At 60.8% G+C, this 454,398-nt stretch carries 429 protein-coding genes, 1 tRNA gene, 2 other RNA genes, 2 pseudogenes and 3 riboswitches (2 of these 437 running past the window's edge); of the genes and pseudogenes, 189 read left to right on the forward strand and 245 right to left on the reverse strand.

Annotation, left to right across the window (positions count from 1 at the left end):
* The 5 genes from NKT35_RS18580 to NKT35_RS18600 form a co-directional block, all read right to left on the reverse strand.
* On the reverse strand, positions 1-545 hold the 5' portion of the coding sequence (locus NKT35_RS18580; RefSeq protein WP_254295799.1) for a gp16 family protein. Its footprint begins 58 nt before the window's first position; only the first 545 of its 603 coding nucleotides appear in the window; it begins with the start codon at positions 543-545; its stop codon lies off the left edge, out of view.
* An RNA gene (locus tag NKT35_RS18585) (hammerhead ribozyme type II) lies at positions 546-620 on the reverse strand.
* Positions 620-892, reverse strand: coding sequence for an HU family DNA-binding protein (locus NKT35_RS18590; protein WP_254295801.1), 273 nt, complete (start codon positions 890-892; stop codon positions 620-622). Before NKT35_RS18590 ends, NKT35_RS18585 begins: the two co-directional genes overlap by 1 nt.
* 55 nt (positions 893-947) lie before the next feature.
* Complete coding sequence (locus tag NKT35_RS18595; protein ID WP_254295803.1) at positions 948-1,160, reverse strand: hypothetical protein; 213 nt, start codon at positions 1,158-1,160, stop codon at positions 948-950.
* 1 nt (position 1,161) lies between these two features.
* Positions 1,162-1,308 (reverse strand): DUF3164 family protein, encoded by a 147-nt coding sequence (locus NKT35_RS18600; protein WP_254295805.1) that lies wholly within the window; start codon positions 1,306-1,308, stop codon positions 1,162-1,164.
* A gap of 34 nt (positions 1,309-1,342) precedes the next feature.
* Between NKT35_RS18600 and NKT35_RS18605 the strand changes: the two genes are divergently transcribed.
* Both NKT35_RS18605 and NKT35_RS18610 read left to right on the forward strand, forming a co-directional pair.
* Positions 1,343-2,569: an IS256 family transposase gene (locus NKT35_RS18605; protein WP_254295807.1), complete on the forward strand. Its 1,227-nt coding sequence runs from the start codon at positions 1,343-1,345 to the stop codon at positions 2,567-2,569.
* Between the two features lie 296 nt (positions 2,570-2,865).
* Positions 2,866-3,831 (forward strand): IS1595 family transposase, encoded by a 966-nt coding sequence (locus NKT35_RS18610; RefSeq protein ID WP_254293992.1) that lies wholly within the window; start codon positions 2,866-2,868, stop codon positions 3,829-3,831.
* Here the strand turns inward: NKT35_RS18610 and NKT35_RS18615 are convergent.
* From NKT35_RS18615 to NKT35_RS18645, 7 genes are all read right to left on the reverse strand, one after another.
* Complete coding sequence (locus NKT35_RS18615) at positions 3,756-4,748, reverse strand: hypothetical protein (RefSeq protein ID WP_254295809.1); 993 nt, start codon at positions 4,746-4,748, stop codon at positions 3,756-3,758. The two genes, NKT35_RS18610 and NKT35_RS18615, sit on opposite strands and share 76 nt — an antisense overlap.
* 691 nt (positions 4,749-5,439) lie before the next feature.
* Positions 5,440-6,519, reverse strand: coding sequence for a ribonucleotide-diphosphate reductase subunit beta (locus NKT35_RS18620; protein ID WP_254295811.1), 1,080 nt, complete (start codon positions 6,517-6,519; stop codon positions 5,440-5,442).
* 101 nt (positions 6,520-6,620) lie between these two features.
* Positions 6,621-6,833, reverse strand: coding sequence for a hypothetical protein (locus NKT35_RS18625; RefSeq protein ID WP_254295814.1), 213 nt, complete (start codon positions 6,831-6,833; stop codon positions 6,621-6,623).
* Between the two features lie 16 nt (positions 6,834-6,849).
* On the reverse strand, positions 6,850-7,236 hold the full coding sequence (locus tag NKT35_RS18630; protein WP_254295816.1) for a hypothetical protein: 387 nt from the start codon (positions 7,234-7,236) through the stop codon (positions 6,850-6,852).
* Positions 7,237-7,301: 65 nt separating this feature from the next.
* Positions 7,302-7,712, reverse strand: a complete 411-nt coding sequence (locus tag NKT35_RS18635) for a DUF6841 family protein (protein ID WP_254295818.1) — start codon at positions 7,710-7,712, stop codon at positions 7,302-7,304.
* 205 nt (positions 7,713-7,917) lie between these two features.
* Positions 7,918-10,764 (reverse strand): ribonucleoside-diphosphate reductase subunit alpha, encoded by a 2,847-nt coding sequence (locus NKT35_RS18640; protein WP_254295820.1) that lies wholly within the window; start codon positions 10,762-10,764, stop codon positions 7,918-7,920.
* Between the two features lie 425 nt (positions 10,765-11,189).
* On the reverse strand, positions 11,190-13,043 hold the full coding sequence (locus NKT35_RS18645; protein WP_254295822.1) for a hypothetical protein: 1,854 nt from the start codon (positions 13,041-13,043) through the stop codon (positions 11,190-11,192).
* A 151-nt stretch (positions 13,044-13,194) separates the two neighbouring features.
* On the opposite strand from NKT35_RS18645, the gene NKT35_RS18650 reads away from it, so the two are divergent.
* The 3 genes from NKT35_RS18650 (at position 13,195) to NKT35_RS18660 (ending at position 16,536) form a co-directional block, all read left to right on the forward strand.
* Entirely contained in the window at positions 13,195-13,980 is a 786-nt protein-coding gene (locus tag NKT35_RS18650; RefSeq protein ID WP_254295824.1) for a substrate-binding periplasmic protein, read from the forward strand.
* Between the two features lie 144 nt (positions 13,981-14,124).
* Positions 14,125-15,339, forward strand: a complete 1,215-nt coding sequence (locus NKT35_RS18655) for an MFS transporter (RefSeq protein ID WP_254295827.1) — start codon at positions 14,125-14,127, stop codon at positions 15,337-15,339.
* A gap of 180 nt (positions 15,340-15,519) precedes the next feature.
* Complete coding sequence (locus NKT35_RS18660; RefSeq protein WP_254295829.1) at positions 15,520-16,536, forward strand: questin oxidase family protein; 1,017 nt, start codon at positions 15,520-15,522, stop codon at positions 16,534-16,536.
* Positions 16,537-16,713: 177 nt separating this feature from the next.
* Here NKT35_RS18660 and NKT35_RS18665 read toward each other — a convergent pair whose 3' ends face one another.
* Positions 16,714-18,192 carry a M30 family metallopeptidase gene (locus NKT35_RS18665; protein WP_254295831.1) on the reverse strand — a complete coding sequence of 493 codons (1,479 nt, stop codon included), beginning with the start codon at positions 18,190-18,192 and terminating at the stop codon, positions 16,714-16,716.
* A gap of 609 nt (positions 18,193-18,801) precedes the next feature.
* On the opposite strand from NKT35_RS18665, the gene NKT35_RS18670 reads away from it, so the two are divergent.
* The 3 genes from NKT35_RS18670 to NKT35_RS18680 all read left to right on the forward strand — a co-directional run bounded on the left by NKT35_RS18670 (position 18,802) and on the right by NKT35_RS18680 (position 19,711).
* The gene (locus NKT35_RS18670) at positions 18,802-18,951 is read left to right on the forward strand and encodes a hypothetical protein (RefSeq protein WP_254295833.1); all 150 of its coding nucleotides are present in this window, start codon (positions 18,802-18,804) and stop codon (positions 18,949-18,951) included.
* 9 nt (positions 18,952-18,960) lie between these two features.
* On the forward strand, positions 18,961-19,131 hold the full coding sequence (locus NKT35_RS18675; protein WP_254295835.1) for a hypothetical protein: 171 nt from the start codon (positions 18,961-18,963) through the stop codon (positions 19,129-19,131).
* 79 nt (positions 19,132-19,210) lie between these two features.
* Positions 19,211-19,711 (forward strand): CPBP family glutamic-type intramembrane protease, encoded by a 501-nt coding sequence (locus NKT35_RS18680; RefSeq protein WP_254295843.1) that lies wholly within the window; start codon positions 19,211-19,213, stop codon positions 19,709-19,711.
* Positions 19,712-19,850: 139 nt separating this feature from the next.
* Here the strand turns inward: NKT35_RS18680 and NKT35_RS24235 are convergent, their stop codons facing one another.
* Positions 19,851-20,093, reverse strand: a complete 243-nt coding sequence (locus NKT35_RS24235) for an integrase core domain-containing protein (protein ID WP_371926379.1) — start codon at positions 20,091-20,093, stop codon at positions 19,851-19,853.
* Positions 20,094-20,644: 551 nt separating this feature from the next.
* Between NKT35_RS24235 and NKT35_RS18685 the strand changes: the two genes are divergently transcribed.
* The 6 genes from NKT35_RS18685 (at position 20,645) to NKT35_RS18710 (ending at position 25,760) form a co-directional block, all read left to right on the forward strand.
* Complete coding sequence (locus tag NKT35_RS18685) at positions 20,645-21,724, forward strand: DNA-binding protein (protein WP_254295845.1); 1,080 nt, start codon at positions 20,645-20,647, stop codon at positions 21,722-21,724.
* 203 nt (positions 21,725-21,927) lie between these two features.
* The gene (locus NKT35_RS18690; protein WP_254295847.1) at positions 21,928-22,563 is read left to right on the forward strand and encodes a hypothetical protein; all 636 of its coding nucleotides are present in this window, start codon (positions 21,928-21,930) and stop codon (positions 22,561-22,563) included.
* Between the two features lie 292 nt (positions 22,564-22,855).
* Positions 22,856-23,269 (forward strand): hypothetical protein, encoded by a 414-nt coding sequence (locus tag NKT35_RS18695; RefSeq protein WP_254295849.1) that lies wholly within the window; start codon positions 22,856-22,858, stop codon positions 23,267-23,269.
* Positions 23,266-23,991 carry a LiaI-LiaF-like domain-containing protein gene (locus tag NKT35_RS18700; protein WP_254295850.1) on the forward strand — a complete coding sequence of 242 codons (726 nt, stop codon included), beginning with the start codon at positions 23,266-23,268 and terminating at the stop codon, positions 23,989-23,991. The genes NKT35_RS18695 and NKT35_RS18700 overlap by 4 nt, the downstream gene beginning before the upstream one ends.
* A 6-nt stretch (positions 23,992-23,997) precedes the next feature.
* On the forward strand, positions 23,998-25,041 hold the full coding sequence (locus NKT35_RS18705; RefSeq protein WP_254295852.1) for a sensor histidine kinase: 1,044 nt from the start codon (positions 23,998-24,000) through the stop codon (positions 25,039-25,041).
* Positions 25,038-25,760 carry a LytR/AlgR family response regulator transcription factor gene (locus tag NKT35_RS18710; protein ID WP_254295854.1) on the forward strand — a complete coding sequence of 241 codons (723 nt, stop codon included), beginning with the start codon at positions 25,038-25,040 and terminating at the stop codon, positions 25,758-25,760. Before NKT35_RS18705 ends, NKT35_RS18710 begins: the two co-directional genes overlap by 4 nt.
* Before the next feature lie 76 nt (positions 25,761-25,836).
* Here NKT35_RS18710 and NKT35_RS18715 read toward each other — a convergent pair whose 3' ends face one another.
* On the reverse strand, positions 25,837-26,382 hold the full coding sequence (locus NKT35_RS18715) for a GNAT family N-acetyltransferase (protein WP_254295856.1): 546 nt from the start codon (positions 26,380-26,382) through the stop codon (positions 25,837-25,839).
* Positions 26,383-26,467: 85 nt separating this feature from the next.
* Positions 26,468-27,868: an L-serine ammonia-lyase gene (locus tag NKT35_RS18720; RefSeq protein WP_254295858.1), complete on the reverse strand. Its 1,401-nt coding sequence runs from the start codon at positions 27,866-27,868 to the stop codon at positions 26,468-26,470.
* Between the two features lie 551 nt (positions 27,869-28,419).
* Here NKT35_RS18720 and NKT35_RS18725 point away from each other — a divergent pair.
* Positions 28,420-29,610, forward strand: coding sequence for an MFS transporter (locus NKT35_RS18725; protein WP_254295860.1), 1,191 nt, complete (start codon positions 28,420-28,422; stop codon positions 29,608-29,610).
* Between the two features lie 45 nt (positions 29,611-29,655).
* Here NKT35_RS18725 and NKT35_RS18730 read toward each other — a convergent pair whose 3' ends face one another.
* Genes NKT35_RS18730 through NKT35_RS18740 form a run of 3 tightly spaced genes read right to left on the reverse strand, consistent with a single transcriptional unit; the run spans position 29,656 to position 31,792 of the window.
* Positions 29,656-30,612: an alpha/beta hydrolase gene (locus NKT35_RS18730; protein ID WP_254295863.1), complete on the reverse strand. Its 957-nt coding sequence runs from the start codon at positions 30,610-30,612 to the stop codon at positions 29,656-29,658.
* Between the two features lie 51 nt (positions 30,613-30,663).
* On the reverse strand, positions 30,664-31,164 hold the full coding sequence (locus NKT35_RS18735) for a prolyl-tRNA synthetase associated domain-containing protein (protein WP_254295865.1): 501 nt from the start codon (positions 31,162-31,164) through the stop codon (positions 30,664-30,666).
* 55 nt (positions 31,165-31,219) lie between these two features.
* Positions 31,220-31,792: a TetR/AcrR family transcriptional regulator gene (locus NKT35_RS18740; RefSeq protein ID WP_254295867.1), complete on the reverse strand. Its 573-nt coding sequence runs from the start codon at positions 31,790-31,792 to the stop codon at positions 31,220-31,222.
* 88 nt (positions 31,793-31,880) lie between these two features.
* Between NKT35_RS18740 and NKT35_RS18745 the strand changes: the two genes are divergently transcribed.
* The 6 genes from NKT35_RS18745 (at position 31,881) to NKT35_RS18770 (ending at position 38,331) form a co-directional block, all read left to right on the forward strand.
* The gene (locus tag NKT35_RS18745; RefSeq protein ID WP_254295868.1) at positions 31,881-32,348 is read left to right on the forward strand and encodes a nuclear transport factor 2 family protein; all 468 of its coding nucleotides are present in this window, start codon (positions 31,881-31,883) and stop codon (positions 32,346-32,348) included.
* 106 nt (positions 32,349-32,454) lie between these two features.
* On the forward strand, positions 32,455-33,903 hold the full coding sequence (locus NKT35_RS18750; protein ID WP_254295870.1) for a TldD/PmbA family protein: 1,449 nt from the start codon (positions 32,455-32,457) through the stop codon (positions 33,901-33,903).
* A 152-nt stretch (positions 33,904-34,055) separates the two neighbouring features.
* Entirely contained in the window at positions 34,056-35,015 is a 960-nt protein-coding gene (locus NKT35_RS18755; RefSeq protein WP_254295871.1) for a metallopeptidase TldD-related protein, read from the forward strand.
* 330 nt (positions 35,016-35,345) lie between these two features.
* The gene (locus NKT35_RS18760) at positions 35,346-36,800 is read left to right on the forward strand and encodes an aminoacyl-histidine dipeptidase (protein WP_254295873.1); all 1,455 of its coding nucleotides are present in this window, start codon (positions 35,346-35,348) and stop codon (positions 36,798-36,800) included.
* Positions 36,801-36,916: 116 nt separating this feature from the next.
* Positions 36,917-37,723 carry a PhzF family phenazine biosynthesis protein gene (locus tag NKT35_RS18765; protein WP_254295875.1) on the forward strand — a complete coding sequence of 269 codons (807 nt, stop codon included), beginning with the start codon at positions 36,917-36,919 and terminating at the stop codon, positions 37,721-37,723.
* A complete protein-coding gene (locus tag NKT35_RS18770; RefSeq protein WP_254295877.1) occupies positions 37,720-38,331 on the forward strand; it encodes an HAD-IA family hydrolase in 612 nt (203 codons plus the stop codon). The genes NKT35_RS18765 and NKT35_RS18770 overlap by 4 nt, the downstream gene beginning before the upstream one ends.
* A 55-nt stretch (positions 38,332-38,386) precedes the next feature.
* Here the strand turns inward: NKT35_RS18770 and NKT35_RS18775 are convergent, their stop codons facing one another.
* Positions 38,387-39,127 (reverse strand): hypothetical protein, encoded by a 741-nt coding sequence (locus tag NKT35_RS18775; RefSeq protein WP_254295879.1) that lies wholly within the window; start codon positions 39,125-39,127, stop codon positions 38,387-38,389.
* A 325-nt stretch (positions 39,128-39,452) separates the two neighbouring features.
* On the reverse strand, positions 39,453-39,698 hold the full coding sequence (locus NKT35_RS18780) for a hypothetical protein (protein WP_254295881.1): 246 nt from the start codon (positions 39,696-39,698) through the stop codon (positions 39,453-39,455).
* Here NKT35_RS18780 and sbcD point away from each other — a divergent pair.
* Together sbcD and NKT35_RS18790 are read left to right on the forward strand one after the other, a co-directional pair.
* Positions 39,697-40,917 carry an exonuclease subunit SbcD gene (sbcD, locus tag NKT35_RS18785; protein WP_254295883.1) on the forward strand — a complete coding sequence of 407 codons (1,221 nt, stop codon included), beginning with the start codon at positions 39,697-39,699 and terminating at the stop codon, positions 40,915-40,917. The genes NKT35_RS18780 and sbcD overlap by 2 nt on opposite strands.
* Positions 40,914-44,345 carry an AAA family ATPase gene (locus tag NKT35_RS18790; RefSeq protein ID WP_254295885.1) on the forward strand — a complete coding sequence of 1,144 codons (3,432 nt, stop codon included), beginning with the start codon at positions 40,914-40,916 and terminating at the stop codon, positions 44,343-44,345. The genes sbcD and NKT35_RS18790 overlap by 4 nt, the downstream gene beginning before the upstream one ends.
* A gap of 169 nt (positions 44,346-44,514) precedes the next feature.
* Here NKT35_RS18790 and NKT35_RS18795 read toward each other — a convergent pair whose 3' ends face one another.
* Positions 44,515-45,447 (reverse strand): IS5 family transposase, encoded by a 933-nt coding sequence (locus tag NKT35_RS18795; RefSeq protein ID WP_254294827.1) that lies wholly within the window; start codon positions 45,445-45,447, stop codon positions 44,515-44,517.
* 122 nt (positions 45,448-45,569) lie between these two features.
* Between NKT35_RS18795 and NKT35_RS18800 the strand changes: the two genes are divergently transcribed.
* Positions 45,570-45,974 carry an aminoacyl-tRNA deacylase gene (locus NKT35_RS18800; protein ID WP_254295887.1) on the forward strand — a complete coding sequence of 135 codons (405 nt, stop codon included), beginning with the start codon at positions 45,570-45,572 and terminating at the stop codon, positions 45,972-45,974.
* A gap of 60 nt (positions 45,975-46,034) precedes the next feature.
* Here the strand turns inward: NKT35_RS18800 and NKT35_RS18805 are convergent, their stop codons facing one another.
* Entirely contained in the window at positions 46,035-47,807 is a 1,773-nt protein-coding gene (locus tag NKT35_RS18805) for a peptidoglycan DD-metalloendopeptidase family protein (protein ID WP_254295889.1), read from the reverse strand.
* 121 nt (positions 47,808-47,928) lie between these two features.
* Here NKT35_RS18805 and NKT35_RS18810 point away from each other — a divergent pair, with 121 nt between their 5' ends.
* The 11 genes from NKT35_RS18810 (at position 47,929) to NKT35_RS18860 (ending at position 55,356) form a co-directional block, all read left to right on the forward strand.
* Positions 47,929-48,261: a single-stranded DNA-binding protein gene (locus tag NKT35_RS18810; protein WP_254295891.1), complete on the forward strand. Its 333-nt coding sequence runs from the start codon at positions 47,929-47,931 to the stop codon at positions 48,259-48,261.
* 129 nt (positions 48,262-48,390) lie between these two features.
* The gene (locus NKT35_RS18815) at positions 48,391-48,645 is read left to right on the forward strand and encodes a hypothetical protein (protein ID WP_254295893.1); all 255 of its coding nucleotides are present in this window, start codon (positions 48,391-48,393) and stop codon (positions 48,643-48,645) included.
* Positions 48,642-48,845: a major capsid protein gene (locus NKT35_RS18820; protein WP_254295895.1), complete on the forward strand. Its 204-nt coding sequence runs from the start codon at positions 48,642-48,644 to the stop codon at positions 48,843-48,845. The genes NKT35_RS18815 and NKT35_RS18820 overlap by 4 nt, the downstream gene beginning before the upstream one ends.
* Positions 48,846-48,903: 58 nt before the next feature.
* A complete protein-coding gene (locus NKT35_RS18825; protein WP_254295896.1) occupies positions 48,904-50,292 on the forward strand; it encodes a virulence factor TspB C-terminal domain-related protein in 1,389 nt (462 codons plus the stop codon).
* Positions 50,293-50,610: a DUF2523 domain-containing protein gene (locus NKT35_RS18830; protein WP_254295898.1), complete on the forward strand. Its 318-nt coding sequence runs from the start codon at positions 50,293-50,295 to the stop codon at positions 50,608-50,610.
* 10 nt (positions 50,611-50,620) lie between these two features.
* Positions 50,621-50,785, forward strand: a complete 165-nt coding sequence (locus tag NKT35_RS18835; RefSeq protein WP_254295900.1) for a hypothetical protein — start codon at positions 50,621-50,623, stop codon at positions 50,783-50,785.
* Positions 50,782-51,924 (forward strand): zonular occludens toxin domain-containing protein, encoded by a 1,143-nt coding sequence (locus tag NKT35_RS18840; RefSeq protein WP_254295902.1) that lies wholly within the window; start codon positions 50,782-50,784, stop codon positions 51,922-51,924. Before NKT35_RS18835 ends, NKT35_RS18840 begins: the two co-directional genes overlap by 4 nt.
* 93 nt (positions 51,925-52,017) lie before the next feature.
* Positions 52,018-52,320: a hypothetical protein gene (locus tag NKT35_RS18845; RefSeq protein ID WP_254295903.1), complete on the forward strand. Its 303-nt coding sequence runs from the start codon at positions 52,018-52,020 to the stop codon at positions 52,318-52,320.
* A 554-nt stretch (positions 52,321-52,874) separates the two neighbouring features.
* Positions 52,875-53,882, forward strand: a complete 1,008-nt coding sequence (locus NKT35_RS18850) for a replication initiation factor domain-containing protein (protein ID WP_254295905.1) — start codon at positions 52,875-52,877, stop codon at positions 53,880-53,882.
* A 78-nt stretch (positions 53,883-53,960) separates the two neighbouring features.
* Positions 53,961-54,425: a hypothetical protein gene (locus NKT35_RS18855; protein WP_254295907.1), complete on the forward strand. Its 465-nt coding sequence runs from the start codon at positions 53,961-53,963 to the stop codon at positions 54,423-54,425.
* Positions 54,426-54,468: 43 nt separating this feature from the next.
* Complete coding sequence (locus NKT35_RS18860) at positions 54,469-55,356, forward strand: hypothetical protein (protein ID WP_254295909.1); 888 nt, start codon at positions 54,469-54,471, stop codon at positions 55,354-55,356.
* A 469-nt stretch (positions 55,357-55,825) separates the two neighbouring features.
* Here NKT35_RS18860 and NKT35_RS18865 read toward each other — a convergent pair whose 3' ends face one another.
* The 10 genes from NKT35_RS18865 to NKT35_RS18910 all read right to left on the reverse strand — a co-directional run bounded on the left by NKT35_RS18865 (position 55,826) and on the right by NKT35_RS18910 (position 63,040).
* Entirely contained in the window at positions 55,826-57,067 is a 1,242-nt protein-coding gene (locus NKT35_RS18865; RefSeq protein ID WP_254295911.1) for a type II secretion system protein GspD, read from the reverse strand.
* Positions 57,064-58,146, reverse strand: a complete 1,083-nt coding sequence (locus tag NKT35_RS18870) for a zonular occludens toxin domain-containing protein (RefSeq protein ID WP_254295913.1) — start codon at positions 58,144-58,146, stop codon at positions 57,064-57,066. Before NKT35_RS18870 ends, NKT35_RS18865 begins: the two co-directional genes overlap by 4 nt.
* A gap of 11 nt (positions 58,147-58,157) precedes the next feature.
* Entirely contained in the window at positions 58,158-58,445 is a 288-nt protein-coding gene (locus tag NKT35_RS18875; RefSeq protein WP_254295914.1) for a DUF2523 family protein, read from the reverse strand.
* A gap of 2 nt (positions 58,446-58,447) precedes the next feature.
* Complete coding sequence (locus tag NKT35_RS18880; protein ID WP_254295916.1) at positions 58,448-59,794, reverse strand: hypothetical protein; 1,347 nt, start codon at positions 59,792-59,794, stop codon at positions 58,448-58,450.
* 140 nt (positions 59,795-59,934) lie between these two features.
* Positions 59,935-60,177, reverse strand: coding sequence for a hypothetical protein (locus NKT35_RS18885; RefSeq protein ID WP_254295918.1), 243 nt, complete (start codon positions 60,175-60,177; stop codon positions 59,935-59,937).
* An 11-nt stretch (positions 60,178-60,188) separates the two neighbouring features.
* Entirely contained in the window at positions 60,189-60,404 is a 216-nt protein-coding gene (locus NKT35_RS18890) for a hypothetical protein (protein WP_254295920.1), read from the reverse strand.
* 32 nt (positions 60,405-60,436) lie between these two features.
* On the reverse strand, positions 60,437-62,221 hold the full coding sequence (locus tag NKT35_RS18895) for a replication endonuclease (protein WP_254295922.1): 1,785 nt from the start codon (positions 62,219-62,221) through the stop codon (positions 60,437-60,439).
* 2 nt (positions 62,222-62,223) lie between these two features.
* The gene (locus tag NKT35_RS18900; protein ID WP_254295924.1) at positions 62,224-62,442 is read right to left on the reverse strand and encodes a hypothetical protein; all 219 of its coding nucleotides are present in this window, start codon (positions 62,440-62,442) and stop codon (positions 62,224-62,226) included.
* Between the two features lie 2 nt (positions 62,443-62,444).
* A complete protein-coding gene (locus NKT35_RS18905; protein ID WP_254295926.1) occupies positions 62,445-62,798 on the reverse strand; it encodes a single-stranded DNA-binding protein in 354 nt (117 codons plus the stop codon).
* An 11-nt stretch (positions 62,799-62,809) separates the two neighbouring features.
* Positions 62,810-63,040 (reverse strand): hypothetical protein, encoded by a 231-nt coding sequence (locus NKT35_RS18910; protein WP_254295928.1) that lies wholly within the window; start codon positions 63,038-63,040, stop codon positions 62,810-62,812.
* Positions 63,041-63,205: 165 nt separating this feature from the next.
* On the opposite strand from NKT35_RS18910, the gene NKT35_RS18915 reads away from it, so the two are divergent.
* Together NKT35_RS18915 and NKT35_RS18920 are read left to right on the forward strand one after the other, a co-directional pair.
* Positions 63,206-63,691, forward strand: a complete 486-nt coding sequence (locus tag NKT35_RS18915) for a helix-turn-helix domain-containing protein (protein WP_254295930.1) — start codon at positions 63,206-63,208, stop codon at positions 63,689-63,691.
* 60 nt (positions 63,692-63,751) lie between these two features.
* Positions 63,752-64,174, forward strand: coding sequence for a hypothetical protein (locus tag NKT35_RS18920; protein ID WP_254295932.1), 423 nt, complete (start codon positions 63,752-63,754; stop codon positions 64,172-64,174).
* A 744-nt stretch (positions 64,175-64,918) separates the two neighbouring features.
* Here NKT35_RS18920 and NKT35_RS18925 read toward each other — a convergent pair.
* Positions 64,919-65,380: a hypothetical protein gene (locus NKT35_RS18925; protein WP_254295934.1), complete on the reverse strand. Its 462-nt coding sequence runs from the start codon at positions 65,378-65,380 to the stop codon at positions 64,919-64,921.
* Between the two features lie 273 nt (positions 65,381-65,653).
* Between NKT35_RS18925 and NKT35_RS18930 the strand changes: the two genes are divergently transcribed.
* Positions 65,654-66,529 (forward strand): LysR family transcriptional regulator, encoded by an 876-nt coding sequence (locus NKT35_RS18930; protein WP_254295935.1) that lies wholly within the window; start codon positions 65,654-65,656, stop codon positions 66,527-66,529.
* Here NKT35_RS18930 and NKT35_RS18935 read toward each other — a convergent pair.
* The 4 genes from NKT35_RS18935 to NKT35_RS18950 are packed head-to-tail and all read right to left on the reverse strand — an operon-like array spanning position 66,526 to position 71,372.
* Positions 66,526-68,094 (reverse strand): DNA recombination protein RmuC, encoded by a 1,569-nt coding sequence (locus tag NKT35_RS18935; RefSeq protein ID WP_254295937.1) that lies wholly within the window; start codon positions 68,092-68,094, stop codon positions 66,526-66,528. The genes NKT35_RS18930 and NKT35_RS18935 overlap by 4 nt on opposite strands.
* Positions 68,095-68,118: 24 nt before the next feature.
* Complete coding sequence (locus tag NKT35_RS18940; protein ID WP_254295939.1) at positions 68,119-68,682, reverse strand: AAA family ATPase; 564 nt, start codon at positions 68,680-68,682, stop codon at positions 68,119-68,121.
* A complete protein-coding gene (gene recJ, locus NKT35_RS18945) occupies positions 68,679-70,367 on the reverse strand; it encodes a single-stranded-DNA-specific exonuclease RecJ (RefSeq protein WP_254295941.1) in 1,689 nt (562 codons plus the stop codon). The genes NKT35_RS18940 and recJ overlap by 4 nt, the downstream gene beginning before the upstream one ends.
* A 6-nt stretch (positions 70,368-70,373) precedes the next feature.
* Positions 70,374-71,372, reverse strand: coding sequence for a hypothetical protein (locus NKT35_RS18950; RefSeq protein ID WP_254295943.1), 999 nt, complete (start codon positions 71,370-71,372; stop codon positions 70,374-70,376).
* A gap of 171 nt (positions 71,373-71,543) precedes the next feature.
* Here NKT35_RS18950 and NKT35_RS18955 point away from each other — a divergent pair, with 171 nt between their 5' ends.
* From NKT35_RS18955 to NKT35_RS18975, 5 genes are all read left to right on the forward strand, one after another.
* Entirely contained in the window at positions 71,544-72,878 is a 1,335-nt protein-coding gene (locus NKT35_RS18955; RefSeq protein ID WP_254295945.1) for a M23 family metallopeptidase, read from the forward strand.
* Positions 72,878-73,981 (forward strand): anhydro-N-acetylmuramic acid kinase, encoded by a 1,104-nt coding sequence (locus NKT35_RS18960; protein ID WP_254295947.1) that lies wholly within the window; start codon positions 72,878-72,880, stop codon positions 73,979-73,981. Before NKT35_RS18955 ends, NKT35_RS18960 begins: the two co-directional genes overlap by 1 nt.
* A gap of 58 nt (positions 73,982-74,039) precedes the next feature.
* Complete coding sequence (locus NKT35_RS18965; RefSeq protein WP_254295948.1) at positions 74,040-76,337, forward strand: DNA translocase FtsK; 2,298 nt, start codon at positions 74,040-74,042, stop codon at positions 76,335-76,337.
* 47 nt (positions 76,338-76,384) lie between these two features.
* Positions 76,385-77,473: a ferrochelatase gene (gene hemH, locus NKT35_RS18970; RefSeq protein ID WP_254295949.1), complete on the forward strand. Its 1,089-nt coding sequence runs from the start codon at positions 76,385-76,387 to the stop codon at positions 77,471-77,473.
* 287 nt (positions 77,474-77,760) lie between these two features.
* Positions 77,761-78,975, forward strand: coding sequence for a branched-chain amino acid ABC transporter substrate-binding protein (locus NKT35_RS18975; protein WP_254295951.1), 1,215 nt, complete (start codon positions 77,761-77,763; stop codon positions 78,973-78,975).
* Positions 78,976-79,621: 646 nt separating this feature from the next.
* Here the strand turns inward: NKT35_RS18975 and NKT35_RS24065 are convergent.
* Positions 79,622-79,750 (reverse strand): hypothetical protein, encoded by a 129-nt coding sequence (locus NKT35_RS24065; protein WP_256493412.1) that lies wholly within the window; start codon positions 79,748-79,750, stop codon positions 79,622-79,624.
* 411 nt (positions 79,751-80,161) lie between these two features.
* On the opposite strand from NKT35_RS24065, the gene NKT35_RS18980 reads away from it, so the two are divergent.
* The 4 genes from NKT35_RS18980 (at position 80,162) to NKT35_RS18995 (ending at position 87,048) form a co-directional block, all read left to right on the forward strand.
* Positions 80,162-81,949, forward strand: a complete 1,788-nt coding sequence (locus NKT35_RS18980; RefSeq protein ID WP_254301412.1) for an aminopeptidase P family protein — start codon at positions 80,162-80,164, stop codon at positions 81,947-81,949.
* Positions 81,950-82,439: 490 nt separating this feature from the next.
* A complete protein-coding gene (locus NKT35_RS18985) occupies positions 82,440-83,726 on the forward strand; it encodes an MASE1 domain-containing protein (protein ID WP_254295953.1) in 1,287 nt (428 codons plus the stop codon).
* Positions 83,641-84,606, forward strand: a complete 966-nt coding sequence (locus tag NKT35_RS18990; protein ID WP_254293992.1) for an IS1595 family transposase — start codon at positions 83,641-83,643, stop codon at positions 84,604-84,606. Before NKT35_RS18985 ends, NKT35_RS18990 begins: the two co-directional genes overlap by 86 nt.
* Positions 84,607-84,624: 18 nt before the next feature.
* Positions 84,625-87,048, forward strand: coding sequence for a PAS domain S-box protein (locus NKT35_RS18995; RefSeq protein ID WP_371926515.1), 2,424 nt, complete (start codon positions 84,625-84,627; stop codon positions 87,046-87,048).
* 103 nt (positions 87,049-87,151) lie between these two features.
* On the opposite strand, the gene NKT35_RS19000 is transcribed toward NKT35_RS18995, so the two are convergent.
* On the reverse strand, positions 87,152-87,946 hold the full coding sequence (locus tag NKT35_RS19000) for a transporter substrate-binding domain-containing protein (RefSeq protein ID WP_254295957.1): 795 nt from the start codon (positions 87,944-87,946) through the stop codon (positions 87,152-87,154).
* Positions 87,947-88,264: 318 nt separating this feature from the next.
* Between NKT35_RS19000 and nudC the strand changes: the two genes are divergently transcribed.
* Both nudC and NKT35_RS19010 read left to right on the forward strand, forming a co-directional pair.
* On the forward strand, positions 88,265-89,059 hold the full coding sequence (nudC, locus tag NKT35_RS19005) for an NAD(+) diphosphatase (protein WP_254295959.1): 795 nt from the start codon (positions 88,265-88,267) through the stop codon (positions 89,057-89,059).
* 148 nt (positions 89,060-89,207) lie between these two features.
* Entirely contained in the window at positions 89,208-90,461 is a 1,254-nt protein-coding gene (locus NKT35_RS19010) for a hypothetical protein (RefSeq protein WP_254295961.1), read from the forward strand.
* Positions 90,462-90,518: 57 nt separating this feature from the next.
* On the opposite strand, the gene NKT35_RS19015 is transcribed toward NKT35_RS19010, so the two are convergent.
* Positions 90,519-92,060 carry a methyl-accepting chemotaxis protein gene (locus tag NKT35_RS19015; RefSeq protein WP_254295963.1) on the reverse strand — a complete coding sequence of 514 codons (1,542 nt, stop codon included), beginning with the start codon at positions 92,058-92,060 and terminating at the stop codon, positions 90,519-90,521.
* 134 nt (positions 92,061-92,194) lie between these two features.
* On the opposite strand from NKT35_RS19015, the gene NKT35_RS19020 reads away from it, so the two are divergent.
* Positions 92,195-92,641: a hypothetical protein gene (locus NKT35_RS19020; protein ID WP_254295965.1), complete on the forward strand. Its 447-nt coding sequence runs from the start codon at positions 92,195-92,197 to the stop codon at positions 92,639-92,641.
* A gap of 59 nt (positions 92,642-92,700) precedes the next feature.
* Here NKT35_RS19020 and nrdG read toward each other — a convergent pair whose 3' ends face one another.
* Both nrdG and nrdD read right to left on the reverse strand, forming a co-directional pair.
* Positions 92,701-93,171: an anaerobic ribonucleoside-triphosphate reductase activating protein gene (gene nrdG, locus NKT35_RS19025; protein ID WP_254295966.1), complete on the reverse strand. Its 471-nt coding sequence runs from the start codon at positions 93,169-93,171 to the stop codon at positions 92,701-92,703.
* Between the two features lie 7 nt (positions 93,172-93,178).
* Complete coding sequence (gene nrdD, locus NKT35_RS19030; protein ID WP_254295968.1) at positions 93,179-95,317, reverse strand: anaerobic ribonucleoside-triphosphate reductase; 2,139 nt, start codon at positions 95,315-95,317, stop codon at positions 93,179-93,181.
* A gap of 245 nt (positions 95,318-95,562) precedes the next feature.
* On the opposite strand from nrdD, the gene NKT35_RS19035 reads away from it, so the two are divergent.
* Positions 95,563-96,123, forward strand: a complete 561-nt coding sequence (locus tag NKT35_RS19035; protein ID WP_254295970.1) for a hypothetical protein — start codon at positions 95,563-95,565, stop codon at positions 96,121-96,123.
* A 141-nt stretch (positions 96,124-96,264) separates the two neighbouring features.
* On the opposite strand, the gene typA is transcribed toward NKT35_RS19035, so the two are convergent.
* The gene (gene typA / locus NKT35_RS19040) at positions 96,265-98,082 is read right to left on the reverse strand and encodes a translational GTPase TypA (protein ID WP_254295972.1); all 1,818 of its coding nucleotides are present in this window, start codon (positions 98,080-98,082) and stop codon (positions 96,265-96,267) included.
* A 196-nt stretch (positions 98,083-98,278) separates the two neighbouring features.
* On the opposite strand from typA, the gene NKT35_RS19045 reads away from it, so the two are divergent.
* Positions 98,279-99,151 (forward strand): hypothetical protein, encoded by an 873-nt coding sequence (locus NKT35_RS19045; protein ID WP_254295974.1) that lies wholly within the window; start codon positions 98,279-98,281, stop codon positions 99,149-99,151.
* A 55-nt stretch (positions 99,152-99,206) separates the two neighbouring features.
* On the forward strand, positions 99,207-100,235 hold the full coding sequence (locus NKT35_RS19050; protein ID WP_254295976.1) for an NADP-dependent oxidoreductase: 1,029 nt from the start codon (positions 99,207-99,209) through the stop codon (positions 100,233-100,235).
* A gap of 143 nt (positions 100,236-100,378) precedes the next feature.
* Here the strand turns inward: NKT35_RS19050 and NKT35_RS19055 are convergent, their stop codons facing one another.
* A complete protein-coding gene (locus NKT35_RS19055) occupies positions 100,379-100,831 on the reverse strand; it encodes a hypothetical protein (RefSeq protein ID WP_254295978.1) in 453 nt (150 codons plus the stop codon).
* Positions 100,832-101,189: 358 nt separating this feature from the next.
* A complete protein-coding gene (locus NKT35_RS19060; RefSeq protein WP_254295980.1) occupies positions 101,190-102,599 on the reverse strand; it encodes a purine-cytosine permease family protein in 1,410 nt (469 codons plus the stop codon).
* Between the two features lie 173 nt (positions 102,600-102,772).
* On the opposite strand from NKT35_RS19060, the gene NKT35_RS19065 reads away from it, so the two are divergent.
* A complete protein-coding gene (locus NKT35_RS19065) occupies positions 102,773-105,631 on the forward strand; it encodes a GGDEF domain-containing protein (protein WP_254295982.1) in 2,859 nt (952 codons plus the stop codon).
* Between the two features lie 404 nt (positions 105,632-106,035).
* On the opposite strand, the gene NKT35_RS19070 is transcribed toward NKT35_RS19065, so the two are convergent.
* Both NKT35_RS19070 and NKT35_RS19075 read right to left on the reverse strand, forming a co-directional pair.
* Entirely contained in the window at positions 106,036-106,383 is a 348-nt protein-coding gene (locus tag NKT35_RS19070; RefSeq protein WP_254295984.1) for a hypothetical protein, read from the reverse strand.
* Between the two features lie 120 nt (positions 106,384-106,503).
* Entirely contained in the window at positions 106,504-107,868 is a 1,365-nt protein-coding gene (locus NKT35_RS19075) for an MATE family efflux transporter (protein ID WP_254295986.1), read from the reverse strand.
* Positions 107,869-107,976: 108 nt separating this feature from the next.
* On the opposite strand from NKT35_RS19075, the gene NKT35_RS19080 reads away from it, so the two are divergent.
* A complete protein-coding gene (locus NKT35_RS19080) occupies positions 107,977-108,612 on the forward strand; it encodes a TetR family transcriptional regulator (protein WP_254295988.1) in 636 nt (211 codons plus the stop codon).
* Here the strand turns inward: NKT35_RS19080 and NKT35_RS19085 are convergent.
* From NKT35_RS19085 to NKT35_RS19110, 6 genes are all read right to left on the reverse strand, one after another.
* Positions 108,583-109,674: an ABC transporter permease gene (locus tag NKT35_RS19085; protein WP_254295990.1), complete on the reverse strand. Its 1,092-nt coding sequence runs from the start codon at positions 109,672-109,674 to the stop codon at positions 108,583-108,585. The genes NKT35_RS19080 and NKT35_RS19085 overlap by 30 nt on opposite strands.
* A gap of 4 nt (positions 109,675-109,678) precedes the next feature.
* Positions 109,679-110,791, reverse strand: coding sequence for an ABC transporter permease (locus NKT35_RS19090; RefSeq protein WP_254295992.1), 1,113 nt, complete (start codon positions 110,789-110,791; stop codon positions 109,679-109,681).
* Entirely contained in the window at positions 110,788-112,512 is a 1,725-nt protein-coding gene (locus NKT35_RS19095) for an ATP-binding cassette domain-containing protein (RefSeq protein ID WP_254295994.1), read from the reverse strand. Before NKT35_RS19095 ends, NKT35_RS19090 begins: the two co-directional genes overlap by 4 nt.
* Entirely contained in the window at positions 112,509-113,492 is a 984-nt protein-coding gene (gene hlyD / locus NKT35_RS19100; RefSeq protein WP_254295996.1) for a secretion protein HlyD, read from the reverse strand. The genes NKT35_RS19095 and hlyD overlap by 4 nt, the downstream gene beginning before the upstream one ends.
* A gap of 154 nt (positions 113,493-113,646) precedes the next feature.
* On the reverse strand, positions 113,647-114,255 hold the full coding sequence (locus NKT35_RS19105; RefSeq protein WP_254295998.1) for a metal-dependent hydrolase: 609 nt from the start codon (positions 114,253-114,255) through the stop codon (positions 113,647-113,649).
* Between the two features lie 64 nt (positions 114,256-114,319).
* Positions 114,320-115,087, reverse strand: coding sequence for a 3'(2'),5'-bisphosphate nucleotidase CysQ (locus NKT35_RS19110; RefSeq protein ID WP_505190923.1), 768 nt, complete (start codon positions 115,085-115,087; stop codon positions 114,320-114,322).
* Positions 115,088-115,160: 73 nt separating this feature from the next.
* On the opposite strand from NKT35_RS19110, the gene NKT35_RS19115 reads away from it, so the two are divergent.
* Entirely contained in the window at positions 115,161-115,868 is a 708-nt protein-coding gene (locus NKT35_RS19115) for a glutathione S-transferase N-terminal domain-containing protein (protein ID WP_254296002.1), read from the forward strand.
* Between the two features lie 123 nt (positions 115,869-115,991).
* Here the strand turns inward: NKT35_RS19115 and NKT35_RS19120 are convergent, their stop codons facing one another.
* The 3 genes from NKT35_RS19120 to NKT35_RS19130 all read right to left on the reverse strand — a co-directional run bounded on the left by NKT35_RS19120 (position 115,992) and on the right by NKT35_RS19130 (position 118,712).
* On the reverse strand, positions 115,992-117,014 hold the full coding sequence (locus tag NKT35_RS19120; protein WP_254296004.1) for a hypothetical protein: 1,023 nt from the start codon (positions 117,012-117,014) through the stop codon (positions 115,992-115,994).
* Positions 117,001-117,729 carry a pseudouridine synthase gene (locus NKT35_RS19125; protein ID WP_254296005.1) on the reverse strand — a complete coding sequence of 243 codons (729 nt, stop codon included), beginning with the start codon at positions 117,727-117,729 and terminating at the stop codon, positions 117,001-117,003. Before NKT35_RS19125 ends, NKT35_RS19120 begins: the two co-directional genes overlap by 14 nt.
* 188 nt (positions 117,730-117,917) lie before the next feature.
* On the reverse strand, positions 117,918-118,712 hold the full coding sequence (locus NKT35_RS19130; RefSeq protein WP_254296007.1) for an outer membrane protein assembly factor BamD: 795 nt from the start codon (positions 118,710-118,712) through the stop codon (positions 117,918-117,920).
* On the opposite strand from NKT35_RS19130, the gene rluD reads away from it, so the two are divergent.
* The 9 genes from rluD (at position 118,711) to NKT35_RS19175 (ending at position 127,931) form a co-directional block, all read left to right on the forward strand.
* Positions 118,711-119,808, forward strand: a complete 1,098-nt coding sequence (rluD, locus tag NKT35_RS19135) for a 23S rRNA pseudouridine(1911/1915/1917) synthase RluD (RefSeq protein WP_254296009.1) — start codon at positions 118,711-118,713, stop codon at positions 119,806-119,808. The genes NKT35_RS19130 and rluD overlap by 2 nt on opposite strands.
* Positions 119,768-120,535 (forward strand): peptidoglycan editing factor PgeF, encoded by a 768-nt coding sequence (pgeF, locus tag NKT35_RS19140; protein WP_371926383.1) that lies wholly within the window; start codon positions 119,768-119,770, stop codon positions 120,533-120,535. Before rluD ends, pgeF begins: the two co-directional genes overlap by 41 nt.
* 125 nt (positions 120,536-120,660) lie before the next feature.
* Positions 120,661-121,266 carry a type 1 glutamine amidotransferase family protein gene (locus NKT35_RS19145; protein WP_254296012.1) on the forward strand — a complete coding sequence of 202 codons (606 nt, stop codon included), beginning with the start codon at positions 120,661-120,663 and terminating at the stop codon, positions 121,264-121,266.
* The gene (locus tag NKT35_RS19150; protein WP_254296014.1) at positions 121,263-122,105 is read left to right on the forward strand and encodes a GNAT family N-acetyltransferase; all 843 of its coding nucleotides are present in this window, start codon (positions 121,263-121,265) and stop codon (positions 122,103-122,105) included. The genes NKT35_RS19145 and NKT35_RS19150 overlap by 4 nt, the downstream gene beginning before the upstream one ends.
* Positions 122,106-122,174: 69 nt before the next feature.
* On the forward strand, positions 122,175-122,828 hold the full coding sequence (locus NKT35_RS19155; RefSeq protein ID WP_254296016.1) for an HD domain-containing protein: 654 nt from the start codon (positions 122,175-122,177) through the stop codon (positions 122,826-122,828).
* 16 nt (positions 122,829-122,844) lie between these two features.
* Positions 122,845-123,567, forward strand: a complete 723-nt coding sequence (locus NKT35_RS19160) for a metallophosphoesterase (RefSeq protein ID WP_254296018.1) — start codon at positions 122,845-122,847, stop codon at positions 123,565-123,567.
* A gap of 52 nt (positions 123,568-123,619) precedes the next feature.
* Positions 123,620-124,027: a hypothetical protein gene (locus NKT35_RS19165; protein WP_254296020.1), complete on the forward strand. Its 408-nt coding sequence runs from the start codon at positions 123,620-123,622 to the stop codon at positions 124,025-124,027.
* 136 nt (positions 124,028-124,163) lie between these two features.
* On the forward strand, positions 124,164-126,356 hold the full coding sequence (katG, locus tag NKT35_RS19170) for a catalase/peroxidase HPI (protein ID WP_254296022.1): 2,193 nt from the start codon (positions 124,164-124,166) through the stop codon (positions 126,354-126,356).
* A gap of 264 nt (positions 126,357-126,620) precedes the next feature.
* The gene (locus tag NKT35_RS19175; RefSeq protein ID WP_254296024.1) at positions 126,621-127,931 is read left to right on the forward strand and encodes an MFS transporter; all 1,311 of its coding nucleotides are present in this window, start codon (positions 126,621-126,623) and stop codon (positions 127,929-127,931) included.
* On the opposite strand, the gene NKT35_RS19180 is transcribed toward NKT35_RS19175, so the two are convergent.
* A complete protein-coding gene (locus tag NKT35_RS19180; protein WP_254296026.1) occupies positions 127,922-128,722 on the reverse strand; it encodes a M90 family metallopeptidase in 801 nt (266 codons plus the stop codon). The genes NKT35_RS19175 and NKT35_RS19180 overlap by 10 nt on opposite strands.
* Positions 128,723-128,815: 93 nt before the next feature.
* On the opposite strand from NKT35_RS19180, the gene NKT35_RS19185 reads away from it, so the two are divergent.
* Together NKT35_RS19185 and NKT35_RS19190 are read left to right on the forward strand one after the other, a co-directional pair.
* Complete coding sequence (locus tag NKT35_RS19185; protein ID WP_254296028.1) at positions 128,816-130,021, forward strand: cation:proton antiporter; 1,206 nt, start codon at positions 128,816-128,818, stop codon at positions 130,019-130,021.
* Positions 130,022-130,166: 145 nt separating this feature from the next.
* Positions 130,167-130,550: a hypothetical protein gene (locus tag NKT35_RS19190; RefSeq protein ID WP_254296030.1), complete on the forward strand. Its 384-nt coding sequence runs from the start codon at positions 130,167-130,169 to the stop codon at positions 130,548-130,550.
* Positions 130,551-130,582: 32 nt separating this feature from the next.
* Here NKT35_RS19190 and NKT35_RS19195 read toward each other — a convergent pair whose 3' ends face one another.
* The 3 genes from NKT35_RS19195 to apaG all read right to left on the reverse strand — a co-directional run bounded on the left by NKT35_RS19195 (position 130,583) and on the right by apaG (position 133,743).
* A complete protein-coding gene (locus NKT35_RS19195) occupies positions 130,583-131,338 on the reverse strand; it encodes a substrate-binding periplasmic protein (RefSeq protein WP_254296032.1) in 756 nt (251 codons plus the stop codon).
* 68 nt (positions 131,339-131,406) lie between these two features.
* Entirely contained in the window at positions 131,407-133,194 is a 1,788-nt protein-coding gene (locus NKT35_RS19200; protein WP_254296038.1) for an ABCB family ABC transporter ATP-binding protein/permease, read from the reverse strand.
* A 168-nt stretch (positions 133,195-133,362) separates the two neighbouring features.
* The gene (gene apaG, locus NKT35_RS19205) at positions 133,363-133,743 is read right to left on the reverse strand and encodes a Co2+/Mg2+ efflux facilitator ApaG/CorD (RefSeq protein ID WP_254296040.1); all 381 of its coding nucleotides are present in this window, start codon (positions 133,741-133,743) and stop codon (positions 133,363-133,365) included.
* 103 nt (positions 133,744-133,846) lie between these two features.
* On the opposite strand from apaG, the gene rpe reads away from it, so the two are divergent.
* The 5 genes from rpe to NKT35_RS19230 all read left to right on the forward strand — a co-directional run bounded on the left by rpe (position 133,847) and on the right by NKT35_RS19230 (position 138,263).
* Positions 133,847-134,530, forward strand: a complete 684-nt coding sequence (gene rpe, locus NKT35_RS19210) for a ribulose-phosphate 3-epimerase (protein ID WP_254296049.1) — start codon at positions 133,847-133,849, stop codon at positions 134,528-134,530.
* 44 nt (positions 134,531-134,574) lie between these two features.
* The gene (locus NKT35_RS19215; RefSeq protein WP_254296051.1) at positions 134,575-135,327 is read left to right on the forward strand and encodes an SDR family oxidoreductase; all 753 of its coding nucleotides are present in this window, start codon (positions 134,575-134,577) and stop codon (positions 135,325-135,327) included.
* Positions 135,328-135,385: 58 nt separating this feature from the next.
* Complete coding sequence (locus NKT35_RS19220) at positions 135,386-136,054, forward strand: phosphoglycolate phosphatase (RefSeq protein WP_254296052.1); 669 nt, start codon at positions 135,386-135,388, stop codon at positions 136,052-136,054.
* Positions 136,055-136,183: 129 nt separating this feature from the next.
* Entirely contained in the window at positions 136,184-137,650 is a 1,467-nt protein-coding gene (gene trpE, locus NKT35_RS19225) for an anthranilate synthase component I (protein ID WP_254296060.1), read from the forward strand.
* A 76-nt stretch (positions 137,651-137,726) separates the two neighbouring features.
* The gene (locus NKT35_RS19230) at positions 137,727-138,263 is read left to right on the forward strand and encodes an acylphosphatase (RefSeq protein ID WP_254296062.1); all 537 of its coding nucleotides are present in this window, start codon (positions 137,727-137,729) and stop codon (positions 138,261-138,263) included.
* A gap of 81 nt (positions 138,264-138,344) precedes the next feature.
* Here NKT35_RS19230 and NKT35_RS19235 read toward each other — a convergent pair whose 3' ends face one another.
* Together NKT35_RS19235 and NKT35_RS19240 are read right to left on the reverse strand one after the other, a co-directional pair.
* The gene (locus tag NKT35_RS19235) at positions 138,345-138,680 is read right to left on the reverse strand and encodes a YkgJ family cysteine cluster protein (RefSeq protein WP_254296064.1); all 336 of its coding nucleotides are present in this window, start codon (positions 138,678-138,680) and stop codon (positions 138,345-138,347) included.
* A gap of 96 nt (positions 138,681-138,776) precedes the next feature.
* Complete coding sequence (locus NKT35_RS19240) at positions 138,777-140,024, reverse strand: TIGR03862 family flavoprotein (RefSeq protein WP_254296066.1); 1,248 nt, start codon at positions 140,022-140,024, stop codon at positions 138,777-138,779.
* A 286-nt stretch (positions 140,025-140,310) separates the two neighbouring features.
* Between NKT35_RS19240 and NKT35_RS19245 the strand changes: the two genes are divergently transcribed.
* The 5 genes from NKT35_RS19245 (at position 140,311) to NKT35_RS19265 (ending at position 146,025) form a co-directional block, all read left to right on the forward strand.
* Positions 140,311-141,939, forward strand: coding sequence for a methyl-accepting chemotaxis protein (locus NKT35_RS19245; RefSeq protein WP_254296067.1), 1,629 nt, complete (start codon positions 140,311-140,313; stop codon positions 141,937-141,939).
* Positions 141,940-142,066: 127 nt separating this feature from the next.
* On the forward strand, positions 142,067-143,449 hold the full coding sequence (gene dbpA, locus NKT35_RS19250; RefSeq protein ID WP_254296069.1) for an ATP-dependent RNA helicase DbpA: 1,383 nt from the start codon (positions 142,067-142,069) through the stop codon (positions 143,447-143,449).
* Between the two features lie 288 nt (positions 143,450-143,737).
* Entirely contained in the window at positions 143,738-144,373 is a 636-nt protein-coding gene (locus tag NKT35_RS19255; protein WP_254296071.1) for a 2OG-Fe(II) oxygenase, read from the forward strand.
* A 46-nt stretch (positions 144,374-144,419) separates the two neighbouring features.
* The gene (locus tag NKT35_RS19260) at positions 144,420-145,211 is read left to right on the forward strand and encodes an iron-containing redox enzyme family protein (protein ID WP_254296073.1); all 792 of its coding nucleotides are present in this window, start codon (positions 144,420-144,422) and stop codon (positions 145,209-145,211) included.
* Between the two features lie 187 nt (positions 145,212-145,398).
* Complete coding sequence (locus NKT35_RS19265; protein WP_254296075.1) at positions 145,399-146,025, forward strand: LysE family translocator; 627 nt, start codon at positions 145,399-145,401, stop codon at positions 146,023-146,025.
* Between the two features lie 50 nt (positions 146,026-146,075).
* Here the strand turns inward: NKT35_RS19265 and tauD are convergent, their stop codons facing one another.
* The 5 genes from tauD to NKT35_RS19290 all read right to left on the reverse strand — a co-directional run bounded on the left by tauD (position 146,076) and on the right by NKT35_RS19290 (position 151,496).
* Positions 146,076-146,909 (reverse strand): taurine dioxygenase, encoded by an 834-nt coding sequence (tauD, locus tag NKT35_RS19270; RefSeq protein ID WP_254296083.1) that lies wholly within the window; start codon positions 146,907-146,909, stop codon positions 146,076-146,078.
* A 23-nt stretch (positions 146,910-146,932) separates the two neighbouring features.
* Positions 146,933-147,781, reverse strand: a complete 849-nt coding sequence (gene tauC / locus NKT35_RS19275) for a taurine ABC transporter permease TauC (protein WP_254296090.1) — start codon at positions 147,779-147,781, stop codon at positions 146,933-146,935.
* Positions 147,778-148,569, reverse strand: coding sequence for a taurine ABC transporter ATP-binding subunit (gene tauB / locus NKT35_RS19280; protein WP_254296092.1), 792 nt, complete (start codon positions 148,567-148,569; stop codon positions 147,778-147,780). The genes tauC and tauB overlap by 4 nt, the downstream gene beginning before the upstream one ends.
* A 3-nt stretch (positions 148,570-148,572) precedes the next feature.
* Entirely contained in the window at positions 148,573-149,562 is a 990-nt protein-coding gene (gene tauA, locus NKT35_RS19285; protein WP_254296099.1) for a taurine ABC transporter substrate-binding protein, read from the reverse strand.
* A 317-nt stretch (positions 149,563-149,879) separates the two neighbouring features.
* A complete protein-coding gene (locus tag NKT35_RS19290; RefSeq protein WP_254296101.1) occupies positions 149,880-151,496 on the reverse strand; it encodes a methyl-accepting chemotaxis protein in 1,617 nt (538 codons plus the stop codon).
* Between the two features lie 257 nt (positions 151,497-151,753).
* Between NKT35_RS19290 and NKT35_RS19295 the strand changes: the two genes are divergently transcribed.
* Positions 151,754-152,419: a 7-cyano-7-deazaguanine/7-aminomethyl-7-deazaguanine transporter gene (locus NKT35_RS19295; protein WP_254296103.1), complete on the forward strand. Its 666-nt coding sequence runs from the start codon at positions 151,754-151,756 to the stop codon at positions 152,417-152,419.
* 67 nt (positions 152,420-152,486) lie between these two features.
* Here NKT35_RS19295 and NKT35_RS19300 read toward each other — a convergent pair whose 3' ends face one another.
* Together NKT35_RS19300 and hflX are read right to left on the reverse strand one after the other, a co-directional pair.
* Positions 152,487-152,882 carry a nuclear transport factor 2 family protein gene (locus NKT35_RS19300; RefSeq protein ID WP_254296105.1) on the reverse strand — a complete coding sequence of 132 codons (396 nt, stop codon included), beginning with the start codon at positions 152,880-152,882 and terminating at the stop codon, positions 152,487-152,489.
* 114 nt (positions 152,883-152,996) lie between these two features.
* Positions 152,997-154,385, reverse strand: a complete 1,389-nt coding sequence (gene hflX / locus NKT35_RS19305; protein WP_254296119.1) for a GTPase HflX — start codon at positions 154,383-154,385, stop codon at positions 152,997-152,999.
* 167 nt (positions 154,386-154,552) lie between these two features.
* Between hflX and NKT35_RS19310 the strand changes: the two genes are divergently transcribed.
* A complete protein-coding gene (locus NKT35_RS19310; protein ID WP_254296121.1) occupies positions 154,553-155,812 on the forward strand; it encodes a DEAD/DEAH box helicase in 1,260 nt (419 codons plus the stop codon).
* Here NKT35_RS19310 and NKT35_RS19315 read toward each other — a convergent pair.
* Together NKT35_RS19315 and NKT35_RS19320 are read right to left on the reverse strand one after the other, a co-directional pair.
* Complete coding sequence (locus NKT35_RS19315; RefSeq protein WP_254296123.1) at positions 155,809-157,488, reverse strand: glycoside hydrolase family 9 protein; 1,680 nt, start codon at positions 157,486-157,488, stop codon at positions 155,809-155,811. The genes NKT35_RS19310 and NKT35_RS19315 overlap by 4 nt on opposite strands.
* A 42-nt stretch (positions 157,489-157,530) precedes the next feature.
* Positions 157,531-158,730: an ROK family transcriptional regulator gene (locus NKT35_RS19320; RefSeq protein ID WP_254296125.1), complete on the reverse strand. Its 1,200-nt coding sequence runs from the start codon at positions 158,728-158,730 to the stop codon at positions 157,531-157,533.
* A gap of 148 nt (positions 158,731-158,878) precedes the next feature.
* Between NKT35_RS19320 and NKT35_RS19325 the strand changes: the two genes are divergently transcribed.
* The 4 genes from NKT35_RS19325 to NKT35_RS19340 all read left to right on the forward strand — a co-directional run bounded on the left by NKT35_RS19325 (position 158,879) and on the right by NKT35_RS19340 (position 162,846).
* Positions 158,879-159,742 (forward strand): glucosamine kinase nucleotide-binding domain-containing protein, encoded by an 864-nt coding sequence (locus NKT35_RS19325; RefSeq protein WP_254296126.1) that lies wholly within the window; start codon positions 158,879-158,881, stop codon positions 159,740-159,742.
* A 31-nt stretch (positions 159,743-159,773) separates the two neighbouring features.
* Positions 159,774-161,036 carry an ABC transporter substrate-binding protein gene (locus NKT35_RS19330; protein ID WP_254296128.1) on the forward strand — a complete coding sequence of 421 codons (1,263 nt, stop codon included), beginning with the start codon at positions 159,774-159,776 and terminating at the stop codon, positions 161,034-161,036.
* An 82-nt stretch (positions 161,037-161,118) separates the two neighbouring features.
* Entirely contained in the window at positions 161,119-161,988 is an 870-nt protein-coding gene (locus NKT35_RS19335; protein WP_254296130.1) for a carbohydrate ABC transporter permease, read from the forward strand.
* 9 nt (positions 161,989-161,997) lie between these two features.
* The gene (locus tag NKT35_RS19340) at positions 161,998-162,846 is read left to right on the forward strand and encodes a carbohydrate ABC transporter permease (protein ID WP_254296133.1); all 849 of its coding nucleotides are present in this window, start codon (positions 161,998-162,000) and stop codon (positions 162,844-162,846) included.
* Positions 162,847-163,025: 179 nt separating this feature from the next.
* Here the strand turns inward: NKT35_RS19340 and NKT35_RS19345 are convergent, their stop codons facing one another.
* The 4 genes from NKT35_RS19345 to NKT35_RS19360 all read right to left on the reverse strand — a co-directional run bounded on the left by NKT35_RS19345 (position 163,026) and on the right by NKT35_RS19360 (position 167,898).
* The gene (locus tag NKT35_RS19345) at positions 163,026-165,026 is read right to left on the reverse strand and encodes a DUF4034 domain-containing protein (RefSeq protein WP_371926385.1); all 2,001 of its coding nucleotides are present in this window, start codon (positions 165,024-165,026) and stop codon (positions 163,026-163,028) included.
* A 483-nt stretch (positions 165,027-165,509) separates the two neighbouring features.
* Complete coding sequence (hslO, locus tag NKT35_RS19350; RefSeq protein WP_254296137.1) at positions 165,510-166,388, reverse strand: Hsp33 family molecular chaperone HslO; 879 nt, start codon at positions 166,386-166,388, stop codon at positions 165,510-165,512.
* Positions 166,385-166,981 carry an Ntn hydrolase family protein gene (locus tag NKT35_RS19355; protein ID WP_254296139.1) on the reverse strand — a complete coding sequence of 199 codons (597 nt, stop codon included), beginning with the start codon at positions 166,979-166,981 and terminating at the stop codon, positions 166,385-166,387. Before NKT35_RS19355 ends, hslO begins: the two co-directional genes overlap by 4 nt.
* Positions 166,982-167,112: 131 nt before the next feature.
* A complete protein-coding gene (locus NKT35_RS19360) occupies positions 167,113-167,898 on the reverse strand; it encodes a substrate-binding periplasmic protein (protein WP_254296141.1) in 786 nt (261 codons plus the stop codon).
* Between the two features lie 263 nt (positions 167,899-168,161).
* Here NKT35_RS19360 and NKT35_RS19365 point away from each other — a divergent pair, with 263 nt between their 5' ends.
* On the forward strand, positions 168,162-168,434 hold the full coding sequence (locus NKT35_RS19365) for a hypothetical protein (RefSeq protein ID WP_254296143.1): 273 nt from the start codon (positions 168,162-168,164) through the stop codon (positions 168,432-168,434).
* Positions 168,435-168,491: 57 nt separating this feature from the next.
* On the opposite strand, the gene soxR is transcribed toward NKT35_RS19365, so the two are convergent.
* Positions 168,492-168,986: a redox-sensitive transcriptional activator SoxR gene (gene soxR / locus NKT35_RS19370; RefSeq protein WP_254296145.1), complete on the reverse strand. Its 495-nt coding sequence runs from the start codon at positions 168,984-168,986 to the stop codon at positions 168,492-168,494.
* A 69-nt stretch (positions 168,987-169,055) separates the two neighbouring features.
* Here soxR and NKT35_RS19375 point away from each other — a divergent pair, with 69 nt between their 5' ends.
* Both NKT35_RS19375 and NKT35_RS19380 read left to right on the forward strand, forming a co-directional pair.
* Positions 169,056-169,634: a flavodoxin family protein gene (locus NKT35_RS19375; protein ID WP_254296147.1), complete on the forward strand. Its 579-nt coding sequence runs from the start codon at positions 169,056-169,058 to the stop codon at positions 169,632-169,634.
* Complete coding sequence (locus tag NKT35_RS19380) at positions 169,631-170,038, forward strand: VOC family protein (protein ID WP_254296149.1); 408 nt, start codon at positions 169,631-169,633, stop codon at positions 170,036-170,038. Before NKT35_RS19375 ends, NKT35_RS19380 begins: the two co-directional genes overlap by 4 nt.
* A gap of 306 nt (positions 170,039-170,344) precedes the next feature.
* Here the strand turns inward: NKT35_RS19380 and NKT35_RS19385 are convergent.
* The 4 genes and pseudogenes from NKT35_RS19385 to NKT35_RS19400 all read right to left on the reverse strand — a co-directional run bounded on the left by NKT35_RS19385 (position 170,345) and on the right by NKT35_RS19400 (position 173,353).
* Positions 170,345-171,302 (reverse strand): annotated as a pseudogene (locus NKT35_RS19385) (IS5 family transposase).
* Between the two features lie 105 nt (positions 171,303-171,407).
* The gene (locus NKT35_RS19390; RefSeq protein ID WP_254296151.1) at positions 171,408-172,223 is read right to left on the reverse strand and encodes a crotonase/enoyl-CoA hydratase family protein; all 816 of its coding nucleotides are present in this window, start codon (positions 172,221-172,223) and stop codon (positions 171,408-171,410) included.
* Complete coding sequence (locus tag NKT35_RS19395; protein WP_254296154.1) at positions 172,220-172,732, reverse strand: DUF4442 domain-containing protein; 513 nt, start codon at positions 172,730-172,732, stop codon at positions 172,220-172,222. The genes NKT35_RS19390 and NKT35_RS19395 overlap by 4 nt, the downstream gene beginning before the upstream one ends.
* 3 nt (positions 172,733-172,735) lie before the next feature.
* A complete protein-coding gene (locus NKT35_RS19400; RefSeq protein WP_254296156.1) occupies positions 172,736-173,353 on the reverse strand; it encodes a TetR/AcrR family transcriptional regulator in 618 nt (205 codons plus the stop codon).
* Positions 173,354-173,483: 130 nt separating this feature from the next.
* Between NKT35_RS19400 and NKT35_RS19405 the strand changes: the two genes are divergently transcribed.
* Entirely contained in the window at positions 173,484-175,550 is a 2,067-nt protein-coding gene (locus NKT35_RS19405) for a site-specific recombinase (protein ID WP_254296158.1), read from the forward strand.
* Positions 175,551-175,640: 90 nt separating this feature from the next.
* Positions 175,641-176,003: a CZB domain-containing protein gene (locus NKT35_RS19410; protein WP_371926386.1), complete on the forward strand. Its 363-nt coding sequence runs from the start codon at positions 175,641-175,643 to the stop codon at positions 176,001-176,003.
* A gap of 36 nt (positions 176,004-176,039) precedes the next feature.
* On the opposite strand, the gene NKT35_RS19415 is transcribed toward NKT35_RS19410, so the two are convergent.
* The 5 genes from NKT35_RS19415 to NKT35_RS19435 form a co-directional block, all read right to left on the reverse strand.
* Positions 176,040-178,304: a TonB-dependent receptor domain-containing protein gene (locus tag NKT35_RS19415; RefSeq protein WP_254296161.1), complete on the reverse strand. Its 2,265-nt coding sequence runs from the start codon at positions 178,302-178,304 to the stop codon at positions 176,040-176,042.
* Positions 178,305-178,619: 315 nt separating this feature from the next.
* Positions 178,620-178,976, reverse strand: a complete 357-nt coding sequence (locus NKT35_RS19420; protein WP_254296163.1) for a VOC family protein — start codon at positions 178,974-178,976, stop codon at positions 178,620-178,622.
* Positions 178,977-179,071: 95 nt separating this feature from the next.
* A complete protein-coding gene (locus NKT35_RS19425; RefSeq protein ID WP_254296165.1) occupies positions 179,072-179,926 on the reverse strand; it encodes a carcinine hydrolase/isopenicillin-N N-acyltransferase family protein in 855 nt (284 codons plus the stop codon).
* 68 nt (positions 179,927-179,994) lie between these two features.
* The gene (locus tag NKT35_RS19430) at positions 179,995-180,138 is read right to left on the reverse strand and encodes a hypothetical protein (protein WP_254296167.1); all 144 of its coding nucleotides are present in this window, start codon (positions 180,136-180,138) and stop codon (positions 179,995-179,997) included.
* Positions 180,139-180,289: 151 nt separating this feature from the next.
* Positions 180,290-180,592, reverse strand: a complete 303-nt coding sequence (locus NKT35_RS19435) for a winged helix-turn-helix transcriptional regulator (RefSeq protein WP_254296169.1) — start codon at positions 180,590-180,592, stop codon at positions 180,290-180,292.
* A 149-nt stretch (positions 180,593-180,741) separates the two neighbouring features.
* Here NKT35_RS19435 and NKT35_RS19440 point away from each other — a divergent pair, with 149 nt between their 5' ends.
* Positions 180,742-181,494 carry an SDR family oxidoreductase gene (locus tag NKT35_RS19440; RefSeq protein ID WP_254296170.1) on the forward strand — a complete coding sequence of 251 codons (753 nt, stop codon included), beginning with the start codon at positions 180,742-180,744 and terminating at the stop codon, positions 181,492-181,494.
* A gap of 100 nt (positions 181,495-181,594) precedes the next feature.
* On the opposite strand, the gene NKT35_RS19445 is transcribed toward NKT35_RS19440, so the two are convergent.
* The 18 genes from NKT35_RS19445 to rpoE form a co-directional block, all read right to left on the reverse strand.
* Positions 181,595-182,053: a GNAT family N-acetyltransferase gene (locus NKT35_RS19445; RefSeq protein ID WP_254296172.1), complete on the reverse strand. Its 459-nt coding sequence runs from the start codon at positions 182,051-182,053 to the stop codon at positions 181,595-181,597.
* 353 nt (positions 182,054-182,406) lie between these two features.
* Positions 182,407-183,156 carry a competence/damage-inducible protein A gene (locus NKT35_RS19450; protein WP_254296174.1) on the reverse strand — a complete coding sequence of 250 codons (750 nt, stop codon included), beginning with the start codon at positions 183,154-183,156 and terminating at the stop codon, positions 182,407-182,409.
* 59 nt (positions 183,157-183,215) lie between these two features.
* Entirely contained in the window at positions 183,216-183,692 is a 477-nt protein-coding gene (locus tag NKT35_RS19455) for a hypothetical protein (protein ID WP_254296176.1), read from the reverse strand.
* Positions 183,692-184,780, reverse strand: coding sequence for a beta-N-acetylhexosaminidase (gene nagZ / locus NKT35_RS19460; protein WP_254296178.1), 1,089 nt, complete (start codon positions 184,778-184,780; stop codon positions 183,692-183,694). The genes NKT35_RS19455 and nagZ overlap by 1 nt, the downstream gene beginning before the upstream one ends.
* A 185-nt stretch (positions 184,781-184,965) precedes the next feature.
* Positions 184,966-185,349 (reverse strand): holo-ACP synthase, encoded by a 384-nt coding sequence (gene acpS / locus NKT35_RS19465; protein WP_254296180.1) that lies wholly within the window; start codon positions 185,347-185,349, stop codon positions 184,966-184,968.
* Positions 185,349-186,080, reverse strand: a complete 732-nt coding sequence (gene pdxJ / locus NKT35_RS19470) for a pyridoxine 5'-phosphate synthase (RefSeq protein WP_254296182.1) — start codon at positions 186,078-186,080, stop codon at positions 185,349-185,351. Before pdxJ ends, acpS begins: the two co-directional genes overlap by 1 nt.
* Before the next feature lie 24 nt (positions 186,081-186,104).
* Positions 186,105-186,842 (reverse strand): DNA repair protein RecO, encoded by a 738-nt coding sequence (gene recO / locus NKT35_RS19475; protein ID WP_254296184.1) that lies wholly within the window; start codon positions 186,840-186,842, stop codon positions 186,105-186,107.
* Positions 186,839-187,126 carry an antibiotic biosynthesis monooxygenase family protein gene (locus NKT35_RS19480; RefSeq protein ID WP_254296186.1) on the reverse strand — a complete coding sequence of 96 codons (288 nt, stop codon included), beginning with the start codon at positions 187,124-187,126 and terminating at the stop codon, positions 186,839-186,841. Before NKT35_RS19480 ends, recO begins: the two co-directional genes overlap by 4 nt.
* On the reverse strand, positions 187,126-188,016 hold the full coding sequence (era, locus tag NKT35_RS19485; RefSeq protein WP_254296188.1) for a GTPase Era: 891 nt from the start codon (positions 188,014-188,016) through the stop codon (positions 187,126-187,128). Before era ends, NKT35_RS19480 begins: the two co-directional genes overlap by 1 nt.
* On the reverse strand, positions 188,013-188,723 hold the full coding sequence (rnc, locus tag NKT35_RS19490) for a ribonuclease III (protein ID WP_371926387.1): 711 nt from the start codon (positions 188,721-188,723) through the stop codon (positions 188,013-188,015). The genes era and rnc overlap by 4 nt, the downstream gene beginning before the upstream one ends.
* A 7-nt stretch (positions 188,724-188,730) precedes the next feature.
* Entirely contained in the window at positions 188,731-189,090 is a 360-nt protein-coding gene (locus tag NKT35_RS19495; protein ID WP_254296190.1) for a DUF4845 domain-containing protein, read from the reverse strand.
* Between the two features lie 40 nt (positions 189,091-189,130).
* A complete protein-coding gene (gene lepB / locus NKT35_RS19500) occupies positions 189,131-190,102 on the reverse strand; it encodes a signal peptidase I (protein ID WP_254296192.1) in 972 nt (323 codons plus the stop codon).
* Complete coding sequence (gene lepA / locus NKT35_RS19505) at positions 190,103-191,896, reverse strand: translation elongation factor 4 (RefSeq protein WP_254296199.1); 1,794 nt, start codon at positions 191,894-191,896, stop codon at positions 190,103-190,105. It abuts the gene before it with no gap.
* A 125-nt stretch (positions 191,897-192,021) separates the two neighbouring features.
* Positions 192,022-192,261: a glutaredoxin family protein gene (locus NKT35_RS19510; RefSeq protein ID WP_254296202.1), complete on the reverse strand. Its 240-nt coding sequence runs from the start codon at positions 192,259-192,261 to the stop codon at positions 192,022-192,024.
* Positions 192,258-193,670: a DegQ family serine endoprotease gene (locus NKT35_RS19515; RefSeq protein ID WP_254296203.1), complete on the reverse strand. Its 1,413-nt coding sequence runs from the start codon at positions 193,668-193,670 to the stop codon at positions 192,258-192,260. The genes NKT35_RS19510 and NKT35_RS19515 overlap by 4 nt, the downstream gene beginning before the upstream one ends.
* 215 nt (positions 193,671-193,885) lie before the next feature.
* Positions 193,886-194,845, reverse strand: a complete 960-nt coding sequence (locus NKT35_RS19520; RefSeq protein WP_254296205.1) for a MucB/RseB C-terminal domain-containing protein — start codon at positions 194,843-194,845, stop codon at positions 193,886-193,888.
* Positions 194,845-195,327: a sigma-E factor negative regulatory protein gene (locus NKT35_RS19525; RefSeq protein WP_254296207.1), complete on the reverse strand. Its 483-nt coding sequence runs from the start codon at positions 195,325-195,327 to the stop codon at positions 194,845-194,847. The genes NKT35_RS19520 and NKT35_RS19525 overlap by 1 nt, the downstream gene beginning before the upstream one ends.
* A gap of 2 nt (positions 195,328-195,329) precedes the next feature.
* Positions 195,330-195,929: an RNA polymerase sigma factor RpoE gene (rpoE, locus tag NKT35_RS19530; protein WP_254296209.1), complete on the reverse strand. Its 600-nt coding sequence runs from the start codon at positions 195,927-195,929 to the stop codon at positions 195,330-195,332.
* A 241-nt stretch (positions 195,930-196,170) separates the two neighbouring features.
* Between rpoE and prpB the strand changes: the two genes are divergently transcribed.
* The 4 genes from prpB to acnD are packed head-to-tail and all read left to right on the forward strand — an operon-like array spanning position 196,171 to position 201,493.
* On the forward strand, positions 196,171-197,049 hold the full coding sequence (gene prpB, locus NKT35_RS19535; protein WP_254296211.1) for a methylisocitrate lyase: 879 nt from the start codon (positions 196,171-196,173) through the stop codon (positions 197,047-197,049).
* Positions 197,050-197,094: 45 nt separating this feature from the next.
* Complete coding sequence (gene prpC / locus NKT35_RS19540) at positions 197,095-198,243, forward strand: bifunctional 2-methylcitrate synthase/citrate synthase (RefSeq protein WP_254296213.1); 1,149 nt, start codon at positions 197,095-197,097, stop codon at positions 198,241-198,243.
* A 54-nt stretch (positions 198,244-198,297) separates the two neighbouring features.
* Positions 198,298-198,870: a putative glycolipid-binding domain-containing protein gene (locus tag NKT35_RS19545; RefSeq protein ID WP_254296220.1), complete on the forward strand. Its 573-nt coding sequence runs from the start codon at positions 198,298-198,300 to the stop codon at positions 198,868-198,870.
* A gap of 13 nt (positions 198,871-198,883) precedes the next feature.
* Positions 198,884-201,493, forward strand: a complete 2,610-nt coding sequence (gene acnD / locus NKT35_RS19550) for a Fe/S-dependent 2-methylisocitrate dehydratase AcnD (RefSeq protein ID WP_254296228.1) — start codon at positions 198,884-198,886, stop codon at positions 201,491-201,493.
* A 584-nt stretch (positions 201,494-202,077) separates the two neighbouring features.
* Here the strand turns inward: acnD and NKT35_RS19555 are convergent.
* Both NKT35_RS19555 and NKT35_RS19560 read right to left on the reverse strand, forming a co-directional pair.
* Positions 202,078-202,221 carry a hypothetical protein gene (locus NKT35_RS19555; protein WP_254296231.1) on the reverse strand — a complete coding sequence of 48 codons (144 nt, stop codon included), beginning with the start codon at positions 202,219-202,221 and terminating at the stop codon, positions 202,078-202,080.
* Positions 202,222-202,274: 53 nt separating this feature from the next.
* Complete coding sequence (locus tag NKT35_RS19560; protein WP_254295807.1) at positions 202,275-203,501, reverse strand: IS256 family transposase; 1,227 nt, start codon at positions 203,499-203,501, stop codon at positions 202,275-202,277.
* Between the two features lie 343 nt (positions 203,502-203,844).
* On the opposite strand from NKT35_RS19560, the gene NKT35_RS19565 reads away from it, so the two are divergent.
* Both NKT35_RS19565 and NKT35_RS19570 read left to right on the forward strand, forming a co-directional pair.
* Positions 203,845-204,402 carry a hypothetical protein gene (locus NKT35_RS19565; protein ID WP_254296233.1) on the forward strand — a complete coding sequence of 186 codons (558 nt, stop codon included), beginning with the start codon at positions 203,845-203,847 and terminating at the stop codon, positions 204,400-204,402.
* 95 nt (positions 204,403-204,497) lie between these two features.
* Positions 204,498-205,556, forward strand: coding sequence for a hypothetical protein (locus NKT35_RS19570; RefSeq protein WP_254296235.1), 1,059 nt, complete (start codon positions 204,498-204,500; stop codon positions 205,554-205,556).
* Between the two features lie 39 nt (positions 205,557-205,595).
* On the opposite strand, the gene NKT35_RS19575 is transcribed toward NKT35_RS19570, so the two are convergent.
* Entirely contained in the window at positions 205,596-206,528 is a 933-nt protein-coding gene (locus NKT35_RS19575; protein WP_254294827.1) for an IS5 family transposase, read from the reverse strand.
* Positions 206,529-207,272: 744 nt separating this feature from the next.
* Here NKT35_RS19575 and NKT35_RS19580 point away from each other — a divergent pair.
* Positions 207,273-207,941: a BRO-N domain-containing protein gene (locus NKT35_RS19580; protein WP_254296238.1), complete on the forward strand. Its 669-nt coding sequence runs from the start codon at positions 207,273-207,275 to the stop codon at positions 207,939-207,941.
* A gap of 109 nt (positions 207,942-208,050) precedes the next feature.
* Here NKT35_RS19580 and NKT35_RS19585 read toward each other — a convergent pair whose 3' ends face one another.
* The 3 genes from NKT35_RS19585 to NKT35_RS19595 all read right to left on the reverse strand — a co-directional run bounded on the left by NKT35_RS19585 (position 208,051) and on the right by NKT35_RS19595 (position 211,470).
* Complete coding sequence (locus NKT35_RS19585; RefSeq protein WP_254296240.1) at positions 208,051-208,449, reverse strand: hypothetical protein; 399 nt, start codon at positions 208,447-208,449, stop codon at positions 208,051-208,053.
* Positions 208,419-209,279, reverse strand: a complete 861-nt coding sequence (locus tag NKT35_RS19590) for a peroxidase, FMP-type (RefSeq protein WP_254296243.1) — start codon at positions 209,277-209,279, stop codon at positions 208,419-208,421. The genes NKT35_RS19585 and NKT35_RS19590 overlap by 31 nt, the downstream gene beginning before the upstream one ends.
* A 169-nt stretch (positions 209,280-209,448) precedes the next feature.
* Positions 209,449-211,470 (reverse strand): flavin monoamine oxidase family protein, encoded by a 2,022-nt coding sequence (locus NKT35_RS19595; RefSeq protein ID WP_254296245.1) that lies wholly within the window; start codon positions 211,468-211,470, stop codon positions 209,449-209,451.
* 697 nt (positions 211,471-212,167) lie between these two features.
* On the opposite strand from NKT35_RS19595, the gene NKT35_RS19600 reads away from it, so the two are divergent.
* Positions 212,168-213,526: a jacalin-like lectin gene (locus NKT35_RS19600; protein WP_254296247.1), complete on the forward strand. Its 1,359-nt coding sequence runs from the start codon at positions 212,168-212,170 to the stop codon at positions 213,524-213,526.
* 230 nt (positions 213,527-213,756) lie between these two features.
* On the opposite strand, the gene cysN is transcribed toward NKT35_RS19600, so the two are convergent.
* Positions 213,757-215,193: a sulfate adenylyltransferase subunit CysN gene (cysN, locus tag NKT35_RS19605; RefSeq protein WP_254296249.1), complete on the reverse strand. Its 1,437-nt coding sequence runs from the start codon at positions 215,191-215,193 to the stop codon at positions 213,757-213,759.
* Positions 215,193-216,119 carry a sulfate adenylyltransferase subunit CysD gene (cysD, locus tag NKT35_RS19610; RefSeq protein ID WP_254296251.1) on the reverse strand — a complete coding sequence of 309 codons (927 nt, stop codon included), beginning with the start codon at positions 216,117-216,119 and terminating at the stop codon, positions 215,193-215,195. Before cysD ends, cysN begins: the two co-directional genes overlap by 1 nt.
* A 337-nt stretch (positions 216,120-216,456) precedes the next feature.
* Here cysD and fliD point away from each other — a divergent pair, with 337 nt between their 5' ends.
* The 4 genes from fliD to NKT35_RS19630 all read left to right on the forward strand — a co-directional run bounded on the left by fliD (position 216,457) and on the right by NKT35_RS19630 (position 221,917).
* Positions 216,457-217,851, forward strand: coding sequence for a flagellar filament capping protein FliD (gene fliD / locus NKT35_RS19615; RefSeq protein WP_254296267.1), 1,395 nt, complete (start codon positions 216,457-216,459; stop codon positions 217,849-217,851).
* A gap of 208 nt (positions 217,852-218,059) precedes the next feature.
* Positions 218,060-219,055, forward strand: a complete 996-nt coding sequence (locus NKT35_RS19620; protein ID WP_254296269.1) for an LD-carboxypeptidase — start codon at positions 218,060-218,062, stop codon at positions 219,053-219,055.
* Positions 219,056-219,124: 69 nt separating this feature from the next.
* Positions 219,125-221,566, forward strand: coding sequence for a S9 family peptidase (locus NKT35_RS19625; protein ID WP_254296271.1), 2,442 nt, complete (start codon positions 219,125-219,127; stop codon positions 221,564-221,566).
* 180 nt (positions 221,567-221,746) lie between these two features.
* On the forward strand, positions 221,747-221,917 hold the full coding sequence (locus NKT35_RS19630; protein WP_254296273.1) for a hypothetical protein: 171 nt from the start codon (positions 221,747-221,749) through the stop codon (positions 221,915-221,917).
* A 52-nt stretch (positions 221,918-221,969) separates the two neighbouring features.
* Here NKT35_RS19630 and serC read toward each other — a convergent pair whose 3' ends face one another.
* From serC to NKT35_RS19655, 5 genes are all read right to left on the reverse strand, one after another.
* The gene (gene serC / locus NKT35_RS19635) at positions 221,970-223,058 is read right to left on the reverse strand and encodes a 3-phosphoserine/phosphohydroxythreonine transaminase (RefSeq protein WP_254296275.1); all 1,089 of its coding nucleotides are present in this window, start codon (positions 223,056-223,058) and stop codon (positions 221,970-221,972) included.
* 133 nt (positions 223,059-223,191) lie between these two features.
* Positions 223,192-223,632: a PaaI family thioesterase gene (locus tag NKT35_RS19640; protein WP_254296283.1), complete on the reverse strand. Its 441-nt coding sequence runs from the start codon at positions 223,630-223,632 to the stop codon at positions 223,192-223,194.
* On the reverse strand, positions 223,629-224,096 hold the full coding sequence (locus NKT35_RS19645; protein WP_254296285.1) for a PaaI family thioesterase: 468 nt from the start codon (positions 224,094-224,096) through the stop codon (positions 223,629-223,631). Before NKT35_RS19645 ends, NKT35_RS19640 begins: the two co-directional genes overlap by 4 nt.
* Complete coding sequence (gene gyrA / locus NKT35_RS19650; RefSeq protein WP_254296286.1) at positions 224,096-226,804, reverse strand: DNA gyrase subunit A; 2,709 nt, start codon at positions 226,802-226,804, stop codon at positions 224,096-224,098. Before gyrA ends, NKT35_RS19645 begins: the two co-directional genes overlap by 1 nt.
* 201 nt (positions 226,805-227,005) lie before the next feature.
* Positions 227,006-228,202: an FAD-dependent oxidoreductase gene (locus NKT35_RS19655; RefSeq protein ID WP_254296289.1), complete on the reverse strand. Its 1,197-nt coding sequence runs from the start codon at positions 228,200-228,202 to the stop codon at positions 227,006-227,008.
* Positions 228,203-228,316: 114 nt separating this feature from the next.
* Here NKT35_RS19655 and NKT35_RS19660 point away from each other — a divergent pair, with 114 nt between their 5' ends.
* A complete protein-coding gene (locus tag NKT35_RS19660; protein ID WP_254296291.1) occupies positions 228,317-229,111 on the forward strand; it encodes an AraC family transcriptional regulator in 795 nt (264 codons plus the stop codon).
* Between the two features lie 2 nt (positions 229,112-229,113).
* Here the strand turns inward: NKT35_RS19660 and NKT35_RS19665 are convergent, their stop codons facing one another.
* Genes NKT35_RS19665 through NKT35_RS19675 form a run of 3 tightly spaced genes read right to left on the reverse strand, consistent with a single transcriptional unit; the run spans position 229,114 to position 232,675 of the window.
* Positions 229,114-230,730 (reverse strand): GMC family oxidoreductase, encoded by a 1,617-nt coding sequence (locus NKT35_RS19665; RefSeq protein WP_254296293.1) that lies wholly within the window; start codon positions 230,728-230,730, stop codon positions 229,114-229,116.
* A complete protein-coding gene (locus NKT35_RS19670; RefSeq protein ID WP_254296295.1) occupies positions 230,727-231,242 on the reverse strand; it encodes a twin-arginine translocation signal domain-containing protein in 516 nt (171 codons plus the stop codon). The genes NKT35_RS19665 and NKT35_RS19670 overlap by 4 nt, the downstream gene beginning before the upstream one ends.
* 2 nt (positions 231,243-231,244) lie before the next feature.
* The gene (locus tag NKT35_RS19675; RefSeq protein ID WP_254296297.1) at positions 231,245-232,675 is read right to left on the reverse strand and encodes a coniferyl aldehyde dehydrogenase; all 1,431 of its coding nucleotides are present in this window, start codon (positions 232,673-232,675) and stop codon (positions 231,245-231,247) included.
* 97 nt (positions 232,676-232,772) lie between these two features.
* Here NKT35_RS19675 and NKT35_RS19680 point away from each other — a divergent pair, with 97 nt between their 5' ends.
* From NKT35_RS19680 to NKT35_RS19685, 3 genes are all read left to right on the forward strand, one after another.
* Positions 232,773-233,963, forward strand: a complete 1,191-nt coding sequence (locus NKT35_RS19680; protein WP_254296304.1) for a vWA domain-containing protein — start codon at positions 232,773-232,775, stop codon at positions 233,961-233,963.
* A 120-nt stretch (positions 233,964-234,083) separates the two neighbouring features.
* Positions 234,084-234,218 carry a hypothetical protein gene (locus tag NKT35_RS24070; protein ID WP_256493413.1) on the forward strand — a complete coding sequence of 45 codons (135 nt, stop codon included), beginning with the start codon at positions 234,084-234,086 and terminating at the stop codon, positions 234,216-234,218.
* A 285-nt stretch (positions 234,219-234,503) separates the two neighbouring features.
* Positions 234,504-234,983 (forward strand): hypothetical protein, encoded by a 480-nt coding sequence (locus NKT35_RS19685; protein ID WP_254296306.1) that lies wholly within the window; start codon positions 234,504-234,506, stop codon positions 234,981-234,983.
* A 126-nt stretch (positions 234,984-235,109) separates the two neighbouring features.
* On the opposite strand, the gene NKT35_RS19690 is transcribed toward NKT35_RS19685, so the two are convergent.
* Positions 235,110-235,799 (reverse strand): Bax inhibitor-1/YccA family protein, encoded by a 690-nt coding sequence (locus NKT35_RS19690; protein ID WP_254296308.1) that lies wholly within the window; start codon positions 235,797-235,799, stop codon positions 235,110-235,112.
* A gap of 180 nt (positions 235,800-235,979) precedes the next feature.
* Here NKT35_RS19690 and NKT35_RS19695 point away from each other — a divergent pair.
* Both NKT35_RS19695 and NKT35_RS19700 read left to right on the forward strand, forming a co-directional pair.
* Positions 235,980-236,064, forward strand: a tRNA-Leu gene (locus NKT35_RS19695).
* 247 nt (positions 236,065-236,311) lie between these two features.
* Positions 236,312-237,232, forward strand: coding sequence for a tyrosine-type recombinase/integrase (locus NKT35_RS19700; RefSeq protein ID WP_254296310.1), 921 nt, complete (start codon positions 236,312-236,314; stop codon positions 237,230-237,232).
* Here NKT35_RS19700 and NKT35_RS19705 read toward each other — a convergent pair.
* The 7 genes from NKT35_RS19705 to NKT35_RS19735 form a co-directional block, all read right to left on the reverse strand.
* Positions 237,229-237,504, reverse strand: coding sequence for a hypothetical protein (locus NKT35_RS19705; protein WP_254296312.1), 276 nt, complete (start codon positions 237,502-237,504; stop codon positions 237,229-237,231). The genes NKT35_RS19700 and NKT35_RS19705 overlap by 4 nt on opposite strands.
* An 88-nt stretch (positions 237,505-237,592) precedes the next feature.
* Positions 237,593-238,999: a DNA cytosine methyltransferase gene (locus NKT35_RS19710; protein WP_254296313.1), complete on the reverse strand. Its 1,407-nt coding sequence runs from the start codon at positions 238,997-238,999 to the stop codon at positions 237,593-237,595.
* 34 nt (positions 239,000-239,033) lie between these two features.
* A complete protein-coding gene (locus NKT35_RS19715) occupies positions 239,034-239,384 on the reverse strand; it encodes a hypothetical protein (RefSeq protein ID WP_254296315.1) in 351 nt (116 codons plus the stop codon).
* A 41-nt stretch (positions 239,385-239,425) separates the two neighbouring features.
* Positions 239,426-240,373, reverse strand: coding sequence for a recombination-associated protein RdgC (locus NKT35_RS19720; RefSeq protein ID WP_254296317.1), 948 nt, complete (start codon positions 240,371-240,373; stop codon positions 239,426-239,428).
* The gene (locus NKT35_RS19725) at positions 240,360-240,749 is read right to left on the reverse strand and encodes a hypothetical protein (protein WP_254296319.1); all 390 of its coding nucleotides are present in this window, start codon (positions 240,747-240,749) and stop codon (positions 240,360-240,362) included. The genes NKT35_RS19720 and NKT35_RS19725 overlap by 14 nt, the downstream gene beginning before the upstream one ends.
* 73 nt (positions 240,750-240,822) lie before the next feature.
* Positions 240,823-241,158 (reverse strand): hypothetical protein, encoded by a 336-nt coding sequence (locus NKT35_RS19730; RefSeq protein ID WP_254296321.1) that lies wholly within the window; start codon positions 241,156-241,158, stop codon positions 240,823-240,825.
* Positions 241,159-241,218: 60 nt separating this feature from the next.
* Entirely contained in the window at positions 241,219-241,356 is a 138-nt protein-coding gene (locus NKT35_RS19735; protein ID WP_254296323.1) for a hypothetical protein, read from the reverse strand.
* A 165-nt stretch (positions 241,357-241,521) separates the two neighbouring features.
* Between NKT35_RS19735 and NKT35_RS19740 the strand changes: the two genes are divergently transcribed.
* The 4 genes from NKT35_RS19740 to NKT35_RS19755 all read left to right on the forward strand — a co-directional run bounded on the left by NKT35_RS19740 (position 241,522) and on the right by NKT35_RS19755 (position 244,407).
* Positions 241,522-241,764, forward strand: coding sequence for a BssS family protein (locus NKT35_RS19740; RefSeq protein ID WP_254296325.1), 243 nt, complete (start codon positions 241,522-241,524; stop codon positions 241,762-241,764).
* Positions 241,765-242,139: 375 nt separating this feature from the next.
* Positions 242,140-242,355, forward strand: a complete 216-nt coding sequence (locus NKT35_RS19745; protein WP_254296327.1) for a hypothetical protein — start codon at positions 242,140-242,142, stop codon at positions 242,353-242,355.
* A 3-nt stretch (positions 242,356-242,358) separates the two neighbouring features.
* Positions 242,359-242,886, forward strand: coding sequence for a Rossmann-fold NAD(P)-binding domain-containing protein (locus NKT35_RS19750; protein ID WP_254296329.1), 528 nt, complete (start codon positions 242,359-242,361; stop codon positions 242,884-242,886).
* Between the two features lie 303 nt (positions 242,887-243,189).
* On the forward strand, positions 243,190-244,407 hold the full coding sequence (locus NKT35_RS19755; protein ID WP_254296331.1) for an IS256 family transposase: 1,218 nt from the start codon (positions 243,190-243,192) through the stop codon (positions 244,405-244,407).
* Between the two features lie 39 nt (positions 244,408-244,446).
* On the opposite strand, the gene NKT35_RS19760 is transcribed toward NKT35_RS19755, so the two are convergent.
* The 8 genes from NKT35_RS19760 to NKT35_RS19795 form a co-directional block, all read right to left on the reverse strand.
* A complete protein-coding gene (locus NKT35_RS19760) occupies positions 244,447-245,379 on the reverse strand; it encodes an IS5 family transposase (protein WP_254296333.1) in 933 nt (310 codons plus the stop codon).
* Entirely contained in the window at positions 245,376-245,876 is a 501-nt protein-coding gene (locus NKT35_RS19765; protein ID WP_254296334.1) for a hypothetical protein, read from the reverse strand. The genes NKT35_RS19760 and NKT35_RS19765 overlap by 4 nt, the downstream gene beginning before the upstream one ends.
* A gap of 10 nt (positions 245,877-245,886) precedes the next feature.
* A complete protein-coding gene (locus NKT35_RS19770; protein WP_254296336.1) occupies positions 245,887-246,153 on the reverse strand; it encodes a hypothetical protein in 267 nt (88 codons plus the stop codon).
* A 100-nt stretch (positions 246,154-246,253) separates the two neighbouring features.
* Complete coding sequence (locus NKT35_RS19775; protein ID WP_254296338.1) at positions 246,254-247,021, reverse strand: hypothetical protein; 768 nt, start codon at positions 247,019-247,021, stop codon at positions 246,254-246,256.
* Between the two features lie 98 nt (positions 247,022-247,119).
* Entirely contained in the window at positions 247,120-247,713 is a 594-nt protein-coding gene (locus tag NKT35_RS19780; RefSeq protein ID WP_254296340.1) for a hypothetical protein, read from the reverse strand.
* Positions 247,685-248,662, reverse strand: a complete 978-nt coding sequence (locus NKT35_RS19785; protein WP_254296341.1) for a hypothetical protein — start codon at positions 248,660-248,662, stop codon at positions 247,685-247,687. Before NKT35_RS19785 ends, NKT35_RS19780 begins: the two co-directional genes overlap by 29 nt.
* An 8-nt stretch (positions 248,663-248,670) precedes the next feature.
* Positions 248,671-251,424 carry a type VI secretion system Vgr family protein gene (locus NKT35_RS19790; protein WP_254296343.1) on the reverse strand — a complete coding sequence of 918 codons (2,754 nt, stop codon included), beginning with the start codon at positions 251,422-251,424 and terminating at the stop codon, positions 248,671-248,673.
* A 74-nt stretch (positions 251,425-251,498) separates the two neighbouring features.
* Complete coding sequence (locus NKT35_RS19795) at positions 251,499-251,834, reverse strand: hypothetical protein (RefSeq protein ID WP_254296345.1); 336 nt, start codon at positions 251,832-251,834, stop codon at positions 251,499-251,501.
* Positions 251,835-252,044: 210 nt separating this feature from the next.
* On the opposite strand from NKT35_RS19795, the pseudogene NKT35_RS19800 reads away from it, so the two are divergent.
* A pseudogene (locus tag NKT35_RS19800) lies at positions 252,045-252,840 on the forward strand (IS5 family transposase).
* A gap of 28 nt (positions 252,841-252,868) precedes the next feature.
* On the opposite strand, the gene NKT35_RS19805 reads toward NKT35_RS19800, so the two are convergent.
* A complete protein-coding gene (locus NKT35_RS19805; RefSeq protein WP_254296353.1) occupies positions 252,869-253,774 on the reverse strand; it encodes a LysR family transcriptional regulator in 906 nt (301 codons plus the stop codon).
* A gap of 132 nt (positions 253,775-253,906) precedes the next feature.
* On the opposite strand from NKT35_RS19805, the gene NKT35_RS19810 reads away from it, so the two are divergent.
* Together NKT35_RS19810 and NKT35_RS19815 are read left to right on the forward strand one after the other, a co-directional pair.
* Positions 253,907-254,665 (forward strand): SDR family oxidoreductase, encoded by a 759-nt coding sequence (locus NKT35_RS19810; protein ID WP_254296355.1) that lies wholly within the window; start codon positions 253,907-253,909, stop codon positions 254,663-254,665.
* A 107-nt stretch (positions 254,666-254,772) separates the two neighbouring features.
* Positions 254,773-255,462: a Crp/Fnr family transcriptional regulator gene (locus NKT35_RS19815; protein ID WP_254296357.1), complete on the forward strand. Its 690-nt coding sequence runs from the start codon at positions 254,773-254,775 to the stop codon at positions 255,460-255,462.
* Here the strand turns inward: NKT35_RS19815 and NKT35_RS19820 are convergent.
* The 4 genes from NKT35_RS19820 to NKT35_RS19835 are packed head-to-tail and all read right to left on the reverse strand — an operon-like array spanning position 255,441 to position 258,580.
* A complete protein-coding gene (locus NKT35_RS19820) occupies positions 255,441-256,730 on the reverse strand; it encodes a hypothetical protein (protein ID WP_254296359.1) in 1,290 nt (429 codons plus the stop codon). The genes NKT35_RS19815 and NKT35_RS19820 overlap by 22 nt on opposite strands.
* Entirely contained in the window at positions 256,730-256,942 is a 213-nt protein-coding gene (locus tag NKT35_RS19825) for a DUF2249 domain-containing protein (protein ID WP_254296361.1), read from the reverse strand. The genes NKT35_RS19820 and NKT35_RS19825 overlap by 1 nt, the downstream gene beginning before the upstream one ends.
* Positions 256,932-257,366, reverse strand: coding sequence for a hemerythrin domain-containing protein (locus tag NKT35_RS19830; RefSeq protein WP_505190924.1), 435 nt, complete (start codon positions 257,364-257,366; stop codon positions 256,932-256,934). Before NKT35_RS19830 ends, NKT35_RS19825 begins: the two co-directional genes overlap by 11 nt.
* 26 nt (positions 257,367-257,392) lie before the next feature.
* Complete coding sequence (locus NKT35_RS19835; protein WP_254296365.1) at positions 257,393-258,580, reverse strand: NnrS family protein; 1,188 nt, start codon at positions 258,578-258,580, stop codon at positions 257,393-257,395.
* A gap of 174 nt (positions 258,581-258,754) precedes the next feature.
* On the opposite strand from NKT35_RS19835, the gene trpC reads away from it, so the two are divergent.
* Positions 258,755-259,546 carry an indole-3-glycerol phosphate synthase TrpC gene (gene trpC, locus NKT35_RS19840; RefSeq protein ID WP_254296367.1) on the forward strand — a complete coding sequence of 264 codons (792 nt, stop codon included), beginning with the start codon at positions 258,755-258,757 and terminating at the stop codon, positions 259,544-259,546.
* 108 nt (positions 259,547-259,654) lie between these two features.
* Here the strand turns inward: trpC and NKT35_RS19845 are convergent, their stop codons facing one another.
* The 3 genes from NKT35_RS19845 to ddlA form a co-directional block, all read right to left on the reverse strand.
* The gene (locus tag NKT35_RS19845) at positions 259,655-260,575 is read right to left on the reverse strand and encodes a lipase secretion chaperone (protein ID WP_254296369.1); all 921 of its coding nucleotides are present in this window, start codon (positions 260,573-260,575) and stop codon (positions 259,655-259,657) included.
* A 1-nt stretch (position 260,576) separates the two neighbouring features.
* The gene (locus NKT35_RS19850) at positions 260,577-261,509 is read right to left on the reverse strand and encodes an esterase/lipase family protein (RefSeq protein ID WP_254296370.1); all 933 of its coding nucleotides are present in this window, start codon (positions 261,507-261,509) and stop codon (positions 260,577-260,579) included.
* 213 nt (positions 261,510-261,722) lie between these two features.
* Complete coding sequence (gene ddlA / locus NKT35_RS19855) at positions 261,723-262,838, reverse strand: D-alanine--D-alanine ligase (protein WP_254296372.1); 1,116 nt, start codon at positions 262,836-262,838, stop codon at positions 261,723-261,725.
* A 181-nt stretch (positions 262,839-263,019) separates the two neighbouring features.
* Between ddlA and NKT35_RS19860 the strand changes: the two genes are divergently transcribed.
* From NKT35_RS19860 to NKT35_RS19870, 3 genes are all read left to right on the forward strand, one after another.
* Positions 263,020-264,069: an RNA methyltransferase gene (locus NKT35_RS19860; protein ID WP_254296374.1), complete on the forward strand. Its 1,050-nt coding sequence runs from the start codon at positions 263,020-263,022 to the stop codon at positions 264,067-264,069.
* A 492-nt stretch (positions 264,070-264,561) separates the two neighbouring features.
* Positions 264,562-265,290 carry a substrate-binding periplasmic protein gene (locus NKT35_RS19865; protein WP_254296376.1) on the forward strand — a complete coding sequence of 243 codons (729 nt, stop codon included), beginning with the start codon at positions 264,562-264,564 and terminating at the stop codon, positions 265,288-265,290.
* Positions 265,291-265,363: 73 nt separating this feature from the next.
* Positions 265,364-265,696 (forward strand): hypothetical protein, encoded by a 333-nt coding sequence (locus NKT35_RS19870; protein WP_254296378.1) that lies wholly within the window; start codon positions 265,364-265,366, stop codon positions 265,694-265,696.
* On the opposite strand, the gene NKT35_RS19875 is transcribed toward NKT35_RS19870, so the two are convergent.
* Positions 265,697-266,638, reverse strand: coding sequence for a GlxA family transcriptional regulator (locus NKT35_RS19875; RefSeq protein ID WP_254296379.1), 942 nt, complete (start codon positions 266,636-266,638; stop codon positions 265,697-265,699).
* An 81-nt stretch (positions 266,639-266,719) separates the two neighbouring features.
* On the opposite strand from NKT35_RS19875, the gene NKT35_RS19880 reads away from it, so the two are divergent.
* Positions 266,720-267,412 (forward strand): DJ-1/PfpI family protein, encoded by a 693-nt coding sequence (locus NKT35_RS19880; RefSeq protein WP_254296381.1) that lies wholly within the window; start codon positions 266,720-266,722, stop codon positions 267,410-267,412.
* A 6-nt stretch (positions 267,413-267,418) separates the two neighbouring features.
* Here the strand turns inward: NKT35_RS19880 and modA are convergent, their stop codons facing one another.
* The 3 genes from modA to NKT35_RS19895 all read right to left on the reverse strand — a co-directional run bounded on the left by modA (position 267,419) and on the right by NKT35_RS19895 (position 271,473).
* Positions 267,419-268,162, reverse strand: a complete 744-nt coding sequence (modA, locus tag NKT35_RS19885) for a molybdate ABC transporter substrate-binding protein (RefSeq protein ID WP_254296383.1) — start codon at positions 268,160-268,162, stop codon at positions 267,419-267,421.
* A gap of 117 nt (positions 268,163-268,279) precedes the next feature.
* Complete coding sequence (locus NKT35_RS19890) at positions 268,280-269,374, reverse strand: ferritin-like domain-containing protein (RefSeq protein ID WP_254296385.1); 1,095 nt, start codon at positions 269,372-269,374, stop codon at positions 268,280-268,282.
* A gap of 29 nt (positions 269,375-269,403) precedes the next feature.
* Positions 269,404-271,473: a hypothetical protein gene (locus NKT35_RS19895; RefSeq protein ID WP_254296387.1), complete on the reverse strand. Its 2,070-nt coding sequence runs from the start codon at positions 271,471-271,473 to the stop codon at positions 269,404-269,406.
* Positions 271,474-271,823: 350 nt separating this feature from the next.
* Between NKT35_RS19895 and NKT35_RS19900 the strand changes: the two genes are divergently transcribed.
* Positions 271,824-272,717: a TIGR02285 family protein gene (locus NKT35_RS19900; RefSeq protein ID WP_254296389.1), complete on the forward strand. Its 894-nt coding sequence runs from the start codon at positions 271,824-271,826 to the stop codon at positions 272,715-272,717.
* A 13-nt stretch (positions 272,718-272,730) separates the two neighbouring features.
* On the opposite strand, the gene NKT35_RS19905 is transcribed toward NKT35_RS19900, so the two are convergent.
* The gene (locus NKT35_RS19905; protein ID WP_254296391.1) at positions 272,731-274,365 is read right to left on the reverse strand and encodes a methyl-accepting chemotaxis protein; all 1,635 of its coding nucleotides are present in this window, start codon (positions 274,363-274,365) and stop codon (positions 272,731-272,733) included.
* A 269-nt stretch (positions 274,366-274,634) separates the two neighbouring features.
* Here NKT35_RS19905 and NKT35_RS19910 point away from each other — a divergent pair, with 269 nt between their 5' ends.
* From NKT35_RS19910 to NKT35_RS19920, 3 genes are all read left to right on the forward strand, one after another.
* Complete coding sequence (locus NKT35_RS19910) at positions 274,635-277,067, forward strand: N,N-dimethylformamidase beta subunit family domain-containing protein (RefSeq protein ID WP_254296393.1); 2,433 nt, start codon at positions 274,635-274,637, stop codon at positions 277,065-277,067.
* 106 nt (positions 277,068-277,173) lie between these two features.
* Positions 277,174-277,800 (forward strand): PadR family transcriptional regulator, encoded by a 627-nt coding sequence (locus NKT35_RS19915; RefSeq protein WP_505190925.1) that lies wholly within the window; start codon positions 277,174-277,176, stop codon positions 277,798-277,800.
* Between the two features lie 70 nt (positions 277,801-277,870).
* The gene (locus NKT35_RS19920) at positions 277,871-278,665 is read left to right on the forward strand and encodes a siderophore-interacting protein (protein ID WP_254296397.1); all 795 of its coding nucleotides are present in this window, start codon (positions 277,871-277,873) and stop codon (positions 278,663-278,665) included.
* A 106-nt stretch (positions 278,666-278,771) separates the two neighbouring features.
* Here the strand turns inward: NKT35_RS19920 and NKT35_RS19925 are convergent, their stop codons facing one another.
* Together NKT35_RS19925 and NKT35_RS19930 are read right to left on the reverse strand one after the other, a co-directional pair.
* Entirely contained in the window at positions 278,772-279,983 is a 1,212-nt protein-coding gene (locus NKT35_RS19925; RefSeq protein WP_254296399.1) for an acyltransferase family protein, read from the reverse strand.
* Between the two features lie 19 nt (positions 279,984-280,002).
* Positions 280,003-280,806, reverse strand: coding sequence for an alpha/beta hydrolase family protein (locus NKT35_RS19930; protein WP_505190926.1), 804 nt, complete (start codon positions 280,804-280,806; stop codon positions 280,003-280,005).
* Between NKT35_RS19930 and NKT35_RS24320 the strand changes: the two genes are divergently transcribed.
* Entirely contained in the window at positions 280,796-281,041 is a 246-nt protein-coding gene (locus tag NKT35_RS24320) for a hypothetical protein (RefSeq protein WP_505190927.1), read from the forward strand. The two genes, NKT35_RS19930 and NKT35_RS24320, sit on opposite strands and share 11 nt — an antisense overlap.
* 115 nt (positions 281,042-281,156) lie before the next feature.
* On the opposite strand, the gene NKT35_RS19935 is transcribed toward NKT35_RS24320, so the two are convergent.
* On the reverse strand, positions 281,157-281,471 hold the full coding sequence (locus NKT35_RS19935; protein WP_254296403.1) for a GNAT family N-acetyltransferase: 315 nt from the start codon (positions 281,469-281,471) through the stop codon (positions 281,157-281,159).
* A gap of 141 nt (positions 281,472-281,612) precedes the next feature.
* Positions 281,613-284,201, reverse strand: a complete 2,589-nt coding sequence (gene acnB, locus NKT35_RS19940; RefSeq protein ID WP_254296405.1) for a bifunctional aconitate hydratase 2/2-methylisocitrate dehydratase — start codon at positions 284,199-284,201, stop codon at positions 281,613-281,615.
* A 195-nt stretch (positions 284,202-284,396) separates the two neighbouring features.
* On the opposite strand from acnB, the gene gcvA reads away from it, so the two are divergent.
* Both gcvA and NKT35_RS19950 read left to right on the forward strand, forming a co-directional pair.
* On the forward strand, positions 284,397-285,296 hold the full coding sequence (gcvA, locus tag NKT35_RS19945) for a transcriptional regulator GcvA (protein ID WP_254296408.1): 900 nt from the start codon (positions 284,397-284,399) through the stop codon (positions 285,294-285,296).
* 40 nt (positions 285,297-285,336) lie between these two features.
* A riboswitch (Fluoride riboswitch) is annotated at positions 285,337-285,402 on the forward strand.
* Between the two features lie 77 nt (positions 285,403-285,479).
* A complete protein-coding gene (locus tag NKT35_RS19950) occupies positions 285,480-286,784 on the forward strand; it encodes a voltage-gated chloride channel family protein (RefSeq protein ID WP_254296409.1) in 1,305 nt (434 codons plus the stop codon).
* On the opposite strand, the gene NKT35_RS19955 is transcribed toward NKT35_RS19950, so the two are convergent.
* Complete coding sequence (locus NKT35_RS19955; RefSeq protein WP_254296411.1) at positions 286,781-287,551, reverse strand: substrate-binding periplasmic protein; 771 nt, start codon at positions 287,549-287,551, stop codon at positions 286,781-286,783. The genes NKT35_RS19950 and NKT35_RS19955 overlap by 4 nt on opposite strands.
* A gap of 145 nt (positions 287,552-287,696) precedes the next feature.
* Between NKT35_RS19955 and NKT35_RS19960 the strand changes: the two genes are divergently transcribed.
* On the forward strand, positions 287,697-288,707 hold the full coding sequence (locus NKT35_RS19960) for a class 1 fructose-bisphosphatase (protein WP_254296412.1): 1,011 nt from the start codon (positions 287,697-287,699) through the stop codon (positions 288,705-288,707).
* Positions 288,708-288,774: 67 nt separating this feature from the next.
* Here NKT35_RS19960 and NKT35_RS19965 read toward each other — a convergent pair whose 3' ends face one another.
* Entirely contained in the window at positions 288,775-289,467 is a 693-nt protein-coding gene (locus NKT35_RS19965) for a hypothetical protein (RefSeq protein ID WP_254296413.1), read from the reverse strand.
* Between the two features lie 121 nt (positions 289,468-289,588).
* Here NKT35_RS19965 and NKT35_RS19970 point away from each other — a divergent pair, with 121 nt between their 5' ends.
* The gene (locus NKT35_RS19970; RefSeq protein ID WP_254294827.1) at positions 289,589-290,521 is read left to right on the forward strand and encodes an IS5 family transposase; all 933 of its coding nucleotides are present in this window, start codon (positions 289,589-289,591) and stop codon (positions 290,519-290,521) included.
* A 198-nt stretch (positions 290,522-290,719) separates the two neighbouring features.
* On the opposite strand, the gene purL is transcribed toward NKT35_RS19970, so the two are convergent.
* Positions 290,720-294,679 carry a phosphoribosylformylglycinamidine synthase gene (purL, locus tag NKT35_RS19975; protein ID WP_254296415.1) on the reverse strand — a complete coding sequence of 1,320 codons (3,960 nt, stop codon included), beginning with the start codon at positions 294,677-294,679 and terminating at the stop codon, positions 290,720-290,722.
* A 124-nt stretch (positions 294,680-294,803) separates the two neighbouring features.
* Here purL and NKT35_RS19980 point away from each other — a divergent pair, with 124 nt between their 5' ends.
* Positions 294,804-295,142: a P-II family nitrogen regulator gene (locus NKT35_RS19980; protein WP_254296416.1), complete on the forward strand. Its 339-nt coding sequence runs from the start codon at positions 294,804-294,806 to the stop codon at positions 295,140-295,142.
* An 83-nt stretch (positions 295,143-295,225) separates the two neighbouring features.
* Here the strand turns inward: NKT35_RS19980 and NKT35_RS19985 are convergent, their stop codons facing one another.
* The 3 genes from NKT35_RS19985 to arfB all read right to left on the reverse strand — a co-directional run bounded on the left by NKT35_RS19985 (position 295,226) and on the right by arfB (position 296,522).
* On the reverse strand, positions 295,226-295,840 hold the full coding sequence (locus NKT35_RS19985; RefSeq protein ID WP_254296417.1) for a 3'-5' exonuclease: 615 nt from the start codon (positions 295,838-295,840) through the stop codon (positions 295,226-295,228).
* Positions 295,837-296,040: a hypothetical protein gene (locus NKT35_RS19990; protein WP_021476013.1), complete on the reverse strand. Its 204-nt coding sequence runs from the start codon at positions 296,038-296,040 to the stop codon at positions 295,837-295,839. Before NKT35_RS19990 ends, NKT35_RS19985 begins: the two co-directional genes overlap by 4 nt.
* A gap of 74 nt (positions 296,041-296,114) precedes the next feature.
* On the reverse strand, positions 296,115-296,522 hold the full coding sequence (arfB, locus tag NKT35_RS19995) for an alternative ribosome rescue aminoacyl-tRNA hydrolase ArfB (RefSeq protein ID WP_254296418.1): 408 nt from the start codon (positions 296,520-296,522) through the stop codon (positions 296,115-296,117).
* A 288-nt stretch (positions 296,523-296,810) separates the two neighbouring features.
* On the opposite strand from arfB, the gene NKT35_RS20000 reads away from it, so the two are divergent.
* Both NKT35_RS20000 and NKT35_RS20005 read left to right on the forward strand, forming a co-directional pair.
* Complete coding sequence (locus NKT35_RS20000) at positions 296,811-298,223, forward strand: methyl-accepting chemotaxis protein (RefSeq protein ID WP_254296420.1); 1,413 nt, start codon at positions 296,811-296,813, stop codon at positions 298,221-298,223.
* Positions 298,169-298,819: a PilZ domain-containing protein gene (locus tag NKT35_RS20005; protein ID WP_254296423.1), complete on the forward strand. Its 651-nt coding sequence runs from the start codon at positions 298,169-298,171 to the stop codon at positions 298,817-298,819. The genes NKT35_RS20000 and NKT35_RS20005 overlap by 55 nt, the downstream gene beginning before the upstream one ends.
* Before the next feature lie 13 nt (positions 298,820-298,832).
* On the opposite strand, the gene NKT35_RS20010 is transcribed toward NKT35_RS20005, so the two are convergent.
* Positions 298,833-299,546 (reverse strand): SDR family oxidoreductase, encoded by a 714-nt coding sequence (locus NKT35_RS20010; RefSeq protein ID WP_254296424.1) that lies wholly within the window; start codon positions 299,544-299,546, stop codon positions 298,833-298,835.
* A gap of 124 nt (positions 299,547-299,670) precedes the next feature.
* Here NKT35_RS20010 and NKT35_RS20015 point away from each other — a divergent pair, with 124 nt between their 5' ends.
* The gene (locus NKT35_RS20015; RefSeq protein ID WP_254296425.1) at positions 299,671-300,507 is read left to right on the forward strand and encodes a helix-turn-helix transcriptional regulator; all 837 of its coding nucleotides are present in this window, start codon (positions 299,671-299,673) and stop codon (positions 300,505-300,507) included.
* A gap of 57 nt (positions 300,508-300,564) precedes the next feature.
* Here NKT35_RS20015 and NKT35_RS20020 read toward each other — a convergent pair whose 3' ends face one another.
* Positions 300,565-302,100 (reverse strand): thioredoxin family protein, encoded by a 1,536-nt coding sequence (locus tag NKT35_RS20020; protein ID WP_254296426.1) that lies wholly within the window; start codon positions 302,098-302,100, stop codon positions 300,565-300,567.
* A gap of 183 nt (positions 302,101-302,283) precedes the next feature.
* Between NKT35_RS20020 and NKT35_RS20025 the strand changes: the two genes are divergently transcribed.
* Positions 302,284-302,808, forward strand: a complete 525-nt coding sequence (locus NKT35_RS20025; protein WP_305883440.1) for a NuoB/complex I 20 kDa subunit family protein — start codon at positions 302,284-302,286, stop codon at positions 302,806-302,808.
* A gap of 3 nt (positions 302,809-302,811) precedes the next feature.
* On the opposite strand, the gene NKT35_RS20030 is transcribed toward NKT35_RS20025, so the two are convergent.
* Complete coding sequence (locus NKT35_RS20030) at positions 302,812-303,228, reverse strand: OsmC family protein (RefSeq protein ID WP_254296428.1); 417 nt, start codon at positions 303,226-303,228, stop codon at positions 302,812-302,814.
* A 113-nt stretch (positions 303,229-303,341) separates the two neighbouring features.
* Here NKT35_RS20030 and tsaD point away from each other — a divergent pair, with 113 nt between their 5' ends.
* Both tsaD and NKT35_RS20040 read left to right on the forward strand, forming a co-directional pair.
* Positions 303,342-304,367: a tRNA (adenosine(37)-N6)-threonylcarbamoyltransferase complex transferase subunit TsaD gene (gene tsaD, locus NKT35_RS20035; RefSeq protein WP_254296429.1), complete on the forward strand. Its 1,026-nt coding sequence runs from the start codon at positions 303,342-303,344 to the stop codon at positions 304,365-304,367.
* A 44-nt stretch (positions 304,368-304,411) separates the two neighbouring features.
* A complete protein-coding gene (locus NKT35_RS20040) occupies positions 304,412-306,310 on the forward strand; it encodes an ATP-binding cassette domain-containing protein (RefSeq protein ID WP_254296431.1) in 1,899 nt (632 codons plus the stop codon).
* Positions 306,311-306,699: 389 nt separating this feature from the next.
* Here NKT35_RS20040 and accD read toward each other — a convergent pair whose 3' ends face one another.
* The 17 genes from accD to leuC all read right to left on the reverse strand — a co-directional run bounded on the left by accD (position 306,700) and on the right by leuC (position 324,512).
* Positions 306,700-307,569: an acetyl-CoA carboxylase, carboxyltransferase subunit beta gene (accD, locus tag NKT35_RS20045; protein ID WP_254296433.1), complete on the reverse strand. Its 870-nt coding sequence runs from the start codon at positions 307,567-307,569 to the stop codon at positions 306,700-306,702.
* Positions 307,570-307,645: 76 nt separating this feature from the next.
* Complete coding sequence (trpA, locus tag NKT35_RS20050) at positions 307,646-308,434, reverse strand: tryptophan synthase subunit alpha (RefSeq protein WP_254296444.1); 789 nt, start codon at positions 308,432-308,434, stop codon at positions 307,646-307,648.
* 11 nt (positions 308,435-308,445) lie between these two features.
* Positions 308,446-309,648 (reverse strand): tryptophan synthase subunit beta, encoded by a 1,203-nt coding sequence (gene trpB, locus NKT35_RS20055; RefSeq protein WP_254296446.1) that lies wholly within the window; start codon positions 309,646-309,648, stop codon positions 308,446-308,448.
* Entirely contained in the window at positions 309,635-310,255 is a 621-nt protein-coding gene (locus tag NKT35_RS20060) for a phosphoribosylanthranilate isomerase (RefSeq protein WP_254296448.1), read from the reverse strand. The genes trpB and NKT35_RS20060 overlap by 14 nt, the downstream gene beginning before the upstream one ends.
* 24 nt (positions 310,256-310,279) lie before the next feature.
* Positions 310,280-311,068 (reverse strand): tRNA pseudouridine(38-40) synthase TruA, encoded by a 789-nt coding sequence (truA, locus tag NKT35_RS20065; RefSeq protein ID WP_254296450.1) that lies wholly within the window; start codon positions 311,066-311,068, stop codon positions 310,280-310,282.
* 167 nt (positions 311,069-311,235) lie between these two features.
* Complete coding sequence (locus tag NKT35_RS20070) at positions 311,236-313,821, reverse strand: type IV pilus assembly protein FimV (RefSeq protein WP_254296454.1); 2,586 nt, start codon at positions 313,819-313,821, stop codon at positions 311,236-311,238.
* A 304-nt stretch (positions 313,822-314,125) separates the two neighbouring features.
* Positions 314,126-316,285, reverse strand: coding sequence for a motility hub landmark protein FimV (locus NKT35_RS20075; protein ID WP_254296456.1), 2,160 nt, complete (start codon positions 316,283-316,285; stop codon positions 314,126-314,128).
* A gap of 219 nt (positions 316,286-316,504) precedes the next feature.
* Positions 316,505-317,515 carry an aspartate-semialdehyde dehydrogenase gene (locus NKT35_RS20080; protein WP_254296457.1) on the reverse strand — a complete coding sequence of 337 codons (1,011 nt, stop codon included), beginning with the start codon at positions 317,513-317,515 and terminating at the stop codon, positions 316,505-316,507.
* Between the two features lie 128 nt (positions 317,516-317,643).
* On the reverse strand, positions 317,644-318,750 hold the full coding sequence (gene asd / locus NKT35_RS20085; RefSeq protein ID WP_254296460.1) for an aspartate-semialdehyde dehydrogenase: 1,107 nt from the start codon (positions 318,748-318,750) through the stop codon (positions 317,644-317,646).
* A gap of 201 nt (positions 318,751-318,951) precedes the next feature.
* A complete protein-coding gene (locus NKT35_RS20090) occupies positions 318,952-319,473 on the reverse strand; it encodes an SLOG cluster 4 domain-containing protein (RefSeq protein WP_254296462.1) in 522 nt (173 codons plus the stop codon).
* 167 nt (positions 319,474-319,640) lie between these two features.
* Positions 319,641-320,705, reverse strand: coding sequence for a 3-isopropylmalate dehydrogenase (leuB, locus tag NKT35_RS20095; protein WP_371926390.1), 1,065 nt, complete (start codon positions 320,703-320,705; stop codon positions 319,641-319,643).
* A gap of 56 nt (positions 320,706-320,761) precedes the next feature.
* Positions 320,762-321,100: a DMT family transporter gene (locus NKT35_RS20100; RefSeq protein WP_254296463.1), complete on the reverse strand. Its 339-nt coding sequence runs from the start codon at positions 321,098-321,100 to the stop codon at positions 320,762-320,764.
* Positions 321,101-321,218: 118 nt separating this feature from the next.
* Positions 321,219-321,485 (reverse strand): hypothetical protein, encoded by a 267-nt coding sequence (locus NKT35_RS20105; RefSeq protein WP_254296466.1) that lies wholly within the window; start codon positions 321,483-321,485, stop codon positions 321,219-321,221.
* A 40-nt stretch (positions 321,486-321,525) separates the two neighbouring features.
* Positions 321,526-322,107 (reverse strand): pyridoxamine 5'-phosphate oxidase family protein, encoded by a 582-nt coding sequence (locus NKT35_RS20110; protein ID WP_254296469.1) that lies wholly within the window; start codon positions 322,105-322,107, stop codon positions 321,526-321,528.
* Between the two features lie 27 nt (positions 322,108-322,134).
* The gene (gene leuD, locus NKT35_RS20115; protein WP_254296471.1) at positions 322,135-322,773 is read right to left on the reverse strand and encodes a 3-isopropylmalate dehydratase small subunit; all 639 of its coding nucleotides are present in this window, start codon (positions 322,771-322,773) and stop codon (positions 322,135-322,137) included.
* A 30-nt stretch (positions 322,774-322,803) separates the two neighbouring features.
* Positions 322,804-322,989, reverse strand: a complete 186-nt coding sequence (locus NKT35_RS20120) for an entericidin EcnAB (protein WP_254296474.1) — start codon at positions 322,987-322,989, stop codon at positions 322,804-322,806.
* 107 nt (positions 322,990-323,096) lie between these two features.
* The gene (leuC, locus tag NKT35_RS20125; protein WP_254296477.1) at positions 323,097-324,512 is read right to left on the reverse strand and encodes a 3-isopropylmalate dehydratase large subunit; all 1,416 of its coding nucleotides are present in this window, start codon (positions 324,510-324,512) and stop codon (positions 323,097-323,099) included.
* Between the two features lie 101 nt (positions 324,513-324,613).
* Between leuC and NKT35_RS20130 the strand changes: the two genes are divergently transcribed.
* Positions 324,614-325,390 (forward strand): helix-turn-helix transcriptional regulator, encoded by a 777-nt coding sequence (locus tag NKT35_RS20130; protein ID WP_254296480.1) that lies wholly within the window; start codon positions 324,614-324,616, stop codon positions 325,388-325,390.
* Here NKT35_RS20130 and NKT35_RS20135 read toward each other — a convergent pair.
* The 4 genes from NKT35_RS20135 to NKT35_RS20150 form a co-directional block, all read right to left on the reverse strand.
* The gene (locus NKT35_RS20135) at positions 325,385-325,765 is read right to left on the reverse strand and encodes a nuclear transport factor 2 family protein (RefSeq protein WP_254296483.1); all 381 of its coding nucleotides are present in this window, start codon (positions 325,763-325,765) and stop codon (positions 325,385-325,387) included. The genes NKT35_RS20130 and NKT35_RS20135 overlap by 6 nt on opposite strands.
* The gene (locus NKT35_RS20140) at positions 325,765-326,913 is read right to left on the reverse strand and encodes an MFS transporter (RefSeq protein ID WP_254296487.1); all 1,149 of its coding nucleotides are present in this window, start codon (positions 326,911-326,913) and stop codon (positions 325,765-325,767) included. The genes NKT35_RS20135 and NKT35_RS20140 overlap by 1 nt, the downstream gene beginning before the upstream one ends.
* Positions 326,914-326,974: 61 nt before the next feature.
* Positions 326,975-327,376: an RNA-binding S4 domain-containing protein gene (locus tag NKT35_RS20145; protein ID WP_254301416.1), complete on the reverse strand. Its 402-nt coding sequence runs from the start codon at positions 327,374-327,376 to the stop codon at positions 326,975-326,977.
* Positions 327,376-328,026 (reverse strand): fumarylacetoacetate hydrolase family protein, encoded by a 651-nt coding sequence (locus tag NKT35_RS20150; protein ID WP_254296489.1) that lies wholly within the window; start codon positions 328,024-328,026, stop codon positions 327,376-327,378. Before NKT35_RS20150 ends, NKT35_RS20145 begins: the two co-directional genes overlap by 1 nt.
* A 323-nt stretch (positions 328,027-328,349) precedes the next feature.
* Between NKT35_RS20150 and NKT35_RS20155 the strand changes: the two genes are divergently transcribed.
* The 5 genes from NKT35_RS20155 (at position 328,350) to NKT35_RS20170 (ending at position 335,195) form a co-directional block, all read left to right on the forward strand.
* The gene (locus NKT35_RS20155; protein WP_371926516.1) at positions 328,350-330,050 is read left to right on the forward strand and encodes a PHA/PHB synthase family protein; all 1,701 of its coding nucleotides are present in this window, start codon (positions 328,350-328,352) and stop codon (positions 330,048-330,050) included.
* A gap of 81 nt (positions 330,051-330,131) precedes the next feature.
* Positions 330,132-331,310 (forward strand): acetyl-CoA C-acetyltransferase, encoded by a 1,179-nt coding sequence (locus NKT35_RS20160; protein WP_254296494.1) that lies wholly within the window; start codon positions 330,132-330,134, stop codon positions 331,308-331,310.
* A gap of 1,017 nt (positions 331,311-332,327) precedes the next feature.
* A complete protein-coding gene (locus tag NKT35_RS24240) occupies positions 332,328-332,480 on the forward strand; it encodes a glyoxalase superfamily protein (protein ID WP_371926392.1) in 153 nt (50 codons plus the stop codon).
* Positions 332,459-332,800 (forward strand): hypothetical protein, encoded by a 342-nt coding sequence (locus NKT35_RS20165; RefSeq protein ID WP_254296497.1) that lies wholly within the window; start codon positions 332,459-332,461, stop codon positions 332,798-332,800. The genes NKT35_RS24240 and NKT35_RS20165 overlap by 22 nt, the downstream gene beginning before the upstream one ends.
* Positions 332,801-333,071: 271 nt before the next feature.
* Positions 333,072-335,195 (forward strand): putative bifunctional diguanylate cyclase/phosphodiesterase, encoded by a 2,124-nt coding sequence (locus tag NKT35_RS20170; RefSeq protein WP_254296500.1) that lies wholly within the window; start codon positions 333,072-333,074, stop codon positions 335,193-335,195.
* An 821-nt stretch (positions 335,196-336,016) separates the two neighbouring features.
* Here NKT35_RS20170 and speA read toward each other — a convergent pair.
* Positions 336,017-337,897 carry an arginine decarboxylase gene (speA, locus tag NKT35_RS20175; RefSeq protein ID WP_254296503.1) on the reverse strand — a complete coding sequence of 627 codons (1,881 nt, stop codon included), beginning with the start codon at positions 337,895-337,897 and terminating at the stop codon, positions 336,017-336,019.
* 111 nt (positions 337,898-338,008) lie between these two features.
* Positions 338,009-338,326 carry a hypothetical protein gene (locus tag NKT35_RS20180; RefSeq protein WP_254296505.1) on the reverse strand — a complete coding sequence of 106 codons (318 nt, stop codon included), beginning with the start codon at positions 338,324-338,326 and terminating at the stop codon, positions 338,009-338,011.
* Positions 338,327-338,356: 30 nt separating this feature from the next.
* Between NKT35_RS20180 and astE the strand changes: the two genes are divergently transcribed.
* Positions 338,357-339,367, forward strand: coding sequence for a succinylglutamate desuccinylase (gene astE / locus NKT35_RS20185; protein WP_254296507.1), 1,011 nt, complete (start codon positions 338,357-338,359; stop codon positions 339,365-339,367).
* A gap of 42 nt (positions 339,368-339,409) precedes the next feature.
* On the opposite strand, the gene flgL is transcribed toward astE, so the two are convergent.
* From flgL to flgB, 11 genes are read right to left on the reverse strand one after another with little or no spacing between them, the layout of a single operon-like run.
* Positions 339,410-340,339, reverse strand: a complete 930-nt coding sequence (gene flgL, locus NKT35_RS20190; RefSeq protein ID WP_254296509.1) for a flagellar hook-associated protein FlgL — start codon at positions 340,337-340,339, stop codon at positions 339,410-339,412.
* Between the two features lie 20 nt (positions 340,340-340,359).
* Complete coding sequence (gene flgK, locus NKT35_RS20195) at positions 340,360-342,159, reverse strand: flagellar hook-associated protein FlgK (protein ID WP_254296513.1); 1,800 nt, start codon at positions 342,157-342,159, stop codon at positions 340,360-340,362.
* Between the two features lie 46 nt (positions 342,160-342,205).
* A complete protein-coding gene (flgJ, locus tag NKT35_RS20200) occupies positions 342,206-343,150 on the reverse strand; it encodes a flagellar assembly peptidoglycan hydrolase FlgJ (RefSeq protein WP_254296516.1) in 945 nt (314 codons plus the stop codon).
* A gap of 42 nt (positions 343,151-343,192) precedes the next feature.
* Entirely contained in the window at positions 343,193-344,290 is a 1,098-nt protein-coding gene (locus tag NKT35_RS20205; protein WP_254296518.1) for a flagellar basal body P-ring protein FlgI, read from the reverse strand.
* A gap of 18 nt (positions 344,291-344,308) precedes the next feature.
* Entirely contained in the window at positions 344,309-344,992 is a 684-nt protein-coding gene (locus NKT35_RS20210; RefSeq protein ID WP_254296521.1) for a flagellar basal body L-ring protein FlgH, read from the reverse strand.
* Between the two features lie 40 nt (positions 344,993-345,032).
* Complete coding sequence (gene flgG / locus NKT35_RS20215) at positions 345,033-345,815, reverse strand: flagellar basal-body rod protein FlgG (RefSeq protein ID WP_254296523.1); 783 nt, start codon at positions 345,813-345,815, stop codon at positions 345,033-345,035.
* A gap of 34 nt (positions 345,816-345,849) precedes the next feature.
* Positions 345,850-346,590 carry a flagellar basal body rod protein FlgF gene (locus NKT35_RS20220; protein WP_254296525.1) on the reverse strand — a complete coding sequence of 247 codons (741 nt, stop codon included), beginning with the start codon at positions 346,588-346,590 and terminating at the stop codon, positions 345,850-345,852.
* A 20-nt stretch (positions 346,591-346,610) separates the two neighbouring features.
* Positions 346,611-347,876: a flagellar hook protein FlgE gene (gene flgE / locus NKT35_RS20225; RefSeq protein ID WP_254296527.1), complete on the reverse strand. Its 1,266-nt coding sequence runs from the start codon at positions 347,874-347,876 to the stop codon at positions 346,611-346,613.
* Positions 347,877-347,912: 36 nt separating this feature from the next.
* Positions 347,913-348,629 (reverse strand): flagellar hook assembly protein FlgD, encoded by a 717-nt coding sequence (locus tag NKT35_RS20230; protein ID WP_254296529.1) that lies wholly within the window; start codon positions 348,627-348,629, stop codon positions 347,913-347,915.
* 23 nt (positions 348,630-348,652) lie between these two features.
* A complete protein-coding gene (gene flgC / locus NKT35_RS20235) occupies positions 348,653-349,063 on the reverse strand; it encodes a flagellar basal body rod protein FlgC (RefSeq protein ID WP_254296531.1) in 411 nt (136 codons plus the stop codon).
* Positions 349,064-349,068: 5 nt separating this feature from the next.
* A complete protein-coding gene (gene flgB / locus NKT35_RS20240; RefSeq protein ID WP_254296533.1) occupies positions 349,069-349,482 on the reverse strand; it encodes a flagellar basal body rod protein FlgB in 414 nt (137 codons plus the stop codon).
* A 230-nt stretch (positions 349,483-349,712) separates the two neighbouring features.
* On the opposite strand from flgB, the gene NKT35_RS20245 reads away from it, so the two are divergent.
* The 3 genes from NKT35_RS20245 to NKT35_RS20255 all read left to right on the forward strand — a co-directional run bounded on the left by NKT35_RS20245 (position 349,713) and on the right by NKT35_RS20255 (position 352,685).
* Positions 349,713-350,510, forward strand: a complete 798-nt coding sequence (locus NKT35_RS20245; protein ID WP_254296536.1) for a response regulator — start codon at positions 349,713-349,715, stop codon at positions 350,508-350,510.
* 78 nt (positions 350,511-350,588) lie between these two features.
* The gene (locus NKT35_RS20250) at positions 350,589-351,686 is read left to right on the forward strand and encodes a tyrosine-type recombinase/integrase (protein WP_254296539.1); all 1,098 of its coding nucleotides are present in this window, start codon (positions 350,589-350,591) and stop codon (positions 351,684-351,686) included.
* 162 nt (positions 351,687-351,848) lie between these two features.
* Positions 351,849-352,685 carry an alpha/beta hydrolase gene (locus NKT35_RS20255; RefSeq protein ID WP_254296542.1) on the forward strand — a complete coding sequence of 279 codons (837 nt, stop codon included), beginning with the start codon at positions 351,849-351,851 and terminating at the stop codon, positions 352,683-352,685.
* Positions 352,686-352,932: 247 nt separating this feature from the next.
* On the opposite strand, the gene NKT35_RS20260 is transcribed toward NKT35_RS20255, so the two are convergent.
* Together NKT35_RS20260 and NKT35_RS20265 are read right to left on the reverse strand one after the other, a co-directional pair.
* Positions 352,933-353,232, reverse strand: a complete 300-nt coding sequence (locus tag NKT35_RS20260) for a hypothetical protein (RefSeq protein WP_254296544.1) — start codon at positions 353,230-353,232, stop codon at positions 352,933-352,935.
* Positions 353,233-353,596: 364 nt separating this feature from the next.
* Positions 353,597-354,589, reverse strand: a complete 993-nt coding sequence (locus tag NKT35_RS20265) for an NAD(P)H-quinone oxidoreductase (RefSeq protein WP_254296546.1) — start codon at positions 354,587-354,589, stop codon at positions 353,597-353,599.
* A gap of 143 nt (positions 354,590-354,732) precedes the next feature.
* Between NKT35_RS20265 and NKT35_RS20270 the strand changes: the two genes are divergently transcribed.
* The 5 genes from NKT35_RS20270 to NKT35_RS20290 all read left to right on the forward strand — a co-directional run bounded on the left by NKT35_RS20270 (position 354,733) and on the right by NKT35_RS20290 (position 361,636).
* Complete coding sequence (locus NKT35_RS20270; RefSeq protein WP_254296547.1) at positions 354,733-357,162, forward strand: heavy metal translocating P-type ATPase; 2,430 nt, start codon at positions 354,733-354,735, stop codon at positions 357,160-357,162.
* Positions 357,162-357,338, forward strand: coding sequence for a cbb3-type cytochrome oxidase assembly protein CcoS (ccoS, locus tag NKT35_RS20275; RefSeq protein ID WP_254296549.1), 177 nt, complete (start codon positions 357,162-357,164; stop codon positions 357,336-357,338). Before NKT35_RS20270 ends, ccoS begins: the two co-directional genes overlap by 1 nt.
* A 68-nt stretch (positions 357,339-357,406) precedes the next feature.
* A complete protein-coding gene (locus NKT35_RS20280) occupies positions 357,407-358,663 on the forward strand; it encodes a methyl-accepting chemotaxis protein (protein ID WP_254296551.1) in 1,257 nt (418 codons plus the stop codon).
* Positions 358,664-358,946: 283 nt separating this feature from the next.
* Positions 358,947-360,248 carry a NupC/NupG family nucleoside CNT transporter gene (locus NKT35_RS20285; protein ID WP_254296553.1) on the forward strand — a complete coding sequence of 434 codons (1,302 nt, stop codon included), beginning with the start codon at positions 358,947-358,949 and terminating at the stop codon, positions 360,246-360,248.
* Positions 360,249-360,316: 68 nt separating this feature from the next.
* Entirely contained in the window at positions 360,317-361,636 is a 1,320-nt protein-coding gene (locus NKT35_RS20290) for an MFS transporter (protein WP_254296555.1), read from the forward strand.
* 3 nt (positions 361,637-361,639) lie between these two features.
* On the opposite strand, the gene NKT35_RS20295 is transcribed toward NKT35_RS20290, so the two are convergent.
* From NKT35_RS20295 to NKT35_RS20305, 3 genes are all read right to left on the reverse strand, one after another.
* Positions 361,640-363,940 (reverse strand): CHASE domain-containing sensor histidine kinase, encoded by a 2,301-nt coding sequence (locus NKT35_RS20295; RefSeq protein WP_254296558.1) that lies wholly within the window; start codon positions 363,938-363,940, stop codon positions 361,640-361,642.
* Between the two features lie 171 nt (positions 363,941-364,111).
* Positions 364,112-365,500 (reverse strand): dihydrolipoyl dehydrogenase, encoded by a 1,389-nt coding sequence (locus NKT35_RS20300; RefSeq protein ID WP_254296562.1) that lies wholly within the window; start codon positions 365,498-365,500, stop codon positions 364,112-364,114.
* A 157-nt stretch (positions 365,501-365,657) separates the two neighbouring features.
* Positions 365,658-366,389: a redoxin family protein gene (locus NKT35_RS20305; protein ID WP_254296564.1), complete on the reverse strand. Its 732-nt coding sequence runs from the start codon at positions 366,387-366,389 to the stop codon at positions 365,658-365,660.
* Between the two features lie 193 nt (positions 366,390-366,582).
* Here NKT35_RS20305 and gloA2 point away from each other — a divergent pair, with 193 nt between their 5' ends.
* The 5 genes from gloA2 (at position 366,583) to NKT35_RS20330 (ending at position 372,299) form a co-directional block, all read left to right on the forward strand.
* The gene (gene gloA2, locus NKT35_RS20310; protein ID WP_254296569.1) at positions 366,583-366,972 is read left to right on the forward strand and encodes an SMU1112c/YaeR family gloxylase I-like metalloprotein; all 390 of its coding nucleotides are present in this window, start codon (positions 366,583-366,585) and stop codon (positions 366,970-366,972) included.
* A 118-nt stretch (positions 366,973-367,090) separates the two neighbouring features.
* Positions 367,091-368,980, forward strand: coding sequence for a lytic transglycosylase domain-containing protein (locus NKT35_RS20315; protein ID WP_254296572.1), 1,890 nt, complete (start codon positions 367,091-367,093; stop codon positions 368,978-368,980).
* A gap of 34 nt (positions 368,981-369,014) precedes the next feature.
* Positions 369,015-369,956, forward strand: coding sequence for a complex I NDUFA9 subunit family protein (locus tag NKT35_RS20320; RefSeq protein ID WP_254296575.1), 942 nt, complete (start codon positions 369,015-369,017; stop codon positions 369,954-369,956).
* Position 369,957: 1 nt separating this feature from the next.
* The gene (locus NKT35_RS20325) at positions 369,958-371,181 is read left to right on the forward strand and encodes a multifunctional CCA addition/repair protein (protein ID WP_254296578.1); all 1,224 of its coding nucleotides are present in this window, start codon (positions 369,958-369,960) and stop codon (positions 371,179-371,181) included.
* Entirely contained in the window at positions 371,181-372,299 is a 1,119-nt protein-coding gene (locus NKT35_RS20330; RefSeq protein ID WP_254296581.1) for a PrpF domain-containing protein, read from the forward strand. The genes NKT35_RS20325 and NKT35_RS20330 overlap by 1 nt, the downstream gene beginning before the upstream one ends.
* Here NKT35_RS20330 and NKT35_RS20335 read toward each other — a convergent pair.
* The 9 genes from NKT35_RS20335 to ald all read right to left on the reverse strand — a co-directional run bounded on the left by NKT35_RS20335 (position 372,296) and on the right by ald (position 382,039).
* Positions 372,296-373,093 carry a TrmH family RNA methyltransferase gene (locus tag NKT35_RS20335; RefSeq protein ID WP_254296584.1) on the reverse strand — a complete coding sequence of 266 codons (798 nt, stop codon included), beginning with the start codon at positions 373,091-373,093 and terminating at the stop codon, positions 372,296-372,298. The two genes, NKT35_RS20330 and NKT35_RS20335, sit on opposite strands and share 4 nt — an antisense overlap.
* A gap of 60 nt (positions 373,094-373,153) precedes the next feature.
* Positions 373,154-374,479, reverse strand: a complete 1,326-nt coding sequence (locus NKT35_RS20340; RefSeq protein ID WP_254296587.1) for an HDOD domain-containing protein — start codon at positions 374,477-374,479, stop codon at positions 373,154-373,156.
* Entirely contained in the window at positions 374,466-375,206 is a 741-nt protein-coding gene (locus tag NKT35_RS20345; RefSeq protein ID WP_254296590.1) for a class I SAM-dependent methyltransferase, read from the reverse strand. The genes NKT35_RS20340 and NKT35_RS20345 overlap by 14 nt, the downstream gene beginning before the upstream one ends.
* Before the next feature lie 9 nt (positions 375,207-375,215).
* Positions 375,216-376,139, reverse strand: coding sequence for a flagellar motor protein MotB (gene motB / locus NKT35_RS20350; protein ID WP_254296593.1), 924 nt, complete (start codon positions 376,137-376,139; stop codon positions 375,216-375,218).
* A 17-nt stretch (positions 376,140-376,156) separates the two neighbouring features.
* Positions 376,157-377,011: a flagellar motor stator protein MotA gene (motA, locus tag NKT35_RS20355; protein ID WP_254296595.1), complete on the reverse strand. Its 855-nt coding sequence runs from the start codon at positions 377,009-377,011 to the stop codon at positions 376,157-376,159.
* Between the two features lie 175 nt (positions 377,012-377,186).
* Entirely contained in the window at positions 377,187-378,566 is a 1,380-nt protein-coding gene (locus tag NKT35_RS20360; RefSeq protein WP_254296598.1) for an aspartate aminotransferase family protein, read from the reverse strand.
* A gap of 126 nt (positions 378,567-378,692) precedes the next feature.
* Positions 378,693-380,027: a glutamine synthetase family protein gene (locus NKT35_RS20365; RefSeq protein ID WP_254296601.1), complete on the reverse strand. Its 1,335-nt coding sequence runs from the start codon at positions 380,025-380,027 to the stop codon at positions 378,693-378,695.
* Between the two features lie 110 nt (positions 380,028-380,137).
* Positions 380,138-380,896, reverse strand: coding sequence for a gamma-glutamyl-gamma-aminobutyrate hydrolase family protein (locus NKT35_RS20370; RefSeq protein ID WP_371926394.1), 759 nt, complete (start codon positions 380,894-380,896; stop codon positions 380,138-380,140).
* Between the two features lie 18 nt (positions 380,897-380,914).
* Positions 380,915-382,039: an alanine dehydrogenase gene (gene ald / locus NKT35_RS20375; RefSeq protein ID WP_254296603.1), complete on the reverse strand. Its 1,125-nt coding sequence runs from the start codon at positions 382,037-382,039 to the stop codon at positions 380,915-380,917.
* A 212-nt stretch (positions 382,040-382,251) separates the two neighbouring features.
* Here ald and NKT35_RS20380 point away from each other — a divergent pair, with 212 nt between their 5' ends.
* From NKT35_RS20380 to NKT35_RS20400, 5 genes are all read left to right on the forward strand, one after another.
* Positions 382,252-382,797, forward strand: a complete 546-nt coding sequence (locus tag NKT35_RS20380) for a cupin domain-containing protein (RefSeq protein ID WP_371926396.1) — start codon at positions 382,252-382,254, stop codon at positions 382,795-382,797.
* A gap of 14 nt (positions 382,798-382,811) precedes the next feature.
* Positions 382,812-383,204 carry a VOC family protein gene (locus tag NKT35_RS20385; protein WP_254296608.1) on the forward strand — a complete coding sequence of 131 codons (393 nt, stop codon included), beginning with the start codon at positions 382,812-382,814 and terminating at the stop codon, positions 383,202-383,204.
* A gap of 44 nt (positions 383,205-383,248) precedes the next feature.
* A complete protein-coding gene (locus tag NKT35_RS20390) occupies positions 383,249-384,736 on the forward strand; it encodes an aldehyde dehydrogenase (RefSeq protein WP_254296610.1) in 1,488 nt (495 codons plus the stop codon).
* Between the two features lie 136 nt (positions 384,737-384,872).
* Positions 384,873-385,319, forward strand: coding sequence for a GNAT family N-acetyltransferase (locus NKT35_RS20395; RefSeq protein WP_254296612.1), 447 nt, complete (start codon positions 384,873-384,875; stop codon positions 385,317-385,319).
* Positions 385,316-385,942: an FMN-dependent NADH-azoreductase gene (locus NKT35_RS20400; RefSeq protein ID WP_254296614.1), complete on the forward strand. Its 627-nt coding sequence runs from the start codon at positions 385,316-385,318 to the stop codon at positions 385,940-385,942. Before NKT35_RS20395 ends, NKT35_RS20400 begins: the two co-directional genes overlap by 4 nt.
* Before the next feature lie 6 nt (positions 385,943-385,948).
* Here the strand turns inward: NKT35_RS20400 and NKT35_RS20405 are convergent, their stop codons facing one another.
* Entirely contained in the window at positions 385,949-386,464 is a 516-nt protein-coding gene (locus NKT35_RS20405; RefSeq protein ID WP_254296616.1) for a MarR family winged helix-turn-helix transcriptional regulator, read from the reverse strand.
* Between the two features lie 157 nt (positions 386,465-386,621).
* On the opposite strand from NKT35_RS20405, the gene NKT35_RS20410 reads away from it, so the two are divergent.
* The 6 genes from NKT35_RS20410 (at position 386,622) to NKT35_RS20435 (ending at position 397,858) form a co-directional block, all read left to right on the forward strand.
* Positions 386,622-389,126 (forward strand): two-component system response regulator, encoded by a 2,505-nt coding sequence (locus NKT35_RS20410; RefSeq protein WP_254296617.1) that lies wholly within the window; start codon positions 386,622-386,624, stop codon positions 389,124-389,126.
* A 10-nt stretch (positions 389,127-389,136) separates the two neighbouring features.
* Positions 389,137-394,413 (forward strand): PAS domain S-box protein, encoded by a 5,277-nt coding sequence (locus NKT35_RS20415; protein ID WP_254296620.1) that lies wholly within the window; start codon positions 389,137-389,139, stop codon positions 394,411-394,413.
* 113 nt (positions 394,414-394,526) lie between these two features.
* Positions 394,527-395,303: a substrate-binding periplasmic protein gene (locus NKT35_RS20420; RefSeq protein WP_254296623.1), complete on the forward strand. Its 777-nt coding sequence runs from the start codon at positions 394,527-394,529 to the stop codon at positions 395,301-395,303.
* Between the two features lie 71 nt (positions 395,304-395,374).
* Positions 395,375-396,142 carry a substrate-binding periplasmic protein gene (locus NKT35_RS20425; RefSeq protein ID WP_254296626.1) on the forward strand — a complete coding sequence of 256 codons (768 nt, stop codon included), beginning with the start codon at positions 395,375-395,377 and terminating at the stop codon, positions 396,140-396,142.
* A 67-nt stretch (positions 396,143-396,209) separates the two neighbouring features.
* A complete protein-coding gene (locus NKT35_RS20430) occupies positions 396,210-396,998 on the forward strand; it encodes a substrate-binding periplasmic protein (protein ID WP_254296629.1) in 789 nt (262 codons plus the stop codon).
* Positions 396,999-397,069: 71 nt separating this feature from the next.
* Entirely contained in the window at positions 397,070-397,858 is a 789-nt protein-coding gene (locus tag NKT35_RS20435) for a substrate-binding periplasmic protein (protein WP_254296631.1), read from the forward strand.
* Between the two features lie 69 nt (positions 397,859-397,927).
* Here the strand turns inward: NKT35_RS20435 and NKT35_RS20440 are convergent, their stop codons facing one another.
* Complete coding sequence (locus NKT35_RS20440) at positions 397,928-398,536, reverse strand: FMN-dependent NADH-azoreductase (protein WP_254296633.1); 609 nt, start codon at positions 398,534-398,536, stop codon at positions 397,928-397,930.
* A gap of 106 nt (positions 398,537-398,642) precedes the next feature.
* On the opposite strand from NKT35_RS20440, the gene NKT35_RS20445 reads away from it, so the two are divergent.
* From NKT35_RS20445 to NKT35_RS20470, 6 genes are all read left to right on the forward strand, one after another.
* The gene (locus tag NKT35_RS20445) at positions 398,643-399,575 is read left to right on the forward strand and encodes a LysR substrate-binding domain-containing protein (RefSeq protein ID WP_254296635.1); all 933 of its coding nucleotides are present in this window, start codon (positions 398,643-398,645) and stop codon (positions 399,573-399,575) included.
* 42 nt (positions 399,576-399,617) lie between these two features.
* Positions 399,618-399,908 carry a GNAT family N-acetyltransferase gene (locus NKT35_RS20450; RefSeq protein ID WP_254296637.1) on the forward strand — a complete coding sequence of 97 codons (291 nt, stop codon included), beginning with the start codon at positions 399,618-399,620 and terminating at the stop codon, positions 399,906-399,908.
* Positions 399,909-399,910: 2 nt separating this feature from the next.
* Positions 399,911-400,180: a GNAT family N-acetyltransferase gene (locus NKT35_RS20455; RefSeq protein ID WP_254296639.1), complete on the forward strand. Its 270-nt coding sequence runs from the start codon at positions 399,911-399,913 to the stop codon at positions 400,178-400,180.
* Between the two features lie 137 nt (positions 400,181-400,317).
* Positions 400,318-402,789: a DUF3141 domain-containing protein gene (locus tag NKT35_RS20460; protein ID WP_254296641.1), complete on the forward strand. Its 2,472-nt coding sequence runs from the start codon at positions 400,318-400,320 to the stop codon at positions 402,787-402,789.
* A gap of 155 nt (positions 402,790-402,944) precedes the next feature.
* Positions 402,945-403,031, forward strand: a riboswitch (glycine riboswitch).
* A 4-nt stretch (positions 403,032-403,035) separates the two neighbouring features.
* Positions 403,036-403,133: riboswitch (glycine riboswitch) on the forward strand.
* Positions 403,134-403,270: 137 nt separating this feature from the next.
* The gene (locus tag NKT35_RS20465) at positions 403,271-403,885 is read left to right on the forward strand and encodes a trimeric intracellular cation channel family protein (protein WP_254296644.1); all 615 of its coding nucleotides are present in this window, start codon (positions 403,271-403,273) and stop codon (positions 403,883-403,885) included.
* 40 nt (positions 403,886-403,925) lie between these two features.
* A complete protein-coding gene (locus tag NKT35_RS20470) occupies positions 403,926-404,870 on the forward strand; it encodes an AraC family transcriptional regulator (protein WP_254296647.1) in 945 nt (314 codons plus the stop codon).
* 108 nt (positions 404,871-404,978) lie between these two features.
* On the opposite strand, the gene NKT35_RS20475 is transcribed toward NKT35_RS20470, so the two are convergent.
* From NKT35_RS20475 to NKT35_RS20545, 15 genes are all read right to left on the reverse strand, one after another.
* The gene (locus NKT35_RS20475) at positions 404,979-409,292 is read right to left on the reverse strand and encodes a PAS domain S-box protein (protein WP_254296650.1); all 4,314 of its coding nucleotides are present in this window, start codon (positions 409,290-409,292) and stop codon (positions 404,979-404,981) included.
* A 27-nt stretch (positions 409,293-409,319) separates the two neighbouring features.
* The gene (locus NKT35_RS20480) at positions 409,320-411,020 is read right to left on the reverse strand and encodes an ATP-binding SpoIIE family protein phosphatase (protein ID WP_254296652.1); all 1,701 of its coding nucleotides are present in this window, start codon (positions 411,018-411,020) and stop codon (positions 409,320-409,322) included.
* Between the two features lie 9 nt (positions 411,021-411,029).
* Entirely contained in the window at positions 411,030-411,338 is a 309-nt protein-coding gene (locus NKT35_RS20485) for an STAS domain-containing protein (protein ID WP_254296655.1), read from the reverse strand.
* 34 nt (positions 411,339-411,372) lie between these two features.
* Entirely contained in the window at positions 411,373-412,476 is a 1,104-nt protein-coding gene (locus NKT35_RS20490) for a methyl-accepting chemotaxis protein (protein WP_254296658.1), read from the reverse strand.
* A gap of 259 nt (positions 412,477-412,735) precedes the next feature.
* A complete protein-coding gene (locus NKT35_RS20495) occupies positions 412,736-415,705 on the reverse strand; it encodes a DNA translocase FtsK (RefSeq protein WP_254296659.1) in 2,970 nt (989 codons plus the stop codon).
* Between the two features lie 125 nt (positions 415,706-415,830).
* Entirely contained in the window at positions 415,831-416,337 is a 507-nt protein-coding gene (locus NKT35_RS20500; RefSeq protein WP_254296660.1) for a phosphatidylglycerophosphatase A family protein, read from the reverse strand.
* On the reverse strand, positions 416,321-417,271 hold the full coding sequence (gene thiL, locus NKT35_RS20505; protein ID WP_254296661.1) for a thiamine-phosphate kinase: 951 nt from the start codon (positions 417,269-417,271) through the stop codon (positions 416,321-416,323). Before thiL ends, NKT35_RS20500 begins: the two co-directional genes overlap by 17 nt.
* 269 nt (positions 417,272-417,540) lie before the next feature.
* Positions 417,541-417,990 carry a transcription antitermination factor NusB gene (nusB, locus tag NKT35_RS20510; RefSeq protein WP_254296662.1) on the reverse strand — a complete coding sequence of 150 codons (450 nt, stop codon included), beginning with the start codon at positions 417,988-417,990 and terminating at the stop codon, positions 417,541-417,543.
* A gap of 66 nt (positions 417,991-418,056) precedes the next feature.
* Positions 418,057-418,524, reverse strand: a complete 468-nt coding sequence (gene ribH, locus NKT35_RS20515; RefSeq protein WP_254296664.1) for a 6,7-dimethyl-8-ribityllumazine synthase — start codon at positions 418,522-418,524, stop codon at positions 418,057-418,059.
* 60 nt (positions 418,525-418,584) lie between these two features.
* Positions 418,585-419,709: a bifunctional 3,4-dihydroxy-2-butanone-4-phosphate synthase/GTP cyclohydrolase II gene (gene ribBA / locus NKT35_RS20520; protein ID WP_254296666.1), complete on the reverse strand. Its 1,125-nt coding sequence runs from the start codon at positions 419,707-419,709 to the stop codon at positions 418,585-418,587.
* Between the two features lie 29 nt (positions 419,710-419,738).
* Complete coding sequence (locus tag NKT35_RS20525; RefSeq protein ID WP_254296669.1) at positions 419,739-420,401, reverse strand: Dph6-related ATP pyrophosphatase; 663 nt, start codon at positions 420,399-420,401, stop codon at positions 419,739-419,741.
* The gene (locus tag NKT35_RS20530) at positions 420,398-421,015 is read right to left on the reverse strand and encodes a riboflavin synthase subunit alpha (protein WP_254296671.1); all 618 of its coding nucleotides are present in this window, start codon (positions 421,013-421,015) and stop codon (positions 420,398-420,400) included. The genes NKT35_RS20525 and NKT35_RS20530 overlap by 4 nt, the downstream gene beginning before the upstream one ends.
* Positions 421,016-421,097: 82 nt before the next feature.
* A complete protein-coding gene (locus NKT35_RS20535; protein ID WP_254296673.1) occupies positions 421,098-422,819 on the reverse strand; it encodes a TonB-dependent receptor domain-containing protein in 1,722 nt (573 codons plus the stop codon).
* Positions 422,809-423,774 carry an IS1595 family transposase gene (locus tag NKT35_RS20540; protein ID WP_254296678.1) on the reverse strand — a complete coding sequence of 322 codons (966 nt, stop codon included), beginning with the start codon at positions 423,772-423,774 and terminating at the stop codon, positions 422,809-422,811. Before NKT35_RS20540 ends, NKT35_RS20535 begins: the two co-directional genes overlap by 11 nt.
* Positions 423,775-423,801: 27 nt before the next feature.
* On the reverse strand, positions 423,802-424,305 hold the full coding sequence (locus NKT35_RS20545; protein ID WP_254296681.1) for a TonB-dependent receptor plug domain-containing protein: 504 nt from the start codon (positions 424,303-424,305) through the stop codon (positions 423,802-423,804).
* A 175-nt stretch (positions 424,306-424,480) separates the two neighbouring features.
* Here NKT35_RS20545 and NKT35_RS20550 point away from each other — a divergent pair, with 175 nt between their 5' ends.
* From NKT35_RS20550 to NKT35_RS20560, 3 genes are all read left to right on the forward strand, one after another.
* The gene (locus tag NKT35_RS20550) at positions 424,481-426,091 is read left to right on the forward strand and encodes a peptide chain release factor 3 (protein WP_254296683.1); all 1,611 of its coding nucleotides are present in this window, start codon (positions 424,481-424,483) and stop codon (positions 426,089-426,091) included.
* Positions 426,092-426,095: 4 nt separating this feature from the next.
* A complete protein-coding gene (locus tag NKT35_RS20555; RefSeq protein WP_254296685.1) occupies positions 426,096-426,944 on the forward strand; it encodes a mechanosensitive ion channel domain-containing protein in 849 nt (282 codons plus the stop codon).
* 66 nt (positions 426,945-427,010) lie between these two features.
* Positions 427,011-427,655 carry a TetR/AcrR family transcriptional regulator gene (locus tag NKT35_RS20560; RefSeq protein WP_254296688.1) on the forward strand — a complete coding sequence of 215 codons (645 nt, stop codon included), beginning with the start codon at positions 427,011-427,013 and terminating at the stop codon, positions 427,653-427,655.
* Positions 427,656-427,722: 67 nt separating this feature from the next.
* On the opposite strand, the gene NKT35_RS20565 is transcribed toward NKT35_RS20560, so the two are convergent.
* Both NKT35_RS20565 and NKT35_RS20570 read right to left on the reverse strand, forming a co-directional pair.
* Positions 427,723-428,076 carry a hypothetical protein gene (locus tag NKT35_RS20565; RefSeq protein WP_254296690.1) on the reverse strand — a complete coding sequence of 118 codons (354 nt, stop codon included), beginning with the start codon at positions 428,074-428,076 and terminating at the stop codon, positions 427,723-427,725.
* A gap of 520 nt (positions 428,077-428,596) precedes the next feature.
* Positions 428,597-429,805: an amino acid aminotransferase gene (locus NKT35_RS20570; RefSeq protein ID WP_254296693.1), complete on the reverse strand. Its 1,209-nt coding sequence runs from the start codon at positions 429,803-429,805 to the stop codon at positions 428,597-428,599.
* Positions 429,806-430,063: 258 nt separating this feature from the next.
* Here NKT35_RS20570 and NKT35_RS20575 point away from each other — a divergent pair, with 258 nt between their 5' ends.
* On the forward strand, positions 430,064-430,342 hold the full coding sequence (locus NKT35_RS20575; RefSeq protein WP_254296695.1) for a hypothetical protein: 279 nt from the start codon (positions 430,064-430,066) through the stop codon (positions 430,340-430,342).
* Positions 430,343-430,383: 41 nt separating this feature from the next.
* Here NKT35_RS20575 and NKT35_RS20580 read toward each other — a convergent pair whose 3' ends face one another.
* Positions 430,384-431,766 carry a sodium-dependent transporter gene (locus NKT35_RS20580; RefSeq protein ID WP_254296697.1) on the reverse strand — a complete coding sequence of 461 codons (1,383 nt, stop codon included), beginning with the start codon at positions 431,764-431,766 and terminating at the stop codon, positions 430,384-430,386.
* A 142-nt stretch (positions 431,767-431,908) separates the two neighbouring features.
* Positions 431,909-433,072, reverse strand: a complete 1,164-nt coding sequence (argE, locus tag NKT35_RS20585) for an acetylornithine deacetylase (protein WP_254296699.1) — start codon at positions 433,070-433,072, stop codon at positions 431,909-431,911.
* Positions 433,073-433,231: 159 nt separating this feature from the next.
* On the opposite strand from argE, the gene ffs reads away from it, so the two are divergent.
* Positions 433,232-433,330: signal recognition particle sRNA small type (ffs, locus tag NKT35_RS20590), an RNA gene on the forward strand.
* Positions 433,331-433,596: 266 nt separating this feature from the next.
* On the forward strand, positions 433,597-433,920 hold the full coding sequence (locus NKT35_RS20595) for a helix-turn-helix domain-containing protein (RefSeq protein WP_021476219.1): 324 nt from the start codon (positions 433,597-433,599) through the stop codon (positions 433,918-433,920).
* A 131-nt stretch (positions 433,921-434,051) separates the two neighbouring features.
* On the opposite strand, the gene NKT35_RS20600 is transcribed toward NKT35_RS20595, so the two are convergent.
* On the reverse strand, positions 434,052-434,501 hold the full coding sequence (locus NKT35_RS20600) for a universal stress protein (RefSeq protein WP_254296702.1): 450 nt from the start codon (positions 434,499-434,501) through the stop codon (positions 434,052-434,054).
* A gap of 111 nt (positions 434,502-434,612) precedes the next feature.
* On the opposite strand from NKT35_RS20600, the gene NKT35_RS20605 reads away from it, so the two are divergent.
* The 4 genes from NKT35_RS20605 to xerC all read left to right on the forward strand — a co-directional run bounded on the left by NKT35_RS20605 (position 434,613) and on the right by xerC (position 437,322).
* Complete coding sequence (locus NKT35_RS20605; RefSeq protein WP_254296705.1) at positions 434,613-435,092, forward strand: acyl-CoA thioesterase; 480 nt, start codon at positions 434,613-434,615, stop codon at positions 435,090-435,092.
* The gene (locus NKT35_RS20610) at positions 435,070-435,483 is read left to right on the forward strand and encodes a tellurite resistance TerB family protein (protein WP_254296708.1); all 414 of its coding nucleotides are present in this window, start codon (positions 435,070-435,072) and stop codon (positions 435,481-435,483) included. Before NKT35_RS20605 ends, NKT35_RS20610 begins: the two co-directional genes overlap by 23 nt.
* Positions 435,484-435,565: 82 nt before the next feature.
* A complete protein-coding gene (locus tag NKT35_RS20615; RefSeq protein ID WP_254296709.1) occupies positions 435,566-436,414 on the forward strand; it encodes an AAA family ATPase in 849 nt (282 codons plus the stop codon).
* The gene (xerC, locus tag NKT35_RS20620) at positions 436,414-437,322 is read left to right on the forward strand and encodes a tyrosine recombinase XerC (protein ID WP_305883441.1); all 909 of its coding nucleotides are present in this window, start codon (positions 436,414-436,416) and stop codon (positions 437,320-437,322) included. Before NKT35_RS20615 ends, xerC begins: the two co-directional genes overlap by 1 nt.
* A gap of 21 nt (positions 437,323-437,343) precedes the next feature.
* On the opposite strand, the gene NKT35_RS20625 is transcribed toward xerC, so the two are convergent.
* The 3 genes from NKT35_RS20625 to orn form a co-directional block, all read right to left on the reverse strand.
* The gene (locus tag NKT35_RS20625; RefSeq protein WP_254296712.1) at positions 437,344-437,844 is read right to left on the reverse strand and encodes a CinA family protein; all 501 of its coding nucleotides are present in this window, start codon (positions 437,842-437,844) and stop codon (positions 437,344-437,346) included.
* The gene (pgi, locus tag NKT35_RS20630; RefSeq protein WP_254296717.1) at positions 437,834-439,486 is read right to left on the reverse strand and encodes a glucose-6-phosphate isomerase; all 1,653 of its coding nucleotides are present in this window, start codon (positions 439,484-439,486) and stop codon (positions 437,834-437,836) included. Before pgi ends, NKT35_RS20625 begins: the two co-directional genes overlap by 11 nt.
* Before the next feature lie 72 nt (positions 439,487-439,558).
* On the reverse strand, positions 439,559-440,104 hold the full coding sequence (gene orn / locus NKT35_RS20635) for an oligoribonuclease (RefSeq protein WP_254296720.1): 546 nt from the start codon (positions 440,102-440,104) through the stop codon (positions 439,559-439,561).
* A 67-nt stretch (positions 440,105-440,171) separates the two neighbouring features.
* Between orn and NKT35_RS20640 the strand changes: the two genes are divergently transcribed.
* The 5 genes from NKT35_RS20640 (at position 440,172) to msrC (ending at position 444,061) form a co-directional block, all read left to right on the forward strand.
* Complete coding sequence (locus tag NKT35_RS20640; RefSeq protein ID WP_254296722.1) at positions 440,172-441,419, forward strand: M48 family metallopeptidase; 1,248 nt, start codon at positions 440,172-440,174, stop codon at positions 441,417-441,419.
* Positions 441,416-441,742: a 4a-hydroxytetrahydrobiopterin dehydratase gene (locus NKT35_RS20645; RefSeq protein ID WP_254296724.1), complete on the forward strand. Its 327-nt coding sequence runs from the start codon at positions 441,416-441,418 to the stop codon at positions 441,740-441,742. The genes NKT35_RS20640 and NKT35_RS20645 overlap by 4 nt, the downstream gene beginning before the upstream one ends.
* Positions 441,739-442,614 (forward strand): ribosome small subunit-dependent GTPase A, encoded by an 876-nt coding sequence (gene rsgA, locus NKT35_RS20650; protein WP_254296727.1) that lies wholly within the window; start codon positions 441,739-441,741, stop codon positions 442,612-442,614. The genes NKT35_RS20645 and rsgA overlap by 4 nt, the downstream gene beginning before the upstream one ends.
* Before the next feature lie 115 nt (positions 442,615-442,729).
* Positions 442,730-443,470, forward strand: coding sequence for an acetoacetyl-CoA reductase (phbB, locus tag NKT35_RS20655; protein WP_254296732.1), 741 nt, complete (start codon positions 442,730-442,732; stop codon positions 443,468-443,470).
* Between the two features lie 102 nt (positions 443,471-443,572).
* Complete coding sequence (gene msrC, locus NKT35_RS20660; protein WP_254296736.1) at positions 443,573-444,061, forward strand: free L-methionine (R)-S-oxide reductase MsrC; 489 nt, start codon at positions 443,573-443,575, stop codon at positions 444,059-444,061.
* A gap of 65 nt (positions 444,062-444,126) precedes the next feature.
* Here the strand turns inward: msrC and NKT35_RS20665 are convergent, their stop codons facing one another.
* The 10 genes from NKT35_RS20665 to NKT35_RS20710 form a co-directional block, all read right to left on the reverse strand.
* Positions 444,127-444,525, reverse strand: coding sequence for an FKBP-type peptidyl-prolyl cis-trans isomerase (locus tag NKT35_RS20665; RefSeq protein WP_254296738.1), 399 nt, complete (start codon positions 444,523-444,525; stop codon positions 444,127-444,129).
* Between the two features lie 52 nt (positions 444,526-444,577).
* On the reverse strand, positions 444,578-445,000 hold the full coding sequence (locus tag NKT35_RS20670) for a BLUF domain-containing protein (RefSeq protein ID WP_254296740.1): 423 nt from the start codon (positions 444,998-445,000) through the stop codon (positions 444,578-444,580).
* A gap of 14 nt (positions 445,001-445,014) precedes the next feature.
* Positions 445,015-445,719: a GTP cyclohydrolase I gene (gene folE / locus NKT35_RS20675; RefSeq protein ID WP_254296742.1), complete on the reverse strand. Its 705-nt coding sequence runs from the start codon at positions 445,717-445,719 to the stop codon at positions 445,015-445,017.
* Positions 445,720-445,929: 210 nt separating this feature from the next.
* Entirely contained in the window at positions 445,930-447,198 is a 1,269-nt protein-coding gene (locus tag NKT35_RS20680; RefSeq protein WP_254296744.1) for a nitronate monooxygenase, read from the reverse strand.
* An 87-nt stretch (positions 447,199-447,285) separates the two neighbouring features.
* Positions 447,286-447,867, reverse strand: coding sequence for a uracil-DNA glycosylase family protein (locus tag NKT35_RS20685; protein ID WP_254296746.1), 582 nt, complete (start codon positions 447,865-447,867; stop codon positions 447,286-447,288).
* A gap of 19 nt (positions 447,868-447,886) precedes the next feature.
* On the reverse strand, positions 447,887-448,816 hold the full coding sequence (locus tag NKT35_RS20690) for a 3-deoxy-7-phosphoheptulonate synthase (RefSeq protein ID WP_254296748.1): 930 nt from the start codon (positions 448,814-448,816) through the stop codon (positions 447,887-447,889).
* On the reverse strand, positions 448,813-449,415 hold the full coding sequence (locus NKT35_RS20695) for a hypothetical protein (protein ID WP_254296751.1): 603 nt from the start codon (positions 449,413-449,415) through the stop codon (positions 448,813-448,815). Before NKT35_RS20695 ends, NKT35_RS20690 begins: the two co-directional genes overlap by 4 nt.
* Positions 449,416-449,422: 7 nt before the next feature.
* Positions 449,423-450,013, reverse strand: a complete 591-nt coding sequence (locus NKT35_RS20700) for an LOG family protein (protein WP_254296754.1) — start codon at positions 450,011-450,013, stop codon at positions 449,423-449,425.
* Positions 450,014-450,092: 79 nt separating this feature from the next.
* Entirely contained in the window at positions 450,093-451,163 is a 1,071-nt protein-coding gene (pheA, locus tag NKT35_RS20705; RefSeq protein ID WP_254296757.1) for a prephenate dehydratase, read from the reverse strand.
* Between the two features lie 107 nt (positions 451,164-451,270).
* Complete coding sequence (locus NKT35_RS20710; protein WP_254296760.1) at positions 451,271-452,071, reverse strand: alpha/beta fold hydrolase; 801 nt, start codon at positions 452,069-452,071, stop codon at positions 451,271-451,273.
* A 208-nt stretch (positions 452,072-452,279) separates the two neighbouring features.
* Here NKT35_RS20710 and NKT35_RS20715 point away from each other — a divergent pair, with 208 nt between their 5' ends.
* On the forward strand, positions 452,280-454,073 hold the full coding sequence (locus tag NKT35_RS20715; protein WP_254296764.1) for a protein-disulfide reductase DsbD: 1,794 nt from the start codon (positions 452,280-452,282) through the stop codon (positions 454,071-454,073).
* Positions 454,074-454,133: 60 nt separating this feature from the next.
* Positions 454,134-454,398: the 5' end (the start) of an AI-2E family transporter gene (locus NKT35_RS20720; RefSeq protein WP_254296767.1), read on the forward strand. 827 nt of this gene lie beyond the right edge of the window; only the first 265 of its 1,092 coding nucleotides appear in the window; its start codon is at positions 454,134-454,136; its stop codon lies off the right edge, out of view.

The following is a 454,398-nucleotide window of genomic DNA, read 5'->3' on the forward strand; positions in this document are numbered from 1 at the left end:
GGGTCAAACGTTTTGCGAGTCATAGCCGTATTCAGCAGCTGATTCAGTTGATTGCACTGCGCCGCAGTCAGCGGCAGCTGTTGTACCTCGGCCGCCAGCTTCTGCACCAGATCGGGCAGCGAACGCATCGCCCACTTCTTCAGCGATTCGATCACCTGTTCCAGCTGATCGCCGGCCAGCCACTGCATGGCGTCCCGCCCGGTAATCCGCTTCACATATGCAGCCAGGGCGCTCTCGGCCGGGTTCTTGACCACGCCGATCTGATGCAGAAACAGCCACAGCGCACGTATCTTCTTGTGCTGCTCGTCCTGGGCCAGCGAGCGCGCCTGAGTGGCTGGCTGCGCTTTGGAACGTACCTTGAATCCGCTGCGCTTCAAGTATTCCAACACCTGGTTGAGCTCTGGAACGGTCAGGTCAGCCGCGGATGCCTTCTTTCCAATCCGCTGGAGAATGGCGCGGTAGCTGTCGTCTTCCAGGGCCAGCTCGCGCTTGGCTACGTGGATCAGGCGGATCAGTCGCTGTCGGTCTTGGGTCTTTGCGTTCATCGTTGGCTGCTCATCAGTACCCGGCAACCACGCCGGGCAGACCGCGCACATATTTCTATGCGCACGGTTTCGCTTTATGCGGCGGCGTCCTTCAGCGCCTTGGCCGCTGAGAACTTAGGCGCGCGCTTGGCGGCGATCCGGATGGTCTCGCCGGTTTTCGGATTACGGCCAGTCTTAGCCGCGCGTTGGGTGGTCCCAAACTTGCCAAGGTCAGAGATTGCCAGCTCGCCTCCCGCTCGCACGGTATCCAGCACCGCGGTTGTCAGCGCGTTGAGAACGGCTTCGGCTTGTTTGTTGGTGACATCCGCGTGGGCGGCCAGGTGTTTGATCAGGTCTTGCTTGGTCATGGTTTGCTCCTTGCTGGTGAACGAAATTGTCAAAACAGCGTAGTGTTTAATCCACTTACACATCGTTTGCGGTTTCTTTGGCCTCCCGCAACAGCTGGGCGATTGGCTGCGCATGTATTCCCGCAATCAGGGCCATCACGACTGAGCGACCATCTGCCAGCTCCATTTCCACGATGTCGAATTGGTTTTCTACAGTGGCCTCAGTCTCTTCAAACAGCTCTCGCAGCGTGGTTTTGCTCCACTCAAACGGGTTGATCAGCTTGCCCATCTCACACCCCCGCCAAATCCAGCCGAACCGCTTCGAACTTGCCGGTGCCTTCACTACGTCGTTCAATGCGGACATAAGCCTTGGAGCACTGAACCCGAATCGACTCAGTCAAAGCCGGGCGTGTACTGAATTTTGTGTAAACGGACATTTGGCAGGAAACTGCCACCTAGTCTGGAGACACAATGAGCTCAAAGAAACACGACGTACCTGACACACTACTGGACAGCTTGCTGGCCGACTATCAGAAGCCCGAAGACCTCATCGGTGAGAACGGCCTACTCAAGCAACTGACCAAGCTGCTGGTCGAGAAAGCACTGGATGCTGAGATGGCCGCACACCTCGGCCATAGCAAACACGAGCCGGTGCTCAATCCAGCCGGCAACACCCGGAACGGCAAGAGCCGCAAGACCCTCAAGGGCGAGTTCGGCGAATTGCCTATCGAAGTGCCACGAGACCGCCAGGGTACCTTCGAGCCGCAACTCATTCCCAAGCACCAGACCCGCTGGACCGGCTTCGACGACAAAGTCATCTCGCTTTACGCCCGTGGTATGACTGTTCGGGAAATCCAGGCCCATCTGGAAGAGATGTACGGCACCGAGGTCTCGCCCAGCCTGATCTCCTCCATCACCGATTCCGTCACAGAAGAGGTCAAGGCGTGGCAGGCTCGCCCCCTGGACTCGCTCTATCCGATCATCTACCTCGACTGCATCCACGTGAAAGTACGTGAGGGAGCTGTACGTGTGAAAGCCGTCTATCTCGCCATCGGTATTACCCTGGCTGGAGAGAAGGAGGTTCTGGGGATGTGGCTGGCTCAGACGGAAGGAGCCAAGTTTTGGCTTCAGGTCGTGACCGAGCTGCGTAACCGGGGCGTACAGGACATCTTTATCGCCTGCGTCGATGGTCTGAAGGGTTTCCCGGAAGCGATCGAGGCGGTCTTCCCGAAAGCAGCGGTGCAGTTGTGCATCGTGCACATGGTGCGACACAGCCTGAACTACGTGTCGTGGAAGCGGCGTGCTGAAGTAGCCGCCGACCTGAAGCGAATCTACCAATCGGCCACCCTCGACGAAGCTGAGCAGCGGCTAGGTGAGTTTGAGGCCAAGTGGGATGACGAGTATTTGCCAATTGGTCAGTTCTGGCGGCGCAACTGGGCTCGGTTGACGCCATTCTTCGACTACCCGCCGGAGATCAGGAAAGTGATCTACACCACTAATGCCATCGAGTCGGTGAATATGAGTCTGCGAAAGCTGACCAAGAATCGGGGCTCGTTCCCGAGTGATGAGGCATTGCTGAAACTGTTCTATCTGGCGCTAAGGAACATCAGTCAGAAGTGGACCATGCCGATTCGGGATTGGAAGGCAGCGCTGACTCGCTTTACCATTCAGTTCGAGGAACGCATTCCACAGGCGTAACCCAAACCCCGTTTACACAAAAATTCGGACACGCCCGGCAATGCAAAGAATCACCATCCGCACCAAATATTTTTATTCTGGAATATCAAATTCTTCGTGGGCCAGCCTTATTGCTTTTGGTCCAACCCCCTTAATGCTGCTGAGACTGGCTATGTTAAGTTTTCCTTGTCTAACTCTCGCTTTAAATATTTCCTTCGCGATGGCGCGACTAACATCCAATTGAGCTTCAATTTGGCTATGTCCCAATTCCGTGTTGGGAGCTATGCTGAATACAGTAGCAGACCGGGAGTCGCGCCATGGATGCCCAGAGTTTTCAGCGTTTTCTTGCCCAACTGGATCAGCTCACGCTCAAACAGAGGAGCTTGCTGTCTTCTGCGCTTAAACATCCCACTCACCATGACGCCATTCAGGACGCCTTGCCTGACCTGACGGCTTGCCCACACTGCCAGGCCGAGGCCAACCAGTTGGCGTTATGGGGCTGGAGCCGAGGCCTGCGGCGTTATCGCTGCAAACAGTGCCACCGGACCTGCAATGCCTTGTCGGGCAGTCCATTAGCCAAATTGCGCAAGGCCGATCGCTGGCTGAGCTACGCCCAAGCACTGCAGGATGGCTTGACCGTGCGAGCAGCCGCTCGTGCATGCGGCATCAGCAAGAACACGGCTTTCCTATGGCGGCATCGCTTCTTGCATCGCGCATCAGACCATCTGGCGGCGCAAGCCCGAGGCATCGTCGAAGTAGATGAAACCTTCATTCTGGAATCATTCAAAGGGCAGCGGTGCCTCCCCCGCGCGCCGCGCCAGCGGGGTGGCGTCAGCCAAACACGGGGAACCGGGCCGGATCAGATTCCCATCATGGTGGTGCAGGACCGAGAGGGACATATAGCGGACTTCAAGTTGAAGAAGCTCAATGGCGCTCATGTGGAAGCGGCTTTAGCCCCGTTGGTGGATAGCGACGCCATCCTGTGTTCGGACGGCGCAGCGGTGTACTCGACCTTTGCCAGGCAGCATGGCATTACCCATCGAGTCGTGCATGCCAAGACGGGACAGCGGGTACGCGAGGGGGCGTTCCATATCCAGCATGTGAATGCCTACCATAGCCGCTTGAAGCTTTGGATGGCTCGATTCCACGGGGTTGCCACCAAATACCTTGAAAACTATCTGGGGTGGCGACGGATGCTGGAGCGCTATCAGCAAACCATGCAGCCTTGCCACTGCTTGCAGGAGGCAGTGGGTCGTCCCTTGCAACACATTATTGGGACATAGCCTTCAATTTCGTCTAACGTTGCCTCATTAATGCTTTTTTTTACGCTGCTCGGAGGGGGTTCTGTTGCGCACTCTAAAATATCGGCAACGATAAGATAGGTGTGAAACACTGCTTTTGTTGCTTCAATTTGACTTACTTCTGCATGCACTCCCTTGTTTGAGATTTTATTCACCTTTTCAAGCCAGGAACCAAGGAAGTCAATGTGAGTTTTAGCCAATTCTTTGTTGGAGTTCGATGCGATGGATTTATCCATGAAGGCCCAGAGGCGATTTACGTAGTTTGTTGGGCCAAGAGCACGGCCATTTTGCTTCTGATCACTAGGAGGGTAAAGTGTGTCAGCAAGTCCTTCGATTAGTCGACGGCATGTTGTTAGCGCTTGAGACCATTCTTCACTCTTGGTTGATGCAACAGCCTTAAATGCGAGCATTAGTTGCTCAGCGAGCTCCGGGTTTAAATCCAATAACTTATCGTCTGCTGCTGTTTTTAGTGTGTCAAAGCAGTTCTGTACTGTGCCTGAAAATTTGAGTTGGTTGAATATTTCCGATGCCTGGGAATGGGCTTTTCTTTTAACATAATTGATGTGGTTGCTTAATTGGCTTTTGTAATGTGTTCCATCATTGCCTTTGCGAAGGCGTATAAGGTCGGCGTATCGCTCCTCAACAAAGCCAATGCTCACATATCCGCCACCTCCTGTTGAGGCTTTGATGTTCAGCTCTTCATTGGAATAATGAAATTTTTCATTGAGCTTTAATTCATTCAACTTCTTTATTAATTGATCTGTTTTTTCTTTCGCAGATTTTGACTCATGGTCCACTGATGTATCCACGAGGTGATTAATTAGTGCTTGCAATGTACGCGTGTACTTCTGGTCACCTAATTGAATTGCACACCAGGCAGCTACGTCCAAACGCTCCATTATTCCAGCTGCACGTGCTAGCTTTTGAATGCCTGATAAAACTGAGCCTTTCTGGGACTCTAGTTCTTGCAGACAATCTTCGATTAGGCGTAGGGCTTCTTGTTTATGAGGCATATGCTTAAGATATATAATAGTGTTTATACGGTCATTGGTGTCCGTATATCAATTGATCTTGATCATCTGAATGATCACTCCCAACGCTATGTTTCATAAGCGCCTTGTCATAACTGTGTCCGTATTGCAACCCCTAATCTACAGGGCGGTTTGACTGAGCTTACCAGCTGCCCGTTGAATTCAATTATCAAGGGAGAAGCTGATGACTTCGATCCAAACCAAGGGCCACTTCGAACGTCAAAGCAGCCACTTCCCAGTTATGACGGCAAATGACAGCTCAGGGACGAGGGCTGCCACTCTTCTGTCGGTGGCTGAAGGGCCACTTCGGCCGATAAGTCGAAGCCGGGGTTCTTCTCAACACATAACCTTATGAACCGCCACCCCTTCGGGATACGACAAAGGCCCTGCAACTACAGGGCCTTTGCTTCTCGCAAAGCAAGATTTCAAGCGTTGGTTACAGGATTTCAGGCTTTCTGATTTCCGACATTATTGGCAACGCGATGAAAAATTATGCGTCGTCGGATGAAAAATTATGCGTCGTAAATGAAAAATTATCTGTCGCCCGACGCATGTCAAATCAATCCCAGCTCAACGCCCCGCCAGTCTGATATTCCGTAACCCGCGTCTCAAAGAAGTTCTTCTCCTTCTTCAAGTCGATCATCTCGCTCATCCACGGGAAGGGGTTGTTCACGCCCGGGAACAGTTGATCCAGGCCGATCTGCTGCATGCGGCGGTTGGCGATGAAGCGCAGGTATTCCTTGAACATGCTGGCGTTCAGGCCCAGCACGCCGCGCGGCATGGTGTCTTCGGCGTAGGCGTATTCCAGCTCCACCGCTTGCTTGAACAGCTCAACGATCTCGGCCTTGAAGCTGTCGGTCCACAGCAGCGGGTTTTCCAGTTTGATGGTGTTGATCAGGTCGATGCCGAAGTTGCAGTGCATGGACTCGTCGCGCAGGATGTACTGGTACTGTTCAGCCGCGCCGGTCATCTTGTTCTGGCGGCCCAGCGCCAGGATCTGCACGAAGCCAACGTAGAAGAACAGGCCTTCCATGATGCAGGCGAACACGATCAGCGACTTCAGCAGCTTCTGGTCGTTTTCCACGGTGCCGGTCTTGAATTCCGGGTTGCACAGCACGTCGATGAACGGGATCAGGAATTCGTCCTTGTCGCGGATGGACTTGATCTCGTGATAGGCGTTGAACACTTCGCCTTCGTTCAGGCCCAGGCTTTCCACGATGTATTGGTAGGCGTGGGTGTGGATGGCTTCGTCAAAGGCTTGGCGCAGCAGGAACTGGCGGCATTCCGGGCTGGTGATCTGGCGATAGGTGCCCAGCACGATGTTGTTGGCGGCCAGCGAGTCGGCGGTGACGAAGAAGCCCAGGTTGCGCTTGACGATGCGCATTTCGTCTTCGGTCAACTGGCCGGTTTTCCACTGTTCGATATCGCGCTGCATGTTCACTTCCTGCGGCATCCAGTGGTTGGCGCACTGCGCCAGGTACTTTTCCCAAGCCCACTTGTGCTTGAACGGTACCAGCTGGTTGACGTCGGTCGTGCCGTTGATCACCTTCTTGTCCACCACGTTGACGCGGCCGGTGCCATGGACGTCCATGGAGTTGGCGGCGGACGAGGTGTCGACGGTGTCTTCGAAATTCAACATGGGTGCTCCTGATTGTTTTTGCTTGCCGCGCTGGAGCGCGGTTGGGGTTTCAATGGCGGCGATGCCGGCTGCGCAAGGGCAGGGCGGGCATCGGCCGCTGTTTATGCGGTTTTGACGATGACGCGGCGACGCTGGGCGGCGCTGGCGCCGGGTTGCAGCGCGGTCACGGCCACGGTGCGCACTTCGCCCTCCGCCGGCGGCGGGCCTTCCGGCTGCGGGGCGGAGGTAATCAGCGCATGAGCGCCACTGCTGGCGACGACGGCGCGGCGGCCGGACGCGGACTTGCGCAAGTAGTAGTACGCTGCGGTGCTCATGGGCTCTCCCGTGGTTTCAGAATCGCAGTTGCTGCGCCAGCTGGCGGATGATGACCCGCTCTTGCGCCTCTTCCTGCTCCAGCTGCCGGCCGCGTTTGCCGCGCAGCGTTTGCAGCTGGCGGTATTGGCGGTTGGCGGCGGCGATGTCGTGCTTCAGGTTTTCGATTTCCTGCTGCAATTCTTCCGGCTGGCAATACACCACCAGACAGTCGCCTTCTACCCAGGCTCTGCGCCATGGCTGGGCGCGGGCTTCGCGGCGCGATTCGGCGAAGTAGTCTTTCCATTCGCTGGCCGGCGGGCAGCTCAGCTGCAGATACATGTCGAACAGCAGGAACTGCTTGTCCGGGTTGTGCGATTTGTCTTCGCAAAAGCCGATGATTCCGATGTTTTCGAATGTCTGCATCTGTCCTCCCAGTGTTGCCTTGACTGTGGGGCGGATGCCGCCGCCCCTGGCGGTTCGCGACCGATTCAGGCTTGCGCCGCAACCGGGATCAGCGTTTGCTGCTCCGGCGCCGTGTCGTATTGCACGATGCCGTAAATCTTCCAATGGCCTTGCACCTGTTTCAGGTGGTAGCCGGTGTGGTAGCGCCAGTCGGGCGCGTTGTCGCGCTTGACGGTCCAGGCCACCACGGCGCTGGCGGCGCCTGCGCCCATCGGCTGCACGCTTTCCAGTACATGGCTGGCGTTCTGAAACCCTTGGCCGCGATACCAGGCCAGCAAGGCCTCGGTGGTATCGACCAGTGAATCCATATCGGTCCAGCAGGCGAGGTCGCCGTGATGGATGGCGGTGAAGGGCACGGTGAAGTGCGCGGTCACGCCGGGGCAGTCCAGTTGCGAGTAGCTGTCGCGGTAGTGCTTGAAAAAGGCTTCCAGGCTCATCGTCGCTCTCTTGGCTTGTTGGGGCTGCCGTGAAAACTTCCCGTTCGGGCGGTTTGCCAGATATCTGGCGGAACGCCCCTGCGGTTGGTTTGGGCTCATCCTGAAACCGCCTGGATCCAAGCGGCTTGGGGATGGGGAGGCTTGCGCCTCCCGCTGGCCCGTGCGATGGCGGAACGCCCCAAGGGAGCCTCCGCCCTGCGAGTCCTTATTGGCAGGATTCGCAATCCGGGTTGTCGATGCTGCAGAACTTGGCGTCGGTGGCCGGGGTGTTGTCCACGGCGGCCGGCGCGGCTTGCTGCACCTGGTTGGATACGGCGTTCAGCTCGCCGCCGCGGCCGGTGGACTTCTCGGCGCTGGTGGCGGCCAGGGTGCGCAGGTAGTAGGTGGTCTTCAGGCCCTTCACCCAGGCGTGCTTGTACAGATCGTCCAGTTTCTTGCCGGAAGCGCCAGCCATGTACAGGTTCAGCGACTGCGCCTGGTCCAGCCACTTCTGGCGGCGGGAGGCGGCTTCCACCAGCCAGCGCGGGTCCACTTCGAAAGCGGTGGCGTAGATGGCTTTCAGTTCGGCCGGGATGCGGTCGATCTGGCCCAGGCTGCCGTCGAAGTATTTCAGGTCGGCAACCATCACTTCATCCCACAGGCCGGCGGCCTTCAGGTCGCGCACCAGGTACTCGTTGGTGACGGTGAATTCGCCGGACAGGTTGGACTTCACAAACAGGTTCTGGTAGGTCGGCTCGATGGATGCGGACACGCCGATGATGTTGGCGATGGTCGCAGTCGGGGCGATGGCCAGGCAGTTGCTGTTGCGCATGCCGAACTGTTTGACGCGCTCGCGCAGCTTGTTCCAGTCCATGCGCTCGGTGCGGTCCACTTCCAGGTAGCCGCCGCGCTCGGCCGCCAGCAGGTTGATGCTGTCGTGCGGCAGGATGCTGCGATCCCACAGGCTGCCCTTGTAGGACGGGTAGCGGCCGCGCTCTTCGGCCAGCTCGGTGGAAGCCAGGTAGGCGTAGTAAGCCACCACTTCCATCGATTCGTCGGCAAACTCCACCGCGGCTTCCGATGCGTACGGCACGCGCTTGATGTGCAGGCAGTCCTGGAAGCCCATGATGCCCATGCCCACCGGACGATGCTTCAAGTTGGCGTTGCGCGCCTTCTGCACCGGGTAGAAGTTGATGTCGATCACGTTGTCCAGCATGCGCAGGGCGATGCGGACGGTGTTCTGCAGTTTTTCCTGGTTCAGGCTGCCATCGGCCAGCAAGTGCTTGGCCAGGTTGACGGAGCCCAGGTTGCAGACGGCGATTTCGTCGTCATTGGTGTTCAGCGTGATTTCGGTGCACAGGTTGGAGCTGTGAACCACGCCCATGTGCTGCTGCGGGCTGCGGATGTTGCACGGGTCCTTGAAGGTGATCCAGGGATGGCCGGTTTCAAACAGCATGGTCAGCATCTTGCGCCACAGGCTCAGGGCCGGGATGCGCTTGTATACCTTCAGCTCGCCGCGCGCGCCCTTGGCTTCGTAAGCGGTGTAGGCTTTTTCGAAGGCTTGGCCGTAAATATCGTGCAGATCCGGCGTCTCGGACGGGGAGAACAGGCTCCACTCGCCGCCTTCCATCACGCGCTTCATGAACAGGTCCGGAATCCAGTTGGCGGTGTTCATGTCGTGGGTGCGGCGGCGGTCGTCGCCGGTGTTCTTGCGCAGCTCGAGGAATTCCTCGATGTCGGCGTGCCAGGTTTCCAGGTAGGCGCAGACGGCGCCCTTGCGCTTGCCGCCCTGGTTCACCGCCACGGCGGTGTCGTTGACCACTTTCAGGAACGGCACCACGCCTTGCGATTTGCCGTTGGTGCCCTTGATGTGCGAGCCCATGGCGCGAACCGGGGTCCAGTCATTGCCCAGGCCGCCGGCGAACTTGGACAGCAGGGCGTTTTCCTTGATGCCTTCGTAGATGCCGTCCAGGTCATCGGCGATGGTGGTCAGGTAGCAGCTGGACAGCTGGCTGCGGCGGGTGCCGGAGTTGAACAGCGTCGGAGTGGACGACATGAAGTCGAAGCTGGACAGCACGTTGTAGAACTCGATGGCGCGCTCTTCGCGGCGCACTTCGTTCAGCGCCAGGCCCATGGCGACGCGCATGTAGAAAGCCTGCGGCATTTCGATGCGGGTGCCGTCCACGTGCAGGAAGTAGCGATCGTACAGGGTTTGCAGGCCCAGGTAGCCGAATTGCAGGTCGCGGTCGGCGTTCAGCGCGGCGCCCAGCTTTTTCAGGTCGAACTCGGCCAGCTTTTCGTCCAGCAGTTCGGCGGCGATGCCCTTCTTGATGTAATCGACGAAGTATGGGCCGTACTGATTGGCCATTTCGTCCTGCGGCACGGCTTCGCCCAGGATTTCCAGGCGGATGTTGCCCAGCAGCAGGCGCGCGGTCACGTAATCGTAGGCCGGGTCTTGCTCGATCATGGAGCGGGCGGCCAGGATGGCGGACTTGCCCACTTCTTCTTCGGACACGCCGTCGTAGATGTTCTTCAGGGTTTCGGCCAGGATGGCGTCCACATCGATATTGGCCAGGTTCTTGCTGGCGGCTTCGATGCTGGCGCGCAGGCGGGCCACGTCCAGCGGCAGCTTGCGGCCGTCGTGGCGCACCACGTTGATCTGCACGCTGGCCAGCGCTTCGCCGCGGGCGGCGCGCTCTTGCGAGCGTTGTTCGCGGTACAGCACGTAGGCGCGGGCCACGTCGTGCTCGCCGAAGCGCATCAGCGACAGTTCCACCTGGTCCTGGATGTCTTCGATATGGATGGCGCCGCCTTCCGGCTTGCGGCGCATCAGCGCATTGACCACTTGCTCCGTCAGCTGGGCGACTTTGTCGCGCAGGCTGGCCGAGTTGGCGCCTTGCTGCCCCATGACGGCCAGGAAGGCCTTGGTCATGGCGATGGAGATTTTGACGGGCTCGAACGCCACCACCGCGCCGTTGCGGCGGATGGTCTTGTACAGGCTGAAGTCGGCTTGCGGCGCGGCGGCTCGGCCGAGTTCTGCGGCGGTTTGGCCTTCAAAAGTGGTCAATTGCATGAATCCCTCGATAAAGAGAAGTTAAAGCCCGGCGGCACGCTTTCTGGTGCGCGCGTCCGCTTGTGGACAATTCTGTTGAAAAGCTGTGTGCGGGCTGTGGGTAAACACAATATATACCGTCAGCACCGCTAAATCTGCCCAAATTCTAGTGGTGAGGGTGACGCAGTTCAAGTCTTGACTTTGAGTGGAAAGATGGAAAGCCGCGTGGTTGCTGGCTCTAGGACAAGGAATTTTTTTTGGATGGGTTTTCGCGTTTGATGTCGCTGTCAGAAAAATGCCTGTCGAAACAATGAGACTAGCAGAGGGTGCTGAAAACTTAAGCAGACCTATATGTTGTGTATTTGCACTGTTGCCCATTCGCTACGCCGCCGGGCTCAAAAAAACGCCGCCCGGACGCCTAAGCATCCGGGCGGAGGGGAGGGCGCTTACTGGCAGTTGCCTACGCCGGTCGTGCAACTGATGTAATTGCTTTCATACCCCACATTCTGCCGGTCGCGCCCATAGAGCGCGATCTGTTTGTAGTCGCTGACGGCCAGGCTGAGGCTGCCCAGGTTGAAGCTGCTGCTGCCGGCGCTGCCCAGCTTGCCGCTCAAATCCAACTGCACGGGGTTGCTGCAGCTGGCATCGGCGCAGAAAGAGGCGTCATGAGGCACGATGGCGTTGCTGCCGGTCCAGGCGAAGGCAAGATTGGCGCCCAGCGTGCTGGCGTAATTGGCGAGCGCGCTCTGGCTGCTTGCATCCAGCGTCAGCCAGGGCAGGCCGGCCAATTGGGCAGACTTGGGCGGGACCCCGTCTATACGCTGCACCACGCTGGCCAGCAAGCTGGTTGCCGCTTGGTCAGAGTACAAGTCTATCCGGACCTGCCGTCCGCGCCGATAGAAGGCGTCAATCATGGCGTCGCCATTGGCCAGGCTGGCGTTGTTGAAACTGTCCAGAGAAAGCCAGGTGGCGCCGCAGCTGGAGCCATTGATGGTAAGCCTGGGCTGAGAAGTGCAGCCGACATTGCTGAGCGCGACGATAGGCTGGGTATCCCAACCGGTATTGGCGGCATTGCGCTGATACACCCGCGCGGCTTGCACCGCATTGCTGACGCCATTGGCGCTGCTGCTGATGTCGAAGGAGATGGCGCGGGTGTAGGCGGGCTGCGGGCTGCTGGCATTGACGCGCAAATTGCGCTGCACCGAGGCGTTGACATGGATTTCATACGGCGTGCGGTTGCCCAGCAGCAGCCAGTTGCCGCTGCCATTGCGCAGCACGATGGTCAGCTCCGCGCCTTCTTGAACATTGCCGCCATTCAAGATATCGAAGCCTACCGTGCAGAATTTGTCGCTGCCGGAGAAGTCGCAATCGCGCAAAACGGGGTCGGCCACCGTCCCGCCCAGCAAACTGCTTTGCGACATGGCGTTGCAGATGGTGCTGGCCGCATTGGCCGCCGTCATGGCCTGGTTGTTGATGCTGAGACTGAACGCAGCATCCAGAATATTGGCCGAACTGAATGCGCTGGTGCAGGCGGATACGGTGCTGCTGGAGACGGCGGCATTCAGCGCCCTGAATATCTGGCTGATGCCGGTCAAATCCACTGCCAATCCATTCAGCAAAGTACTGTCGGCCAGTCCGCCGGCTTGACTCCCGCCGGTATCGATATAGAAATTTCCCGCGCCGACCAGCCCCTCCAGCTGCACAAAGCTGGCGCTGCCATTTTGCCCGGTGCTGACGCGTATGGTGTCCAGCAGCTTGTCCATGCCGGTGCGGTTGGCCGCGAAACTGGCCGTGGTGAAGTCCTGCGTGGCGCTCAAGCCCAGGGCAGACAACACCGAAGACAAGGCCGACTGCAATGACTGCTGGCTACTGGCGATGCTGCTGGACGCGGGGGCCGAGCCGCTCATCATGGAGGCGGGGTCGTTGCCTAGCGCCAGGGTGAGGGTGGCGGTGGTCAGCGGCGTGACATTGGCCGTTCCCGCCGCCTGCGCCACCGCATAGTGGCACACCTGAATGGCGTTGACCGTACCGCAGGCCTGCAAGCGGTAGGGCGCGGTCAGGCTGCCGATATTCAGATTGCTGTAGCTGCCGTCGCTGTTGATGCCGGTGGAGACGGACTGCCCGTTGGCGCCCAGCACCGTCAAGGTAGCGTTCTGCATCGGCGCGCCCACTGCCACCGTGCCGGACAAGGCGCTGCCTGAACTGCTGCTGGAGCCGGCGGCCGAACCTGAACCGCCTCCTCCGCACGCCGCCACAAGCAGGCAACAGCTGAGCACGGCGGACAAAGTGAATATTTTCATTGCTTCCTCCCTCGCGTGCGGCGCATGCGCGCCGGATAATTCACCGTAGACGATGAATCGAATGGAAAGCTTGGTTTCTTTTCCGCTTGCGCATTGGCGGGCAAAAACGCCGCAGGCTAGTCTGGAGAGGCAGGACCAAGGAGAGGAATGCATGAAGCGCGGGATAGGGATGATTTGCTTGGCCTGGATGAGTTGGGTTGGCCCGGCCAGGGCGGATGCTCAGTTAGATGAAGTGAAGTTGGCCAATGGCGAGTGGTCGCCATATCTGTCGGTCAATCTGCCGCACTGGGGCTATGCGTCCGATATCGTCACCGAGGCCTTCCGCCTGGCCGGCGCGCGCGTGACGTATCGCTTTTACCCCTGGGCCCGCGCCGAGGCCATGGTGCGCAACGGCGACATCGCCGGCTCCGTCGTTTGGTCCACCACGCCGGAGCGCCAGCAGTTCGCCTTGTTCAGCGACCCGGTGGTATCGGACGAAGAGGTGGTGTTCCATCTAGCCACCCGCAGAATGAAGGCGGACAAGGTGGAGGACTTCTACGGCCTGACCATGGCCACGCCAAACGGCTCCCGGCTGGGTGTCTGGCAACAGGCGATAGAGTCCGGGCGCATCCACAATTACATGACCAAGGATTTGGAAACCGGCATGCACCAGCTGCTGATCGGCCGCATCGATTTTTTCCCCTTGATCCGCGCAGTGGGAATGGCGGAATTGCGACAACACTTCCCGCCCAAGCAGCAGGCGGCGATCACCGCGTCGCCGCGGGTGTTCAGCAAGATAGATTACCGGCTGATGATAAGCCGAAAATATCCCGGCGCGGAGGCCTTGCTGGCAAGGTTCAATCAAGGCCTGGCCAAGCTGCGGGCCAGCGGCGAATACCGGCAAATGGAAAAGGACTTTCAGTCGGGCCGTTACGACGCCCCGAACGGGCCGCCTTAGCGCGGCTGGCAAAACCTGCGCCTGCGCGACGCCTGCCGCGGCTCTTAATGTGTTGCCATTTCTTTACGACCCAACCAAGGTCGAGCTTTTTGTCTAATATGTTTTTTGCATGTCAAAACCAATAAAGACGAAGAGGAGACGGCCATGGCCTGGACCAAGCAGCAAAAGCAGACCGTACTGGCTTGCTATTTAGGCTGGACGCTGGATGCGTTCGATTTTTTCCTGATGGTGTTCGTGCTTAAAGATGTGGCGCGCGAATTCGGCGCCGATATCGAGTCGGTGAGCTGGGCCATCATGCTGACCCTGGCCGCGCGGCCGCTGGGCGCCTTGATTTTTGGCAGGCTGGCCGACCGATTTGGCCGCCGCCCAATACTGATGGCCAATATCGTACTGTATTCCGCGCTGGGCTTTTCTTCCGCCTTCGCGCCCAATCTGGCCGTGCTGCTGGTGCTGCGCACGCTGTTTGGCGTGGCCATGGGCGGGGAGTGGGGCGTGGGGTCCTCGCTCACCATGGAAAGCATTCCCAAGGAGTCGCGCGGCTTTGTTTCCGGCCTGCTGCAGGCTGGCTATCCCAGCGGCTACCTGCTGGCGACGCTGGCTTTCGGCCAGTTGTTCGAACATATCGGCTGGCGCGGCATGTTCATGTTGAGCTTGCTGCCGGCGCTGCTGACGCTGTATATCCGCCGCAATGTGCCGGAAAGCCCCAGCTGGGAAGCGGCCAGGCATCATGACAAGCCTGGCCTGTGGCAATCTATCGCCGCGCAATGGCGCTTGTCGCTTTACGCCATCTTATTGATGACTTGCTTCAACTTCTTCTCGCACGGCACCCAGGACATGTACCCCACCTTCCTGCGAGTGCAGCACAAGTTTGATCCGCATACCGTGCAAATGATCGCCATCTGCCTGAATGTCGGCGCGATCATCGGCGGCCTGGCGCTGGGCAGCCTGTCGGAGAAAATAGGCCGCCGCAACGCCATCACGCTGGCGGCCCTGATCGCGCTGCCGGTACTGCCGCTGTGGGCGTTTTCCACCACGCCGCTGATGTTGGCCATCGGCGCGTTTCTGATGCAGATATCGGTGCAAGGCGCATGGGGCGTGATTCCCGCGCATCTCAACGAAATCTCTCCGACAGCGGTGCGGGCCACATTTCCCGGCCTGGTTTATCAATTGGGCAATCTATTGGCCTCGGTCAACAGCCCCATGCAAGCGCATATGGCCAAATCCTTTGGCGGCGACTACGGCTTGGCGATGGCCATCGTGGCTGGCGTGGTCGCTTTGGCCATCGCCATTTTGATCCGTTTCAGCCATGAGCGGCGCGGCGAGGCGATGACCGTGACAGGGCATCAAAGCGGGCACTGACGCGCCCCGCCTCAACAAAATCGCCGGCACGGGCCCTCCCGCCGCCGGCGATTTTTTTGCCCATGCGTTCAAGACGGCCCCGGCCATGCTCCGCGCCGCTTGACTTAAAGTTAACTTTAACTTTGATCATGCGGGCAAGGCGCCTATCCATCGACGCCAAAACCAAAGGAGAAGCTCGTCATGATCGAAATCGCCGCCAACCCGCTCGCCAGCCGCGAGACCTTGCGTCGCAGTCTCAACCAGGCCGCTGCCTGGGGGCCGGAATATGGAGGAGGCCTGGCCAACCATCTGCCCATGGTCTTGCACGCCGCCTGGGAGCTGGGCGCCGACGCAGACCGGCTGCAAGCGCAAATTAAACTGGACAGTCCGGAGCTTGAGCTGCCAGAACCAGCAGGCCATATGCTGCCAAACTGGCAAGATGGACTGGGCGAACGCGAAGCCTATTCAGATTTGCGCATTCATTTTGAGAGCATGCTGGCCAAACAGGGCTGGGATGAGACTCTGCAAGCGGTCTTGCCCATTTTGGCGCCAGGTTTGATCGCGCATGCTTTTCACGGCCTGATCCGCACGGCGCATGCCTATGAATCCGGCTGCGAGGCTGAGATGGCGGCGGCGCTGGCGGCCTGGGCTTGCGAGTGGACCGAACCAGCCGCGCCGGAAGCGCCTGTCGAGCGGCTGACATGGGCCGCGTGGCGGCGCGAAGCGCGATCGAGACTGGCGGACTTTCATAGCGATCTTCACCTGATCCAGCAGCGCATGACAGCCGCAACGGGCAGCCTGGCCTACCGACAGCTGGGCGATGCGCCAGCCTTTGCGCCCAGCCTGGCTGAGCGGCGCGAGCAACTGCTGGAACTGGCGCTGAATCTGTATCTGGACACCCGCAATTTCACCGTGCTGCACATGATTACCGCGCTGAGAGCGCTGCGGGTATTGGCCGCGTTTATACCCGATACCGCAGCGATGCAAAGCGCCTTGACGCGCGCCGCGCTGTTGGCGTTGATCTCCTGCGGACTGAAACCGCACGGACGGCCGCTTCCCGAACCGCTGCCCGATTGGAATGAGTTAAAGCGCAGGGCGCTGGCGCAATGGAATGACCACATCATCAAGCTCACACACGCCTGCTGGCAGGAAGATGCTTTGCGGCCGGATCCGCGCTGGCGCCAAGCGCCGGCGCTATTGCTGGGGCTGTCGAACTAATCGAGCCATCTTTTGGCTTGCCAGCAAGTTTGCGCATGCCTCTCAACTTCGGGCATCGGGATCCATCGACGCCCCTCGCCAGCGGCGAGGGGGAGCCGGGTTGCGGCCGATCTCGCCGGAAGAGATCGGCATGGCAGGGCCAGTGGCGCGTCGTCGGCTCTCGCCCTGTCGCCGCTCTTATGTGGCGGCCGGCTGCGGCACGGCGCCCTTATGGATAATCAACGAGCCGTTGGCGGGGACCTGGAAAGTTTGGCGCTCGTCATATGGCGTGAATATGTGCTGGCCAATATCCATGCTCCCATCTTGCTTCCAGGACCAGAACCATGGTTTGCCGGCTTTGCGCATATCCAATGCCGGCAGGGAGAAGCTCAGAGCGGCGGGGTTGGTATCGCCGGAAGCCAGCTTGACCTCCACGGCGGGGAAACCATATCCAGCCGGCGCTTCAAAGCGCGACGCCATCAACATGGTGCTGGCAAAGCGCGTCTTAGCATCGAGAAAATCCTTGCCGCCGTTATTGCGGATCGCCTCATCCAGAGCGTAAACGCCGCTATGCCGGCTTTGCAGCCAATCGCGCAGCAGATTGGGCCCGTATTGATGCAGGAGAAAGGCGCCCAGCGCGATGGTTTGGGTGTAGCAACTGACATTTTTCCCGGCCACGCCCCAGTCTTGATAGGCGCACTCCATAAACAGCTTATGAAACGGGAGGCCGGCAAAGTCGGGATGCAAGGGCTTGGCATCGCCGCCGACGCCGGGATAGTCCGACGATACCGCCACATGCGCGGCGGTTTGAGCAAAGAACTCGTTTTCCCATACCAACGAACTGATTGGATCCTGCGGAATTTCTCGTTTTCTGAAACCGAAAATCAGGTGGCTGAATTCGTGCGACAAGGTATGCAGCATGCTGCCAGCCTTGCCGGAATCCTGCCAGATCAATCCGTTTGTCGTTTGAAAAAGGGTGTCGGATAGCAGAATCAGTTGACGTTCGTTCGCCGTGTGCTTGATGCCATTGGAGAACACTGTTTTCAGCATTCTGTCCCGCGGATGAATCATTCCTTCGCTGCCGCCGGCCTTGGATGTCAGGATATGGACATCCTTGGTTTCCGGGTGGATTCTATAGATCCAGGATCGCGGATTCACATCCCCCCAGGGGCGGCCAAGCAGACTAGTTTCGATGGGGTAAACCGACTCAGCGAACCGCGCAGCAACATACGCCGCCTGTTCGCGCGTCATCGCGACACGCTCGTCGCGCCACACATATGCAGCGCCGCCGCCAGGCAGAGGCGCAAGCGCCTCTAGCACCGCGCTCACATTTTGGTCGATGCCATGGTTGTACCAATTCCGAACAGCTCCCAAGGCCAAAGAGCCAGGGGCGATATCCTCATTCGTCGGGCATGGTCCATCGGGGAATGATCCGCAAGCCGCTTTTTCCTGAAGGCTTCCCGCAGCCGGCGCAGCCTGCCGAGACCCCTGAAGCTCCGGAATCGAAACCAAGACTGCGCCCCAGCCGCCGGCATTGCTCGACATGCCGGACACCTCCACAACCTGCGGCCGACCGCTGTCATTTCGATAGTGATATTGCGAACCGTCCAGAGCGATGCGGGCAGAGGCCGGCAGCACGCAACGACCGCCGCCGCAATCCAGCTGCAGAATCTCCATGGTGCCCGCCGCTTCTTGTGCAGTCGCAGAGGGTTGAGCCGAGTGCTGCGCTTGCGACCCAGAGGAGGGTGCGGGCGAATTCTCCGCCCCCTTGTCGCCGCCGCCACCACCGCCACCGCACCCCGCCAGTAAAGCCGCCAGCCAGATGGAGACTATTTTTCCGCCAGACATCTTCATATAAATTAACAACCGTAACAAAATGTACAAGGGCCGGAACTATAGAGCATCCACTCAATGCCATGAGTTTAATTGATGAATGCCATGAAAAAATCGTGGTGCTGTTGCTCTAGTGCAACAGGAGCAGTGCGCCAAGTGCCGCGACTGACGCGATGGCAGCAAGCAGGAGAGAGGTGAGCTGCGGCATGCGCAAGAACGCCAACTATCATTGCCGCGCCTCAAATCGTCAATCTGGCCATTGACTGCTGAAGCAAACGTCAAGCCCCGGCATCAGGATTGACAATTCCGTATTGAAATATCTCTTTTCAATCATGCCTTTGCATATTTTATTATTGACTATGCAATATTCGTTATTAACAATTCATTTACATTTTTGCTGCCAGAAAATACTATGAACGCGCAGGGCAAACGAATAAACACTTAGAGGTTTTTATGCAAGAGCTTAATATTTTCGAAACTGAAGAAGTCAATGGCGCAGGTTTGTGGCACAACGCTTTTCATTTGGCTGGATTGGTAATAGGCGCCCTCGCGGGCCATAGCGGCGACTCGATGTTGCCGGATAATGATTTCGCCCCCTACTGAGGACATGTCATGCAAGAAATTTTGATGATGGATTTGGAATCACAATTTTTGGAAGAAATCTCTGGCGGTGGCTGGATAGGCTACTTGGGAATGGTCGCCACCATAGCGGCAGGCGTGGATGCAATCGGCGATGCGGTTTCCGGCTTTGCTGATGGTTATTCAAAAGGATACCGCTCCTAATCAATAGCCTTGCGGCAAGCTTTCTTGCCGCAAGGCTATCTGATAGCAGTAAATCGGCAATCGCACCCATCAAGGCATCATGACCCACCGCTTCCTTTTCAGCCATTCTGGACTTTTCTACCGGAATAGCTGGTCTCTTGTTTTTATCGCCGCAACCATTCTCAGCGCAGGCTCCATCATCCTTCTCGCCACGGCGATAAAATGGGGATGGTATATCCCAGGAACCTCGGCATGGATGATGGATCGCAGCGCAGGCTCCATCTTACTTATCGAAGCGCTGCTGGCTCCCTTGCTTGAAACGCTATTGTTTCAGCTGACTCCTTACCGGCTAACCAATAAATTCAGCTTGAAAAAATGGCCGCGCATCCTTGTCTACACCATTCCATTCACTCTATGCCATCTTGATTCATGGAGCGGGGTTAGAGCGCTGAATGCTCTATTTTGCGGCATTGGCTTAATGTGGCTGTTTGAAGATAGAGCCCAAGCGGGAACAGAGACCGATGCCTTTTTGGCAACATTCAGCGCGCACGCCCTTCACAATGCCTTTGTGATGCTTATCGTCTTGTTGATCTGGCCTTAACTTTGCCGCAGCTGGATACGCGCGGTTATAAAACTTGCAAATGAGCAAGGAGGGGCAGAGTGCTGCGCCACCATGAAAAATATTGATCGTTTTAGGCGGGCTGACGCAGGACAAGACCAAGAGTTCGGAACCCGGCTCCTCATTCCTGCCGAAGTGAGCGCAGACCTTCAGCGCCAACAATGTAATGACCCAGCACTAAGGCCTGGTGGGTGCGCCGGTAGTTATAGAAACCGACCCAGTCTGCAATGACACGGCTGGCGTGCGCCAAGCTCTCAAACCGATGGCGGTGAACGCATTGCGGATTACCTGCTCCACTATGCAGTTCTGTTCCGGCGTATATGGTCTGCCAGGAATATGATTTGATGCCAGCTTGCGGGGGCAAGGCCCGCTTGTTGGGCTGGATTCATCGCCGCCTCACCGGGCGAAGCTTTGCTGGATGCAGCTGTTTCACGCTCCGACAATGGCAGGCTTGTGGCGGCAAACATGCTGCCTGGTTTGCTTGAATGCTTGACGTTTTGGGCGAGGGAAGGGCTGTGCGAGAGCATTGTCAATGTGCGCGCAGGCTCCGCTCCGCATGAGATACCACGCTGGGTTTTATTTAAGATATTGATTTAAATGTGTTTCCAGTGGATTGGCATCCGAGTAACTCAAGCCTCAAGCTTTGAGCTGTCGCAATGCTCCCTGTAACTGCGAACCCTCTTGCCGGGCGCGACCTGCGCTTGACGGAGGGTTTTGCTTTTCTCGGCGGGTGGCAGAGGGGTGACACGGGAATAAATGGGATGGTTTTCGGCATTTTCTGTTAAAACTTCCGATAAGTATAATTATCGGAAAAATAACAAACATATTGAAATTTATTTAATGTAATACGTAATATATTTACATTTGTCGATGTGATATCATTCCAGGAGAAAATACCAAGCCCGGGGAGGGCATATGGCAGCGGATATTTACGCCCGCATCCGCCAGGCGGCTTTTGAATTGGTGGCGGAAGGCGTGTGGCCCACCGTGGTGGATGTCAGAGCCCGGCTGGGCAGCGGCTCCAACACCACGATCAACAACACCCTGAAAGAATGGCGGCAGGAATTTCTGTCGCGCGTGTCGGTATCGGCTCGACGCCCCGATTGGCCGTCCGGCGTAGCAGAGGCGTTTGAACAGCTGTGGCAAAAGGCTTGTGACGGCGCTGAACAGCAACTGGAATCATTGCGGCAGGAGGTGGAGTCCGAACGCACGGATTTGCGGCAGCAACTACAGGACGAACAGGCAAGCCGCGAAGGGCGCGAAGCCGAGCTGCAGTCTCTTCGGCATGAGCTTGAGCTGCGGACAGCCCGGCAGATTGAATTGGAAAGCTTGCTGAATCAGGAGCGGGCGCATGGACAAGAGCGCTTGCGGCAATGCGAAACCCTGCAGACAGAGAATGAGCGCCTGCGCGATGAGCTGACTGCGCAACGCAAGGATGCCGAGGCGCGCCAGGCGGAGCTGGAGGAAAAATCGCTGGAGCGGGTGCAGGCGGCGCAAGAAGAGGCCTCGCGGCGCGAGGCCCTGGCATATGAGCGTCTGGAGGGCTTGCGCGTCCGTCTCTATCAGCAAGTCGAGGACGAACGCAAAGACATGGCGGCTCAGTTGCAAAAGCGCGACGCCGACTTGCTGCAAACCAGACAGGATGCCGCCAAGGTGGAAAACCTGTGGCGCGAGCGCCTGCTGGAGCGGGAAAGGGAAAACGGCGGCCTGCAAGCCAAGCTGGATATGCTGCAGCAGCAGCTGTCCGAGGCGAAAGAGGATTCCGCGCTGCAGAAAAACGCTTGCGAACATGTTCGACAGCAATTGCTGGAAAAAACGGCGGAGCATGCCGGACTCAAGGCGGCCTGCGACAACCTTCCGGAGCAATGGCTGAATCGCGCCGCCAACCTGATGCAAAGCCGGGAGGAGGCCTTGAGCGGCCCGGCCATGGCTGCGTGGCTGCAAGCGGAAATGCGGCGAAATCCGACGGCGCCGGAAGACGCGCCTCAACAGTGAACAGCCAAGCAGCCACACGCCGCCGACAAAACTGATGCCGGTTTGCGCTGATCGGCCGCACGGCCTGCTTCGGCGCGCCTCGCTTAATGGATTTTCAGCGGCGCTAAGTGCAAATACCAGCAGGGCGGAACAGCGCTGTTTGTTTTCAGCGTTTGGCTATCCTGAAGTTGCCGCGTCCCTGGCAACTTGTTAAGGAGAGCCGCATGACTAGTCAACAATCCATGATTTACGCCTTGCTGGTCACAGTGCTATTTGCCGTCCTGGCATGGAAAACCAATATCTTGCGAGATCGAGGCCCGCTGTCGGCAGAACTGGAGGCGGGCAAGCAGACGTTCAGCCTGGCCAGAAGCCAGTTGCTGTGGTGGACTTGGGCTGTCGCCTTGGTGACAGGGTATTTGTTTATCGAAACCGGCAGTTTGCTGCCCATCAATAATGAAACCCTGGCCTTGCTGGGCGTCAGCGCCGGCACGACAGGCGCCGCCACATTGATCGACTTGCCCGACGCGCCGGCATCGGGCAGCGGAACCGCATTGCAGCCTTCGCGGGGCTGGTGGAGCGATATTCTGGGCGATGGGCAAGGCATTTCCATTCACCGCCTGCAAGCCGTGCTGGCCAATGTCGGCATTGGCCTGGTGTTCATCATCCGCTCGCTGACCTCGCACGATCCGTATGCTTTTTATGTCATTGACGGCAATTGGGTCTGGTTGCTGGGGCTCAGCAGCACGCTGTATGCAGGCGTCAAATTCAAGGAATCCAATGTGCCGGCCCCGCCGGCGGCGCCCGCCAATGCCAACCAGCCTGCTGTCACTCCGCCGGGCAATCCGGTAGCGGCGCAGTAATCAGGCAAAACGCCCTCTGCAAACCGCCCGCCGATATTGAGCGGGCGGTTTTGTTTGCCCAAGCCTGCCGTCGCTCGAAATGGCGCGGCGTCGGCAATTAGACTCGCCCCGCGCCGCATCCTTATCTATCAGCCTCCCAAATCTCCAAATCCAAAGTTCGTCCCGCCTTTTGCTCCGCCGATCAGATCCGCCATTCACCGACTGGCAGCCGCCGTTCGCCGAATATCACGCGACAGCTTGCGCAAACATGATTATGTTGCAAGCATGTTGATGCGGCGAAAAGGAGCAGCGTATGCATTGCAATCTGGACATGGCAGGCTACAGGGCGGGGCGTATGCGCCGGCGCTTGTTTTGGGGCGGCGTGCTGATCGCGGCTGGCGCGATCTTGTTGGCGCAAAAGTCAGGCTTGCTGGCGTGGCCGTCCTGGGCGGGCGATCTCGGCAGTTATGGCGTGTGGCACGTCGCGGCCATGCTGATCGCTTTGTCAGGCTTGTCGTATTTGGCCGGCGCCAGTCATTACGGCCATGCGCTCAAAGGCTTGGGGCGGCTGGCGCTGGGCGCGTGGATTTTCGTTTGCCTGCAGCATATTTGGGGATGGACATTCACCAATAGCTGGCCTGCTCTGCTGATCGCGTGGGGCGCGCTCACTCTGGCGCGCGGGGTGTGGCGCCATCATCTGCAATCCGAAACAAGGAATATGATATGAGAACCCGCCGCGGCATGCGTCATTGGCACGACCAAGATTTCCGGCAGCCGCCCGCGAGGCGGATAGGCTTTGGCTTGTTCGTGATCGTCGTCGGCGTATTGATATTGCTGAACAATCTCAATGTGTTCAATGTCTTCGGCGCCTTGCAGTTCTGGCCGGTTTTTTTCATTCTGGTCGGCGCGATGCAATTCTTTCACCGAGGGCAGCCCTTCCAATATGTCTTCGGCGGCGGGCTGATGACGCTGGGTGGGCTGCTGATCCTGCGGCAGGCAGGGTACTTAAGCTTCAACCTGCATGACTGGTGGCCTGTGCTGCTGATTTTTGCCGGCGTGATGGTCATCATGCGCGGCTTTAGGCGCTCGCTCCCCGCATCCTGGTCCAACTCGGAGGAGCATGCAGTCGAGCTGAAAACCAATGTGATCATGGGTGGCGGCGTGGTGCGCAACGACTCCCAGGAATTCAAAGGCGGCGAAGTCTCGGTGATCATGGGCGGCTTGAAGCTCGATCTGACCCAGGCTGTCATCCAGCAGGAGGCGGTGTTGAAGTTGGACGTGCTGCTGGGAGGGCTGGAAATTCTGGTGCCGCACGGCTGGTCGGTGAAACTTGAGGCCACATCGATTATGGGCGCGGTTGAGGACAAGACCGTGCCGGGGATGAGCGGCGGGCAATTGCTGATAGTGCGCGGCAATATCATTATGAGCGGCGTTGAGATCAGGAACTGATCCGGCATGCACCCCATCTTGTCCGACGCGCGTCGTTTGCCCTGGTACGCGGCCGCCTGGCTGGCGCTGGGCGCGCTGGCGGCCGCGCTGCTGCATGCAGCCGGCGTGGCGGATTGGGAGCGGGCGCTACTGTTTGCCTTGCCTCTGGCCGTGTTGTACGGTTTTATCGCGCCGTCGGCTTATTATCTGTGTCGAGCCCTGCCGCAGCAACGGCGCAGCTTCCCGCGCGTGTCGCTGGCCTTCGCCTGCTCGGCCTTGCTGAGCGCCAGCTTGTGGCTGGCAGCCTGTCTGGCTTGGAATAGCGTGGCCGAGGGCGGCTTGATCGCTCTGGCGCCCGGCGCGCGCGCGGCCTTGTTCGCCATTGGTTTCGGCCTGTATCTGATCTCCTTGCTGGCCCACGATGTGGTGATCGCTTTTGAGACGGTTCGGGAAGCGGCGCGGCAAGAGGCGCAATCCCGCCTATTGGCGCGCGAGGCCGAATTGGCCTTGCTGCGCCTTCAGATCAACCCGCACTTTTTGTTCAACAGCCTCAATTCGATCAGCGCCTTGACCAGCCTGGATCCCGCGGCGGCGCGCGATATGGCGATCGAGTTGGCGGAGTTTTTCCGCGGCACGCTGGCGCTGGCCGAGCGCGGGCAAATCGCCTTGGCGGACGAAATCGCCCTGTGCCGGAATTTTCTGGCGATAGAGCAGCGCCGCTTCGGCAGCCAGCTAGGCTATCGCGTCGAGGCGGATGAGGCCGCGCTGGCATGCCTGCTGCCGCCCATGTTGTTGCAGCCCCTGGTGGAAAACGCGGTCAAGCATGGCATCCATGGCCTGGACGAAGGCGGCGTGGTCGCTATTGTCGCCCTCAAGCGAGAAGGCTGGCTGCACCTGGCGGTGGACAATCCGGTGGCGGCCGATCGACCCGCGCGCGCCGGCCATGGCTTGGGGCTGAGAAATGTGCGCGAGCGCTTGAGCGCGCAATATGGCGAACGCGCGCGCCTTAGCTGGCGCTGCGCGGCGGGTCATTTTCGCGTGGAGTTGAACCTGCCGCAGGAGGATGCATGATTCGCGCCCTGATTGCCGATGACGAAGCGCTGGCGCGTCGCCTGATTGTTGAATACCTGCATGCGCATGGCGATATCAGCGTGGCGGCCGAATGCGATAATGGCCTGGAGGCCGCGCGCCTGATCGGCACGCTGCAGCCGGACTTGGTGTTTCTGGACATCCAGATGCCCAAGCTGACCGGTCTGGAGGTTTTGGAAGCCACCGGCCGCCGCCATGGCGTGGTGTTCACCACCGCCTACGATCAGCATGCGCTGCAGGCTTTCGATCTGCATGCGGTGGACTATCTGCTCAAGCCGTTTTCCCAGGCGCGCTTCGATGCGGCGCTGAAACGGGCACGCGCCTTGCTATCCGCGCCGCAAGCGGCCTTGGAGCCGCTCGTGACAGAGGCGGCGACGCGGCTGGAGCGCATCGTAATCCGCGATCGCGAGCAGATTCATATCGTTCCAGTGGAAAAGATCGACTACATCGAGGCGCAGGACGACTATGTTGCCATCCACGCCGAAGGGCGCAGCTATCTCAAGAACCAGCGCCTGTCCGAATTGGAGGAAAAGCTGGATCGCCGCGCTTTTTTGCGCGTGCATCGCTCCTATCTGATCAATCTGAGCTGCGTGCAGGCCATTGAGCGCAGCGGCAAGGACAACCATGTGGCGCGCCTGCGCGGCGGCGCATCGGTGCCTATCAGCCGCGCCGGTTATGAGCGGATTCGCGAAGCGATGTAGCCGCGCCCGCTTGTTTTCCCATCTGGAAATGACAAACGCCCGCTCAATATTGAGCGGGCGTTTGACGGGGAGAGGATTATTTTTCCTCCGCGCCCGCAGGCACAAAATACATGCTCGGGCCATTGATGCCGGGCAGTTCCAGCATGCGGTCGTATGTCATGCCCAGTTTTTCCAGCACGCGGATAGAGCCGTGATTATGCGGGGCGGTGATGCCGACGACGTAGGCTATGTCCAGCCACTCGCGCGCATGATCCAGGCAGGCTGCCGCGGCCTCGGAAGCATAGCCGCGGCCCCAGTGGCGCTCCAGGAAGGCGTAGCCGATATCGGGGTGGGGCAGGCTGTCGCGGCGAACCAGGCCGCAAATGCCCACCGGGATGGCGCCGTCGCGCAATTCCACCTTCATCAAGCCGAATCCGTGCTGGCGGTAACTGGCTTGCGGCCCTTTGCTGATGTAGTTGACTGCGCCGACGAGGTCGCGCACGTCTTTGTCGCCTATGTTGGCGATAAAGGAAGGCTCGTTCAGCAGCTCCAGGATGAATGGAGCGTCGTGTTCCCGCAGCGCTTGCAGGCGGAGACGTTCGGTATCGATGTCGCGCACGATGAATTCCAAATTGAGTGCCATTCCAGTTTGCCAGCCGGATGAAAATCCGGCCAGCGGAAAAACGGCCGCGCTTGCGGCGCGGCCGTTTGCTACGCAGAGCTGGCGATCAGCACTCGACGATGTTGACCGGCACTTCGATCACATTGATGGCCAGGCCGCCGCGGGCGGTTTCCTTGTACTTGGTGCTCATGTCCATGCCGGTGTCGCGCATGGTCTTGATCACGCGGTCCAGCGACACGAAGTGCTGGCCGTCGCCGCGCAGCGCCATGCGCACGGCGTTGATGGCTTTCACCGACGCCATGGCGTTGCGCTCGATGCAAGGCACTTGCACCAGGCCGCCCACCGGGTCGCAGGTCAGGCCCAGATTGTGTTCCATGCCGATTTCCGCGGCGTTTTCCACTTGCTCCGGCGTGCCGCCCATCACTTCGCACAAGGCACCGGCGGCCATCGAACAAGCCGAGCCCACTTCGCCCTGGCAGCCGACCTCGGCGCCGGAGATGGAAGCGTTCAGCTTGAACAGGATGCCGATGGCGCCAGCGGTCAGCAGGAAGCGGACGATGCCGTCGTCGTTGGCGCCCGGCACGAAACGGGCATAGTAATGCATCACCGCCGGGATGATGCCGGCAGCGCCGTTGGTCGGGGCGGTCACCACGCGGCCGCCGGCGGCGTTTTCCTCATTCACAGCCAGCGCGTACAGGTTGACCCAGTCCATCACCGTCAGCGGGTCGCGCATCGCGGCTTCCGGCGACGCCAGCAGCTTCTTGTGCATGTCGGCGGCGCGGCGCTTCACCTTCATGCCGCCCGGCAGAATGCCTTCGCGCTCGCAGCCGCGCTTGACGCAAGCTTGCATCACGCTCCAGATATTGAGCAGGCCGGCGCGGACTTCTTCTTCGCTGCGCCAGGACAGCTCGTTTTCCAGCATGATCTGGCTGATGCTCTTGCCGTGGCGCTGGCACAGCGCCAGCAGCTCGGCCGCGCTCTTGAAGGGGTGCTTCAGCTCGGTCACGCCAGGCGGGACGAAGCCGGCGTCTACGGCTGCCTCGTCCACCACGAAACCGCCGCCCACAGAGTAATAGGCGCGCTTGGACAGGCTGTTCCCCGCGGCGTCGAAGGCCTCAAAGATCATGCCATTGGGGTGGTAGGGCAGGGTTTTCTTCTTGTGCAGGACCAGGTGCTCGGCTTCGATGAAGTCGATCTCATGTTTGCCCAGCAGCTTCAGTTTGCGCTGTTCGCGGATGGCGGCCAGCATGCCGTCCACGGCATCGGTATCGACCAGATCCGGCTGCTCGCCTTGCAGGCCCAGCAGCACGGCCACATCGGTGCCGTGGCCTTTGCCGGTGGCGCCGAGCGAGCCGAACATTTCCGCGCTCACGCGGACGGCGTCGTTCAGCTGGCCGTCTTTTTCCAGGCGGGCGATGAATTGTCGGGCGGCGCGCATCGGGCCCACGGTGTGGGAGCTCGAGGGGCCGATGCCGATCTTGAACAGGTCGAAAACACTGATTGCCATGGTACGCTTCTCTAAGGGAAAGTCCCGGCTCTGGGCCGGGTTGTTGTCGGGCACCGTTTACGGTGTCGCTTATCTTGATCTGTATTGTAACGGATGAGGGCGAGGGTGCGTGCGATTGGGCCCGTCGCGGCCAGCTCGGGCCAGGCGACGGCGAATCCGCAACCGGAGCTAAGATTAACGCAGAGCGCAAACCCGCGCCACCCTGTCGGAAACAGGGTTGTGGATGGCATATGCGCTTGTTTTGAAAAGGCCGGCCCGAGGTGGAATCAAGCGTCATGGCCTCCAATCCATATAGCTTTCGTCTTGCCTGAAACCTGCTGATTGATAGAGTCCCAAACCATCGGGAAGGGCGTGTAGCCAGACTTTGCCGCAGCCTATTTCGCGCGCATGCGCCATGGCCGCGTCCAGAATGGCGCATCAGCCAGTCGCTGCCGCCGCGAACGCGGCACAGTTGGAAAATCGCGCATGCCAACAGAATGATTGGGCGGTAGAATGTTTCATTTCGTTTACATTGCAAGCCGCCAGCCATGCCGCCTCCCATCAGCGATGTCATGCCGCAACAAGACATAGTCGATCCGCCCAAACGCCGTCGCGCCTTGCTGGCGGCCAGCGCCGCCCATGCCGTCCATGATGGCTTGACCGATCTGGTGTACGTGCTGCTGCCTGTCTGGCAGGCGCAATTCGCCATCAGCTACGCCGTGGTGGGCCTGCTGCGCGGCGCCTATGCCGGCATGATGGCGGGTTTTCAGCTTTTGGCCGGCCGATTGTCGCGCCGCTTTGGCCGCAAGCGGATGCTGATCGGAGGCACCTCTTTGGCGGGCTTGGCCTATTTGCTGGCAGGACAGGCCGGCGGCCTGGCGGTGTTGATCGCGGCCTTGATGCTGGGCGGCCTTGGCGCCAGCACTCAGCATCCGCTGGCGTCGTCGCTGGTGGCGGATAGCCATGCGGCCGGCGAAGCCAAGCAGGCGCTGGCGCAATACAACTTTGCCGGCGACATCGGCAAAATGCTGATCCCGGCCGCAGTTGGCCTGTCTTTGTCTGTGGTGGGCTGGCGCGTCAGCGTCAGCCTGGCCGGGGCGATGGGGCTGATGGCGGCTGCGCTTTTGTGGCGTTTGGTTCCCGAACAACTGAATGCGCCAGCGCAATCGAAAGGCGCAAGCAAGACGCAGGCCGGCTCGGGCTCGGCAAGCGGCCTGCGCGCCTTATTGGCGACCGGCGTCATCGACAGCGCCGTGCGCATGGGTTTTCTCACCTTTCTGCCTTTTATTCTTAAAGCCAAAGGCGCGGGGTCGGCCGGCATCGGGCTGGCTTTGTCGCTGCTGTTCGTCGGCGGCGCTTTCGGCAAGCTGTTCTGCGGTTATCTGGGCTCGCGTTTCGGCATGATGAAAACCGTCTGGGCAACGGAAAGCCTGACCTCGCTGATGATCGGCTTGACGCTGGCTTTGCCCCTGGGCGGAGCGCTGGCGGCGCTGCCGCTGCTGGGTTTGGCTTTGAACGGCACATCCTCGGTGCTATATGGCGCGGTGGCGGACTTGGCCGCGCCGGGCCGTCGCGAACAGGCTTTCGCCCTGTTTTACACCGGCACCATAGGCGGCGGCGCTTTGTCTCCGGTATTGTTCGGCCGCCTGGGCGATGCGTTCGGCGTGCCGGCGGCGGCGCTGGCGCTGGCCGTCATCTTGCTGCTGACCTTGCCTTTGTCGTGGCGAGTGCGGCAGGGGATGGCAGCTGCCGGCAGCGTTTAGAAGCGCGGCGCAAGCGCTATGGATCCTCGCGCGGATTGACGCCGATCAGGCATAGGCGGAAGACAAACGCGGGGATGTCAAAGCGCGCAAGAAATCGCTTGCGCCGTCGCGCAATTGGCTGATGCCGGGTTCCTCGAATGGAAAGTGGCCGCAGTTCTCCAGCAGCAGCAATTGTTTGGGGCCGCGGAGGCGGTCGAAGAACGGTTGGCTGGCTTCCAGCGTGGTCCAACGGTCGGCGGCCGGGTGAGCCAATAGAACGGGACAGCGATCGAATTGTTCGGGCTCGATGGCGGGTTTGACATCGAATAGCGAACGCATGAAGCCTATCGGCACGGTATTGCCGCCGCCGAGCGAGTCCCGCAGAAACACCGCGGCGGCCTGAGGCGAGTTGGCGATCGCCGCCATATTGGAAACCCACTTGATGGGCAGCCGCAGGGAGCCGCACAGCCCATCCAGCCAAGGCAGCGCGCGCGGAGCAAGCGCACCTAGCAGCGGATGCCGGGCAAACTGCCGCCGCACGATGGGCAGCCGCGGGTCGGCCAGGGTGGTGGCGATGATGCCGGCAACCGGAGCGCCGCAGGCGGCGGCCAGATAAACCAGGTAGCCGCCCAGGCTGCAACCGAACAATACGACGGGGCGAGCCGTGGCGTTTTTCTGTGCCATGGCGAGATCCTTGACGCAGTCCACCCACTGATCCATGCGAACCCGTTCCGCCGGCGCGCGACTCAAGCCGTAACCCGGCAGGTCCGGCGCGATCACCTCATAGCCCTGCGCATGCAGCAGTTGCGCGTAGGGCGCGAACAGCCTCCCATAGCCGCCTGCGCCGTGCAGAATGATCACGGTCAACGGCGCGTCAGGCGCGGAGAACCTATCCAGATGGATGTCCGCGTCGCGCCAGCGCCACCATGTTTCCTGCGGCGCGGCATCCGGCATGGCTTGCAGCCAGTCGGGCAGAAAGCGTCGATACCTTCGCCAATATGTCAGGTCTTGATAGCGCGTCATCGTGCTGGGCTGGCTTGTGTGAGTTAGTGGCATCGCGGCTTGGCGCAGAGATTATGGTTGATTCTTCCGCGGCACCGCCAGGATGGAGGGCGAGTGGCCACTGTGGATCAGCAGGCGTTCCAAATCGGCCACCGAGACGCTGAGCGTGGCGGTATTGACCAGCGGATGGCACAGGATGGCCTCGTTCGCCCATAGCGTTTCGTCAACCACAACATGAACCGCGCGTTCGGCATCGTGGAAGGCGCCCAGCAAGGTAACCGATCCCGGCTCCAATCCCAGGTATTTCTTCAGCCGCTCCGGCGAAGCGAAACGCAAACCCTTGGCCCCCAGCGTTTCGCCCAGCGCCTTGATGTCCACGCTGGCGCTTGCCGGCACCGCCACCAGGAAGTGGCGGCGGCCCTTGGCATCGCACAAAAACAGGTTTTTGCATTCCGCGCCCGGCAAGTAGGGTATCAAGCGCGTCGCTTCTTCGCAGGTGTAAGCCGGGGGGTGTTCTACGCGCTGATAGGCGATGCCTTGTTCATCCAATAAACGGTAAAGCGCTTGCTCCATGATCAACCCCATTGGCATGGCAAAGCGTCAACATACCATGCGCTTGCGCGCCGCGTCATGCCGCGAGCGGCGGCAGCGCGCAAACCAGCTTGCTTAACGCATCCAGCGCCGCTTCGCCATTGCCCTCCCTCTGCGCCTGGACGATGGCGCCGTCCACCGCCAAGGCGAGAGCGGCCGCGAGGCCCGTCTGATCGCAAGACTCCGGCAGAATGTTGGCTATCGCCGCGCGCATTTCTGCTTTGTGACGCCTGGCTAGTTCCAGAATCGCTTCCTCCGTCGGCAATTCCCCCGCGCTATTGATGAAAGCGCAGCCGCGAAAGTCGTCCGCGTCGAACCACTCCCGCAATGTTTCTGGCAACGCGCCCGCTCCCAGCGGGCGGCGGCGGTCCAACGCCGCGCTGAACCAGTCCATCCATTGCCGGTGGCGTTGTTCCAGGTAGGCCAGGATCAAATCGTTTTTACTGGGGAAATGACGATAAAAGGTCACCTTGCTGACGCTGGATTCGGCGATGACGCGGTCTACGCCGGTGGCGCGTATGCCTTCTTGGTAAAACAGCCGCAAGGCGGTGGCCAGGATGCGTTCGCGGGGCGTAGATTCTGCCAAGTTGGCGGGATGGTCTGTTTTCATGAGGTCATTGTAGACAGACTTGTCTACTTGGGTCTAGACTTAATGCAAGTAGACAGATCTGTCTACGTCAAGCCAAAGGAAACTCATCATGGAACTTCGTCCTCCCTTGCCCCCGTTCAGCCGCGAAAGCGCCATCGAAAAAATCCGCCTTGCCGAAGATGGCTGGAATAGCCGCGATCCCGCCCGGGTGGCTCAGGCATACAGCCTGGACACGCAATGGCGCAACCGCGTGGAATTTCCCCGCGGCCGCGAACAGGCGCAGGCTTTATTGACGCGGAAATGGCGGCGCGAACAGGAATATCGCCTGATCAAGGAGCTATGGGCTTTTGACGGCAATCGCATCGCCGTGCGCTTCGCCTATGAGTGGCAGGACGACGCCGGCCAGTGGCACCGGAGCTATGGCAACGAAAATTGGGAGTTCGGCGCGGACGGCCTCATGACGCATAGGCACGCCAGCATCAACGACATGCCCATCGCCGAATCCGAGCGGCTGTTCTTTTGGCCCTTGGGCCGACGGCCTGACGATCACCCCGGCCTTGGCGATCTGGGACTTTGATTTCATTTTCATGAATTCGGCATGGACAAGGCAGGCAGGTCTTGATTAGCATCAATGTCATTGACATTGCATTGGCGGCGCCGCCGCCTCATCGGGAGCCTTATCCATGTTCGAAACCATCCGGCGGCGCTTTCAGGCGCTGCAAACGCAGGTGGACTTCTGTTCCTTGCGCTATGTGGAGGAAGACAGCGAAAGCCTGAGCGTCCGGCAGGGACGACAGCAACCGCTGGTGCGGCGGCTTGACCGCGGAGCCATGATCGCCGTCGCGGATGGCGGCGGCTATGGCTACGCCGCCACGGCCGATTTAAGCGAGGCCGGCCTGCGGGCCGCGTTTGAGCGCGCCCGCGACTGGGCGAGGGCTACGGCAGGCCATGGCGTGTTCGATTATCGCCGGATCGACTTGCCCAGCCCCAAGGGCCAGTATCGCGGCGCCGGAACCGATGTCGCCGCGGAATGGCCGCGCGCCGCGCTGCTGGACCTGTTATTGAGCGAATCCGCCGCCGCCAAGGGCGAAGACGGCCGCATCGTCGATTGGTCGGCCGGGCTTTACAAGCAAGACATCCGCCAGTTGTATCTGACCTCTGCCGGCGGCGAAGCGGAGCAGCATCTGCGCGCGCTGACGCCGTCTCTGTCGGTGACCGCTTTCGACAAGGGCCTGGTGCAAACCCGCAGCCTGGGCCGCTCCAGCGCCCAGGGCGGCCTGGAAATGATCGCCGAGTCCGGCTTGCGCGGCGCGGGCCGCAAAGTGGCCGACGAGGCCTTGCAGCTGCTGGCCGCGCCCAACTGCCCCAGCGACAAGCGCGATCTCTTGCTGATGCCGGACCAGATGATGCTGCAGATTCACGAAAGCATAGGCCACCCGCTGGAGCTGGACCGCATCCTCGGCGACGAGCGCAATTACGCCGGCACCAGCTTCGTCACCCTGGATATGTTCGGCAGCTACCGTTACGGCTCCGATCTGCTCAATGTCACTTTCGATCCGCTGCTGCGCAATGAATTGGCCAGCTACGGCTGGGACGACGACGGCAAAACGGCGGACAAGGCCTGGTTGATCCGCAATGGCATTCTTGAGCGTCCGCTGGGCGGCGACATCTCCGCGGCGCGTGCCGGCCTGGATGGCTTCGCGCTGGACGGCGTGGCGAACAGTCGCGCCTGCAACTGGAACCGCGCGCCGATAGACCGCATGGCCAACCTCAATGTGGAGCCGGGCGATCAGTCGCTGGCGCAATTGATCGCCGGCATCGAGCGCGGCGTGCTGATGCGCACCAATGTCAGCTGGTCCATCGACGATTCGCGCAACAAATTCCAGTTCGGCTGCGAGTGGGGCCAGTTGATCGAGAACGGCGAGCTGCGAGGCGTGGTGCGCAATCCCAACTACCGCGGCGTATCCGCCAACTTCTGGCGCTCGCTCAAGGCGGTGGGCGACGCGTCGACCTTCGAGGTGATGGGCACACCGTATTGCGGCAAGGGCGAGCCCAATCAAATGGTCCGGGTAGGGCATGCCTCGCCGGCATGCGTGTTCGGCGAGGTGGAAGTTTTCGGAGGAGCGGCATGATGCGCGCGCATTTGCAAAAACTGGCGGCCGCATTGAGCGGCCTGTTGCGGGATCAAGAAGGCTATACCTTGTGACTGGCTGCCGAACGCAGCGATTTCGTCCGCTTCAACCATGGCAAGGTGAGGCAGGCGGGGCAGATCAAGCAGGCTTATTTGACCCTGCGCTTGATTCGCGGCAAACGGCAGGCGTCGCAGCAGCTGTCGCTGAGCGGCGGCGAGGATGATCTGGGCTTGCTGGAAAGCGTTTTGCCGGTCTTGCGCCAGGCTTTGGATCAAGTGGAGGAAGATCCCTTCCTGCTGTTGAACGACGCCCCAAACCACAGCGAACGCATCGGCGAGGCGAGCCTGCCGCCCGCAGAAACGATGGCCGCCGACATTCTGGCCGCGGCGGAAGGGCTGGACCTGGTGGGCATACTGGCCAGCGGCGAGATGAGCTTCGGCTTCGCCAACCACTTGGGGCAATTCAACTGGCAGCAGGGCGAGAGCTGGAATTTCGACTGGAGCCTGTATTCTCACGGCGACAAGGCGGTGAAGCGCAGCCCGCTGCTCAAGCTGGCCGAGGGCGAGCGCAAGCTGTCGCCGCTGGTGAGTTTGAGCGAAGAGGGCGGCGCAGGCTTCGGCCCGCTGTTCCAGTCCGATGGCTTTATCCGGCCGGAGCGGGTGGAGTTGATCGCCGCCGGCGAACATCGCCACAGCTTGATCTCGCCGCGCAGCGCGCGCGAGTTCGGCCTGACGCCGAACGCGGATGGGCGGGAGTTCGCCGAATCCATGCATCTGGCCGCGGGGTCGCTCCCCAGCGCAGACGCGTTGGCCGCGCTGGGGACAGGCGTATACCTTTCCAATCTGTGGTATCTGAACTTCTCCGACCGCTCGGCCTGCCGCGTCACCGGCATGACCCGCTTCGCCTGCTTCTGGGTGGAAGACGGCAAGATCGTCGCGCCGCTGGGGGTGATGCGCTTCGACGACAGCTTGTTCGATCTGCTGGGCGAACAACTGGAAGCGCTGACGGCGGAACGCTCGCTGCTGGTGGACCCGCATAGCTATGGCGGCCGTTTCAGCTTCAGCAAGCTGATGCCGGGCGCGCTGGTGAAGTCGCTGCGCTTCAGCCTCTGAGCCGCCCAAGCCTCGCCGCCGTGGGCGGCGAGGCATCTTGCCATGCCATTTATTCATGCCTGATGTTTCTGGCATGGAAAATGGCTTTGCTATATGCGCAATTCCAGCAAGATTTAGCTGTGGGTTCATTCCCTTGCGGCGCGTTGCGGGGTATGCTTTCCCTTCATTGCCCATCGTGTAGAATGATGAGCAGATTGTCAGCGTGAAAATCATGCCAAGGCGTATTTTCATGCTGACTGGACATGATTTTTTGCCTTCGCTTAGCGATGGCTGTGCCTGGCGACGCCGCCCTCGGATGCGGCGCCGCGCTACCGAATCAAGGATGACGTTGTGACCAATATCGCCGAACTCGAACCGAAAGCCGTCTGGGAACATTTCCAAACCCTGTGCGACATCCCCCGCCCGTCCAAGCACGAAGAGCAAGTGCGCGACTACATGAAAGGCTGGGCGGAACTGCGCGGCCTGGAAACCGTGGTCGACAAGGTCGGCAACCTGATCATCCGCAAGCCGGCCACGCCGGGTTATGAAGACTGCGCCGGCGTGGTGCTGCAAGGCCACCTGGACATGGTATGCCAGGCCAACAGCGGCACCGAGCACGACTTCTTCAAAGACCCGATCCGCCCGGTGTTGAAAGATGGCTGGCTGATCGCCGAAAACACCACGCTGGGCGCCGACAACGGCATCGGCGTGGCCTTGGGCATGGCGGTGCTGTCGGGCGACGATGTGGCCCATGGCCCGGTGGAAGTGCTGCTGACGCTGGATGAAGAGGCCGGCATGGGCGGCGCGCTGGGGCTGGAAACCGGCCTGCTGCAAGGCCAGTATCTGATCAATATCGATACCGAAGAGTGGGGCGAGTTCTACATGGGCTGCGCCGGTGGCGTGGATGTGAACGTTACCCGCGAATACGCCGCAGACGCGCTGCCGGCCGGTTTCCAGACCGCCAGCCTGACCATCAAGGGCCTGAAGGGCGGCCACTCCGGCGCCGACATCCACCTGGGCCGCGGCAACGCCAACAAGATTCTGCTGCGCCTGATCCGCGAGCTGGAAGCCGAAACCGAACTGCGCCTGGCCTCGTTCAAGGGCGGCACCGCGCGCAACGCGCTGTCGCGCGAAGCCTTCGCCGTAGTGGCTTACCCGGCCGCCGACGCCGCCAAAGTCGCCGCCAAGCTGGACGCCTTCCAGGCGCTGCTGCGCTTTGAACTGGCCGGCGTGGACGAGGGCGTGACCGTGCTGTCTGAAGCTGCCTCTGCTGACGGCGTAGTGGGCAAGGCCGATCAAACCGCCATCCTGTCCGCCCTGCATGCCGCTCCGCACGGCGTGAAGCGCATGAGCCAGCGCGTGGCCGGCGTGGTGGAAACCTCCAACAATCTGGGCGTGGTCTCCATCGAGGGCGGCAAGGTATTCGCCAACCTGATGGTGCGCTCCTTGCTGGATTCCGGCACCTGGATGCTGGCGCGCGAAATCGAAAGCCTGTTCAAGCTGGCCGCCTACAAGGTGGAAATGGAAGGCGGCTATCCGGGTTGGGCGCCGAATCCGCAGTCCAAGCTGCTGGCGCTGTTCAAGGATGTGTTCAAGCAGGAGTTCGGCGGCGAGGCCGAGGTGCAGGTGATCCACGCCGGCCTGGAATGCGGCATCCTGGGCTCCAAGTATCCGAATCTGGACATGGTGTCCTTCGGCCCGAACATCCGCGGCGCACACGCGCCGGGCGAGCGCGTGGAAGTGGAATCGGTAGGCAAGGCTTGGCAATTGCTGCAGGCTGTGTTGAAGGCCATCCCCAAGCGTTGATCGCGAGATAAGCAATAATGGTCAGGCTGCAAGCCTGGCCATTTTTTTGTCTGCAAACGCGCATGCCTTGGTCATTTCGGCGAGGCTGAGACTGACCGTTTTCGCGGGAGTGCGAAATGGATATGAAAGCTTACCGCTGTTTCGGTCGAGAAACCGATAGCGGCAATCTGGCGCTGGTTTTCAGCGGCGATGGCGTGGAAGCGCTAGGCCAAGCTGAACGGCTGGCCTTGGCCCAGCAACATCATGCGCCGGCCTCAGTATTTGTCGCGCCGTCGCCGGATGGCGTGTTTACGCTGGATTATTACTATCCCCACGCGCGCAGCGTGTTATGCCTGCATGCCTCTTTGGCGGCGGCTGCGTTTCTGAGAGGCCAGTTTGGAGCCATTCCGATGGCGCTGCGCACGGCCAGCGGCCAAGATTTGTCCTTGAGCCAAGACGGCGAGGCGATTCTGTTTCGCTTGCAGCGGCAGGCGATGGCGGCAAGCGCGCCAAGCGTGGACGAAGTTGCGGCCTGGCTGGGATGCGAAGCGTCCGGCATCCTATCCATGCCAGTCGTCGCTTCCGTCGGCAGCCCCAAGCTGCTGGTGGCCTTGAAAGATCAAACCGTCCTGGCGCAGTTGAGGCCGAACTTGCAAGGCATCGTCGAATGGGGCAAGCGCGCCGGCGTGAACGGGTGTTACGCGTATGCGGCGCTGGCCGAGGGCGTATACACCGGCCGTAACTTCAACCATCTGGACCCGGGGCTGGAAGACGCGGCCACTGGCGTCGCGGCCGGCGCGCTGTGCGCCCAGCTTGAGCGCGATTTGACGCTGCGCCAGGGCGATGGGCAGGGCAACCCTTGCGAGTTGCGAGCCAAGTTCGGCGGCGGCTGGGTGGAGGTGGGCGGCATGGCGCGCGCGGCGGCGATGGAGGCCGCGCCATGATACAGGCCGTGTTTTTTGACTACGATGGCGTGCTGACGACCGATAAGTACGGCTCCGACACCACCAATCGCTATCTCAGCCAGGCAAGCGGGCTGCCATTCGAGCGCATCGATCAGGCAATGGACCGCTACAACGACGAGCTGCTATTGGGCAAGCTGACGCATCAAGACATCTGGGCGGATTTGTGCCGCGATCTGGAATATCCGCTGGATATCGGCTGGCTGGATGCCGCCTTCCGCAGCACGCCGCGCAATGATGCGATGTTCGATCTGGCCCGCCAACTGAAAGGCCGCTACCGGTTGGGCATCATCACCGACAATAAGCTGGATAGAATGATTTGCCTCGCCAAGCACCAGGACTTGGACGCATTGTTCGATCCCATTGTGGTGTCGGCGCGGCTGGGATTCGGCAAGCAGGACTCCGAGATTTTCCAGCATGCCCTGGCGCAAGCAAGCTTGCCGGCCGAGGCATGCCTGTTCATTGACAATAGCCAGCGTAATCTTGAGGTGGCGGCAAATTTAGGCATGGCCACCCTGCATCATGATGATGGGAAAAATGATGTAGGCAGATTGCGATCAGAGATAGGCGCGCTGCTGGATTTTCGATAAGCGATGAGTCTATTCTCGAATATGCTCTGGGCTGGCTTGTCGCAATAGCGGCCGGTTAAATATACAGATCGGATGGAATCAGATCGTAGGCTGCGGCCTTGGCGATGAGGCGGCCCATATTGTTCACGTCGAACTTCTGATACAAGCCATTATTGATCGCCGTTTGAATGGATCGAACCGACACGTCCTTCCCATAAAGGATGGATAATATGCTTGATATTTCTTTTGGCGACTTGTACAGCGTCAGCAAATAAATAATTTGCCCTTCGCGCTGGCTTAGGCTGGGAGCGGGGGCAAGGTTTTTGCTGGTGTCCAGCCCCAGGCTTAGATTCAGCGCTTCCAGCTTGTCGGACAAGCTTGGGTTTGAAGGCGCGCGCGTCGACTCGTCTGAACTCCCGGCGGCCGGCCCGTTCCGCGGCCCTTGTTGCAGGCCTAGTGCCGGGCTTGCCATTTCGCGGCAAAAACCAACCAATCCAATATTTATCGAGCCATCGGCTATGACATTTTTCTGGGTTTCGGAGATGACCACCCTGCCTTGCGGGGAGGGAATTTCTTCCAGTTTAGAGAGGGATTTGCCGGTTCTGAGAACGGAAACATCATCCAGCTCATAGGATTGCCAGTTTTCTCCCCAGGGCAGATCCAGGTCTTTTCTACCAATGAGCTCATTGATATTCTCCGTCCCGATCATTCTGAGAAACGCTTCATTGCAGCCTGAAAAGAACAAGTTCGCGTCTTTCCAAAAAGTTGGAATCGGCGATTTTTCTATCATCTGGAAGTAGGACTTGGAGTCAAACATGGCTTGGCGGCGAGATTTTGGGCGAGGCCTGGCGGGGTCTGCCATTTTTAGTGTATAGGCTATGCCAAAAAATTATACCATTGTTGTTGAATGGTTGTAAATTAGCATTTTGCCGCAACTGGCCTTTTTCCAGCATGCTAAATTTCCTTCACTCGCCGGATGGCTCTTGAACGCATGAAGGGCAGGGGGCGCAACTTTTTCTGGTAGCGCATTGTGAAATTCTTACCCGGCATCGGACCCCGTTCACCAGTTAACGAGAGGCGGCCAATACCGGATGCAACACACTGATTAAATGAGTCTTTTCACTCCTCCAGATGAGATTTCGCTAAAGCCACAGCGGCGATGTTTTGGGCGTTTCAGCTAAATTATTGATGTGCTTTTGGCGTGGTTTGCAATTGGGCCGATAGGTTCTTGGATTGATGTAAACAAGCGAGGCGCCGCCAGCAATGGCCGCGCTTCGCTTGCGCATGGATTGGGCCCGGCAATGAGCGCGGCGCTCTGGCGCGCAATATGTGCTCATGCGCATAAACGGGTAAAATCCACGCCACCCAATATGGCTGGCTTGACGCATGCGCATTCTCCACACCTCAGACTGGCACCTCGGCCAGCATTTCATGGGCAAAACCCGCCAGGCCGAACACCTGGCGCTTATCGACTGGCTGATCCGGCAAGTCGGCGATCATGCGGTCGACGCCGTGATCATCGCCGGCGACATCTTCGACACCGGTTCGCCGCCCAGCTATGCGCGCGAACTGTACAACCGCCTGGTGGTGGAGCTGCATACGGCAGGCTGCGCGTTGCTGATTCTGGGCGGCAATCACGATTCGGTGGCCACGCTGGGCGAAAGCCGCCCCTTGCTGGCTTACCTTCGCGCCACCGTCATCCCCGCGGTGGAAGAGAATTTGGATCAGCAAGTGCGGGTGCTGAACAAGCGGGATGGCGCGCCCGGCGCCATTGTCTGCGCCATTCCGTTCATCCGTCCCCGCGACGTGCTGCAAAGCCAAGCCGGCCAAAGCGCGGAAGAAAAGCAGATTTCCTTGCAAGAAGCCATCGCTCAACACTATCAGGCGGTTTATCAGCTCGCTCGCGCCAAGCGCAACGCGCTGCGTTTGGCATTGCCCATCATCGCCACCGGCCACTTGGCGACCGTGGGCGCGAGCGCCAGCGAATCCGTGCGCGAGATCTATGTCGGCGCGCTGGAAGCTTTTCCTACCGCCGCCTTTCCTCCTGCCGATTACATCGCCCTGGGGCATATCCATCGCCCGCAAAAGGTGGGCGGCCAAGAGCATATCCGTTATTGCGGATCGCCCATCCCGCTGAGCTTTGACGAGGCGGAGCAGCAGAAGGAAGTGCTGCTGGTGGACGTGGACGATATCGGCCTGATGGCGGTGACGGCGCTGCCGGTCCCTCGCTTCCAGCAATTGGCCTCCATCAAGGGCGACCTTAAAGAACTGGAGGCTTCGATCCAGGAGACGGCCAAACTAGCCAGTGCCGACCAGCCAGTTTGGTTAGAAGTGATGGTGAAAGGGGACGACTATCTGACTGATCTGCAAACCCGCATCCAGAGCATGACCGAAGGCTTGCCGGTGGAGGTGCTGCGTGTGCGCAGGGATCGCGGCAATGCAGTGGCTGCCCTGCAAGCCGCCGCCAAAGAAACGCTGGATGAGCTGACGCCGTTCGACGTATTCAACAAACGGCTGGAGCAGGAAGCCTTGGATGAAGCGTTGCGAGGACAGCTGGACACACGCTACCGCAGTATTGTGACCAGCTTGCAGGAGGCCTCGGAATGAAGATCCTGACTCTGCGCCTGAAGAACCTGAACTCGCTCAAGGGCGAGTGGAAAATCGACTTCACCCAGCCACCGTTCAAGGACAGCGGGCTGTTCGCCATCACCGGCCCAACCGGCGCGGGCAAGTCCACCTTGCTGGACGCCATCTGCCTGGCGCTTTACCACGAAACGCCGCGCCTCAAAACCATCTCGGCCTCCTCGAACGAGATCATGACCCGCCACACCGCGGATTGCCTGGCCGAAGTGGAGTTCGAGGTAAAGGGGCAGGTTTACCGCGCTTTCTGGAGCCAACGCCGCTCGCGCGACAAGGCGGACGGCGCCTTGCAGGCCCCCAAGGCGGAACTGGCCGATGGCGCGGGCAATATCCTGGCCAGCCAGATCAATGACAAACTCAGGCGCATCGAGGCGATTACCGGCCTGGATTTCGCCCGCTTCACCAAGTCCATGATGTTGGCGCAAGGCGGTTTCGCAGCTTTCCTCAATGCCAGCGCCAACGAGCGCGCAGAGTTGCTGGAAGAGCTGACGGGGACCGACATCTACGGCCAGATCTCGCAGCGGGTGTTCGAGCAAGCCCGCGACGCCAAGCAGGCCCTGGACCAGCTGAAAGCGCGCGCGGACGGCGTGGAGCTGCTGCCCGAAGATCGCAGGCAGGATATGTCGCGCCAAGTCGATGCGCTATCCCGGCAACTATCCGAGCTGCAGGCCCGGCAGGCGCAGACGCAAGCCTTGCGGCAATGGCGCCACGAGCTGACGCAAGCCGAGCAGGCCGCGCTTCAGGCCCGAACAGGCGAACAAGACTCGATCGGCGCGAAACAGGCGGCGGAGCCTGAATTGCAGCGCTTGCGGCTAGCCGAACCCGCGGAGGCGCTGCGACCCATCCACCAGGCGCATCAAGACGTCCAGGCCAGGCAGCGGCAAACGCATGACGCGCTGAGCAAGGCGCAAGCTGAGCTTGCCGACAAACAATATCGGATCATGATCGCGTGCTGGCAGGCTCATGCCATCGCCACGGGCCTGGCCGAGCAAGCCCGGCAGCGATGCGAGATCGCTCGCGGTGAGCGGCAGGCGCTGGAAAACTGGCTGGCGCAAAACTCCCACTTCGCCGCGCTGGGCGAGCGGCTCAGCGGCTGGCAGAGTCAATACGGGCAAATCGAGCAAGCCAGGCGCAACGCCCGGCAATTGCTTGAGCAACTGCAGGCGCAGCAGCGACAAACGGATGAGGCCGCGCTCAGCCTGGACGAGCAGGGAGCAAAACGGGATGCCTGCCGCGAGGAAAGCCAGCGGCTGCAGCGCGCAGCGCAAGCCGGGGCGCAAGCGCTGACAAGCTTGCTCCAAGGACAATCCATCGCCGAACTGCGCGCCGCCTGGATGGCTGCCGGGGAAGGCACGCAATCTTGGCGCCAGCTTACGCAACTGGCCGCGAGATTGCGTCAGAACGCCAGTCAGCAGGTCTTGCAGCAAGCCGCCATGCAAGAGACCGCGCAAGAGCAAGCCGCGCAAGCGGCGCAGTTGGACAGCCTGCGCCGCGATTACCGCCCGCTCAAGGAGCAGGTCGAGGACAAGCGCAAGCTGCTGGCGCAGGAACAACGCATCCAAAGCCTGGAAGCGCACCGCGCGGCTTTGCATCCCGGAGAGGCATGTCCGCTGTGCGGCTCTTGCGAGCATCCCGGCATCCAAACCTATCAAAGACTGAACCTGTCCGAAACAGCGCGCGCCCTGCAGGAAAAGGAAGCCGCGTTGTCGCAACTGGAAGAGCGGGGCAATGCCGCCAAGGCTGAACTGGCCAAGCGGGAAGGGCGATTGCAACAGCAAGGTGAGGCGCTGCAATCGCTGGAGAAGGCGCAATATCAGGAGACCGCGGCCTGGCAAGCGCTCGCGGCGCCTTGGGCGCTGGGCGGTGAGGCTTGGCGGCAAGAGGAAGCCCTGCGGCAAGCCCAGGCCAAAGCCGATCAGCTTGAAGCTGAAGGAAAGACGCGGCTGGCGCAAGCCGAGCAGGCCGAGCAAGCGCATGCATCCGCCCAGAAATCGGCTCAAGACAGCGCCCAGCGCTGGCAAGCGGCTGAGCAACAGTTTGAATTGCTTCGACAAGCGCTGGAGCATGCCAAGCAACGCGCAAGCGAACTGGCGAAGACTCAGCAGGCTGCGGAACAATCGGCGCAGCAAGCTTTTGGACAGCTGCAGTCCGCCATCGCCGCCGGCGGTTTCGAGACCGAGGGCGACATGACCCAATGGCTGATCGATCGCCAGCAAGATTGGCAGCGCTGGCAAAGCCATCAGCAAGCCAAGCAACAGCAAGAAGCTGATGTTCTCAAGCTGCAAAACCTGGCGGAGCAAACTGAGCAGATTTCCGCCAATTGGCAAAAGCGTTGGCTGCGGCTGGAAACAGACGCCCCAGCTGGCGAGCCCCTGCCGTTGATCGACGAGCCCTCGCTAGCCAAACAAGCTGAGCAAATCGAAGCGCTCGCCGCGCAAATAGCCGGCCTGCAGGGGCAGCAGGCCCAACTGTCCGCGGACCTAAGCGCGCAACTGCGTCAAAGCAGCGATGCCGAAGCCGCCTGGATTGCCGCGTTGCGCGACAGCCCTTTTGCCGATGCCGATGCTTTTGGCCAGGCGCTGCTTCCCATTGCGGAGCGGCAACGCCTGCAAGCCCTGGAGCGGCAGCTATCGCAAGCTTTGGAACGCAGCGCGGCGGTGCGGCACAGCGCCGATGCGGCCCGCCAGACCTTGCAGGATCAAGCGCGCTGCGAGCACAGCCTAGCCGAGTTGGACGCCATGCTGGCCGGACATGGCGAGCAAGGGCGCGCGCTGTCCAGCGAGCAAGGCGCGCTTAAGGCCTTGCTGCAGAATGATGAACTGCGCCAAGGCAACCAGCAGGCTTTGCTGCAACAAATAGAACATCAGGCCGGTGAAACGGATATCTGGCAGCGGCTTAATAGCCTGATCGGCTCCAAGGAAGGCGACAAGTATCGCAAGTTTGCCCAAGGACTGACGCTGGATCATTTAATGCATCTAGCCAACCGCCATTTAGCCAAGCTGCATGGCCGCTATCTGCTGCAACGCAAGAGCGGCGGCGAGCTGGAGCTGGAAATCCTGGATGCCTGGCAAGCGGACGCCGCCCGCGATACCCGCACCCTGTCCGGCGGCGAAAGTTTTCTTGTGAGCCTGGCGCTGGCCTTGGCCTTGTCCGACCTGGCTAGTCACAAAACATCGATCGATTCCTTGTTTTTGGACGAGGGCTTCGGCACGCTGGACGCCGCCACACTGGAGGTGGCGCTGGATGCGCTGGACACCTTGAACGCCAGCGGCAAATCCATAGGCGTGATCAGCCATGTGGAAAGCATGAAGGAGCGGATCTCGGTTCAGATCCGCCTGCTCAAATCCGGCGGCTTGGGCATGTCGACGCTGGAGGTTGAGGGGGCTGTTGGCTGAAACGGGGAAGCGCCCTTCATGTAAGACCTATCGATTCCTCATCTCGGGTTATGCAAATTTCAGATAGTAACGATCTATCCTCGAGTATTTTAAATTTTCCAATCCTAATTCAAACGGCTTTGTTGCATAAATAGGCTTCGGCATGCAAAGCCCCTTTCCCCGGACGGATTTATGGCATGCGCACCGTCATCGGCGTCCCGAGCCGCGTGAAGCGGTTCAAGATCGCCGCTCGCACTTGGAGCTCTGCGACTTGACGGTCGAAGTCCCTTGCCATTACCCGCTCGCCCAGCAGCTTGAAACAGCGCATCTTGGTTTCCACCAGGCTGCGGCGATGGTAACCGCTCCATTTCCTCCAGATCGCTCGACCCAGGAGCCGGGTAGCACGCAGTATCTCGTTTCGGACATGGGCGCCCAACCGATTTTCCTTCCACGGCTTGGCATTCTTTCGGGTAGGAATCACCGCCTCGGCTTTTCGCTTGGCAATCGCTTCATGGCAGCCTTTGGTGTCGTAGGCACCATCGCCACTTACTGCAGCAATCCTTTCCCCCGCGGAAATCTGGTCCAGCAACTCCGGCAACATTGGCGCATCGCCCACCGCGTTGTCGGTCACTTCAATCGCCCGGATTTCCAGCGTCTGCGCATCAATGCCCAAATGCACCTTGCGCCACTGACGGCGGTACTCCGCGCCGTGTTTCTTCGTTTTCCATTCGCCTTCACCCAGCATCTTGATGCCGGTGCTGTCGATCAACAGGTGCAGCCCGGTCGTGGTTGGACGGCAAGGAATGGCCACCTGCAAATGCTTTTGCCGCCGGCACACGGTGCTGTAGTCCGGCGTCAGCCAGTCCAGCCCCGCCAGTTTGAGCAGGCTTTGCACCATACCCACGGCCTGTCGGAGCGCAAGATTGAACAGGCATTTGATCGTCAGGCAGAACTGAATGGCGGCATCGCTGAAAGTCGGTGTCCGTCCACGTTTGCCGACTGCAGAGCCATGCCAGCGCATGTCACGGTCCAACCAGATCATCAGCGACCCACGCGCCTTGAGCGCAGCATTGTAGGTCTTCCAGTTGGTGGTCTTGTACTTGGGCGGGGCGGGCTTGCTCATGCCGTCATTCTACCCCGCCTGCTGGGAGGGTGATTTGTGCAACAAAGCCTGCTTTATCACTCAATTCATGGCGTGGGCGGCGAGCGAATCCAGATGGGCAACGGTTGAAAGGGAGGAGGGGCGTGGAAATATTGACTCACACAAAACCGGTGAAATCGGTGCGAGACGGCCTGGATTTTTTTGGGATCGAGCCGGCGCAAGGCGCGCCCACTTTTGTGATAGACGCGGATGGCAAGCTGCATGCGCTGATCTTGTCTGCCGCGCGCGGGCATATCGATTTCAAAAAACTGGCGAAGCTGCTTGGGGCGGAAAACGCCGAGTTGGCGAGCCGGCGGCGGGTGGAGAGCGCGACAGGCATTCCCATCGGCGCCATTCCGCTTACCGGGTTGAACATGCCTTATGTTTTGGACGCATCGCTGCTGCGCCACGATTATGTGTACGGCGGAACCGGGTGTTTTCACACAACCGCCAAAGCCTCTCCGCAGGAGCTCATCGCCATCAATCAGATCGAGCTGTTTTATGAGTGATAGGCGAGGACTGGAAGCGATCGCAGAGACCAGGCCTCGCCGGCTCGACTCAAGACAGGCTTACCAGGGCCGCGAGCTGGAGGGGCAGGGCGGGGCGACGGCTTGGTTGCTGCCGGTATCCAGGAAGCCATCGCTGATCCACCATCCGGCTAAGGTTTGATTCCAGATATCCGTGCGGCCCCAGACGCCATCGACGGTCTCTGCCCGTACATGGCAACTTATGGCGAGCGTGTCGCCTCGGGCAGCCTTGCCCCCTATCTGCGCGGCAAGACTCGGAGCGGCCCGCAGATTGACGTGGCTGTCGCCGGCTCTTGGCGTTGCCACGCCGCTTATGTTTCCTGTCGGCGGTTGCGGGTCTGGGCTTTCCTGATAGTGGGTAAGCCGTCCTCCCACGTTCACCCGGCTGCCATTGCGCTGCGCAAATCCCTGATAGGCCCGGCCTCCGGCAAAGAACTGCCAGCCGCCAAACTGCTTGCGGTTCACTGACTCAGCTTTCCCTTGAAAAATAAGAGAGAAATGAACATGCGGCCCGGTGCTGCTGCCGCCGCAAGGCAATCCATTGCCTATCGTTCCCAAATACGCGCCTTTGTCTACGCGCTGCCCGTCAGGCAGCGGCGTCAGATTGCCCATGTGATAGTAGGTGGTGGAATAGCCGTTATCGTGAACCAGCTTAAGCAGCGCGCTGCCATTGCGCACGCAGCTTTTGTAGAGGACACCCGCCGCCGGCGCCAACACCTTGCCGTCGCCGCCTGCGAAATCGATGGAGTCGTAAGGCTGGCTTTCTCCGCTATAGCCATGCGGACCGCCTGTCATCGTCCAGGCGGAACCCGCGCGCCAAGGCAGGCCCAGCCCGGTGGACTCAGGCGCAACCCCTTGCTTGCGCAACGCGCCCTGGCTGCGCCAAGCCAGTTTTTCCGCCGGCCTTAACCAGTCTTTTGGCGATTGCTCCAAAAGTTCGGCAAAGCGCGGATCGCTATCCAGCGCCAGCGCCCAGCCATCAGCGAGGCGCTTGGCCAGAAACAGATGGGATGCCGGCACGCGGTCGTTGCCGCTGACTTGCGTTGGCAAAGGCTGTGTAACCGATCCCAATACCCACATGCCATCGGTGGTTTGACGGTTGGTTTCCACCAGCGTTTCGATCTGAGAGTCTGCCGCCAGAGGCAGCGTCTGCCTAAGGAGGCTGCCGGCAGCTTGTTGCAGCTTTTCGTCCATTGCGGGCTGAGCGGCTGCGGCTGCATCGGCCGCAAGCATGGATAACACAAAGGCGCTGGAAATGAAGCGGTTCATCGCGGGCTCCTTATCGTTATGAAACGGCCACGAGGCCGTCTGCGACCATAGCCGCGAAGCGATGCCTAGGCAGCTGGCCTTATGTAGGACCTGGGTAAGGGAACTTTGTGGGTCGGAGGATTCAACACCAATTTCCTGCAGCCATACGGCGGGTTCATTTATTCGCATAATCTGTGATTCCGTCGCATGTGTTTGTATAAGCTCAGAGGCCAAACATTTGTCTGAACCTGTTGCGGCGGCGCAAATCATAATCGCTAGGAATAAAGCGGCTACGCGCTGCGAATACCGAAAAAAAACGCTTTTCAGGTACTCCCGCTGCATCTCATCTGTTGTCTGCTCATAGGCTAAGCATGCGCATACTTCTCTTGCGTCCAGTCCTAGGATGTCAGCAATTATGTATGGCGCAGCGGGGGGCGGGTTCCTTTCCCCTCGCAACATGTAGCCTATTTTCTTTGGGTCGATTAAAAGCAATTTTGCAACAGAGTAATCTGTTTCAAGTCCTTGTTTTTCCTTGATTTCTGCCACGTACTCCGCAAACTTTTTCATGTCTACTGTCCTTTAGTTCATTTCATATCCCCTAAAAGGGACTAATTTCCATATTGCGTATCCCCTTTAAGGGAGTATGCGCAATAGCGGGACTATTTGTCACTTAATCGGAGTTATAGCCATGTTACTCGTTCGCATTGAGCCGGAAGACGGTGCCGTCCGTCTGAAGACTGTCCGCCGCCGCGCTGACGGCCAAGAGTTCCAGATTCCCGAACAGACTGTATGGGTCTATGGTATTGACAAAGATGGGCACCAGGACCGCCACCCGTACCGCTCCCAAATTTCGCTGGACAAAGGCCAGCAGCCGTATGCTCCGGGTGATTACACTCTTCACCCGTCTTCTTGCCGTTTCAATAATTATGGCTCTGCGCTTCAAATGAACATGCGACTTATTCCTATCGAGCAATTCGCGCCCCTTTTGAAAAAGACCCTGTTTGAACGTAAGCAAAATTGAATGGCTGCCGCGGCCGATTCGATAGCGCTGGGAAAGGGCTTTGCCCTACCAGCGCGATCGAACGGCGCGGGGGCTTTTTATCGCCTGATGATAGATGGCCCTTTAATACCCTGACTAAATAGGTGATTTATGGCTATCTGCGTCGTTGTAAATGCCGATGGGACGATGACGCCAAGCAATGCATCGCCGGATCAGTGCACCGGTTATTTGATGGTTACTCCGCAGGAATTTAATAGTTTTACGTCAGCGAATAGCTTTTTTATTCCACTGACAATTGAGCAGGGGGCTTTGATAGGTGCTGCAATTTTAACCGTCTGGGCAACTGCATTTGGTTTCCGCGTTGTTTCGCGGATGCTTTCTACTGCTACTGGAGACTCGGAATGAATACGAACCTGATCAAGAAAGTCGCTTTCGCTGCTGTCGCTTCCACCGCTGCCGGTGCCGCAATGGCCGATGGCATCGACGTGACCGCCGTTGTCACTACCATTCAAGGCATCACCGCCGCCGTTGTCAGTATCGGTGTGGCGGTACTGGCCGTGACCGCGACCATCTTCGGTTACAAGTACCTTCGCAAGGTTATGTAATCGCCTCGCTTGTGGGGCGGCATCTGCCGCCCTTTTTTTATTTCGGCGGGAGGATTAAATGTGGCGGGCTACTTTGTTCTTATTGCGTTGCTTGGCGCTGGCTGGATTATTTTTCGCCGGTAATGCTTGGGCGGACTATCTCGCTCAAACTGTTTATTCTTTTCGGGATCAGACATATGGCTCATTAGATGCAGTTGCCGCCGCTTGCGCCTCATCTTCATCTGCTGGCTTATCTGGCGTCTGGGATAGCGGTGTTGGTGGTTGTGCTTATGGTGGCAATGTTCAGAGACCATCGTCTTCAACTTCTTGCGGTGACCCGAATATTTCACCAACTTGGAATGGCTGGTGCATCTCCTCAAATACCACGTATCCCGGCACAAAACCTGCATGCCCTTCCAATGCTGCCATGCAGATTACGTGCGGTACGATTTCGGGAAAACATCAGGTGGGCGGTATCAGCCCCACGTTTGGCCCGGCTTGTGATGGTACGTCCGGCGATTCCACCATGCAGCAGTGTGGGGCAGGGTGCTCGATGAAAGACGTCACTGTTGTGACGCCTACGGCCAGTTATCAGGATCACGTTTACGATGGCAATTATTGCAATTTAAATGGCAATGCTGTTAATACGTATCAGCCGAATCCGCCGCCAACAAATCAAACCTGCCCGACAGGTCAAACCTACGGCACTATTAATAATGTCCCGACCTGCTTAACTAATCCGCCGACTCCTACGCCGACGCCGCCTGCCAATTCAACTGACCCGTCATGCAGTGCGGGGACAGTTACTTTAAATGATCCTACCACTGGCAAACCCATGGCATGTGTCGATCAACAGCCGCCCGGTGTTCCATGTGCGGCAGGCTTAAATACCGTAAATGTAAATGGTGCGACTTTTTGTCTCGGCAGCGCTAATTCTCCGACTAATACAACATCGCCCACGCCCGGCGGCCAGCCTTCAGGCTCTGGGTCCGGCCATGGCGGTTCAAGTGGGAACGGGAACGGTAATGGCAATGGCAATGGGAACGGCAATGGCAAGGGAAATTCTTCTGGCGGTTCTTCATCTACATGCGATCCATCAAAAGACCCAACGTGCAAGCCCGCTCCACCTGCTTGCGATCCAACAAAAGACCCTACCTGCAAGCCTTGCGATTACACCGGGGTAATGGCATTTCTTTGTCAGGGCGATCCGCCTGCCGCCGATACATCCGCTCCTAATCTCGTTAATCAGGATGGTGGCAATTTATCAAGCCTCTTGAATACGTCAGATTTATTTATGTCTGGCACATCCTGCCCGCCTGACATGGTTGTATCCGTTTCAGCCATGGGAAATTCTTTTACCTTGAATTTCCCTTATACCGTTTTTTGTCAATTCTCCTTGATGATTAAGCCATTAATCATCATTGCCGCCGCAATTGGCGGCGCGCTGATTGTTTTCAGGAGAGGATAAATGCCAGTCTTAATAGCCATTTGCGCGGCCGTTGTTACTACGCTCCTTACCAACATTATCTCTAGAATTGTTGGGGCGATTGGTTTTGGCATGGTTTCTTATGCAGGGGCCAATGCTTTGCTTAGCGGATTCAAGAGCTTGATTTCTTCTTATGTCGGCGGATTGCCTTCAGCCATTTTTGCATTGCTTGGCATGGCCGGATTCGGTCAAGCCATTTCTATTCTATTCTCCGCCTTGGTTATTCGAATGACTTTAGCAGGCATGGATGCGGCGGGCAGTATGATTCAATCCAAGTGGGGTGGTTTCAAATCTCAATAAAGGAGCTGTCGTGCAACTTCAACTCGATTTGATCAGAGCTTTATGGCAGGTTTTTACTATTACTTTTGTTTTTGGGATTCTTGCCGGCCTTGGCCTTTCCATGCTTATGAGCTTTGCAATGGATGCCATTGACAAGAAAATAGAGCTTGCAGAAATGAAAGGGGCGAAGAAATGATCACGCTCTTAACCGCTACGCCCGGCAGCGGCAAAACTCTTTTCATACTTCAGCACTTGGATGAATTAAGCAAAAGGGAAGGGCGGCAGGTCTATTATCACAACATCCCTTTGACTGAGGAGGGCAAGAAACATCTTGGCTGGATAGAGCTTGAAGACCCGTTGAAATGGTTTGAGCTTCCCGCGCAAGCGCTTATTGTGATGGATGAAGCGCAATATGTTTTCCCGGTTCGGCTTTCAGGAAAGCAAATCCCTGCTTACGTTGACAAGTTTGCAACGCATAGGCATTTGGGCTTGGATATTTTTCTCATTACACAAGGCCCGCGCCTGATTGACTCTTTTATTCGTCCTCTTATTGGCCGTCATTATCACTTAATTCGCTTATTCGGCTTGTCCCGGTCCAATTTGTTGCGCTGGGAATCCATTCAGGAAAATCCGAACAGCAGGGGAGCCAAGGCGGATTGTTTGGCTCGCTCTACCTTTTCATTTCCGAAGCATGTTTATAATTGGTATAAGAGTGCTGAGGCTCACACCGTTAAAGTTTCCATTCCTAAAAAGGTATGGTTAATTGGCCTCGCCTTGGTTATTGCTGTGGTTATGGTTCCCGTGTCACTTTATACGCTTAGCTCTTTTGGGAAAAATCAGGTTAAGGGTTCGGCGGCGTCTGCGCCTGCTGGTCAGATTGCAGGCGGATCAGGAGGGCAGGGAGGCAAGTCTTCTGCTCCTCTTACGCCTGTTCAATACGCAAGCGAGCGCATTCCTCGGATGCCTGGCGTTCCTGACTCTGCTCCGCTGTATGATGATTTGGCGAAGCCTCGTGACTTTCCTCACTTGGCCGGTTGCATGGCCTCGGCTTCTCGATGTGTTTGCGTGACACAACAAGGGACTGTGATTTCTGACATGCCGGATGGCACGTGCCGTCAGTATGTGGATCGCAGCCAGTTCGACCCGTACCAGGATCCGCAGGATCTGCAGCGCCGTGATGTTGATTTTCGCCAGCCGGCGCCGCAGCCGGCTCAGCCAGTCCAGGTCACTCAGCAGTATCAATCCGCTCGGATTAGCTCGCTGTCGGATGCTACCGCGTATCCGACTCGATCGCCGTCTATGGTGAGCGATTTTGGCAAGGGCACTCATAAATAACTGTTACTGTAACGAAAATATAATAATAATTCTCCTTGAATTTTCGTTACTGTAACGTAAAATAAAGTATGGATAAAACAGGAGGGCGTTAAAATGCGTGATGCTAACGACAATTCAACATTGGAAATGTTGCCAGTCGCAAAAAAGCGCGGCCGTCCGTCAACGGGAACGGCAATGACGAATGCTGAGCGCCAGGCCAAGCATCGTAGAGAATCCGTTATCGTAACGCTTAATGATGCTGAATGGTCTGAGGTAGTTTCGGCTCTTTGTCGTGTCGCTGTTGAAAATCTGGACGTGTCTGACGAATTTCGCAGTGCCGCCAGAAAAATCTATCGCGCCGGGATCAGTCGCGCCGAATCCATGCCCGCGGAATTCCTCGATAAGCCGTTACCGTAACTTAATTGCCTGACTGTTCCAGCGTCTGAGGACAGCCGGCTCGCCGGCTCCGCAAGCGCTGGGGCAGTCCGCCGCCGGCAGGGTGCGCTTGCGGTATCCCCGTCTAGGGAATATGATTTAATCGTCATCTAAAAGCGAAACCCCGGCAGCGCCAACTGACCGGGGTTCCTGAATTCACCCGAGCGACTGCTGCAAACAGTCTCCGGGGACCTACGAACATCACAGATCGGACCTGCGATGCACGCTCAAACTATACCCGCTGTTGACTCAGAATTCCACCGCGACTCTCTCGTTGATTCCTTGCGCGCCAGCGACGACGCGGTCGCCATCAGACCCTCGTACCCTGTAACACGGGGGTAACACGGGGGTCAAATACCTTTCAAGGCTCCAAAAACCAAACTGAGCGGCTGGTTTTGCCGGTTTTTAATTCCAAAACGCAATATAGCGGCTTGTCGGTTGAGAGTCACAACCTCGATACGATGCCCGCGATTGAGTGCGCATCTCAGTCCTCGACTGGCCAGCCTCTCGCGTTGGCGCTTGACTGGTTGTCGGTGGTGTCCACGGACCTGCATGCAGATCAGGTCGAGGAAGCGTTCCGTTTGGACGGCTTTCATATTGCCGATGTTCGCGCCAAGTTCGGTTACCGCTATGCGTTCTCGGTGCACTGCGAATCCAACGCGCTGACCGATGCGATTGTCACGGTTTACCACGGCGGCGATAGTCAGCGCGGCACCATGATGTTCGAGCGTTCTGGACCGCTGGCGGCGAAGGCTGCGGCATTGCTGGTTCGCTTGTTCGGCGCTGAGGCTTTTCGCCTGTCGCGCGGCGATGTCTGCGTTGATTTGAACGTTTGCGGGCTGTACCGCGAAGGGCGGGAATTTCTGCTGTCAGTGCATGAGAATTGGAATACTCAAGGGCAGCGTGGTGCGAAACCGAAATTGCGTGAGATCTCAGATGGCGGCACCGGCGCAGGCAATACGTTTTACATGGGCTCCGGTGACGTCCACATGTTTCGGATGTATGAGAAAGGCAAGCAACTGAAACGGGCGGATTTAGCGGGTTGGGTGCGGGCCGAAGTGCAGTTGCGTCCCAAGGGTACGGCGATGCAGCTGATTGCTTGGCAAAGCATCGTTAAGGGGCTGTTTATGGACATTTGGGCGATGACGCCTTACGCGCGGTTTTCGAGTTTCTTCCTGGCTACCGAGCGAAGCCGCTTACAAGTTGAACCGGGCCCGCGGGATACCAGGTTGGACACCCGCGCGCAACACTTCATCCGTCAGTACTATGGCTTGATGCAGGAACTTATCGGTGCGCATGCGCATGGCGATTGGTCACAGCTGGGCGACATTGTGCTGATGCTGAAGCGCCGCGCCGATGCGACGGCGGGCTTTACGTGTCCAGAGGCCGGCGAGGCGTTTGCCGAGTATCAGCGGCGCATACAGGAGGATTGCGAGACCACGGCTTTGCTGATTTCTAAGTCGTCTGATGGTTCGCATAATCTATATTATGTCAAATCTTGTAATCCAAATAGCGCAAGCATTGTACAGGAATTTCAAAAATGAGCTGACACAATTCATGTCGCATGTACGCAACAGATTCATGAAACTAACGACATCTCATCACCTCGCCCACGCTGCAAGATGAAACATTGCAATCCGATTGCGAACTTCCCGTGCCACCCGGACGACCTGTACCGGGTGATTTGCTTTGGTGACGCCAAGGAGCTGGCTAACGAACTGGACGTGACTGTCCAGAAGATCAACCGCTGGCGACGAGGCCTGGAGCCTGTACCCAAGGCGGCCTATCTATGGCTCAAGCACAAGACAGATACCGCACTTGGCCCGCACTTTGGCCCGTTCAGAGGTTTCAGGCTAAGCAAGCATGGCGAGGCGCTGGAATGCCCAGCAACAGGCGTCCGCATCCCATATGAAGAAATTGCAGAGTTGCCGGAATACCGGCGCTTGAGACGGCTTGTCGGTCAACAAGCCGAACTGATCGAAACGCTAATGCGCGAGCGGGATTTTTATAAGAGAAATTGCCTTCGTGATTCAAAATACGGAATGTTACTTAGTATGATATTTCACGATAAGAGTGATGAGGGGTGATATACAATAAATTATCTAATGGCCAGACAATAAAGGAAAGAGTATGTGCGCTCCTCTTGAGAAAATTAAGTCAATTTTTGAATGCGCGTGTAAATTCTTTATCGATGAAGAGGAGTTAAAATTAAAACCAGTTATGTATGCATTTGCAAACCTCTTTCTATTTCTGGCTGGCGTTGTTTTAATTGGGACTGCCGTGGCTGGCAGTTTAAAAGAAATGGAAATTGAAAAATTCATTGCCTTATGTTCGGCTGGATTGATCTTTGTATTGGTTTCATGCATTGATAGATTTGAATATATAAAATGGCTAAGCATTGAAGCAAAAACCAGAAAAAACATATCAAACGCGGAAGAGGTGTTGAGAAAACTAAAGGAGGTATCAGAATTAAGTCTGCGAAATGCAGTTATATCAAAAATCCAAGGCAACTCAATGAAAAAGGTGCAGGGCAATGATTTAATCTCTACGCATAAAGAAATAAAAAAGGCATTGAGGCGGCAAAATTGCAACGACAATACAGTAAAAGAAATATTAAAGCCCTTGGAGGATGAAATGACTAACTCCATGTTTTACTTTGCAATTAAAAAGATTGCTGATTTGGCGGTTGAAAATATTAAAGAATTGGATGCCGTATACCCCAGGTCGAATGATGAATATCAACAACGAGAAAAAATTAGAGAATTTTTTTTTAAATGTAAGCATTTTTTAAACTCAGAAAATAAATCAGAAGAAATTATTCCATTGCTGGAGAGTGCTCCGGCAATTAAGGGTGTTGATATGGAAAAGTGCAAGAAGGATGCGGGGGAGGTAACTAAAGAAGTTGATCTTTTAGAAAAGAGAGGCACTTTCAGAAATGAATCCATGTGGGTGGAGGCGTATGACTCATACATCTCCGGACGGGTCTTCGGCGGCTATGGCTCTGAGTACATGTTTTAAAGTGCTCACCCTTACACCCTCCCCTCGCCGGGAGGCAGCCGGGCAGGATGTAAAAACACATCCTGCCGGATGCCTCAGAGGGTAGATGACTGGTGAGGCCGTCAATACCGCGAATCCTCACCCGGTCCCGGCCAAGTGCGCGCCGGGCTGCGGCTTCCGGTTCGGATATTGACAGCCGGTAAATAGTCCAGCTCCGACAATTAAAGAAATCCTCTATCTTATCGGCATCTATATGCTCAAATCGGAAAAATACTTATGAGAAGACGCTACAACATCGAATCGGTACTTGATAAAAGCTCTGGCAGATACTCTGTAAAAGTGACACCGAGCCAAGAATCCGGGATTAAGGAATTCCAGTCACCTCCCTTGTTCATCTCGCGAGACGAGGCCGTAGAAAACGGGCTGGACTACTTGGCATCTCGGGGGCTGGGGCGGCACATTTGGCACGTCGTGGTGAATGAGTTCTGACCTAGCTATTTTCCGTCGCAATGTCACATTGCACGAGAATGACGATCTCCGTATCCGTCTTATAGGTGGAATCGGATAGCTTCCAGTTTGTGAAGGGGAAGAATGCGCGGTCTCGCCCTTCCCTGCTCGTTTTCAGGCCGCCCAACACGTAGACATCGCCCGGTTTGACGCTGAATGAGCTTTTCAGGTTGCGCGTCATCAGCGTGGGCGAGCTGTTCACGCCGGTTTTCGTCTCGACAAACGTGCTGACCTCCTGAATCAAATCCAGCCGGATAACCTTGTCTCTGACCGTTGGCCGGACCTCTATCAACACACCCGAAGGCTTGTAATCAACGGACTGAACGGGGTTGCCCTTGGCGTCATACGTCACCGCGCCCAAGACCGGCACATTCTCGCCAGACTGGAACAGCGTAGACTCGCCATCCGAAGCCAGCACATCCGGGCGCGTCACCACGTTAAAGCGGCTATCCGTGGCGAACAGTTCCGCAAACAAGTCGATGCTGGCGCCGCTGAACTTGAACGCGGTAGACGCCGGCGCGGCTGACTGCGGCACGACGCCCGCAGACAAGGAAAGCCGCTGGCCAGCTGCGCGAATCACCGCCGCCAGGTTAAATCCGCCCTTGTCCGAGCCCGTCACCTCATACACCACGGCGCGCAATCGCACTTGCTGGACAGGTTTGTCCAGTTGGTCAATCAGCGATTGCAAGCGCTTGACCTCTTCCGCCGTGCCTTGGAACACAAGCGCGTCTGTCGGCCTCGACTGCGTGCTTAGCGGTGAATTGCCTTGGTCATTTGCCGCATGCGGCGCATCGCCGCGCTGAACCGGACGGTTTTGCACAAAGCGGCCAGTCGTAAACAGTCCGGCAATCATGTCTGTCAGGTAATTGGCATCCCGATAGTGCGGGCGATAGATCCACACCTGATCCGCGACGGCCTGCGGCTGATCGCTCAGCAGATGGATATAGTCAATGCTGCCCTTGGATTCGATCATGAAGCCCGCCGCCCGCATGACGTCGCGGAACACGACTGCTTGCTGACTGGCCGGGAGCCCGGATAGAGAGGCGGTAATCGACGCATCCGAAGCCTGCGCCTTGGCATCCAGCACAAAGCTACGCTTGGCGACTTCCGTGTAGTAGAGCTTGACGAAGTCGGCGATGCGAATCTGATCGAAGGTCATGGTGACTTGCGCCGCCATCGCCAGCGGCGACAACAGCAGGAGGCACAGCCAGCCCGCTAGTTTCATGGCTTGCCCCCTTGCGCCGGTTCAAACAGACTGCCGCCGCTTTTTGCCGGTGCCGCCGAATTGAAATACACCCGCCGCCCGTCAATCACCGCGCTAGTGGCGAAGCCATCCGGCGTGAAGCTGGAAGGCGTGGCCAGCCGCGTTCCTTCCGGCGTTCTGATCAATATCCGCATGCCATTTTCTGTGACAAGGAAACCGACCAGCGACACGCGGCCATCGCTCCAGGGCGCAGCGGCCACGGCTGCAGCAGGCGCGGAAGCATTGCCCGCCCTGCTCTCTTTTGCCGGTGCCGTTTCGCCGCCCTTCAAGTACGGCCAGAACATATCAAACACGCCATAGAAGCCAATCGGCACCGCAATGGCCGCGATGGCCAGCTTGATCTTGAAGCCGCGCGTGTAAACGGTGGCCCGGCTGTCCACCTGCAATTCCTTGCCATTGCCGCCCACGTGGGAGTCATAGACGCCGAAATAGTCGGCATCGTATTTCTCTTGATACTGCGTTATCACGTCGCTTTTGCGCATCCGGCAGCCTTCAAATACCGTGACCGAATAGGCATCCGGCTTGCCCAGCGCGGTATGCTTTTTCATGCGGAAGGTTTGCTGAATCGTGCCGCGCACAAAGCGGTGTAGAGAGGTGACGTCTTGAGTAATCAGCACGATGTCGCAGGTCCTGCCGGTTTCCTTGTCGGCATAGTGACGATGCATGCGGAAGAATTTTTGCTGCTCTGCGGTGATCTTGTCCGCCGTTCCGAAGACCTCCCACGCCTCATCCACAACGATCAAATCGCCCGGCGCAACAAAGGACGCCACCGCATCCGGCGACGTCTCCAGCGCTTCCGGATCGAAGAAGAAATCCGGCTTGCGCGCCTGCTCCGCCGCATACGTGACCACGTCGCCGAGCGCCTGCTCCGGGCTGGCCAGCTTCTTATTCCGAATCAGCGCATGAATTTTGTCTTGGGAGATATTGCGGATGTTGCACACCACCCGCCGCCCTTCCGCGATAGCGGGAATGATGACGGACTTGACCGTTTCGTATGACTTGCCCGAGCCCTGCAGGCCGCAGTAAATCGACATCGCCATGGCTGGCTCCTTTATCCAATAAATGGCAATCGCCGAATCAGAAAGCGACTCATCCATGCCGACATGATCAGCGGCACGCCCCATTGCAGTTGGAACAGGCTGGCGTAATACCAGACGCCCGCAGGCAAGGCCGCCAGCAATGAGTTAATGTTTTTCACGTCCGGCAGCGCATACACAATCACCTCGGTCAGCGCCCGAACGAGCCAGAACATGGCGAACACAATCACAAACTTGATGACGACTTCGCGGAACATCCACGCTAGCGCCGTCCAGATGGCTGACTGAAGAAAGACCCACATGCTCAAGCTCTCAGGACAATGAATAAGGCAGACAGCGCCCACGCGGCAGCGCAGGCAATGGCAATAATGGGGCGAGCGGATTCTAAGAGGTCGCAGTGTTCAGACAGCACATGCGAGCCGCCCTCTTTGATGATGCTGAGATCTAGGGTGACGGTTGGGCATTGCCCCGCCCCGCTTGGCAGCGTCAGGCCGCGCATGGGATTCAACGCCGTAATGACGGGCTGCATGATGGCCATGCCGCTGGGGGTATCGGCCAACATCGGCTCAGGCACAAGCGGAGCCTGGCCCAGATCAATAGGCCCGGTATTGGAGCCGGTTCCTGTCCCCGTTCCGGTGCCGGTTCCTGGCGTGGTCCCGGTTCCCGTTCCCGGCGTAGGGCTGGGCGTGGGGGCTGTCGGGTCCCAATAGACCGAGCTGGGGCGAGCGTCCGCCCATCCCGGTGGCCATTGCATCATTGGATCAATTGCCCCCGGTGCCAGCGCATCGGCCACCGTGACCGGCACCGCCGCCCGGCGAACCGCGGCCACGTCCAGCGCGTCCACCAATCCCGCAGGCCATTCAATGCCCGGATAATTGGCTTGGGCGTCCTTGGTGGCGGCTTGCAGCACACTGGCGATCAATGCCGGGTTGACCTGCGATTTAACCCGCGAATCCGGCAGCGCGGCCGCTACGTCCTTTCCGGAGTAAAGCGGCGACGGCTGATACTGGATGTCGCGCAGCAGGCGCGGCGGCAGCTTCTCCGCGACGAGGATGTATTGATAAATCGGCGGGCTCCCAGCATTGCCGATTCCTAAACCGCTTTGCACGGTATAGCCGTGATCGTCGATGACACCGGAGGGCAGCTTGCACAGAATGCCAGTCTCCGGGCAGGCCCATTGAAAAGTGCGGATGAAGCGCGCACAGTCACCGCCCGCACAATAGCCACCGTAAACCCGTTCAGCCGGATAGCCTATCTGATTGATGACAGCCATCCAGCCCCCTTGCGGGAACGCCAGTTGCGGACGGACGGAGGAATCCATTTCCGGCCCGCTCAGCTGCACCGCCCGACCATTGCCGCCCAGCAGCACCATCGGCGCGTCCTCATCGAACAGCCCCAACTGATCCGCCATCAGGATGGGCGCGGCATAGAGCGCCGAACGGCCCAGCATTCGCACCGCCGAACTCTTGGCCACCGCCCGCATGATCATTGCGCCCGTTTTGGCGTTGACCTTCAGCGTGGCCAAGCCATCCGACAGCGTGGCCCCCATGGCGGCGTTGGTCGCATAGCTGGATGCGGGCATCGCGTTGATGAAGCCGTAACCGGCAAAGGCTGGCGACGACAGCGCCAGCAGCATCAGCAGCTTTTTCATATCGACCTGATCCCCGCAATCACGGCGGAGCCGCAGACCATGCCCAAAACGAAACAAGCCAAATACCAGAACTCAGCCATGCGTCACCCCTCCGGATAAAAAAAGGGGGCAGCGCCCCCTTGCTTTGCGCCGCGCCAGAATTAGCCCTTGAAGCGCTTTTTCACTTGGTCATAGGCAAAGCCGATGGCGACTAGGCCAATCATGGAAATGCAGATCGACGCCACCGCCTGCGCGACCTTGCCGACGGGCATAGCCGCCAAGAACTGATCAATCAGCGCGGAAGAGTCCACCGCGCTAGTACCCGGCAACGGGTCGGCGGCAAAAGCGGATACGGACACCAAGGAAACAACGGCAGCGGCGAAAATTTTGGATTTCAAGCTCATGGGTAAATCTCCTAGCGGTTACGGAACGGTCTGAATAAAAATGAAGCGGCTTTGGCCATGACAAACGATGCGATAACCATCGAGAATGAAAATGACCAATACACGCCGGCTTGTGCCCAATCGACATGCTGGGCTTTTTGAACAGCGGCGTACTCTGCCGCCGACTGAACAACTAGGGCTTGGCATTGTTCAATCGGAATAGGCATTCCAATCAAATTGCCAGTCAAGGGGTCTACTGAGGCGCAAATTGCCATGACAGTTAATGAATCCAAGTTGAACCGGGTGGATATTCGGAAGGCTCAGTTTGCTGAATGTCCCATTCGTCTAATAACTGTTCCCGAAAGATGGAGCGGTCCATTCCCGATTTCGGCGATTGCGTACAGTTATTGACACGAGTCCAAGGGCGGCTAACGCCGCCACGGCTTCGCGCTTCCGCGCTGTAGGCGTGGTCGTCGTCAGCCGCAGCGGAACCGAATAGCGCATTACTGATCGTCCATGTGTGGATGCGGGAAATCGTGATGTCCGATACCGGGACGTTTAGAACGGGATGCATGCCGAGTTGCAACTCCACGCCGCGCACGGTTGACGATTCTTCGCCGTAGCGATTCGTCAGCGGGTCACGGTAAGGACGGCATTTCAATTCACCGCGCTTGATTTGCGCCCCACCTTGCAAGCGGATGTACTCCGCCCAGTCGCTGGCGTCGGCGGCGCGCACCAAGGGCGCCAGCTCAGTGCGCACTTCATCCGCATCCAAGCGCCGCAGTTCACGCCAAACCGTGACCGGTATGCAGCCGATTTGCTGAAACTGTCGAATGCCCCAGCCAGCCCATGCCTCAACCCGCAGCGCGGTTTCGCAGAATCTGGCCGGGTTGGATGGGTTGGATTCGCCGTCATAGTCAGGCAAATCGCCACCGGACGAGGCGCGACCGTCAACGTTCTTGGAAATGTATTTGGCGACATAGCCGCAGGCGGAGCCGTGAATCATGTCGATACGCTTGAAGGTGCAGCGACGCAGCCATGCGCCCTTCTCTGTAGGCTCGACTTGCAATGCGTAATCACGAATGATGCGGCGAATCGTCTTGCGCTCAGCTTCATCAAAGAACAGCACCATATGCCAATGCGGCGTCCCGTCATGGTGCGGCTCAGCTACCCGGAAGCCGTAAACGCGGATGCCCTTGCGGTGGAGCTTGGCCCGTGCCCGCGCCCAGACTTTCTGTAAATGCGCCTGCGCCTCACGCGGCCCGATTTTGGCTTCATAGTTGGGATTCGGCGCACCGGACTTGGAAAGGCGCGCATGAAAGGAGCCGGGACAAGTTAGGGTGTAGAAGTCACAGGCGTGGCCCTGCTCTTTTGCGTAGGTTTCAAAGCCGCGTAGTCTGACCATCAGTTCCGCGCGGCGAATGAGTGGATTGGATGGCGAAACTGCAGCCAAGTCGGCAAGACTGAATTCTTGTCCAAGCTCATTCACGACCAGGAGCGTGGACAGCAATTCATTATTGCGGCGCTTGCGGGCGCGCTTGCGTCTTACGGCATCGTCGGAGGCGTATAATCCGGCGCGATTATGCACACGTCCGGCAAGTCGGGCTCCTCGCTCCGCAAGACGAGCGTGAGCCGTCCTAATCTGGCGACGCCAGAATGATGGGTCAGCGGCGCGGGTCCATACGCTTTCTTCCGTGTGCGGCTGTCGTGTCCAGTCCGGTATGTGAAGATGGTAGAGTCCGGCCAACGCTTCGACATCAGCAAGGGAAGCGCCATGCCCCCGCAACCAACTCGCACGCCGAGCAAGTGCCTTCGCCTTTTCAAGAATGTCATGTTCGTCCAGTAGCAAGCGGCGAGGCATGCCGATTTCGCGGATGGCCTCTGTGGTCATGTTCAGCCATGCATTGGCTTCGGGGTTGCGCAGCCACGATGCGGGCGTTTCGGGCTTGGAGAGCCGAGCGAACCACTCATCACGAAGAGACTCCGCCAGCGCAGACGGCACCCCGTGCAGCCGGGGTTGAAGATATGCGCTGTTCGGAATCAGCAAGGAATGGATGCCGCTCAAGATCAAAGCTCCACGAATTCCAGGGGGGTAAGGAAGGTCAACCCTTTCGGGGTGCGATAGATGGCCAGCTGTTCCGGCGTGTACTCGTTGAAGAACTGCGCGCCGAGCTTGTCTAATTCCACCTTTTCGGAGGCGGTCAACAGATCGAAGCGAACACGGTTCCAGTCCCAAAAGCGCGGATTGTGCGGCATCAGTTCAGGCAGGTTCGGCGCGAGATTCACGATTAAGCCCCCTTGCCTTCAGGCTTGTGCTGCTCTGCCTTGGGGATGCGCTGGGCAATGGCCAGGCTAACCAAGCGCTGGTATTCCTCGACGGTGACCAAATCGCAATCCACTGCGAAGGCGTCGTAGCGGTCAGCGAAGATCGAGGTCGGCGAAAGCATGTAATAGCCCGGCACATAGGGGCGTTGATCGTCCTGCAAGCGGACTTTGATTTCTGTCGGGTAGCGCTTGAGGGTGGCGGTTTCCGGGTCCATCAGGTGGCCGTAAACGATTTGATTGCGAATCTTCCACGGGCCTTTTTCACCAACGCCAGAGCGCTCAGCAACATCAGCTTTTTCAACTTCAACAACGATCATGTCATTTCCTCCTAGTTGGAAAGTTCAGCTTTCAATTGATCAATTACCTGTAATACCCGCTGTTCGAACCCTTTCACGGTGGCAACCTTGCTGCGATAGTCTTCTATGTGCTGCTGAGCAAGAGGCTCCCCGTCGATCACTCTTTCCAAATACACCCGAGCAGCGATATCGCGATCCATTTCGGCCAAGCCCTGTTGCATCCGCAGATTCTCAAATAGCCCCATCAATTCCGATGCCGGCATCTCAATCCCTTTCGGCAATAAAGTGTTTGCATTTCAACTTTTAAAGGCACTTGCTGCCATTGGACGGTTTTCAGCAAGGCGGATGGAGTGCAAAAACGTTACCAACTGGTAACGTTAAATTCAGGCTAACATGACCATCTGGTAACGCTCAACTGAGGAGAAGACATGCGACAAAGCGTTGACTATCTGAAAGAGGCAATGGAAAAGCTGGGTGAGAGCAGTCAGGCGAAGGCTGCAAGGGCATTGAAAATCACCCCGACAGCTCTAAGTCGTTATTTGTCAGGCGAGCGAACCATGGATGAGTTCACATGCATCATGGTTGCAAAAGTGCTTGAAATTAATGGCATAGACATCATTGCCGCAGCTCAGATGGAGCGAGAGAAGGACGCAGAAAGGCGAGCAATTTGGGAGGATTTTCGGAAACAGCTCGGTGTCAAGACGGGAATCGTCGGGCTGGCCGCAATTTTGATGATGGGGAGTCCTGCCCCGGTTAAAGCGTCTGGTAGATTTTTGGCGAAAACACAAGATGTAGTGTTGGAAGTTCATTCAACATCTATATTATGTCAAATCAAGGATGCGGACGATTCTGATGATCCCGACACGCCGAACCTGTCTTCTCGTACAGGTTTTAGTACGTATCCAAATCTGTAGCACTCTTACATTACCCTCAGCCCGCGCAGTGAGTTCGTCACGGATCAGATGGACTTGGCCGTGCTGATGTTCAGCAACGACGATCAAGCGGCAGCCCGCGAAGTCGGCGTGACCGTGGCGCAATGGCAAGCTTGGAAATATGGCGACGAGCCCGTCCCTAAGGTTGTTTGGCTGTATTTGAAGCTCAAGCGTGAATTGGAGCGCATGGGCTCGTGGCGCGGCTTCCAGATCGACGGCGAGCGCCTGATTTCGCCCTGGGGCGATGGCATGCGCTTTGAGGAATGGTTTCAGCTCAAAGAATACCGGCGAGCGTCCAAACTGGCCGAGCAACAAGCCGAGTTGATTGAACAGCTAATGAAGGAACGGGACTTCTACCGCGAGAACTGCCACAGACAGGCGCGTTTCGGCCTGAAAGAAAAGACTTTAGAGCAGTCATTACCACTTCTGCGAATTCTCCATCGAAAATATTTGTTGGAAAGCTAAGTATATTAAACTTTAAATAAGAACAAGTTGGCATGTCGGGAATAATCTCCCTGGTAATGAAAAAACCACTTCCAAAATCCACATCACGATCCAAGCGCGCATAGTTTATGTTATTAAGAGGAATGTATACGCTATAACTTCTAGGGCCAGATGAAAAAAATCCAACAATGCTTTCAGTTAAATCCTGAATCTCATGCTCACTAAAAAAATCTTTCAAAAGCTTGTCATTTATTTCAATTTCTTTGTTAGGGTTTGCATCGGCCAGTGGCGAATCTTTATTTTCTACGGCAGGTATGATTAATTGGCGCAGACAATACAGCACACTCCATTCATTTGCCATTTCTTCACAGCCAGGTATATTTTTTATCTCTCTGATTAAGTTTTTAATTTCTCTCCCAGCTTCATTCAGGTTGAGAAGTGAAGGGTTGATAAATTTAACTTTTTGTAAGAGCCCATTTGTTTTGCTTCTAAGTGCATTACTCCGTTTTGAGTCCACGCCTACCCTCCATTCAATAAAATATAATTTAGCCCTACTAACGCCGCTACGGCGGCTTAGCCCCGCCCCATGCGGGCACAACACGCCCTCATGGGGCCTCTACGGGCTCTTCGAGGGGGGCGAAGAGTATCGAAGGCAAAATTGAAAAGAGCCTTTAGTAAGGAATACCCCCAGGCGATGCTATGCGATAACTGGGATGCCGGAGATGAAAGGGGCAAGGCCATATGGGTGACGCTGAATACTTAATCTTATATTTTTTTGTATATTTCACTATCGGAAACTGATTGAATCCAATCCCGAGCTCCCGAAACAATGCCTGTACAAAAAACCCTTACATCGATGTTTAGACCCCTAATTATTTCTTCCCCAATTCTGTATTCCATCACATTGTTATGGAAAGATGCCCCAAGTCCTGGCTCTACGAAAAAAACCTTGTCATACCTCATTTTGGGGTGAGAGGATCTAGCCTGATGAAGCATTGAGCACCGATAAGAATAGCATGTAGCTCCAGAAAGAGAAACTTCATCATTAATTCTATATTTGGGCGATATCCAGCGATCAAACCATTCTGTGTATCTATTCTTATTGGCTTGACCGTCTTCGGACTCAAGAGCTGCGCAGATGTCTGGAATTGTTAGAGATGAAAATAAAGCCAAGTAATAACTGCCATTAAAATTTGCGTTTTGAATTTGCTCAAGTAGATCATCCATTTTAATCCCCGTAGTGGATATGTCGCAGGATTGAGGGAGACTTGCATCGGAAGCATAGTTGATGATCATGACTGGCGGTGATGATTTTTTAATTGAATTGCGTTGTTTTTAACAAAACCTGCGAGATCTAACGGCAATTTCCCTGCTGGCACAAACCGGTTTCTATCAGATCATTCACATGAGTGCGTCCATGCTATTCAGATTGAGTTGACAGAAAAAACGTCCGCAATTCCGTTATCATCGGACAAAATTGTCCGCAACAAGGGAAATACGATGGAGACGATGAGTGGTCTGAAGCTATTCGCGCTGGCCGCCGAAACACGCAGCTTCGTCGAAGCGGGCCGACAGCTTGGCATCTCCTCATCAGCGGTGGGCAAGAGCGTGGCGCGGCTGGAAGAGAAATTGGGCGTGCGGCTGTTTCACCGCAGCACCCGCAGCATCACGCTCACCATAGAGGGACAGGTGTTTCTGGCGCGCTGCCGCCGCATTCTGGCCGAGATCGACGCCGCCGAGCAGGAGTTGCAAAGCCTCAGCCAAGCGCCCAGAGGCCGGCTGCGGCTCAGCCTGCCTGTCGTCGGCGAGCTGCTGAATCCATTGCTGGCCGGATTCGCGGCGCGCTATCCGGATATCGAGCTGGAGCTGGATTTCAGCGACCGCGTGGTGGATGTGATAGAGGAAGGGTTCGATGCGGTGATACGCATTGGAGAATTGCGGGATTCGCGGCTGCAAGCGCGCCGGCTGGGCGCGTTCCGCCTGATTCTAGCGGCCTCGCCCGCCTATCTGGCGCAAATGGGCGAACCCGCCTCCCCTGTTGATTTGCCTCGTCACCGATGCCTGCATTACCGTTTTCCCAGCAGCGGCAAAACGCAAGCCTGGCCGCTTGCAGGCCTGCCGGAATTGCCGCAGACCTTGGTCTGCAACACGGTGGACACGCTGGTTTATCTGGCTACTCAGGGCTTGGGGATTTGCTGCGTGCCGGATTTCGCCGCGCGGCCGGCGCTGGAATCCGGCCAACTGCGCGTCGTGCTGGCCGATGCCAGCCGGCACGACGGCGCCTTCCACCTGCTATGGCCGGCCGGGCGGCACCCCGCGCCCAGGCTGCGGGCCTTCATCGACTATCTGGCCGCCCAGCCGCTGCCCTCGGCTTAAGCTTCCGCTTCGCCATCGTCCTCCTCCGCCCCTTCCAGCCGCAGCTGGGCGGCCAGCTGCTTGTTGTTGCGGATGCCCAGCTTGCGCAGTTTTTCCGCGCGGTTGACCAGATTGCCGCTGCCGCTGGATAGCTGCCGCATCGCCTCGCCGAACACGTCGCGGCTGCTGTCCAGCTGCTTGCCCAGCTTGTCCATATTGGCGACGAAGCCGACGAATTTGTCATACATCGCGCCGCCCTGGCGGGCGATTTCCTGAGCGTTCTGGTTCTGGTATTCATAACGCCAGATGCTGGCGACGGTGCGCAGCGTGGCCAGCAAGGTGCTGGGGCCGACTATCATGATGCGCCGCTCGAAAGCCTCGTTGAACAAGCTCATATCGTGCTGTACCGCCAATAGATAGGCCGGCTCCACCGGAATGAACATGAACACGAAGTCCAGCGTGTTGAGCTGGTACAGGTCCTGATAGCGCTTCTCGGACAAGGTGCGGATATGGGCGCGGATGGCGGCGATATGCGCCTTGAGCTCGGCCTCGCGCGCGGCATCATCCTCGGCCGAGGTGTAGCGGACATAGGCATTGAGCGACACCTTGGAGTCCACCACCAATTGCTTGCCTTCCGGCAGGTCTATCACCACGTCCGGCTGATAGCGCTTGACGCCGTCCTCGGTCTGCACCACGTCGGACACCTGCACCCGGTACTCGCGATCCTTATGCAGGCCGGAGGTTTCCAGCACTTTCTCCAGTACCATCTCGCCCCAGGTGCCTTGCGCCTTGCTGCTGGCGCCGGTCAAGGCATTGGTCAGCGCGATGGCGTCGTCGCCCAGGCGGGTGTTCAGCTCCTGCAGGCGCTTGAGCTCGCCCTCCAGCGACAAGCGCTCTTTGCTGTCCTTGTCGTAAGTGTCCTGCACCAGCTTGCCGAAATTCTGGATGCGCTCGTTCAGCGGATTGAGCAGCGCGCCGAGATTTTGCTGGTTCTGCTCGGTGAAGCGTTTGGATTTTTCTTCCAGGATGTCGCCGGCCAGCGCCTTGAACTGGTCGGACAGCGCTTGGCGCGCCTCCTTGAGCAGCTCCAGCTTCTCCTGATTCTGGCTGCGCTCGCTGTCCAGCAAGGTGGCCAGCTCCTGCTCGCGCGCGGTCAAACGGGTCACTTCCTGGCCTTGCTGCAAGCTTCTCGCCTCCAGCGCCTCCAGCACTCGGCCCTGCTCCTCGCGCGCAGCCAGCTGCGACGATGCCGCCCGCAACTCGCCGCGCAGCGCGTCCAACTGCCTTTCACGCTCCTCCAGTTGGCGCTCCAGCTCCGGCACCCGCTGCGCGCGGGCGACATAAGCGCCGAGTTGCGTCTGGCCGTCGGCCAGTTGCCGGCCCTGCTCCTGAACCGTCTGCGCAGCTGCGCTCTCGCGGCGGCGCGCCTCGTCCAGCTGCTCGCGCAGGCCTTGGCACTGCGCATCCAGTTGCGCTGCCTGCTGCCGCAAAGACTCCAGTTCGCGCGCGGCCTTGCCGCGCGCCGCCCAGGCGGCTACGCCGCCGCCCAACAGACCGAGCAATAAACCGATCACCAGCATTTCCATTCCAAACATCCCCTTTAGATCAGATCAACCCCGCCCGTTCATCCGATCAATCACAAAAGCCGCCCTTTGCTCCAACGAGCCGCGCGGCACTTCCGTCAACTGATACCCCAGGCGGGAGTAGACCCGCTCCATCGCCTCGCAAGTTCGCGCCGCCTCGTCCGGCGTTTGCCGGCGCTCCCGGTCCTGCACGAAGATCTCAGGCCAGGGCCGCAGCAGGAAAACCTGGTCGTAGCGGAAGGTGCGCGCGGCCTTGTCCAGATGCGCCGGCGCAGGCAGTCCGCACAACTCCAGGTAGCCGACGATGTCCGGAATGCCGCGATCCAGGAACACCGGGGCGCTTTCTTGCTGAGCGTGACGGTAGCTGCGCATGTCCCAGCCCAACATTTGCTCTGCAAACGCGTTCGGATCGATCCACGGCAGCGCGCTGCCGCCGATGCGCTGCTGATCCTGGATGATGGTCCGGCCGGCTTCTTCCTGCGTCGGAAATCCCATGCATTGCAGCGTAGTCAACAAAGACGTTTTGCCCGCGCCAGGTCCGCCGGTCAAAACCAGCAACTTGGCAGAACTGTCCTTATTCATATCGCTCATGCCGCCGCCCAATGCTGCAGATAAACCTGCAATTCCTTGCGGCCCTGCCACTCATTGGCGATCAGCTGGTACACCGCCTGGATGCGGTCCGGCAGCCAATCGGCGTGATTGAACAGCATGGCGTCGAACTCGCAGCCTTCGCGCGCCAAACGCAGCTTGAGGTGCTTGTCGCCCACCAGCTTCTGGTTCACCACCATGAACTGGTCGTGGAAGTACGGCACCGGGAAGCCCTGGCCCCACACTTCGGCCGCCAGCGTCTCGGCCAGTTGCAGATTCAGCTCCCGCGCAGCCAGGCTGCCGTCGGTCTCGATGGTGCGCGTCAATTGCTTCTCATCCATCAGCTCGCGCGCGACCGACTCGAAAGCCTGCTGGAATTCGCCGAAACGGCTTTCATCCAGACTCAGGCCGGCCGCCATGGCGTGGCCGCCGAACTTCAGAATCAGCCCCGAATGGCGCTTGTAGACCAGGTCCAGCGCGTCGCGCAGATGGAAGCCTGCAATGGAGCGGCCCGAGCCCTTGATTTCGCCTTCGTCGCCGGGCGCGAACACGATGGACGGCCGGTGGAAGCGCTCCTTCAAGCGCGAGGCGACAATTCCCACCACGCCCTGGTGCCAGTCGTCGCGATACAGGCTCAAGGTGTAGCGGTTATCGGCGTCGATGCCGGACAGCGCCGCCAGCGCCTCGTCCTGCATGCCGGCCTCTATGCTGCGCCGCTCGCGGTTGAGCTTGTCCAGTTCCTGCGCCATGCGGGTGGCCGCTTGTTCGTTGCTGGACAGCAGGCAGGCGATGCCCAGGCTCATGTCGTCCAGCCGGCCGGCGGCGTTGAGACGCGGCCCCAGCGTGAAGCCCAAGTCGAAGGTATTGGCCTTGTAGCTGGCGCGGCCGGCTACTTTGAACAGCGCGGCGATGCCCGGCGCCATCTTGCCGGCGCGCATGCGCTTGAGGCCGTTTTCCACCAGCGTCCGGTTATTGCGGTCCAGCCGCACCACGTCCGCCACTGTGCCCAAAGCCACCAGGTCCAACAGCTCGCCCAGATTGGGCTCCGCCCGCTCGGCGAATACGCCGCGGCCGCGCATCTCGGCCCGCAGCGCCATCAGCACGTAAAACATCACGCCGACGCCGGCCAGATTCTTGGAGGGGAACTCGCAGCCCGGCTGGTTGGGGTTGACGATCAACGCGTCCGGCAGCGTATCGCCCGGCAAGTGGTGGTCGGTCACCAGCACCTCGATGCCGCGCGCCTTCGCGGCCTCCACCCCAGCCACGCTGGCGATGCCGTTGTCGACGGTGACGATGATGTCCGGCTGTTTTTGCGCGGCCAGATCGACGATCTCCGGCGTCAGGCCATAGCCGTATTCAAAGCGGTTGGGCACGATGAAGTCTATCTTCGCGCCCAGCGCCGACAGGCCCTTGATCGCCACCGCGCAGGCCGTGGCGCCGTCGGCATCGTAATCGGCCACCACCAATAGCTTCTGGCCCGCAGCGATGGCGTCGGCCAGCCGACTGGCCATGGCGGCGATGTTTTTCAAAGACTGGAACGGCAGCAAGCCCTTCAAGCCGTAATCCAGCTCCACGCTGTCGGCAATGCCGCGGGCGGCGTACAGCCGCGCCTGCAGCGCGGTCAGCCCTTGGCCCAGCAGCTTTTGCTGCAATTCGGCCGGCACTTCGCGAGTCACAATCTGGGACATGTTTTCTCAATACAGCGCGGCCACAGCGCGCGCGGGTTTCCAGAACTTCCACAAGTCCGCCGGTTTCAGCGTCAGCTCGAAGCCGGCCGGGCCGGTGGCGATCAGAGTCAAATGTTTGATACGCCCTTGACGCAGCGCGGCCAGCAGCGGCGCGAACCAATCGCGCTCCATCCGCTCCAGCCCTTCGCGCCAGCCCCAGGCGTCGCGATATTGCGCCGCCGCCTGCATGGCGTCCACCAGCAACACGGCATCGTCGCTGATTTCCAATCCCTCGAAAGCGAACGGCGCGGCATCGACGCGCATGCCGGCTTGCGCGCCCAATAGCTGCAGCGCGGAGTCATCCGCCAGCAAGCGCGGCGCAGGCAGGCGCCACTCGGCCGCCTCTCCCTCGCCCCACAGCCACACGCTGTTCACCGCCAGCTCGCCGCGCATTTCGCGCTCGTCGTTCAAGGGCTGGGTGTAAAGCAGCATCTGCAGCTCGTTCAACATCCGGCTCCAACCCAAACCGCCCTCGCCTTGCGGCAAATGGCGGTTGATGTCCTCGCCCACCACATCCCACAAGGGCGCGAAACGAGCGCGCAATGGCTGCTCGGCGCGCAGCAGCCAACGGCCGGGCGCTATGGCATGAAAAGCCAGGCCGTCCTGGCCGAAATGACGGTTCAGCGCCGCCGTCAGCGCCTCGGCCTCATGCTGGGCCACTTGCATCACGCCCACGTCCGCCAATAAAGCGCGGTCTCTATCCACGCGCAGGTGCACCGGGTCGGCGAACAGCCACTCGCCGCCGTCCGCGTCCAACCCCGCCTCGCGGGCGGCCACGCGGGCCAGCCCTGTCGCAGGCGCGCCCCACAGGCGGGCGGCGCACTCGGCCAACCCCTGCTCGCGCTTCACCCACGCGCCCTTGCCCAGCATCTGCTGCAGGGCGGGGAGTTTCAAGCCCTTGGCCACTTCCGCGCCGTCGTGCGCGTCTAGCCAGCTCAGGCCAGGCATTACCAAGCTCAGTCTCATATTCTTGCCAAATGATTGAAAATAATGGCGATTTTGGCCGCAAGACATTTGGCCGGCGACGATTTATGCGGCAAACTGTCGCCTTTGCCGGAACTAAGCGCCCGGTTGTCGACCAAACATGGCTTTGGCGCTTGTCGGCGCCGCCCGTCAATTCTTGCGTCTCGAAAAGTGATGGATTATCGCAAACTGCTACACATCCCGCAAAAATGCGCGGCCAAGCTGATCAACCACCATCTCAGCTGGCTGGGCTTCGCCGCCACGTTGCCGCTGCTGGGCACCGCCACGGCCTTCGGCGTCGCCGTCGGCGCGAAGGAAACCCAGCCCGAGCCGGTGGTTCAGCAACAAGTCGTCGAGCGGCTGGCTTTGCCGGCTTTCCGTTTCGAAGGCAGCCAGGCCCGTTACTGGCGCGATGAAACGATCAAACGCGGCGACACCATCGCCCGCGTGCTCAACCGCCTGGGCATCGCCGGCAAAGACGCCAGCGCCTTTCTGTACAACAGCCCGCTGGCCAAGGATTTGCTGAAGCTGAAAACCGGCGCCACGCTGACGGTGCAAACCAACGACGAAGGCGAACTGTTCGGCCTGCGCTTCCTGCAAGACGACGACAACGGCGAGCAGATTCTGGTGGCGCTGGAAAAGAAAGACGGCCAATGGCAGGCCAGCGCCGATCCGGTAGCCGCGCAGAGCGTGGAAACGGTGCGCTCCATCACGCTTAAGCGCGGCGCGGCGGCGGAACTGGCGGCGGCGAGCATCCCCGCGGACATCCGCAACCAGCTGGAACAGGTATTCTGCGACCAGTTCGAGCTGGCCAGCCTCAAGCCCGGCGATCGCATCAATCTGGTTTACGAAACCATGATCTACGACGGCGTCTCCATCGCCAGCGGCAATCTGCTGGCCGTGTCCATCCTGCGCGGCGGCCAGTTGCATCAGGCTTTTTACTTTGCCCATGACAGCGAAAGCGGCGCCTATTATGACGGCGCCGGCAAACCAGTGAAGAAGGGCTTCAGCCGCCAGCCGGTCGCCGGCGCCAAGATCAGCTCCGGCTTCGGCCTGCGCAAGCACCCGGTGCTGCACACCCTGCGCATGCACTCCGGCATAGACTACGCCGCCAGCAAGGGCACGCCCATCGTGGCGCCGGCCGATGGCGAGCTGGTGAAGGTGGAGCGGGAGAACGGCTACGGCAATATGGTGATGATTCGCCACAATCCCAAGCTGTCCACGCTGTACGCCCATATGAGCGCCTTCGGCAAAGGCATCAAGGCGGGCGGCCGCATCAAGGCCGGCGAGGTGATAGGTTATGTCGGCAGCACCGGCCGTTCCACCGGCGCGCATCTGCATTTTGAGGTTAGAATCAACGATCAGCCGGTAGACCCGGCCACCAACGCCTTGCCCACGCCGGGCCTGAGCCGGACCCAGCTCGCGCAGTTCGATGCCAAGAAGCAGACTTTGAGCGCGCGCCTGGACCTGCTGCAGAGCATCCCGGTCAACGTTGCCCAGATCGATTGATGAACGAGCTATACATTGGAATGATGTCCGGCACCAGCCTGGACGGCGTAGACGCCGTGCTGGTGCGCTTTGACCCGGCGGGTCAGCCGGCATTGCTGGCCGACCATGCCGTGCCCTATCCCGACGCCATCAAGCAGGCCGTGCTGGCGCTGCAGCCACGCGGCCACGACGAATTGCATCGCAGCGAGATGCTGGCCAATGAGCTGGCCGGAATCTACGCCCAAGCCGCGCGTGAGCTGCTGGAAAAATCCGGCCGCGCGCCGGCCGACATCCGCGCCATCGCCTGCCATGGCCAGACCATACGCCACGCCCCGCATGAGGGCTACACCATCCAGCTGGGCAATATGTCCCGATTGGCGGAGCTGGCCGGCATCGACGTGATCGCCGACTTCCGCAGCCGCGACGTGGCCGCCGGCGGCCATGGCGCGCCCTTGGTGCCCGCCTTCCAGCAAGATGTCTTCGCCTCGCCAGACGAAAAGCGCGTCATCCTGAACATCGGCGGCATCAGTAATCTGGCCCGCCTGCATCCGGGCGCGACCGCCATCGGCTTCGACTGCGGCCCCGGCAATATGCTGATGGACGCCTGGTGCCTGCGCCACACCGGCCAAGCCTACGACGACGACGGCCGCTGGGCCGCCGGCGGACAGGCGGAGCTCGGCCTGCTGGCCGCCATGCTGGCCGAGCCCTACCTCCAGCAGCCCCCGCCCAAGAGCACCGGCCGCGACCTGTTCGACGACGGCTGGCTGCAGACGCACCTGCGCAGCCTCCCCGCCCAGCCTTCGCCGCAAAACGTGCAAGCCACGCTATTGGCCTTCAGCGCCCGCTGCATCGCCGACTCCATCCTGCAACACTGCCCCGGCAATCAGGCCGTCTATGTCTGCGGCGGCGGCGCGCGCAACGGCGCATTATTGGCCGAACTATCGCGCCTGCTCGCCGGCCAGCGCATCGCCTCGATAGAAACCCTGGGCCTGCCCGCGCAATTGATAGAAGCCATCGCCTTCGCCTGGCTGGGCTGGCGCTTCAGCCAGCGCCTTAGCGGCAACCTGCCGGCGGTCACCGGCGCGCAAGGCCTGAGGATATTGGGCGTTTTGCATCCGCGGTGAGGTGCAAACCATCGCATCAGGCTATAATCAGCGACTGTCATAGCCAAAAATGAGAAAAATGCGATTTTTCAAGCGCAAAGCCGTCGTCAAGAATTCCCAGACGCCGCTGCCGCCTCAGCTGGTCTCCCTGTTTCGCGAAGCATGGTGGCTGCTGATGGCCGTAGCGGCCGTCTACCTTGTGCTGGTGCTGGCCAGCTACTCGCCATCCGACCCGTCGTGGTCGCATAGCTCCTCCGACCCCACCATCCGCAACTACGGCGGCGCTTTCGGCGCGTGGCTGTCGGACATGCTGTTGTACATCCTGGGCTTTTCCGCCTGGTGGCTGGTGGTGTTCTGCCTGGTGGCCATAGGCTGGGGCTATAAGCGGATGGAAAGCTGGGGGCTGAAACTGACGCCCATCACCACCGCCGCCATCGCCGGCTTCTTCCTGCTGCTGATTTCCAGCGCCAGCTTCGAAGCCATCGTGCTGGAAGGCAAAGCCGTCACCCTGCCCCTGCAGGCTGGCGGCATGTTCGGCCACTTCATCGGCAAAGGCTTCTCCCACGCCCTGGGGCTCTCCGGCGCCTACTTGCTGCTGGGCGTGCTGGCCGCCATCGGCTTTTCGCTGTTCACCGGCCTGTCCTGGCTCAATCTGATGGAAAAGATAGGCACGGTGCTGGAAGAAGGCGTGGTGCAGCTGTGGCAGAACTGGCAGGCCAAGAAGGACCGCGAGATCGGCAAGGAAATCGCGCAGAAGCGCGAGGAAAAGGTGTCGGTCGCCAAGAAGAAGATCGAGGAAACCACGCCGGTGCGCATCGAGCCGCCGGTGCTGGACGTGCCGGTATCGCCCAAGGCGAGCAAACCGGTGCAGCAATCGCTGTTCGCCGACCCCAAGGACGCCGCCCTGCCCGGCCTGAGCCTGCTGGACGCGCCCAAGGAGCTGCTGGAGCCGGTATCGCAGGACACGGTGGAATACACCTCGCGGCTGATCGAACGCAAGCTGGCGGATTTCGGCGTCGACGTGAAAGTCATCGCCGCCTATCCCGGCCCGGTGATCACCCGTTACGAAATCGAACCCGCGGTCGGCGTCAAGGGCGCGCAGATCGTCAATCTGATGAAGGACCTGGCGCGGGCGCTGTCGCTGGTGTCCATCCGCGTGGTGGAAACCATACCCGGCAAAACCTATATGGGCCTGGAGCTGCCCAACCCCAAGCGCCAGATCGTCAAGCTGACCGAGATCATAGGCTCGGACGGCTACCAGAACATGGCCTCGCGCCTCACCATGGCGCTGGGCAAGGACATCGCCGGCCAGCCGGTGTCGGCCGACCTGGCCAAGATGCCGCACGTGCTGGTGGCGGGCACCACCGGCTCGGGCAAATCGGTGGCCATCAACGCCATGATTCTGTCTTTGCTGTACAAGGCCACGCCCAAGGAAGTGCGGCTGATCATGGTGGACCCCAAGATGCTGGAATTGTCGGTGTATGAAGGCATTCCTCATCTACTGGCCCCTGTGGTGACCGACATGAAGCACGCGGCCAACGCGTTGAACTGGTGCGTGGGCGAGATGGAACGGCGCTACAAGCTGATGTCCAAGATGGGCGTGCGCAATCTGGCCGGCTTCAACCAGAAGATCAAGGATGCGGACAAGAGCGGCGAGAAAATCCCCAATCCGTTCAGTTCGACCCCGGAAACGCCGGAGCCGCTGGATACGCTGCCGCTGGTGGTGGTGGTGATAGACGAATTGGCCGACCTGATGATGGTGGCCGGCAAGAAGATCGAAGAGTTGATCGCCCGCCTGGCGCAAAAAGCGCGCGCGGCCGGCATTCACTTGATCCTGGCCACCCAGCGGCCATCGGTGGACGTGATCACCGGCCTGATCAAGGCCAATATCCCGACGCGGATCGCCTTCCAGGTATCCAGCAAGATCGACAGCCGCACCATTTTGGACCAGATGGGCGCGGAAACGCTGCTGGGCCAGGGCGACATGCTCTACCTGCCGCCCGGCACCGGCTACCCCAACCGCGTCCACGGCGCTTTCGTTTCCGACGATGAAGTCCATCACGTGGTGGAATTCCTCAAAACCACCGGCGAGCCGAATTATATCGAGGGCATTCTCACCGGCCAGGCGGATGGCGACGACAGCTCGGCCGGCGGCATCGACGGCGAATCGGATGGCGAATCCGACCCGCTGTACGACGAAGCCGTAGCCATTGTGGTGAAAACCCGCAAGGCCTCGATCTCCTCGGTGCAGCGCCATCTGCGCATAGGCTATAACCGCGCGGCCCGCTTGATTGAACAGATGGAAGCCGCCGGCCTGGTATCGTCCATGGAGAGCAACGGCAACCGCACCGTGCTGGCTCCGGCTCGCGAAGACTGACCTTCAGGGGCGCCGCGGCGCCCCGCCACCTCTTTTTAAGGATGGCCATGCCCCGCTATCTGACCGAACCCGAATTCCGCCATGATTACGCGCCCAAGATCGGCGTGCTGCTGATCAACCTGGGCACCCCGGACGCGCCCACCGCCAAGGCGCTGCGTCCTTATCTCAAAGAATTCCTGTCCGACCCGCGCGTGGTGGAAATTCCGCGCCTGCCCTGGTGGCTGATCCTCAATGGCATCATCCTCAACACCCGCCCCAAACAGTCAGCCAAGAAATACGCCAGCATCTGGACCCAGGAAGGCTCGCCGCTGCTGACCCACACCCGCGCCATGGCCAAGCTGCTGCATGGGCAATTGGGGGAAATGGGCCTGCGCGGCCTGGCGGTGGACTATGCCATGCGCTACGGCAATCCCTCGATTGAAAGCGTCATCGGCAAAATGCGCGCCCAGGGCGTGGAGCGCCTGCTGCTGCTGCCGCTCTATCCGCAATACGCGGCCTCCTCCAGCGCCAGCGCCATTGACGAAGCCTTCCGCGTGCTGACGCGTTTGCGCAATATGCCAGAGGTGCGCACCGTGCGGCACTTCCACGACGATCCGGGCTATATCGCCGCCCTGGCGGCGCAAGTGAGCAAGCAGTGGCAATACGGCCAGCAGCCGGACAAGCTGGTGATGAGTTTTCATGGCGTACCGCGCTACACCCGCGACAAAGGCGACCCCTATCACTGCGAATGCCAGAAAACCGGCCGGCTGCTAGCCGAGGCGCTGGGGCTACGCCAGGATCAATATGTCATCAGTTTCCAGAGCCGCTTCGGCCGCACTGAATGGCTCAAACCCTATACCAGCGAGGTGTTGGCCGAGTTGGGCAAAGCCAAAACGGCTAAAGTGGACGTGATTTGCCCCGGCTTCGTCGGAGATTGCCTGGAGACGCTGGAGGAAATCGCCATGGAAGGAAAACAGACCTTCCTCAGCCATGGCGGAGGCCAATTCCGCTACATTCCCTGCCTGAACGAAGATTCGCAATGGATAATCTCACTTGCGACTATTGCGAAGAATAATCTGGCGGGCTGGATCGAAACTCCGGCAGAAGATAGCCAACAGCGCTCAGCACGTGCGCATGCGCTGGGGGCTGTGAAATGATTTTTTCGCAACACACGCAACAAGATCAATTGTAAAAAGCCATTTTCAATCATCAAGTTATTGAAACAAAAGCCGGTAGAACACTATGTCTCCGGCTCTTTTTTCATCTATTTTTTCACAATTCCCCAATTCAGGTTCTATATTCACAAAGTCAGCTTTTGCCCAGATTGACACCCTTGCGAACTGCTCACCATAATCAGTTGCAACTAGCAGCTGCTTATGGCTGTTGTTGGTTATTTTTAAAGAGATCATCAAAGTCTACGCAGAAAGATACAGGGGAACTCAATATGAACAATTATGCTCGCCTCAGCCTGATCGCCACCGCCACCCTCGCGCTGGCCGCCTGCGGCAAACAGGAGCAAGCGGCTTCGGGACAAGCCGCATCCTCCGCGCCGGCGCAAGCCGCGGCCGCCAGCTCCGGCGGCGACGGCAGCGTCATCAAGATCGGCCAGGTTTCGCCGATGTCCGGCCCCATCTCCCACTTGGGAAAGGACAACGAGTACGGCGCCAAACTCGCCATCGAAGATCTCAACGCCCAGGGCGTGGAGATCGGCGGCAAGAAGGTCAAGTTTGAACTGGTGTCGGAAGACGACCAGGGCGACCCGAAAATCGGCACCCAGGTCGCGCAGCGCCTGGTTGACGCCGGCGTCGTCGGCGTGGTCGGCCACCTGAACTCCGGCACCACCATCCCGGCCTCCAAGATCTACTCAGACGCCGGCATCCCGCAAATCTCGCCGTCCGCCACCAACCCGGACTACACCAAACAGGGCTTCAAGACCACCTTCCGCGTGATCGCCAACGACATCCAGCAAGGCAAGGCGCTGGGCGAGTACGCGGTGACCGGCCTCAAGGCCAAGAAGATCGCCATCATCGACGATCGGACCGCCTACGGCCAAGGCCTGGCCGACCAGTTCGAAGGCGCGGTCAAGGCCAAGGGCGGCGAAGTGGTGAAACGCGAGTTCACCAACAACAACGCCACCGACTTCAACGCCATTCTCACCTCGATCAAGGCCACCAAGCCCGATCTGGTGTTCTACGGCGGCATGGACGCGCAAGCCGGCCCGCTGGCCAAGCAAATGCAACGCCTGGGCATCAAGGCCAAGCTGATGGGCGGCGACGGCTGGCAGACCCCGGAGTTCATCAAGCTCGCCGGCGACGCCTCCGACGGCCAATACGCATCCAGCTGCGGCGTATCGCGCGACAAGATGCCGGGTTTCAAGACCTTCGACGAGAAGTTCAAGAAGGAATTCAACACCGACGTGCAGATTTACGCGCCGTTTGAATACGATGCCGTGATGGTGCTGGTGGATGCGATGAAGCGCGCCAAATCCACCGATCCGAAAGCCTATCTGCCGGAAGTCGGCAAGACCGACTACCAAGGCGTGACCGGCAAGATCGCCTTCGACGACAAGGGCGACATCAAGAACGGCGCCGTCACCGTGTACCAGGTGAAGAACGGCAAGTGGGAAGTCGTGTCCACCGTCGGCGGCGACGGCAAGTAAGCCGCGCTTAGCTGCGCACAGGTCTTTCTGACCGATGATGAACCCCCGCCTTGCGGGGGTTCTGATTTTCACAGGTGTTCATTCAGGCCTGCCGATATCAGCGTCCAAAGAGTTGGTTGTGCTTGGCGTTGGCCAAGGACCTGTTCACTCGCATAACGCAAAAGCTGATAGGGAGCTCACGGAGAATGACAGCCCCTCCTCCGAGAAACTCAGGACCCACACTTGAAGCCTCGCAGGGACGTTGCCCTGCTTCCTGGATATACGGTCACGAGAGCGTGACAAATACGCAAGCGAAGGCTTCATCAAGCGCCTGGGGAGTAAATGCGTCCGCCTTTTTTTAATGGCCGCGCCAAGGCAAACCCCTTTGCTTACATCTCAAGCTACCCTTGGCAACAGGCGGCTTCAGAGTAGCCGTTTCCAGTTTGTGCAGGACGGACGCGATGGATTTGAATATTTTCCATATGTAAAAAGACAAACCCTCTAGCGGCAGAGGGTTTGTCTTTTACAATTGGAAGCCCTCCATAAAGAAGGCTGCTTCTATACAGCGCTGGCCAATTGACCAGCATGGAAAGCCTCGCGGGCCATATAAGGATGATTCTTTCCGGAGCGATGCTGGCGAATATTCCATGCCAGCCGCCCTGCCAGGCTAGTGGTTGTTTTGCCCCTGCCCCAATTGGACGGCCTGCTTCTTCTGGTGCTTGGCCACCCGTTTCTCCTTCAGCGACAACTGCGGCTGCTTCTTGGCTTCCTTGGTAGTGTGCTTGGTCTTGCTCATGGCCCTCTCCCGGTATCGCGCCGGAGCGCCCGGCGCATCGCTTCACTATAGTCGTCTTTCCGTAAGCTAATAGAAACAAATACCAAGCCGCCAATGACGCAGGGCAAAAAATATTGAAATAACATGAAATGTCGTTATCATCATGCTTCGCGGGTCAAGTCTCTCGCCAACAAAAACCAAGGGATCCATGATGAAGCACTTTCTGTCTACATTCGTCCAGCTCTGCCACATTGCAGGCCGTCCCGGCCACAAACGCGTGAAATCGCGCTGACCCACGCCTGCCGGCCAGGCCGCGTATGAGGGAAAGGCATAAGCAATCGCCTTTTGCCTCTTGCGCGGCCCTTTTTTTACCAACAAAATGCATACAATATTTTTTCCGGAGCCGGCATGAATACCCTCGCAACCCCGCAACTGGACACCATCCCCCAGCGCATCGCCTCGCTGCGCGCCGCCATGAAGAACGCTGGCGTCGATGCCTGTCTGATTCCGTCTTCCGATCCGCACCTTTCTGAATACTTACCCAAGCGCTGGCAAGCTCGACGCTGGCTATCCGGCTTCACCGGTTCGATGGGCACGCTGATCGTGACGGCTGACTTTGCCGGCGTATGGGCGGATGGGCGTTACTGGGTGCAAGCCGAGCAAGAGTTGGCCGGCACCGGCGTCAGCCTGATGAAGATCGACACCGCGGCGAGCAGCCAGCATCTGCAATGGCTGGCGGACAGCCTGCAAGCAGGACAAACTCTGGCAGTGGACGGCGATGTATTGGGCCTGGCCGCAGCCAAGGCGCTGCAAGCCGCGCTGGAGCCGCGCGGCATCCGCATCCACGCCAGCATCGATCTGATCGACGCCATCGACCCCAACCGCGCGCCGCTGCCCGATGCCGCCATTTATCAGCACGCCAGCGAATTCGCGCCGGAAACCCGCGCCGCCAAACTGGCCCGCGTGCGGGAGGAAATGGCCAAAGCCGGCGCGGCGCGCCACTTCATCTCCACCCTGGACGATATCGCCTGGCTGTTCAATCTGCGCGGCTCCGACGTCAGCTACAACCCGGTATTCATCGCGCACGCCTTGATCGAGCGCGATAGCGCCACCTTATTCGTCGGAGCGGGCAAGATCGACGCCGACCTGGCCGCCGAACTGGCGCGCGACGGCGTCAATATCGCCGCCTACGCGGAAACCAAGCCCACGCTGCGCGCGCTGCCTGCCGATGGCGCGCTGCTGATTGATCCGCGCCGCATCACGCTGGGCCTGCGCCAAGCTGTAGCGGAAGGCGTCAAGCTCATCGAGGCGATCAACCCCAGCACCCTGATGAAGTCGCGCAAGTCCGCTGCCGAAGCCGCTCATGTGCGTCAGGCAATGGAACAAGACGGGGCGGCGCTGGCCGAGTTCTTCGCCTGGTTCGAAGCCAATGTCAACCAGACACGCATCACCGAACTGACCATAGACGAAGAAATCACCGCCGCGCGTGCACGCCGCCCCGGCTTCGTCTCGCCCAGCTTCGGCACCATCGCCGGCTTCAACGCCAACGGCGCGCTGCCCCACTACCACGCCACCCAGGAGGCGCACAGCGAGATCAAAGGCGACGGCCTGCTGCTGATCGACTCCGGCGGGCAATACCTGGGCGGCACAACCGACATCACCCGCGTAGTGGCGGTCGGCGCGCCTTCCGCGGAACAGAAACGCGACTTCACGCTGGTGCTGAAAGGCACAATGGCCTTGTCCATGGCGCGCTTCCCGCGCGGCACCTTGTCGCCGATGCTGGACGCGCTGGCCCGCGCGCCGCTATGGCAGCACGACATCGACTTCGGCCACGGCACCGGCCACGGTGTGGGTTACTTCCTGAATGTGCATGAAGGCCCGCAAAGCATCTCGCGCGCCATCCCGGAACCGCACATGGCGATGCAGGAAGGCATGATCACCTCGATCGAACCAGGCGTCTACCGCGCCGGACAATGGGGCGTGCGCATCGAAAACCTGGTGCTCAACGTGGCGTCCGAGAAAAACCAGTTCGGCGATTTCCTCAAGTTCGAAACGCTGACATTGTGTCCCATCGACCGCCGCTGCATCGACCGCGCGCTGCTGAACCAGGCGGAAATCGACTGGCTGAACCACTACCACGCCGAAGTCCGCGAGCGCTTGCTGCCATTGACGCAAGGAGCCGCCCAGGCATGGCTGCTGGCCAATACTGAAACTTTATAGCCGCGCCTTCGCAGCCATTCATTGCAACCAGCCCTCATCGGAGGGCTGGTTTTTGCCGAGCACTCCCATCCTGTTGCGCACTATCTGGAAAGATGCGCTGCGAGCGCGCGTCGCAGCAGACCTTTGTCGATGGCCTATCGGAATGGCGAGAGCGAGTCGACAAGCCCAATCAACATGACAAATGGGCGCCGCTGGCGCGGGAATAGCCAGATCAAGTCACAACTTCGGCAGATCATGCTCAGTTCGTCAACGCCTTTGTCTTCCCCGCCCCTTCCTCCTGCTGGCAGATCCAACCGCAATCGCCATCCCATGCGCCCCCTCCGCGCTCGCCTCACCCCGCTGACAGTCGCAGCCGCTTGTACTTTCATCCGCGCTGTCCATAAACTGATTGGAATATAGGCATTACCGGCAGCACGCTTGGCCACCCTTTCATCGCCTGCCTCTTTGCCTCGCAACGCCAGGCAGGCCTCTTCTCCGAGGAGGCGTTTGATTGCACCCCCAGCTAGCTCCGCCCACACGTCTACCCTGGATCGCGCAAGTGCTGTTGCTTGGCTGGCTGTATTTCTTCACCGGCTGGCTGGGCTTGCGGATTCCCTCCATCGGCTCTCACATCACGCTGATCTGGCTGCCGACTGGAATCGCCATCGCCGTCTTGCTTCGCTGGGGCCGCCGCAACTGGCCAGGCGTGTTTCTGGGAGCCTTGCTGGTCAATCTCTCGGTCGACGCCCATCTTGGGCTGGCAGCATCCATCGCCATCGGCAACACGCTTGGGCCGCTCCTGGCCGTGTTGTGCCTCTCCCGCGGCGGCTTCCGGCCAGCCATGGACAGGCAAAGGGATGTGGGGAGCTTTATTGCCGCTTCGGCGATAGGCATGGCCATAACGTCCTGCTGCGGCGTGGCGAGCCTGTATTTTTGGGGACGCTTGCCCATAACCGAGCTGCAAACCTCGTGGCTCACCTGGTGGATGGGGGACATCATCGGCGTTTTTCTCGCCGCGCCGCCTCTGCTGACCCTGGAGCGGAGCAGCCTGTCCCATTTGACGAAGGAGCGGCGGACGCTGGCGTATTGGATACTCGCCGCATGCCCTGTCGCCTGGCTGGCCTTCTTTCAAGACTACTCCCAATCCGAGCACGTCTTTCCATTGGCCTTCCTGACGCTGCCCTTGTTCACTTGGGCCGCGATGCGCTTCGGCAATGCCGGCGCCTCGCTGATCGGCTTGACGTTCTCCTTGATCGCCATTTGGGCCACGGCCGCCGGACACGGCATTTTCCATTCCAAGGACACCCATACCAGCCTATTCCTGCTCTGGAGCTATATGGCGACCATCACGCTGACCGGCTTGATGATTTCCGCCATGCAAGCGGAAAGGCGGCAGACGGAAATCACGCTGAGGGAAAGCGAAGAAAAACTGCGCGCGCTGTATGAGCTGTCTCCGCTGGGCATCGCGCTGAACGACATGAGCGGCCGCTTCATCGAGTTCAACGAAGCCTTTCGCCGAATCTGCGGCTATTCCGCCGAGGCCTTGAAGCAACTGGACTACTGGAAACTCACGCCCAAGAAATACAGCCAGGATGAAGCCCGTCAGCTGGAATCGCTGGAGCGCACCGGCTGCTATGGCCCTTACGAAAGGCTATGTCCCAATTCCGTGTTGGGAGCTATGCTGAATACAGTAGCAGACCGGGAGTCGCGCCATGGATGCCCAGAGTTTTCAGCGTTTTCTTGCCCAACTGGATCAGCTCACGCTCAAACAGAGGAGCTTGCTGTCTTCTGCGCTTAAACATCCCACTCACCATGACGCCATTCAGGACGCCTTGCCTGACCTGACGGCTTGCCCACACTGCCAGGCCGAGGCCAACCAGTTGGCGTTATGGGGCTGGAGCCGAGGCCTGCGGCGTTATCGCTGCAAACAGTGCCACCGGACCTGCAATGCCTTGTCGGGCAGTCCATTAGCCAAATTGCGCAAGGCCGATCGCTGGCTGAGCTACGCCCAAGCACTGCAGGATGGCTTGACCGTGCGAGCAGCCGCTCGTGCATGCGGCATCAGCAAGAACACGGCTTTCCTATGGCGGCATCGCTTCTTGCATCGCGCATCAGACCATCTGGCGGCGCAAGCCCGAGGCATCGTCGAAGTAGATGAAACCTTCATTCTGGAATCATTCAAAGGGCAGCGGTGCCTCCCCCGCGCGCCGCGCCAGCGGGGTGGCGTCAGCCAAACACGGGGAACCGGGCCGGATCAGATTCCCATCATGGTGGTGCAGGACCGAGAGGGACATATAGCGGACTTCAAGTTGAAGAAGCTCAATGGCGCTCATGTGGAAGCGGCTTTAGCCCCGTTGGTGGATAGCGACGCCATCCTGTGTTCGGACGGCGCAGCGGTGTACTCGACCTTTGCCAGGCAGCATGGCATTACCCATCGAGTCGTGCATGCCAAGACGGGACAGCGGGTACGCGAGGGGGCGTTCCATATCCAGCATGTGAATGCCTACCATAGCCGCTTGAAGCTTTGGATGGCTCGATTCCACGGGGTTGCCACCAAATACCTTGAAAACTATCTGGGGTGGCGACGGATGCTGGAGCGCTATCAGCAAACCATGCAGCCTTGCCACTGCTTGCAGGAGGCAGTGGGTCGTCCCTTGCAACACATTATTGGGACATAGCCTTACGAAAAGGAGTATATCCGCGAGGACGGCAGCCTGATTCCCTTGCAGCTCAACGGCATACTGATACCCGGCAAGGATGGGCAGAATTATATTTGGTCCATCGTCGAGGACATCACGGCCCGCCAGCAGGCCCATGAACAATTGATCAAACTGTCTCAAGCCCTGGAGCAATGCACGGACAGCATCATCATCACCGACGCCAGCGCCAATATCGAATACGTGAACCAGGCTTTCATCCGCATCACCGGATATCGCGCGGAAGAGGCGCTGGGACGCAACCCAAGGTTTCTCGCCTCCGGCCAGACGCCGCACAGCACTTATGCCGAACTATGGGCAGCCCTGCTGCAGGGCCAGCCCTGGCAAGGCGAGCTGATCAATCGACGCAAAAACGGCGAGATCTACCCGGAGTACACCATCATTTCCCCGATTCGCCAGTCAGACGGAACGATTACCCACTATATCGCGTCGAAAAAAGATAATACCGAACAACATCGGGCCAATAGTGAGCTCGCGAAGCACCGCGAGCGCCTGGAAGAACTGGTGGAGCAACGCACCCGCGAGGTTGCCCGCATCGCCCAAAACACCCGCGTATTCATCAAACGCGCGCCCATCGCCATCGCCATGTTCGATCGCGAAATGAACTACCTGGCGGCCAGCGACCGCTGGGTTTCGGATTATGGGCGCGGCCGCTCAGACATGACCGGCTTGAATCACTATGAAATCTATCCAGACCTGCCCGAGGGTTGGAAAGCGGTTCATCAACAAGCCCTGCGCGGCGAAACGCTCAAAAACGATGAGGACCGATGGCTTCAAGCCGACGGCACCACGCTCTGGCTGCGTTGGGCATGCCTGCCCTGGCACAATCCGGACGCCAGCATAGGCGGCCTGATCCTGACCGCGGAGGACATCACCGAACGCAAACTGGCTGGCCAGGCGCTGGCGGACGCCAAGGACGCGGCCGACAAAGCCAATGCGGCGAAAAGCGCCTTCCTCGCCAATATGAGCCATGAGATCCGGACCCCGATGAACGCCATTTTGGGCATGGCGCGCATCGGCCACCGGGACAGCGACGGACAAGACGAGACGCGGCAGATTTTCGCCCGCATTCTCACCGCCGGCGAGCATCTGCTGGATATCATCAACGACATCCTGGATTTTTCCAAAATCGAGGCCGGGAAGTACTCGGTGGAGTCCTACCCTTTCCGCCTTGCGGAGGTCATCCATAACGCCAACAGCTTCGTCACCCCCCGCGCCCAGGAAAAAGGCATCCACTTTCAGGAGGAAGGCATTCAGACCTTGCCGGAATGGGTCAACGGCGATCCGCGGCGGCTGCAGCAAATTCTCACCAACCTCTACTCCAACGCGGTCAAATTCACCGAGCGCGGCGAAGTCACGCTGACCATGTCAAGGCATGGCGACATCACCCGCTTCTCCGTGGCGGACACCGGCATCGGCATGACCGCGGAGCAAATATCGCGATTGTTCGCGCCGTTCGAGCAGGCCGACACCTCGACCACCCGCAACTTCGGCGGCACCGGCCTGGGCCTGGCCATCAGCCAGCAATTGGCTCAATTGATGGGTGGAAACATTCTCGTCGAAAGCCGACACGGCAAGGGCAGCGTTTTCACCCTGACGCTGCCCTTGCCGGAATCGATGGCGCCAGACATCGCGCCATACGAAGAAACCATCAACCCGCTGACCGGATATCAACTCTTGGTCGCAGAGGATATCGAAGTCAACCGGCTCATCATTGAAGACTTTCTCCATCTGGCGGGCGCCCGCGTGACTTTCGCGGAAAACGGCTTGGAAGCCGTGAACCGGGTTCTCGCCATGCCCCGCGGCTTCCACGCCGTTCTGATGGACGTGCAGATGCCGGTCATGGGCGGCTATGAAGCCACGCGGCGGATTCTGGAAATCAATCCCCGACTGCCCGTCATCGGACTGACCGCCCATGCGCTGAAAGAAGAACAGGCCCGCTGCCGCGCCGCCGGCATGGTCGATCACGTTACCAAGCCGGCCACCCAATCCGTTCTCGTCGCCGCCATCCGAAAGCATGGACTTGCGCCGGACTGCGCCTTGCCCGCCTCGTCAGCCCGCGAACACAACCCCGACTTGATGGATTGGCCGGCCTTCCAGGCTGAGTACGGCACCAGACCAGAACTGGCTCGAAAACTGATACAAACCGCCCACTCCGGCCAAAAAGACAAACCCGAATCTCTGCGCGCCGCGGCGCGCCAACAAGATCGGGTTCAACTGATGGCCGCCGCTCACGCCATACGCGGCGTGGCGGCGAATCTGAAAGCGCACACGCTGTCCAGCATGGCGACGCAGGTGGAGCATGCCGCCAGCGAAGCGGACCAGAATGTAAACGAGCTTGCCATGCAATTAGCCGGCATGGTCGAACAATGGCTGGAAGAACTGACCCGTCACGAAAGCTGAGCGGGCGCCGGCCTCGCCGTTATTCAGGCCACAAAGCCAGATCGCCCCTCGAATGACAAGGCAGGCGGCCCGGCCATCGGCTCCGGCATTCAATGGCGCGGACTCACTCTGGCCGGCTGACGATATCGGCCTTGAACCACTTGCGCGACAGCGCCAACAAGCTGCCGTCGCGCTGCAGATGGCCGATGGCGCGGTTCACCTCGGCAAGCAATCGGGGGTTGCCCTTGCGCATCGTCACGCAGGCATCCTCGCGCGCCAGCATTCTGCCCGCCGCCAGCAATTCGCCATGACTGCTCAGCATCAGATTGAACGCCGCCAGGCGATTGATCACGATGGCGTTGACTTCGCCGCGGCGCAAGCCGTCGTACTTGGTCAGATCGTCATGATAAAGATGGACATGCGCCTGCGGCACATTGGCGCGCAGCCACTGCTCGTAATTGGTGCCCGCGCCCACGCCGACATGAGCGCCGGCCAGATCCGCCGCGCTGCGGAAACGGCTTTGATCCGCCTTGCGCACCACCATCTGCAGGCCGGTATAGGTGTAAGGGATGGAAAAGTCGAAATTTCGGCTGCGCTCTGTGGTCGCCACCACCTGATTCACCACCACATCCACGCGCCCCGCCTTCAGACTGCTCAGCATCTGTCCCCAAATAATGGTCTTGAATTGCGCTTTCACACCCAATTGCTGCGCGAGCATGCGGCCAAAATCCACTTCAAAGCCCTGCAGCTCGGCATTGGGCGCGGCTCGAAAACTATAAGGAGGAAAAGTGCCTTCCAGGCCGACGACCAAGGCGCCCTGCTGGCTGACTTTCTGCCAGGCGTCTCCAGCCTGAGCCGGAATCAAGCCCAGCAGCGACATTAAGGCCACGCCGACCCTCACCCTCATCTGCTCACGCATCGCCCCTCCCGCGCCATTTGGCCTGATCCCCACATGGTTCAAGATAGGCCATTTCAGTCGATGAGATGTCTTCACCGCCCGGCCCTATGAGTGAAAACCTCGTTTGCCCCAAGATGTGGAAGGGCGCAGGCCGTTAGACAAGCTCAGCCTTCGGACTTGCGACGCGCCCATTGCCCCCCCCCAAATCCAACATTTCCACCACTCTCTCCAGCACTCGGATCGCCTCCCCGCGCGCAAGGAGCATGCTCGCCATGAGCATGTGCGCGGCAGCGAAAGTCAGCGTACACTGGGCCTTTCCTTTGTCATGTTTTCAGCCCCATGCCTTTTGAACTGCCTTCCCAGCCCGCACCCGACCTGCCCAGCCGCTGGTGCCTATTCGATGGCGATCTTTTATGGCTGCTCGATCAGCAATTACCTGAACAAGCGCCTGCCAATGCCCAATTCACCCGCCCAAGCTTCCTCGGCGTCCATGAACAGCGCAATCTGTTCATGGCGGAATTGATAGGCGCCGCTCCCGCGGATGGCGAATGGCTGCCGCTGCGCCCCGCCTTGATGGCGCTGCCCGCCAACCAGATCCAGGCCGCGGCGAGAGCGGCCCAGCTGCGGCAGTTTTTTCATAGCCATAGATTTTGCGGCCACTGCGCGACGCCGCTGGAGCTTGCCCGCGACCAACTGGGCCGCCGCTGCCCAAGCTGCGGCCAACTCTACTACCCGCGCATTTCGCCGGCCATGATGGTGCTGGTTCAGCGCGGACGCGAACTGCTGCTGGCCCGCAGCCCGCATTTCGCGCCGGGCGTCTACAGCGCGCTGGCAGGTTTCGTCGAACCGGGCGAAACGCTGGAAGAGTGCGTGCACCGGGAAACCTGGGAAGAAGCCGGCATCCGGATCAAGAATCTGCGCTATGCCTTCTCGCAATCCTGGCCCTTCCCGCACTCGCTGATGCTGGCCTTCACCGCGGAATACGATGGCGGCGCGCTCACGCCGCAGGAAGGCGAAATCGAAGACGCGCAATGGTTCGACATCGACGCGCTGCCCGGCTTGCCCTCCACGATATCGATCGCCCGGCATCTCATTGAATTCACTTGCAATCAAATTAATAATAAAAATGGCTAAATTTCATTTAATTATTAAATTTTTATTTAAATAAAGGATTTGTAAACCTTCTCGCATACTCTCACGTTCAACGAAATGACGAAGCCGCCATCAAGCCATGCTTGCCCACTGGATGGCTTCCGTTTTCACTTCTGAAAGTTGAACCGAGATGAAACAAAACCAATATCTGAAACTATCCTTGATGCTGTCGCTGGCCTCAGTGAGCCTCTACAGCCACGCCGCGCCTCTGACAGTGGATAGTTTGGATGGCCCTGTCGCCGCCAATGAAATCCAGTCGTTCGTCGACTTTGCCAAGGGCATACAGCCTGTCATATCAGAGTCCGGCGAGGAGTGGAGCCAGGGCGACGACGGCAAAGCCATGAAGGCGCTATCCCAGGTGTACGATATCGCTCCGCGCAAGGAAGTCCTGGACAAGATGACCGACTACTGCGACAGCCTGCTGTCGCAACGCAATGATATCCTGCCGGCCCCGGCTGGCCACCGCGTGATCTGGACCGGCCGCGTCGACCCGGTATGGCCCAACGTTCCCGATAAATACCCGATCCAGACCGGCGGCGAACAAGGCGACCCGGTGGGCCACCTGGCCAGCTGCGCCCGCCAGATCATCAAGACCCCGGCGCTGTACAACCAGAACGTGGCCGGCGGCGACCCCCACCACTTCGGCGCCACCTATCTGCAGCGTGCCAAGACCTATCTGGCCGAAGCCGACAAGACCATGGACCAGCACATCCTGAAATCGCTGCTGACGATGAAGGACGGCCATATGTACTTCGCCGACAACTCACCGTACCAGACTGGCAAGCCAGTGCCGTGGAACCAGCAAATGATGTTCGACTACGGCTTCATGAACCTGGCCCAAGCCCATGACCTGCTGAAGGATGATCCTGCACGCGTCCAACGCTACGATGCCATCGTCAAATCCAACCTGGATTGGTTCTTCCAATCCGGCCTTACCCGTTATACCGACCAGGCAGGCAAAGCTGCCTACAACTGGGCCTACGCCATCCCAGCCACCGGCGGAGAAGACTGCAACCACGGCAGCATGGATGTCTACGGCTTTTACCGCTTGCTCTTGAGCGGCCGCTATGGCCTGACCGCCAAGCAGATGGCGCCGTTCGGCAACACGGTATTCGACGTGATGCGTTTGGGCGATCGCGATTACTCCGGCCGTGTCGACGGCAGCAGCGACAACAGCAGCAAACACGGCGGCGAAACCAATTACCTGCGAACCGGCTTCATGCTCGCCGCCCTGTCGCGTCCTGACGCCTACTACACCATGATGAGCGACGCCGGCATCCAGGATGGCGGCTCCACCAGCTCCGCCAGCGCCTATGCCAATTTCCTGACGATCAAGTCCCAGCGCTCCGCCGCCCGCTCCGCCAAGCAACTCTCGCAACGCTGACGCCCCGCTCCGCCATCGCCCTCCCTGCTAAAACGCCGGCCGGGCGATGGCCTGAAATCAGAGCCGGAACCGGCCAACCGAAGCCTTCAATTCCTGCGCCAGCGTGGACAGCCCCTCCACATCCGCGTTGACCAGCGTCATCGACGATTGCGACTCGTCGACGATCCGGTACACCGACGCGATATTGTCCGCCACGCTATGGCTGGCCAGCGCCTGCGCCGAAGCCACTTTGGCCATGCTGCGGATATGATCCAGCGCCTGCGCCATGCCGCTGTTGATTTCCCGCAGCGCCAGCGCCGCCTCGCGCGCCAGATCCACGCCGCGAATCACCACCGGCTTGACGCCGTCCATTCGGGCGACCACCAAATCGGTATCGGCCTGAATGCCCTGGATGGTTCCGGTGATGCGCTCCGTCGCCTGCGCGCTGCGCTTCGCCAGCTTGCGCACCTCATCGGCGACGACGGCGAAACCTCGGCCGCTCCCCCCCCCCGCCCGCGCCGCCTCGATGGCGGCATTCAAGGCCAATAGATTGGTCTGATCGGCGATTTCCTTGATTTCCAGCGCGATGCCGTCCACCTCGCGCGAGCGCTCGGCCAGACTGGCGATCTGCGCGGAAGCGTCCACAACCTGCCCCGCCACCAGCTGAATCTCCTCCGCCGCGCGATTGACCAGCTCCTCGCCACGACTGGCCAATTGGCTGGAGCGCACGGAGTGGCTTTCCGTCTCGTCGGCGCAAGCTGTTACCTGGCTGGAACAGGCCGACATCGACTCGATCTCTTTGGCCGCGCCTTCCGTCACCTGCATCGAACGGGCGGCCACCGCGCGTATCTGCCGCATCTGTTCGGCCAATTCCATCACGGCGGACTCCAGATTGCCGGCCCCGCCGTGCAGGTTTTCAATCATTTCCCGCAGCCCCGCCTGCATCTGGGCAATCGCATCCAGCAGGCTATCCTGGTGGCCGCAACGCACCCGCTGCGACAAATCGCCGGCGGCGATGGCTCGCGCCGTGTGCGAGGCCTGTTCGGGTTCGCCGCCGATCAGCAATAGTCTTACCGCCATCTGCTTGTAAACCAGGTCGATATCATCCAGAAACATGCCGGTGCCTATCGTCCAGCCCCAGTCTGGAATGCGCATCACCGCATTGAGCTTAGGCAGGGGCACATCGCCGTTGGGACGCCGGGTCTGTATCTGCACAAATCCAAAATCCGCCTCGCGCAGCGCGTCGTCATAAGCCTGAACCAGAGTCCGCCCATCAGGCAGCTTGTCGCCGGGATCGGCTTTGCCCAATTTGCGCTTGTCCGGATGCACCAGCACCAGTTGGCCCGCATCCCGCGCGAAAACATAATTGCCCTTGTCCCGCAACTGGGTCATCGCCTCCACGGCGCGCTTTTGAGCCTCCCGTCGACTCAGCTTGCCCGCTCGCTCCAGCTTTTGAAAATAGGCTATTTGATTGGCCGCCAGATGCAGCGTGGTGCGGATCTGGCCTTTGTGATCGTCCAGCATGGAGTCATGCAGTCCGTACAAGGCTACGCCCGTCAATACGCCCATGCCCAGCAAGGCATTGATGACCAGCAACCCCAAGCGGGTGGACAGCTTCATCGCGCGCGCTCCATTCAAGCTTCTCGCTAGCTCATGCGCCCGCCGAATACTGGATGGCCGGCGCGCTCATGCTAATATAGGCAGATACCGGCGCTTTCCCAATCGGCGCCGCCTATCGACCAATCAGACCGAATATGAAACTTATCAAGCTGATTACCCCATTATTCGCCTTTGGCATGGCTTTTGCCGCCAGCCAGGCCCACGCGGAAAACGAAGATCAACCGCTGCCCGGCGATTTCCAGCCTGCGCCCGCGGCCAAGCCGCTGTCTTCGCACCACGCCAAGAAAACTCCGCAAACCGCCGCCACAGCCAAACCCGCCGGCGCTCACGCCAGCCACGGCAAAGCCGCCGCCAAGAGCAAGGCCAAACCGGCCCACCACAGCCATGCCGGCAAGAAGGCAAGCAAAGCGCGCAAGCACGCATCCAGCCACGCCAAGAAGCCTCATCAGGCTAAAACCGCCAAACATGCGAAAACGGCGCATCGCCCAGCCAAGCATGCCGCCGCCAAACCGCACAAGAAAGCGGCGAAGAAACATGCAGGCAAGCGCCATCACCACCACAAGAAGAAAAAAACCAGCTGACGCCTTAGGGCGACAATACGAAAGAGGCGCGGATCCGCGCCTCTTTTTTCATCTGCCCATCACACTATGCCGCTGACTGGGCTGCCGCCCTTCAAGCGGATCAGGCGCTGATTCGCCGACCCCCGCCAAGGCAGCGTCGTCGGCTGCCCGCGTTCATACTTGCCGTCTATCACCACATCCACCAGCCTCATTCCTGGCCACGAGGCGACTTCATCGTAGCGATAGCCGGTCCACAGCCAGATATTCTTCTCCGGATAACGCGCCTTGAACGCCTGGCACAAATCCAGCACCGCCTCCCGGTTGGCGGGGTGCAGCGGATCGCCGCCGGACAGGCTCAAGCCATCATGGGTGGCGCAATGGCTCAGCAACTGCTCCCTGACCTCATCGGAAAAAAACCGTCCCGTCTTGCGATCCCAGATCGAAGCGTTGTGGCAATCCAGACAGGCATGTTGGCAACCGGTGACGAACAGCGTGACGCGCACGCCCTCGCCGTTGACCAGATCGCAGGTGTAGTAGCGGTCGTAATTCATGCTCCGCTCAATGTTCCCCGCCAAAATGCTTGACGCGGCGCATCACTTCCTTCTGTTTGCCGGCATTGAAGGGCCGCGCGTTGGGGCTGCCCAGATAGCCGCAAACCCGACGCGTCACCGACAGCGAAGCGCTGTCGCGATTGCCGCACTGCGGGCAGCAGAAACCGTCGGCGTCGGCCTTGGCCTCGCCCATGAAGCCGCATGCGCCGCAAGAATCCACCGGGGTGTTGCTGCCGAAGTAAGGCACGCGCTGCAGCGCGTAATCCCAGATGCTTTCCAGCGCCGCCAGGTTGTGCTGCATATTCGGCAGCTCGACATAGGTGATGTGGCCGCCGCTGGCCAGTTCGGCGTAGCCCGCCTCAAAGTCGATCTTTTCGAAAGGGTTGACCTTGCGGAACACATCCAGATGGAAAGAGTTGGTGTAATAGCCCTTGTCGGTCACTTCAGCAATCAAGCCGAAGCGCTCGCGGTCCAGTTTGCAGAAGCGGTGGCAAAGCGACTCGCTCGGGGTGGAGTACAAGGAGAAACCAAAGCCCGTTTCACGCCGCCACTCCGCCGCAGCCTCGCCCAGCCTGGCCACGACGCGGCGCAGAAAGGCCTGGGCTTCGCTATTTTCCGCCGGATGATCGCCGAACAGCAGCACCCCCACCTCATGCAGGCCGATATAACCCAGCGAGATCGACGCGCGGCCATCGCGGAACAAGGCCATGATGTCTTCGTCCGGCGCCAAGCGCATGCCGAAAGCGCCTTCGGTATAGAGAATGGGCGCGACATTGGCCTTGACGCCCTCCAGCCGCTGGATGCGCAGCATCAGCGCGCGGAAGCAGAGCTGCAAACGCTGCTCCAGCAGACTCCAGAACGCCTCTTGCTTGCCGCCGCTTTCGATGGCGAGTCGCGGCAGGTTGAGGCTGACCACGCCCAGATTATTGCGGCCATCCAATACCTCCTTGCCGTCCGCATCGCGCCAAATCGACAAAAAGCTGCGGCAGCCCATGGGCGAAACCGGCACGGCCGAACCGGTGATGCGGCGATTCAGCTTTGCCGAGATGATGTCCGGATACATGCGCTTGGAGGTGCACTCCAGCGCCAGCTGCTTGATGTCGTAGTTCGGATCACTGGGCTTCAGATTGACGCCTTCGTCGATGAACATCACCAGTTTGGGGAATACCGGCGTGATGCCTTCCTTGCCCAGGCCCTTGATGCGCACCTTGAGTATGGATTGCTGAATGATGCGCTCTTCCCAGGCGGTGCCCATGCCGAAGGAAAAAGTGACAAAGGGCTGCTGGCCATTGGAACTGAACAAAGTATTGATCTCGTATTCGCAGGCCTGGATGCCGTCGTAGCATTCCTTTTCGGTCCGCTCGCGGGCGTAGCGCTCCGGCTCGGCGATGCCGTATTGGCGGGCGATGTCCAGGTTCTTGCGATAGGTTTTCAGCGCGTACGGCGCCAAGGTCTGATCGATATTGGGAATGGTGGTGCCGCCATATTGATGGCTGGCCACCTGGGCGATGATCTGCGCGGTGACGGCGCAGGCCACGCCTATCGACTTCGGGCTTTCGATCTGCGCATTGCCCAGGCGGAAGCCCTGCTCCAGCATGCCCTTCAAATCCACCAGGCAGCAATTGGTGAACGGCAGGAAGGGCGAATAGTCCAGATCATGGAAGTGGATGGCGCCTTCATTGTGCGCCGTCAGGATGTCCTTGGGCAGGAAGGTGCTGGCGAACTGCTTGGAGACGATGCCGGCCATCAGGTCGCGCATCACCGGAAACACATTGGCGTCTTTATTGGCATTCTCGGTCACTGCGTCGGCGTCAGTCTTGTGGACCAGGCCCATCAGCTTGGCATGCAGCTCGGAGCCGCGGGCGCGGACGTTGTCGCGGTCGTGCCGGTATTCGATGTAAACCCGCGCCACTTCGGGATAGTCATGCATCAGCGCGTTTTCCACCAGCTGCTGAATGGCGGGAATATCCAGTTTGCCGGCATCGGCCAGTTCGCGGCACTGCTTTTCCACCTTGCTTGCCACTTCCAAAGCCAGCCTGGCCGGTTGCTCGCTACCTGCCGCCATCGCCGCCCGCTGGCAAGCATTGGCGATCTTGCCGATATCGAACCCCGCCATCGCGCCGTCGCGCTTGCGCACCTGAAGCATGCCTTCCCCCTTGTCTAATATTGAGAACCATGCGCGCATCTCTTCACGGACCGCGCATCACCCATTCGCCGCGACCAAGGCCGCAACGCACAGCTGCTCATTGTCCGCAAAATATGGGTTCGAGATTTGCCATCGATCAATATATTGCGATTATCAGATAAAACAGCCCCAATCGTTACAATTAGGAACACAAATGTCATTATCAATCGCTTAGATTGCATGACATATCCAAGCGGAGTTCCATCATGTGGCGCTATCTTTTTTTCGGCCTGCTCTGCCTGAGCAGCCAAAGCGTTTTCGCAGGCGACAATGAGACCGTGCAAGGTCAAGGAGGGCGCGTCCTGAACTACAGTTCCACCCAGATCCGAGTGGAGCCCTCGGCCGAAGATATCCGCAACTACCAACAAGCCCGCGACCGGGTGCTGGACGGCGCCAGCCTCTCCGCCGCCTTGCAAGCGGGCCGCCGCGCGCTGCAGCAGCTGGGCTACAACCGGGTCGACATCGATGCCGAATTCGGCGTCATCCGCGCGGAAAAAGACGAGGTATTGATCAGCCAGGCGCGGCAAGTGCTGCGCGGCTTGCTGAAATTGAAGTTCCCCCTGCCCGGCAAGCCGGACCATCAGACCACTGAGCTGCTGCTGACACTGCGCAACGGCGCGCAAGCGCGCCAGATATGGCTGCGCGCCCAAATGCGGCAAACCATCTGGGACAGCAACGGCAACTCGCGCACGCTGCTGCTCAGCGATCCCGCCAGCTACGGCCAGGTATACGACAAGCTCACTGCCGCGCTGAACGGCCAGGGCTGACATCCGCAGCCCCGCGAAGCCAGGCTTCAGAGCCAGAGCCGCCCGGGGCGGCGGCCATCCCGCCAGGCGGGCCGCTATCTTCCGGCTGCCAGAAAACAAAAAACCCCGCTCGCGCGGGGTTTTCTCAAGCAGCCAATCAGCTTAGATGCTTTCCACCTTGGACATCTTGCGACGCTCATGCTCTTGCAGGTAGCGCTTGCGGATGCGGATGGATTTCGGGGTGATTTCCACCAGTTCGTCGTCGTCGATGAACTCCACGGCCGATTCCAGCGTCAGCTTGATCGGGGAGGTCAGGCGAACCGCTTCGTCGGTGCCGGAGGCGCGGACGTTGGTCAGCTGCTTGCCCTTGATCGGGTTGACCACCAGATCGTTGTCGCGGCTATGGATGCCGATGATCATGCCTTCGTACAGCTTGTCGCCCGGGGACACGAACATGCGGCCGCGGTCTTCCAGCTTCCACAGCGCGTAGGCGACGGCATCGCCGTGCTCTTGCGAGATCAGCACGCCGTTGTGGCGGCCCGGCAGGTCCGGCTTCACCGGCGCGTAGTCGTCGAACACGTGGCTCATCAGGCCGGTGCCGCGGGTCATGGTCATGAAGTCGGACTGGAAGCCGATCAGACCGCGGGCCGGAATATGGTATTCCAGGCGGGTGCGGCCGTTGCCGTCCGATTCCATATTGGTCAGCTCGCCGCGGCGGCGGCCGATTTCTTCCATCACGCCGCCCTGGTGGTCGTCTTCCAGGTCGATGGTCAGGTTTTCGTACGGCTCGGACTTCTGGCCGTCGATTTCCTTGAAAACGACGCGCGGCTTGGCCACGGCCATTTCAAAGCCTTCGCGGCGCATGTTTTCCAGCAGGATGGTCAGGTGCAGCTCGCCGCGGCCCGACACGCGGAACACGTCGGCATCGCCGGTGTCTTCCACGCGCAGCGCCACGTTGGTCAGCAGTTCCTTGGTCAGACGATCGCGGATCTGGCGCGAGGTCACGAACTTGCCTTCGGTGCCGGCCAGCGGCGAGGTGTTCACCATGAAGTCCATGGTCAGCGTCGGCTCGTCCACCGACAGCATCGGCAGGCCTACCGGCTGCTCCTTGTCGCAGATGGTCACGCCGATGCCGATATCCTCGATGCCGGAGATGATGACGATGTCGCCAGCTTCGGCTTCAGCCACGTCCACGCGATCCAGACCCTGGAAGCCCAGCACCTGGTTGATGCGGCCGGAAGCCACTTGCTCGTCGTGGTTCATCACCACCACTTGCTGACCCGGCTTGATGCGGCCGTTCAGGATGCGGCCCAGGCCCATGCGGCCGGTGTAGGTGGAGTAGTCCAGCGCGGACAGTTGCAGCTGCAGCGGCGCGTCCGGGCTGCCGGCCGGGGTCGGCACGTGCTTGAGCACGGTGTCGAACAGCGGGCGCATGTTGTCGGACTCTTCTTCCAGTTCGAACTTGGCGAAGCCAGACAGGCCGGAAGCGTAAATAATCGGGAAATCCAGTTGTTCGTCGGTGGCGCCCAGCTTGTCGAACAGGTCGAAAGTCTGGTCTACCACCCAATCCGGGCGAGCGCTCGGACGGTCGATCTTGTTGATCACCACGATAGGACGCAGGCCCAGCGCAAGCGCCTTCTTAGTCACAAAGCGGGTTTGCGGCATCGGGCCGTCAACGGCGTCGACCAGCAGCACCACGCCGTCCACCATGCCCAGCACGCGCTCCACCTCGCCGCCGAAGTCGGCGTGTCCCGGGGTGTCTACGATATTGATGTGCACGCCTTCGTAATCGATGGCGGTGTTCTTGGCCAGAATGGTAATGCCACGCTCTTTTTCAAGATCGTTGCTGTCCATTACGCGCTCGTCAACTTGCTGGTTTTCGCGGAAAGTGCCGCTTTGTCTCAGCAGTTGGTCAACCAAGGTGGTCTTGCCATGGTCCACGTGGGCGATGATGGCGATGTTGCGGATTTGTCGGGTCATGTTTAGCGTTTCGGCTGGAATTCTGAAAACAGAAAAATCGAAAGATTATAGCATGCTAGCAGCTAGCTAAGAAAATTTCGGTAAAAACGAATGAAGATTTGATGGCGATCCCATCAAAACCCCGCCGCGCGAAGCGCTCGTCTGCCGCCGCGTTTGGCGCTACACTCCGCCCCATCAGGCAACAAGGAATAAAAACATGTACGACTGGAACGCACTGTGGCATGAACACGAGGCCTACCGCACCGGTTACGACATCCAGCACAACGACGCCAACGAGCTGGCCGACGCGCTGAGCGCCAAGCTGATCCACCCGGCGCCGCACCCGGAGGAAGTGGCCGTCTACGAGAAGGACGACCGTTTCATCCTGGCCGGCCATAACGACGGCCTGCAATTGCTGGAAGTGATGAAGCACGGCCTGTTCGACATCACCCTGCGCTTCATCGGCGAAGACGAAGGCCAGAACACGCCGCTGCCCTATGTTGAGCTGCACGTGGACAATCTGGCCACCGAAGAGCAAGCCGTCTGGCGCGGCGAAGTGAAGCTGGACGACGAAGGCCGCGTCTGGGTGGGCAAGCGCACCCTGAACGAAGGCGTGTTGCCGGCCATGCCTTTCGACGACCTGTCCTTCACCGACAACGCCCAGTTCCGCGAAGCGCTGGCGCAAGTCTGGCATGAAGACCTGCCGCAACTGCGCCCGCTGATCGAGGCATGGTTCCAGCACGGCTCCGCGCTGCCGCCGCAAGACGAACCGGCACACTACGGCGACGGCGAGCGCGTGCAGCAAATCTGCGACCGCTACGCCGAAATCGTCCGTCGCGAGCAAGCCGCGCTATCGCGCCTGTTCAGCGACGACGAGCTGCGCCTGATCGCCCACGTGATCGCCGGCATCCACTTCGACAGCGCCGCCTCCTGCCGCGGCGTGTGGCTGGCCGTGGAAGCCCGCATCATCGAGGACGAGTTGGACCAGCAATTCCAGATCGACGGCGAGGCCATGCTCGGCAAGTTGAAAGGCCTGAGCTACGCCCAGGAAGTGGCGCTGATCGAAGCGCTCTCCCCGCTGCAAGACTAAACCCGCCAGCCCGGCCCGCGCCGGGCATTTTCACGCGCCACAAAATGCCAGTTGCATGGTATGGTTCTCGCAATTCATCCGCATCGAGAACGCCATGCCCACCCACGCTCAAGAAATCCACCTGATCCAGCGCCCCGCGGGCGCGCCCTCCGCCGCCCTGTTCGCACTGAAAGAAACGCCGCTGCCCAAGCTGCAAAGCGGCCAGATTCTGGTGGAAAACCTGTACCTGTCCGTCGACCCCTATATGCGCGAATGCATGGACGAGGAATGGGAGCTGGGCGCGCCGCTGGAAGGACGCAGCGTGGGCCGTGTCATCGATGCCGGCGACAGCGGGCTGGATGTCGGCCAACTGGTGTTCCATCGCGAAGGCTGGCGCAGCCACGCGATTGTGCCCGCAGCGGAGGCGCGCATCCTCAAGGAATATTCCGGCGTATCCGCCAGCGCTTTTCTGAGCCTGCTTGGCGGCACCGGACTCACTGCCTATGTCGCCCTCACCCGCATCGCCAAACTGCAGGCCGGTGAAGATCTGTTCGTCTCCGCCGCGGCCGGCGGCGTAGGCAGCGCCGTCGCTCAATTCGCCCGGCTGATGGGCGCGCGGCGCCTGATAGGCAGCACCAGCTCCGCCGACAAAGCGCGCTACCTGACGGAAACGTTGGCTTACGATGCCGCCATCAACTACCGCGAGCAAGACCTTGCCCAGGCGCTGGCAGGCGCCGCGCCGGACGGTTTCGACATCTACATCGACAATGTGGGCGGCAAGCACCTGGAAGTCGCCATCCGCAGCATTCGCGAACATGGCCGCATCGCCTGGGTGGGCGCCGTAGGCCAGTACAACAACCCAGAGCAGGCCGAGCTGCCGCGCAATCTGTACGACATCGTCGGCAAAAGCCTGCGCCTAGAAGGCTTCCTGGTGAGAAATTATCGCCAGCTGCAAGATGAGCTGGAAAGCTTCGCCGTGCCGCAGCTGCAGTCCGGCCGCCTGCAAGCCCAAGAAACCTTGGCCCACGGCCTGGAAAACATGCCGCAGGCTTTTGTCGACATGCTGACCGGGCGTAGCCAGGGCAAGATGATCATCAAGCTTTAATGGGCAAGGCCTGATGCCAGAAACGGGGAGGCTTACCCCTCCTCAGCGGCGCCACCGCAACCCTGGCGCGGCCATCAATATGACAGATAGGCGGCGTTTCATTTGAAACGCCCGTCGCGCCTTGCTGAAGACCTGGGTGAAAGTTAATAGACAAGCGGGCTGATGCAATAGCTTCTGAGATGCGGAACCGCTTTAATCGAATCCTTCCAGACATAGCCCGGCGTCCATACCTTTCCATCCGAGGTCTCCACAAAATCCAGCACCATATCATCTACATGGAAATTCGCCTTCTTGACCTCGTCCTTCAATACCCCCGCCGGGTCCTCATCATACTTGTACTTTTTATATACTCCACCCACCGGATAAAGCGGGCCGCCCGACCAAGAGCACTCGCCGCCGCGCTTCTTTTCTATCTTGAAAAGAACCTCAGTCCATCGATAGCCGCTTGCCACATCATTGGAGAACGAACCCTTGCCATCTGAATACACGTCAAAATTCAAACGTACCAGGGCTTCATCATCATTCAGATAATCGACAGGCAATCGGTAAACATTGACATTTCCAGCCTCAATATATTCCTTCCACGCCAGCTCCACCTTAAACACATTATCATTGCGCTTTCAACCCCGCAGCAGGCCTAGCCCCACAGAAACAAGCTCCTCCAGGGCTGCCAACGCAACCAGACCACTCCAACGCATCCGCCAAACATGCCTTGCCTTTGGCTCCCAAACACATCATAGGCGCGCGACAATCGCCTTCAAATTAGGCAATCACAGCTCACCAGGCAGCCTTTGACCATTGCCTTCGAACACAGGCGCGCTTCACACAAACGCTTTGCGAAATCGCCATGATTCTTCAGGACTTCGCGCTTCATCTCGGCCAAAAGCCCTCGCCTTACAGACGAGACAACTCCAGCGGCCTTGACTCGGATTGTCATTTGGCATGCGGCGTCTATCACTCCCCCTTCTGCGGGATGGAAATGGCTCGCGGAGCCGCCGCATCGGTTCTGGCGCGCGCGCCGATCAAGCCATACACGACAGCCGGCAGCAACCATCCCATCAGCCATGAAATATCGACGCCGCCCAGCCACTTGACCATGGGTCCCGTATAGAAAGCGCAGTCGACGAAGGGGATCTGGATCAGCAAACCGGATGCATAGGCAGCCAGCCCCGCCTTGTTCCAGCCCGCGTAGCGCCCTTTCGGATCGGACAGCGCTTGCGGGTCGACTTTCCCATCGGACAGCAGATAGAAATCCACCAGATTCACCGCGCTCCAGGGCGTGAAAAAAGCCAACAAGACCAGCAAAAATGATTTGAACAAGGCAAGAAACCCATGCTGCGCCGCCACGGCGACACCGGCGGAAACAAGCGCCAGCGCCAGTACGGTCACTCCGCGACGCAGACGGATTCCGCCGCAAGCATCGGCGATGGCGCTCAAGCACATGAAGCCGCCATAGGCATTCAAGGCGGAGATGGTGATCTTGCCGAACGCCACGCAAAAGAACAGCGCGGAGGCGATGATGCCGGAAGCGCCCAAGCCGACAAAATAAGCGACTTCGTGCCCGCGAAACGCCGCGCCGCCTATCGCGGCGACCAATACGCCCAGCGACATGGATAGCTGAGCGCCAATCGCAGATCCCAGGCCGATGGCCAGCGCCACCTTCGTGGACGATGTGGCGCGCGGCAGGTATCGGGAATAGTCAGACACATAGGGCGCGAAGGCGATCTGCCAGGACGCCGCCAATGACACCGTAGTGAAAAAGGCGCCGGGCTGAAAGACATGATGCGCCGCCATCAGCTGCGGCAAGGCTTCGTGCCCCAGCAAGCGGAAGAACAAGTACGCGAAGGCAGCCAAGCCCAGCGCGCTGGCCAGCTTTCCCAAACGATGGATCGCATGGTAGCCCAACGCGGCGGCCGCTATGACGGCGATGGCGAAAACCGCCACGCCCCAGGCGTCATGAACGCCCAACAATTGCCCCAGCGCCTGGCCGGACAGCAGCATGCCGGTAGCGTTGAAACCCAGATACATCGCGCAGGCCAAAATCAAAGGCAACACCGCGCCCAGCGCGCCGAACTGCGCCCGGCTGGCCAGCATCTGCGGCAGGCCAAGCTTAGGCCCTTGCGCGCCATGCAAAGCCATGATGGCGGCCCCTATCGCCTGCCCGAGCAATAAACCCGCCATCGACCACAACGCGTCGCCGCCCCACACCACCGTCAAGGCGCCGGTCATGACCGCAGTGATTTGCAGATTGGCCGCCAGCCAGAGGGTGAATTGGCTGGAAACCTTACCGCGCCTTTCGTTTTCCGGAATGTATTCAATGGAGCGGCGCTCCAGCAAGACTCGGGATTGCTCGACTTGCGACATGATGCCTCCACGGCGTTGGACATTGGCCTAATTCATATCGCTTATACCATCATCATTCTCATTGCGAAAGTCCACCCCTTCCACTCGTGGAAAATACTTAGCCGACGGCGACTGTCGGCTAAGTTTTGTCCTAACATTCCTTGTAAGGCGTTTCAACTGAATAGCAGGACGTCGTGCAGAATCCTTCCCTTTCCGAACTCCAGCGCCGTCTCTTTCATGGCCGCTTCGCCTTGCTGGCGGATGGCTGCGGCCTGGCGCTGATCGCATTAGGCGCCTCGGTGACATATGCCTGGCTGGCGCGCCTTCCCGCCTGGATGCCAGAAAACATCCACATGGTTCTGTCCACCGCTTTTTGCTTGATGCTGTTTGGCGCGGCGTTGCTGCTAGCGCCATTGCCGTTGCGCTGGAAACCGCACCGCCTGCTGGCGGCGGCAGTCTCGCTGGTTTGCCTCACGGTCCTGCTTGAGCACATGACGGGCCAGTCCTGGTGGATAGACTTAGCCGGGCTGCACAGCTGGCAAGCCGATATGGTGCCGCGGCCCGGCCAGATGGCCGCCTCCTCCAGCTTGGCCTTGCTCATGCTTTGCGCCAGCCTGGGCTTGCACCCCGGCGCCACGCCGGCCAGAGAAAAATGGGAGCGCGGATTGCTGGCCGCCGCGGCCGTCATCGGCGTGCTGGGGGCGACGGCGTACTTGATCAACCTGGAGCTGCTCTACAGCTGGGGCGCGCAGGTGCGGATGGCGCTTCTGACCGCCGGCGGCATATTGCTGGCCTGCCTGGGCTTGTATTGCCGCTTGCGCTCGGCCCGCCCCAGGCATCTCCGCTCCCAGGAGATGGTTCATGCGGTATCCCTTACCGCAACCGTGTTGTTAGTAGCGGTATCGCTGATCACCGGTTTGCTGGTTTACCGCATCGGCAGCGAGGTGCACGAGCAAAGCCTGCTCAAGGTGATGTCATACGGCGCACAACAACGCGCAGCCTTATTGAGCGACCAGTTCGACCTCAGCTACGATATCGAAAGGCGAATATATCAACGCCCCGAAATCCAGTCCCTGCTGGAACAAGCCTCGCTAGGACGCCTGCCGCCGCAGGCAGCGGATACGCTGGCCGCGCTCAACCACATGACGCTGAACGGCATCGCGATTCAAGACCGCGCAGGCAAAACCCTGGCCCAGGTGGGCTACTTCGAGCTTCACCCCAGGCAATTTGTCTCCCTGCGCGCGCCGGCCGGCGCCAGCCTGCTGTGGAATGGCCATTATCTCTACCGCACTGTCGACATCTACAAGACTTCGGCCGGAGAGGCACGCCTGGTGCAGGAGCAGCGCATGGATCTGTTCGACCGCCTGGTCGCCGCCACCCGGCCCAACGACGCCCTGAGCGGCATTTATTCGCTGTGCGGCCGCGACAACACCTATCTGCGCTGCTTTTCCCAATCCATAGACGACAAGGGCAGCACCATTCCGATACAGGGCAATATTCGCCACTTCACCGTCTGGCCGGCGTTCTACGGCCAGCGCGGCACCATCCACACCGTCGATTTCTCCGGCCGCGACGTGATCGGCGCCTATGAACCGGTCAGCGATACCGGCCTGGCCTTCAGTTACAAAATCCGGGTGCGCGACCTGCTGACCCCGATCCGCAAAGGACTGGAAACCAGCGCCCTGCTGATGCTGGCCATGGTCACGCTGGGCGCGCTGATCCTGCGCTGGCGGACCGATCCGCTGCTGCGCGAAGTGCAGCAATCCAACCACATGGCGGAACTGGCGGCCGAACGCTTTCGCAATGCGGCGGAGGCCAATATGGACGCCTTTGTGATCATGGAGGCTGAGCGGGACGGGGCCGGCGAACCGTGGGACTTCCGCATTGTTTACATTAATTCCGAAGCTGAGCGGCTGTGGCAATTGCAACGCGACAGCGCCATCGGCCAGCGCTTCCTTCCCCTGACCGAAACCCATGGCATTCCGAATCATTTCGAGCATTACAAGAGCGTGCTGGAAAGCGGCCGCGCCGTGTCTGAAGACCTGCCCAAGAGCTATGACATCACCCATCCAGCCTGGATACATCACGAAATCGTCAAGGCGGGCGATGGCGTCAGCATCAGCGTCCGCGACATCACCCAGCGCAAGCTGGCCGAATTGGACCTGGTGCTGCGCGAAGCGCTGCTCAAAAGCGTGACGGATTCCATTCCGGCGCTGGTGGCCTTCATCGACACCGATCTTCGCTATCGCTATTGCAACAAGTCCTATATGAAGATGTTCGGCATCTCGCCGGAGCGGGTCATAGGCAACGAGATGCAGGAATTCCTCGGCCAGGAGGCTTTCGCGATTTTGCAGCCTCACGTTCAACAGGCGCTAGCCGGCCTCAGAGTCTCCTTCGAATGTGAGATGCCGGTTCGCGGCGAGCAGCGCTATGTCGAGGGACGCCTCATTCCCCAGCAGCATGCCGACGGCTGCGTGTCCGGCTTTTATCTGATGATCTGGGATGTGACCCAGTCGCGCGTGCGCGAGATGCAGTTGCGCAACCAAGTGTCGCTGGACCCGATGACCGGGCTGCTCAACCGATCGGCCTTCATGGAAATGCTCAACGACGAGATTGCCCACCACTATATGAAGCGCCAGGCCTTGGCCTTGCTGTTTCTGGACATAGACCACTTCAAGCAGGTGAACGACACGCTGGGACACGCCGCCGGCGACGAATTGATCAAAGAGTTCGCCCGCCGGCTGCGGGCCAATGTTCGCGGGACCGACCATGTGGCGCGCCTGGGCGGGGACGAGTTTGTGATTTTGCTGATAGGCCTGGATTCGGAACACACCGCCGTCAATGTGGTGAGCAAGCTGCTGGCTGCCGCCAGCCAGGACACAACGCAAAATGGCGAGCGCTGGAAAGTGTCCACCAGCATAGGCGTGGCTTACGCCGCCACCCCGGATGTCACCCCGGAGCGCTTGCTGGAAATTGCCGATGAAGCCCTGTATGACGCCAAGGCCGCCGGACGGAACACGTTCAGGATGCGAAAGATCGGCCCTCCCAGCTAGATATGATTTTATACACTTTCAAAACCAACGCGCGACAAGACATGCGGCATTGAAAAGCACGCACGCAGTTAAGCATCATAACGATGAAGACAGATAACCGCGGCGCCGCTGGAATTACTTCCGCCATTCCCGGAATGGCGGGTTAGCGCGCGCCGCGTGCCAGACGGGCGGTTTTTCATTTCCGCGAGCCTGGCATTTCATCGCCAAACAGGAGCGCTCATGAAGTTCAGCGGCGAATCATTTGATCGGATTACCTCCCACTTTGCCGCGCCGACGGCGGATGAGGGCTTCAGCCTGATCACGCACCACGCGCCGTCTTTATTTTGATTTGGTACAATTTCAAGAGGCGTAAGGAGACGGAAACGACAAGCCCGGCGCTAGGCCGGGCTTGCTTGCGGAAACACTTAGGCTTTAGGTTTGGCGGACTTTTTGATTTTGCCGGCCGGCGCTTCCAGCTCGAATAGAAAGCCGGTGCGGCCGGTCTGCGATTCGCACGCGATGACCAAGGCGCGATTGATTGCCTCTTTCTTGCTGACGCCCCACCACTCTATCATCTTGTCCAAAGACTTTTGCGCGTCGCGGCTCAGTTCCACCGTGACGGAAAGCTCTTGCAGCCGATTGCGGCGTAATTCGCGGCTACGTCGTTTGCGCTCGGCCACCGTCATCGCCCGCTCGCCCAGCGGCTTGCGGCCCGGCTTTTTCTGGACCCCGCCTATCAGGTCGAAGGTGTAGTGATCGCAGGGGTCTTTCATCAGATGGGTGACGGGTCACGGCATGGGTGGTAAGGGGGCGCAAGAATACCATAAAGACGGCATTTGCGCAGGCGGCAAACTCGCCCGCCCACAAAAATACCGCCATCATTCCGCCTGGGCTCAGCAAGCCGCCCCGCCCTGCGCCGACAAGCGCCGCAATTCGCGCCATAGCAGCCCCGCCACCAGCAGGCCCAAGGCCGTATTCACCAGCGGCATGGCCAGCCAGACGCCATCCACTCCCAAGGCATGCGGCAGCAGCACCAGGGACGGCAGCAGCAAGAACGTTTTGCCTATGGTGACGCCCAGCGCCAGCCGGGTCAGCGCCATGGCCTGCAAGGCGGTGCAACCCACCACCACCAAGCCATCCAAGGGCATGGCCAACAGGTGCAGACGCAGCGCGCGGCTGCCTGCGTCAATCAATTCCTGGCTGCCATCGCTATACCAGCCGGCGATGAAGGCCGGGAACAACTGCACCGCCAGCAGCGCCGCCGCGCCTATCGCCAGGCTGACTTTCAAACCGTGCAGCAACGCCTGTTTCGCCCGCTGCGGCTGCCCGGCGCCGGTGGCATGGCCGAGCAAGGGCTGCATGCCCACCGCCAGGCCATGGATCACCAGCGTGAACAAGGATTCGCTATAGCCGGCCACGGCATAGGCCGCCACGCTCAGATCGTCTCCCCACACCAGCAATTGCCGGTTATGCGCGAACAACAGCAGCGCCAGATTGAACTCCATCAAAAGGCTGGGCGCGCCCAGGCTGGCGATGGCCGTCAGCGCGCCGCGATCCACTCGCAGCCGACTCCAGCGCAGCCGCAGATTGGCGTGGCGGCTAAAGAAATAAGCCAGGCCTATCGCCAAGACCACAGCCTCGGCGATCAAAGTGCCGATGGCCGCGCCCTCCAGCCCCATGCCCATCCGGGCCACAAACAGGTAGTCCAGTCCGATATTGAGCACCGCGCCCAGGCTTGTCAGCGCGGTGGCGAAGCGCGGGCGGCCATCGTTGCGCGCCAGGTAGGCCACCAGCATCGGCCCCATGGTCAAGGCCGCCCCGGCCAGCATCCACCACAAATAGGCTCGCGCCTGCTCGGCCACTTGCGGCTGCACGTCGGCCTGCAGCCAGGCAAGCAAACTGTCGATGTTGGGCAACCCCAGCGCGGGTATCGCCGCGCCCAAACCGGCCAGCAGCAAGAAAGCGCCCAGCAGCGTGCCGCGCGCGGCGTCCTGCTGCCCCGCCCCTTGCTGGATGGCGATGCGGGTGGCGGCGCCCATGCTGATCATCGCGCCCAAGCCCACTTGCAGCATCACCAGGGGATAAGCCAGATTGATCGCCGCCAAACCATGGCTGCCTACGTAATGGCCGACAAACACGCCGTCGATGATGGCGTAAAGCCCCGTCACCAGCATGCCGGCGATGGATGGAATCGCGTAACGCCAGAACAGCTTGGAAACGGGCAAGGTATCGAGATCGTGGGTATGGACTGCGCGCATGCAAGGTCAGACTGGTTATGAACAATGCGACATCCTAACATTTAATCAGTCATGCATGATTAATTAATTTGCCGCACAATGGTCGGGACAATGAAAACAGAAGAGTAAATGATGGCGCGCAAGACCAAGGAAGACTCGCAAAAGACCCGGGATGCCATCCTGGATGGCGCGGAACAGGTGTTTCTCGCCAAGGGCATCGCCAATGCCACCATGGCCGACATCGCTGACGCCGCGCAAGTTTCGCGCGGAGCGGTGTATGGCCATTACGAGAACAAGCTGCAGGTATGCCAGGCGATGATAGACCGCGCCTTCGCCTTGGACGCCTTGCGCTTCCCGCCTCCCGGCGCTTCCGCCTGTGAAACATTGCTCCAAGCCGCGCTTTACTATCTGGCGCAGTTCCTGGAGCCCGGCTCGCCGCAGCGGGTTTACCAGATCCTATACCTCAAGTGCGAGCAAACCGAAGAAAACCGCGGCGTGTTGCGGCGGCGCGAACAAGCCGACCGGATGACCGTGCATTACGCGCGCCGGCAACTGCGCCGGGCGGTCTTGCAGCAAGAACTGCCGGCCGGGCTGGATATCGGACTGACTGCCGATTATCTGGTCAGCCTGTTCATCGGCCTGTATGAGCTGCTGGAGCAAAACCCTCAAGCGCTGCCGCGTTGCGAACGCATTTTGCGCGGCGCGCTGTCCGGCCTGCCCCATGCCGCCGGTTTTTTACTCCACGTGCCGCCGGAAGCACCATAGCGCCAGACTGAGCGTGATCAAGGCGATCAGCCACAATGGCAGCAGCCAGGGCCAGGCATCGACAAAGCCATAGCCCTTCAGAAAAACGCCTTTCAGAATGGGAATGAAATAGCTGAGCGGGTTGATGCGCGCCAGCCATTGCAGCAGCGCAGGCATGTTTTCTATGGGCGAGACATAGCCGGACAAGATCACCGCCGGCACCATGAAGGAAAACACGCCGAGAAAAGCCTGCTGCTGCGTATGGGAGATCGATGAGATGAACAGCCCCACGCCCGCCAACGCCAGCCCATAGCTGGCCATGCTGATCAACAGCAGCGGCAGCGAGCCGCCAAACGGCACGCGATACACCCAGGCCGCGGCCAGCGCGATCAGGCTGCCTTGCATCAGCGCCACCAGCACGCCCGGCACCGCCTTGCCGGCCATGATGTAAGCCGGCGTCAGCGGCGACACCAGCAATTGATCGAAGGTGCCCTCTTCCCGCTCCCGCGCCACCGACAGCGCGGTGACGATCAGGCAGCCTATGGTGGTGATGATGGCCACCAGGCTGGGCAATACGTGCCATTGATATTCCAGATTGGGGTTGTACAGATTGCGCACCGCCACTTGCGGCGCGGGTCCGGCCCTTTCCGCTTGGTAAGCCGCTGCTATCTGGCTGATATAAGCGCTGGCGATCTGCCCGCTATTGGAGCGGCGTCCATCGACGATGATTTGCAGCGGCGCGGGCCTCCCTTCCGCCAGGGCGCGCGAGAAATCCGGCCCGAACGCCACTGCCAGCAAAGCGCATTGCCTATCTATGCAGTCGCGCAACGCCGGCAGGCTGCGCACCGGCACGATATGGTCGAAGGTTGCGCTGGCGGACAGCCGTTTCACCAGCTCCTGCGACGCCGCGCCCGAGTCCTGGTTGTACACCGCCAGACTGGCGTGCTTCACTTCCAGCGTGGCGGCGAAGGGAAACACCACCAGTTGCAACAGGACCGGCACGATCAACAACAGCCGCCCCTGCCGGTTGCCGACTATGGTCTGCAATTCTTTGACAATCAGCCAAACCAGGCGTTGCCACATGGCTTCAATCCAGAGTTCTTCGGGTTTTGCGCACGGTCTGGCCCAGCCAGAACGCGCCCAGCAGGATCAGGCTGGCGGCGTTGAGCCACAATAGCGAAGGCACCACGCCAGCCTGGAACAGCGTCTGCAAGGTGCTGGCGAAATAGCGCGCCGGCAGAATGCGGGTCAGCCACTGCAGCGGCGCCGGCATGCTGGAGATTTCGAACACGAAGCCCGACAACATCAGCGCCGGCAAATAGCCCGCCGTCAACGCGGCTTGCGCCGCGTCGAATTGGGTGCGCATCACCGTGGACAGAAACAAGCCCATCCCCAGCGCATTGGCCAGAAACAGCGAGGACATCAGCCACAATAGCCACAAAGGCCCGCGAAACGGCACTTGCATGATGAATACCGCCACCAGCAGGCACAGCAGCATGGCGGCGATGCCCAGCACGTAGTAAGGCAAGATTTTGGACAGCAGCAACTCGGCGCGGCTGACCGGCGTGGCGAGCAAGGCCTCCATGGTGCCGCGCTCCCATTCCCGCGCCACCACCAGGGAAGACAGCAGCGCGCCGACGATGGTCATCACGATGGCGATGGTGCCGGGCACCAGGAAGTTGGGGCTCTCGGCACTGGGATTGAACCAGACGCGCTGCTCGATATCGATGGGGCTGGCCGCGCTCAGCCCTTGGTCCTGCCCCTCTTCCAACTGCCACTGCTGCCAAGCCCCTTGCACGTAAGCGGCGATGAAATTGGCGGTATTGGGCTCCGCGCCATCGGTCAGCAGCTGTATCGCGCCCGTTCCATGCTGCCAATTGCGCGAAAAATCATTGGCGATGATGACCGCGCCGCGTATCTTGCCGTGGGCCAACAGCTCATCGAGCTCGACGCGCGAGCGGACGGTTCTGACATCAAACGAGGGCGTGGCGTGAAAGGTGGCAGCCAGCCGCTGCGCCGCTGCGCCGCCATCCTGATTGAGCAGGCCCAGCCGGATGTGGGCCGAATCCAGGTTCACCGCATAGCCCAGGATGAACAACAGGGCCACCGGCAGGATGAAGGCGATCAGGATGCTGCTCGGATCGCGGACGATCTGGTAGCTTTCCTTGCGGCACAGCGCGATCAGCCGGCGCCCGTTCATCTATCCGCCTCCTCCACCAATTGAATGAAAGCGTCTTCCATGGTGGGATTGGGCCTCGTCTCGCTCGCCACGCTTTGCTTCAGCGCGTCCGGCTTGTCCAGCGCCAACAACTTGCCGCGATACACCAGGGCGATGCGATCGCAGTACTCGGCCTCATCCATGAAGTGGGTAGTCACCAGCACCGTGACGCCCTTTTGCGCCAGACCATTGATATGGGTCCAGAATTCGCGCCGCGTCACCGGATCGACACCAGAGGTGGGTTCATCCAGAAACAGCAGCGGCGGCTCATGCATCACCGCGCAAGCCAAGGCCAAACGCTGCTTGAAGCCCAGGGGCAGTTCGCCGGACGGGCTGTCCATATACGGCGACAGGCCGAACACCCGCTCCATCTGCGCCACCTTGTCGCGCTGTTTTTGGCCAGCCAAGCCATAGACGCCGGAGAAAAACATCAGATTGCGGCGCACGCTCAACTGGGCGTACAAGGAAAACTTCTGCGCCATATAGCCCAGCTGCTGGCGCGCGGCGGTCGGGCTGGCTTTCAGATCCAAGCCCATCACCAGCGCCTGTCCGGCCGTCGGTTTGAGCAAGCCGCACTCCATCTTGAAAGTGGTGGACTTGCCGGCGCCGTTGGGGCCCAGCAAGCCAAACACCTCGCCGCGCCTGACGGCGAAGCTGACATCGTCGGTGGCGTAAAAATCGCCAAAGCGTTTGCTCAATCCGCGCGCCTCGATGACAGACTCCTCATGATGCGGCGGCGCGGGCGGCATCACCTCGGCCAGCACCGAGTCCCCGCCAGGACCGCCGCCCAGCAGGCTGATGAAGGCGTCTTCCAATCTGGGCGGCGCGGTTTCCAAACTGGCGCCCGGCCCCGCATCCGCCTGGGCCAGATCCGGCCAGCGGCCAGCCTCGCGCAGCAGCAGGCGCAAACCGCTGCCTTGTATCGTGCCATCCATCAACGCCGGCTGGCGCAGCAGTTTTTGCAGCACCAGGCGGCGGTTCCCCGCAATGCCGGACAGCCTGAGGCAGCGCCCGGCCAGCCCCTCAGTCAGCGCGGAGGGCGAGCCTGCCGCCTGTATCCGCCCCTGATTCATCAGGTAGACCATGTCGCAGGCCTCCGCTTCATCCAGGTAAGCGGTGCTGAGCAATACGGTGATGCCGTCGGCGGACAACGCGCGGATCAGCTTCCACAACTCACGCCGGGAGATGGGGTCGACACCGACGCCGGGCTCGTCCAGCAACAGCGCCCGGGGCTTGCCCAGCAGCGAGCAGGCCAAGCCCAGCTTCTGCTTCATGCCGCCGGACAGCTTGCCGGCGTAGCGCGCGGTGAAGGGCGCCAGATCGGTCAGCGCCAGCAGGCGGGCGAAGTCCTGCGTCCTGTCCGCCTTGGCCACCTCGCGCAGATCGGCGTACAGATTGAGGTTTTCCTGCACCGTCAGGTCTTCGTACAGGCCGAATTTTTGCGGCATATAGCCAATGGCGCGGCGCAAGGCGTCGGGATCCGCCACTGGATTGATGCCGGCGACGCGCGCCTCGCCGCCGCTGGGCGTCAACAAACCGGCCAGCATGCGCAGCAAGGTGGTCTTGCCGGCCCCGTCCGGGCCGACCAGGCCGGCGATGCAGCCTTGCGGGATATCCAGCGCCACCGCGTCAACCGCGTCGCCGGGCGCGCCGGCAAAGCGCTTGCTCAAGCCGGCGGCGAAAATAGCGGCCTCGCCGTTCACGGCACCAACCTCAGGATGACCGGCATGCCTTGATTCAGGCTGGCGTCAGCATCGCTCACCACCACGCGGATGCGGTACACCAGCGAGGTGCGCAGATCGGCGGTTTCGACCGATTTGGGCGTGAACTCGGCGGTGGGCGACACGAAGCCGACCACGCCATGATAGGTTTTATCGGGGTGGCTGTCGGTAGACACTTGCACCTTGCTGCCACTGGCGAAACGGCCCAGTTGGCTCTCCGTCACATAGGCGCGCACCCATACCGGATGCCGCAAAGACAAGTTGAATGCAGGCGTGCCGGCTTGAACCATGCTGCCCGCCTCCACGGCGCGGGTGAGGATGATGCCGGCGCTGGGCGCTTGCAGATTGGCGTCTTTCAAGGCCAGCTTGGCTGAGGCTGCGCTGGCGCGCGCCTGTTTCAACTGGGCGTCGGATTCGGCGATTTCTTCCGGGCGGAAGCCGACCGTCAATTCCTTGAGCTGTTGCTGAGCGGCATCGCGCTGGGCGATGGCCTGGTCGCGCAAGGAGCGCGCCGTCTCCAGCAATTGCTGACTGCTGCCGCCCGCCGGCACCAGATCGCGCTGGCGCTTGTAATCGCTTTCGGTTTGCGCGACAGCCGCCTTGGCCGCCTCCAGCCTTGAGCGGGCCTGCTCGATGTCTTCGCTGCGATTGCCCTTGTGCATCAGCGCATTGCGCGCCGCCAGCGCGGCCTCATTGGCCAGCGCGGCGTTCAGGCTGTTGCGCAGCGGCTCCGCATCCAGCCTGGCCAATATCTGTCCGGGCTGCACGCTGTCGCCCTCGTCCACCAGCACCGAGGCCAGACGGCCGGATACCCGAAAGGCCAGCGACACATCGCGGATATCCACATTGCCATACAGGGTGGACTGCCGTTCGACCTCGACGCGGCTTTGGTAAAGGTAATAGCCCCCGCCCGCCGCGGCCAGCAGCGCGATGGCTGCCGGAACCGCCCATAGCTTGCCCATGCCGCCTCCCCATCATGCATGCCCGTTTTCTGATTATCGCCCGCCGCCGGGCGATTGCGCTTGAGGCTGAGCAAAAACGCGCGGCGACAAGAAGCGATGGGAAATCTTATCCCTTAGGCATGGAGGGGCGCAATCAGGGGGCGGCGGGATGGGATCAGAGTGTTTTCGCCATCAGGAACCCGGAGCCGAACCACAAGCCGATGGCCATCATCGGCTCGATGAACTTGCCGTTCAGCAGCATCAACGGCGCGCGGAAGCGGACGCGGATGGGCCATAGCAAAGGAATGCCGGCCGGCGTCAGCCAGTCGCCCAGCAAATGGGAGGCATAGCCCACGCACAAACCCAGCACCAGGGGCATGCTCTGGCCCAGCGTCAGCCCCCAGCCATGCAGGCAATGGGCGGCGGCGTAGAACACGCCCACCACCGCCAGCACGCTGTGCGTGACCCCGCGATGGCCGAATAGATAGGCGATGGGACGGGACAGAAAAGGAATGCGCCGGCCCAGCCAGCTTTTGGGGTGGTCGATATCCGGCAGCAAAGAACCCATCATGCCGCCGATGAGCAATAAAATCGCCAGCATGGCCGACAAGTGCAGAAACAACGCGGTCGATACCGCGCAAAACGCGCCAAACGCGACATGCGTGCCCACCATCATGCCGCCACCTCGATTTCTTTGCCTGCCATCGCCGCTCGCCCGATTTTCCTCGCCCACGGGCGGCGAAACGCCGCCGCCCATTCTTCCCGCATTCACAGGGCCGCTCATGCTACTGCCTGTGTTGCGAAAATGCAAAAGGTAAGATGTCAGCGGCGCCTTGGCACGATAAAAGCTAAGCGTTAGCGGCGCGTATCGCTGTCAAGAAGATTTCCGCCCACTCGGGATGGCAGATCAGCAGATCGGGCAGATAAGGATCGGGTTGATTGTAAAGACAAGCGCTGCCATCCAGCCGCGAAGCGTGCAGGCCGGCGGCCCGCGCGACGCCCACCGGCGCGCAGGAGTCCCACTCGTACTGGCCGCCGTCGTGCAGATAAGCATGCGCCTCGCCGCGCAGCACCGCCATCGCCTTGGCGCCCGCCGAGCCCATGGGCAACAGCTCCGCATCCAGCCTCTCCGCCACCTGGCAGGCGATCTCCGGCGCGCGGCTGCGGCTGACCAGGATTTTGAGTTTACCGCCCGGCGGGCGATGCGGAGACATCGGGCTGGCGGTGCCGAACGTCTGCCCCCGCGCCGGCAAGGCGACAGCAGCCGCGACGGGCAGGCCGTCTACCGCCAACGCCACATGCACGGCCCAGTCTGGGCGATTCAGCGCGCGCTCGCCGTATTCCCGCGTGCCATCCAGCGGATCGATGATCCAGACCCGTCGCCGAGACAACCGCGCGGCGTCGGACGGGCTTTCCTCCGAAAGTACGCCATCATCGGGCCTGGCCTGCCTTAGCCACTGCAAAAGCCGCTCATTCGCGCCGGCGTCGCCTGCCTTGCCCAGCGGCTTGCCTGCTTCGGGAAAATCGGCGCGCAAGCGCAGCAGCCATTCGCCCGCCCGCGCGGCGAGACGTTCGGCCAAAGCGTGGTCGTCAAGCCCGGTTAAACACTCTGTCATCATTCCTTCTCTTTCCAAATCGCCACCTCGCCGGCATATTATCGGCATCGCCAATCCATCTGGAAGACTTGTCATGATAGACCTGCACTACTGGACCACACCCAATGGCCACAAGATTACGATCTTCCTGGAAGAGGCGGGATTGCCGTACCGGATCATTCCCGTCGACATCCGCTCCGGCGCGCAATTCCAGGCCGACTTTCTGAAAATCGCGCCGAACAACCGGATACCGGCCATCGTCGACCACGCGCCGGCGGATGGCGGCGCGCCGTACGGCTTGTTCGAATCCGGCGCCATTCTGCAATATCTGGCCGAGAAAACCGACCGTTTCCTGCCATCAGACCTGCGCGGCCGCCATGACGCGCTGCAATGGCTGTTCTGGCAAATGGCGGGCTTAGGACCCATGGCAGGCCAGAATCATCATTTTTCGCAATACGCGCCGGAAAAACTGCCCTACGCCATCGATCGCTACGTCAAGGAAACCTCGCGCTTGTACCGCGTGCTGGACACGCAGCTGGCCGATGGCCGCGACTATATCTGCGGCGACTACTCCATTGCCGACATGGCCTGCTACCCATGGATTGTGCCTTACGAAAAACAGCAGCAGAACCTGGCGGACTATCCGGCGCTCGCGCAGTGGTTTGAGCGGATCCGGGCCCGCGATGCGGTAAAACGCGCCTACGCCGTGGCGGAAACCGTCAACACCGCGCCGACCGTAATGGATGAGCAATCCCGCGCGGTGCTGTTCGGCCAGGACGGCAAAAACCGGCCTGCGCGCTGAGCGGACATAAAAAAGCCCCGGCCTTACGGGACCGGGGCAGATTCAACCGACCGCCCTGAGGTCGACTGAAACTCATACTGTATTCAGCATAGCCAGCCGGGCGGCAGATTGCAGGGATATTTCTCAGCCAAACTGCTCCCGCAGCTCGGCGATGGCTTGGCGCTCGATCCGCACCGGCATCAACGCCCTGCGGATGGGCTGGATCTTTCCCAGCACCACCTCCTCCAGCAACAGTTCGGATGCGCCATCCTCGCCGGAATCGACGCGGATGCCCATGCGATTCAGCGTCAGCGTGACCGTTTCCAGGCTGAAATAGTCGTCGGGATGTTCCAATACCTGTTTCACTACGCCCAGCACGCCTTCCAGTCCCGCCTGGGCGCGCAGCTCATCCAGCTGCGGCCGGACTTCCTCAAGCCTGGCATCCACCTCCGCCGCGGTGGCCGGCAAGGGCCCGGCATCCTCCGCGCCGCCGATCACGACGCATGTTTCGCTGCGCAAGGCCTGGCGATGCAGTTGCAAACGGGAACACTCCGCCTCCAGTTGCTGCCTGGCCTGCTCCATCAGGCTCAAGCGGCGCGCGATCACGCCGGCTTGCACTTGCAAGGCATGCTCGCCGGATCGGCGCTGGAAATCCTGCTCGCTGGGACACGGCATCAGCAGACGATGCCCATCGAAACTCACCACCAGTTGGGCGACATCATTTCTCAACTCGCCGTCTTGCAAGGCCACGCCCAAACGGGAGGTTTCGCTGCGCTGCATGGTCATCAAGGCCCAGGCCACATCGCCATTGGACGCGGACAGATAGAAATCGCGCAGGCTGTCGCTGCTCTCCAGCACCTCCAGCAAGCTGGCGGGGGACGCGAACAACAAGCCCAGCCGAGGATCGGTGGCAAAACTGCGCCGGGACAGATTGAGCACCGGCGGCAGCCGCTCGGTCAGGGTGGAAAGATAAGCCTGCGAGGCGCGCATGCCGGGCGATAACGCGTCCAGATAGCCTGGCAGCAGGCGCAAGCGCCGGTCGCACGCATCCACCAGCTGATCGATCAGCTGGTGCAGCTCCCTGGCGCGGCGGCGGCTTTCCGCATCCCAGCCCAGCTTGCGCAACAGATGGTCGAACATGCCCTCTCCCTGATCAGAATTGCTCATCGTCTCTCAGGTAGCGCCATTGGCCGGTAGGCAGATTGCCCAGTTTCACCTTGCCGATGGAGATGCGCTTGAGGCCCACCACGCGCAAACCCACCAGCTCGCACATGCGGCGGATCTGGCGCTTTTTGCCTTCGCGCAGCACAAAACGCAGCTGATCATCGTTCTGCCAGCCCACCTTGGCCGGCAGCAGCTTCTTGCCGTCCAGCTCCAGGCCATGGTTCAACAGGGCCAGGCCGTTGGGGGCGAGATCGCCTTCCACGCGAACCAGGTACTCTTTTTCAACCTGGGAGTTCTCGCCGATCAACTGCTTGGCCACCCGGCCATCCTGGGTCAGCACCAAGAGGCCGACGGAATCGATGTCCAGGCGGCCGGCAGGCGCCAGGCCGCGCAAGTGGGAAAGCTGAAAGCGCTTGCGGCTGCCGTCTTCCGACCAGTGGTTTTCCGGCTTGATCAGCGTCACCGCCGGCTGATAGCCATCTTCGGCCTGGCCGGACACATAACCCATCGGCTTGTTCAGCAAGATGGTGACGCGGGCGGACTGAGCGTCCTGCGCCTTCTTGTCGATTTCGATGGCATTGTGCGGCAGCACTTTTTGGCCCAGCACGGCGACCTCGCCATCCACCTTGACCCAGCCTTGCTCGATATAGCTGTCAGCCTCGCGGCGGGAACACAGGCCCAGTTCAGCCATGCGTTTTGACAGACGTACAGGTTCCATTTGCATTTCCATAACGAAAAGGCGGCCCAGTCACACCACCGGCCGCCAGTGAATCGACCGCTATTGTAGGATATCGGGGCGCAACTGGCCATGACGGCATGGCCATGGCTTGCGGCGCGACAGCCTCCAACAAATAAAAAGCCACCCGTTCCAGGGTGGCCTTTCGCGCTCAAACGGCGGTCAGCCGCTTATTTCCACAGCTTCCACCACGGCATCTCCTCAACCGACCACGGCTTGGCCAGATACGGGCTCTGCGGGTAGTTAAGCGCCAGCACGCGGCGGGCGTCGTCGCGCAGCTGCGGCATCTGCAACTTGTCATAAGCCGTCACCATGATGGCCAGCGCTTCCTCCTGGTACTTGGTGTTGGAGAAATCCTTGACCACGCCCTGGGCGCGATTCGCCGCCGCCAAGTAGGCGCCGCGCTTCATGTAGTAGCGCGAAACGTGCATTTCGTTGCCGCCCAGCGCATCCACCAGTTTGCTCATCTTGGCCGAAGCGTCAGGCGTATATGTGCTCTTGGGGAAGCGGGTGGTCAGCTCGCGGAAGGCGGAGAAGGCTTCGCGCGCGGCCTTGGGGTCACGCTCGCTCATGTCCTGGCCGGCCCATTTTGCGAGCAGGCCGGAATCGTCATTGAAATACACCAATCCCTTCAGATAATAAATGTAGTCCAGGTTAGGATGGGTTGGGTGCAGCTTGATGAAACGGTCCGCCGCGGCGATGGCCAGTTCCGGCTCCCCATCCTTGTAATGGGTGTAAGCCAGGTCCATCTGAGCCTGCTGGGCATAGCGGCCATACGGAAAACGCGATTCCAACGTTTCGTATAGCTTGACTGCGCGGGTATAATTGCCGCTAGCCAACTCATCGTGAGCTTCCGAATACAGCTTCTCCACGGTCCAGCCGCGCGTCTCGTCGTAGGTTTCCGTGGTTGCACATCCGGCAAGCCCCACCATCACCAACATTGCTGCAACAACGTATCTTTTCATGACTGATCCTTACATTGACTCGGACGATTATAACGACATCTCGGAAAACGAGGTATCCACCACGCAACTTCTTGAAGCGCCGCTTGCGTTGTGCGGCGAACGGCTGGACGCCGTGCTGGCCAAATTGCTGCCCGATTACTCCCGCAGCCGGCTGACGCAATGGATCAAGGACGGCCTGGTTTTGGTGGACGGCAAGGTCGTCGCGCCCAAAACCAAGATGCTGGGCGGCGAGAAGCTGCAAGTCACCCTGCAGCTGACCAATGAGGAAATGGCCTTTCAGCCGGAAGCGATGGATATCCCCATCGTATTCGAGGACGATCACATCATCGTGATCAACAAGCCGGCCGGCCTGGTGGTCCATCCCGCATCGGGCAATTGGAGCGGCACCTTGCTGAACGGCCTGTTGCATCATTGCCCTTCGCTGGCCAATGTGCCGCGCGCTGGCATCGTCCACCGGCTGGACAAGGACACCTCCGGCCTGATGGTGGTGGCCAAGACGCTGCCCGCCCAGACCGAGCTGGTGCGCCAGATGCAGGCCCGCAGCGTGAAGCGCGTCTACCGCGCCATCGCCGACGGCGTGGTGCCATTCGACGGCACCATAGACGCCAATATCGGCCGCGATCCGAACAACCGCCTGAAAATGGCGGTGCTGAAGTTTGGCGGCAAACCGGCGATCACCCATATCCGCGTGCTGGAGCGCTTCGCCACGCACTCGCATATCGAATGCAAGCTGGAAACCGGCCGCACCCACCAGATCCGCGTCCATATGCGCGAAGCCAACCACCCGCTGGCCGGCGATCCGGTGTACGGCAACCTCCGCCACAAGATGGATGAGGACATCGCGGCCGAGGTGAAAACCTTGGGCCGCCAGGCGCTGCACGCCTATGCGCTGGCCCTGGTCCACCCGGCCACCGGCGAAACCCGCAGCTGGAAAGCGCCGCTGCCGGACGACTTCCGCCGCCTGCTGGATGTGCTGCGCGGCGACGGCGCGCGCGCGGATGCCGATGCCTTCGCCCATGCCAGCGATGATGAGGATGACGACGAAGACTGGGACGATGACGACGATAGCGACATCGAGGTCATCTATGTCAAATAAGGACTGGCTGACCGCCGACTGGCCAGCCCCGCCCAATGTGCGCACGCTGATCACCACGCGGGCCGGCGGCGTCAGCGCCGCGCCCTATGACAGCCTGAACCTGGGCGCGCACGTGGGCGACGCCGCGGAGGCGGTCGCAGCCAATCGCGCCATCCTGCGCGAGCGGCTGCCCGCCGCGCCGGCCTGGCTCAACCAGGTGCATGGCGTGGCCGTGGTCGACGCCGCCGAGCTTGGCAACGCGGCGCCTGACGCCGACGCCAGCTTCGCCCGCGCGCCAGGCGTCGTCTGCGCGGCCATGACCGCCGACTGCCTGCCGGTTTTGCTCTGCGACGACGCCGGCAGCGTAGTAGCCGCCGCGCACGCGGGCTGGCGAGGCTTGTGCGACGGCGTCATCGAGGCGGCCGTTGCCGCCACCCAAGCCAAGCCGGCAACCCTGATGGCCTGGCTGGGGCCGGCCATCAGTCCAGATGCGTTTGAAGTCGGCCCTGAAGTGCGCCAGGCCTTCTTGTTCAAAGATCCCGCCGCCGAAGCCGCCTTCATCGGCATCGACAACGGCAAATACCTGGTGGACATCTACCTGCTGGCCAGGCAAAGACTGGGCAAGCTGGGCATTGAGCGGGTATATGGCGGCGATTTCTGCACCGTCATCGACCGCGACCGCTTTTTCTCCTACCGCCGCGACGGCGTCACCGGCCGCATGGCCTCGCTGATCTGGCTGGAAAACTGACATCCGCGCCCCGCCGCGCGCGGGGCGCGGCTTTCCTCGCCAGATATCCTCACCGTCCATCTGGTTGACCCTGCCCGACAATGCGAACATCATTCCAGATGACTTCAACCACCTGATCGCGCGCCATGGACATCGCTATCGTCACGCTGGACTGCTTCAATGAGCTGGACTCTTTCATCGCCTCCGGCATTCTCGGCAGGATGACTCCGCAAGGCTGGAAGGTGCGGATCTGTTCGCCCTTCCCCTTCATGGAAACGCGCTCCGGCGCACGCGTCGAGCGGCAAGAAGACTTGTCCTACGCCAACTCCGCCGACGCGGTGCTGATAGGCAGCGGCTGGCGCACCCGCGACTGGGTGGCCGGCGATGAGATCATGGCTCAATTCAAATTGGACCCGTCGCGCCAGTTGATAGGATCACAGTGTTCGGGCGCTTTGGTTTTGCATAAACTGGGATTATTGAGCGACGGCGTGGCCTGCACCGACCCGCTGACCCGCCCCTGGCTGGAGAGATCCGGCATTCAGGTGCCAGACCACGCCTTCCGCGCGCGCGGCAATATCGCCACCTCCGGCGGCTGTCTGTCCTCGCAATACCTGGCGGCCTGGGTGCTGCTGCGCCTGGCTGGCGAAGAAAAAACGCGCGAGATTCTGTCTTACGTCGCGCCGGTCGGAGAAGAAAACGACTTTGTCGAACGCGCGCTGGCGGTCATCGCGGAAAAGGAGATGGCGAATTGAACATCGGCGCCCTGGACGGCTTGCAGGCTATCGATCTGCACGCCTGTTTTCTGGCGGCATTCAGCGACTACGTGGTGCCGGCGCAGCCGACGCTCGCGCAATTCGAAGCCATGCTGAAACGCCGCGGCTGGGCGCCGGAGCTGAGCGCTGGGGCCTGGGTGGATGGAGAGCTGGCCGGACTATGGCTGACGGCGACACCCATGCAGGATGGCCAGCCTGAAGGATATTGCATCGCAGCCGGCGTGGCGCCGCTCGCGCGCCGCCGCGGCGTTTTGAGCGATATGGCCGCGCGGGTGCAAAGCCTGCTGCGCGCGCGCGGCATCCGCCAGCTGCGGCTGGAGGTGATAGAGAGCAATCAGCGGGCGCGGGACGCCTACGCCAAACTCGGCTTCCAAGCCGTGCGCAAGCTTGATTGCTATCAGATTGAAACCCCCATTCAATCCGCCAGCTTCTGGCCTGTCACCGTGCATGTCGACGCTGACCCGGCCGGCTGGCCATCGCCGGACGCCATCGCCTACCCGCCTGCCGTGCCCAATCGCCGCGAGTCCCTGCTTCGCGCCGCGCCGCCGCCACGCTGGCTGACGGTGCGGCAAGATGGCCAGTTGCTCGGCTCGCTGCTGATGACGGCGGATGGCGAAGCGCTGGAGTTGCAAGTGGCCCCGACGCGCCGCCGCCGCGGCATCGCCTCCAAGTTGCTGCAAACGGGGCAAGGACTGGCGCAGAACGGTCGGCTCAGCTTCAACAACGTCGATCCGCGCGACTTGGCCTTGCTTGAGCTGCTGCGTAAGCACCGGGGGCGGTATGCGTTGTCGCAATGGGAATTGCTGCAGACCTTTTGATCCTGCCCTTCATTCGTCCGCGCGAATGATAAAATGAATCAATCCATTCGCAGCACAGGTATCGGCCTCATGAACGCGCAACAACAATCCCAATGGCAAAACAGACTCATCACGCTGCTGGAAAGCCAGCCTCCCGATGACGACGGCGCCCACGACCTCAGCCATCTGCACCGGGTCTGGGCCGTGGCCAAGCAACTGCTGGAAAACTATCCGCAAGCCGACAAGCTGGTGGTGATGGCCGGCAGCTATCTGCATGATCTGGTCAACCTGCCCAAGAGCCATCCGCAGCGGCATCTGGCCTCGCACTGGTCGGCCGAGCGCGCCCGCCAATTGCTGGCAGACTCGGAGCTGACGCCGGCGCAGTTGGACAATCTCGCCCACGCGATAGAAGCCCACAGCTACTCCGCCGCCATCGAACCCAAAACGCTGGAGGCCCAGATCGTGCAGGACGCGGACCGGATGGACGCTCTGGGACCCGTGGGTTTGGCGCGGATGTTCTACGTTTCCGGCCGCATGGGCCGCGCGCTGGCCCACCCGCTGGATCCGCTGGGCGAGCAGCGCCAGCCCGATGATCAGGCCTGGGCGATCGATCACATCAAGGTCAAGCTGGCCAAGCTGCCCGGCATGATGCAGACCGATGCCGGCCGCGCCATGGCCGAAGCCAAACTGCAGTGGCTGATCCACTTCCGCGACGAATTCTGCCGCGACTGGATGGCCCGCTAAGCCAGAGCCCGCCGCCATGATGATCAAGAAGCTGCCGCGCAACCAGACTGGCCGCGATTGGGTGGTCGGCGACATCCATGGCTGTTTCGAACAGCTGCGGCGGCTGATGGACATCGTGGCCTTCGACCCTGCCTGCGACCGGCTGTTGTCGGTGGGCGACCTGGTGGACCGCGGGCCGGACAGCCCCATGGTGGTGGAATGGCTGGCCCAGCCCTGGTTCCACGCGGTGCGCGGCAACCATGAGCAGATGGCGCTGGATGCGATGCGCAATCCTCTGGAAGATCAGGAGCGCCACCTGCGCAACGGCGGCCGCTGGCTGGCCGAACTTCCGGCGGATAGACGCAACGCCTGCGTCGCCGCCCTCTCCCAATTGCCGCTGGCCTTGGAAATCGACGCCGAGGGCGGCAAGATCGGCGTAGTGCATGCGGACTGTCCCGGCAACGACTGGGACATGCTGGCCGCCAAGCTGGAAGCCGACAACCCCAGCGAGCAAGACTACGACGCCCTGCTGTGGGCGCGCGACCGGGCGCTCAACGGCGGCGGCGGCCATGTCGAGGGCGTCGCGCTGCTGCTGGTGGGCCACACGCCGCAAGAACACGCCGTGCTGTACGACAATGTGATGCACCTGGACACCGGGGCGGTATACGGCGGCAAGCTGACCATGTTTTGCCTCAACGATTTCGTCGAAGTGGCGCTGCCCTCCCACCTCGACGCCCTCGCCCGCTTTCAGCTGCATTAGACTTGGCGCGCGCATCTCGCTAGAATGCCGGCCTTTCAACAGGGGTATCATCATGGCCGAGCGCAAGAAAAAAACCGCCTCCGCAAAACCGGGCCAGCAAGAGCGCCGCGTTCAAGAGCAACGCTATGCGCAGGCCGAAAGCGCCTGCCGCAAATTGGTTGATCTGCTGGAAGCGCTGGCCAGCGAAGGCCGCCTGGACGCCAGCGAAACCGCCGCCCAATACCTGAATTCCGCCCGCGCCTACTATCGACGCATCCGCAACGGCAAAGTCATGGGGCCGGCCGACTTCACCGCCGCCGCCGACGTCTGCGCCAGCAGCCGCCGCGCGCTAACCGCGCTCGATCCGGAACTGGTCTTCGCCGCGCTGCCGCAGCCCGACGCCTTGCGCGAGGCCCTGGCGCAGGGCGAACGCGTCATCGCCGAAATGCAGAAGATCAAAGCAGCCGGCAAGGCTCAATAATTGTACATTGCTATTTTAAAATAAAAATTCATAGCAATATTAAATAACACACATAAAAACAACTCAATAGTCAAGACACCTCCGCCGGCCTAAGCTGCTTTCGTACTCCCCGTCCCAACACGTTTAGGAGATAACGATGAGCCAGGAATCAAAATGCCCCTTCGCCGGCGCGAAAGCCGCCGCCGGCGCGCGCGCCAACCGCGACTGGTGGCCGAATCAACTGAATCTCAACATCCTGCATCAGCATGCGCCGGCGTCCAATCCGCAAGACGAAGGCTTCGACTATGCCCAGGCCTTCCAAACGCTGGACCTGGCCGCCGTCAAGCAAGACCTGCGCGCGCTGATGACCGACTCCCAAGCCTGGTGGCCGGCCGACTGGGGCCATTACGGCGGCCTGTTCATCCGCATGGCCTGGCATAGCGCCGGCACCTACCGCACCGCGGACGGCCGCGGCGGCGCGGGCGCCGGCAACCAACGCTTCGCGCCGCTGAACAGCTGGCCGGACAACGGCAACCTGGACAAGGCCCGTCGCCTGCTGTGGCCGATCAAGCGCAAATACGGCAACAAGCTATCCTGGGCCGATTTGATGATTCTGGCCGGCAACATGGCCTTGGAGTCGATGGGCTTCAAGACTTTCGGCTTTGGCGGCGGCCGCGAAGACATCTGGCAGCCGGAGGAAGACGTGTACTGGGGCGCGGAGAAAACCTGGCTCGCCACCAGCGACCAGCCCAACAGCCGCTACAGCGGCGAGCGCGAGCTGGAAAACCCGCTGGCCGCGGTGCAGATGGGCCTGATCTACGTCAATCCGGAAGGCCCAGATGGCAATCCGGACCCGGTGGCGTCCGGCCGCGATGTGCGCGAAACCTTTGCCCGCATGGCGATGAACGATGAGGAAACCGTGGCGCTGGTGGCCGGCGGCCACACTTTCGGCAAGGCGCACGGCGCCGGCGATCCCAAGCTGGTCGGCCCCGAGCCTGAGGCCGCGCCGCTGGAGGCGCAAGGCCTGGGCTGGATCAACCAGTTCGGCAGCGGCAAGGGCGTCCACGCGACCACTAGCGGCATCGAGGGCGCCTGGAAGCCGAATCCTACCACCTGGGACAACGGCTATTTCGACATGCTGTTCGGCTACGAGTGGGCGCTCACCAAGAGCCCTGCCGGCGCGCACCAGTGGGTGGCGCAAAACGTCAAGCCTGAGCACATGATCCCGGACGCTCACGATCCGTCCAAGAAGCATCCGCCGATGATGACCACGGCCGACCTGTCGCTGCGCTTCGACCCGATCTACGAACCGATCGCCCGCCGCTTCCATCAAAACCCGCAGGCCTTCGCCGACGCCTTCGCCCGCGCCTGGTTCAAGCTGACCCACCGCGACATGGGCCCCAAGGCGCGCTATCTGGGCCCGGATGTGCCGAAAGAAGAACTGCTCTGGCAAGACCCCATCCCGGCGGCGGCGCATCCGCTGATCGACGCCGGCGACATCGCGGCCTTGAAAGCCAAAATCCTGGCCACCGGCCTGTCCATCGCCGAGCTGGTGTCCACGGCCTGGGCCTCGGCCTCGACCTTCCGCGGCTCGGACAAGCGCGGCGGCGCCAACGGCGCCCGCATCCGGCTGGCGCCGCAAAAGGATTGGGCAGCCAATCAGCCGGCCCAGCTAGCCAAGGTGTTGACGGCGCTGGAAGGCGTGCGCCAAGCGTTCAACGCCGCGCAGAGCGGCGGCAAGCAGGCATCGCTGGCCGACCTGATCGTGCTGGGCGGCAACGCGGCGGTGGAGGCTGCGGCCAAAGCCGGCGGCATCGCGCTGGATGTGCCTTTCTCGCCCGGCCGCGCCGACGCGTCGCAAGCGCAGACCGACGCAGAGTCCTTCGCGGTGCTGGAGCCGCAAGCCGATGGCTTCCGCAACTATCAGCAACGTAACTTCTCCATCCCGGCTGAAGCCTTGCTGCTGGACCGCGCCCAGTTGCTGACGCTAAGCGCGCCGGAGATGACCGCGCTGATCGGCGGCCTGCGCGTGCTGGGCGCCAATGCCGGCGCATCCAAGCAAGGCGTATTCACCCAACGCCCTGGCGTGCTCAGCAATGACTTCTTCGTCAACTTGCTGGACATGGATATCGCCTGGCAAGCGGCCGGCGACGGTTACGAGGGCCGCGACCGCGCCAGCGGCGCGCTCAAGTGGACCGCCAGCCGGGTGGACCTGGTGTTCGGCTCCAACTCGCAGCTGCGCGCCCTGGCCGAGGTTTACGCCCAGGACGGCGGCGAAGAGAAGTTCGCCCGCGACTTCGCCAAAGCCTGGAACAAGGTGATGAATCTGGATCGCTTCGATCTGAAATAATCCAGCCCAAGGAGCGGCGGCGCAATGCCGTCGCTCCTGTTTGCTCCACCATTTTATTTTCCACTTGTCATTAACGATGGCTGGCGCCCAAGCGGCTGATCATTCAAAGCTATTTTTCTCAGACGCCAAAAGCGGAAGCATCCAGCCCGCGGATCAAACCCAGGCCATATTGTCAGACAGCCAGCCGCCGGTTAATCTGATTTCAGCGGCCGACCTTTCAACCATAAACGGTCCGCAGATAACCAAGACAAGAGGAAAGCACCGATGGACACTCACACCTTGCCGGCCGCGAGGCCGCTTAATCGACAGGACTGCAAAACCTTGGCGCTGGCGGCGCTGGGCGGCGCGCTGGAGTTCTACGATTTCATCATTTATGTTTTCTTCGCCGTGGTGCTGGGCAAGCTATTCTTCCCGCCTTCCATGCCTGACTGGCTCAGCCAGTTGCAGACATTCGGCATTTTCGCCGCCGGCTACCTGGCCCGGCCGCTGGGCGGCATCGTCATGGCTCACTTTGGCGACCTTTTCGGCCGCAAACGCATGTTCACCCTCAGCATCGTGCTGATGGCCCTGCCCACGCTGGCCATGGGCATGCTGCCCACCTATCACGACATCGGCGTGGCCGCGCCTTTGCTGCTGCTGGCCATGCGGGTGCTGCAAGGCGCGGCGATAGGCGGCGAGGTGCCGGGCGCCTGGGTATTCGTCGCCGAGCATGCGCCGTCGCGGCATACCGGCCTCGCCTGCGGCGCGATTACCGCCGGCCTGACTGCCGGCATCCTGCTGGGTTCGCTGATCGCCACCGCGATCAATCTGGCCTTTACCCAGCAGCAGATCGCCGCATGGGCATGGCGCCTGCCGTTTCTGATCGGCGGCGTGTTCGGGCTGGTGGCGATGCAGCTGCGGCAATGGCTGCATGAAACGCCGGTGTTCAACGAATTGAAAAGCCGCAAGGCGCTGGCCGAGGAGCTGCCGCTGAAGACCGTGCTGCGCAAGCATAAAACCAGCGTGGCCTTGTCCATGTTCGCCACCTGGTTCCTGGCCATCGCCATCGTGGTAGCCATTCTGATGGCGCCGGCGTACTTGCAGAAGCAGTTCAACATCCTTCCTGTCGATGCCCTGCGGGCCAACAGCCTGGCGGTTGTCGCGCTGACGCTGGGATGTCTCGTGGCCGGCGCGCTGGGCGACCGGATAGGCAGTGCGCTCACTTTCATCGGCGGCAGCCTGGCGCTCGGCGTCACCAGTTACGCGTTTTATGTGACGATGGCGGTCGATACCAGCCAGCTTTATCCGCTCTACGCCCTGCAAGGCTTCTTTGTCGGCGTGGTCGGCGCGGTGCCGCTGGTGATGGTGCGCGCGTTTCCGGCGCAGGTGCGCTTCTCCGGCCTGTCGTTTTCCTACAATGTCGCCTATGCCTTCGCCGGCGGATTGACGCCCATTCTGTTGTCGCTGTGGCTGAAATACGATTCGCTGGCGCCCGCCTACTACCTGATGCTGCAATGCCTGCTGGGCGTCAGCGTGGGCTTGTGGCTGCTACTGGCTGAAAAAAAAACCTCGGCTGAGCTGTCGGCTCAGCCTTGAGCCCAGGGCAATAGCGTCTCTTCCGGCACCGGCGGCAAGCGCGCCGCCGGGTCTTGCCGGTAAAACAGGCCCAGTTGCCTGTAAACATCCGGATAGTCCCGCCTGAGCAGCCGCGGGACCTCGAAAAAAGCCTCGCTCGACACGGCGAAGAATTCCGCCGGATTTTCGCTGGCATAGGGGTCCAGCCAACTCTCCACGCCATGATCCACTTCGCGGCAAAACTGACGGTAGGCCTGATTCCAGACGCGGCTCCAGATCGCCCGGTCCATGCCCTTGTGCAGCGGCGGCGCCCCATTGGCCGGACCGTCCAGCATGTCGAACTGGTGGGCGATTTCATGAATGGCCACGTTCCAGCCATCCAGAATCGGCGACTCGTCCACATCCGGCCAGGACAGCACCAGCGGCCCCTGGTAGTGAGCCTGGCCTATCAGCACCTGTTCGCCTTCGTGAGTCAGGCCTATATTGTCCTGCCAGCGCTTGCGCGCCACGAAAGGCGCGGGATAAAGCAGCACCTCCCGCCAGTTCTCGTACGCTTTCCAGCCCAGGTTCATGCCCGGCAAAGCCAGCTGCAAGGCCACCCGGCAGCGCATGTCGTCATCAACCCGCATCTCCTCCTGCGGCGTGATGGCTTTGCGCATCAGCAAGCGCGCGGCCAGCTTGGTCAGCCTGTCTAGCTCTTCGTGGCTCAAGCCCGTCAGCACAGGCATCATGGCAGCCTGTCTGCGCAGCTTGTCCAGCAATTGGGGCGAGGCGCCCAGGCCGCATAGGCGGCGGATCCAATCTAGCAGCATGAACTCTTGGCCTTGAATCGCGTCAGTCATAGATACCTATGGGCGATGCGGCGCAATTCAATGGCGGCCAGCCCGGCTTCAAGGGAGATTGTTATGAGCCTGCCAATCTGGCGCGAACTTATGTTGAACCCGCTGGCGGCATTCGGCATCTTGCTGGCCCTCGGCGTGATGGGCGGCCAGATAGCGGCCCGCATAGCGCGGCTGCCGGCCATTGCCGGCTACATCCTCACCGGCCTGTTGATCGGTCCTTACAGCCTCAACCTGCTCAATGCGCAGCTCCTGCACGAGGCAGCGATGTTTGTGCAACTGGCGCTGGGCATCGCTTTGTTCGAGGCGGGCCGCCGCGTCGACCTGCGCTGGCTGCGGGTGGAAAAAGCGTTGCTGCTCACCAGCCTGCTCTATTGCGCGCTGTTGTTCGTCGCCTTGTTCGCCTTGCTGAACGGCAGCGGCTTCGGCATTTCCGCCAGCTTGATGCTGGCCTCGCTGGGCATGGCCACCTCGCCCATCGTGGTGCTGGAGATCGTGCGCGAGTCCCGCGCCGACGGCCAGGTCAGCGAACGGCTGCTGACCGCCACCGCGCTGTCCAGCTTGCTGGCGATCACCGGCTTTGCCCTGTCCCTGTCTTATGCCCATTTATCCGCCAACCACAGCGTGGAGGAAGGCATTCTGATGCCTAGCTGGCTGATTCTGGGCTCGGCCGCGCTCGGCATTGTCGCCGGCATCGCCGCCACACAGCTCAACCACTGGCTGGGCGGCCGCCAACGCGAGGCTCAACGCGTGCTGCTGTTTGGCTTGATCGCCTTGCTGGTGGGCCTGGCCGACATGCTGCAGCTGCTGGCCATGCTGGCGTTGCTGATCGCCGGCATCAGCACCCGCGGCCTGCGCCACGGCTATACGGTAAGCGAACCGGGCATCCTGTCGCTGAGCCACGTGTTCACCGTCGCCTTCTTCGTCTCCGCCGGCGCGCAGCTATCGCCCCCAGCCTTGGCCGCGCATTGGCAACTGGCCTTGCTATGCCTGCTGCTGCGGGTCGGCATCGGCATCGCCGCCTGGTGGCTGGCCGCCAGGCTCAACGGATTGTCCCGCAGACAGGGCGCCTTGCTGGGGCTGGCTCTGAGCCCGATGAATAGCGGCTCATCCTTATTGCTGGGGCTGGGCATGGTGTCATTGGGCGAGGCGGCCGCTAGCTTCAGCGCCGCGCTGATGGCCGCCTTGCTGGTCAATGAGATTATCGCGCCGGTATTGACCCGCCTGGCGCTGCGGCAGGCCGGCGAAACCGCGAGTCCCTCCGCTCCATAGCGCAAACGACGCCCGCTGCCGCTGCTTTCATGCGTGGAATGCCTATACACACCTAATTTGGACTTGCGGTTTCATTTCGTGTGTATAAATTTGAAATCAGGCTCATGCCTGTTTATTCCATTGTGTCAGCAGAAAAGGCCAAGCCATGCGCGACGACAAAGGCCACCGCATCCAGATCGAGCAGCCTGGCCGCCCCAGGCTGTACCAGCTGGATGATTTGCCCGGTTACGAGATTGTAGGCGTGATCACCCTGGCCGGACGCAGCGGCGCCTTGGCGAGGAAGTACAGCAACGGCGTGTTCAGCATGGTCAATTCCGGCACCATGCGCCCTCTTGACCAGCGTCTGGTGAAAAGAGCGCTAGGCATAGGCGGCAATGCCGGCGCGCCGGCGCAGATGCAAGGCGGAGGACGCCACAATGTCTACCTGGACGCGGAAAGCATCGCCATCGCCCAGGCCTTGGGCGATGGCAATATCAGCAGGGGCATACGGCTGGCGCTGAAGTCCAGAACCGAACCGAATCCCGCTTGAGCGGCCGCATGCGGCCTCAATGCCAGAAAACGTCACTCCACTTTTGAGCCGAGCAGCTTGTCCAGCTGCCCCGTCGCCCTCATCTTTTCAATGATCCGATTGAATTCCGGCACCCACCGTTGCGCCCCGGCGGCTTTGGAAAACCCGAATGCCGCATCGCTCATCTGACCGATGGGCGCATTGGAAAGACCTATGGTTTCGGTGACGCCTTGCTGGTTCAGTAGATAGCGGCCGACATTGGAATCCACCGTCGCCATATCGATGCGGCCGGACTCTATCATGCGGATCAGGGTGATGGAGTCCGCCGCGCGCTCAATGGCATGGCTGGCGGAGAAGGCATCCTCCATGCTCTTGTCCACCACGGAGCCGATCTCCATGCCGAGCTTGTATTTGGCGAGGCTGGCGTAGTCAGCCCAGTCCACCTCGCCGCGAAACAGGCTTTTGCGATACATGAAGCAGTTGAACTGCTTCATCACCGGCACGCTGAACGCCAAGTATTGCTCACGCTCCGCCGTTTTATACAGCGGCAGGATGCCATCCACGCGCCCTTCCTTGGCCTCCGACTGGCAGCGCTTCCACGGCAATATCTTGACGGTGACTTTCAAGCCCAGCTGCTTGCCGATCTCCTGCAACAGCCGCACCTTGATGCCGCCTTGAGATTCCTGGCCAAACTCGCCCAGCGCGTAAGGCGGATACTTGTCGTAGCACACGGTGATGGCGGCATCCTCCGCCTGCGCGCGGCCCATGCACAGCGCCGCGAACAACATCACCCAAGGCTTGATCCGCACATTCGCTCCTTAATCGGCGACGAAATCTCATTATGGGACGAACGGCGCCCTCCGCCCAAACCGCGCGTTCAGCCTTCCACCGGTTCGCTTTCTTGCTGCAGCCGCCACATTTCGGCGTAACGGCCGTCCTTGTCCAATAGCTCTCTATGGCTGCCCTGCTCCACCACCCGTCCGGCGTCCAGCACCAGGATGCGGTCGGCGTCGACGATGGTGGACAGCCGGTGGGCGATGATCAGCGTGGTGCGATTGGCCGAAATCGCCGCCAGCTCATGCTGGATGGCTTTTTCGGTGCGTGAATCCAGCGCGCTGGTGGCTTCGTCGAAAATCAAAATCGGCGGGTTTTTCAGTATCGTGCGGGCGATGGCGACGCGCTGCTTCTCGCCGCCGGACAGCTTGAGCCCGCGCTCGCCCACCATGGTGTCGTAGCCGTCCGGCAGGCTGCTGACAAAGTCGTGGATATGCGCCGACTTGGCGGCCTCGATCACCTCCTCGCGCGTCGCGCCTGGCTTGCCGTAAGCGATGTTGTAGTACACCGTGTCGTTGAACAGCACCGTATCCTGCGGCACGATGCCGATATGGGAACGCAAGGAGTCCTGCGTCAGGCTGCGGATGTCCTGGCCGTTGATCTTCACTGCGCCGTCCGTCACCTCGTAAAAGCGGAACAGCAGCCGCGACAGCGTGGACTTGCCGGCGCCGCTGGCGCCCACCACCGCCAGAGTCTGGCCGGCGGGGATGGTGAAATCCACCTCATGCAGGATCTGGCGCTTGGATTCATAAGCAAAGCCGACCCGCTCGAAACGCACCGCCGCGCTGCGGGCGTCCAAAGCCGCCGCATCCGGCGCGTCCGCCACCTCCAGATTCACGCCCAGCAGCTTGAACATCCGCTCGATGTCCGCCAGCGAATGCTTGATCTCGCGATAAACAAAACCCAGGAAGTTGAGCGGCGCGTACAGCTGGGTGATGAACGTCGCCACCAGCACCACGTCGCCCACCGTCATCCGGTGCGCCACCACGTCGCGCGCCGCCAGCACCATCACCAAGGTGACGCCAAGGGCGATGATGGCCGCCTGGCCGGCGTTGAGCAGCGACAAGGACACCTGGTTCTTGATCGCCGACGCCTCCCAGGCTTCCAGATTGCGGTCGTAACGCCTGGATTCGTACTCCTCGTTGTTGAAGTACTTCACCGTTTCATAGTTCAGCAGCGCGTCTATGGCCTTGGAATTGGCCTTGGAATCCAAATCGTTCATGGTGCGACGATAGACGGTGCGCCATTCGGTCACACAGAGCGTGAAAGCGATGTAGATGGAGATGGTGCCCAGCGTCACCGCGGCGAACTCCCAGGCATAGCGATGCAGCAAAATCGCGCTCACCATGCCGATTTCCAGCAGCGTGGGCAGGATGTTGAACACGGTGAAGTTCAACAGAAAGCCTATGCCCTTGGTACCGCGCTCGATGTCGCGGCTCATGCCGCCGGTGTGGCGTTCCAGGTGGAAACGCAAGGACAGTTTGAATAAATGGCGGAATACATTGCGCGCCACGCTGCGCACCGCGCCCTGGATCACCCGGGCGAAAATAGCGTCGCGCAGCTCGCCCAGCACGCCGGACAACAGCCGCGCCGCGCCGTAGCCGACCAGCGCGAACACCGGCAATGCCAGGGCGATGGCCGGAAGCGACAGCTGATCGACGATGTCTTTCAGGTACAGCGGCACGGTGACGGCGGCCACTTTGGCCAGCACCATGCAGCCCAGCGCCAGCGTCACCCGCCATTTGAACGCCCACAAATAGGGAAACAAGGTCCGGAGCGTCTGCCAGTCGTGCCTGTCGGCCGGCGCCGGGCCGGTATGGGTCATGCGCATAAAAGCTTGCCTGTGGCTGCGGCCTGTCCCAAAGTGAAAAAGCAAATCGTTTGGAGACAAGCCAATGTGGATTCTTCTGCTGGAAGCGCTGGGCGCCGGCGCGCTCGCCACCTTCATCGTGTGGTGGACTTGGCCGCGCGACGACCAGGACGCGTCCTGTAAACGCGATTAGTGCAGCACGCGCGGCGCGACCAGCGTCATTTCCGGGATGGATGCCTCGAAGCGCTGGCCGTCATCGGCCACCATCTGGTAAGCGCCTTTCATGCTGCCGTAGGGCGTGGTCAAGTGCGCCGCGCTAGTGTACTCATACACCTGCCCCGGCTCGATATGCGGCTGCTCGCCGATCACGCCCATGCCGCGCACTTCCTGCACCTGCTGATTGGCGTCGGTGATGATCCAGTGGCGGCTGACCAATTGCGCCGGCTCGCTGCCGGTATTGGTGATGCGGATGCGGTAGCCGAACACGTAGATGTCGTTGGCCACATTGGATTGCTCGGCAATGTATTGCGGTTCCGCCTCCACCTCCACCTGATAGATTTTATCGGCCATTTCGGCTCCTCCTGATTAGTCTGGTTTTCATTTTATCCATCCAAACGGCTTTTGGCGCGGTAGAATGCCGGGCATTCATCGTTTATCGATCCAGAGCCCCGCCATGCGCACTTTCCGTATCGCCCCCAGCATCCTGTCCGCCGATTTCGCCCGCCTGGGCCAGGAGGTCGGCGACGTCATCGCCGCCGGCGCCGACATCATCCACTTCGACGTGATGGACAACCATTACGTGCCGAACCTGACCATGGGCCCGATGTTCTGCGAGGCCATCCGCCCGCACAGCAGCGCACCCATCGACGTGCACCTGATGGTCAAGCCGGTGGATGCGCTGGCAGCCGCCTTCGCCAAGGCCGGCGCTGACATCATCACCTTCCACCCGGAAGGCTCAGAGCACATCGACCGCACGCTGGGACTGATCAAGGACGCGGGCTGCAAGGCCGGCCTGGTATTCAACCCGGCCACGCCACTCAGCTATCTGGACCACGTGATGGACAAGCTGGACATGATCCTGATCATGTCGGTGAACCCCGGTTTCGGCGGGCAATCCTTCATTCCGCATGCGCTGGAAAAGATCAAGCAAGCGCGCCTGCGCATCGATGAATACACCGCCAAGCGCGGCGGCGAGATCTGGCTGGAAGTGGACGGCGGCGTCAAGGTGGACAATATCGCCCAAGTGGCCGCCGCCGGCGCGGACACCTTTGTCGCCGGCTCGGCCATCTACGGCCAGAAAGACTACAAGGCCGTCATCGACGCCATGCGCGCCGAACTGGCCGGCATTCAAGCCTGATTTCCACGCGCGCAGCCGCGCAACTTGCCTAAGGGATAATACACATGCATGCATTCATCGTCACCGGCGCCTCGCGCGGCCTGGGCCACGCCATCTGCGAAGCGCTGCTGAACGACGGCTATTTCGTGGTCGGCATCGCCCGCAACGCGGAGCATGCGCTGGAAGGCCTGGCTGCTCGCCACCCTGAGCGCCTGCTGGCCATCAACGCCGACCTGTCCGACGCCGCCCAGGCTTCGGCATCGGTCCATACCGCTTTGCAGCAGCTGCCGTTGCCGGAGTGCGCGACCATCACGCTGATCAACAACGCCGGCGTAGTGACACCCATCGCCCAGGCGGGACATTACCCGGCCGACGAGGTGGTCAAGGCTATCGCCATCAACGTGACCGCGCCGCTGCTGGCCACCGACGCGCTGCTATCCGCCACCGATCATCTGCCGGCGCGCCGCCGCATCCTGAACATCTCCTCCGGCGCCGCCGCCAAGGCCTATCCCGGCTGGAGCGTATATTGCGCCACCAAGGCTGGGCTGGACCATTTCAGCCGCAGCGTGGCCACGGAACAAGACGGCAAAGCCAACCCGGCGCAGATCGTCGCGCTGTATCCGGGCGTGGTGGACACCGACATGCAGGGCAATATCCGCGGCAGCGACGAAGCGCAATTCCCGCAAAAAGCCCGCTTCGACGCCTACAAAGCCGAAGGCGCTTTAAGCAGCCCCGCGGACGCGGCGCGCAAGATCGTCGATTATCTAGTGTCGCCGGCCTTCGGCCAGCTTCAAGTCGTCGACATCCGCGATCTGTAAACTACCCGCATCACCCATTCCGCCGCGGTCCATAGGCCGCGGCCGCAAAGCAAAAAACATGAACCTCAAGCACATCCAAGCCGTCGCCTTCGATCTGGACGGCACCCTCGTTGACTCCATCCCCGACCTGGCCGCCGCCGCCAACGCCATGCGCGAACACCTGGGCCTGCCGCCGCTGGATGCGGAACGCATCAAGAGCCATGTCGGCGACGGCATCGCCAGCCTGGTGCACCGCGCCATCACCGACGAGCGCCACGCCGAGGCCGACGGCCCGTTGTGGGAGCGCGGCTACCGCTTCTTCGTCCAGCATTACCGCGGGCACCTGTGCGACCTCACCACCGTCTACGCCGGCGTGCGCGACGGGCTGGGCCTGCTGCGCGCCCGCAAACTGCCGCTGGTGCTGATCACCAACAAATCGGAGCGCTTGGCCGTGCCGCTGGTAGAGGAGCTGGGACTGCGCGACCATTTCAGCCTGATCCTGGGCGGCGACACGCTGGCCGAGAAGAAACCGTCGGCTCTGCCGCTGCTGCACGCCTGCCAAGTATTGGGCATCGCGCCCAAGGAGCTGGCCATGGTGGGCGACTCGCCCAACGACGTCGCGGCGGCCCGCGCCGCCGGCAGCGTGGCCATCGCGGTGAGCTACGGCTATGCCGATGCCGCCACTCTGGGGGCGGACCTGACGATCGGCAGTGTTGCCGAGCTGTACGATTTGATGAAGAATGACTGACATCGCTCACCAATAAAGGAATTCAAACGCCCATGGCTTTTCTTCCCAGCCCCGCCAGCTGGCGATGGCGCCGCTCGCAATACGCCCCGCACGCCCAAGCCGCAACTGACACCCTGAAGGAAGAACCCCATGCAAGCGCAAGAATTTGACCGACTCGCCGCCGAAGGCTACAACCGCATCCCGGTGATGCTGGAATTGCTGGCCGATCTGGACAGCCCGCTGTCCATCTATCTGAAACTGGCCAACCAGCCCTACACCTACCTGATGGAATCCGTGGTCGGCGGCGAGCGGCATGGCCGCTACTCCATCATCGGCCTTCCCGCCGACACCCGTATCCGCATCAATAATCGCAAAGTGCAGGTAGAGTGCGGCGACAAGGTGATAGAGCGCCACGAAGGCGACCCGCTCGCCTTCATCGAAAGCTTCCAGCAACGCTTCCGCATCCCCGAGCTGCCCGGCCTGCCGCACTATTCCGGCGGCCTGGTGGGCTATTTCGGCTATGACACCATCCGCTATGTCGAGCGCCGCCTGGCCGACACCCAGAAACCCGACCCCGTAGGCACGCCGGACATCCTGCTGATGCTGTCCGAAGAGCTCGCCATCGTCGACAATCTGTCCGGCAAGCTCTATCTGGTGGTTTACGCCGATCCCGAAGTGCCCAACGCCTTGAGCAAGGCCCAAACCCGGCTGGCCCAGCTGCGCGCCAAACTGCGCCAGCCTTTGGCCATTCCGCTGTCCCAGCCGCTGCCGGAGGAGGCCGCGGCCGAGTCCGAATACGGCGAAGAGGCTTTCAAACAGGCGGTCAGCGCCTGTCAACGCTACATCCATAACGGCGACATCATGCAGGTGGTGCTGGCGCAACGCATGCGGCAGCCCTTCCGGGGATCGCCCATCGCGCTGTATCGCGCGCTGCGCAATCTGAACCCCTCGCCGTATATGTTCTTCTACCACTTCGACGATTTCCATGTAGTGGGCTCGTCGCCGGAAATCCTGGTGCGCCGCCATGGCGACATCGCCACCGTCCGCCCCATCGCCGGCACCCGTCCGCGCGGCCAGAGCCGCGAGCAGGATGAGGCCCTGGCGGAGGAGCTGCTGGCCGACCCCAAGGAGATCGCCGAACACGTCATGCTGATCGATCTGGGCCGCAACGATATCGGCCGGGTGGCGAACGTGGGCCAGGTGGCCATCACCGACAAGATGGCCATCGAGCGCTACTCCCACGTCATGCACATCGTCTCCAATGTGGAAGGCGTTGTGGATCGCAAGATCAGCAATATCGACGTGCTCAAGGCCACTTTCCCGGCCGGCACGCTGTCCGGCGCGCCCAAGGTGCGGGCGATGCAGATCATAGACGAGTTCGAGCCGACCAAGCGCGGCGTCTATGGCGGCGCGGTCGGCTATCTGGGCTTCAACGGCGATATGGACCTGGCCATCGCCATCCGCACCGCCGTATTGAAAAACGGCATGCTCTATGTGCAGGCCGGCGCCGGCATCGTCGCCGACTCGGTGCCGCAGTCGGAATGGCAAGAAACCCAGAACAAAGCCCGCGCCGTATTGCGCGCGGCGCAGATGGTGCGCGAGGGGCTGGACGCCTGAGAGCGCCAAACATCTCTGATGCGCGCCTGGACGCGGCGCATCAGAGGCTTTCCAGGAACTGCTCAAGGAGGTAGGCATGAGAAGGTATTGGGTCTTGGCGACGGCGGGTTTGCTGACATGCTTGGCGCTGCCTAGCGTTCAGGCGGCGGAGGACGCGATCCAGGGGGTGGCCAGCGGCAAAGTGCAGAAAGTCGGCTTTCGCGCCATGATTCTCAAACAGGCGATTCAATACAATCTGGCCGGTTCCGCCCGCAACACCAATGTCGAAACCGTGCAATTCAGCCTGCAAGGCAAGCCGGCGCGTTTGCACAACACCGAAAACCGGATCAAGCAAGGCACGGACAAATCGGAAGACGTGAAGGTGGCGATCCAGCCCGCAAAATTCGACGCCCAGCTGCGCACCTTCACAGTCTTCGGCTGGACCTCCACCAGCCGCGACATCAGCAAGCCTTATGATCTTGTCTTCACGCTGCGCGATGATGGATCGAAAGTATCGTCCAAGCAGGCCAAGAAAGCATTTTGCGACATCCTGGCCAAGACGCTGGATGCTGCCGACTGGCAGAAAGCCAAGCCGGGCTGCGACAAACATCAAGATGAGGCAGTCGAAGATTGACTGGCGCCATCGTAAATCAAGGCCCTTCTGCGCAGGGTCTTGATTTATGTTTCCGACTCGCGCGCCTGCCTGTCCGCAGAGCTAACAGGCCAGCTCGGCCTCCTGCCACTCAGGCAAACCATAAGCCGCGCGGGCCTTCAAGCACTGCGCCGACCCCGCTGTCACCTCTCGGCAAGCCTGCGGACGCAGTGGGTAGATGCCGCAAGCGACTTGCTCGCCGATCTCGCCTTGCAAGGCGGCGCAGCGAGGCTTTTCCGACCAGGTGCCTCGCATGCAGCGGGTCCAGTCGTTGACTTTCTCGGTCAGGGGGCTGGGAACGAGGCCGCCGCCGTCATCGGCTTCGGCCCAGTAAAAAGAAACGCGGAAGTGGGCGCAGCAGGCGCCGCAGGATTGGCAGGAATGGCTTTTATCACTCATGGCAAGCAAGAAAAACAGCTGGTGAATCGCGTCCCACGCGGGACGAAAATGCGATTCGGGTATTCTGTCAGTCCTGCTTGCCGACAACAAGTAAAACTATTTTGATGCGGACCGCATCAGCCAATCCGCCATGCCCATGCCCGCCGCGCGGCCGCCGGCAAAGCAGGCGGTCAGCAGATACCCGCCGGTCGGGGCCTCCCAATCCAGCATTTCGCCGGCGCAGAACACGCCAGGCAGCGCCTTGAGCATTTGACGCTCGTCCAGGGCGGAGAAGCATACGCCGCCCGCCGTGCTGATCGCCTCATCCATCGGCCTTGCCGCATGCAATTTCACAGGCAGGCGCTTGATAGCCGCGGCCAACGTCGGCATATGCTGGAAGCTGTCTTTGTCCAGGCACTCGCGCAGGATGCCGGCGCGCGCGCCCTTCAGATTCAAGCGGCTTTGCAAATGGCTGGACAGGGAGCGAGAACCTCGCGGCCGATCCACCTCGGCCAACACCTTGGCCTCATCCCAGGACGGGATCAAGTCCAGATAAAAAGTAGCCGAGCCATGGCGGGCTATCTCATCGCGCAGCATGGCCGAGCAAGCATAGATCAGACTGCCCTCGATGCCGTTCTGCGTGATGACGCATTCGCCCACGCGCTGGAAGCGGTTCCCCTCGCCATCCTCGAAATGCAATCCAATCGATTTCAGCGGTTCTCCGGCGAATTTCTCTGCGAAAAATGGGCTCCAAGATGCCTCAAAGCCGCAATTGGACGGCGCCAACGGCGCCGTGGCCACGCCTTTCTCGGCCAGCCATGGCATCCAGCGGCCATCCGAGCCCAGCTTTTTCCAACTGCCGCCGCCCAAAGCCAACAACACCGCATCGGCCTTCACCGCCAACTCGCCATCCGGCGTCTCGAAGCGCAGGCTGCCATCGGCATTCCAGCCCTGCCAACGGTGGCGCACGTGGATGCGCACGCCCGCCTCGCGCAGCCTGCTAAGCCAGGCGCGCAAAAGCGGCGCGGCTTTCATTTCCTTCGGGAACACCCGCCCGGAGCTGCCGACAAAGGTTTCCACCCCCAGGCCATGCGCCCAAGCGCGCAATGCGTCGGCATCGAATGGCTTGAGCCAAGACACCACCGCATCGCGGCGCGCTCCGTAACGGCCGACAAAGGCGGCATAGGGTTCGGTGTGGGTGAGGTTCAGCCCACCTATGCCGGCCAGCAGGAATTTGCGCCCCACCGACGGCATGGCGTCGTACATATCCACCCGCACGCCGCGCGCGGCCAACGTCTCCGCCGCCATCAATCCTGCCGGTCCGCCGCCCACAATGACGACGCTGCGCCCGGAAATCTCAGACATACCCACCCCTGCTAACCGTATCTATTATTACTACACCATGGCCGCATGCCTGCGCCTGGCGACAAGGGCGCGATTGTTGCAGAAAACCGCCGCCAACCCAAGCCTTTGCTTGAAATCGGCGCGTCTGACAAGCAGGGCCCGTCCATTGTTTGATCTGGACCAGACTTTGCCATCTGAATGGAATTTAGAATCCATACAGCATGGCCGTTCGATATCGACGGACGACTGCATAAAACAACACAAACCATAGGCACACACAAGGAGACGGGGTTCGCCCCGGCAAGCGATGAGAAAATTTTCCGATTGGCCGATCTGGCTGCGCCTGACCGGCGCCATCTGGACCTGTCTGATTATCGCCTGGGGGGGACTGATAGCCTGGGAAACCCAAGCCAGCCGCGATATCGCGGTGGAGCAGGCCAAGGATCTGGCGCACAGCATGAATGAAATGACGCTGGCCGGCCTCACCGGCATGATGATCACCGGCACCGTCGGCCAACGCGATGTTTTCCTCGATCAGATCCGCGAACTGTCCGCCGTGCGCGACCTGCGCGTGGTGCGCGGCGACGCGGTGAGCAAACAATTCGGTCCCGGCAACGCCGGCGACAAATCCCATGCCAACGACGACCTGGAACGCTCCGCCCTGCAGGACGGCAAACCGCGCATCCAGATCGAATCCACGCCGCAGCTGGGCGAACACTTGCGCGTGGTGTATCCGGCGCTGGCATCCAGCAATTATCTGGGCAAAAACTGCATGGGCTGCCACCAGGTGGCGGACAAGACGCCCTTGGGCTTGGTCAGCATGCGCATTTCTCTGGAAAAACCCTATGCCGCGGTGGATACCTTCCGCACTCAGAGCATTCTGTTCGCGCTGTTCGCCTCGCTGCCCATGCTGGCGGTGGTGTATCTGTTCATCCGCCGCTTCGTGACTCGCCCGCTGCGCGAGATGGCCGACGGCCTCGCCGAGCTGGCCAAGGGCGAAGGCGACCTCACCCGCCGGCTGCCGGCCGCCCATCAGGACGAAATCGGCACCACGGCCCGCTACTTCAACCAGATGCTGGCCACCATCGCCGATCTGGTGCGCCATGTCGGCGAAAGCGCGAATGCCGTCGAACAAGCGTCCCGCCGCCTGAACGAAGGCGCCGGCCAATTGGCCGCCAACTCGCATCGGCAAAACAGTCAATCCCAATCGGCGGCGGAGTCGGTCGACCAACTGGCCTCCCATATCGGCGAAATCGCCGGCAAAGCCGAATACGTCAGCGCGGGGGCAGAAGAAAGCCTGCAGCGCTCCGAGCAAGGCCGCCGCAGCCTGCAGCAACTGCAACGCGAAGTCGGCCAGGTGGAAGACGCGGTGCAATTGATGGCGCAGGCGGAAAGCGACCTGGTCAACTCCACCACCATCATCACCAATATGACCCGCCAGGTACGGGAGATCGCCGAGCAGACCAATCTGCTGGCGCTGAACGCCGCTATCGAGGCGGCGCGCGCCGGCGAGGCGGGCCGCGGCTTCGCCGTGGTGGCCGACGAAGTGCGCAAACTGGCGGAAAAGTCAGCCGTTTCCGCCAGCGAGATCGATTCGGTGACCAGTTCGCTCAACAGCAAAACCGACGCGGTGCGCCAGTCGGTGGCCGCCAGCCTGGAATCGCTGCATGCCAGCCGTCAATCCGCCGACAGCGTGGTCAGCGTGCTCGATGCCGCCAATCAATCGGTGGCGGAGGTGCGCGGCGGGCTGAGGCAGATCGTCGAAGTGACCGAACAACAGCGCAGCACCAGCCAGGCGGTCAGCGAAAACATCGACGCCATCGCCGGCATGGCCCGCACCAACGACGCCGACATCCAGCAAACCGTCAGCGCGGCGGAAGAACTGGAAACGCTGGCCAAGCGGCTGACCGATTCGGTGTCGCGCTTCCGCGTTTAAGCCTTGCGCTTGGCGCGCGCGCTGTTAAAAAGAAAGAGTCGAACCGGCAGCCGATGCCCTGGGCATTTGGCCGCCGGCCCGGCTGCTGTTACACTCCCCAGCCTTTAGCCCCTTGCGCCAGCCAACCGTGAAATCAGACGCCTTCTCCACCCTGCCCCTGCCCGCCCCGCTGCTCGATAATCTGGCCAGCCTGGGCTACAGCAAGATGACCGCCATCCAGGCCGCCAGCCTGCCCGCCGTTCTGGACGGCCGCGACCTGATCGCCCAGGCCAAGACCGGCAGCGGCAAAACCGCCGCCTTCGGCCTCGGCATCCTGGCCAAGATCAATCCGCGCTGGTTCGGCGTGCAAGCGCTGGTGCTATGCCCGACCCGCGAACTGGCCGATCAGGTGGCCCAGGAAATCCGCCGCCTGGCGCGCGCCATCGACAATATCAAGGTGGTGACGCTGACCGGCGGCACGCCCATGGGTCCGCAAATCGGCTCGCTGGAGCACGGCGCCCACATCGTGGTCGGCACGCCGGGCCGGCTGCAAGACCACTTGTTCCGCGAAACGCTGAATCTGTCCGGCGTCAGCACGCTGGTGCTGGACGAGGCGGACCGCATGGTGGACATGGGCTTCATCGAAGAAATCGTCGGCATCGTCCGCGCCTGCCCGCGCAATCGCCAGACCATGCTGTTCTCCGCCACCTATCCGGAAAACATCCGCAAGATCACCGCGTCCTTCCTGCGCCAGCCGCTGGAAGTGAAAGTGGAAGCGCTGCACGACAACAAACGCATCGAACAGTGGTTCTACAAGGTCACGGCGGAAAAACGCCTGGAAGCGGTCACGCAGATCCTGCAAAGCATTCGTCCGACTTCGGCGCTGGCCTTCTGCAATACCAAGGAGCGCTGCAAGGAGCTGGTGAAAGACCTGCAGGCGCGCGGTTTCTACGCGCTGGCGCTGTATGGCGACCTGGAACAGCGCGAGCGCGATCAAATCCTGCTGCGCTTCGCCAACAAGAGCGCCACCGTGCTGGTGGCCACCGACGTGGCCGCGCGCGGCCTGGACATCAAGGATCTGGACCTGGTGGTCAATGTGGACGTCAGCCACGATCCGGAAGTGCACATCCACCGCATCGGCCGCACCGGCCGCGGCGAGGAAATCGGCCTGGCGCTGACCCTGGCGACCGAAAAAGACGAGAAGAAGCTCGGCTTGATCGAGGCATACCAGCATGCCGACCTGCCCTGGGGCAAGCTGGAAGACTTGAAAGCCGCGCCGGGCGGCCCGCTGCTGCCGCCCATGATCACGCTGGAAATCAACGGCGGCAAGCGCGAGAAGCTGCGTCCCGGCGATCTGCTGGGCGCGCTGACCGGCGACGCCGGCTTTGCCGGCAGCCAGATCGGCAAAATCCATATCTTTGAGTTCAACTGCTTTGTCGCGCTGGAGCGCGCCATCGCCGAGGACGCGCTGGCTAAATTGTCCCCCTGCAAAATCAAGGGCAAACAGTTCAAGATGCGGCTGATCGCCTGATCCATCCCATAGGGTTGCGCCGCTGGCCATATCGGCGCGACCCCGCTTTTCCCGCCCCTCCGCGCCTTTCGCTCCCATCCGTTAAAATACGGCATCCGTAAAAATACGCTTACGCCATTTCATTTCAAGCGCAACACTACAAACGCGGAGTTTCCGCATCATTCATAAAGTTGACAATCCATTTACCATTGCCGATATCTATTAGGCATGGCTGCACCCATTTCATTCCGGTTAACAAGAACCCAGTAACGCGTTTCATGATTCCACTCGACGGCAAAGGAGCATGCCATGCTGGCCTATCCCAATGCGGAACAAATCAGAAAACAACTCGATGGCGCGGGGTCCAGTTATCTCCCGCATGATGCGTCCCTGTTTAGCGAGGAAGAATGGGCGGAAATAGAAAAACTGGTGTTCCATCCGGAGCTCCCTTGGGAAAAAGTCACAGTCGGCGATGCCGACGAGCCCAATGACGTGCACGTCGGCCGCTTCATGACCGATGTGGAGAGGCCGCTCATCGTGAATCCTTGGGTCAGCCAAAAGCTGCTCGCCATCCTCGTCTCGCCCCAAGTCATGGCATTATTCGGTGAAATCCTGGGCGCTGAAACTTTATGCGTCCGCAGAGCCCAGGTGAATCGCATGGAGTCTGGCTCCTTCATCGGGTTTCATCTGGACCGCGACAGCAATCCTGATTACGAAATCTCCATTGTGCTTCAACTCGGAAAGCAATTCAGCGGCGGCGAATTTGTCGTGCATGAAAACGAAGCCGTTCTCCATTCCTATGCGCCATCCTACCGTTCCATTCTGATTAGCCGCTGCGATCTTCCGCATGAGGTGAAAACCGTCACCGCGGGCGACCGGATCTCTTTGGTATTTTTTTTAAGCCGCCACAGCGGTCTGAATCGACGACTATATCCCGAGGCCTGAAATCATCTCGCCATTCACGCACTGCATTTAGATAGGGAGCTTCCGCATGGCCAACATCATCGAAGAAATAAACCTGTCCAAACAAACTGCGCTGAATCCGGCGTTGGCGGACTTGATCTTGCAGGCTGGCGAGCATTCGGCATTCCAGCAATTGCGCAGTTTCGGCGAAAAGCTGAAGCGCCAAGCCCTGGATGAGCGCGAACTGAAAGTTTTCTTCGCCACGCTATGGGGATTTTTTGAGGCTTTCCCCACCGGCATTCTGGCATTGGCGCTGCGCGTCACCGACGACTGGTCCAGCCGCGATCCATGGGAAGCCACCGCCAAGGGCGCATACGTGTTGTTCGCCGATGTCGATGAGTTTGGCTTGCAAGAAGTAAACCGCAAGATCCATCGCAGCCATCATCAGATGTTCATGGACTTTACCGAACACCTGGGCGTCACCCGGGCCGACATGCAAAACCCCGCGTTGGCCATGCCTGAAGGCGCCGCGCTGGGCAAGCTGGTCGCCAGGCTATACCGCGAAGCGCCTCTGGCGCACGGCTTGGGCATGCACTTGGCGTCCGAGCTCATCGCATCGGTGGAATTCATGTACTTCCTGGCCGGCTTCGAAGCCCAAGCGGCGGCCTATGGCCTGAGCGAGCCCAACCATCCTGCGCTGACCTTCTTCCGCATTCATACCCTGGTGGAGCCGGAGCATCTTGCCAGGAATTGCGAATTGATCGAGCAGTATCTGGACCGTAAGCTGATCGACATTTCAGGCTTGCGCCAAGGGATAGATGAGTATTTCAATGGCTTCGAACAGGTATATCGCCAGTTCAACTCCCAATTGCTGCCATAGATAATGGCAGATGGGCGAATCAAGGCCGTCGCAGGCTGAGAGGCAAAGGGCCGGGGCGATTCTATTGGACATGGTCTTGCAGCGTTTTTTCTAATTGTCCCCGACAGCAATCTCCACATAGGGGCTGCTGCAAGTTTGGTCAATCATCAGGGGCGATCTGGAACGCCCCGCTCGCAAGGAGGATGGCATGGCGTTTTTCCTCTCGGTGGCCAGTATTATCGCAGCGCTGGCGGCCGGCGTCGTCAGCCCCGGCCCCAGCTTCATTCTGGTGGCGCAAACCTCGCTGTCCAGCAGCCGCAAAAACGGCATCGCCGCCGCCATCGGCATGGGCCTGGGCGCCCTCACCTTCGCCACGCTGGTGCTGATAGGGCTGCACGCGCTATTGATCAATCTGCCTGCCATCTACATCGTATTGAAATGCCTGGGAGGCGGGTATCTGCTTTATCTGGCGGTGCGTATCTGGCGCGGCGCCGCGGCGCCCTTGCGTTTAGACGCGCCCGGCGTGATTGGCGCCGGCCGGGCACGCCAATCCTTTTGGCTGGCGCTGGCCACCATGTTGAGCAATCCCAAGGCCATGGTGCAATACGGCGCGATTTTCGCCGCGCTGTTGCCCAAGGACCTGACCGGCGCTCAAGGCGCGGCCATCGCCCTGTCGATTTTCGCCCTGGAGGCCGGCTGGTACACGCTGGTCGCCCTGGTCCTGTCGTCGCCGCAGCCTAGGGCCGCCTATTTGCGCTACAAAACCGCCATGGACCGGACGGCGGCCTTCGTCATGCTGCTGCTGGGCATCAAGCTGCTTGCCGCGGCCCTTTGAGGCCTGTGGCGATGGGCGCGGCACAGGCATGGCCGCGCCCGAACGCATGATCAGTATGGCCTATCGCCCAATATCGTCGCCCTATGCATCACCCGCCTGGCCGGCCGGTAGTCGTCAACCGCGTAGTGGAGGGTGCAGCGGTTGTCCCAGAAGGCGACATCGCCCGGCTGCCAACGCCAGCGGATGGCAAACTCCGGCCGTGACTGATGGGCGAACAGGAATTGCAGCAAGGCCTGGCCCTCGCCGTCCGGCAACTCATTGATCGCCGTCGTGAAGCCCTCGCTGACGAACAAGGTCTTGCGGCCGCTTTCGGGGTGAATGCGCACTACAGGGTGGCTGACCGGCGGATGCTTGGCTCGCGTCTCCTCCAGCTTTTTCCTATCCTCAGGACTCGCCCCATAGCGCGACGCAGGAAAGGACTTGCTGAAATCATGCGTCGCCGACAAGCCGTTCAGCCGTTCTTTCAACGAGGAGGACAAGGCTTCGTAAGCGGCGATGCCGCTCGCCCACAGCGTGTCTCCTCCTACCTCGGGCAGTTGCCGGGCAGCCAGGATAGCCCCCATGGGCGGAGACTCGATAAAAGTGACATCGGTATGCCACAAGGCATTGTCTTTCAGGTCCACCCTATCGGTATCCAGCACCATGATCTCGCGCGCGTCGGCATGCGCCGGATAGATGGGGTGGATGTGCAAATCGCCGAAGCGCACCGCGAAATTCCGCTGCTGCAAAGGCGTGATGTCCTGCTCCCGGAAAAACAGCACCTGATGGCGCAGCAAGGCCTGGCGCAACGCGCTCAGCTGCGCATCGCTCAAGGATAGCGACAGATCGATCCCCTCTACCACCGCGCCCAAGGCCGGCGTCAATCGCGTCAACTGCAAACTCATATTCTTCCCCGTATCGTCATTATTTAGTCTTGATGTCCATGCCACGGCGTGGCCCAGCCTTGCAGAATGCGCAGCCCCAACTCCATGGCGAAGGCGATGGCGGCAATCGCCAAGATGCCCAGCAGCACCACATCGGTCACCAGGAACTGCGCGGCGGACTGCACCATGAAGCCCAGGCCGCGCGTGGCGGCTACCAGCTCAGCCGCCACCAAGGTGGACCAACCCGCGCCCAGGCCTATGCGTATGCCGGTCAGAATCTGCGGCAGCGCCTCCGGCAGGATCACCAGCCATAGCAGTTGCGCGCGGCTGGCGCCCAGGCTTTGCGCGGCGCGCAGACGATTGCGGCTGGTCTGGGCCACGCCTTGCCGCGTCGCGATCGCCACCGGCGCCAGCATGGCCAGGAAGATCAGCAGCACCTTGGATAGCTCGCCTATGCCGAACCAGATCACGATCAACGGCAGATAGGCTAGCGGCGGCACCGGCCGATAAGCTTCCAACAGCGGGTCAAGCAAGCCCCGTGCCAAGGCATTCCGCCCCATCAACAGGCCCAGCGGAACGCCCAGCGCCACCGCGCCCAGCAAAGCCAGCGCGATGCGCTGCAGGCTGGCCGCCAGATGCTGCCACAGCGTGGCATCCATAAAACCTTGATCCGCCACGATAAACAGTTTGCGAATCACCGCCTCCGGCCCCGGCAAAAATAAAGCTGGAATCCAGCCGCTGCGCGCCAGCGCCCACCATGCGGTCAACAAAAACAATACACTGACCGCGCTCAAGCCCCAGCCTGGTGCCAGAATGCGCCGCCCCCTCCTGGACTCCGCCCGTGACGCCATGGCCAACAACTCTTGCTCTGCGGCGGTCTCGATGCCATTCATGCCCAGGCCTCCTCATCTGATCGCCGCCCGGCCAGAATGGCCGCCAGCAGAGACTCTCTTTGCGCGATGAACTCGGGGCTGGATTTGATCGAGCGCGCGCTCTCTCCCGCCCGGTAGCGTTGGCTGAAGCCTGGCCTCAACCGTTCGACGATGCGTCCCGGCCCCGGCGACATCAGCACCAGCCGCGTCGCCAGAAACAAGGCTTCCTCGATATCGTGGGTAATCAGGAAAACGCTGCGTTCGGCCTCCGCCCACACGTGCAGCAGCAACTCTTGCATTTGCTCGCGCGTGAAGGCGTCCAGCGCGCCGAAAGGCTCATCCATCAACAAAACCCGCGCGCTCCCCGCCAACGCGCGGGCAATGCCCACCCGCTGCTTTTGTCCGCCGGACAGCTGCCAGGGATATTTCCCCCCGGCCCCGGCCAAGCCGACCTGGCGTAGGCGCTCATCCGCCAAAGCCAGCCGCCGCTGCCTGGCCACCCCTTGCAGACGCAAGCCGAACGCCACGTTGTTTCTGGCATCCAGCCACGGCAGCAAGGCATGCTGCTGAAACACCACGGCGCGCTCCGCGTCCGGCCCGCGGACTGGCGACGTCCCGAATCTCAGCTGGCCGCCGCTCGGCTCGATGAAGCCGGCGAACAAATTGAGCAGAGAGGTTTTGCCGCAACCGGACGGGCCGAGCGCCACCACCAACTCGCCCGCCTCGATATCCAGCGACACATCCGACAAGGCGGCCTGGTGCTCGCCGGGGTATTGCAGCGACACGCGCCGGGCAGACAGGGTAGTCATCGCTTACCTCGACGTTTTGACAAAGCGATTGGTCACATACGGGCCGTAATCGGCTTGCAGAGCCTCCACCTTGCCTTGCGACTTGAGAAAGGCCGCGGTTTTGCCAACAGCCAGGACAAAAGGCGACTGCAATAACGCGATCTGCTCGTCGCGGCCCAGGAAGCGATTGCCCTTCAGGCCGGCCACCACATCGGGCGCGGCGGCGCCGGTCAGCCGGCTGATCTTGGCGATATTGTCGGCCTTGGCGATGAAGGCCGGCGGGTTGGCCAGATAGCCGGCGATGGCGTCCAGCGAAACTTTGGCGAAGCGGGAAACGAACTCAGGATGCGCCGCGGCGAAATCCTTGCGCACCACCCAGATGTCGTAGGTAGGCGCGCCCCATTTGGCGACCTGGTCCGAACCCACCAGCACCTTGCCGCTGGGCTTGATCTTGCCCAGCGCCGGGTCCCACACATAGGCGGCGTCGATATCGCCGCGCTGCCAGGCCGCGGCGATTTCTCCGGCCCGCAGATTCAGCACTTTCACCTGATTCTGCGGGATGCCCCAGTGGTTCAATGCGGCCAACAGGCTGTAATGAGTAGTGGAGACAAAGGGCACCGCCACTTTTTTGCCCACCAGATCCTGCGGCTTGCTCACTCCGCTGCCATTGCGCGCCACCAGCGCCTCGGCGCTGCCGATCTCGTCCGCCACCAGGAAGGTCTCAATGGGCAGGCCCCGGCTGGCGGCCGCCGCGAGCGGGCTGGAGCCGATATTGCCGATGGCGACGTCGCCGGAGGCGATGGCGGCGATCAGGTCGGCGCCGCTATCGAACTTGCGCCACTGAATGGCTCGGCCGGTGGCTTTCTCGTAGGCGCCGTCGGCTTGCGGCACCTTGGTCGGATCGATGCCGGTCTGATAGCCCACGGTGACGGCGTCCGCCGCGCAAGCCCAGCCTGCGGCCAAAGAAAAGGAAACGGAAAGCAAAAGCCGGGTGAAAATACGCGAACGGGCCATGGTGGGTCTCCTTGTCGAAACCGGTTGCAGATGCGAACCAATCTAACAAGCGACCTTCCATCCGCTAAGCAATCATTTCAGGTTTGTTTATTCATTTAACAGCAATGCCGGGAGCGGCATCGCCTTTCCTCATACCGCTGCCTGGGCTCGGAAAGCGGCGCGCACGTCGGCAAGACTGGATCGCAATTGATGCCTGCCCTTTCGCCGCCTTGTTCGCACCGGCCTTTGCGCGATGAAAAAAGCGCAGCCGCCACGGCAAAAAGAAACAGGGCCTTGCGGCCCTGTCGCGGCTTCCCCAAGCCTTGCCTTCGTATGGCTCAAACCTGATACTGCGCCACCGTCTGCTGAATATAGCTAGCCTGCTCGCGCAACTCGCGGGCTGAGCCGGCGGAATTGGAAGAGGCGCGGGAATTGGCCTCCGCCATTTGGGCTATCTGCTCCACTTTCTGGGCAATGGTGTTACTGGCGCTGCCTTGCTCGACAATGCTGTTGGATATCTCGCCGATCAGCAGCATGCTGTGCTCGGAATTGGTCTTGATCTGCTGGATGGCGTCGCTGGCGCCGCGCGCTTTTTCCGCCTCGCTATTCACCCTCTCCACCACTTGCTGCATGCCGGACACCGCCGCCTGCGTACCCTGCTGCATTTTGTCGATCACGCCGGAGATCTCGGTAGTGGAGCTGGCGGTGCGTTCGGCCAGCTTTCTCACCTCATCGGCCACCACGGCGAAGCCGCGCCCCATTTCACCCGCCCGCGCCGCCTCGATGGCGGCATTGAGCGCCAAGAGATTGGTTTGATCCGCGATATCCTTGATCACGCCCAGCACGGTCGCGATGGTCGCGCTGTCGTCGCGCAGCCGGCCGATGCGCTGGGCCGCGTCGCCGACCGACTCGGCGACCGCGCTGATGCCGTCCACCGTGCCCATCACCACCCGGCTGCCGGTATCAGCTATTTCGCCGGCTTCGCGAGCCTGTTGATTCGCCTCCTGCGCGCGATCCGCCACATGGTTGATGCTGACGGTAACCTGCTCCACCGCGGCCGCCATCGCGGAAGCCGACTCGCTCTGCTGCACCGAGCTGCCGGCGATATTGCTGGATGTTTCCGCCATGCTGACGATGGAGCCCTCCATCGCGCCTATGCTGTGGCGGATTTCCTGAAGGCTCTGCTGCAAGCGGCCCATCAGCTCGTTGAAAGCCGAAGACGCTTGCCCGATCTCGTCCATCCGCGCAACCGGCGCGCGCAGCCGGAAGTCCAGGCGCGAGCGCACATTCTGCATGGTTTCCAGCAAATTGCTCAGGCTGTTGCGGATATTGACATACAGTTGCGTGCTCAAGCCTCCGCAAACCAGCAAAGCGGCAGCCAGCACCGCAATGGATAGGGTGAAGGCCGTCTGATAAGCGTCGTCATTGTCTTTGTTCAACTGATCGGCCAACTTGTAGTTGTACTCGATATGATCCAGCAACAGTTGATTCAAGGTCCTGGCCTCATCCGCCATATCGCCCAGCATCAGCTTGTCCGCGCCCGCAACGTCATTGGCCTGCATTAATTGCAGATATTTATCGCGCTGCTGGCGATAGGTTTTCATCGCGTCACGGTCTGCCTGCAACATTTTGCGGTCAGTATTGTCCGAAATCAGATCTTTTTCGTACTTGTCTATCGTCGCATCGAAACGCTTGTCCAGCTCCGACATCCGCGCCTGCTGCTGCGCCTTGGCGGCCGGATCGCTCAGCGCCACGCTGCGCGCCAGAGTCAGCCTTATGCCGGCCAACGCCTCCTTGCCCTCATCGAGAGCATGGATGCTGGGAAAGGTGTTAATTTTGAGATATTCAAACCGCTCGTTTGCTTTCTTTTGCTGCCACAGGCCCTGCACGCCGACTACCAGCATGGCGATCAGGGCCAAGGAAATCGTCAGCAGCAGTCTTTTGGTGATCGTCATCGTCCATTCCTCCCAAGCCATCCATAGCCATGTGATGACTAATGGAAATTACTTAGGGTAGTTATAGACAGGAATGGCAGAGTAACAACTAATTCATGAGCATGTTTGCGCCTCATCGGCATAGACATCGGCTTGCGCCGGCCGGAAGACTTCCTTTCCATCGAACAAATCGGTAAGATTGCGCCTCTGCCCGCCCTGACGCGGGCGTTTTTGATTACTGGGTTCCCTCACCCCATTCAGCAAAAAGGCTACAAACCATGTTTTCCTTTTCCAGCCAGCAGCGCCTGTCCGCGCTGATCCGGCTTTCCGTGTTTCACATCGCCATCATCGCCTCCAGCAACTATCTGGTGCAGCTGCCTATCACCGTTTTCGGCTTTCACACCACTTGGGGCGCGTTCACCTTTCCGTTCATTTTCCTGGCCACCGATCTGACCGTGCGTCTGTTCGGCGCGCCGCTGGCGCGGCGCATCATCCTGGCCGCCATGGTGCCGGCGCTGGCGATTTCCTATCTGGTGTCGACGCTGTTCTATCAGGGAACATGGCAAGGCGCTCAGGCGCTGGAGCATTTCAATTTATTCGTCGCCCGCATCGCCATCGCCAGCTTCGCCGCCTACGCGCTGGGCCAGATTCTGGATGTGCAGGTGTTCAACCGCCTGCGCCGGCTGAAAGCCTGGTGGGCCGCACCGGCGGCGGCAATGTTCTTCGGCAATATCAGCGACACGCTGTCCTTCTTTTTCATCGCCTTCTACAAGAGCAGCGACGCCTTCATGGCGGCCAACTGGGTGGAAATCGCCCTGGTGGACTACAGCTTCAAGGTGCTGATCTGCATGCTGTTCTTCCTGCCCATGTATGGCGTGGTGTTGAAAATGATAGTCAAGCGCCTGCTGCAAGCCGGCGTCGCCCAGCAGCTTCAGCCCGCTTGATGCCTCATGACGGAAAACGGCCAGTTCCTATCGGAACTGGCCGTTTTTCATTGCCTACCGCCTACGCTCAGGGCCGCATCGCCTCCCACACCTTGGCGCTGTCGACAATCTGCACAAACTTGACGATCTTGCCGGCCTTCAAGGTGTAGACATGGGCGAACGAAGCGGTGAAGGCCTTGCCGGTGGCGAGATACTTGCCATGGTAAAAGCCCTGGGCGATCACGTTGTCGCCCGCGTCGTAATAGCTGTCCACCGCGGCGCGATACCCTTCCCATTCGCTGCCCAGCCGCTTGAACACGTTTTCAACGATGGCTTGCGGGCCGACAAAGGTGCCCGCGTAAGGGAAGCCTGCGGCCTCGGTCCACTCCGCGTCCGGCGCCAAGGCGGCCAGCAGATTGCGGCCGTTGTCCTCGGAACTGCCTTCGTATGTGGCGCGCACGATTTCCAGATTGCTTGAAGCCATCACTTGCTCCTTTATTGAGAATTACTCTCAAATATAGCCTGGACACGGAAAAATCAAGCCTTACCCGCATTCCAACCATGCGCCGCCAGGCCAGGCCGCCATCCCAACGCGCCCTCAGACCTCCCAGTACTCTTTCACCCGGCCCTGCGAGCCCGGATTCAGTTGCTCGCGCAGGCTGCGCAATTTCTCCGGCTCGCCGCGCACGCGGAAGCGGCTGCCTTCATCCTCGGCATGCTCTTCCAGCACTTGGCAGTGGTTGTAGATCTCGCCGCGCAACTGCTGCGCCGACCACGGCAACAACAGCTCGTCCTCAATCAGATCTTGCTGGAAGAAGGAAACGATGGTGGCGCGCAGGCCGGCGACATCTTCCGGACGAAGCGCGCTCATCACCACGCAGCCGGGGTAGCGCTGCTGCAATTCCGCCGTCCAGGCGGCCTGCGCGGCTTCGTCGCCGACATGGTCGATCTTGTTGAACACGCGGATGCGCGGCACTTCATCCGCGCCGATTTCCTTCAACACCTCGTCGGTCACTTCCAACTGGCGCAGGAAGCCCGGATCGCTGGCGTCTATCGCATGCAGCAGCAGCGAGGCGTCCAGCGCCTCTTCCAGCGTGGACTTGAACGAAGCCACCAGGCCGTGGGGCAGGTTCTTGATGAAGCCGACGGTGTCGCTGACCAAGACCCGCGGCACGCTTTCCGGATGCAGCACCCGCACCGTGGTGTCCAGCGTGGCGAACAGCTTGTTGGCCACCAGCACCTCGCTGCCGGTCAGCGCCCGCATCAGCGTGGATTTGCCGGCATTGGTATAGCCCACCAGCGACACCCCGCCCAACCCCAGGCCCTGCCGCTCCAGGCGGCGCGCGCGCTGCGTCTTGCGCTCCAGCTCCATGGCGACGATTTCGCGCTGCAGCTCGGCGATGCGGTCGCGCACCTTGCGGCGGTCCAGCTCGGTATGCGATTCGCCGGCGCCGCGGCCGCCCATGCCGCTGCGTTGCCGGCCTTGCGGACCGGCCAGCTTGGCCGCCTCGCGCAGGCGCGGCGCCATATAGCCGAGGCGGGCGATTTCCACCTGGGCGCGCGCCGCGCGCGAACGGGCGTTGCGATGGAAAATCTCCAGGATGACCATGGTGCGGTCCATCACCTCGCAGCCGACCGCCAATTCCAGGTTGCGCATCTGTGACGGCGAGATCTCATGGTCTACCAGCACCGCGTCGATTTCGACCGCGCTGGCGTCCAGTTCCTGCGGCTCGTCTTCCAACTCGTCGGCGCGGATGCCGCGCTGGACGTACATCTTGATTTCTTCTAGCTTGCCCACGCCCATATAGGCGGTGCGGTCGAAGCTATTGCGCTTTTGCGCAAAGGTCTGCACCACCTGGAAGCCCAAGGTCTTGGCCAGCTCGCGCAGCTCGGTGATCGAGGCCTCGAATTCGACATCGCTGACTTCCGGCAACTGCACCGAGGCCACAATGGCGTAGCGGGGCTTCTCTTTGACTTCTGTTTGCATCTGGAAAAGGCTTTACTTTGTTAGGTATCAGAGGGCAGATAGTACTCGCAAACGGCGCGCTCCGCTGCAGAACCGGCGCCCTTGCCTTGACCGCGCGGCTTGCGCAGCGGATACTCGTGCCGCTTCAGGCCTATCCGCCTCACTCTAATCACTCATCGCCGTTATTCATGCCATTCATTTCCCTGGGCCTGTCGCCCGATCTGGCCCAGTCCGCCCTTGAACAAGGCTACACCCAAGCCACCCCCATCCAGTCCGCCGCCATTCCCGCGATTTTGCAGGGAAACGATGTCCTGGCCACCGCGCAAACCGGCTCCGGCAAAACCGCGTCGTTCTGCCTGCCCTTGCTGCAGCAATGGCTGGAAAGCCCGCGCGCCATGCTGCGCCAGCCGCGCGCCTTGATCTTGCTGCCGACGCGCGAGTTGGCGGTCCAGGTGGGCGGCATCTTGCAGGACTTGGCGCAAAGCCTGCCGCGCAAACTGAAAGTGGCCGTGGTTTACGGCGGCGTATCGATCAATCCGCAAATGATGGCCTTGCGCGGCGGGGCCGACATCATAGTGGCCACCCCAGGGCGCTTGCTGGACTTGGAAGACCGCAACGCCTTGCGCCTGTCATCGATCAAGACCCTGGTGCTGGACGAGGCCGACCGGCTGCTGGACCAAGGCTTCGCCGATGAGTTGAGCAGCGTATTGGAACGGCTGCCGCCAGCGCGGCAAAACCTGCTGTTTTCCGCCACCTTTCCGGCGGAGGTGGGCGCGCTGGCGAACAAGGTGCTGAATCAGCCGCAACGCATCGCCATCGAGCAAAGCGCAGCCACCGCGCCCGACATCCGCCAACGCGCCATCGAGGTGGATGCCGGCCGGCGCACCATGCTGTTGCGCCACCTGCTGGCGACCCACGATTGGGATCGCGTCCTGGTTTTCGTCGCCAGCCGCCAAGCCGCCGACCGGGTGGCCGACAAACTGCAGCGCAACGGCGTGTCTGCCGCCGCGCTGCATGGCGACTGCAGCCAGAGCCAGCGCGGCCAAGCGCTGGCGGATCTGAAAACCGGCCGCTTGCGCGTGCTGGTGGCTACCGATGTGGCGGCTCGCGGCATCGACATCGCCCGGCTGCCGCTGGTGGTGAACTACGATCTGCCGCGCTCTCCGGCGGATTACACTCACCGCATCGGCCGCACCGGCCGCGCCGGCGCCAGCGGCGAGGCCATCAGCTTTGTCAGCGCCGATTGCGCCGCCCATTTCAAACTGATCGAAAAACGCCAGCAGCTGCGCGCGCCGCGCGAGCGCATCGCCGGTTTCGAACCGCTGGAAACCGCCGCTCCCGCCGTTTCGCTGGCCGACCCGGACGGCAACGGCGGCATCAAGGGCAAACGCAAGAGCAAGAAAGACAAGCTGCGCGAAGCCGCCGCCCTGCAACAACAGGCAGGCTAGGCCAAACCGCCGCGCAGGCCCAGCGCCAGCATCAGCCACGCGCCATGGGGCAGCCATTGCTCGCTCCAGCGCCAGGATTGGCTGATGTCGGTCTGCTCCGGCCGCAAGAAGGCGATCCCCGCATCCTGCCCCGGCGCGGCCGTGACGCCGTTGCACACGCCGCCGTTGGCGTTGTAATAGCCGGGCTCGTATTGCGGGTTATTGCGGCCGCGGCCTTGCAGCATGCAGATGTCGAAAGGGTTGCGCCCCAATATCCAGTCCACCGCCGCCTGGGCGTAATCGCTCAAAATCTCCGCCTGCTGCGGCCATCTGGCCGCGCCGGCCCACGCCGCGGCGGCCAGGGAGCCCAGCCTGGCGTTTTCCCCTTGCCACCAATAGCCGCTGGCGTTGCGCTGCGCCATGAAGAAGCGCAATTGGGGCTCATCATCCGGCCGCGCCAGCCACTGCCTTGGATAGGCGAAGGGATTGCCCGGCTGCGCGGTGCGCCGCACTTCGCTCAACAAGCCGCGCAAGCAGGATTGGCCGGCCTGTTCGGCGTAAGGGCTGTTGCCGCGGACTTCCAGATAGCGGATCAGCGCGATGTAAGGCAGGCCGGCATCGGAGGCGTGGCAGAAGCTGTGCCGGCGCTCGGCGTCCAGCCAAAACCAGCCGTCTCTATGCTGCCGCTCCAGCACGCAGGCCGCCCTTTCATCGGCGGCGTCGGCATATTGGCGTTCGCCGCTGGCGGCATAGAGTTCGCAAGCGGCCAGCAAGGCGCAGTAATCGTCGATCAGATTTTCCTGCCCGTCGGGCAGGTAGTCCGCCCCGCGTTCCTGCAAATGGGCAAATCCGCGGCGGGCGCCGCTCAGATAGTCGGCGCGCGAAAACGCTCCGTCCCGCAGCAAGGACGAGGCGGCCGCCAACGCGGCGATGGCCATGCCGCCGCCTTGCCGCCAGCCGGCCTGATACTGTTCGGAACGGTGGCCTTGCTGGGTGGCATAGCTGCACAGGCTGCGGCGGTTCTCGTCCTTGCTCCAGCCGTCGAACAGCGTTTGGTAGAAGAAGCCGCTCTCATGCTGCATGCGCAGCAGAAAATCCGCGCCATGCAAGGCCTCGTCCTGCAGCCTTTCGTCGAACCATTTCGGCTGCCTGGGCAAGGCTTGACGGGTGCGCGCCAGATTCCACACCAAGAGCGGCGTCTGCTGCGGATTCAAGTGATTGGCGTAGCTGAGGTGGGTCAGATACTTGGAGCAGTCGCCGGAAGCGTCGAACCAGCCGCCATGGGCGTCGCGCCGCTCCTCGCCGCCCTCCACCGGCGCCCGCCGGTCCGCCTGATCGTAGACGCCAGTGCAACGCTGGGATTTGAAATAATTGAGCAGATCGGACAGCAGCGGCTCGGCGAACAACCGGTGGCCCACCTCGAAAGGCGCCGACACCAAGGGCGGCGCGGAGCCATCCAGCCACAGCTGATAATGGCCGGGGCGGCTAAGCGCGCTCAGGTCGATGCGCCAATAGGCGGCCTCGCCCCACTCCGGCACCGCGCCCAAGGCTTGAACAGGCAGTTTCAGCACAATGCTGCGGTCCGCATCCAATACCGAAACGCCGGCCGGATGCGCGCCGGCCTCGCCCTGCAGCAGCGCGATCTTGCGTCCCGCGCTGTCGAATCCCAGATGATTGAACAAGAATCGCCAAGCCATGCCGCCCCCTTATCCGTGTGGATTGAACCGCGAGCCCCAAACTTAAGCCCGCTTCAGCAACACCTCGTACTGCGGATTGAACTCATCGAAAATCGGCAACGCCGCCGCCCCCAAGGCCACCACATCGCGTCCCGCGCTGCCCAGCCGCAGCCGCGAGGCCTGGCTGCTGCGCGTGGAAGACGCCAGCGGGTGCAGGCTGTCGACCAGCGCCTGCTGCCAGGCCGGCGGCAGCAAACCGCCTATCACCACCGCCTCGATATCCAGCAGGCACTCCAGGATATTGATCGCCTGGCGCAGCCTGGGCGCCGCCTGCCGCAGCCATGCGTCCCCCGCCAGAGGCGGCTGCGCCAGCAAGGCGCGCAGCGCTTCGTTATCGTCAGGCAAACGCATGCATTCGCCCAAGGCCCGCAACGATACATAGCGCTCCAGGCAGCCCCGGTTGCCGCACTCGCAATGCAGGCCGTCCGGCTCCACTATCATGTGGCCGATTTCGCCGGCGTTATGCCGCCCGCCCGCATACAGGCTGCCATCCAGAAACAGCCCGGCGCCCAGACCGGTGCCGACAAACAAATAGACATAGTTCTGCAGCGTGCTGGCGCTGCCGTACAGCCGCTCGCCTATCGCCGCCGCGGTCGCGTCCTTTTCCAGGCGGACCGGCATCCCCAACGCTGCCGACAGCTGCGTCGCATCCATCGCCTCCCAGCCCGGCAAGGTAGTCGGTCCGACCGAAGTCATGCCCTGCACGCCGAACGGCCCCGGCATCACCAACCCCATGCCCAGCAAACGCTCCCAGGCCGAAGCGCTTTGCGCTTTCAGATCGGATAGCGCCTTTTTGATCACAGGCAATGCTTGTTTGGGCGATGGCCGGTCCACAGGCGTTTCCACGCGCGCGCGCAGCACGCCGGCCATATCCACCATCACCGCGATCAAATGGCGGTGATCCAGCTGCACGCCGATGGAGTAGGCTCCATCCGGATTCAGGCTCAAGGGGATGGCGGGCTGTCCGCGCGCGCCGTCGCGCACCGGCGCGCCTGCCAGCAAAATGCCGGCTTCCAATAATTCCGCCGTGATGTTGGACACGGTTTGCGGCGTCAGCGCCGTCAAGCGCGCCAACTCTGCGCGGGTCAGTCTTTGATTGCGGCGTATCGTTTCCAGCACGGCGCGGCGGTTGTGCGAGCGCGCGTGCTCCAGATTCGTCCCCGAAACGGTCAGCGCTTCAGGCTTGTCTGCATGCAGTTTCATGAGGTGGGAGTATCGCAAGGCCATTCATCGGCGGCAAGCCGTCGTCATGTCAAACTATTAAATAAATCAACTTGACGAAATAAATAGCCAGTGCTTTACTCGCAAAAATACAAATGTCATCATCAAGGCGGGCTCAGCCCGGATTGCCATGCAGAATCCGAAATACTTGATAGGCGTCGATGGCGGCGGCACCGGCACCCGCGTGATCGTTGCCGCGCCCGACCTTGCGCCGGTCGCCCATGCCGAAGGCCCCGGCTCGTCCCTGGCCATAGGCACAGAGCAGTCATGGCAGGTCATCCGCCAGGTGACGGCGGAGGCATTCCGGCAAGCGCGCATCCCCCGCCCCGAAGACGGCCAATGCGCGATCGGCCTGGGCCTGGCCGGCGTGCACAACAAAGTGTGGGCGCAGCAGTTTCTGAACGCCGCGCCCGCCTATGCCGCGGTCAAATTGGCCACCGACGGCTACACCACCCTGCTGGGCGCGCACGACGGCCAGCCTGGCGTCATCGTCGCATTGGGCACCGGCAGCATAGGCGAGGCGCTGTATCCGGACGGCAGCCACCGCGAGGTGGGCGGCTGGGGCTATCCCAGCGGCGATGAGGCCAGCGGCGCCTGGCTGGGCCAGCGCGCGGCGCAGCTGACGCAGATGGCCCTGGATGGCCGCCGCTCGCACAGCCCTTTGAGCCGCGCCGTGCTGCATGATGTCGGCGGCAGCTGGCAGGAAATGATGAACTGGCACAGCCAGGCCACGCCGGCCCGTTTCGCCCAACTGGCGCCCTTGGTGCTGGAGGCGGCGCGCAAGGACCCGGAAGCCGACGCCCTGCTGCGGCAGGCCGGCGAGGATGCCTGGGCCATCGCCCGCGCGCTGGATCCGGAGGAAACCCTGCCGGTCGCGCTGTGCGGTGGCCTGGGCAAGGCGCTGCAGGACTGGCTGCCGCCTGGTTTCCGCCGACGGCTGGTCACCCCGCTGGGCGATTCCACCCAGGGCGCCCTGCTGCTGTTGAAACGTTGAATCGATCATCACAATAACGAGGAGATTGACGATGAAACCGTACCGCTTAGCCTTGAATGGCATCGCGCTGTTGCTATGCGCCCTGTCGGCCTCCGCCCATGCCGACAAAGTCAGGCTGGAGTTCTGGACCGACTCGCTCAAGCCGCGTTTCGACGGCTACTTCGCCCAGGCCAAGAAAACCTACGAAGCCCAGCACCCGAACGTGGAAGTGGTATGGGTGGATGTTTTCAACGACAACTTCGAAACCAAGCTCAACGCCGCCATCGCCGCCGGCAAGCCGCCTGCGCTGGTGAACCACGATGTGCCGCGCCTGTTCAAATACGCCCAGAAAGGCACGCTGCTGCCGCTGGACGCCGTCCTGGGCGCGGACAAGGCCGCCTACCTGCCCAACACGCTGACCGACCTGAGCTTTGGCGGCAAGCTGTATGGCCTGCCCTGGTATAACAACGTCAATGTACTGGTCATCAATGGCGATCTGTTCAAAAAGGCCGGCCTGGACCCGAACAAGCCGATCAAGAGTCTGGATGAAGAGCTGCAGCTGGCCAAGGCCATCAAGGCCAAGACCGGCGTCGCCGGCCTGCTGCCGCAGTTGGGCCAGATCGACGGCATCATGCTGGGCCAGGGCCTGCCCCTGATCGAAAACGGCAAGGCGGTGTTCAACAGCCCCAAGCACGCGGCGCTGATCCGCAAATTCGCCGACGCCTACAAGGCCGGCGCGCTGGCCAAGGACAGCCTGTTCGCCGACGACAACTTCCAAGACAGCGTCAAGCTGTATAACAGCGGCCGGCTGGCGATGATGGAAACCGCGCCGACCGCAGCCCAGAAAACGCAAAGCGACGCCCGCGGCATCTACGCCGCCACCGTGGTGCAGCCCGCGCCGCTGGGACCGACCAAGATCGTCCAAGGCGGCTATCTGTTCAGTTGGGCCATCGCCAAGGGCTTGCCCGCCGCCACTCAGCAAGAGGCGGTGAAGTTCGCCAAATTCCTGACCAGCGACAGCCAGCAGCTGGCCTTCTCCAAAGTGACCGGCGCCACCTTCCCCTCCACCCGCCAGGCGCTGAATGACGGCTACTTCGTCAAAACCTCGGCCGGCGGCGGCGCCATCGAGCGCTCCCGCATCGAAGGCGCCAAGGTGGCCGTCAATATCCGCACTCTGGTGTTGACCGGCGTGCCCAATGTCGGCGATCTGAAAAAGAATCTGGTCGACAATGTGGAAGCCGCCATCACCGGCAAGAAAGATCCGCAGAAGGCTCTGGACGATGCCGCCGCCTTCTGGAACCGCCAGTTGAAGTAGCACGGGTAAGCCCTCCTCATCGCCCTCCCCGCAGCGCCGGGGGAGGGATTTTTTTCTGGCGCATCCGCATTGGCAGAATGTCATGACGCAATCTTCGGCCCGCAACGCTTGGTTATTCCTGTCGCCCGCGCTATTGCTGATGGGCGTGTTCACCTTCTGGCCGCTGCTGTTCGGCAGCTATGTCGCCTTCACCCGCTACGACCTGATCTCGCCGCCGCAATGGGCCGGACTGGACAACTTCCGCTATCTGCTGGACGACCCGGTGTTCTGGCAGGCCATGGCCAATTCGCTGCGCTACCTGTTGGTGGTGCCGCTGATCCAGCTGGCCGGCATCGCGCTGGCGGTGCTAGTCAACCAGGCCCTGCCCGGCATCAAGCTGTTCCGCGCCGCCTTCTATCTGCCGGTGATCACCACCGTATCCGTGGTAGGCATCATGTGGAACTGGATGTACGCCGACTACGGCGTGCTCAACAGCGCGCTGCACTGGCTGGGCTGGCTGGCTCCCGAGCGCGACATCGGTTTTCTCAGCGATGAGAATCTGGCGCTGTATTCGGTCATGTTCGTCACCTTCTGGCGCGGCATCGGCTACTACATGGTGCTGTATCTGGCCGGCCTGCAAGCCATCCCGGCCGAGATGCAGGAGGCGGCGCGGCTGGACGGCGCCAATAGCTGGCAGCGCTTCTGGAAAATCACCCTGCCCATGCTCAAGCCCACCATCTTGTTTTGCAGCCTGATCTCCACGCTGGACGCGCTCAAGGCGTTTGAGGAAGTGCTGGTGATGACGCGCGGCGCGCCGCTCAATTCCACCTTCACCGCCTTGTATTACGCCTTCCATCAAGGCTTCAATCAACTGGACTTCGGCCGCGGCAGCGCCGCTGGCCTGGTGCTGACCCTGGTTTGCCTGATGCTGGCCTGGCTCAACTTCAAATTGATCCGCGCCGACCACCGCTGAGAGACCACCATGACCGCCATCTCCCTGCCGCGCGCGCTCAATCATCGACGCCTGCTGCGCAAACTGCCGGATTATCTGATCCTGATCGCGCTCGCCGCCGCCTGTTGCTATCCCTTTTACTGGACATTGGAAATCGCCGTGGGCAATGGCGAACAGGTGTTCGATTTTCCGCCGCCGCTATGGCCCAGGGAGGCCGGCTGGCAGCACTTCATCGCTGTTTGGGACGCCATCCCCATGGGGCGTTTTTTCTGGAATTCCTTGTGGATCTCCGGCCTCACCACCTTGGGCACGCTGATCGTCTCCAGCCTGGCGGCCTTTCCGCTGGCCAAGCTGCGCTTCCGCGGCCGGCAACTGGTGTTCTACGCCATCCTGGCCACGCTGCTGCTGCCCAGCGAAATCAACTTCATCAGCAATTTCGTCACCATCACCCGGCTGGGGCTGGACGATACCCGCCTGGGCGTGGTGCTGCCCTCGCTGGCCGGCGCCTTCGGCATTTATCTGATGAAGCACGCGTTTGAGGAAATACCGGACGAGATCATCGATGCCGCGAGCATGGATGGCGCGAACGACTGGCAAGTGTTCAGCCGCATCTGTCTGCCGCTATCCCTGCCCTATCTCGCCACGCTGGGCATCTTTACCCTGGTGTGGTCGTGGAATGTTTATGTTTGGCCCAGCGTGGTGCTGAAAACGCCGGAGCTATATCCGCTGTCCGTCGGCGTTTTGTATCTGAAGGGCGCATTCGCCACTTCCACCCGCATGGTGGCGGCCGGCGCGGTGCTGGCCATCCTGCCGGTATTGGCGGTGTTTATCTTTTGCCAGCGCTATTTCATGCGAGGAATGGACGGAGCAGTAAAGTAAATGAAGCGCGGCGGGCATTTGTCCACGTCTATCCAGAGCGCGGCCAGCTGCGCGCTCAAAAACGCCACGAGGCAGGCTCGTGGCGTTCGTTTCCCCTCCCCGTCAGCAAGCCGCGGCATGTACGCGCATTGGCGTTTGCGCATCGAAAGCGCCCGCGGACTTGCCTGCCCGGAATAGGATTACCAGCCCAGTTTGCTTGCCAGGCGCCGCAGCAAGCCCGGCTGCAACTTGCTCTCGCACTCATTCGCGACAGCGTCCGCGTTTTCATGGCCAAGCTGGGCGGAACGCCGCAGCCATGCCACCGCAGGGCGATAGTGAGAGGGTTGATCGTATTTTTCAGCGATGAACCGGTAGTAATCGCCGACCTCGAAACAAGTATTGGCGTTTTGGCTGTCCTTGAGCGCATCAATATATTTCTTGGTAGCGCTCTTGTCGTCCAGCTCGTTCTCTACCAGCAATAAGGCGTGAATCGCAGCCTCCTCTCGCCATTCCGTGCTGTTGTCCTCTACGCATTGGTCGTACCAAGCCAGCGCGGCTTGGAAATTCTGGTCTACGTAGAGGCCTTCGGCATACATATTCCCCAGCCAAAACGCTGCATCATTTTCACCCTTGTTGACAGCCGCCCGCAGCCAGTGAAAGCCGTTTTCCAGATCTGTGGGCACATCCTGGCCAAACCTGCTGGCGCCGAAAGCCAGCGTGCGGCCCAGATGCAGCATGCTGTGGTTATCACCCATGGTATCCGCGCCCCAGAAATATAGATCGAGCGCGAATGCCGGATCGGCCGGCATGCCGCGCCTATCGCTGACAAAAAAGTATTGCGCCAGCGTATTCATCGGCGTCACCTCGCCTCGATGCGCCGCGGCCATGGCATAAGGCCAGGCGGCGGGGATATCCGCCTCGCGCCCAAACAGGCCCCAGCCCAAGACATGCCCCATGGTCCGATAACCCATTCCGTGATCCATGGCCACCAATTCCTCGATGATTTGCCAGCCATAAGGATCCTCGCGCAAAGGAGAATTGTCGTCGGTGAAGATCATAGGCAGGTATTCCAGGCAGCCTATATTGCCGATCTTGAGCGCGATCAGCGCGCTGTCCAGCGCGGCGGGATAATCATCCAACGTCCAATGCGTGCGGCCCAATAATTCAAACCAACCACCCACGCTGTTTGCCGCGCGTTGCTCAGGCGGCGCTTTTTGCAATAGCTTCAGCGCCTTTTGCGCGCCGCGGCTGTCCTCATCGTAAAGCCAGTTGCGCGCGTCCTCGTACAGCTCGTCCAGCCTGGCGTTTTCTTTCAATTTCGTCGCAAGCTCGGGAGCGATGCTTGCCAGATCGATGGCATCGGCCAGGCGGCGGAAATGCCGGCCTCGCCCCGCATCGCCTTGAAAGCAGGAGTGATAGTACGATAGGTTTTCGTACAGGCATTTGCGGAGCCAGGCGAAATCCACCGGGCTGAGGCGGCTTTCGCTTTCCGCCACCAGCGCTTCCATTTCTTGCTCGCTGCCGCCCCATTGCGGGGTCAGGTTATACAAGGCGGTGTTGTGAATCTCGAAACTGGCTGGCGCTTCCGCGAAGGCGCGCCGCAACCAGTAATCGTGCTCGAACTCTTCCTCATTTACGGGGAAGGTTTCAATGTGGATCTGGCTCCAATCCGCCTCGCTGAGTTGTGGAAGCTCGTCCGCATCAACGCCCTCGCCGCCACCCCATACCCGCATCAAATTAATCAGACACTCATAAGTTACGCTGGGGTCGCCGCCATGGTCGAGCGTCAAAGCCTGCTTGGCCGCCTTAAATGTTTTCCATCCCCATTCCTGCATTTTCAGCTGGCGAAATGGGGTCACCGTATTGCCGGTTGCGGTTCCTCGATACAAATACAGAATGGCGTAACAGTATTGGGCGTAAACGGCATGCGCGACATAACTCTGCGGCGAACCTTCCAGCCAGGCGCGCAATATGGGATCAAACCGGATATCGGCAATGGTCGCGCCTTTCATCCAGGCATGATAATCGGACTCGTCAAGCCGGCCAGCCAGCCTGTCTTCATGCCATTGCCGCAGCATGGCTTCCGCCTGTTGAAAGTTGCTATGCCATAAGAGCGAACGCGCAGTGTAGTCTGCACGATTATGAATGACGGAATCTTGTGATGTTTTGGCGGATAGCCAGAGGGGTGCGATATCGGACATATAATTTTATCTTCATGGCATTAAATGCCAAAAACAAAATGCCCAATGGTACTAAACAAGCAGATGCTTGTCCTTAAATACTATCCAGACGCTATCTCGACAGACCGTCAGACAAACATGGCGAGTTGGCTCACCTCCCATGCGGAACCATCGCTTGCAGAGGAATCAAACAACACAGAATGCCGCATGCCTTAGCTGCAGCCTTGATTGCCCATGCCAACGGGGGGGCTTAGAAAACCGCCGAACAGCTTGCTCATTGCGGGTTTGAAAGGCAAGAACACGGCTGCATCGCTTCTTTGCGGCTGAGCTGGGCAATTGAGAGAGCGGATCGCGGCGGCAATCGATAAACTGGCTTTCGGCGCGGCACGCGCTGCGGCGCCAAGGCCCCGCGCCGCCGGAATCATATCGTCAAAACCAAGGGGTGGCGTTGCGCGCCTTGACTACATGGCGCGCCAAGCGCTCACCGCCCCCGGTTAACGCCGATTAATGCCTCGCTTCGCGGACGGCGCCCACCACATCGAAATCGAACAGATGATTGGCGTCTTCTTCGTCGAATACATAATGCTGATTGCAGTAATCGCAGACGATTTCGACGCTGCCTTGCTCCAGAATCACTTCGCCGACTTCCTGGCCGCCCAGCATGGTCAACATATTGCCGACGCGCTCGCGGGAGCAGTTGCAATTGAAGCTGACCGTTTCCTGCTCAAACACGCGCACCTGCTCTTCGTGATACAGGCGATGCAGGATGTCTTCGGCGCCCAGCTCCAGCAGCTCTTCCGACTTCAGCGTGCGGCCCAGCATGCGCACCCGGTTCCAGCCCTCCGCCTCGCCATGGCCTTCCGGCAGGCGCTGCAACAACATGCCGGCCGCAGTCTGGCCATTGCTGGCCAAGCTCAGCGTAGTTTCCAGCTGCTCGGAGCGCAGCATGTAGTTTTCCAGCATTTCGCCGACGGATTGGCCTTCCAGCGCCACGATGCCCTGCCAAGTCTGATTCTTATCCAGGCGCGGCTCCAGCGTCAGGATAAACCTGCCGCCGGCGCCCAGTAGTTCGGCCAGCGGCTTGTCGTCCAGCTCGCCTTCCCATTTGGCGGTGGCGCGGACGGTGCGATCATTGTTGCACTCCACCACCGCCAGTTTAAGCGCGCCTGTGCCGTGGATTTGCAAGATCAGGGAACCGTCGAACTTCAGATTGGCGGCCATCAACACCGACGCGGCCATCATTTCGCCGAGGATGGCCTTCAGCGGCTCCGGATAAGCGCGACGGGAAAGCACTTGCTGCCAAGCGCCGTCCAGGCGCACCAGCGCGCCGCGCACCGGCGCGCCATCAAACAGAAAACGTTGCAAAGTATCGTGTTGGTTCATTCTTTTGCTTCCTTGGCCGCATGGGCGGCCAGCTCTACGGTATAGGTCGTCATCGGCAGCGAGGAGCTGACGTCGAATTCGCATCCGGCGCGCACGCCGATTTCGGCGATCTCGCGGGCGCTCAAGTTTTGCTCGTAAGCCGCGTACATCGCGCCCATCGCGAATTTTCGGCCCGAGCCTATCGCCCACAGCCGGGAAAATTCATATATTTCCCGCATCGGATAGACCCCGAAAATGCCGTGCCGGTTGGCGATCACCACCATCATCTGGCTGGATTCGTATGGGTCTTCCTCATCCTCTTCCGGCCTCAGGTAAAAAGCGTCCTTCAGCTTGGGATGCAGTTTGCGGAAGGTCTCGAAGATGGCCGCGCGGCTGCTTAGATCGGCTTTTTTCAAACTTTTGAGCGCGCTCTGCAATACCAGATCATGCGCGGCGCTGCCGGAAACCGCCAAATAGCTGTCGCCATGGCGGAAAATCTTGTTGTGGAAACAATCATACGGCGCCAGCAATTTCTGGTCGTCGCCGAAGGTCGTCTGGCTATCGGCCGCGATGGCGATCTCGCCGCCCTTGCGCACAGCCACAATGGTTGTCATCCCGCGTCACCTAGATGTTTCGGTTAGTCCCGCTCAAACTGGGGGCGAATCGCAAAATTTCAAATCCACAGCCAAGCCTTAAGGGGAACCCGATATTTTAACACATCAAGCGCAAACCCTCGCAATGCCCGCTACTGGGCATCGACAGGTTCCAAGCCCACCCTCTCCACCTTGAGCGGAGGCGAGGCCGACGGCAACCAGCGTTGATAAAGCTTGCGGTAGCTGCCGTCATGCTTGAGATCGCGCAAAACCCCTTCCCAAGCGGCAATCGTCGCGCGCGGCGTGCCCTTTGAAAAAGCCAGATACAAATCCACCTTCTCCAGAGGCGCCAGCAATTCGATCTCATTGCGATCCAAGCCCGCCTTATCCATCACGCTGGCCACCACGCTGTCGCCCTCCGACCACAGCGTCACGCGATCCGAATGCAGCAGCAAGGCTGATTGTTCCGGAGTTGCGCTCTCGACGATATTGCGAAAGCCATGCTTGCGGGCCACCGATAGGAAAATACTGCTGCGAAAGGCTGTCAGCGGCGCGTCCAGCATTTTCTCGCCCATCGCCTTCAGCCTGCTCGCCTCGCCGCGCCGGCAATACAAATTGATGTCAGCCCGCGCCACCGGCCCCACCATGGTCATCAGCGCCTCTCGCTCCGCCGAGCGCCCCAGCACAAACAGCATGACATTGGGCCGATTGAGGACATAACTGTAGGCCCTGGCCCAAGGCACCAGCTTCACCGGCGCGGAAACATGCAGGCGCGAACGGATCATGTCCACCAGTTCCACCGCCATGCCCTTGACTTCCGAGCCCTCGGCGTAACTCAAAGGCGGCCACTCGTCCGTATAGATGGCAAGCTCGCCATCGCCCCCTCTGGCCCAAGCGCTCGCCAACAGCGCGATGGCCAACACCCACCCTTTCCGCATACGCGACTCGCCGAGAAACCATCCTCCACTTATCATACTCAAGGCAGGCCAGGCCCGCCGCCAAGAAGGCGGGATGGAAAGGCGCCGACGCAAAGCCCCGGCCACACTCAAAAAAGCATGCAATTAGCTGTTTAAAAAGACAGTTTTCTCCATTTCTAGTTGTACCTACTTATAAACAAATCACCTCGTCGCTCGTATCATGAGATGGCAGTTGTCCACCTGTTCCCGCCACAAGCGGTCTACAGGCAACATATCCTCATGAGGTGAGCGTCATGCTTGACAGTAACTTCGACATGGATGTGCCGTTGGAGGCCATCCTGCAACGCCCTCTGACCTGCTTCGAAAAGCAACAGATTCAGGAGCAGTCGGCCAAGTCGGCAGAATCCTGCGCAATCTCAAGCGATGAGGATATGGTGCCTCCGCCATTGCGCCGCCGCCTGAAAGACATGGCCAAGCTGCAAGTCATCCGAATGGAGGCCATTCCCCACGGATGCCCGCAGCAAAGCCAGTCTCTTTTTGACGCGGAACTCGCCTGAGCCCCATGCCCAGGCCAGCCTCCGGCAAGAGAACGTAGCGGCCGCCTCTGGCAGCCGCTACGTTTTGCTCTTACGCGAGGCGCTTGAGGTCGCCGGCCCGCCGCTTTCGCTATCTGGCGCGGTGAGGAAACGCGGACCAGGCCCTTGCTTGCCGACAGCATCGCCCGGGTTATACAACTGGCAATGATGCAATGACAGGCAGCCGCAGCCAATGCACGAATCCAATTTGTCCCGCAATTGGGACAGCGCATCTATCCTGTTCTGCAACAAGCCCCGCCACGCCTGGGAAATAAGCGCCCAATCATCGGCGGAAGGCGTGCGCTGAAGAGGCAAACGAGAGAGCGCGTCTGCGATTTCTTGCAAGCTCATGCCCAAGGATTGGGCGATCCTGATGAATGACACCCGGCGAATCACGTCTCGATGGTAATGCCGGGTTTTGCCGGCCTCGCCCACGCTGCGAATCAAGCCTTTCGACTCATAAAAACGCAAGGCGCTGGCTGCCACGCCCGTTCGTTTGACCACTCGGCCTATGCTGATCCACCCCTCGCTCATGCCCGCCCTTGACTTGAAGTTAACTTTAACTTTGATACTAGCATTTCAATGACAAAAGCACATCGCGCCATGAACAATATTCTGATCATCTACTACTCCTCCGCCGGCAGCACGCATCAGCTAGCCGAAGCCATCGCAGAGGGCGCGGCGCAGCACGGCCAGCCCAGCCTGCTGCGCATCGAATCCAGGCAAATCATGGAAGGACGCTATTCCTTGCAGGCTTGCAAGCATGCGCTTGAGCAGGCCGACGCTATCATTTTCGGCAGCCCTACTTATATGGGCGGGCCGGCGGCGCAGTTCAAATCCTTTGCCGACGCCAGCAGCGAAGCCTGGTGCCGACAGGCCTTGGCCGGAAAAATCGCCGCCGGCTTCACTGTAGGCGGCAGCCCCAATGGCGATCAACAAGCCACCTTGGCGTATTTCGCCACCTTGGCGGCCCAACACGGCATGCTGTGGTGCGGACTGGATATCGCCAATGGACAACAGGCGCACAAACTAAACCGCCTGGGCTGCCAGCTCGGCGCCACCGCGCACTGCCCGGATGGCACGCCGCACCCTCTAGACCTCGCCACCGCCCGCCACCTTGGCGAACGTGTCGCGCGCATGGCAAGCCGCCTTGGCACGCGCTCGCCCGCGGAGGCCGCATGACGCCCGCTATCGCGCGAATTGACCACATTCACCTCTACGTGCGGGATAGACGCGCTGCGCAAAACTGGTATCGCCGAGTATTGGGACTGGAGGCCGTGCCATCGCTAGCCTTCTGGAACCAGGATGGAGGACCGTTAACGCTGACGGACCGCGATGACATTCTGCATCTCGCCCTATTCGAGCAGCCTGAGCCCATGCCAAGCCCAGTCATCGCGCTCGCGGCAAGCGCCGCCGACTTCTGGGAGTGGCGCAAGCACCTGGAAACGCAATTGGCCATGCCTTTGAAGGTAGTCGATCACCATATTTCATGGTCGATGTATTTTGCCGACCCCGATGGCAATCGTTTTGAAATCAGCAGCTATGACTATGTCGAAATAGCGGCGGCTATTCCCTCTCGCAGCTGAAGTGCAAACGGACCTCCCATAAGGAGCATTTTAGATTGATGCCGCCCCCGCATTTTACGGGTATCCGTTTTTCATGAGATCTCACCACACACTGGCATCTGGACCAGCCCCGGACAAGCCTCCCCAAACTAGTGTTGCCATCAATTTTCTAGCCCGCAGCTTTTCCTTGACACCCCTGCCAGGGAAGGTCTGAACAAGCTACTGCGCAAACAGAAATGCAACTTATCGCAGGCGCTTCGGCAGTAGACCAGTCGATTTCAGGCCGCCCGCCATCAGGATGACCGGGCCTCCCGGTCATCCATCCCTTTAGTTTCCCGCCAGCAAGGTCTTTCGCGCCAGCCAGATATTGACCAAGCCGAACAACGTCATCAGTTGCGAGTGTTTTTCTTTAAGCCGCGGTAGCGTGTTTTCAAGTAGCCAAACTGTTGCTTGACAACCCGGAAGGGATGCTCAAATTGGCCCGAATCTTGGTTTTACCGTTTCGACCAAGCGGACCTGCCGGTCATTTGCCGAATCCGTCAGCGCTTTGCGCTGGCCGGCCTCATGGCGATCCACCAGCGCGCCGCTCGCGATGGGTATTCGGCTCGCTGGTGCACGCCAGCAAAGCCGGCGTCGCCAAACATATCGATTTACTCGCCGGGCAGCAACTGATCGACCATCGTGACATCTGCCACATTGGCGGCGGTGCCGGCCACGCGATGCACCAGTCCAGCTTGGGCATCGACCCCGATATGGGCTTTCATACCGAAGTACCACTGTTTGCCCTTCTTCCGATGCATGTCCGGGCCGCGCTCGCCCTGGGCGTTCTTGGTGGAGCTGGGCGCGTGAATCAGGGTAGCATCGACGATGGCGCCTTGCTTCAACATCAGTCCCTTGTCGGGGAGATGCTGGCGGATGGCGGCAAACAGGGCATGGGTCAGTTGGTGCTTCTCCAGCAGACGGGGAAAGTTCAGCAGGGTGGTTTCGTCCGGGATGCGTTCAGGGAGAGGCCGGCGAACTGGCGCATGGAGGCGATCTCGTACAGGCGTTCCTCCAAGGAAGGATCTGACAGGCTGTACCACTGCTGAAGGCAGTAGACACGCGGCATGGCGGACAGCGGATAGGAGCGGCGACCATTGCCGGGCTTGGGGCAAACCGGAGCGATGGCGGCTTCCCGTTGCGGCCAAGGCATGACCTGATCCATCTCACCCAGAAAGATTTCGCGGCGAGTGCGATTCTTCTTGGCGGCAAGTTCGAGATCGGAGAAGGTCATCTGCTGCCGCATGGCGGCATCCTGGCTCAGGCTGAGGTGGAATCAGTTGACGGGAAGACCGGGGACTTGTTCAGGCCTTCCCTAGCTGCCAAAGGACGATGTGCGATACGATACGCCCTAATCCCTGAAGCTGACTTCCTGCTTCATCATGGCGGCCATGCCGGCCTTTTGGATATCTTCCGAGATCAGCATTGCCGCATTCCAGCCGGCGACGAATTGCAAACCATCGGCCACGCTGCGGTCGCGGCTGTAGTTCAGCACTTCCTTGCTGCCGCGCACCGCCAGCGGCGATTTGCCGGCGATCAAGCGGGCGCTCTGCATGGCTGCGGCCAGCACCGCCTCTGCATCGGCCAACACCTTGTTGACCAGGCCCACATCCAGCGCCTCTTGCGCCACCATGTCGCGGCCGGTCAAGGCCAGCTCGCGCGCCACGCCCTCGCCCACCACGCGCGGCAGGCGCTGCAGCGAACCGACATCGGCCACCATGCCGATATCCACCTCGCGCACGCCGAACACGGCGTCCTCGGCTGCGAAACGGAAGTCCGCCGCCAGCGCGATATCCAGGCCGCCGCCCAGGCAAGCGCCATGGATCGCGGCGATCACCGGCTTGCGGCAACGTTCCAGACTGGTGACGCAATCTTGCAGATCCAGGATCACCCGGCGCAGCTTGTCGCGCTTGCGGCCTTCGCACTCGTCCTGAATCAGCGACTGCAAGCTCATCAGCATGGACAGGTCGATGCCGGCGCAAAAATGCTTGCCGTGTCCGGCCAGCACCACCGCGCGCACGCCCGCCTCGCCGTCGGCCCAATCCAGCGCCTCGCGCAAGTCTTGCCACATCTGCTGGTTCAGCGAGTTGGCCTTGTCGCCGCGATTGAAGCGCAGCAAAGCCACCTTGTCGCTCAGCTCCACCGTCAGGGTTTGCAGGGTAATCATGCCGCTTTCGCCTCCGGACGCTTCTTGGGGATCCAGGCCCACAGCATTTCACAGATGATGGGCGGCTCGCCCGATTCGTCGGTGACCTCCACGCTGACCAGCACTTCGCCCTTCTCCTGCTCGTACATGGTCTGGATCTGCTGCGGGCTCAGCGTCGCCACGGCCTTCATATCGCCCTGCGAACGCTTGATGTAATTGACCTTCATCGACTTGAGCAGCATCAGCTTGTCGTCCGGCATATTCATGCCCACCACAAAGCCGGTGGAGGTTTCCGCCAGCAGCGCCATCGCCGCCGCATGCACGCCGCGGATGTGGTTCTGCACCTTCTTGCGGTTGCGGATGCTCACGGTCAGTTTATCGTGGCCCACCTCATCGAAACGCAGCCCGGCGGTGGACAGGAAAGGCACGATCTTGCCGAACATCATCGACAGCACCGGACGGCGCCAACCTAGCGGCAGACGGCCCACCTTGTCGGCGATCCGGCTCATGCTGTTCTTGCGGTACTCCATGGTTTACCCCTCTATCGTTCTCGTGTCGTTATTCTGGATTGGCTCCGCCAGCCCCAGCATGGTTCTGGCTTGCTCCTTCAGCATCGGCAGCGCGGCCTCGTCTATCCGCGCCAGTTGCAAACCGCCTTGCAGGGCGGAAAACAACAGCATGCCGACGGCCTCCGGCGCGCCGGAATAGGCCATCTGCCCCGCATCGCGCCCTTCCCGGACAATGGCTACCGCCCATTGCCGCATCTCGTCGATGAACGCCGCCGCCTCTTCCCGCATATCATCGGGCAGCGTCTGGAATTCGGTGCTGAAAATGCCGCTGGGGCAGATTTGCTTGTCCTGCCGGTAATACTGGTCCGACAGGCCGAAATAGCTTTCCAGCCGGCGCGCCGCGTCCCAGTCCGCCTGCTGCTCGATGAAGCGCTGAAAACGGCGGCGGTAACGCTGGATCAGCGCCACGCCCAAATCGTTTTTCTTGGGAAAATGGTAATGTATGGCCGCGTTGCGCACGCCCAGGGCCGAGCTGATGTGCTGATAGCTGAAGCCGTTGTAGCCGCGCGTCAGCAACAGCTCCTCGGCCAGATCGAGGATGCGCTTGCGGGTGTCGTTTTTGCTGTCGGAACCAATGCTCATCAAATCACTCTACTTACTGGTTAGTAAGGTGTCAATCGCCTGTCGCGCGGAACCACGCGACGGCGGCCATGCCCTAAAATGGGATGAACGCCTCCACTCTCCGCGCCCCGCGCGGACAACCTGGGTAAACATGACAGAACAACATCTCCCTGAATTGGAACTCTCCTTGCGGCAGCTATGCCGCGATCCAGGCCAAACCGACGCCCTCGCGGCGCTGGTGGCGGCCGTGCGCCCCAGCGACCGCCAGCCGCCGCAGCACGCCACCGTCAATCTGCAAGCGCTGTCCTTTCTGCTGGAACACCATCCGGACTACCGCCAGGCCTTGCGCCAGGCCTTGTGCACGCTGCTGGCCGAAACCCGGCAGATCCCGCTCTACACGGAGGCCGGCATCCTGGCCAACGACGGCTTCGGCACTACGCTGATCCGCCGCCTGGGCGAGCGCGCCTTGCCCATGCCCTACAATCCGGACTCGCTGCGCGATCGCTTCGGCCGCTTGTTCAACCACAAGCATGACTACATCTGGCTGGATTCGGTGCCGGACGCCACCTGGCACTCCTTGTGGAAAGCATTGGCCTGGAACGAAGCGCCCAATCACGACAGCGCCCGCAATACCCGGCTGCAACTATTGGAATCGGTGCAGGTGCTGGCCGCCCGCATCACCGCCATCGGCCTGGAGCCGGAATTGGTGCGCGTCTGCCCGGAGGTGGAGCGCTTCGCTTCGCCCTTCATGCATTTGAACGCCGAAGTGCAGCGCTACGTGGATGTCTGCCACCAGGCCCTGGTGGACGGCGCCGCGCCGGCGGAAGACGAAAAGCAGATTCTAGTCTTGCTGGAGCAATGCGAAGCCATTCTGGGCAAGGTGCGCAAGAACGCCGCCCGCTACGGCATTTCGGTCAGTCTGACCTATCACGGCCTGCGCCTGGGACAGAGCATAGCCCGCTTGCGCGCGCTGCTTGAATTGCTCTCGCCCGAGCATAATCCAGCGCAGCGTCCCGAATTGTTCAAGCTGATCGTGGACTTCGCCCAGGCCGAAAACCGCAAGTACAGCCTCCGCGACCTGTTCAAATCCAATACCGAGCTGCTGGCGCTGCAGGTCACCGAGCACGCCGGCCGCCACGGCGAGCATTACATCGCGGAAGACCGCCGCGACTGGGCCAAGATGGGCAAGGCCGCGATGGGCGCCGGCCTGATCGTCGGCTTCATGGCGCTGATCAAGCTGATGCTGGCGCGCGGCCACCTGCCCTTGCTGCTGGAAGGCATCGCCTTCGGCCTCAATTACGCCATCGGCTTCATCATCGTGCAGATTCTGCACTTCACCATCGCCACCAAGCAGCCGGCGATGACAGCCGCCCGCCTGGCGGCCGCGCTGCACGAAAAGAACGGCCGCAAAAAGCAGCTGGACGATCTGGCCGACTTGATCGTCAAAGTCGCGCGTACCCAGTTCATCGCCATCGTCGGCAATGTGCTGCTGGCCATCCCCACCGCCGCGCTGATCGCGCTGGGCTGGCATTATCTGTTCGGTGCGCCGGTGGTGGACGCCGCCAAGGCGCAGAAGCTGCTGCATGAGATCGACCCCATCCACAGTCTGGCGCTGCCGCATGCCGCCATCGCCGGCGTATTCCTGTTCCTGTCTGGCCTGATCGCCGGTTATTACGACAACAAGGCCATCTACCGCCGCATTCCGGAGCGGATCGCCAGCCATGCGCTGCTGCGCCGCGCCCTGGGCGAAAACCGCGCCTGGAAACTGGGGCACTATGTAGAGCACAATCTGGGCGCGCTGGCCGGCAATTTCTATTTCGGCATGTTCCTGGGCCTGACCGGCACCGTGGGCACCATGCTGGGCCTGCCGCTGGACATCCGCCACATTACCTTTTCCTCGGCCAACCTGGCGTTCGCCAGCGTGGCGCTGGACTTTCAGGCGCCCTTGTCCGCCGTGCTGCTGGGAACAGCCGGCGTGGCGTTGATAGGCTTGGTGAACCTCGGCGTCAGCTTCGCGCTGGCCTTATGGGTGGCCTTGCGCTCCCGCAAGCTGTCAGCCTCCATGCTGCTGCCGCTGCTGCCCATCCTGGCTCGACGCTTCCTGCGCCAGCCGCAATCCTTCTTTGTGCCGCCCCGCCCGGCTGCCGTAGAGGCCGGCGGCGCGCCGCTCCCAAGCCCGGGCGAACCTGCGCCGGAAGTAGCGAAGACCCCTGATTGATCCTATAAAAACTGTAGCAATCAAAACAAAAAGTTTGACCACCCTCGCCCCGCGCGGGGGTTTTGCAAGCAAGTATCGGCAGAGGTCGCTATGGATCTGGATCAGGCATTGCTCACGCATGCGGAGTGGAAGACGCGTTTTCGAGAGGCTGTCAATAAACAGGAAAGCATGGATGTAGAAACCATCTCGCGGGACAACTGCTGCGAACTGGGCAAATGGCTGCACGGCGACGGACGCAACCGCTACGGCAAGCTGAGCATCTTTCAAACTTGCGTCCACCGCCATGCGATTTTCCATCGAGAAGCCGGCAAGATCGCGCAAATGATCAATCTGCATCAATACCAGCAAGCGGAGCTGGCCATGCAAGAGGGCGATTACGCCGTCGCCTCCAGCGCCGTAAGCGTGGCCATCATGCAACTCCGGCAAGAGACGGCGGCCAACAGCCCCAAATAAAACGGGGGGAGGCCCCCCGTTTCTCGTTTCCGGCGATTACAGCTTGGCCTCCATCCCCAGGCGTATGGTGCGGCCCGGCATGGGCATGCTGATCACCGAGCCGGGATCGACCGCGTAGCGGTTGGTCAGATTGTCCACATTCAGGCTAAGGCTGACGCGCTTGTTCATCTTGTATTCGGCAAACAAGTCGAACAGTTTCTCGGACGGCAGCTCGATCACCGGGCTCGCCCCCGTGCCTTGCAGCCATTGCGCCGGATTGGTCTTGGCGGAATGGTAGCGCATCCGGCCGCCCAGCGTGGCCGAACCATCCAGCAGATATTTGCCCGCCGTCACTACGTAATTGTTCTTGGGCGGAATGCGGGTCGGGATCAGGCTCCACGCAAAACCGTTGGCGTTGCACTGCGCGGTGTCGCGGCGGCCCGCTTGCAGCGCGGAGCACACTTCCGGCTGCCGATACAGCGTGGCGGCCGCATCGACGAAGAAGGAGGCGCTCTTGTAGTTAAGGCCCAATTCATAGCCGCGCAGCCGCAGCTTGTCGTAATTGAGGAAGGTGAAATTGCCCCGCCACTCCGACATGCCAGGCGTGGAGTCCAGCCATGCGCCGGTAATGAAGTCATGGACGGTATTGTCGAAATAGCTGGCGCGCAGCTTGAGGCTGTCGCGGGCGGACAGCACATCGGCGAACTGCGCGCGCAAACCCAGCTCCCGGTTGACCGACTGCTCAGGCCGCAGCGGATTGTAGGAGTTGTAATTGAAAATTTCTGTCGACGTGGTGGACTCATACAAGCTGGGCATCCGGCTGCTGCGGCTGGTCTTGAGATAAGCATCCGCCCAATCGGCCAATTTGACATTCAGCTGGGCCAGCAAGTCGGCTCGCGGCGAAAAGCCCACCTCGCTGCCGGCGGCGTAATCGCGAGTATTGGCGTCATGCAGATTCGCGCCGAGCATCAATTGGGCGCGGCCCAAGTCCAGATTGGCATTCGCGAACAGGCTGCGCTCCTGGCGCAAGCCCCTGCGCGCGCTGCCGGCCCGGCTGGGGTCGCCGGAGAAGTTGTAAGTGGGCCGGATCTTCTCCTGCTGCACCGCCAGGCCATACTCCAGCATCAGGGGCAGGCTGGACAGCTCGGATCGATTGCTCAGATTCACGCCGTGGCGGTCATTCCGGTAGGCATGCAGATATTGGTCGCCATAGGACGATCCCGGCGGCCCCGACCACAGGCCGTTATGCTGGCGCATGTCCGCTTGCGTCGCCCATGCCGCCATCTGCAGGTCGATCAAGCGGTTGCCGCTGGGCGCATAGCTATAGCTGGCGCTGTAGGCATGCACATCCGCCGTGCCTAGCTCCCATTGCGGCATGGTTTCCACGCCCGGCGGCAGGTCATTGAAATCCCGATCATGGCTTCCCTTGTACCAATAGGCCGCCAACAACTCCCCTGCGCGCTGCTGATGGCGGCGGTAAATGAACTGCGCGCGCTGCCCATCCGCCACATTGAGGCCCAGCTTGGCCAGCAGCGAATTGCTGTCGTAACTGGTATTCACCACCTCCTGCCCCGGCGAGGTCACCGCCTCAGGATATAAATCCCGGCCGCGCTGGCCGGCGAAATAATTGCCGGTCCGGCGTTTGCTGAACGCGATCAGCGCATCGTAACCAGGCTGCTTGTACGCCAAGGCCAAGGTGGCGGAGCCATTATTGAAAACGCGCGGACCGATGCCGTTATTCAGCTGGTAATAGACTTGATCTCGCTCATTGGCCGGGACATCCGGCATCTTGTTGTTATTGTAAAGATTTCCCTTGACCAGCGCGCCGAAGGACTCGCCCGGCAACAATACATCCTCGACGCCCAGCGTCTTCATCTGCACCAAGCCGCCCACCGCGCCGCTGGAGAAGGCGCCGGTCGAGGCGCCCTCCTCTATGCTGACGCGGCTGATCAGATCGGTATCGATATAGGTTCGGTCGCTGGTGCCTTGATAGCCGCGATTGGTATGCGTCGATTGCAGGCTGCCGTCGATCACCACCGGCACCCGGCCCTCGCCTTGCAGGCCGCGGATGGCCAAGTCGATGGCGCCGGCTTCATTGCGGGCGTTGTTGACCGTTACGCTGGGCTGGCCGGAAAAGATGTCGGCATTGCCGGTTCCGCGCGCGCGGCGCAGATCATCGGCTTCCAGCACGGTTTTTTGTCGCTCAGGCGAGGTAGCGGTGACACGGACCGGCTCCATCATCTGTTCCTGAGGCGCGGCCCACAATGCTTGCGGGCACAACGCCGGCATAGCCAGCCAAGTGGCGAGAGTTTTCTTCTTCATTTGTTGCGCTTTTGTTAACGAAAGGTGCGAAAGCGCAAATACTAATGAAAACCACTCATATTTTCAATGATAATGATTCTTATTTATATTTCACATTGAACGATTCCACGCAAGAATCACCACCATTCACAGCCTGATCAGCAACAATTCAGCCTAGACCAGCAACCGGCAAGGGGGAGGCGATGAGGACAAGCGCTCCGGGCGCCGCGCATGAAACACGCAGAGGCAGATCGACCCAAGCCAGAGCCAAACTTGACCCGGCCGCCCCGCTGTCCTCAGCCGCGGCTGCAGCGCCACGCCAAACAGCGCGGGGGCTCAGTCATGCAATCGGCAATTGCACAATTCGAACTCATGGCCGCCGGGCGTAGACAATACGATGGAGTTCATTTGAGGATTATCCAGTCCATCCAGCACCACCAAGGCGCCGGCCGACTGGGCTCTGGCGATGGCCGACGGCAAGTCGCCCGCCTCGAACTCGAACACCGGCACGGCGCCGCTGCCGGCAATCTTCTCGCCGAAATCATTGAGCAACAAGCCCAGCCTCGCGCCATCCAGCGCGAACTCGCTCCAATGGCTGCCGCTCTTGCTTGGCTCGCTAAGCAGAAAGGCTTGCCAGAATGCCCGCTCGGCTTCCATATCCAGCACTTTCAGATACACGCTGCGGATGCGCATCGAAATCCCCTTGTTGGCTTTCAGTGTCCGGCCTGCCGCTGCGGGCAAGCATGCCGCACAAATATAGTATTGGCATAATATAAAATACAGCGCTCTTACGGCAGCAACACGCCTTCCGGCTTAGCCCAAAAAGCCGCGTCCAAGAGATAATCCGCCGTTTCCTGCCGCTGGCCCGGATTGGCCAACACCAAATGCAGCTTGGGCGGCTGATTCTTAGGCAAAGCCATCTGCCAAGCAGCCAGCGTGTATTCTTTGCCGTTGCGCCACAGGCTATTGTCCGCGCCATCATGCCTATCCTGACTCAGCGCCTCGAACTCCCGCAGCGTATGCGTCTGATTTTGCGCGAGCAGGCTTTGAATGCGCCCTAAACGCACCCGGCTGCTTTCCCCTGTCTGTTGCGCGATGTCCAACAGGCTGGCGTCAAAGTAATGATTGGTATGCGCCAGCGTGCCATTGCTTTGCCGCGTCAGCCGATAGCGGCCATGCTGGCCCACCTCAACCTGCATCAAGCCTGTGGCATCGGCCATCAGCAGAAACATCGGCCGGGATTGGGAGAACACCTTGCCCGCCCCCGCCTCCACCTGATCCAAGGAGGCAAACTCCCTCAGCAGTTGCGCCAGCACGGCATGCTTGCTGCTGTCGGCCAACCTCAGGTCCCGCGGCAAGCTGCTGGCCGATGCGCCGACCAAGGCCAGACCCCGCTCATTGACGCCGGCCTTGAGGCCCGGCGCGCTGCCATTGTCGGCATACAGCCCCAAGTAGGCAAAACCGTGGCCAGGATGGCGCAAACGCAGAGACTGGACATGATCCGGCCGCCAATCGCGATTCTTGGCCAGCAAGGTGCCGTCCTCCGACGCGTCGCCGCTTGCGCCCCACAAGGTGCAGGCTTGCGGCGCGCCTGACAACACAATCGCCACGCCTGCAGCCAACACGAGCTTTACTATTCGCATCCCTCGCCTCCCATTATCCCAACTCGCCCTTGGCAAGCGGCTCGCTTCCAGTAATGGACCGCATAGGCTCAGCCATATTCCGCCAACGACGCCAGGCGGATGTCCGCATCCCGCAGCCGCATCTCCGGCTTCAGATTGGCTTGAACCTCAATGGCTTGCCCGATGCGCTCCAGGCCACCCATTCGACCAACCGCGCCCTGCATATCAGACACCCGCAGGCCCGCTCCAACGCAAACGTTAAACCTGTTCCGTGACAAATTCGCCCGTCAGACACAGATATTCGTCATTCGCGCTGATATTCGGAAAACCAGCTTTGCCGGATGCAAACCACAGCCCTGTCGCCTCATCTCCTTGGCCTGCCGCTCATGCGCCCAGCGCTGCCCCATGCCGCCGCATCCAGTCGGCCAGGCTTTGCAAGGGGGCGCCCAGCGTCGCGCCCAAGGGGGTGATCTGATACTCCACCCGCGGCGGCATTTCCGGATACACCTCGCGGCTCAGCAAGCCGCGTCGTTCCAGCAAGCGCAGCTGCTTGGTCAGTTCTTTTTGCGTGATGCTGCCTATCGCCCTCTGCAACTCGTTAAAGCGGATCGGACCGCCCTGCATGATCAGCCTATACAGCACCGGCACCGCCCATTTCCCGGATATCAAGCCGACGAACTGCAGCATGGGGCAATCCGAAATTGCATTCGTCGGCGGTATTGGATGGCTATCTTCTCTCATCGTGTTTTTCCAACAGTATGCAAATGGTACCTACTACCTTAAAAATACTGAATGTCATACATTGCATTTCCTCATTACACACACGGAAAGTCAATATGAATAGGCTGCAAGGAAAGCATACCCTCATCACCGGCGGAACCAGCGGCATTGGCCTGGCCACCGCACGCGCCTTCCTGGCCGAAGGCGCTCATGTCGCCATCACCGGCCGCAGCCAGGAATCGTTGGAAGCCGCGAAAGAAGCGCTGGGCCCCAGGCTGCTGATCGTTCAAAGCGATGCAGGAAAAGTTAAGGATCAAGTCAAGTTACCGGCCCAGTTGCGCGATGCGGGCTGGGATCGGCTGGATGCGGTTTACATCAATGCGGGGGATGTCACTCACCAGCCGGTAGAACGCTGGCGCGAGGCGGATTTCGACCGGGTGATGTCGACCAATCTCAAAGGACCGTTTTTCTTGCTGCAAGCCTTGCTGCCCATGCTGGCCAAGCCCAGTTCGGTGATCCTGTGCGGCTCGACCGGCGTGAATATAGGCTTGCCGGACAGCAGCGTGTACGTCGCCAGCAAAGCAGGCTTGATGTCCTTGGCGCGTTCGCTGTCCGGCGAATGGCTGACGCGCGGCATCCGCGTCAACTGCCTGACGCCGGGACCGACGGAGACGCCCGCCTTCGGCAAAACCGGGCTAAACGGTGAACAAGAGGCGCGCTTGAAAGACGCGGTCCGCAGCCTGGTGCCGCTTGGCAGACTGGGTCGGCCGGAAGAACTGGCGCAAGCCGCTGTTTTCCTGGCTTCGGATGAGTCCCAATTCATGCTTGGCAGCGGCATGCTGATGGATGGCGGCACCGGCACGCTGTAAGCGCCGGCACTCCGCGCCAGGCTAACAGTCTGCTGGACATAGGCTGTTCTTGAATGGGCGGGCAAGCTCTGCTGCCGCCCGCCTTATCGACTACCCCTGCTTAATTCAGGAAATGATATTCCAGCACCTCGTCGCCGAAACCATCCGTTTCTCCGGTGGCGGTCCAGCCAAGGTGGCGATAAAAACCATGCGAGCGCACGGCGGGGTCGCTATTGCAGCCCAGGAACAAACGGCTATGGCCCTGCTGGCGCAATACCGCCATGACTTGCCCCAGCAGCGTCTTGCCGACGCCCAAACCCTCAGCTTGCGGCAGCAAGGCCAGCACGACTATTTCGCCGCTTGCGATCTCGCCAAAGCAATAGCCGACAATCTCGCCGGCCGACTCGGCCACCACCCCGGGCAACGCTCCCGAGCGCACGCTTTGCGCCCAGCTTTCCCGCGTGATGCCCACTTCATTCAAGCGGGCTTCTGAAACGGCGTTTTCACGGGTCTGGCCCCGGATAACAATGCAGGCGGCGATATCTTCCGGACTCGCGGTTCGATAGCTCACAGCAGTCATGACTTCTCCCAAAGAACAATTTAAAGAACAATAAAAAATCGACTTAAGGTCGATTTAAATAAGAATATATCACAACAGCGCCTACAACGACGTCATCCATGGCTAGCCATCAGCCTTCCAGGCCCGTTCCTTGATGGAACACCACCCGCCACACGCCATCGGTCTCTCGCCGCCAGAAATTGCGCTCCCATTCCATGAACTGTCGTTTCCATTGCGCTATCTCCACACCCACACCCCCGATATGCCGACAAAAGCAAACCCCGCGCATCCGTCGCCGGATTTCGCGGGGGTGGATGAATATACGACATTCATTCAATGCCATTCTGGCCGCAAACCTATCGATTATCAGCCTGCTATTTTTCCCGCAACTCGTAAGCTCGGTCCATCAGCGCCTTGCGCCATTCGCTCATCGCGATTTCCACCAAGTCCGGCTGACCGGCAAAGCCAAACTCGATATGCATCTGGGGAATGGCGTCATTGCCGAAACTGGGCAGGCTGGACAACTTGAGCGAGGGATAGCGATGAGTGAAGTCCTGCATCAGGCCGATCAAGTCGCCCTCCCTGGCATTTATCGCAATGCAGGCTTTCTCGATGTCCGGCTGATCATTGAACAACTGGCGGTAACGCGTATCCAGCGCCCACTCGATCATCGGCCAGGCCATGCTGGGAAAACCGGGCACAAAGTGAACATGGCCATGCGAGAAGCCTGGCACCTGATTGACCGGATTGGGAATGATGGCCGAACCTTGCGGAAAATGGCCCATCTGGATGCGGTGCGGGTAAGCCTCGTCGCCGAAGCGGCTCTCCAGCAACACCTTGGCTTCCGGATGCAACTCCAAGGACAGCCCCAGCGCCCGCGCCGCGCAGGCGCGGGTGTGGTCGTCAGGCGTGGCGCCGATGCCGCCGAAGCTGAACACCAGGTCGCCGCTGGCGAAAGCCCGGCGCAAGGCGGCTTCGATGCGGCCGGGATCATCTCCCAAATACTCCGCCCAGGCCAACTTCATGCCGCGCGCGGCCAGGATGCGGATCAAGGCCTGCATATGTTTGTCCTGGCGTTTGCCGGACAGCAGCTCGTCGCCGATGATCAATGCGCCCGTTTGCATACCCTCTCCCCTGAATCCATCGCGAAGCGCGCAAATTCGAACTTGCCCACACTCCGCCCTCAGTTTTCGCCGCCCCGCTCCAGCATGCGCCGGCAGACGGCGTAGCAATCATCGATATGGCTGTTGCCGACATAGCGCATGGCGGCGAAGCCGATGGCGGCATTGGCGGCCCAGCCCAGCACCGGCACCAGCTTCAGCGCCTGCTTGCCGGCCCAGCGCCCCGCGGCGCGCTTGACCAAAGCCGCAAGCAAGCTGCGCGTCACCTCCATGCCCAGCAAGGCGCTGCCGGCGCGGCGAATCAGTTGATACAGCAGTTGCTTGCGCGCCGCGTCGTAAGCGGCGATCTGTTCCGGCGCCACGCCGAAGCGCTGATTGATGGCGGGGATCAACTGCAGCAGGATGGCCACGTCGGCAGCCACGTCCACGCCAGGCGCAGGCAAGGCCGAGGCTCCGGCCGACAGCGCCGCGCGGCCGTTCACCATGGCGCGGCATTGCTCGCGGATGGCGTCCAGCTCGGCCAGGCTGGCGGGCAGCATCAATGCGCCTCGCCCACCTGCGGACCGGTCAGCGCATCCTTGGGCATGGCCAACTGTTTGACCACAGCCTGCGCGGCGGCGAAATCCGGCGTGGCGATCTGTTGCTGCCAATCCTCGGCGCGGCTTTTGCCCGCCATCCGCTCCAGCCGCTCCGCCAGTTTGGGCTGCAGCGGCGGCACCAGGCCGGCCAGCATGATGTCCGCCTCTTCCGGCTGATTGCAGACCAGCACCATGTCGCAGCCGGCCGCCAGCGCCGCGTCGGCGCGCTGCACATAGGTGCCCGCGCCCGCCGCGCCCGCCATGTCCAAAGCATCGGAGAAAATCACGCCGTCAAAACCCAGCTGGCCGCGCAGAATATCGGTCAACCACACCTTGGAGAAACCCGCCGGCTGGCTGTCCACCGCCGGATACAGCACATGGGCCGGCATCACCGCGCCCATGCCAGCCTCGGCCAGGCGCGCGAACGGCACCAGATCGTCGCGCTCGATATCGGCCAGCGCTCTGTCGTCTTGCGGCATCAGGTGGTGGCTGTCGCCTTCCACGTAGCCATGGCCGGGATAGTGCTTGCCGCAGCTCATCATGCCGCCGCGGCCCAGGCCTTGCTGCAAAGCTTCGGCCAGCTCCGCCACCGCTTCCGGATCGCGGTGGAAGGAACGGTTGCCGATCACGGCGCAGCGCTCCCAGTCCAGATCCAGCACCGGGGTGAAGGACAGATCGATGCCGCAGGCCGACAACTCGGCTGCCAGCACATAGCCCACCGTTTCGGCCAGCTTGCGCGCTTCGTCCTGATTCTGGTCCCACAGCTCGCCCAGCACATTCATCGGCGGCAGGCGGGTGAAGCCGTCGAGGAAGCGCTGCACCCGTCCGCCCTCATGATCGACGGCGATCAATAGATGCGGGCTGCGCAAGGCTCGGATTTCCGCAGTCAGCGCGCGCAGTTGTTCTACATTCTGGAAATTGCGGCGGAACAGGATGATGCCGCCCACCAGCGGGTGCGACAGCCGCGCGCGCTCCTGCTCGGTCAGCGCGAAGCCGGCTATGTCCACCATTACCGGGCCGCGGGGAAGATTCAAAGTATTGTGGGCCATGGGTTTATCCTCGACCATTGAGACGGACGGTCTGCCGAACAGACAGACCATATAACAACGAATTGGCGATGCGTCTTAGCGCCAATGGCTGACACTGCGAGCGCCCCATGCGAACGCCTGGCATGGCGGAACACGCTGATGTCGGCGCCAGACACGGCGGAACGCCCGCGTAGCGGGCTTCCGCCCTACGATGCGGATTCCAATACGACAAAGGCCAGCGCGTGGCCACGCTCGTCGCTGATCGTCACATGCATGCGGCTCACGCCGCGCGCGGCGACAAAATCGGCCAGCGCTTCGGACAAGACCAGCAAAGGCTTGCCAAGTTCATCGTGAGCCACGCCAATAGCGGTCAGCAAGGCGGGTTCGACCACGCCGGTTCCCAGCGCCTTGGCGAAAGCCTCTTTGACTGCGAAGCGCTTGGCCAGGAAACGCGTGGGGTCGGCATGATTTTCAAACTCGGCCTGCTCGGCCACGGTCAGAATCCGCCGCCCGGCCTTGACGCCCCAGCGCTGGTGCAGCGCGGCCATGCGTTCGATTTCGACCAGATCGCTGCCTATGCCGTAAATCATTACAGCCCCTGGCGGCCTTCTATCATCAGCGCCTTCATTTCGCGCACCGCCTGCGGGAAGCCGACAAACAGCGCGTGGGCGACGATGGCGTGGCCGATGTTCAGCTCGGCGATCTGCGGAATGGCGGCGATGGGCTTGACGTTGTGATAGTTCAAACCGTGGCCGGCGTTGACCACCATGCCCAGGCTGGCGCCGAACTCAGCCGCCTCGCGGATGCGGGTCAGCTCAGCCTCGCGCTCCTGGGCATGCGGCGCGTCGGCGTAAGCGCCGGTATGCAGCTCGATCACGCGCGCGCCGGCCTGGTAGGCTTTCTGGATTTGCTCGCGGTCCGGATCGATGAAGATGGACACGCGAATGCCGGCCTCGGTCAGCTTGGCGGTATAGTGGCTGACATCCGCGTAATGGCCGCGCACGTCCAGACCACCTTCGGTGGTCACTTCCTCGCGCTTTTCCGGCACCAGGCAGACGTCTTCCGGCGCCACTTCCAGCGCGTGAGCCAGCATTTCCGGCGTCATCGCCATTTCCAGATTCATGCGGGTTTTCAGCACCGGACGCATGGCCTTCACATCGGCGTCCTGGATGTGGCGGCGGTCTTCGCGCAGATGCAGCGTGATCAGGTCGGCGCCGCTGGATTCGGCCACCAGGGCGGCTTCCACCGGGCTGGGGTAACGGGTGCCGCGCGCCTGGCGCAGGGTGGCGACGTGATCGATGTTTACGCCCAATAAAATCATTTTCATCCCCTTTTGTTCTCGCCTTCAGTCCGACAAGGACTGGATGGCCTGCAATAATTGGCGCGAAGCCAAAGGCTCGTCGCCCAATAGCGCGGACAACCAAACCCGGCTCAGCTGCCGCGCCTGCCCGCGCGTGGCCGGCAGGCTGAAATCATCTTCATGGATGGCCAGCAGCGCCTCGCCGGACATGCGGGTCGCCCGGCCATTCAGCATCTGGTCCGGATAGTCGTCCGGCTCCGGCTGCGCCGCGTCTCTGCACAGATAATGCCGCTGCGGGTCGATGGCGTCGCCCTGCCCGTCCCGGTTCAGCGCCGGCGCATAGCCCAGCACCTGCGACAGCTTCAATTCATAGCGGCGCAAGGCGGCGGACAAAGGCACGCCGCGCGACAGGTCGCGCACCGCCCGGTCATAAACGGAAAAAGCCCGCGGTTCGGGATCGTCCCGCGCCGTGAGCTTCATCATCAATTCATTCAAATAAAAGCCGCAAACCAGCGGCAAGCCGGACAAGGCCCGCACCCCGCCGTCCCAATCGGCCGCATGCAGCGTGCGCAGCTCGCTTTTGCCGAACCAGGACAGTGTCAGCGGCTGAAACGGCAGCAACACGCCGCGCAAATCGGAGCGCGGCCGGCGCGCGCTGCGCGCCACCAGGCTGAAACGGCCATGATCACGCGTCAACACTTCCAGCAGCAGGCTGGTCTCGCGATGCGGCTGGGTATGCAGAATATAACCCGGCTGCTTGTCCACCCGGCCCGGCTGGCTCATGCGCAAGCGCCCTCGGGCAGGCGGTGGCTGACGGTGAACTCGAACTCGCCGGCCCCGCGCCCCAGGCGCTGGCGCACCAGCTGCTCCACCCGGTCGCGCCAGGCGGCGATGGCGTCCACGCTGTCCCAGAAGCTGAGCTGCTCGACAGCGTCGCCTCCCAGGCAACCGGGTTGGGCCGACGCCAGGCGCAAAGCGCACACCGACAAGGCGGCCAGCGCCGGAGTGGGCGCCTCCAGCTTCACGGCCCAGCAAGGCTGGGCCAAACCTGAGTCCAGCGGTTTCATCAGTCCAGGCCGAACTCGCGCAGGAAGCGGACGTCATCGGCCCAGCCGGACTTCACCTTCACCCAGACTTGCAGGAATACTTTGCCGTCGAACAGCTTTTCCATGTCCAGGCGCGCCTCGGTGGAGATCTTTTTCAGCTTCTCGCCGGCGCGGCCGATCACGATGGGCTTCTGATGCTCCTTGTCCACCAGCACCGCGATATGGATGCGGCGCAGCGCGCCGTCCATCTCGAACATTTCCACTTCCACGTTCATTTCGTACGGCAGCTCTTCGCCCAGGTAGCGGAACAGCTTTTCGCGGACGATTTCAGCGGCCAGGAAGCGTTCGTTCTTGTCGGTGATCATGTCCTCAGGGTAGAGCGGCATCGATTCCGGCAGATGCGGGCGCACCTGATCCAGCAGCTCGGCCAGCCGCTGGCCATGCTTGGCGCTGACCACTTCGACGCCGGCGAATTCGAATTCGGCGGTCACTTCGTCGATGAAGGCCTGCAGCGTCAGCTTGTCCTTGGCCTTGTCCAGCTTGTTCACCACCAGGATGACCGGGGTCTTCTTGGGCAGTAGCGCCATCACTTCCTTGTCGGCGGCGGTGAAACGCATCGCTTCCAGCAGGAACAGCACGCAGTCCACGCTGCCGAGCGAATCTTTCACGCTCTTGTTCAGCGCCTCGTTGAGCGCGCCTTTGTGATAGGTCTGGAAACCAGGCGTATCGACGAAGACAAACTGCGCCGCGTCTTCGGTATGGATGCCAGTGACGCGGTGGCGCGTGGTTTGCGATTTCTTGGAGGTGATGCTGATCTTCTGGCCGATCAGGTGGTTCATCAGCGTGGATTTGCCCACATTGGGGCGGCCGACGATGGCGACGAAGCCGCAGTGGAATGGTGTATCGGTCATGATCTTTTCTTGCTTGCTGCGAGTTTCTGTTCCAGCAGGACCAACGCCGCTTCGGCTGCCTGCTGCTCGGCGGCGCGGCGGCTGCCGCCGTCGCCTGTGGAAATCAGGGCCAGTTCGCCCAGATCGCATTCCACCTTGAACGATTGTTCGTGCGCTTCGCCGCTTTGCGACAAAATGCGGTATTTCGGCAAGGCCAGCTTGCGCGCTTGCAGCGCTTCCTGCAAGCGGGTTTTCGCGTCCTTGGCCTGGCGCGTGGTGTCGATGGTGGCCACTCGCTGATTATACAAGCGGCGCACCACTTGCTCGGCGGCGGCGAAGTCGGAATCGAAGCTGACCGCGGCGAAGGTCGCCTCCACCGCGTCGGCCAGGATGGACGGCCGATTGAAGCCGCCGCTCTTGAGCTCGCCCTCGCCCAGGTAGAGATAGTCGCCCAGTTTCAGCTCATGGGCGATTTCCGCCAGCGTGTTCTGATTGACCAGATTGGCGCGCAGCCGCGACAGCTCGCCCTCGGTCAGCTGCGGAAACTGATCGAACAGCATGCGGGCCACGGTGTAATTGAGGATGCTGTCGCCGACGAACTCGAAACGCTCGTTGTTGGTGCTGCTATAGCTGCGATGGGTCAAGGCCTGCCGCAGCAGTTCCGGCTTTTGAAATGCATAGTCCAGCGCCTGGGACAGGCGCCGGAATCGGTTGTCGATTTGGGTCACGATAAGGTTACTGGGCAGACGGCTGGCCTGCCTCGGTGTCGAAATTGAATAGCAGACTGACGTTGCCGAACAAGGGCACTTCGCGCTTGTACTGAGCGCGCAGGTAATTGCTGCCGTTGCCGGCGATCACCGTCAGGTTCTCGCCCTTGATGGAAATGATGCCCGCCACGCTGGCGCGCTGATCGAACTCTTGCCGCAAGGTGTGCTCGCCGACATTGGTTTCAATCGCCAAGCCTTTGAGCGTGTTGCGCACATCCCCGAATTCGGAATAGACCGGCGCGATCTTGAAGATCGCCAGGACGGCGAAACCGACCAGAACCAGAAACATCAGAACCGCCGCCAGGGACATGCCTTGTTGTCGTTTCATTCATCGCTCCCGCTCAGGCCGGTTGCCGGCCAAGTTTTGCTTATTGGACTTTGCTGCCGATGCGCGACAAGTCGCTGAAGTTCATCCAGATCATGAAGGCTTTGCCCACCATCAGCTTGTCGTCGACAAAGCCCCAGTAGCGGCCGTCGGAGCTGTTGTCGCGGTTGTCGCCCATCATGAAGTAATGGCCCTGCGGCACTTTGCAAGTGAAGCCATCGTCATCATAACGGCAATTGTCGCGATAGGCGAAATCCTGCACCTGGCTCAAGGCCACCACCGGCGTGCCGGGGTTGTTCAGCACATGGTAGTTCTTGCCGCTCTGGCTTTCCTTGTAGCGATTGGCCGTGATCTGCATCAGGCCCTGCTCCAGGTAATCGTAAGTGCCGTCCTGGACATCGGTCAGCGGCTTGCCGTTCACCGTCAGGCGCTTGTTGCGATACTCCACGGTGTCGCCCGGCAGGCCGATCACGCGCTTGATGTAATTGACCTTGGGATTGGGCGGATAGTTGAACACCACCACATCGCCATGCTGCACCTGGTTCACCGGCACCAGCACATTGTTCAGCACCGGCACGCGGATGCCATAGGTGAACTTGTTGACCAGGATGAAATCGCCGACCACCAGGCCCGGCCGCATCGAGCTGGACGGGATCTGGAACGGCTCCACCAGGAAGGAGCGCAGCACGAAGACGACGAAAATCACCGGGAAGAAGCCGCGGGAATAATCGACGAAGTGGCCTGCCTGGGCGCCCGTGGCGGCGCGCTTCCTGGCCAGCAGCCATTTATCCAGCGCCCACACTGCGCCGGTGATCAGCACGAAGACCAGCATCACGGCGGTAAAGCTCATGAAGTCGGACAACAGGCCGAAGCCGCCGATCACCAGGGCCAGATAGCCCCATTGCACCGACTGCGGCCAGTCTTTGTCGCCCGGCTGTTTCTTGCCGCCCACCAGCACCAGCACCGCGCCGATCACGGCGGCGGCCACGAATACCCAGAACAGGTTGGAACCCACTTATTTGTCCCCTACTTGAAGAATGGCGAGGAAGGCTTCCTGCGGAATTTCCACATTGCCCACCTGTTTCATGCGCTTCTTGCCGGCTTTTTGCTTTTCCAGCAGCTTTTTCTTACGGGTGATGTCGCCGCCGTAGCACTTGGCCAGCACGTTCTTGCGCAGCGCCTTCACCGTTTCGCGGGCGATGATGTGGCCGCCGATGGCCGCCTGCACCGCGATGTCGAACATTTGGCGCGGGATCAGCTCGCGCATCTTGGACACCAGTTCGCGTCCGCGATAGATGCTGGAGGCGCGGTGCACGATCAGGCTCAAGGCGTCGACCTTTTCGCCGTTGACCAGCACATCCAGCTTGACCAGGTCGGCGCTCTGGAACTCCTTGAATTCGTAGTCCAGCGAGGCATAGCCGCGGCTAGTGGACTTGAGCTTGTCGAAGAAGTCCATCACCACTTCGTTCATCGGCAGATCGTAGGTCAGCATCACTTGGCGGCCCATGTACTGCATATTGCGCTGCACGCCGCGCTTCTGGTTGCACAGGGTCATCACCGAGCCGACATAGTCCTGCGGCACCAGGATGGTGGAGGTGATGATGGGTTCGCGCAGCTCGTCGTACTTGCCGGCTTCCGGCATCCGCGACGGGTTGGACACCACTTCCACCGTGCCGTCCTTCATCACCACTTCGTAGTTCACCGTCGGCGCGGTGGTGATCAGGTCCATGTCGAATTCGCGCTCCAGGCGCTCCTGCACGATTTCCAGGTGCAAGAGGCCGAGGAAGCCGCAGCGGAAGCCGAAGCCCAAGGCCTGCGACACTTCCGGTTCGAACTTCAGCGAGGCGTCGTTCAGCTGCAGTTTTTCCAGCGCGTCGCGCAGCGCTTCGTAATCGTGGCTTTCCACCGGGTACAGGCCGGCGAACACCTGAGACTGCACGTCCTTGAAGCCCGGCAGCGCATCGACGGCCGGGTTGCTCATCAGCGTGATGGTGTCGCCCACTTTGGCGGACTTCAGTTCCTTGATGCCGGCGATGACAAAGCCCACTTCGCCCGCATTCAGGCTCGGCTTCTGCACCGACTTGGGCGTGAACACGCCCACCTGTTCGCACAGGTGCTCGGCGCCGGTGGCCATGAATTTGATCTTGTCCTTGGGCTTCAAGGAGCCGTCGATCACGCGCACCAGCATCACCACGCCGACATAGTTGTCGAACCAGGAGTCGACGATCAGCGCCTTCAGCGGGCCGTCCGGATTGCCTTGCGGCGGGGGGATCTTGTTGACCACCTCTTCCAGGATGTCTTCGATGCCGATGCCGGCCTTGGCGGACGCGCGCACCGCTTCAACGGCCTCGATGCCGATGATGTCTTCGATCTCTTGCGAGATGCGTTCCGGATCGGCGGCCGGCAGGTCGATCTTGTTCAGCACCGGCACCACTTCCACGCCCAGCTCGATGGCGGTGTAGCAGTTGGCGACTGTTTGCGCTTCCACGCCTTGCGAGGCGTCCACCACCAGCAGCGCGCCTTCGCAGGCGGACAGCGAGCGCGACACTTCATAGCTGAAGTCCACGTGTCCCGGGGTGTCGATCAGGTTCAGGTTGTACACCTGGCCGTCGCGGGCCTTGTATTGCAGCGCGGCGGTTTGCGCCTTGATGGTGATGCCGCGCTCTTTTTCGATGTCCATCGAGTCGAGCACCTGGGCGCTCATCTCGCGCAGTTCCAAGCCGCCGCAAAACTGAATGAAGCGGTCGGCCAAAGTCGATTTGCCGTGGTCGATATGGGCAATGATCGAGAAATTTCGAATGTTTTTCATCGGTATCCAGCAAAAGATAAGGGCACGCACGCGTGCCCGAGGCTGCTGAAGCGGGCGGCCGGCGCCGATCAGCAAGCGGGGGCACGCTAGCCGTGCCCCCGGTTCTACTCACACTGGCGCGGATTTTAGCCGATTTCGCCCAAGTGTGCAGCCAACTTCGACGCATCCAGGCGCCAATGGCAGATTTCGGTTTCGCCATCCATCAATACCGGCACCAGCTCGTTGAAGCGAGCCTCCAGCGCCGGATCGGCGTCCACGTCCACCACTTGCAGCTCGAAGCCATGACGTTCGCGCCACGGCGCGAGTTCGGCCAGCATCTGATGGCACAGGCTGCAATACTCGCGGAAATACAAAGTCAGTTTCACTTGCCGTCGTCCGGGTTCAAAGGCAGGAACTGTACCACGCCCTGGCGCATCACCTGCAAGGCCACCGAGTCGCCCTTCTTGGCTTTTTCCAGCGCGGCCTTCAGCTGGGCGAAGCTCTTCAGCGGATCGCTGCCGACCCCGACGATGATGTCCCCCGGCTGGATGCCGGCGCGCAGGGCCACGCCATTGGCGGCGCGCACCAGCAGGCCGTAGTCGATGCCGGCGCGCTTGAGCTGGGCGGGATTCAGCTCCTGCAAACGCAGGCCGATCTGCGCCAGGCTTTGCTCGCCGCCCTCGCCCGGCTTGCGGTATTCGCGCTGCGCGATGCGCGGATCTTCTTCCTTCAACTCCTCCGGCACCACATTGACGCGCACCTGGGCGCGGGCGCGCCAGACATCCAGCGCCAAAGCCTTGCCCGGCGGCATGTCGCCGATCAGACGCTGCAAATCGCCGCCATTCTCAACCGGCTGGCCATCCACATTCAGGATGATGTCGCCCGCCTTCAGACCTGCCTTCTGCGCCGGGCCCTTGGGATCCAGCGCATTGATCAGCGCGCCATTGGGCTTGGACAGGCCGAAAGAGGACGCCAACTCCTTGCTCAACTCCTGCACCACCACGCCGATGCGGCTGCGCGTCACCTTGCCATTCGCCTTCAGCTGATCCGCCACATTCATGGCGGTATCGATGGGAATGGCGAAGGAGATGCCCATGAAGCCGCCGGAGCGGCTGTAAATCTGCGAGTTGATGCCGACGACTTCGCCGCTCAGGTTGAACAGCGGGCCGCCGGAGTTGCCCGGATTCACCGCCGCGTCAGTCTGAATGAACTGCACCGAGCCTTCGTCAGGCAGGCGGCGATTCTTGCCGGACACGATGCCGGAGGTGGCCGTGCTTTCGAAGCCGAACGGCGAGCCTATCGCCAACACCCACTGGCCGACTTTCAGCTTTTTCGGATCGCCCAAGCGCACCACCGGCAGGCTCTTGGCCTCTATCTTCAGCAGCGCCACATCGGAACGGGCGTCCGAGCCTATCACCTTGGCTTTGAACTCGCGCTTGTCGTTCAGTTTGACGGTGATCGTATCGGCGCGCGCCACCACGTGCGCGTTGGTCAGCACATAGCCGTCGGCGGAAATGATGAAACCCGAGCCCAGCGAGCTTTCCTGATGCTCGCGCTGCTGCGGCGGCGCGAAACGGCGGAAGAACTCAAAGAAAGGATCGCCCTGCATGCCGTCCGGCACATCGGCCGTGTCTTCCTTGACCGTGGACGTGGTGCTGATATTGACCACCGCCTTACCTTCGGCATCGACGATCTGGGCGAAATCCGGCAAATCCGCCGCCATGGCGGCTGGAAGCTGAGCAGAGAGTACAAATGCTGACAGCATTGCGGAAACGAGCAGTTTTTTCACCGACATGTGCGCTCCATCTATTCAGATATGTTTGGACTTATGCGCCGGCGGACGCCGACGGCTGAAACAGACCTTGGAAACCTCTGCAGGCTCCTTGGCAACTCCTTTGCGGCGCAGACCGCCACCCAGACCAAGCCGGCGGCGACCAGGCGCCGCCCTCTTGGGCTGAACGCTCCCGGCGGCCGCGCATGGAAACCGAAGCCGCCGGGAATCGGACAAGCTTAATCACCCTTGATGTGCATGCCCTTAAGCAAGGCGATCAAGGCCGTCGGGGGCAGATCGCCCACCGCCGTCAAGCGCACATCGTTTTGATAACTGGTCGCCATATTGATGGCGCCATGCAGATTGCCCGCGCGTTCCAGCTTGGCATTGTCGGACGGCGCCGGCTCTGCGAAGACGGACAGCATCACCAGGCCATCGGACAGCACCATGTTCCGAACTTGCTTGTTGCCGGCGCCGGGCAGGACGCGCTGCGCCGAACGCAATAGACGGAAGCCTTGCGGCAAACCGGTCACATCGCTTTGCGCCGCTTCGTCCGCGCCCGCGCCCATCATGCGGCCCTGGCCTATCGGCATCTTCTGAGCCAGCCGCGGCTTGTACGCTTTCTTGTCCTTGGCCCCGACCAGCTCCACATTGGTGAAGGTGAACTGCTCCACCGCATCGCCGCGCGGCGTAAGGGTGATGGCCTTCAAGGGCAGATAGCTGGTGGGCTCGATGCACAGCCGCAGCGTGTAGCGCTGCTGATCGCGCGGCTGCAGATCCAGCCACTGGCAATCGCGCTGCGCCACGCGGTCATGACCGGTGCGCTTGAGGACATAGGAGCGGGAGATGTCCTCCACGTCGTCCGGCAGCATCGCCGGGAACAAGCGCATGGCACTGATCCGGCAAGCCATCAGCGCGCGCTTGTCTGACGCGTAACAGGTCAACTCATTGCCCTGCCGCACCACTTCGCGCGAAGGGCCGTCCAGCGAGGTGCGCTTCTCGCGCACATTGTCGCCCTGCCCTTGCCGAACGATGCGGAAAGTCTCCAGCATGCCGTTCATCTGGTGCAGATAGGTGCCGTCCAACTGCTGCTGCAGGCCGGCATTGCCGACATTGCGCAGCAGCTGGACATCATCTTCCGCATGAGCCGCCGCGCCGGCCCCCAACATCATGACGCCAATCAGAGGAACTACACGCATCAGTGGCGAGCTCCGTTTCCATAAGACACACGCATCACGCTTTGATCGGCGGTCACTTCCTGATGCGCCAGCACGTAAGGATCGTCTTGATCCGCCATCGCCGGCTGAGCGGCCAACTGCACCGGCACGCCGCGATCGGCTATCGGCGACATCGCCGCGTTGCGATGGCTCAGTTGCTGCCAACCCACCACGGCGGCGAAGCTGACGCTGGCGGCCAAAGCCACAGCGCTGGCGGCGCGCACCTTGCGCGGACGCACCCAGCGGCGCGGCGCGAGCACGGTCGGTTCCGCAGCCAGACGCTCTGCCACGCGGGCGCGCACATCGATGGAGGCCAGTCGATTGGCGCGCATGGCGTCGCCGATCAGATGATAGCTTCCCCAGGCCTCGTCCAGACCTTCGTCCTCGGCGATGGCTTTGATGGCCTTGTCCGCTTCCGGGCCTTCCAGTTCGCCGTCTATCAGCGCGGAAATTGTTTCTTTCATACTTACCACCTTCTGTTTTTGGCCGTGTCCAGCAAAGGCCGCAGCTCAGCAGCAATCGCCTCGCGCGCCCGGAAAATCCGCGAACGCACGGTGCCTATCGGACAATCCATCACCGCGGCAATTTCATCGTAGGACAGCCCCTCCATCTCCCGCAGGGAAATGGCGGTGCGCAGCTCCTCCGGCAAAGCTTCCACGGCGGCATTGACCGTCGCCAGAATTTCCTTGTTCATCAGCTCGGTTTCGGGCGTGTTCAGGTCGGGAATTTGCGACGCCATGTCGAAACTCTCGCCATCCTCGTCCTCGATCTCGCTGTTCACCACCGGACGACGTCCGGAGGAGCTGAGGAAATTCTTGGCGGTATTGATGCCTATCCTGTACAGCCACGTGTAAAACGCGCTTTCTCCGCGGAACGACGGCAAGGCGCGATACGCTTTGATAAACGCTTCTTGCGTCACATCCTCGATGTCCGAGCCATCGCGGATGAACCGCGACAGCAGCCTGGCGAGACGTCGCTGATACTTGGCAACAAGCAGATCGAAAGCTCTTTTTTCACCTCGCTGGGCACGTTCCACCAACTGTTGATCGATATCCCGATCACTCATGTCGCTGTTATGCTCCCTGGTTTGCCCACTGTTGTATGTGGTCGTTACGTGGACTGTGATCTAGACCACAGCTTTTGCCTTGAGTTCCCATCTGGCGAGGACGATGCGAAACATATCATTGTCTGAGCCAAACTTGAACATCCATCCGTCAACTATTGCCAGCCTTTTCTAGAGCCTTTACACTCCAACCAAGCACTTGCTTGAATGACAAGCACATCCCAATTCCCGTCAGGAGCACCCGATGAGCACCGCAGGCCACCGTTTCCGCCAGGCTGTCGTCAATGAAAAACCCCTTCAGGTCGTCGGCGCGATCAATGCCTACGCCGCCAAGCTGGCCGAGCACGCCGGCTTCAAGGCGCTCTATCTGTCTGGCGGCGGCGTGGCCGCCTCTTCCTGCGGCATCCCGGACCTGGGCATCACCACGCTGGAAGACGTATTGATAGACGCGCGCCGCATCACCGATGTGACCGATCTGCCGCTCCTGGTGGACATCGATACCGGCTGGGGCGGCGCTTTCAACATCGCCCGCGCGGTGCGCAGCCTGGAAAAAGCCGGCGTCGCCGCCGTGCATATCGAAGATCAAGTCCAGCAAAAACGCTGCGGCCATCGCCCCAACAAGGCCATCGTATCCCAAGAGGAAATGGTCGATCGCATCAAGGCCGCCGTCGACGCCCGCCGCGACGCCAGCTTCGTCATCATGGCGCGCACCGACGCGCTGGCGGTAGAAGGACTGGATGCCGCCCTCGAACGCGCGGCCGCTTGCGTAGAGGCGGGCGCGGACATGATCTTCCCCGAGGCGATGACCGACTTATCCATGTACCGGCGCTTCGCTGAAGCGGCCAAGGTTCCCGTGCTGGCCAATATCACAGAGTTCGGCGACACCCCGCTGTACAGCGCCGAACAACTGGGCGCCAACGGCGTCAACCTGGTGCTGTATCCGCTGTCCGCCTTCCGCGCCATGAGCAAGGCCGCGCTGGACGTGTACGGCGCGATCCGCCGCGACGGCAGCCAGCAAGCCGTGGTGGACAAGATGCAGACCCGAGCCGAATTGTACGAACACCTGGGCTATCACGCATTCGAACAAAAACTGGATGCGCTATTCGCCGCCGGCAAACAATAAAAAACGCGCCAAGCGGCAGTCAAGTCTTACACAAGGAGAAGTGGCATGACTGAAGTGGTACTCACCGGCAAACCCAAGAAATCCGTTGCCCTGTCCGGCGTCGCCGCCGGCAACACCGCGCTGTGCACTGTAGGCCGCAGCGGCAACGACTTGCACTACCGCGGCTACGACATTCTGGACTTGGCCGACAAGGCCGAATTCGAAGAGGTGGCCTATTTGCTGGTGCACGGCAAGCTGCCGAATCAGGCGGAACTGTCCGGTTACAAGAAAAAGCTGAAATCGCTGCGCGGCTTGCCGGCATCGGTCAAGGCCGTGCTGGAAGCGCTGCCGGCCAGCGCCCACCCGATGGACGTGATGCGCAGCGGCGCCTCCGCCCTGGGCTGCGCCTTGCCGGAAAAAAACGACCACAATCTGGCCGGCGCGCGCGACATCGCCGACCGCCTGATGGCCTCCTTCGGCTCCATCCTGCTCTACTGGTACCACTACAGCCATAACGGCAAGCGCATCGATGTCGAAACCGACGACGACAGCATAGGCGGCCACTTCCTGCACCTGCTGCACGGCGCCAAGCCGCCGGCCGAATGGGTGCGCGCGATGCACACTTCGCTGAACCTGTACGCCGAGCACGAGTTCAACGCCTCCACCTTCGCCGCCCGCGTCATCGCCGGCACCGGCTCCGACATGCACAGCGCCATCACCGGCGCCATCGGCGCGCTGCGCGGCCCCAAGCACGGCGGCGCCAACGAGGTGGCCTTCGAGATCCAGCAACGCTACGAAACGCCGGACGAAGCCGAAGCCGATATCCGCGCCCGCGTGGAGCGCAAGGAAGTGGTGATCGGCTTCGGCCACCCGGTCTACACGATTTCAGACCCGCGCAACAAAGTGATCAAAGAAGTGGCGCGCGAGCTGTCCAGGCTGAACCATGACATGAAAATGTTCGACATCGCCGAACGTCTGGAATCGGTGATGTGGGACGTCAAAAAGATGTTCCCCAATCTCGATTGGTTCTCCGCCGTCAGCTACAACGCCATGGGCGTGCCCACCGCCATGTTCACGCCGCTGTTCGTCATCTCGCGCACCAGCGGCTGGAGCGCCCACGTGATCGAGCAACGCCAGGACGGCAAGATCATCCGCCCCTCGGCCAACTACACCGGCCCGGAAGACCAGGCCTACATCCCGCTGGAAAAACGCTGAACCTAGCAGCAAACGGCGCGGCTCACGGCCGCGCCGGCAACACCGGAGCAGTAAATGAAGCAAACCTTGTATTGGCAGCGCCTGGACTGCCCGGGGCTGGAGCAAGTGGAGCTTGAAACCGGCGCGGACCTGGCCCTGTCGGCCAGCGGCAGCCTGTTGCACACGGACAGCGGCGCCAGCCTGCGCTACCGCATGCAACTGGACCATCATGGCCGGCTCAGCCACGCCCACATCGACCTGTCCGCCCCGGAAGCCAAGCAATTGACGCTGCAACACACCGAAAGCGGCCGCTGGCTGATCAACGGCATGGCTCAACCCGCCTGGGACGCCTGCCAGGAACTGGACTTGCAAGCCTGCGGCCTGACCAACGCCTTTCCCATCCGCCGGCTGAAGCTGGGCGTGGGCGACAGCGTGGAGCTGGCGATGCTGTTCGTGCGCCTGCCCACGCTGACACCCACCGTCTGCCCGCAACGCTATACGCGGCTGCCGGACCAGAACGGCCTGCGCCGCTACCATTACGCCTCGCCCGGCTTCGCAGCCGACATCCTGGTGGACGAGCAAGGCTTCACCATTCATTACAGCGATTTCCTGCAACGGCTGCCCAGCGGCGGCCATGCCGCCAGCTGAGGCTGGCCGAGAGATGCCCATGAACCGCCAATACCGCACCGCCCTGCCCGGCACCGGGCTAGACTATTTCGACGCCCGCGCAGCCGTGGAGGCCATCCAGCCCGGCGCCTGGGACAAGCTGCCCTACACCGGCCGCATCCACGCCGAAAACCTGGTCCGCCGCTGCGAGCAGGCCGCCCTGACCGAATGCCTGGAGCAGATCGTCCACCGCAAGCGCGAGCGCGACTTCCCCTGGTTCCCGGCGCGGGTGGTCTGCCACGACATTCTGGGCCAGACCGCGCTGGTGGACCTGGCCGGCCTGCGCGACGCCATCGCCGACCAGGGAGGCGACCCGGCCCAGGTCAATCCGGTGGTGCCGGTGCAACTGATCGTCGACCACTCGCTGGCGGTGGAGTGCGGCGGTTTCGACCCGCAGGCTTTCGAGAAGAACCGCGCCATCGAAGACCGCCGCAACGAAGACCGCTTCCACTTCATCGACTGGACCAAGTCCGCCTTCGACAATGTGGACGTGATCCCGGCCGGCAACGGCATCATGCACCAGATCAACCTGGAGAAAATGTCGCCAGTGATCCACAACGATAAGGGCGTGGCCTACCCCGACACCTGCGTCGGCACCGACAGCCACACGCCGCACGTGGACGCGCTGGGCGTGATCGCCGTCGGCGTCGGCGGCCTGGAGGCGGAAAACGTGATGCTGGGCCGCGCCTCGTGGATGCGGCTGCCGGACATCGTCGGCGTGGAGCTCTCCGGCAAGCCGGCCGCCGGCATCACCGCCACCGACGTGGTGCTGGCGCTGACCGAATTCCTGCGCCAGCAAAAAGTCGTCGGCGCTTATCTGGAATTCTACGGCGCAGGCGCGGCGGCGCTGACGCTGGGCGACCGCGCCACCATCTCCAATATGGCGCCGGAGTACGGCGCCACCGCCGCGCTGTTCTTCATCGACCAACAGACCATCGACTACCTGAAGCTGACCGGCCGCAGCGACGAGCAGGTCAAACTGGTGGAGACCTACGCCAAGACCGCCGGCCTGTGGGCGGACAGCTTGCAAACCGCCGAATACGAGCGCGTGCTGCAGTTCGATCTGTCCAGCGTCGTCCGCAATCTGGCCGGCCCGTCCAACCCGCACAAGCGGCTGCCGGTGTCGGCCTTGGCCGAACGCGGCATCGCGGCCAACCTGGCCCAGGCGCGCGAGCAAGAGGCGCAAGGCCTGCTGCCGGACGGCGCGGTGATCATCGCCGCCATCACCAGTTGCACCAACACCAGCAACCCGCGCAATGTGATCGCCGCCGGCCTGTTGGCGCGCAACGCCAACCGGCTGGGCCTGGTGCGCAAGCCGTGGGTGAAATCCTCGCTGGCGCCGGGTTCGAAGGCGGTTGAGCTGTATCTGAAGCAAGCCGGCCTGCTGTCCGAGCTGGAACAGCTGGGCTTCGGCCTCGTCGCCTTCGCCTGCACCACTTGCAACGGCATGTCCGGCGCGCTGGACCCGAAGATCCAGCAGGAAATCATAGACCGCGACCTGTACGCGACGGCGGTGCTGTCCGGCAACCGCAATTTCGACGGCCGCATCCACCCCTACGCCAAGCAAGCCTTCCTCGCTTCGCCGCCGCTGGTGATCGCCTACGCCATCGCCGGCACCATGCGCTTCGACATCGAAAAAGACGTGCTGGCAGTGGTGGACGGCAAGGAAATCCGCCTGCAGGACATCTGGCCGGACGACGCGGAAATCGACGCGGTGCTGAAGCAATCGGTGAAACCGGAGCAGTTCCGCCAGGTTTACGAGCCTATGTTCGCCATCCACCGCGACAGCGCCGCCAAGGCCAGCCCGCTGTACGCCTGGCGGCCGCAGAGCACCTATATCCGCCGCCCGCCGTACTGGGAAGGTGCCCTGGCCGGCGAACGCACGCTCAAGGGCATGCGCCCGCTGGCGCTGCTGCCGGACAACATCACCACCGACCACCTGTCGCCATCCAACGCCATACTGGCTAGCTCCGCCGCCGGCGAATACCTGGCCAAGATGGGCCTGCCGGAGGAGGACTTCAACTCCTACGCCACCCACCGCGGCGACCACCTGACCGCGCAGCGCGCCACCTTCGCCAACCCGCAACTGGTGAACGAGATGGCCGTGGTGGACGGCGAGGTGAAGAAGGGCTCGCTGGCGCGAGTGGAGCCTGAAGGCAAGCTGATGCGAATGTGGGAAGCCATCGAAACCTATATGGGCCGCAAGCAGCCGCTGATCATCGTCGCCGGCGCCGACTACGGCCAGGGCAGCTCGCGCGACTGGGCGGCCAAGGGCGTGCGCCTGGCCGGCGTGGAGGCCATCGTCGCCGAAGGTTTCGAGCGCATCCACCGCACCAATTTGATCGGCATGGGCGTGCTGCCGCTGGAATTCAAGCCCAGCGTCAACCGCAAGACTTTGCAGCTGGATGGCACCGAGACCTACGACGTGATCGGCCAACGCCAGCCTCGCGCCGACCTGACCCTGGTGATCCATCGCCGCAACGGCGAGACAGTGCAGGTGCCGGTGACCTGTAGGCTGGATACCGCGGAAGAGGTGTCGATCTACGAGGCCGGCGGCGTGCTGCAGCGCTTCGCGCAGGACTTCTTGGAGGGGGTGAAAGGCTGACCCCCTCTCCCCCTGCCCCTCTCCCGCAAGGGGCGAGGGGTGACTCTTCGGCTACGTTTTAATGCTGGCTTGGCGGCTACATCGCCGCCAATCTTACCGATGGAATGCTTGGCTGCTTGACTGGCTTGACTGGCTTGACTGGCTTGACTGGCTTGACTGGCTTGACTGGCTTGACTGGCTTGACTGGCTTGACTGGCTTGACTGGCTTGACTGGCTTGACTGGCTTGACTGGCTTGACTGGCTTGACTGGCTTGACTGGCTTGACTGGCTTGACTGGCAAATAGCTTAACGCGCTTAAGAACAGGCTCAAGCGCAACTCCTGCTTGATTGCTGACAATATTGGCGGACGTGGCATATCACCGCCGCGGCAAACCATGACATCAGCAACGCGATAGCCCCTCTCCCCTTGCGGGAGAGGGGTTGGGGAGAGGGGGATGCGCCAGCAGGACTTCGCCAAAGTGAAGCGCGGCGCGAAAATTGAGCGCCTTTTTGCGCGATAAATTGGTTTCATCTATTTTGCAGCATCTGCAACAGAATTGCATTTCAAGGGGCCTCGCGGCCCCTTCGTTGTCTCTTACGGCTCTTCACCAGTTACGGATGATCAGCTCGCCCTTCCTCTCCTTACTGCGGCCGCCTCCTCCTACGCTGTAGTTGATGTCCACTCTTTCAATCGTCAGTCCATCAAACGCCTGGCGCATTTCCGGGATGTCATTGACCGAAATGATCATGTGCCCCCGCATGCCCCGGGCGTGTCCGAATTTTTGTGTAAACGGGGTTTGGGTTACGCCTGTGGAATGCGTTCCTCGAACTGAATGGTAAAGCGAGTCAGCGCTGCCTTCCAATCCCGAATCGGCATGGTCCACTTCTGACTGATGTTCCTTAGCGCCAGATAGAACAGTTTCAGCAATGCCTCATCACTCGGGAACGAGCCCCGATTCTTGGTCAGCTTTCGCAGACTCATATTCACCGACTCGATGGCATTAGTGGTGTAGATCACTTTCCTGATCTCCGGCGGGTAGTCGAAGAATGGCGTCAACCGAGCCCAGTTGCGCCGCCAGAACTGACCAATTGGCAAATACTCGTCATCCCACTTGGCCTCAAACTCACCTAGCCGCTGCTCAGCTTCGTCGAGGGTGGCCGATTGGTAGATTCGCTTCAGGTCGGCGGCTACTTCAGCACGCCGCTTCCACGACACGTAGTTCAGGCTGTGTCGCACCATGTGCACGATGCACAACTGCACCGCTGCTTTCGGGAAGACCGCCTCGATCGCTTCCGGGAAACCCTTCAGACCATCGACGCAGGCGATAAAGATGTCCTGTACGCCCCGGTTACGCAGCTCGGTCACGACCTGAAGCCAAAACTTGGCTCCTTCCGTCTGAGCCAGCCACATCCCCAGAACCTCCTTCTCTCCAGCCAGGGTAATACCGATGGCGAGATAGACGGCTTTCACACGTACAGCTCCCTCACGTACTTTCACGTGGATGCAGTCGAGGTAGATGATCGGATAGAGCGAGTCCAGGGGGCGAGCCTGCCACGCCTTGACCTCTTCTGTGACGGAATCGGTGATGGAGGAGATCAGGCTGGGCGAGACCTCGGTGCCGTACATCTCTTCCAGATGGGCCTGGATTTCCCGAACAGTCATACCACGGGCGTAAAGCGAGATGACTTTGTCGTCGAAGCCGGTCCAGCGGGTCTGGTGCTTGGGAATGAGTTGCGGCTCGAAGGTACCCTGGCGGTCTCGTGGCACTTCGATAGGCAATTCGCCGAACTCGCCCTTGAGGGTCTTGCGGCTCTTGCCGTTCCGGGTGTTGCCGGCTGGATTGAGCACCGGCTCGTGTTTGCTATGGCCGAGGTGTGCGGCCATCTCAGCATCCAGTGCTTTCTCGACCAGCAGCTTGGTCAGTTGCTTGAGTAGGCCGTTCTCACCGATGAGGTCTTCGGGCTTCTGATAGTCGGCCAGCAAGCTGTCCAGTAGTGTGTCAGGTACGTCGTGTTTCTTTGAGCTCATTGTGTCTCCAGACTAGGTGGCAGTTTCCTGCCAAATGTCCGTTTACACAAAATTCAGTACACGCCCGCATTGCCCCCATTAGCCTTGGCGCTAGGTCTTCACAAATCCGCCGCAGGCCATCAACTTATCGAAAGACCGCTTTGGCCGGCAACCTGCCGGAGTCCTCTCCCGGTCGGCTGCAGGTCGGCCGAAGCGATCAATCAATCACTGCTATCGATTAGGAACTGACGCTTTACCCCCCATTGAAATCTCCACGTCATGATGGATTGGACTCTCAAGTCAGCCGTTACTCAATACTGAGGTCGAGCTAGCGACAAGGGAGACCGACTCCAAGTCACGATCCATGCGGCGCACAGATGAAACACAACTCAAGCGGCTGCTAAGGGACAAGTTGATCCAGTGCGTATTCACCAACACCTCTGTTGAGTTCGTTAACGCGGGCATCTGGGCAGGCAAAAAGAGTCATGTATCAGAAAAGCTATCCACCGGACAGAAAATTGCCTTGGAGTTCATGTGGATTGTGCGGCAAGCAGAATACGAGATCGAACGAGGCCTGTTGGAAATGACAAGCACGCAGGCCGCCAAGTCGCGAGCAAAAGCCAATCGCGTAATCTTGATCGACGGCATCTTCAGTACGCTTTCCGATCGCAAGATCATTGGCGAGGCCTTGAATGGCTTGCGTGATCTAGGCGGAAACTTCCAGATCCTCGGCTTCCTGCACTCGCCCACCTGGACTAACGATTACACAGTTTTCCCGGTCTATCACGTGGGTAAGAAACTGACGAACAACGCGGGAGATGGGTTAGTGTCTTTCATGGAGCATGGCCGTGAGTCAGACACAGTCGGATTCTTTTCCTCGATCACACAGTCTTTGAAAATCGAGGCTGGATCAGCGGTATGAGCTTGGGCACACTCTTGTCGGATGAGGCTACAGCCGTTCTTGCGCAACTGCGAAAGATGGCAGGCGCGAGCGGGAAGCTGCGAACCTCATCGTGCATGCCAAAGCTGGCCGGCGCGCTGGGGCTTTCTCGCCTTGTGGTTGATGAGGCAATCAGAGACCTCTATCGCTCAGGGCTGCTCCAGTACCAGGCAGACCGCCGTGAACTCCCGGTCTCAGGCTACCTCACCGTCATGCTGGATTCGGTGACTACTGATCCGCAAGAAGCAGCATGGAGACAAGCGCTTGCCGGAGCCGGGTTGTGTGAAGAGGTTGCGGAGGAGCTGTCTGGCCTGTCCTCTTCCCTCGGCGGTATGACTCCAGAGGACCTAGCCGCTTTGGCTCGCGTTCTACGGCGACTCAGTGAAGCCGACCCTGCCAGCTTCGATGACGCCGGATTTAACGTCAGTGCCCGCCATCTGCTGGGGAGTTCGAAGGTCCTATCGATGATGACCGGTCGTATGATGGATGCGCTAGGACTACCATTACGTCTGCAAAACTCATCTCCCCGATATGTCATTTGCGCTGGGCCGCCTGATCCAGTTGCCACACTCCTGATTGAAAACCCAAGAGCGTTTGAAAATGCCGTGTGTAGTGGGTTGTCAGAGGAGGTTGCACTAATTTGCACGTATGGTTTTGGCTTAAGTTACCTTGGACAGGAGCGCTTACACACTACTGGCACGTCCGTGAACGATCAGCCGATCATGATCGTTCGCGGAGGATCTCCTCCGCAGCTCAAGGATTTGCTCCGAGCCAACCAAGTCTTTTTTTGGGGTGACCTCGATCTGGCTGCAATCAACATCTATCGGGCTCTCAAGCGGGCTGTGCCGCAGCTACAGATGAGCCGGATTTATGAGGCGATGCTGCCTTTGCTTGCTAGTTCAGATCACTCCCACCCTTATGCGGAGATGTTCGACAAGAGTGGCCAAGTAAAGAGTACGGTGATCAATACTCCCGGCCCCCACGATCTGGACTCGGGATGCTTATTCCTTTGGCACACATGTCAGACTAGAGCAGTCGATCAAGAGGCTGTATCCAATTTGACAATTCGATTGCTTGGATCCTTTCCCCTTACGATGAGCGAGTCGTTCCGAGTTCATAGAGGCTTTGTTGCATAAATAGGCTTCGGCATGCAAAGCCCCTTTCCCCGGACGGATTTATGGCATGCGCACCGTCATCGGCGTCCCGAGCCGCGTGAAGCGGTTCAAGATCGCCGCTCGCACTTGGAGCTCTGCGACTTGACGGTCGAAGTCCCTTGCCATTACCCGCTCGCCCAGCAGCTTGAAACAGCGCATCTTGGTTTCCACCAGGCTGCGGCGATGGTAACCGCTCCATTTCCTCCAGATCGCTCGACCCAGGAGCCGGGTAGCACGCAGTATCTCGTTTCGGACATGGGCGCCCAACCGATTTTCCTTCCACGGCTTGGCATTCTTTCGGGTAGGAATCACCGCCTCGGCTTTTCGCTTGGCAATCGCTTCATGGCAGCCTTTGGTGTCGTAGGCACCATCGCCACTTACTGCAGCAATCCTTTCCCCCGCGGAAATCTGGTCCAGCAACTCCGGCAACATTGGCGCATCGCCCACCGCGTTGTCGGTCACTTCAATCGCCCGGATTTCCAGCGTCTGCGCATCAATGCCCAAATGCACCTTGCGCCACTGACGGCGGTACTCCGCGCCGTGTTTCTTCGTTTTCCATTCGCCTTCACCCAGCATCTTGATGCCGGTGCTGTCGATCAACAGGTGCAGCCCGGTCGTGGTTGGACGGCAAGGAATGGCCACCTGCAAATGCTTTTGCCGCCGGCACACGGTGCTGTAGTCCGGCGTCAGCCAGTCCAGCCCCGCCAGTTTGAGCAGGCTTTGCACCATACCCACGGCCTGTCGGAGCGCAAGATTGAACAGGCATTTGATCGTCAGGCAGAACTGAATGGCGGCATCGCTGAAAGTCGGTGTCCGTCCACGTTTGCCGACTGCAGAGCCATGCCAGCGCATGTCACGGTCCAACCAGATCATCAGCGACCCACGCGCCTTGAGCGCAGCATTGTAGGTCTTCCAGTTGGTGGTCTTGTACTTGGGCGGGGCGGGCTTGCTCATGCCGTCATTCTACCCCGCCTGCTGGGAGGGTGATTTGTGCAACAAAGCCCATTCAAGATGCTCTTGATGACTTCGCCATTTTCACTCAGCACGGTAGGTTAGGCTGAGCTTGAGAAGCCCAACGTTTACCGCGAAGTTTTGGAATCCGCTTCGCGGATGATATTTGACATGCCGGTTCCGCCCGGCGAACGGGCAAGGGGATTGCGCGGCCAATCCCCTTGCAACCCCAGGCCGCCCCTACAGCGCTGCGAAACCCCGTCTTTCAAACCAGCCTCGGGGAGCTGCCGGAACTAGCGGCGCGCTACCGTCGCGCCGCGTCGAACAGCCGGCAGCTTAAAACCCCGAGTCTGGTTCGAAAGCCGGCTCCGCTAGCGGTTAGCCCGCGCCCGTAAGTCGTGGCTTTTTTGCGTCCATAGGTTTCCTGTCGTGCCGCTATCTCGGCACGTCCAAAGCTTATGGCCGGGTAGCGTGCAGCCATACAATACCCCGGCAACGGGGGAAATCTGCGGGCCGTCTAGCGGCGGTGTTGAAGTACCCGGCCGCCCCTCTCAACAGGGGGCGCTTTAGACAAAACCGCTAGGAGTCCATGACTATGGATGCTCGTCTTGTGTTTGTCGTCTCTGTCTCCCCTCCCCTAATTCTTGATTCGAGCCCTTGGTCGCCGGCCTTGTTGCGCCTGCGCGCCGCGTATCGGCTTGCGTTTTGGGCAACGCAGTTTGCGAGTTCACTTGGGGAGGCTCGGCCATGAATGCGGCTATCGATCAGCAGGTGAATGCGCCGCTGCGGCTGGATTTCGCCAAGGGTTTGGCCATGCGGGTGGTGCGGCGGCCGGAGGGGTTTTGGCTGGTGGCTGCGGAGGTGGCCGCGTCCATGAAACTGGAGGTGAAGGACTTGCTGAAGGCCTTGGGCGAGCCGCTGGGGAGGCCCTTGCCGCTGGCGGATGAGGCGGAGCCGGTGTTGTGCTTGTCCGAAGGCGAGCTGGACGAGGTGTTTCGCCGCATCAAGAAACCTGGCGCGCGGCGACTGCGGCGCTGGTGGCTGGAAGAAACCCGCCCGGCCTTGCTGCGTGAGGCCGGCGCAGCCAATACGGCGGAAACCCTGCACCTGGCGCTGGCTCTCGCTGCGGAGGCGGCGCAGCAGGTCAGCCGCGCGGTGATGGAGGCGGTGCTGCGCGAGCCTGGCACTTGGCAGCATTCGCGCTGGGTGCTGGCGCTGGACTATGCGCCCAATAACAAGCAGCGCTGGCCGCACGGCAGGCTGATCGGCCTAAACAGCAGCGTCTCCACGCTAAGCGGCATGGCGGAGTTGATCGCCCCGCCCGGCAAAATGCCGGCCACCAGCGCGGAGCTGCTCAAGCTGGCCACCGCCTGCCAGCAGCGTTTGGCGGAGAGGATAGACAAGTTCGCCAATTAAGCGTGCATCGCAATGAAAAACACCGCTTCAGCGTTGCGAAGCGGTGTCTTCGTTTCTTCTTTCATACTTCATGCTTGAGTTCAAGGTGATGACAACAACCCCTGGTGTTTTAGAGGAAATCCTGTTTCTTCCTCAGGGTATTCACCTGAATATGCGGCCAGCGCGTTACCTGGCCGTTTGAACCAAACATGAACTCAAAGAACAGCACCTGTTCATATTGAAGCTGCAAGACTTCGCAGCCATCGCTGTCTATCACGGTCTGTATCCATAAGTTCAGACTCATTTCCGTCACATTGGCAAAGGTGCTCACAAACGGGGTGTTCAAGATCCCGCCTTGCGGCCCGCCATTGTGCTTGCTGCTGAGCTGGATCAGCGTATGTTTTTTGATGCGCTGATCTTTGATCGCATCACGCAAGCGCAAGTCAGGACGAACGGAATACGGGTAGTTGGGGTGCGCCACAATCCGCTGGAAATAGGTCAGATTGCTGTCGGGCTGGGTTGTCGGCAAGGACTTGTCAAAGGCCCAGGCGGGGCGGGCTCGTCCAGATTGAGCGGCGCGGCCGGCGAACCATCCCCTACCGATAGCAATGCGGCTGCGCCCATGCTGGGGGAGATGGCGAGCGGAGACCCTGCCAGGGGCACGGGGTTGGCTGCCACGGAAGCAGGCACGATATTATCGTCTTGCGGCGACGGCGTGCTTGGCCATGAGTTGGTAAAAGGCTGCGTCCAGCAATCGGTGCCTGTCGGATATGCCGGTTTGCCCGGGATGTCGGCCTGGAATCCGCCGGTAATCATGATCGCGCTGCCATGCGGTATCGTCCCGCTGCGCGCGATGGAATAAGGCGGCACATAATTTGGCCCATTGGCGCCGGCGCCAATGGCAATGCCGGGGAAGCCGTTATCTGAGATGACCGACTCTTCCGTGGCCGCATGGTTGTACATCGGGTTCATCCATAGATACATCCCATCTTCTTCATGGATGCCCTCGCCATCGCTGACGCGCTGTATGCTTTGGTTGTATTTCACCGCGCCGGCAAACTGTTCGTTTGTGCCGCCGCGGTTCCGCACGCCCCCATCCACCAGGGAGAACGTGAGTTCCTCGGTATAGTTTTCGCAAAGAAAATGGAAGATGCCGAAAATCGTTTCCGAGTTGGTCCCCGGCGATGGCATACAGGTGGTATGCAGGCCCCAGCCCACATCTTTTTTGTCAGGGTTGTAATTCACCCAGGTGCCTTCCAGCTGCTTCAGCACGCCATAGTCGGCCGGCTGCTCCAATACGGCGTCCGAATATTCCGGATACGGGGGGGTGGGGGTTTGTACGATCTTGTTTTCAGGCATGGCAACCTCGCGCAATGATGGGTTAAGGCAGAGAGTGACGCGGCGAAAAAGCGATAAAACAAGAACAAGCGGCCTCAGCCTGAGGCAAGCGGGTTGACTTTCCCTGCGCCGACTACATGATGGCGATGGTCCGGCATCCCGCTATTTCAGCGCTTCTGGCCGCCTTAACTCAGTCTTCGGGGCAGATGAATGGGTATTCGGTATTGTCAATCAACGGCTTGATGCCAAAGAAATCATTCAAGACCGATTCCGCGGTGCAATAAGCGCCCTCCACCCAGGCTTGATCATTGGAATAGGCTTCGCCGACGATAAAAATATCGGCATCGGTGTTATCCAATAGCTGCGAAGGCTTGCGGATTTTTCTTTGCACATCACCGATATCGTAGTGCGGCGCCCATTCGTGGTAGCCGGCATTGAATGGCGGCAGCGACCAATCCATATACGCAGACTCCAGCGGCTCCGGCACATAGCTTTCATCGGCGCCCGGGCCAAAATGAAGCCGGGCCAGCATCTTCCGCAACATTTTCACCATGCGCGGCGGCACGGCGCGGGGGCCGTTGAGAGGCTGCACATCGCTGCTGATCGGCTGCAGGCGCTGACGATTCGGTCCTAATTCCAGCTCGCGCCAGAATTCGGTATTGTCTTCGTCATCGTAGCTGGCCAGGATGCCGTAAACCGGCTTGCTGTGGGTTTGAGTGGCGTTGTTGCCAAAGTAAACCACCATTCGTATTGGTGAATTGCTTACGCTAGGGCCTATCGTGTCGTTGCGCGTAACTTCGGCCAATGTTTTTGCCTGTGGAATATCAAGAGCTTGCTCGCTAAGCGCTTCAATAGCGGAAATCATCTGCGCTGCTGATGTGTATGGCGTATAAGCCAGCTGGCTCATCGCGTTCAGTGTGCGGTCTGAAAAGCCTTTTTGGCGTAAAACATCAATATCTGTGGGCGTTATCGTATAGCCGGTAATCTGCGCGGGGTAATTGGGCGGGTTTTCATAATCGGCCGACCACCAGGGGTGCTCAAAGAACATCCCCACTTTATACGAGGGCTGCATGATCGTCGATTCAAGATATAACTGCACACGCTCATGATTCAATACGTCGACTTCGCCATGCTGCGGCTGATGAAAACGGGTGGCTTGAGCCACTTTCTCAATTGCCGCGCGCGGCATGGCTAGCCACGCCGCATCGGCCGTGCCGCTATGATCCGCAATATTGGGATGTTTGCGGCTGGCGGCCGTAAAGTGCGCTTTGCCGTCTTTCCATAAAATGGAGTGGAGCCGCTGATTTGGCTTATAGCAAAACTCGATATTCTTCTGGTGGCAGAGCTTGATAATTTCATCAAACAGGTAGTTGAACATTCCAGAAAAACCAATCGAGAGCGTTCTGTACTGGCTGCCTGGCGTGAATTCATTGTTGATATTGAACGAAACACCCGCGTTTGTATTGATCACATTCGAGCTATAGCCATTGCCATCCGCCGCATACTCATAGCCTTCTTGTCCCAGTTGATCATAAAGCAGGTTCCAGTAACCGATATCGCAGAGATGATCGCCCTGCTGGAAGACGCTGGATTGGGGCAGCTGGGCAGTTATTTTCCCATGCTTGTAGAAGTGGCACCAATCTCGCCGGGTGAAATCCCCCCACGGCTTGGTGGTCGCCAGATTTTGCACGGTGGTAAAGCCTTGGTCTGGAGACATGGTGGCGCCGTAATTGTCTACGGCATAGGGGGCGGGGTTCTTGGAGCTGATATCGTTTAAATAGAAGTTTTGAGAACGCAAGTAGAACAGCTGATTTTCAGTGACATTGAAAGGCACCGAGTATTTGTCGAGGCCAAGCAGCTCTATGGTTTTGGTGACTAATCTATGACCCGGCGCAAGTCCATTGTCAGGGTTGGGAAATTGCGCGCTTGGCTGTTGATTCCAGTGGGAGTAGCGCATGCCTCCCAGCTCAACATAAGATTGGGTTTTGTCATTCTGGTAGTGCCATGTGCAAATCCTGGCCCCTGGCGCGCGTGAGCCGGGGTGATATTCATTGAAGTCATACTGTCCCCAATCGTATAACTCCAGAATGTCCTCGCTCTTGAGTTGCCGTCCTCCGGCATGAGGGTCTTCGCATTCGCCATTCAGCATGCGCCAAGCGGTATACAAGCCTGCTGCGCCCGCGCCAAAAATAGCATAAGTCTTTTGTGTCACGCCAAGTCTCCTGTGAGCTTTGCTGCATCAATCAAAAGCATGCTAATCAGCCCCCTATCTTCAACAAGGACCGTACTCAATTCCGCAATAATTAATAACGCCTGACAAAATCACTCATAACAATGCGCTCGAAATGATGCTTTACGCATTTCTCTCCCCTCCTTTAGAACAGGTTTGCCAACTCGACGGCTCGTGCCATGCCGCAGCAAAGTGCCCGGCGACAAAGGCAGAGCTGGCTAAATTGCTAAAAAACAACATTAAGAGATATGTAAATTCCATATTGAATATATGGAGTTCAACGCCTATAGCTCGTCAGAAATGTTTGTTTCTGGGAATGTAAACAACGTCGAGTGAAGGGGTGGCATGCGAGCGCGCGCGGCCATCTAACGCTTTTGCCGCTGGGATGCTGAAGATGGCTGTCAGCAGATGGGGCTCCGCTCAACCGGGCCAAACCCCTCTCTGCGTCTCGTCCAGCATGGACGCTGAAGGCAGGAATGCGGCAAAGGCATTCCGGATCTGCCTGTAACAGCCAGGGCGCGGTGCTAACGGGCGAGGACTGGATAGCCGGCCCTGTCAGTTATGTCAGCGAGGTTGTTTGCCGACGCGCTTAGAATAATTGTCCTGAGCACGTCTTCAACGCGGCTGGCGTTGATTCGGCTCTTACCCGCTTGCCGTTCATTGCCAAAGGATAAGCAACATGACGAACCTGCCCTATGGAATCAATGCCTGGCTGTTCCTGAACGAAGATGAACCTACGAATACCAACTACAACAGCCCTAGCAGCTGTTTTCAATCGCTCATCCAATACCGGACATATAACAGCGTCAACTTCCTCGGCCTTGCCTTCTTTGAAATCGCCCCGGTCGCATCGAGCGCGGCAGCCGAATACACCATCAAAATTGGCGATGCCCCCCACCCCGGCGGGCTGAGCAATCAGGATTATCTGAATTACATTCTCCGCGATGCGCGCCGGGTCAACCCCAACATCAAGTTCCTGGCCACCATGCAGTATTCGGGAGAGAGTACTTTGGCCGGCATCTTTTCCGGAGCGGGAAGCCCGGAGGCCCAGGCCGCTGCCTTTGCCAACAACTTGCTTGTCTACCTCAAAAACAGCGGCATGAACGGCTTGGATGTGGACTGGGAGGGCGATGTCTCCACGCTCATGACGCAGCAGCAGTTCAAGATTCTTTTTTCGACTATCAGACAAGTCTTCGATCAGCAGCCGGTCAAATTCTGGCTATCATTCACGCCGGCATCCCCCACCGAGTCCATCGACTACGACACGGTCAACAGCGCCTTCGATTTCATCTCGCCGCAACTTTATGACGGCGTGCCGTTGTCGGCCTATCCTGAGTCTGGCATCAATCCCGCCAAGATCGGCTACGGCGCCCAGTTTGAGCCGGACAACAGCAAGCCGAACACCAGCGCGCAACAGGTTTGGCAGGCGGTTGAGCGTGGCTTTAAATATCAATCGAAAACATATGGCTATCAGGATATTTTTGTCTGGCGGCTCAATTCAGGCAATTTCCAATTCGAGCAGGCGCAGTTCATGATCCTTTCCCAGCTGGCGTACCCGCCCGCTGGCAATAGCTTTGACGACGCCGCGATTATCGGCGCGGCGGGCCAGCCCACGATCACCCAGATGACCATACGCTCAGGCGATGTGCTCAATGCCATCCAGGCTGATAGCACCGGCACGGGGAAGTACAATGCCGGGACTAACGGCAAGGTGTTCATGTTGCCGCAGCACGGCGGAGACAGCGGAGGCAGCCACACCATTGAGATACCGCTCGATAATCCGATTGTGTCCATCACGGGCTATACGGGGGTGTGGTACGGTTGGCAGTGCGTTTTGCAACTGACCTTGACCGCCCAGGATGGCAGCACATACGGTCCATACGGCAGCATGAACGGATCGACCTCGCGCACGCCCTTCGCGCAAAATGCGCCAAGCGGGCAAAGCGTGGTTGCGTTCAGGGGGAGCACGGTGACGGTTCCCTTGGCGGACGGTAGCCAAACAGCAATCATTGCGAACTTGAGCGCAATATTTGGCTAAGCGGCTGCTCCATGCAGCCCAAGCCCTCCGCGCGCGGTATGGCATGCCAGGAGATGTGTGGCCCGCCTCGCGACATGCCGCAAAATTCACGACGGGGTGGCGGGCAAGCCGGCAAACAAGGTTGACCGCGTTCAGCTTCATCAAGCCAAGCGGTTGCCGGTCATGGCCGAAAGCTTGAAAAAACGCCCCGGCTAGCTCCGGGGCGTTTTCACACAGACCAGTTTATTCAATCAACCGCCAGGCTGAGACAGGCGCGCCGCCAGATCCGAACGGCTCATTTCCGGGTAAAACTTCTGCAGCAGCCTATCCAGCTCCGCCTCAAACAGCTGCCATTGCGAGGCTTCGGCCAGTTCGGCGTCGTCCTGCGCGGCGCGTATCATGCCCGCGGCCACGGTGCCGTTGCTCAAACGGTCGATCACGATCAGGCTGCCGCTGCCGCGGCAATCGCGATAAGCATCGAATACCGCCTGGCTATTGAGCGATATCCGGCACAGGCCGATTTCGTTCAAGGCCAGCGCATCAGCCGGGCTATCTTGCAAATTATTGACATCGGTGCGGTGCAGGACGGATTCAATGCGGCCGGTCACGTATTTGCCTGCCAATTTGAAGCCGTATTCCTTGCCTGGGCGCAGCGGCGTTTCGCCCATGGCCACCAGATGCGCGTCGAAGCTGCGCGACACATGCGGCCTGGCCTCTTCGGCGCGCACCAGCATGTCGCCGCGCGAGATATCGATCTCCTCCTCCAGCGTCAGCGTCACGGCCTGCCCGGCGGAGGCGCGCGGCAGATTGCCCTCGTAGGTGACAATCTCTTTGACCCGGCTCTGCTTGCCGGATGGCAGGGCCACCACTAGGTCGCCGGGATGCACGGCGCCGCTGGCGATGGTGCCGCAAAAGCCGCGGAAGTCCAGATTGGGGCGATTCACGTATTGCACCGGCAGGCGGAACGCCTCCAGGCCGGCATCATGGCTGATCTGGATGTTTTCCAGCAAATGCATCAGCGTGGCGCCCTGATACCACGGCGCGGCCTCGGTGCGGCTGACCACATTGTCGCCGCGCAGCGCCGAGATCGGCACGAAGTGGATGTCGGGAATGTCCAGATGCTCGGCGAAGGTCAGGTATTCGTCGCGGATGCGGTTGAATACGTCTTCGCTGTAATCCACCAAGTCCATCTTGTTGACCGCCACGATGATATGGCGAATGCCGAGCAAGCTGACGATATAGCTGTGGCGGCGAGTCTGCGTCTGCACGCCGCGGCGCGCGTCTATCAAGATGATGGCCAGATTGCTGGTGGAAGCGCCGGTGGCCATATTGCGGGTGTACTGCTCATGGCCCGGGCAATCGGCGATGATGAACTTGCGCTTGTCGGTGCTGAAGTAGCGGTAGGCCACATCAATGGTGATGCCCTGCTCCCGCTCCGCCTGCAGGCCGTCCACCAGCAGCGCCAGGTCGATTTCCTGATCGGTGGTGTTGTACTTCTTGGAGTCGCGTTCTATCGCCGCCAGCTGGTCTTCAAAGATCAGCTTGGAGTCATGCAGCAAACGGCCGATCAGGGTGGACTTGCCGTCGTCCACGCTGCCACAGGTGATGAAGCGCAGCATGTCTTTGTTTTCGTGCTGCTTCAGGTACTCCAGGATATCCCCGGAAATCAGTTCGGATTGGTGAGACATCAGAAATACCCTTCCATTTTCTTCTTTTCCATCGAGCCGGCGCTGTCATGGTCGATCAGGCGGCCCTGCCGCTCCGAGGTCTTGGTCAGCAGCATTTCCTGTATCACTTCCGGCAGGGAGGCCGCGTCCGATTCCACTGCGCCAGTCAGCGGATAACAGCCCAGCGTGCGGAAGCGCACCTTGCGGGTTTCGATCCGCGCTTTCTCTTCCGGCGTCAGGTATTGCAGGATGCGCTCGTCGTCTATCATGATCAGCATGCCGTCGCGCTCCACCACCGGACGCTCGGCGGCAAAGTACAGCGGCACGATTTCGATGTTTTCCAGGTAGATGTATTGCCAGATGTCCAGCTCGGTCCAGTTGGACAGCGGAAACACCCGGATGCTCTCGCCCTTGTCTATTTTGCCGTTGTAGACGTTCCACAATTCAGGACGTTGATTCTTCGGGTCCCAGCGGTGGTTTTTGTCGCGGAAGGAGTAGACGCGCTCTTTGGCGCGGCTCTTTTCCTCGTCGCGGCGCGCGCCGCCGAAGGCCGCGTCGAACTTGTACTTGTTCAGCGCCTGCTTCAAGCCCTCGGTCTTCATCACGTCGGTATGCTTGGCGCTGCCGGCGGTGAAGGGATTGATGCCGGCGTCGACGCCGTCTTGATTGACATGGACGATCAGGTCCCAGCCGTTTTCCTTGGCCTGCTTGTTTCGCAGCTCGATCATGTCGCGGAACTTCCAGGTGGTGTCCACGTGCATCAGCGGAAACGGCGGCTTGCCCGGATAGAAAGCCTTCTTGGCGAGATGCAGCATCACCGCCGAATCCTTGCCGATGGAGTACAGCATCACCGGGTTCTCGAATTCCGCCGCCACCTCGCGGATGATGTGGATGGACTCCGCCTCGAGTTGTTGCAGGTGGGTCAGCCTTGCTTGATCGATTTCCATGCTTGCAGCCTGTTCTATGGTTGCAGCCAATCTACCGGGTTGTTCCAAGTCGTTCAAAATCGATTGGATATATCCATATAAACTTAGCAAATCTTAAAAAATGAAAAGGAAGAATAAAGAAATTGTCCGTGCGCGCGCCCGCGGCCGCCGGTAATATCAGGGCAATAAAGCGCTAAAGTTAACGGTGCAGCAACCGATAAGCTTCAGGAGAAGCTGCGCGTTGTTGGCAGCGCAGATAAAAACATCCTGTCCGTGATGACAGCTAGGCCGCCCTAGCCACCCTATTCGCAATACTCCGACGCCCGGCAGAGCGGCGGAAAAAATGGGAGAGGACGTCATGTCATCCGCATCCATCAGCGCGAGCGCAGGCCCGCTGGACGTGCAATCCATCGTCAGCCAACTGGTTCAGGCGGATTCGCAGCCGCTCAATCAGAGCAAGCAGAGACAATCCAATTACCAATCGGAAATCAGCACGCTGGGCCAGGTGAGCTCTGCCCTGTCCGGCTTGCAGACTGCCGCGTCCACGCTGTCTTCCGGCACGTTCTTGCAGCAGTTCAGCGCCACCTCCTCTGACAGCACCGTCGCCGCCGTCACCACTACCTCCGGCGGCACAGCTGGCACCTATGTGCTGAATGTGACTCAAATGGCGCAAGCGCGCCAATTAGTGTTCGATAATGACTCAAGCGGCAAGCCCATCACCGATGAAAACGCCACGCTTAGCGGCGCGCCTTCGTCGTTGACCTTTAATGTCGGCGGCACCAACAGCACCGTGCAACTAGGCAGCAACGGCAGCCCCATCACGCTATCCTCCATTGCCAGCAGCATCAACGGCGCCGGCATCGGGGTTTCCGCCTCCATTGTTCAGTACCAGGGCAACTACTCCTTGGTGTTGAACTCGACCCAGGCAGGCTCCAGCAATGCCTTTTCCATTACTGCGGGCGGAACCGATAGCGGGAAAACTTCTGGAAATACCCTTGCGGGATTGCAGCAAAGCGCCACCGCGGTCTCGGAGTCTACCGCTGCTGCCGATGCGTTGATGACAGTTAACGGGGTCAATGTCTCGTCCAGCAGCAATACGGTGACCAATGTGGTGAACGGGGCGAGCATCAATCTTGAAAAGATGGGCCAGACCACCATCAATATGAGTCAAAATAGCTCGGGCATCGCCCAAACGCTGCAAAGTTTCATCAGCTCATACAATCAGGTTGTCACTACCGTTAATTCAGCCACAACCAGTTCGACTACCGTTGGCAGCACGCCGCAGAATACGGACATCAGCAGCGACCTGACTGGTTTGCAGCAGCAACTGGCGGGTTTGCTCGGCACGCCGATTCCGGGGGCCGATCCTTCAACCTCCTACGCCTACCTGGCGCAAGTCGGCATTACCCAAGGCACGGATGGCACGCTCTCGCTGAATCAAACAGCCTTCAATGCCGCGCTGGCTGCCAATCCGTCCGCTGTCAGCAATTTGTTCGGCAATAGCCAGAACACCGGAATCGGCAACGTATTCAACAACACTATCAATAGCTTGCTGGGGCCATCGGGCATGATTACCATCGATCAGAACAATTTGAACACGCAAGTCAACACGGAAACGCAACTGCAACAACAACTGCAAAACCAGCTTACCAACGAGCAATCCAGCCTGTTGACCGAGTACTCCAACCTGAACGCCGAGCTCGCGCAGATGCAGCAAGCCTCCAGCAGCATGGCCAACTTGATCACCGGCTAAGGCCCAAGGCCGACAAGGCCGACAAGGCCGATGATGACGACAGCCTCCCCAGCGGAGGCTGTTTTCATTTAGGGTCTGGCCAATGGAACCCTGGCCGCGCACAATCGTCAGAATCGATATGTCTGCCATTGTCTCTCTTTCCCGCCGCCGCTTATTGCAAGCTTGCGCCATCGGCGCCGGCGCCGCCCTTTTGCCTGGATGTCGCTCCATGACTGATCACACCGCTTCGCTCAATCACCGTCCACCTCGATTGTATTTCACCGCCTGCTCAGGCATTGTGCCGGCCAGACAAAGTCAAGCCGCCTTGCCGCGATTGCGGCAGGCGGGTTTTCAGCTGGAAAACACCGTAGCATTGGAACGCTCTTTTCAGCGCTTCGCAGGCAGCGACGAGCAAAGGCTGTCAGACCTCAGTCGCCTGATCGACATGCCCGCGCTGCCGGATATCATCCTGGCAGCGCGCGGCGGTTACGGCGCGGCAAGGTTGCTGCCGCTGGTGGATTGGCCTTCTCTCGCGTCCAGACTGAAAGAATCGCGCGCCGTTCTGATGGGATATAGCGATTTCACGGCCATCCAGTTGGCCCTGCTGGCCAAGGGCGGGGCGGGCAGCTTCTGCGGGCCCATGCTGGGCGATTTCGGCGCGCAACACCCCAGCGCTTTCGCCATCGACGAGTGCATCGCCACGCTTGGCTCTCCAGGCCGCAGCTATGCCATCGCGGCCCCTCAGGCCCAAGCCGGCAGCGGCGAAGGCTTGTTTTGGGGCGGCAATCTCAGCGTATTGGCCAGTCTGGTTGGCACGCCTTATTTTCCGGATATCCAAGGCGGACTGCTGTTCCTGGAGGATGTCGGCGAGCAGCCGTACAGATTGGAAAGAATGCTGCAACAACTGAGCCTGGCGGGCGTGCTGCGCAAACAGCAAGCTATTTTCCTGGGCGATTTCGGCATGCACAGGCTGGTGGATGCCTATGACCCTGGCTACGACCTGAATGCGGTCATAAAAGAGCTGCGCCATATCAGCGGCGTTCCCGTCTACACGGACCTGCCCTTCGGCCATATCGCCGACAAAACCACCCTGCCCTTGGGCTTTCGCGCCCGCTATCAGGCAGATGCGGATGGCTTGTCGCTGTCTTTTGACGCGCACCCTTATGTCGATCTCACATCCATCGATGCGAATGCTTTGAAGTCCAATTCAATGCAGTCGGCTTGACCATGACAATCAAATGATGCAATTTGCCAGCTCGGCTTAGTTGAAAGCCTTGCCGCAAATGGAGAAATCATGACTGTGATGAATACGACGCTGGCTGCCTTGATCGCGGCCGGCATTGCCCTGCCTGCCTGGGCGGCGGACAACGGCTACCAAACGCCGCCCGCCGAACTGGCCGCCATCGTGGACGCGCCTCGCATGCCCAGCGTCAAACTGAACCATGCCCGCGACGCCATGTTGCTGATCCAGCGGCCCGGTTTGCCGGGCATCGCCGAAGTAGCGCAGCCGGAACTGAAGCTTGCCGGCCTGCGCATCAATCCGCGCATGCGCGCGGCCAGCCGTTTCAGCTTCGGCGCCGGGCTCTCCTTGCTGGACATCGCCAGCGGCAAGACCCGCGCGGTCAGCGGCCTGCCTGCCCATCCGCGCGTCGCCGACACGCTGTGGTCGAACGACGGCAAAACATTGGCCTTCAGCCTGTGGGGCGACAAGGGTGTGGAGCTGTGGCTGCTGGATGTGGCCAGCGCCAAGGCGCGCCGCTTGGGCGACTTTCATCTGAACGCCATCGTCAGCGGCGGTTTCGACTGGGTGGGCAATCAGCTTCTCGTCAGCCTGGTGCCAGCCAAGCAAGGCCCCGCGCCGGAAAAACCGGGCACGCCGGCCGGCCCCAATATCTTGCAAAGCGCCGGCGGCAAGGTTTCGCAAACCCGTACCTATCCCGACCTGCTGAAGACTCCTTACGACTCCGACATGCTGGATTATCAGCTCAGCGCTCAGCTGGCCTTGGCGGACAAGAACGGCAAGCTCCAGGCGATAGGCAAGCCCGGCCGCTATCTATCCGCCCAGGCGTCGCCCAGCGGGCAATACTTGCTCGCCACCACGCTGCTGCGACCCTATTCCACTCTGGTGCCTATCGACCGCTTCCCCAATCGCACAGAGGTGCTGGATCTGCAAGGCCGCAGCGTGCATGTGGTCGCACAGCGCCCGCTGCTGGAAAGGATGCCGTCTGGCAATGACGCGGTCCCGACCGGCCCGCGCGAAGTGAGCTGGCGCGCCGATGCGCCCGCCACCTTGTTCTGGGCGGAAGCGCAAGACGGCGGCGATCCTTCGGTCAATGCCGCCGTGCGCGATGCCTTGTTCCTGCAAGCCTCGCCGTTCAAGCAGCCGCCGCACAAGCTGCAAGAGCTGGCCAGCCGCTTCGCAGATATCCAATGGGGGCGCGGCGACTTGGCATTGGTCAGCGAATTCTGGTGGAAGACGCGCGATCTGAAAGTCTGGCGCGCGCGGCCGGATGAAAGAGGCAAGCCCGCCGAGCTGCTGAACAGCCGCAAGTCGGAAGACCGCTACGCCGACCCAGGCTCGCCGGCCATGGTGTTCAATCATGATGGCCAGCGGCTGCTGCAAATCGGCGCCGACGGGGACAGCCTCTATCTGCTGGGCGACGGCGCCAGTCCGGAAGGCGACCGGCCTTTCATCGACCAGCTAAGCCTGTCGACCAAGCAGAGCAAGCGGCTGTGGCGTTCGCAAGCGCCTTGGTATGAATCGCCCATCGCCGTGCTGGGCGATGGCAAGCGCGCCTTGCTGGCGCGAGAGCAAAAAGAAACACCGCAGAATCTGTATCTGAAAGACTTGAGCCAGACGGACGGCTTCCGCCAGCTGACCTTCTTCCCGCATCCGCTGCCGCAGTTCAAGGGCGTGCAGAAGCAGCAACTGCGCTACAAGCGCGCCGATGGCGTGGATCTGACCGCCACGCTGTATCTGCCGCCAGGCTATGACGCCAAGCGCGACGGACCGCTGCCTATGCTGATGTGGGCCTATCCCACCGAGTTCAAGAGCGCGGAAGCGGCCAGCCAGGTCACTGACTCGCCATACCGCTTCAACTCCATCAGCTACTGGGGGCCGGAACCGTTCCTGGCGCGCGGCTTTGCCGTATTGGACGACCCGACCATGCCGATTGTGGGCGAAGGCAGCAAGGAGCCGAACGACAGCTATCTGCCGCAGTTGAAGATGAGCGCCCAGGCGGCGGTGGATGAGGTTGTCAGATTGGGCGTGGCGGACAGGGATCGCATCGCGGTCGGCGGCTATTCTTACGGCTCCTTCATGACGGCGAACCTGTTGGCGCATACCCGGCTGTTCCGCGCCGGCATCGCCCGCTCCGGCGCGTTCAACCGCACGCTGACGCCGTTCGGCTTCCAGTCGGAAGAGCGCAATTTCTGGGAGGCCAAGGACGTGTATCAGACCATGTCGCCGTTCAACTACGCCGAGCAGATCAAGGACGCGCTGCTGCTGATCCACGGCGAGGCGGACAATAATCCCGGCACCTTCCCCATCCAAAGCGAGCGGATGTTCCAGGCGCTGCAAGGCTTGGGCGCCACGGCGCGGCTGGTGACGCTGCCGGCGGAGAGCCATGGCTATCGAGCGCGCGAGTCTATCCTGCACATGCTGTGGGAAGAAGACCGCTGGCTGGATCAATACGTGAAGCAGGCGAAACCTCGCGAGCAAGCTCCGGCAAAGTAAGCCCCTCCAATACTTTCCGGGATGTGGATCAGCATCAAGCCCAGAGTTTGCTTCACTACCTGAGCTGGGTTTGATGCTGATGCCCGGGCCCGCGATCGCATTGACAATCGTACGCGCTCAATTAAAAATGACAATTGCATTAAATGAGTTGTTTGTTGCCAAAATATATTATTGGAGAGAATGTTGAATCAGAACTACACCGTAAATTCCGGCATGATTGAAATGAGTTTTGCTCAATGCGAAGACGTCGCCGCCGCCGGCGCTCAATGCCTGCCGCCTGACGAAATGACCATCGGGGACTATATCGAAATCGCGCTCACCGGGCGTGCCCATAGAATCTGCAGTCATTGACGAGGCGTAGCCTAGGCAAAAAAACGGCCCTCTTTGCGAGGGCCGTTTTTGCTTATCCGTACTGCCGAGCGAAGTCTTGCATGAAGTTGACCAGGGATTTGACGCCCTCTATCGGCATCGCGTTATAGATGGACGCGCGCATGCCGCCCACCACGCGGTGGCCTTTCAGTTGCGCCAATCCGTTCTTGCGCGCCTCCAGCAAGAAAATCTCGTCCAACGCCTCGTCTTTCAAGCGGAACACCACATTCATCTTGGAGCGGTAAGGCCGCTCGATGTGGCTGGAATAGAAGCCTTCGCTGCTGTCTATCATGTGGTACAGCAGGCCCGCTTTTTCCTCGTTGCGGGTGGCGATGCCCTTGACGCCGCCTTGTTCCTTCAGCCACTTGAACACCAGGCCGGCGATATAAATCGGGTAAGTGCCCGGCGTGTTGTACATGGAATCGGCGTCGGCATGGACCTGATAGTTCATCATGGTGGGAATGTCGGCGCGCGCCTTGCCCAGCAGGTCTTCGCGGATGATCAGCACGGTCAGGCCGGAGGGGCCGATATTCTTTTGCGCGCCGGCATAGATCATGCCGAAGCGGCTGATGTCCACTTCGCGCGACAGGAAGTCCGACGACATGTCGCAAACCAGCGGCACGCCATCCAGCGTGGACGGCACATCCGGGAATTGCAGGCCGCCTATGGTCTCATTCGAGGTGTAGTGCAGATAGGCGGCTTTCGGGTCGCGCTGCCAGCCGGATTCTTCCGGGATGTAGGCGAAATTGCGGTCTTCGCTGCTGGCCGCCACGTTGACCTTGGCGTAGCGCTTGGCTTCCTTGATCGCCAGTTTGGACCAATGGCCGGTGTTGACGATGTCTATGCTGTCGCGGTCGCCCAGGAGATTGAGCGGCGCCATGGCGAACTGCAGCGAGGCGCCGCCTTGCAGGAACATCACCTTGTAGCCGGCCGGGATGTGCATCAGCTCGCGCAGATCATGCTCGGCTTCATGGATGATCTGCATGAACTCCTTGCCGCGATGGCTCATCTCCATCACGCTCATGCCGGAGCCGTGCCAGTCCAGCAGCTCGCTCTGCGCCTCGGCCAGCACTTGATGCGGCAATACGGCGGGACCCGCGGAGAAGTTGTACACCTTGGCCATGGTTTGTCCTCTTGTCTTGTCCGTTTGTTGTTAAATGGCGGCCTGGTCGGCCATTGGCAATAGGCAGATCATAAAAAAACCGGCGTTCCTTTATAGGATACGCCGGTTTGCGTCTTTGAAGGCATGCCGCCGCTCAGTTGGAGAGCAGAAAGTGCGCGCGCGCCACTGCTACCGGTTTGGCGCGGTCCTCCTGCCAGGCTTCGATCAGCACATGCGCCACGCGCTTGCCCTGCTTGGTGATCTCGCAGCGGGCGAACAGCGTTTGCGGACGGCCCGGGCGCAGATAGTCCAGCGAGAAATCGACAATCTTGGGGGCTTCCAGCGATTCGCGATTCCACATCAGATGTATCATCGCCGCGCTTTCCATGAAGCCGCCTATCAGGCCGCCGTGCAGGGCCGGCAAGGAGGTATTGCCGACATTGCGCGCCAGAAAAGGCAGTTCAAAGCGCAGCTCGCCCTGCTCGTCCTCGTTCAGGATGGTGCCCATCAGCTTGACATAGGGCAGCGCGTCGACGATTTCGCCAAAAGCCTTGCGATCGCGCAGTTCGGCGAAGCGTTGCATGAATTCGCTCATTGCGCGCCCTCCGGCAGCATCGGCGTCCGGCTGGATTCACGCATGAAGGTGGCGACGCCGTGCGCGATGGGATCGGCCGGGTCGTCGTGATAGCACACCGCGCGGGTGAAGGCGATCTGGCTGGCCAGGCGGTAGCACTCCGCCCGGCAATGAATCGCCTTGCCCGGCGTGGCCGACTTCAGGTAGTCGATACGCAAATCCAGCGTGGCGATGGTTTCGATTTCCGACAGATGCGCGGTGACTGCGATGGCGCTGCAGGTATCCACCAGCGAGGTGATCACCCCGCCGTGCAAGATGCCGGTAGCCGGATTGCCGACCAGGTCTTCACGCCATTGCAGCTTCAGCGTGGGCTTGCGGCCGTCCGTTCCGACGTACTCGAAACCCAGCGTGGCGCAGTGCGGAAAGGAGACGAAGAGCTGGCTCATCGCCTCCAGCACCCGGGGATTGGCGGGCGTCGGAATCATCAGGCTTCGCCCTGCTCCGCGGAACCGGCCGCTTCGCCGCCTTCCGCCTCGGCTTCCGCGCATTCGGCTTCGGACTCGGCCACGATTTCCAGACCGATCAGCTTCTCGCCCTCGTCCAGATTGATCAGGCGCACGCCCTGGGCCGAACGGCCGGTTTCGCGCACTTCCGCCACCTTGGTGCGGATCAGCACGCCGCCGGTGGTGATCAGCATGATGTCGTCGGTCTCTTCCACCAGGCTGGCCGCCACCAGCTTGAAGCCGGTCTTGTCGGTCAGATCCATGGCGATCACGCCCTGGGTGCCGCGGCTGGTCAGGCGGAAGTCGCTGACGCGGGTGCGCTTGCCGTAGCCGCCGTCACTGGCGGTCAGCACCATTTGCTCGGCGGAGTTGGTGACCAGCAGCGAGATCAGCTTCTGGCCTTCGCCCAGCTTCATGCCGCGCACGCCGCGCGAGGTGCGGCCCATCGGGCGCACTTGGCTTTCGCTGAAGCGCACCGACTTGCCGGCGTCGGAGAACAGCATCACCTGGTCGCCTTCGATGGACTGCGCGTCTTCGATCAGCTCGCCTTCGATGATGGTTTCGTCTTCGGACACGGCTTCATCTTCGTCATCGCCCTGGCCCGCCACGCTCTTGCCGCAGGTCAGCGCCACTCCGACCAGGTAATTGCCTTCGTCCAGATTGATGGCGATGATGCCGGCCGCGCGGGGCTTGGAGAAGGCGCGCAGCGGGGTTTTCTTCACCGTGCCGTCGGCCGTGGCCATGAACACGTATTGATCGTCGCGGAACTCGCTGATCGGCAGCAGCGCGTTGATCTTCTCGCCGTCTTCCAGCGGCAGCACATTGACCATGGGCTTGCCGCGGCTCTGGCGGCCGCCTTGCGGCAGATCGTACACCTTGCGCCAGTAGCAACGGCCGCGGCTGGAGAAGCACAGCACGTAGTCGTGTGTGTTGGCCACGAACAGCGTTTCGATGAAGTCGTCGTCCTTGGTCGCCGCCGCCTGCTTGCCGCGGCCGCCGCGGCGCTGGGCGCTGTAGTCGTCGATGGGCTGGGCCTTGATGTAGCCGCTGTGCGAAATCGTGACCACCATGTCCTGCGGGGTGATCAGGTCTTCGATATTGATGTCGCCGCCGTAGGGCTCGATTTCCGAGCGGCGCGCGTCGCCGAACTGCAGCTTGATGGCGTTCAGTTCGTCGGCGATGATCTGGCTGATGCGCTCCGGCTTGGCCAGGATGTCCAACAGGTCCAGGATCACGTCCATGATGTCGCGGTATTCGCCGACGATCTTGTCCTGCTCCAGGCCGGTCAGGCGTTGCAGACGCATGTCCAGAATGGCTTGCGCTTGCGTTTCCGACAGGTGGTAGCCGTCTTCCTTCAGGCCGAAGGACGGATCGATGTTTTCCGGACGCGCCATATCGCCTTCGACGCGGGACAGCATGTCTTCCACCAGGGACGAGCGCCAAGGGCGGGCCATCAAGGAAGCCTTGGCTTGCGGCGGCGCTTCAGAGGACTTGATCAGCGCGATGATCTCGTCCACATTGGACAGCGCCACGGCCAAGCCTTCCAGGATGTGGCCGCGTTCGCGCGCCTTCTTCAGTTCGAAAATGGTGCGACGGGTCACCACCTCGCGGCGGTGGCGCAGGAATTCCACCAGAATCTGCTTCAGATTCAGCAGGCGCGGCTGGCCATCGACCAGCGCCACCATATTCATGCCGAAGCTGTCTTGCAGCTGGGTCATCTTGAACAGGTGGTTGAGCACCACTTCCGGCACTTCGCCGCGCTTCAGCTCGATCACCACGCGCATGCCGGACTTGTCGGACTCGTCGCGCAGGTCGGAGATGCCCTCGATCTGCTTGTCGCGCACCAGTTCGCTGATGCGCTCCAGCAGGCGGGCCTTGTTCACCTGGTACGGAATCTCGTCGACGATGATCGCTTCGCGGTCGCCCTTGCCGATAGGTTCGACGTGGGTGCGCGCGCGCATGATCACGCGGCCGCGGCCGGTGCGATAGCCTTCCTTGACGCCGGCGGTGCCGTAGATGATGCCGGCGGTCGGGAAGTCCGGCGCAGGGATGATGTCGATCAATTCGTCGATGGTAATGTCGCTATTGGCCAGCAGGGCCAGACAGGCGTCCACCACCTCGTTCAGATTGTGCGGCGGAATATTGGTGGCCATGCCCACGGCGATGCCGGAGGAGCCGTTGACCAGTAGGTTCGGCACCTTGGCCGGCAGGATCAGCGGCTCGTGTTCGGAACCGTCGTAGTTCGGTCCGAAGTCCACCGTTTCTTTTTCGATGTCCGCCAGCAGCTCGTGCGCGATGCGCGCCATGCGGATTTCGGTGTAACGCATGGCGGCGGCGTTGTCGCCGTCCACCGAGCCGAAGTTGCCCTGGCCGTCCACCAGCGGGTAGCGCAAGGAGAAGTCCTGCGCCAGGCGCACGATGGTGTCGTACACGGCGGTGTCGCCGTGCGGGTGGTATTTACCGATTACGTCGCCAACGATACGGGCCGACTTCTTGTACGCGCGATTCCAGTCGTTGGAGAGCTCGTGCATGGCGTACAGCACCCGGCGGTGCACCGGCTTCAGGCCATCGCGCACGTCGGGCAGCGCGCGGCCCACGATCACGCTCATCGCGTAATCCAGGTAAGAGCGGCGCATTTCCTCTTCGAGGCTGATGGGAAGCGTTTCCTTGGCGAACTGGTTCTCGGTCATAAGTTTCTTGATTCGTAAGGATGATCAGACTGCCTGTCCGGCCGGCGCGCGGGGCGCATGCCAAAAACAGGCAGGCTTGCATGAAGACAATCCCGCCATTCTAGCACGAAACCCCTGTTCCATGCCTGCCCCCGACTGCCTGTCGAACAATCCGCGCCGCCGCGCTTCAAGCGCTTCGCCAGCCTGACGCCACGCGCCGCATCACAAGCCCACGCGCGCTTGGCCGGCGTGGGCGGCGATAGCCAACACCCGCGCTTCGCCTTCGCGGGACAGGCGCATGGCGCGGCTGGCCCTGGCCCGCATTTCTTGATCGTAGGCCGACAAGGCTTGCGTCAATCCGCTCTCGCCGCACGCGGCAGCCGTCAGCCGGCGGGCCAGGCTCGCCGCATCCTGCAGGGCCGTATTGGCGCCCAGGCCGCCAGCCGGACTCATGACATGCGCGGCATCGCCCAATAGCACCGCATGCGGCTCCGGCAGCGTCGGGACCTGCTCTGCGCAGCGAATGGCCGCCAGAGTGGCGCCGCTGGCTTGCTCAAGCATCCCGCACACCGCCGGATGCCAATGCCTGGTCATCGCGGCGGCTTGCGCCAGCGCAGTCTCGGCAGACAGGCGGTCCGATTGCGTGAACAAAGCCCAATACCAGTAGTCCTCGACCGCGCTGAGCGCCCTGTCCGGCGCATGGCGCCGAGCCGGCTCAGCCCGCGGATGAGCGAGCCGCATCGGATCGAGCACCATCATGAAGCCCTGATCAAAAATAACGCCGGGTCCTTGCAGCGCCGATATCAAGGGATCATGCAAGCCGTCCAATGGCGCGCGGCCATAGAGGCAAGCCGCGCCCGTCTTGGGCGGATCCGCCTCCGGCGCGAAAAAGCGCCGCACGGCGGAGAAAGCGCCGTCCGCGCCGACCAGCGCGTCGCAGACATAAGTCTCGTCATTGGAGAATTGGAGCCGCAAGCGGCTTCCCACGCGCTCCACGCGCTGAAACGCGCAATCGAAACGCACTTGATCCGCTATGCCGCCAAGCAAAATCTCGCGCAGGGTTTGCCGGTGGACGCGGCGATCGCCGTCCTCATCGCTTGTTTCGGCATGCGCGGGCCGCCAGCTCTCCGGCACGGCGCCTGGCCACGCGGACAAATCGGGCGAGAAAAAACGGCCCTCGCCGGCGCTTTGGGCGCAACGCTCCAGGAACAAACGATAGGCCTCAGGCGCCAGGCATTGCGCCAGCGCCGACCGGCCTGCCGTGTCGATGCGGATTCGATAGCCTTGCGGTCGGCTATCCAATGCGGCATCTCTCTCGAATACGCGGCAAGCTACGCCGGACCTGCTCAATGCCTGCGCCAAGGCCAGGCCGCCCAGGCCGGCCCCGACTATCGCCACGTTCAAAACTGCCTTGTTCATTTCATCCTCCCGAAATCATTGAGACGCCTCGGCCTCGTTCATGCATTTTGCATCCCAAGCTCCCATGCCTGATAATATGATTCGGAAAGAAAATAGTGAAAATCGGCCAATCCCATGACGAAAACCCCCGCTTTGCGCGTGCTGCGCGCCACTGACGAGGAAGGCAACCCGTTTCGCCTTGGCAGCCGCGAATACGATTGGCACAGCCATCCGCACGGACAGTTGTTTTGCGTCGAGAATGGTTTGGTGTATGTGCGCACCCCAGGTGGCCACTGGCTGCTGCCGCCCGGACGCGCGGGCTGGATACCGCCTGGCATGCCGCACCGGATAGAGATACGCGGCGCATTGCGGGGCTGGGTCGCAAAAGCGCCGCCGCAGGCCTGCGCATCCCTGCCCGTTGATCCCAGGGTCTTGGGCATTAGCGATTTGATGCGCGAGCTGATACGGCGGATATCCTCATGGCCTATGGATCACACCGCCAATCCCGCAGAGGAGCGCTTGCTTGCCGTGCTGCTGGATGAAATCCGGCTCGCGCCCGTCGAGCCCCTGCATCTCCCCTTGCCGCAGGACGCGCGCTTGAGCAAAGTGGCGAAACGCATCTTGGAGCATCCGGGCGAAAGCGTCGCCCTCGCTGGCTTGGCGGCCGAAGCGGGCCTGTCCGAACGCAATGCCAGACGCTTGTTTTTGGCCGAGACCGGGATGAAATTCATTCATTGGCGGCAGCAGGCCCGGCTATGCCACGCCATGGCCAGGCTGGCAGAGGGCGCCGCCGTGGCGGCGATTTCCGATGAGCTAGGCTACGCCTCGCCCAGCAATTTCATCGCGCTGTTCCGCCGCGCCTTCGGCGTCACGCCCGCTCGCTTCGCCGCGCAGGAGCGTCCAGCCGCCCAGCCGGAAGGGCAAGATTGAAATCAGCCAGCCTCGCGGCGCAGGATGTCCGCCAATTTCTCCGCCGCGCGCCAGGCAAAGGCGTAAATCGATAGTTGGGGATTGGCCCCGACGCTGGTCGGAAAAACCGAGCCGTCCAGCACCGTCAGATTGCGCCATTGCCAATGGCGGCCGTAGTCGTCCACCACGCCGCGCGTGGGATCGTCGCCCATCGCCATGCCGCCCATCACGTGGGCGCTCATCAGTTTGGCCATCAAGGGCTGCAGGGGCAGATCCGCAATCATCGCCTTTGCCTGTTTCCAGCTGGTTGCCGGCTCGGCCCGCTCATGCAAGGGCATGACCTGGCTGGCGCCGGCGGCGAACTGCATTTCCGCCATCACCATCCAGCTGCGGTATACACCATCCCATATGACGTCGCCCAGCGGATAATCCAGCACCGGGCCGCCATCGTCCCGCAGCTTGACTTCGCCGCCCTCGCTGTCCGGATGAAAGCCATCGCGCAGCAAGGCCAGCGTGGCGTGCAAATGGGGGAATTGCTGCAAGAGCTGCAGCTGTTCGCTGCCGAAGCCGGGAAAGGTGACGCTGGCGAGCAAGGGGTGGATGGGCGGCACTTCCAATTTGAAGCCCAGCGGCCCATCCAGCGACTGCGTGTGCATGAAATGGTCGGAATAGACGGTCTGCGGCGCGCCGTTATATGGCTCGATTTTTTCCGGCATGATGGCGGCGCTGAGCGCCACCGGGTGCAGAAATGTTCGCTTGCCGGTCAAGCCGGCCGGATCGAGCAGGCCGCTGCGCAGCATGAGGGCCGGCGAGCCGATGGCGCCTGCGGCCAGCACGATATGGCGGGCGCTGATGGTGAAGCGCCTGCCGTTGGCCCGCAAGCCATCCGCCTCCAGCAAGGCCCCGTGGGCCTTGACGATCCGCCCGGTCCCCTGATCCGCCTGCAGCCGCTCCAGCCGCGCTCGCGTCAGCAAGCGCGCGCCGCGCTTGAGCGCCTCGGGAATGCAAGTGACCAGCATGGATTGCTTGGCATTGGTGGGGCAGCCCATGCCGCAATAGCCCAGATTCCAACAGCCGCGCACATTGCGGCGTATCCGGGCGTGCCGATAGCCCAGCGCCTGGCAGCCGCGCTCCAGCACCAGGTTATTGCCATTGGGCGTGACATCCCAATCCATGATGCCCAGCCGCTGCTCGGCTTTTTCAAACCAAGGACGCATCGCCTCCCGCGACAGGCCCGTCAGTCCGTAACGCTCCTGCCACCAGCGCAGGGTGTCGGGCGGCGTGCGGAAACAGCTGGTCCAGTTGACTACGGTGCCGCCGCCCACGGCCTTGCCCTGCAAAATGGAGATGCCCTTATCCAGCGTCTGCCGCCCGGCGGACTCCTGGTACAGTTCGGGATAGGCCTTGTCCTCGCGCAGGCGGAAATCGCTGGAGGTGTAGAATCCGCCCTCCTCGATAATCAGCACGTCCAAGCCGGCAAGCGCCAGGCGCTCAGCCGCAATGCCGCCGCCCGCGCCGCTGCCGATGATCAATACGTCGGCCCGCCATTCCAGGTCCTGAACCTGCTTGGCGCCGTCAAACACTTTCCAGCCTTGCGCCAGCCCCGCGCGCAAGGGATCGGGTATTTTCTCATCGCTCACGGCAGCGCTCGCACTACATGTTGCGGCAGGCTGTAGCCCAGCCCCGCCCAGCTGTCGGGATTGCCATACCAGGCGGCGTTGATCAGCTGGTGCAAGCCTTGATAGACGCTGCGCTTGAGCTGGAAGCGGCTGGTGCGCCAGCGCTGCAGAAAGCGGGCTAAATACTCGGCCCTGGCCTTGCGCCAAGGCCGGCGCACTCCCGCCAGCCAACGGCGGGCCCAGCGATTTTCCAGCAAATCGAACAATTGCCTGATCTCCTTTCGGCTTGATTCCGGCAGGCTGCGAATCACTTTGTCCACGCCGGCCACCACGGTCGCCACCGGCAGGTTCGGCACGCCCAACATCACCGGGGCCAGTATGGCCACCAGCTGCGCGTCCGCCTGATTCAGCCAGCCTATGCCGGCTGGCAGCGATGGGTATGCGCCAGGCTCGGCCGCGGGCGTGGCCCAATAAGCGGCCACCGCCACGCCTCCCAGCGTGGCGAAGGTGAGAAATCGACGGCGGCTCAGCATGATCAGCGGCGCAGCATCAGCTTGAGCAAGCCTTCCACCAATGCGCCGTAGGGCGGCCGCGTCATCCAGCTGCCGGACAGGCGGCTCTGCCGGAAAACGGGTTTGAGCTTGGAGAAGGTCAAAAAACCCTCATAAGCATGGTAATGCCCCATGCCAGAGGGGCCGACGCCGCCAAACGGCAACCCGTCCTGAACCACATGCAGCAAGGTGTCGTTGACGCAAACGCCGCCGGAGACGGTTTCCTTCAGGACGCGTTCTATCCGCAAGTCGTCGTTGTCAAACAGATATAAAGCCAACGGTCTTGGCCGGGCATTGATATAGGCCAGAGCTTCGTCGAATTTGTCGTATGTCACTACCGGCAGGATGGGCCCGAAGATTTCCTCCCGCAGCAGCGCGGCGTCTTCCGGGCAGCGTTGCACGAGCGTCAGCGGCATTTTGCGGACGGCGGCCAGCTCCTCGCGCGCGGGGTTCACCTCCTCTATCCGGGCTCCCGCTTGCCGCGCGGCCTCCAGCCAGCCGCTTAGCCTTTGATAGTGCCTGTCATTGATGACGGCGCTGTAGTCCGGATTGTTGGCCAGGCTGGGATAGGCCCGCGCCGCGGCGGCGCGGATTTCATCCAGCAGCAAGCCGCAATCCTTGTCATTGACCAGAATATAGTCCGGCGCGACGCAGGTCTGCCCCGCATTGAGCATTTTGCCGGCGACGATGGCCTCGGCCGCGCGCCGCAAATCCGCGCCGCGCGTCACCAGCGCCGGCGATTTGCCGCCCAGCTCCAGCGTCACCGGCGTCAGATTGTCCGCCGCCGCGCGCATGACATGCCGGCCGACGTCCGTGGACCCGGTGAACAGCAAATGATCGAAGGGCAGCCGGGTGAAGGCTTGGGCCAGATCGGCCCCGCCATTGGTTACGACCAGCACTTCCGGCCCAAAATAACGTTCGGCCAGCGACGCCAGCAGCTCGCCGGTCGCCGGCGTGTATTCCGACATTTTCACCATCACCCGATTGCCGGCGGCCAGCGCGGCTACGATTGGGCCGAAGGACAGAAACAAGGGATAGTTCCATGGCACCACCACGCCCGCCACGCCCAAGGGCTGCGGCAGCACGCTGGCGCGGCCCGGCTGAAACCAGATCGACACGCCGCGGCGTTTAGGCTTCATCCAGCCTGCCAATTTGCGGCGCGCGTGGCGGATCGCCTCCAATGTGGGGAAAAGCTCCGCCAGCCGCGTTTCCACCGCGCTGCGATGGCCGAAGTCGCGGCTGACGGCGTCGATCAGGGCGTCTCGATTGTCTTGAATCAAGCGCTCCAGCGCATTCAGCCATTGCTTGCGGACATTCTGCGGCGGGTGGGCATTGGCAGCTGACGCCGCTTTGAGTCGGGAAAAGGCCTCCAGCAGATCGCTGTGATCCCGTACGGGCATTTTGATGGCGTCCATAGTATTATCCTTGTAATAGTAGCCAAACAAATGTTTAGAGCCTGGGCTCTAGCCTAGACTATCACCCCTCAACCTAGCTGTCATCTCGCCTTCCGCCATGCTGATCGACTTTTTCTACGCGCTGCGCCAAGCCGGACTGCCGGTTACTCTGAAAGAATTTCTCACCTTGCTGGAGGCGCTGCAACAAAATGTCGCGTTCGGCAATCTGGATGATTTCTACTACCTTTCGCGCGCCGCGCTGGTGAAGGATGAAAAGTACTTCGATCGCTTCGATCAGGTGTTTGGCCAGCGCTTCAAAGGACTGGAGTCGTCATTGGAGGACTTGCAGCGCGCCATTCCGGAAGAATGGCTGCGCAAGCAGGTCGAAAAATATCTGAGCGAGGAAGAAAAGCGCCAATTGCAAGGCATGGGCTGGGACAAGCTGATGGAAACCCTGCGCCAGCGCCTGGAAGAGCAGAAAGAACGCCACCAGGGCGGCAATAAATGGATAGGCACGGGCGGCACCAGCCCATTTGGCGCTTACGGCTACAATCCGGAAGGCATCCGCATCGGCCAGCATGAGTCTCGCCATCGCCGGGCGGTGAAAGTGTGGGATCAGCGCGAGTTCCGCAATTTCGACGACCAGGTCGAGTTAGGCACCCGCAATATCAAGGTGGCGCTGCGGCGCTTGCGCGAGTTCGCCCGCGACGGCGCCGAAGAAATTCTGGATCTGGACGCCACTATCGCCGCCACCGCGCGCAAGGCAGGCCTGCTGGACTTGAAAATGCAGCGCGAACTGCATAATAGCGTCAAGGTGTTAGTTCTATTCGACGTCGGCGGCTCGATGGATGACCACATCCGCTCCTGCGAAGAGCTGTTCTCCGCGGTGAAAGCGGAGTTCAAGCATCTGGAGTATTTCTACTTCCACAACTGCGTGTATGAATCAGTATGGAAAGACAACAACCGCCGCCACAGCCAGCGCTTCAACACCTGGGATCTGATTCATACTTTCGGCCGCGATTACAAGTTGATCTTTGTCGGCGACGCCAGCATGAGTCCTTATGAAATCACCTTCCCCGGCGGCAGCGTGGAGCATATGAATGAAGAATCCGGCGAAACCTGGCTCAAGCGCCTGCTGGAGCACTTCCGCCACGCGGTCTGGCTCAATCCGATGACGGAAGAACATTGGTCCTACACGCAATCGATAGGCATGATCCGGCAGTTGCTCGGCCAGCGCATGCATCCTTTAACCGTGGCGGGTTTGGATCAAGCGATGCGCGCCTTGAAGAAATCCGCGCCCATGGCTTGAAAATTTAACGCAAGCACACAAAATTCTCCTTGAGTCCAGGCCGGCTTGTAGCCCAGAATGGACTTAGAGGCCTACGTAATATTCCTAGTCGAGCCTCACATCAGTCACGGGGAGTCGCATATGCAAATCTTACTTTTCGCCGCGCTTGTCATCGCGGTCGTTGCCGTCGCCAAATTGCTGGCCACCCCGGATCAACCTCAGGGCAAGCTGGTGCCTATCCGCATCAGAACGGACGAAGCCAAGCGCCGCCGCTGACCTTCCCGCATCTTTGCCACGAAAAACGCGCCGATTGGCGCGTTTTTTTTGCATTCCTGCAGCCCCATTCCTGCGCATCGCATGCCGGCAAGCGCTCGCGCCACGCGATTTTTAAGCGCGCCAAGGGGCAAACAATCTTAACGCCAAGAGACTTTTAACAAAATATTAAACAAATACAAATAAAGACACGAATTTTAATGAAATGTAAACATAGTTTTGATGCGTTTTGACTAAAATGGCCCGCGCTTCAAACACACCATCAACAAAAGCAAAGGTCATGAAATAATGAAGAAACTCGCTTTGGCTGCTTGCCTGCTGAGCCTTTCCTGCGTCGCCCTGGCCGACGGCCAATCCGCCTGCCGCGCCGCCGCCGGCAGCTACCTGACAGGCACCGTGGTCAGCGGCCCCTCTTTCGCCAATGGCCAGCAATTGAACGGCGTAGAGTTGTCCCATACCCATGTGTCGCTGCGCGCCGATCAAGATGGCCGCACCTACGACGTGGCCATGGACAATGTGTATGCCTCTGGTTACGACACTGCCGGCGAAGACGTTCCCTACCCCCTCAACACCATTCAGCAAGGCGACCGCCTGGAGCTGTGCGGCCAGCTGTATAGCAGCGGCGTGGGCATCCACTGGGTGCACAACAACTGCGGCGTCAAGCCTAGCCGCCGCCAGCCGAATGGCTGGGTCAAAAAGATCAATGCGGATGGCTCCACCAGCAGCAACTACGAAGCCAGCACCGAATACTGCCAGCTCTGGCCGTAAGCCGGGCTTCAGCCAAGGTCTGTCATCGCAAGACGAACGATCTTGGCCGAATCAGGGCGGCCGTACCTTGCCGCCCCATAAAAAACCCGCCCTGAAAGGGCGGGTTTTGTCTGACGAATTCAGTAATCAGTCGCGGTTGCCAGCAAAGGCCAGCAGCAACTGCAGCAGGCTGGTAAACAGGTTGTAGATGCTGATGTAGATGGACAGCGCGGCGGAGATGTAGCTGTTTTCGCCGCCATCCACCACAACTTTGACCTGCCACAGAATCATCAGCGAGCTGAACAGCGCAAAGGCGGCGGACAGCATCAGCTGGAAGCCCGGCATTCTCAAGAACACATTGGCCACGACCGCGATCATCAGCACAACGGCGCCGACGGTCAGGAAGCTGCCCAGGCCAGACAAGTCGCGCTTGGTGGTGCTGGCGATGCCGGCCATGACGAAAAACACCGCCGAGGTGGCTGCGCCCGCAGTCATGATCAATTGGCCGCCATTGGAAAACTTCAATGCGAACTGCAGCAGCGGCCCGAGCAGCACGCCCATCAGGAAAGTGAAGCCCAGCATCAGGAATACGCCGACTGAGCTGTAGCGATTCTTCTCAATGGCGAACACCAGGCCGTAAAACACCGCCATCATCAACACGAAGCCCATGATGGGGCTGGCTTTCATGAAGCTGAAATTCATATTGGTGCCGACGATGGCGCCCATTACGGTGGGAATCATCGACAGGCCGAGCAAGCCATAAGTGTTGCGCAGAACCTTATGGCGCACGTCGGCCATAGAGGTCGATTGATAGGCCGATTCAAGGTTCGGGTGCATATTGTTTCTCTCCTTGGGAGGGTTCGTTTAGAACAATTATTGGGATTGTACGCATGAGAGCATGCCGAGGGAAATAAGTTCCATCGATAGAATTGTGCTTGTAATATTTAGCAGTCCATGGCACAATGCCCTTCTCTTGATTGAGTAGATGGGCGCACCGCCCACGCTTTTCAAGATGTTGCGAGAGTGGCGGAATTGGTAGACGCACTGGATTTAGGTTCCAGCGCCGCAAGGCGTGAGAGTTCGAGTCTCTCCTTTCGCACCATCCCTGGTTTTACCCCCTTCCCGTTATACCCCATAAATACCCTCCAAAGCCCGCAAATAAAGGCTTTCCCAAGAATCGCATCCTCGGCGCAACCCTGCGCAAACCGCCGTAATACGCTATAGTTTGGACCAAATCTGGACCAAATCTGGACCAAGGATTGGACCAAGAAATGGCCGTAATAGATCGCAGAGGCGACAAGTGGCGCGTCCGCGTCCGCAAAGGAAATACCAGCCGCTCAAAGACATTCATGCGCAAGGCCGATGCAATTGCATGGGCAACCCAAATGGAAGCCGATATTGATGCTGGCCGTATCGGTAGCATTCCGAATCGGTCATTTGGCGAGCTTTTGACGCGATACGCCAAGGAAGTCAGCGTCACAAAGAGGGGCGCGCGCTGGGAACAACTCCGCATCGATCTGTTTATCCGCGAGTACCCTGCCCTTTGCGAAACCCGCCTGCCGGACATCGGCCCCGAGACTTTCGCCGCCTGGCGCGATGAACGCTTGAAGTCGGTCAGCCAGCTAACCGTCCGCCGAGAGTGGGCCATCCTGATGCACGCCTGCAATATCGCCATCAAGGAATGGCGCTGGCTGACCACGAACCCGATCAGCACCGTGAAGAAACCTGACACGGTCAAGGCCCGGTCCCGGCGGCCTACGGAGAAAGAAACAGAAGCAATCCTGTTGGCCTGCGGCTACCGGAAGGATGATGCTCCGTTGACCCAAATGAGCCGCGCTGCCGCGGCGTGGCTATATGCCATTGAGACTGCTATGCGTGCGGGGGAGATTTGCCGGATCCGGCCAGATGAAGTTGACTTCGATAAGCGCCTGGTCCATATCCCCACCAGCAAGAACGGGCACTCCCGCGATGTACCGCAGTCGCGAGAGGCAATCCGATTGCTGAAGCAGGTTATGCAGGCCACAGAGGGGAAGGATACGGTTTTCGATCTGACAGCGGCAAACCTTGACGCGCTTTTCAGGCGCGCCAAGGACAAAGCGCTGATTGAGGACTTGCACTTCCACGACTCGCGCCGGGAGGCGCTGACCAGGATGGCAAGCAAGCTTGATGTGATGACGTTGGCCAAGGTGAGCGGCCACCGGGACTTGCGGATACTGCAAAACACATACTACGCGCCGAATATGGAAGGCGTGGCCAGCCTGCTGGACTAGGCGGCACGCCGGACCCGCTTCCGCTCCACCCAGGACATGATGTCCTTGGCCTTCCATCGCAGATCCATGCGCTTTTCGCCGGCCGCCACGTTGAAAGCCTCGGGAAAGCCTCGCTGAAGCGAAAGCCTTTCGCTGAAGTGCCGCTCGGACACACCGAGGTATTTGGCGCACATGGCTGGGGACCACAAGACCTTATCGACCGGGACTTGCGCCCCCATGCCATCCAGTTTTCTTGCCAACTCAGCCAGTACTTCAATCAGTTTCGCATCCATACTTCCTCCAAAAAATCTGGGCCGCCATATGGCAGCCCTGAAAACACGATTTACGGCGTAGCAACCGCCCCACTCCCTGCTCACATCCTTACCTGCCAAAACCATGGCACCTCAGCGCGGCTTCAATTCGCCGCCCCAGCCAAGCCACGCACGGAACCGCCTTGCTGTTGCCAATAGCCTTGTAGCGCGGGCCATCTGCCGCCGACTTGTCGCGAAAAGGGACGTCGGTATACCCATCAGGGAAACCCTGCAACCGCTCGCATTCCGTCGGCGTCAGCCGGCGAACCCGCATTTGGGCCAAGACATGCGGCTTATCGCCGCCTCCGGAGCTGGCGCGCAGGCAGCCGGCGACGTCATCGCCCAACTCGGCGGTAGCGCCACCATCGCGGCCTCGCAAGGCGACGGACAATACAGCGTTTTCCTGCCCCTGATTTCGGCCAAGCGTGTGGGCGAGGTTGATGCTTACATCCGGGTCTTGGGTGCCGTGGACTACGATAGGCGCATCGTCGCAACTGTAGCCGCCTCGCTTGCGAGCGCCGCCGGTAAGCGTGCCCGCCACTGCGACCGGGATTAGCAACCCACTTTCCGCGTCCTGCTGAGTTGCCGAACCAGCAGCTTTTCCGCCTGCCTGCAACGTGCCAGCTACCTGATGCACCACCATGGTTTCGGTTTCAAAATCGATCCGCCCCATTGCTCCAGCATTCAGGCAATGGCTGACAGGCCATGTACTTGTGCCAACTACCGGCTGCAAGAGTCCTGAGGTGCCTCCTCCGTCAGGCACCCCGCAACGTCGGCCAAGGCTCGATGTAAGAGCGCCGGCAACTTCTTCGCCCGCTTCACGGCTCGGCGCAGTATCCCGGCGCACGCCGTCGAACTCAAAAAGTACCGCTGCGGGATCGAACCCCTTTCTAGCGCTTGCGACAACGAACACACGGCGGCGGCGTTGGGCCACTCCGAAATATTGGGCATCAAGGATCCGCCATGCGACTGCTCTCGCGGGTCCAAACACACAACCAGCGTTCGTCCATTTCTTCCCTGATGGCTGCAGCTCGCAGCTTTCTCCGGCAAGCGCGCCCAGGAAGCAACCGAAAGCGTTGTCGCGCGACGAGAGTACGCCCGGTACGTTTTCCCAGACGATGACCGCCTCCGGCTCCCTGCGCCGACGTCGAATAAAGTCAATTGCATCAGCAAGCTCCACGTATTTGATTGTCAGCGCGCCGCGCTCATCCGCCAGCCCCTCCCGCAAGCCGGCCACGCTGAATGCCTGACATGGCGTACCTCCCACAAAAAGCTCCGGAGCCTCCACCTCGCCCACCAGCACGCGGCGGGCGATGGTTGTCATGTCGCCCAGGTTTGGCGTGTCAGAGTAGTGGTGCGCCAGCACGGCGGACGGGAACGGCTCAATCTCCGCCAGCCAGGCCGCGCGCCAGCCCAACGGATGCCACGCCACACTCGCGGCCTCGATGCCGCTGCAAACCGAACCGAACCGGATCATATTGCCTCCCGTCCAAAGCCCAGATATCCGCTAGTCACGCCACACCACTCGCCAGGTCGATGGCATAGTTGCGCAGATCCATCGGCAAGCGCATCAGGTTCAGCGCCTCGCGCAGCGCGTCGTTTTCCTTGTCCGTACTCTCCATTTGCGCCTCGGTTCGCTCCAGCGCATCCCGATAGGCCGCGGCCTCTTGCTGCAGCTGCGCCAATTGCTGCCGGAGCGCGCCCAGCTGGCTTGCTGCTTCATCTGGGCTCGGCATCTGGCCCTGATCGGCATCATCCAGCCCGGCCGCGCTTGGCGCTGGATCCACGCGCTGGCGTTCTGGCTTGCCGCCCTCGCCGCCTTGATTCGGCACGATGAATAGCATTGCGTAGATAGGGTTCATGTTTTCCTCGATGGGCGCGCCGGCGCCCGGTGATGATTGATTCAGGCTCCGGGCATTTCCACCAGTTCGGCGGCCGCAGCAGCAGTGAATGGCACGGTCTGGCTCTGTTCCAAACCACCTAACGCCGCCACCAGCGCATGGATCAGCTCGCCCAGTTCCTCGGTCATCAGCAGGAAGGTGGCTTCGAACAGGCTTTCACGGTCGTCTCCGGCCTGGCTGGCCTCGTCCTGAAGCACATCCAGGAACTGAATGCGCTTGAGCTGCAGTGTGTCCGTCAGCTGGAAACGGATCTTCTCGTTCCAGATCAGCCCCAGCTTGACCACCTGCTTGCCGGTGGCGATGTGCTGGCGGATCTCGTCGCTGGTCAGGTCGATCCGGCTCACGCGCACCACGGCGCCGTTTTCACTGCTGTCTTTCAGCAGCGCGTCCTCGTCCAGCTCGAAGCCACCCGGTGCCTCGCCGGCGGCCAGCCAATCCGTCATCGCGGCATGCGGCGCCATTCGGGTGCGCGGCAGCGTGGCGGGGAACGGCGGCAAGGCCTCGCGCAGCTTGGAAACCAGCCCTTCCGCCTTGCTGGAAGCACTGGCATCCACCACCAGCCAGCCGCCAGCGATAAAGGCTGGAATGCTGCTTTCCCTCATCAAGGCTTTGGGCAGCAGGTCATCCGTGACTTGCTCTTTCAAAGCCAGCCGCTCCTTGCGGCCAACCCTGCGCCCCTCCCTGGCCTCAATCTCCGCCACCTTCTCCGCCAGGGCCTTCTTGATCGCCGCCGGCGGCAGAATCTTGTCCTCACGCCGCAGCCGCACCAGCTGGCGCTCCCGCGCGCGGTACACCATGCCTTCCAAGTGCGCCGCCGCCGGCGCCCATCCCTCACTGAACCAGTCCAGCCCGCCGCAAGGCTGAAACGGCCGCTTGCCTAAGGCCTCCTCCAGCCGCACCGCATCCAGCGGTTCGCCCAACTTAAAGATCGCAGCATTACGAAACCACATTCGCGCTCTCCTTTACGAAATGAACCGAACGGATGCCCAGGCTCTTCAGCGTCAGCGGCATCTTCTCCTCCTTTGCCTTTGCCAGCTTCAAATCCAGCTCCAGCACCGACATGCTGCCGCCGCAGCTGCTGGCGATATGCCAGCGGTGGCGCAGCCCCAAGCTTTTCAGCAAAGCCGAGTACTCCCTGCGCGCGCCCAGCAGCGCGGCTGTGAACAGGTGGCCAGCCGACAGCGGATAACTGCCTGGCATCGCCTCCCACTCCACCAGCGCGCAGCCCATCGACAGGCTGTGCTCCGGGTCATACAAACGCAGATCCACCCGCTGGCTGAACTTCTCCAGCTTGATCCGCCCCTTCTTCTTTGCAGCGCTTTCCATGGACACCCTCCAAAACAAAAGGCCCGCATTTGCGGGCCACAATCATGGTGATGGGTACTGTCTACGCTTACGCTTACGCTTGCTCTCTCACTTCAATGGCCGTCCGCACCGGACCGCGCCGGCCCACCAGCAGCCAAGAACCCGCATGATTGGGCGCCAGGTTCAGCCCGCGCCGCGCAGCTAATTCGGCCAGCCGGGGCACCAGCTCCACATGCGGCTGCACTTTCAGATACGGCGTGGCCGGCGGCGAAAACATCGCCTCGCCGCTTAAGCCCACGTCCCTGGCCTCCTGCGCCAGCCCCTCCACCAAATCAAAGTCATCGCGCCGCAAATCCAGCTGATGCGTCGCATCAATCATTTGCTGGCTCGCATGCCGCAAAGCCGCCGCATAAAGAGACTTCCTGAACATTGTCGCTCTCCCATTGCCCAGCAGCCGCCAGGCAAACCAGAACCATGGAAAAAACGCGCCTCACAGCGCGCGCCTTGCGGTATGCACCGGCTGGCCATAGCGGCTGAAAAACTCAAAATGCAGCCGTTTGCCCTGCCGGCGGTACAAATCGGCCAGCTCCTCGCTGATCCAGCCGATGATGACTTCGGTGAAACGCATAGCACCTCCTGGCAATGAAAAAGCCCGGCGCGGGGCCGGGCGTGGGGAATGGCTGAGCACTTATTGCCGCTCAGACGTATCGGCGGTTTGGCCAGGCTTGCCGCGAGCCTGCTCTCAAAGCGACTATCCTGCGCATACCGCTTAACATCATTCCGGAGCGAAAACATGTCCGATATAGATGTCTTTCCATTGGCCGGTTGGGATCTTTACCAAGTGAAAGGCCAGCCTTACCTCCTCTTCCGCCCCTCGTTTATTGCCAACCCAATGCAGCCCTTAGATCAGCCCATTGCTGATCGGACATACGGCATGACGCCAGCGGTTGCACGGGAGCTTGGGGAGAAATTGCTGGCGCAAGCTCGTCTGATTGAATCCGTCGCCGAAACAGCAGACGGACATCCTCAGCACTGATTCTTACAGCATGGTTCGTTTCCACTTTTCGCCTCCTTATATCGGCCTGCGTGCTGGGTAGCGGCAAGAGGGTCTCCACCGCATCCAGCCTGCGGGCTTTCATGTCCCTTCTATCCTGCAAGGCACACGCCTTGCGCTATACGCGCCAGGTAAACAAAAAGCCCGGCGCGGGCCGGGCGTGGATGAGCTGAAGCATTGCGCAAGCCGCTGCAACGCAACGCCGTTCAATCAGAATGCCGAGTGCATTTTTCTGCTGTAAAATCTATCCGGCTCGCTGGCCGGCGCCTGGAGCCAAGACAACGTCAAAGCGAGCCGACCTTTGACCCTTCACCAGGGCATCCAACATTGCCCAACGAACAGCCAAGGAGGAAAAGCATGGACAGAGCAGAAGCACTACGCCTTGCCGCAACCCTTGAGGCCGGCCGGCTGGCTTCTATGGAAGGCGATGGCTACGTATCAGACAGCGAGGTAGTCACGGCCTTGTATGGCTTGGCGGATGCCATTCTTGCCGAGGACCAAGCTCGCATGACGGCGCGCAACAGAGCCGCTCTCACCAAAAAGCCTTCCGACAAGAGCCTTATCCGAGAGTGATTCATGATGAAATTCAAAACGGCCCTTGTCGTCGGCGGCACTGGAATGCTCGCAAAAGCGACGCTGTATCTGGCCGACCACGCCTCGCAGCTCATCTTGGTTTCTCGGGATAGTCACGCCACCGCAAAGAGACTAGGGCTTTCCGGCGCGAACGGCGTCTCCGCGGACTGGACCACCGCGCCGGCTTTCCTCGCTGCGACGAAGCCGGTAATCGATCGTTTCCCACCCGATCTGATCGTTCTTTGGATGCACCAATCCGGCCGAGACACGAGGCAAGGCTTGCTCGATATGGTGCGCAACTCTAACTGCCGCATTGTCGATATCCACGGCAGCGGCGGGGGCAACGTGCAGGACCGGGTCGCACAGCGCCGCCTTGAGGTTGTGCAAGCCGGCTGCCGCTACACCGCCGTCGTACTGGGGTCCGTTCCGGAGCATGACGGATCTTTACGCTGGCTGACGCACGATGAAATATCGCGCGGAGTCATTCAGGCAATCGAGACCCAAAACGACTGCGTGGTGGGCTCGATTTGAGGGCTGGCGCTGATTGACGCAGCGTTCGTTCCCGTCTGCATTCCTCTGCTGTGGTCGTTCAAACTCGGTAGCATCCACATTGCGCACCAGTCTGCTGCAATACGGTTGGCTTGCCCTTCCGCCTGAAACGTCGGAGTTGGCACAACAGCTGGGTAGCGCTACGGAAATGGATGATCCGTTCGTTAGATTCAAGGGTTTGTCTGGAAAACTCAGGGCTGCTTCTTCGAACTGCTGCGGGGGCGTGTACTGAATTTTGTGTAAACGGACATTTGGCAGGAAACTGCCACCTAGTCTGGAGACACAATGAGCTCAAAGAAACACGACGTACCTGACACACTACTGGACAGCTTGCTGGCCGACTATCAGAAGCCCGAAGACCTCATCGGTGAGAACGGCCTACTCAAGCAACTGACCAAGCTGCTGGTCGAGAAAGCACTGGATGCTGAGATGGCCGCACACCTCGGCCATAGCAAACACGAGCCGGTGCTCAATCCAGCCGGCAACACCCGGAACGGCAAGAGCCGCAAGACCCTCAAGGGCGAGTTCGGCGAATTGCCTATCGAAGTGCCACGAGACCGCCAGGGTACCTTCGAGCCGCAACTCATTCCCAAGCACCAGACCCGCTGGACCGGCTTCGACGACAAAGTCATCTCGCTTTACGCCCGTGGTATGACTGTTCGGGAAATCCAGGCCCATCTGGAAGAGATGTACGGCACCGAGGTCTCGCCCAGCCTGATCTCCTCCATCACCGATTCCGTCACAGAAGAGGTCAAGGCGTGGCAGGCTCGCCCCCTGGACTCGCTCTATCCGATCATCTACCTCGACTGCATCCACGTGAAAGTACGTGAGGGAGCTGTACGTGTGAAAGCCGTCTATCTCGCCATCGGTATTACCCTGGCTGGAGAGAAGGAGGTTCTGGGGATGTGGCTGGCTCAGACGGAAGGAGCCAAGTTTTGGCTTCAGGTCGTGACCGAGCTGCGTAACCGGGGCGTACAGGACATCTTTATCGCCTGCGTCGATGGTCTGAAGGGTTTCCCGGAAGCGATCGAGGCGGTCTTCCCGAAAGCAGCGGTGCAGTTGTGCATCGTGCACATGGTGCGACACAGCCTGAACTACGTGTCGTGGAAGCGGCGTGCTGAAGTAGCCGCCGACCTGAAGCGAATCTACCAATCGGCCACCCTCGACGAAGCTGAGCAGCGGCTAGGTGAGTTTGAGGCCAAGTGGGATGACGAGTATTTGCCAATTGGTCAGTCCTGGCGGCGCAACTGGGCTCGGTTGACGCCATTCTTCGACTACCCGCCGGAGATCAGGAAAGTGATCTACACCACTAATGCCATCGAGTCGGTGAATATGAGTCTGCGAAAGCTGACCAAGAATCGGGGCTCGTTCCCGAGTGATGAGGCATTGCTGAAACTGTTCTATCTGGCGCTAAGGAACATCAGTCAGAAGTGGACCATGCCGATTCGGGATTGGAAGGCAGCGCTGACTCGCTTTACCATTCAGTTCGGCTTTGTTGCATAAATAGGCTTCGGCATGCAAAGCCCCTTTCCCCGGACGGATTTATGGCATGCGCACCGTCATCGGCGTCCCGAGCCGCGTGAAGCGGTTCAAGATCGCCGCTCGCACTTGGAGCTCTGCGACTTGACGGTCGAAGTCCCTTGCCATTACCCGCTCGCCCAGCAGCTTGAAACAGCGCATCTTGGTTTCCACCAGGCTGCGGCGATGGTAACCGCTCCATTTCCTCCAGATCGCTCGACCCAGGAGCCGGGTAGCACGCAGTATCTCGTTTCGGACATGGGCGCCCAACCGATTTTCCTTCCACGGCTTGGCATTCTTTCGGGTAGGAATCACCGCCTCGGCTTTTCGCTTGGCAATCGCTTCATGGCAGCCTTTGGTGTCGTAGGCACCATCGCCACTTACTGCAGCAATCCTTTCCCCCGCGGAAATCTGGTCCAGCAACTCCGGCAACATTGGCGCATCGCCCACCGCGTTGTCGGTCACTTCAATCGCCCGGATTTCCAGCGTCTGCGCATCAATGCCCAAATGCACCTTGCGCCACTGACGGCGGTACTCCGCGCCGTGTTTCTTCGTTTTCCATTCGCCTTCACCCAGCATCTTGATGCCGGTGCTGTCGATCAACAGGTGCAGCCCGGTCGTGGTTGGACGGCAAGGAATGGCCACCTGCAAATGCTTTTGCCGCCAGCACACGGTGCTGTAGTCCGGCGTCAGCCAGTCCAGCCCCGCCAGTTTGAGCAGGCTTTGCACCATACCCACGGCCTGTCGGAGCGCAAGATTGAACAGGCATTTGATCGTCAGGCAGAACTGAATGGCGGCATCGCTGAAAGTCGGTGTCCGTCCACGTTTGCCGACTGCAGAGCCATGCCAGCGCATGTCACGGTCCAACCAGATCATCAGCGACCCACGCGCCTTGAGCGCAGCATTGTAGGTCTTCCAGTTGGTGGTCTTGTACTTGGGCGGGGCGGGCTTGCTCATGCCGTCATTCTACCCCGCCTGCTGGGAGGGTGATTTGTGCAACAAAGCCCATCAAAAATATAAGCGTTATTGATAAAGTCTATCTTTTTTACTGCCAATAGAATGTTTGCGGATGACCTTTTAACAGATATAAAAATGTAAAACATCAAAAAGACCAATGCAATAGCCGCAACACCAATCGGAACGGGAGGGCTAATGAGTGAGGAAATTAGACCAATCCCTATGAAAAAAACCAAAAAAGGAAATAAAGCCAGGAAAAAACCAAATACATAACAAGGCAATGTGTCTGCAAAATTTGACTTGTAATAAGCCACAACCATTGCCACTGCAAAAATAGGGGTGATAAAAATGCTAGATACTAAAACAGTATAGACACTGGGAGCACTTTCATAAAATAAATTATAACTAGCGACTGCATTTAGTATCGACCCCAAAACACCTGAAGCAAAAGCAACCGGCATAGCTTCCTTGATAGGAAAGTCAACAGGTTTGGACATATACTCTCAATTAAATTTTCAATAGCAGGATGTAAATTATAATAACCACCACCTGGCCTTGCAGACAAGGGGTATTGATTTGGCAAGCAGGGCTGGCATCAGGGTGGTTTGCAGCCGATGGACCGTGCGGGAACGATCCTCGGCTCTTCCATTTGCGAATGGTGTCAATGGTGACGTTGTAGCGAGCGGCCAGCTTGGTCTGAGTGCCGGAGGTTTGCTGAATCTCTTTGCGAATGGCCGGCATGGTGCGTGCTTGCTTGTGCAATTTGACGATCATGCTGCCTGGGTCTTGAGCGTTTCCAGAATTTTACCCAAACCCTCGCAGCCAGGGAAGTTTTCAGAGACGTTTGCTCAGGTGAGCATCTGGGATACGACAACTACAAACGGCCAATTAATGGCTTTTTGTACTTTTTTTCCAAAGATCTAATAACAAAAAAATGAAAATAAGTACTGCAAGCCATCTTTCCCCATATATGAAGTGTCAAGCCAAAGCTCAATAAAGAAATAAGTAGAATAGTTATGTCAGTAGTGCCAATTTTATTTAGTATTTGAGAGATGGCGTATCCGGCTGACACTATGAATGATGCAATGGTCAATATTTTTCCATTTTTTTTCACAAGGAATTTTGATATTGCACTGTCAGTAGATATTACGGGCGGCTCAAAATCAACAGAGAATCCCCTTTTAAAGGAAATGTGGCTTTCACTTATTATCAAATTCTTCTCTATCAAGCTATCCTTCACAAACAATCTCTTGAATGCAGTAATTTTAATCAGCACCCATGCTGCTGCAGAAATCAAAATAAGACCAGTTGCAGATATTAAAAATACCCTATTGTGCTGAACAAAGATAAGATATCCAAAGCTCAAAAATCCAAATGGAATAATTGCGTATGGCCAGATAGCCAAGGCATTAATTATAGAACTGGAAAATATCCGGTCTGATGGCTTAATGAACAATCCGGCAATGCAATAAAGAATACCAATCAATATACTAAAGAAGACTGAGTACTTATAAATAAGCACCATTGGTTCTGAACTTGAAAACATCAACCACATAGGTAAAATCAAGAACAGAATAGTAAAAAATGGTATGGAAATAGATGCTAACTTCAGCTTATCTGCTGGATTGTCAATGTTATTCATGACTGATTATGCAATAACTGGTTCGTTGAGCCGACACAGCCATTACAGTCTTCTAGTTGATTTTTTTCAAACATGCCCTATGTTAAATTCGCGACCTATTAATTAAGAGGTATTGCCTCGGAATAATCATCACCATTATTCTTTGGATGACTCAACCATTTAACAACAATAGCGCCATTCTTTTCTTGAAATGCATTTTCAATTCTACCATCACCTTTGTCTTGCAAATACATATCGTATTGACAACTTTGCACTAATTCATTTTTCTTAACGGCAATGGAATCTTTATCTACCACAATTATCTTTAGCCACGCCTCAATTCCTGTCCCACATTGACCTTTAGTATCACCTGAGTTGGTTCTTAAAGTAAAAAGATATGGTATGGCATACCCACTCAATGTCTTAATTGGATGAGAAAAAATCGCTCTGTTATATGAGTCCATGCCAAGCCTTGCAGGGTCCCTCCCCTTGGGAATACGAAAAAACAGGCTCCCTACATTTCTACCATCTCTTGCCAGAAAAACATTCTCTCCTATATTATTTCTATACTCAAACGCAATGGAATAATTTTCATCCAACTTTACAACATTGGCACGCGCATTTTCAGAATGCGAATTTACTGAAGCCGTGACCAGGAAAACTGATATCAAAAAACCATTAAATTTATTGTGCATTCTTGATGTGTTCAGCATAGCATCGCCCTGTATAAATAGGTTTACTTTTTTTATTCTTTCTTAAATCATCAAGGGATTTGTCTTTATTTTCTTCTTTGGTTACATTCCACCCTTTATTAGATTCCTTTGGATCGCAAAGAATATTTTTGTTTACTACCCAAGCTTTAAGTTTTAAATCCCATTCATGATAATGATAGTTAGCACCATTATAGAAGGCCAAAGTCTCCAGATCCAATTGGTCTTGGCTATACAACCTACCATCTTGTGATAGATATTTTTTTGCACTTTTTCTTTTTGATTTTACAATGGAAAGAATATTATCCGCATGCTTTTTCCAGTTCCAAACTTGCTCATATGTGGGAACGGGAATAGTTGCTTGGCCCAATCCATAACCATTGTCAAAAGAAACCAATGGCATTTCATCAGTGTAGAAGTGCGTGAAATTAGTTTCTTGCTTGAATATTTTCTTCACAAGATCAGCTAGGTCTGCATCAGGAGCGCTATCTAGGTAGGTCGAAACCAACTCTTTCCCCGGCTCCGTCCCAAGAATAAAGACAGTTCTTCTGAATTTATCCTCGCCCGCCTTTATATTAACAGTTAATTCGCCACCAACAATCTGACCGTCAAGATTTACCGCCCACTTCTTGTCATTTAATTTTCCTCCACCTTGCAAGATATAAGTTTTACTATGCTTTGGTTTAAATCGTGGCTTGTTTTTTGCTTGCTTGCAAGACTGAACAATCCAACGAATACTCCACTCAAGATCATAAGGTGGAGATGCGCTAGTCTTAAATTCAAAACTAATTTCTGGCATTTTTGCATCTGCTGTAATATGAAATTTCTCGCAGCTGCTTGGTTTGATCCATTCTCCAGAATTGGCACTTACTTCACACCGCAATAACGAGCTTTCAATACCATCAGTTTTACCAGCCGACTTACTCTTTGCAATTGGCTTCTTCTGATCCATTTTAATTCCTAGCTAATATCTTTGCCGTGATCGAATATTTCCACATCGAAACTTTCATGCTTAGCACTTTGAAATCTTTCCGTAAGGCCGCTTTCATCAGTAACCCCTTCGTGAACCTTACCACTTGCAAAAGTAATCCGATAAGGTGTATGAGGCATCGGAATATCAGTGCCGTGATGAATAAGATGCAGCTGCTGATCGCTTATCCCGATTTTAGGAAGCGGTGGAAGCATAGCATCTAGACTAGCGGGTCCATTCAAATCATGACTGGCACCCTTGACGCTTACCTTGCCAGGTGCATGCACCTCGATATTGCCGCCAGCAATGCGGAAATAAGCGCCGCCAGCCGTCAGCAGAATTTCCTGCTTAGCGTTAACCACGATCCGCTCCTTGCAGGAGGTAATGGTTACATCCTTGTCGGCAGTGATCTCCATCGCATCGCTTTGCGCCTGGACTTGAACCTTGCCCTTGGCAGCGATCAGTTTTAGCGCCACTTTGTCTTGCACGCCCCCCACGAACAGGCTGATGTGCTTGCCGACGTTGTGCAGCCAGCGCCGGCCGGTGGTGTGGTTGGCATCGCGCTGGGCAACGAGGTTCAAGTTGGCCCCTGCCGCCAACGTTTGGCTTTGCTCGGTCAGGCTGGCGATGCCGGCCGGGCCGGACAGCACCAGTTGCGGCTGTTGGCCGGCTTGCTCTTTCGCCGTCTTGCCATCCTTGTCGGTATTGCTGCCGGCCTCCCAAGCCGTCAGCGCATCCAACTGGTGCTGGAGATGGCCCGCATCCTTCTTGCCGCTCTTGGCGTTGTCGTCGCCAATGCCGTCGGGTCCGGTCTCCATGGTGTCGGCCAGCTGCTCAGTGGCGGTTTCCGCCAAGGCCTGGCTCAGCGCGAGGGCTGATTGCAGCTGGCTTTGCGCATGCTCGCGCGCCAGCTGTTTGCCACCGGCGCCGTTCTGCGCCTCGGTGGACAGCAGCAGGCCGTGCGCGGCGCGGATGGCGCCGTGCTGGTCTGTCCGCAATTCGAAACCATCGCCGCGCGGCTGGGCTTTGCCGTTACTGCGCGGGTGGGTCAGGAAGCCCTGATTGAGCTGGGTCTTGCCGGATTCGCTCGACAGCTTGGCGCGCACTTCGCCGGGCGTATCGTCGAACAGCAGTTCGTTGTAGCTGCCGCCCTGGTGCTCTTTGGATTGGATACCGGACAGCGCCTTATTGGCCGGCAGGCTGCCGGTGCCGCTGAAGCCCGGTGTAGCATGGCTGCCGTTGTAGACCACGCCGCGCACTACCGGGCGGTCGATGTCGCCTTCGATGAAATCGACCAGCACTTCCTGGCCGATGCGCGGGATGAACTGGTGGCCGAAGCTGGCGCCGGCGGCCGGCATGGCCACCCGCACCCAACACGAGGACTTGTCGTCCAGGCCCGCACCGATGGTGGGATGCTCCTCCGGCCGTTGCCAGTGGAACTGCACCTTGATGCGGCCTTGCTCGTCGGTATGAATCTCCTCGCCGCCCGGGCCCACCACGGTGGCGGTCTGCATGCCCTGCGACTTCGGCTTGGCGTGCTCGGTGCCGGCAAAGGCCGGCGTCAGCGGAATGCCGCGGCGCTGGGTCTGGATGGCGGTGGTGAACGGCGCGGCGTCGGCTTGCGCGCCGACATGCTGCGCCAGGTCCTGCGGCAGGTTGTTGCGCGCCAGAAAGGTTTGCCCAGTGACCACGAATTCGCGGTTTTGCGGACTGTCGCTTTCATGCGCCGGATGATCATCCAGCTGAAACCACTCGCCCGGCTGCAGGCCGCGTACGCTGCCGCTACCGCTGAACTGCTTGGCCTGCAGGTCATTGGCTTGCTGGCGCAGCTCGGCGTAGCGGCCCAACTGCTCTTCGTCGCCGGCGTAATACAGGCCTGGCGCGTCGTATTGGGTCAGGCTGCTCTGCAGCGCTTGGCCGGTTTGGCCCTGCTCGATGTGGCTGCCATCCTGAATCTGCTGGGTGTAGACCGGCTTGTAGTCATAGCTGGCCAGCGCCACGCTGCTCGGCACGATCTGCCGCGTCGCCTGCCAGCCGGTGAGGCCATCTTCTTCTTCGGTGGCGTCGCTGCGGTGAAAGCGCACGCGCGCCAGCGAGGCGGCCGGCAGGCTGTGGGCGTCATCAAACACGGTCAGCTGCACTTGCGGGCCATCCTCGTCTTGATGCACGAAGCGCCAGGCATAGCCCTCTTCATGCAGCAGCCGGACGATGAAGTCGTAATCGCTCTCGCGGTATTGCAGGGTGTAGCTGCGCGGCTGGGCCGGCTGCACCTGGATGGCCAGCGTCTGCACGCGGGCAAAGGCCGGGTTGGCCTGCTGATGTTCGGTCAGGATCTGCTGGACGATGTCAGGCACCGTCAGGTCCTGGAACACCCGCGAAGTGCGGCGGTGGCGCAGCAGCGCGAACGGCGGCTCAATGGTCAGCTCATACCTGGCGAAGCCGCCATCGGCATCCGCCAGCCTGGCCTCGCTCACCACGCCGCAGCGGATGGATTCGCCGCCGGAGGCATCTTCAATGCCGATCCGCGCCGGCTGGCCAAGCAGCGACTTCAGTTCGATATGGGTGTCGGGGGAAAGGCAGGTCAGGGTATAGCGGTAAGGTTGGGAAATCCCCTCCTCCGCTTGCAAGCTCAGCGGCAACAATTGCTCAGCGGCGATCTGCCCGGTGCCCAGCTGCAGCGTCAACACCCGTCTATCTTGGCCAAAGGCAGAGGCGAAGCTGGCCAACAGTGCGTTCAGATCCATCGGAAATCCAAAAAAGAATACCCTCAAGCCGAGGGTATGTCATTGAACTAGTAGAAGATAAGGATTCTATGATTTTATGGAGCTTTCAACAAGTCTTGTCTGACAATAGCATTGACTGGCCTGCACAAAAGAACAGGTACGGCAGGACAAGCGCTTATCCCAAGCATGGCAACGATAGAACCGCGCGGCGACAAATGGCGAGTCAAGGTGCGCAGCGGCTGCACTTTCAGATACGGCGTGGCCGGGGGTGAAGACATCGTCTCACTGCTCAAGCCCGCGTCCCTGGCCTCCAGCCCCAGCTCTTCCACCACATCAAAATCATCGCGCCGCAGATCCAGCTGATGCGTCGCATCGATCATCTGCTGGCCGGCATGCCGCAAAGCCGCCGCGTAAAGAGATTTCCTGAACATTGTCGTCCTCCCACTGCCTAGCCGCCGCCAGCAAGGCGCCTACCGCCAGGCAAACCAACGCCATGAAAAACACACGCCCCTCAGCGTGCGCCTTGCGGTGTGCGCCGGCTGGCCATGGCGGCTGAAAAACTCAAAAGACAACCGTTTGCCCTGCCGGCAGTACAAATCGGCCAGCTCTTCGCCGATCCAGCCAATGATGACTTTGCCGGCATGGAACTTACACCTGAGCAATTCTCCCGCATCGAACATTGCCTGCCAAAGCAACGCGGCAATGTCAGCATGACCAACCTGCAAGTCATCAACGCCATCTTGTATGTGGCCGAACATGGCTGCAAATGGCGTGGTCTTCCCAAGCGCTTTGGCAAATGACACACCATCTACACGCGCATGAGTCGTTGGAGCAAAGCCGATGTTTTGGACAGGATGTTCGCTGTATTGCAGCGTGAACAATTGGTTCATATCAAAATCGAGGCCATGTCGCTGGATAGCACCTGCATCAAGGTCCATCCTGATGGGACCGGCGCTTTAAAAAAACGGCCCGCAAGCCATCGGAAAGTCCAGAGGCGGATAGAATACAAAAATTCATCTGCTCGCCGCCGATGCCAGAACAGCCATAGCGTTTTGCCTCTCGCCAGGTCAGGCGCATGACGCGCCGGAAGGCAGAAAACTGCTTCGTCAGTTTGGCGACACCCAGCAGCCCCTTCATCTGCTGATGGATCGGGCATATGAAGGCAATGAAACCCGGCAATTGGCGCTGGATCTGGGTTTCATCCCCGTTGTTCCGCCCCTTCGCACCAGAGTCGACCCGTGGGAATACGATCGTGAGATGTACAAACGTCGAAACGAAGTCGAAAGACTGTTTCGGCGCTTGAAGGGCTTCAGGCGCATTTTCTCAAGATTCGAGAAGCTGGATGCGATGTATTTGGCGTTTCTGAACTTTGCCCTCGTCGCCGATCGACTGAGGGGATTGTGTCAACAGGACCTGTTTTATCGCCGCACAAAATGAAAGCAATTATTAATAACATGGCGATGGGTCAAACCAAACTCAGCCGTTTTTTCAACAGCTCCGCCGCCCACTCGACAAATACCTGCACCCGGCGCGACAAATGCCGCCGATGCGGATACAACACCGACACCGGCAAAGCCTGCGGCGGCCAGTCGCGCAGCACCTCAATCAGGCGGCCGGCCTCCACGTGCGGCGCGGCGTCATAGCGCGGCAACTGAATCAGGCCCAGGCCAGCCAGGGCGCAAGCGGCGTAAGTTTCCACATGGTTGACATTGACGGCCGCGCGCATCGGCGCCTCCTTCCAAGCACCCTCCTCCTGATACTCCCAGCCAAACACCTTGCCACTGGCCGGCGAGGCATAATTCACCGCCAGATGATTCCCCAACTCCTTGGGCGAATGCGGCTCGCCATGGCGGGCCAGATAATCCGGGCTGGCGTAATTGCCTTGCGGCATCAGGCCGATGCGCCGCGCCACCAGCCGCGATTCACTCAGAAAACCGGCGCGGATCACGCAATCCACCCCTTCTTGAATCAAGTCCACCGGCCGGTCCGTCACGCCCAGCTCCAGCTGGATGTCGGGGTAAAGCTGGAAGAACTCAGGCAAGGCAGGCGCCAGAATCTGCCGGCCTATCGGTCCCGGCACATCGATCCGCAGCCGGCCTTTGGGACTGGCGCCTTGCTGGCTGAACAGCGCCTCTATCTCGTCAAAGTCCGCCAGCAGCTGGCGACAGCGTTCATAGAAGCCGCTGCCGTCCAGCGTCAGCTGAATGCGCCGCGTGGTCCGGTGCAGCAAACGCGCGCCCAATTGCGCCTCAAGCTGCTGCACCGCGCTGGATACCGTCGCTCGCGGAAGCTGCAGTTGCTGCGCCGCCTTGGTGAATCCATTGGCGTCCACCACGGTGACGAAAACCTGCATCGCTTGTATCCGGTCCATTGCACGCTCTATTAGTCTGGTTTTATGGATAGTGTAATCGGTTTGGCGCTGTTTATCCCGATCTTATCCGGCAATACACTGCGAAGCATCCAAGCCCGCCGCGCTTCGCGGTCAATCAAACGGAGATGTGAAATGAGCCAATCCCAATTCGCCGGTCAAGTCGCGCTTATCGTCGGCGCTTCGCGCAATATGGGCCGCGCCTTCGCCGAAGCGCTGGCCGCCGAAGGCGCCGCCGTCGCCATCCACTACAACAGCGCCAGCTCCCGCGCCGGAGCGGAAGACGCTGCCGCCCAGATCAATGCGGCGGGCGGCCAAGCCTTCGCCGTCCAGGCCGACATCACCAAAGTCGCGGAAGTGCGCCGCCTGTTCGACGCTGTGGAAGATCGCTTCGGCCATCTGGACATCCTGATCAACACCGCCGGCATGATGGTGAAGAAGCCGGTGACAGAAATCAGCGAGGAAGAATTCGACGCCATCATCGCGCTCAACACCAAGGCGGCGTTCTTCTGCCTGCAAGAAGCGGGCCGCCGCGTGCGCGACAACGGCCGCATTCTCAGCATCGGCACCTCGCTGCTGGCCGCCACCACCGGTTATTACGGCGCATACGCCGGCAGCAAGGCCCCGCTGGAAGACTTTACCCGCGCGCTGGCCAAGGAAATCGGCCATCGCGGCGTGACGGTCAATGTCGTCGCGCCCGGCCCGATGGACACTGAGTTCTTCTATTCTGTGGAAACGCCGGAAACCGTGGCCTACCTGAAGTCCGCCAGCATCAGCGGCGAGCTGGGCCAAGTCTCCGATCTGGTGCCGCTGGTGAAGCATCTGGTCTCGCCGGAAAACCGCTGGACCACCGCGCAGACGCTGTTCATCAACGGCGGCTTCGTTTCCCGTTGAGCAGCATCGCGCCAGTCGTTCTTCCCGCCGTCCAACGCCGCCCATCGGGGCGGCTTTTTTGCATGGCGGCGAGTAAAATGGCGGTTTTCCACTCACGCGGAAATCCCATGTCCAGCATCGATATTCGACAACAACTGGCTCACCTGCCGCTATTTCACCAGCTCTCGCCAGAACAGCTGAGCGAGCTGGCCGGCCATGGCAAAACCTTGCGCGTGGACAAGGGCGAAACGCTGTTCCGGCGCGGCGATGCCTGCGACGGCATGTATGCGGTGGTGTACGGCAAGGTGAAGCTGACGCTGATGTCGCCGCAGGGCGTGGAAAAAGTGATGGAAATCATCCATCCGGGGCAGAGCTTCGCCGAAGCGGTGATGTTTCTCGGCAAACCCATGCCGGTGGAAGCGCAAACGCTGGAAGATAGCTTATTGCTGCATATCGGCGCCGCCGGCATTTTCCAGATCCTGGCCGCGGATCCGAACTTCGCCCGCAATATGCTGGCCGGCATGTCGATGCGGCTGCACGGCATGGTGCGCGATGTGGAGCGCTACTCTTTGGAAAGCGCGCTGCAAAGAGTGATCGGCTATCTGCTGCAACAATTGGACGCCGGCGCGGACCAGCCCGCCACCCTGACGCTGGAGGCCAATAAAAACCTGATCGCCTCCCGCCTGAACCTGACGCCGGAAACCTTCTCCCGCGTCTTGCAGCAACTGGCCAAAGCCGGCTTGGCGGAGGTGAATGGACGGGAAATCCGCCTATCCGACCCAGCGGCCCTATCCCGTTATGGCCTGGATGCAGGCTGACCAGCAGCCCGCGCGTTCAACTCGCGCAGACAGGTTCGATAGCGCAGCACTGAGCCGAGTGCGCAAGCCAGCCACAGCAAACTCAGGACAGACAAGGCTGCAGCCGCCATCCACAAAGGCGCCAAACCTAAAATAGCGGGCATACCCATCGACACCGTCGCGGCATAAGCCCAAAACAGCCGGCGCGGCGCGCTATCCGGCAACAGCTGCAGAGTGGATGGCGCGCGGCAGCCGGAGGGCGCCCGCTTTTGCAGATCCAGCCAAAACAGAAATGGCAGTATCTTGCACCACATGCCCAGCACTGCGCCGCAACCAAGGCCAAACAGCATCAGCCAGCCGCACGCCGCCGCCAGGCCCGGCCTGTCCAAACCGCATGCGCCAGCCATGGCCAACAACAAAGCGCCGGCCAGGCAAATCATGGCGCCCAGCCAGAATCGCCGCCCAGCGTCTTGAGGGCGACGGCTTTTTCTCAGCAAACTCAAAGTCAAGCCAGCAAAGACGAGTGCGATGGCAATCGGCCCGATCAAGCCCCACACAGGCAGATCATTCGCCAAGCAGGCGACGGCAATCGCAAGCGCGGCCAGCCAAGCCTTGCCGCCCAGGCGCAACCAGCCTGCCGGATAGGCCGGCGTGATCTGAAACATCGGCACTACCGTTGCCGCCACCGCCATGATCAAGCCCAAAAGCCAGCCGCCGGCGGCAAATATCGCATGCGCGTCCAGCAGAATTTTCCACGGCAGAGCCCAGCCTCTCGCCAACACGCCCAGTAACAGCAGCGCCAACAGCACGGCCAGCAGCAATGCCGACAAGGCCAGGGCCGCGCCTTGAGTGCTAGCGTCGCGGGCGACGCTGCGAGCGATGCCGTAGAGGCCGCAAGCCGCGAAAGCCAGCAGCATGCTACCGAGCAGTCCGCCGGCAAGAATGAGGCCGAAAGGGGGAAATCCGGCCAGGAACGAACCGGCCAGCGCGGCAGCGCCTATCTGCAGCCCCCAAAAACCAAGCGTTCTCCATATTGCGGCGCGCGGATAATGCATGCCTGCCACTACGGCGAGAATTTGCAGCAAGGCGCCGCACATGGCATTGCCCAATACCCCTAGCGCCAAAGCATGCGTCGCCGCCAGCGCCGCGGGATCGAAACGATCCAAGGCGCCTTCTCCCGCAGCCCGCAGACAAAGGCCAGTAAGCAGCAGCCAGCAAGGCGCGGCGAGCAAAAACGGCAAAGGCAGGCCAAGCGGCGGCGCGCGATCATAGGAGGGCCAGGCTTGCATCAGCTTCGTTCCAGCGTCAGCAATACGCCGCCGTCACCGCTCAGTTCGCAGCGGAAACCCAAGCCTCCGTACTCTTCCAGCAAAGGCAACAGCGGCGCAGGATAATGCGGCAGCAAGAAGCTCTCCGACTCGCCAAGCCCCAACTCCGCCGCCCGCGTCAGAATGCGCTCCATGGGCTCGGGCGGCGGCAGATGGCGCAGGTCAATGGGCATGGCAGACCCTCCACTCCGGCCAGCTTTGCAGGCCGGCTATCATCTGTTCGCACATGGGATAGAGGATGTTTTCTTCCTTCATATTGTGCTGTTGCGCCAAGATCAGCAGCGTGTCGGCCACGCCGAGGAAGCCGGCGCCGTCGCGCGCCGCCAGCGCTTGCGCCATATCGGCGAGCAAGGCCTTCATCTGCTCATGTTCGGCGCGCATCACCGCCGTCGGACCGCTGCGGATGCCGCTAGCTTCTTCGAAAGCGGGAAACAAACGCCGCTCCTCCAGTTCAAAATGGCCTTCCATCTCCTGCCGCAAGGCCGCGAATGCGCCTGCGGCAGCCGGCCAATCTTGTTTGCGGGCGGCCTGCTCGGCATCGGCGAAGCGCGCGTCGCAGTCGCGGTGTTGCTGGATCAAAGTTTCGGCAGCTTGCATCATCGTCACCTGTCTCAAGAAAATTCTCAGCCTGGCTTGCCATCCGAACGCGGCAGCAAATAAACCGGCAGGAAGCGGCCGCCCCACAGCGTCGCGGCCAACAACCAGCCGATTGACGCCGCCGCGTACAGGCCGCCGCGCCAATGCGCCGGCAGGCAATCCGCCAGCACGCGCGCCAGGGCTAGCGCATGCGCCGCCAGATACAGCCGCCACAGCCAGGGCGCGGCCTGCAGAGGGCGCCCGGAGTGCCCCAGGCTGACGCGAGACACAAAGGCGATCACCATGGTGAGGAAGAAACCGACCGTAACGGCATGCAAGGGCGCCCAGGCCAGCCCGCCAAACACCCCTTGCCAGGCGAATAGCGCGAATCCCGCCGCGAGCCAGGCGAAGGACAAATGCAGCATGGCCAACAGCCTGACCTGAAGCGAGGCGCACAGCCCCCATCGCCAGCTGATATAGGCGAACAGAACCGCCATGAGAGCGTCGAGCGGCCATGACGGCGCATCGGCCATGCTCAGCGCGCCATGCGCCCAAGAGCCGCCGACCATCGCCGCCAGCAGCCACCAAGGGCGCCAGGCTTGATAGGGCGCGACGGCGTTGGCGGTGAAGAAAGGCAGCATGCGATGGCAAACCGTCAGGAAAACCGGCAGCAAAAAGCCCCACAAAGCCAGATCGCGCATCCACAGCCAGCCGCGCGCGTCTCCCGTCAGCAGCCAGAAGCCCGCGCAAGCCAAGGCGGCGACTCCGGCAAGCAGCGCGGCCAGCACCGTCAGCGCATGGCGGCGCTCCATCGCCCGGCTCTGCCAGATCAGCCGCGCAAACGCGACGGCTAAACCGGCGAAGCCAAAGCTATAGACCAGCCAGCCCGAGAGCAGCCACCTGCCGCCGCAGGCCGCGCCGGCAGCGAATAGCGCGATGCCGCTCAGAATCAGCACTGGGATGGACAGATACAGCAGCACGCCGGGCGGCGGCGCGTTAAGCCAGCGCGGACCGGCGGTGAGCAAGAAGCCGGTCATGAACAAGGGAAAGAAGCCGAACAGCATCAGGAAGCCATGCGCTTGAAAAGCCGGCATCGCCAATGGCAAGCCGCCGCCTGACAGCCTGGCCAGCATCTCGCCGCTCCAGCCTGCCAATAGCAGGATCGACAGCAAAACACCCGGCAGGAATGCAATGCGATGCGGGGCGGCGAACACAGAAAAAACAGGTTTAGGCATGACGCGCTCCGGTAGAGAAACGCCGCCAGTATCCCGGCGCGAAGGCGTCATCGAGAATGATTTGAATCAAGGATTTCCCAAGCCTATCCCTGCCATGCCGGCCGCTTTTCCTTGCCACGAAGGGCAATGTTCTGCATGATGGGCCATTCGTTGATGAACACAACAGAAGCCAGCATGTCCGACATTCTTGACACCATCATCGCCACAAAACACCAGGAAATCGCCGCGGCCCTGGCCGTCCGTCCGCTAGCCGCCGTGCGCGCCGACGCGGAAGCCAGAGCGGATCGCCGCGACTTTATCGCCGCCATCCGCGCCAAGCACGCCCTGGGCAAAGCCGCCGTCATCTCCGAGATCAAGAAGGCCAGCCCGAGCAAGGGCGTGATCCGCCCCGATTTCCAGCCCGCCGCCATCGCCCAGAGCTATGCCGCCCACGGCGCGGCCTGCTTGTCGGTGCTGACCGACCGCCAGTATTTCCAAGGGGAGCCGAGCTTTCTGGAGGCCGCGCGCGCCGCCTGCCATCTGCCGGTGCTGCGCAAGGACTTCATGGTTGACGAATACCAGGTGTACGAAGCGCGCGCGATGGGTGCGGACTGCATCCTGCTGATCGCCGCGGCCCTGGAGCTTCCCAAGATGAAGGCGCTGGAAGCGCTGGCCCAGGAACTGGGCATGGCCGTGCTGGTGGAAGTGCATAATGAAGCCGAACTGGACGCCGCCCTGCAGCTGCGAACCGAGCTGATCGGCGTCAACAACCGCAATCTGCGCAGCTTCGAGGTAAGCCTGACCACCACGCTGAAGCTGCTGCCGCAGATCAACAACGGCCGCATCGCCGTGACCGAGAGCGGCATCGCCACCGAAGAAGACGTTCGCCTGATGCGCAGCAGCGGCGTGCATACCTTCCTGGTGGGCGAAGCCTTCATGCGCGAGCCGGAGCCCGGCGAAGCTTTGCAACGCCTGTTTTTCGCCTGAGCCCTGCCTTATTAAATTCAGCCCTCTCCCGTCAATGGAGAGGGCTTTTCGCAGCTACCCTCCCCCATCGCCACCGCTCCAAGCCCATGATGGCGACGCCAAGCCAGATCAAGGGCTGGCGGCAAATGCCGGCAAGCGCAAAGCCTCTTGCGCGTTGAAGCGTTGCGCCTGAAGCTGGGCTACCGCCTGCTGTTGCTGCTGCGCCGTCAATTGACTATTGGATGCTATCGCCGCTCGATCGCGTTTGAAGTCCGCCACCCTCGCCTGCCAAGACGCTTGCTCTTTGTCCAGCTCCGACAGGCGATCGGCCGCGGCCTGGCCCACCATGCCCGCGCGCAAGGAATACAGCGCCTGCTCGTCGCCGCCATTCTTCTGCAAAGCGGATTCCGCCTGGGCCAGCGTCAACGGTTTGATCGGCTCTTCCCGCGCTGCGCGCAGCGCGGGAGGCAACTGCCGCTCCAGCTCTGCCACTTGTCTTTGCTTTTCCGCGGCGGATAAAGACGGATTGGCCAAGATCGCCAGCCGTTTGGCGGTGAAGTCGTCGTAGCGGTCTTCATCGCCAAACAGCCCCGCCAATTCGGCCTCATTGAAATATTGGCGCCGAACCGCCTGCGCCCGGCCAAGCCGCTGCGCCAAGTCCGTTTGCGCAGCCACGGTCATGCCGGCCAGCGATTGACGATATGCGACATAGCGGTCGAACAGATTCATCGCCTGAGACAAGGCCGCCGCTTTCAGCTTTCCCTGCAGATAACGCTGCAGTTCCGCGCGGATGGCGGGCAAGGAATGCTCGCCCAAGGCGGCCAAGTAGTAATCGAACAAGCGCCGCAGCTCCGCGTCCACGCGGAGCGCGCCGCTGGCGGCGACGCCGACCTGTCCGTCCGGCTGCGTGCCTTGCTGCGAGGGCGCGAAAGCGCCTCCGGCCGCTTTGGCAGGCATGGATGGGGCAAGCGGCGCGGCCGCAGGCCACAGCCACCAGGCGGACAGCGCGACGGCGCCGCCCGCCAGCAAAAAGCCGAGGGCGCGCCGCATCTTACAAGCCTGCGTTCTTCAGGCGGTTGGCTTGCTGGCGGTACAGCGTCACCGGACTGACCTCGAACAAGCTGACCAGGCCGAAGCTCTGGTTGATCTCATTGACGTGGTTCATCTGGTAGTTATCGCGAATCACCTGGCCGAGGTGCGCCGAGCACACACCCACCAGTCCATCCGACGGCGTGGAGCCGAAGGCCAGGCCCAGCGCGCCCATCGGAACGGTCAAGGGATCAAGGATGTTGGTGGTGGTAGCCGCGCCGGTCCATGAGTAATAGCGGACGCCGTTGGCCTCATACGCGCCTTCGCCGCAGGCCGTGGTTGGCACGCCGGCCGGGAATTTGGCATTGAAGGCCAGCGAACCCGGCGTGGTCAGCGAATCCAACGCGGCGATCGGGTATTGCGGCAGATTGCTGGTGCCTGAGAAGAAGGCGATCACCTTGGACAAGGCGCCGGCGACAGCCGATGCCACCGCCTCGCTCACCGATCCCGGAGGCGCGACGCCGCGGACGATGTCGGCGACGGTGGAGCCCTTGTTGACGCCGCCGACCGTGGTGACGGATGCCACCAGGTCGGGCCGCACGCCCGCCACATAGCGAGCGGTAGGCGCGCCCTGGCTATGGCCGATCAAATTGACCTTTTGCGCGCCGGTGATGGCCACGATGCGCTGAACCTGTTGCAGCAATTGCTCGCCGCGCGCTTCGTTGCTGTCTGTGGCGGAAACCTCGGCGACGAAAACTTGCGCGCCGTCAGCCTGCAGGGCGGCCGGCACTTGGTAAAAGTAATCGACACCCAACATTTGTCCGAATCCGAACAAGCCGTGGACCAGAACGATGGGATAGCGGGTTTGGGTATAGCCAGTGGAAGCCAATGCAGAAGTGAAAGGGGCTAACAGCAGGGACAGCAGCAATAAGCCGCAAGTGATGGAACGCTTCATTTCTTCTCCCGTTTATTGAAGTCTTAGGCCGCAAGGCGGCCTTTATCGGGATAGGCCATGACATTGGATAGTGCCAGGGATAATTCAAACGTTTGTATTTGGCGAAACGCGCGGAATTTGCATATTCCTTTTATTTCAAAGAGAAAGAGCCAGGCTGGCTGGGAATGGACTGTCCCAAAGCACTGGCTCTTCGGCATCCGCAAGCGAAATCAGTTAAGCGCGCGCGTCCGGCAGTACATAGCTGCGGCTCAAGGCCGTCTCGTCCGCGCCCTTTTCCAGCGCCAACTCGATCAACTTTGTGATCAGCGCCGGGTAGGACAGTCCCGCCGCCTGCCACAACTTGGGGTACATGCTGATATTGGTAAAGCCCGGCAGGGTGTTCAGTTCATTGATCACCACCTCGCCCTGCGCCGTCAGAAACACATCCACCCGCGCCATGCCGCTGCACTCCAATACCTGGAAAGCCTGCACCGCGATCTCGCGAATGCGTTGGCAGACGTCATCCGGAATGTCTGCCGGCACGGCCACTCGCGCGCCGTGCTCATTCAGATATTTGGTGTCGTAGCCGTAGAACTCGTCATTGAGCACGATTTCGCCGCAAGCGCTGGCCTGCGGATCAGCATTGCCCAGCACCGCGCATTCGATTTCGCGGCCGACGATGGCTTGCTCGACCAACACTTTGTTGTCGTAGCGGAAAGCTTCGGCCAGAGCGGCTTCAAATTCCTGCTCGCTCCGCGCCTTTCCCACGCCCACCGACGAGCCCTGATTGGCTGGTTTGACGAATAAGGGCAAACCCAATTGAGCGACAATCTCGGCATAGGAGATTTTCGCGGCCCGGGCGCGTGTCAGCGTCACAAACGGCGCGACCTTGAGCCCGGCATCGCGCAGCAAGCGCTTGGCCACGTCCTTGTCCATGCAGATGGCCGAACCCAGCACGCCGGCGCCGACAAAGGGGATATTGGCCATGCGCAGCAAGCCCTGCAGCGAGCCATCCTCGCCCAGCGTGCCGTGCACGATGGGAAATGCCACATCGATCTGGCCCAAGGGGTGCGCGTCGGCCGCTTTCACCAGTTGGCCATGCCGCTGGCCCGGCACCATGGCCAGTCCCTCGCCCGACTGGCGCAGCGCGATGCGCGCCGGATCGTCGGCATGCTGCAGGAAACTGGAGGGCTGATTGACATGCCAATGGCCCTGCTTGTCCACGCCTATCAGCGTGACCTCGAACTTATCGCCGTCTATCGCATCCAGAATGTTTCGCGCCGACTGCAGCGAAACCTCGTGCTCTGATGACTGGCCGCCAAAAATCAAACCTACCCGGATTTTGCTCATTGCATTTCAGCGTGAAAGTGGGAGCGGCTATGATATTGCAATAGCGCATCCCGGGCGAGCGCCTGGCGTGGGAGAGCCAAACGATGGGCTGTCGTTTTTCTTCCCCGCGACACACCAGCTTGTTGTACCCTAGCCGCCTTTGACCACGCCGCCTGCCGGCCTCTCCCCGCTTCAGACTCTCATGCGCATCCTGGATCTTCACCAAGCTCTTGCCGACATCGGCGCCCGTTCCTGTCATATAGGCCGCATCCAGCGCGCCTGGCTAAAGGGTTTGCCCCTGGATGCAGGCACCAAGCACCAGAAAAGCGAAGACTATTTCCCGCTGTCGGTGCGGCAAGGCTTGCCGCCCATCGCCGCGCGGGTTGACGGTTTGGCGCGCGTCCACACCAGCCATCCCGGCGCGGATGGCTCGCTCAGGCTACTGGTGGAGTTGAGCGACGGCCAGATGGTGGAAAGCGTTTTGTTGCCGCGCGATGGCCTATGCGTCTCCAGCCAGGTGGGCTGCGCGGTAGGCTGCACCTTTTGCATGACCGGCAAAACCGGCCTGCTGCGCCAGGTGGGCAGTGCCGAAATCGTGGCCCAGGTGGCGCTGGCCCGCCGCATCCGCCCTGTCAAAAAAGTCGTTTTCATGGGCATGGGCGAACCAGCCCACAATCTGGACAATGTGCTGGAGGCGATTGAGCTGCTGGGAACGGATGGCAATATCGGGCACAAGAATCTGGTGTTCTCCACGGTTGGCGATCCGCGGGTGTTCGAGCGGCTGCCGCAAATGGCCGTCAAGCCGGCGCTGGCTCTGTCGCTGCATACCAGCCGCGCCGATTTGCGCGAGCAATTGCTGCCGCGGGCGCCCAAAATCGCGCCGGCCGAGCTGGTGGCGCTGGGCGAGGCCTACGCCCGGCGCGTGGGCTACCCCATTCAATACCAATGGACCTTGCTGGCCGGCGTCAACGACAGTCTGGAGGAATTGGACGCGGCCATCGGCTTGCTGAAAGGCAAATACGGCGTGCTCAATATCATTCCGTACAACAGCGTCGAGGGCGACCACTATCAGCGGCCCACGCCGGAGCGCGTCGAGTTCATCAAGCGCTATCTGCACGGCAAGGGCGTGCTGACCAAGGTGCGGGACTCCGCCGGGCAAGACGTGGACGGCGGTTGCGGACAGCTGCGGGCGCGCGCTGCCGACAAAATAGACATCAGCAGGATCCAGCGCCGCGCTCAAGGCAAAACCTGAGCATGCGCGCAGTGCAATCTTTAGGCGGATGATTCCGCCGCCTCCGTATATCGCCCGGCATTTGAAACCACGCCGAGCGGCAGCTCATCAGGCGCTCTCAAGCTATTAAGGCGCTCAGCCTCCTCGCCTGATTCGCCAATCAGGATGCGCCCAGCGCGCAAACATGAGCAGGCCGTCTTTGTCTTCCTCCTCAAACCCATCGCATGATCCGGCATGAATTATCTATTCGCATATAGCTATATACGCTTCCTTTTCTGGGCATAAGAAAATAAAGCAAAGTGTCTTCCAAGACCCGAGCGCAAAAACATATTCAAACAATATTGATTATTGTTAAATATAAGATCGGCGACTCTGCCGCGCGCGGCTTTCAAGAGAAATCAGTCAAGCCTTACAATGGAAGTAAATTTTACAAATTGACTGATCAAATTTAAACAAATAATATAAATTAGGAAATTAAAATACTTACTGATACTATTTTTATTAGTAATATTCATGAAAAAACTCTGGCTCTGCGCATGCCTTTTTATCGCATTCACCAGCCTTGCGCATACCACGCTGGCGCAGACGCCGATCTTGGTCGACGCGGGCGATATTCCGCCGTTTTCCCATGAGCTGGAGGGGCAGGCCTCAGGCATCGCCGTCGAATTGCTGACCGCCGCCGCGCGCTCAAAAAAGCTGCCTATCGAATTCCGATTTCTGCCCTGGCTTCGCGCCCAGAACGACGTCATCACCAATCCAAACCGCCTCATCATTCCGCTGACCCGCGCGCCGGAGCGGGAGACGCAATACAACTGGCTGACCGAGCTGTTTCGCTATCGCTTTGTGCTGATCGGCCTGGACGCGCAGCCACCGCGCAGCCTGCAGACAGCCAAGAATCTGCGCATAGGCGTATTGCGAGGCAACCCTGCCGAGGGAATGCTGCGGGCTCAGGGTTTCAAACTATTGGATGTGGGTACGTCGGAACAGATCAACGCCCGCAAACTGCTTGCCCATCGCATTGACCTATGGGTGGCGGCGGATCTGGCCGCGCCCTCCATCTTCAAGCAAATCGGCGGAGATCCCGCCCGGCTGAGAGTCGGCCAGTCCATCGGGCCTACCCGGAAAATCTATCTGGCCGCGTCCCCGACGCTGAGCGACCCCGCCATTCTGGACTTGGCCCAAGCCATCGACAAACTCAAGTCCACAGGCGAGGCGCAGCGCATCGTCAACCGCTATCGCTGAGCGCATGGCTTCGTCAAGCAGGCGGCCTGCGTGCTATAGTGGCGTCCCTTCACCCTACGCTGAAATGAAATCGATGAAGCGCCCTCTCCGACTGCTTGCCGCCCCGATGATCCTGGCCGCGCTCAGCGCCTGCCAGCAGCAAAGCCTCCAGGCCAGCTACCATTGCGACAAGCAAGTCGAATTCCGCTATGACCGCCAGACGCAATCCGTGACGCTGACTCAGGCGGGGCAGCGCTATCAGGGCTTTATGGATGAGCGGGGATTGCTGACCTGGCCGGGGCGCAAGGCAGACCAGGCGCTGCCGGACAGCTTCTTCATTTCACGCAAGACGCCCGACCAGATGAAGCTATACGGCGGACTGGCCGGCACGGGCCTGGCTTGCCGGCTCGACAAGCCACAGCCCTGATCACTTTGCCGCGTCTCGTTTCAGCCGGGAGGGCATGACGCCCAGCGTGCGCATGAAGCTGCGCCGCATTCTTTCCGCATCGCCAAAGCCGCATTCGCGCGCCACGATTTGCAAGGAGGACGTGCCGCTTTCCAGCCGCGCCCTCGCCTCCTCCACCCGCAGCCTCTCCACCGCTTTGGCCGGCGGCACGCCCGCCTCGGCTTGAAACAACCTGGAAAAATGCCTGGGACTCAGATTGCAGAACGCCGCCATCTCCTCGACATCCAGTTTGGCGGCCAGATTTTGCCTGGCGTGATCCAGCAAGGCTGAGAATCGCCCGCCGCTGGCCTGCATCTCCAGCATCGAAGAATGTTGCGACTGCCCCCCGGGGCGCTGATAGTAAACCACCAGCCGCTGCGCGCACTGCCGCGCGATGTCGGCGCCAAGATCCGCCGCGATCATCGCCAGCGCCAGATCTATGCCCGCCGTCACGCCGGCGGAAGTCCATATGCTTCCCTCCCGGATATAAATCGGACGTGTATCCAGCGCCACCTTAGGGTAGCGGCGCGCAAATTCGGCCTCGTGCGCCCAATGCGTGGTGGCGCGCTTGCCATCCAACAAACCGGCCTCCGCCAGCATGAAGGCGCCCGTGCATACGCTGGCCACGCGGCAAGCGCCGGCGGCGGCGCCCAGCCATGCCAGCAAGGCTGGATTCTCGCACGCCTCGATGACGCCGATGCCGCCAGCCACTATCAGCGTGTCCGGTTCGGGCCCGGCAGTTAGCGCCTGTGCTTGCATGGGAATGCCGGCGGAGCAAACCACCGCGCCGGGCTTGGCTGCGCGCAACGATACGCTATAGGCGCCGGATCTAAAGCGGTTCGCCGCTTCAAATGCGGCGATGGGGCCGGCGACATCCAGCAGCTGAAAACCAGGATACGCCAGCATGGCGATATGAAGAGTCATGTCATGAATTGCCGGAATATTGTCATTTACGCCAAAACTCTAGCCCGCCATGATGACGGGGTCAATCCACTGGAGATGGCCATGAACCCTGATTTGCATATGGTGTTTGTGCTTTACCCCGGCGTCACGCAACTCGATTTCACCGGACCGCTGGAAGTTTTGTCGCGATTGCCTGGCGCTCAATGCTCCTTGGTTTCCACCGCTGGCGGAGAGTTGCAATGCGATGGCGGTTTCTGGGTAAGCCGTGTTCTAAAACTGAGTGAAATTGAGGGCTGCGATGTGCTGTGCGTCCCTGGCGGGCTAGGCACCATTCAAGCGATGGAGGATGGCGAGCTGCTGAGCGACATCCGCCGCTTGGCAGGTTCCGCGCGATATGTCAGTTCAGTCTGCACGGGCTCGCTGCTATTGGGCGCGGCCGGCTTGCTGCGAGGAAAACGCGCGGCCTGCCATTGGGCATGGCGCGAGCATCTGGCCGCCTTTGGCGCCGAGCCCGACGCATCCCGCGTGGTTCGCGACGGCAATTGTTTTACCGGCGGCGGCGTGACGGCAGGGATTGACATGGCCCTGGCCATGGCGGCGGAAATCGCCGGCGATGAGTTCGCCCAATCGCTGCAGCTAGGTTTGGAGTACGCGCCGCAGCCGCCGTTCCAGTGCGGCCGTCCCGAGCTGGCTCCGCCTGCCGTTCTGGCTCGCGTCCAGGCAAGGCTTGATGCGATGAGAGAGCAAAGAGAGTCGGCCATTGTCCGCGCCGCCGCGCAGATGAGCCGAATCTGAGCAACCCTATTCCGGCACGCCATATCCAAAGTCGCGCCAGACCTTCTGCGCATCCTTGCTGAGCAGGAAGCCGAACAGCTGCCACGCTTCCGGGCGCTTGTCCGCCGGCTTGAGCAAAACCATGGTTTGCCGTATCGGCGGATAGCTGTCGGCGGGCATTTCCACCCAACGTCCTTTATTGCGGAACGCCGATTGCCGCACCATGGACTTGGAAACAAAACCCGCGCTGGCTTTGCCGCTGGCGACCCTGTCGAAGACATGCGCGATGTCCGGCGCTTTTTCAATACGCGGCCTCAGGGACTCGACCAGTTGGTAATGATTCAGGATGAACAAAACCGGCTGGCCGTAGATGGAAGTTTCGGGATTGGGCACCGCGATGCGCCCTTTGGATGACTTCAACCACAGCAGCCAATTTTTGCTCGAAAAATCGTTCGATAACGACCACAGCGCCACCCGGCCCAGTGCGTATACCTTTGGCTTGCCTATGCATCGCCCCTGGGAAAGCAAACGTTTGGGAAATTCCTCGTTTGACGAGAGATAAATCTGATCCGGCGAGCCTTTGGCGATACTGGCAGCCAAAGACACGCCGGGCCCGTAACGCACCTCCACCGGTATGCCTGTCGAGGCGGTAAAGCGATCCAGCAATGTCTTCAGCGCCGGCTCGACATTGCTGACCGCCGCGACCCTGACCGGTTCGCCATACGCCTGAGATATCAGGCAGCACCAGGCCGCCATTAGCCACTTCGCCATAGCTCGCCCCGCGCGCCATGTGTTCTAGCTCTGGTTATCGCACAGCCGAGCACCCCCTGCCACTTTCCGAGTCCTGGCCACCCCAGACTGCTTGAAGTGGCCAGGGTCTATCGTCCATCAATGGGTTTGCATGAACGGCGGCGCGGCCACCAGATTGGAGCGGTTGCCGCTCACCGTGCATTGCGCCACCTGCTGGGCTTGCAATTTGAGCTGATACATCAAGCCCAGCGCGCTATCCAACTGGTTTGGCTGCCCGTTGAACACCTTGTTCAGGCTGGCCAGCAAGACCTGGTAAGTGCCATAAAAGCGTTGCGCGGCCAAGGAGGCCGGCGTGCCTGGAATGTAATCGCTCAGCGCGGCATTAGGCAGGAAGTTGTAAATGCGCTCCTGCTCCAAAGGCACCGGCGCGCCGGCATAGGACCAGCCGGACACCGCCTCAGGATCCGGCACCAGCCGCCGCTCATGGAAAATCTCGCCGAATTTGTAATAGTGGGCGTAACTGCCGTCTCCATCCACCGGCAGGGTGGCTCGCGCCATATCGATGCCCTCGCCTTGCAGAATGATGGTGTCGATGGCTTGCCGCACGGTCTTGAGATCAACGATATAGCCATTTTCCGGCGCGGTGCGGACCGGCGGGAACCACTTGCTGATGTCGACCTGTTGCTCCAGCCGCGGATGGGCGAACAGCTCCGGATTGCGCCCGTTTACCGCCTCCATCGCCGCCCAGATCGCCTCGTAGAATTCGCCGATGGAGCCGAATTCGCCCGGCACGACCGGCGTAGGCTCGGACACCGTCTCGCCGGGAAGAATCTCTCCGGGCTTGGTGACAGGCCGCTCTATCGCCATGAACACGTTTTTGACCTGGGACGGCGTCAGCGCCGCAAGATCGACCTGCAGATCATTGCCTATCTTGTCCGGCAGCGGTCCTGGGTATTTCAGCGACTGCCCGAGCGCCACGATGTCCGGATTGCCGCCGATAGCGATCAGCATATTCGCCGCCAGCGTCATGTGCAGCATTTCCTCGGTGACGATGGACTGGATCAGCGCAGCGGCAACGCGGTTGCTGTCCGCCACAATGGAAAACAAGCCGGTCAAATAAGGCGGGATGGTGGAGAATTCCAGCTCGACCGCCGTGGTCAAGGCGGCTTTCAAGGCGGCGACATCCGGGCTTTGCCGCAGCGGAGCGATGATGTTCTGTTTGATGCGCAGCATGGTGCTTCCTTTTCAAGAGTCGAGAGCGCTTACTTCGCCGGGCAATCGCCTTTGCCGCCATGGAAATGAGTCAGGCTTTCCTGTTGCTCAGGGCAGGCCTGCCGCTCTCCGCCGCCGCGGGTCGGGCAGCGCTTGCCGAACATGTCCAACATGCTCTTGGGCCGCCCCTGCCCTTCTATCACCTGATTGAAATAAGCGATCAGCGCCCTGCGCTTGCTGCTGGACAGATCGCGCGTCACCGGCATCTGGTCCGGATCGTCCATCGGCTTTTCCAGCACGAACTTCAAGATGAAGGCGTTGGCGTCGGCCTGTTCTTTCTTGGAAAAATCAAACAAGCCCTGGCTCATCACCGGGTAGAGATTGGCGTACTGCTGCAGGATGGGCTGCACATCCTCCCAGGTCACCGGATTGGGGACGACATAGGTGGAACGGACCACGATGGCGTATTGGTCGAACTGCTGCTGCACCGTCGCCGCGCCATTGGGCGAACTGGGCGCGAAGTTGTAGTTGTAATTGAACAGCTGGCCGTCCATGTAATACCGCGGATAACCCATCTGCGACGGGCCGCTGACGCGTAGGTCCACCCGTCCCCATTCGGAAGTTTCGCCAGCCAGCTGCGCGAAACGGACCTGCTCCGCCGGCGCGTTGGTGGTGGGCGGCGCGGCCTTGGGCGTGGTTTGCGGCGGATTGTCGGTGGGGCAATCGCCGGTATCCACTTGCGGCGGCTGGGCGGTCGCCTGCACGGATACAGGCTGCTTGGCCAAAGGCACGCCGTATTGGGCGACGTAGACCGCCGATACCGTCTCATTGGCGTTGACGTTCGCGTCGGGATAGCCGCCATTGGGGTCCAGCCGCAGCGCGAACTCCTCGGCGCGCACTTCCCAGCCGCCCGCGCCTTCGCAGCACAACAACAGCGCGATGCCGGTATTGGGATTGCCGGAGGTGATCAGCGCCAGAGGCAGCTGCTTAATGGTGGCCTTCAAGGAGTCGGGAATCGGCACCGCGGCGATGCCGCTGCGGCTGAGCAGGCTGGCATTGCTGATATCGACGGTAGCGAGCGGCTGATACTGATCAGGCTGCAGATAAGGACTGGTCGGCAGCTCGGTCGAGTTCAGTTGCGCGATGATGAAGGGCTGCTGCCAGTATTGCTGGTTGGGATCGCCGCTGCTGACCGCATTGGGGTTGCCGCTGCCGCTCCCGCTGGTGACATTCACCTGGTACGAAGTTTCCAGCGTGCTGCCGGCGGAGTAAGCCAAGGGCAGCGCATTGCTCAGATCGACATACAAGGTGTCGTCGGCGATTTGCGCGCTGAACCAACCGACATTGGGAAAGTAATCCTGCGCGTTTGGATAGGCCGAGGCCGGCAACAGGCTGGCGGCCGGAATGAAGCGGCGGCCCAGCACGAAGGACGCCGGCTCCCGCTCCGGATAGGCCGGGCCGATGGCGCCCAGCACCAGTCCATAGGAGAAAAAACTGTCGCCCAGACTGGCATCGTAGCCATAGGTGCTCATCCGCAGCGACAAGGCATTGCCCTGGCTTTCGCTGATGGCTTTCAGTTCTTGCAGCAAAGGGCTGTTGATCGCGTCCAGATTCCAGCTCACATTGGTGAGAATGGTCTGCCAGATGGCCGAGGCGGCGCTATCGCCGCGCAGATTGCCGACGCGGTTGAACCATAGGTCGCGAAATGGATTGGGCGCGTAATCGCCGCGCATCAGCACCTGGCCATTGGCGGCGCGCAGGGTGATGGTCTGGCCGTAAATACAGGAGGCCAACTGCCAATCCGGGTCCAGGTCCACCATTTTGCCGGATGGCTGATCGTCGGTATTGCCGACAATCAGCCCTATGGCCGCGTCTTCGCCCGCGCTGCGGACTTCTTTGCCGTCCGGCCCCAGCGCGGACTGCACGATGCAATTCTTCAATCCGAAAATGCCGGTGCCCAATGGATTCCACCAACCATTGAACTGCTGCCCTTCCTCCGGTTTCTGGAAGTAAGGCTCAAAGGTTTGATTGTCGAAATGACGAGGGTCGTTGTTGACGGTGGAGACATCCGCCTGAAACAGGCCGGAAAACGCCAGGCGCGGATAGTGCAGATAGCTCATAGACAAGCTCCTTGGTGGGACAGCTTCCATTCGGGCGACTGCGGCTGCGGCGACATGCTGACAAGCGGTAAGCGCGCGGGACGAAAAGGGACGCGTGGTCAAACAGCAAACGGCCAGCGATTGGCGCTGGCCGTCGCGGACTGACATCCGTCAGCTTGCCGTTTCAAACTAGCCCATTGGCCAGGCAAGCCGACCTGTACCGATGGACAGTCCTCGCCGCTCGCCTTTGCCCTCCGCCCGGAACGGCAAATCATCATCCACTTCGCGTCCGCCTATACTGAGTTGCAAGCTTTGCATGCGACGGCTACGGAAATGTCTGGGCGGCGAATTGACTATCGGATGGATTGGGCGTGGAAAATCTGCTCAAAAAGATGTGCTGGCTGGCGGCCCTACTGCTTGCTGTCCGCGCAGGCGCAGTGGAAGTGGACACGAAAAACATCACCTGGGTTTTGTCCGATTGGCCGCCTAATTTCATCGTGGTCAATGGACTGCCCACCGTCGGACAAAACGATGTCTATCTCAAGCTGCTGATGGCCAGGTGGCCGGAAGCCCGGCACCGCTTTGAGGTCATGAGCACGGCGCGCAGCATATTGGCGCTGCAGAAAGGCAGCCAGGTCTGCCGGCCCAATCTGATTCCCACGCCCGAGCGTGAAAGATTCGCCTATTTCACGCTAACCCACCTGCAGATGCCGCTGCGAGTAATCATCCGGAGTGACAAGGCCGCCATGGCGCCGCGGGATGCGCGGGGCGATGTCCTGCTGGGAAAACTGATCGCGCAGCCTGCCTTGAGGGGTATCGCCGCGGCAGGCCGCAGCTATACGGCCGAGATTGACAAGCTATTGGCGGGCCCGCGCAACGCCAACGTCAAGATGCAGCCCAACCTGCCCTCCAACGAAGGCTTGTTCAAGCTGCTGGAGCTGGGCCGCGCCGACTACACGCTGGACTACGAACCCAATTTCAATTACCGGGCCGAGCAGGTCCTCCAGGCCGGCCTGACCAACCTGCCCTTGGCCGGCTCTAAACTGATACCTGTCGGCATTGCCTGTCCTCGCACGCCATGGGGAAGACAAGCCATCGTCAAGATAGACTCACTGCTGGCGGAAGCCGTGAAAGATCCCGCTTACAGAGAAGCGCAGACGCGCTGGCTCTCCACCGCCACCATGAGCCGCTACAAGGCTGAGCTGGACCGCTTTTACCGCTGGCGGACCCACCCGGCGCCGCCGGGTGAGTATCCGCCGCCCTAGCGGCGTCAGGGGGCTAAACCTGGAACTGGGACACCGACTGTCTCAAATTGCCAGTCACTTCCTCTATCCGCACGATGCTTTCCGAAGCCTGGGTGGCCGCCACCGCGTTGCCGGACGCCACTTGCGCGATCTGCTCCACATGGCGGGCGATGTCCTGGCTGGCGATGCCCTGCTCTTGCAAGGCGTGCGAGATATCATTGACCACCTGCACCACCTGGCTCGCGCTGCCGTGGATCTGCTGAATCAGCTCCCCGCCTTGCTCGGCCAGTTGCAGGCCGGTTTTCACCTTGGCCACGGTTTCGCTCATGTTCTGCCGCGACAGGTCGGAGCTGGCTTGTATCTCGGCGATCATGTCTGCGGTTTGCTCGGTGGCCTTGGCGGTGCGTTCCGACAGCTTGCGCACCTCGTCGGCCACCACTGCGAATCCGCGGCCGCTTTCCCCCGCGCGCGCCGCTTCGATGGCGGCATTCAGCGCCAGCAGATTGGTTTGGTCCGCTATGTCCTTGATCACCTGCATGATGTTGGAGATGGTGGCGGTTTTGGTCGCCAGATCGGCGATGGCGGATTCGGTGACATCCACCGTCTGGCTGATGTGCTGCATCTCGGCCACCGCTTTGGCGATGACCTCGCTGCCGGAGGCGGATAACTGGCCGGAGTCCTGCGAAACGGAACGCGCATCTTTGGCGTGCTGGGCGATGTGATTGATGCTGACGGTGAGCTGCTCCACCGATGCCGCCATCGCCGCCGCGCCTTCGCTCTGGCCTTGAGAGTTGTCAGCCACCATCCTGGCGCCATCCACCACATCGGCATTCAAGCGGCCCAGCTCATCGGCGTCGCGGATGATGTCGCCGACCAATTGGCGCAGCTCAAGCTGCATCTGGCGGATATGCTCCAGCAGGCTGCCGCGTTGCGCGGCGCCGACCTGGATTTCCCGGTCCAGCTTGCCTTCGGCGATCTCGCGCACGATTTGCACCGCCTCGGCCGGCTCCACCCCCAGTTCGCGCATCACGCTGCGGTACACCCACCACCCCAGCGACAAGGTCACCACCACAAACAGCAGCAACTGCCCGCCCACGCTCAATAACTGCGCCATCAGGATCGCATTGATGTCGTCAACGAACAGGCCGGTCCCCACCACCCAGCCCCAGCGCGGCGTGAGCTGGGCGTAAGCGATCTTTTCCTGCGGCTGATCCGAACCCGGTTTGTCCCACATGTAGCGCGTAAAGCCCTTGCCGCCGCCTTCGCGCAACATCTTGTCGAAAAGATCGCCCAGGTTTTGCCCCTTGGCGTCCTTCACGCTGTGCATGTCCTTGCCGATCAGCTTGGGATTGGCGCCGTGCGCCAACCATTTCAAATCTTTGTCGAGCGTAAAAAAATACTCTTTGCCGTCAAAGCGCAGCTTGCTCAGCTCCTGCATCGCCACCCGTTTGGCCTCCGCCTCGGGAACCAGGCCCGCGGCGGCTTGCTCCTCGTGCATGGCGATCAGGCTCGCCGCGTTTTCCACTTGGCTGCGCACCAAGTCCTGCCTGTCCGAAAACAGCTGCCGTTGCAGAGCATGAATCAACAAGGCGCCCAACACGCAAACCAGCAAGATGGCGCTGACCGTTTGCAGCAGCAAGCGCATTTTCAGAGAAATGGTTTTCGCCATTCAAGTCACACCGGCTGAAATAAAGCTCTAACAATAGCGCATATATTTATGTTGATTCAATATTGAATCTTGACTTTATTGACATTGGTCATTTGCACCAATATTGACTATCTAGACGAAAACAAATAATTGGCGGCAAGAAGGGTTAAACCAGGCAAAAGTCGCAAATAACAAAGCCTGCCTTTTGCCAAGCCTGCCGCTGGCGTGCTTGAATCACGTCATCTGCCTGTCACACGCGCTTTTGCGCCACTGCACTCCGAGATCAAGCTTTGAAAAACTACAATCGCCGGACCGTCCTGTCCGGAATGATCGCCGCCGCGCTGGGCGCGAAAACCTCATTGGCCGTTGCCAACACCGCAAGCCGCAGCCTGCAGCTCGAAATGTACACCGACGCCAGTTCGGTCGAGCAAGGCGAGACGCTCACTTTCTTTGTCAGGGCCAGCTATGCCGTTGCGGTTAAGTTGGACCTGTACCTGATCGGCAGCGCGGAAACGCATGTCGCCAGCTTCCACTTGAACGCCGAGGCGCAAGCCACCCGGGCCCGCCCCTATCGATACGGCGCGGCCTGGTCGCCAAGCGCCGCCATCTCCACCAGCGCTTACGCGCCTGGCCTGTACATGGCGAAAGTCCATGCCGACCCGCTTCATCGCGCGAGCGCCTACGTCAGCTACTTCCTGATCCGGCCCCGCGAGCCCGGAGCGCTGTCGAAAATCCTCTTCCTGTGGCCCTTCGCCACCTCGGAGGCCTACAACAACTGGGGAGGCCGCTGCCTGTATTCCGACATCTCCCGCGACGGCCTCGCCTCGCCGGTGATTTCCAATCAGCGCCCCAATCCTACGCTGGCGGCCGACGTGGCCAGCAATCTCCCGCTGCTGCAGTTCACCCTGAAGCATGGCCTGCCTGTCGAGCATTGCTCCAGCTACGATCTGCACTTCAATCCGGCCTTGCTGAGCCATTACCGTTTGCTGGTGATTTTTGGGCATGATGAATACTGGTCCTGGGAGATGCGCCAGGCGGTCGAAGCGTTCAAACAGGCTGGCGGCAATATCGCCAACTTCAGCGGCAATACCTGCTGGTGGCAGGCCCGATTCGCCAAGACCGGCCAAGGCCTGCAGATGACCTGCTACCGCACCGTCGCCGGCATCGATACCAAAAGCTATCCGAATGAGGACAATTACGCCCAGGATCCGATCTACAACGACGGCAGCGGGAGAAACCATCTGGCCAGCATCGAGTGGTATCGGGTGCCGGTGTCCGGGTCGGCAGCCGCCGCCACCTATAAAGAAAGCCGGGATAACAATCTGCCCACCAGCGGAGATCAGGCTTTCTACCCGGAAAACATCATGCTGGGCGTCAGCTTCCGCTGCGGCTTCATCGCCGGCGCCAATAAGACCCTGCCCAAACCCTTGCCCTACTCCCTGGCCGACGGCGCCTTCCGGCACTGGATTTTCGCCAACTGCGAGCTCCCTGACGGCGCGACCTTCGGCGAACTTGCCCGGGTGATAGAAAACGAGTGCGAGGTCGATGGCGGCCGGCCCGGCCAAGGCGGCAGCCCCCGCAACTTCCAAGTGCTGGCGAACTGCCCTTCAACCGATAATTCGCATCATGAGGGCGGCTGGTTCTCAGAGGCCACCATGGGCATCATGGTGGGCAAGGGCAGCGTATTCAGCGCATCGACCAATCATTGGGCGCGCAACTTCCAGCGGGAAGCGACAACCCGCCACATCACCCTCAATGTCATGCGGCGTCTGAGCGCCCAGCGCCGCATCCATTCGCTGACCTCGCTGGGCAATGCGGTGATCGCTCTGTTTTCCGACGGCGGCGCCATGATCACTCGCCGGCCCGCGGCGCTGGCGTCGCAGGATGCCAGAATCTGGTATGACGGCGCCAAGCCCATGCTGTCGGCGCTGAGCGCTCCGCACGGGGTTTACACCGAGCTTGCCGGTGGCAGAATTTATTTCACCCCCGCCTCGGCAATCGCCGCTCAGCTAAGCGCGGTCTCAGGCCCAGCCGCGCCGCTTGATTTCTGGGATAGCGAACTGGTCTATGCCGATGGCCGGCCGGTGCTGGCTTGGGCGTCTTGGGCTGACGGCGTCTTGACCGCTTTCAGCGACGACCGCGTCTGCTGGAGCCCGGACGGCCTCAATCTGGGCGGCGGCGGAAATACCATCGCCGTCGACGCCGGCCCTTCGCCCATCAAGCATATCTGGATAGCCGCCGGCGCGATTTATATCGCCTGCGCCGATCACAGCTGCTACCGCGCCACAGATCCGGCCAATTTGCGCCAGACGCTGGTTTACCAGGGCAAGGTTCCAATTCTCAATATTGTCGGCTGGAGCCATGGCGCCGTTTGCGTCCACTTTGCCGATGGACGCATCGCATACAGTCCGGATGGCGTCCGGCTTGATGCGGGCCGCTTGCTAGCCGACAGCCTGGCTCTCAAACCGCTGGCGATATCGGCTTCGCCAACCGGCTTGCGCGTCTGCTTCGACGGATTGGTTACCGACAGCCCCGACTTGAAGAACCTAGGCGGAGGCGGCAGCACCCGAGTGCTCTATCAAGGCAACACTTCCGCCGCCAGCATCCAGGCCCTCCACGGCGGGCTGCTGACCCTGTTCAGCGACGGCCGCGCTTACTGGAGCCCCGATGGCCTGCACCTGGGCGGCGGCGGCAATAGCGTGCTTGCCTATCTCCCCAAATAACGCGTTCGCCATCCGTCTGTGCGGAAATGCGCTTGACAACATATCTTACGATATATATCTTACGATACGTATCGTAAGATATATATCGTAAGATATGGAGGCAATGATGAAGCATAGACACATCTGCAATATGTGGACGCACCCCTTGGCCTGGCTGCGCGCCAACGGCATGGAGAGGCGGCGCGGCGGCCATCGCGGCGGCGGCGACGGCGAAATGACGCGCGGACGCAAGTTCGGCGCCGAGGATCTGCAACTGCTGCTGCTCGCATTGATCAGCGAGCGTCCCGCGCACGGCTATGAGCTGATCAAGGAGCTGGCCGCCCGCTCCAATGGCTACTACAGCCCCAGCCCGGGCATGGTCTATCCCGCCTTGACCTATCTGGAAGAACTGTCCCAAGTCACCGTCGAGGCGCATGGCAACCGCAAAAGCTACTCCCTCGCGCCGGAGGGAATGTCCAGGCTGGATAGTCAGCGCGAGCATGTGGATCTAATGCTGGCCAAGCTGCGCCATGTCGGCCGCAAGATGGAATTGGCGCGCCGCGCCTACGCCGGCGAGGAGATCGGCGAGCAAGGCGCGGCCGGATGGACCAAGGAAATGATAGAGGCCCGCCGCGCGCTCAAGCATGCCTTGCTGCTGCGGGACGACGCCGACGAGGCTGAACAACAGCGCATCGCCGCTATTTTGCGCCGGGCGACAGCGGAAATCATCGGCGAAGCCATGCCGGGCTGTTGACATACAAACGGCGCGCCGCCCGGCCAGGCCGGACTCGCCGGCGAAGCCAAACCAATCAAAGGAGCTGGTTTTGAAACCCGATCTCACTGTGCAAAAACTGCGCCATCCGCTGCGCTTCCGCCTGCTGCAGGTAAAGCGGATCCAAACGCTGTCCCCCTCCATGCTGCGCATCACGCTGAGCGGCGCGGAGCTGGAAGGTTTTGTTTCCGCCTCTTTCGACGATCACGTCAAACTGTTCTTCCCCGCTCCCGGCGAAGCCAAACCCGCCGCGCCGCAGGTGAGCGAAAGCGGTATCAGCTTCCCAGCCGACCAAGCCAAGCCGGCCATGCGCGACTACACGCCTCGCCGCTATGACCCGCAAGCGGGCGAGCTGGACATCGACTTTGTCATCCACGACGGCGGCGTGGCCGCCGAATGGGCCAAAGCCGCTCAAGCCGGCGACTATCTGGGCCTGGGCGGCCCGCGCGGTTCCCGCGTAGTGCCGACTGGCTTTGATTGGCATTGGTTGATAGGCGATGAAAGCGCGGCGCCGGCGATTGCCCGCCGTCTGGAAGAGCTGCCGGCAGATGCGCGCGGACAGGCTTGGATTCTGGTTGAGAATGAGGACAACCGGCTTCCCATGGCCGGGCCGGCCGGCATGGAAATCATCTGGCGCTACCGCCAGAAAGATCAGACGCTGCTGCAAGCCGTTGAAAACGCCGGCTTGCCGAGCGGCGAGGGCTATGTCTGGGCCGCCGGAGAAAGCGGCGAGATGCGCCCGCTGCACAAGCACCTGCTGGCGCGAGGGCTGGACAAAGAAAACATGCGGGTGGCGGGTTACTGGAAACGCGGCGACGCCGGCGCGCATGAGAGCATTTCCGATTAATCGTCAATTCGCCTAAGCTTCTTCGCCCACCGCGGCATTCAACTGGATGTCGCGGGCATCGCGCGCCGCGTAACGTCCACGCCCTGCTCCAGCCTCACAGGGCATATCACGCCTTTACGCCAGACGGAAACCACCGCGCCCGCGCGTTCATGAACGGGGTTTCCACCAAACGGAAAAGCACCCAACCCGCGCCGATGCCGGCAGACATGATGAGCATGATGCCCAGATTGGATTTCGGCGAAACGCCGGCGTTTTGCAACGGCGCGAGCACCAGCTTGAATACCGGCTTATGGGCAAGATAAATGGCATAAGACCACGCCGCGAGCTGTCCTGCGCCGGGAATCATCAGTTGATTCAGCAAGGAAGATGGTTGAAGGCAGCTGAACATGACCAGAGCAAAGCCCCAGGCCAGCATAGGATACGCCAGAATGGCCGAGGGCATGGTTGTGGGTATCTGGTTTCCTATCCAAAGCAAGCCCAATATGACCAAGCCGGCTCCGCTTATCAGCAGCCAGATGGATTGCTTCGCCATCTTGGCGAAAGCCTTGGGATGGAAATGCTGTAAAAGGGCAATCAGGACGCCAGGCAATAACTCGTCAAATCGCGTAAAGCTGGAATAATAGAATGGCGCCCCGTAGGCGTCTGCGCCGAGTCGCTGCCAGCAAATCGCGCGCGCCAGCATGCCGCCCGCTATCGCTAAAACAGCTAAAACCCACATGGCCAGCACCGGCCTTGGCATGCGCCATGCTAACAACAGCGCAAGCGGCAGGGCCAGATAGAATTGCTCTTCAATGCACAAAGACCAAGAGTGGGAGAAGGTGTGGTTCCATTGCAAGAAAGAGAAATTCTGCGTAAAGGTCAAGAATTGCCAGACAGAAGCCGTTGTCGATCCGCCAAGGGTTTGGCCCAACAATAAATAAAGCGCAAGAATCACATAGTAATTGGGCAGGGTGCGCAGAAAGCGTCTTGCCATAAAGTTGCGCCATGAAAAAACCTGGCCCGTGGCAAGCGGCGCCATGATCTGGCTGCCGATCAGATAGCCGCTCAACACAAAGAACAGATCAACCCCCGCCCAGCCCCAGCGGGTGAAATAACCGAAAGTAGGCTCGCGGGAGACTACAACCGCATAATGGGTGCACAGCACCAGCACGATGGCTAATGCGCGCAGCGTGTCCAGCCCCGCAATACGCCCTTTTGCGACAAGCGGCACTTCCGGTGCGCAAGCATGCACAACTATCATAAATAGATTTTTTATAAGGTTGGATATCAAGCAAGGGCCGTTGCCCATCACCCTGGAGGCCAGGGTGATCGTGCCCACCGCTTCATCGCAAGATGCTTTATTCGGATGATTTCACCGCGGCTTTTAATTCCTGCTGAAAGAAAGCCAGCACCGCCGCATTCATTTCTTGATGAAACGCCGCGCGGTCGAAACCTGGGGCATCCTGGCAAATTTCCGGCTCTTCCTTGGCGACCGCCGCCGCGCACGGCGCCAGAAAAGCGAAATGCCCTGAGTTCGGAACCATCCGGTAGTTTTTCAAGGTTGGCAGCATGGACGGAAGCCTGGCCTCGACTTCAGGCACCACGCCCTCACCACCATTTTCGGAAATCCATAGCAGCAAGGGAATGTGAACTCCCTTCAAGCTGGCTGCGGTGGGAAAAGCATTCAGCGGATCGACAGCGGCGGCCGCCCGAACGCGAGCATCATGCGCCCAGCGGCGCGCATTCGCGCCCTCCTGTTTGATTTGGCGGCACAGTAAACGCTGCTGCGGGCATGGTATGCCTGAACCGGCGAAATCCGGCTCGGCTCCGGCAACGACCAGGGAGGTGAAGCCGCCGCGGGAGAAGCCGAATACGCCTATCCGGGACGCATCGATCTGCCCCGCCAAAGGCGACCCCTTCAACATGTAATCAATGACGCGGCTGATATCGGCGGGTCTGCGTTCGAATGCCTTCATATCCCAGGGATAGCGCATGCTCATGCCGCTGTCGCCGGGATGATTCAACGACACCACCAGGAAGCCATTATCCGCCAGCGTCTGAGCGGTGTCGTGATGGCCGTAAATCGTGCCGCCCAGCCCGTGCGAGATCACGATGAGAGGCAGCTTGTCTTTTGTGACCGGGCAATCCTGCTTGGCCGTCACCAAAAAAGCGGCGACTTGCTTGGTTTCCGGCTGCTGCTCGCATGGCGACCAGATAGCCGCCTTCAACGCCTCGGCTTCGCCGGAGGCCGGGATATCGATCAGGCGCAAGCCCGCAGCTGAAGCCATCGAAGCGGCTCCACAGAAAATCAGCGCCAACACCAACCTGACCAAGCTCATGACCTCTCCTCTATTTAAGATGCGCAACAAATCGTCAGCACGGCCCGCCTTCAGCTGACACTATCAAGAATTTTCTTTGCATGAATGCCCGCTCCGCCGTCGTTTCCATCGCCTCGCAAGCCAATCGCTGATAAAAGCGCACGGCAGGGCATTGACGCGCAACACCCGCAATCTCAAAGGCTTGTCTGAGCTTGGGCCATTCCAAACAATTGCGTCCCGATTCCCTGAGCCCGGTATTCCGGCAGTAAATAGAGTTTTTCCAACTGGATATCCGTTGAAAACTCCGCCACGGCGATGACACCCGCCGGCTGTCCATCCATCAAGACAATGCAGTGCGTGGCAAGATCGAAAGATTGCCGGTGATGATGAAACCGAAACACCGGCTCCCACGCTCCCCAGGTCGGGATGAAATGATCGCGCATCGCCGTCTCTGTGACATGAAAAGCGAAATCCAGATCGTCGCCGACAGCCGGGCGCGTACTTGCCATAGGCATCCCCACCCATGAAAATGCAAATGGCATTCATATTGATGCATAAAGCTGAGAATAACAAGCCCGCTGAACCCGGCATAAAAAAACGCCGCCCGCCCATCAGGGCGAACGGCGCTACCAAGGTAAGCAGTTGGGCTATCAGGCCTTGCTGGCGGCCAGCTCCTGATATTCAGCGATCTGGTCGAAGTTCAAATACTTGTAAACCTCGGCGCCCTTCTCGTTGATGATGCCGATATTGGCCTGATATTCCTCCACGGTCGGGATCTTGCCCAGCTTGGAGCAAATCGCGGCCAGTTCCGCCGAACCCAGGTACACGTTGGAGTTCTTGCCCAGACGGTTGGGGAAGTTGCGGGTGGAGGTGGACATCACGGTCGCGCCTTCGCGCACCTGCGCCTGGTTGCCCATGCACAGCGAGCAGCCCGGCATTTCCAGGCGGGCGCCGGCGCGGCCCAGCACGCCGTAGTGGCCTTCCTCGGTCAGTTGCTTGGCGTCCATCTTGGTCGGCGGCGCCACCCACAGGCGTACCGGGATGTCAGCCTTGCCTTCCAGCAGCTTGGATGCGGCGCGGAAGTGGCCGATATTGGTCATGCACGAGCCGATGAACACTTCGTCGATCTTGGTGCCGGCCACTTCGGACATGAACTTCACGTCGTCCGGGTCGTTCGGGCAGGCGACGATCGGTTCCTTGACGTCGGCCAGGTCGATATCGATCACGGCGGCGTACTCGGCGTCGGCGTCGGCCTTCAACAGCTGGCCCTTGGCGATCCACTCTTCCATGCCCTTGATGCGGCGTTCCAGCGTGCGCGCGTCCTGATAGCCGTCGGCGATCATGGTCTTCATCAGCGTGATGTTGGAACGCATGTACTCGACGATGGGCTCCTTGTTCAGGTGCACGGTGCAACCGGCGGCGGAGCGCTCGGCGGATGCGTCGGTCAATTCAAAAGCTTGTTCAACCTTCAGGTCCGGCAGGCCTTCGATTTCCAGGATGCGGCCGGAGAAGATGTTCTTCTTGCCAGCCTTGGCCACGGTCAGCAGGCCTTGCTTGATCGCGTACAGCGGGATGGCGTTGACCAGGTCGCGCAGGGTCACCCCCGGCTGCAGCTTGCCCTTGAAACGCACCAGCACCGATTCCGGCATGTCCAGCGGCATCACGCCGGTGGCGGCGGCGAAAGCCACCAGACCGGAGCCAGCCGGGAAGGAAATGCCGATCGGGAAGCGGGTGTGGCTGTCGCCGCCGGTGCCGACGGTGTCCGGCAGCAGCAGGCGGTTCAGCCAGCTGTGGATCACGCCGTCGCCCGGACGCAGCGAAACGCCGCCGCGGGTGGAGATGAAGGCCGGCAGTTCCTTGTGCATCTTCACATCCACCGGCTTCGGATAAGCGGCGGTGTGGCAGAACGACTGCATCACCAGGTCGGCGGAGAAGCCCAGACAGGCCAGATCTTTCAGCTCGTCGCGAGTCATCGGGCCGGTGGTGTCCTGCGAGCCGACGGTGGTCATCTTCGGTTCGCAGTAGGTGCCCGGGCGCACGCCCTTGCCTTCCGGCAGGCCACAGGCGCGGCCAACCATCTTCTGGCCCAGGCTGAAGCCCTTGCCGGAATCAACCGGGGCCTTGGGCAGGCGGAATTCGGTGGAAGCCGGCAGGCCCAGCGCTTCGCGCGCCTTGGAGGTCAGGCCGCGGCCGATGATCAAGTTGATGCGGCCGCCGGCGCGCACTTCGTCCAGGATCACTTCGGACTTCAGCTTGAACTCCGCCACCAGGGCGCCGTTCTTCTCAATCTTGCCGGCGTAAGGGTAAACGTCGATCACGTCGCCCATTTCCAGCTTGGACACGTCCACTTCGATCGGCAGCGAGCCGGAGTCTTCCTGGGTATTGAAGAAGATAGGCGCGATCTTGCCGCCCAGGGTCACGCCGCCGAAGCGCTTGTTCGGCACAAACGGGATGTCCTGGCCGGTGGCCCACACCACGGAGTTGGTGGCGGACTTGCGCGAGGAGCCGGTGCCAACCACGTCGCCGACGTAGGCCACCAGATTGCCCTTGGCTTTCAGATCGTCGATGAACTGCATCGGGCCGCGTTTGCCGTCTTCTTCCGGCTTGAAGGCCGCGTCGGCACGGGTGTTCTTCAGCATGGCCAGATAGTGCAGCGGGATGTCCGGGCGGCTCCAGGCGTCCGGCGCCGGGGACAGATCGTCGGTATTGGTTTCGCCCGGCACCTTGAACACGGTGACGGTGATTTTTTGCGCCACTTCCGGACGGCTGGTGAACCACTCGGCATTGGCCCAGGATTCGACCACTTCCTTGGCGACGGCGTTGCCCTTGTCCATTTTCTCCTTCACGTCATGGAAGGAGTCGAACATCAGCAGGGTTTTCTTCAGGCCCGCGGCGGCGATCTTGGCGACGGAGGCGTCATCCAGCAGGTCGACCAGCGGCTTGATGTTGTAGCCGCCCAGCATGGTGCCCAGCAGCTCGGTGGCCAGTTCGCGCGAAACCAGCGGCGACTTCACGCTGCCTTCGGCCACGGCGGCCAGGAAGGAGGCCTTGACCTTGGCGGCATCGTCCACGCCCGGCGGCACGCGGTGGGTGATCAGGTCGACCAGAACGCTTTCCTCGCCGGCCGGCGGGTTCTTCAGCAGTTCGACCAGTTCTTCAACCTGCTTGGCGGACAGCGGCAGGGGCGGAATGCCCAGCGCGGCGCGCTCGGCAACGTGCTGACGGTAAGCTTGCAACATGACTTGGGACCTTCTTCGCTTGGTTGTCGGCAAGTCTGCCGGGCCTCGTGGGCGCGCCGGCAGCCTCTACTCGGTAATTCTGCGCATCCGCGGCCAAGGCCGGGATATGCTCTTTGTAGTGAGTGAAGGTTACGCTTTTCCGCGGCTGCATACAAACGAGTAATGGCAACATGGATTGTGAGTTAAAATCACAGCATGAGCACTTACCCTCCTCTTAATTCATTGCGCATTTTCGAGGCCGCAGCGCGGCTGGAGAGCTTTTCGGCGGCAGCGGGCGAGCTTTTCGTCACCCATGGCGCTGTGAGCAAACAGATAAAGCAGCTGGAGGACTGGCTAGGCGTGCAGCTATTCGAGCGCAGCGGCGGCCGCGTCAAGCTGACCGACGCCGGCTGGCGCTATCTGGTGCAAGTGCAGGATGGCCTGGACCTGATCGCCAACGCCACCGCCCAGCTGCTGCAACCCAACCGCCAACGCCGGCTCAGCATCAATTCCACGCCGACGTTCGCCAGCTATTGGCTGCTGCCGCGGCTGGCCGGCTTTCGCGCCCGATTTCCCGATCTGGAGCTGCATTTGGTGACTTCGGACCGCGATCTGTCGCGGCTGGATGCGCCATTCGATCTGGCCATCCGCCGCGGCCCCGGCGACTGGCCCGGCCACATCGCCAAGCCTTTCCTGAAGGAATGGGAACTGCCGCTGTGCAGCCCGGCGCTGCTGGCGCGCCAGCCATTGGCGCAGCCGGCAGACCTCACCGAACACACGCTGCTGCATGCCGACACCCGCCCCACCGCCTGGCCGCGCTGGCTGACCTTGGCCGGCGTGCCTGAACTCAAGCCCGCCTGCAGTTTGCATTTCGACAAGTTCTCGCTGGCCTTGCAGGCCGCCGTGGATGGTTTGGGCGTGGTGCTGGGTCCGCTGCCGATGGCGCAAGGGCTGATAGACGCCGGCCAATTGGTTTCTCCGCTGCCGGCGCCGGTGGTGACCGTGAGGGATTACTGCTGGGTAGTGCCGCGCATGTCGGCGGAGGACGCCACCGTCGCGGCCTTCTGCCGCTGGCTGGAAAGCGAAGCCGGCAAAACCGGGCAGCCGCCGCGCTGATCCCGCCGCTTGCGCCCAAATGCTTTCGCCCCGTACAATCGGGCAAAGCGGAGATGGCATGCCTCCCGTAACCGCCTCGCCAGAGGCTGATGATGCCTACAGTATTCCTGGACGGAAGCTGTAGGCGCACCCTTCAAGCATGCCCGTCCAGGCGATTTGCAATTCGAAACGCATTGGACGCCCATGAAATACCGCATCCTCCCGGAAAGACTCTCCGCCCTGCCCTATATCGGCAAATGGCTGCTTTTGTCAGCTTTGCTCGCCGCCCTCGCAGGCAGCGCGTCCGCCTTGTTCCTGTTTTCACTGGATTGGGCCACGCAGACGCGCGCGCACCATCGCTGGCTGATCTGGCTGCTGCCCTTGGCCGGCTTTGCAGTCGGCATGGCTTATTACCATTGGGGCCGCGAGGTGGAGGCCGGCAACAACCTGCTGATCGACGAAATCCACGATCCCAAGAAAACCATCCCGCTGCGCATGGCGCCGCTGGTGCTGATCGGCACCGTGGCCACCCATTTGTGCGGTGGCTCCGCCGGCCGCGAAGGCACGGCGGTGCAGATGGGCGGCGCGCTGGCGGATCAGATGCATAAGCGTTTGCCCCTGCGGCCGGAAGACAGGTGTCTGCTGCTGATGGCCGGCATCAGCGCCGGCTTCGCCTCGGTGTTCGGCACGCCATTGGCCGGCGCGATCTTCGGCCTGGAAGTGCTGGCCATAGGCCGCCTGCGTTACGACGCCATATTGCCCTGCTTGGCCGCAGCCATACTTGGCGACCAAGTCGGCTTGCTATGGGGCGTGCATCACACCCATTACCGCATTCCCTTCATTCCGCAGCCGACGGTTTGGGGACTGAGCGCCGCCGTGCTGGCGGGCGCGGCCTTCGGTCTGACCGGCAGGCTTTTTGCCGAATCCGTCCATGCCCTGTCCGGCGGACTCAAGCGCCTGATCGCTTTCGCGCCCTTGCGTCCGCTGCTCGGCGGCGCGGCCATCGCGCTGGCCGCCGCGCTGCTCAATGTCGACGCCTACCTGGGCCTGGGCGTGCCGACCATAGTCTCGGCCTTCCAGCAGCCGCTGCCGGCTTATGACTTTGCCGGCAAGCTGGCGTTCACGGTGGCGACCCTGGGCTCCGGCTTCAAGGGCGGCGAGGTGACGCCCTTGTTCTATATCGGCGCGACGCTGGGCAACGCGCTCTCGCCCATTCTGCAGCTACCCTTCCCGTTGCTGGCGGGCATGGGCTTTGTCGCGGTGTTCGCCGGCGCGGCCAATACGCCCCTGGCTTCCACTGTCATGGCGATGGAACTGTTCGGACCGGAAATCGGCGTTTATGCGGGTTTGGCCTGCGTGATCAGCTATCTCTGCTCCGGCCACTCCGGCATCTACCGCGCGCAGCGCGTGGGCGTGGCCAAGCGGCGCGGCGTGCCGGAAAACATCCGTCTGGCCGAGTGGCCGGCCTTGCGCCGCAAGGCCAAAACAGCTGAAAACAGTGTGGATTAGCGAACCGGACCAGGCGGCACGCCAAGCAGCTTCAGCTCCAGCGGCGCCGCGTCGCGCGGCAGCCATTTGTTGTAGATGCGCTTGAAGGTGCCGTCTTTCTTGATCGCGGCGAAAGCATCTTGCCAACGCTTCACCTCGTCCGCCGAAGTGCCGCGGGAGAAAGCCAAGTACAACTCCAGCGATTCCAGCACCCGCACCAGTTCCACCGCATCGGCCGGCTGGTGGATATCCTTGAGCACCGAAGCCACCACGAAGCCGCCCTCCACCCACATATCGTAGCGGCCAAGCAGCAACTTCTGCGCCGTCACCTGCGGCGTGGGGGCCAGATCCACCTCGACAAAGCCGGCGGCCGATGCCGCGTCGGCGAAAATGCTGCCGCGGTAGGCGCCTACCGGCCGCTGGTAAATGCCCGCGCCCAACGCCAGCAGCTTGGCCGCCTCCCCCTTGCGCGCCAGCAATACCGTTTGCGACACGGCGATGGGCCCCAGCAAGCTCATCTGCTTTTCCCGCGCTTCGCTGCGTCCCACGGTGAACAGCATCACGCCCGGCGTGGTCAGCAGCTCCTTATAGCCCCGCGCCCAGGGCACCACCTCGATGGGCGCGTTGTCGCGAATGCGCGCCTGGATCTCGCGCACCACTTCCACCGCCATGCCGTCCGCCACGCCGTTGCGCTGGAAGGTGATGGGCGGCCAATCCTCGGTGTAGATGGTCAAGCTCCAGGCCGGCGCGCAGGCCAGCCCCAAAAACAGGAAAAGCAGCGCTCGCATCGCCATGGCAGGCCCACCCTGAAGCATTCTATGATTATTGATAGCCGCTGCGCCTGCCCTGCGCCGCGTATTTGGTTATAATGCCGCGTTGTATCGGCAACCCGCCGGCATTATCATCCGCGCATACCCATTCCGAAGGAACGTCATGAGCCGCATCACCCTCTCCCGCTTTCTGATCGAACAGCAACGCAAGGCCGGCACGCTGCCGCCGGAGCTGCGCCTGCTGATCGAGACTGTTGGCCGCGCCTGCAAGGCCATCAGTTACTCGGTGAACAAGGGCGCGCTGGCTGGCGTGCTGGGCGAAGCCGGCACCGGCAATGTTCAGGGCGAGGCGCAGAAAAAGCTGGACGTGATCGCCAACGATTTCCTGCTGGACGCCAATGAATGGGGCGGCAGCCTGGCCGCGATGGCGTCGGAAGAAATGGAACTGCCCTACCATATCCCTGGCGAATACCCTAAGGGCGAATACCTGCTGATGTTCGATCCGCTGGACGGCTCGTCCAATATCGACGTCAACATCTCGGTGGGCACCATTTTCTCCATCCTGCGCTGCCCGGACGGCGTGACGCAGCCGTCCGAACAAGACTTCCTGCAGCCCGGCACCCACCAGGTGGCCGCCGGCTACACCGTTTACGGCCCGCAAACCATGCTGGTGCTGACCTTCGGCTCCGGCGTGCACGGCTTCACGCTGGATCGCGAGCACGGTTCCTTCGTGCTGACCCACCCGGACATGAAGGTGCCGGAGCGCACTGCCGAATTCGCCATCAATATGTCCAATATGCGCCACTGGGAGGCGCCGGTGCGCCGCTATGTGGAGGAAATGCTGGCCGGCGCGACCGGTCCGCGCGGCCGCGATTTCAATATGCGCTGGGTGGCCTCGATGGTGGCCGAAGTACATCGCATCATCACCCGCGGCGGCATCTTCATGTACCCGAAAGACGCTCGCGACCCGTCCAAGGCCGGCAAGCTGCGCCTGATGTACGAAGGCAACCCGATGGCCTTCGTGATTGAGCAAGCCGGCGGTTCGGCCACCAACGGCCATCAACGCATCATGGACATCGTGCCGAGCAAGCTGCACGAGCGCGTGGCGGTCTTCCTCGGCTCCAAGGAGGAAGTAGAGCTGGTGACCCGCTACCATCGCGAACAGAACAGCTAAACACAGCGTTCTCCATCATGACGAACCGCCGGCTTGCCGGCGGTTTTATATATCAACCAACAAGCGATCACCTCATCTCCCACTTTTCATTCAAAAATTCCCACAATTGAACCGCGGGAATAGAAGCCCTTGATGTAGACCTCTTCGTCCCTTTCAGAACTGACAGGCCGAATTTTTTTATTAGCTGTGATTTTAATCTATCAACTTCCTCGCGACCAACCTTAAGCACAACCTTACTATTAACATCGTTTTGATTCTCAGCCATCACCAAACCAAACGATACGCTATTACCTCCCATTGCATATATCATCCAGGCTTTATCATAGCCTATTTTGAACTCATCAATCTCCCTAACAACCGTTCCACTTTCCCTCAAGATACGATCTGTATCATTCAAGTCGTTTTCAATCAAGCTTACCCCATCCTGCACTTTTTCCTTAAGAATCAATATCTGCCCATGCAAAAGCGTAGATGACGCTCTAATTTCCGGATCCTCATCCTTCTCATACCCCTTAACCAAACCTTCAAATTCATCTAGCTGCGACCTTAACACTACAAGTCGTGACATAAGGCTATAAAACTGCCCAAGCTCCTCCGGCACATCGCTGTCTTTCTTTACAGAAATTGAATACACTTCAGAAAACTGATTGATCATATCCCGAGCATACAAATATGCTCGAGAGTATGCTGGGGCAGCCAGCAGCGGCGCAGCAAAAATCAACATATAACAAGCAACAAGCCTTGCCTGCCAAGCAATCATATTACTCACTCCGACCAATACTCAAACCATACATTTCCTTTACTTCTATAGAAGCAACAATCAGTTCCGTCAGGCTTTGTTGCACAAATCACCCTCCCAGCAGGCGGGGTAGAATGACGGCATGAGCAAGCCCGCCCCGCCCAAGTACAAGACCACCAACTGGAAGACCTACAATGCTGCGCTCAAGGCGCGTGGGTCGCTGATGATCTGGTTGGACCGTGACATGCGCTGGCATGGCTCTGCAGTCGGCAAACGTGGACGGACACCGACTTTCAGCGATGCCGCCATTCAGTTCTGCCTGACGATCAAATGCCTGTTCAATCTTGCGCTCCGACAGGCCGTGGGTATGGTGCAAAGCCTGCTCAAACTGGCGGGGCTGGACTGGCTGACGCCGGACTACAGCACCGTGTGCCGGCGGCAAAAGCATTTGCAGGTGGCCATTCCTTGCCGTCCAACCACGACCGGGCTGCACCTGTTGATCGACAGCACCGGCATCAAGATGCTGGGTGAAGGCGAATGGAAAACGAAGAAACACGGCGCGGAGTACCGCCGTCAGTGGCGCAAGGTGCATTTGGGCATTGATGCGCAGACGCTGGAAATCCGGGCGATTGAAGTGACCGACAACGCGGTGGGCGATGCGCCAATGTTGCCGGAGTTGCTGGACCAGATTTCCGCGGGGGAAAGGATTGCTGCAGTAAGTGGCGATGGTGCCTACGACACCAAAGGCTGCCATGAAGCGATTGCCAAGCGAAAAGCCGAGGCGGTGATTCCTACCCGAAAGAATGCCAAGCCGTGGAAGGAAAATCGGTTGGGCGCCCATGTCCGAAACGAGATACTGCGTGCTACCCGGCTCCTGGGTCGAGCGATCTGGAGGAAATGGAGCGGTTACCATCGCCGCAGCCTGGTGGAAACCAAGATGCGCTGTTTCAAGCTGCTGGGCGAGCGGGTAATGGCAAGGGACTTCGACCGTCAAGTCGCAGAGCTCCAAGTGCGAGCGGCGATCTTGAACCGCTTCACGCGGCTCGGGACGCCGATGACGGTGCGCATGCCATAAATCCGTCCGGGGAAAGGGGCTTTGCATGCCGAAGCCTATTTATGCAACAAAGCCGTTCCGTCAATAAAATTAAATACCATAAAAAAAACCCTCCCAGATCATATGATCGAGAGGGCTTCTAGCGACGCTATTCAACAGCCAGTTAATACTTCAACTATGACAATGAATCCAACCTAAAATAGAAACAGGTTATCTCCCTTAACCCACCCAGCGGCGGGCGGTGGCGAACATGCGATACCAGCCGCCGTTCTCGCCCCAGTCTTCCGGATGCCAGCTGTTCTGCACGGTGCGGAACACGCGTTCCGGGTGCGGCATCATGATGGTGAAGCGGCCGTCCTGCGTGGTGACGCCGGTGATGCCCGCCGGCGAGCCGTTCGGGTTCAGCGGATAGGTTTCGGTGGCGCGGCCGTCGAAATCGACGTAACGCACAGCCACCAGCGCCTGATCCTGCGCGCCCGGCGCGAAAATGGCGCGGCCTTCGCCATGGCTCACCACCACCGGCAGACGGCTGCCCGCCATATCAGACAGGAAGATGGACGGCGACGCGGCCACTTCCACCATGCTGAAGCGCGCCTCGAACTGCTCCGACGCGTTGCGGCGGAACTTGGGCCAATTTTCCGCGCCCGGAATGATGGACGACAGATTGGACATCATCTGGCAGCCATTGCATACGCCCAGCGCGAAGGTGTCCCGGCGGCCGAAGAAGGCCTCGAACTGCTCGCGGGCGCGCGGGTTGAACAGAATGCTCTTGGCCCAGCCTTCGCCGGCGCCCAGCACGTCGCCGTAGCTGAAGCCGCCGCAGGCCGCCAAGCCTTTGAAATCCGCCAGTTGCGCGCGGCCAGCGATGATGTCGCTCATATGCACGTCCACCGCGTCGAAGCCGGCGCGGGTGAACGCCGCCGCCATCTCAAGCTGGCCGTTGACGCCCTGCTCGCGCAGGATGGCCACGCGCGGACGCTTGCCGGTGGCGATGTAAGGCGCGGCCGGGTCGCCGTGCACGTCGAAGCTCAGGTTGGCGCTCAGGCCGCGCGACTTCACATGGCTGCGCAACAGCTGCTCGCTGTCGGCGCAGGCCGGGTTGTCGCGCAGACGCTGCATGCGGGCGCTGGTTTCAGACCAGGCGCAGAACAGCTCGCTGCGGCTTTCGCTGAACAGGTCAGTACCCTTGTAGCGCACGGTCAGGCGGTCATTGGTGTTGAGGCGGCCGATGACGAACAGCTCGCGGCCGATGCCGGCCTTCATGAAACGGGAGATCACCTCCGGCGTATCGGCCTTGCGAACTTGCAAGACCGCGCCCAGCTCTTCGTTGAACAGCACGCGCATGATGCGGCCGTGGGTGGCGGCCTCGTGCGTGGGCTGCACGAAGTCGTCAATGAAGCGCTGGGTGTTCTGCCGCTCTATCACCATTTCCTGCAGATCAACGCTGACGCCGACATGGCCGGCGAACATCATCTCGGCCAGGGTGGCAAACAGGCCGCCGTCGGAGCGGTCGTGATAGGCCAGCAGCTTGTCATCGCGCAGCAGCGACTGCATGGTGCTGAAGAAGGCGGACAGCTGCATCGGGCTTTCCACGTCCGGCGCGCGGCCGGTCATTTCCTTCCACACCTGGCCGTAGATGGAGCCGCCCAGGCGGCAGCGGCCATAGCCCAGGTCGATCAGGATCAGGTCGCTGTCCTTCACGTCCTTCAGCTCAGGCGTCACCGTCTTGCGCACGTCTTCAACCGGCGAGAAGGCGGAAATCACCAGCGACAGCGGCGCGGTCACGGACTTTTGCTCGCCGTCTTCTTGCCATACCGTCTTCATGGACAAAGAGTCCTTGCCCACCGGAATGCTGACGCCCAGGCTTTGGCTCAGCTCCGACACCGCTTCCACCGTGCGGTAGAGGTTAGCGTCTTCGCCAGTATGGCCGGCCGGCGCCATCCAGTTGGCGGACAGCTTGACGTTGCCCAGCTTGCCGACAAAAGACGCGGCGATATTGGTCAGCGCCTCGCCGATGGCCATGCGGCCGGAAGCCGGGCCGTTGAACAGCGCCGACGGCGTGCGCTCGCCCATCGCCATCGCTTCGCCGCGATAGGTGTTGAAACCCATGGCGGTGACGGCCACGTCAGCCACAGGCACTTGCCAGCGGCCCACCATTTGGTCGCGCGCCGTCATGCCGCCCACGGTGCGGTCGCCGATGGTGATCAGGAAGGATTTGTCGGCTACGGTGGGGTGGCGCAGCACGCGGAAGGCGGTTTCGCGCAGCGGATACTTGGAGGCGTCGAACACCTGATACGCCGGCTCCACGGTCTTGGCGTCGCGGGTCATGCGCGGCGGCTTGCCCAGCAGCACTTCCAGCGGCATGTCCACCGGACTGTTGTCGAAATGATCGTCGCGCACTTGCAGATGGCCGTCATCGGTGGCCACGCCCATCACGGCGAACGGGCAGCGTTCGCGCTCGCAGATGGCGCTGAAACGGTCCAGGTCGGCCGGCAGGATGGCCATCACGTAGCGCTCTTGCGCCTCGTTGGACCAGATCTGCATCGGCGTCATGCCTTTTTCTTCCAGATGCACCTTGCGCAGGTGGAAGATCGCGCCGCGGCCGGCGTCGTTCACCAGTTCCGGGAAGGCGTTGGACAGTCCGCCGGCGCCGACGTCGTGGATGGAGACGATGGGGTTGGCTTCGCCCAGCTGCCAACAGCGGTCGATCACCTCTTGGCAGCGGCGTTCGATTTCCGGATTGCCGCGCTGCACCGAGTCGAAGTCCAGGTTTTCGCTATTGGCGCCGGTATCCATCGACGAAGCGGCGCCGCCGCCCAGGCCGATCAGCAGGCCGGGGCCGCCCAGCTGGATCAGCAACGCACCTTCCGGGATCTCGTTCTTGTGGATTTGCTGCTGCTGGATATTGCCCAAGCCGCCGGCCAGCATGATGGGCTTGTGATAGCCGCGCATCTCGCCGTTGAAGCTTTCTTCAAAAGTGCGGAAATAACCGGTCAGGTTGGGACGGCCGAACTCGTTGTTGAACGCCGCGCCGCCGATCGGGCCTTCCAGCATGATCTGCAGCGCGGAGGCGATGCGGCCCGGCTTGCCGTATTCAGCCTGTTCGTCGCTGTAGTGCTCCCACGGCTGCTTGAAGCCAGGAATGTTCAGGTTGGACACGGTGAAGCCGGTGAGGCCGGCCTTGGGGCGCGAGCCGCGGCCGGTTGCGCCTTCGTCGCGGATTTCGCCGCCGTTGCCGGTGGACGCGCCCGGGAAGGGCGAGATCGCCGTCGGGTGATTATGGGTTTCCACCTTCATCAAGATGTCGGTGGGTTCGCTGTTGTAAGCGTATTGATGGCTGCCCGCCTGCGGATAGAAGCGCTCGATGAAGGCGCCCTCGATCACCGAAGCGTTGTCCTTGTACGCCACCAGCGTGCCTTGCGGGTTGGCGTCGTGGGTGTCGCGTATCATGCGGAACAGCGATTTGCCCTGCTCCACGCCGTCGATGATGAACTGGGCGTTGAAGATCTTGTGGCGGCAGTGTTCGGAGTTGGCCTGGGCGAACATCATCAGCTCGACGTCGCTGGGATTGCGCTTCAGCTTGATGAAGTTCTCCACCAGGTAATCGACTTCGTCGTCGGACAAGGCCAGGCCCAGCTTGACGTTGGCTTCCGCCAGCGCGGCGCGGCCGCCAGCCAGGATGTCCACCGTGCTCATGGGCTGCGGATCGATGTGGACGAACAGTTTTTCCACCTCGTCGAACGAGGCCAACACGGTTTCCGTCATCCTATCGTGCAAGAGGCCCGCCAGAATGTGGCGAGCCTCTTTACTTAAAGATTTGTTTGCGGACTGAACCCGGAATGCAGTCCCGCGTTCGATGCGCCGGATATTCGGCAATCCGCAATGCCTGGCGATGTCCGTCGCCTTCGATGCCCAGGGGGATAAGGTGCCCAGGCGCGGCGTCACCAGAAACAATTCGCCGTCCGGTTCTCCATTGATTGGCGCTTCGCCGTAACTGAGCAATTGGCCCAGCACGCCGACTTGTTCAAGCGTCAGTTCGCTGTCGCTTTCCGCAAAATGCCAGAATTCGGCTATCAGAACGATGTCATTCAGACCGGCATCGGCAGCTGCCGCCTGCAGTTTTTCGAGACGAAACGGCGACAAGGCTATGCCGCCGCGCAGCTTGGTAATGTAAGACATTAGTCACCCGCGACAAGTACCAGGAAAGGGCGTCATAATACAGCAAAAAACCGTTGCAATTAAGGCTATCGATTGGCAAATTTTGCGACATCCCTCACATCAGACATTTCCGGAGCATTGCCCCATGAAAAAGGTTGAAGCCGTCATCAAACCGTTCAAGCTGGACGAAGTACGCGAGGCCTTGTCCGAGATCGGCGTCAACGGCCTTACCGTGTCCGAGGTCAAGGGCTTCGGCCGCCAGAAAGGCCACACCGAGCTGTATCGCGGCGCAGAGTACGTGGTCGACTTCCTGCCCAAGGTAAAAATTGAAGTGGTGCTGCCGGACGATCTGGTGGAGCGCGCCATCGACACCATCGTCGCAGCGGCCCGCACCGGCAAGATAGGCGACGGCAAGATTTTCGTCACCCCGGTGGAGCAAGTGGTGCGCATCCGCACCGGCGAAACCAACGAGCAAGCGATCTAAGCCGCTTCCCTCCAGACGATCAGACAAAAGCGCCGACGACTCCCGGCGCTTTTTCGCAGGCGCGTTCCGCGCGCGCCTGCAGCCTAGGCCGCGCTTTGCAACTCTAGCAGGTAGGGACGCACTTTCGCGGCAGTCATTTTCTGCACGCGGCACAGCAGCCCATGGTCCGCGCTCACGCCATATTGTGACGCCAGCCCGCCATGCAGGTGCAGCAACAAATTGGCCGCCATCTCCGCATCCGCCAGCGCGCGGTGCGCACGCCCGGTGCTGGGCAAGCCCGCCCAGCGCGTCAAGGTGCCAAGCTTGTGATCCGGCGCGTCCGGCTGCAAGCGCCGCGACAACAACAAGGTGCAGGCAAAATCCTGGCGGCGGGCGCGGCCAAGCAAGGCCAGCTCGTAATCCCAGAATTTACGGTCAAAGCTGGCGTTATGCGCGACCAGCGGGGCATCCCCGACAAACTCGGCCGCCCCGCGCATCGCTTGCGCGGCGCTTGGCGCATCGCGCAGCATGGCGTTGGTGATGCCGGTCAGCCGCTCTATCATCGGCGGCACCCATACCCCGGCGTTCATCAGGCTCTGATAGCGGTCGACGATCCGCCCCTCCTCCAGCAACACAATGCCGATTTCGGTGGCGCGGCAGTCGCGGCCCGGCGTGATGCCGTTGGTTTCAAAGTCGATGACCGCGACGCGCTGCCTCATGCCAGCGCTGCCTTGGCGGCCTCTTCCGGCGTCAGTCCGTCAAAAAACTGATCGGTATACCATTCTGCCTGCTCTTCGATGTGCTCCTGCGCCTCGGCCTCGGTAGCGCCGGCCGCTACCAGATGGGTTTCCACCTCCGCGCACCAGGCCAGCAAGGCCAGCGTTTCCTCATCCAGTTTTTCCTGCGGCTTTTTCGACATCGGGATTTCCTTGCGATTCAATACATTATCGAGCCGGGCATTGTACTCGGCTTTGCGCGGCGCGCAAGCGCGGTCTAATCATCCACTCGGCCGCGCAGCGATTTGATGGCCGAGCGCTGCGATTTGCCGGCCAGCCGGCGTTGCTGCGAGCCGTAAGTCGGCTTGGTGGCGCGGCGCGCTTTGGGCGTATGGCTGGCGCCGTCTATCAAGGCCTGCAGCCGCAGCAGCGCGTCGGCCCGGTTCTGCTCCTGGGTGCGGTATTGCTGCGCCTTGATGATGATCACGCCGTCCTTGCTGATGCGCTGGTCACTCAAGTTCAACAGCCTCTCGCGCAGCCAATCCGGCAGCGACGAGGCGGCGATGTCGAAGCGCAGATGAATGGCGGACGAGACCTTGTTGACGTTCTGCCCGCCCGCGCCCTGGGCGCGCATCGCGGTGATCGTCAGCTCGTCCTCTTTGACGGGATAGCGGGAAACAGACATGGGGAAAAACAATTTCTTAAAAGCGCATTATAAGCCGCAGCCGCCTGGGCGCTCAAAAGAATGCCGCTGTCGCAGAGCGGAGCCTCGCCAATCATCAACGGCTGACGGCCAGAAACGCCCCCAATTCCCAATTTTCATTTCAAAATCAAAATCTAAAAACATCACATTAGCATTCTTGCAAGAAAACGCTGCCAGACCCATGCCCGGCAAGACGGGCCATAGCATTGTCATTACCGCCGAGGCTAACCTATAAAGCCTGTGAAGCGCCCACTTTCCACGGAGGGTTTCATGCGGCAACTGACCGTCAAGCAGTTACTGATCATCGGAACTATCATCGTCGCGGTGCCGCTGTTATTCGGCAATGCCATGATCTGGCTGAGCAACACCGCGCTGTTGCGAGCCGAGGCCGAAAAGCAGAAATTCGTCGCCGCCACCATCGCCTTCAAAAACGCCCGCTACAACGTGGTGCAGATTCAGCAGTTTCTGACCGACGCGGCCGCCACCGGCGAAACCGCCGACGATTATCGCGACGCCGAAAGCAACCGCCAGCAGGCGCAGCAGGAATTGGACAAGTTGATGGGGTTATTGCCCGATCTTTCCCCAGCCCTGCAGCCGCTCAAACAACAGATAGACCATCTGCACGAAGTAGGCCGCAAAATGGCGGAAGCTTATGTCCACCAGGGACGCGAGGCCGGCAATGCCATCATGAAGCAAAAAGACAGCGGTTTCGACGATTCGACAGACGCCATCGACAAAGCGCTGGAGCAAGTATCAAAGAAGCTGGAGCAGCGCAGCGCCGTTGCCAGCACCAGCCAGCAAGACATTCTGGACGACGCCTTCTTGGTCAACGTCACCGTCGCCGCGGTGGCCATGCTGCTGGTTTTCGTCGGCAACTATTACCAGTACCGCCGCCTCAACCGCATTCTCGGCGGCGAACCCGCCTATGCGTCGCAAGTCGCCCGCCGCATCGCCGAAGGCGATCTGGCCCTGCAGGTGATCAATCGCTCGCCGGACCCGCAAAGCCTGCTGGGCACCATGAAGGACATGGCCGCCACCTTGGCCGACTATATGCGGCAGCTGGATCTGGAATCCAAGCAAGTGGCGCAGTCGTCGTATCAAATTTCCGATATTTCCAAGCACATCACGGGCACGTCTCAACAAGAGCAGGGCCACTCCTCTGAAGTGCGGCAGGCCACTGCGGATTTGAGCGAAACCGCCGAATCGGTGCGGGAAATCGCGCAAAAGGTTAGCGAGCATGCCGACCAGGCCAGGCAAAGCGCCACGCAAGGCATGAACACCATGCGCAGCAATATCCAGGAAATGGGCCATGCGGTGGAGGAAGCCAGGACCGCCGAAACCAAGATTCTGGCGCTGTCAGAAGCCAATAAGAAGATACAGCTGATTACCCAAACCATCGCCAGCATCACCGAGCAGACCAATCTGTTGGCGCTGAACGCAGCCATTGAAGCCGCCAGGGCTGGCGAAGCCGGGCGCGGTTTCGCCGTGGTGGCCGACGAGGTGCGCAAGCTGGCCTATCACGCCGGCCAGGCCACCGGCGAAATCACCGACATCATCGGCAATCTCAATCAGTTGATCGAAGAAAACACCCTTCGGTGCAAGGCATCATTGAGCGCACTCGGGTCGGGATGGAGCGCGCGGAGCAAGCCAGCGATGCGATCTCCAGCCTGGTGCAGGATATAGACAATAACGTGGCGGCCGCGCATCAAATCAGCGATGTCAGCGGCGAGCAGATGAGCCGGCTGGAAACCTTGCGCAGCCAGTTGGACACCTTGCTGGACACCTTGAGCGAAAACTCGCTCAAGGTCCACACCACCGGCGCCATCAGCCTGGATCTGTACCGCGTGACGGAAAATCTGCGCGACATCATGAAGCAGTTTCAGTTCGACCCCAACTGGACAGCCAAGCCGGCCGACAACGAGAGCCGCCGCGTCCCGCGCGTCAGCAAGAACATGCTGGTGCAAGTGCGCGAAGGCGAACGCTTGCGCGACGCCATCACCGTGGATTTCAGCATGACCGGCCTGCAATTGCGCACCCCGCTGCCCTTGGCGGACGCTAAAGTCGGCAGCTTGCTCAAGCTGCAGATGCAGCTGCCTCACGACTCCATCGAGCAATACACGCGGCAAGACCCTCTGGAGATACAGGCCAAACTGCTATGGGAACGCGCAGGCAAAGAGGGTCAACTCTATGGCATGGAGTTCAGCCGCCCCAGCCCTGAGCAGCAGGAGCGGCTGCGCCAATGCTTCGCGTTTTACAGCCAGAGTCCGTCTTATCGATAAGCCAAGGCGGGCATCAAGCCTCCAGGCTCAGCCCGCCATCGCAAACCAGAACCTGGCCGGTCATGAAGCCATTGCCGATCAGGAATCGCGCCGCATCGGCGATGTCCTCGGGCCTACCCACCCGTCCAGCCGGGCTTTGCGCCGCATAATCAGCGAACAATCGCTGCTTGTCCTGGCTGGGCAGGAAATTCCACCAATCGGTATCAACCACGCCCGGCGCAATGCCGTTGACGCGCACCGGCTTCCACTCCCTCGCCAATACCGGCACCAGCGCCGAAATGGCGGCATTGGCAGAAGCCAGTCCCGCGGTGCCCGGTAAAGACGCATGCGCGCTCACCGCGGAGATAAAGGTGAGGCTGCCGCCCGGCCGTATCCAAGGCCGCGCCGCTTGAGCGCAAGCCAGTTGAGGAAACACTTTTTCCTCAAACCCCTTGATTACCGACGCCATCGACACCTCGGCGAAGGCGCCGCCGCCTTGATTGCTGCCAAACGCCAACAGCAGATGATCTACCCCGCCCTGGCGCTGCAGCGCGTCGGCCAATCCCTTTGCGTCGGCGGCGTTCACGCACAGGCAAGCAGCGCCCGCGCCCAGCGTCTGCTGCGCAAGACGCAATCGCTCGGGGTTTCTGCCGGCAATCGTCACCTGATAGTCATGCGTCAGCAACAGACGGGCGCAAGCCAAGCCCATGCCGGCGGAACCGCCCAAGATGAATACTCTTTCAGACATGATGAACTCCCTTTTCGAAGAGAACCGGCCTGGATTCCGGCCGGATGGCGATCGCCACATGCTCATCATTGCGGTTTCGGAATATGATAAACAGTTGCCAACTCATCCTGGTATGCCCGCTACCATGCTACAGCCCGATGCTTGCGCACGCCCCGAACAACTCGGCGACTTCCTGCGCTCACGACGCGAAAACCTGCGCCCCGATCAAGTGGGCTTGCCGACCGGCATGCGCCGACGCACGCCGGGCTTGAGGAGAGAAGAAGTCGCCATGCTGGCGGATGTCGGCACGGCCTGGTACACCTGGCTGGAACAAGGCCGAGACATCCGCGCCTCCGCTGGCGTGTTGGCTTCATTGGCCGAAGCGTTGCGCCTGGATGACGCCGAACGCCGCCATCTGTTTTTGCTTGGCGGCCATGAGCCTCCGCTTAAACCGGGAGCGGAAGCGGACTGGATAGAACCGCCATTGCAAAGAATGCTGGATCAGATGGGGAGACAAGCGGCCTACATCACCGGCCGGCGCTGGGATGTGCTGGCTTGGAACCGAAACGCGGCCGCCTTGTTCTGCGATTACGGCCAGTTGCCGCGCGAGCGGCGCAACCTGATGCGGCTGGTTTTCACCGATGCCGCGCACAAGCGGCTGCTGCTGGACTGGGAAACCTTGGCGCGTTCAGCCTTAGCCATGTTCCGCGCGGATTTCGCTCGCTACGCCGGCGACGAATCATTTGCCAAACTGATTCATGATATCTCGTCCCAGAGCGAAGACTTCCGGCGCTGGTGGCCTCTGCACGAGGTGCTGGCGCCGCTCTCGCACATCAAACGCATCCGCCATCCAGACGCCGGCGATCTGTCCTTCGAATACTGCAGTTTCGCCCTGATGGATGGTTCAGACCGCCGGCTGACGATTTACACCCCGGTTGACGAGGATGGCAGCGCGGACAAGCTGGCCCGCCTGGCAAGCTGAACCAAAACAACAGCCCTGCCGGCAAGGGGCAGGGCTGCGTCGCCAAACAGGACATGCTTAGGATTTGAGCGATTTCACCAAACCATCGCAAATCGGCTTTTGCGCGTCCTCAGCCGGCAGCTTGCCGCACACGCCGTCCAGCTGGCCGGCCAGGCGGTCGATCTGCGCCCGGTGCGCGCCGCCTTGATTCCAAGCCTGCAGACGCTTGGCCACCTTCTCCAGCGAGCGGCGGCTGCGCTCATAGAAAGCGCCGCTGGACTTGCCGGCATCGGCAAACACCTCGCTGGCCGCGGTTTCAATGCGGCTGGCGTCTTGCGGCGCCAAATCTACCGCGCCGGCGACATAGCTGGCGCCCCACTGCAAGCGCGTGGCCTGTCCTTCCGCAGCCTGGTAGGCCTTTTGATACCAGTCCAGCGCCGCTGCCTTATCGCCGCGCTCCTTGGCGTTCGAGGCCAGGATCAGCATGTGATAATAAGGGGCATGCGAGGTTTTCAATTCGCCCTTGAGCAGCGAGTCGGACTCATCCAGCAGACCTGCATCGCTCAGCACCTCGCCTGCGGCGGTAATCACCGCTTGCCGTTGATAGGGATTGGCGCTGGCCTTGTCCGCCGCCGCTACCTGCTTGCGCACTTTGTCTTGCAATTCAGCGGAAACGGTTTGCTTGGGATGCGCTTGCTTGTACAGCGCCAGCAATCCGCTGGTGGCGTCCAGGCGGCTGCCCCATGACAAGGAGGCATCGTTCTCCAGCTTGGCCAGCTGCGTTTCCAGGGCTTGGTTCAACTTGTCGCGCTCCTGGCCGTCGCTCAATTGCTTGATGGCGTCTGCCGCGTTGTACAGCACAAAGTCCGCGTTATCGCGGCTCAGCTTGTCGCTGGACAACACGCTCTCGACCCGCGCGCGCGCCAGGCTCTTATCGAAAGCCGGCGCATCCTTGTCCGACACCGCCGCTGCCAATGCTTTCAGTTGCAAGCGCAAAGCCACCGCCTGCGTGGACGGCACTTTTTGCGCCAGTTTCAGCAAGGTGGCGGTGTTTTCGCTCTCCGGCACCAGTTGGCCTTGATCCTGATCCCAGGAATAGTCCGCCAGCAACTGCCAGTCCGCCTCAGCCAGCTTTTTGCCTGCCAGAGCATCCGCCAGCAGCGCCTTCACCGGTTTGGCCGTCAGCAAGCCCAGTTGCAAGGTGCGCAGATAACGCTCCGGATCCACCTCGCCCGGCAAGCGGACGATTTCAGTGCCGTCCGGCTTGAACAGAATCATGGTGGGGTAGCCGCGGACCTTGAACTTCTCGCCCCATTGCTGCGCGTTGTCGCTGTCGCCGTCCAGGTACACCGGCACGAACTGGCGGGTGGCGGCGATGAAATCGGGGCGATTGAAGATGGTGGACTTCACCTGATTGCAAGGCGGGCACCACACCGCGCCCCAATACAGGAACAAAGGCTTGTTCTCAGCGCGGGCCTGGGTGAATGCGGCTTCAACATTGCCCTGCTGCCAGCTGATGCCTGGCGGCAAGGCATGGCCATCTTTCACATCGGCATGGGCCAGCGGCATCAGGCCCGCCAGCGCCAGGGACAATACCAGCAAAGTGCGCTTCATCTTCGAATTCTCCTTTGTGTTTTATGCTCACATGCTAAACCAGAAGACTGCGAAATATAAAGCACAAGCCGTGATTTGCTTAGCGTCATCCGCGAAAAGCCGGCTCGCCATGTCGTTTCGATACAAGACGGCGAGCCGCGGAACCGCGAGGATAAGCCCATCACCAGCCACTGGAGACGGTTTATGGATCACCCTTCGCTAGAACGCGACGGTTTCATGCTCGCCACAATCGATGGCCTGTTCGGCCGCGCCCAGGAGGGCAGCTTGTGGTATTTGTCGTTTGGCCTGGCCTGCTGCGCGGTGGAAATGATGCAGGCCGCCGCCTCGCGCTACGATATGGAGCGCTTCGGCTGGATGCCGCGGGCCTCGCCGCGGCAGGCGGATCTGATGATCGTGGCCGGCACGCTGACCAATAAGATGGCGCCGGCCATGCGCAAGGTCTACGACCAGATGGCCGAGCCGCGCTATGTGCTGTCCATGGGCTCCTGTGCCAACGGCGGCGGCTATTACCATTACAGCTATTCGGTGGTGCGCGGCTGCGACCGCATCGTGCCGGTGGACATCTACGTTCCGGGCTGTCCGCCCACCGCCGAGGCCCTGCTCTATGGCCTGATGCAACTGCAGGCCAAGGTCCGCCGCAACGATACCGACAGCAAACGGACGACGCTGGATCGCAGCAGCATCCGCCTGCCATCACCCATCGTTTGACGCTCAGTCTTCGCGCAGCTCGAAATCATGGCTGATGTCAGCGGTCTTGGCCAACATGATGGAGGCGGAACAATACTTTTCCGCCGACAGCTTGATCGCCCGCTCCACCGCGTCCGGCTTCAGCGCCCTGCCCGTCACTACAAAATGGAAATGAATGCGGGTGAATACCTTGGGGTCGGCATCGGCGCGGTCTGCCTCTATCTCCACCCAACAGTCGTGCACATCCTGGCGCGATTTTTTCAGGATGGAGAGCACGTCATAACTGGTGCAGCCGGCGGTGCCCAGCAAAACCAGCTCCATCGGCCGCGGCCCCAGATTGCGGCCGCCGCCTTCGGGCGCACCGTCCATCACCACCGCGTGGCCGCTGCCGGTTTCGCCCATGAAACACACGCCGTCCACCCATTTCAGTCTCGCCTGCATCGTTTCGCACCCTTTTTGATCGAAAAACCTCATCAGACTAACACTGCCGATTTGGGCGGACAAAGATTCACCGGTAGAATAGAAAGATTGTTCCGTTATTTTGAGCCTCACCCATGCTGGTACTTGGTATTGAATCCTCCTGCGACGAAACCGGCGTCGCGCTGTATGACACCGAACAGGGCCTTCTGGCGCATCAGTTGCACACCCAGATGGCGATGCATGCCGAGTACGGCGGCGTGGTGCCCGAGCTGGCCAGCCGCGACCACATCCGCCGCGCCATCCCGCTGACCGAAGCCTGCCTGGCGGAAGCCGGCAAAAAGCTGGCTGACCTGGACGCCATCGCCTATACCCAAGGGCCGGGCCTGGGCGGCGCGTTGATGGTGGGCGCCAGCCTGGCCAACTCGATGGCTTTCGGCCTGAACATCCCCGTCATCCCGGTGCACCACCTGGAAGGTCACCTGCTGTCGCCACTGCTGGCGGAGCCCAAGCCCGAGTTTCCCTTCCTGGCGCTGCTGGTGTCCGGCGGCCATACCCAGCTGATGGCGGTGCGCGGCGTGGGCAACTATGAAATCCTCGGCGAAACGGTGGACGACGCCGCCGGCGAAGCCTTCGACAAAACCGCCAAACTGCTGGGCCTGCCCTACCCCGGCGGCCCGCTGCTGTCCAAGCTGGCGGAATCCGGCAGCCCGGACCGCTTCACCCTGCCCCGCCCGATGCTGCACTCCGGCAATCTGGACATGAGCTTTTCCGGCCTGAAAACCGCGGTGCTCACGCTGGCGAAGCAAGTAGAGGCCGAAAACGGCGCAATTGACGAACAAGCGCGGATGGACATTTGCCGCGCCTTCCAGGAAGCCATCGTCGAAGTACTAGTGAAAAAGTCGCTGGCGGCGATGAAGCTGGCCGGCATGAAACGGCTGGTGGTGGCCGGCGGCGTCGGCGCCAACCAGCAATTGCGCGCCGCGCTGAACGACGCCGCCGCGCGCAAGCGCTTTGAAGTCTTCTATCCGCCGCTGGCGCTATGCACCGACAACGGCGCGATGATCGCCTTCGCCGGCGCCATGCGCGCCAAATACGCCGAGGAAGCCAAGAGCTTCATGATCAAGCCGCGCTGGGACTTGTCCAGCCTGCCGGCGGTTTAACCCGAACTCACCCGCCGCCCGGCCAAACGGGCGGCCAGAATAATATGATCCAACTGAAAAACCTGAGTCTGCGCCGCGGCCTGAAAGAGCTGCTGGTCGGCGCCAACCTGACGCTGAACCCCGGCTACAAGGCCGGCCTGACCGGCGCCAACGGCGTGGGCAAATCCAGCTTGTTCGCCATGCTGCTGGGCGAATTGCACGCCGACGGCGGCGACACGCTGATTCCGCCCAACTGGACCCTGGCCCACGTGGCGCAGGAAACCCCGGCGCTGGAGCGCAGCGCGCTCGACTACGTGTTGGACGGCGACAAGGAGCTGCGTTCGCTGGAGGCCCAGCTGGCCAGCGCCGAAGACAAGCACGACGGCAACGCCATCGGCCATCTGCACGGCGAGCTGGCCAATATCGACGCTTACTCCGCGCCGGCCCGCGCCGCCAAGCTGCTGACCGGCCTGGGCTTCGACGAGGCCGGCCAGCAGCGCCCGGTTGCCAGCTTCTCCGGCGGCTGGCGCATGCGGCTGAACCTGGCGCAGGCGCTGATGTGCCGCTCCGACCTGCTGCTGCTGGACGAACCGACCAACCACCTGGACCTGGAAACGGTGCTGTGGCTGGAGGATTGGCTGCAGTCTTACCCCGGCACGCTGCTGATGATCTCGCACGACCGCGACTTCCTCGACAGCATCTGCAGCCACATCGTGGAAGTGGCCAATCAGAGCCTGACGCTGTACACCGGCAACTACAGCCAGTTCGAAACCATGCGCGCCGAAAAACTGGCGCGCCAGCAGGGCGAATTCGAAAAACAGCAGCGCCAGATCGCCCACCTGGAATCGTTCATCAACCGCTTCAAGGCCAAAGCCAGCAAAGCCACCCAGGCACAAAGCCGGATCAAGGCGCTGGAAAAGCTGGAACGCATCGCCCCGGCGCACGTGTCCTCGCCGTTCGACTTCCATTTCGACAGCCCGGACAACCTGCCCAACCCTCTGCTGAAGCTGGAATCGGCCAATGCCGGCTATGGCGACAAAATCATCCTGTCGCAGATCAGCCTGTCGGTGGAATCCGGCGCGCGCATCGGCCTGTTGGGCGTCAACGGCGCCGGCAAGTCCACGCTGGTGAAGCTGCTGTCCGGCGACCTGGATCCGCTGTCCGGCGAACGCGTCAACGCGCAGACGCTGAAAATAGGCTACTTCGCCCAGCACACGCTGGAGACGCTGCGGCCGGACGAGTCGCCGCTGCAGCATATGCAGCGGCTGGCGCCGACCGCGCGCGAGCTGGAGCTGCGCAGCTTCCTCGGCGGCTTCAACTTCCGCGGCGACAACGCCACCGCCCCCTGCGGCCCGATGTCCGGCGGCGAGAAGGCGCGGCTGGCGCTGGCGATGATAGTCTGGCAAAAGCCCAATCTCTTGCTGCTGGACGAACCGACCAACCACTTGGATCTGGAAATGCGCCACGCGCTGACGCTGGCCTTGCAGGACTTCAGCGGCGCGCTGATCGTGGTATCGCACGACCGCAGCCTGCTGGAATCCACCACCGACGTGTTCTGGCTGGTCAGCGGCGGCAAGGTTCAAGCGTTTGACGGCGATCTGGAGGACTACCGCCAGTGGCGCATCGCCCAACTGGCCGAAGCCGACAAACCCTCCGACGGCGATGCCCAAGGCGTCAACCGCAAGGAGCAGAAGCGCCAGGAAGCGGAGGCCCGCCAGCAGCTGGCCAAGCAGCGCAAACCGCTGCAGAACCGCCTGTCCAAGCTGGAGCAGGAAATGGACAAGCTGACCCAGGAGAAGACGCAACTGGAGACCTTTTTGTCCTCCAGCGAAGCTTACGACGACGCCAATCGCCAGAAAATGGCCGACAGCGTCAAGCGCCAGGGCGAGGTGGCCAGCCGCCTGGAAACGGTGGAGGAAGAGTGGATGGAGGTGCAGGAACAGCTGGAAGCGCTGGAGGCATAAGCCGCGCGCCTCGCTCTTTCGACAGCCCAAGCCTGGCGCTTGGGCTTTTTTCTGGGCGGCGCTTGCCTTTGCCCTTGGGTCCTGGCCCTGCTCAAATCTGGGTAAATATTTTCGATATCAAACAAAATCCACATCAAAAGGGAACAAAGCTGTGGACAAGCCGGGGATAGCGGGAGATTTATCTTTACTTATAACAACTTGCGCGCATTGATTAAAATTTACTCAACCGGCGGAACTATTCACGCCAAGCAAGGACAAGCCTGCTGATAAAGTGTGGATAAGGTTAGCAAAAGCATGATCTGAAAGGAAAATTCCAAGCTGTTCAATATTTAAGCAAAAACGCCGCGACTCAGACGAGCGCGGCGTTTAATTTTTGAGCCTGGCGACAATTACACGATCGCCGGCTCTTTCATCAGCAAGGTAATCATGCCGGCGATCTTGCGCTTCAGCTCGCGACGATCGACAACCATGTCCACCGCGCCCTTTTCCAGCAGGAACTCGGCGCGCTGGAAACCTTCCGGCAGCGTTTCGCGCACGGTCTGCTCGATCACGCGCGCGCCGGCGAAGCCGATGCGCGCCTTGGGCTCAGCCACCACCACATCGCCCAGGAAGGCGAAGGAAGCGGACACGCCGCCCATGGTCGGATCGGTCAGCACCGAAATAAACGGCAACTGATGCTCGGTCAGCAATTGCAGCGCGGCGCTGGTCTTGGCCATCTGCATCAGCGAGTTCAGGCCTTCCTGCATCCGCGCGCCGCCCGAGGCCGCCACGCAGATGAACGGGGCCTTGGCCTCCACCGCGGCTTGCACGCCGCGCACGAAGCGTTCGCCCACCACAGATCCCATCGAGCCGCCGATGAACTTGAATTCGAATGCGGCCACCACGGCCGGCAGCGAATGGATGCTGCCTTGCATCACCACCAGCGCGTCGTCCTCGCCGGTGTCGCTCTTGGCCGCGCTCAGGCGGTCCGGATACTTCTTGTTGTCCTTGAACTTGAGGATGTCGACCGGCTTGACCTCCTCGCCCAGCTCGCGGCGGCCTTCCGCATCCAGCAGCAAATTCAGACGCTCGCGCGCTGTCAGCGGATGGTGATGATTGCACTTCGGGCAGACCTGCAAATTGCTTTCCAGATCGGTGTAATACAGTACGGCTTCACATTCCGGGCACTTGCTCCACAGCCCCTCGGGCACCGTCGAAGGTTTGTCGGCGCGGTTCTCGCGCTTGATCTTCGGCGGGAGGAGCTTGTTCAACCAGCTCATGCTGACTCCTTGAATCTTGGCCGCCGGACGATAACGCTCCGACGGCATGGCGACGGGGCAAGCCCCGTCTATTGTTCTAGCGGATGGCGGCCTTCAGTTCGGCCACCAGTTGGGTTAACTGCTCTTTGGCAGTTTCGGGTGTCGCCGCCTCGATCTCCTGAACCAGCCTGCTGCCCACCACCACCGCGTCGGCGGCGGCGGAGATGGCCTTCGCGGTCGCGGCGTCGCGAATCCCGAAGCCCACGCCTATCGGCAGAGGCAGTTTCTGTCTGAGGGCTGCAATTCTACGCGCTACATCCTCAATGTCCAGATGTCCGGCGCCGGTTACGCCCTTCAATGAAACATAATAGACGTAACCACGGGCCAATTTAGCAATTTGTTCCACGCGTTCCGGCGGCGTGGTGGGCGCGATCAAGAAAACGGTATCCAATCCTTGTGCATCCAGCGCGGACTGCAGCCCCGCCGCCTCTTCCGGCGGACAGTCCACCGTCAGCACGCCATCCACGCCGGCCGCCTTGGCTTTTTGCGCGAAAGTTTCGAAACCCATCGCGCACAGCGGATTGAGATAGCCCATCAGCACCACCGGCGTGACGGCGTCGTCGCGACGGAATTCGGCCACCATTTCCAGCACATGGCGCAAGCCCACCTTGTGCTTGAGCGCGCGTTCGGAGGCGCGCTGGATCACCGGGCCATCGGCCATCGGATCGGAAAACGGCACGCCCAGCTCGATGATGTCGGCGCCGCCTTCCACCAGCCCATGCATCAGGGACACGGTCAGGCCCGGCTGCGGATCGCCGGCGGTGATGAACGGAATCAGGGCCTTCTTGCCCGCCAGTTCGGCAAAACGTTTTTCTATGCGTGACATGCGGCCTCCCCTTACAGCGTAATGCCGGCAAGACCGGCCACAGTATTGATGTCCTTGTCGCCGCGGCCGGACAAGTTGACCAGGATGACCTGATCCTTGCTCATGGTCGGAGCGACCTTGGCGGCCCAAGCCAAGGCGTGGCTGGACTCCAGCGCCGGGATGATGCCTTCCAGGTGACAGCAGTCGTGGAAAGCGCTCAAGGCCTCGTCATCGTTGATCGCCACATACTCGGCGCGGCCGATGTCCTTCAGATGGCAATGCTCCGGGCCCACGCCCGGGTAATCCAGGCCGGCGGACACCGAATGGGTTTCGATGATCTGGCCGTCCTCGTCCTGCATCAGATAGCTCTTGGAGCCGTGCAGCACGCCCACTTTCGCGCCGGCGGTAATCGGCGCGGCATGCTTGCCGCTGGCGATGCCGTAGCCGCCCGCTTCTACGCCCACCATGCGCACGCCGGGCACGTCGATATAGGGATAGAACATGCCGATGGCGTTGGAGCCGCCGCCCACGCAAGCCACCACCACATCCGGCTGACGGCCGATCACTTCGGGCATCTGCACCTTGGCCTCGTCGCCGATCACCGATACGAAATCGCGCACCAGCATCGGATAAGGATGCGGGCCGGCGGCGGTGCCGAGAATATAGAAGGTGGAGTCGACATTGGTCACCCAGTCGCGCATCGCTTCGTTCAGCGCGTCCTTCAGGGTTTTGGAGCCGGACTCCACCGGCACCACGGTGGCGCCCAGCAGTTTCATCCGGAACACATTGGGCGATTGGCGCTTCACGTCCTCCGCGCCCATGTACACCACGCACTCCATGCCGTAGCGCGCCGCCACCGTGGCGGTGGCCACGCCATGCTGGCCAGCGCCGGTTTCGGCGATGACGCGCTTCTTGCCCATGCGGCGGGCCAGCAGGGCCTGGCCGATGGCGTTGTTGATCTTGTGCGCGCCGGTATGGTTCAAGTCTTCGCGCTTGAGCCAGATCTGCGCCCCGCCCAGCTGTTCGGACCAGCGCTTGGCGTGATAAACCGGGCTCGGGCGGCCTACGTAATGCTTCAGTTCGTGATGGAACTCCCGCCAGAATGTGGGATCGGCCTTCACGCGAGCGTATTCTTGTTTCAACTGGTCCAGCGCCACCATCAAGGTTTCGGCGACGTAGACTCCGCCGTAAGGGCCGAAATGCCCTTGCGCATCCGGAAAATCATACCGATCCATGCTTTGCTCCTGATATGAAGGCCGCCATTCTGGCGGCGACTTTGATCCCTTTTGACGCTTCCACACCGCTGGAAACGTCTACCGCCGCCGGCTTCACCCGGCGTACGGCTTCGATAATATTGTGTTCGTCCAGGCCGCCGGACAAGATCAGCGGCAAGGACAGGCCCTCGGGCAACAGCGTCCAGTCGAAGGTCGCGCCGGTGCCGCCGTGCGCGCCTTCGACAAAAGCGTCGGTCAACAAGCCACGGGCATCCGGGTATTGGCCAGCCCACTCGAGCAGATCGACGCCAGGCTTGACCCGCACCGCCTTGAGATAAGGCCGATGAAAGGAGCGGCAAAACTCCGCGCTCTCTTCGCCATGGAATTGCAGCATGTCGATGGCGCAGGCCGACAAGACCTCGTCCACCCATTCGCGAGCCGGATTGACGAACAAGGCCACTACGCTGACAAATGGCGGCAGCGCGGCGATGACCGCGCGCGCCTGCTCGATGGAGACGCTGCGCGGGCTTTTGTCGTAGAACACCAAGCCTATCGCATCCGCGCCCAGGCGAGCCGCTTCGACGCCGTCATCGGGACGGGTAATGCCGCAAATCTTGACCCTGATCACCCTCGCTCCTTGTGTTTCCGCCGCTCAGCGCAGGCGCAGCCTGCCAGGCTCGCATTGCGTCGGCAGGCCAAAATGTTCCGGATAACCCACGCCGGTCAGATAAAGACCATCCGGCATGAAGGTGGGCGGCGCGCTGGTTCTGTCCCGCGCGCCAAGCAGCGCCTGCATGTCATCCGCGCTCAATGCGCCTTTGCCGACATACAGCAATGCGCCGACGATATTGCGCACCATATGGTGCAGAAATGCGTCCGCTTTCAGATCGAAGCGCAGCAGGCCGTGCTCCTCCACGATATCCAGCTGCTGCAGATCCTTGACCGGCGATTTGGCCTGGCACTCCGAGGCGCGGAAGCTGGAAAAATCGTGCCGGCCCAGCAGGCGCGACGCCGCCTCGCGCATCGCCTCCACATCCAGCGCCTGGTGATACCAGCCCACCTTCCCGGCCAGCAGACAGGAACGCACCGGATGCGTCAGCAGGAAATAACTGTAGCTGCGAGAAAACGCGGAAAAACGCGCATGAAAGTCCTGCTCCACCTGCCTGGCCCACACCACGGCGATTTCCGGCGGCAGCAAGGCGTTGACGCCCCGTACCCAGGCATTCAGCGGGCGCGTAGCATCGGTATCGAAGTGGACCACTTGCATCGCGGCATGCACGCCCGCATCGGTGCGGCCCGCCGCCAGCGTGACAATTGCCTTATTGCCCGCGATGCGCCCCAAGGCCTGATTCAGGATGTCCTGCACCGTGTTGCCGTGCGGCTGCGACTGCCAGCCCGCGAAAGCCCGGCCATCATACTCGATGCCGAGCGCGATTCTCATTCCTGCGTGTTCCAATCTGCATTCCTCTCCAGAGTCATCGGCTCCGGAGCCGTAAAACGCCCACTTTATCCTATCCGGCCCGGTTTGCGCCACGCCCTTGGCAATACAAAAGCAAATGGCGCCGCCCGATCGGACAGCGCCATTCAATAGTCAGGCTTGAATTCGACTCATCGCCCCTGCCTTGCCTCCCGCATCAGCGTTTCAGCGGTTTCCTTGTCGCCCATTTCCATATACAGCTTGGCCAAGGCCATTTTCTCCTCATCCTCCCCTCCCACAGGCGCGCTGGGCGCGGCGGCAGGGGCCGATAAGGGCGCAGCCAACTCCGCCTCCAGCACCGGTTCCGGCCGGCGAGCCGGCGCAGTCAATATCGGAGCGGGCTCAGGCGCAAGAGAGCGCGATGGCGCCGCAGGCTCAAGCGCGTCGAACAAGGGGTGGCCGGGCACTTCATTGCGGCCCAGCTCGCACACCCTCATCCACATCGTGCTGTCCTTATTGAACATGCCCTTGGTAACGGCAACCTCTTTCAGGAACTCTTCCTTGTCGGGTTGCGAGGCCAGCACCTCCAGCAGCTTGTAGCGCAAATCCTGCCGCATCGGCTCCTTGTCCAGCCCCTCGCGCAATATCAGTATGGCCTGATCGTCGCGGCCGTATGCCAGATAGACCTCCGCCTCCGCCATGACGTCCACCGACCCCAGATCGATGCCATCACTTTTCTTCAGCGAACTCATCAGGGAAGTCAGCGGCCCCAGGGAAAGGCGCGCGGCTTTCTTCGCCTCGCCCCCGGCCTCGCCCGTCGCGCCGCCCTCATCATCGGCGACCGCCGCGCCGCGCTTGCGCCGCATCAGCAGCAATGCCACCAAGGCGACCGCGGCGGCGCCGCCGCCCAGCTTGATCAGCACGTCCTTGTCGCTCAGCACTGCCAACGCGTCATCCACCACGCCGCTGGCCGGCTGCGGTTTGACCTCATGCTTCATCGCGGCCGGATGCGTCTCCATAGGCGGCGCGATCGGTTTGGCGACAGGCACGACCACCGGCGGCGCGGAAGCGAGCTGCTCCTTGGCCATGGCCGGGGCCTTGGCTTGCTCTTCTTTCTTCATCGGCAGGGTAGCCGGCAACGAAGCCGCCGGTTTCGGTTCCGGCCTGGCAGGCGGCGCCGCGGGCTTCTGCTCGGCGGCGATCTTGCTGGCCAAGGCATTCACCGGCGCGGACTGCGCGGTCGATGCCATCGCGGCAGGCGCCGGCGCGGCTTGCGGCGCCGCGGGCTTGCTCTGCTGCATGGCGCGGATTTGATCCTCCAGCGCCTTGGTGCGCTGCTCCGTGTCCTTCAATGCCTGATCCTGCTTGGCCAGTTTGTCCCGCATCTGCTTTTCCGCAGCCAAGGCTGCCGGAGAGGACGCGGACGGCTTGGCCGGCACAGCCGCCGCAACCGGCTTGGCTTCCATTTTGACGGCGGGCTTGGCCTCTTTTTTGGCGGGCGCATGCGTTTCCGCAGGTTTCGCCTCATCCGCGGCGCTTAAACCAGCCTCCTTGCCCCCCTCCGCCAACAGCTTGGCCATATTGCCCGGCTTCGCCTCGGCCTTGCCTGCCTTTGCCTCGCCGGCAGGCTTGACTTGCTCGCGGGCTGCTTCTTTCAACTGCCAACGCGCCGGGTAGCTCAGCTTCGCGCCTGCAAGCAAGCGATTGGGGTTGCCATTGATAAAAGCGTCAGGATTGTCCTTGAGCAGCTTGCCAGCCACATCTTCGCCTTTATCGTGCCCGTGCACGCGCATGGCGATGGCCGACAGGCTATCCCCCGCGCGCACTTGATAGGCCTTGACCGGCTCAGTCGAAGCGGCGGACGGCTGCCCGCTCGATTTAGGAGCCTCGGCCGTCGCCGCCTTGGGCGCCGCGGCCTGAACGGTTTTGCTTTCCTCCTGCGCGGCCGGCGCGGATGCGCTGGCCAAACGATCGGAAGAGCCATCCAGCATCAGGCGATAGGATTTCTGCGCTTGCACATTCCCTGAACGGACTTCGATCCTGAAGCCCAGGTTGGCCAAGGTGATCGGGACGGTCGAAACCAGCTGCAAGACTCTGCGGCCGTCAATGCCGCGGTCAATCTGGTAACCGATGGAAGCAACCTGGCGCAGCAAATCCTTGCCGCCGCCGGCCGAGGTGTCCGGCACGATGTTGATTTGCAGTTGTTCGGCCAGATCGAAGCTATTGCCCAGCAAAGACAGCTCGGCCAATAAAGGCTCGCCCAAGCGGGAGCTCACCCGCAAATCGCTCAATGCCGAACCGTCCAGGCGGCTGGTCTGATCGGGCGTCGCGACATGCTGCTTGCTCTCGCCGTCGCCTTGAGGTTGCGGGGACTTGTTGCGCGGGCCATCGCGACGGTAGTCCACCTCGAATTCGCGCACCAGCTTGCCGCCAGGCCAATTCACCTCAACCGCGAACTTCAGCAGCGGCTCCGAAAAGCTGGCGGGGCCTTTGACCAGCACTTTCTGAATATGGCCATCGCCGCGCTTGATCACGCTGAAACGCAGCGCCTCGGCGGAGCCGCTATAAGGAGACAGCAAGGGGTAATTGTTTCTATCCGCCAGACCGGCAAGCGCGTAATCATCGATGTTTTCATCGACTATCGGGATTTCCGCGGCAAAAGCCTCGCCATCCGCGGACAATACTTTGATGGCCCCCAGCCCCGCATGGGCGATGGATACCCCTCCCAAGCTAGCCAGAAGCAAGGCCAGATTTGCCAAGCGAAAATTTGCAGCCATCGTGGACTTCCCCAACCAGAATTTGCTTGAATGTTTTACTGCCGCTCAGCCACATCCGCGCCGGCGACGGCCATTCATTGCCATCGTCCGCGCTTCGCATCCGAATAAAGACAAGCGCGCGCCTATCTCTCACTCACTGCGATTTAACCCGCGACGCTTTAAATTGACAAGCGGTTCCACCAGCCAAACCACTCATATCATTTATTAAGATAGGTTGCAAAATCAAGAAAGCAAAACATGCGGCATACCGAAACCCTGCCCAGCAGAGCGTCTTGGCCATAGCCGCATGCCCGCCCGCGCGAAATCAAACGCCTATCTTGTCAAGCAAAGCCTGCGCCTCTTGCTTGAGCGCGCCCTGCGCTTCTCCTAGCAAATCTTGCAAGACCTCACTCGCGCCTTCTCTATCTCCCATGTCCAGATAGACTTTCGCGAGGTCCAGCTTAGTGGAGAGCGGATCATCCATCGATCCCGGCGGCGCGCTCTGCAAACCAGCGTCATCCGCCGGCGGGTTGTCGACCGAAGCCATGTCCTCGTACAAAGACTCCAACCCTCCCGCCTCCGCGGCTTCAGCCGGTTTGGCCTCCGCCGCTGGCTCATCCAGATTGAAATCAAAATCCAACAGATTGGTTTCGGCAGCCTCTGCGGCCGGGGCTGGCGCGGGCGCCGCCTCAATCGCGTTTTGCAAGGCTGACTCCAGATCGAAGTCGAGCGCTGGCGGCTCGGCCGACGCGCCGCCCGTCTCTCCGACAGGCGTATCGAACAGCGCAGCCAAAGGATCCTCTTCTTGAGGCATCTCCGCGGCCGGCGGCGGCTCGGCGGCTTCGCCGGAAAGCAGCATTTCGGCATCGGAGCCGAACAACTCGCGATCCAGATCGATGGAGCGCGCCTCCACCGGCTGCAGCTCCTCTTCGGACACTTGATACAGCGGATTTTCCGGATCGATGCCGCGACCCAGCGATGCCGTCTTGGCCCACAACACGCCCTGGCCATCGAAGGCTGCGTGCATTTCCTTCGCCAAGCGTTCGAAATTGCCGACATCCGCGCGCGTCGCGTAAATCTCCAGCAACTTCATCCGCACCTCATGGCGGGATGGGTCTTTTTGCAATGCGTCCTTGAGGATTTCCTCAGCCTGCTGGTCGCGGCCATACGCGATGTAGACCTCGGCCTCCGCGACCGGATCGACCTCGCCCGCATCGATGGCGCCTGCCGCCTGAGTGAAATTGCTCATGAAGGAATGGGAGCCGCCCACCGTGTTGGGGCCATGCCCGGTCACGGTCGAGCGGCTGAGCGTCGCACTGGCCAGATCGGACGCGGCAGAAGATTTGCGACGACGAGCGATCATGAAGCCCAGCAGGCCAAGCAATCCCACCGCGGCCGTGCCGCCGCCGACCAGCGGCAGATTGTCCATCAGCTTGTCCAGCATGGACTGCCGTGGGGGCTGCAAGGGCGGCACCACGTGCGCGGGCTTGGGCGCGGCGCGCGGCGGCTCGACCTTGGGTTTGGGCGCGGGAATCGGCGCGCTGGCGGCCGGAGCCGGGGCGCTGGCCGCCATTTTCACCTCCGGCATGGGCGCGGATGCCGGCATCGCTGCCGGACGCGGCGCCATGCCGGATTGTTGCATCGCTTTCAGTTGCTGCTCCAGCGCGCTTATCCGGCTGGTCGCATCCTGCAGCGCCTTTTCGCGGTCATTGATTTGTTTTTGCAAGTCGTTGAGACGAGCGTTGTCGCCATCGCCCGGAGGCAGCTTGAGGACATCGCCGCCCTTGCCGGGCTGGGCGCCGTCGGCCGGCTGCTGCGCGGGCGCCGGCTCGCCCAGGATGCCGGCCACTTGCTGAGCGCTCAAGGCGCGGGTCTTGCGCGCGGAAGGCACCTTCAGCACGCTGCCCGCCTGCGGATGATTGAGATCGCCGGAGAATGCGTCCGGATTGGCCTGCACCAGCGCGGCCATGGTTTGGCGCAGCGTCGCGCCTTTGGGTTTGACGCGCATCGCCAAAGCGCGCAGCGTGGCGCCGGCCTTGACTGTCAACGTCGCAGGCGTTGCCGGCGCTGCTTTCGCTGTGCTGGCGGATGCCTGATATCGTCCGGTCTGATTGTCATCGGCGTAGCTGGGCACATCCTGCACGATGCGCTGCCCGTTGGGACCGTAATTGGCAGGGTCAAGCAGAACGGTATACTCGCGCACAGAGCGGCCGGACGGCGCCTTCGCCTCCACGACAAAACGCAGATACGGGTCGTTGATAGGCTGCACCGAGCTCACCCGGATCAACGCGCCCTTGGCGTTGGGGCTGAGCGCAAAACGCAGCGAAGATAAAATGGCGCTGTATTCGACATTCAGATTCTGAAACGTCTCGATACCGGCCAAGCCGACGCGCACCGCGTCCATTTCCCCCGCCGGCACACCCGTCATTTCAATGTCCGCCTTCAGGAATTCTCCAAGATTGGAGCGGACATAAATCTTCCCCAAGCCAGCCAACGCCTGCGCAGAACACGCCAACGCGACCAGAAAAACGCCAATCTTGAGCTTTCCCAGATTTATCACTCTCTACCTTCCGGCATTGTGTCGTTGTTTTTTTGCGCGAACCGGCGAAAGGCCGATGGGCAACTGTTCCAATCTTAGGCGTTCTCTACCCGCATAGCTAGATTTCATACAATTGCCAAGCGGCCTTTGCGCCGGCCTTTTCCATCAATTCAAAGCGCTGGGATTCGCCAACAATTCGGCGATGCGCACGCAATGAATCGCCGCGCCGGCTTTTACGTTATCCGCCGAAATCCAGAAACTCGCCACTTGGCCGCGGCAACGCAAACGGCTGATCCAGACACTCTCATTGCCGGTGGCCTCCATCGGCGAAACATAACCGCCGTGCTGGTCTTTGCCGACGACTTGCAATCCTGCGGCCTTGAGGCGATTTTTCAATTGCTCGAGATCAAACTCGCCATGCAGTTCGACTTGAACCGACCAGCTATGGCCAAAGAATACCGGCACGCGGGCGCAGGACGCCTCGATAATGTCGGCCGGAATATCCAGCAGACGCGCGGTTTCTTCGCGCACCGATTTTTCTTCCTCGGATTCGCCGTTTTCATCGATTTCGCCGATCAGCGGCAGCACGTTGAAAGCGATGCGCTTGGAGTACACATGAGTTTCGGCGTCGCGCTGGGAGAACAGCGCGGTGGTCTGGTCCGCCATTTCCTCCATCGCCTTCTGGCCGCTGCCGGACACAGCCTGGTAAGTGGAAACCGACACCCGTTTCACGCCCAGCGGCAGCAGCGGCGCCAGGGCCAGCGCCAGCGGCGTCACCGTGCAATTGGGCACCGAAACCAGCGGCGCGCGGCCGAGATCTTCCAGCGCCGCCGCGTTGATGGCGGGCGCCACCAGCGGCACGCCCTCGGTATTGCGGAAGGCGGAGCTGAAATCCACCACCGCGGCGCCGGCGTCGCGCGCTTGCGGAACATACTGGCGCGAAATGTCGCCGCCGGCGGCGAAGATGGCCAGGCCGACGTTCTCGAAATTGAACTCGTCCACCAGGTGCACATCTAGCTCCAGATTGCCCAGCGAAACGGTGCTGCCGTCCTGCTCGGCGCTATCCACCGCGAACACGCGGGCCGCCGGGAAGTTGCGTTCGGCCAGCAGTTCCAGCACGGCCTGGCCTACCAGGCTGGTTGCGCCCACCACGGCGATTTGCAGAGAAGTCGACATATCTTGTTCCTATCGTTACCGCCGGCCGCATCGGCGCGCCGGCATTGCAATGCAAAAGGGCACCGAGGTGCCCTTTGATTCTGTCAGACCCGGCTGTGCCGGGTCCAGGCTTGGCGCTATTCTACCCGTCAACGGGCGATCAGGATACGCAGCATGCGGCGCAGCGGTTCGGCCGCGCCCCACAGCAGTTGGTCACCGATCACGAAGGCGGAAAGATACTCGCCGCCCATATTCAGTTTGCGCACGCGGCCGACGCCGACTTCCAAGCCGCCGGTGATGGCGGCCGGGGTCAGCTCCTTCACCGAGATGTCGCGCTCGTTCGGCACCCACTTCACCCAGTCGTTGCCGGACTTGATGATGGCTTCGATCTCTTCCAGCGGCAGGTCTTGCTTCAGCTTCACGGTCAGCGCCAGGCTGTGGCAGCGCATCGCGCCGATGCGGACACAGAGGCCGTCCACCGGAATCACGCTGGCGGTGCCGAGAATCTTGTTGACCTCGGCCTGGCCCTTCCACTCTTCCTTGGATTGGCCATTGTCCAGCTGCTTGTCTATCCACGGGATCAGGCCGCCAGCCAGCGGCGCGCCGAAGAATTCGGTCGGCACATCCTCGCGGATGGACTCGGCCACCTTGCGATCGATTTCCAGAATGGCCGAAGACGGCGTAGCCAGCTCTTCCGAAACCGACGCGTGAATCGCGCCCATGCCCTTGAGCAGTTCGCGCATGTGGTTGGCGCCGCCGCCGGAAGCCGCCTGGTAGGTCATCGACGACACCCAGTCGACCAAGCCTTCGCGGAACAAGCCGTTCATGCCCATCAGCATGATGGAGTTGGTGCAGTTGCCGCCGATGAAGTCTTTGACGCCATTGGCGAGCCCCTGGTCTATCAGCTCGCGGTTGACCGGGTCCAGAATGATGATGGAGTCGTCCTGCATGCGCAGCGTGGAAGCGGCGTCGATCCAGTAGCCCTTCCAGCCGGCGGCGCGCAGCTTGCCGTAGACCTCGGTGGTGTAGTCGCCGCCCTGGCAGGTGATGATGACATCCATCGCCTTCAGCTCGTCGATGCTGGAAGCATCTTTCAACGGCGGCACGTCGCGGCCGATATCCGGCGCTTTGCCGCCGACATTGGACGTGGTGAAGAACACCGGTTCGTCGATCACGGCAAAGTCGTTTTCTTCGCGCATCCGTTGCATCAGCACGGAACCGACCATGCCGCGCCAACCTACAAAGCCTACTCTCACTGGAATTCTCCCGAGTCTGTCCTAAGTCCGATTCGTGAATCGCGCCTCGTCTTGCGCAAGGCAACGATTAAATTTTTCTTACCCCATTGTGCAGCGCGGCACGATGTCAGGCAATGGGGCTTATCGTTTTTATTGTGAAATTCATCAGAACAACAGATTTAGCGCGGCTGCACACTGCCGCGCCATGGGCAAGCCAAGGCCTCACACGGCAGGGATCAGCTCAAGATGACTCAACTGCCGCTCAAGCTCCGCGATGGAAGCCCAGGGCAGAATCGGCGAATTGCGCCGCTCATCGGGCGGATTCGACGGCAAGCGGTCGGACCAGCCGCCGCAACCCACCAGCGGCAACAAAGGGCGTTTATGCAGCCAGGCCAGGCACACCTCGGAAATGGTGCCCGCGCGGCCGCCTATCACGATGCAGGCATCGCCGGCCAAGGCCATCAGCAGGTTGCGCGCATCGCCCATGCCGCAGGGAATCACAACCGTCGCCGGCCAGTCGGACGAAGGCATCTGATCTTGAGGAGTGATGCTCACGACCTGCCCGCCTGCCTGCACGGCGCGTTCCGCGGCGACGCGGGTCGCCGGGCTGCCGCAGCCGCTGATCAAGGTCACGCCAAGCGCGGCCAGCCTCTCGCCGGCCGCCGCGGCCAAATCGTATGCCGGTGATCCCGGCTCGGCGCTGCCCAATATGCACACTTGCGAAGAACGAACTCCCTGCGTCACAGTTTTCTCCCCATCCGTGATTAGGCGGTCAAGCCGCCGCCCAGCCAAGAAATACCACAAGCATATCACTATTAAGGAAAAGATTGCTTAGCACTGAGAATTCCGAGAAGAAAAGCAAAACGGGCAGGTCCAAGACCCGCCCGCTTTCATGTCGAACCGCCGCAAATTTACAGCGCGGCGATCACCGCGTCGCCCATCCTGGAGCAGCTGACCTTCTCGCAACCCGCCTCGTAGATGTCGCCGGTGCGATAGCCCTGGGCCAGCACCTTCTTCACCGCATTTTCCACGCGCTGGGCAGCGGCTTCCTGACCAAAGCTGTAACGCAGCATCATGGCGGTGGACAGGATGGTGGCCAGCGGGTTGGCCAGGTTCTGGCCGGCAATATCCGGCGCCGAGCCGTGGCTGGGCTCGTACAGGCCCTTGTTGTTCTGGTCGAGCGATGCAGACGGCAGCATGCCGATGGAGCCGGTCAGCATGGAAGCCTCGTCGGACAGGATGTCGCCGAAGATATTGCCGGTGACCATCACGTCGAACTGCTTCGGATTGCGCACCAGCTGCATCGCGGCGTTGTCGACATACATGTGCGACAGCTCCACCTGCGGGTACTCGCGCGCCACGTCTATCATGATTTCTTTCCAGAACTCGGTGGTCTCCAGCACATTGGCCTTGTCCACCGAACACAGCTTCTTGCCCCGCTTCATGGCGATGCCGAAAGCCACATGGGCGATCCGGCACACCTCGCTTTCGCTATAGCGCATGGTGTTGTAGGCCTCGCGCTCGCCCAGCTCATTGACGGCGATGCCGCGCGGCTGGCCGAAATAGATGTCGCCGGTCAGTTCGCGCACGATCATGATGTCCAGCCCGGCCACGACTTCCGGCTTCAAGGTAGAGGCATTGGCCAGTTCCGGGTACAGGATGGCTGGGCGCAGATTGGCGAACAGGCCCAGGTCCTTGCGGATGGCCAGCAGACCGCGCTCAGGCCGCAGCGGACGGTCCAGCTTGTCGTATTGCGGTCCGCCCACCGCGCCCAGCAGCACCGCGTCGGCCTCGCGCGCCAGCTTCTGCGTGGCTTCCGGATACGGCGCGCCGTATTGGTCGTAAGCGGCGCCGCCCAGGGGCGCGTGCTCGGTCTCGATTTTCAGGCCGTCTTGGCGCAGCACGTCCAGCACGCGCTCGGCCTGGGCGATGATTTCCGGACCGATGCCGTCACCGGGCAGAATGGCGATCTTCATGATTTATCCTTTGCAAACATGCATCCCTTGCGCTCGCGCCAGGCTTGCAGTCTCTTTTATGCATGTGGTCCCTGCCAATTCAGCACAGCCACGCCAATTACGATCAAACTCAAGCCCAGCAGGCGACTCACTGCATAAGGCTCGTTGTACAGCCACATTCCCATCACAGCGGTTCCCGCCGTGCCGCCGGCGGCCCAAACCGCGTAGGTCACACCCACATCCAACCGCCGCAACGCGATACCCATCAACCAAACAGCTGCCACATAGCACGCGCCGCAATACACCGCTGGAACCATGCGACTAAAACCTTGGCTTTGACGCAAGGCAAGCGTGCCGGCGATCTCGACGGCGATGCTGGCTGACAAAACCAGCCAGGCCCATGCATATGAGTTCATACCCTCTCCAGGCGATGCGTTTATACCGAACGCGCCGCAAAACTGAAAAGGACGGTACCCATGTGTTTAATAATGAAGCCTCACTGCTCTGCTAAATGCCGGCACGCTCACTCAGCCTTCACTTCTGTCGTGTCAGCCGCTCGACCAGCGCCTTTTCGCAACATTTGAACACGATGTAGGCCGCCATCGCGGCGTAGCCGGACAGCAGCAATTCGCCCAGCTGGCGCAGCGCGCCATCCATCGCCGCCAGCCAGCCCACATCCAGCCATAATTTCAAATTCAGCTGCAGCAGCAGGGCCAGGTTGACCGTGCCCGCGCCGAACAGCAAAAAACTCAGCCCCAGCAGCGAGAACGCCGCCAGCGGATGGCGATGCAGCCAGGCCATCCAGCCGCTCCGAGCCGCGGCTACCGGCCCTCGTCCATCCTCACGACTGGCTGGTTTCATCCACGCTTGCCCATCCGCTTTTTTCCAGGATGCCGGTCGGCAGGCCATCCAGGCTCACGCCATTGCGGTTTCGCCAATAGTCGCGAATACCGGCCTCGCCTTTGGCGCGGGCCCAGTCGTTCAACTGCTCCCGCTCACCCAGATATTGATAGCAAGGCACCGACATGCCGCAAGAAGACTGCACCAGCTCGACATCCAGCAGAAATATTTGCCGCGCGCCGGGCAAGGGCTCGAACAGGCCGTAATAATCGGGCCAATCCGGGTCTCCGTGATGAATTGCCCGCGCCTGTCCATACAGGCGCAGGATCAACGGTTTGCCTTCGAACGCGCAGAACATCAAAGTCATGCGCGGGCTGTGTTCGATATGGCAGGCCGTCTCGTTGCCGCTGCCGGTGACATTCAGCCAAGCCACTTGCCGCGGCCCCAGCACCCGCAATGAATCCATACCCTTGGGCGACAGGCTCACCAAACCATCCTGCATGGCGGTGGCGACGAAAAACAGTTTCTGCCCGGCAATAAACTCGCGATGCGAATCCTTGAGCTCCAGATAACGCTGTCCCATTTCGCAACCTCCTATGCATGAACCCTATCAGGCAAATAGCCAGGGCTGTTCTGCGCGCCGCTTGGCTTCGAAAGCTTTGATCTCATCCGCATGCTGCAAGGTCAGGCCGATTTCGTCCAGGCCGCCCAGCAGGCAGTGCTTGCGATGCTCGGTGATATCGAACAGGAAGGCCTGGCCTGACGGCGTGAACACCGTCTGCGCCGCCAGGTCCACTTTCAGACTGTAGCCCGGCGTCGCCTCGCACTCCTGAAACAATTGGTCGACAATGTCAGCCGCCAGCACAATGGGCAGCAGGCCGTTCTTGTAGCAGTTGTTGAAGAAGATGTCGGCGAAGCTGGGAGCGATCACCACGCGAAAGCCTTGATCGTCCAGCGCCCACGGCGCGTGCTCGCGGCTGGAGCCGCAGCCGAAGTTCTCGCGCGCCAGCAATACCTGCGCGCCCTGATAGCGCGGCTGATTCAACACAAAGTCCGGGTTCAGCGGGCGTTGGCTGTTGTCCATGCCCGGCTCGCCGTGGTCCAGATAACGCCATTCGTCGAACAGATTGGGGCCGAAGCCGGATCGCTTGATCGACTTCAGAAACTGCTTGGGGATAATGGCGTCGGTGTCGACATTGGCCCGGTCCAAGGGACAGGCCAGGCCCTGCAAAGTGGTGAATGCTTTCATATTGCGCTCCCTGTTCAGGATAACGCGGGGTTACTCGGCGGTGCGCTTGATCGCTTCGCCGCCTTTTTCCACCGCGTTGCCGATCGCCTGTCCAGCCTTCTGCAAACCGTGGCCCACCGCCTGCCCGCCTTCCTTGGCGTCGGCCTTGATGCCTTGCACGGTATTGCAGCCGCCCAGCAGCAGGGCCAGGCTCAGACAAACCATCTCTTTTCTCATGTGATGCGCTCCATTCGGGTGGCAGCCGAGCTGCCGATCTGACAAAAACACATTCTAAGCAATCCCAGCGTTTTCGTCAGACCCATGCCCCGATGCGCGCGACCGACTCAACTGGCGGCAAAACCGCGCACGTCGACGAAGTGCCCCGCCACCGCCGCCGCCGCCGCCATCGCTGGACTCACCAGATGAGTGCGTCCGCCCTGGCCCTGGCGGCCTTCGAAATTGCGGTTGGAGGTGGAGGCGCAGCGCTCGCCCGGCAGCAACCGGTCGGCGTTCATCGCCAGACACATCGAACAGCCCGGCTCGCGCCATTCGAAACCTGCGGCGACGAAAATCTTGTCCAGCCCCTCGGCCTCGGCCTGCGCCTTGACCAGGCCGGAGCCCGGCACCACCAGCACCTGCTTGACGCTGGCGGCCTTCTGGCGGCCCTTGGCCACTGCCGCCGCCTCGCGCAGGTCTTCGATGCGGCTATTGGTACAGGAGCCGATGAACACCACGTCCACCGAAATTTGGTCTATCGGCGTATCGGCCTGCAGGCCCATATAGGCCAGCGCGCGCTCGATGCCGGCCTTCTTCACCGGGTCGTTCTCGCGGGCCGGATTGGGCACTTTGCCGCCCACCTCGGTCACCATTTCCGGAGAAGTGCCCCAGGTCACCTGCGGCTGGATGGCCGCGCCGTCCAGTTCCACCACCGCGTCGAAATGCGCGCCTTCGTCGGAATGCAAAGTGCGCCAGTAAGCCGCGGCTGCCTCCCATTGCTCGGCCTTGGGCGCGTACGGACGGCCCTTCACGTATTCAATGGTCTTGTCGTCCACTGCCACCAGGCCGGAGCGCGCGCCGCCCTCGATCGCCATATTGCACAGCGTCATGCGGCCTTCCATGCTCAGGCTGCGGATCGCCTCGCCGCCAAACTCGATGGCATAGCCGGTGCCGCCGGCGGTGCCGATTTTGCCGATGATGGCCAGCGCCACGTCCTTGGCAGTGACGCCCGCGCCCAGCTTGCCATCGACGCGCACCAGCATGTTCTTGGACTTTTTGGCCACCAGGCACTGCGTGGCCATCACGTGTTCGACTTCAGATGTGCCGATGCCGTGCGCCAACGCGCCGAAAGCACCATGGGTGGATGTGTGGCTGTCGCCGCACACCACGGTCATGCCCGGCAGCGTAGCACCCTGCTCCGGCCCCATCACGTGGACGATGCCCTGGCCCTTGTCCTTGAACGGGAAGTAGGCCAACGCACCGAATGCCTTGATATTGGCGTCCAGCGTTTCCACCTGCTGGCGCGAGATCGGGTCCTGGATGCCCTGGTCCCAATGGTCGGTGGGCGTGTTGTGGTCCGCGGTGGACACCACGGAATCCACTCGCCACAGCGGGCGGCCGGCCAGTTTGAGGCCTTCGAAGGCCTGAGGGCTGGTCACTTCATGCACCAGATGGCGGTCTATGTACAGCAGCGCGGTGCCGTCCGCTTCCTGGCGCACCACATGGCTGTTCCACAGTTTGTCGTACAAGGTTTGCGCGCTCATATTGCGTGTCCTCGGGTCGTCGTTGCACCCATCTTTGACCAGCTTTGATCCTGTTACAAGATAAGCCGTTATACTGGTATAAAAACCAACAGGATCAGAACATGGAATCGACCGCCTCCACCCCGCTCGGCGCCTTCCTGCGAGCGCATAGAGAACGGCTGACCCCGCAGCAGGCCGGCCTGCCTAGCGGCGCGCGTCGGCGCGCCAAGGGCCTGCGCCGCGAGGAAGTCGCGCAGCTGGCCGGCATCAGCCCGACTTGGCTGACCTGGCTGGAGCAAGGCCGCACCGAGTCAGTTTCCGCCCACACCCTGGGCCATCTGGCCGCCGCATTGCAGCTGTCCGGCGCGGAAACCGATTATTTGTTTGATCTGGCAGGGCTGAAAAACCCCAAGGACAAGCGCGCCGAGGACAATCCGCAAGCGCGGGAGATATTGGCGGAGATGCTGCCGCACATCGCCATTCCGGCTTATGTGCTGGACCGCCGCTGGACAGCCGCCGCCTGGAATGAGGCCGCGGCGGAACTGTTTTGCGACTGGCTGGGCAAGCCGGACGCCAGCCGCAGCCAGCTCGACTTCATTTTCCTGACGCCTGAGGCTCGGACCTTCCTCGACAACTGGCCGGAACGGGCGCGGCGCATCGTGGCGGAGCTGCGGGCCGACCTGGGCCAGCAACTGGACGATGCGGAAACAGCGGAGATGCTGCTGCGGCTGCGCCGCGACAGCGCGGAGTTCGACCGGCTATGGCAACAGCAAGACGTGCTGGAGCGAGAAGGCGGCGAGCGCGCCTTCCATCACCCGACGCTAGGCCGGCTTCACAAGCGGCAGATCACGCTGCGGCCGGCCAACGCGCCGGAACTCAAGCTGGTGATGCTGCTATGACTCGGCCGGCGGCCCCAGGTGCTCCTGCAACAGCCGCCAACCCTGCTCATCCTTGATCAACGCGCAGCTGCCGCGCCCGCGCCCCTCCGCGGGCCGCCCATCGACCAGCCCGCGCCAGGAAAACGCGTAGACGCAGGCGGCGAAATCCTCTCCCACATGGGTCCAGTGCAGATCGGAAATGCGATAGTCCTCGCCGCGTATCCATTCAAAGGTCTGGCGGATGGCCTCGCACACCGCCGCCTTGCCCTTGAAGGTGCCATCGGAAAACACGAAACAAGCGTTCTCATGCAGCCACGGCGCCACTTGGCGCCAATCATGCGTAGCCAAGGCTTGCTTGTAACCATCCAGCGCCTGTTGCGGCGTATCGTTCATCATCACTTGCTCTTCTGATATCCAGGCTTCAACCACCGCAAACAAACAAGCACGCCAATCAAGGCTGCGCAGGCAGACATGGCGAAGGTAGGCAGCACGCCGCCGTGCGGCCAGACCAGGCCGCCGATCAGGCCGCCGCCGCTGCCGCCCAAGCCAAAGGAAGCGATGATGTACAGGCCCTGGGCGCGACCGTGGTGCTGCTCGTCGAACATGCGGTTGATCAGACCGATAGACGCCGCGTGGTGCAGCGCGTAAGTGAGCGCGTGCAGCGCTTGCGCGGCGGCGGCCAGCGCCGGCACCGGCAAACAGGTGGCGATCACGCCAAAACGCAGCACGGCGGCCAACAATGAAACCAGCATCAGCGTTTCCAGGCCGAAACGGCGCATGATGCGCGGCATCAACATGAACACGCCGACCTCGAAAGTCACGCCCAGGGCCCACAAGACCCCGACAGCCGCCTTGTCATAGCCGAACTGCTTCAAGCCCAAGGAATAAAAGGTGTAATACGGACCATGGGCGAAAGCCTGCAGAAAACAGCAGGCGAACAGTGCCAGCACCGCCGGTTTCTTCAGAGTCGCCCAGATGGGCCCCGCCTGCTTGTTGCGGCTGACCGGTTTCACTTCCGGCACAGAACAAGCCACCAGCGCCACGCCGCCCAGCAAGGCGGAGGCGATCCACGGCGTCGCGCCTATCCCCCACCAATCCAGCAAATAGCCGCCGCCCGCCGCCAGGCAAACGAAACCGATCGAGCCCCAGACCCGCACCCGGCTGTAGCGGCCAGGGTTTTCGCGCGTGAGATAAGCCGTGCTGGCTTCAACCAGCGGCAGCGCGGCCACCCAGAAGAAATGCGATACCGCCAAGCTGATGAACACCCACCAGAAACCATGGTGGACGCCAACCAGGCTGAAGCTGGCGGCAGACAGGATGGAGGTGCTGATGATGATGTTGCGGCGGCGCCCGCTCTTGTCGGCCAGCCAGCCCCAGAAACCCGGGGCGATGATGCGCGCCAGCGTGGACAGCGCCATCAGCACCGAGATTTGCATGGCGCTGAAGGACAAGGACTCCAGATACAAGCCCCAGAAGGGGCTGAACATGCCCTGGAAGGTGAAATAAGTGAAGTAGAACCCGGCGAACGGCAACAGCGACTGCATTTATTATCTTTCTATTGTTACGCAGTCCGGCGCCAGGCCGGACCGGCGCCGCGTCAGGCGGCTAAAACGACGACTTGAAGCGCGAGATTTCGCGCCTGGCCTTCTTGGTGGGCCGCCCCTCGCCATGCGGGAAGCTGGCGTGATCGGCCTTGAGCAGCAGCCTGCGCTCCTCGCGCGCGGCGATGGAGGCTTCGTCCTCGCGATACATCAGAACCGCCTCCTTGGCCGGCCGGCGTTGCGTGGCGAGTTGCAGCACCTCTACGTTGTACTCCAGCTGATTCAGTCGCAGAAACAGCTGATCGCCTTCTTTTACGATGCGCGAGGCCTTGACCCGGTCGCCATTGACCAGCACCCGGCCCAGCTCCAGCGCTTCATGCGCCAACTGGCGGGTTTTGAAGAAACGCGCCGCCCACAGCCATTTATCCAGACGGACCTTGCCGTCGTCCAACTCTTCGCGCGCCATCACGCCACCTTCCAATGCGCCGACACCTGGCCGAACAGATTCAGATCCAGCGCGTCGCCGCTCTGGATGCGGGCCACGCCTTCCGGCGTGCCGGTGAAAAGCAAATCGCCGTCGGACAACCCATACACGCGGGACAAATAACTGATCTGTTCGGCCACTGGGAACAACATCAGACTCGCGTCGCCACTCTGCCGCAGTTGTCCATTCACGCGGAGCTCGAACTTCAACCGCTGAGGATCGTCGACCCGCGCCGCCGGCACCATCGCGGACACGCAGGCCGCGCCGCGGAAGCCTTTGGCCTTGGTCCACGGGTGGCCCTTGCTCTTCGCTTCGCTTTGCGCGTCGCGGGCAGTCAGGTCCAGGCCGATGCCATAGCCGGAAACATGCGAGAGCGCATTTTCAGCGGCGATATTGTCCCCGCCCTTGCCGATCAAAACCACCAGCTCGCACTCGTGATGAACGTCGTTGGAATAGTCCGGCAAGGCAATCGCGGACGCCTCATCCAATAAAGCGGAAGTCGGCTTCAGAAAAACCAGCGGCTCCGCCTCTACCGCATTGCCCAGCTCGGCGGCATGCGCGGCGTAATTGCGGCCGATGCAGAATATATTTCCAACGCGAATGGTATGTAAGCCAAGTTTTACACTCGCCATTGCAATTCCTCGTGAGTAACGCTGTCAATTATCCCATAAGCGACTATTCGGCGCAGCCATGACTGCGACATTTTTGCGCATTGCAGCAACAAAACTCAGCCATACCCTGCCCTTAGGCCTTGTTTGACGGCCAGGTGGCGTGAAATTGTCATGCAACCCTGTTACAGTCTGCTGGTACATCTGCTTGACCCTCATGTCGCAGACCGATTCAGACAGGCTTCGATAACGCACCAGTTCGTATCAGGAGATTCATCTTGTCCCAGAATAGTACCGCTCCGCTGGAAGAGTTCTTCACCCATCTTTCCACGGCCAATCAACAATGGATGCAGCAGTTCGTCAATTCCCTGTCGCACACCCCCACGCCGGACGCCAATACCGCGCCGCTGTCCGACGCGTGGTCCAGCTTGATGAATCAGACCAGCCAGCTCTTTCACCTTCAATCCAGCCTGTACCAACAGCAATTGAATCTGTGGTCGCAGTTTCTGGGCAACACCTTCCAGCCTGAAGCCCAAAGCGCCGCGCCGGCCAGCGACAAGCGCTTTGCGTCGCCGGAGTGGAGCGACCATCCATTTTACAGCTTCCTCAAGCAAAGCTACCTGCTGACTTCCAAGTGGATGACCGAACTGGTGGATAAAACCCAGATCGACGAAACCGCCAAAGACAAGCTGGCTTTCGCCACCCGCCAGTATCTGGACGCCATGTCGCCCAGCAACTTCATGCTGACCAACCCGGACGTGGTCAAGCGCGCCATCGAGACCAAGGGCGAAAGCCTGGTCGAAGGCATGAAGAACATGCTGGATGACTTCCAAAAAGGCCATATCTCGATGTCGGACGAAAGCAAGTTCGAGATCGGCAAGAACCTGGTAGTGACGCCGGGCCAAGTGGTGTACCGCAACGAGCTGATCGAACTGATCCAGTACACCCCCACCACGGACAAGGTGTACGAGAAGCCGCTGCTGATCGTGCCGCCCTGCATCAACAAGTATTATCTGATGGACCTGCAGCCTGAAAACTCCATGGTCCGCCATTTCGTGTCCCAGGGCTATCGCGTATTCCTGATCAGCTGGCGGTCCGCCGTGGCCGAGATGAAGCACTTCACCTGGGAAACCTATATCGAGAAAGGCGTGTTCGACGCGGCCGAGGCGATCCGCAAGATCACCAAGCAGCCCACCATGAACGCGCTGGGCTTCTGCGTGGGCGGCGTCATCCTCACCACCGCGCTGTGCGTGGCGCAAGCCAGGGGCGAGAAATACTTCGACTCCGCCACCTTCATGACCTCGCTGATCGACCACGCCGAGCCGGGCGAAATCTCCTTCTTCATCGATGAGTCGCTTGTGGCCAACCGCGAAGCCAAGATGGCGGCCGGCGGCATCATCAGCGGCAAGGAAATCGGCCGCACCTTCGCCAGCCTCCGCGCCAACGACCTGGTCTGGAACTACGTGGTCAACAACTATCTGCTGGGCAAAACCCCGGCGCCGTTCGACCTCTTGTACTGGAACAACGACGCGGTGGATCTGCCGCTGCCGATGCACACTTTCCTGCTGCGCCAGTTCTATATCAACAACGCGCTGGTGCGCCCAGGCGCTATCACGCTGTGCGGCGTGCCTATCGACATTTCCAAGATAGACGTTCCGCTCTACGTGTTCGCCGCGCGCGAAGACCACATCGTGCTGTGGGGCTCCGCCTACTCCGGCGTGAAATACCTCACCGGCGCGCCAAGCCGCCGCTTCGTGCTGGGCGCGTCCGGCCATATCGCCGGCTCCATCAATCCGGTGACCAAGGACAAGCGCAATTACTGGGTCAACGACAAGCTGCCGGCCGATCCGGAAGAATGGCTGGAGGGCGCGGAAAGCCGCCCTGGCAGCTGGTGGAAAGACTGGGACGCCTGGCTGTCGCCGCAGTCCGGCAAGCAAATTGCCACGCCCAAGGCGCTGGGAAGCAAGGAATTGCCGCCGCTCTTGGCCGCGCCGGGCAGCTACGTGCTGGCCAAGGCCATGCCCAGCGTGGCCGCCACGCTTCAATAACATAACGATTGCTGACACGACTAACCACCCTCAAGGGAGCATGGCCCGCCCAAGGCGGGCCTTAAGCAAAAGGAGATACACATGGAAGTAGCAATCGTAGCCGCGCAACGCACCGCCATCGGCAGCTTCGGCGGCGCGCTGGCCAAGATTTCCGCGCCGGAACTGGGCGCCACCGTGATCAAGGCGCTGCTGGAGAAAACCGGCGTCAAGCCGGAAGACGTCAGCGAAGTGATCCTGGGCCAAGTCCTCACCGCCGGCAGCGGCCAGAACCCGGCCCGCCAAGCGCTGATCAAAGCCGGCCTGCCGGTTTCCACCCCGGCCACCACCCTGAACGTCGTCTGCGGCTCCGGCCTGCGCGCTGTCCACCTGGGCGTGCAAGCCATCCTGGCGGGCGATGCCGACATCGTCATCGCCGGCGGCCAGGAAAGCATGTCCTTGTCCCCGCATATTCTGCCGGGCTCGCGCGACGGCTTCCGCATGGGCAATGCCCAGTTGGTGGACACCATGGTCAACGACGGCCTGACCGACGCCTACAACGCCTACCATATGGGCATCACCGCCGAAAACGTGGCCGCCAAATACGGCATCAGCCGCGAAGAGCAGGATGCCCTGTCGCTGCAATCTCAACAGCGCGCCTCCGCCGCGCAAAAGAACGGCAAGTTCAAAGATGAAATCGTTCCGGTGCTGGTGCCGCAGCGCAAGGGCGATCCCGTCGCCTTCGCCGACGACGAGTTCATCAAGCACGACGCCAGCGCCGAAGGCCTGGGCAAACTGCGCGCCGCCTTCAAGAAAGACGGCACCGTCACCGCCGGCAACGCCTCCGGCATCAATGACGGCGCCGCCGCCGTGCTGTTGATGTCCGCGCAAAAGGCCGACCAGTTGGGCCTGAAGCCGCTGGCCATCGTCAAAGGCTATGCGCTGACCGGCTGCGAGCCGGAAATCATGGGCATAGGCCCGGTTTCCGCCACCCGCAAAGCTGTGGCCAAAGCCGGCTGGAAAGTGGAAGACCTGGACCTGGTGGAAGCCAACGAAGCCTTCGCCGCCCAAGCCCTGGGTGTGGCGCGAGAGCTGGGCTGGAGCGCCGACAAGGTCAACGTCAACGGCGGCGCCATCGCGCTGGGCCACCCCATCGGCGCCTCCGGCTGCCGCGTGCTGGTGACGCTGCTGCATGAAATGCAGCGTCGCGATGCCAAGAAGGGCTTGGCCACGCTGTGCATCGGCGGCGGCATGGGCGTGGCGCTGGCTGTCGAACGTCCGTAAGCCTGCCTGCCATTGCCCATATCAACCCCGCCCTTGAGGCGGGGTTTTGTTTTTCGCGCCGCTTTGAGGTAGCACGTGCACTCGTCGGAGAAGCTAACTTTTCTTATGCTTTTCTGTATGAGTGCACGAATCCCTTCCTCCCTGAACTGGCTGATCAACAAACGCGCCAGGCTCCTGAGTGACTTGCAGCAGTTAGAGGAGTCTCTCTCAGTGCAGCGTCAGTCGTTAGCGGCTGACGTTCAAAAAGCCGAACAAGCTTTGGAGATGGCGCGCCATCGACTCCTGACTATGCCCGAGCACCTCGCAAGGGTGGTTGAAAATGCAAGGGCCAATCTAGCCGCAGTTGACGCTACCATTCGGCTGCATGAAGTGCAGATCGATCCGGAGATCATTCCACCTATCCGCAGTCATACGAAGAGAAGATGTTCCCGTTACGGCAACATGACAAGGATGGTCATCAATGTCCTACACGAAGCACAAACGACTCCCTTGACGACAGGCCAAATAGCGCAGTTAGTAGGTCCTGCCATGGGTGTCGAATTAGGCGGGAATGGGAGATTTCAGGAGCAGTAGCTTGCTTCCTTAAACACTTTTTACCCATTTATCATCAACGACATGATACTCATCATTGCCTAGAGAAATCCATTGCTGCAATGGAAAATTTGCCGTGATGCGGCGAAGCAGACAGCATCCATCCATGGCAACCGATCCTTTCCGCTAAAACCTGTACGTAGATAAACGGCACCAGAGGTGCCAAGGATCAGCGCCGGCAGCCGTGACTCGCCCCAGGTAATCCCACAAACCGCAAGCTCACCGGCTGAGCACCGAGTTTCAAACAATTCCCTGGCAATACACTGATTCAATATGGTGATACCCTGATGGACAGGTTTCCGTCACCTGCCGCACGCGCCTTTTGAGGTACGACGAAGACGGGGCAATCACGCCCTCCCAAATCATGTTTGATCCCTTGGGTGGCCCGCAAAGCGTGCACCGGACCTACACTCGAAAGAGATCGACATGGATACCTCGACATTCAAGGTGTTCGCGCAGCGCTTGCGTGCACATCTCCAACAGCATTGCACCCCCTTGCAGCATGGTCAGGCACTTGATCTGGTTGCGTCCATCGCGGGCCTATCCCAAGGCGCTCGATGGTTGTTCTCGCCGCCCTGAGCGCAGCGGCTGTCCCGAACGGAAAAAGCCCGGCCAAAAAGCTGCTGAAGCTGACAGAGCCGAAGTATTCGACGGAGCTGGCATACAACGCACTTGCCGATCTGCGCTCACTGGAAGTCCTGATGCACCTGTTCGCGTTGTTCCCGAGCGAACGGATTCTGCTGTGCACAGGAGACAAAGATTTGGCGCTTTTCTGGGCTGGAATCAGGGCGTCAGACTTCGCTTGGCAGGGTACCTACTTCCAATGCAAGTTTTCCCCTGTAGAGGCCTTGCTGCCCAATGTGACGCAGGAACGATTGGCATCGTACTTCAGCGGCTAGGGCACCCCTCGGAAAACTCAAGCACTGCGCACGCTGATGGGGCAAGTACAGCTCACAGGCCCGCGAAGACCTGAGTCATCATGAAATGAAAATGGCGCGCCATGAGAGTAATCTGGCGCGCCATTTCTGCTTGTTTACTAGCTGGTTTTTAATGTGCAGGTACTACCTCAAAGCGTTTCGCGCCGCGTCACATAAAAAGTTGCACACCCCGGCGGCAAGCCGGAGCGCCCGCGCCTAAAATGACAATCACTATCAGGCTCAAGGACCGCATATGCGCCGGTTTTTCGCCAAACGCGCCGGGCGCCCTTTCCGGCTCGTGCCCTACTTTTTCCTGCTGTCGCTCTTGCTGATGGGCTGCGCCACCGCGCTGATGGCCGGCTACCTGCGCCACTACTCCGCCGAGCAATTGCTGAAGCTGGAAAAAAGCCGCGCGGCCTCCTTGGTGGAAATGTTCGAAAACTCGCTCTGGAACGACTTCCGCCCGCTGCTGCCGCTGGCCAATGACGCCAATCGCTTGCAGCAACACGCGCGCCAGGCTCAATTGAGAGAGCGGGTGATCCGCCTGATGCGCGATACCGGCGTGATCAAGCTGAAGGTTTACGCGCTCAACGGCCGCACGCTGTTTTCCACGGACGCAGTCCAGATCGGCGAAGACGAAAGCGATAATGAGGGCTTTCAATCGGCGGCGGCGGGAGCGCCGGCCAGCGAGTTGGCCCACAGCCACAGCATAGACGCCTTCGAACGCACGCTGACCGAACGCGACATCATCTCGACTTACGTGCCCGTCCATGGCCCCGGCGGCAAACCGGAAGGCGTGCTGGAAATCTATCTGGACGCCACGCCCTTCATCGTCGACACCGATGCGCAACTGCGCTGGCTCACTCTGGCCATCTGCGCGCTGATGATCGTGTTATTTGTCGCCCAGATGCTGGTGGTGCGGCACGCCGGCCGCATCATCGATAAACAGGCCAGATCGCTGGAAGACGCCAATCAAGAATTGGACCAACGCGTATCCGAACGCACCCGCGAACTCAGCGAGGCCAATGCCCGCCTGGAGGACGAGGTGATTGAACGCCGCCGCGCCGAGGAAACGCTGGACCGGCTGGCGCATCACGATCCCCTGACTGGCCTGCCCAATCGCCTGATGTTCCAGCAGCAGCTGGCCGAGGCCCTGAGCCGGGCCGCGCAGCGACCGCATGGCCTGGCGCTGCTATTCATCGATCTGGATCGCTTCAAAGATGTCAATGACACACTGGGGCACTATGCCGGCGACCAGTTGCTGACATCGGTGGCCGCCCGCTTCTCCGCTCATGTGCGCCCAGCCGATCTGCTGGCCAGACTGGGCGGCGATGAGTTCATCTGCCTGCTGGACAAGCTGGCCAGCCGCGATGATGCCTCCAGCGTGGCAAACAAACTGTTGGCTCTGTTCGAACAGCCTTTCCTGTTGAATGGCAACGAGATTTATTTGTCCGCCAGCGTGGGCATCAGCTTTGCCGCCCAGGACGGCATGGATGCCGACACGCTGCTGCGCGCCGCGGACTTGGCGATGTATCAGGCGAAAGCAGATGGCCGCAACCGCTGCCTGTGCTATACGCCGCACATGTCCGCCGCGGTAGCGGAGCGAGTGGCGATTGAAAATCAATTGCGCCAAGCGATTGAACGGCGGGAAATCGAAGTGCACTACCAGGCCAAGGTCGACTCTGCCAGCGGCCTCGTCATCGGCGCCGAAGCGCTTGCCAGATGGACATCGCCGACCCTCGGCCCCGTCAGCCCGGCCCGCTTCATTCCGCTGGCGGAAGAGAACGGCCTGATTCTGCCCCTGGGCGCGCTGGTGCTGGAGCAAGCCTGCGCCCAACTCGCCGACTGGCAGCGCGCAGGCTTTGCCCTGCCCGCGCTGTCGGTCAATCTTTCCGTCCGCCAACTGGCGCAAGCCGACCTGCCGATCTTGGTCGGCGAACTGCTTCGCAAACATGAGCTGCAACCGGCCATGCTGGAGCTGGAAATCACCGAAAGCGTCATCATGGCCGCAGACAATGCCGTCGCGGCCTTGAACGCGCTGCGCCGGCTTGGCCTCAAACTATCCATTGACGATTTCGGGACGGGCTACTCATCGCTGGCCTATTTGCGGAACCTGCCTGTCCAAACCCTAAAAATAGACCGAAGCTTTGTGCAAGACATCGGCGCCGGCGGAGAGGCCATCATCCAAACCATCATCTCGCTGGCCAATAGCCTGCATCTGGACACTGTCGCGGAAGGGGTGGAAACGCGCGGGCAGGTCGACTTCCTGGCCAGCGCAGGCTGCGTGGCGATTCAAGGCTATTACTACAGCCGACCAAAAGCCGCGCCAGCCTTCCTTGAGGACTGGCAGAACCGCGCCGCCAACATGCTGACGTAAGCACGTGTGGCCATGGCTATATACCCAAACCAGCTGGAGAATGCGTCTAGGCATGTCCCGAGAGGACAAACCCGGAGGCTAAGCTGGAGTCAGCCATTCGCAACTACGATAAGCGTCCATTACGGCAGGTTCTTGCCCCAACTACAAGCTAGGCGTCGCATCCCAGATGATCATCGGCGCAAACGCCTCTGGAAACTTATCCTGGCCCGCAAGGGTTTGGATAAGCCTCTGGAAACGCTCAAGACCCAGGCAACACCATCGTCAAATTGCACCAGCAGCTCGCACCACGTCGGCCACTCGCAAAGAGATTCAGCAAGCCACCGTCTCTCAGGCCGGGCTGGCCGCTCGCCATAACATCGCCATAGACACCATTCGCAAATGGAAGGGCCGGGAGCCTCAAGGATCGCTCCCACATTGCCCATCGACTGCAAACCACGCGGACGCTGGCCCAAGAGCGCATTGCCGTTGAGCTGCGCAAAATCCTCAAGCCGGGGCGGGATGACTTGCTGGTGGCGATCCGCTAATTTCTGAGCCATGCCGCGCTCCGGGCCAGGCCGACTGAAGCAATTTACGGGAAGACTGGAGACTGGATCTGGCCTTTCCTAGCAGCCAACCAAGGGGTGCGTGACACATACAGAAACTTCATGCCGCCCAAAGCTTGGCAACACAAGACCCGCATCTTTCAACTACGATTCCGGCATTGAAAAAACAAGCCCTCCGGCGATGGAGGGCTTGTCGACAACCAGAGCATCCCAAGAGAGACTCTTTGCCTGAGCGGTGACAAGGTCAAGCCTCTCGCCTAATAGGCGTGGGCCATCTTATCAATAGGACAGATAAGAAGACTGCTTCAAACCGCGGCAGAACTCGGCGAAGTACAGGCTGCGCTCTTCTTGCGACAGATCGCTTTCGCGAGTCTTGGCTTCGTAACGGTTCAGCAGATCTTCCGGCGACAGGTGCACATAACGCAGCATGTCCTCGATGGTGTCATGCTCCTCGATGCCGGAAATTTCCAGCTCGCCGCCATCGCGGACATAGACGTTGACCGAGTCGGTATCGCCGAACAGATTGTGCATGTCGCCCAGGATTTCCTGGTACGCGCCCACCAGGAAAACCGCGATCAGGTATTCCTCGCCATGCTTCACTTCGTGCACCGACATGCTGGATTCGATGCTCTGCTGATCGACATACTGTTTCAGCTTGCCGTCGGAGTCGCAAGTCAGATCCTGCAGCACCGCGCGGCGGGTCGGCTGCTCGTTCAGGCGATGCGCCGGCATGATGGGCAGCACTTGATCGATGGCCCAGGTATCCGGCAGGCTCTGGAATACCGAGAAATTGCAGAAATACTTGTCGGCCAAGCGATCAGTCAGTTCATCGTACACCTGACGCTGCGAGCGCTGGCTGGCTTGCAGCTGAGTATGCAGTCGGCGGCACAGCGCGGCGTGCACGTCTTCGGCCAGCGCCTTTTCCTTCAGCGACAGGCGGCCTTCGGCATACATATCGCTGACTTCCGACACGCAGTGGCTGGCGCGGTAGTAGATTTCGGTGACCAGCTCTTCGTTGTTGAGGTTGGCCAGCTCCAGCAGCTTGCGCAGCGGCAGCGACAGCTCTTCCACATTGGCAACCGGCGCGACGGTATCAGGCAGGCGCTCGACATCAGTCACATTCATCAGCAGCACGGCGTGATGCGCGGTCATGGCGCGGCCGGACTCGGACAGAATGCGCGGATGCGGAATGCCGTTTTCGGCGCAGAACTCGGACAGCATGGACACGATCACATGGGCGTATTCGTCCATGTCGTAGTTGATCGAGCTGTCGTTGCGCGAATGAGTGCCGTCGTAATCGACGCCAAGGCCGCCGCCGACATCGACATGGTCGACCGGCAGGCCAAGCGAACGCAGTTCGGCGAAATAGCGGATAGCTTCGCGGAAGCCCAAACGGTAATCGGCGATATTGGCGATCTGCGAACCCATATGGAAGTGCATCAAGCGCACGCAATCGCCCAAACCGGCGCCGATCAGCTTGTCGGTGGCCGAGATCAGCTGGCCGGCGGACAGGCCGAATTTGCCTTTTTCGCCGCCGGTATCGGACCACTTGCTGGAAGCCAGCGAGGACAGGCGCACGCGCAGGCCGATATTCGGAAGCACTTCCAGCTTGCGGGACTCTTCAATCACCAGATCGACTTCGGATTCCTTCTCGATCACGATGAACACCTGGTGGCCCAGACGTTCGCCGATCAGCGCGAGGCGAATGAATTCACGATCTTTGTAGCCGTTGCAGACGATGGTGCAGCCCTTGGGCGCCAAGGCCAGCACCGCCATCAGTTCCGGCTTGGAGCCGGCTTCCAGACCGATGGACACATCCTGGGTGGCGATGATGCTCTTCACCACCGCCTCCTGCTGGTTGACCTTGATCGGGTAGATAGCGGTGTAGCGGTTGCCGTAGCCTTGCTCCGCAATGGCCTTGTCGAAAGCGCCGCACAGGCGGGTGACGCGATCTTGCAGAATATCGGGGAAGCGGACCAGCAGCGGCAGGTCCAGGCCCTTGCCGCCCAGTTCGCTGGTCAGACGATACAGATCGATTTCTTTTTGCTGGCGCGCGTTGGGACGCACGACGATATTGCCGTTGTCTCCGACGTCGAAATAACCAGCCCCCCAATGCCGGATGCCGTACAGGCTCCGGCTATCAGCCACAGACCAAGCCATGAGTTTTCCTCTCAGAACTTATGATGGATAACCCCGCTCCTTAGTGCACGGCTTTCGGGCTCTACAGCTTTTATGTGGGCCTGGGATGTCGGAGCGAAACAGAGTGAATTGTTAGTTGTTGCATAGCGCAAACGAGCGCGGATTGTAACAACATCTCGCTGATTGACAAGTAAAAATATCAACTCTTTCTCCGTCCGGAACTGCCGCCGCAAAAACCGGAATTTCGTCATGGTTTGCATGCGAAAGATTCAATGCTGTGAAAACAATGAATTGCACGCCGCGAGCCTGTCGCGCCATGACATCCCTATTCTCCGCCGGCCGCTCTCGCGGCTGAAAAAAAATCGCCCCCACCCCATGGATAGACCACATTCGCAACAACGCAAACCCTCGCCAGCCATGGCCGGAAGCGGCTGCGGCGATTACAATCATGCCATCGCCCTCACTTGAGACTTTCGCGCAATGAACGCCAGCCGATACCTGAGACACGCCCTCGCCCCCGAGCTTGATGCCGCCGAATGCTGGCGCCTGCCCAACGGCATGGAGGCGCGCTGGGTAGCGCCTGGCTGCGTGCAAATCGACGCGGCGGACAAAGCTGCAGATTCGGTTCTGCTGTCTTGCGGCGTGCATGGCAACGAAACGGCGCCCATCGAGGTGGCAGACGGCATTCTGGCCGACATCGACGCCGGCAAACTCACATTGAACTGCCGGCTGCTGGTGGTCTTTGCCAACGCGAGCGCCGTCCGGCAAGGCGTGCGCTATCAGCAGTTCGACATGAATCGGCTGTTCAATGGCGCGCACGGCAAACACCCCGAGCTGGAGGAAAGCCACCGCGCCGCGGAACTGGAAGCGCTGGCGACGACATTCTTTTCCGCAGCCGCGGGCCGCAAGCTGCATTACGACTTGCACACGGCGATTCGAGGGTCGGCATTCGAGAAGTTCGCGATCTACCCCTTTCTGCACGAAAGGCGACATGATCGCCAACAATTGGCATGGCTGCAGCATGCCGGCATCGAGGCGGTCCTGCTGCACACGCAAGCAGCCAACACCTTCAGCTACTTCACAAGCAGGCACTGCCAAGCAGAGGCCTTCACACTGGAGCTAGGCAAAGCCAAACCTTTCGGTCAAAACGATTTAAGCCGCTTCAGCGGCATCGACGACGCCCTGCGCCGCCTGCTGAGCCGCCCCGAAGCGGAAACGCCAGCGCTCGACGAGCCATCCCTGCCGCTTTTCCAGGCCAAATACGACCTGATCAAACACAGCGAGGCTTTCAGGCTCAATCTTGCCGACAACGTTGAGAATTTCACCCTGCTGCCTGACGGCATGCTGATCGCAGAAGATGGAGATACCCGCTACCTTGCCGCCGGCGGCCAGGAGCGCATTCTCTTTCCCAACGCTTCGGTCAAGCCCGGCCTTCGCGCCGGGATCATTGTGGAGCCGGCCAAACTGGCCAGCCCACCGCTCCATAAATGAAAAGGGCTGCCGCGGCAGCCCTTTTCAATGGTTCGAATCCGCTCAACCAGAGATGTAATTGAACAGGGACAATTGCGACACCTGCGCATACGTCTTCTGCGTGTATTGCAGCGACGTCTGGGTCAGCGTGAAATTGGAGATGGCCTGCGCCATGTCCACATTCTGCAAATTGCTGATTGCCGTGTTGTATTGCAAATTGAGGCTGGTGCTCATGCCTTGCAGATTGGCGTTCTCTTGCTCCCGCGCGCCGACAGACGACCCGGCCACCGTCATTTGCTGAGAGACATTGGTAAGTTGATTGATGATGCCAGTCAGCTGCGCGTTATAATTGGCTGGAGAAGGGTTCTGCCCAAGCAGATTGTACAGGCTGGCCAAACTGTCAAATGCCGCCGTACCGCTCCCGCCCGGCGTGCCGAAAACAACATTGCCCGGATCGGAAATCGTCATCGTCCGAGATGCGCTCACTTGCACGCTGCGCTGGCCATTATCGCCGTTGTAAGTTGTCACCGGCGGCGAAACGCTCATATTCACGGAAAATGGGGCGGTATTGACCAAGTTCCCGCTAAACAAATAGTTGCCGTTGCCATCTGTCGCATTGGCGTAGCCCGTCAGCTCCGCTATGCCCTCGCCTACAGTCTTTTGAATTTGCTGCAGCTCAGACGGAGACAAAGAGCCGTTGCCGGCATAGATGGCCTGGCTCTTCATCGAGGCCATCAATTTGACCGCATTTTGCACCGCATTGTCAGACAGCGACAGCCAGGAGTCCACAGCCTGGGTATTTTTCCCATATTGATCATTCTGACCGCTAGATGAGGAAAGCAGCTCAATCCGGGTCGCAGCGACGGGATCATCCGCCGGCGTCACCACCCGCTTCCCAGTATCAATCTGCATATTCAGCTGGTTCAAATCCAGCTGCAGCGCCGACATATTATTGACGCCAGCCGAGTACAGCGTGTTTGTACTAATCCGCATGTTCTAACTCCTTCGCCGCATCAGGACAGGGCGTTCAGAATGGTGCTGAACGTGCTCTGAGCAATCTGTATCACCTTGCTGCACGCCTGGTAAGACTGCTGATACTTAATCAAGTTCGCCGCCTCTTGGTCCAGGTTCACGCCGGAAGCATTGGAGTTGTTGGTTTGCGCTTGCTGCAAGGCTGTCTGCGATGTCTGATACTGCAAATTCACCGTACTAGTTGTACTACCCACCGACGCGACCATGGTCGAGTAATAGCCTTGATACGATTGGCCATTAACCAAATTGATATTCTGCTGGGCAGTCAGTTGGCGCAAATTATTGCCATCGCCAGACTGCGCAGTGCTGGTTGCCTGGCCTACGGTGAAAGTCTGGCCATTCGCCGGGTTGCCGGAGAGCTGGAAGCCTATGCCTAAATCCTGAGCCGGATTGGCCGTGGTTTGAATTTTATAGGCATTCGGCAAGTTAGGATCGACCACTACATTATAGGGCCCGCCCGCCGCCGAGCCACCTGCGATGGTGGCCGTCATAGTCACCGGATTGGTGGCGGATGCGCTTATCGTCATATTGGTCATGCCAATCGACGGGTGCGTCGCCGCTGTGGTCAGCACAGGCGGCGTCTGATTCATCTGGGTCGATACGCTGCCCGGAATCGTAGACCAGACACCGCTCATCGTGACGCCTGTGCCGCCCGCCCCGCCCGTCGGCGCAAGATTGGAAGCGCACGCCAGGGCAGTCGGATCGGACATCACCACGGCGAATTGGCCGGCGGCATACTGCGGCTTGCTCGCATACGCGGATAGATCTTGGAAAATCGGCACTGTCGCGCCCGTCGCCACATTGCCCTTCAAGTCCATGCCTACCGAGTTCTGGTAGTTCATCGCCGCGGAAAAGTTGATCGCCAGCGAGCCCAATTGATTTTGGGTCTGAGACAACTGGCCGTCGCGGAAATTAAGCAAACCGGTCAGCTGCCCGCCATTGAACAGATTATCAGGCAGCGGCGTAAGCGTATTATTGGGGCCGGCAAGATTGAGCAGATAATTGCTCGGATTATTGGGGTCTTGCTGTGTTTGCAGGGCGTAAGTGCTGGTCCCGACCACCAAAGGCTGGCCGCCGGCGATGCTGATATTGTAAGACCCATCGCTATTTTTCGAGACCGAGGCGCCCACCAGCTGATTCAGCTGCGTGACGGCCTGGTCGCGCTGATCCAGCAGCGTATTCGGCTGCGAGCCGTTAGGGTTCCCGCCTGTAGCCGCGCCGATTTGCTGATTCAAGGCGGCGATTTGCTGCGCAATCGAATTGATGCTCTGGGCTGTGCTCTGAATTTGGCCATTCACGCCCTGCTGGATCTGCACCAATTGCGAATTCATCGACGTCATCGTCGTAGCCAGGTTTTGCGCCATGCCCAGAACGGTCTGGCGGCTGGACACCGAGTTAGGCTGCTGCGTCAGCGTCTGCATCGCGCTGAAAAAATTCTGGATCGCAGGACTCACGCTTTGCGTGGTGTTCTGGATCATATTGGAAATTTGCTGCAACTGCTGATATTGAGTCGAGTAGTTGCTGTTGGCCGCCTGGGTGGTTTGCACCTGGCTGGTCAAATACTGGTTGTAGGTACGCAGCACACTGGTGGCGTCGACGCCCTGGCCAAGATAGCCAAAACCCGCGTTAACCGGCGTGCGGGATGCCTGCGTCATGTACTCGGCATTGTAACCGGCAGTATTGACATTGGATATATTGTTGCCGGTTATGGATAGGGCATTCTGAGCGGCATTCAAACCGCTCAAGCCGATACTAAATACATCCGCGCCGATGATAGACATGATTAAGCTCCCTCAACCTTTATCGACCGCCCCCGCCAAACCTTGATCAGGTCCTGGCCACTTGCTGCGCCAAACTGGCCGCCACATCCACCAGCTTGCGCGCGTAGCGCGGGTCAGTTGCATAACCGCCGCTCTGCAACCCTTGGGCGAAACCATACATGTTCTGCCCTTGGTTCAGAACGTTCTTGTAACGAGGAGAGGATTTGAGCACCTTGGCATAGTCGGCAAACGCTTCCGCGTATGATCCATATGAGCGGAATGTCTCCTGCCTTTTCTGCGCCACGCCGCCCACATATTCAGTGGTCATCACCGTCGTGGTTTTACCCTGCCAATCGCCGCCAGCCTTGATGCCGAATAAGTTATGGCTATCCGATCCATCCGGATTGCGGATGGCGCGCTTGCCCCAACCGCTCTCCAGGGCCGCGTGCGCCACGACGCACTCCGGCGCCACCCCCAACTGCTGAGCGGCGGTGCGGGCATGCGGCAACAAATTGCCGGCAAAGCTTTTACCTCCGCCAAGCAGCGAAGACTCCGCCCCGACCGCCCCAGATGTCGGCTGGCCGGCGCCGTAGGCCTGCAAAGCTTTCGCCCCATTGGGATGAACCATCAATGCAGGACCATGCGACGCCAAGCCGACGCCTCCGCCCGCCCCATCTGCGGCAAAGCCGGATTGCTTGGCGATCTGGCGATAAATCATATCACCCAAACCCATGCCGCCCCGCGCGCACATGCCTTGGATCATCTGCTGGTCCGACATGCTCTGAAAGGTGTCCATGCTATTGGACTCCTCGCTCTCATCGAACTTGGTCGCCCGCATGGACTTCAGCATGGTGTTCATCAACAGGGCCTCAAACTGCGACGCGACCTCGCGCGCGGCAGCCTTGGGATCGCCACTCGCCTTGGCTTTCAGCTTTTGCGTATTGACTGGATCGATCGCCAGCTGACGGCTAAGCGCGTCGGCCGGCAGCAGGCCCTGAAATTTCGCGGTCATTTCCTAACTCCTCGACCCATCACCAGCAAAAATCGTGCCATGTTAGATGATCTGCAAATCTGCCTTGAGCGAACCCGCGGATTTCATGGCCTGCAAGATGGAAATCAGGTCTTGGGGCGTCGCGCCCAAGGCATTCAGCGCATTGACCACCTGGGATAGATTGGCGCCGCCTTTGAGGCCCACCACCTTGCCGCTAGTGCTGTTGATGGTGATGTCGGCTTGATTGGTCACCGTCGTCTTGCCTCCCGACAAGGCATTCGGCTGGCTGACTTGCGGTGTGTTGTTGATGGTTACCGACAGATTGCCGTGCGACACCGCGCAGGAGCCCAGCGTCACCGCCTGATTCATCACAATGGACCCGGTGCGGGCATTAATGATCACCAGAGGGGAAACATCTGCCGGATCGACGGCAATATTTTCCATCCGGGACAAAAACTGCACGCGCTGATTGCTATCAAACGGCGCTCTAACCTCAATCAAACGACCATCCACCGCGCGCGCCGTATCCGGGCCAAAAGTCTTGTTGATCGCCTGAACCGCTCGATTGGCCGTGGTGAAGTCCGCCTCCTGCAACTCCAGATGGATGAATTCTCCATCGCCCAAGGCCGTTTGGACCTCGCGCTCAACCGTCGCGCCCGCTGGAATGCGCCCCACGCTGAGCTGATTGATCTGAGTAGAACTCCCGCCCGCGGAGGCGCCGGCGCCGCCGACCACCACATTACCCTGCGCCATGGCGTAAATCTGACCATCCGCGCCCTTCAGCGGCGACATCAGCAAAGTGCCGCCGCGCAGGCTCTTGGCGTCGCCTATCGACGAAACCGTGACATCCACCATCTGCCCGCGCTTGGCGAAAGGCGGGAGCGTGGACGTCAAGGTGACTGCGGCCACATTCTTGGGATCGATCTTGGTTCCCGGCGGAACTTGCACACCCAGCTGGTTCAGCATATTGATCATCGCCTGCCCGGTGAACGGCGACGAGGTCACCTTGTCGCCGCTGCCGTCCAAGCCCACCACCAAGCCGTAACCGATCAGCTGATTGGGACGAACCCCGCCGATATTGGCCAGATCCTTCAAGCGCTGCGCCGACCAGGCCGGCAAAGCGGCCAGCACCAAGCTGGCCATTACAATCCATTTTTTCATGCTACGTCCTCGCCGCCGTCAAATCGGCATCAGCGACATAAAGAAACGAGACAACCAGCCGGGCTCGTTATACAGGCGATTATTGCCCTTGGTTTGCTGCTCGATGCGCGCATCCGAGAGCTTGAGCGAAGAAACGGTGCGATCAGACCCGATATCGCGCGGATTCAGCACGCCGGAAAGCCGGATAGACTCGGTATCGCTGTTGATGCGCACCTGCTTCTCTCCGCTCACCACCAGATTGCCGTTAGCCAGCACATCAATCACCGTCACGGTAATGGAGCTGATAAAGGTGGTGGCGACCTGGCTATTGCCTTTGCCGGTATTGTTAGCCGAGCCGTTCGCATTGTAATTGGTGCCGCCCAAACCGCTGGCCAAGCCGCCCGGAAGGAAGGGCAACTGCAAACCCGCCGTGATGTTGGAGGTCTGCGAGGAGGAGCGGGTATTGGTGGTCTGCTCGGACTGCGAAGTGGAAGAGTTTTCCTGGATGGTGATTTGCACGGTATCCCCCACCTGCACCGGCATCGCATCCTGGAACATCGGCCGATAGCTGGCAGCCTGGAAAATCGCCCCGTTAGCCGGCAAGGCGACCGGGCGCGGCTGCGGGCGGGCCGTTGTGGGCGTCTGCACCAGCGGAGGCTCCTGCACGGCGCAACCGCCCAACAGCGCCAACGCCGACACCGCGACCACCAGATTCGTTTTCATACGCCCTCCTCGTCGAGCCGCCATCTTGGCGACCCGCTCATTACATATTGCTCAACTTCTGCAGCATCTGATCGGCTGTCGTCACCGCCCTGGAGTTCATCTCGAAAGAACGCTGAGCCGTGATCATATTGACAAGCTCTTCCGTCACATTCACGTTGGAAGATTCCAGAAAACCCGATTGTATGGACCCGCGATCATCCGTCTGCGGATTGCCATCCTGAGGATCGCCGGAGGCTGCCGTTTGCAAGTACAGATTGCTGCCGACGCTTTGCAAACCTTGCGGATTGATGAAGGTCGTCAACAAAATCGTTCCCGCCGTCTGGGGCGCGGGATTGCCCGACAAGGTGTACTGCACTACGCCGGCAGCGGAAACCGTGATCTGCTGCGCCGTCGTGGGGATATTGATGTTCGGATTCAGCGGCAAGCCATCCGGATTGACGACATTGCCGTTCGAATCTCTTTGAAACTGGCCATTGCGAGAATAGGCCGTGGTGCCATCCGCCTGCAGCAAGCGGAAAAAACCATCGCCTTGGATCTGCAGATCCAAGGGCTGCGTTGTCTGTTGGGCAGGTCCTTGCGTGAAGATGCGGCTTGACGCCACCGCCGCCGCGCCAGTCCCCACCTGCAGACCGGTGGGGTTGGTATTGCCATTGGCCAATTGCCCGCCCGGCTGGCGCAATGTCTGATAATACAAATCCTCAAACACGCCGCGATTCTTCTTGAAACCTATCGTGTTTACGTTGGCCAAGTTGTTGGACACCACATCCAGCTGAAACTGGCTGGCATCCATGCCCGTCTTGGCGATATACAGTGCGCGCATCATAGCGAGTTACCTTTTTATTTTTTCAGCGACGCCATCAACTCATGGACAGCAATTGCGCAGCCTGTTGATCGTTTTGCTGCGTGGTCTGCATCATTTTGATATTCAATTCATACTGCCGGCCGTGGGAAATCATTTGCACCAGCGACTCCACCGAATTGACATTGGACGACTCCAGCGTCTCCGGGACCAACTTGACATCGGCGCTAGCCGGCAGCGTACCGCCCGCATTGGGATGAAACAAGCGATCTTCACCCTTGTAAACATCTTTGGGCCCCGGATTCACCATCTTGATCTGCCCCACCAGCTGCGGGGTGCGATTGTTGCCGCTTTGCGGGATGGCCAAGACCGAGCCATCCGCGCCTAATTGCACTTGCGATCCTACCGGCACGGTAATGGGACCGCCATCGCCCAAAATCGTCAACCCGCCCTGGGTTTTCATCAGGCCGTTAGGGTCCAGCACAAAGCCGCCGTCCCGAGTGTAAGCCTCTTGGCCATCCGGCCCTTGAACCGCAAAAAAACCCGGTGAGCCCAAGGCGAAATCAGAAGGGTTGCCAGTATGCTGCAAACTGCCCTGGCTGGCATCGAAACCAATAGTGTTGTCGACAACATAGGTACGCGTAGGCGCGCCATCGCCCACCACGGGCAAAGCGCGATAGGCCGCCAAGTCCGCCTTGAAACCATTGGTATTGACGTTGGCCAAGTTATTGGCGGTGGTGGCTTGCTGCCACATTTCATGCTTGGCGCCTGTCATCGCCAAAAACAGCACTCGATCCATAGCTCAGCTCGACCTCAGCGTTAGATGTTCAACAAGGTCTGGATCAAGGTATCCTGGGTCTTGATCGTTTGCGCATTGGCCTGGTAATAGCGCTGGGCGGTAATCATATTAACCAGCTCATTGGTCAAATTGACATTCGAATCTTCAACCGATCCTGAAATCAAATTGCCGGAATTTCCCGCGCCAGGCTGATTAATGGTTGGGGTGCCGGAATTACCGCTCTGCTGCCATTGATTGCCGCCAAGATTCAACATGCCTTGCGGATTGACAAACGTCGCCAAAGCCACCTGCCCCAGGGTTTTGGTTTGGCTATTGGAAAAGCTGGCCTGCACCACGCCGCTGCTAGTGATCGTCACCCCGGTCAAGGTGCCCGGCGCTGCGCCATTCTGCACAATAGGACCATTGCTGCCAGGGCTGGACATCGCAATCTGAGTCGAACCGGTAAGACTCAGCGCAATCGTCTCAGGCGCAGCCGAGCCATTGGTCGGCGAAAAGGAAACACTGATATTTGCCGGCGTCGTGCCGGTGATCTGGCCGCTGGTATTGAACTGCATGGTAAAAGTTGAATTACCGCCGCCGCCATTGCCGCCTCCGGCAACAGTTGCCGGCTGGCCATCGACATACGGCACGCCCGTCCAGGTATTGCCATTCGCGCTGGTAGTAGTGAGCGAATAATATACCGTCATCTGATGGGAGTTGCCCAAGGTGTCATAAACCGTGGTCGTGGCTGGATAGTTATATGTGCTCGGATTGGTCGGACTTACCGGAGAGACAGTCGGCGTAGTGGAGTTGGAGTTCAACTGCACCGGCCATGTCATTTGCGTGGTTGCCTGCGGAGCGATCGAAGTATTGGTGATTTGCAGGTTCTGCAGCGGCCCAACCTGCGGGCTGCCCGCCGCATTCACGCCATAGCCTTGAACAAAAGCCCCGGAATTATTTACCAGGTAACCCTGACTGTTCACCTGGAACTGGCCATCGCGCGAGTAGGTCTGGGTGCCGCTTGGTTGCTTCATCACAAAGAAGCCGCTGCCGCCAATGGCGACATCCAGGCTTCGGCCAGTGTTTTCAGTATTGCCGGACTGCATATTTGCCGTTACCGCCAACACGGAAACGCCATTGCCTGGCGAATTGGCGGCATTGCCGAAAATGCTTTGGCCATACAGATCGCCGAATTCCGTACGGGAGCTTTTAAAGCCTACCGTATTGGCGTTGGCCACATTGTTGCCGATTGAATCCAGCTGCGTCGATGCCGCATTAATGCCGCTCAAACCCTGTTCAAAGCCCATCTCACCACTCCTTCATTCAAACCGAGCAAGCATCCATCAAGACATCTGAGCCACGGCCGACAACGGCACAGTCTGATTCCCAGACAATACCAACATCGGCGTGCCGCTAGACCAGGTTACAGCCTGGACTTGCTGATTGTTATAAGCCGTCGCCGTCGTGGTTCCGCCTGAGCTAGCCTGGGCCACCTGTACCTGGAAGGTGTATTGACCAGCTGGCAGCGCGTTGCCCTTGCCATCCGTGCCATCCCACTTGAAAGTGTTCATGCCCGCGCTAGGATTGGAAACGCTCATCGTATCCACCACCGTGCCGTTCTTATTCACGATATTGACCTGATAAGCCGAAGCCGGGCCATTCAACATCACACCCGCCTGCACCGTCTGCCCCGCCGCCGGCGTGTTCAGCGTATTCCCCGCCACCAGAACCTGCCCGCCTATCATGCCCGCGGCCATCATCGATTGCGAAGCATTCTGCGACGACACCAGCTGCTGCATGGTTTGGTTCAGCGTTTGCAAACCAGACACTTGACTGATCTGAGCCATCTGGGTGGTCAACTGGGAGTTGTCCATCGGATTCAATGGATCCTGCGCATTCAACTGCGCCGTCAGCAACGTCAGAAAATTGTTTTGCAGGCTTTGCGCGCTGGTAGCGCTAGCCGTGTTACCTGAAGAGCCGCCATTGGCCGCCGTAATGGCCTGAGCCCCGGTGGCCAAAGTATTGTTCGCTACGCTGTAGGGATTAGTTGCCGAAGCCATGGCGGCTCTCCATCATTTGCTGTTTACTGTCCCAACTGCAGAGTTTTCTGCAGCAGATTCTTGGCAGTGTTCATCATTTCAACGTTGTTCTGATACGCGCGGGAGGCGGCGATCATGTCCGCCATTTCCTCCACCACGTTGACGTTGGGCATGGTCACATAGCCTTTCTCATCCGCAAGCGGATTGCCAGGCTCATACTTCAAGCGCGGCGGGCTTTGATCCTCCACCACGGAGGTCACCCGCACGCCAGCCACATTAGGCTGCGCGTTATCGACCGGCGTCGCGGTGAACACCACATGGCGGCCTTTATACGGCTGACCTGTCGAACTGGTCGCGCTCTCCGCATTGGCGATATTGCTTGCCACCACATTGAGGCGCATGGACTGGGCGGACAGCGCCGAGCCGGAAATATTGAACAAATTAGACAAAGACATTTAGTTTAACCCCCGCTGCCGCTGCCCTGAATCGCGGTGTTCAAACCGCTTATTCGCTTAGTCAGAAAAGTCAGCGTGCTTTGATATTGCAAAGCATTGTCGGCAAAGGCGCCGCGTTCCACGTTCATATCCACCGTATTGCCGTCCAGGCTGGGCTGCACGGCGCTCCGATACATCAGCGGCACCGCCTCCGCGCCGCCTGCCTGGCTCGCAAGATGGTGTTCATCCGTCGTTGCCAGCTGCAAGCGGCCCTGTTTGTCCTGCTGAGCCTGCAAGGCTGCCTTGAAGTCGAAATCCACCGCCTTGTAGTAAGGCGTTTCCGCATTAGCGACATTGCTGCCGATCACCTCGGCGCGATAGGCCTGCAGATTCAGCGCGCGCTGCTGGAAATCGAAATAATGGGCAATCTTGTCTAACATGAGCAATCTCCTTGCCTGGGTGATAAAGCACAAAGCGTGCCACCCCTGAAAAACAGCTCAAATCCTTATTTTTAAAAGACCCCGCCTCTCGCGCCAAGGCCAGGACCGGCCCAAAGCGGCAAATCTTGCCGCCCCGGCTGATCAAGCGCAAGGCGCTTCCTGTCGTTGCGATGGCAAAACCTCGCCAAAAGCGTCAATAATACAAACAAGCGGAAAGCGGGAACCAGACCATGCTGGAACTACCACAACTCCTGATCTCCTTGGCCGAACCCTCTTCGGTTCAAGCCCAGATCATCATCAAATCGCTGGAGGCGCTGGGCGCCACTCAAGTCCAGCAGCACGCCGCAGGCAATGACTTGCTTGAACACGCCCGGCAAAGACGCCCCGATCTCGTCATCAGCGCCTACTACCTGCCGGACATGACAGGCAGCGAGCTCGTTGAAGCGCTGAGGAACAGTAGCGACCTATACGATCTGCCCTTCATCCTGATCTCCAGCGAAACGCATCCCGAGCGGCTTGAGTCCATACGCCAAGCGGGAAGCCTGGCCATTCTACCTAAACCATTTAGCAATGACGAATTACAGATGGCTATGCAATCTGTAATGAATTTCATCAACTGCGACAGCTTGGGCGCCGAAGTGGACGAGGACATGGCCTTGATGAACGTGCTGATCGTCGACGACAGCAGCACCTCTCGCCACCACATCCGCCAAGTGCTTGAAAAACTTGGATTCGAGCATTTCTGCGAAGCAGCCAGCGCGGAAGCCGCCATCCCTTACCTTGAACAAGAGTCCTTCAAGCTGATCATCACCGATTACCATATGCCCAATATGAGCGGCCTGGACTTCGCCAAGCACGTCCGGGCCAGCGGGCTGCAAGAGGGCACACCCATTTTGATGATCACCAGCGACATGGAAAACATAGCGCCGGAGATTCTGGAAGAAAGCGGCGTGGCCAGTTGCTGCAAGAAGCCATTCGACATGGAAGAGATGCGCGCGCTCATTCGTCAACTGCTTAACGAATACTGAGCCGATGCGCTGACTTGAACACAGGGAAAAGTCGCGTCAAAATCGCCCCTTCAAACGCCATGCAGCCATCCGACCATCATGCCTCACCCCTCCCAAGCCCTCGCCTCCGCATCGCCCGCCTTGCTGATCGAGGCAAGATCCGATGCGCAGGCCGCCCTGAGCTGGCTCGCCGAGCACGCCGACGCCCCCGCCACGCTGAACAGCTATAGAAAAGAATCGGAACGGCTGTTGATGTGGCTTGCCCGGCGCGGACAAAAGCTGGCGGAGGTGAAACGGAACGATGTGCTGGACTACCAGACGTTCCTGGCTTCGCCCTATCCGGAGCAGGAATGGATGGGGCCGGCCAGGCCTCGCAGCCACCCTGACTGGAAACCGTTCAGCAAGCCGCTGACGCCTGCCAGCGTTCGACACAGCCTGACGGTGCTTGGCGCGATGTTCAGTTATCTCAACGATGCCGGCTACCTCAACGGCAATCCCTTCAAACTCCTGAAGCGAGGAAAAAGACAGCATTCACGGCTGGATGAGGATCGCTTCCTGGATGTCGTAAGTTGGCGCCACATCCAGGACACCTTGGACCGCCTGCCTCGCGACACGCCGCGCGAGCAAAAGCAAGCCGAGCGGGCGAACTGGCTTTTTACCTTGCTGTATCTGACCGGCGCGCGGCGCAGCGAAGTGGCGCTGGCTCGCGCCAGCGATTTGGTAAAACGCAATGGCAATTGGTGGTGGCACATCTGCGGCAAAGGCGGGGTCGCGGCCAAGATTCCTTTCACGGACGAATGCATGGCTGCCATGCGGCGTTATCGATCCAGCCTAGGCCTGCCAACTGAGCCGACTCCGCAAGACGACACGCCGCTAGTATGCCGAACCAGCGCCAAAAACCTGGCCCAACCCTTGAGCGACAAGGCCATCTATCTCATCTGCAAAGAAATTTTCACTCGCGCCGAGCAGGAAACAGAAGACGCGGCCATGAAACTCCGCTTGCGCCAGGCCACCACGCATTGGCTCAGGCATACCGCGGCCAGTCACCAGCTGGAGGCAGGCGTGCCCTTGCTGATGGTCAGCCAAAACCTCCGCCATGCCAGCATCCAAACGACACGGCGGTATCTGCACAGCGAAGAAGATGCCCGCCACGAAGCCAGCCAACAACATCAACTGCGCGCGGCTGAGGGCAAGTGACACCACCAAGAGCGCACTCGATGCCTCAGCCGCATGGGGAATTCGCAAAACGCTAGCAATCGGCGGCGCGGCATCAAAACCGAACCGCGCCCCTGCTAGGTGAGCAAGCCATTTCACGGAAGCGACAGACGTGTTGATTAAGCAAGGGAATGAAACCGCTTGATGAAGAAAATTCGACGCAAAGCATTGTACTGCCTGGCATGCTTGGCGCTGATCTGGCTAGGCTGGCAGGTCGCGCAGCGGCTGGTGATTCTGTACCCATCCCGGCAAACCGGCGCCACGCCGAAAGATTATGGCGTCGCCTTCATCGAACAGTGGATAGACGCGCCGGCGGGCGGCGGCACTCGGGCGGGGCGCGTGCAAGTCTGGTGGATTCCCGCCGCCAACGCCTCTGCGCCTGCCGTGCTCTACCTGCACGGCAACGAAAGCACGATGTCTACCGATATCGGCCTCATTCTCAGCTTGCGGCAGGCAGGCTTCTCGGTGATGGCCATAGACTATCGCGGCTATGGCGAAAGCGCCTTGCGATTGCCCAGCGAAACTTCCGTCTATATCGATGCCGGCCTCGGCTGGCTCCATTTTCTCGAGCTGACGCCGCAAGCTTCCAAACGCCTGCTGTACGGCCACTCCATGGGCAGCGCGATCGCAATCGACCTGGCTGGCCGGGCAAACCGGCTTGACGGCTTGATTGTAGACGGCGCCTTCACATCAGCCGCGGACGTAGGCCGCGCCATGACCGTCAACTGGCTGCCGCTAGCCAGCCTGCTGCGGCAGAAATTTTTGTCTCAGGACAAAATCGAAGACTTGAAGATGCCGCAACTCTTTATCCACTGCACCGCGGATGAGGTCATCCCCGTCGATTTGGGTTTGCGCCTATATGGGCTGAGCCAGGCGCCGAAACAGCAGTTATTGATCGAGGGCGGCGATCACGATCATTGTTACCGCGCGGCGCCGCAGAGGTGGAGGCAAGCCATTCGAAAAATGGGCGGCATGGATTAAACCCAAGCCAAACAAGAAACGGCGGCAAGCCGCAAAATAACCACGTCAGCCGTTGATACATTCCAGACAGGCTCGAAACCCATCCCAAATTGAATGCTTATTGCAGCGCAAAGAATCTAAATAAAATCCGATCGCAGCTGCCTAGCGCAGCCTGAGAAAATGGCGCTTATTTCATGCTATCCTCGCGAGAGACGCAGTTATTTGCTGATCATTCAATATCAATAACGCCGCCTCATGCGCGCAGAGCTCAACTAGCTTCGGAAGCAGCCAATGCCGCCAAGGGAGACTCGCGCTCCTCACGGCCAACGATCGATGCCTTCAGTTGCTTGACAATATTCAAACCCGCTTGCGTGCTGCCGGCATTCCAACCCTCTCGCCATTCATCCCCATCCGCATTCATCTGCATGGCCGCGCAAATTTCCGCGTCTTTCCTGATCTGTTGCTGCCTGATGCGATCCGCTAAAGCGATCAGGCTCTGGGATGAAATCAGAAACTCGCCGCACCCCAGGTCAATACCGGCTTCTTTGGCAATTTTATGGATATCCACTTTTTAATTTCCTTTATTTTTCCAACAAGCAAACTCAAATAACTGACGAACCTGGCTCAGAATTCGAATTTCAACACGGCAGCAAAGCCTAACATGTCAATTGGCATCAATCACGCATAAATGAATTTGGCATTCAAAAAAACGTCAAAGCATGAAAAAAACCTGCAGAATCATTGCCATAATCAGCGCATTATCCCATAAACGCGCCTCGCGCAAAGTGGGACAGACTGATTGCCAGAGAAATCCAGACACGAATGTCGCTTTATTGAAAAATCCATAAAAACAAAACCTTGGATCACACCCCAGGCCAGCGAGACGCCAAGCGAAGCCCCCCCCTTGGCACTCAAAAAGCTTCACCCCTGCCTCAACCCACTTGTGGCGAAAACATCGTCAAGACCACCTTACCTAAATTGCGGCTAGCCGCCACATACTCATGCGCATCCGCCACTTGCGCCCATGGATAGCTGCTATCCACCATGATTTTGATGCGTCCGTCCAAAATCGCCGGCAAGATGCGATCCCTCAGGGCCGCGGCCAAACGCGCCTTTACCTGCAAGGGCTGAGGACGCAAGGTCGAACCCACCAGGCTGATCCGCTTCATCAGCAACCGGCCGAAATCCAGTTCTGCCTTGAGGCCGCCCATCACGCCGATGTTCACCAACACGCCATCCGGATTCAGCGCCTGCAGGTTTTCCGCCAGATAGCTGGCGCCCACCGGATCCAGCACCGCATCGGCGCCGCCCCAGCTCTTCACCAACTCGCCAAAGGCCGGCGTGTCGCGATAGTTGAACACCCTGGCCGCGCCTAATTCGCGGCAGAATGCCAGCTTTTCCTCGCTGCCGGCGCTGGCGAAGGCTTGCGCGCCCAACATGGCTGCCAGCCGGATCGCCGCCGCGCCGACGCCGCTGGCGCCCGCATGGATCAACACCTGGTCGCCGGACTTGACGCCCGCTTTTTCCACCAGATTGAACCAGGCCGTCATCCAGGCCTCCGGCAGGCTGGCGGCTTCCACCCAGGACAGCTCGTCAGGCTTGGCAATGGCCAAAACCTCGTCCATCAAGACGTACTCGGCATAGCCGCCGCCTTCCACCAAACCCAATACGGCATCGCCCGGCTGGAAAGCCGAGCCCTCCGCCGCCTCTTCCACCCAGCCCGCCGCCTCCAGCCCCATCAAAGGGCTGGCGCCCGGCGGCGGCGGATAGCGCCCCTCGCGCTGCATCAAGTCGGCGCGGTTGACGCCGGCCGCCATCACCCGCACCAGCAATTTGCCCGGCGCCAGCCGCGGTCGCTGCCACTCGCCGATTTCCATCGTATCGACGCCGCCTGGTTCGCGCTGCGTCACCGCTTGCATGGTCATAGTTTTGTCCTTTGTGCTTGATACTCGCCAGATGCGGCCACTCTCCCGCAATCGCAAGCCACGCGCCAGCAGACCGTCCGCGATTGAACCGGTCATGCGCTGGATCAAGCAATCCTCGGCTGCATTGATTACAATCCCACGTCATGAGCGAGAACTGTTTCCATTGCGGCTTGCCGGTGCCGTCCGGCGCGCATTTCCCCATCCTTTACCGTCAACGCGAAGAAGCCGCCTGCTGCGCCGGCTGCCAGGCGGTGGCCAGCACCATCATCCAGTCCGGCCTGGCCGACTATTATCAACACCGCACCGAAGGCGCGGCCCGTGCCGAGGCGCTGCCGGACACCATCCTCGAACAAATCAAGCTGTACGACTCGGACGAATTGCAGCAAAGCTTTGTCCACACCGAGGACGGCCAGCGCCGCGAAGCCGCATTGATGCTGGAAGGTGTCACCTGCGCCGCCTGCATCTGGCTGAACGAACAGCATCTGCGACAGCTGCCCGGCGTGCTTTCCGTCGACATCAATTACAGCACCCAGCGCGCGCGGGTATGCTGGGACAACAAGCGCATCCAGCTGTCAGCCATTCTGGAAGCCGTGGCGGCTATCGGCTATCGCGCCCATCCTTACGACGCGGAGCGCCAGGAAAAGCTGCAACAAAAAGAACGCAAGCAAGCGCTGGCCCGGCTGTGGGTGGCCGGCTTGTCGATGATGCAGGTGATGATGTACGCGGTGCCGGTCTACCTGGCGCCCGACGGCGACATCGCGCCGGATTTTCTGTGGCTGCTGCACTGGGCCAGCTTCATCCTCACGCTGCCGGTGCTGCTCTACTCGGCGCTGCCGTTCTACCGCAATACCTGGCGCGATCTGAAAACGCTGCGCGTCGGCATGGACACGCCTGTCACCATCGGCATTCTCACCGCCTTTATCGCCAGCTTCTGGGCCCTGATCCATAAATTCGAGCACGGCATTTATTTCGACTCGGTGTCGATGTTCGTGTTCCTGCTGCTCGGCGGCCGTTATCTGGAAGGCATCGCCCGCCGCAAGGCCGGCGCCGCCAGCGAAAGCCTGGTCAAACTGGTGCCGGCCTTCTGCCATCGCCTGGCGCATTGGCCGGCCAGCCGCGACAGCCATGAAGCCACCGTCGCCAGCCTGCGCGCCGGCGACGTGGTTCTAGTCAAGCCGGGCGAAACCATACCAGCCGACGGCGTGGTGCTGGAGGGCAAAAGCAGCAGCGATGAATCGCTGCTCACCGGCGAAAGCCGCCCCATCGCCAAACTGGCGGGCGACGCGCTCATCGCCGGCAGCGTCAACGCCGCCAGCCCACTGGTCATGAGGGTAGAACACGCGGGCCAGACAACGCGCCTCGCCGGCATCGTTCGCCTGCTGGACCAGGCGCTGTCCGAAAAACCCCGGCTTGCCCGCGTGGCGGACCGCTACGCCAGCTGGTTTGTCGCGCTGCTGCTGCTGGCCGCGGCGGCCAGCTATATCGGCTGGCATTTCATCGAGCCCGACCGCGCCTTGTGGATCATGGTGGCGGTGCTGGTCATCTCCTGCCCCTGCGCCCTGTCGCTGGCCACCCCGGCCGCGCTGACCGCCGCAGCCGGCCACCTGGCCTCGCTGGGCGTGCTCACCACTCGCGGCCACGCGCTGGAAACGCTGGCCAAGGCGACCGACGCGGTATTCGACAAGACCGGCACCCTCACTTATGGCCGGATGCGGCTGATAGCCTACCAAGGCAGGCTGGCGCGCGAACAAGCGCTCCCCCTCGCTGCCGCCCTGGAGCAAGGATCCGAACATCCCTTGGCACAGGCCATATCACAAGCCGCCCAAAGCCTGCCGCCTGCGCAGGCCGAAGCGCACGCCAACCAGCCCGGCCACGGCCTGGCGGCCATGATAGGCGGGCAGGAGTGGCGCCTGGGCTCCGCGCCCTATATCGGCGACTGGCTGGATCAGCCGTTGGCGGACGACGAGCACTGGCATCCGGAATGCACCCAGGTGTGGCTGGCCAACGCCAGCGGCGTCCAAGGCCGCTTCGCCATCGGCGACGCTTGCCGCGATGACGCCGCCGAGCTGATCCAGGCACTGCGCGCGCGCGGACTCCGCCCCCATCTGCTCAGCGGCGACGGAGAAGCGGCAGTGGCCAGCCTGGCCGCCCAATTGGGTATAAACGACTGGCGCGCTCGCGCCGCGCCGGAAGACAAGCTCGCTTTCGTTTCGCAGCTGCAGGCGCAGGGCCGTAAGGTGGTGATGGTGGGCGATGGCGTCAACGATGCGCCGGTGCTGGCGCGCGCGGATGTTTCCATCGCCATGGGCGGCGGCACCGATGTGGCCCGCGCCAGCGGCGACATGGTGCTGATAGGCGATCGGCTAGGCCTCATTGGCCAGGCCGTCGACCTGAGCCGCCGCACCTTGCGGGTGATTCGGCAGAACCTGCTGTGGGCGGCGGGGTATAATATCGTCGCCCTGCCGCTGGCCGTTTCCGGCCATGTCACGCCCTGGCTGGCCAGCCTGGGCATGGCGCTCAGTTCTCTGCTGGTGGTAGGCAATGCCTTGCGACTGATCAAACGGGATTCTTGATGGAAAGCCTTTACCTGCTCATTCCGCTCAGCCTGGTGCTGGCCTTCGTCATCGGCGCCATTTTCTGGTGGGCTACCCGCTCCGGCCAGTTCGACGATATGGAAGGCCCGGCCCACCGCATTCTGATGGACGATGACACCCCGCGGACGCCGCTCGACGACGACCCGCCCCACTGACAAAGCCGTACTTGCAGACACAAAGCAGCCTATAACTAAGCTACGTAAGATTACCTAGCCTAATGCCCATGCAACTGCGTATTTTCCTGTTGACGCTTCCCGTGTGCTTGTTGCTGCCGCTGCTGTTCGCCGCTGCGCCCGCATCCGCCTGGATGATGTTCGCCTGCGGCGCCATCAGCGGCATTGCCGCCCTGATCTGCCATCAATGCCTGCGCCAGTATTTTTTGATCCATCCCTTGCGCCGGCTGGAAGCCGAGCTGGATCAGATGATGAGCGACCCCATCAATCTAAGCCGACCCTTGCCGCAGTTGTCGGAACAACACCCGCTCTATCCCAGCGTAGCCAAGCTCAATCAGCTGCTGAGCCACGCCAATGACGCCTTTTGCGTGGTCGCCGGCACTTCGGTCCGTTTGATGCCGATGGCCCAGGAGCTCACCGACACCTATAGCACCATGCTGCAAAAAAGCCTGCTGCAAGCCAATCACGGCAAAGTGCTGCTGGAAGCCATCAACACCATGATGTCGCAGACAACCGTGTTGCAGCAGGGGCTGGAAGAGATCACCGGCGCCATCAGCCATGCCCACCAGGACATGCAGGAAAACCGCGTCGCGACCTTGTCTGTGATCGATGGCGTCACCGAGGTGGCCAGGCTGCTGACCCACTCGGTGCAGGAAGTCGACACGCTGACCGCCGCCTCCAGCCAGGTTGGGCAGATACTGGGCAATATTCAGGACATCGCCGATCAAACCAATTTGCTGGCGCTGAATGCCGCCATTGAGGCCGCCCGCGCCGGCGAGATGGGACGCGGCTTCGCCGTGGTGGCCGACGAGGTGCGCAAGTTGGCGCAAAACACCCAGCAAGCCACCCGCGACATCCAGAACATCATGCAGCAAGTGCAGCACAGCACCGCCAAGGTTTCCGAATCCATGCAGACATCGCACCATCGCGCCAATGCCGCCGCTGGCCATGCCGACCACTCGCGCGAACAGCTGGACAAAATCACCCGCTCGATGAGCGAGATCAACCACGCCTCGCACGGCATCGCCGCCGCGGTCACCGAGCAGCACTCCACCGTCCTGTCATCCAAATCCTCAGGCGACATTCTCATCCAGCTGAATCAGGACGCGCTGGACTCCAGCCGCATCCTGTCGGTTTCCCCTGACGATCTGCGCAAACTGGGCCATAAGCTGCAGGAAAACCTGGCCGCCTTCGAAACCGGCGACGCGATGGAAAACGATCGCCGCCGCAACATCGCCCGCACCCAGGAACTGCAGCTTGCCGCCATCAAGGGCACCGACGCCAGCGGCGACATCGAGCTTTTCTAAGCGCCGCCAATCAAACGCGCCATGCCGCCTTGCCTGGCGCCTGCGCTGTCAGCTTTGGCCTGCCTGAGCGCAGACTCGTCTCCGCGTTTTGTCTTCGACTCGAAGCGAAGCGCTTGTCGCATAAAGAAAATTTGACAAATCAGGGCTTGCTTATATAATCGCCCTCTTTCTTCGCAACAGCATCCCCGCAGCCGCGCCGCCCGGCGGCAGCCTGCATCCGGACAGGGGCGGGCCGCGCGTGCCCTTCGCCCCTTCCCGCTGTTTTCACTCCTGAAGGGCATCCGTGAATTCCATCCAAGCTCTCGCCGGCATGTTGCTGCTGCTAGGCGTGGCCTATGCTTTTTCCACCGACCGCAAGGCGATCAACTGGCGCGCGGCCTTTATCGGCCTGGCCATCCAGAACGGCCTGTTTCTGCTGATCAATTACGTGCCCGCCGTCCACCACGGTTTTTCCGCTTTCGGCGCGGGCTTCGCCAAGGTGTTGAGCTTCGCCGGCGAAGGCGCCGGCTTCATCTTCGGCGACCTGGCGCGCCCCAATGGCAAGCTGGGCTTCCTGTTCGCCTTCACCGTGCTGCCGGTGATCATTTTCTTCTCCGCTTTCAGCGCCCTGCTTTACCACTTCGGCATCCTGCAACGCGTGGTTTCCGCGCTGGCGTTTGTGATGAAACGCAGCATGGGCTTGTCGGGACCGGAAAGCGTCACCACAGCGGCCAATATCTTTTTGGGCCAGTCCGAAGCGCCGCTGCTTGCCCGCCCCTACATCCAGCACATGACCCGCTCCGAACTGGCCTGCATCATGATTGCCGGCATGTCCACCTTATCCGGCGGAGTGATGGCGGCCTATGTGGCTTTTTTAGGTGGCAACGATGCGGCTGAGCAAGCGCGCTTCGCCACCTATCTATTGACCGCCTCCTGCATGAACGCCGCCGGCGCGGCGGTGTTCAGCAAGATTCTGTTTCCTGAAACCACGCCGGATCAGATTTCCAGCAACAAGCTGCAAGCCGGCAAGGAAAAGGCCGAGGGCAACTTTGTCAGCGCAGTCGTAACCGGCGCGCTGGACGGCATGAAGATGGCCGCCGCCGTAGCCACCATCCTGCTCGCCATCGTGTCCCTGATCGCGCTGGCCAATTTCGCGGTGAAGGACGGCCTGGGCGAGCTGCTCGGCGTCAACGGTGCCATCAAGGCTTCCACCGGAGGCATGTTCGACGGACTCACGCTGCAATACCTCACCGGCCAGGTATTCCGCGTCTTCGCCTTCCTGATGGGCATAGGCTGGCATGAGACGCTGGGCGTCGGCAGCTTGCTGGGGCAGAAGATCGTGCTCAACGAGTTCATCGCCTATCTGGACCTGGCCAAAATGAAGGCTGCCCATACCCTGTCGGATCAGACGGTGATGATCTCCACCTTCGCGCTGGCCAGTTTTTCCAATTTGTCCTCGGTAGGCATCTGCGTGGCCGGCATCGGCGCGCTGGCGCCGAACAAGCAGCAAGTGCTGGCGTCCATAGGCATGCGCGCCCTGCTCGCCGCCATCATGACCGGTTTCATGACCGCATCGGCCACCGGCCTGTGGCTGTCGCTGTTCTAAGCCTTTGAAGACAGATAGGCGGGAATACGCTAGCATGCGTCTCCCGCCTTTTTTATTGACGGTGATCCGTGAAAGCCGACTTCTCCTTCTTCGCCACCCGGCGTTTCCTGCCGCTGTTCGGCACCCAGTTCCTGGGCGCATTCAACGACAATATGCTGAAAACCGCCATCGTGGTGCTGATCAGCTTTCACGGCCTGTCCTTGCCCGGCCTGCCGCCGGAGCAGTTGGTCAATCTGGCCGCCGGCATTTTCATCTTGCCGTTTTTCCTGTTTTCCGCCAGCGCCGGGAAACTATCGGAACGCTATGACAAAGCGCGCATCGCCCGGCTGATTAAGCTGGCGGAAATCGCCATCATGCTGCTCGCCGGCGCTGGTTTCCTGTTGCATTCGGCCGCGCTGCTGATGGGCGCGCTGTTCATGATGGGCACGCACTCGGCCTTTTTCGGCCCGCTGAAATATTCGGTGCTGCCGCAATATCTGAAAGAGGAGGAATTGATCGGCGGCACCGGCATGATAGAGATGGGCACCTTCCTGGCCATCCTGGTGGGACAGCTCTGCGGCAGCGTATTCACCCATAACGGTCCCCTGCTGATCATCGCCGCCCTGCTCGGCACCGCTGTGTTCGGTTTTTTCAGCAGCACGGCCATGCCGTCGGTGCCGGCCGGCGCGCCTCAGCTGAAGCTGTCCTGGAATTTTCTCGGAGATTCGGTGACGCTGGTCCGTGAAGCCTGGAAGATCCACGACGTGCGCGGCGCCATCCTCGGCATTTCCTGGTTCTGGCTGATGGGCGCGATCTACACCACCCAGCTGCCCACCTTCACCAAGCTGCATCTGGGCGGCGACGCCGATGTCTACACCTTGCTGCTGGCGCTGTTCTCCATCGGCATCGGCGTCGGCTCCATCGTCTGCGCCAAACTGTCGCATGGGAAACTGCAACTGGGCATCGTGCTGCTGGGCAGCGCCGGCATGACCATCTTCGGCGCCGATCTGGCGCTGGGCGCGCTGGCGCCCTATCACGGCCGGCTCGCCACGCTGCCGCAATTCCTGGCCAAGGGCGGCAGCTGGCGCAGCATTGTCGATGTGTCGCTGCTGGGCTTTTTCGGCGGCTTCTTCACCGTGCCGCTGTACACTTGGCTGCAGATGGCCAGCCCGGACGAGTTCCGCTCCCAGGCGGTGGCCGCCAATAACATCATCAACGGTTTCTACATGGTGGCGGCGGCCATTGGCAGCGCGCTGATGCTCAAAAGCTACAACAGCATCGCCATGCTGCTGCTGGCCGCGGCCGCGCTGAATATTCTGGCCACCGCTCACCTGGCCTGGATCGCCCCGGCCATCTGGCGCCAGCGCTGGGACTGGCTGCGCGCCCTGCGGCCTGGAGCAGCCAGTTAAGCCTTATTTGGACGCGACTGCCGCGGGCCTCTGGTCCGCGGTTTTCGGCCCATTCTTGCCCAATATCATCTTGCCGTTCTCCGCATCCGGCAAAGACACATAAAAGCAGATGCCTCCCGCAGGCAGATTCTCTGCATAAATGCTGCCGCCGTGCGCCGATACGATCTGCCGGCAGATCGCCAAACCCAATCCCGTTCCGCCCGCGCCATTGGATGTCGCGCTGCTTTGCACGAACTTGTCGAAGATGCTTTCCAGTTCATCTTGCGGCACGCCCGGCCCCTGATCCGCCACCGACAAGGTGAGGATTGAGCCGAAATGCTGCAAGGACACGGTTATGCGCCCCCCAGCGGGGCTGAACTTGATTGCGTTCGACAGCAAGTTCGCCAATACCTGCTGCATGCATTTTCGATCGGCCCAACAATGGGTGGCGGCACTGGGCAAATCCAGCCTGAGACTCAGATTGCCCGCCTGCATTCTCCCCTCTTCGCCCCCCGTTATTTCCTGAACCAAGCCGACCAAGTCCAAGGCCTCGCAACGCATGGTCATCCGGCCCGACTCCAGCTTGGCCAGGTCCAGCAAATCGTTCAACAGCACCAGCAAGCGCGTGCCGCTGGCGTGGACATTGTCGAAATATCGTTTAAGCCGGGGCCCCGGCGCCTGATCCGACTTGCAGCTGCCGATCTCGGCGAAGCTCAAGATGCCGTGCAAGGGCGTGCGCAGCTCATGCGACATATTCGCCAGAAAGTCCGATTTGGCTTGATTGGCGCGCTCCGCGTCCTCCTTGGCCTTTTGCAAGTCGGCGGTGCGGACCGCGACCAACTCTTGCAAGTGATTACGATGGCGTTGCAATTCCTGCTCCACCCGCTTGCGCTCCGTCACATCGCGCCCTATGCCGCGATAGCCCTGTCTTTCGCCCTTGGCGTTCAATACGGGACAGGCGCTGATGGAGATCCAGCGGCACTCGCCGCCGCAGCTCAGATAGCTCAGTTCGAAGTCGCGGACCTCGCGCCCCGCCTCCAGCGCGTCCGCCAACTGTCGGCTGCGCTCGTGATTGAGCCGGATGGGCCGCCACTCGCGCCAATGCCGGCCAAGCAAACTCTCCAAAGACACACCGGACAGTTCGCTGAAATTTTCGGAACAGTAAATCAGCCGGCCATCGGCATCCAGCTCCCATAGCCAGTCCGAGGCGATGCGGGCGAACATCCGAAAGCGCGCCTCGCTGCGCTGCAATTCCGAAGTGCTGCGCAATGCCAGCCGCTCCGCCAGATCCCTGCGCCTATTGAGCTGCCGCAGATAAAAACCCAGGAAAAGCGTGAACAACAGCCCCGTCGGCATCACCAGCCGCGACGCCGAAAAATTGGCGTTCTCATGCAGGAATCCCGGCTGCGCGGCCAGCGTCAACAACCAGACGCGCCCGCCGACAAGCAAGCGGCGGGAATAGCTCATCGCCCCGCCGTCCTCCGCCGGCCCCGGCACCAGGTTGATGGCCGTGCCGTCAGTGACGTCATCCAACCGCAGCCCTATCCCCTTTTCCGGCAAGGTGGGCAGGGCCAAACGAGCCAAACGCGCCGCATTGATGCCGCCCACCATCACGCCGCCGCGAGCGCCGCGAACCGGAATGATCATGGACACGCCGTTACCGGCCTTGTCATGGAACTGGGCCAGGATCAACGGCTTGCTGATGCGCGCCTGCCCGCTGGCCAGCGCCAGCTGGATCGCCTGCCGGCGCCTGGGCTCCGACCACAAATCAAAGCCCCAAACCTTGTCATTGCCTGTTTCCGGGGCCAGCAGCGTGACGGGGAAATACTCGGTCCTCCGCGCCGCCCTGGCCAGCTCCAAGCCAGCCCCGCTCCGCTCCCGGACTTGCAGGTGCCGGGACTCATAAGCGCGTCTATCCTTGTCCAATAGATGCGGAGCCCAGCCCACGCCCTGAAACAAGGGCCTGCGCTTGACCAGCGGCAGCGCGAAACGGCTGAAGTCAGCCTGATCGACCGCCGAAGCATTGGCCATGAACAAGGCCAGCGACTCCAAGGCGTCGACATCCTGCTGAATCAGGCCGGAGAACTGATCCGCGGCCGAGATCGTCTCATGCTGGAAATTGCTCTCCGCCGCGCTCCTCTCCATCCGATAAAAGTGATGCGTCAACGCGAATGTCAGAATGAGCGGCACCATCAACAGCAGGCCCTGCACTTCCACTCGAGCCAGCAGGGCATGCCACCGCGCGCTCTTCTCCCACCGCCACAGCACGGCGGCCCCGGCGGAGACCGCGAGCAGCATCGGCAGCCACAACCAGAAATCGTTCATCGCGGCGCGCCAAAAGCAAAACCCCATGCGAGGCGGGGCCAGGCATGGGGGATGGAGCGCGGGGAGGACGATGGCGAATCGTCTGGCACGATAGACATAGCGGCAACGCTCCCGGCAACCAATATTTATGAAATATTCATAGCCGGAAATCCGCTTGATGTCTACCCGGAATCAGGCCAGCTTGCCCGCTGCATCCCTCAGTGCGGTACGCAAGCCTTCTTCGATCACCGGGTGGTAGAACGGCATATCCAGCATCTGCTCGACTGTCAGGCCTTGCTGATGGCTCCAGGCCAGCAGGTGGGCAAGGTTCTCGGCGCGCGGCCCTATCATTTCAGCCCCGAGGAATCGACCGGTCGCCGCATCGGCATAGACATGCAGCAGGCCCTTGTTGACGCCCATCACCCGGCTGCGCCCCTGATCCTCGAAACTGACCGCGCCGACCACGAAGCTACCTTCCGGCAAGTCGGCAAAGCGGCGGCCGACCATCATCATCTGCGGATCCGAGAACACCACGGCGATGGGCGAGCGGCGCAGGCCCGGCGCAACATCCGGATAGCGCGCGGCATTGGCGCCTGCCGTCTTGCCCTCGCCAGCGGCCTCATGCAGCAGCGGCAGAATATTGTTGGCGTCGCCGGCGATGAATACCGGCGCGCCGGCGCACAACAGCGTTTCCGGATCGAACAGCGGCGCGCCGCGGGCGTCGAGCCGCACGCTGGTGTTTTCCAGACCCAGGCCGCGCACGTTCGGCGTGCGGCCGGTGGCGGCCAGCACGTAGTCGAAGCGCTCTTCCACTTCCACGCCATCGAGATTCACATAGCGGATGCGCGCTGCGTCGCCGTCACTGGCCATCTCCAGCACCTTGGCGTCAGGATCCAGGTAAAACTGTTCGGCCAATGCCTGGCGGGCGTAATCGCGCACCGCCGGATCGCTCAGGGGGCCCACGCCGCCGCGGGCGCCGAACACCTTCACCCTCACCCCCAGGCGCGCCAACGCCTGTCCCAGCTCCAGCCCGATCACGCCGGGGCCGAAAACCGCCACGCTTTGCGGCAGCGTTTCCCAATCGAACACATCGTCGTTGACGATCAGCCGGTCGCCGAATGCCTGGAACGGCGCCGGAATGGCCGGGGACGAGCCGGTGGCGATCACCACGCGTTTGGCCTGCACCAGCGTATGGTCGTCCACTTGCAAAGTGGTGTTGTCGACGAAACGGGCGTAGCCGGACAGTTTATCCTCGGCCGGGATGCCGTCCACGCCGCGCACCACGAAGCCGACAAAGCGGTCGCGTTCGCTCCTGACGCGGGCCATCACCTCGCGCCCGTCTATGCGGACCTCGCCATCCACATGCACGCCGAACATATCGGTATGGCGGGCGTGATGCGCGGCCTCGGCGGCGGCGATCAACAGCTTGGACGGCATGCAGCCGACGCGGGCGCAGGTGGTGCCATAGGGGCCGCCTTCGATGATCAAGGCGGATGCGCCGCCCGCTTTGGCCGCGCGATAGGCGGCCAGGCCTGCGGTGCCGGCGCCGATGACGGCTACGTCGATATGAATGGTTTTCATGGTCTTTATCCTCTGGTTAGCGGGGATGCGGCACGGCACGCCGCGCAAAAGGGACATGCCGTCCCGCATCCCGGCTGGAAAAAACGGCCGGCGGAGCACCGGCCCAAGATACCGGCGGCGTCAGGGCCCGAAACCGCCGGCACGAACGTCAGGGGGATTACTTGGCGAAGCGTTTTTCCACTTCGTCGGCGGAGCCGATCAACTGGCCATTGATGAACACTTGCGGAGCGGTCATCTTGCCGGACACGGCGCCGAGCACCTTGCCGCGGATCTTGTTGTCCAGCGGCACTTCGACGAAGTCGTAACCGTTTTCGCTGAGCACGGCCTTGGCGCGCGCGCAGTGCGGGCAGCCCACCTTGGTGAATACCACGACTTGGTCAGGCTTCTTGGCGCTCGGGTTGATATAGTTCAGCAGCGTGTCGGCGTCGGACACTTTGAACGGATCGCCCGGCTCTTGCGGTTCGACGAACATCTTGTCCACCACGCCGTTCTTCACCAGCATGGAGTAACGCCAGCTGCGCTTGCCGAAGCCCAGATCGGCCTTGTCCACCAGCATGCCCATGCCTTCGGTGAAGTCGCCGTTGCCATCCGGAATCATCACCAGATTGCCGGCTTCCTGGTCCTTGGCCCATTCGTTCATCACAAAGGTGTCATTGACCGACACGCACAGGATGGCGTCCACGCCGTTGGCGAAGAATGCCGGCGCCAGCTCGTTGAAGCGCGGCAAGTGGGTGGAGGAGCAAGTCGGGGTGAACGCGCCGGGCAGCGAGAACACGGCGACGGTCTTGCCGTCGAACAGTTCCTCGGTGGTGACATCCTTCCACTCGTTGTTTTCGCGGGTGCGGAAAGTGACGTTCGGTACGCGTTGGCCTTCACGATTTTGCAGCATGGCTATCTCCTTAGCGGGGTAATGCGGTTGTTAACTATCGATGCGTGCATTCTGATAGCCAAGGCAAAATTCGTCTAATTGATTGTCACAAGAATTTTGATTGTTATTCTTTATCACCCTCTTCTTCAGCTGGGCAGCCCCGCGCGGGAAAAGCTAAAATGGCGGCATCCACCCCACTCCTGTTTCAACAGCCATGCATATAAGCGGCCTGCACCATGTCGCCGTGATCGCTTCCGACTATCAGCGCTCCCGCGACTTCTACCACCGGATATTGGGCCTGGACATCGTGGCCGAAAATTGGCGCGCCGACCGGCAATCCTGGAAACTGGACTTGGCCTTGCCCGGCGGCAGCCAGATCGAACTGTTCAGTTTCCCCTCCCCGCCTCCGCGAGCCAGCCGGCCGGAAGCTTGCGGCCTGCGCCATCTCGCGCTGGCCTGCGGCGACGTGGAAGCCATGCGCGCAAGGCTGCAAAGCGAAGGCGTGCCGGTAGAGCCGATGCGAGTGGACGAATACACCGGCGCTCGATTCTTCTTCTGCTCCGATCCGGACCAGTTGCCGATCGAGTTCTATCAGCCGCGATAAAGATTTCCCCGCTCAGCCCTGCGCTGGCGGAAAAACGCTTGAGATGCGCCGGACAGGCCTTGTCCGGCCAGCGCCCGCCGCCGCGACTTGCGGAGGGCAAACCGAAAACGGAAACAATATGAAAGTCTTGACCCATACACTCCGCTTAGCCGGCGTCGCCGCCGCCCTGGCCGCCGCGCTCCCCGCCCATGCGGGAGCGGACGATACCTTGATCGCCGCGCGAGACGCCTTCCGCGGCGGCGATCTGGCCAAGCTGGCCCGGCTGGGCGAAGACCTGCCCGCCAATTATCCTCTCAAAAACTACCCCGCCTACTGGCTGGCCTGGAAAGCGCTGGATAAAAACGATGACGCTCAAGTCATCAGCTTCCTGGCGCAAACGCCGGAAAGCCTGTCCGCCGACCGCATCCGCAATGAATGGTTGAAAAAGCTAGGCATGCGGGAAAACTGGACCGCCTTCGCCGAAGAGTGGAAAAAATTGCCGGAGGAAAGCCGGGATGAGGAATCCCGCTGCTACGGCCAATTGCTGCAGTTGCGCCAGGGCGAAAAGCCAGCCGACCTGAACCGCTTTCTCGACGGCAAGCCTGCCCCTGACGGCTGCACCCGGTTGATAGAGGGCGCCTACGCGCGCGGCCTGCTCGACCAGGACTGGCTGTGGCGCCGCACGCGCCTGCTGCTGGCTGGCAACTTCGTCACCCAAGCCCGCCAGTTGGCGGCCGATACCCAGCTGCCGCTGGACAACGCCGCGCTCAACAAGCCGGCCAGTGCCACCTCTGCCACCCCAGGCGGGCAAGAAGCCATGCTGTACGACATCGTGCGCAAGGCCAAAACCAATATCGATGGCGCATCGATAGAGCTATTGCGCGTCGGTTCCGAACTGTCTCCAGACCGTACAGGCTTCGGCTGGGGGCAGTTGGCCTTGCTGTCCGCCCGCAAACAGCAGGCGGGCCAAGCCCTGCAGTGGTTCGAACGGGCCGACCCCAAGCAACTGACCGCCGATCAATGGGAATGGTGGGCGCGCTCGGCGTTGCGGCTGGAGCAATGGGCGCAGCTGGACGCCATCATCCGCAAGATGCCGGCAGAGGTCGGCGCGCGACCCGCCTGGCGCTACTGGCTGGGCCGTTCCTTGCAGCAGCAAGGCAAGCCTAACGAAGCCAGCCCGCTGTTCAGCCAGGCCAGCGTCGGCCACAACTATTACGCCTTATTGTCGCTGGAAGAGCTGGGCAACTCCTTGTCTTCCTCGGCCAGCAAAACCGGCCCCAGCCAGGCCGACATCGACAAAATGAAGACCGACCCGGCGGTGCGCCGCTCTCTGGCCCTGTTGAACATCGCCGAGATCTACACCAAGCCGGAATTCCGCACCGACGCGCAGCGCGAATGGCGCTGGGCGATGCGCGGCCGCAATGATATGGAGCTGCTGGCCGCCGCGGAAATCGCCCGCAAGGAAAACTTCTACGACATGGCGATCTACAGCGCAGAGCGCACCAAGGAAGAACACGACTTCTCCTTGCGCTACCTGACGCCCTATCGCGAAGTGACGCAAAAGTACGCTGGCCAGCTCGATATCGACGACGCCTGGGTCTACGGCCTGATCCGCCAGGAAAGCCGCTTCATCACCATGGCCCGGTCCGGCGTAGGCGCCTCCGGCCTGATGCAGCTGATGCCGGCCACCGCGAAATGGGCGGCCAAGAAAATCGGCCTGACCCATTTCGCAGTCAACGACATCGATACCAATGTCCAACTGGGCACTTGGTATCTGCGCTATGTGTTGGATAATCTGTCCGGCAATATGGTGATGGCCACCGCCGCCTACAACGCCGGCCCCAGCCGCGCGCGGGCCTGGCAGGCAGACCGGACGCTGGACGGCGTGATTTACGCCGAAACCATCCCTTTCAGCGAAACGCGCGACTATGTGCAAAAAGTGATGGCCAATGCCGCCTATTACTCCAGCACCTTCGGCCACGCCAATATCTCGCTGAAAAAACGGATGGGCGTGGTGCCTTCGCGTTGAAGGATGCGCCAAGCGACAAGATGAGGAAGCGAGCATGAGTGTGAACAGAGTCTGCATGATCGGCGGCAGCGGCTTCATCGGCCGCCGCATCGCCGCCGAATTGGCCAAGGCCGGCATGCGGCTAACCATCGCCAGCCGCAAGCCGGCTCAGCCCTTGCTGCAGGTTTTGCCCGGCGCAGAACTCGTTGAGGCGGACGTGCATGACGCCGCCGCCCTGGATAGGCTATTGAGGGGGCACGACGCGGCGATCAGCATGGCCGGCATCCTGCACGGCTCCCGCGCGCAGTTCGAGAAGGTCCACGCCGAGCTGCCGGAGAAAATCGCCGCAGCCTGCCGGCGCCAAAGGGTGCCGCGGCTGATCCACATCAGCGCGCTGGGCGCGGCTCAGGACGCGCCCAGCGATTATCAGCAAACCAAGGCCCTGGGCGAGCTGGCCATGGAGCGCAGCGGGCTGGACTGGACGATTCTGCGCCCCTCCGTCGTATTCGGCCAGGATGACGCCTTTCTCAATATGTTCGCCGGACTGCAGGCCAAGCTGCCCCTCTTGCCGCTGGGCGGCGCAAACTGCCGGATGGCCCCGGTTTGGGTGGGCGATGTCGCCGCGGCGACGCTGGCCGCATTGCGCAACCGCGCCGCCATAGGCCGCAAGCTGGACCTGGCCGGCCCGGAAATCTACACTTTGGCCGAACTGGCGCGGCTGGCGGGACGCTGGAGCGGCCACTCGCGCCCCATCCTCCCCCTGCCGGAAAGCCTGGCCATGCTGCAAGCCGCCCTGATGGAAGCCTTGCCGGGACCGACCTTGCTCAGCCGCGACAACATCCGCTCGCTGCGCTGGGACAATGTCAGCGAAACGCCGTTTCCGTCCGGGCTGCTGGGCTTCGGGCCTGCCGCTCTGTCCGCCCTCGCGCCCGACTGGCTGGCCGGACGCGATATCAACTACTTGTTTTCCCGCTGGCGGGAAAACGCTGCAAGATAATATGGACATTTACATCGTCGGCGGCGCCGTGCGCGACCGCCTGCTGAATCTGCCGGTCAAGGACCGCGACTGGGTAGTGGTCGGCGCCACCCCCGAAACCATGCTGGCCCAAGGCTACCGCCCGGTCGGCAAGGACTTTCCCGTATTCCTGCACCCCAAAACCCAGGAAGAATACGCGCTGGCGCGCACGGAACGCAAAATCGCCAAGGGTTACCATGGCTTCTCCTTCCACACCTCGCCGGACGTGACGCTGGAAGAGGATCTGGCGCGCCGGGACCTGACCATCAACGCCATCGCCGAAGCGGCCGACGGCGCCCTCACCGACCCCTACAACGGCCAGGCCGATCTCAAGGCCGGCATTCTGCGCCATGTCAGCGAGGCCTTTGTCGAAGATCCGGTGCGCATCTTGCGCTTGGCGCGCTTCGCCGCGCGCTTCGACTTCGCCGTCGCGCCGGAAACCATGGCCTTGATGCGGCGCATGGTGGACAATGGCGAGGCCGACGCCCTGGTGGCGGAAAGAGTGTGGCAGGAACTGGCCAAAGGCTTGATGGAGAAAAAACCATCGCGGATGTTTCTGGTGCTGCGCGAATGCGGCGCGCTCAAGCGCATTCTGCCTGAAGTGGACGCGCTGTTCGGCGTGCCGCAGCGCGCCGACTACCACCCTGAGATCGACTGCGGCGACCACACCATGCGCGTGCTCGACTATGCCGCGGCGGCGGACTATCCGCTGGCAGTCCGCTTCGCCGCGCTGAGCCACGACCTGGGCAAGGCCTTGACGCCTGAGCATGTGCTGCCGCGCCATATCGCCCATGAGGAGCGCGGCATCGCACCCTTGGCCGAACTATGCCGCCGCCTGCGGGTGCCGAACGATTGCCGCGACCTGGCCCACATCACCACCGTCAACCACACCAAAGTGCATCAGGCCTTTGAGCTGCGGCCGACCACCGTGCTGCGCATGCTCAAGGATTGCGACGCGCTGCGGCGGCCCGAACGCTTCCTGCAAATGCTGGATGCCTGCCTGGCCGACGCGCGCGGCCGCTTGAATTTTGAAGATACGCCCTATCCGCAAAGGGACTATCTCGCCGACATTTTGGCTGCTACGCTGCAACTGGACGCTGGCGCCATCGCGGCCGCCTGCCAGGACAAGGCCAGCATCCCCGCCACGCTGGATCAAGCGCGCGCCGAAATCATCGCCAACCGCAAGGAGCATTGGGAGAGTCGTTGATGAACAGCTGCTATCGCCTGCCCGCCACGCTGATGCGCGGCGGCACCAGCAAGGGTTTGTTCGTGCGCGCCGACGCGCTGCCGGAAGATACCGAGCGCTGGGAGGCGATGTTGCTGCGCGCCATCGGCAGCCCAGACCCCAACCGCCTGCTGCTGGACGGTCTGGGCCATGGCCGTCCCGGCTCCAGCAAGGTAGTGATTCTCAGCCCCTCGCGCCGCGAGGACTGCGACGTGGACTGCCTGTTCGCCCATGTCGCACCCGATGTGCCGCGGATAGACTGGTCCGGCCACTGCGGCAATCTGAGCGCCGCCATTCCGCTGTTCGCGGCCATGGAAAACATGATTCAGCCGCAGGACGGCGTGGCGACGGTATCGATCTGGCAGGCCAATGTCGGCAAGCGCATCCTGGCGGAGCTGGAGATATTCAACGGCGAGCCGGTGTGGCAGGGCGACTTCCTGATAGACGGCATCACCTTCCCCGGCGCGCCCATTCGCCTGCGTTTTCTCGATCCGGCCGGCAGCCGCTGCGGCGAACTCTACCCCAGCGGCCGCCTGATCGAGGAGCTGATGCTGCCGGACGGCAGCCGGGTAGAGGCCACGCTGATCGATGCCGGCAACCCCACAGCCTTTGTCCAGGCGAAAGATTTCGGCCTGAGCGGCCATGAAACCCAGCTCGACATCCCGCGGCAAAGCCTGCAGCGGCTGGCGTTGGCCCGCGCCAGCGCCGCGGTGGCGATGGGCTTGGCCAAAGATATTTTCGAGGCCGATCGCGAAAGCCCAGCCTCGCCGCGCATCAGCATCCTGGCGCCTGGCATAGAAGGCGAAACCCATCTGCACGCGCGCATCCTATCCGGCCATAGATTGCATGACGCCTTCAGCGGCACCGGCGCCATCGCGTTGGCCTGCGCCTGCGCGACGGAAGGCACCCTGCCGGCCCGGCTGGCTGGCGGCGCCGTGCGCGGCCAAGCCCTCACCTTCAGCCACGGCAAAGGCCTGCAAACGCTGGAAGCCGTGCTGGGACTGGATACGATGGGCTGGAAAATCGACGAAGTCGTCATGACCCGCACCGCCCGCCCCTTGATGCGCGGCGAAGTTTACATACCCATGGAGCCGCTTTAAGGGCGTGCCTCCTGCTGCCGCACGCGCTCGAATAGGCAGACCGTGGCGGCCATCGCCACATTGAGCGACTCCGCATGACCTGGCATCGGAATCCGGATGCGGGCATCCGCCAGCCTCAACAAGCCATCGCTGACGCCGGCGCCTTCATTGCCGAACACCAAAGCCAAGGGGCCGGTCAGGTCATGGCCGTACAGCGAGCTGGAGCCCTCCAGATGCGTGACCAGTTTCCGGCCGGCGAATCCTTGCAATTCGGCGGCCAGGTCGGCGTGTTCGTGGATATTGAGCGCGAAATGCGCGCCCATGCCCGAGCGCAGCACTTTGGGCGAGAATACGTCCACGCAGCCTTTGGACAGGAAAATCTCATACACGCCGGCCGCGGCCGCCGTGCGCAGTATCGTGCCCAGATTGCCGGGATCTTGAATGTCTTCCAGCATCACCCGCGCCGCGGCCGCATCCGGCTCGGCGGGCTGCGGCCGCGGGCATAGCGCCAACAACTCCGCCGCGCTGGCCAGCGCCGTCGCCTTGGCCATCACCGCCTCGGGCAGAGAGACCACCACCGTCCCGGCGGGCAATCGCTCCAGCAACTGCGTCACTTCATGCTTGCTCTGCGCGGCCTCGTTCAAATACACGCGGGACGGCGCGCCTCCCGCCTGCAGCCAGGATTCGAGCAGATGAATGCCCTCCAGCACCATCACGCCCTCCTTGCGGCGGTCGCGGCTGGACTGGACCAGGCGCGCCAGCGCCTTGACTTCGTCGTTATGCGGGGAGGTGATGCTCTTGGCGATGTAATGCATGGCGGTCGTGTCGAATTGCGGCAAAGGGGCAGAGTGTACTCGCCCCGCCGGTTTCTTGCATCAGCGCGGCATCATGGCGAGCCGGGTGATCATTTCCTTGAAACGATGGTAAGTCTGGTCGTCTATTTCCCTGCCGCTGACAGCGTTGTCCACGTAGAAGACGCCGCTGAGCGTGTGGCCGCCGAACAGCGTCATGAGCGCGAACTCGTGCTCGCCGACCTGCTGGAAAAATGCGTCGCCATAGCGGCGCGACAGCTGCCCCCGCACCTCCTTGGGCGCATGGAAGCTTTGCGGCTTGCTGGCGAACACGCCGAAGAAGCTGCCCGGCTCCAATTCCACCTCCAGCTTGCGCAAGGGGCTGTCCGCCGCCACGCCGACCTGGTAACGCAGCTTCAGCGCGTGGCCATCGTGTTCGTAATGGTAATACAGTACCCGCTCGAACTTGAGATCGTTGGCCAGGAAACGGATCGACTCCTTGATCGCCGCCTCCAGCTGATCGGCGCCCGATAGCGCCGCCGCCTTGCGCATTTCCGCCTTGCGACCCTCGCTAGGCAGCATCAGCAAGGCTCGAGCGGGATAGGTATAGCCCGGCACATGCGGATGCTTGGCCACGTTCAGCGCGGCATGCACCACCGCCATATAGGCCATCTCGGGCGTGCTGTTGATCAGTTTCGCCGCGGTATCCACGCCTACCAGCCAGGTGCTGCGCTGCACGCCGTGCTCCAGGGAGTTCGCCGTGGCCAGCGCCAACTTCAGCAGCTGCTTGCGCTTGTTCGGCGCGCCGGGGCCGATCAAGCCCTGAAAACCGCCAGGCAGCGGCATGTGCTTGATGAAGGACTCCAGCACCTGCGCGTAGTCCACATTGAACGCTTCGGACACTTCCTGCAGCAGCGGCCGGTCCGGCAGCTGATTGCGCTGAATCATGTAGAGGCAGCCTGGCATGTTGTACAGCAAGGCGGCGACGAAACAGTCTTCCACCTTCAAGTCGCCCATGATGGACAGCCACTCCTTGACGATGAAGGCGGCCACCCGGCTGCGCCCCAGCCAGTCGCCCACCGCTTCGTAAACTTCCGCGTCCAGCTTGCCTTCTTCCGGCTCCAGCCCCTCCACCCGGTTGAAGCGGTTCACTACCGCTTCCAGCCCCATCAGCATCAAGGTCTGCTCTACGGAAGGAATGCCTTCGTTGCGCTGCAAGGCGCGGGAATTGCCCACCACGCGGTACAAATCCAGCAAGAGAAAGGGGTCGGACAGGCAGAGATTGGCCAGGTCGGTGAAGTTGATCAGATCGCTGTGGCGCGCAATCTCATCGCGCATCGCAGCCAGGGTGTCCGGCAGAATCGGCCAGCGTTTTTCGGCCAGCGCTTTGGTCCAGTTATTCAGATCCATGTGGATGACGCCAGATCAATAGTTCTTTTTGCAAGGGGCCGCCCAAGGGCAGGCGCTCGTCCGGCTCGATGCCGGGCACTTCGAAAGTATTGCTGATCAACAGGCTGCCGGGGCGAGCCTCGGCCACAAATTTGCTCCATACCCGCGGCATGGGCTCCGGCGACAGGAAAACATAGATGGCGTCGTAATCGCCCCAATTTTCCCGCCAAAAGCTGCGGCAAGCCACCGCCAGGCTAGACGGCCTGCCCGCCGCGCGCCAGCGCAGCCAGGCCAGCAGGCAGCTTCCCAAGGCATTTTCCAAGGCATGCAGACGCAGATCCGGCCGCGCCCGGGATAATTGCAAGGCCAGGCGGCCATCGCCGCAGCCGGCCTCAAGCACGGCGCTCCTTTGCGCCAGCCTTTGCGCCAGACGCTCCGCGACCGCAGCCGCGGATCGGTACAAGGGCACCCGCTCCACCAGTGCGTTGCGCCCCACCGCCAGGGTCAACAACAAGGCCAGCAGATACCAGCCCGGAGACACTTGCGCCTGCAGCGCCAATACAATCGCCGGCGCGAAGAGCAGATGGGCCAGCCGCTGCCAGCCCGGTTGCTTCAACGTCGCCGCGCCCAGCGCCGCCAGCAGCCCCTGCAGCCCCGCCCAGGGCAAGGGCTGGGCCGCAGGGGCGATGAACACCCAAGCCGCCAAACCGGCCGCCGCCTGGATGCCCAAATGCCTGAGCCGCCCCATGCCGGCGCCTTACTTCTGTTCCGCTTGCGCGGAAGCGCCTTGGGCATTCTCCGCGGGCGGGCCGCCTATCACCTCTTGATTCATTTGCGGCTTGAAGCCATCGTTGAGGATGGAGGTTTCGGCCTCTTTGTTCAGCACGACGATGGTGATGCGGCGATTCTCCGGGCTGAACACATCGCTCTTGACCAGCGGATTGGCGGAGGCCAAACCCACTACGCGCAGTATCTTGTTTTCGCCCAAGCCCCCCGCTATCAGCTCGCGGCGCGCCGTGTTGGCGCGGTCGGCGGACAATTCCCAATTGCTGTAGCCGCCTTGGCCGCCGGCGAAAGGCTTGGCGTCGGTATGGCCGGAAATGCTGAGCTTGTTGGACATCTGGTTCAAGTCCGACGCCAGCTGCTGCAACAAGACGCGGGTATGCGGCAGCATGCGCGAGCTGCCGGAATCGAACATGGGCCGATTCTGCTCATCGACGATCTGGATCTTCAGCCCTTCCGGCGTCATTTCCAGTTTCAGCTGGTTCTTGTACTGCTTGAGCACCTCGCTGTGATCGATGTTTTCCTGAATTTTTTGCTGCAGCTGGGTCAGCTTTTGCTGCTCCTGCTGCTTCTGCATGATTTCTTCTTTTCTGGCCCCCGCCTTGTTAACCTGGCCCGCCTGCTTGGTCAGGTCGTTGCCGCCGCCCTTGACCAGAGAGGTGGCGTCGCCGGCGCCGGAGCCGCCGGACAAGGCCACTTTGAGCGGCGTCTTGAAGTATTCTGCGATGCCGTTCAGCGTGCCCGCCGAGGCCGAGCCCAGCAGCCACATCAGCAGGAAGAAGGCCATCATCGCGGTCACGAAGTCGGCGTAGGCGATTTTCCAGGCGCCGCCGTGATGGCCGTGGCCGCCTTTCTTGATTTTCTTGACGACTATGGGCCGTTGCGATTCGTCTGCCATGCTTTACTCTCCCTCGCTTACTTCTTCTGCTTGACGTGGTCTTCCAATTCCTTGAAGGAAGGCCGGTCGTTCGAAGTCAGCGCTTTGCGGCCGAACTCCACCGCCACTTGCGGCGCATAGCCGTTCAGGCTGGCCAGCAGCGTCACCTTGATGGTCTGGTAAACGCGGGTGCCCTCGCCCAGCTTGTGCTCCAGAATCGTCGCCAGGGGGCCGACGAAACCATAGGCCAGCAGAATACCGAGGAAGGTGCCCACCAGCGCGTGCGCGATCAGCATGCCCAGCTCGGACGGCGGCGCGCCCACCGAGGCCATGGTGTGCACCACCCCCATCACCGCGGCCACGATACCGAAGGCCGGCATGCCGTCCGCCAGGCCCTTGACGGCATTCACCGGCACCTCGCCCTCGTGATGGTGGGTTTCGATTTCCACATCCATCAGGTTTTCGATTTCAAAAGCATTGAGATTGCCGCCCACCATCAAGCGCAGATAGTCGCAAATAAACTCGACCACATGGTGGTCGTGCATCACCGTCGGGTACTTGGAGAACACCGGGCTGGCGTCTGGATTTTCGACATCCGCCTCAACCGACATCAAGCCTTCCTTGCGGACCTTGGTCAGAATTTCAAACAACAGCGAGAAGAGATCCATATAAAAGGCCTTGCCGTAAGGACTGCCCTTGAAGACAGTCGGCAAGGCCTTGGTGGTGGCTTTCAAAGGCGCCCCGCCGTTGGCGACGATAAAGGCGCCGATGGCGGCGCCTGCGATCATGACCACTTCCAGCGGTTGCATCAGCGCGGCCAGTTCCCCCCCGGCCGCGACAAAGCCCCCCAGCACCGAAGCGAGGATGAGAATGTACCCGATTGCGACGAACATGCGTCAAGTCCTGTTTTGTGTGTTGCCCAAACCGCCGAATGTGCTGCGGACAGCTTTTTTGCAATTCATTATAGGAATAATAGAAAAAGCGGGTGGAATTGTACCAACCCGCTATGTCAGCTGTAAAACATGCTGTAGAGATCGACGGCTGGCCCTCAAGCCAGCATAGCCGTTGTCACGCCAGTCCGCGCGCCTTGAGCGTCTGCTCGAACTCCTCCAGACAGCGCGCCGCCAGCGCCAGCATCTCGTCCACCTCGGCTCGCGTCATCACCAGCGGCGGCGCGGAAACAATATGATCGCCGCAGGCGCGCATGATCAAATTATTGCGGAAGAAGATGTCGCGGCACAGGGTGCCGACCTCGCCGAAGTCCGGGAACAGCTCGCGCGCGGCCTTGTTCTTGACCAGGGTGAATGCCTGGATCATGCCGACGCCGCGCACATCGTCCACATGCTCGAAGCGGCTGAAGGTTTCGCGCCAGCGCCGCTGCATATACGGCCCGATATCGTCCTTGACCCGCTGGACGATGCCCTCGTCGCGCAGCGCCACCACATTGGCGTGGGCGACGGCGGCGCACACCGGATGGCCGGAATAGGTGAAACCATGATTGAAATCGCCGCCGGCGATCAGCCCTTCGGCCACGCGCTTGCCGACAAACACCGCGCCTATCGGCAGATAGCCCGATGACAGGCCCTTGGCGGTGGTGAAGATGTCGGGCTGGAAGCCCAGATGCTGATGGCCGAACCATTCGCCGGTGCGGCCGAAACCGCAGATCACTTCGTCGGCCACCAGCAGCACATCGTACTTGCGGCAGATGCGTTCGATTTCCGGCCAGTAATTGGCCGGCGGAATGATGACGCCGCCGGCGCCCTGGATGGGCTCGCCGACGAAGGCGGCCACTTTGTCGGCGCCGATCTCCAGGATTTTTTCTTCCAGCCAGCGCGCGGCCACCAGGCCGAACTCTTCCGGCGTCATGTCCTTGCCGTGTTTATACCACCACGGCTGCTCGATATGGGCCATGCCGGCGATGGGCAGATCGCCCTGCTCGTGCATATACTTCATGCCGCCCAGGCTGGCGCCGCCTATGGTGGAGCCGTGATAGCCGTTCCAGCGGCCGATCAGCGTCTTCTTCTGCGGCTTGCCTTGCACATCCCAGTAACGGCGCACCATCCGTATCATGGTGTCGACGGATTCTGAGCCGGAATTGGTGTAGAACACATGATCGAAATCAGCCGGCGTGACTTCCGCCAGCAGGCTGGACAACTCCACCACCGCCGGGTGGGTGGTCTTGAAGAAGGTGTTGTAGAACGGCAGTTCTTCCATCTGGCGCTTCGCCACTTCGGCGAAGTCCTTGCGGCCATAGCCGACATTGACGCACCACAAGCCGGCCATGCCGTCGATGATCTTGTTGCCGTCCGCGTCCCACAGATAAATCCCCTCGCCGCGCGTCATGACGCGCGCGCCTTGCTGGTTCAGCGATGCGGTATCGGTAAACGGATGCAAATGGTGGGCGGCGTCCATTTCGCGCCATTGGCTGCTGCTACGTTGCTTCTGCATGACAATCCTTCCAGTTTTCTCCGACGGGGCGGACCGCTTGCCCGCCCCTCCTGCGCCTGCGGCGTCTTGCTATTCGAATATCCTGTCTGCTCCAGCCATTCTAACCGGATGAATCCCTTTGGCGCATCACACGTGAAGCAGCAGGAACTTGCGCTCCCACGGGCTGATCACGCGGAAATACTCGGAAAACTCCTTTTCCTTCATCGCCACATACATCGTCAGAAAGCGCGGACCCAGCACCTCGGCGATTTCGCTGCAAGCGGCCAGCCGCTGCAAAGACTCTTCCGAGCTATTGGGAAATTGATACGGCAGCTCATAGGCGTCAGTCTGCCTCGGCTCCGAGGGCTTGAGCCGGTTCTTCATGCCCAGATAACCGCAGGCCAAGGTGGCGGCGATGGCGATGTAGGGATTGACGTCCACGCCCGGCACCCGGTTTTCCACCCGCCGCGCGGCCGGCGACGAGTGCGGGATGCGCAGACCGACAGTGCGGTTGTCGTAACCCCATTCGACATTGGTCGGCGCCGCGGTATAGCGAGACAAACGACGGAATGAGTTCACGTAGGGCGCGAACAAGGGCATGGTCTGCGGAATGTATTTCTGCAAACCGGCGATGAAGTGGAAAAAACAGTCGGACGGGCTGCCGTCCTCGTTGGTGAACACATTGCGGCCGGTCTGCTTGTCCACCAGGCTTTGATGGATGTGCATGGCGCTGCCGGGCTCGTTTTCCATAGGCTTGGCCATGAAGGTGGCGTACATATTGTGGCGAAACGCCGCCTCGCGCACCGTGCGCTTGAACAGGAACACCTGGTCGGCCAGCTCCAGCGGATTGCCGTGCAGGAAGTTGATTTCCATCTGCGCGGTGCCGATCTCGTGGATCAGCGTATCCACTTCCAGGTTCTGCGCGTGGCAGTAGTCGTAGATGTCCTCGAACAGCGGATCGAACTCGTTGACCGCGTCGATGGAATAGGAGCGACGGCCAAACTCCGCCCGGCCGGTGCGGCCGATAGGCGCGGCCAATGGAATGTCGGGATCGGGATTGGGAGACAGCAGGTAGAACTCCATCTCCGGCGCCAGCACCGGCTCCAGGCCCAGCTCGTCATACAGGCCCAGCACCCGCTTGAGCACATTGCGCGGCGCCACGTCCACCGGGCTGCCGTCGGCGCGGAAGCAGTCGTAGATCAGCTGCGCCGTCGGGTCCACCGCCCATGGCACATAGCGCAGCGTGTTCGGATCCGGTTCCAGCACCATGTCGGGATCGGTCAGATCCAGCAGGCTGTCGTCGGGATAATCGCCGGTCACGGTCTGGATCAGCACCGCTTCCGGCAGGCGCATTTCCGGGTCGGACACGAACTTGTCCTTGGGCACGATCTTGCCGCGGGCGATGCCGGTCATATCCGGCACGATGCATTCGACTTCGGTAATGCGGTGCTCTCGCAACCACTCGTTGATCTGGTGATTCATAACGCTTCCTCTGTAGTCTCCCCGGCCGCTGGCTGCGGCTCTGGATCGGGAGGTGCTTCTTTATGAGTCATCAAAATCCGCGCCGGGTTCACCGGCCGGCGCGTTTTGCTTCAGGACTGTCTGGCGGCCCTCCTGGCTCGGCAGGCGTCGCCGAAGGCCTGAAAGATGGCCTGCGACGCCGGGTTCTCCCAAAAACGCCACTCCGGGTGCCACTGCACCGCGAAGGCGAAGTTTTTCGCGTCGCGCACCCGGTAAGCCTCCACCAGGCCATCCTCTGCATGCGCCTCCGCCGTCAATGGCGGAGCCAGCCGTTTGATGCCCTGCTGGTGCAAGGAATTGACCTGGAGCGAACGCTGCCCCGTCCAAGCCGCCAGCAGGCCGCCGTCGATCAGATTGACCGGATGCGATGGCGCGTACATCTCGGCCACGTCTTCGCTTTCCGGCTCGCGGTGGTCATGCAGGCCCGGCTGCTCCTGGACATGCTGATGCAGCTCGCCGCCCAGGGCCACGTTGATTTCCTGAAAACCCCTGCAAATACCCAGCAGCGGCACGCCGGCTTCCAAAGCCAGCCGGATCAGCGGCAAGGTGGTGGCGTCGCGCTGCGGATCGTGCAAGGTGCCCTCCCGGCTGCCTGGGCCGCCATAGTGGCGCGGCTCGACATTGGAGGGCGAACCGGGCAGCAGCAGGCCATCCAGCATGGACAAAGTGGCCCGCAGCAAAGCCTCGTCGCCCAGGGAAGGGATCAACAGCGGCAAGCCGCCCGCCCCTTGCGCCGCCGCCACGATGTATTTGTCGCCTACCGCGTGGAAGGGCAGCGCGCCCACCATTTTCACATCGCAAGGAATGCCGATGATTGCTTGCTGCGTCACACCATTCTCCTCAGGGGTTCAGCCGGCCGCCTTGATGGCCTCGACCGGATCGACAAAGCTGTAACGCAAATCCTGTGCCACCGCCTGATAAGTGACGCGGCCTCGACAGATATTCAAGCCATTGCGCAGATGCGCGTTGTCGAGCAGCGCCTGGCGCCAGCCCTTGTTGGCCAGTTCCAGCGTATAGGGCAGCGTCGCGTTGGTCAGCGCCTGGGTGGAGGTGCGCGCCACGCCGCCCGGCATATTGGCCACGCAGTAATGGACGATGCCGTCGACGGTATAAATGGGGTCTTGATGCGTGGTGGCGCGGCTGGTTTCGAAACAGCCGCCCTGATCGATGGCCACATCCACCAGCACCGCGCCGGGCTTCATGGTTTTCAGCATGGCGCGCGTCACCAGCTTGGGCGCGGCCGCGCCGGGAATCAGCACCGCGCCTATCACCATGTCGGCGTCGCGTAGGCTTTCATCGATATTGGCGCCGTTGGACATCAGGGTTTTGATGCGGCCGCCGAACACCATGTCGATTTCCTTCAGCCGGGTCAGCGACTTGTCCAGTATGGTGACATCGGCGCCGGTGCCCATCGCCATCCGCGCGGCATTCAGGCCGACTACGCCGCCGCCTATCACCACCACTTTGGCCGGGGCCACGCCGGGCACGCCGCCCAGCAGCACGCCGCGCCCGCCCTGGGCTTTTTCCAGCGCGTGCGCGCCGGCCTGGATCGCCATCCGCCCCGCCACCTCGGACATCGGCGCGAGCAAGGGCAGGCCGCCGCGCTCGTCGGTGACAGTCTCATAGGCGATGGCGACGGCGTCGGACTCGATCAACAGCTTGGTCTGCTCCGGGTCCGGCGCCAGGTGCAGATAGGTGAACAATACCTGGCCCGGCCGCAGCATCCGGCACTCCACCGGCTGCGGCTCCTTGACCTTGACTATCATCTCGGCGCGCTCGAACACCTCGTCGGCCGAGGACGCGATGGTGGCGCCGGCCTGGATGTACTGCTCGTCGGTAAATCCTATGGCCAAGCCCGCGTGGGTCTGCACCAGCACCTTGTGCCCGTGAGCGGTCAGCTCGCGGACGCCGGACGGGGTCAGACCCACCCGGTACTCATGGTTTTTGATTTCCTTCGGAACGCCAATCAACATCGTCGCCTCCATCTGGTTTTGTTCATGGGCAGGCTAACCACAACCGTTTAAGAAAATTCACATACCGCTTGCCCCGATGAGTTGATTCTGACTATAAACCTTCATCCTTGCAAAGATATTCGTTTTTGCGACGCAGCAAGCACATTTACCCAAGCCCGAGCTACAATGGCCGTAATGTCTAAAATTATTAACATACGGATGGAACAAAGGATATGGACGTCGGGGCGCGATTGAGAATGGTCAGGACCAAACTCGGCCTGTCGCAGCGGGAGCTGGCCAAGCGGGCCGGCGTCACCAACGGCACCATTTCGCTGATCGAGCAAAATCGGGTAAGCCCTTCGGTCAGTTCCCTCAAGAAGGTGCTGGAAGGCTTGCCGATAACCCTGGCAGAATTCTTTACCTTTGATGCGGAACCCTCGCCGCCCAAAGCCTTCTATCAAGCAGACGAGCTGCCCAATCTGGGTAATGAGGACATTCAGCTGCGCCTGGTCGGCACCAGCCACGACAACCGCCACATCGCCATCCTGCGCGAGCACTACCAGCCCGGCGCGGACACCGGCCCCGACATGCTGGTGCACGAGGGCCAGGAAGGCGGCGTGGTGATCAAGGGGCAGATCGAGGTCACGGTGGGCGGCGAGTGCCAGGTCTTGGGCCCGGGCGACGCGTATTACTTCGACAGCAAGCAGCCGCACCGCTTCCGCAATGTCGGCGACGGCATTTGCGAGGTGGTCAGCGCCAGCTCGCCGCCGACTTTCTAAACAGGAGAACCTGGGTGAAGCTGGCTTACACCATCGTTTATGTGCCGGATGTGCCGGCATCGTTGTGCTTCTACGAAGCCGCCTTCGGTTTCAAACGGAAATTCCTGCACGAATCCGGAACCTACGGCGAACTGGATACCGGCGAGACCACGCTGTCCTTCGCCCAGCACGAGCTGGCCGCCGGCAATCTGCCGAATGGCCATGTCCGCGCCAGCGAATCCCCCGCGCCGCTGGGCATGGAAATCGGATTGACGACGGACGATGTCGAGGCCGCGCATGCCAAAGCGCTGGCCTACGGCGCCGCCGAGTTGTCCCCGCCCAAGCAGAAACCCTGGGGGCAGACCGTATCCTATGTGCGCGCGCCGGACGGCGCGCTGATCGAACTATGCAGCCCCGTTTCAGCCTGAAAGCTTAGTCAGCTCATATAACGCCTATTTACGAGGAGAGCCGCATGACCCGCAGTCACTCAGAATGGAAGCAATTAGCAGCTGAACTCAAAATCGAAGGCCGCGCCTTCATCGCCGGCGAATATCAAGACGCTGCCGACGGCAAGCGCTTCGATTGCGTCAATCCCGCCAACGGCCTCAAGCTGGCCGACATCGCCCATTGCGGCGAAAAAGACGTGGAAACCGCAGTCAAGGCCGCCCGCCGCGCTTTCGAATCCGGCATCTGGTCCGAGCTCGCGCCGGTGAAGCGCGCGGCCATCCTCAAGCGCTTCGCCGCGCTGATCCGCGAACACGCTGACGAGTTGTCGCTACTGGAAACGCTGGACGCAGGCAAGCCCATCGGCGACACCAGCTCGGTAGACGTGCCGAACGCCGCCTACTGCGTGGAATGGTTCGCCGAAGCCATAGACAAAATCGGCGGCGAAGTCGCGCCAGCCGATCCCAAGCTATTAGGCCTGATCACGCGCGAACCGGTAGGCGTGGTGGCCGCCGTGGTGCCGTGGAACTTCCCCATTCTGATGGCCAGCTGGAAATTCGGCCCGGCGCTGGCCGCCGGCAACGCCGTCATCGTCAAACCGTCTGAAAAATCGCCGCTGACCGCCATTCGCGTCGCGGGGCTGGCCAAGCAAGCCGGCATTCCCGACGGCATTTTCCAGGTGCTGCCGGGCGCGGGCGACGTCGGCAAGCTGCTGGCGCTGCACATGGATGTGGACTGCGTGGCCTTCACCGGCTCCACCGCGGTGGGCAAGCTGATCGCAGGCTATGCCGCGCAATCCAATCTGAAGCGGGTATGGCTGGAGCTGGGCGGCAAGTCCCCCAACATCATTCTGGCGGACTGCCCGGACATTGAGCGCGCAGCCAACGCCGCTGCCGGCGCCATCTATTACAATATGGGCGAAATGTGCACGGCCGGCTCTCGCGTGCTGGTGCACCGCGACGTCAAGGCGCGATTCCTGGAAGCCTTCAAGAAAGCCGCGGAAACCTATTACCCCGGCGACCCGCTGGACCCTGCCACCTCCATGGGCGCCATCGTCGACGGCATCCAACACCGCAAAGTGCTGGGTTATATCGACAAGGGCTTGAGCGAAGGCGCCAAGCTGTTGTTTGGCGGCAAGGCCGCGCATGCCGATGTCGGTCTGTTCATCGAGCCCACCGCCTTCGACTGCCCGCGCCCGGACCTGACCATCTGCCGCGAGGAAATCTTCGGCCCGGTGCTGTCCATCATCACCTTCGACGATGTGGAAGACGCGATCCGCATCGCCAACGACACCGAGTACGGCTTGGGAGCCGCAGTATGGACCGCCGATGTCTCCACCGCGCACAAGGTGTCGCGCCGCTTGCGCGCCGGCACGGTATGGGTGAACTGCTATGAAGAGGGAAATGACATGAACTTCCCCTTCGGCGGCTTCAAGCAGTCCGGCAACGGCCGCGACAAATCGCTGCACGCGCTGGAAAAATACACTGAGCTGAAAAGCACCCTGATCAAGCTGTAAGTCTTCTTCATAGGCCGGCCGCGCATGAGACATCGTGCGCGGCTTTTTTGTTTTGCCCAAGCACAAAAATGCCTTGCCCACAATATCAGTACACTGATAAAGTGTCAGCACACTGACATAATGAAAGCCATACCCCATGCCGCATCAGATCGTAGAGATTCTGACCGAGTCCGACGCCGCCGCCTGCTTCCCGCTCATGCGCCAACTCCGCCCGCACCTGGACAGCGCGCAGGCATTCGCTAGCCGCTGGCGGCGCCAGTCAGACACCGCGGGATATCAATTGCTGGCGCTGAAACATGAAGGCGAAATTCTCGCCCTGGCAGGCTATCGCTTTCAAGAGAATCTGATCCACGGCCTGCACATGTATGTGGACGACCTGGTGACCGACGAAAGCCGCCGCAGCCAAGGCTTGGGCGAAGCCTTGCTGGCCCACCTGCGCCGCGAGGCCGAACGCCAGGGCTGCGTCAAACTATTGCTGGATACGCCGCTGGCCAATATCGACGGCCATCGTTTTTACTATCGCCAGGGACTGGCCGCGACCGCCCTGCGTTTTCTGCAGATATTGCCGGGAGCGAAAAAATGAAAACCATCCTGCACCTCAGCGCCAGCCCAAAACTGGACGACTCCCGCAGCCGCGCCGCCGGCGAACGGCTATGCGCCGCGCTGGCTGAAGGCCGAGCCAGCCGCATTGTCGCGCGCGATGCCGCCCGACTTCCCTGCGACGCCGTCAACTCGTCCTTTATCTCAGCCAGCCTGACGCCAGCCGAGCAGCGCGTCGATTCTCAGCTTCAGGCGCTGACGCTATCGGAACAATTGATTGCCGAATTGGAAGCCGCGAACGCCTTGGTGATTTCCACGCCTTTGCACAACTTCGCCTTGCCCGCTGCGCTGAAACTCTGGCTGGACCTGGTCATCCGCCCCAACCGGACCTTCCGCGGCGGCCCGGCCGGAAAAGTCGGCCTATTGCAGAACAAGCCCTGCTTCGTCATCGTCGCCAGCGGCGGCCCCTTGGCATCCGATCCCGGCTGGCAGGAAGACTTTCTCTCCCCCTATTTGCGCTACGCGCTGGCCTGCATGGGATTGGAGGAGGTGTCCTTCCTGCAGCTGGACAATCAAAGCCGTGGAGAGCCCGCTCGACAAACCAGCGCTCAGCGCGCGGAACAATGGATCAAGCAGCAAGTGGATCGATTCGCGCTGCCGGCCTGAATGCTTTCAAGCGCCGCCCGGCTGCCCGGTGGCAGCCAGCTGCGCCAGCCAGCGGCGGATGGCCGACTCGTCGTCCGCCGGCACATGCGCCAGCATCGCGCGCTCCAGCGCCTCTACCCGCTCGCGGCATTGCGCCAGCAAGCTCCCTCCGTCCTCCGTCAGCTCCAACTGGAGGATGCGCCCATGGCTGGCATGCGGGCGGCTCTCCACCCGCCCCGCCCGCTTCAGATTGGCCACAATGGCGTTCACCGTCTGCGGCGTCAGCAGCGCCAGCCTGGCGAGATCGGCATTGGACAAACCCGGATACGCCGCCAGCATGGTCATGACCACGAATTGCGGCGGCGTGACGGCCAGATCCGCCAACGCGCGCTCCATCCGCAGATGATGCGCGCCTGCGGCCTGCCGCAGCAGATAACCGATATGCCCATCCACGCCGCGTTTGCCTTCTCCGGCAGCGGGCAGCGATGGAGTTGTTGAATGGAAATCCACGGAATGGCGCTCTGATTCAATTGAGCCGCCCATGATAAAGCCCCATCAGCCGGCAGGCCACCCCTCGCAAGCCGCCGCGCCAGGCGCTCATTCCTTGATCTAAAAGTCTGGGCTAAGTATTTCCCCTGCAAGCCCGGCATGTTCTGTCCGCTATACCACCTATATGGCAGGCCGGGCCGAGGGGAAGACGATGCGGGACAGCCAGACGCGAGAAGAAGCCTCTATCCTGATCGTCGACGATCAATCCAGCAATGTGATCATCTTGTCTGAAGCCGTGAAAGGGCTGGGACGGCTGCGCTTCGCCACCAGCGGCCACATGGCGCTGGACATGATGATGCGCGACGCGCCCGATCTAGTTTTGTTGGATATCGAAATGCCCGGCATGGACGGCTATGAAGTCAGCCGCCAGATGGGGGCGGACCCCAAGCTCAAGGATGTGCCTATCATTTTCGTGACCTCGCACGATCCGGACGTCCACGAGCAGCTGGCGCTGGACCGCGGCGGCGTGGATTTTCTGCACAAGCCGCTGAACCTGCCCATCGCCCGTGCCCGCGTCCGCACCCAGCTCTCGCTCAAGCGCAAAAGCAAGCAATTGGCCACCGCCAAGCGCAACCTGGAAGCCGTCATGGGCAACCTGCCCGCCTTCATCGCCCAGTGGAGCCGGGATCAGCACAATGTATTCTGCAACGACGCCGCCGGCAGCTGGTTCGGCCTGCCGGCGGAGCAAATGCGCGGCATGATGCTGTCCGACGTGCTGCAGGAAGGCAATTACCTAGCGATGGAGCCCCTGATCCACGCGGCCCTGCATGGCAGTCCGCAATCGTTCGACCTGACCTTCATCCGAGCCGGCCATCCGCCGCTGTATGGGCAAGTCTCGCTGGTGGACTACGACCAGCCGGAGCCGGATGCGGGCTTTCTGATGCTGATCACCGACATCACCGCCCGCAAAGAAGCCGAGATGGCGCTGCATGACGAGAAGGAGCGCATCCGGGTCATGCTGAACGCCATCGGCGACGCGGTGATCGCCACCGATGCGAACGGCCGCGTCACCTTCATCAACCCCATAGCTGAAACCATGACCGGCTGGCAAATGGATGAGGCGGCGGGACAGCCGGTGGAGCAGGTCATGCCGCTCCAGCTGGGCGATGGCGGGCAGAGCATGCAAAATCCCATCCGGCTGGCGCTCAAGGAGAACCGCGCCGTCGGCATGTCGCTGGATTGCCAACTGATCCGCCGCGATGGCGAGCCGCAACAGATCGAGAATTCGGCCTCGCCCATTCTCGACCGCACGGGTTGCGTGACCGGCGCCATCGCGGTATTCCACGACATCAGCGAAACCAAGGCTTTGGCGGTCAAGATGACGCACTTGGCCCACCACGACGCGCTGACCAATCTGCCCAACAAGATGCTGCTGCGCGACCGGACAGAGCTGGCCTTGCAAACCTCCCGCCACTCCAGAGAACGGCGCGTGGCGCTGATGATGCTGGACATCGATCTCTTCAAAATCGTCAACGACGCCGTGGGACACACGGTGGGCGACCAATTGCTCAAGCAAATGGCGGCGCGGCTGGCGCGTTGCCTGCGGCCCAGTGATACCCTAAGCCGCCAGGGCGGAGACGAATTCATCGTGCTGGCCCCGGCCGCCGGCGAGGTGGAGCAAATCGGCGCCTTGGCCAATGCGCTGCAGCTGGCGGCATCGGAGCCGTACGAGGTGGAGGGCAACCGTTTCGATCTGTCTGTCAGCATCGGCATCAGCCTGTACCCGGATGACGCGAAAGACCTGGAAACGCTTTTTCGCCATGCCGATGCGGCGATGTATCGCGCCAAACAGGAAGGCCGCAGCCGCCTGCTGTTCTTCTCGGCTGAAATCGAGGAAGCCCTGCGCGTCCGGCATATGCTGGAGCGCCATATCCGCGCCGCGCTGGAGCGCGATGAGTTCGCCGTCCATTACCAATCCAAGCTGGATGTAGACGAACAGCGCATCGTCGGCGTCGAAGCATTGGTGCGCTGGCCCCGCCATGACGACGGCTACGCCATGCCTGCCCAGTTCATTCCCCTGGCCGAGGAGACCGGCCTGATCATCCCCATCGGCCACCTAGTGCTGCGCCAGGCCTGCCTGGACGGCGCGCGCTGGCACCGCGACGGTCAATTGGTTCGCATCGCCGTCAATGTATCCGCCGTCCAGATCGTCCAAGCGGACTTCATCGCCCGGCTGCGGGCCATTCTCGCCGAAAGCGGCCTCCAGCCCGCGCTGCTGGAGCTTGAGCTCACCGAGGGCGTGCTGGCGCAGAACACCAGCCGGATGCTGGATACGCTGGCTGAAATCAAGTCCATAGGCGTGTCGATCGCCATTGACGATTTCGGAACCGGCTATTCCAGCCTCGCCTATTTGAAACGCTTTCCCATCGATGTGCTGAAAATCGACCAGAGTTTCGTGCGCGACATGCTGACCGACCCCAGCGACAAGGGCATCATCGAGGCCATCGTCAAAATGGGCCAGAGCCTCAATCTGCGCCTGGTGGCGGAAGGCGTGGAAACGGTGGATCAGGCGCACGCATTGCGCTCGCTGGGTTGCCATATCATGCAAGGTTATTTGTTCGGCGCGCCGATGCCGGCCGCCGATATGCACGCCCGCTTGCGCTGGTGCGGCCCGGCCTCCACGCCTCTGGACAGCGATGTCGCGGCAGCGCCATAAGGAGAATGCCATGCTCCCCGCGGAGCGCGAACGCGAAAACCGATGGCCGCGCAAAGCCGCCAGGCTGGCCCTACCCTGCCTGATCCTGCTCGCCGGCTTGCTGCTGACCGCCGCATCCGCCTGGACAAGCTGGCAAAACAATCAAACGACGCTGCGGGATGCCGTCCGCGTCCAGGCGGATTTGATCCAGGCGGAAATCGGCGAGCGGCTTCGCCATTACCAATACGGCCTCAACGGCATTCGCGGCCTGATTGCCACCATCGGGCCAGACCACCTCACCCGCCAGCAGTTTCTCCGCTACAGCCTGAGTCGCGACATTTCCGCCGAATTTCCCGGCGCCCGCGGCTTTGGCTTCATACGCCGCGTCCCCGCCGCCCAGGAACGGGCCTTCGTTGAACGGGCCCGCCACAACGGCCAAGCGGGCTATGCCGTCCGGCAGATTCACCCTCAGCCGCGGGATCGCTACCTGATCCAATACTTCGAGCCGCAAAACGGCAATGAGCAAGCCATTGGCCTCGACATCGCCTCGGAGCCGTTGCGCCGCGAGGCCGCCGACATTTCGATGCGCGCAGCCCAAACCATACTGAGCCAGCCGATCACCCTGGTCACCTCGCCGCATGCCAAAAGCGAATCCTTTTTGCTGCTGCAACCCATTTTCTCCGATGGCTCCGCGCCTCTCGATGCGCAATCGCGGGAGCAACGGCTGATCGGCTGGAGCTATGCCGCCTTGTCCATGCCCGAGGTGCTGGCGGGAACCCGGCCGCCCGCCAACCACCTTAGCCTGCGGATCGCGGATGGATCGGCGCCCGGCCCCGCGCGGGAATTCTTTGCGCCGCGCGCGGCCGCATCCGCAGAGAAAGCGATCTACCGTTACACCAGCCAGCTGGAGATCTACGGCAGGGTCTGGCAAGTCTCGCTCGACGCCGCGCCCGAATTTGCAGAGGATCTGCGCCAGACCTCGCCCGCGCAGATTGCCCTGGCCGGCGCCTTGGCCAGCCTGGGTAGCGCCGCATCGTGCGCCATCTGGCTGCAAAGCCGGCGGCGTGACCGCAAACTGCGGCAGGCCGAAGCCGAGCTGGCGGCCATCGTGGCCGACTCGATCGACGCCATCATAGGCAAAACCCTGGATGGCGTCGTCACCAGCTGGAACCACGGCGCGGAGCAATTGTTCGGCTACCCGGCCAGCGAAGCGCTGGGCCGCCGCCTAGCCGATTTGATCATTCCCCCGGACCTGCAAAACGAGGAAACAACCATCTTGTCCGCCATCGGCCGGGGCGAGGCCGTGATGCACTTCCAAACGCGCCGGCGCGGCCGGGACGGAAGCGAGCTCGAAGTGTCCATCGCGGTCTCGCCCATCCACGACAAAAACGGCATGGTCGCCGGCGCCTCCACCACCATACGGGACATCACCCGGCAGAAAACCATCGAAAACGAAATCCGGGCGCTGAACGCCAATCTGGAGCAACAAGTCGCCCTGCGCACCGGAGAGCTGGACAGCGCCAGGCGGACGCTGAAAACCGTCATGGACGCCGTGCCGTCGATGATAGGCTATTGGGACAGGAACCAGATCAATCGCGTCGCCAACCGGGCTTATCACCAATGGCTGGGCGTCGAGGCCGACACCATGCCCGGCCGAGCCTTGGGCGACATGCTGGGCGCAGAACGCTATCAGGAGGACAAGCCGCGCATCGAAGCCGCCCTGGCGGGCGAGCCGCAAACCTTCGAGCACTCGGAAACCGCGCCAAACGGCCAGCGCCGCTACCTGCTGACCCACTATATCCCCGACGCCATGTCCGGTTCGGTGCATGGCTTCTACACGCTGATCCACGACATCACCGAGCAAAGCGAGAGCCGCATCGAACTGGCGGCCGCCCTGCATGAAAACAAGGTGCTGCTGGCCACCATCAACGAGCAATTGCTGTACTCCACCACCGACCTGGAAGGCCGCATTCTCGATTTCAACGACAATTTCTGCCGCGCCCATGGCTACAGCCGCGAAGAACTGATGGGCCGCAACCACCGCTCGCTCAGTTCTGGGGTCCATCCGCGGGCGTTCTGGAAAAACATGTGGGAAACCCTGCAGGGCGGCCATGCCTGGCGAGGCGAAATCTGCAATCTCGGCAAAGACGGCGCCGCCCGCTGGTTCGACACCGTCATCGCGCCTTTCGTCGGCCGCAGCGGCCAGCCTGAGCGCTATATCGCGCTGCGGGTGGACATCACCGAGCGCAAAGCCGGGGTGGTGGAAATCGACCGACTCAACCGCATGCTGGGCAATGTGCTGCGCGCCGCCTCGGAGGTGGCCATCATCGCCACCGCGCCGGACGGCCTGATCACCATGTTCAATAGCGGGGCGCAACGCATGCTGGGTTACCAGGAGACGGAAGTCATCGGCAAAACCACGCCAGTCTCCTTTCTATCGCCCGGCGAGGTGGCGCGCCGCAGCGCCGAACTAGCCAAAGGACCCGGCCTCTCTCCCTCCGGTTTCACTGTCCTGTCCATGCTGCCGGAAATGGACGGCGCGGAAATCCGCGACTGGAGTTATGTGCGCAAGGATGGATCGCAGTTGACCGTCGCCCAGGCCATGACCGCCATGCTCGACGAGGCCGGCGAGATCAGCGGCTATTTGTGCATCGCCACCGACATCACCCCCTTGCGCAGGCAACAGCAGGAATTGGCCTCCGCGCGCGACCAGTTGCTGCTGGCGGCGGAGGTGGCCAATCTAGGCGTCTGGAGCTGGAGCCTGCTCGACAACAGCCTGCTATGGAATCCAAAAATGTACACGCTGTACGCGCTGTCGGATGCCGCCGCCGAAGCGGCCCTGAGCTATCCAAAATGGCGGGAGCGGGTGCACCCGGACGATATCCACGACATAGAAACCGCTTTTGGCGCCGCCCTCGCCAGCGGGGACGAGCTGGAACACGAGGCGAAATTCCGCATCATCCATCCAGACGGCGCTATCCGGCACATCCAGGCCGCGGCCCGGATAGAAAGGGCCGCTGACGGCTCGGCGCTCCGGATGACCGGCATCAATGTGGACGTCACCGACCGCCTTGAGTTTGAAACCGCCATGCTGGAGGCCAAGCGGCTGGCTGAGGAAGCCAGCATGGCCAAAGGGCGGTTCCTGGCCAATATGAGCCATGAGATCCGCACGCCGATGAACGCGGTGCTGGGCATGCTGCAGCTGCTGCGCAACACCAGCCTGGAAACCAGGCAAGCCGACTATGCGGCCAAGGCGCACCTGGCCGCCCAGTCATTGCTCGGGCTGCTCAACGACATCCTGGACTACTCCAAGATAGAAGCCGGCAAACTGCAACTCGACCCGCACCCATTCGAGCTGGAGGAGTGGATGCGCAGCCTGGCGGTGGTGCTGTCCGGCACCCTGGGCGAAAAGGACGTCGAACTGTTGTTCGAGATCGCGCCGACATTGCCGCGGCGCCTGCTCGGCGACAGCTTGCGGCTGCAGCAGATCCTGATCAACCTGGCCGGCAACGCCATAAAATTCACCCCGCAAGGCTATGTGATCATCCGCCTGGAAGAGCGCGGCAGAACCGAAGAGGACATCACCATCCGCTTCTCGGTTTCCGACACCGGCATAGGCATCAGCCGCGAACAGGCGGAACGAATCTTCGACGGCTTTGCCCAGGCGGAAGCCTCCACGACGCGGCGCTTCGGCGGCACGGGGCTGGGCCTGGCGATCAGCAAAAAATTGACCGAGATGATGGGCGGCGCGCTGCAGCTGGAGAGCGAACCCGGCAGAGGCAGCTGTTTCTGGTTCGATCTGCGCCTGAAAAGCGAGAGCGACGCCCGCATCTCTCCCAAAGGGGGCGACAACGACGTCGATCTGCGCATTCTCGTGGTAGACGACAACTCGATAGCCGGCGAGGCGATGCGCCACACGATAGAAAGCATGGGCTGGCATGCGGACTACGCCCCCAACGGCCTGGCCGCCATCGACGAAATCAGCCGCGCCATCAAACAAGGCCAACCTTACGACATCGCGCTGATGGATTGGCGCATGCCGGACTTGGACGGGCTCTCCACCGCCCAGGCGATACAGGAGTCCTGCATCCCGGCCCCGATCGTCATCATGATCACCGCTTTCGGCCGAGAAAAGCTGACCGAGGCATCGCAAGCGGACAATCCGCCCTTTGTCGACTTTTTGACCAAGCCGGTCACGCCGCAGCAGATTTTCGACACCATCCAGTCCGCGCGCCAGGTTCGCATCTCGCCAGAACACGTGCCGCCGGCGCCGCCGCAGCCCTCTGGCCGGCTGGAGGGCCTGAAAATATTGGTGGTGGAGGATAACGCGCTGAACCGGCAAGTCGCCTGCGAGCTTTTCCAGTCTGAAGGCGCCGCCGTCGCTCTTGCCGATGGCGGCCTGTCTGGCGTCCGGCAGGCCACCGCGGACGAGGCCGATTTCGATCTGATCGTGATGGATGTGCAGATGCCCGACATCGACGGCATGGAAGCGACCCGCAGGATTCGCGCCCAAGCCCGCCATGCCGACGTCCCCATTTTGGCGATCACCGCCAACGCCTCGCCCGCCGACCGCGCGCAATGCCTGGAATCGGGCATGAACGAGCATGTCGGCAAACCCATCGATATCAACGAGGTGGTTCCCATCATCCAAAGCCTGACGGGCATCGCGCCGCCCATCGCGCGTCCCGCGCCCAAACCGGCGCCGGCCCAGGAAGCCGGCGGCCAGATCGAGCCCATCGATCGCATCCTGGCCCGTTTCAATCACAAACCCGAGTTCTACCGCAAAACGCTGGCCCATTTCGAGCCGGAATGCCGGCAACTGCTGGATGAACTGCGCTCGCGCATGCCGTCCGGAACGGTGCAGGAGCTCGCCGCGACCCTCCACACCATCAAAGGCGTGGCCGCGACCACCGGCGCGCTGGGCCTCTCCGCCCAAGCGGCATCGCTGGAAAAGGAAGCGCGCACGGCCTCCGCCCTGCCCGCCGGCTGGCCAGGCGACGCCACCATGGCGCGGCTGGACGCCTTGCTGGTCGACAGCGTGGTCCGCTTGCAGAACGCCATCGAGTCGACCGGTGCCGCCACCACGGGCATGCCCATGGCGAAGCAAAACCTCGCCTCGCTGCGGAAGCTGCTGCAACACCTGCAAAACAACGATCTGGAAGCGCTGCGCCATATCGATGCGCTGCAGCTGGATGCAGACCGCTCGCTATTGCAGGAGCTGCTCATCCTGTCAGGCAAGGTTCACGCCCTGCGCTTCTCCGAAGCGATGGAGCAGTTGTCCAGGCTGATCGCGAAACTGGAAAGCTGAATCGCCCCGCCAGGGCAGGGCCGCCTTGGCTATAGTAGAAACAGTCTTGCATCCTAGGGGCTTACATGTGGTCGGATAGCCCATCGGCAACCAAGCTGCTTTGGTTTTCGCTGATGACCCTCTTGCTCTGCGCGGCGCCGGCGGCGGCGCTGCCCAACGCCGCCTGCCCCAGCGGACCGCTGCATGTCGGCTACTTCAAAGTCGGCCCGGCTTATCGGGAGGCCAAAGGCTACGATGTCGCGCTGGTGCACGAACTGGCTCTGCGCCTGCATTGCTTCATCGAGAGCGAAGACTCCCTGCCGCGGCTGCGCGTGCTGAAGATGCTGGAAACCGGGCAACTGGACATCGGCACATCGACCATCCCCACCCCGGAACGCAAACAGTACACCTGGATCTTCCCGTATCTGTACAGCAAGAATATGATTCTGCTTCATCCCAGCGTGCAAGCCCGCTCCCTGGAAACGCTTCCCAACGACCCCGCGCTGCGCTGGGGGGCGATCCGCGGCTACCGCCACGGCCCTCTACAAGATCAGTTTCTGGCGAAAATGGCCGCGGCTCACAAACTGGTGCAGGCGGAAGATGAAGACGATCTCTACAAGATGCTGGGCAATGGCGTCGTCACGGGCATCTTCGCCCATCCTTTCAGCTACGAGCTCTGGATGCAGCATTCGCCGCAGGCGAAAGACATCGTGGCGCTCGACCTCTACGGCGACAGCGAGGCGGTCGCCAGCGGCTTGGCGTTGAGCAAGGCCCGCTTCAGCCGCGAGGCCGCCGAACTCTGGCATGAGGAGCTGCGCAAGATGTCGCGCGACGGCTCGCTCTATAACATTTTCCGCCAGTTCCTCAGCGAAAGCTCCGCGCGGCGGGCCACGCAGAAACCGCTAGACTGAGGCTCCGCATGGCGACCCTGGCGAAAATGCTCCGCAAACCCACAATCCGCCTGCCACGGGCCTGGGCAGCCATGCTGATGCTGGCCGCCTCTTCCGCTCCGGCCAGTCCCGCCTGTCCCAACGGCGCGCTTTCGGTCGCTTTTTTCGAATTCGGTTCGGCGTATCGGGATGGCCAGGGCTACGATGTCGACATCATCCGCGAGCTGGCCAAGCGGCTGAATTGTCCGATCCAGTCGGAAACGCTCTATCCGCGCATCCGCGCCTTGAGAATGCTGGAAATCGGCCAGGCCGACATCGGCACCGCCACGCTGATCACCGCCGAACGCCAGCGCTATTTATGGCTTTTTCCCTATTACCACAGCAAAAATCTCGTTTTGCTTCACAAAAGCGCGGACACCGACAGCCTGGAGGCGCTGCTGGCCAAGCCGGACATTCACTGGGGCATGGTGCGCGGCTACCGGCACAGCCCCGCTCAAGACAAATTGCTGGAGACGTTGAATCGCGCCCACAAGCTCATCGTGGCCAGCGACGAGGACGATTTATACAAAATGCTGAGCAGCGGCGTGGTGCAAGCGGGCTTCGGCCACCCCATCAGCTATGATCCCTGGCTGAGCCGGCACCATGCCGGCGAACAGATAATCGCCCGCGATTTCTTCCCCAATGTGGAAACCGTCGCAGGCGGCATCGCCCTCAGCAGAAAACGCTTTTCACAGGAGGCCGCCGAGCTATGGCACCAGGAAATCATCAAGATGCACCGGGATGGCACGCTCAAGACGCTGATGCGCAAATACTTGAGCGCGCCTAGCGTGGAACATTTGCTGAAACGGCCCCTGGAGTAGCCATGCTTGTCCGCGCTCAGGACTGCGGGATAACCGCCACGCTTCGCCCGCGACGAGGATGCCCGTCATGAAATGGCTAATCGCCTGCGCTTTGATTTTTGGCGCGACGCTCGCCAGAGCCAATCCCGCCTGCCCGCAAGGGCCCTTGGCCATCGCCTATTACGAGTTCGGCGCGTCCTACCACAATGGCAAGGGGTACGATGTAGACATCGTGCGCGAACTGGCCAGACGGCTGAACTGCCCGATTCAATCCGAAACCGCTTACCCGCGGATCCGCGCGCTCAAGCTGCTGGAGATCGGCCAGGCCGACATCGGCACCGCGACGCTGATCACCGAAGAGCGGCAGCGCTATTTGTGGATCTATCCCTATAATCACAGCAAGAATCTGGTCATGCTGCGCAAGGGGGTCAATGCCGGCTCGCTGGCGGAGCTGATGCAACAGCCGGATCTGCGCTGGGGCATGATACGCGGCTACCGGCACAGCCCCGCGCAGGACAAACTGCTGGAGGACTTGAGCCAACAACGCAAAATCGTCATTGCCGCCAATGAGGATGATTTATACAAAATGCTGTGCAACGGCGTCATTACCGCTGCCTTCGGGCAGCCGTCGAGCTATGACCCCTGGTTCAGCAGCCATCAAGCCAGCGATCAGATCAGCATTCGCGATTTCTTTCCAGAGGCGGAAACCATCGCCGGCGGCATCGCGTTCAGCAAAAAACGCTTTTCCCAGGAAAACGCCGAACTATGGCATCAGGAGATACTCAAGATGTACCGCGACGGCACGCTCAAGACGCTGATGCGCAAATACCTGAGCGCCACCAGCGTGGAGCATATGTTGAAACGGCCACTGGAGTAGAAACGCGCGTCCGCCGCGACGCGCTTGCCGGGTGCTCCGCCCCTGAGAGGCGATGAACAAGGATGAGCATCATGAAATGGCTTCTGACTTGCGTTCTGATGTTGGGCCCGACGCTCGCTCAGGCCAACCCTGCCTGCCCCAACGGCCCGCTGAGCGTCGCATACTTCGACTACGGCACCGCCTATCACGAGGGCAAGGGCTATGATGTCGAAACCCTGCATGAATTGGCCAAACGATTGGACTGCCCCATCCAGAACGAAGCGGAGTATCCGCGGATACGGGTGTTGAAGCTATTGGAAATCGGCCAGGCCGACATCGGCGCGTCGACGACGGTCACGCCCGAGCGCCAGCGTTACTTATGGATGCTGCCCTACCACTACACCAAAAACCTGGTTTTGCTGCGCAAAGGCATGAAAGTGGACACGCTGGATGAGCTGCTCAAGCTGCCGGATTTGCGCTGGGGCGTGGTGCGCGGCTATCGCCATGGCCCCGCCGGGGACCGGATGCTTGAGGAGTTGACGCGGCAAAACAAAGTGGTCACCGCCGCCAACGACGACGATCTGTACAAAATGCTGTGCAGCGGCGTCATCACCGCCATCTTCGCCATCCCGATCAGCTACGACCCCTGGATGAGCAGCCATCCCGGCTGCCAGCAAATCGAAATTCACGACCTGTTTCCGGACAGCGAAACCAGTCCCGGCGCCATCGTTCTCAGCCGGCAGCGCTTCAGCCCGCAAGCGGCCGCGCTCTGGCAGGCGGAACTGCGGCGCATGTTCAAGGACGGCGCCATTCGCGCCATCATGCTGCGCTATTACAGCGCATCCGCAGTGGACAAGATGCTCAAATCGCTAGGAGACTGAGCGCCCCCCATGACGCGACAAGGCCCGCCAGGCATGCTCTGGCGGGCCTTGTCATCTCCGAGCTTGGTATTACAGCGCCAGCTTGGCGATGGCTTCCTTGGCCATATGGATGGAGGTGGCGCGCTTGTCCGGACCCATGTTCACGCCTTCGGCGCGGATGATCTCCACTTCGCGCACGCCCAGGAATCCCAAGGCCTTCGCCAGGTAGTCTTCCTGGAAGTCCATCAACTGGCCTTGTTCGCCGCTATGCACGCCGCCGCGCGCGGACACCACGATCACCTTTTTATTCGGAACCAGGCCTACCGGGCCGGTTTCCGTGTACTTGAAGGTGCGTCCGGCCGCGAATACGCGGTCTATCCAGCTGCGCAGCTGAGTCGGGATCGAGAAGTTGTACATCGGCGCGCCGATCACCAGCACATCCGCGGCCAGAAATTCTTCGATCAGCTCATCCGTCAGCGCGGCTTCGCTGCGTTGCAGCGGGGACCAGTCCGACTCCGGCGCAAAGCGGGCGCCGATGATCTCGCCGGAAAGATGGGCGATGGGGTTGGCCGCCAGATCGCGATAGCTGGTTTCCACATTGACGTGGCGCTGGCGAATGGTGTTGGCCACTACGGCGGACAATTCGCGGGTAACGGAGTTGTCGGCAAGAATGCTGGAATCCAGATGCAAGAGTTTCATGTTCAGGTCCTTCGATGTCGGGTGGGAATGAGTGAATCATATTCAAACAGAACAATACGCACTAGACTGCTAAAATTGGAAACATTGTTCCACCAACGAGACAATCATGCAGGATCTGAATGACCTTCTGTATTTCGCCAAAGTCGTGGAGCATGGCGGCTTCATGGCGGCGGGCCGGATCTTGGGCATCCCCAAGTCGCGCTTATCCCGCCGGGTGGCCGAGCTGGAAGCGAAACTGGGCGTGCGGCTATTGCAGAGAACCACGCGGCGGCTGGCCTTGACCGAAATCGGCAGCCAGTATTACCAACATTGCCAGGCCATGCTGGCCGAGGCCGAGGCGGCTCACGAAACCATTCTGCAAAGCAGCGCCGAGCCGCGCGGCCTGATCCGCGTCAGTTGCCCGGAGCTGCTGTCCAAAACCATGCTCGGCGACGTGCTGCCGCGCTTTCTGAATCGTTACCCCATGGTCAGGGTGGCGCTGGACTCCACCAATCGCCGCGTCGATTTGATCGAAGAAGGCGTGGACGTCGCCATCCGGGTGCGCAATGTGATCGAGGACAGCGCCAGCCTGGTGGTGCGCCGGCTGGGCCGCAGCCGGATGATCCTGGTCGCCAGTCCGGCATTCCTGCAAATACATGGCGAACCCATGTCGCCGGAAAAGCTGGCCGGACTGCCGGCGCTGACCATGAGTCGTCCGGATGGGCGCGGACAATGGGTCTTGCTGGACAATGTCGGCCAGGTTTACACCATCCACGTAGACGCGCCGCGGCTGATGACCGACGACATGATCGTGCTGCGGCAAGCCGCCATCGACGGGGTCGGCATCGCCGCCCTGCCGGCCAATGTTTGCCATCAGGCGCTGCAAGATGGCCGGCTGAGGCGCATCCTGCCGCAGTACGGTTTCCCATGGGGCATCCTGCACGCCGCCTTTCCCTCGCGCCGCGGCCTATCGCCAGCGGTGCGGGCCTTTCTCGATTTCATCGCGGAAGAATTGATCAGCGAAGATGCCGCCGCCGACTGGGGCCATCCGCAGGCATGACATTTGCTTTCCTTCCGGCATGAATCACGCTGAAGAATGCTTATGCTGCGCATCCGCCCCCTGGAAGAATCCGACTCCCTGCAAACCCTCACCGCCCTGCTGCATCGCGCCTATGCCCAACTGGGCGCGATGGGCCTTCCCTATACCGCCGTCAACCAGAGCGTGGAAACCACTCGCCGCCGCACAGCCGGCGGGCACTGCTTGCTGGCATGGATAGATCAGGAGCTTGTCGGCACCATCACGGTGCATCCGCCCCTGCTCGGATCCTTCTGCCAGCCATTCCGCGAACCGGACGCCGCTGTCTTGATGCAATTAGCCGTGGAACCGCATTAGCCGTGGAACCGCATCGGCAGGGACAAGGCATAGGCGACCGCCTGATGGAGGCGGCGGAAGACTTGGCCAGGCAGCATGGCTGCCGCGCCATCCGGCTGGATACCGCGGTGGAAGCGAACCATTTGGTGAGCCGTTATCTCAAGCGCGGCTACCGCATCGAAGCGCCGCTGCAATGGCCTGACAAATCCTACCGCAGCCTGGTGATGGTCAAAAAATTGGAACCCTTGGCTCCGGAAGCGACTCCTACACTGCATTGCAGTGCAGCAAGTTGATGGCTGCGCGCCACACTTCGGCAGCAGACCATTAGCATTTATTGCATTGCAGCAACAAACGAGTACAGTGCTGCCATGGTCAGGCTATCGGCAGCATCGCTATTTCTTTCCTTCGTTTTCATAAGCAAGGGGTTGCAATGTGGTCCACTACTGCAGTTCAAGGCGGAGTCCTTCCGTCTGCTCAACCGTTGTTTGATTACTGGCTGGACGCCTGCCAACGCGGCATCTTGTACTGGGATACGCTGTATCGCCGCGGCGAGGCGTATCTGGAACACTGCGAGAGCGGCAAGCCGCCGGTGCTGGTGTTCGATTACCAAATCATCATGGATGCCCGCGAGCTGCCCGACCCGGCCAATTACGCGCTGGCCGCCATCAAGCCGCCATCGAACTGCCCTGCGACAGACGCGTCCAAACGCCCCTTCGTCGTGATTGACCCGCGCGCCGGCCATGGTCCCGGCATAGGCGGCTTCAAGATGGACAGCGAAATCGGCATCGCGCTGCAACAAGGCCACCCCTGCTATTTCGTGATGTTTTTCCCGCAGCCGGTGCCGGGCCAAACCATAGAAAGCGTAGCCAAGGCGGAAGGCCACTTCCTGGCCCGCGTCAACGAACTGCACCCCGACAGCGACGGCAAACCCTTTGTGATCGGCAATTGCCAGGGCGGCTGGGCCTTGGCCATGCTGGCATCCGTGGCCCCAGAGCTGGTCGGCCCCATCCTGCTGGCAGGCTCTCCACTATCCTACTGGGCCGGCGTGCGCGGCAAGAACCCGATGCGCTACGCCGGCGGCCTGACCGGCGGCACCTGGACCGCCTCGCTGGCCGGCGACCTGGGCAATGGCCGCTTCGACGGCGCCCATCTGGTGGAAAACTTCGAAAAGCTGGACCCGGCCAATACCCTGTGGAAAAAGTCCTACAATCTGTACGCCAAAGTCGACACCGAGCCGTCGCGCTACCTGGAGTTCGAACGCTGGTGGGGCGGGCACTATCTGCTCAACAAAGCGGAAATGGAATGGATCACCCAGAAGCTGTTCGTCGGCAATGAACTGGTCCACGGCAATATCGCCAGCCATGACGGCAAGCTCAGAGTGGACATGCGCAACATCCGCTCGCCCATCATGGTGTTCGCCTCCTGGGGCGACAACATCACCCCCCCGCAGCAGGCGCTGAACTGGGTGGCGGACTTGTACGACAGCGTGGAAGACATCCGCAATAACGAACAAACCATCGTCTACTGCCTGCACAACAAGGTGGGGCACCTCGGCATCTTCGTGTCCGCGGGCGTCGCAAACAAAGAGCACAGCGAATTCGCCAGCGCGCTGGACCTGATAGACGTGCTGGCCCCGGGCTTGTACGAAGCCATCATTGAAGACGTGGCGCCGGACGCGCCGGGCCAGGAGTATATCGAAGGCCGCTACATCATCCGCTTCGAAGCGCGCGATGTGCCGGACATCCTGGCGCTGGACGACGGCCGCGAGGACGAGCAAGCCTTTGAAGTCGTCAAACGCGCCTCCGAAATCAATCAAGGCGTTTACGACCGCTACTTCTCGGCGGCGGTGCGGACCTTCAGCAACGAGGCCAGCGCCCGGCTATTGCGCGAACTCCACCCGGCGCGCTTCGAACGCACGCTGATCTCGCCGAAAAACCCCTGGCTGTGGTGGCTGCCGGGCCTCGCCGCCCAGGTGCGCGAGCAACGCAAACCGGTGGCGGCCGACAATCCGCTGTGGCAATGGCAGCAGCAGATGTCCGACTTCATCGTCCAATCGCTGGATCATTACCGCGACCTGCGCGACGCCGCCCAGGAACAGCTGTTCCGCGCCATATACGAATCGCCGCAACTGGCGACGCTGATCGGCGTGCAGCCGGCTGGCGAGCCGCGCAAGCAGACGCTGGCCTGGGAAAGCCGCGAGCTCGCCCGACTCAAGCGCGAAGCGCTGGACCCAAGCTTCGAGCACGGCACGCTGGCCGACGGCTTCATCCGCCTGCTGGTTTATGTCGGCATCGGCATGGGCGTCATCGACGAGCGGCCGTTCAACGCCATCCGCCGCACCATGCGCAACATCCATAACGAGTACCCGCTCACCCTGATGCAGCTAAAAGACACCATCAGGCGGCAGGTTTCGCTGGTTCGGGCCGATCATCATCGCGCCTTGAAGGGTCTCAGCCTCCTGCTGCCGGAACAGCATATCCGCCATCAAGCCTGGATGCTGGTTCGCGATCTGCAGCTGGTGAACAAGCATGAGATTCCGGCCGAGCAAAGACAGCGGCTGGAAACCGTGGCCGACGCGCTGGGCCTGTCCGAGCAAGACCGGCAAGCCGTGCTGGGGAAAACCGCGCAGAGCCCCATCGCGCCGGTCCTGCAGCCTCTTGCCGCCGCCGCTCAACAGGAGGCGGCGGAGAGCAAGGCGACGCCGGCAACCAGTCCGGCGGAAAAGCCGGCCGCGCGCAAGCCGGCTGCGTCCCAGCCTAAGCCCGCCCTGGACACGACAGCCATTGCGCCGCCCGCTGCCGCGCCCAAACGCAAAGCGCCAGCCAAGGCCAACGGCAAGTCCCCGACCGGCGTCAAAACCGGGAAACCCGCCGCAAGCGACAAGCCGCCGCGCGAATCCTAAGCGCCAAGCCAGGGGGGCGCGCTTGCCGCGCCCCCCTTTTGTCTTCCTAGCCCCCGATATCCAAGCTCTTCGCCAAACGCCTTCGCGATCATCCCGCGCATGCTCAGCCGTCCTTGCTCGCGAGCATTGACTATCCAAATAGCAAACGCTAATATTCGCCCTCTGCGGGAGAGAGGGGCCCAGCCCCCGCCGAAGACGCAAACTCCCATAATCGCTCAGGCAAGCCGTACCGCAGCGCAACATTGATTCAAGCCGATTGGAGAGAGGCCGCCAGGAGCGGCCCACCGAAGGGGCAAGTGGCCGCCGGCCATGCAACTCTCAGGTAAAAGGACAAGGGGAGAGGCTGTTCCGTTAGCCGGAATTCCACCCAGGAGACTGCCTTGTCCGCATCCGTCCATAACGGCGCTAGACGCTTGTCCGCGCCGCGCCCCCCTATTTACGCCGCATCCCGCCTATCCTCCAGAGAAACCGAGGCGGCGCCATGCTGACCTTAATCTACCTGATCGCCATCACCGCAGAAGCAATGACTGGCGCGCTGGCCGCCGGCCGCCGCCACATGGACATCTTCGGCGTATCCGTCATCGCCTTTCTCACCGCGCTGGGCGGCGGCACGGTCCGCGACATCATTCTCGGCCGCTACCCGATAGGCTGGACCCAACATCCTGAATATGTATTGCTGGTCTTGGCCGGCGGCATCGCCGCCGTGCTGATTTCGCGCTATATGCGGCATCTGAACAATTTGTTCCTGGTGCTGGACGCGCTGGGCCTGGTGGCCTTCACCATCATTGGCTGCGACGTGGCGCTGGGCATGCACTACCACCCGGTCATCGTGGCGATGGCGGGCATGATCACCGGCATCGCCGGCGGCATCTTGCGCGACGTGCTGTGCAATCGCGTGCCCATCGTGTTCCGCCGCGAGCTCTACGCCAGCGTCTCCTTGCTGGTCGCCGTCCTCTACCTGGGCCTGAATGCGCTGGCGCTGCAGCACGACTGGAATATCGCCGCCAGCTTCGCCTTCGGCCTGGCGCTGCGCATGACCGCGCTATGGCGCGAATGGCAATTGCCGGTATTTTCATATCGGCACAGCGGCTACTGACTGAAATGCATTCGGCATAATTTTGATTTATCATGCCGACATGCCCAGACTGCTGCTTCCCCCCGCGCCGGAACTGGCCGGCATCGTCCGCTATTTTCATTTGCAATGGGATGGCGGCGGCGCGATGCAAGTCCCCGCCACCCCTTTCATGCACTTGGGCATCCTGCTGGAAGGCGCCGGCCAAATGGCCTTCCATGGACAACCCGCCACTGATACGCCGCGCAGTTTTGTCAGCGGCGCGCTTAGCCGCCCCTGCGCGATACGCGCCACGCCGGGCAGCCGCTTCATCAGCGCGCTGCTGCGGATCGGCCAGGCCCAGCGCCTGTTCCCGCCCACATGCGACGCCTTCACGGACCAGGTATGGCCGCTGCAAGAGCTGGTCGGCCATGCGGAAGAGGAGAAGCTGCATGACAGCCTGCAACGCTGCGCCACTCCGCAGGAGCAGGTCCGCGCCATGAGCGGCTGGCTGAAACGATTGGCGGCCAAACGCGAAGACCAGCGCGGCTCCATCCTTTTGCTTCCCCCTCGCCAGTTATTCGATGACGGCAAGGACTTGGCGAAACGAAGCGGACTGGGCGTGCGCCAGTTCGAGCGGCGCTTCCTGGCCAGCTATGGCCTGACGCTGCGGGACACTCGGCGCATGTTCCGCTTCATCAATATGATGGGCATTCTGATCGCCCGGCCGGATGCCCGCGGCCAATTGGGCTGGCTGGCCCAAGAGTGCGGTTATTTCGATCAGGCCCACATGGCGCGCGATTTCAAAGCCCTGTCCGGCATGACGCCGGGCGACTTTCTGCGCGACGTGCATGACCCCTCTCGGCCTGAAATGAGCTTGATGCGCTACAGCCAGACTGAGCAGAGCCTGGTCTTGGGCGCGCAAAGCAGCGAGGTATTGCTGCTTTCAAACCCGCGCGCCGGACCAGCCGATAGCATGTCGGATCAATCCAGACCCCATCCATTGCGTCATGCCGCGCCGGCCCCATAAGCATGGAGCGCTGGCATGGATCCTATCGAAAAATCGAAACCCGGCTGGGCCCGCTGACTCGAGCCAACGGCGGGCCGTTGATGACGCCGCGCAGGCAGCCCGCCAAGGCTAAGAGGCATGCTGGCTCAGCCACGCCTTGGCGGCGTCGGTGACCTTATCCAACTCCCGCTGAGCATTGGCCAATAATTGCTCGCACTGGACAAGATCGCCCCGCAGCACCTCGCGCTCCAGCTCCTGCAACATCGCCACCAATCCCAATGCGCCGAAGGAGCCCACGCTGCCGCGCAGGGCATGCACCTGCCTGGCCACGTCCTCATGCCCGCCCGCGCCCAAAGCCTCGCGTATCTGGTCTAGTTGCCTGTCGCTATTATCCACCAGCAATTGCATCATCTTGCCCACCCGGCTGCGCGCATTGTCGCTGCTGGCGGCCAAGCGCATCAATTCGACTGAAAAAATCCCGGCCTCCTCTTGCCGCGCGTCCGCCTCGGCCGGCACCGCCGCGGCATGAAGATATTTGGCCAGCACGGGATACAGCTTGTCCGCCTGCACCGGTTTGGCGATGAAGTCGCTCATGCCCGCGTCCAGACAATGCAGTTGCTCGGAAGGCGAAACGCCGGCGCTCATGGCGACAATGGGCAAAGACAGCCGCAACTCCCGGCGAATCACGCCAGCCGCCGCGTCGCCATCCATTTCCGGCATTTGCATATCCATCAGCACCAGCGAGAATTCGCCGCCGCGCTGGCGCAGGATATCCACGGCCTGCCGGCCGTTTGCCGCCATCTCCACGCGCAATCCGGCCAATTGCAGCATGCCGCCCGCCACCTGAAGATTGATCTCGTTATCGTCCACCAGCAGCACCAGGTGGCTGCCAAGCTGCGGCGGCCGGGTTTCCGCCAACGCCGCGCCGCGCTCGCCGAATGACTGGCAATGCAGGCCGGCCTGCCGCAGCGCCTCGGCCAAAGCCGGCGCCGTCACCGGCCGGGTCAGCACCGCGTCCACCCAATTCAACTCCACCGCGCGGTCAAGCCTGTCTCTTTGGCTGGCGTTGACCACGGCGATCAGCCGCAGCGCGCGCTCGGGCCAGCGCTCCCTCAAGTCTCGGCACAGCGCGGCGCCGTCCACGCCCGACAAGCTCCAGTCTATCAACACGCCGTCGCAGCGCTCGCTCTCCAGCCAGCGCATGGCGGACTGCGAGCTCGCGCAAGCCTCAACCCCGCACGCCAAGCGGCGGGCGTGGTTGGCCATGGCCGCGGCGCAAGCCGGATGTCCCTCGATCAACAACAGCCGCTCGCAAGCGCCATTATCCAAAGGCGAAGCGGCGGCGGCCTCATGGACCGGCAAAGTGAACCAAAACCGGCTGCCTGAGCCTTGCCGGCTTTCCACAGCCATTTGTCCGCCCATCAGCCCCACCAGCCTGCGCGAAATCACCAAGCCCAGACCGGTTCCGCCGAAACGGCGCGTCGTGGAGCTGTCGGCCTGCGAAAAGGCGCTGAAAAGGGTTTGCAGCTGGGCCTCGCTCATGCCCACGCCGGTATCGGCGACCTCAAACCGCAGCGCCCGCTCATCGCCATGCCCCTGAACGCGGACCGACACCGCCACCGCGCCCTGCTCGGTGAACTTGATCGCATTGCACGCCAGATTGACCAACACCTGCTGCAGCCGCAACGCATCGCCCTGCAGCGCCATCGGCGCATCCGGCTCGACATCAATGGCCAGCGCCAGGTTTTTGCTCGCGCCGTTCATGGACATGATGGCGGCCAGCGCGTCCAATACCTCATCCAGCGCAAAGGGCTCGCTGGCGACCTCAAACCGCCCCGCTTCCATTTTTGAGAAATCGAGGATGTCGTTGAGAATGGACATCAGGGCGCGGCAGGACGCCTGTATCATGTCCAGATATTTGCGCTGGGTGGTGCTTAACGGCGTACTGGCCATCAAATGCAGCATGCCCTGCACGCCATTCATCGGCGTCCGGATCTCATGGCTCACATTGGCGACGAATTCGCTCTTGGCGCGGCTCGCCACCTCGGCCGCGTCCTTCGCCCGCTCCAAAGCCTGCCTGGCCTCCCGCTCGCGGCTGACATCCTTGGCGATGCAGATAAAGCCCTGCAGTCCGCCATCCCGCCAAATGCCGTTCACCACCGCATAGACCGGCACTTTGCCCCCATCCTGGCGGACAAAGGTCCACTCCCCCTCTACCGCTCCGGCCTGGCGCGCCGAGCCCCAGAAGACGTCCAGCGCCTCTCCGGCCGCGGCCCCGGACTCCGTCCTGCGTCCGTCCAACTCCTCTTGATCCAGCAAGCTCAACAGCGCGCCCTGCTCGACCATCGCCTCGGCTCGATAGCCCAGCATTTTCTCCGCGCCGACGCTGAACACCGTCACGCCGCCCTTCAAATCCATCGCCAGAATAGCGAACTCGCTGGCGGAGTCCACAATGCTCTGCAGCCTGGCCTGGACTTGCCTCTGTTCCCGCCGGGCCATCTTGAGCGGCGTGATGTCGGTTTCAAAGGCATAGAAACCCGCGACCTCTCCCTCCTCTCGGTAAGGCACATACGATGCGAGCGTATGCCGCTCCTTCCCTTGCGCATCCGGCACGCTATGCTCGAACAAAACCGGCTCGCCCTGCAAAGCCCTCCAGACTTGGTGCTGGACCCCGCGATAAACCTCCATGCCCAGCACATCCGACATCAACCGGCCCTCGACCTGGCCTGGCGCCAATCCAAACCAGTCCAGATAGCCGCGGTTAGCGAATTGATTGACTGTCTGCCGGTTCCAGCACCCCACCATGGCCGGCACATTATCCAGCACGGCCTGCAGCCTCTCCCTCGCGTCGGACAGCATGCGGCGCATCTCCACCTCATCGCTGATGTCCCAGCACAGGCCGACTACGCTCTGCGGCTGCTGATATTCGTCATAGCGGATCTGCCCGACCAGCCGGAGCGTGCGCCCGCCGTCCGCGCCGTCCGCCACTTGATAATCCCAGCCCGCGCTTCCGCTGGCCGGCCACCTCAACTCCAGCAGGCGCCGCCACGCGGCCGCATCTTCAGGCCGCAGCCGCGGCCACAGCTTGGCGATGAAATCGCTCTCCTCATCGGCCATGCCGTTCAAACGCCGCATCTTGCCGTCGCAATGCAAGACCTGCCGCTTGACGTCCCACTCCCACAAGCCCATGCCCGCCGCGGAGGTGGCGAGACTCAGCATCTCGCTTAACTCCGAGAGGCGTCCACGCTCGGCCATGCGCTCGCCCAGCTCGCAGACATAGACCCGCAAACCGTTTTCTTCGCCCAGCTGTGAATAAAGGCCAATCTGCATGCCGCACCAGACAATCTCGCCGTCGCTGCGCTGCAGGCGCAATTCCATCGGCACCGGCGCGCCCGCGCCCTCCAGGGCCAGCGCGCGGCATTGCGTCCATAACGACGCATCCGCGGGATGGCACAAGCACTCATAAGGCAGACCGATCAACTCTTCCGCTTGCCAGCCCAGCAGATCGCACAGATACGCATTGCTTTCCCGTATCCGCCCATCGCCATCCAGCAAAGCGCATCCGCTGATCTGCCCCTCCAGTGAGTTGCGCAGGCAGTCGTCTCCCAGCTGCGCCGCCCGCGACTGGGAACGAGCGTGATGCGCGGCATGCGCGAGAAGCGCGGCGAGCGACGCCGACAGGAGCTGCAGCCATGGCAAGGGTTGCGGCAAAGCGTGCGCCGCCTGAGAGAATGCAGGCGCCGAAAACAACAAGCCATGGCCCGTCGCCAGCAACAGCAGGCATAGCCGCGTCTTTCCGGCCGGCAAAAGCAGAATCGCGCACAAAAAGGGCAAGGCCAAAGCGGCCAGGCACCAATTCGCGTCGATTCGCCACATGGCGCTCATTCCCGCCGCCATCAGCAAGATCAGAATCAGGCGGACGCCCCCGCCTTCCGTCTCCGCCGAACGCCCCGCCAGCCAAACCCAGCCAAGCAAGCTGGCGGTCAAGCCGCCGCTCAGCCATTGCATGGCGCCAACCCCATCCGCAGCCATGGCGAGCAAGACCGCGCCAGGCGCGAAAGCCAGCGCGCCGTCCGCCGCCCGCGTCGCGATCAGCGCCGCATCGTCCACATCGCGGCGAGGGTCCGCGGCCCTTCGCCGCAGCAGCCAAACGCCAAGCGCCACCTGAAGCGCGTTGGCCAACGCCATCAGGCTGCCATTCAGCCATCCCAGCGGCAGGCAGCCCAGCCACAAGCAAATTGGCCACCACCACGGCAGACGGGCAGAACGCCCGCGCCAGATCAGCAGCGCGTTGCCCAGCCACAGCGGCGCGGCCTGCTGTGAAACGCCCATGGCCCAGGCCGGCGGCAAAGTCATCAGCAAAACAGCCGCGGCGCCCCACGCGCCCTCGGTCGGCAGATCGAAGCGGGAAAAGAAACGGCCGGCCCCACCTGCTCGTTCCATACAGCCCTGCTCCATGGAAAAGGGAATCTATAAACGGAACTCCGCCACCACTTCGTTGCCATTGCCATGAAAGGCAAGCCGCGAGCAGAGCGAATTCACCAAGGCAATGCCTCGGCCATGCTTGCGATCATCAGACTGCCGATGCAGCCTTTCCATCAGCGAAGGGTGGTCGAATCCCGCGCCGCTATCCGACACGCCGACTCGAATCAACCAGCCGGCCTCGTCGGACACCCGCTCAAGCGACAGCTCCAAGCCCCCCTCCCGCAAGGCGGCCAGCCTTTCGCGGCGCAGCTTGAAATAGCGCTCATAGCCGTCCGACTGGTCCTTCAGGCTGGAATCCAGCCGCAGCACCCCGTGATCCAGCGCGTTATTGAACAACTCGGTCACGATCAGCAAGACTTGCTTGAATTGCCGTCCTCTGAAACCCAATTGATTCAGCCAGCCGATCAGCAAGGGAATGGTCTGATCCAGCTTCAACTCATCGGCGTCGAAGGCCAGCTTGACCTGCCAGTGGCTCAATTGCCGGCCATCGTGCCGCCCCTCAGGCGCCGCCTGCTCGCCCAGGAAAGGATCCGCGCCCACTTTGAGCCGGATCGAAGCCAGCGAGATGTCATCCCGGTTCGGCGCGCCGTCCAGATGGCTGAGCACCGCCTGCCGAATCCGGCTTAATGGATCATCATCGCCGGCCTCGCGCAGCACCGCGCAAATGCCCTCGTTGCCGAACTGCCGCTGGCTCGGGTTCTTCGCCTCGGTCAGCCCGTCCGAGCAGACGATCAGATGCCCGCTCTGCTCCCAGAAGTAGGACTCGCTGCCCCAACAGAATTCATCGGCGTTCAAGATGCCGAGCGGCGGATATTGCGAACGCCACTCCTTCAGCAAGCGGCCATCGTCCCCGACAAACATCACACAGGGTATGCCGCCATTCCAGACCTCGACGCAGCCCAGTTCCCAATCCACCGTCACCAGCGCCGCCGCGACGAAACGACCGATGGGCAACAACCTATTGAGTTTGACGTTGATTTCGCGCGCCATGGCGGTCAAGGGGAAGCCCCGCCTCACCATCGCGTAGAAAATGTCCACCGCGGGCAGGCAGGCCAAGGCCGCCGACAAGCCATGGCCGGTGCTGTCGGCCAGCATCAGGCACAGCTGGCCGGTTGGCGACATGGCTCTGGCCAGCACATCGCCGCTGAATTGTTCGGCGGGTAATTGCCAACCGCTCACTCCCGGCAACTGCTGCTCCTCGCTGCCGACTATGCTATCCAACACGTGCTTGGCGAAGGCCTGCTCACGTTCATTGTTGGTGTAATAGTTGCGCAGCTTTTTCGAGTCTTCCGAGATCCGCCTCTGCATTTCGCTGATGCGCTGCATCACCCGGATTTTGGCCGCCAGCATGGTCAGATTGATGGGTTTGGGCAGATAGTCGTCCGCACCGACATCCAGGCTGCTGATATGCGACTCCTCATCGCTCTTGGCGCTGAGGAAGATGATGGGTATCCAATGCTCGGCACAGAGTTCGCGGATCTGCCGCATCGCTTCGTGGCCATCCATCACCGGCATCATCATATCCATCAGAATCAGATCGGGCAGATCGCGCCGGCACTGCTCCACCGCCTGCAGGCCGTTTTCGGCGTACCAGACCTCATGGCCCATTTCCTCGATCACCAGACCCATCAACAGCCGGGTCGCCTCGACATCTTCCGCCACCAGAACAGTAAAGATCCTCTCCATGATGCTCGCCTAGCGGATGTCGAAAAATTTGCTGAAGCTGGCCACGTCGAGAATCTGCCTGACAAAGCCGCGGCAGCCCACCAAGGCCACCCTCTCCGCCCCGATGGCCTTCGCCTTGTCCCGCATCACCAACAGCATGCCCAATGCGGAGCTCTCCAAAGAGTCCACCCGCGACAAGTCCACTTCCAGCGGCACTCGCTCTTTGCGCGCCAGCGCCTCGTCCAGGCATTCGCGAAAAGCGTCATGCAACTCGAAGTCGAAACGGCCGTCTATCGCGATCACGGTGCGGTCATTCGCTAAATTGAGTTTGATGCTCATCTATCGCCTCCACCCGCTTGAGCCGGAGCCGGCCTCAAAACAAATCGATATCGCCAGCGGACACCCGCTTGGGACCGCCGCTTCGCGCCTCTGCCAGGCGGCTCTCGCTCAGCTCGATCACATAGCGGCGCAGCAAGTCCTTATCCGCCCCGTCCGCCGCTTGCCGAACAGCCGCCCCGGCGCGGGCGAACGCGTCCAATCGATGCTGGATTTCATTGACCATGGGCACCACCATCTCCTGGAACTGCAAAGCCGTGATGGTTACCCGCACGCTCTCGCCCACCCGGTTGGCGATTTGCGACAACTGCTCCACCGCGCGGGCGGTCTCGCCATTCATTTCCGACAATTGCTTCAACATGTCGTCGACCTGGATTTTGGCGTCCAGCGCGAAATTCATATCCTTGGACGCCATTTCGGCGATCTCCCCCTGGGCCTGCTCGATGGCCTCCACCATTTCGGCGATGGACTCGCGGATCAATTCGGAAAAACCGCCGGAGCGCATCGACAGTTTGCGCACCTCGTCCGCCACCACGGCGAAGCCCCTGCCCGATTCGCCGGCCCGGGCCGCCTCAATCGCCGCGTTCAGCGCCAGCATATTGGTCTGGGCGGAAATGCCTTCCAGGTCCTCCAGCGCTTTCTCCACCCTCGCCACCCGCTGTTGGATATCGTCCATGCGGTCTGCCAGCGCCATCGCCGTCTTGCTGGTTCTGACGGTGTTGTCGACAAAGTCGCTCATGCTGCGCGAAGTTTGCTGCAAGAAGGCATCAAAACTCTGCTTTTCGCCATTGCGGCCATGTTGCGCGATGGTCAAGGCCAGATGCTGCTGCTCTTGCAGCATCCCCTGGATTTCGGAAAAACCTTGCACCAGCTTGCCGACCGCATCGCCCAGCACTTGCTCGATGCCGCTCACCTCCTTGCCCGCCACGCAGGAGGCGGCGGACAAGCCGCTGCCCAAGGCGGCAAGATCATGCAACATATCATCCGGTTTTACCGGGGCCGCGGCATCCTCGCCGCCATCGCGGCCAGACGCCGCCCCTAGCCATAGGGTAGCCAGCCACGCGCCCGCCAAGGCCAGCAACAGCCCATATGGCAAAGCGCCGCCAAACGCGCTCGGGCCGCCCGCGGCGAATAAAAGCAAGCAACAGGCGAGTCCGGCGGCAAGGCAATAGGCGCTTTGACGCGGACGGACATCCCGGGAGGGTGGAATTGTTTGCATTTCGCCTCTGACAAGCCTATCGGCAAATAAACTTGAAAAGACAGTTGCGCTCTTACTGGGATATGGCGCATCGATAGCCCGCTGTCAAATCAGCGGCGATAGGCGGAAGCGAAATCAGATGGTCTGCAGACAGAGGGGTGGCGCGCCATCCTGGCAAGAAGGCGCGCCCAAGAAGGGAAAATCAGAACTCGCGCTGCGGCACCAGCACGGTGCGGTTGCCATTGCTCTCCATCGCGCTGACGATGCCGGCGGCTTCCATTTCCTCGATCAGCCGCGCCGCGCGGTTGTAGCCGATGCGCAGATGGCGCTGCACGCCGGAGATCGACGGCTTGCGGGTACGCAGCACAATCTCCACCGCCTCGTCGTACAAAGGGTCGGACTCCGTCGCCGCCTGAGCTTTGGCGGTGGCGTCGGCGGAGGCCTCATCCGCCTCGCTCTCGCCGGTCAGCAGGCCTTCCACGTAATCGGGCTCGCCGAATTGCTTCAGGTGCTCGACCACCGCATGCACTTCGTCGTCGGTGACGAAGGCGCCATGCACGCGCTGCGGATAGCCGGTGCCTGGCGGCAGGAACAACATATCGCCCTGGCCCAGCAGGCTTTCCGCACCCATCTGGTCCAGAATGGTGCGGCTGTCGATCTTGCTGGACACCTGGAAGGCGATCCGCGTCGGAATATTGGCCTTGATCAGGCCGGTGATCACATCCACCGACGGACGCTGGGTAGCCAGGATCAAGTGGATGCCGGCGGCGCGCGCTTTTTGCGCCAGGCGGGCGATCAGCTCTTCAATCTTCTTGCCGGCCACCATCATCAGGTCGGCGAACTCGTCCACCACCACCACGATGAAGGGCAGCTTGTCCAAAGGCTCCGGCGTTTCCGGCGTCAGGCTGAAGGGATTGGGAATGCGCGCGCCGCGGGCGGCCGCATCCTTCACTTTCTGGTTGTAGCCGGCCAGATTGCGCACGCCCAGCGCGCTCATCAGCCGGTAGCGGCGCTCCATCTCGCCCACGCACCAGTTCAACGCATTGGCCGCCAGCTTCATATCGGTCACCACCGGCGACAACAGGTGCGGAATATCGTTGTAAACCGACAGCTCCAGCATCTTGGGGTCGATCATGATGAAGCGGACCTCATCCGGCGTGGCCTTGTACAGCAGCGACAGAATCATCGCATTGACGCCCACCGATTTGCCGGAGCCGGTGGTGCCGGCCACCAGCAGGTGCGGCGCCTTGGCCAGATCGGCCACCACCGGTTCCCCGGTAATGTCCTTGCCCAGCGCCATGGTCAGCCGCGAAGCCGAGCCTTGAAACACTTCGGCGGAGAAAATTTCCGACAACCGTATCATCTGCCGCTTGGGATTAGGCAGCTCCAAACCCATGCAGGTTTTGCCGGGAATGGTTTCCACCACGCGTATCGACGCCAAGCCCAGCGCGCGCGACAGGTCTTTCATCAAGTTCACCACCTGATTGCCGCGCACGCCCACCGCCGGCTCCACCTCGTAACGGGTGATCACCGGGCCGGCATAAGCATCCACCACGCTGACCTTGACCTTGAATTCGGCGCACTTTTCCTCGATGACGATGCCGCGCTCGAGCAATTCATCCTGGCTGCAAGTCTCTTGTGCCAGATCCGCCGGGCGCAGCAAGTCCAGCCCCGGCAACATGGAATCGTCGTAGTCGGGCCGATGGCGGACCTCCGCATCTGCATCTGCCTCTGCCTCTGCCTCTGCCTCTGCAGCCGCATGCGAAGCTGCCAAGCATGGCGTGGCAAGGCCCAATGTTGAGCGCGCGGGCTCAGGCTCCGCTTCCCGCTGGACCTCATCCATCAACACCCAGGCCAGCGGCGCGGCGGCCAGTTGCTCGGCGGTGGCGGCGAGAGAAACCTCAGCCAGCGGTTCATGAATGATGGTTTGCTGCATGATGGCCGGCGCGGCATCCTCCTGTTGCACCAGCACCTCGCGCGTTTGCGGCCAGCGCCAGGGCGCGCGGGCGAGCGGCGCGGCAACTTCTTCCGGCGCCTCTTCACTCTCGCCGCTGTCCTGATGCGGGCTAGCCTCGATGGGCTGCTCTTCCTGGCCGATTGCCTCGACGCTTGTTGATGGCTCCGGCAAAGCGACCGGTTCCGATGCCGTCTCTACGGCAGGCACGCTCTGCGCATCGACCGCTTCCTCCACTATGGGCTGAGCCGATGCCAGCGCGGCTATCGTGGCCATCTCGATGGCGGCAGGCGCCGGCGGATCGACTTTGAATGAAGGCGCGGGCGCGCCGGTCGCCAGCTTCGCGTCCGGGATGCTCTGGATGTCAATCAGCGGCGCAGCCGGCGGAGTAACGGCGGATTTGCGAACCGGATCATGCGCCGGTTTGCGCAAGGATTCGATCACCACCATGGGTTTAGCCGGTTCAGGCTTGGTCTCGGGCTTGGCGCGCGGAATGGGAACCAGCTCCACCGGAGGCAGCGGCGCTTTGGCGGGTTGGGATCGACGATGGGCATGCAAGTTGGCGACGGCCGCGCGCACCTCATGGTTGCCTATCGTGGGCATTTCGCCTTCGCCGGATGGCTCCACTTCGACGCCGCGCATGCGTTGGCGGCGGCGATAATCCTGCCGCATATTGCTTTGCATTTCCGACAGGCCGATGACGGGGATGTCGTCCAGCTCGGCTGGTTGCGGAGCCGAACGCGCTTTTTTGCGATAGTCGCGCGACAGCTCCAACGTCGGAAGCTCATCAGCGGGCTCGGGCGGCAAGGAGCGATCCGCCCGCGGCAGCACGATGGTTTCCTTGGCAGCGGCGGCTTCTACGCGCTCCGCCCTGAGAGGGCGATCAATCGGCTTCGGCAGTTCCACCATGGGCGCCGTTTCGCGAGCGGGCTTCCCCGGCGCGGCCTCGTCCTGCGGGAAACGATCCGCGGCTACGGGCTCGCGCTCAGTCGCGCGCGCGAAGCTGTCTTCTTGCGGGGCAGGATGCGAGACGGAAAAAGCCCGCGCCTCGTCCTCCTCTTCGCCGAAATAATCCGGCTCGCGACGAATCTCCCTGCCCTCAATGCCCAGCAGATGATCCAGCTTCTCAGTCAATAAGGACAAGGGCACACGGCCGCTCAATACCAGCCAGGCGCCCGCGGCCGCCAACAGCAGCAAAACAAAGACAACAGCCAACACGATCCAAACCCCGAATTCAAATGCCCATCATCGACGGGAGTGCGCTTATAGGCCGCCGCTAGACAGCAGCGCGGCACGGATTATATGTGACAGGATTCTAACTGTTTTCACACTTCAATAAAGTGTCAAAACGTATCCCAAATCAGATATTGCACCGCCAAGGCGAATACAGCCGCGATCACATCGTCCACCATCACGCCAAAACCGCCGCCGACGCGGGCATCGAACCAGCGTATCGGCCAAGGTTTCACGATATCGAACAGGCGGAACAAAGCAAAAGCCACCAAGCAGCCGGCCCAACTTGCCGGGGCGAAAGCCAGCACCATCAGCATGCCGACCACCTCATCCCAAACGATGCCGCCATAGTCGTGCACGCCCAGCGCCTTGCCCGTCACCTCGCAGACGTAGACGCCGATGATGAACAGCGGCACGCACAGCGCCATCAGCGCCCAGCCGCCTACGCCCAGGGCATGCAAAGGGAAGAACAGCGGAAAGGCCACCAGCGTGCCCCAGGTGCCCGGCGCTTTTCTCATCAAGCCGCTGCCAAAACCGAAAGCCAGCAAATGCGCGGGATGGCGCAACAAAAAACGCCAATTTGGCGTGACTTTCAACGCCTCAGCCGAAGTGGTCATAACCTTCCTTGTCCAATTTCACGATTTGTCCGGCTGCATCCAGCAGCGCGCCGCCCTGCCCCGCCAGCGTCCGGCCAATGCGGGTGACCCGGCAGCCGACGCCGGCGGCGGCGCGCTCTATCTGTTGTCGCTTGTCGGCCGGGGCGGTAAAGACCAGCTCATAATCATCCCCGCCCGCCGCCAGGCAGGCGAGAAACTCGCCGCGGCGCGCTTCCAGCTTGCCGTGCGAAGGCAAAGCTTCCGCCCAAACCTCGCCGGCCACCCCGGAGGCCGCCAGGATATGCCCCAGATCCGCCATCAAGCCGTCCGACACGTCCGCCGCGGCATGCGCCAACGGCAGCAAGGCCGCGCCTAATGCCAACCGAGGTTCCGGATACTCCAGTTTGTGCCGCGCGGAGGCCAACAGTTCCGCGTCGTTTACATTCAGCCAGCCCAGACGCTGCCTGACCGCCAGCGCCCCCAACCCCAGCTCGCCCGACACCCAGATATCGTCGCCGATGCGCGCGCCGGAACGTCGCAAGGCCTGCCCGCTGGGCGCTTCGCCCAAGATGGTGACCGATAAGGTCAATGGGCCGCCAGTGGTGTCGCCGCCGATCAACTCGACGCCGTATTTGTCCGCCAAAGCGAAAAAGCCCTCGGCGAAGGCCGATACCCAGGCTTCCTCGGCGCGCGGCAGCGCGATGGACAACAAGGCCCAACGCGGGCGCGCGCCCATGGCAGCCATGTCGGACAGGTTCACCGCCAGCGTCTTGTGCCCCAAGGCTCGCGGATCGACGTCGGCGAAAAAGTGCCGACCCTCCACCAACATGTCCACCGACATGTGCAGATCATGGCCGGCAGTCGGCCGCACGATGGCGGCGTCGTCGCCCACGCCCAATAGCGCGGACGGCGCGGGCCGCTGAAAATAGCGGCCGATCAGTTCAAATTCCTTCATGGCCCCTCACGCGAAAACACCCGCTCTGGGCGGGTGTTTCAGGCTGCGAATAAAGTGATTGGGGGCGATTCTACAGGACCCGGCAAAGCCGGGCCTCGCCACATCAGTGTCCGAGCCCGCAGCCTGCCCATCGAATCCCAATCCCCCGCCCTTGCCCTGCAAGGGAGCCTCGCCTTCAAGAAGGCGAGAGGGCACTTTGTCAACAATCTGAAACACCCGCTCTGGGCGGGTGTTCTTAACGGCTATCGACTCCCGCCGGGCGGAAATGATCAGTCTTGCTTGCGGCGCTGTTTTTGCGCCAGCACTTCGTCGCCGCGAACATCCGCGGCCAGCTTGTCCAGCACGCCGTTGACGAATTTGTGGCCATCGGTGCCGCCGAAAGTCTTGGTGATTTCGATGGCTTCGTTGATGATCACCGGGTACGGCGTTTCCGGGCTCTGGGTCAGTTCCAGCGCGGCCATCAGCAGCACGGCGCGCTCCACCGGGCTGACTTCGTCCTCGGCGCGCTCGTAGTAGCGGCTCACCTGGGCGGACAGCGTTTCCACGTCTTTGAGCACGCCGTACAGGATGCCGCGGAACAGCGTTTCGTCAGCCTTGGCGAAGTATTCGTTCTCGCGCAGGTGCTTTTCGATCAGCGAGGCCGGGCGATCCTGGTTCAATTCCCATTCATAAATGCCTTGCACGGCGAATTCGCGTGCGCGGCGGCGGGCGGTTTTCATTAGGCGATTCCTTGAAAAGAACGAGGGAAGCGCAAAGCGCCTCCCTAGCGATGGCTGGCGGCGGTGTTAGCCGCGCAGCGCCTTGTGCAGATTAGCCATCTCCACCGCCACGCGGGCCGCGTCTGCGCCCTTTTCCTGCATGCGGACTTCCGCCTGCTCGTCGTTTTCGGTGGTCAGGATGGCATTGGCGACCGGAATGTCGAAATCCAGGCCGACGCGGGTGACGCCGGCGCCGGATTCGTTCGATACCAGTTCGAAATGATAGGTTTCGCCGCGGATCACCGCGCCCAGCGCCACCAGCGCGTCGAAGCGGCCGGTTTTGGCCATGGTCTGCAGCACCAGCGGAGCTTCCAGCGCGCCCGGCACGGTGGCCAGGGTCACATCGGCCGCGGCCACGCCCAGCTTGGACAATTCGGCCAGGCAGGCGTCGCGCAGGCCATGGCAGACCGGCGTATTGAAACGCGCCATGACGATGCCGATTTTCAGTCCCTTGCCGGACAGATTGGGTTCGATACGCTGGATAGCTTCAAGCATGAGGGGTCCTCGCGGCGAAAACACTAAGGAAAGCCGACGATTGTACCTCAAACGCCGCGTTTAGGCCACGCCTGGGCCTGCGGCCTGGTCGACATGAAAATGCCCTGGCTGGCTGAAGCCGGTCACTTCCAGCTCGAAGCCGGTCATAGACGGCAGACTGACCGGACTGGACATCAGCTTCATCCGGCCTACGCCCAGCGCCTTGAGCATTTGCGCGCCGATGCCGAAGGTTTTGCTGTCCCACTTTTGCCGCGCCGGTTCCTGTCCCAAGGCGCGCTCTGCCAGATCGGCGCCGGTTTCGTCGCGATACAACAGCACCACCACGCCGCAACCCTCTTCCTCTATGGTCTCCAGCGCATTGGGCAGCGTCCAGGAGTGGCGGCTGCACAGCGGCGCCAGCATATCGATCACCGACAGCGGCTCATGCACGCGCACCAGCGTGTCATGATCGGGCCTAATCCGGCCCTTGCTCAGCGCCAAGTGCGTGGCCTTGGTGGTGATGTCGCGGAACACGTGCAGATCGAAGCTGCCGAACGGCGTTTCCACCGGGCGCTCGCCTACTTTCTCCACCAGCGACTCGGTGCGGCTGCGGTATTGGATCAAATCGGCGATGGTGCCTATCTTCAGACCATGCTCTTCGGCGAACTTGAGCAATTCCGGCATCCGCGCCATGGTGCCATCGTCGTTCATGATTTCGCAGATCACGCCGGCCGGCTCCACGCCCGCCAGCATGGCCAGATCACAGCCCGCCTCGGTGTGGCCGGCGCGGATCAGCACGCCGCCGTTCTGCGCCTTCAGCGGGAACACATGGCCCGGCTGCACCAGATCGCTGGCCTTGGCCAGACGCGCCACGGCGGTCTTGATGGTGTGGGCGCGGTCGGCGGCGGAGATGCCGGTGGTGATGCCTTCGGCCGCCTCGATGGATACGGTGAAATTGGTGCCGAAACTGGTGCCGTTGTTGCCGGTCATCATCGGCAGGTTCAGCAGTTTGCAACGCTCCTCGCTCAGCGTCAGGCAGATCAGGCCGCGGCCAAACTTGGCCATGAAGTTGATCGCCTCCGGGGTGACGAATTCGGCCGCCATCACCAGGTCGCCTTCGTTTTCGCGGTCTTCGGCATCCATCAGCACCACCATCTTGCCGGCCTGGATGTCGGCGATGATGTCTTGAATCGGAGAAATGGCCATGTCTCTATTCCTTTGTCGTTTCGCCCGTTCTACGCGGGCAGCAGATCCAGCGCCCGGTACTCGCCGAGCTTCGCCACCGCGCCATCGCGCAGCGCCAGCGGCTGTTTGAACAAGGGGCCGTCCACCACCAGGGTGTGGAACTCGCCCGCCTCGCCGCACGGGTCGACGCCCTCGGCCAGCATGTCTTCTATCAACTGATGATCGAACACCCGGCCCAGCCACTTTTCGTCGACCAGGGCAGTGTTGACCATCACGATGCGCGCCGCGAAGCCCGCATCGACAAATTCTCGCGCCAGGCGCTCGCGCCTCTCCTGCCACAAGGGCAAAACGGCGCGCAGCCCGGCCTCGGCGCAAACCTGCTCCTCCCATTCGCGATGGGAGTCCAGGTCGATATCGCCGAACACCGCCGCCTCCACGCCCTCGCCTGCGGCCTGGCGCAACTGGGCGACAAAAACCTCGCGGTAAGCATCCCAGCTGGCGCGCGCCAGCCGTTGCGGCACGCCCAGCGCCGCCGCTTGCAAAGCCAGCACCTCCGGCCGCACGCCATGCGAGCGGGAGCGCTCGCCGCTTTCATCCACCATGGTCAGCAATATAGCCGGCTGAACGCCGGCCTGAACGGCCCGCCACAGCGCGAGGCAGCTGTCTTTGCCGCCGCTCCAGGAAGCCAGGGCCCGCAGGCCGGATACGCTCACGCAAGCGCTCCGCGCTGCGCCAGCACGCGCTCGACGGTATCGACGATGGCCTGGGTTTGTGGATCGATTTCAATATTGATTTTGTCGCCGGGGCTACGGCCGGCGATATTGGTGCGGGTCAGCGTTTCCGGAATCAAATGGACGCAGAAGCGGCGGTTTTCCACCGCGCCTATGGTGAGACTGATGCCGTCGATGCCGATATAGCCCTTGGTGAAAACGTATTTCTCCAGGCCGGCCGGCAATTCGAACCAGATGGTGCGGTTATTGGGGGATTCGATCACCTCGGCCACCGTCGCCAAGCCCATCACGTGGCCGGACATGGCGTGGCCGCCGATGTCGTCGCCGAAGCGCGCGGCGCGCTCGACATTGACGCCGTCGCCGACTTTCAGCGCGCCCAGATTGGTGACGCGCAGCGTTTCCTGCATCAAGTCGAAGTGAACCAGATCGCCGTCCACGCGGGTCACGGTCAGGCAACAGCCATTGTGCGCCACCGAGGCGCCTAATTGCAGCCCCGGCAGCATGGCTTCGGGCAGTCGCACGATATGGGTGCGAAAATCCTGCTTTTCTTCTATGGCCGCCACTGCGGCGACGCCCTGAACGATACCGGTAAACACGCTGACGCTCCTTCAATGCGACTGAATCGCGTCATTGTACCCCGCCATCGGACAGACCGTCGCCATATTCCTGACGGTCGAATCAGAAGCGCCAGCTCAGGCTGGTGCGGACGGATCGTCCCATGCCTTGCGCGCCCTCGGTCAGATAAGGCCGGTAGGCGCGATTGGTCAGATTATCCACCGCCAGCCTCACCTCCATATCCTTGCCCCAGCCCTGGCGCGGCTGCCAGCTCAGGAAGAAATTAGCCAAGGCATAGCCGGCGCGCGGCGGCATGGCATAGGCCGTGATCGCCCCGTCATGCATAGGCACCCGGTCTTGACGGCGAACGAACTTGCCCTGCAAGCCAAACGCCAGGCCGGCGCGCGGCAATTTGACGCCAGCCGTCAGCACCAGCTTGCGCGGCGGGATGTCCACCACCGGCTCGGACGCGCCCCAAGGGTCGCGCAGGCTGTTGTCGTGATCGCCCATCGTGGACGACAGCGAAAACCCGCCAAACCATCCGCGCGCCTGATAATCGCCCGCCAGCTCAAAGCCATGGATCTGATAGCCGCTCAGATTACGATAGAAACCGGTTCTGGGCTTGGGCGGCTGGCCCGGCGCGTCCCCGGTATTGCCGCTGCCCAGCCGCATATAAATATTGTCGGATACCCGCTGATGGTAGCCGAGCATGGACAGCTCCAGCTTATCCCCTGCCGTCCACGCATCCCGCTTCTCATATGCCAATCCCAGATAGACGGCATTCAGCGTTTCCGGCCGCAGTTGGCGGCTGGTGGCGGGAAGCGAGGTTTGCGGAATCTGCGCCGCGTACACTTCGTCCACGCTGGGCGCCCGCCAGGTGTGTACATAATCCAGGCTGGCCCGCCAATTCTCAGACAAGCGCCCCTGCAAAGCCAAGCGCGGCGAGAAGCCGGAATAAGCCACCGGACTGTAGTCATGGCCGGCCTTGGCGACATTGTAGATAGGCGCGAGATTGGAACGGCCATACAAGGTCACCTGATCAAAACGCAGCGAAGGCGTGATAATCAGCGTATTGAACGGCTTCCATTCCTCCACCACATAGGCGGAGCGGATGCTCTCCACGCCGCGATTGGCGCCATAGGGGTTGAGCCAGCCGTAGTTGTAGTCTTTGTTCTTAACCTTGGTCGCCAGGAACGAGAGTGGATCCCAGTCCTGCCGGCTCCAGGCCGCGCCCACCGTCAGCGCATGCTTGTCGCCCAATTTGGCGCGATTGCGGACTTCCCAGCTGCGGCTGCGCTGATTGACCCAGCTCTCATGCCCGTAGGAAGCGCCATAGTCCACCTTCCAGGTCGATTCCGGCCGAGTATCGTGCTGATAACGGCGGGATTGGCTGTAGGTCACCGACAGATCCAGCCATTCCCGCGCAGGATCGGCGTAGCGCCACTCCGCGCTGCCGGACTCGGTTTCCTGCTCGCGCCAGACGGTTTTGCGCAGCCAGGCGCCCTCCTCGCCATATCGGCGGATCTCATCGTCGCGCGGCGCATCCAGCAAACCCGCCCGCGCCGCCCACGGCGTGCGCAGCTCGGCATCCTGCCGCACCAGGCTCAGCTTGAACTGATGGCCGGCCGCCGGACGAAAGCCCAGCTTGAGCATGCCTGCGGTTTGCTCGCCGCCCGAGAACATATACTTGGCCCCATCGGCGGTCTTGCCGTCGCCGGAATGGCTCTGCGTGATATAGGCCAGAATGTCGACCGGCTGATCGCTGCCGCCGCCATAAGCCGCGGCGGATTTGCCGAACTGGCCGCCATTGCTCTGATACGAGGTTTTCAGAAGGCTATGTCCCAATAATGTGTTGCAAGGGACGACCCACTGCCTCCTGCAAGCAGTGGCAAGGCTGCATGGTTTGCTGATAGCGCTCCAGCATCCGTCGCCACCCCAGATAGTTTTCAAGGTATTTGGTGGCAACCCCGTGGAATCGAGCCATCCAAAGCTTCAAGCGGCTATGGTAGGCATTCACATGCTGGATATGGAACGCCCCCTCGCGTACCCGCTGTCCCGTCTTGGCATGCACGACTCGATGGGTAATGCCATGCTGCCTGGCAAAGGTCGAGTACACCGCTGCGCCGTCCGAACACAGGATGGCGTCGCTATCCACCAACGGGGCTAAAGCCGCTTCCACATGAGCGCCATTGAGCTTCTTCAACTTGAAGTCCGCTATATGTCCCTCTCGGTCCTGCACCACCATGATGGGAATCTGATCCGGCCCGGTTCCCCGTGTTTGGCTGACGCCACCCCGCTGGCGCGGCGCGCGGGGGAGGCACCGCTGCCCTTTGAATGATTCCAGAATGAAGGTTTCATCTACTTCGACGATGCCTCGGGCTTGCGCCGCCAGATGGTCTGATGCGCGATGCAAGAAGCGATGCCGCCATAGGAAAGCCGTGTTCTTGCTGATGCCGCATGCACGAGCGGCTGCTCGCACGGTCAAGCCATCCTGCAGTGCTTGGGCGTAGCTCAGCCAGCGATCGGCCTTGCGCAATTTGGCTAATGGACTGCCCGACAAGGCATTGCAGGTCCGGTGGCACTGTTTGCAGCGATAACGCCGCAGGCCTCGGCCCCAGCCCCATAACGCCAACTGGTTGGCCTCGGCCTGGCAGTGTGGGCAAGCCGTCAGGTCAGGCAAGGCGTCCTGAATGGCGTCATGGTGAGTGGGATGTTTAAGCGCAGAAGACAGCAAGCTCCTCTGTTTGAGCGTGAGCTGATCCAGTTGGGCAAGAAAACGCTGAAAACTCTGGGCATCCATGGCGCGACTCCCGGTCTGCTACTGTATTCAGCATAGCTCCCAACACGGAATTGGGACATAGCCTTTCAGAAAGCCGCCGCACAACTGTCCCGGCCGCAGCAGCTCGTCCACCGACTTGGTTTCCGCTTTCACCACTGCGCCGAAGCCGCCATTGCCGTAATAAGGCGATTGCGCGCCCTTGATGACTTCGACCCGGCCAAGCAACTCGGGCTCGATGAATGAGGTGCCCTGCTGATACTTGGAAAAACTCTGGCTGGCGCCATCCAGCTGCACCTGGACCTGCTCGGTCTTGCTATAGCCCCACACATTGATGGTTTGACCGCCCGGACGCGGCGAGCCGCCGGCATTGACGCCGGGTAAGGCGTCCAGCGCCTCGGCCAGCGACTTGGGCTGCGAACGCGCCAGTTGCTCGGCATCGACCGCATTGGCGACCGCCACCTTGGATTTGACGAACTCTTCCACCCTGATTTTGTTCAGGCGAACCGCGTCGCCGTCGGCGGCGCTGGCTATCTGGGCAATGCTGAGGGCCAACAAAGAAAGAGCGAAGGAATGCGAAGATGCTGCGCGCGGCGCAAGCTTTGATACATGAGACGACATCACGGAACTTTATTGATATTGATAATTATTCTCAAATATTAACATAAAACTTCCCACCCCGGCCAAGTCCGGTAAAATAGCCGGTTTTACTGAATTCCATCCTGCATCCATGTCAGCCGAACTGAGCCGAATCGCCGAAGAAGTGTCGCGCCGCCGCACTTTCGCCATCATTTCCCACCCCGACGCCGGTAAAACCACGCTGACGGAAAAACTGCTGCTATTCTCCGGCGCCATCCAGATGGCCGGCACGGTCAAGGGCAAGAAAGGCGGCAAGTTCGCCACCTCCGACTGGATGGAGATCGAAAAGCAGCGCGGCATTTCGGTGGCCTCGTCGGTGATGCAGTTCGACTACCGCGAGCACACCGTCAATCTGCTGGACACCCCGGGCCACCAGGACTTCTCCGAAGACACCTACCGCGTGTTGACCGCGGTGGACAGCGCGCTGATGGTGATCGACGCCGCCAAGGGCGTGGAAGAGCAGACCATCAAGCTGTTGAATGTGTGCCGCCTGCGCAGCACGCCCATCGTCACCTTCATGAACAAGTGCGACCGCGAAGTCCGCGACAGCCTGGAGCTGCTGGACGAGGTGGAAAACGTGCTGAAGATCCGCTGCTCGCCCATCACCTGGCCGATCGGCATGGGCAAGACCTTCCGCGGTGTGTACAGCCTCTTGAACGACGCGGTGATCCTGTTCGAGGCCGGCGCGGAGAAACTGGTTTCCGACATCGAAGTGATTCAGGGCATAGACAACCCGCGCCTGGACGAACTGTTCCCGCTGGAAATGGAACAGCTGCGCATGGAAATCGAACTGGTCAAGGGCGCCTCCAATGAATGGAGCCTGGACGAGTTCCTGGCCGGCGAGCTGACGCCGGTCTTCTTCGGCTCCGCCATCAACAACTTCGGCGTGCGCGAAATCCTCAACGCGCTGATCGACTGGGCGCCGGCGCCGCAAGACCGCGACGCCACCGTGCGCAGCGTGGCGCCGACCGAAGGCAAGTTCTCCGGCTTCGTGTTCAAGATCCAGGCCAATATGGACCCGAAACACCGCGACCGCATCGCCTTCCTGCGCGTGTGCTCCGGCAAGTTCGAACGCGGCATGAAGATGAAGCACCTGCGCCTGAACCGCGACATCGCCGCCTCCTCGGTCGTGACCTTCATGTCGCACGACCGCGAGATCGTGGAAGAGGCTTTTGCCGGCGACATCATCGGCGTGCCCAACCACGGCAATATCCAGATCGGCGACAGCTTCTCCGAGGGCGAAGAGCTGTCCTTCACCGGCATTCCCTTCTTCGCGCCGGAAATGTTCCGCTCGGTGCGCATCAAGAACCCGTTGAAGCTGAAACAGCTGCAAAAAGGCCTGCAACAGCTGGGCGAAGAAGGCGCGGTGCAGGTATTCAAGCCGCACAGCGGCGGCGACCTGATCCTGGGCGCGGTAGGCGTGCTGCAGTTTGAAGTGGTGGCCAGCCGCCTGGCGGCCGAATACGGCGTGGACGCGATTTTCGAATCGGCCAGCATCTGGTCGGCGCGCTGGTTCAGCTGCGACGACCGCAAAAAGCTGGACGAATTCGTCAAGGCGCTGCAAATGAACATCGCGACCGACGCCGGCGGCAACCTGGCCTACCTGGCGCCCAATCGCGTGAATCTGCAATTGACGCAAGAGCGCTGGCCGGACATCGTGTTCCACGAAACCCGCGAACACGCAGTCAAGCTGAACGACTGACAACGTGCACACCATACTCGATCTGATCGCTTTCCTGAGGGAAAACTACTCGCACGAGATCACCCGCTCCCTGCTGCTGGTGCTCTCGCTGCTGATCATCCGCATCGTCGTGGACCGCCTGCTGGCGGCCTGTGGCAGCACTCCGATCGAGGAGCGCCGCCGCTGGTCGATCAACACCCGCAACGGCCTGTTCCTGATCGGGCTGGCCGGCATAGGCTTCATCTGGGCCAATGAGCTGCAGACGCTGGCCGTCTCCATGCTGGCTTTCGCCGCCGCGCTGATCCTGGCCACCAAGGAGCTGATCATGTGCCTGTCCGGCGGCGTGGTGCGGCAGATGTCCAACAGCTACGGCCTGGGCGATCATATCGAGATTGGCGTAGTCCGCGGCCGCGTGGTGGATATCGGACTGCTGTCCACCACGGTGATGGAAATCGGCCCGAATCACAGCTCGCACCAGATGACAGGGCGAGCGCTGACCTTCCCGAACAGCCTGCTGCTGTCCACGCCGGTGATCCGCGAAAACTATATGGGCGAATATGTGATGCACATCATCAATGTGCCGCTCTCTTATATGGTTCCACCGGCGCAGGCGGAGCGGATGTTGATGGAGGCAGCCGAGGACATCTGCATGCCTCACGTCGAAATCGCCCGCCGCCACATGGAGGAGATGGCGCAGCGCTATCTGGTGGAGATTCCGTCGGTCGAGCCGCGCGCCTCCATCCAGCCCGTCGATGAAAAGCGCTATCAGTTGATCCTGCGCATCGCCATTCCCGCCAGGGAAAGGCAACGTATAGAGCAAGCGATCCTGCATAAGTTCATGGCAGAGTGCTACCCCATCACCCAAACGCAATAAATAGAGCAGGAACTCCAAACGTCGTATACAATGGCGCTATGCGAAGTTCCCATCAGCCGGTGCATCATGAGTAAAACCAGAATCAAGACCTACGACCGCATCATCCAGGAAAGCCTCAAGCTGTTCAACGAACAGGGCGAACGCAGCATCACCACCAACCACATCGCGGCGCATCTGGGCATCAGCCCCGGCAACCTCTACTACCACTTCAGAAACAAGGAAGAGATCGTCTACCAGATCTTCTCCATGTATCGCGAATTCATCAACCAGCGCCTGGCCGTGCCGGAAAACCGCAAGATGACGGTAGACGACCTGGTCAACTACCTGGACACCGCCTTCCAGGCGATGTGGCAGTTCCGCTTCATGTTCTACGACCTGCCGGGCATGCTGGCGCGCAATCCGCAAATGCAGTCGGAGTACCATCAGTTCGTCAACACCGAGCTGAAGAACATCCTGGGCGAGCATTTCCGCGAGTTCATCCGCCTGGGCCTGCTCAGGATGGACGAGGAAGACATCGAGGCCGTCAGCGTCAATATCTGGCTGGTAGTGAAGTTCTGGTTCGCCTTCGAGCAGACCTCGCGCCCCAAGGCGCCCATCACCGAAGCGTCCGGCCATCGCGGCGTGCTGCAAGTGCTGGCCTTGCTCAAGCCCTATGTCCAGCCGGAGTACATGCCGGCCTTTCGCTCTCTCTACGACAGGCACGTCGCTTAAACCAGCGGCCGCAAAATCAAAAAGCCACCCAACGGGTGGCTTTTTTTCAAACACCAGGCCAGATTGATCAGGCCGCCGCAGCCATGGTCCTCGCCAGATAGCCATTCAATTCGCCGCTAGCCAGAAGCTTGCGCAAATAATTGCCCGGCGCGCCGCCGTTATACTCCACCTTGCCCACGGTGAAACGCGACACCTTGGCCTTGGCGCATACTTCCATCTCCACTTCCAACACCCATGCAGTCGGCTGCAAGTCCGGATCAACCGGTTCCAGCGAAGCCGTCAAGCGATACTTCCCGTCGCGAGAATAAACATCCAACAAACCCAGCAATCCCAAGTTATTACGCACATCGGCATCATCAGCATCAAAAGCACCCGCAGTCAGCGCCTGCGGTACCAGCACTTCAGGAAAAGTCGCAGTCATGGCATCTACCCCGAGGGTTCCCCCTCTCAAACAAGCTGTTGATTATTGTGTTCCGCCGCCGCTCATAAACAGTCGGCTAAACGACATTCATTGATGTCTCTCAACATCATGAGGATATTTCAGGGGCTCGACAATGCCCTTTTCGAAAAATCATGTCGCCATCTGACAAACCTGTCCTTTTTGACAATGCTCAATCCACAAAAAGCCTAAAAATGAATTGCAAAACCAATAAATACAGTTGATTTATTATACAAACATCATTTTTATATGCAAATTACTTAACACAATCACAACGATTTAACACGCACCAGAATGGAACGGCTTGCACCAAGACTCATCAAACTCCTGAAATGCAAAAGAAAGCATCCATAAAACTCATATCTGAGCATGATCCGCCCACCCCCCCTTCCCTTTGCAGGCCCATTTACAAAAAAAGCCCGCCGGAAAATTCCGGCAGGCTTGCAGTCAGACTTCCCTCCCCGCCTGTTCGCAGGCAAAGACGGATCAATCCGCAGAAATGTTACGCTTTTACAACACTCGCGATCGCCTGCGCCACATACTCGACATTGCGGCTATTCAGAGCCGCCAGGCAGATCCGGCCCGTGGACACCGCGTAAATGCCGAACGACTCGCGCAAGCGCTCCACCTGGGCCGCAGTCAGGCCCGTGTACGAGAACATGCCGCGCTGCTCGGTTATGAAGCTGAAATCCTGCTCGACCCCGCTGGCGCGCAGCGCTTCCAGCAGGCTGGTGCGCATGGCCCGGATGCGGTCGCGCATGCCGGCCAGTTCGTCCTCCCACTGCTGACGCAGCTCAGGACTGGACAGCACGGCGGCGACAATCGCCGCGCCATGAATCGGCGGATTGGAATAATTGGTGCGGATCACACGCTTGAGCTGCGACAGCACGCGAGTGGATTCATCCTTGGAAGCAGTCACGATGGACAGCGCGCCCACGCGTTCGCCATACAAGGAGAAGCTCTTGGAGAAAGAGCTGGCCACAAAAAACTGCAAGCCGGAAGCCGCGAACAAACGCACTGCCAGCGCGTCAGCATCGATGCCATCGGCAAAACCCTGGTAGGCCATATCCAGGAACGGCGCCAGGCCGCGCTCGCGGCAAATGGAGACAAGCTCTTCCCATTGCGCGGCGGACAAGTCCGCGCCGGTGGGATTGTGGCAGCACGCGTGCAGCACGATGATCGAGCCTGCCGGCAACGCCGACAGGTGCGCCTTCATCGCGGCAAAATCAACGCCGCGCGTAGCCGCATGATAGTAAGGGTAGTTTTGCACATCGAAGCCTGCCGACTCGAACAACGCGCGATGATTTTCCCAGGACGGGTCGCTGATATACACCTTGGCGTCAGGATTCAAACGCTTCAGAAAGTCCGCGCCGATTTTCAACGCGCCAGTGCCGCCCAGCGCCTGAGCCGTCACCACCTTGCCTTGAGCCAGCAAATCGCTGCCCTCGCCAAACAGCAGCTTTTGCACGGCGACATCATAAGCCGCCGGCCCCTCTATCGGCTGATAGCCGCGCGCCGGCAATGCCTCCAGCCTGGCCTTCTCCGCCGCCCTCACCGCAGCCAACAAGGGAATCTTGCCGTTATCGTCGGAATACACGCCGACGCCAAGGTTCACCTTGGTGGTGCGCTCATCCGCATTGAACGCCTCGTTCAGGCCGAGAATGGGGTCGCGCGGCGCCAGCTCCACGCCGGCGAAGATCGAAGAAGTCATACCAGGCTCCATACATATGCAAGTGCCGGCGACATGCCGCCGGCGAGTGAGGGAATCGATTGCGCTGTTGCCTTTCGAATGCAAGGCTGTTCGCTGTCGAACAACAGTCTACACGATGGAGAGACGGAGCGGCACCCTGGCTGAGCTGGCAGGATATTGCGGATGCACATCGACAAACCAGCCATCATGGCATAATCAGAAACATGATCGCCGCAACCGCAGCGATTCCTTGCCGGCTCACGCATTCTGGAGGCATCCATGAAAAAGAGCATCCTGTTGTTCTGGCCGTCGTTCATCATCGCCGTCCTCGCCACCACCGTGTTTTACTCCATCTTTGACCCGGAAGAGCTTACCCTGCACGGCAAAACGCTGTTTGCCGACAAGCTGACCGCCTACTCCGTCTTTCTGCTGATCAGCTGGCTGTTCGGCGCGCTCAACACCGCCATCGTGCTGCTGCTGGAAAAAAGCTCGCGCGAACTGAACGGCTTTGAAGCGCCGCCCGTCGTCGACTCGGACGAGGACACGCCGCTGCCTTGAGCCTAATAAAAAAGCCGGACTATCGAGTCCGGCCTTTTACTTTAGAACACCTTCAAACCCTTGAGCATCACCACCAGTATCAGCACCGGCGATACAAAGCGCAGCACGAAGAACAGCACCCGCAACAGGCCTTCGTTGCTCAAGGCGCCGCCATTGCTCAGCGCGTCGCGGAAACGATCATAACCCCACACCCAGCCGGTAAACAGGCACAGGCAAATGCCGCCTATCGGCATCAGGATATTGGAGGTCACAAAGTCGAACAGGTCGAACATCGTCATGCCGAACAGTTTGAAATCCGCCGCCAGGCTATTGGACAAGGCGCAACTGGAGCCCACCGCAGCCAGCAGCAACAAGTTGATCACCGTGGACTTCACCCGGCTGATGCCGAAGCGCTCGCTCAGCACCGAAACCGGCACCTCCAGGATGGACAACATGGCGCCGGTGGCGGCTATGGCGGCCAGCACAAAGAATACCACCATGAAAGCATGGCCCAAAGGCATGCTGGCGAACACCGCCGGAATGGTGATGAACAGCAGCGAAGGCCCAGCCGCAGGCTGGAAACCGAAGGCGAACACCGCCGGGAAAATGGCGATGCCGGCCAACAGCGACACAAACAAGTCGGCGCACATCACCCGGAAGGTGGTGAGCGGGATATTCTGATCATCGCGGAAATAACTGCCGTAAGTGATCATCGTGCCCATGCCGATGGACAGCTTGAAAAATGCCAAGCCCACAGCCGTCAGCACGACCGCGCCGGTAATCTTGGAGAAATCCGGAGTAAACAGGAAGGCCAGGCCTTGGCTCGCGCCCGGCAGCATCAGGCTGCGCGCGCCTATCGCCAGCAGCAGCACAAACAACAGCGGCATCAGTTTTTTGGTGACCGCCTCGATGCCCTTGGACACGCCCAGCAACAGAATGCCGCCGATCAGCGCCAGCACCAGCCACTGCCACAGCAAGGACTGCACCGGATCCGAGATCAGGCCGGTGAAAGCGCCCGAAGTCACCTTGGGATCGCTGGACAGAATCCCGCCGGAAATCGCCTTGAAGATGTAAGCGAACACCCAGGCCGCCACTTCCGAATAGAAAGCCATGATCAGGAAGGCCGCGAACACGCCAAAAGCGCCCACCAGCCACCACGGCTGCCCCTTGGGCGCCAGCGTCGCCAGCGTAGTCACCGCATCGCGCTTGGCCTTGCGGCCCAGCATGATCTCGGAAATCATCACCGGCAGGCCCACCAACAGCGTGGCCAATACGTACACCACCAAGAAACCGGCGCCGCCATTGGTGCCGGTCAGATATGGAAATTTCCAGATATTCCCCAAGCCGACAGCCGACCCCAGCGTCGCCGCCAACACACCGAAGCTGGAGGTGAAACCATCCCGCTTCTTGCCTTCTCCACCCGATTTAGATCTGTCCTGACTCATTTTTTGTTCTCTCTGCTTACTACAAAAAACTAGCCCGCGCGGCTATCATCCGGGCGGGCTTGAATCCATACGATGCTGCAGGGCGTAGATTGTGGGGCTTAATCCACGCCAGCGCAAAATTATTTACGACTTATATTGATCATTATCTTATAAGCTTGTCGGACAGCAATCCAAGCCAATCATAACAAGCCTGCAACTGCGCCAATTCGATGTACTCATCAGGCCGATGCGCCTGCTCGATCGACCCCGGCCCCAGCACCACGCAAGGCATGCCAGCCTCGCTGAACAAGCCGGCCTCGGTAGTATAGGCCACGCCGTCTCCGCCCGCGCAGCCGCACAGACTCTCCACATAGACGCGAATGGAGGAGTCCGGATCAGACTCGAATGCCGGGCTATAAACGGCCGGCTCAAACTGTATATCCGCCTCCGGCGCCACTTCGCGCATCTCCAACAGCAGCGTCGCGGCATAGTCGCGCACCGACTCTACCAAACGTTCGGGGTTATCCCCCGGCAACCAGCGGCACTCAAACATGAACTCGCAATCGGCCGGCACGATATTGCAAGCCACGCCGCCATGAATCAGTCCGGTTTGCATCGTGGTGAACGGCACATCATATAAAGGCTGCCGATGGCCGAAGGCTGCCTCGGCATCCGCCAGCTTGCGGACATGCGTGATCAGCTTGGCGGCGTACTCGATGGCATTGACGCCCTGCGGCGTCAAAGAAGAGTGCGCCGCCCTGCCCTTCACCTTGCAACGGTAATGCGCGATGCCTTTGTGGGCGATGACGGGGCGCATGGATGTCGGCTCGCCGACCAGGCAGCCAGCCACCTCCACCCCATCCTCCTGCAGGCCCGCGATCAAGCGCCCGACGCCCAGGCAGCCCAATTCCTCATCGTAAGACAAGGCGATGCCTACGCCCTGCGCCAACTGCTCTTCGCGCGCCAGCCGCACGAACTGCGGCACGCGCGCCAGCACGCAAGCGATGAACCCCTTCATGTCCGCGCTGCCCCGGCCATAAAGCCGGCCGTCCTTTTCCGTGAGCTCAAATGGCGGATAGCTCCATGCCTGCCCATCCACCGGCACCACGTCGGTATGGCCGGACAGCATGATCAGAGGCAGATGATCGGCGCCGATGCGCGCGAAGAGGTTTGCCTTGCGGCCATCATCGCTATAGGTCAAGCGGCTCTCAATGCCGTATCCGGCCAGATAAGCTTTGACCCACTCTATCAGTTGAAGGTTTGACAGCCGGCTGGTCGTGTCGAAGGCCACCAGCTTGCCCAGCAATTCGGATACCACGCTAGTCATGCTCTCCCGCTCCATCTCTATATTTGTCGATACGAGTCTGCGCCTGCTTCTCATTTGCCGCAAGCCCGCTCCCAGGCCATCGTCCGCCGGATATTGAACGCTTCATTTAAAAAATGCTTGGCAAATAGGCAAAGCTTGTATACAATTCGTTTTCTCTATGGCGGGCCTCCCCGCATTGCACGATAGCGAACCTGGTCAGGTCCGGAAGGAAGCAGCCACAGTTATTTAGTGCAAGTGCCGGGGGTCAGGCTCGCCACCCCTCCCCTATACGATATCATCAAGTGAACAATTGCAAATTTGCGACACCCAGGCAGCATTTTTCCTGTCGGCATGCAGAATACCATTGTCCTTGATGATTAGTGTTTGCTAACATTAGCAAAACTGAATTTTCAAATTCATGGAACTTCACTAATTTCCCTGCATCATAAATATTCCTGTTGGATTTTTTTTGCTATTTTTAATAGGCAGGGCGAAGTCCTAAAAAAATACTAGAACCATTTGTTTCAGATACGAGAGGAACACTCATGAAACTGTTTGAAAAAATCCCGAATCCCCGGGAAATCCGTCGCAAGCTTGGCCTGAACCAGCAAGAATTCTGGAGCCGCATCGGCGTGACCCAGTCTGGCGGTTCCCGCTATGAAAGCGGCCGCAACATGCCCAAGCCGGTGCGCGAACTGCTCCGCCTGGTGCATGTCGAGCAAATCGACCTGTCCAAGGTACGTCGCGAAGACTTCGAAATCGTCGAGTACCTGAAGGAAACCCACCCCGATCTGTACAAGAGCCTGCGCAAAGCGGTTCGCACCAAGATCGAAGCCCAAGAAGGCGGCGCCGAAGCTGCAGCCAGCTAATCCGGGCCCAAACAAAAAGCCAGCCAAGCCCTACCTTGACTGGCTTTTTTTGCGCCTGCGCTGTCCAACAATCGCCAGGCTGCGGCCATCCGAAATGACGTCCGCACAACACCCGCAAGCAAGACAAACGATTAATCGCCCGGATTCCTCACCAGCAAGACCGGCACATCCGCGACTTTGAGCAGGCCCTCTGCCACGCTGCCCATCAGCAAATGCATCAAGCCGCCCAGGCCATGCGTGCCCATCACGATCAAGTCCGCGCCCCAGACTCCCGACTCATCCGCCAATACCGAGGCGATCTTATCCCCCCAGCTCTCCAGGATCTTGCATTCCGGCTCCACCCCATGCGCCCGCGCCCGCTCAGCCGCCAGGCCCAAGACCTGCTCGCCGGCCTGCTTGATCGACTTCTGCAGCTCGGTCGCATCCAGAAACTCAGTTCCGCCCCAGCCGAACTGAGCCAAATCCACCACATGCGCCAAACGCACTGCGGAACCAAAGGTTTTCGCCAGCTTGCATGCCTCGTCAAGCGCCATATTGGAAGTGTCGCTATCATCCACCGGCACGAAGATTCGTTGATACATGACCACCCCTCCTTGAGGTTCACACCACCATTTCAGTCTATCAGACTCCGAGCCCATGCATTTGACACAACCCAGCCTCTTTGACATAAAGACAGCACCGCCCTCATCCAAATGTCAGTCATGGCTAGAATCCACCTGCCTCTCCCCGCTGCCTACCTTTTTGAAACGCGCCTGGAGGTGCGGATAGCAGACATCAACTACGGAAATCACCTGGCCAATGACGCAGTCTTGCGACTCGCCCAGGAAGCGCGCCTCCGCTGGCTGAAAACGCTAGGTTATCGCCATGAATTGGAGATAGAAGGCAGCGGCATAGTCGTGGCCGACGCCGCCGTCAGCTACCGCGCCGAAGCGTTCCATGGCGACGAATTGACCATGCGCTTAGGCATAGATGACATCGGCCGCCGCAGCTTTGACCTGATCTATCAGCTGACCGATGACAACACGGGCAAAGAAGTGGCAAGATTGAAGACAGGAATCGTCTTTTTCGATTACCTGGCGCGCAAGGTTGCTCCCATGCCGGATGCGTTCGCCGTCAAGCTTCACCATATAGCAAAAAAGGAATGGAGCCATGAGACACTACTCGACCAATAGCCCGGAGGCGATGGCCAGGATTCTGGCCATGTTCATGGTCACGGATGGCAACATGGACCCTCGCGAGCTCGAGTTGCTGGAAAAGCTGCACGTCTATCACCTGATCAGCCTGCCGCGCAAACAGTTTGCCCAAGTATTCCGCGATTTCTGCGACGATATCTCGGACGAAGCCGGAGAAGACGGCGCCATCCAACTGCTGGAGCGTGAACGGGTGGACAATCTGCTGGCAGAGGTCACCGACCGACGCAAGCGCATCCTGACTTGCGTGCTGGCCATGGATATCGCCAAATCCGACGGCACCATCAGCGACAGCGAAATGGCCCTGCTAAGCTACCAGATGAAAAGCTGGGGCGTGACGCTGGAAGACCTGGAACGCGAATTCGCGCGCTGACCGATACCTCCCCAAAGGCAGCCGCAGCCCAAGCCAGCGGCTGCCTTTTGCATACAATCACCACTTTTATTCCGATATTTCAATGAATACCCGTTTCACTGGCACCGAACGCTATATCGCAACCGACGACCTGATGATGGCCGTCAACGCCTCCATCACCCTGAAACGCCCGCTGCTGATCAAAGGCGAGCCCGGCACCGGCAAAACCATGCTGGCCGAAGAGGTCGCCGCCAGCCTCGGCCGCGAGCTGATCGTCTGGCCGATCAAGTCCACCACCAAGGCGCAGCATGGCCTGTACGAATACGATGCGGTATCGCGGCTGCGCGACTCCCAGCTCGGCGGCGACAAAGTCCACGACATCGCCAACTACATCGTAAAAGGCAAGCTATGGCAGGCCTTCGAGGCCGAAACCGCGCCGGTGCTGCTGATTGATGAAATCGACAAAGCCGACATCGAATTCCCCAACGACCTGCTGCGCGAACTGGATCAGATGGAATTTTTCGTCCATGAAACCCAGCAATTCGTCCGCGCCAAGCAGCGCCCCATCATCATCATCACGTCAAACAATGAAAAAGAGCTGCCTGACGCCTTTCTGCGCCGCTGCTTCTTCCATTACATCCGCTTCCCGGAAGCGGAAACCATGCAAGCCATCATCGACGTCCACTTCCCCGACATCCGCGAACAGTTGGTCAAACAAGCGCTGGAAGTCTTCTTCTCCATCCGCGAACTGCCGGGCCTGAAGAAAAAGCCCACCACCTCCGAGCTGCTGGACTGGCTGCGCCTGCTCACCAGCGAAGGCATACCGGAAGAGGAACTGGCCGGAAGACAAGAACGCAACGCCCCGCCGCCGCTGGCTGGCGCGCTGCTGAAAAACGAACAGGACCTGCAGCTGTTCGAGCGCTTGATGCAGATGGCGCGCATGCGTCGCTGATGATGTCCGACCTCCTCGACCGCTTCATCGACCACCTGGCGCTTGCCGGCCGCAGCCCACACACGCTGAAAGGGTATCAAGCCGATTTGGCGCTGCTGGCCTCGCTGACGGCGCCAACCGAGCTGCAGCACGCCGATGCCGGCAAACTGAAGCGCGCCCTGGCGAAACTGCACGCGCAAGGCTTGGGCAGCCGCAGCCTGGCGCGGCGGCTTTCCGCCTGGCGGCAGTTCTACCACTGGCTGCAAACGAACGAGCTGCGCGGCGACAACCCCGCCGCCGGCCTGCGCGCGCCCAAGCGGGACAAGCTGCTGCCCAAGGCGCTGCCGGTGGATAGCGCGGCGGCGCTGCTGGATCGCATCGAGGGCGACGAGGCGCTGTCGGTTCGAGATCGCGCCATCTACGAGTTGATCTACAGCTGCGGCTTGCGGCTATCGGAAACGGTGGCGCTGAATCTTGAAGATGTGGACTGGAATGACCAATTGCTGAGAGTGCGCGGCAAGGGCGGCAAAATCCGGCTGACGCCGATCGGCGCCGAAGCGCTCAACTGTTTGAAAGAATGGCTGGCGCCGCGGTCAGGCATCGCAGCCGACGAGCCCGCGTTATTCATTGGCCGCCATGGCCGCAGGCTAGGAGGGCGACAGGTGGAGAAGCGGCTGCGAGACTGGGCCATCCGAACCGGCGCGCAGCAGCATGTCCATCCGCACATGCTGCGCCACTCTTTCGCCTCCCACCTGCTGCAATCATCGGGCGATCTGCGCGCCGTGCAGGAACTGCTGGGCCACGCCAATCTTTCCAGCACGCAGATCTACACCGCGCTGGATTTCCAGCATCTGGCCAAGGTTTACGACAACGCCCACCCCAGGGCGCGCAAATCCGGCAAAGATGACGACATGGACGAGCCCGCTTAAACGCTCAGCCGAAACGTTCCATCAGGCCGACTGAACATGGCCATGAATGCGCTGCAGCAACTGCGACAGCGCCTCTTCCACCGTCTGCTTGCGCACCGCTTCGCGATTGCCGGAGAAATGGCAATGCCACGCTTCGGTCTGCCCGCCGGGGTGGGCGATGGCCAGCCACACCAAGCCCACCGGCTTGTCCGGCGAACCGCCATCCGGCCCGGCGATGCCGGACACGGCCACCGCCCAGTCCGCATCCGCCAAAGCCTGCGCGCCGGCAGCCATCTCTCGAACCACCAGTTCGCTGACCGCACCATGATCCATCAACGATGAAGCCTGCACGCCGAGCAGCTGCTGCTTGGCCTGATTGCCATAGCTGACCACGCCATGGCTGAACCAGGCGGAGCTGCCTGGGATATCGGTTACCGCGGCGGCGATCAAGCCCCCGGTGCAGGATTCCGCCAATGCCACGCTCTCGCCGCGCGACAGCAAGACCGATCCCAGATCCGCCGCCAATTGTCTGCTATTTGCCATGACGCTCCCTGTAATGTCTGATCAAGCCATTGGTAGAACTGTCATGCGCCAGCGCATCCACAGCGTCCGACAATTCAGGCAGGATACGCCGCGCCAGCTGCTTGCCATACTCCACTCCCCACTGATCGAAGGAGTTGATTCCCCAGATTACGCCCTGAACAAACACCTTATGCTCGTACAAGGCCATCAACATGCCCACCGAGTATGGCGTCACCTTGTCCAGCGCCAGCGTATTGGACGGCTGATTGCCAGGAAACAGTTTTTGCGGCAACAACATGTCCAATTGCTCGCCCGACAGCTGGCTCAGCTCCCGCATCACTTCCGCCTCGCCCTTGCCCCGCATCAGCGCCTCCGTCTGCGCCAGGCAGTTGGCGACCAGCACGTCATGCTGATTGCCCAGCGGATAGTGGCTGTTCAAGGGCAGAATGAAGTCGCACGGCACCAGCCGCGTGCCCTGATGCAGCAACTGAAAGAAAGCATGCTGGCTATTGGCGCCCTCTTCGCCCCAGATCACCGGACCGGTATCAAAGTCCAGCGCCTCGCCATTACGACCCACCCGCTTGCCATTGGACTCCATGTCCAATTGCTGGATATGAGCCGGCAAGCGACGCAGGCCGTGATCATAAGGCATGATGGCATGAGTATGAGCCTGATAGAAGGTGTTGTACCAGATGCCGATAAGCGCCATCAGCACCGGCATATTGGATGCGAACGGCGAATCGAAAAAATGGCGGTCCATGGCGTGGCCGCCATCCAGGAAGGCTCGGAAGTTGTCGAAACCAATAGACAACATTACCGGCAGGCCAATCGCAGACCAAACCGAATAACGCCCGCCCACCCAGTCCCAGAAGCCGAACATATGCTCAGGATCGATGCCGAACGCCTTTACCGCCGCCTCGTTGGTAGAGACGGCGACAAAATGGCGAGCAATGTCGACCTCTGAGGCTTCGCGTAAAAACCACACGCGCGCCGCCTGAGCGTTCAGCAAGGTTTCGGGTGTCGTAAACGACTTGGAGGCGATGATGAACAGTGTCGTAGCGGGATCCAGACGCTCCAAAGTGCGGGCCAGATGTTGGCCATCGACATTGGAGACGAAATGGACATTCAAATCCGGATGCGCATAGGCCGACAGCGCCTCTTTCACCACCAACGGGCCCAAGTCGGAACCGCCTATGCCCAGGTTGACCACGTCGCGGATAGGAGCGCCGGCAAAACCCTGCCATTGGCCATCGCGCACCTTATCGGTAAAAACCTTCAAGCGCTGCAATACCGCATGCACATCGGCCACAACATCCCGCCCATCCACGCTCAAAGCCGCATCCACAGGCAAGCGTAGACCAGTATGCAGAACCGAGCGGTTCTCGCTGACATTGATGCGCTCTCCGCTACGCATCTTTTGCATCCAACCCTTCAAATCCGCAGCGTCGGCCAGGTCGAACAATAGCTCTAAGGTTCGTTCCGTGATCCGATTCTTCGAATAGTCTAGCAGCAGGCCATCCAGCTCCAACGAGAAACGTTGGAAACGATGCGGATCGGTATCGAACAGGTCGCGCATATGCATATGGCACGTGGCGCGCTGATGCTGATGCAGCTTGGCCCAAATCGGTGTTGAGTTTATGTCGACGTGGCGATGATTAGCCATATTTCCTGCCAATGGTATTGCGTTTGCCGAAAAATGGCCCGCCCGGAAGCCGGCCATTGCGTTCAATTGCGCCTACAGCTTGATGAAGTTCTCGCGGTAATAACGCATTTCCTCGATGGACTCGAGGATGTCCGCCAGCGCCTCATGCTTGCCGCGCTTGACCACGCCCTTGGCCACTTCCGGCTTCCAGCGCTTGCACAGCTCTTTCAGCGTGGACACATCCAGATTGCGATAATGGAAGTACGCTTCCAGCTTCGGCATCCAGCGCGCCATGAAACGGCGATCCTGATGGATAGTGTTGCCGCACATCGGCGTGACGCGCTCCGGCACGTATTGCGCCATGAAATCCAGCAGAATCTGCTCCGCCTCCGCCTCGCTGACCGTCGAGTTTTTCACCTTCTCGATCAGGCCGCTCTTGCCGTGGGTGTTCTTGTTCCAGTCGTCCATTCCGTCCAACACGGCGTCCGGCTGATGAATTACCAGTACCGGCGATTCCGCCAGCACATTCAGATGGCTGTCGGTGACGATCATCGCCACTTCGATGATGCGGTCGGTATCCGGATGCAGGCCCGTCATTTCCATATCGAGCCAGATGAGGTTATTGGTATCTTGTGCCATACTAGTCAGTCTTGAGTTAACTCCCCTATTTTCCTTCATTGCCGCCCTGGCGGCAAACCCGACACCCATGATCGAAGCCTTCTCTCTTCTATTCGCCATCGCGCTGGCGCTGAGCCTGAGCCTGAAGTTGTGGCTGGGCGCCCGCCACATCCGCCACATCGCCCGCCATCGCGCGGCTGTGCCCGCCGCGTTTCAAGACAGCATCACGCAGGAGCAGCATCAACTCGCGGCGGATTACACCATCGCCAAAACCAAGCTGGGCTTGCTCGGCGCCTGGATAGACACTGCGGTGATCGCCGCGCTGACTTTCGGCGGCGGGCTGCAATGGCTGGCGCTTCGCAGCATGGAGTGGTTTGCGCAACCGCTGCTGTCCGGGCTTGCGCTGATCGCCGCCGTCACGGTGATCAGCGGAGCGATCTCGCTGCCGCTGACGCTATACGGCACCTTTGGAATCGAATCCCGCTACGGCTTCAACAAAACCACGCTGCGCTTGTTCATCGCCGACCAGCTCAAGGGCATCCTGCTGGGCTCGGCCATCGGCCTGCCGCTGGTGGCGCTGATACTGTGGCTGATGGACATCTCCGGCCCGCTGTGGTGGCTGTGGGTATGGCTGGTCTGGTCCGGCTTCCAATTGCTAATGGTCGCCCTGTTCCCGACCTTCATCGCCCCGCTGTTCAATAAATTCAAACCGCTGGAAGACGAGGAACTGAAAGGCCGGATCGAATCGCTGCTGTCCCGCGCCGGCTTCAAAAGCCAGGGCGTGTTCGTGATGGACGGCTCGCGCCGCTCCAGCCACGGCAATGCCTACTTTACCGGTTTCGGCTCCGCCAAGCGCATCGTATTCTTCGACACTTTGCTGTCCCAGTTGAGCCACGCCGAAATCGAAGCGGTGCTGGCCCACGAACTCGGCCACTTCAAGCGCAGGCATATCGTCAAGCGCATCGCCTGGACGTTCGCGCTGTCGCTGGCGCTGCTGTGGCTGCTGGGGCAATTGCTGCATGCGCCGTGGTTCTACATCGGCCTCGGCGTGACGGTGCCGAGCACCGCCATGGCGCTGATACTGTTTTTCACCGCCATTCCCGCTTTTACTTTTCCGCTGACGCCGCTGTCCAGCCGGATGTCCCGCGCCCACGAATTCGAGGCCGATGATTTCGCCTCAGAACAAACACAGGCCACGGATCTGATCAGCGCGCTGGTGAAGCTGTATCGCGATAATGCGTCCACGCTGACGCCCGACCCCATCCACTCGACCTTTTACGATTCGCATCCGCCCGCCGCGCTGCGCATCCAACACCTCAAAGGAAACCAAGCATGAATCTGCTGGAGCTGAGCTGCACGCCGCAACACGGCCAGAGCCCGCTGGCCGACAATACGGTCAAGCAATTACTCTCCACGCTGCCCGAATGGGAAGTCCACGGCATCGAGCTGCGCAAGACCTACCGTTTCGCCAACTACCATGAAACCATGGCTTTCGTGAACGCGCTGGCCTGGATCGCCCATCGCGAGGACCATCACCCCGACATGTCCGTCCATTACAACCGCGCCGTGGTGAACTTCAGCACCCATGACGCCGGCGGCCTGACCCTGAACGATTTCATCTGCGCGGCGAAAACCGAAGCGCTGCTCAGCCGACCATGACAGCCAGCGTCGGACAAATCATTCGCAGCCATGGCCGCCGCTTCATCGTCGAAGCCGACGGCCGGATTTACGATTGCACCACCCGCGGCAAGCGCGTCGACTTCGCCTGCGGCGACCACGTAGACATCCTGATCCAGAATCAGGAGCAGGCGGTGATCGAGCGCGCGCTGGAGCGCCGCAGCCTGCTGTATCGCCAGGATGACTGGAAGACCAAGGCCATCGCCGCCAACGTCAGCCGCATCCTGTTTGTGATGGCCGCGGTGCCGACGCCCAGCGAGGAGCTGCTGGGGCGCTGCCTGATCGCGGCCGAGGCCGGCGACATCGAACCCATCATCGTGGTCAACAAGTCGGACCTGCCGGAAACCCCCGCGCTGCTGGAAAAATTGCAACTCTATGTAAAGCTCGGTTACCAGCTGGTCACATTGTCCGCCAAGCAGGACTTTTCGCCGCTGTTGCCGCTGCTGCAAGGCCATACCAGCGTGCTGGTCGGCCAATCCGGCATGGGCAAATCCACGCTGACCAATGCCCTGCTGCCTGACGCCAACGCGCGCATCGGCGACATTTCCGAAGCGCTGGACTCCGGCCGCCATACCACCACGCACGCCGCCTTGTACCATCTGAATGCCGATAGCCACCTGATCGACTCGCCAGGTCTGCAGGCGTTTGGGCTGAAACATCTGAACGCGCCCGAGCTGGCGCGCTATTTTCCCGAGCTTCGCCGGTATATTGGCCAGTGTCGCTTCCATAACTGTTCGCACTGCGTCGAACCAAACTGTGCCATTATTGCTGCTTCGCAGCATGGAGAGATCGCGCCGCACCGACTCGACCTGCTGCAGCGGCTGACGCGCGAATTGACACCCGCAAGAATGTAAATAAGGTAGCACACACTCTTTATTTACTTTTTATGGCAGCCCGCATAAGCTGTAACAAAAGGAAGGCAATATTACCTAAAGCAGAATTATCAGAACCAACAGAGGAGCCAGCATCATGACTAAAAGGATTGCGCTAGTTACCGGTGGTATGGGCGGCATCGGCACCGCCATCTGCAAGACTCTGGCCGAAGCCGGCCACACCGTTGTCACCACCTACAGCAAACCCGGCCGCGAGCAAGCTTGGCATGCCGACATGAATGGCCTAGGCTTCGACAACATCCACAGCTATCTGTGCGACGTGACCGATTTCTCAGCTTGCCAGGAAGTCGCCGCCAAGATCGCCAAGGACATCGGCCCCATCTCAATCCTGGTCAACAATGCCGGCATCACCCGCGACGCCAGCTTCAAGAAGCAAACCAAGGATGACTGGGACGCGGTAATCCGCACCAATCTGGACTCGGTCTTCAATATGACCAAGCCGGTTTTGGACGGCATGCTTGAGGCTGGCTTCGGCCGCATCGTCAACATCTCCTCGATCAATGGCCAGAAAGGCCAGTTCGGCCAGACCAACTACTCCGCCGCCAAAGCCGGCATGCACGGCTTCACCATGGCGCTGGCTCAAGAAGTCGCCAGAAAAGGCGTAACCGTCAACACCATCTCCCCCGGCTACATCGCCACGGAAATGGTCATGGCCGTACCGGAAGACGTGCGCAGCAAAATCGTCGCGCAAATCCCGGTGGGACGCCTGGGCAAGCCCGAGGAAATCGCGGCCCTGGTCGCCTTCCTCAGCTCCGACAACGCCGGCTTCATCACCGGCAGCAATATCTCGATGAATGGCGGCCAGCACATGATGTAAGGCTTAGCCGCTCAACATGCAAGCGCCGCCTCAAGGGCGGCGTTTTCTTTTGTCCAAACCCGTGTATGCTGTCCCGATCCGCAACTCAAAAACAAGACTGACATGGCAGAGAATCTGATCATCGAAGGCATAAGCAAAGAAGAAAAATACCAGACCCTGCTGCCGCAAACTCACGCCTTGATAAAAGGCGAAACGGATTTGATCGCGGCGCTGGCCAACTTGGCCTCGGCGCTGAACATGACTTTCAACTCGCTCTGGACCGGCTTTTATCTGGTCAAGGGCGAACAGCTGGTATTGGGCCCCTTCCAGGGACCCATCGCCTGCACCCGCATCCCTTATGGCCGCGGCGTATGCGGTACCGCCTGGCAGCAAAACCAGACGCTGGTGGTCGAAGATGTGGACGCATTCCCCGGACATATCGCCTGCTCATCCAGCGCGCGCTCAGAAATCGTGGTGCCTATCCGCGATACGGCAGGCAAAGTGGCGGCGGTGCTGGATATCGACTCCGATGAACTAGGCAGCTTTGATCAAATCGACGCAGCCTATCTGGAGCGCATCGTCGCGCCCTTGTCTCCCCTGCTGTCCGCCTGAGTCCTGAAAACAAGACAGCCCCGCCAGTTCGACTGACGGGGCTGCTAGCGCGCTGGCGAGCTGGTTTACTTCTGAATTTCCAGCAACTCCACCTCGAAATAGAGATCGGTATTCGGCGGAATGGCACCCGGCGCGCCGCGGCTGCCATATGCGGTGGCGGCGGGGCAGAACAGCTTGGCCTTGCTGCCCACCTTCAATTGGCTGACGCCCTGAGTCCAGCACGGGATGACGCGGTTCAACGGGAAACTGATCGGACCGCCGTTCTTGTAGGAGCTATCAAACTCCTTGCCATCCTTGAAGGTGCCGCGATAATTCACCTTCACGGTATCGCTCGTCTTGGGCTGCACGCCCTTGCCGGCTTTCAATATTTCGATTTTTACGCCGGAAGGCAGAACCGTTTCCGCCTGCACAGCCACGGAAGCCAGCAGCAGCGCCAATGCCGGCGCCAAACGATAAAGACTCATGTTCGCTTTCTATTTATCTAAGCCAGACCGGCCTATCCGGGCTGGATAAGCCTCAACGGTACAAGATCGTGCCGGACTCCGCCAGGTCCGTCAGCAGGCGCTCCACGCCGCTCCCGGTCATTACGAATGGATCCAGCACCGGCAAGGCGGAATGGCGCAGAATCAATGAAGCATTCAGCTTGTCCAAGGCCACTTCCGCCATGCTCCAATTGCCGAATTTGCGCTGTTCGACCTCTTGAAAAGACAACAAGGTGAGCGAGTGGTGCCTGGCATCGCGGGCAAGTTTCAGATACAGGCGGTTCACGTGAACGCTGCTGCCCTCCAGCACCTGCACGAAAACATCGTTGCCATAGCACAGCAGACCCGTCAGCCCCAAAGCGGGGTTGTACTTTCTGGACGCATCCAAAATATCGTCCACCAATTGCTGATCAATGGCCTGCCTGGCCCGGCTGCAGTAGATAAGGCGCACCAGCATCGTCACCCTCCCTCTCAGGATTGATGCATCAACGACAGAAATTCGCGGCGCAAGTCCGGGTTGGTCAGGAAAGAGCCGCGCATCACGCTATTGGTCATCTTGCTATTGCTGTCCTTCACGCCGCGCCAATGCATGCAGAAATGATCCGCTTCCATGACGATGGCCAGGCCATCCGGCTGCAGCTTGCTCATCAGCAAATCGGCGATCTGCGACACCGCCTCCTCCTGAATCTGCGGCCGGGTCATCACCCAGTCGATCAGGCGGGCATACTTGGACAAACCGATCAGATTGGAGTTTTCGTTAGGCATCACGCCCACCCAAACTCGGCCGATGATGGGGCACAGATGATGGGAGCAAGCGCTGCGAACGGTGATGGGACCGACAATCATCAGCTCGTTCAGGCGCTCGACATTCGGGAATTCGGTGCTGGGAGGCATGTCCACATAACGGCCGCGGAACACCTCTCTCACAAACATTTTCGCAACCCGTCGGGCGGTATCCTGCGTGTTGTGATCATGTTCGGTATCGATGACCAAGCTATCCAGCACGCCCTTCAATTTGGCCTGGACTTCCGCCTGCAATTCATCCAGCTCGCCTTCTTCAATGAAAGCGGAAATATTGTCATTGGCGTGGAAGCGCTTTCCCGCCTGCTGCAAGCGGTAACGAATCCGCTCGGACGCAGGGTTTTGAGACAGGTCTTGCTTATCGCTCTTGCTCATTGTGGATATTCGGTTCACTGAAAAAATGGGAATCACTAGCGAATATACATCATATTGGCAAAATCGACATGCAAAGCAAGTCTATATTTTGCAATCGGCATATGAAAATCAATCATTCAATGCGTATAAAATAGGCGCGACTGAAATATTTGTATTTCTAAATTTCCGAATGAAAACAAAATCCAAGCCCAGCAAAACCTGACTTACACCCTATGCCACAACCAGCTTTTCCATGCGCCGCGGAAGCGAAAGCTCATTTCCCTTGCTGTATTGATAGTCCTGGAAAACATGCTCCGCGCTCAAAAGCTGATAGCTGCCATCCAGCAATCTATTCGTCGTATCCTTGAGGCGGTAAGCATAATGACCGCAGGTCCAGCAATCAAAATTGCGCATATGGGTGCACAAGCAGGTCTTTTCCCAAACCGGCACGCGACGAACGCCAGGATTGGCTTCGTGCGCCTTGTGGTAGGCGTCGATATAGGAGCAGCCGCCTTTGGCATCCAGCAAATAGCCATAAGCCTCGCAGTTCGGACGGATGCTGTCGCCGATCGCCGGGCAGCTCTTGATCATCCGCATCGGATAGCCGGTAGGCGACAATTGATTGACGACGATGTCGTCTTCGCTGGACTTGAAATACTCTTGCTGCACCTTCTCCGGCAAACCGCACTCATGCGTCACGGTGAAGCGGGTTGCCACCTGGACCGCGCCCGCCCCGGCCTCAAGAAACGCCGTGGCATCGCCGCCGGTGAAAATCCCGCCAGCCGGAATCAAGGGAATGTTCAGTTGCTCGTCGCGCAGCCAATCGCGGATCTCGGCAAAGATGGCCGTCAGATCGTACTCCGCCCAGTCCATGCCAAAACCCAGATGGCCGCCGGCCAACGGCCCTTCCACCACCACGTAATCCGGCAGCCGGCCGCTGCGGCTATTCTTCTTCAAGAACAACTGCAAGGCGCGCAAGGAAGAAACAATGATGCCTAGCTTGGCGTCGCGGAAACGCGGATGGTCCTCGATAAGCGAGAACGAGCCCAGATGCAAGCCTGCCGCCAGCGTGATGCCGTCGATGCCAGCGTCCAAGGCCGCGCGCAGCCGCGTTCTCAGCGTCTCCTTCGGCGCGTTCATCGTCAGCTTTTCCATGCAGTTGATGAACACCAGGCCATCGCCGCGCTTGCGCTGCATGGCGCCGCCGACATGCAGGCGCGTAGCCTCTTCAATCTCGCCCAGATCGAATTGAACCAGCGATTTGTCGCGATTTTCGACATTGGCCTTGTATTGCGCCAGCTTGTTCTTGACGTATTTGGTATTGAAACGGCGATCCGCCACAGTAGGCACCATCGCATCGGATATATGGCCGACGCCGCCCAGCCTTGCGGCCTCCAGCGCCAGATCCGCAGTGGAAATATCCACGCCCATGCCGCCGATCATGATGGGAACCAGCTCGTGCTTGCCCAGCGTCAGGCGGAAATCATCAACACATTTCATCGTGACGGTTCTCCTAAATGCTGGGCGGATTATGGCCTCAGGTTTTGAGGAAATCCACAATTTTAGAGTTTTTGCTCATAGATGTTTCTACGTATCCAACCGCTGCGCAACGCTCACTCGCAAGGCCGGCAGCAATTCTTCGGCAAACCAAGGGTTGCGTTTCAACCAAGACTGGTTGCGCGGGCTCGGGTGAGGCAGAGGGAAACACGCCGGCTGATACGCCCGCCAATTCCGGACCGTCTCAGTCAAAGACGCCTGCCTGTCCGGCAGATGGTAGGCCTGCGCATATGCCCCTATCGCCAACACCAACCGCACATTGCCCAGCATGGGCATCAGCTGCGGATGCCATAACGCACGGCACTCCGCGCGCGGCGGCAAATCGCCGGACTTGCCGCGCCCCGGATAGCAAAAACCCATGGGCACGATGGCGAAACAATCCGGATTGTAAAAAACCGACTCGGATACGCCCAGCCACTCTCGCAATCTATCGCCGCTGGCGTCGCGCCATGGCGTGCCGCTCTCATGAGCGCGCGCGCCAGGCGCTTGGCCAGCCAATAAAATCCGCGACCGCGGCGACGCTTGCAAAAGCGGCCTGGGCGCATTCGGCAGATCGCGCTCGCATGCTCTGCAGCTTTCAATCCGCGCCAGCAGAGTCGCCAGATTTTCCATTCGCGAGCGCCTCAGGCAGTCAATTCGCTGGCAGCCAGGACTGCAAATCCGTCGCCGTCTGCCCGTCCCACTCCAGCAACCAGCCGCAGGCCCCCGCCGACAAGGCCGAGGCGGCCAGCAAGCGCCGCGTTGCCCGGTGCCCGCTTGCCGGCGCGGCGATCACCGGCAGATGCGTGCGCTGCCGCAGCCAGGCCAAGCCGCCCGCATCCAGCACCGGTATCTCGCTCTCCGCCCCGCATTCGCACAACACAATCTGGTGATTGCCGCCCATGGCGACATGCTCTGCCGCCAGCAGCCATCCCTCCAGCGACATTCTAGTGTCGCGCAGCAAGATGACAGGCTTGTTTATGCGCCCCACCTCGCGCAACAGCTCGACATGATGCAGGCTGGCCGGTCCAATCATCAGCGCATCCAGCCCAAGCTCCAGATACACATCCAGCAAGCGGATGTCGCTCAATTCCGCCGCCGCCGCCAGGCCCGCCGCGGCCGACTCCTCTCTCAAAGCCTCCAGCTCGAGCATGCCGACCGGCTCGTAGTGATAGGGATTGGACGTTTGCCGCACCGGCCCGGCAAACATCAGCCCGCCGCCAGCCGCCCGGATGCCCGCGGCCGAAGCCGTCAAGGCCTCATGGGTCCAATCCCGCGGTCCCGCCAGCCACACCGGCCTGCCCGCCAGGCCGAACTCGCACGCGCCTATCCTCACCACGCTATCCTGCGGCTGCGCTTCGCGCGAGACGATCCGGTAATCGCCCACCACCCGCAGCGCGCGCTCCACGCCCGGCAAGGACTCAAACTGCGACGCCTCCAGCCCGCGCTCCTCGCCGACAGCGCCTATCACCGTGCGCTCCCGCCCCCGCGACACATGCGCGGCCAGTCCGGCGGCTTCTATGCGCGCCGCCACGCCGCGGATATCCGCCTCTTCCGCCAGACGACTCATGACGATAATCATCGCGCTCCTCCATTTTCTTCTTCATCGCCGCGCCGGGCGCCCCGCCATTGCCGGGCGATGCGCGACACCAGCCGCGACCAGGCCGACGGTCGCGCCCATCTGGCCCGAACTCGCCGAATCAGCCTGCTGCTCCAACGCCACGCCACAGAATCATGCAGCCGCGCGAACACCCAGGCTCGGCAGTCCTGAAAGCGGCGATACCATCGCACGAACCAGGCCACCTGCATCAAGGAAGGCTGCGTCAGCGTGAACAAGCGCGCCACCAGGGCCGTGCCGCCCAGCTTGGCCAGCAGAATCACCAACAAGCCCAGCGCGGCGTGCCCTTGCTCAATCAAGAACAACGCCGCCAGTTTGACCGGCAGCAAGGCCAGCGCGGGCAGGATGAACAAAGCCAGCGCGATCTTGGGCGGACGAGAAGCGACCCACCGCTCCAAAACCGCCAGCGGCGGCCACTTTGCCAGCCGCGCCACGATGGCGGACAGCTCATCCCAGGCCAGTTCTTCAAATACGATGATGGCCGCCAGCAACAATACCAGCGGCCAGGACAGCCAGCGGCGCAGGCGGGCCCATGCGCTCAAACGATGGGTGCTTTGATTCATAACCATCTCAGGTCTTGGACAATTCCAGCCATTTGGGCACCGACTGCGGCTGATACTGGCGCATCCAGTCCAGCAGTTTGGACAGATCGGCGTCGGCGCGGAACAGCTCCAGATTGCCGACGGGCACAAAGCCCTCTTCCACCGCATGCCGCGCCATCGCCAGCAAGGGCTGGAAGAAGCCAGCCGCGTCCAGCATGCCCACCGGCTTGCCGTGCACCGACAGTTGCGCCCAGGTCAAAATCTCGAACAGTTCGTCGAAAGTGCCGAAACCACCTGGCAAAGCGATGAAGCCATCCGACAGTTGCGCCATCATGGCCTTGCGCTGGTGCATGGTCTCGGTGACGTGCAGCTCGGTCAGGCCCAGATGCGCCACCTCCTTGGCCTTGAGAAACTCGGGGATCACGCCTATCACTTTGCCGCCGGCCGCCAAAGCCGCATCCGCCGCCACGCCCATCAGGCCCACCTTGCCCGCGCCGTAAACCAGGGTGATGCCCTGCTCGGCCAGCGTGCGGCCAAAATCGCGCGCCGCCTGCTCATATTCGGGCTTGGCTCCCTTGTTGGAGCCGCAGAACAAACAAATCGATCGGATCATGCTCATGGTGTTTTCTCGTCCAAAATAAAACGGCCGCGACTTCCGTCCGGCCGTGCGCATGCGCCATGCCAGCAGCGGCGCAGTCTTACAATACCGCCAGCGGATACGAGCCCAGCACCTTGACGAACGAGGTCCGCTCGCCCAGGCCCGCCAGCGCGCTCAGAACGTTCTCATCCAGCCGGTGGCCTTCCAGATCGATGAAGAACACATAGTCCCACAAGCCCGCGCGCGAAGGGCGCGATTCGAACTTGCTCATCGATACGCCATTGGCCGCAACCGGCTCCAATAAATGATGCACCGCGCCGGGCCGATTGGGCGCGGACACCACGATGGAAGTCTTGTCCTGGCCGGAGGGGCCGACATCCTGCAGACCCAGCACCAGGAAGCGGGTGGTGTTGTTGGGCTCGTCCTCGACATTTTCCGCCAATTTGACCAAACCGTAACGCTCCGCCGCCGCCTGGCCGGCGATGGCTGCGGCAGTTTCATCCTCAGCGGCCAGCCTGGCGGCTTCCGCATTGCTGGCCACCGACACGCGCTCCACATCCGCCGGCAGATTTTTGTTCAGCCACTCATGGCATTGCGCCAGCGCCTGGGCATGCGCGTAAACGCGGCGAATGCCGCCCAGACCTTCTACCTTGCGCAGCAGGTGATGATGGATGCGCAGCACCACCTCGCCGCATATTTTCAAGGGCGAGCTGACCATCAGATCCAGCGTGCGGCCGACCGCGCCTTCGGTGGAGTTCTCCACCGGCGCCACCACATAATCCAAGGCGCGCGATTCCACCAGGCGGAACGCTTCGTCGATCGATGTACAGGCCACCGCGTGCGCGGCATGGCCGAAATGCTTGATGGCCGCCAATTGGCTGAAAGTGCCTTCCGGCCCCAGATAGGCGATGGACAAGGGCTTTTCCAGCGCCAAACATTCGGACATCACCTCGCGGAACAGGCGGGCGATGGACTCTCCCGGCAGCGGCCCGGGGTTAAGGTCTTTAAGACGACGCAACACCTGGGCTTCCCGCTCGGGGCGATACACCACGCCGCCGCCCTTGATCTCGCCGATTTCACGGGCATGGCTGGCGCGCTGATTGAGCAGCTTGAGGATTTCGGCATCGATGGCGTCGATGGCGTCGCGATGCGGCTTGAGCAGATGTTCCATCGTCACAGGCTTGAGTCTTTCATGCAGGCTAATGGGGATGCGCCCTAGTTTCCGCGAGAAGCTCCCTCATCGCAAGCCTTGCAGCGCACAAAACCCGCCTCCGCCATTCATTTGGCATTCAAAATCAAGCGATCAATCAGCGCCAGCACATGATCGGCGGTTTCCAGCGGACGCTCCAGGGGAAACAAATGGCCGCCGGCATGCTGCTCCACCTGTATGCCGAATCGCTTCTGCATGAAGAGCAGATCCTGCTCCTTCAGCACATCGGAAGACTCGCCGGCGATAAACGCGGCCGGCACCTTGAGCTTATCCCGGTATTTAGGAAAGTCATGCGGCAAGGTGGCGTAGATGGCGTGCTCCACCGGCGGACGAAACTTGAGCCTGCGGCTGCCCCGCCCATCATCCTCCGTGCCATGCTCGGCGTAGTCGGCCAGGCAGTCGGGATCGAAACGGGCGAACATGGGTTTGCGCTCGAAATAGTCGCGCACCATTTCCACCGAGGCCCAGTTGTCGCGCCGCTTCAAAGAGTTGCCACCCGGCGTCACTTTCTGGATGAAACCCAGCCGCTTGGCCAGCCAGATGCCGAAAGAGCGCGACGGCCCCATCAGCGGCGAATCCAGAATCACGATGGCGCGGAACAGCTCCGGACGCTTCATCGCCGAATAAAACATCAGAAAGCCGCCCAGCGAGTGCCCCACCCCCACCACCGGGCCGGTGTAATGCCGTTCGATATAGGCTATGGTTTCATCCACCAGATGCGGCCAGCAATCGGTGACAGGATAAGCGGGATCGTGCCCGATGGTATCGAGATAGCCGACTTGATGCCGTTCGGCCAGCCGGCCGAGCAGCTTGGCGTATACCGATGCCGGAAAACTATTGGCATGGGCGAAGTGGATGTTTTCTCTCATAAGCCCTCGAATAAACTCATTCTTTTTTTTCATGACCGCCGGCCCCTTGGCGGCGGGTATACTTGCATTTTTGGCAAGGATTGGGCCTGGCCCTTCGCTGCGTTTGCCGGAATGCCGCATTTGATGCATATTGCATCACGACGCGGCAAAACGGAACCGTTCTCGGGCCGGCGCGTCACACCATCACACCAACCAGAAGAGTCTGCAAGTGCAAGCCTATCCACTTACCCTCTATCGAACAGCCTGGCGCTGGCTGACCGCCTTAGCCGCCCTGCTGTGCATCGCCCTGCCCGCCCATGCGGTCAATCAAGACGATCTGCTGCCGCCGGAAAAGGCCTTCGCCGCCGAAGTGACGCGCAATGGCGACAAACTGGAGCTGACCTTGGACGTCGCCTCCGGATACTACCTTTACCGCGACCGCATCAGCGTCAGCACCGCGCCGGCAGATCTGGCCGGCAAGCCGGCGCTGCCGCAAGGCCAGGAGAAAAGCGACCCTTATTTCGGCAAGCAGGTGATTTATCACGGCAAGCAGCTGATCACCATTCCGCTGAACGCCAACGCGCCGGCAAGCTTCCAGTTGAACGTGCGTCTGCAAGGCTGCGCGGAAGCCGGCGTCTGCTACCCGCCCTACACCCACAAGCTGCAAGTGGGCGGCGCGGCGGCCAACAAGGTCAGCGCCTGGACCCAGGGGGGCGACGCCTCGGGAAAAGCGTCGGCCGGTAACAGCGAGTTGGCCGCCCAGGGTTGGCTGGCCACACTGGGCACCTTTTTGCTGGCGGGCTTGGGCATGGCGTTCACCGCCTGCATGTACCCGCTGCTGCCCATCGTTTCATCGCTGATTGCCGGCCAGGGCGCCACCCTTACCCGCCGCCGCGGTTTCCTGCTGTCCCTGATTTACGTGCAAGGCTTGGCATTGACCTATACCGCCGTCGGCGTGGTGGCCGGCCTCACCGGCTCGCTGCTCACCGTCTGGCTGCAGCAGCCGGCCGTGGTGCTGACCGCCAGCGCCTTGATGGTGGTGTTCGCGCTGTCCATGTTCGACCTGTTCAGCATTCAATTGCCCAGCAGCCTGCAATCCAAGCTGGCCGACACCTCCAATCAGCTGTCCGGCGGCAAGGCGCTGACGGTGTTCCTGATGGGCGCGCTGTCGGCCTTGCTGGTCGGCCCCTGCGTGGCGCCGCCGCTGGCGCTGGCGCTGGGTTATATCGGCAGCACCGGCGACGCGGTGCTGGGCGGCGCGGCGCTGTACGCGATGGCGCTGGGCCTGGGCCTGCCGCTGATCGTGATCGGCACCTTCGGCGGCCATGTGCTGCCCCGCGCCGGCAATTGGATGAAGGCGGTCAAATCGGCCTTCGGCGTGGTGATGCTGGCCGTCGCTATCTGGCTGGCCACGCCCTTCCTGCCGGCCACGTTGGTGATGCTGCTTTGGGCTGGCTTACTGATCGGCAGCGCCGTATTCGCCGGCGCGTTCGACAGCCTGCAAAACGGAGCCAAGGCTAGCGCCCGCCTGGGCAAGGCGCTGGGCTTGCTGCTGTTCCTGCTGGGCGCGGCTCAGCTCGTGGGCTTGCTGTCCGGCGCGGACAATCCGCGCTACCCGCTCAAGCTGATCGCCGCCAGCAACGCGGAAGGCGCGGCCCAGCCGCATGCCGATTTCCAGACGGTGAGCTCCAGCGCCGAGCTGGACGCCAAGCTGGCGGAAGCCAAGGCCGCGGGCAAACCGCTGCTGCTGGACTTCTACGCCGACTGGTGCGTCGCCTGCAAGGAAATGGAGGCCGAAGTCTTCCCGCAAGCGCAGGTAGCCGCCAAGATGAAGCAGTTTGTGCTGTTGCGCGCAGATGTGACCGCCAACAGCGCGGAACATCAGGCCTTGCTCAAGCGCTTCGGCCTGTTCGGCCCGCCGGGCATCATCCTGTTCGATGCCCAATCGGCTGAGCGCAACCGCGTGGTCGGCTTCACGCCTGCGGAAGCATTTGCCGGCGAACTGTCCAAGGTGGCAAACTAGCGCCGCATCGGGCCGGCATAAAGCCGGCCCTTTTCCGACCTTTTGCTTCCGGGACTTTCCATGCCCCTGCCCAACGGCTTTCCCAACCTGAGCATTCTCAGCGCTTTCCGCGTCGCCATCCTGGCCCTGCTGGTGGTGTCCTGCCTGAAAGTGCTGCAACCCTTTCTCGGCGCACTCACCTGGGCCGCCATCATCGCCATCTCGGTCTGGCCGCTGTACGGCAAGCTCAAGCTCAGGCTGCGCGGCCGCCACAAGCTGGCGGCGCTGCTGGTGGTGCTGGGCCTGTCCTGCGCCCTGGCCATCCCCATCGGCCTGATGGCGCTGA

It is taken from the genome of Chromobacterium sp. IIBBL 290-4 (assembly GCF_024207115.1).
In the GTDB taxonomy this organism is placed as follows: domain Bacteria; phylum Pseudomonadota; class Gammaproteobacteria; order Burkholderiales; family Chromobacteriaceae; genus Chromobacterium.

What these genes read in the sequence shown, in the direction of transcription:
- NKT35_RS18590 (WP_254295801.1), bottom strand. Translation starts at nt 892, where the DNA reads ATGACCAAGCAAGACCTGATCAAACACCTGGCCGCCCACGCGGATGTC.
- NKT35_RS18595 (WP_254295803.1), bottom strand. Translation starts at nt 1,160, where the DNA reads ATGGGCAAGCTGATCAACCCGTTTGAGTGGAGCAAAACCACGCTGCGA.
- NKT35_RS18600 (WP_254295805.1), bottom strand. Translation starts at nt 1,308, where the DNA reads ATGTCCGTTTACACAAAATTCAGTACACGCCCGGCTTTGACTGAGTCG.
- NKT35_RS18605 (WP_254295807.1), top strand. Translation starts at nt 1,343, where the DNA reads ATGAGCTCAAAGAAACACGACGTACCTGACACACTACTGGACAGCTTG.
- NKT35_RS18610 (WP_254293992.1), top strand. Translation starts at nt 2,866, where the DNA reads ATGGATGCCCAGAGTTTTCAGCGTTTTCTTGCCCAACTGGATCAGCTC.
- NKT35_RS18615 (WP_254295809.1), bottom strand. Translation starts at nt 4,748, where the DNA reads ATGGAGCGTTTGGACGTAGCTGCCTGGTGTGCAATTCAATTAGGTGAC.
- NKT35_RS18620 (WP_254295811.1), bottom strand. Translation starts at nt 6,519, where the DNA reads ATGTTGAATTTCGAAGACACCGTCGACACCTCGTCCGCCGCCAACTCC.
- NKT35_RS18625 (WP_254295814.1), bottom strand. Translation starts at nt 6,833, where the DNA reads ATGAGCACCGCAGCGTACTACTACTTGCGCAAGTCCGCGTCCGGCCGC.
- NKT35_RS18630 (WP_254295816.1), bottom strand. Translation starts at nt 7,236, where the DNA reads ATGCAGACATTCGAAAACATCGGAATCATCGGCTTTTGCGAAGACAAA.
- NKT35_RS18635 (WP_254295818.1), bottom strand. Translation starts at nt 7,712, where the DNA reads ATGAGCCTGGAAGCCTTTTTCAAGCACTACCGCGACAGCTACTCGCAA.
- NKT35_RS18640 (WP_254295820.1), bottom strand. Translation starts at nt 10,764, where the DNA reads ATGCAATTGACCACTTTTGAAGGCCAAACCGCCGCAGAACTCGGCCGA.
- NKT35_RS18645 (WP_254295822.1), bottom strand. Translation starts at nt 13,043, where the DNA reads ATGAAAATATTCACTTTGTCCGCCGTGCTCAGCTGTTGCCTGCTTGTG.
- NKT35_RS18650 (WP_254295824.1), top strand. Translation starts at nt 13,195, where the DNA reads ATGAAGCGCGGGATAGGGATGATTTGCTTGGCCTGGATGAGTTGGGTT.
- NKT35_RS18655 (WP_254295827.1), top strand. Translation starts at nt 14,125, where the DNA reads ATGGCCTGGACCAAGCAGCAAAAGCAGACCGTACTGGCTTGCTATTTA.
- NKT35_RS18660 (WP_254295829.1), top strand. Translation starts at nt 15,520, where the DNA reads ATGATCGAAATCGCCGCCAACCCGCTCGCCAGCCGCGAGACCTTGCGT.
- NKT35_RS18665 (WP_254295831.1), bottom strand. Translation starts at nt 18,192, where the DNA reads ATGGAGATTCTGCAGCTGGATTGCGGCGGCGGTCGTTGCGTGCTGCCG.
- NKT35_RS18670 (WP_254295833.1), top strand. Translation starts at nt 18,802, where the DNA reads ATGCAAGAGCTTAATATTTTCGAAACTGAAGAAGTCAATGGCGCAGGT.
- NKT35_RS18675 (WP_254295835.1), top strand. Translation starts at nt 18,961, where the DNA reads ATGCAAGAAATTTTGATGATGGATTTGGAATCACAATTTTTGGAAGAA.
- NKT35_RS18680 (WP_254295843.1), top strand. Translation starts at nt 19,211, where the DNA reads ATGACCCACCGCTTCCTTTTCAGCCATTCTGGACTTTTCTACCGGAAT.
- NKT35_RS18685 (WP_254295845.1), top strand. Translation starts at nt 20,645, where the DNA reads ATGGCAGCGGATATTTACGCCCGCATCCGCCAGGCGGCTTTTGAATTG.
- NKT35_RS18690 (WP_254295847.1), top strand. Translation starts at nt 21,928, where the DNA reads ATGACTAGTCAACAATCCATGATTTACGCCTTGCTGGTCACAGTGCTA.
- NKT35_RS18695 (WP_254295849.1), top strand. Translation starts at nt 22,856, where the DNA reads ATGCATTGCAATCTGGACATGGCAGGCTACAGGGCGGGGCGTATGCGC.
- NKT35_RS18700 (WP_254295850.1), top strand. Translation starts at nt 23,266, where the DNA reads ATGAGAACCCGCCGCGGCATGCGTCATTGGCACGACCAAGATTTCCGG.
- NKT35_RS18705 (WP_254295852.1), top strand. Translation starts at nt 23,998, where the DNA reads ATGCACCCCATCTTGTCCGACGCGCGTCGTTTGCCCTGGTACGCGGCC.
- NKT35_RS18710 (WP_254295854.1), top strand. Translation starts at nt 25,038, where the DNA reads ATGATTCGCGCCCTGATTGCCGATGACGAAGCGCTGGCGCGTCGCCTG.
- NKT35_RS18715 (WP_254295856.1), bottom strand. Translation starts at nt 26,382, where the DNA reads ATGGCACTCAATTTGGAATTCATCGTGCGCGACATCGATACCGAACGT.
- NKT35_RS18720 (WP_254295858.1), bottom strand. Translation starts at nt 27,868, where the DNA reads ATGGCAATCAGTGTTTTCGACCTGTTCAAGATCGGCATCGGCCCCTCG.
- NKT35_RS18725 (WP_254295860.1), top strand. Translation starts at nt 28,420, where the DNA reads ATGCCGCAACAAGACATAGTCGATCCGCCCAAACGCCGTCGCGCCTTG.
- NKT35_RS18730 (WP_254295863.1), bottom strand. Translation starts at nt 30,612, where the DNA reads ATGACGCGCTATCAAGACCTGACATATTGGCGAAGGTATCGACGCTTT.
- NKT35_RS18735 (WP_254295865.1), bottom strand. Translation starts at nt 31,164, where the DNA reads ATGGAGCAAGCGCTTTACCGTTTATTGGATGAACAAGGCATCGCCTAT.
- NKT35_RS18740 (WP_254295867.1), bottom strand. Translation starts at nt 31,792, where the DNA reads ATGAAAACAGACCATCCCGCCAACTTGGCAGAATCTACGCCCCGCGAA.
- NKT35_RS18745 (WP_254295868.1), top strand. Translation starts at nt 31,881, where the DNA reads ATGGAACTTCGTCCTCCCTTGCCCCCGTTCAGCCGCGAAAGCGCCATC.
- NKT35_RS18750 (WP_254295870.1), top strand. Translation starts at nt 32,455, where the DNA reads ATGTTCGAAACCATCCGGCGGCGCTTTCAGGCGCTGCAAACGCAGGTG.
- NKT35_RS18765 (WP_254295875.1), top strand. Translation starts at nt 36,917, where the DNA reads ATGGATATGAAAGCTTACCGCTGTTTCGGTCGAGAAACCGATAGCGGC.
- NKT35_RS18770 (WP_254295877.1), top strand. Translation starts at nt 37,720, where the DNA reads ATGATACAGGCCGTGTTTTTTGACTACGATGGCGTGCTGACGACCGAT.
- NKT35_RS18775 (WP_254295879.1), bottom strand. Translation starts at nt 39,127, where the DNA reads ATGTTTGACTCCAAGTCCTACTTCCAGATGATAGAAAAATCGCCGATT.
- sbcD (WP_254295883.1), top strand. Translation starts at nt 39,697, where the DNA reads ATGCGCATTCTCCACACCTCAGACTGGCACCTCGGCCAGCATTTCATG.
- NKT35_RS18780 (WP_254295881.1), bottom strand. Translation starts at nt 39,698, where the DNA reads ATGCGTCAAGCCAGCCATATTGGGTGGCGTGGATTTTACCCGTTTATG.
- NKT35_RS18790 (WP_254295885.1), top strand. Translation starts at nt 40,914, where the DNA reads ATGAAGATCCTGACTCTGCGCCTGAAGAACCTGAACTCGCTCAAGGGC.
- NKT35_RS18795 (WP_254294827.1), bottom strand. Translation starts at nt 45,447, where the DNA reads ATGAGCAAGCCCGCCCCGCCCAAGTACAAGACCACCAACTGGAAGACC.
- NKT35_RS18805 (WP_254295889.1), bottom strand. Translation starts at nt 47,807, where the DNA reads ATGAAAAAGTTTGCGGAGTACGTGGCAGAAATCAAGGAAAAACAAGGA.
- NKT35_RS18810 (WP_254295891.1), top strand. Translation starts at nt 47,929, where the DNA reads ATGTTACTCGTTCGCATTGAGCCGGAAGACGGTGCCGTCCGTCTGAAG.
- NKT35_RS18815 (WP_254295893.1), top strand. Translation starts at nt 48,391, where the DNA reads ATGGCTATCTGCGTCGTTGTAAATGCCGATGGGACGATGACGCCAAGC.
- NKT35_RS18820 (WP_254295895.1), top strand. Translation starts at nt 48,642, where the DNA reads ATGAATACGAACCTGATCAAGAAAGTCGCTTTCGCTGCTGTCGCTTCC.
- NKT35_RS18825 (WP_254295896.1), top strand. Translation starts at nt 48,904, where the DNA reads ATGTGGCGGGCTACTTTGTTCTTATTGCGTTGCTTGGCGCTGGCTGGA.
- NKT35_RS18830 (WP_254295898.1), top strand. Translation starts at nt 50,293, where the DNA reads ATGCCAGTCTTAATAGCCATTTGCGCGGCCGTTGTTACTACGCTCCTT.
- NKT35_RS18840 (WP_254295902.1), top strand. Translation starts at nt 50,782, where the DNA reads ATGATCACGCTCTTAACCGCTACGCCCGGCAGCGGCAAAACTCTTTTC.
- NKT35_RS18845 (WP_254295903.1), top strand. Translation starts at nt 52,018, where the DNA reads ATGCGTGATGCTAACGACAATTCAACATTGGAAATGTTGCCAGTCGCA.
- NKT35_RS18855 (WP_254295907.1), top strand. Translation starts at nt 53,961, where the DNA reads ATGAAACATTGCAATCCGATTGCGAACTTCCCGTGCCACCCGGACGAC.
- NKT35_RS18860 (WP_254295909.1), top strand. Translation starts at nt 54,469, where the DNA reads ATGTGCGCTCCTCTTGAGAAAATTAAGTCAATTTTTGAATGCGCGTGT.
- NKT35_RS18865 (WP_254295911.1), bottom strand. Translation starts at nt 57,067, where the DNA reads ATGAAACTAGCGGGCTGGCTGTGCCTCCTGCTGTTGTCGCCGCTGGCG.
- NKT35_RS18870 (WP_254295913.1), bottom strand. Translation starts at nt 58,146, where the DNA reads ATGGCGATGTCGATTTACTGCGGCCTGCAGGGCTCGGGCAAGTCATAC.
- NKT35_RS18875 (WP_254295914.1), bottom strand. Translation starts at nt 58,445, where the DNA reads ATGTGGGTCTTTCTTCAGTCAGCCATCTGGACGGCGCTAGCGTGGATG.
- NKT35_RS18880 (WP_254295916.1), bottom strand. Translation starts at nt 59,794, where the DNA reads ATGAAAAAGCTGCTGATGCTGCTGGCGCTGTCGTCGCCAGCCTTTGCC.
- NKT35_RS18885 (WP_254295918.1), bottom strand. Translation starts at nt 60,177, where the DNA reads ATGAGCTTGAAATCCAAAATTTTCGCCGCTGCCGTTGTTTCCTTGGTG.
- NKT35_RS18905 (WP_254295926.1), bottom strand. Translation starts at nt 62,798, where the DNA reads ATGATCGTTGTTGAAGTTGAAAAAGCTGATGTTGCTGAGCGCTCTGGC.
- NKT35_RS18910 (WP_254295928.1), bottom strand. Translation starts at nt 63,040, where the DNA reads ATGCCGGCATCGGAATTGATGGGGCTATTTGAGAATCTGCGGATGCAA.
- NKT35_RS18915 (WP_254295930.1), top strand. Translation starts at nt 63,206, where the DNA reads ATGCGACAAAGCGTTGACTATCTGAAAGAGGCAATGGAAAAGCTGGGT.
- NKT35_RS18925 (WP_254295934.1), bottom strand. Translation starts at nt 65,380, where the DNA reads ATGGATGATCTACTTGAGCAAATTCAAAACGCAAATTTTAATGGCAGT.
- NKT35_RS18930 (WP_254295935.1), top strand. Translation starts at nt 65,654, where the DNA reads ATGGAGACGATGAGTGGTCTGAAGCTATTCGCGCTGGCCGCCGAAACA.
- NKT35_RS18935 (WP_254295937.1), bottom strand. Translation starts at nt 68,094, where the DNA reads ATGGAAATGCTGGTGATCGGTTTATTGCTCGGTCTGTTGGGCGGCGGC.
- NKT35_RS18940 (WP_254295939.1), bottom strand. Translation starts at nt 68,682, where the DNA reads ATGAGCGATATGAATAAGGACAGTTCTGCCAAGTTGCTGGTTTTGACC.
- recJ (WP_254295941.1), bottom strand. Translation starts at nt 70,367, where the DNA reads ATGTCCCAGATTGTGACTCGCGAAGTGCCGGCCGAATTGCAGCAAAAG.
- NKT35_RS18950 (WP_254295943.1), bottom strand. Translation starts at nt 71,372, where the DNA reads ATGAGACTGAGCTTGGTAATGCCTGGCCTGAGCTGGCTAGACGCGCAC.
- NKT35_RS18955 (WP_254295945.1), top strand. Translation starts at nt 71,544, where the DNA reads ATGGATTATCGCAAACTGCTACACATCCCGCAAAAATGCGCGGCCAAG.
- NKT35_RS18960 (WP_254295947.1), top strand. Translation starts at nt 72,878, where the DNA reads ATGAACGAGCTATACATTGGAATGATGTCCGGCACCAGCCTGGACGGC.
- NKT35_RS18965 (WP_254295948.1), top strand. Translation starts at nt 74,040, where the DNA reads ATGCGATTTTTCAAGCGCAAAGCCGTCGTCAAGAATTCCCAGACGCCG.
- hemH (WP_254295949.1), top strand. Translation starts at nt 76,385, where the DNA reads ATGCCCCGCTATCTGACCGAACCCGAATTCCGCCATGATTACGCGCCC.
- NKT35_RS18975 (WP_254295951.1), top strand. Translation starts at nt 77,761, where the DNA reads ATGAACAATTATGCTCGCCTCAGCCTGATCGCCACCGCCACCCTCGCG.
- NKT35_RS24065 (WP_256493412.1), bottom strand. Translation starts at nt 79,750, where the DNA reads ATGAGCAAGACCAAGCACACTACCAAGGAAGCCAAGAAGCAGCCGCAG.
- NKT35_RS18990 (WP_254293992.1), top strand. Translation starts at nt 83,641, where the DNA reads ATGGATGCCCAGAGTTTTCAGCGTTTTCTTGCCCAACTGGATCAGCTC.
- NKT35_RS19000 (WP_254295957.1), bottom strand. Translation starts at nt 87,946, where the DNA reads ATGCGTGAGCAGATGAGGGTGAGGGTCGGCGTGGCCTTAATGTCGCTG.
- nudC (WP_254295959.1), top strand. Translation starts at nt 88,265, where the DNA reads ATGCCTTTTGAACTGCCTTCCCAGCCCGCACCCGACCTGCCCAGCCGC.
- NKT35_RS19010 (WP_254295961.1), top strand. Translation starts at nt 89,208, where the DNA reads ATGAAACAAAACCAATATCTGAAACTATCCTTGATGCTGTCGCTGGCC.
- NKT35_RS19015 (WP_254295963.1), bottom strand. Translation starts at nt 92,060, where the DNA reads ATGAAGCTGTCCACCCGCTTGGGGTTGCTGGTCATCAATGCCTTGCTG.
- NKT35_RS19020 (WP_254295965.1), top strand. Translation starts at nt 92,195, where the DNA reads ATGAAACTTATCAAGCTGATTACCCCATTATTCGCCTTTGGCATGGCT.
- nrdG (WP_254295966.1), bottom strand. Translation starts at nt 93,171, where the DNA reads ATGAATTACGACCGCTACTACACCTGCGATCTGGTCAACGGCGAGGGC.
- nrdD (WP_254295968.1), bottom strand. Translation starts at nt 95,317, where the DNA reads ATGCTTCAGGTGCGCAAGCGCGACGGCGCGATGGCGGGGTTCGATATC.
- NKT35_RS19035 (WP_254295970.1), top strand. Translation starts at nt 95,563, where the DNA reads ATGTGGCGCTATCTTTTTTTCGGCCTGCTCTGCCTGAGCAGCCAAAGC.
- typA (WP_254295972.1), bottom strand. Translation starts at nt 98,082, where the DNA reads ATGACCCGACAAATCCGCAACATCGCCATCATCGCCCACGTGGACCAT.
- NKT35_RS19045 (WP_254295974.1), top strand. Translation starts at nt 98,279, where the DNA reads ATGTACGACTGGAACGCACTGTGGCATGAACACGAGGCCTACCGCACC.
- NKT35_RS19050 (WP_254295976.1), top strand. Translation starts at nt 99,207, where the DNA reads ATGGTATGGTTCTCGCAATTCATCCGCATCGAGAACGCCATGCCCACC.
- NKT35_RS19060 (WP_254295980.1), bottom strand. Translation starts at nt 102,599, where the DNA reads ATGTCGCAAGTCGAGCAATCCCGAGTCTTGCTGGAGCGCCGCTCCATT.
- NKT35_RS19070 (WP_254295984.1), bottom strand. Translation starts at nt 106,383, where the DNA reads ATGAAAGACCCCTGCGATCACTACACCTTCGACCTGATAGGCGGGGTC.
- NKT35_RS19075 (WP_254295986.1), bottom strand. Translation starts at nt 107,868, where the DNA reads ATGCGCGCAGTCCATACCCACGATCTCGATACCTTGCCCGTTTCCAAG.
- NKT35_RS19080 (WP_254295988.1), top strand. Translation starts at nt 107,977, where the DNA reads ATGATGGCGCGCAAGACCAAGGAAGACTCGCAAAAGACCCGGGATGCC.
- NKT35_RS19085 (WP_254295990.1), bottom strand. Translation starts at nt 109,674, where the DNA reads ATGTGGCAACGCCTGGTTTGGCTGATTGTCAAAGAATTGCAGACCATA.
- NKT35_RS19090 (WP_254295992.1), bottom strand. Translation starts at nt 110,791, where the DNA reads ATGAACGGGCGCCGGCTGATCGCGCTGTGCCGCAAGGAAAGCTACCAG.
- hlyD (WP_254295996.1), bottom strand. Translation starts at nt 113,492, where the DNA reads ATGGGCAAGCTATGGGCGGTTCCGGCAGCCATCGCGCTGCTGGCCGCG.
- NKT35_RS19105 (WP_254295998.1), bottom strand. Translation starts at nt 114,255, where the DNA reads ATGAGCGGCCCTGTGAATGCGGGAAGAATGGGCGGCGGCGTTTCGCCG.
- NKT35_RS19110 (WP_505190923.1), bottom strand. Translation starts at nt 115,087, where the DNA reads ATGACAGAGTGTTTAACCGGGCTTGACGACCACGCTTTGGCCGAACGT.
- NKT35_RS19115 (WP_254296002.1), top strand. Translation starts at nt 115,161, where the DNA reads ATGATAGACCTGCACTACTGGACCACACCCAATGGCCACAAGATTACG.
- NKT35_RS19120 (WP_254296004.1), bottom strand. Translation starts at nt 117,014, where the DNA reads ATGAGCAATTCTGATCAGGGAGAGGGCATGTTCGACCATCTGTTGCGC.
- NKT35_RS19125 (WP_254296005.1), bottom strand. Translation starts at nt 117,729, where the DNA reads ATGGAACCTGTACGTCTGTCAAAACGCATGGCTGAACTGGGCCTGTGT.
- rluD (WP_254296009.1), top strand. Translation starts at nt 118,711, where the DNA reads ATGACTGATCCTTACATTGACTCGGACGATTATAACGACATCTCGGAA.
- NKT35_RS19130 (WP_254296007.1), bottom strand. Translation starts at nt 118,712, where the DNA reads ATGAAAAGATACGTTGTTGCAGCAATGTTGGTGATGGTGGGGCTTGCC.
- pgeF (WP_371926383.1), top strand. Translation starts at nt 119,768, where the DNA reads ATGACGACGATAGCGACATCGAGGTCATCTATGTCAAATAAGGACTGG.
- NKT35_RS19145 (WP_254296012.1), top strand. Translation starts at nt 120,661, where the DNA reads ATGGACATCGCTATCGTCACGCTGGACTGCTTCAATGAGCTGGACTCT.
- NKT35_RS19155 (WP_254296016.1), top strand. Translation starts at nt 122,175, where the DNA reads ATGAACGCGCAACAACAATCCCAATGGCAAAACAGACTCATCACGCTG.
- NKT35_RS19160 (WP_254296018.1), top strand. Translation starts at nt 122,845, where the DNA reads ATGATGATCAAGAAGCTGCCGCGCAACCAGACTGGCCGCGATTGGGTG.
- NKT35_RS19165 (WP_254296020.1), top strand. Translation starts at nt 123,620, where the DNA reads ATGGCCGAGCGCAAGAAAAAAACCGCCTCCGCAAAACCGGGCCAGCAA.
- katG (WP_254296022.1), top strand. Translation starts at nt 124,164, where the DNA reads ATGAGCCAGGAATCAAAATGCCCCTTCGCCGGCGCGAAAGCCGCCGCC.
- NKT35_RS19175 (WP_254296024.1), top strand. Translation starts at nt 126,621, where the DNA reads ATGGACACTCACACCTTGCCGGCCGCGAGGCCGCTTAATCGACAGGAC.
- NKT35_RS19180 (WP_254296026.1), bottom strand. Translation starts at nt 128,722, where the DNA reads ATGCTGCTAGATTGGATCCGCCGCCTATGCGGCCTGGGCGCCTCGCCC.
- NKT35_RS19185 (WP_254296028.1), top strand. Translation starts at nt 128,816, where the DNA reads ATGAGCCTGCCAATCTGGCGCGAACTTATGTTGAACCCGCTGGCGGCA.
- NKT35_RS19190 (WP_254296030.1), top strand. Translation starts at nt 130,167, where the DNA reads ATGCGCGACGACAAAGGCCACCGCATCCAGATCGAGCAGCCTGGCCGC.
- NKT35_RS19200 (WP_254296038.1), bottom strand. Translation starts at nt 133,194, where the DNA reads ATGCGCATGACCCATACCGGCCCGGCGCCGGCCGACAGGCACGACTGG.
- apaG (WP_254296040.1), bottom strand. Translation starts at nt 133,743, where the DNA reads ATGGCCGATAAAATCTATCAGGTGGAGGTGGAGGCGGAACCGCAATAC.
- rpe (WP_254296049.1), top strand. Translation starts at nt 133,847, where the DNA reads ATGCGCACTTTCCGTATCGCCCCCAGCATCCTGTCCGCCGATTTCGCC.
- NKT35_RS19215 (WP_254296051.1), top strand. Translation starts at nt 134,575, where the DNA reads ATGCATGCATTCATCGTCACCGGCGCCTCGCGCGGCCTGGGCCACGCC.
- NKT35_RS19220 (WP_254296052.1), top strand. Translation starts at nt 135,386, where the DNA reads ATGAACCTCAAGCACATCCAAGCCGTCGCCTTCGATCTGGACGGCACC.
- trpE (WP_254296060.1), top strand. Translation starts at nt 136,184, where the DNA reads ATGCAAGCGCAAGAATTTGACCGACTCGCCGCCGAAGGCTACAACCGC.
- NKT35_RS19230 (WP_254296062.1), top strand. Translation starts at nt 137,727, where the DNA reads ATGAGAAGGTATTGGGTCTTGGCGACGGCGGGTTTGCTGACATGCTTG.
- NKT35_RS19235 (WP_254296064.1), bottom strand. Translation starts at nt 138,680, where the DNA reads ATGAGTGATAAAAGCCATTCCTGCCAATCCTGCGGCGCCTGCTGCGCC.
- NKT35_RS19240 (WP_254296066.1), bottom strand. Translation starts at nt 140,024, where the DNA reads ATGTCTGAGATTTCCGGGCGCAGCGTCGTCATTGTGGGCGGCGGACCG.
- NKT35_RS19245 (WP_254296067.1), top strand. Translation starts at nt 140,311, where the DNA reads ATGAGAAAATTTTCCGATTGGCCGATCTGGCTGCGCCTGACCGGCGCC.
- NKT35_RS19255 (WP_254296071.1), top strand. Translation starts at nt 143,738, where the DNA reads ATGCTGGCCTATCCCAATGCGGAACAAATCAGAAAACAACTCGATGGC.
- NKT35_RS19260 (WP_254296073.1), top strand. Translation starts at nt 144,420, where the DNA reads ATGGCCAACATCATCGAAGAAATAAACCTGTCCAAACAAACTGCGCTG.
- NKT35_RS19265 (WP_254296075.1), top strand. Translation starts at nt 145,399, where the DNA reads ATGGCGTTTTTCCTCTCGGTGGCCAGTATTATCGCAGCGCTGGCGGCC.
- tauD (WP_254296083.1), bottom strand. Translation starts at nt 146,909, where the DNA reads ATGAGTTTGCAGTTGACGCGATTGACGCCGGCCTTGGGCGCGGTGGTA.
- tauC (WP_254296090.1), bottom strand. Translation starts at nt 147,781, where the DNA reads ATGAATGGCATCGAGACCGCCGCAGAGCAAGAGTTGTTGGCCATGGCG.
- tauB (WP_254296092.1), bottom strand. Translation starts at nt 148,569, where the DNA reads ATGACTACCCTGTCTGCCCGGCGCGTGTCGCTGCAATACCCCGGCGAG.
- tauA (WP_254296099.1), bottom strand. Translation starts at nt 149,562, where the DNA reads ATGGCCCGTTCGCGTATTTTCACCCGGCTTTTGCTTTCCGTTTCCTTT.
- NKT35_RS19290 (WP_254296101.1), bottom strand. Translation starts at nt 151,496, where the DNA reads ATGACGATCACCAAAAGACTGCTGCTGACGATTTCCTTGGCCCTGATC.
- NKT35_RS19295 (WP_254296103.1), top strand. Translation starts at nt 151,754, where the DNA reads ATGTTTTCCTTTTCCAGCCAGCAGCGCCTGTCCGCGCTGATCCGGCTT.
- NKT35_RS19300 (WP_254296105.1), bottom strand. Translation starts at nt 152,882, where the DNA reads ATGGCTTCAAGCAATCTGGAAATCGTGCGCGCCACATACGAAGGCAGT.
- hflX (WP_254296119.1), bottom strand. Translation starts at nt 154,385, where the DNA reads ATGCAAACAGAAGTCAAAGAGAAGCCCCGCTACGCCATTGTGGCCTCG.
- NKT35_RS19310 (WP_254296121.1), top strand. Translation starts at nt 154,553, where the DNA reads ATGCCATTCATTTCCCTGGGCCTGTCGCCCGATCTGGCCCAGTCCGCC.
- NKT35_RS19315 (WP_254296123.1), bottom strand. Translation starts at nt 157,488, where the DNA reads ATGGCTTGGCGATTCTTGTTCAATCATCTGGGATTCGACAGCGCGGGA.
- NKT35_RS19320 (WP_254296125.1), bottom strand. Translation starts at nt 158,730, where the DNA reads ATGAAACTGCATGCAGACAAGCCTGAAGCGCTGACCGTTTCGGGGACG.
- NKT35_RS19325 (WP_254296126.1), top strand. Translation starts at nt 158,879, where the DNA reads ATGCAGAATCCGAAATACTTGATAGGCGTCGATGGCGGCGGCACCGGC.
- NKT35_RS19330 (WP_254296128.1), top strand. Translation starts at nt 159,774, where the DNA reads ATGAAACCGTACCGCTTAGCCTTGAATGGCATCGCGCTGTTGCTATGC.
- NKT35_RS19335 (WP_254296130.1), top strand. Translation starts at nt 161,119, where the DNA reads ATGACGCAATCTTCGGCCCGCAACGCTTGGTTATTCCTGTCGCCCGCG.
- NKT35_RS19340 (WP_254296133.1), top strand. Translation starts at nt 161,998, where the DNA reads ATGACCGCCATCTCCCTGCCGCGCGCGCTCAATCATCGACGCCTGCTG.
- NKT35_RS19345 (WP_371926385.1), bottom strand. Translation starts at nt 165,026, where the DNA reads ATGTCCGATATCGCACCCCTCTGGCTATCCGCCAAAACATCACAAGAT.
- hslO (WP_254296137.1), bottom strand. Translation starts at nt 166,388, where the DNA reads ATGAACCAACACGATACTTTGCAACGTTTTCTGTTTGATGGCGCGCCG.
- NKT35_RS19355 (WP_254296139.1), bottom strand. Translation starts at nt 166,981, where the DNA reads ATGACAACCATTGTGGCTGTGCGCAAGGGCGGCGAGATCGCCATCGCG.
- NKT35_RS19360 (WP_254296141.1), bottom strand. Translation starts at nt 167,898, where the DNA reads ATGCGGAAAGGGTGGGTGTTGGCCATCGCGCTGTTGGCGAGCGCTTGG.
- soxR (WP_254296145.1), bottom strand. Translation starts at nt 168,986, where the DNA reads ATGAGCGAGGGGTGGATCAGCATAGGCCGAGTGGTCAAACGAACGGGC.
- NKT35_RS19375 (WP_254296147.1), top strand. Translation starts at nt 169,056, where the DNA reads ATGAACAATATTCTGATCATCTACTACTCCTCCGCCGGCAGCACGCAT.
- NKT35_RS19380 (WP_254296149.1), top strand. Translation starts at nt 169,631, where the DNA reads ATGACGCCCGCTATCGCGCGAATTGACCACATTCACCTCTACGTGCGG.
- NKT35_RS19390 (WP_254296151.1), bottom strand. Translation starts at nt 172,223, where the DNA reads ATGATTACCCTGCAAACCCTGACGGTGGAGCTGAGCGACAAGGTGGCT.
- NKT35_RS19395 (WP_254296154.1), bottom strand. Translation starts at nt 172,732, where the DNA reads ATGGAGTACCGCAAGAACAGCATGAGCCGGATCGCCGACAAGGTGGGC.
- NKT35_RS19400 (WP_254296156.1), bottom strand. Translation starts at nt 173,353, where the DNA reads ATGAGCATTGGTTCCGACAGCAAAAACGACACCCGCAAGCGCATCCTC.
- NKT35_RS19405 (WP_254296158.1), top strand. Translation starts at nt 173,484, where the DNA reads ATGACAGAACAACATCTCCCTGAATTGGAACTCTCCTTGCGGCAGCTA.
- NKT35_RS19410 (WP_371926386.1), top strand. Translation starts at nt 175,641, where the DNA reads ATGGATCTGGATCAGGCATTGCTCACGCATGCGGAGTGGAAGACGCGT.
- NKT35_RS19415 (WP_254296161.1), bottom strand. Translation starts at nt 178,304, where the DNA reads ATGAAGAAGAAAACTCTCGCCACTTGGCTGGCTATGCCGGCGTTGTGC.
- NKT35_RS19420 (WP_254296163.1), bottom strand. Translation starts at nt 178,976, where the DNA reads ATGCGCATCCGCAGCGTGTATCTGAAAGTGCTGGATATGGAAGCCGAG.
- NKT35_RS19425 (WP_254296165.1), bottom strand. Translation starts at nt 179,926, where the DNA reads ATGCGAATAGTAAAGCTCGTGTTGGCTGCAGGCGTGGCGATTGTGTTG.
- NKT35_RS19435 (WP_254296169.1), bottom strand. Translation starts at nt 180,592, where the DNA reads ATGCTGCAGTTCGTCGGCTTGATATCCGGGAAATGGGCGGTGCCGGTG.
- NKT35_RS19440 (WP_254296170.1), top strand. Translation starts at nt 180,742, where the DNA reads ATGAATAGGCTGCAAGGAAAGCATACCCTCATCACCGGCGGAACCAGC.
- NKT35_RS19445 (WP_254296172.1), bottom strand. Translation starts at nt 182,053, where the DNA reads ATGACTGCTGTGAGCTATCGAACCGCGAGTCCGGAAGATATCGCCGCC.
- NKT35_RS19450 (WP_254296174.1), bottom strand. Translation starts at nt 183,156, where the DNA reads ATGCAAACGGGCGCATTGATCATCGGCGACGAGCTGCTGTCCGGCAAA.
- NKT35_RS19455 (WP_254296176.1), bottom strand. Translation starts at nt 183,692, where the DNA reads ATGCTGCCCGCCAGCCTGGCCGAGCTGGACGCCATCCGCGAGCAATGC.
- nagZ (WP_254296178.1), bottom strand. Translation starts at nt 184,780, where the DNA reads ATGGCCCACAATACTTTGAATCTTCCCCGCGGCCCGGTAATGGTGGAC.
- acpS (WP_254296180.1), bottom strand. Translation starts at nt 185,349, where the DNA reads ATGATTTACGGCATAGGCAGCGATCTGGTCGAAATCGAACGCATGGCC.
- pdxJ (WP_254296182.1), bottom strand. Translation starts at nt 186,080, where the DNA reads ATGATTTTATTGGGCGTAAACATCGATCACGTCGCCACCCTGCGCCAG.
- recO (WP_254296184.1), bottom strand. Translation starts at nt 186,842, where the DNA reads ATGAGCCAGCCGGGCCGGGTGGACAAGCAGCCGGGTTATATTCTGCAT.
- NKT35_RS19480 (WP_254296186.1), bottom strand. Translation starts at nt 187,126, where the DNA reads ATGAAACCGCTGGACTCAGGTTTGGCCCAGCCTTGCTGGGCCGTGAAG.
- era (WP_254296188.1), bottom strand. Translation starts at nt 188,016, where the DNA reads ATGACCGATACACCATTCCACTGCGGCTTCGTCGCCATCGTCGGCCGC.
- NKT35_RS19495 (WP_254296190.1), bottom strand. Translation starts at nt 189,090, where the DNA reads ATGAAACGACAACAAGGCATGTCCCTGGCGGCGGTTCTGATGTTTCTG.
- lepA (WP_254296199.1), bottom strand. Translation starts at nt 191,896, where the DNA reads ATGAAAAACATTCGAAATTTCTCGATCATTGCCCATATCGACCACGGC.
- NKT35_RS19515 (WP_254296203.1), bottom strand. Translation starts at nt 193,670, where the DNA reads ATGTCGGTGAAAAAACTGCTCGTTTCCGCAATGCTGTCAGCATTTGTA.
- NKT35_RS19520 (WP_254296205.1), bottom strand. Translation starts at nt 194,845, where the DNA reads ATGCGTGTAGTTCCTCTGATTGGCGTCATGATGTTGGGGGCCGGCGCG.
- NKT35_RS19525 (WP_254296207.1), bottom strand. Translation starts at nt 195,327, where the DNA reads ATGAAAGAAACAATTTCCGCGCTGATAGACGGCGAACTGGAAGGCCCG.
- rpoE (WP_254296209.1), bottom strand. Translation starts at nt 195,929, where the DNA reads ATGAGTGATCGGGATATCGATCAACAGTTGGTGGAACGTGCCCAGCGA.
- prpB (WP_254296211.1), top strand. Translation starts at nt 196,171, where the DNA reads ATGAGCACCGCAGGCCACCGTTTCCGCCAGGCTGTCGTCAATGAAAAA.
- prpC (WP_254296213.1), top strand. Translation starts at nt 197,095, where the DNA reads ATGACTGAAGTGGTACTCACCGGCAAACCCAAGAAATCCGTTGCCCTG.
- NKT35_RS19545 (WP_254296220.1), top strand. Translation starts at nt 198,298, where the DNA reads ATGAAGCAAACCTTGTATTGGCAGCGCCTGGACTGCCCGGGGCTGGAG.
- acnD (WP_254296228.1), top strand. Translation starts at nt 198,884, where the DNA reads ATGCCCATGAACCGCCAATACCGCACCGCCCTGCCCGGCACCGGGCTA.
- NKT35_RS19555 (WP_254296231.1), bottom strand. Translation starts at nt 202,221, where the DNA reads ATGATCATTTCGGTCAATGACATCCCGGAAATGCGCCAGGCGTTTGAT.
- NKT35_RS19560 (WP_254295807.1), bottom strand. Translation starts at nt 203,501, where the DNA reads ATGAGCTCAAAGAAACACGACGTACCTGACACACTACTGGACAGCTTG.
- NKT35_RS19565 (WP_254296233.1), top strand. Translation starts at nt 203,845, where the DNA reads ATGCGGCGCACAGATGAAACACAACTCAAGCGGCTGCTAAGGGACAAG.
- NKT35_RS19570 (WP_254296235.1), top strand. Translation starts at nt 204,498, where the DNA reads ATGCCAAAGCTGGCCGGCGCGCTGGGGCTTTCTCGCCTTGTGGTTGAT.
- NKT35_RS19575 (WP_254294827.1), bottom strand. Translation starts at nt 206,528, where the DNA reads ATGAGCAAGCCCGCCCCGCCCAAGTACAAGACCACCAACTGGAAGACC.
- NKT35_RS19580 (WP_254296238.1), top strand. Translation starts at nt 207,273, where the DNA reads ATGAATGCGGCTATCGATCAGCAGGTGAATGCGCCGCTGCGGCTGGAT.
- NKT35_RS19590 (WP_254296243.1), bottom strand. Translation starts at nt 209,279, where the DNA reads ATGCCTGAAAACAAGATCGTACAAACCCCCACCCCCCCGTATCCGGAA.
- NKT35_RS19600 (WP_254296247.1), top strand. Translation starts at nt 212,168, where the DNA reads ATGACGAACCTGCCCTATGGAATCAATGCCTGGCTGTTCCTGAACGAA.
- cysN (WP_254296249.1), bottom strand. Translation starts at nt 215,193, where the DNA reads ATGTCTCACCAATCCGAACTGATTTCCGGGGATATCCTGGAGTACCTG.
- cysD (WP_254296251.1), bottom strand. Translation starts at nt 216,119, where the DNA reads ATGGAAATCGATCAAGCAAGGCTGACCCACCTGCAACAACTCGAGGCG.
- fliD (WP_254296267.1), top strand. Translation starts at nt 216,457, where the DNA reads ATGTCATCCGCATCCATCAGCGCGAGCGCAGGCCCGCTGGACGTGCAA.
- NKT35_RS19620 (WP_254296269.1), top strand. Translation starts at nt 218,060, where the DNA reads ATGACTGATCACACCGCTTCGCTCAATCACCGTCCACCTCGATTGTAT.
- NKT35_RS19625 (WP_254296271.1), top strand. Translation starts at nt 219,125, where the DNA reads ATGACTGTGATGAATACGACGCTGGCTGCCTTGATCGCGGCCGGCATT.
- NKT35_RS19630 (WP_254296273.1), top strand. Translation starts at nt 221,747, where the DNA reads ATGTTGAATCAGAACTACACCGTAAATTCCGGCATGATTGAAATGAGT.
- serC (WP_254296275.1), bottom strand. Translation starts at nt 223,058, where the DNA reads ATGGCCAAGGTGTACAACTTCTCCGCGGGTCCCGCCGTATTGCCGCAT.
- NKT35_RS19640 (WP_254296283.1), bottom strand. Translation starts at nt 223,632, where the DNA reads ATGAGCGAATTCATGCAACGCTTCGCCGAACTGCGCGATCGCAAGGCT.
- NKT35_RS19645 (WP_254296285.1), bottom strand. Translation starts at nt 224,096, where the DNA reads ATGATTCCGACGCCCGCCAATCCCCGGGTGCTGGAGGCGATGAGCCAG.
- gyrA (WP_254296286.1), bottom strand. Translation starts at nt 226,804, where the DNA reads ATGACCGAGAACCAGTTCGCCAAGGAAACGCTTCCCATCAGCCTCGAA.
- NKT35_RS19655 (WP_254296289.1), bottom strand. Translation starts at nt 228,202, where the DNA reads ATGAACAAGGCAGTTTTGAACGTGGCGATAGTCGGGGCCGGCCTGGGC.
- NKT35_RS19660 (WP_254296291.1), top strand. Translation starts at nt 228,317, where the DNA reads ATGACGAAAACCCCCGCTTTGCGCGTGCTGCGCGCCACTGACGAGGAA.
- NKT35_RS19670 (WP_254296295.1), bottom strand. Translation starts at nt 231,242, where the DNA reads ATGCTGAGCCGCCGTCGATTTCTCACCTTCGCCACGCTGGGAGGCGTG.
- NKT35_RS19675 (WP_254296297.1), bottom strand. Translation starts at nt 232,675, where the DNA reads ATGGACGCCATCAAAATGCCCGTACGGGATCACAGCGATCTGCTGGAG.
- NKT35_RS19680 (WP_254296304.1), top strand. Translation starts at nt 232,773, where the DNA reads ATGCTGATCGACTTTTTCTACGCGCTGCGCCAAGCCGGACTGCCGGTT.
- NKT35_RS24070 (WP_256493413.1), top strand. Translation starts at nt 234,084, where the DNA reads ATGCAAATCTTACTTTTCGCCGCGCTTGTCATCGCGGTCGTTGCCGTC.
- NKT35_RS19685 (WP_254296306.1), top strand. Translation starts at nt 234,504, where the DNA reads ATGAAGAAACTCGCTTTGGCTGCTTGCCTGCTGAGCCTTTCCTGCGTC.
- NKT35_RS19690 (WP_254296308.1), bottom strand. Translation starts at nt 235,799, where the DNA reads ATGCACCCGAACCTTGAATCGGCCTATCAATCGACCTCTATGGCCGAC.
- NKT35_RS19700 (WP_254296310.1), top strand. Translation starts at nt 236,312, where the DNA reads ATGCGCAAGGCCGATGCAATTGCATGGGCAACCCAAATGGAAGCCGAT.
- NKT35_RS19705 (WP_254296312.1), bottom strand. Translation starts at nt 237,504, where the DNA reads ATGGATGCGAAACTGATTGAAGTACTGGCTGAGTTGGCAAGAAAACTG.
- NKT35_RS19710 (WP_254296313.1), bottom strand. Translation starts at nt 238,999, where the DNA reads ATGATCCGGTTCGGTTCGGTTTGCAGCGGCATCGAGGCCGCGAGTGTG.
- NKT35_RS19715 (WP_254296315.1), bottom strand. Translation starts at nt 239,384, where the DNA reads ATGAACCCTATCTACGCAATGCTATTCATCGTGCCGAATCAAGGCGGC.
- NKT35_RS19720 (WP_254296317.1), bottom strand. Translation starts at nt 240,373, where the DNA reads ATGTGGTTTCGTAATGCTGCGATCTTTAAGTTGGGCGAACCGCTGGAT.
- NKT35_RS19725 (WP_254296319.1), bottom strand. Translation starts at nt 240,749, where the DNA reads ATGGAAAGCGCTGCAAAGAAGAAGGGGCGGATCAAGCTGGAGAAGTTC.
- NKT35_RS19730 (WP_254296321.1), bottom strand. Translation starts at nt 241,158, where the DNA reads ATGTTCAGGAAGTCTCTTTATGCGGCGGCTTTGCGGCATGCGAGCCAG.
- NKT35_RS19735 (WP_254296323.1), bottom strand. Translation starts at nt 241,356, where the DNA reads ATGCGTTTCACCGAAGTCATCATCGGCTGGATCAGCGAGGAGCTGGCC.
- NKT35_RS19740 (WP_254296325.1), top strand. Translation starts at nt 241,522, where the DNA reads ATGTCCGATATAGATGTCTTTCCATTGGCCGGTTGGGATCTTTACCAA.
- NKT35_RS19745 (WP_254296327.1), top strand. Translation starts at nt 242,140, where the DNA reads ATGGACAGAGCAGAAGCACTACGCCTTGCCGCAACCCTTGAGGCCGGC.
- NKT35_RS19750 (WP_254296329.1), top strand. Translation starts at nt 242,359, where the DNA reads ATGATGAAATTCAAAACGGCCCTTGTCGTCGGCGGCACTGGAATGCTC.
- NKT35_RS19755 (WP_254296331.1), top strand. Translation starts at nt 243,190, where the DNA reads ATGAGCTCAAAGAAACACGACGTACCTGACACACTACTGGACAGCTTG.
- NKT35_RS19760 (WP_254296333.1), bottom strand. Translation starts at nt 245,379, where the DNA reads ATGAGCAAGCCCGCCCCGCCCAAGTACAAGACCACCAACTGGAAGACC.
- NKT35_RS19765 (WP_254296334.1), bottom strand. Translation starts at nt 245,876, where the DNA reads ATGTCCAAACCTGTTGACTTTCCTATCAAGGAAGCTATGCCGGTTGCT.
- NKT35_RS19770 (WP_254296336.1), bottom strand. Translation starts at nt 246,153, where the DNA reads ATGATCGTCAAATTGCACAAGCAAGCACGCACCATGCCGGCCATTCGC.
- NKT35_RS19775 (WP_254296338.1), bottom strand. Translation starts at nt 247,021, where the DNA reads ATGAATAACATTGACAATCCAGCAGATAAGCTGAAGTTAGCATCTATT.
- NKT35_RS19780 (WP_254296340.1), bottom strand. Translation starts at nt 247,713, where the DNA reads ATGCTGAACACATCAAGAATGCACAATAAATTTAATGGTTTTTTGATA.
- NKT35_RS19785 (WP_254296341.1), bottom strand. Translation starts at nt 248,662, where the DNA reads ATGGATCAGAAGAAGCCAATTGCAAAGAGTAAGTCGGCTGGTAAAACT.
- NKT35_RS19790 (WP_254296343.1), bottom strand. Translation starts at nt 251,424, where the DNA reads ATGGATCTGAACGCACTGTTGGCCAGCTTCGCCTCTGCCTTTGGCCAA.
- NKT35_RS19795 (WP_254296345.1), bottom strand. Translation starts at nt 251,834, where the DNA reads ATGTTCAGGAAATCTCTTTACGCGGCGGCTTTGCGGCATGCCGGCCAG.
- NKT35_RS19805 (WP_254296353.1), bottom strand. Translation starts at nt 253,774, where the DNA reads ATGGACCGGATACAAGCGATGCAGGTTTTCGTCACCGTGGTGGACGCC.
- NKT35_RS19810 (WP_254296355.1), top strand. Translation starts at nt 253,907, where the DNA reads ATGAGCCAATCCCAATTCGCCGGTCAAGTCGCGCTTATCGTCGGCGCT.
- NKT35_RS19815 (WP_254296357.1), top strand. Translation starts at nt 254,773, where the DNA reads ATGTCCAGCATCGATATTCGACAACAACTGGCTCACCTGCCGCTATTT.
- NKT35_RS19820 (WP_254296359.1), bottom strand. Translation starts at nt 256,730, where the DNA reads ATGCAAGCCTGGCCCTCCTATGATCGCGCGCCGCCGCTTGGCCTGCCT.
- NKT35_RS19825 (WP_254296361.1), bottom strand. Translation starts at nt 256,942, where the DNA reads ATGCCCATTGACCTGCGCCATCTGCCGCCGCCCGAGCCCATGGAGCGC.
- NKT35_RS19830 (WP_505190924.1), bottom strand. Translation starts at nt 257,366, where the DNA reads ATGCAAGCTGCCGAAACTTTGATCCAGCAACACCGCGACTGCGACGCG.
- NKT35_RS19835 (WP_254296365.1), bottom strand. Translation starts at nt 258,580, where the DNA reads ATGCCTAAACCTGTTTTTTCTGTGTTCGCCGCCCCGCATCGCATTGCA.
- trpC (WP_254296367.1), top strand. Translation starts at nt 258,755, where the DNA reads ATGTCCGACATTCTTGACACCATCATCGCCACAAAACACCAGGAAATC.
- NKT35_RS19845 (WP_254296369.1), bottom strand. Translation starts at nt 260,575, where the DNA reads ATGCGGCGCGCCCTCGGCTTTTTGCTGGCGGGCGGCGCCGTCGCGCTG.
- NKT35_RS19850 (WP_254296370.1), bottom strand. Translation starts at nt 261,509, where the DNA reads ATGAAGCGTTCCATCACTTGCGGCTTATTGCTGCTGTCCCTGCTGTTA.
- ddlA (WP_254296372.1), bottom strand. Translation starts at nt 262,838, where the DNA reads ATGAGCAAAATCCGGGTAGGTTTGATTTTTGGCGGCCAGTCATCAGAG.
- NKT35_RS19860 (WP_254296374.1), top strand. Translation starts at nt 263,020, where the DNA reads ATGCGCATCCTGGATCTTCACCAAGCTCTTGCCGACATCGGCGCCCGT.
- NKT35_RS19865 (WP_254296376.1), top strand. Translation starts at nt 264,562, where the DNA reads ATGAAAAAACTCTGGCTCTGCGCATGCCTTTTTATCGCATTCACCAGC.
- NKT35_RS19870 (WP_254296378.1), top strand. Translation starts at nt 265,364, where the DNA reads ATGAAGCGCCCTCTCCGACTGCTTGCCGCCCCGATGATCCTGGCCGCG.
- NKT35_RS19875 (WP_254296379.1), bottom strand. Translation starts at nt 266,638, where the DNA reads ATGACTCTTCATATCGCCATGCTGGCGTATCCTGGTTTTCAGCTGCTG.
- NKT35_RS19880 (WP_254296381.1), top strand. Translation starts at nt 266,720, where the DNA reads ATGAACCCTGATTTGCATATGGTGTTTGTGCTTTACCCCGGCGTCACG.
- modA (WP_254296383.1), bottom strand. Translation starts at nt 268,162, where the DNA reads ATGGCGAAGTGGCTAATGGCGGCCTGGTGCTGCCTGATATCTCAGGCG.
- NKT35_RS19890 (WP_254296385.1), bottom strand. Translation starts at nt 269,374, where the DNA reads ATGCTGCGCATCAAACAGAACATCATCGCTCCGCTGCGGCAAAGCCCG.
- NKT35_RS19895 (WP_254296387.1), bottom strand. Translation starts at nt 271,473, where the DNA reads ATGAGCTATCTGCACTATCCGCGCCTGGCGTTTTCCGGCCTGTTTCAG.
- NKT35_RS19905 (WP_254296391.1), bottom strand. Translation starts at nt 274,365, where the DNA reads ATGGCGAAAACCATTTCTCTGAAAATGCGCTTGCTGCTGCAAACGGTC.
- NKT35_RS19915 (WP_505190925.1), top strand. Translation starts at nt 277,174, where the DNA reads ATGAAGCATAGACACATCTGCAATATGTGGACGCACCCCTTGGCCTGG.
- NKT35_RS19935 (WP_254296403.1), bottom strand. Translation starts at nt 281,471, where the DNA reads ATGGCAAGTACGCGCCCGGCTGTCGGCGACGATCTGGATTTCGCTTTT.
- acnB (WP_254296405.1), bottom strand. Translation starts at nt 284,201, where the DNA reads ATGTTGCAAGCTTACCGTCAGCACGTTGCCGAGCGCGCCGCGCTGGGC.
- gcvA (WP_254296408.1), top strand. Translation starts at nt 284,397, where the DNA reads ATGAGCACTTACCCTCCTCTTAATTCATTGCGCATTTTCGAGGCCGCA.
- NKT35_RS19950 (WP_254296409.1), top strand. Translation starts at nt 285,480, where the DNA reads ATGAAATACCGCATCCTCCCGGAAAGACTCTCCGCCCTGCCCTATATC.
- NKT35_RS19955 (WP_254296411.1), bottom strand. Translation starts at nt 287,551, where the DNA reads ATGCGAGCGCTGCTTTTCCTGTTTTTGGGGCTGGCCTGCGCGCCGGCC.
- NKT35_RS19960 (WP_254296412.1), top strand. Translation starts at nt 287,697, where the DNA reads ATGAGCCGCATCACCCTCTCCCGCTTTCTGATCGAACAGCAACGCAAG.
- NKT35_RS19965 (WP_254296413.1), bottom strand. Translation starts at nt 289,467, where the DNA reads ATGATTGCTTGGCAGGCAAGGCTTGTTGCTTGTTATATGTTGATTTTT.
- NKT35_RS19970 (WP_254294827.1), top strand. Translation starts at nt 289,589, where the DNA reads ATGAGCAAGCCCGCCCCGCCCAAGTACAAGACCACCAACTGGAAGACC.
- purL (WP_254296415.1), bottom strand. Translation starts at nt 294,679, where the DNA reads ATGTCTTACATTACCAAGCTGCGCGGCGGCATAGCCTTGTCGCCGTTT.
- NKT35_RS19980 (WP_254296416.1), top strand. Translation starts at nt 294,804, where the DNA reads ATGAAAAAGGTTGAAGCCGTCATCAAACCGTTCAAGCTGGACGAAGTA.
- NKT35_RS19985 (WP_254296417.1), bottom strand. Translation starts at nt 295,840, where the DNA reads ATGAGGCAGCGCGTCGCGGTCATCGACTTTGAAACCAACGGCATCACG.
- NKT35_RS19990 (WP_021476013.1), bottom strand. Translation starts at nt 296,040, where the DNA reads ATGTCGAAAAAGCCGCAGGAAAAACTGGATGAGGAAACGCTGGCCTTG.
- arfB (WP_254296418.1), bottom strand. Translation starts at nt 296,522, where the DNA reads ATGTCTGTTTCCCGCTATCCCGTCAAAGAGGACGAGCTGACGATCACC.
- NKT35_RS20000 (WP_254296420.1), top strand. Translation starts at nt 296,811, where the DNA reads ATGCGGCAACTGACCGTCAAGCAGTTACTGATCATCGGAACTATCATC.
- NKT35_RS20005 (WP_254296423.1), top strand. Translation starts at nt 298,169, where the DNA reads ATGGAGCGCGCGGAGCAAGCCAGCGATGCGATCTCCAGCCTGGTGCAG.
- NKT35_RS20010 (WP_254296424.1), bottom strand. Translation starts at nt 299,546, where the DNA reads ATGTCTGAAAGAGTATTCATCTTGGGCGGTTCCGCCGGCATGGGCTTG.
- NKT35_RS20015 (WP_254296425.1), top strand. Translation starts at nt 299,671, where the DNA reads ATGCTACAGCCCGATGCTTGCGCACGCCCCGAACAACTCGGCGACTTC.
- NKT35_RS20020 (WP_254296426.1), bottom strand. Translation starts at nt 302,100, where the DNA reads ATGAAGCGCACTTTGCTGGTATTGTCCCTGGCGCTGGCGGGCCTGATG.
- NKT35_RS20025 (WP_305883440.1), top strand. Translation starts at nt 302,284, where the DNA reads ATGGATCACCCTTCGCTAGAACGCGACGGTTTCATGCTCGCCACAATC.
- NKT35_RS20030 (WP_254296428.1), bottom strand. Translation starts at nt 303,228, where the DNA reads ATGCAGGCGAGACTGAAATGGGTGGACGGCGTGTGTTTCATGGGCGAA.
- tsaD (WP_254296429.1), top strand. Translation starts at nt 303,342, where the DNA reads ATGCTGGTACTTGGTATTGAATCCTCCTGCGACGAAACCGGCGTCGCG.
- NKT35_RS20040 (WP_254296431.1), top strand. Translation starts at nt 304,412, where the DNA reads ATGATCCAACTGAAAAACCTGAGTCTGCGCCGCGGCCTGAAAGAGCTG.
- accD (WP_254296433.1), bottom strand. Translation starts at nt 307,569, where the DNA reads ATGAGCTGGTTGAACAAGCTCCTCCCGCCGAAGATCAAGCGCGAGAAC.
- trpA (WP_254296444.1), bottom strand. Translation starts at nt 308,434, where the DNA reads ATGTCACGCATAGAAAAACGTTTTGCCGAACTGGCGGGCAAGAAGGCC.
- trpB (WP_254296446.1), bottom strand. Translation starts at nt 309,648, where the DNA reads ATGGATCGGTATGATTTTCCGGATGCGCAAGGGCATTTCGGCCCTTAC.
- truA (WP_254296450.1), bottom strand. Translation starts at nt 311,068, where the DNA reads ATGAGAATCGCGCTCGGCATCGAGTATGATGGCCGGGCTTTCGCGGGC.
- NKT35_RS20070 (WP_254296454.1), bottom strand. Translation starts at nt 313,821, where the DNA reads ATGGCTGCAAATTTTCGCTTGGCAAATCTGGCCTTGCTTCTGGCTAGC.
- NKT35_RS20080 (WP_254296457.1), bottom strand. Translation starts at nt 317,515, where the DNA reads ATGTCGACTTCTCTGCAAATCGCCGTGGTGGGCGCAACCAGCCTGGTA.
- leuB (WP_371926390.1), bottom strand. Translation starts at nt 320,705, where the DNA reads ATGAAGATCGCCATTCTGCCCGGTGACGGCATCGGTCCGGAAATCATC.
- NKT35_RS20100 (WP_254296463.1), bottom strand. Translation starts at nt 321,100, where the DNA reads ATGAACTCATATGCATGGGCCTGGCTGGTTTTGTCAGCCAGCATCGCC.
- NKT35_RS20105 (WP_254296466.1), bottom strand. Translation starts at nt 321,485, where the DNA reads ATGGCCTGGCTGCATCGCCATCCGCTGGCGGCGTTCTCGCTGCTGGGG.
- NKT35_RS20110 (WP_254296469.1), bottom strand. Translation starts at nt 322,107, where the DNA reads ATGGGACAGCGTTATCTGGAGCTCAAGGATTCGCATCGCGAGTTTATT.
- leuD (WP_254296471.1), bottom strand. Translation starts at nt 322,773, where the DNA reads ATGAAAGCATTCACCACTTTGCAGGGCCTGGCCTGTCCCTTGGACCGG.
- NKT35_RS20120 (WP_254296474.1), bottom strand. Translation starts at nt 322,989, where the DNA reads ATGAGAAAAGAGATGGTTTGTCTGAGCCTGGCCCTGCTGCTGGGCGGC.
- leuC (WP_254296477.1), bottom strand. Translation starts at nt 324,512, where the DNA reads ATGAGCGCGCAAACCTTGTACGACAAACTGTGGAACAGCCATGTGGTG.
- NKT35_RS20130 (WP_254296480.1), top strand. Translation starts at nt 324,614, where the DNA reads ATGGAATCGACCGCCTCCACCCCGCTCGGCGCCTTCCTGCGAGCGCAT.
- NKT35_RS20135 (WP_254296483.1), bottom strand. Translation starts at nt 325,765, where the DNA reads ATGATGAACGATACGCCGCAACAGGCGCTGGATGGTTACAAGCAAGCC.
- NKT35_RS20140 (WP_254296487.1), bottom strand. Translation starts at nt 326,913, where the DNA reads ATGCAGTCGCTGTTGCCGTTCGCCGGGTTCTACTTCACTTATTTCACC.
- NKT35_RS20145 (WP_254301416.1), bottom strand. Translation starts at nt 327,376, where the DNA reads ATGGCGCGCGAAGAGTTGGACGACGGCAAGGTCCGTCTGGATAAATGG.
- NKT35_RS20150 (WP_254296489.1), bottom strand. Translation starts at nt 328,026, where the DNA reads ATGGCGAGTGTAAAACTTGGCTTACATACCATTCGCGTTGGAAATATA.
- NKT35_RS20155 (WP_371926516.1), top strand. Translation starts at nt 328,350, where the DNA reads ATGCAGCAGTTCGTCAATTCCCTGTCGCACACCCCCACGCCGGACGCC.
- NKT35_RS20160 (WP_254296494.1), top strand. Translation starts at nt 330,132, where the DNA reads ATGGAAGTAGCAATCGTAGCCGCGCAACGCACCGCCATCGGCAGCTTC.
- NKT35_RS24240 (WP_371926392.1), top strand. Translation starts at nt 332,328, where the DNA reads ATGGATACCTCGACATTCAAGGTGTTCGCGCAGCGCTTGCGTGCACAT.
- NKT35_RS20165 (WP_254296497.1), top strand. Translation starts at nt 332,459, where the DNA reads ATGGTTGTTCTCGCCGCCCTGAGCGCAGCGGCTGTCCCGAACGGAAAA.
- NKT35_RS20170 (WP_254296500.1), top strand. Translation starts at nt 333,072, where the DNA reads ATGCGCCGGTTTTTCGCCAAACGCGCCGGGCGCCCTTTCCGGCTCGTG.
- speA (WP_254296503.1), bottom strand. Translation starts at nt 337,897, where the DNA reads ATGGCTTGGTCTGTGGCTGATAGCCGGAGCCTGTACGGCATCCGGCAT.
- NKT35_RS20180 (WP_254296505.1), bottom strand. Translation starts at nt 338,326, where the DNA reads ATGATTGTAATCGCCGCAGCCGCTTCCGGCCATGGCTGGCGAGGGTTT.
- astE (WP_254296507.1), top strand. Translation starts at nt 338,357, where the DNA reads ATGAACGCCAGCCGATACCTGAGACACGCCCTCGCCCCCGAGCTTGAT.
- flgL (WP_254296509.1), bottom strand. Translation starts at nt 340,339, where the DNA reads ATGCGGATTAGTACAAACACGCTGTACTCGGCTGGCGTCAATAATATG.
- flgK (WP_254296513.1), bottom strand. Translation starts at nt 342,159, where the DNA reads ATGTCTATCATCGGCGCGGATGTATTTAGTATCGGCTTGAGCGGTTTG.
- flgJ (WP_254296516.1), bottom strand. Translation starts at nt 343,150, where the DNA reads ATGACCGCGAAATTTCAGGGCCTGCTGCCGGCCGACGCGCTTAGCCGT.
- NKT35_RS20205 (WP_254296518.1), bottom strand. Translation starts at nt 344,290, where the DNA reads ATGAAAAAATGGATTGTAATGGCCAGCTTGGTGCTGGCCGCTTTGCCG.
- NKT35_RS20210 (WP_254296521.1), bottom strand. Translation starts at nt 344,992, where the DNA reads ATGAAAACGAATCTGGTGGTCGCGGTGTCGGCGTTGGCGCTGTTGGGC.
- flgG (WP_254296523.1), bottom strand. Translation starts at nt 345,815, where the DNA reads ATGATGCGCGCACTGTATATCGCCAAGACGGGCATGGATGCCAGCCAG.
- NKT35_RS20220 (WP_254296525.1), bottom strand. Translation starts at nt 346,590, where the DNA reads ATGGATCGAGTGCTGTTTTTGGCGATGACAGGCGCCAAGCATGAAATG.
- flgE (WP_254296527.1), bottom strand. Translation starts at nt 347,876, where the DNA reads ATGGGCTTTGAACAGGGTTTGAGCGGCATTAATGCGGCATCGACGCAG.
- NKT35_RS20230 (WP_254296529.1), bottom strand. Translation starts at nt 348,629, where the DNA reads ATGGCTTCGGCAACTAATCCCTACAGCGTAGCGAACAATACTTTGGCC.
- flgC (WP_254296531.1), bottom strand. Translation starts at nt 349,063, where the DNA reads ATGTCTTTGTCTAATTTGTTCAATATTTCCGGCTCGGCGCTGTCCGCC.
- flgB (WP_254296533.1), bottom strand. Translation starts at nt 349,482, where the DNA reads ATGTTAGACAAGATTGCCCATTATTTCGATTTCCAGCAGCGCGCGCTG.
- NKT35_RS20245 (WP_254296536.1), top strand. Translation starts at nt 349,713, where the DNA reads ATGCTGGAACTACCACAACTCCTGATCTCCTTGGCCGAACCCTCTTCG.
- NKT35_RS20250 (WP_254296539.1), top strand. Translation starts at nt 350,589, where the DNA reads ATGCCTCACCCCTCCCAAGCCCTCGCCTCCGCATCGCCCGCCTTGCTG.
- NKT35_RS20255 (WP_254296542.1), top strand. Translation starts at nt 351,849, where the DNA reads ATGAAGAAAATTCGACGCAAAGCATTGTACTGCCTGGCATGCTTGGCG.
- NKT35_RS20265 (WP_254296546.1), bottom strand. Translation starts at nt 354,589, where the DNA reads ATGACCATGCAAGCGGTGACGCAGCGCGAACCAGGCGGCGTCGATACG.
- NKT35_RS20270 (WP_254296547.1), top strand. Translation starts at nt 354,733, where the DNA reads ATGAGCGAGAACTGTTTCCATTGCGGCTTGCCGGTGCCGTCCGGCGCG.
- ccoS (WP_254296549.1), top strand. Translation starts at nt 357,162, where the DNA reads ATGGAAAGCCTTTACCTGCTCATTCCGCTCAGCCTGGTGCTGGCCTTC.
- NKT35_RS20280 (WP_254296551.1), top strand. Translation starts at nt 357,407, where the DNA reads ATGCAACTGCGTATTTTCCTGTTGACGCTTCCCGTGTGCTTGTTGCTG.
- NKT35_RS20295 (WP_254296558.1), bottom strand. Translation starts at nt 363,940, where the DNA reads ATGAACGATTTCTGGTTGTGGCTGCCGATGCTGCTCGCGGTCTCCGCC.
- NKT35_RS20300 (WP_254296562.1), bottom strand. Translation starts at nt 365,500, where the DNA reads ATGAAAACCATTCATATCGACGTAGCCGTCATCGGCGCCGGCACCGCA.
- NKT35_RS20305 (WP_254296564.1), bottom strand. Translation starts at nt 366,389, where the DNA reads ATGCTGCAAAATCGTGAAGGCCAACGCGTACCGAACGTCACTTTCCGC.
- gloA2 (WP_254296569.1), top strand. Translation starts at nt 366,583, where the DNA reads ATGCATATAAGCGGCCTGCACCATGTCGCCGTGATCGCTTCCGACTAT.
- NKT35_RS20315 (WP_254296572.1), top strand. Translation starts at nt 367,091, where the DNA reads ATGAAAGTCTTGACCCATACACTCCGCTTAGCCGGCGTCGCCGCCGCC.
- NKT35_RS20320 (WP_254296575.1), top strand. Translation starts at nt 369,015, where the DNA reads ATGAGTGTGAACAGAGTCTGCATGATCGGCGGCAGCGGCTTCATCGGC.
- NKT35_RS20325 (WP_254296578.1), top strand. Translation starts at nt 369,958, where the DNA reads ATGGACATTTACATCGTCGGCGGCGCCGTGCGCGACCGCCTGCTGAAT.
- NKT35_RS20330 (WP_254296581.1), top strand. Translation starts at nt 371,181, where the DNA reads ATGAACAGCTGCTATCGCCTGCCCGCCACGCTGATGCGCGGCGGCACC.
- NKT35_RS20335 (WP_254296584.1), bottom strand. Translation starts at nt 373,093, where the DNA reads ATGCATTACATCGCCAAGAGCATCACCTCCCCGCATAACGACGAAGTC.
- NKT35_RS20340 (WP_254296587.1), bottom strand. Translation starts at nt 374,479, where the DNA reads ATGGATCTGAATAACTGGACCAAAGCGCTGGCCGAAAAACGCTGGCCG.
- NKT35_RS20345 (WP_254296590.1), bottom strand. Translation starts at nt 375,206, where the DNA reads ATGGGGCGGCTCAGGCATTTGGGCATCCAGGCGGCGGCCGGTTTGGCG.
- motB (WP_254296593.1), bottom strand. Translation starts at nt 376,139, where the DNA reads ATGGCAGACGAATCGCAACGGCCCATAGTCGTCAAGAAAATCAAGAAA.
- motA (WP_254296595.1), bottom strand. Translation starts at nt 377,011, where the DNA reads ATGTTCGTCGCAATCGGGTACATTCTCATCCTCGCTTCGGTGCTGGGG.
- NKT35_RS20360 (WP_254296598.1), bottom strand. Translation starts at nt 378,566, where the DNA reads ATGCAGAAGCAACGTAGCAGCAGCCAATGGCGCGAAATGGACGCCGCC.
- NKT35_RS20365 (WP_254296601.1), bottom strand. Translation starts at nt 380,027, where the DNA reads ATGAATCACCAGATCAACGAGTGGTTGCGAGAGCACCGCATTACCGAA.
- ald (WP_254296603.1), bottom strand. Translation starts at nt 382,039, where the DNA reads ATGTTGATTGGCGTTCCGAAGGAAATCAAAAACCATGAGTACCGGGTG.
- NKT35_RS20380 (WP_371926396.1), top strand. Translation starts at nt 382,252, where the DNA reads ATGGACGTCGGGGCGCGATTGAGAATGGTCAGGACCAAACTCGGCCTG.
- NKT35_RS20390 (WP_254296610.1), top strand. Translation starts at nt 383,249, where the DNA reads ATGACCCGCAGTCACTCAGAATGGAAGCAATTAGCAGCTGAACTCAAA.
- NKT35_RS20395 (WP_254296612.1), top strand. Translation starts at nt 384,873, where the DNA reads ATGCCGCATCAGATCGTAGAGATTCTGACCGAGTCCGACGCCGCCGCC.
- NKT35_RS20400 (WP_254296614.1), top strand. Translation starts at nt 385,316, where the DNA reads ATGAAAACCATCCTGCACCTCAGCGCCAGCCCAAAACTGGACGACTCC.
- NKT35_RS20405 (WP_254296616.1), bottom strand. Translation starts at nt 386,464, where the DNA reads ATGGGCGGCTCAATTGAATCAGAGCGCCATTCCGTGGATTTCCATTCA.
- NKT35_RS20410 (WP_254296617.1), top strand. Translation starts at nt 386,622, where the DNA reads ATGCGGGACAGCCAGACGCGAGAAGAAGCCTCTATCCTGATCGTCGAC.
- NKT35_RS20415 (WP_254296620.1), top strand. Translation starts at nt 389,137, where the DNA reads ATGCTCCCCGCGGAGCGCGAACGCGAAAACCGATGGCCGCGCAAAGCC.
- NKT35_RS20420 (WP_254296623.1), top strand. Translation starts at nt 394,527, where the DNA reads ATGACCCTCTTGCTCTGCGCGGCGCCGGCGGCGGCGCTGCCCAACGCC.
- NKT35_RS20425 (WP_254296626.1), top strand. Translation starts at nt 395,375, where the DNA reads ATGCTGATGCTGGCCGCCTCTTCCGCTCCGGCCAGTCCCGCCTGTCCC.
- NKT35_RS20430 (WP_254296629.1), top strand. Translation starts at nt 396,210, where the DNA reads ATGAAATGGCTAATCGCCTGCGCTTTGATTTTTGGCGCGACGCTCGCC.
- NKT35_RS20435 (WP_254296631.1), top strand. Translation starts at nt 397,070, where the DNA reads ATGAAATGGCTTCTGACTTGCGTTCTGATGTTGGGCCCGACGCTCGCT.
- NKT35_RS20440 (WP_254296633.1), bottom strand. Translation starts at nt 398,536, where the DNA reads ATGAAACTCTTGCATCTGGATTCCAGCATTCTTGCCGACAACTCCGTT.
- NKT35_RS20445 (WP_254296635.1), top strand. Translation starts at nt 398,643, where the DNA reads ATGCAGGATCTGAATGACCTTCTGTATTTCGCCAAAGTCGTGGAGCAT.
- NKT35_RS20450 (WP_254296637.1), top strand. Translation starts at nt 399,618, where the DNA reads ATGCTGCGCATCCGCCCCCTGGAAGAATCCGACTCCCTGCAAACCCTC.
- NKT35_RS20460 (WP_254296641.1), top strand. Translation starts at nt 400,318, where the DNA reads ATGTGGTCCACTACTGCAGTTCAAGGCGGAGTCCTTCCGTCTGCTCAA.
- NKT35_RS20465 (WP_254296644.1), top strand. Translation starts at nt 403,271, where the DNA reads ATGCTGACCTTAATCTACCTGATCGCCATCACCGCAGAAGCAATGACT.
- NKT35_RS20470 (WP_254296647.1), top strand. Translation starts at nt 403,926, where the DNA reads ATGCCCAGACTGCTGCTTCCCCCCGCGCCGGAACTGGCCGGCATCGTC.
- NKT35_RS20475 (WP_254296650.1), bottom strand. Translation starts at nt 409,292, where the DNA reads ATGGAACGAGCAGGTGGGGCCGGCCGTTTCTTTTCCCGCTTCGATCTG.
- NKT35_RS20480 (WP_254296652.1), bottom strand. Translation starts at nt 411,020, where the DNA reads ATGGAGAGGATCTTTACTGTTCTGGTGGCGGAAGATGTCGAGGCGACC.
- NKT35_RS20485 (WP_254296655.1), bottom strand. Translation starts at nt 411,338, where the DNA reads ATGAGCATCAAACTCAATTTAGCGAATGACCGCACCGTGATCGCGATA.
- NKT35_RS20500 (WP_254296660.1), bottom strand. Translation starts at nt 416,337, where the DNA reads ATGACCACTTCGGCTGAGGCGTTGAAAGTCACGCCAAATTGGCGTTTT.
- thiL (WP_254296661.1), bottom strand. Translation starts at nt 417,271, where the DNA reads ATGAAGGAATTTGAACTGATCGGCCGCTATTTTCAGCGGCCCGCGCCG.
- nusB (WP_254296662.1), bottom strand. Translation starts at nt 417,990, where the DNA reads ATGAAAACCGCCCGCCGCCGCGCACGCGAATTCGCCGTGCAAGGCATT.
- ribH (WP_254296664.1), bottom strand. Translation starts at nt 418,524, where the DNA reads ATGCTTGAAGCTATCCAGCGTATCGAACCCAATCTGTCCGGCAAGGGA.
- ribBA (WP_254296666.1), bottom strand. Translation starts at nt 419,709, where the DNA reads ATGGCCATTTCTCCGATTCAAGACATCATCGCCGACATCCAGGCCGGC.
- NKT35_RS20540 (WP_254296678.1), bottom strand. Translation starts at nt 423,774, where the DNA reads ATGGATGCCCAGAGTTTTCAGCGTTTTCTTGCCCAACTGGATCAGCTC.
- NKT35_RS20550 (WP_254296683.1), top strand. Translation starts at nt 424,481, where the DNA reads ATGTCAGCCGAACTGAGCCGAATCGCCGAAGAAGTGTCGCGCCGCCGC.
- NKT35_RS20560 (WP_254296688.1), top strand. Translation starts at nt 427,011, where the DNA reads ATGAGTAAAACCAGAATCAAGACCTACGACCGCATCATCCAGGAAAGC.
- NKT35_RS20565 (WP_254296690.1), bottom strand. Translation starts at nt 428,076, where the DNA reads ATGACTGCGACTTTTCCTGAAGTGCTGGTACCGCAGGCGCTGACTGCG.
- NKT35_RS20570 (WP_254296693.1), bottom strand. Translation starts at nt 429,805, where the DNA reads ATGACTTCTTCGATCTTCGCCGGCGTGGAGCTGGCGCCGCGCGACCCC.
- NKT35_RS20575 (WP_254296695.1), top strand. Translation starts at nt 430,064, where the DNA reads ATGAAAAAGAGCATCCTGTTGTTCTGGCCGTCGTTCATCATCGCCGTC.
- NKT35_RS20580 (WP_254296697.1), bottom strand. Translation starts at nt 431,766, where the DNA reads ATGAGTCAGGACAGATCTAAATCGGGTGGAGAAGGCAAGAAGCGGGAT.
- argE (WP_254296699.1), bottom strand. Translation starts at nt 433,072, where the DNA reads ATGACTAGCGTGGTATCCGAATTGCTGGGCAAGCTGGTGGCCTTCGAC.
- NKT35_RS20595 (WP_021476219.1), top strand. Translation starts at nt 433,597, where the DNA reads ATGAAACTGTTTGAAAAAATCCCGAATCCCCGGGAAATCCGTCGCAAG.
- NKT35_RS20600 (WP_254296702.1), bottom strand. Translation starts at nt 434,501, where the DNA reads ATGTATCAACGAATCTTCGTGCCGGTGGATGATAGCGACACTTCCAAT.
- NKT35_RS20605 (WP_254296705.1), top strand. Translation starts at nt 434,613, where the DNA reads ATGTCAGTCATGGCTAGAATCCACCTGCCTCTCCCCGCTGCCTACCTT.
- NKT35_RS20610 (WP_254296708.1), top strand. Translation starts at nt 435,070, where the DNA reads ATGAGACACTACTCGACCAATAGCCCGGAGGCGATGGCCAGGATTCTG.
- NKT35_RS20615 (WP_254296709.1), top strand. Translation starts at nt 435,566, where the DNA reads ATGAATACCCGTTTCACTGGCACCGAACGCTATATCGCAACCGACGAC.
- xerC (WP_305883441.1), top strand. Translation starts at nt 436,414, where the DNA reads ATGATGTCCGACCTCCTCGACCGCTTCATCGACCACCTGGCGCTTGCC.
- NKT35_RS20625 (WP_254296712.1), bottom strand. Translation starts at nt 437,844, where the DNA reads ATGGCAAATAGCAGACAATTGGCGGCGGATCTGGGATCGGTCTTGCTG.
- pgi (WP_254296717.1), bottom strand. Translation starts at nt 439,486, where the DNA reads ATGGCTAATCATCGCCACGTCGACATAAACTCAACACCGATTTGGGCC.
- orn (WP_254296720.1), bottom strand. Translation starts at nt 440,104, where the DNA reads ATGGCACAAGATACCAATAACCTCATCTGGCTCGATATGGAAATGACG.
- NKT35_RS20640 (WP_254296722.1), top strand. Translation starts at nt 440,172, where the DNA reads ATGATCGAAGCCTTCTCTCTTCTATTCGCCATCGCGCTGGCGCTGAGC.
- NKT35_RS20645 (WP_254296724.1), top strand. Translation starts at nt 441,416, where the DNA reads ATGAATCTGCTGGAGCTGAGCTGCACGCCGCAACACGGCCAGAGCCCG.
- rsgA (WP_254296727.1), top strand. Translation starts at nt 441,739, where the DNA reads ATGACAGCCAGCGTCGGACAAATCATTCGCAGCCATGGCCGCCGCTTC.
- phbB (WP_254296732.1), top strand. Translation starts at nt 442,730, where the DNA reads ATGACTAAAAGGATTGCGCTAGTTACCGGTGGTATGGGCGGCATCGGC.
- msrC (WP_254296736.1), top strand. Translation starts at nt 443,573, where the DNA reads ATGGCAGAGAATCTGATCATCGAAGGCATAAGCAAAGAAGAAAAATAC.
- NKT35_RS20665 (WP_254296738.1), bottom strand. Translation starts at nt 444,525, where the DNA reads ATGAGTCTTTATCGTTTGGCGCCGGCATTGGCGCTGCTGCTGGCTTCC.
- NKT35_RS20670 (WP_254296740.1), bottom strand. Translation starts at nt 445,000, where the DNA reads ATGCTGGTGCGCCTTATCTACTGCAGCCGGGCCAGGCAGGCCATTGAT.
- folE (WP_254296742.1), bottom strand. Translation starts at nt 445,719, where the DNA reads ATGAGCAAGAGCGATAAGCAAGACCTGTCTCAAAACCCTGCGTCCGAG.
- NKT35_RS20680 (WP_254296744.1), bottom strand. Translation starts at nt 447,198, where the DNA reads ATGAAATGTGTTGATGATTTCCGCCTGACGCTGGGCAAGCACGAGCTG.
- NKT35_RS20685 (WP_254296746.1), bottom strand. Translation starts at nt 447,867, where the DNA reads ATGGAAAATCTGGCGACTCTGCTGGCGCGGATTGAAAGCTGCAGAGCA.
- NKT35_RS20690 (WP_254296748.1), bottom strand. Translation starts at nt 448,816, where the DNA reads ATGATTATCGTCATGAGTCGTCTGGCGGAAGAGGCGGATATCCGCGGC.
- NKT35_RS20695 (WP_254296751.1), bottom strand. Translation starts at nt 449,415, where the DNA reads ATGAATCAAAGCACCCATCGTTTGAGCGCATGGGCCCGCCTGCGCCGC.
- NKT35_RS20700 (WP_254296754.1), bottom strand. Translation starts at nt 450,013, where the DNA reads ATGAGCATGATCCGATCGATTTGTTTGTTCTGCGGCTCCAACAAGGGA.
- pheA (WP_254296757.1), bottom strand. Translation starts at nt 451,163, where the DNA reads ATGGAACATCTGCTCAAGCCGCATCGCGACGCCATCGACGCCATCGAT.
- NKT35_RS20710 (WP_254296760.1), bottom strand. Translation starts at nt 452,071, where the DNA reads ATGAGAGAAAACATCCACTTCGCCCATGCCAATAGTTTTCCGGCATCG.